Origin of the sequence: Paracoccus saliphilus (assembly GCF_028553805.1) — a bacterium.
In the GTDB taxonomy this organism is placed as follows: domain Bacteria; phylum Pseudomonadota; class Alphaproteobacteria; order Rhodobacterales; family Rhodobacteraceae; genus Paracoccus; species Paracoccus saliphilus.
The window spans coordinates 2,327,751-2,783,479 of record NZ_CP067140.1 but is presented as its reverse complement, the minus strand read 5'-3'; the positions used below and the strand labels follow the sequence as shown (position 1 = coordinate 2,783,479).

At 61.6% G+C, this 455,729-nt stretch carries 435 protein-coding genes, 2 tRNA genes and 5 pseudogenes (1 of these 442 only partly in view); 261 read left to right on the top strand and 181 right to left on the bottom strand.

Going from position 1 to position 455,729, the window contains the following annotated elements; all coding sequences use genetic code 11:
* The 5 genes from JHX88_RS13380 to JHX88_RS13360 form a co-directional block, all read right to left on the bottom strand.
* On the bottom strand, positions 1 to 112 hold the 5' portion of the coding sequence (locus JHX88_RS13380; protein WP_076523404.1) for a YhcG family protein. 410 nt of this gene lie to the left of the window's left edge; 112 of the gene's 522 nt are visible here — the first part of the coding sequence; it begins with the start codon at positions 110 to 112; its stop codon lies beyond the left edge, outside the window.
* 43 nt (positions 113 to 155) lie between these two features.
* Entirely contained in the window at positions 156 to 980 is an 825-nt protein-coding gene (locus tag JHX88_RS13375) for a glycosyl transferase (RefSeq protein WP_076523402.1), read from the bottom strand.
* Between the two features lie 181 nt (positions 981 to 1,161).
* Entirely contained in the window at positions 1,162 to 1,323 is a 162-nt protein-coding gene (locus JHX88_RS13370; RefSeq protein ID WP_176011393.1) for a hypothetical protein, read from the bottom strand.
* Positions 1,324 to 2,199: 876 nt separating this feature from the next.
* Positions 2,200 to 3,198, bottom strand: coding sequence for a Fe(3+) ABC transporter substrate-binding protein (locus JHX88_RS13365; protein WP_076523399.1), 999 nt, complete (start codon positions 3,196 to 3,198; stop codon positions 2,200 to 2,202).
* Positions 3,199 to 3,324: 126 nt separating this feature from the next.
* Positions 3,325 to 4,344, bottom strand: coding sequence for a DUF6630 family protein (locus JHX88_RS13360; RefSeq protein WP_076523397.1), 1,020 nt, complete (start codon positions 4,342 to 4,344; stop codon positions 3,325 to 3,327).
* A gap of 236 nt (positions 4,345 to 4,580) precedes the next feature.
* Here JHX88_RS13360 and JHX88_RS13355 point away from each other — a divergent pair, with 236 nt between their 5' ends.
* The 5 genes from JHX88_RS13355 to JHX88_RS13335 all read left to right on the top strand — a co-directional run bounded on the left by JHX88_RS13355 (position 4,581) and on the right by JHX88_RS13335 (position 9,171).
* Positions 4,581 to 6,407, top strand: coding sequence for an ABC-F family ATP-binding cassette domain-containing protein (locus JHX88_RS13355; protein WP_076523395.1), 1,827 nt, complete (start codon positions 4,581 to 4,583; stop codon positions 6,405 to 6,407).
* Positions 6,374 to 7,078 (top strand): 50S ribosomal protein L21, encoded by a 705-nt coding sequence (gene rplU, locus JHX88_RS22340; RefSeq protein WP_419182340.1) that lies wholly within the window; start codon positions 6,374 to 6,376, stop codon positions 7,076 to 7,078. Before JHX88_RS13355 ends, rplU begins: the two co-directional genes overlap by 34 nt.
* A gap of 12 nt (positions 7,079 to 7,090) precedes the next feature.
* Positions 7,091 to 7,363: a 50S ribosomal protein L27 gene (gene rpmA, locus JHX88_RS13345; protein WP_076523391.1), complete on the top strand. Its 273-nt coding sequence runs from the start codon at positions 7,091 to 7,093 to the stop codon at positions 7,361 to 7,363.
* Positions 7,364 to 7,446: 83 nt separating this feature from the next.
* Positions 7,447 to 8,031 carry a GNAT family N-acetyltransferase gene (locus JHX88_RS13340; protein WP_272848274.1) on the top strand — a complete coding sequence of 195 codons (585 nt, stop codon included), beginning with the start codon at positions 7,447 to 7,449 and terminating at the stop codon, positions 8,029 to 8,031.
* A gap of 150 nt (positions 8,032 to 8,181) precedes the next feature.
* On the top strand, positions 8,182 to 9,171 hold the full coding sequence (locus JHX88_RS13335; protein WP_419182339.1) for an LLM class flavin-dependent oxidoreductase: 990 nt from the start codon (positions 8,182 to 8,184) through the stop codon (positions 9,169 to 9,171).
* On the opposite strand, the gene JHX88_RS13330 is transcribed toward JHX88_RS13335, so the two are convergent.
* Genes JHX88_RS13330 through JHX88_RS13320 form a run of 3 tightly spaced genes read right to left on the bottom strand, consistent with a single transcriptional unit; the run spans position 9,168 to position 11,913 of the window.
* Entirely contained in the window at positions 9,168 to 10,469 is a 1,302-nt protein-coding gene (locus tag JHX88_RS13330; protein ID WP_076523389.1) for a TRAP transporter large permease, read from the bottom strand. The genes JHX88_RS13335 and JHX88_RS13330 overlap by 4 nt on opposite strands.
* A complete protein-coding gene (locus tag JHX88_RS13325) occupies positions 10,462 to 10,926 on the bottom strand; it encodes a TRAP transporter small permease (RefSeq protein WP_076523387.1) in 465 nt (154 codons plus the stop codon). Before JHX88_RS13325 ends, JHX88_RS13330 begins: the two co-directional genes overlap by 8 nt.
* Positions 10,927 to 11,913 (bottom strand): DctP family TRAP transporter solute-binding subunit, encoded by a 987-nt coding sequence (locus tag JHX88_RS13320; protein WP_076523385.1) that lies wholly within the window; start codon positions 11,911 to 11,913, stop codon positions 10,927 to 10,929.
* Positions 11,914 to 12,035: 122 nt separating this feature from the next.
* Here JHX88_RS13320 and JHX88_RS13315 point away from each other — a divergent pair, with 122 nt between their 5' ends.
* The 11 genes from JHX88_RS13315 to JHX88_RS13265 all read left to right on the top strand — a co-directional run bounded on the left by JHX88_RS13315 (position 12,036) and on the right by JHX88_RS13265 (position 27,277).
* Positions 12,036 to 13,232 carry an acetyl-CoA acetyltransferase gene (locus JHX88_RS13315; protein WP_076523383.1) on the top strand — a complete coding sequence of 399 codons (1,197 nt, stop codon included), beginning with the start codon at positions 12,036 to 12,038 and terminating at the stop codon, positions 13,230 to 13,232.
* Positions 13,229 to 14,782: an acyl-CoA synthetase gene (locus JHX88_RS13310; protein ID WP_076523381.1), complete on the top strand. Its 1,554-nt coding sequence runs from the start codon at positions 13,229 to 13,231 to the stop codon at positions 14,780 to 14,782. Before JHX88_RS13315 ends, JHX88_RS13310 begins: the two co-directional genes overlap by 4 nt.
* Positions 14,775 to 15,581 (top strand): hypothetical protein, encoded by an 807-nt coding sequence (locus JHX88_RS13305; protein ID WP_076523379.1) that lies wholly within the window; start codon positions 14,775 to 14,777, stop codon positions 15,579 to 15,581. The genes JHX88_RS13310 and JHX88_RS13305 overlap by 8 nt, the downstream gene beginning before the upstream one ends.
* 180 nt (positions 15,582 to 15,761) lie before the next feature.
* Positions 15,762 to 18,134 carry an ATP-dependent helicase gene (locus JHX88_RS13300; RefSeq protein ID WP_076523793.1) on the top strand — a complete coding sequence of 791 codons (2,373 nt, stop codon included), beginning with the start codon at positions 15,762 to 15,764 and terminating at the stop codon, positions 18,132 to 18,134.
* 328 nt (positions 18,135 to 18,462) lie between these two features.
* Complete coding sequence (gene acs, locus JHX88_RS13295; protein WP_076523377.1) at positions 18,463 to 20,418, top strand: acetate--CoA ligase; 1,956 nt, start codon at positions 18,463 to 18,465, stop codon at positions 20,416 to 20,418.
* A 105-nt stretch (positions 20,419 to 20,523) separates the two neighbouring features.
* Positions 20,524 to 20,781: a DUF4212 domain-containing protein gene (locus JHX88_RS13290; RefSeq protein WP_076523375.1), complete on the top strand. Its 258-nt coding sequence runs from the start codon at positions 20,524 to 20,526 to the stop codon at positions 20,779 to 20,781.
* 3 nt (positions 20,782 to 20,784) lie between these two features.
* Positions 20,785 to 22,515, top strand: coding sequence for a sodium:solute symporter family protein (locus JHX88_RS13285; RefSeq protein ID WP_076523373.1), 1,731 nt, complete (start codon positions 20,785 to 20,787; stop codon positions 22,513 to 22,515).
* 118 nt (positions 22,516 to 22,633) lie between these two features.
* Positions 22,634 to 24,442 (top strand): DUF294 nucleotidyltransferase-like domain-containing protein, encoded by a 1,809-nt coding sequence (locus JHX88_RS13280; protein ID WP_076523371.1) that lies wholly within the window; start codon positions 22,634 to 22,636, stop codon positions 24,440 to 24,442.
* Positions 24,439 to 24,939, top strand: a complete 501-nt coding sequence (locus JHX88_RS13275) for a hypothetical protein (protein ID WP_076523370.1) — start codon at positions 24,439 to 24,441, stop codon at positions 24,937 to 24,939. The genes JHX88_RS13280 and JHX88_RS13275 overlap by 4 nt, the downstream gene beginning before the upstream one ends.
* A complete protein-coding gene (locus JHX88_RS13270) occupies positions 24,939 to 25,307 on the top strand; it encodes a response regulator transcription factor (protein WP_076523790.1) in 369 nt (122 codons plus the stop codon). Before JHX88_RS13275 ends, JHX88_RS13270 begins: the two co-directional genes overlap by 1 nt.
* Positions 25,304 to 27,277, top strand: coding sequence for a 3'-5' exonuclease (locus JHX88_RS13265; RefSeq protein WP_076523368.1), 1,974 nt, complete (start codon positions 25,304 to 25,306; stop codon positions 27,275 to 27,277). Before JHX88_RS13270 ends, JHX88_RS13265 begins: the two co-directional genes overlap by 4 nt.
* On the opposite strand, the gene JHX88_RS13260 is transcribed toward JHX88_RS13265, so the two are convergent.
* The 7 genes from JHX88_RS13260 to JHX88_RS13230 all read right to left on the bottom strand — a co-directional run bounded on the left by JHX88_RS13260 (position 27,223) and on the right by JHX88_RS13230 (position 31,856).
* Positions 27,223 to 27,687 (bottom strand): hypothetical protein, encoded by a 465-nt coding sequence (locus JHX88_RS13260; protein WP_076523366.1) that lies wholly within the window; start codon positions 27,685 to 27,687, stop codon positions 27,223 to 27,225. The genes JHX88_RS13265 and JHX88_RS13260 overlap by 55 nt on opposite strands.
* 80 nt (positions 27,688 to 27,767) lie before the next feature.
* Positions 27,768 to 28,496, bottom strand: coding sequence for a molecular chaperone DjiA (locus JHX88_RS13255; RefSeq protein ID WP_076523364.1), 729 nt, complete (start codon positions 28,494 to 28,496; stop codon positions 27,768 to 27,770).
* A gap of 484 nt (positions 28,497 to 28,980) precedes the next feature.
* Positions 28,981 to 29,481 (bottom strand): GNAT family N-acetyltransferase, encoded by a 501-nt coding sequence (locus JHX88_RS13250; protein ID WP_076523362.1) that lies wholly within the window; start codon positions 29,479 to 29,481, stop codon positions 28,981 to 28,983.
* The gene (locus JHX88_RS13245) at positions 29,478 to 30,053 is read right to left on the bottom strand and encodes a VOC family protein (RefSeq protein WP_076523360.1); all 576 of its coding nucleotides are present in this window, start codon (positions 30,051 to 30,053) and stop codon (positions 29,478 to 29,480) included. Before JHX88_RS13245 ends, JHX88_RS13250 begins: the two co-directional genes overlap by 4 nt.
* A 6-nt stretch (positions 30,054 to 30,059) precedes the next feature.
* The gene (gene trpA / locus JHX88_RS13240) at positions 30,060 to 30,857 is read right to left on the bottom strand and encodes a tryptophan synthase subunit alpha (protein ID WP_076523358.1); all 798 of its coding nucleotides are present in this window, start codon (positions 30,855 to 30,857) and stop codon (positions 30,060 to 30,062) included.
* Between the two features lie 211 nt (positions 30,858 to 31,068).
* Complete coding sequence (locus JHX88_RS13235; protein ID WP_076523356.1) at positions 31,069 to 31,269, bottom strand: hypothetical protein; 201 nt, start codon at positions 31,267 to 31,269, stop codon at positions 31,069 to 31,071.
* Between the two features lie 149 nt (positions 31,270 to 31,418).
* On the bottom strand, positions 31,419 to 31,856 hold the full coding sequence (locus JHX88_RS13230; RefSeq protein ID WP_076523354.1) for a VOC family protein: 438 nt from the start codon (positions 31,854 to 31,856) through the stop codon (positions 31,419 to 31,421).
* An 82-nt stretch (positions 31,857 to 31,938) separates the two neighbouring features.
* On the opposite strand from JHX88_RS13230, the gene ychF reads away from it, so the two are divergent.
* The 8 genes from ychF to JHX88_RS13190 all read left to right on the top strand — a co-directional run bounded on the left by ychF (position 31,939) and on the right by JHX88_RS13190 (position 38,243).
* Entirely contained in the window at positions 31,939 to 33,036 is a 1,098-nt protein-coding gene (gene ychF, locus JHX88_RS13225; RefSeq protein WP_076523352.1) for a redox-regulated ATPase YchF, read from the top strand.
* Positions 33,037 to 33,095: 59 nt separating this feature from the next.
* Positions 33,096 to 33,899 (top strand): GNAT family N-acetyltransferase, encoded by an 804-nt coding sequence (locus JHX88_RS13220; RefSeq protein ID WP_076523350.1) that lies wholly within the window; start codon positions 33,096 to 33,098, stop codon positions 33,897 to 33,899.
* 236 nt (positions 33,900 to 34,135) lie between these two features.
* A complete protein-coding gene (gene ihfB / locus JHX88_RS13215) occupies positions 34,136 to 34,420 on the top strand; it encodes an integration host factor subunit beta (protein ID WP_076523348.1) in 285 nt (94 codons plus the stop codon).
* A gap of 60 nt (positions 34,421 to 34,480) precedes the next feature.
* Positions 34,481 to 34,900: a lipopolysaccharide assembly protein LapA domain-containing protein gene (locus JHX88_RS13210; RefSeq protein WP_076523347.1), complete on the top strand. Its 420-nt coding sequence runs from the start codon at positions 34,481 to 34,483 to the stop codon at positions 34,898 to 34,900.
* A gap of 6 nt (positions 34,901 to 34,906) precedes the next feature.
* On the top strand, positions 34,907 to 35,548 hold the full coding sequence (locus tag JHX88_RS13205) for a phosphoribosylanthranilate isomerase (protein WP_076523345.1): 642 nt from the start codon (positions 34,907 to 34,909) through the stop codon (positions 35,546 to 35,548).
* Positions 35,545 to 35,988, top strand: coding sequence for a GNAT family N-acetyltransferase (locus JHX88_RS13200; protein ID WP_076523343.1), 444 nt, complete (start codon positions 35,545 to 35,547; stop codon positions 35,986 to 35,988). Before JHX88_RS13205 ends, JHX88_RS13200 begins: the two co-directional genes overlap by 4 nt.
* 46 nt (positions 35,989 to 36,034) lie before the next feature.
* On the top strand, positions 36,035 to 37,261 hold the full coding sequence (gene trpB, locus JHX88_RS13195) for a tryptophan synthase subunit beta (RefSeq protein ID WP_076523341.1): 1,227 nt from the start codon (positions 36,035 to 36,037) through the stop codon (positions 37,259 to 37,261).
* Between the two features lie 127 nt (positions 37,262 to 37,388).
* On the top strand, positions 37,389 to 38,243 hold the full coding sequence (locus JHX88_RS13190) for a hypothetical protein (protein ID WP_076523339.1): 855 nt from the start codon (positions 37,389 to 37,391) through the stop codon (positions 38,241 to 38,243).
* Positions 38,244 to 38,304: 61 nt separating this feature from the next.
* Here the strand turns inward: JHX88_RS13190 and JHX88_RS13185 are convergent, their stop codons facing one another.
* From JHX88_RS13185 to pth, 4 genes are read right to left on the bottom strand one after another with little or no spacing between them, the layout of a single operon-like run.
* Positions 38,305 to 38,976: a DUF4893 domain-containing protein gene (locus JHX88_RS13185; RefSeq protein WP_084202844.1), complete on the bottom strand. Its 672-nt coding sequence runs from the start codon at positions 38,974 to 38,976 to the stop codon at positions 38,305 to 38,307.
* Positions 38,909 to 39,283, bottom strand: coding sequence for a DUF2237 family protein (locus JHX88_RS13180; protein WP_076523337.1), 375 nt, complete (start codon positions 39,281 to 39,283; stop codon positions 38,909 to 38,911). The genes JHX88_RS13185 and JHX88_RS13180 overlap by 68 nt, the downstream gene beginning before the upstream one ends.
* A 60-nt stretch (positions 39,284 to 39,343) precedes the next feature.
* Complete coding sequence (locus JHX88_RS13175; RefSeq protein ID WP_076523335.1) at positions 39,344 to 40,432, bottom strand: DUF2332 domain-containing protein; 1,089 nt, start codon at positions 40,430 to 40,432, stop codon at positions 39,344 to 39,346.
* Positions 40,429 to 41,160: an aminoacyl-tRNA hydrolase gene (gene pth / locus JHX88_RS13170; RefSeq protein ID WP_076523333.1), complete on the bottom strand. Its 732-nt coding sequence runs from the start codon at positions 41,158 to 41,160 to the stop codon at positions 40,429 to 40,431. The genes JHX88_RS13175 and pth overlap by 4 nt, the downstream gene beginning before the upstream one ends.
* A gap of 165 nt (positions 41,161 to 41,325) precedes the next feature.
* On the opposite strand from pth, the gene JHX88_RS13165 reads away from it, so the two are divergent.
* The 4 genes from JHX88_RS13165 to JHX88_RS13150 all read left to right on the top strand — a co-directional run bounded on the left by JHX88_RS13165 (position 41,326) and on the right by JHX88_RS13150 (position 44,365).
* A complete protein-coding gene (locus tag JHX88_RS13165; protein WP_076523331.1) occupies positions 41,326 to 41,958 on the top strand; it encodes an ATP-dependent Clp protease proteolytic subunit in 633 nt (210 codons plus the stop codon).
* Positions 41,959 to 42,123: 165 nt separating this feature from the next.
* Positions 42,124 to 43,389, top strand: coding sequence for an ATP-dependent Clp protease ATP-binding subunit ClpX (gene clpX / locus JHX88_RS13160; RefSeq protein WP_076523329.1), 1,266 nt, complete (start codon positions 42,124 to 42,126; stop codon positions 43,387 to 43,389).
* 184 nt (positions 43,390 to 43,573) lie between these two features.
* Positions 43,574 to 43,948 (top strand): NADH:ubiquinone oxidoreductase subunit NDUFA12, encoded by a 375-nt coding sequence (locus tag JHX88_RS13155; protein ID WP_076523327.1) that lies wholly within the window; start codon positions 43,574 to 43,576, stop codon positions 43,946 to 43,948.
* Positions 43,949 to 44,365, top strand: a complete 417-nt coding sequence (locus JHX88_RS13150) for a DUF2155 domain-containing protein (protein ID WP_141225746.1) — start codon at positions 43,949 to 43,951, stop codon at positions 44,363 to 44,365. It abuts the gene before it with no gap.
* Here JHX88_RS13150 and aat read toward each other — a convergent pair.
* The 6 genes from aat to hisA all read right to left on the bottom strand — a co-directional run bounded on the left by aat (position 44,332) and on the right by hisA (position 48,813).
* Positions 44,332 to 44,910, bottom strand: a complete 579-nt coding sequence (gene aat, locus JHX88_RS13145) for a leucyl/phenylalanyl-tRNA--protein transferase (protein ID WP_419182369.1) — start codon at positions 44,908 to 44,910, stop codon at positions 44,332 to 44,334. The genes JHX88_RS13150 and aat overlap by 34 nt on opposite strands.
* 59 nt (positions 44,911 to 44,969) lie before the next feature.
* The gene (gene accC, locus JHX88_RS13140) at positions 44,970 to 46,316 is read right to left on the bottom strand and encodes an acetyl-CoA carboxylase biotin carboxylase subunit (RefSeq protein ID WP_076523323.1); all 1,347 of its coding nucleotides are present in this window, start codon (positions 46,314 to 46,316) and stop codon (positions 44,970 to 44,972) included.
* Between the two features lie 7 nt (positions 46,317 to 46,323).
* Positions 46,324 to 46,842 carry an acetyl-CoA carboxylase biotin carboxyl carrier protein gene (gene accB, locus JHX88_RS13135; protein ID WP_076523321.1) on the bottom strand — a complete coding sequence of 173 codons (519 nt, stop codon included), beginning with the start codon at positions 46,840 to 46,842 and terminating at the stop codon, positions 46,324 to 46,326.
* A gap of 149 nt (positions 46,843 to 46,991) precedes the next feature.
* Positions 46,992 to 47,321 carry a phosphoribosyl-ATP diphosphatase gene (locus JHX88_RS13130; RefSeq protein WP_076523319.1) on the bottom strand — a complete coding sequence of 110 codons (330 nt, stop codon included), beginning with the start codon at positions 47,319 to 47,321 and terminating at the stop codon, positions 46,992 to 46,994.
* Positions 47,318 to 48,079 carry an imidazole glycerol phosphate synthase subunit HisF gene (hisF, locus tag JHX88_RS13125; RefSeq protein ID WP_076523317.1) on the bottom strand — a complete coding sequence of 254 codons (762 nt, stop codon included), beginning with the start codon at positions 48,077 to 48,079 and terminating at the stop codon, positions 47,318 to 47,320. The genes JHX88_RS13130 and hisF overlap by 4 nt, the downstream gene beginning before the upstream one ends.
* Positions 48,080 to 48,096: 17 nt before the next feature.
* On the bottom strand, positions 48,097 to 48,813 hold the full coding sequence (gene hisA, locus JHX88_RS13120; RefSeq protein WP_076523315.1) for a 1-(5-phosphoribosyl)-5-[(5-phosphoribosylamino)methylideneamino]imidazole-4-carboxamide isomerase: 717 nt from the start codon (positions 48,811 to 48,813) through the stop codon (positions 48,097 to 48,099).
* Positions 48,814 to 48,951: 138 nt separating this feature from the next.
* Here hisA and JHX88_RS13115 point away from each other — a divergent pair, with 138 nt between their 5' ends.
* Positions 48,952 to 49,338 carry a DUF2147 domain-containing protein gene (locus JHX88_RS13115; protein ID WP_076523313.1) on the top strand — a complete coding sequence of 129 codons (387 nt, stop codon included), beginning with the start codon at positions 48,952 to 48,954 and terminating at the stop codon, positions 49,336 to 49,338.
* A gap of 191 nt (positions 49,339 to 49,529) precedes the next feature.
* Here JHX88_RS13115 and choV read toward each other — a convergent pair whose 3' ends face one another.
* From choV to JHX88_RS13100, 3 genes are all read right to left on the bottom strand, one after another.
* The gene (gene choV / locus JHX88_RS13110) at positions 49,530 to 50,558 is read right to left on the bottom strand and encodes a choline ABC transporter ATP-binding protein (RefSeq protein ID WP_076523311.1); all 1,029 of its coding nucleotides are present in this window, start codon (positions 50,556 to 50,558) and stop codon (positions 49,530 to 49,532) included.
* Positions 50,555 to 51,403, bottom strand: coding sequence for a choline ABC transporter permease subunit (gene choW, locus JHX88_RS13105; RefSeq protein WP_076523309.1), 849 nt, complete (start codon positions 51,401 to 51,403; stop codon positions 50,555 to 50,557). The genes choV and choW overlap by 4 nt, the downstream gene beginning before the upstream one ends.
* A 134-nt stretch (positions 51,404 to 51,537) precedes the next feature.
* The gene (locus JHX88_RS13100) at positions 51,538 to 52,479 is read right to left on the bottom strand and encodes a choline ABC transporter substrate-binding protein (RefSeq protein ID WP_076523308.1); all 942 of its coding nucleotides are present in this window, start codon (positions 52,477 to 52,479) and stop codon (positions 51,538 to 51,540) included.
* Between the two features lie 89 nt (positions 52,480 to 52,568).
* Here JHX88_RS13100 and betI point away from each other — a divergent pair, with 89 nt between their 5' ends.
* The 3 genes from betI to betA are packed head-to-tail and all read left to right on the top strand — an operon-like array spanning position 52,569 to position 56,195.
* Positions 52,569 to 53,135 carry a transcriptional regulator BetI gene (gene betI, locus JHX88_RS13095; protein ID WP_076523306.1) on the top strand — a complete coding sequence of 189 codons (567 nt, stop codon included), beginning with the start codon at positions 52,569 to 52,571 and terminating at the stop codon, positions 53,133 to 53,135.
* 2 nt (positions 53,136 to 53,137) lie between these two features.
* Complete coding sequence (gene betB / locus JHX88_RS13090; protein ID WP_176011400.1) at positions 53,138 to 54,577, top strand: betaine-aldehyde dehydrogenase; 1,440 nt, start codon at positions 53,138 to 53,140, stop codon at positions 54,575 to 54,577.
* Between the two features lie 31 nt (positions 54,578 to 54,608).
* Positions 54,609 to 56,195 carry a choline dehydrogenase gene (gene betA, locus JHX88_RS13085; RefSeq protein WP_076523302.1) on the top strand — a complete coding sequence of 529 codons (1,587 nt, stop codon included), beginning with the start codon at positions 54,609 to 54,611 and terminating at the stop codon, positions 56,193 to 56,195.
* A gap of 44 nt (positions 56,196 to 56,239) precedes the next feature.
* Here the strand turns inward: betA and JHX88_RS13080 are convergent, their stop codons facing one another.
* The gene (locus JHX88_RS13080) at positions 56,240 to 57,304 is read right to left on the bottom strand and encodes a patatin-like phospholipase family protein (protein WP_076523300.1); all 1,065 of its coding nucleotides are present in this window, start codon (positions 57,302 to 57,304) and stop codon (positions 56,240 to 56,242) included.
* A 230-nt stretch (positions 57,305 to 57,534) separates the two neighbouring features.
* The gene (locus JHX88_RS13075) at positions 57,535 to 58,032 is read right to left on the bottom strand and encodes an EF-hand domain-containing protein (RefSeq protein ID WP_076523298.1); all 498 of its coding nucleotides are present in this window, start codon (positions 58,030 to 58,032) and stop codon (positions 57,535 to 57,537) included.
* A gap of 340 nt (positions 58,033 to 58,372) precedes the next feature.
* Here JHX88_RS13075 and JHX88_RS13070 point away from each other — a divergent pair, with 340 nt between their 5' ends.
* Positions 58,373 to 58,975: a GNAT family N-acetyltransferase gene (locus tag JHX88_RS13070; RefSeq protein ID WP_076523296.1), complete on the top strand. Its 603-nt coding sequence runs from the start codon at positions 58,373 to 58,375 to the stop codon at positions 58,973 to 58,975.
* A gap of 1 nt (position 58,976) precedes the next feature.
* On the opposite strand, the gene prfB is transcribed toward JHX88_RS13070, so the two are convergent.
* From prfB to JHX88_RS13050, 4 genes are all read right to left on the bottom strand, one after another.
* Positions 58,977 to 60,104 carry a peptide chain release factor 2 gene (gene prfB / locus JHX88_RS13065; protein WP_076523294.1) on the bottom strand — a complete coding sequence of 376 codons (1,128 nt, stop codon included), beginning with the start codon at positions 60,102 to 60,104 and terminating at the stop codon, positions 58,977 to 58,979.
* Between the two features lie 184 nt (positions 60,105 to 60,288).
* Positions 60,289 to 62,832 carry a penicillin-binding protein 1A gene (locus JHX88_RS13060; RefSeq protein WP_076523292.1) on the bottom strand — a complete coding sequence of 848 codons (2,544 nt, stop codon included), beginning with the start codon at positions 62,830 to 62,832 and terminating at the stop codon, positions 60,289 to 60,291.
* Positions 62,833 to 62,983: 151 nt separating this feature from the next.
* Complete coding sequence (locus tag JHX88_RS13055; protein ID WP_076523290.1) at positions 62,984 to 64,207, bottom strand: N-acetylmuramoyl-L-alanine amidase; 1,224 nt, start codon at positions 64,205 to 64,207, stop codon at positions 62,984 to 62,986.
* Positions 64,204 to 65,337, bottom strand: coding sequence for a pyridoxal phosphate-dependent aminotransferase (locus JHX88_RS13050; protein WP_076523288.1), 1,134 nt, complete (start codon positions 65,335 to 65,337; stop codon positions 64,204 to 64,206). The genes JHX88_RS13055 and JHX88_RS13050 overlap by 4 nt, the downstream gene beginning before the upstream one ends.
* A gap of 152 nt (positions 65,338 to 65,489) precedes the next feature.
* On the opposite strand from JHX88_RS13050, the gene JHX88_RS13045 reads away from it, so the two are divergent.
* Entirely contained in the window at positions 65,490 to 66,239 is a 750-nt protein-coding gene (locus JHX88_RS13045) for a DsbA family protein (RefSeq protein ID WP_076523286.1), read from the top strand.
* 105 nt (positions 66,240 to 66,344) lie between these two features.
* Here the strand turns inward: JHX88_RS13045 and JHX88_RS13040 are convergent, their stop codons facing one another.
* A complete protein-coding gene (locus JHX88_RS13040) occupies positions 66,345 to 67,043 on the bottom strand; it encodes a DUF502 domain-containing protein (protein ID WP_076523284.1) in 699 nt (232 codons plus the stop codon).
* A gap of 289 nt (positions 67,044 to 67,332) precedes the next feature.
* Here JHX88_RS13040 and JHX88_RS13035 point away from each other — a divergent pair, with 289 nt between their 5' ends.
* The gene (locus JHX88_RS13035) at positions 67,333 to 69,216 is read left to right on the top strand and encodes a Hint domain-containing protein (protein WP_076523282.1); all 1,884 of its coding nucleotides are present in this window, start codon (positions 67,333 to 67,335) and stop codon (positions 69,214 to 69,216) included.
* Here JHX88_RS13035 and JHX88_RS13030 read toward each other — a convergent pair.
* The 3 genes from JHX88_RS13030 to JHX88_RS13020 all read right to left on the bottom strand — a co-directional run bounded on the left by JHX88_RS13030 (position 69,193) and on the right by JHX88_RS13020 (position 71,463).
* Complete coding sequence (locus JHX88_RS13030) at positions 69,193 to 70,116, bottom strand: pseudouridine-5'-phosphate glycosidase (RefSeq protein WP_076523280.1); 924 nt, start codon at positions 70,114 to 70,116, stop codon at positions 69,193 to 69,195. The genes JHX88_RS13035 and JHX88_RS13030 overlap by 24 nt on opposite strands.
* Positions 70,113 to 70,994: a PfkB family carbohydrate kinase gene (locus tag JHX88_RS13025; RefSeq protein ID WP_076523278.1), complete on the bottom strand. Its 882-nt coding sequence runs from the start codon at positions 70,992 to 70,994 to the stop codon at positions 70,113 to 70,115. Before JHX88_RS13025 ends, JHX88_RS13030 begins: the two co-directional genes overlap by 4 nt.
* Before the next feature lie 115 nt (positions 70,995 to 71,109).
* Positions 71,110 to 71,463 (bottom strand): ArsR/SmtB family transcription factor, encoded by a 354-nt coding sequence (locus JHX88_RS13020; protein WP_076523784.1) that lies wholly within the window; start codon positions 71,461 to 71,463, stop codon positions 71,110 to 71,112.
* 221 nt (positions 71,464 to 71,684) lie between these two features.
* Between JHX88_RS13020 and JHX88_RS13015 the strand changes: the two genes are divergently transcribed.
* The 5 genes from JHX88_RS13015 to JHX88_RS12995 all read left to right on the top strand — a co-directional run bounded on the left by JHX88_RS13015 (position 71,685) and on the right by JHX88_RS12995 (position 74,307).
* A complete protein-coding gene (locus tag JHX88_RS13015; protein ID WP_076523276.1) occupies positions 71,685 to 72,035 on the top strand; it encodes an AtpZ/AtpI family protein in 351 nt (116 codons plus the stop codon).
* Positions 72,036 to 72,085: 50 nt separating this feature from the next.
* A complete protein-coding gene (locus JHX88_RS13010; protein WP_084202876.1) occupies positions 72,086 to 72,793 on the top strand; it encodes a F0F1 ATP synthase subunit A in 708 nt (235 codons plus the stop codon).
* A 58-nt stretch (positions 72,794 to 72,851) separates the two neighbouring features.
* Complete coding sequence (locus JHX88_RS13005) at positions 72,852 to 73,088, top strand: F0F1 ATP synthase subunit C (RefSeq protein WP_076523274.1); 237 nt, start codon at positions 72,852 to 72,854, stop codon at positions 73,086 to 73,088.
* A 74-nt stretch (positions 73,089 to 73,162) separates the two neighbouring features.
* Positions 73,163 to 73,750 carry a F0F1 ATP synthase subunit B' gene (locus JHX88_RS13000; protein ID WP_084202840.1) on the top strand — a complete coding sequence of 196 codons (588 nt, stop codon included), beginning with the start codon at positions 73,163 to 73,165 and terminating at the stop codon, positions 73,748 to 73,750.
* Positions 73,747 to 74,307: a F0F1 ATP synthase subunit B gene (locus tag JHX88_RS12995; RefSeq protein ID WP_076523272.1), complete on the top strand. Its 561-nt coding sequence runs from the start codon at positions 73,747 to 73,749 to the stop codon at positions 74,305 to 74,307. Before JHX88_RS13000 ends, JHX88_RS12995 begins: the two co-directional genes overlap by 4 nt.
* A 145-nt stretch (positions 74,308 to 74,452) precedes the next feature.
* Here JHX88_RS12995 and JHX88_RS12990 read toward each other — a convergent pair whose 3' ends face one another.
* From JHX88_RS12990 to JHX88_RS12970, 5 genes are all read right to left on the bottom strand, one after another.
* Positions 74,453 to 75,007, bottom strand: a complete 555-nt coding sequence (locus JHX88_RS12990; protein ID WP_076523776.1) for a DsrE family protein — start codon at positions 75,005 to 75,007, stop codon at positions 74,453 to 74,455.
* A gap of 119 nt (positions 75,008 to 75,126) precedes the next feature.
* Positions 75,127 to 75,897 (bottom strand): FadR/GntR family transcriptional regulator, encoded by a 771-nt coding sequence (locus JHX88_RS12985; protein ID WP_076523270.1) that lies wholly within the window; start codon positions 75,895 to 75,897, stop codon positions 75,127 to 75,129.
* 171 nt (positions 75,898 to 76,068) lie between these two features.
* Positions 76,069 to 76,275 carry a cold-shock protein gene (locus tag JHX88_RS12980; protein WP_076523268.1) on the bottom strand — a complete coding sequence of 69 codons (207 nt, stop codon included), beginning with the start codon at positions 76,273 to 76,275 and terminating at the stop codon, positions 76,069 to 76,071.
* A 183-nt stretch (positions 76,276 to 76,458) separates the two neighbouring features.
* Positions 76,459 to 77,532: a YcjF family protein gene (locus JHX88_RS12975; protein ID WP_076523266.1), complete on the bottom strand. Its 1,074-nt coding sequence runs from the start codon at positions 77,530 to 77,532 to the stop codon at positions 76,459 to 76,461.
* Complete coding sequence (locus JHX88_RS12970; RefSeq protein WP_076523264.1) at positions 77,529 to 78,899, bottom strand: YcjX family GTP-binding protein; 1,371 nt, start codon at positions 78,897 to 78,899, stop codon at positions 77,529 to 77,531. The genes JHX88_RS12975 and JHX88_RS12970 overlap by 4 nt, the downstream gene beginning before the upstream one ends.
* Before the next feature lie 109 nt (positions 78,900 to 79,008).
* On the opposite strand from JHX88_RS12970, the gene hrpB reads away from it, so the two are divergent.
* Complete coding sequence (gene hrpB, locus JHX88_RS12965) at positions 79,009 to 81,426, top strand: ATP-dependent helicase HrpB (RefSeq protein ID WP_076523262.1); 2,418 nt, start codon at positions 79,009 to 79,011, stop codon at positions 81,424 to 81,426.
* Between the two features lie 71 nt (positions 81,427 to 81,497).
* Here hrpB and JHX88_RS12960 read toward each other — a convergent pair whose 3' ends face one another.
* Positions 81,498 to 83,231 carry an acyl-CoA dehydrogenase family protein gene (locus JHX88_RS12960; protein WP_076523260.1) on the bottom strand — a complete coding sequence of 578 codons (1,734 nt, stop codon included), beginning with the start codon at positions 83,229 to 83,231 and terminating at the stop codon, positions 81,498 to 81,500.
* A 108-nt stretch (positions 83,232 to 83,339) separates the two neighbouring features.
* Between JHX88_RS12960 and JHX88_RS12955 the strand changes: the two genes are divergently transcribed.
* From JHX88_RS12955 to JHX88_RS12910, 10 genes are all read left to right on the top strand, one after another.
* On the top strand, positions 83,340 to 84,233 hold the full coding sequence (locus JHX88_RS12955) for a LysR family transcriptional regulator (RefSeq protein WP_076523258.1): 894 nt from the start codon (positions 83,340 to 83,342) through the stop codon (positions 84,231 to 84,233).
* Positions 84,234 to 84,370: 137 nt separating this feature from the next.
* A complete protein-coding gene (locus tag JHX88_RS12950) occupies positions 84,371 to 84,739 on the top strand; it encodes a Zn-ribbon domain-containing OB-fold protein (RefSeq protein WP_076523774.1) in 369 nt (122 codons plus the stop codon).
* Positions 84,739 to 85,890: a thiolase gene (locus JHX88_RS12945; RefSeq protein ID WP_076523256.1), complete on the top strand. Its 1,152-nt coding sequence runs from the start codon at positions 84,739 to 84,741 to the stop codon at positions 85,888 to 85,890. Before JHX88_RS12950 ends, JHX88_RS12945 begins: the two co-directional genes overlap by 1 nt.
* Positions 85,880 to 87,997, top strand: a complete 2,118-nt coding sequence (locus JHX88_RS12940; protein WP_076523254.1) for an acetate--CoA ligase family protein — start codon at positions 85,880 to 85,882, stop codon at positions 87,995 to 87,997. The genes JHX88_RS12945 and JHX88_RS12940 overlap by 11 nt, the downstream gene beginning before the upstream one ends.
* Positions 87,987 to 88,841 (top strand): MaoC/PaaZ C-terminal domain-containing protein, encoded by an 855-nt coding sequence (locus JHX88_RS12935; RefSeq protein ID WP_076523252.1) that lies wholly within the window; start codon positions 87,987 to 87,989, stop codon positions 88,839 to 88,841. The genes JHX88_RS12940 and JHX88_RS12935 overlap by 11 nt, the downstream gene beginning before the upstream one ends.
* A gap of 12 nt (positions 88,842 to 88,853) precedes the next feature.
* Positions 88,854 to 89,909, top strand: a complete 1,056-nt coding sequence (locus tag JHX88_RS12930; RefSeq protein ID WP_076523250.1) for an acyl-CoA dehydrogenase family protein — start codon at positions 88,854 to 88,856, stop codon at positions 89,907 to 89,909.
* 4 nt (positions 89,910 to 89,913) lie between these two features.
* Positions 89,914 to 90,684, top strand: coding sequence for an enoyl-CoA hydratase/isomerase family protein (locus JHX88_RS12925; RefSeq protein WP_076523248.1), 771 nt, complete (start codon positions 89,914 to 89,916; stop codon positions 90,682 to 90,684).
* A 1-nt stretch (position 90,685) separates the two neighbouring features.
* A complete protein-coding gene (locus JHX88_RS12920) occupies positions 90,686 to 91,864 on the top strand; it encodes an acyl-CoA dehydrogenase family protein (protein ID WP_076523246.1) in 1,179 nt (392 codons plus the stop codon).
* 11 nt (positions 91,865 to 91,875) lie between these two features.
* Complete coding sequence (locus JHX88_RS12915; RefSeq protein WP_076523244.1) at positions 91,876 to 92,796, top strand: SDR family NAD(P)-dependent oxidoreductase; 921 nt, start codon at positions 91,876 to 91,878, stop codon at positions 92,794 to 92,796.
* Between the two features lie 22 nt (positions 92,797 to 92,818).
* Positions 92,819 to 94,252: a hypothetical protein gene (locus JHX88_RS12910; protein ID WP_076523242.1), complete on the top strand. Its 1,434-nt coding sequence runs from the start codon at positions 92,819 to 92,821 to the stop codon at positions 94,250 to 94,252.
* A 318-nt stretch (positions 94,253 to 94,570) separates the two neighbouring features.
* Here the strand turns inward: JHX88_RS12910 and JHX88_RS12905 are convergent, their stop codons facing one another.
* From JHX88_RS12905 to JHX88_RS12890, 4 genes are all read right to left on the bottom strand, one after another.
* Positions 94,571 to 95,206 carry a 3-oxoacid CoA-transferase subunit B gene (locus JHX88_RS12905; RefSeq protein ID WP_076523240.1) on the bottom strand — a complete coding sequence of 212 codons (636 nt, stop codon included), beginning with the start codon at positions 95,204 to 95,206 and terminating at the stop codon, positions 94,571 to 94,573.
* On the bottom strand, positions 95,203 to 95,871 hold the full coding sequence (locus JHX88_RS12900; RefSeq protein ID WP_076523238.1) for a 3-oxoacid CoA-transferase subunit A: 669 nt from the start codon (positions 95,869 to 95,871) through the stop codon (positions 95,203 to 95,205). Before JHX88_RS12900 ends, JHX88_RS12905 begins: the two co-directional genes overlap by 4 nt.
* Complete coding sequence (locus JHX88_RS12895) at positions 95,868 to 97,811, bottom strand: TRAP transporter permease (RefSeq protein ID WP_076523236.1); 1,944 nt, start codon at positions 97,809 to 97,811, stop codon at positions 95,868 to 95,870. Before JHX88_RS12895 ends, JHX88_RS12900 begins: the two co-directional genes overlap by 4 nt.
* A gap of 71 nt (positions 97,812 to 97,882) precedes the next feature.
* A complete protein-coding gene (locus JHX88_RS12890; protein ID WP_076523234.1) occupies positions 97,883 to 99,007 on the bottom strand; it encodes a TAXI family TRAP transporter solute-binding subunit in 1,125 nt (374 codons plus the stop codon).
* A 469-nt stretch (positions 99,008 to 99,476) separates the two neighbouring features.
* On the opposite strand from JHX88_RS12890, the gene JHX88_RS12885 reads away from it, so the two are divergent.
* Positions 99,477 to 100,397, top strand: coding sequence for a LysR family transcriptional regulator (locus tag JHX88_RS12885; RefSeq protein WP_084202838.1), 921 nt, complete (start codon positions 99,477 to 99,479; stop codon positions 100,395 to 100,397).
* Between the two features lie 21 nt (positions 100,398 to 100,418).
* Here JHX88_RS12885 and JHX88_RS12880 read toward each other — a convergent pair whose 3' ends face one another.
* Positions 100,419 to 101,222, bottom strand: a complete 804-nt coding sequence (locus JHX88_RS12880; RefSeq protein WP_076523772.1) for an IclR family transcriptional regulator — start codon at positions 101,220 to 101,222, stop codon at positions 100,419 to 100,421.
* Positions 101,223 to 101,456: 234 nt separating this feature from the next.
* On the opposite strand from JHX88_RS12880, the gene JHX88_RS12875 reads away from it, so the two are divergent.
* The 7 genes from JHX88_RS12875 (at position 101,457) to JHX88_RS12845 (ending at position 111,878) form a co-directional block, all read left to right on the top strand.
* Positions 101,457 to 102,596, top strand: coding sequence for a TAXI family TRAP transporter solute-binding subunit (locus tag JHX88_RS12875; RefSeq protein ID WP_076523230.1), 1,140 nt, complete (start codon positions 101,457 to 101,459; stop codon positions 102,594 to 102,596).
* Positions 102,597 to 102,773: 177 nt separating this feature from the next.
* Complete coding sequence (locus JHX88_RS12870) at positions 102,774 to 104,750, top strand: TRAP transporter permease (RefSeq protein ID WP_076523228.1); 1,977 nt, start codon at positions 102,774 to 102,776, stop codon at positions 104,748 to 104,750.
* A gap of 38 nt (positions 104,751 to 104,788) precedes the next feature.
* On the top strand, positions 104,789 to 106,273 hold the full coding sequence (locus JHX88_RS12865; RefSeq protein ID WP_176011391.1) for a class I adenylate-forming enzyme family protein: 1,485 nt from the start codon (positions 104,789 to 104,791) through the stop codon (positions 106,271 to 106,273).
* A 15-nt stretch (positions 106,274 to 106,288) separates the two neighbouring features.
* On the top strand, positions 106,289 to 107,479 hold the full coding sequence (locus JHX88_RS12860; protein WP_076523770.1) for a 3-oxoadipyl-CoA thiolase: 1,191 nt from the start codon (positions 106,289 to 106,291) through the stop codon (positions 107,477 to 107,479).
* 26 nt (positions 107,480 to 107,505) lie between these two features.
* Entirely contained in the window at positions 107,506 to 109,596 is a 2,091-nt protein-coding gene (locus JHX88_RS12855) for a 3-hydroxyacyl-CoA dehydrogenase NAD-binding domain-containing protein (protein ID WP_076523224.1), read from the top strand.
* Between the two features lie 4 nt (positions 109,597 to 109,600).
* The gene (locus JHX88_RS12850; protein ID WP_076523222.1) at positions 109,601 to 110,785 is read left to right on the top strand and encodes an acyl-CoA dehydrogenase family protein; all 1,185 of its coding nucleotides are present in this window, start codon (positions 109,601 to 109,603) and stop codon (positions 110,783 to 110,785) included.
* A 4-nt stretch (positions 110,786 to 110,789) separates the two neighbouring features.
* A complete protein-coding gene (locus tag JHX88_RS12845) occupies positions 110,790 to 111,878 on the top strand; it encodes an acyl-CoA dehydrogenase family protein (RefSeq protein WP_076523220.1) in 1,089 nt (362 codons plus the stop codon).
* A gap of 67 nt (positions 111,879 to 111,945) precedes the next feature.
* On the opposite strand, the gene JHX88_RS12840 is transcribed toward JHX88_RS12845, so the two are convergent.
* Together JHX88_RS12840 and secG are read right to left on the bottom strand one after the other, a co-directional pair.
* Positions 111,946 to 113,589 (bottom strand): CTP synthase, encoded by a 1,644-nt coding sequence (locus JHX88_RS12840; RefSeq protein ID WP_076523218.1) that lies wholly within the window; start codon positions 113,587 to 113,589, stop codon positions 111,946 to 111,948.
* 153 nt (positions 113,590 to 113,742) lie between these two features.
* Positions 113,743 to 114,330, bottom strand: coding sequence for a preprotein translocase subunit SecG (gene secG / locus JHX88_RS12835; protein ID WP_076523216.1), 588 nt, complete (start codon positions 114,328 to 114,330; stop codon positions 113,743 to 113,745).
* 71 nt (positions 114,331 to 114,401) lie between these two features.
* Here secG and JHX88_RS12830 point away from each other — a divergent pair, with 71 nt between their 5' ends.
* From JHX88_RS12830 to JHX88_RS12805, 6 genes are all read left to right on the top strand, one after another.
* Positions 114,402 to 115,847 (top strand): cobyric acid synthase, encoded by a 1,446-nt coding sequence (locus JHX88_RS12830; protein WP_076523214.1) that lies wholly within the window; start codon positions 114,402 to 114,404, stop codon positions 115,845 to 115,847.
* 312 nt (positions 115,848 to 116,159) lie between these two features.
* The gene (gene ispH, locus JHX88_RS12825; protein WP_076523212.1) at positions 116,160 to 117,116 is read left to right on the top strand and encodes a 4-hydroxy-3-methylbut-2-enyl diphosphate reductase; all 957 of its coding nucleotides are present in this window, start codon (positions 116,160 to 116,162) and stop codon (positions 117,114 to 117,116) included.
* 76 nt (positions 117,117 to 117,192) lie between these two features.
* Positions 117,193 to 117,795: a glutathione S-transferase family protein gene (locus tag JHX88_RS12820; RefSeq protein WP_076523210.1), complete on the top strand. Its 603-nt coding sequence runs from the start codon at positions 117,193 to 117,195 to the stop codon at positions 117,793 to 117,795.
* Complete coding sequence (locus JHX88_RS12815) at positions 117,792 to 118,394, top strand: LysE family translocator (RefSeq protein ID WP_076523208.1); 603 nt, start codon at positions 117,792 to 117,794, stop codon at positions 118,392 to 118,394. Before JHX88_RS12820 ends, JHX88_RS12815 begins: the two co-directional genes overlap by 4 nt.
* Complete coding sequence (gene rnhA, locus JHX88_RS12810) at positions 118,391 to 118,840, top strand: ribonuclease HI (RefSeq protein ID WP_076523206.1); 450 nt, start codon at positions 118,391 to 118,393, stop codon at positions 118,838 to 118,840. The genes JHX88_RS12815 and rnhA overlap by 4 nt, the downstream gene beginning before the upstream one ends.
* Entirely contained in the window at positions 118,837 to 119,475 is a 639-nt protein-coding gene (locus JHX88_RS12805) for a trimeric intracellular cation channel family protein (RefSeq protein WP_076523203.1), read from the top strand. The genes rnhA and JHX88_RS12805 overlap by 4 nt, the downstream gene beginning before the upstream one ends.
* Before the next feature lie 440 nt (positions 119,476 to 119,915).
* Here JHX88_RS12805 and JHX88_RS12800 read toward each other — a convergent pair whose 3' ends face one another.
* Positions 119,916 to 120,671: a GNAT family N-acetyltransferase gene (locus tag JHX88_RS12800; RefSeq protein WP_076523768.1), complete on the bottom strand. Its 756-nt coding sequence runs from the start codon at positions 120,669 to 120,671 to the stop codon at positions 119,916 to 119,918.
* A gap of 199 nt (positions 120,672 to 120,870) precedes the next feature.
* Here JHX88_RS12800 and ndk point away from each other — a divergent pair, with 199 nt between their 5' ends.
* From ndk to JHX88_RS12780, 4 genes are all read left to right on the top strand, one after another.
* A complete protein-coding gene (gene ndk, locus JHX88_RS12795; RefSeq protein WP_076523202.1) occupies positions 120,871 to 121,293 on the top strand; it encodes a nucleoside-diphosphate kinase in 423 nt (140 codons plus the stop codon).
* 148 nt (positions 121,294 to 121,441) lie between these two features.
* Positions 121,442 to 122,368: an ACP S-malonyltransferase gene (gene fabD, locus JHX88_RS12790; protein ID WP_076523200.1), complete on the top strand. Its 927-nt coding sequence runs from the start codon at positions 121,442 to 121,444 to the stop codon at positions 122,366 to 122,368.
* Positions 122,369 to 122,445: 77 nt separating this feature from the next.
* On the top strand, positions 122,446 to 123,183 hold the full coding sequence (fabG, locus tag JHX88_RS12785; RefSeq protein ID WP_076523766.1) for a 3-oxoacyl-ACP reductase FabG: 738 nt from the start codon (positions 122,446 to 122,448) through the stop codon (positions 123,181 to 123,183).
* A gap of 171 nt (positions 123,184 to 123,354) precedes the next feature.
* The gene (locus JHX88_RS12780; protein WP_076523198.1) at positions 123,355 to 123,588 is read left to right on the top strand and encodes an acyl carrier protein; all 234 of its coding nucleotides are present in this window, start codon (positions 123,355 to 123,357) and stop codon (positions 123,586 to 123,588) included.
* A gap of 147 nt (positions 123,589 to 123,735) precedes the next feature.
* On the opposite strand, the gene JHX88_RS12775 is transcribed toward JHX88_RS12780, so the two are convergent.
* Positions 123,736 to 124,554, bottom strand: a complete 819-nt coding sequence (locus tag JHX88_RS12775; protein ID WP_076523196.1) for a sulfotransferase family protein — start codon at positions 124,552 to 124,554, stop codon at positions 123,736 to 123,738.
* Between the two features lie 167 nt (positions 124,555 to 124,721).
* Here JHX88_RS12775 and JHX88_RS12770 point away from each other — a divergent pair, with 167 nt between their 5' ends.
* A complete protein-coding gene (locus tag JHX88_RS12770; RefSeq protein WP_076523194.1) occupies positions 124,722 to 126,299 on the top strand; it encodes a DUF5928 domain-containing protein in 1,578 nt (525 codons plus the stop codon).
* A 14-nt stretch (positions 126,300 to 126,313) separates the two neighbouring features.
* Positions 126,314 to 126,697, top strand: coding sequence for an HIT domain-containing protein (locus JHX88_RS12765; RefSeq protein WP_076523192.1), 384 nt, complete (start codon positions 126,314 to 126,316; stop codon positions 126,695 to 126,697).
* A 10-nt stretch (positions 126,698 to 126,707) separates the two neighbouring features.
* Here the strand turns inward: JHX88_RS12765 and JHX88_RS12760 are convergent, their stop codons facing one another.
* Positions 126,708 to 127,631 carry an ABC transporter ATP-binding protein gene (locus JHX88_RS12760; RefSeq protein WP_076523190.1) on the bottom strand — a complete coding sequence of 308 codons (924 nt, stop codon included), beginning with the start codon at positions 127,629 to 127,631 and terminating at the stop codon, positions 126,708 to 126,710.
* A 133-nt stretch (positions 127,632 to 127,764) separates the two neighbouring features.
* On the opposite strand from JHX88_RS12760, the gene JHX88_RS12755 reads away from it, so the two are divergent.
* Complete coding sequence (locus JHX88_RS12755) at positions 127,765 to 127,953, top strand: zinc-finger domain-containing protein (RefSeq protein ID WP_076523764.1); 189 nt, start codon at positions 127,765 to 127,767, stop codon at positions 127,951 to 127,953.
* Between the two features lie 176 nt (positions 127,954 to 128,129).
* Positions 128,130 to 130,937, top strand: a complete 2,808-nt coding sequence (polA, locus tag JHX88_RS12750; RefSeq protein ID WP_076523188.1) for a DNA polymerase I — start codon at positions 128,130 to 128,132, stop codon at positions 130,935 to 130,937.
* A gap of 239 nt (positions 130,938 to 131,176) precedes the next feature.
* On the opposite strand, the gene miaB is transcribed toward polA, so the two are convergent.
* Entirely contained in the window at positions 131,177 to 132,517 is a 1,341-nt protein-coding gene (miaB, locus tag JHX88_RS12745) for a tRNA (N6-isopentenyl adenosine(37)-C2)-methylthiotransferase MiaB (protein WP_076523186.1), read from the bottom strand.
* 65 nt (positions 132,518 to 132,582) lie between these two features.
* Here miaB and JHX88_RS12740 point away from each other — a divergent pair, with 65 nt between their 5' ends.
* From JHX88_RS12740 to JHX88_RS12715, 6 genes are all read left to right on the top strand, one after another.
* Positions 132,583 to 132,927: a TfoX/Sxy family protein gene (locus JHX88_RS12740; protein ID WP_076523184.1), complete on the top strand. Its 345-nt coding sequence runs from the start codon at positions 132,583 to 132,585 to the stop codon at positions 132,925 to 132,927.
* Complete coding sequence (locus JHX88_RS12735; protein WP_141225745.1) at positions 132,924 to 133,640, top strand: hypothetical protein; 717 nt, start codon at positions 132,924 to 132,926, stop codon at positions 133,638 to 133,640. The genes JHX88_RS12740 and JHX88_RS12735 overlap by 4 nt, the downstream gene beginning before the upstream one ends.
* A gap of 80 nt (positions 133,641 to 133,720) precedes the next feature.
* The gene (locus JHX88_RS12730) at positions 133,721 to 134,359 is read left to right on the top strand and encodes a TetR/AcrR family transcriptional regulator (protein ID WP_076523181.1); all 639 of its coding nucleotides are present in this window, start codon (positions 133,721 to 133,723) and stop codon (positions 134,357 to 134,359) included.
* Positions 134,356 to 134,820 (top strand): SRPBCC family protein, encoded by a 465-nt coding sequence (locus JHX88_RS12725; protein ID WP_076523179.1) that lies wholly within the window; start codon positions 134,356 to 134,358, stop codon positions 134,818 to 134,820. Before JHX88_RS12730 ends, JHX88_RS12725 begins: the two co-directional genes overlap by 4 nt.
* Positions 134,821 to 134,831: 11 nt before the next feature.
* On the top strand, positions 134,832 to 135,257 hold the full coding sequence (locus JHX88_RS12720; protein WP_076523178.1) for a VOC family protein: 426 nt from the start codon (positions 134,832 to 134,834) through the stop codon (positions 135,255 to 135,257).
* The gene (locus JHX88_RS12715) at positions 135,250 to 135,702 is read left to right on the top strand and encodes a VOC family protein (RefSeq protein ID WP_076523176.1); all 453 of its coding nucleotides are present in this window, start codon (positions 135,250 to 135,252) and stop codon (positions 135,700 to 135,702) included. Before JHX88_RS12720 ends, JHX88_RS12715 begins: the two co-directional genes overlap by 8 nt.
* Here the strand turns inward: JHX88_RS12715 and JHX88_RS12710 are convergent.
* A complete protein-coding gene (locus JHX88_RS12710; protein WP_272848028.1) occupies positions 135,699 to 136,157 on the bottom strand; it encodes a DUF2380 domain-containing protein in 459 nt (152 codons plus the stop codon). The two genes, JHX88_RS12715 and JHX88_RS12710, sit on opposite strands and share 4 nt — an antisense overlap.
* 190 nt (positions 136,158 to 136,347) lie before the next feature.
* On the opposite strand from JHX88_RS12710, the gene JHX88_RS12705 reads away from it, so the two are divergent.
* Positions 136,348 to 137,712, top strand: coding sequence for an aminotransferase (locus JHX88_RS12705; RefSeq protein ID WP_076523174.1), 1,365 nt, complete (start codon positions 136,348 to 136,350; stop codon positions 137,710 to 137,712).
* Entirely contained in the window at positions 137,712 to 138,308 is a 597-nt protein-coding gene (locus JHX88_RS12700; RefSeq protein WP_076523172.1) for a class I SAM-dependent methyltransferase, read from the top strand. The genes JHX88_RS12705 and JHX88_RS12700 overlap by 1 nt, the downstream gene beginning before the upstream one ends.
* Before the next feature lie 2 nt (positions 138,309 to 138,310).
* Here JHX88_RS12700 and JHX88_RS12695 read toward each other — a convergent pair whose 3' ends face one another.
* A complete protein-coding gene (locus JHX88_RS12695; RefSeq protein WP_084202834.1) occupies positions 138,311 to 140,515 on the bottom strand; it encodes a ComEC/Rec2 family competence protein in 2,205 nt (734 codons plus the stop codon).
* Between the two features lie 114 nt (positions 140,516 to 140,629).
* Between JHX88_RS12695 and gltX the strand changes: the two genes are divergently transcribed.
* The 3 genes from gltX (at position 140,630) to JHX88_RS12680 (ending at position 144,150) form a co-directional block, all read left to right on the top strand.
* A complete protein-coding gene (gltX, locus tag JHX88_RS12690; protein WP_076523170.1) occupies positions 140,630 to 142,027 on the top strand; it encodes a glutamate--tRNA ligase in 1,398 nt (465 codons plus the stop codon).
* Between the two features lie 73 nt (positions 142,028 to 142,100).
* Complete coding sequence (locus JHX88_RS12685; RefSeq protein ID WP_076523167.1) at positions 142,101 to 143,393, top strand: citrate synthase; 1,293 nt, start codon at positions 142,101 to 142,103, stop codon at positions 143,391 to 143,393.
* A 91-nt stretch (positions 143,394 to 143,484) separates the two neighbouring features.
* On the top strand, positions 143,485 to 144,150 hold the full coding sequence (locus JHX88_RS12680) for an SDR family NAD(P)-dependent oxidoreductase (RefSeq protein WP_076523758.1): 666 nt from the start codon (positions 143,485 to 143,487) through the stop codon (positions 144,148 to 144,150).
* Between the two features lie 92 nt (positions 144,151 to 144,242).
* On the opposite strand, the gene JHX88_RS12675 is transcribed toward JHX88_RS12680, so the two are convergent.
* From JHX88_RS12675 to JHX88_RS12655, 5 genes are all read right to left on the bottom strand, one after another.
* Positions 144,243 to 146,045, bottom strand: coding sequence for an aminopeptidase P family protein (locus JHX88_RS12675; protein WP_076523165.1), 1,803 nt, complete (start codon positions 146,043 to 146,045; stop codon positions 144,243 to 144,245).
* Positions 146,042 to 146,734 (bottom strand): metal-dependent hydrolase, encoded by a 693-nt coding sequence (locus JHX88_RS12670; protein ID WP_076523164.1) that lies wholly within the window; start codon positions 146,732 to 146,734, stop codon positions 146,042 to 146,044. The genes JHX88_RS12675 and JHX88_RS12670 overlap by 4 nt, the downstream gene beginning before the upstream one ends.
* Positions 146,735 to 146,799: 65 nt before the next feature.
* Positions 146,800 to 148,536 carry a single-stranded-DNA-specific exonuclease RecJ gene (gene recJ / locus JHX88_RS12665; protein ID WP_076523162.1) on the bottom strand — a complete coding sequence of 579 codons (1,737 nt, stop codon included), beginning with the start codon at positions 148,534 to 148,536 and terminating at the stop codon, positions 146,800 to 146,802.
* A gap of 75 nt (positions 148,537 to 148,611) precedes the next feature.
* The gene (gene glpX, locus JHX88_RS12660) at positions 148,612 to 149,577 is read right to left on the bottom strand and encodes a class II fructose-bisphosphatase (protein WP_076523161.1); all 966 of its coding nucleotides are present in this window, start codon (positions 149,575 to 149,577) and stop codon (positions 148,612 to 148,614) included.
* An 80-nt stretch (positions 149,578 to 149,657) separates the two neighbouring features.
* On the bottom strand, positions 149,658 to 149,915 hold the full coding sequence (locus JHX88_RS12655) for a BolA family protein (RefSeq protein ID WP_272848272.1): 258 nt from the start codon (positions 149,913 to 149,915) through the stop codon (positions 149,658 to 149,660).
* 76 nt (positions 149,916 to 149,991) lie between these two features.
* Here JHX88_RS12655 and JHX88_RS12650 point away from each other — a divergent pair, with 76 nt between their 5' ends.
* On the top strand, positions 149,992 to 150,615 hold the full coding sequence (locus tag JHX88_RS12650) for a J domain-containing protein (RefSeq protein WP_076523159.1): 624 nt from the start codon (positions 149,992 to 149,994) through the stop codon (positions 150,613 to 150,615).
* A gap of 444 nt (positions 150,616 to 151,059) precedes the next feature.
* Here JHX88_RS12650 and JHX88_RS12645 read toward each other — a convergent pair whose 3' ends face one another.
* The 3 genes and pseudogenes from JHX88_RS12645 to JHX88_RS12635 all read right to left on the bottom strand — a co-directional run.
* A complete protein-coding gene (locus tag JHX88_RS12645; RefSeq protein WP_076523157.1) occupies positions 151,060 to 151,716 on the bottom strand; it encodes a glutathione S-transferase family protein in 657 nt (218 codons plus the stop codon).
* A 96-nt stretch (positions 151,717 to 151,812) separates the two neighbouring features.
* Positions 151,813 to 153,384 (bottom strand): apolipoprotein N-acyltransferase, encoded by a 1,572-nt coding sequence (lnt, locus tag JHX88_RS12640; protein ID WP_084202832.1) that lies wholly within the window; start codon positions 153,382 to 153,384, stop codon positions 151,813 to 151,815.
* A gap of 579 nt (positions 153,385 to 153,963) precedes the next feature.
* Positions 153,964 to 155,499, bottom strand: a pseudogene (locus tag JHX88_RS12635) (DEAD/DEAH box helicase); the annotation flags it as partial.
* A 257-nt stretch (positions 155,500 to 155,756) separates the two neighbouring features.
* Between JHX88_RS12635 and JHX88_RS12630 the strand changes: the two are divergent.
* The 8 genes from JHX88_RS12630 (at position 155,757) to JHX88_RS12595 (ending at position 164,936) form a co-directional block, all read left to right on the top strand.
* Positions 155,757 to 157,673, top strand: coding sequence for a cation:proton antiporter (locus tag JHX88_RS12630; protein WP_076523752.1), 1,917 nt, complete (start codon positions 155,757 to 155,759; stop codon positions 157,671 to 157,673).
* A gap of 264 nt (positions 157,674 to 157,937) precedes the next feature.
* Positions 157,938 to 159,680 carry an arginine--tRNA ligase gene (gene argS, locus JHX88_RS12625; RefSeq protein ID WP_076523156.1) on the top strand — a complete coding sequence of 581 codons (1,743 nt, stop codon included), beginning with the start codon at positions 157,938 to 157,940 and terminating at the stop codon, positions 159,678 to 159,680.
* 74 nt (positions 159,681 to 159,754) lie between these two features.
* A complete protein-coding gene (locus tag JHX88_RS12620) occupies positions 159,755 to 160,948 on the top strand; it encodes an SPOR domain-containing protein (protein WP_076523154.1) in 1,194 nt (397 codons plus the stop codon).
* Complete coding sequence (locus tag JHX88_RS12615; RefSeq protein ID WP_076523152.1) at positions 160,945 to 161,940, top strand: glycoside hydrolase family 3 N-terminal domain-containing protein; 996 nt, start codon at positions 160,945 to 160,947, stop codon at positions 161,938 to 161,940. The genes JHX88_RS12620 and JHX88_RS12615 overlap by 4 nt, the downstream gene beginning before the upstream one ends.
* Positions 161,941 to 161,993: 53 nt before the next feature.
* Positions 161,994 to 162,824 carry a segregation and condensation protein A gene (locus JHX88_RS12610; RefSeq protein ID WP_084202827.1) on the top strand — a complete coding sequence of 277 codons (831 nt, stop codon included), beginning with the start codon at positions 161,994 to 161,996 and terminating at the stop codon, positions 162,822 to 162,824.
* A 77-nt stretch (positions 162,825 to 162,901) separates the two neighbouring features.
* Positions 162,902 to 163,519, top strand: coding sequence for an SMC-Scp complex subunit ScpB (gene scpB, locus JHX88_RS12605; protein WP_076523748.1), 618 nt, complete (start codon positions 162,902 to 162,904; stop codon positions 163,517 to 163,519).
* Positions 163,520 to 163,600: 81 nt separating this feature from the next.
* On the top strand, positions 163,601 to 163,789 hold the full coding sequence (locus JHX88_RS12600; RefSeq protein WP_084202825.1) for a hypothetical protein: 189 nt from the start codon (positions 163,601 to 163,603) through the stop codon (positions 163,787 to 163,789).
* Between the two features lie 40 nt (positions 163,790 to 163,829).
* Entirely contained in the window at positions 163,830 to 164,936 is a 1,107-nt protein-coding gene (locus JHX88_RS12595) for a THUMP domain-containing class I SAM-dependent RNA methyltransferase (RefSeq protein WP_076523149.1), read from the top strand.
* 98 nt (positions 164,937 to 165,034) lie between these two features.
* Here JHX88_RS12595 and JHX88_RS12590 read toward each other — a convergent pair whose 3' ends face one another.
* From JHX88_RS12590 to JHX88_RS12560, 7 genes are all read right to left on the bottom strand, one after another.
* Entirely contained in the window at positions 165,035 to 166,105 is a 1,071-nt protein-coding gene (locus JHX88_RS12590; RefSeq protein WP_076523147.1) for a 2'-deoxycytidine 5'-triphosphate deaminase, read from the bottom strand.
* A 68-nt stretch (positions 166,106 to 166,173) separates the two neighbouring features.
* A tRNA-Pro gene (locus tag JHX88_RS12585) sits at positions 166,174 to 166,251 on the bottom strand.
* Between the two features lie 90 nt (positions 166,252 to 166,341).
* Positions 166,342 to 166,890, bottom strand: coding sequence for a MerR family transcriptional regulator (locus tag JHX88_RS12580; RefSeq protein WP_272848027.1), 549 nt, complete (start codon positions 166,888 to 166,890; stop codon positions 166,342 to 166,344).
* Between the two features lie 85 nt (positions 166,891 to 166,975).
* Entirely contained in the window at positions 166,976 to 167,278 is a 303-nt protein-coding gene (gene ihfA / locus JHX88_RS12575; RefSeq protein ID WP_076523143.1) for an integration host factor subunit alpha, read from the bottom strand.
* Positions 167,279 to 167,387: 109 nt separating this feature from the next.
* Entirely contained in the window at positions 167,388 to 168,476 is a 1,089-nt protein-coding gene (gene dctP, locus JHX88_RS12570) for a TRAP transporter substrate-binding protein DctP (RefSeq protein ID WP_076523142.1), read from the bottom strand.
* A 39-nt stretch (positions 168,477 to 168,515) separates the two neighbouring features.
* Positions 168,516 to 169,841, bottom strand: a complete 1,326-nt coding sequence (locus JHX88_RS12565; protein WP_176011390.1) for a TRAP transporter large permease — start codon at positions 169,839 to 169,841, stop codon at positions 168,516 to 168,518.
* Positions 169,831 to 170,352 carry a TRAP transporter small permease subunit gene (locus tag JHX88_RS12560; protein ID WP_076523140.1) on the bottom strand — a complete coding sequence of 174 codons (522 nt, stop codon included), beginning with the start codon at positions 170,350 to 170,352 and terminating at the stop codon, positions 169,831 to 169,833. The genes JHX88_RS12565 and JHX88_RS12560 overlap by 11 nt, the downstream gene beginning before the upstream one ends.
* A gap of 162 nt (positions 170,353 to 170,514) precedes the next feature.
* Here JHX88_RS12560 and JHX88_RS12555 point away from each other — a divergent pair, with 162 nt between their 5' ends.
* Positions 170,515 to 170,793, top strand: coding sequence for a DksA/TraR family C4-type zinc finger protein (locus tag JHX88_RS12555; RefSeq protein ID WP_076523139.1), 279 nt, complete (start codon positions 170,515 to 170,517; stop codon positions 170,791 to 170,793).
* A gap of 74 nt (positions 170,794 to 170,867) precedes the next feature.
* Here JHX88_RS12555 and JHX88_RS12550 read toward each other — a convergent pair whose 3' ends face one another.
* From JHX88_RS12550 to JHX88_RS12535, 4 genes are all read right to left on the bottom strand, one after another.
* Complete coding sequence (locus JHX88_RS12550; RefSeq protein WP_076523137.1) at positions 170,868 to 171,842, bottom strand: beta-ketoacyl-ACP synthase III; 975 nt, start codon at positions 171,840 to 171,842, stop codon at positions 170,868 to 170,870.
* Entirely contained in the window at positions 171,839 to 172,948 is a 1,110-nt protein-coding gene (gene plsX / locus JHX88_RS12545; RefSeq protein WP_076523136.1) for a phosphate acyltransferase PlsX, read from the bottom strand. The genes JHX88_RS12550 and plsX overlap by 4 nt, the downstream gene beginning before the upstream one ends.
* 22 nt (positions 172,949 to 172,970) lie before the next feature.
* Positions 172,971 to 173,177, bottom strand: coding sequence for a 50S ribosomal protein L32 (gene rpmF / locus JHX88_RS12540; RefSeq protein WP_076523134.1), 207 nt, complete (start codon positions 173,175 to 173,177; stop codon positions 172,971 to 172,973).
* Positions 173,178 to 173,416: 239 nt separating this feature from the next.
* Positions 173,417 to 173,947 (bottom strand): YceD family protein, encoded by a 531-nt coding sequence (locus JHX88_RS12535; RefSeq protein WP_176011389.1) that lies wholly within the window; start codon positions 173,945 to 173,947, stop codon positions 173,417 to 173,419.
* Between the two features lie 162 nt (positions 173,948 to 174,109).
* Between JHX88_RS12535 and JHX88_RS12530 the strand changes: the two genes are divergently transcribed.
* The 4 genes from JHX88_RS12530 (at position 174,110) to JHX88_RS12515 (ending at position 177,959) form a co-directional block, all read left to right on the top strand.
* Positions 174,110 to 174,559, top strand: coding sequence for an outer membrane protein assembly factor BamE (locus tag JHX88_RS12530; RefSeq protein ID WP_076523132.1), 450 nt, complete (start codon positions 174,110 to 174,112; stop codon positions 174,557 to 174,559).
* 278 nt (positions 174,560 to 174,837) lie between these two features.
* Positions 174,838 to 175,575, top strand: a complete 738-nt coding sequence (locus JHX88_RS12525) for an SseB family protein (protein WP_076523130.1) — start codon at positions 174,838 to 174,840, stop codon at positions 175,573 to 175,575.
* Positions 175,576 to 175,623: 48 nt separating this feature from the next.
* A complete protein-coding gene (locus tag JHX88_RS12520) occupies positions 175,624 to 176,316 on the top strand; it encodes a CDP-alcohol phosphatidyltransferase family protein (protein ID WP_076523129.1) in 693 nt (230 codons plus the stop codon).
* Between the two features lie 179 nt (positions 176,317 to 176,495).
* Entirely contained in the window at positions 176,496 to 177,959 is a 1,464-nt protein-coding gene (locus tag JHX88_RS12515) for an ABC transporter substrate-binding protein (protein WP_076523127.1), read from the top strand.
* Between the two features lie 80 nt (positions 177,960 to 178,039).
* On the opposite strand, the gene JHX88_RS12510 is transcribed toward JHX88_RS12515, so the two are convergent.
* Both JHX88_RS12510 and JHX88_RS12505 read right to left on the bottom strand, forming a co-directional pair.
* Entirely contained in the window at positions 178,040 to 179,587 is a 1,548-nt protein-coding gene (locus JHX88_RS12510) for an alanine/glycine:cation symporter family protein (RefSeq protein WP_084202824.1), read from the bottom strand.
* Between the two features lie 25 nt (positions 179,588 to 179,612).
* Entirely contained in the window at positions 179,613 to 180,047 is a 435-nt protein-coding gene (locus tag JHX88_RS12505; protein ID WP_076523126.1) for a universal stress protein, read from the bottom strand.
* 397 nt (positions 180,048 to 180,444) lie between these two features.
* Here JHX88_RS12505 and JHX88_RS12500 point away from each other — a divergent pair, with 397 nt between their 5' ends.
* Positions 180,445 to 182,007, top strand: coding sequence for a 2-isopropylmalate synthase (locus tag JHX88_RS12500; protein ID WP_076523124.1), 1,563 nt, complete (start codon positions 180,445 to 180,447; stop codon positions 182,005 to 182,007).
* 45 nt (positions 182,008 to 182,052) lie between these two features.
* On the opposite strand, the gene JHX88_RS12495 is transcribed toward JHX88_RS12500, so the two are convergent.
* Entirely contained in the window at positions 182,053 to 182,883 is an 831-nt protein-coding gene (locus tag JHX88_RS12495; protein WP_076523123.1) for a glycosyltransferase, read from the bottom strand.
* 318 nt (positions 182,884 to 183,201) lie between these two features.
* On the opposite strand from JHX88_RS12495, the gene JHX88_RS12490 reads away from it, so the two are divergent.
* From JHX88_RS12490 to JHX88_RS12465, 6 genes are read left to right on the top strand one after another with little or no spacing between them, the layout of a single operon-like run.
* Positions 183,202 to 184,236, top strand: coding sequence for a rod shape-determining protein (locus JHX88_RS12490; RefSeq protein ID WP_076523121.1), 1,035 nt, complete (start codon positions 183,202 to 183,204; stop codon positions 184,234 to 184,236).
* 23 nt (positions 184,237 to 184,259) lie between these two features.
* Positions 184,260 to 185,204 (top strand): rod shape-determining protein MreC, encoded by a 945-nt coding sequence (mreC, locus tag JHX88_RS12485; RefSeq protein ID WP_076523120.1) that lies wholly within the window; start codon positions 184,260 to 184,262, stop codon positions 185,202 to 185,204.
* A gap of 8 nt (positions 185,205 to 185,212) precedes the next feature.
* Complete coding sequence (locus JHX88_RS12480) at positions 185,213 to 185,740, top strand: rod shape-determining protein MreD (protein ID WP_272848026.1); 528 nt, start codon at positions 185,213 to 185,215, stop codon at positions 185,738 to 185,740.
* Positions 185,737 to 187,683: a penicillin-binding protein 2 gene (mrdA, locus tag JHX88_RS12475; RefSeq protein WP_076523117.1), complete on the top strand. Its 1,947-nt coding sequence runs from the start codon at positions 185,737 to 185,739 to the stop codon at positions 187,681 to 187,683. Before JHX88_RS12480 ends, mrdA begins: the two co-directional genes overlap by 4 nt.
* Positions 187,684 to 187,692: 9 nt before the next feature.
* A complete protein-coding gene (gene rodA / locus JHX88_RS12470) occupies positions 187,693 to 188,832 on the top strand; it encodes a rod shape-determining protein RodA (RefSeq protein WP_076523115.1) in 1,140 nt (379 codons plus the stop codon).
* A gap of 52 nt (positions 188,833 to 188,884) precedes the next feature.
* Positions 188,885 to 189,745: a 2-hydroxyacid dehydrogenase gene (locus JHX88_RS12465; protein WP_272848025.1), complete on the top strand. Its 861-nt coding sequence runs from the start codon at positions 188,885 to 188,887 to the stop codon at positions 189,743 to 189,745.
* Here the strand turns inward: JHX88_RS12465 and JHX88_RS12460 are convergent.
* From JHX88_RS12460 to folK, 4 genes are all read right to left on the bottom strand, one after another.
* On the bottom strand, positions 189,739 to 190,461 hold the full coding sequence (locus JHX88_RS12460; protein ID WP_272848024.1) for a DUF2062 domain-containing protein: 723 nt from the start codon (positions 190,459 to 190,461) through the stop codon (positions 189,739 to 189,741). The genes JHX88_RS12465 and JHX88_RS12460 overlap by 7 nt on opposite strands.
* Positions 190,462 to 190,522: 61 nt before the next feature.
* Positions 190,523 to 192,637: a RelA/SpoT family protein gene (locus JHX88_RS12455; RefSeq protein ID WP_076523111.1), complete on the bottom strand. Its 2,115-nt coding sequence runs from the start codon at positions 192,635 to 192,637 to the stop codon at positions 190,523 to 190,525.
* Positions 192,638 to 192,665: 28 nt separating this feature from the next.
* Complete coding sequence (gene rpoZ / locus JHX88_RS12450) at positions 192,666 to 193,022, bottom strand: DNA-directed RNA polymerase subunit omega (RefSeq protein ID WP_076523109.1); 357 nt, start codon at positions 193,020 to 193,022, stop codon at positions 192,666 to 192,668.
* Between the two features lie 71 nt (positions 193,023 to 193,093).
* Positions 193,094 to 193,693, bottom strand: a complete 600-nt coding sequence (gene folK / locus JHX88_RS12445; protein WP_076523107.1) for a 2-amino-4-hydroxy-6-hydroxymethyldihydropteridine diphosphokinase — start codon at positions 193,691 to 193,693, stop codon at positions 193,094 to 193,096.
* Positions 193,694 to 193,809: 116 nt separating this feature from the next.
* Between folK and JHX88_RS12440 the strand changes: the two genes are divergently transcribed.
* Positions 193,810 to 194,367 carry a LabA-like NYN domain-containing protein gene (locus JHX88_RS12440; RefSeq protein WP_076523105.1) on the top strand — a complete coding sequence of 186 codons (558 nt, stop codon included), beginning with the start codon at positions 193,810 to 193,812 and terminating at the stop codon, positions 194,365 to 194,367.
* A 47-nt stretch (positions 194,368 to 194,414) separates the two neighbouring features.
* A complete protein-coding gene (locus JHX88_RS12435) occupies positions 194,415 to 195,593 on the top strand; it encodes an MFS transporter (RefSeq protein ID WP_272848023.1) in 1,179 nt (392 codons plus the stop codon).
* Here JHX88_RS12435 and JHX88_RS12430 read toward each other — a convergent pair whose 3' ends face one another.
* Positions 195,594 to 196,967, bottom strand: a complete 1,374-nt coding sequence (locus tag JHX88_RS12430; protein WP_084202819.1) for a DEAD/DEAH box helicase — start codon at positions 196,965 to 196,967, stop codon at positions 195,594 to 195,596.
* 564 nt (positions 196,968 to 197,531) lie between these two features.
* Complete coding sequence (locus tag JHX88_RS12425) at positions 197,532 to 198,917, bottom strand: M20/M25/M40 family metallo-hydrolase (RefSeq protein WP_076523101.1); 1,386 nt, start codon at positions 198,915 to 198,917, stop codon at positions 197,532 to 197,534.
* Between the two features lie 164 nt (positions 198,918 to 199,081).
* Between JHX88_RS12425 and hemA the strand changes: the two genes are divergently transcribed.
* Positions 199,082 to 200,311 carry a 5-aminolevulinate synthase gene (gene hemA / locus JHX88_RS12420; protein WP_076523738.1) on the top strand — a complete coding sequence of 410 codons (1,230 nt, stop codon included), beginning with the start codon at positions 199,082 to 199,084 and terminating at the stop codon, positions 200,309 to 200,311.
* Positions 200,312 to 200,420: 109 nt separating this feature from the next.
* Complete coding sequence (locus JHX88_RS12415; RefSeq protein ID WP_076523099.1) at positions 200,421 to 201,704, top strand: helix-turn-helix domain-containing protein; 1,284 nt, start codon at positions 200,421 to 200,423, stop codon at positions 201,702 to 201,704.
* A gap of 62 nt (positions 201,705 to 201,766) precedes the next feature.
* Here JHX88_RS12415 and JHX88_RS12410 read toward each other — a convergent pair whose 3' ends face one another.
* On the bottom strand, positions 201,767 to 202,816 hold the full coding sequence (locus tag JHX88_RS12410) for a dipeptidase (RefSeq protein ID WP_076523097.1): 1,050 nt from the start codon (positions 202,814 to 202,816) through the stop codon (positions 201,767 to 201,769).
* Between the two features lie 196 nt (positions 202,817 to 203,012).
* Here JHX88_RS12410 and JHX88_RS12405 point away from each other — a divergent pair, with 196 nt between their 5' ends.
* Together JHX88_RS12405 and parA are read left to right on the top strand one after the other, a co-directional pair.
* Complete coding sequence (locus JHX88_RS12405) at positions 203,013 to 203,336, top strand: antibiotic biosynthesis monooxygenase family protein (RefSeq protein WP_076523095.1); 324 nt, start codon at positions 203,013 to 203,015, stop codon at positions 203,334 to 203,336.
* 78 nt (positions 203,337 to 203,414) lie between these two features.
* Positions 203,415 to 204,050: a ParA family partition ATPase gene (gene parA / locus JHX88_RS12400; protein WP_076523093.1), complete on the top strand. Its 636-nt coding sequence runs from the start codon at positions 203,415 to 203,417 to the stop codon at positions 204,048 to 204,050.
* A 103-nt stretch (positions 204,051 to 204,153) separates the two neighbouring features.
* Here the strand turns inward: parA and JHX88_RS12395 are convergent, their stop codons facing one another.
* From JHX88_RS12395 to JHX88_RS12370, 6 genes are all read right to left on the bottom strand, one after another.
* Complete coding sequence (locus tag JHX88_RS12395) at positions 204,154 to 205,137, bottom strand: ABC transporter substrate-binding protein (protein ID WP_076523091.1); 984 nt, start codon at positions 205,135 to 205,137, stop codon at positions 204,154 to 204,156.
* Positions 205,138 to 205,161: 24 nt separating this feature from the next.
* Entirely contained in the window at positions 205,162 to 206,007 is an 846-nt protein-coding gene (locus tag JHX88_RS12390; RefSeq protein WP_076523089.1) for an ABC transporter permease, read from the bottom strand.
* Positions 206,004 to 206,867 (bottom strand): ABC transporter permease, encoded by an 864-nt coding sequence (locus JHX88_RS12385; RefSeq protein ID WP_076523088.1) that lies wholly within the window; start codon positions 206,865 to 206,867, stop codon positions 206,004 to 206,006. Before JHX88_RS12385 ends, JHX88_RS12390 begins: the two co-directional genes overlap by 4 nt.
* Positions 206,868 to 206,897: 30 nt before the next feature.
* Entirely contained in the window at positions 206,898 to 207,680 is a 783-nt protein-coding gene (locus JHX88_RS12380) for an ABC transporter ATP-binding protein (RefSeq protein WP_076523086.1), read from the bottom strand.
* A 1-nt stretch (position 207,681) separates the two neighbouring features.
* Complete coding sequence (gene hydA, locus JHX88_RS12375) at positions 207,682 to 209,133, bottom strand: dihydropyrimidinase (RefSeq protein ID WP_076523085.1); 1,452 nt, start codon at positions 209,131 to 209,133, stop codon at positions 207,682 to 207,684.
* Positions 209,134 to 209,208: 75 nt separating this feature from the next.
* Positions 209,209 to 210,474: a Zn-dependent hydrolase gene (locus JHX88_RS12370; RefSeq protein WP_076523083.1), complete on the bottom strand. Its 1,266-nt coding sequence runs from the start codon at positions 210,472 to 210,474 to the stop codon at positions 209,209 to 209,211.
* Positions 210,475 to 210,690: 216 nt separating this feature from the next.
* Between JHX88_RS12370 and JHX88_RS12365 the strand changes: the two genes are divergently transcribed.
* From JHX88_RS12365 to JHX88_RS12345, 5 genes are all read left to right on the top strand, one after another.
* Entirely contained in the window at positions 210,691 to 211,308 is a 618-nt protein-coding gene (locus JHX88_RS12365) for a TetR family transcriptional regulator C-terminal domain-containing protein (RefSeq protein WP_076523081.1), read from the top strand.
* 253 nt (positions 211,309 to 211,561) lie between these two features.
* Positions 211,562 to 213,334: an SLC13 family permease gene (locus JHX88_RS12360; RefSeq protein ID WP_076523079.1), complete on the top strand. Its 1,773-nt coding sequence runs from the start codon at positions 211,562 to 211,564 to the stop codon at positions 213,332 to 213,334.
* 70 nt (positions 213,335 to 213,404) lie between these two features.
* Positions 213,405 to 214,031 carry a nitrile hydratase subunit alpha gene (gene nthA / locus JHX88_RS12355; protein WP_076523736.1) on the top strand — a complete coding sequence of 209 codons (627 nt, stop codon included), beginning with the start codon at positions 213,405 to 213,407 and terminating at the stop codon, positions 214,029 to 214,031.
* Positions 214,028 to 214,690: a nitrile hydratase subunit beta gene (gene nthB, locus JHX88_RS12350; RefSeq protein WP_076523077.1), complete on the top strand. Its 663-nt coding sequence runs from the start codon at positions 214,028 to 214,030 to the stop codon at positions 214,688 to 214,690. The genes nthA and nthB overlap by 4 nt, the downstream gene beginning before the upstream one ends.
* Positions 214,677 to 215,081 (top strand): nitrile hydratase accessory protein, encoded by a 405-nt coding sequence (locus JHX88_RS12345; protein WP_272848022.1) that lies wholly within the window; start codon positions 214,677 to 214,679, stop codon positions 215,079 to 215,081. Before nthB ends, JHX88_RS12345 begins: the two co-directional genes overlap by 14 nt.
* A 212-nt stretch (positions 215,082 to 215,293) precedes the next feature.
* Here JHX88_RS12345 and JHX88_RS12340 read toward each other — a convergent pair whose 3' ends face one another.
* Positions 215,294 to 215,497, bottom strand: coding sequence for a dodecin family protein (locus tag JHX88_RS12340; protein WP_076523073.1), 204 nt, complete (start codon positions 215,495 to 215,497; stop codon positions 215,294 to 215,296).
* A gap of 66 nt (positions 215,498 to 215,563) precedes the next feature.
* On the opposite strand from JHX88_RS12340, the gene JHX88_RS12335 reads away from it, so the two are divergent.
* Complete coding sequence (locus JHX88_RS12335) at positions 215,564 to 215,923, top strand: Rieske (2Fe-2S) protein (RefSeq protein WP_076523072.1); 360 nt, start codon at positions 215,564 to 215,566, stop codon at positions 215,921 to 215,923.
* A 59-nt stretch (positions 215,924 to 215,982) separates the two neighbouring features.
* Here JHX88_RS12335 and JHX88_RS12330 read toward each other — a convergent pair whose 3' ends face one another.
* From JHX88_RS12330 to guaB, 7 genes are all read right to left on the bottom strand, one after another.
* Positions 215,983 to 217,023 carry an ABC transporter substrate-binding protein gene (locus tag JHX88_RS12330; RefSeq protein ID WP_076523070.1) on the bottom strand — a complete coding sequence of 347 codons (1,041 nt, stop codon included), beginning with the start codon at positions 217,021 to 217,023 and terminating at the stop codon, positions 215,983 to 215,985.
* Between the two features lie 83 nt (positions 217,024 to 217,106).
* Entirely contained in the window at positions 217,107 to 217,850 is a 744-nt protein-coding gene (locus tag JHX88_RS12325; RefSeq protein WP_076523068.1) for an SDR family oxidoreductase, read from the bottom strand.
* A gap of 52 nt (positions 217,851 to 217,902) precedes the next feature.
* Positions 217,903 to 218,844, bottom strand: a complete 942-nt coding sequence (locus JHX88_RS12320; RefSeq protein ID WP_076523066.1) for a TPM domain-containing protein — start codon at positions 218,842 to 218,844, stop codon at positions 217,903 to 217,905.
* Entirely contained in the window at positions 218,841 to 219,722 is an 882-nt protein-coding gene (gene ppk2 / locus JHX88_RS12315) for a polyphosphate kinase 2 (RefSeq protein ID WP_076523734.1), read from the bottom strand. The genes JHX88_RS12320 and ppk2 overlap by 4 nt, the downstream gene beginning before the upstream one ends.
* 5 nt (positions 219,723 to 219,727) lie before the next feature.
* A complete protein-coding gene (locus JHX88_RS12310; protein WP_076523065.1) occupies positions 219,728 to 220,654 on the bottom strand; it encodes a homoserine O-succinyltransferase in 927 nt (308 codons plus the stop codon).
* 5 nt (positions 220,655 to 220,659) lie between these two features.
* Complete coding sequence (locus JHX88_RS12305) at positions 220,660 to 221,511, bottom strand: ATPase (RefSeq protein WP_076523063.1); 852 nt, start codon at positions 221,509 to 221,511, stop codon at positions 220,660 to 220,662.
* A 420-nt stretch (positions 221,512 to 221,931) separates the two neighbouring features.
* Positions 221,932 to 223,380: an IMP dehydrogenase gene (gene guaB, locus JHX88_RS12300; RefSeq protein ID WP_076523061.1), complete on the bottom strand. Its 1,449-nt coding sequence runs from the start codon at positions 223,378 to 223,380 to the stop codon at positions 221,932 to 221,934.
* A 270-nt stretch (positions 223,381 to 223,650) separates the two neighbouring features.
* Between guaB and JHX88_RS12295 the strand changes: the two genes are divergently transcribed.
* The gene (locus JHX88_RS12295; protein ID WP_076523059.1) at positions 223,651 to 224,790 is read left to right on the top strand and encodes an outer membrane protein transport protein; all 1,140 of its coding nucleotides are present in this window, start codon (positions 223,651 to 223,653) and stop codon (positions 224,788 to 224,790) included.
* 262 nt (positions 224,791 to 225,052) lie between these two features.
* On the opposite strand, the gene parE is transcribed toward JHX88_RS12295, so the two are convergent.
* From parE to JHX88_RS12275, 4 genes are all read right to left on the bottom strand, one after another.
* Positions 225,053 to 227,014 (bottom strand): DNA topoisomerase IV subunit B, encoded by a 1,962-nt coding sequence (gene parE, locus JHX88_RS12290; RefSeq protein WP_076523057.1) that lies wholly within the window; start codon positions 227,012 to 227,014, stop codon positions 225,053 to 225,055.
* 108 nt (positions 227,015 to 227,122) lie between these two features.
* Positions 227,123 to 227,497, bottom strand: a complete 375-nt coding sequence (locus JHX88_RS12285) for a type II toxin-antitoxin system death-on-curing family toxin (RefSeq protein ID WP_076523055.1) — start codon at positions 227,495 to 227,497, stop codon at positions 227,123 to 227,125.
* On the bottom strand, positions 227,497 to 227,745 hold the full coding sequence (locus tag JHX88_RS12280; protein WP_076523053.1) for a type II toxin-antitoxin system Phd/YefM family antitoxin: 249 nt from the start codon (positions 227,743 to 227,745) through the stop codon (positions 227,497 to 227,499). The genes JHX88_RS12285 and JHX88_RS12280 overlap by 1 nt, the downstream gene beginning before the upstream one ends.
* A gap of 55 nt (positions 227,746 to 227,800) precedes the next feature.
* Positions 227,801 to 228,460: a glutathione S-transferase family protein gene (locus JHX88_RS12275; RefSeq protein ID WP_076523051.1), complete on the bottom strand. Its 660-nt coding sequence runs from the start codon at positions 228,458 to 228,460 to the stop codon at positions 227,801 to 227,803.
* 164 nt (positions 228,461 to 228,624) lie between these two features.
* Here JHX88_RS12275 and JHX88_RS12270 point away from each other — a divergent pair, with 164 nt between their 5' ends.
* From JHX88_RS12270 to trmB, 27 genes are all read left to right on the top strand, one after another.
* Positions 228,625 to 229,299, top strand: coding sequence for a DUF1007 family protein (locus tag JHX88_RS12270; protein ID WP_176011388.1), 675 nt, complete (start codon positions 228,625 to 228,627; stop codon positions 229,297 to 229,299).
* Positions 229,296 to 230,228: a nickel/cobalt transporter gene (locus JHX88_RS12265; RefSeq protein WP_076523048.1), complete on the top strand. Its 933-nt coding sequence runs from the start codon at positions 229,296 to 229,298 to the stop codon at positions 230,226 to 230,228. Before JHX88_RS12270 ends, JHX88_RS12265 begins: the two co-directional genes overlap by 4 nt.
* Positions 230,229 to 230,395: 167 nt before the next feature.
* Entirely contained in the window at positions 230,396 to 233,830 is a 3,435-nt protein-coding gene (gene pyc / locus JHX88_RS12260) for a pyruvate carboxylase (protein ID WP_076523046.1), read from the top strand.
* A 346-nt stretch (positions 233,831 to 234,176) separates the two neighbouring features.
* Positions 234,177 to 234,542: an NADH-quinone oxidoreductase subunit A gene (locus JHX88_RS12255; protein WP_076523044.1), complete on the top strand. Its 366-nt coding sequence runs from the start codon at positions 234,177 to 234,179 to the stop codon at positions 234,540 to 234,542.
* Positions 234,542 to 235,066 (top strand): NuoB/complex I 20 kDa subunit family protein, encoded by a 525-nt coding sequence (locus JHX88_RS12250; RefSeq protein ID WP_076523732.1) that lies wholly within the window; start codon positions 234,542 to 234,544, stop codon positions 235,064 to 235,066. Before JHX88_RS12255 ends, JHX88_RS12250 begins: the two co-directional genes overlap by 1 nt.
* A 4-nt stretch (positions 235,067 to 235,070) precedes the next feature.
* Positions 235,071 to 235,697, top strand: coding sequence for an NADH-quinone oxidoreductase subunit C (locus JHX88_RS12245; protein ID WP_076523042.1), 627 nt, complete (start codon positions 235,071 to 235,073; stop codon positions 235,695 to 235,697).
* Positions 235,698 to 235,702: 5 nt separating this feature from the next.
* On the top strand, positions 235,703 to 236,941 hold the full coding sequence (locus JHX88_RS12240) for an NADH-quinone oxidoreductase subunit D (RefSeq protein WP_076523040.1): 1,239 nt from the start codon (positions 235,703 to 235,705) through the stop codon (positions 236,939 to 236,941).
* 112 nt (positions 236,942 to 237,053) lie between these two features.
* Entirely contained in the window at positions 237,054 to 237,404 is a 351-nt protein-coding gene (locus JHX88_RS12235; protein ID WP_076523038.1) for a hypothetical protein, read from the top strand.
* Between the two features lie 7 nt (positions 237,405 to 237,411).
* Positions 237,412 to 238,482: an NADH-quinone oxidoreductase subunit NuoE gene (gene nuoE, locus JHX88_RS12230; protein WP_076523036.1), complete on the top strand. Its 1,071-nt coding sequence runs from the start codon at positions 237,412 to 237,414 to the stop codon at positions 238,480 to 238,482.
* Between the two features lie 206 nt (positions 238,483 to 238,688).
* The gene (locus JHX88_RS12225) at positions 238,689 to 239,255 is read left to right on the top strand and encodes a hypothetical protein (RefSeq protein WP_272848021.1); all 567 of its coding nucleotides are present in this window, start codon (positions 238,689 to 238,691) and stop codon (positions 239,253 to 239,255) included.
* On the top strand, positions 239,255 to 239,470 hold the full coding sequence (locus tag JHX88_RS12220; protein WP_076523032.1) for a DUF5337 family protein: 216 nt from the start codon (positions 239,255 to 239,257) through the stop codon (positions 239,468 to 239,470). The genes JHX88_RS12225 and JHX88_RS12220 overlap by 1 nt, the downstream gene beginning before the upstream one ends.
* Before the next feature lie 28 nt (positions 239,471 to 239,498).
* Positions 239,499 to 240,794: an NADH-quinone oxidoreductase subunit NuoF gene (nuoF, locus tag JHX88_RS12215; protein WP_076523030.1), complete on the top strand. Its 1,296-nt coding sequence runs from the start codon at positions 239,499 to 239,501 to the stop codon at positions 240,792 to 240,794.
* 113 nt (positions 240,795 to 240,907) lie between these two features.
* Positions 240,908 to 241,324: a DUF5333 domain-containing protein gene (locus JHX88_RS12210; RefSeq protein WP_076523028.1), complete on the top strand. Its 417-nt coding sequence runs from the start codon at positions 240,908 to 240,910 to the stop codon at positions 241,322 to 241,324.
* An 11-nt stretch (positions 241,325 to 241,335) separates the two neighbouring features.
* Positions 241,336 to 243,357 (top strand): NADH-quinone oxidoreductase subunit NuoG, encoded by a 2,022-nt coding sequence (nuoG, locus tag JHX88_RS12205; RefSeq protein ID WP_076523025.1) that lies wholly within the window; start codon positions 241,336 to 241,338, stop codon positions 243,355 to 243,357.
* Positions 243,358 to 243,361: 4 nt separating this feature from the next.
* A complete protein-coding gene (locus tag JHX88_RS12200) occupies positions 243,362 to 244,126 on the top strand; it encodes a hypothetical protein (RefSeq protein WP_076523023.1) in 765 nt (254 codons plus the stop codon).
* 18 nt (positions 244,127 to 244,144) lie between these two features.
* A complete protein-coding gene (gene nuoH / locus JHX88_RS12195) occupies positions 244,145 to 245,176 on the top strand; it encodes an NADH-quinone oxidoreductase subunit NuoH (RefSeq protein ID WP_076523021.1) in 1,032 nt (343 codons plus the stop codon).
* A gap of 3 nt (positions 245,177 to 245,179) precedes the next feature.
* Positions 245,180 to 245,671, top strand: a complete 492-nt coding sequence (nuoI, locus tag JHX88_RS12190) for an NADH-quinone oxidoreductase subunit NuoI (RefSeq protein WP_076523018.1) — start codon at positions 245,180 to 245,182, stop codon at positions 245,669 to 245,671.
* Entirely contained in the window at positions 245,668 to 246,081 is a 414-nt protein-coding gene (locus tag JHX88_RS12185; protein WP_076523017.1) for a carboxymuconolactone decarboxylase family protein, read from the top strand. The genes nuoI and JHX88_RS12185 overlap by 4 nt, the downstream gene beginning before the upstream one ends.
* Positions 246,078 to 246,680, top strand: a complete 603-nt coding sequence (locus JHX88_RS12180; protein WP_076523015.1) for an NADH-quinone oxidoreductase subunit J — start codon at positions 246,078 to 246,080, stop codon at positions 246,678 to 246,680. The genes JHX88_RS12185 and JHX88_RS12180 overlap by 4 nt, the downstream gene beginning before the upstream one ends.
* A gap of 102 nt (positions 246,681 to 246,782) precedes the next feature.
* On the top strand, positions 246,783 to 247,088 hold the full coding sequence (nuoK, locus tag JHX88_RS12175; RefSeq protein WP_076523013.1) for an NADH-quinone oxidoreductase subunit NuoK: 306 nt from the start codon (positions 246,783 to 246,785) through the stop codon (positions 247,086 to 247,088).
* Positions 247,089 to 247,094: 6 nt separating this feature from the next.
* Positions 247,095 to 249,200, top strand: a complete 2,106-nt coding sequence (gene nuoL / locus JHX88_RS12170; protein WP_076523011.1) for an NADH-quinone oxidoreductase subunit L — start codon at positions 247,095 to 247,097, stop codon at positions 249,198 to 249,200.
* A 1-nt stretch (position 249,201) separates the two neighbouring features.
* Complete coding sequence (locus JHX88_RS12165) at positions 249,202 to 250,770, top strand: NADH-quinone oxidoreductase subunit M (RefSeq protein ID WP_076523009.1); 1,569 nt, start codon at positions 249,202 to 249,204, stop codon at positions 250,768 to 250,770.
* 10 nt (positions 250,771 to 250,780) lie between these two features.
* Positions 250,781 to 252,316: an NADH-quinone oxidoreductase subunit NuoN gene (gene nuoN / locus JHX88_RS12160; protein WP_084202815.1), complete on the top strand. Its 1,536-nt coding sequence runs from the start codon at positions 250,781 to 250,783 to the stop codon at positions 252,314 to 252,316.
* Positions 252,309 to 253,082 (top strand): biotin--[acetyl-CoA-carboxylase] ligase, encoded by a 774-nt coding sequence (locus JHX88_RS12155; RefSeq protein WP_272848020.1) that lies wholly within the window; start codon positions 252,309 to 252,311, stop codon positions 253,080 to 253,082. The genes nuoN and JHX88_RS12155 overlap by 8 nt, the downstream gene beginning before the upstream one ends.
* Positions 253,083 to 253,085: 3 nt before the next feature.
* Positions 253,086 to 253,865: a type III pantothenate kinase gene (locus JHX88_RS12150; RefSeq protein WP_076523007.1), complete on the top strand. Its 780-nt coding sequence runs from the start codon at positions 253,086 to 253,088 to the stop codon at positions 253,863 to 253,865.
* Positions 253,858 to 255,534 carry a ribonuclease J gene (locus JHX88_RS12145; RefSeq protein ID WP_076523005.1) on the top strand — a complete coding sequence of 559 codons (1,677 nt, stop codon included), beginning with the start codon at positions 253,858 to 253,860 and terminating at the stop codon, positions 255,532 to 255,534. The genes JHX88_RS12150 and JHX88_RS12145 overlap by 8 nt, the downstream gene beginning before the upstream one ends.
* Positions 255,535 to 255,734: 200 nt before the next feature.
* On the top strand, positions 255,735 to 256,451 hold the full coding sequence (gene trmB, locus JHX88_RS12140) for a tRNA (guanine(46)-N(7))-methyltransferase TrmB (protein WP_076523003.1): 717 nt from the start codon (positions 255,735 to 255,737) through the stop codon (positions 256,449 to 256,451).
* Between the two features lie 38 nt (positions 256,452 to 256,489).
* On the opposite strand, the gene bglB is transcribed toward trmB, so the two are convergent.
* Both bglB and JHX88_RS12130 read right to left on the bottom strand, forming a co-directional pair.
* Positions 256,490 to 257,587: a beta-galactosidase BglB gene (gene bglB / locus JHX88_RS12135; protein ID WP_076523001.1), complete on the bottom strand. Its 1,098-nt coding sequence runs from the start codon at positions 257,585 to 257,587 to the stop codon at positions 256,490 to 256,492.
* Positions 257,588 to 257,641: 54 nt separating this feature from the next.
* Positions 257,642 to 258,616, bottom strand: coding sequence for a TRAP transporter substrate-binding protein (locus JHX88_RS12130; RefSeq protein ID WP_076522999.1), 975 nt, complete (start codon positions 258,614 to 258,616; stop codon positions 257,642 to 257,644).
* A 329-nt stretch (positions 258,617 to 258,945) separates the two neighbouring features.
* Between JHX88_RS12130 and JHX88_RS12125 the strand changes: the two genes are divergently transcribed.
* Both JHX88_RS12125 and JHX88_RS12120 read left to right on the top strand, forming a co-directional pair.
* Positions 258,946 to 259,446: a TRAP transporter small permease gene (locus JHX88_RS12125; RefSeq protein ID WP_176011387.1), complete on the top strand. Its 501-nt coding sequence runs from the start codon at positions 258,946 to 258,948 to the stop codon at positions 259,444 to 259,446.
* Between the two features lies 1 nt (position 259,447).
* Positions 259,448 to 260,770 carry a TRAP transporter large permease gene (locus JHX88_RS12120; RefSeq protein ID WP_272848019.1) on the top strand — a complete coding sequence of 441 codons (1,323 nt, stop codon included), beginning with the start codon at positions 259,448 to 259,450 and terminating at the stop codon, positions 260,768 to 260,770.
* Between the two features lie 19 nt (positions 260,771 to 260,789).
* On the opposite strand, the gene JHX88_RS12115 is transcribed toward JHX88_RS12120, so the two are convergent.
* Positions 260,790 to 261,803, bottom strand: coding sequence for a LacI family DNA-binding transcriptional regulator (locus JHX88_RS12115; protein WP_076522995.1), 1,014 nt, complete (start codon positions 261,801 to 261,803; stop codon positions 260,790 to 260,792).
* 116 nt (positions 261,804 to 261,919) lie between these two features.
* On the opposite strand from JHX88_RS12115, the gene kduI reads away from it, so the two are divergent.
* The 3 genes from kduI to kduD are packed head-to-tail and all read left to right on the top strand — an operon-like array spanning position 261,920 to position 265,977.
* Positions 261,920 to 262,756, top strand: coding sequence for a 5-dehydro-4-deoxy-D-glucuronate isomerase (gene kduI / locus JHX88_RS12110; protein WP_076522993.1), 837 nt, complete (start codon positions 261,920 to 261,922; stop codon positions 262,754 to 262,756).
* A 3-nt stretch (positions 262,757 to 262,759) separates the two neighbouring features.
* Positions 262,760 to 265,255 carry a carbohydrate-binding protein gene (locus tag JHX88_RS12105; protein ID WP_076522991.1) on the top strand — a complete coding sequence of 832 codons (2,496 nt, stop codon included), beginning with the start codon at positions 262,760 to 262,762 and terminating at the stop codon, positions 265,253 to 265,255.
* Positions 265,252 to 265,977, top strand: a complete 726-nt coding sequence (gene kduD / locus JHX88_RS12100; RefSeq protein ID WP_272848018.1) for a 2-dehydro-3-deoxy-D-gluconate 5-dehydrogenase KduD — start codon at positions 265,252 to 265,254, stop codon at positions 265,975 to 265,977. The genes JHX88_RS12105 and kduD overlap by 4 nt, the downstream gene beginning before the upstream one ends.
* 338 nt (positions 265,978 to 266,315) lie before the next feature.
* On the opposite strand, the gene JHX88_RS12095 is transcribed toward kduD, so the two are convergent.
* The 10 genes from JHX88_RS12095 to JHX88_RS12050 form a co-directional block, all read right to left on the bottom strand.
* On the bottom strand, positions 266,316 to 267,383 hold the full coding sequence (locus JHX88_RS12095; protein WP_084203215.1) for a site-specific integrase: 1,068 nt from the start codon (positions 267,381 to 267,383) through the stop codon (positions 266,316 to 266,318).
* A 193-nt stretch (positions 267,384 to 267,576) separates the two neighbouring features.
* The gene (locus tag JHX88_RS12090; protein WP_272848017.1) at positions 267,577 to 268,101 is read right to left on the bottom strand and encodes an MT-A70 family methyltransferase; all 525 of its coding nucleotides are present in this window, start codon (positions 268,099 to 268,101) and stop codon (positions 267,577 to 267,579) included.
* Positions 268,102 to 268,148: 47 nt separating this feature from the next.
* Entirely contained in the window at positions 268,149 to 268,385 is a 237-nt protein-coding gene (locus JHX88_RS12085) for a hypothetical protein (RefSeq protein ID WP_076526960.1), read from the bottom strand.
* Positions 268,382 to 269,065 (bottom strand): hypothetical protein, encoded by a 684-nt coding sequence (locus JHX88_RS12080; protein ID WP_076526961.1) that lies wholly within the window; start codon positions 269,063 to 269,065, stop codon positions 268,382 to 268,384. Before JHX88_RS12080 ends, JHX88_RS12085 begins: the two co-directional genes overlap by 4 nt.
* Positions 269,066 to 269,275: 210 nt before the next feature.
* Positions 269,276 to 269,488 carry a hypothetical protein gene (locus JHX88_RS12075; RefSeq protein WP_076526962.1) on the bottom strand — a complete coding sequence of 71 codons (213 nt, stop codon included), beginning with the start codon at positions 269,486 to 269,488 and terminating at the stop codon, positions 269,276 to 269,278.
* Positions 269,485 to 269,682 carry a hypothetical protein gene (locus JHX88_RS12070; RefSeq protein ID WP_141225865.1) on the bottom strand — a complete coding sequence of 66 codons (198 nt, stop codon included), beginning with the start codon at positions 269,680 to 269,682 and terminating at the stop codon, positions 269,485 to 269,487. The genes JHX88_RS12075 and JHX88_RS12070 overlap by 4 nt, the downstream gene beginning before the upstream one ends.
* Complete coding sequence (locus JHX88_RS12065) at positions 269,679 to 270,662, bottom strand: DUF2303 family protein (protein ID WP_076526963.1); 984 nt, start codon at positions 270,660 to 270,662, stop codon at positions 269,679 to 269,681. The genes JHX88_RS12070 and JHX88_RS12065 overlap by 4 nt, the downstream gene beginning before the upstream one ends.
* 12 nt (positions 270,663 to 270,674) lie before the next feature.
* Complete coding sequence (locus tag JHX88_RS12060; RefSeq protein ID WP_076526964.1) at positions 270,675 to 271,037, bottom strand: hypothetical protein; 363 nt, start codon at positions 271,035 to 271,037, stop codon at positions 270,675 to 270,677.
* A 171-nt stretch (positions 271,038 to 271,208) separates the two neighbouring features.
* Positions 271,209 to 271,343 carry a hypothetical protein gene (locus tag JHX88_RS12055; protein WP_272848016.1) on the bottom strand — a complete coding sequence of 45 codons (135 nt, stop codon included), beginning with the start codon at positions 271,341 to 271,343 and terminating at the stop codon, positions 271,209 to 271,211.
* Positions 271,340 to 271,657: a hypothetical protein gene (locus tag JHX88_RS12050; protein ID WP_076526965.1), complete on the bottom strand. Its 318-nt coding sequence runs from the start codon at positions 271,655 to 271,657 to the stop codon at positions 271,340 to 271,342. The genes JHX88_RS12055 and JHX88_RS12050 overlap by 4 nt, the downstream gene beginning before the upstream one ends.
* A 167-nt stretch (positions 271,658 to 271,824) precedes the next feature.
* On the opposite strand from JHX88_RS12050, the gene JHX88_RS22335 reads away from it, so the two are divergent.
* Positions 271,825 to 272,271, top strand: a complete 447-nt coding sequence (locus JHX88_RS22335) for an HIRAN domain-containing protein (protein WP_076526966.1) — start codon at positions 271,825 to 271,827, stop codon at positions 272,269 to 272,271.
* A 96-nt stretch (positions 272,272 to 272,367) separates the two neighbouring features.
* On the opposite strand, the gene JHX88_RS12045 is transcribed toward JHX88_RS22335, so the two are convergent.
* On the bottom strand, positions 272,368 to 272,733 hold the full coding sequence (locus JHX88_RS12045) for a helix-turn-helix domain-containing protein (protein WP_076526967.1): 366 nt from the start codon (positions 272,731 to 272,733) through the stop codon (positions 272,368 to 272,370).
* A gap of 382 nt (positions 272,734 to 273,115) precedes the next feature.
* On the opposite strand from JHX88_RS12045, the gene JHX88_RS12040 reads away from it, so the two are divergent.
* The 7 genes from JHX88_RS12040 (at position 273,116) to JHX88_RS12010 (ending at position 276,663) form a co-directional block, all read left to right on the top strand.
* On the top strand, positions 273,116 to 273,352 hold the full coding sequence (locus JHX88_RS12040; protein ID WP_336389868.1) for a hypothetical protein: 237 nt from the start codon (positions 273,116 to 273,118) through the stop codon (positions 273,350 to 273,352).
* Positions 273,353 to 273,488: 136 nt separating this feature from the next.
* Complete coding sequence (locus JHX88_RS12035) at positions 273,489 to 273,749, top strand: hypothetical protein (protein ID WP_076526969.1); 261 nt, start codon at positions 273,489 to 273,491, stop codon at positions 273,747 to 273,749.
* Positions 273,746 to 274,036 (top strand): hypothetical protein, encoded by a 291-nt coding sequence (locus JHX88_RS12030; RefSeq protein ID WP_076526970.1) that lies wholly within the window; start codon positions 273,746 to 273,748, stop codon positions 274,034 to 274,036. Before JHX88_RS12035 ends, JHX88_RS12030 begins: the two co-directional genes overlap by 4 nt.
* Positions 274,033 to 274,659 carry a hypothetical protein gene (locus JHX88_RS12025; protein ID WP_141225866.1) on the top strand — a complete coding sequence of 209 codons (627 nt, stop codon included), beginning with the start codon at positions 274,033 to 274,035 and terminating at the stop codon, positions 274,657 to 274,659. The genes JHX88_RS12030 and JHX88_RS12025 overlap by 4 nt, the downstream gene beginning before the upstream one ends.
* A gap of 184 nt (positions 274,660 to 274,843) precedes the next feature.
* The gene (locus JHX88_RS12020) at positions 274,844 to 275,407 is read left to right on the top strand and encodes a hypothetical protein (RefSeq protein WP_076526971.1); all 564 of its coding nucleotides are present in this window, start codon (positions 274,844 to 274,846) and stop codon (positions 275,405 to 275,407) included.
* On the top strand, positions 275,404 to 276,102 hold the full coding sequence (locus JHX88_RS12015) for a hypothetical protein (protein WP_076526972.1): 699 nt from the start codon (positions 275,404 to 275,406) through the stop codon (positions 276,100 to 276,102). The genes JHX88_RS12020 and JHX88_RS12015 overlap by 4 nt, the downstream gene beginning before the upstream one ends.
* A gap of 78 nt (positions 276,103 to 276,180) precedes the next feature.
* Positions 276,181 to 276,663: a hypothetical protein gene (locus tag JHX88_RS12010; protein WP_141225867.1), complete on the top strand. Its 483-nt coding sequence runs from the start codon at positions 276,181 to 276,183 to the stop codon at positions 276,661 to 276,663.
* Between the two features lie 629 nt (positions 276,664 to 277,292).
* Here the strand turns inward: JHX88_RS12010 and JHX88_RS12005 are convergent.
* A complete protein-coding gene (locus tag JHX88_RS12005) occupies positions 277,293 to 277,742 on the bottom strand; it encodes a hypothetical protein (RefSeq protein WP_076526974.1) in 450 nt (149 codons plus the stop codon).
* Positions 277,743 to 278,114: 372 nt separating this feature from the next.
* On the opposite strand from JHX88_RS12005, the gene JHX88_RS12000 reads away from it, so the two are divergent.
* The 22 genes from JHX88_RS12000 (at position 278,115) to JHX88_RS11895 (ending at position 304,430) form a co-directional block, all read left to right on the top strand.
* On the top strand, positions 278,115 to 278,828 hold the full coding sequence (locus tag JHX88_RS12000; RefSeq protein WP_076526975.1) for a hypothetical protein: 714 nt from the start codon (positions 278,115 to 278,117) through the stop codon (positions 278,826 to 278,828).
* Positions 278,829 to 278,958: 130 nt separating this feature from the next.
* The gene (locus JHX88_RS11995) at positions 278,959 to 279,624 is read left to right on the top strand and encodes a terminase small subunit (protein ID WP_076526976.1); all 666 of its coding nucleotides are present in this window, start codon (positions 278,959 to 278,961) and stop codon (positions 279,622 to 279,624) included.
* Positions 279,624 to 281,792, top strand: a complete 2,169-nt coding sequence (locus JHX88_RS11990) for a terminase gpA endonuclease subunit (RefSeq protein ID WP_076526977.1) — start codon at positions 279,624 to 279,626, stop codon at positions 281,790 to 281,792. Before JHX88_RS11995 ends, JHX88_RS11990 begins: the two co-directional genes overlap by 1 nt.
* The gene (locus JHX88_RS11985; RefSeq protein ID WP_076526978.1) at positions 281,792 to 281,992 is read left to right on the top strand and encodes a phage head-tail joining protein; all 201 of its coding nucleotides are present in this window, start codon (positions 281,792 to 281,794) and stop codon (positions 281,990 to 281,992) included. The genes JHX88_RS11990 and JHX88_RS11985 overlap by 1 nt, the downstream gene beginning before the upstream one ends.
* Positions 281,992 to 283,467: a phage portal protein gene (locus tag JHX88_RS11980; RefSeq protein ID WP_076526979.1), complete on the top strand. Its 1,476-nt coding sequence runs from the start codon at positions 281,992 to 281,994 to the stop codon at positions 283,465 to 283,467. The genes JHX88_RS11985 and JHX88_RS11980 overlap by 1 nt, the downstream gene beginning before the upstream one ends.
* The gene (locus JHX88_RS11975; RefSeq protein ID WP_076526980.1) at positions 283,451 to 285,643 is read left to right on the top strand and encodes a head maturation protease, ClpP-related; all 2,193 of its coding nucleotides are present in this window, start codon (positions 283,451 to 283,453) and stop codon (positions 285,641 to 285,643) included. The genes JHX88_RS11980 and JHX88_RS11975 overlap by 17 nt, the downstream gene beginning before the upstream one ends.
* Before the next feature lie 79 nt (positions 285,644 to 285,722).
* The gene (locus JHX88_RS11970) at positions 285,723 to 286,070 is read left to right on the top strand and encodes a DUF2190 family protein (protein ID WP_076526981.1); all 348 of its coding nucleotides are present in this window, start codon (positions 285,723 to 285,725) and stop codon (positions 286,068 to 286,070) included.
* The gene (locus tag JHX88_RS11965) at positions 286,070 to 286,405 is read left to right on the top strand and encodes a head-tail joining protein (RefSeq protein WP_076526982.1); all 336 of its coding nucleotides are present in this window, start codon (positions 286,070 to 286,072) and stop codon (positions 286,403 to 286,405) included. The genes JHX88_RS11970 and JHX88_RS11965 overlap by 1 nt, the downstream gene beginning before the upstream one ends.
* Positions 286,402 to 286,821, top strand: a complete 420-nt coding sequence (locus JHX88_RS11960; protein WP_076526983.1) for a hypothetical protein — start codon at positions 286,402 to 286,404, stop codon at positions 286,819 to 286,821. Before JHX88_RS11965 ends, JHX88_RS11960 begins: the two co-directional genes overlap by 4 nt.
* 91 nt (positions 286,822 to 286,912) lie before the next feature.
* On the top strand, positions 286,913 to 287,332 hold the full coding sequence (locus JHX88_RS11955) for a phage tail tube protein (RefSeq protein ID WP_076526984.1): 420 nt from the start codon (positions 286,913 to 286,915) through the stop codon (positions 287,330 to 287,332).
* Positions 287,333 to 287,334: 2 nt separating this feature from the next.
* On the top strand, positions 287,335 to 287,688 hold the full coding sequence (locus JHX88_RS11950) for a hypothetical protein (RefSeq protein ID WP_076526985.1): 354 nt from the start codon (positions 287,335 to 287,337) through the stop codon (positions 287,686 to 287,688).
* Between the two features lie 26 nt (positions 287,689 to 287,714).
* Positions 287,715 to 288,038, top strand: coding sequence for a hypothetical protein (locus JHX88_RS11945; protein ID WP_076526986.1), 324 nt, complete (start codon positions 287,715 to 287,717; stop codon positions 288,036 to 288,038).
* Entirely contained in the window at positions 288,038 to 290,125 is a 2,088-nt protein-coding gene (locus JHX88_RS11940) for a hypothetical protein (protein WP_076526987.1), read from the top strand. The genes JHX88_RS11945 and JHX88_RS11940 overlap by 1 nt, the downstream gene beginning before the upstream one ends.
* Complete coding sequence (locus JHX88_RS11935; protein ID WP_076526988.1) at positions 290,125 to 290,823, top strand: hypothetical protein; 699 nt, start codon at positions 290,125 to 290,127, stop codon at positions 290,821 to 290,823. Before JHX88_RS11940 ends, JHX88_RS11935 begins: the two co-directional genes overlap by 1 nt.
* Entirely contained in the window at positions 290,813 to 291,382 is a 570-nt protein-coding gene (locus JHX88_RS11930) for a hypothetical protein (protein WP_076526989.1), read from the top strand. Before JHX88_RS11935 ends, JHX88_RS11930 begins: the two co-directional genes overlap by 11 nt.
* A complete protein-coding gene (locus JHX88_RS11925; protein WP_272848015.1) occupies positions 291,379 to 291,753 on the top strand; it encodes a DUF6950 family protein in 375 nt (124 codons plus the stop codon). The genes JHX88_RS11930 and JHX88_RS11925 overlap by 4 nt, the downstream gene beginning before the upstream one ends.
* Positions 291,753 to 293,795, top strand: a complete 2,043-nt coding sequence (locus JHX88_RS11920; protein WP_076526990.1) for a phage tail protein — start codon at positions 291,753 to 291,755, stop codon at positions 293,793 to 293,795. The genes JHX88_RS11925 and JHX88_RS11920 overlap by 1 nt, the downstream gene beginning before the upstream one ends.
* Positions 293,796 to 293,863: 68 nt before the next feature.
* The gene (locus JHX88_RS11915; protein ID WP_076526991.1) at positions 293,864 to 295,612 is read left to right on the top strand and encodes a hypothetical protein; all 1,749 of its coding nucleotides are present in this window, start codon (positions 293,864 to 293,866) and stop codon (positions 295,610 to 295,612) included.
* Positions 295,612 to 298,230, top strand: a complete 2,619-nt coding sequence (locus JHX88_RS11910) for an FAD-dependent oxidoreductase (RefSeq protein WP_076526992.1) — start codon at positions 295,612 to 295,614, stop codon at positions 298,228 to 298,230. Before JHX88_RS11915 ends, JHX88_RS11910 begins: the two co-directional genes overlap by 1 nt.
* Before the next feature lie 242 nt (positions 298,231 to 298,472).
* On the top strand, positions 298,473 to 303,053 hold the full coding sequence (locus tag JHX88_RS11905; protein ID WP_076526993.1) for a polysaccharide pyruvyl transferase family protein: 4,581 nt from the start codon (positions 298,473 to 298,475) through the stop codon (positions 303,051 to 303,053).
* Positions 303,054 to 303,169: 116 nt separating this feature from the next.
* On the top strand, positions 303,170 to 304,075 hold the full coding sequence (locus JHX88_RS11900) for a hypothetical protein (RefSeq protein WP_141225868.1): 906 nt from the start codon (positions 303,170 to 303,172) through the stop codon (positions 304,073 to 304,075).
* Positions 304,076 to 304,151: 76 nt separating this feature from the next.
* Positions 304,152 to 304,430 (top strand): hypothetical protein, encoded by a 279-nt coding sequence (locus tag JHX88_RS11895; RefSeq protein WP_076526995.1) that lies wholly within the window; start codon positions 304,152 to 304,154, stop codon positions 304,428 to 304,430.
* A gap of 156 nt (positions 304,431 to 304,586) precedes the next feature.
* Here JHX88_RS11895 and JHX88_RS11890 read toward each other — a convergent pair whose 3' ends face one another.
* Entirely contained in the window at positions 304,587 to 304,808 is a 222-nt protein-coding gene (locus JHX88_RS11890; protein ID WP_272848014.1) for a hypothetical protein, read from the bottom strand.
* A 131-nt stretch (positions 304,809 to 304,939) separates the two neighbouring features.
* On the opposite strand from JHX88_RS11890, the gene JHX88_RS11885 reads away from it, so the two are divergent.
* Both JHX88_RS11885 and JHX88_RS11880 read left to right on the top strand, forming a co-directional pair.
* Positions 304,940 to 305,476, top strand: coding sequence for a lysozyme (locus JHX88_RS11885; protein ID WP_076526997.1), 537 nt, complete (start codon positions 304,940 to 304,942; stop codon positions 305,474 to 305,476).
* A gap of 3 nt (positions 305,477 to 305,479) precedes the next feature.
* Complete coding sequence (locus tag JHX88_RS11880; RefSeq protein ID WP_084203202.1) at positions 305,480 to 305,884, top strand: hypothetical protein; 405 nt, start codon at positions 305,480 to 305,482, stop codon at positions 305,882 to 305,884.
* 43 nt (positions 305,885 to 305,927) lie between these two features.
* Here the strand turns inward: JHX88_RS11880 and JHX88_RS11875 are convergent, their stop codons facing one another.
* Positions 305,928 to 307,682, bottom strand: coding sequence for an AAA family ATPase (locus JHX88_RS11875; protein WP_084203203.1), 1,755 nt, complete (start codon positions 307,680 to 307,682; stop codon positions 305,928 to 305,930).
* 223 nt (positions 307,683 to 307,905) lie between these two features.
* Between JHX88_RS11875 and JHX88_RS11870 the strand changes: the two genes are divergently transcribed.
* Positions 307,906 to 308,247 (top strand): hypothetical protein, encoded by a 342-nt coding sequence (locus JHX88_RS11870; RefSeq protein ID WP_076526999.1) that lies wholly within the window; start codon positions 307,906 to 307,908, stop codon positions 308,245 to 308,247.
* 754 nt (positions 308,248 to 309,001) lie between these two features.
* On the opposite strand, the gene JHX88_RS11865 is transcribed toward JHX88_RS11870, so the two are convergent.
* From JHX88_RS11865 to hisS, 8 genes are all read right to left on the bottom strand, one after another.
* Complete coding sequence (locus JHX88_RS11865) at positions 309,002 to 309,622, bottom strand: RloB family protein (protein ID WP_176011464.1); 621 nt, start codon at positions 309,620 to 309,622, stop codon at positions 309,002 to 309,004.
* A gap of 64 nt (positions 309,623 to 309,686) precedes the next feature.
* Positions 309,687 to 310,985 (bottom strand): AAA family ATPase, encoded by a 1,299-nt coding sequence (locus JHX88_RS11860; RefSeq protein WP_076527001.1) that lies wholly within the window; start codon positions 310,983 to 310,985, stop codon positions 309,687 to 309,689.
* Positions 310,986 to 311,454: 469 nt separating this feature from the next.
* Positions 311,455 to 311,529 (bottom strand) — tRNA-Gly (locus JHX88_RS11855).
* Between the two features lie 158 nt (positions 311,530 to 311,687).
* Complete coding sequence (locus tag JHX88_RS11850) at positions 311,688 to 312,059, bottom strand: DUF4260 family protein (protein WP_076527002.1); 372 nt, start codon at positions 312,057 to 312,059, stop codon at positions 311,688 to 311,690.
* Positions 312,056 to 314,914, bottom strand: coding sequence for an excinuclease ABC subunit UvrA (uvrA, locus tag JHX88_RS11845; RefSeq protein WP_076527003.1), 2,859 nt, complete (start codon positions 314,912 to 314,914; stop codon positions 312,056 to 312,058). Before uvrA ends, JHX88_RS11850 begins: the two co-directional genes overlap by 4 nt.
* 224 nt (positions 314,915 to 315,138) lie before the next feature.
* Positions 315,139 to 315,819, bottom strand: coding sequence for an ATP phosphoribosyltransferase (hisG, locus tag JHX88_RS11840; RefSeq protein ID WP_076527004.1), 681 nt, complete (start codon positions 315,817 to 315,819; stop codon positions 315,139 to 315,141).
* Positions 315,816 to 316,874 carry an ATP phosphoribosyltransferase regulatory subunit gene (locus tag JHX88_RS11835; RefSeq protein WP_076527005.1) on the bottom strand — a complete coding sequence of 353 codons (1,059 nt, stop codon included), beginning with the start codon at positions 316,872 to 316,874 and terminating at the stop codon, positions 315,816 to 315,818. The genes hisG and JHX88_RS11835 overlap by 4 nt, the downstream gene beginning before the upstream one ends.
* Positions 316,871 to 318,355, bottom strand: a complete 1,485-nt coding sequence (hisS, locus tag JHX88_RS11830) for a histidine--tRNA ligase (protein ID WP_076527006.1) — start codon at positions 318,353 to 318,355, stop codon at positions 316,871 to 316,873. The genes JHX88_RS11835 and hisS overlap by 4 nt, the downstream gene beginning before the upstream one ends.
* A gap of 53 nt (positions 318,356 to 318,408) precedes the next feature.
* On the opposite strand from hisS, the gene JHX88_RS11825 reads away from it, so the two are divergent.
* The 5 genes from JHX88_RS11825 to ispG all read left to right on the top strand — a co-directional run bounded on the left by JHX88_RS11825 (position 318,409) and on the right by ispG (position 322,345).
* A complete protein-coding gene (locus tag JHX88_RS11825) occupies positions 318,409 to 318,627 on the top strand; it encodes a SlyX family protein (RefSeq protein WP_076527007.1) in 219 nt (72 codons plus the stop codon).
* A gap of 201 nt (positions 318,628 to 318,828) precedes the next feature.
* On the top strand, positions 318,829 to 320,121 hold the full coding sequence (locus JHX88_RS11820) for an adenylosuccinate synthase (protein ID WP_076527008.1): 1,293 nt from the start codon (positions 318,829 to 318,831) through the stop codon (positions 320,119 to 320,121).
* A gap of 146 nt (positions 320,122 to 320,267) precedes the next feature.
* The gene (locus JHX88_RS11815; protein WP_076527009.1) at positions 320,268 to 320,480 is read left to right on the top strand and encodes a DUF2842 domain-containing protein; all 213 of its coding nucleotides are present in this window, start codon (positions 320,268 to 320,270) and stop codon (positions 320,478 to 320,480) included.
* Positions 320,477 to 321,142 carry a thiamine diphosphokinase gene (locus tag JHX88_RS11810; protein ID WP_076527010.1) on the top strand — a complete coding sequence of 222 codons (666 nt, stop codon included), beginning with the start codon at positions 320,477 to 320,479 and terminating at the stop codon, positions 321,140 to 321,142. The genes JHX88_RS11815 and JHX88_RS11810 overlap by 4 nt, the downstream gene beginning before the upstream one ends.
* 81 nt (positions 321,143 to 321,223) lie before the next feature.
* Positions 321,224 to 322,345 (top strand): flavodoxin-dependent (E)-4-hydroxy-3-methylbut-2-enyl-diphosphate synthase, encoded by a 1,122-nt coding sequence (gene ispG / locus JHX88_RS11805; protein ID WP_076527098.1) that lies wholly within the window; start codon positions 321,224 to 321,226, stop codon positions 322,343 to 322,345.
* A gap of 27 nt (positions 322,346 to 322,372) precedes the next feature.
* Here ispG and JHX88_RS11800 read toward each other — a convergent pair whose 3' ends face one another.
* Positions 322,373 to 323,218, bottom strand: a complete 846-nt coding sequence (locus JHX88_RS11800) for an eCIS core domain-containing protein (protein WP_076527011.1) — start codon at positions 323,216 to 323,218, stop codon at positions 322,373 to 322,375.
* A gap of 118 nt (positions 323,219 to 323,336) precedes the next feature.
* Entirely contained in the window at positions 323,337 to 324,350 is a 1,014-nt protein-coding gene (gene moaA, locus JHX88_RS11795; RefSeq protein WP_076527012.1) for a GTP 3',8-cyclase MoaA, read from the bottom strand.
* 126 nt (positions 324,351 to 324,476) lie between these two features.
* On the opposite strand from moaA, the gene JHX88_RS11790 reads away from it, so the two are divergent.
* The 4 genes from JHX88_RS11790 to JHX88_RS11775 all read left to right on the top strand — a co-directional run bounded on the left by JHX88_RS11790 (position 324,477) and on the right by JHX88_RS11775 (position 328,379).
* A complete protein-coding gene (locus JHX88_RS11790; protein ID WP_272848013.1) occupies positions 324,477 to 325,004 on the top strand; it encodes a hypothetical protein in 528 nt (175 codons plus the stop codon).
* A 125-nt stretch (positions 325,005 to 325,129) separates the two neighbouring features.
* Positions 325,130 to 326,470 carry a 3-phosphoshikimate 1-carboxyvinyltransferase gene (gene aroA / locus JHX88_RS11785; RefSeq protein ID WP_076527013.1) on the top strand — a complete coding sequence of 447 codons (1,341 nt, stop codon included), beginning with the start codon at positions 325,130 to 325,132 and terminating at the stop codon, positions 326,468 to 326,470.
* Between the two features lie 107 nt (positions 326,471 to 326,577).
* Positions 326,578 to 327,159: a transferrin-binding protein-like solute binding protein gene (locus JHX88_RS11780; protein ID WP_076527014.1), complete on the top strand. Its 582-nt coding sequence runs from the start codon at positions 326,578 to 326,580 to the stop codon at positions 327,157 to 327,159.
* Positions 327,160 to 327,248: 89 nt separating this feature from the next.
* Complete coding sequence (locus tag JHX88_RS11775; RefSeq protein ID WP_076527015.1) at positions 327,249 to 328,379, top strand: hypothetical protein; 1,131 nt, start codon at positions 327,249 to 327,251, stop codon at positions 328,377 to 328,379.
* Positions 328,380 to 328,396: 17 nt separating this feature from the next.
* Here the strand turns inward: JHX88_RS11775 and JHX88_RS11770 are convergent, their stop codons facing one another.
* Together JHX88_RS11770 and JHX88_RS11765 are read right to left on the bottom strand one after the other, a co-directional pair.
* Positions 328,397 to 330,289: a propionyl-CoA synthetase gene (locus JHX88_RS11770; protein ID WP_076527016.1), complete on the bottom strand. Its 1,893-nt coding sequence runs from the start codon at positions 330,287 to 330,289 to the stop codon at positions 328,397 to 328,399.
* Positions 330,290 to 330,431: 142 nt separating this feature from the next.
* Positions 330,432 to 332,711 carry an NADP-dependent malic enzyme gene (locus JHX88_RS11765; RefSeq protein WP_076527017.1) on the bottom strand — a complete coding sequence of 760 codons (2,280 nt, stop codon included), beginning with the start codon at positions 332,709 to 332,711 and terminating at the stop codon, positions 330,432 to 330,434.
* Positions 332,712 to 332,842: 131 nt separating this feature from the next.
* Between JHX88_RS11765 and JHX88_RS11760 the strand changes: the two genes are divergently transcribed.
* The 6 genes from JHX88_RS11760 (at position 332,843) to JHX88_RS11735 (ending at position 338,428) form a co-directional block, all read left to right on the top strand.
* Complete coding sequence (locus JHX88_RS11760) at positions 332,843 to 333,238, top strand: cytidine deaminase (RefSeq protein ID WP_076527100.1); 396 nt, start codon at positions 332,843 to 332,845, stop codon at positions 333,236 to 333,238.
* Entirely contained in the window at positions 333,235 to 334,524 is a 1,290-nt protein-coding gene (locus tag JHX88_RS11755; protein ID WP_076527018.1) for a thymidine phosphorylase, read from the top strand. Before JHX88_RS11760 ends, JHX88_RS11755 begins: the two co-directional genes overlap by 4 nt.
* Complete coding sequence (locus JHX88_RS11750) at positions 334,517 to 335,704, top strand: phosphopentomutase (RefSeq protein WP_076527019.1); 1,188 nt, start codon at positions 334,517 to 334,519, stop codon at positions 335,702 to 335,704. The genes JHX88_RS11755 and JHX88_RS11750 overlap by 8 nt, the downstream gene beginning before the upstream one ends.
* Complete coding sequence (locus JHX88_RS11745) at positions 335,692 to 336,660, top strand: adenosine deaminase (RefSeq protein ID WP_076527020.1); 969 nt, start codon at positions 335,692 to 335,694, stop codon at positions 336,658 to 336,660. The genes JHX88_RS11750 and JHX88_RS11745 overlap by 13 nt, the downstream gene beginning before the upstream one ends.
* Positions 336,657 to 337,292: a uracil phosphoribosyltransferase gene (upp, locus tag JHX88_RS11740; RefSeq protein ID WP_076527021.1), complete on the top strand. Its 636-nt coding sequence runs from the start codon at positions 336,657 to 336,659 to the stop codon at positions 337,290 to 337,292. The genes JHX88_RS11745 and upp overlap by 4 nt, the downstream gene beginning before the upstream one ends.
* Positions 337,293 to 337,363: 71 nt before the next feature.
* Positions 337,364 to 338,428, top strand: a complete 1,065-nt coding sequence (locus JHX88_RS11735) for an SPOR domain-containing protein (RefSeq protein ID WP_076527022.1) — start codon at positions 337,364 to 337,366, stop codon at positions 338,426 to 338,428.
* Between the two features lie 34 nt (positions 338,429 to 338,462).
* On the opposite strand, the gene scpA is transcribed toward JHX88_RS11735, so the two are convergent.
* Positions 338,463 to 340,598, bottom strand: a complete 2,136-nt coding sequence (gene scpA, locus JHX88_RS11730) for a methylmalonyl-CoA mutase (protein ID WP_076527023.1) — start codon at positions 340,596 to 340,598, stop codon at positions 338,463 to 338,465.
* Positions 340,599 to 340,655: 57 nt separating this feature from the next.
* Between scpA and JHX88_RS11725 the strand changes: the two genes are divergently transcribed.
* Together JHX88_RS11725 and JHX88_RS11720 are read left to right on the top strand one after the other, a co-directional pair.
* Positions 340,656 to 341,177, top strand: a complete 522-nt coding sequence (locus JHX88_RS11725; RefSeq protein ID WP_076527024.1) for a DUF4174 domain-containing protein — start codon at positions 340,656 to 340,658, stop codon at positions 341,175 to 341,177.
* Between the two features lie 99 nt (positions 341,178 to 341,276).
* A complete protein-coding gene (locus JHX88_RS11720; protein WP_076527025.1) occupies positions 341,277 to 341,486 on the top strand; it encodes a hypothetical protein in 210 nt (69 codons plus the stop codon).
* Here the strand turns inward: JHX88_RS11720 and JHX88_RS11715 are convergent.
* The 7 genes from JHX88_RS11715 to JHX88_RS11685 all read right to left on the bottom strand — a co-directional run bounded on the left by JHX88_RS11715 (position 341,452) and on the right by JHX88_RS11685 (position 347,161).
* Positions 341,452 to 342,033, bottom strand: coding sequence for a hypothetical protein (locus JHX88_RS11715; protein WP_076527026.1), 582 nt, complete (start codon positions 342,031 to 342,033; stop codon positions 341,452 to 341,454). The two genes, JHX88_RS11720 and JHX88_RS11715, sit on opposite strands and share 35 nt — an antisense overlap.
* Positions 342,034 to 342,037: 4 nt before the next feature.
* On the bottom strand, positions 342,038 to 344,035 hold the full coding sequence (locus JHX88_RS11710) for an acetyl-CoA carboxylase biotin carboxylase subunit (protein WP_076527027.1): 1,998 nt from the start codon (positions 344,033 to 344,035) through the stop codon (positions 342,038 to 342,040).
* A 106-nt stretch (positions 344,036 to 344,141) separates the two neighbouring features.
* Entirely contained in the window at positions 344,142 to 344,363 is a 222-nt protein-coding gene (locus tag JHX88_RS11705) for a hypothetical protein (protein WP_076527028.1), read from the bottom strand.
* Between the two features lie 75 nt (positions 344,364 to 344,438).
* Complete coding sequence (locus JHX88_RS11700; protein ID WP_076527029.1) at positions 344,439 to 344,678, bottom strand: hypothetical protein; 240 nt, start codon at positions 344,676 to 344,678, stop codon at positions 344,439 to 344,441.
* Between the two features lie 133 nt (positions 344,679 to 344,811).
* Positions 344,812 to 345,204, bottom strand: a complete 393-nt coding sequence (locus JHX88_RS11695) for a hypothetical protein (RefSeq protein WP_076527030.1) — start codon at positions 345,202 to 345,204, stop codon at positions 344,812 to 344,814.
* An 81-nt stretch (positions 345,205 to 345,285) separates the two neighbouring features.
* Positions 345,286 to 345,423, bottom strand: coding sequence for a hypothetical protein (locus tag JHX88_RS11690; protein ID WP_176011465.1), 138 nt, complete (start codon positions 345,421 to 345,423; stop codon positions 345,286 to 345,288).
* A gap of 205 nt (positions 345,424 to 345,628) precedes the next feature.
* Positions 345,629 to 347,161, bottom strand: coding sequence for an acyl-CoA carboxylase subunit beta (locus JHX88_RS11685; protein ID WP_076527031.1), 1,533 nt, complete (start codon positions 347,159 to 347,161; stop codon positions 345,629 to 345,631).
* A 520-nt stretch (positions 347,162 to 347,681) separates the two neighbouring features.
* On the opposite strand from JHX88_RS11685, the gene JHX88_RS11680 reads away from it, so the two are divergent.
* Both JHX88_RS11680 and JHX88_RS11675 read left to right on the top strand, forming a co-directional pair.
* Positions 347,682 to 348,143, top strand: a complete 462-nt coding sequence (locus JHX88_RS11680) for a hypothetical protein (protein ID WP_076527032.1) — start codon at positions 347,682 to 347,684, stop codon at positions 348,141 to 348,143.
* Positions 348,144 to 348,203: 60 nt separating this feature from the next.
* A pseudogene (locus tag JHX88_RS11675) lies at positions 348,204 to 348,443 on the top strand (transposase); the annotation flags it as partial.
* A gap of 209 nt (positions 348,444 to 348,652) precedes the next feature.
* Here JHX88_RS11675 and JHX88_RS11670 read toward each other — a convergent pair.
* Positions 348,653 to 348,958, bottom strand: coding sequence for an ArsR/SmtB family transcription factor (locus JHX88_RS11670; protein ID WP_076527033.1), 306 nt, complete (start codon positions 348,956 to 348,958; stop codon positions 348,653 to 348,655).
* 65 nt (positions 348,959 to 349,023) lie between these two features.
* Between JHX88_RS11670 and JHX88_RS11665 the strand changes: the two genes are divergently transcribed.
* Positions 349,024 to 349,983 carry a quinone oxidoreductase family protein gene (locus tag JHX88_RS11665; RefSeq protein ID WP_272848012.1) on the top strand — a complete coding sequence of 320 codons (960 nt, stop codon included), beginning with the start codon at positions 349,024 to 349,026 and terminating at the stop codon, positions 349,981 to 349,983.
* Between the two features lie 59 nt (positions 349,984 to 350,042).
* Here the strand turns inward: JHX88_RS11665 and JHX88_RS11660 are convergent, their stop codons facing one another.
* Positions 350,043 to 350,939 carry a LysR substrate-binding domain-containing protein gene (locus tag JHX88_RS11660; protein WP_076528264.1) on the bottom strand — a complete coding sequence of 299 codons (897 nt, stop codon included), beginning with the start codon at positions 350,937 to 350,939 and terminating at the stop codon, positions 350,043 to 350,045.
* 456 nt (positions 350,940 to 351,395) lie between these two features.
* Between JHX88_RS11660 and JHX88_RS11655 the strand changes: the two genes are divergently transcribed.
* Together JHX88_RS11655 and JHX88_RS11650 are read left to right on the top strand one after the other, a co-directional pair.
* Positions 351,396 to 351,917, top strand: a complete 522-nt coding sequence (locus JHX88_RS11655; RefSeq protein ID WP_272848011.1) for a YgjV family protein — start codon at positions 351,396 to 351,398, stop codon at positions 351,915 to 351,917.
* Between the two features lie 431 nt (positions 351,918 to 352,348).
* Positions 352,349 to 352,528, top strand: a complete 180-nt coding sequence (locus JHX88_RS11650) for a hypothetical protein (protein WP_272848010.1) — start codon at positions 352,349 to 352,351, stop codon at positions 352,526 to 352,528.
* Between the two features lie 265 nt (positions 352,529 to 352,793).
* Here the strand turns inward: JHX88_RS11650 and JHX88_RS11645 are convergent, their stop codons facing one another.
* Positions 352,794 to 353,696, bottom strand: coding sequence for a LysR substrate-binding domain-containing protein (locus JHX88_RS11645; RefSeq protein ID WP_076528266.1), 903 nt, complete (start codon positions 353,694 to 353,696; stop codon positions 352,794 to 352,796).
* Positions 353,697 to 354,054: 358 nt separating this feature from the next.
* On the opposite strand from JHX88_RS11645, the gene JHX88_RS11640 reads away from it, so the two are divergent.
* From JHX88_RS11640 to JHX88_RS11630, 3 genes are all read left to right on the top strand, one after another.
* Complete coding sequence (locus JHX88_RS11640) at positions 354,055 to 355,044, top strand: TRAP transporter substrate-binding protein (RefSeq protein ID WP_076528270.1); 990 nt, start codon at positions 354,055 to 354,057, stop codon at positions 355,042 to 355,044.
* Between the two features lie 76 nt (positions 355,045 to 355,120).
* Complete coding sequence (locus JHX88_RS11635) at positions 355,121 to 355,633, top strand: TRAP transporter small permease subunit (RefSeq protein WP_272848009.1); 513 nt, start codon at positions 355,121 to 355,123, stop codon at positions 355,631 to 355,633.
* Between the two features lie 42 nt (positions 355,634 to 355,675).
* Positions 355,676 to 356,980, top strand: a complete 1,305-nt coding sequence (locus JHX88_RS11630) for a TRAP transporter large permease (RefSeq protein WP_076528274.1) — start codon at positions 355,676 to 355,678, stop codon at positions 356,978 to 356,980.
* Positions 356,981 to 357,068: 88 nt separating this feature from the next.
* On the opposite strand, the gene JHX88_RS11625 is transcribed toward JHX88_RS11630, so the two are convergent.
* Genes JHX88_RS11625 through JHX88_RS11595 form a run of 7 tightly spaced genes read right to left on the bottom strand, consistent with a single transcriptional unit; the run spans position 357,069 to position 362,365 of the window.
* Positions 357,069 to 357,842, bottom strand: a complete 774-nt coding sequence (locus tag JHX88_RS11625) for an SDR family oxidoreductase (RefSeq protein ID WP_076528276.1) — start codon at positions 357,840 to 357,842, stop codon at positions 357,069 to 357,071.
* A 39-nt stretch (positions 357,843 to 357,881) separates the two neighbouring features.
* Positions 357,882 to 358,646, bottom strand: a complete 765-nt coding sequence (locus tag JHX88_RS11620; RefSeq protein WP_076528278.1) for a LamB/YcsF family protein — start codon at positions 358,644 to 358,646, stop codon at positions 357,882 to 357,884.
* Positions 358,643 to 359,038, bottom strand: coding sequence for a hypothetical protein (locus JHX88_RS11615; RefSeq protein ID WP_076528280.1), 396 nt, complete (start codon positions 359,036 to 359,038; stop codon positions 358,643 to 358,645). Before JHX88_RS11615 ends, JHX88_RS11620 begins: the two co-directional genes overlap by 4 nt.
* A 1-nt stretch (position 359,039) precedes the next feature.
* The gene (locus JHX88_RS11610; protein WP_076528281.1) at positions 359,040 to 360,017 is read right to left on the bottom strand and encodes a 5-oxoprolinase subunit C family protein; all 978 of its coding nucleotides are present in this window, start codon (positions 360,015 to 360,017) and stop codon (positions 359,040 to 359,042) included.
* Positions 360,014 to 360,667, bottom strand: coding sequence for a 5-oxoprolinase subunit PxpB (pxpB, locus tag JHX88_RS11605; protein WP_076528283.1), 654 nt, complete (start codon positions 360,665 to 360,667; stop codon positions 360,014 to 360,016). Before pxpB ends, JHX88_RS11610 begins: the two co-directional genes overlap by 4 nt.
* A complete protein-coding gene (gene accC / locus JHX88_RS11600; RefSeq protein WP_084203297.1) occupies positions 360,660 to 362,030 on the bottom strand; it encodes an acetyl-CoA carboxylase biotin carboxylase subunit in 1,371 nt (456 codons plus the stop codon). Before accC (JHX88_RS11600) ends, pxpB begins: the two co-directional genes overlap by 8 nt.
* Entirely contained in the window at positions 362,030 to 362,365 is a 336-nt protein-coding gene (locus JHX88_RS11595) for an acetyl-CoA carboxylase biotin carboxyl carrier protein (protein WP_176011500.1), read from the bottom strand. The genes accC (JHX88_RS11600) and JHX88_RS11595 overlap by 1 nt, the downstream gene beginning before the upstream one ends.
* A gap of 375 nt (positions 362,366 to 362,740) precedes the next feature.
* On the opposite strand from JHX88_RS11595, the gene JHX88_RS11590 reads away from it, so the two are divergent.
* The 14 genes from JHX88_RS11590 (at position 362,741) to tnpA (ending at position 376,782) form a co-directional block, all read left to right on the top strand.
* Positions 362,741 to 363,370 (top strand): 4-carboxy-4-hydroxy-2-oxoadipate aldolase/oxaloacetate decarboxylase, encoded by a 630-nt coding sequence (locus JHX88_RS11590; protein ID WP_272848270.1) that lies wholly within the window; start codon positions 362,741 to 362,743, stop codon positions 363,368 to 363,370.
* 96 nt (positions 363,371 to 363,466) lie between these two features.
* The gene (locus JHX88_RS11585) at positions 363,467 to 364,675 is read left to right on the top strand and encodes an aspartate transaminase (protein WP_076528344.1); all 1,209 of its coding nucleotides are present in this window, start codon (positions 363,467 to 363,469) and stop codon (positions 364,673 to 364,675) included.
* 40 nt (positions 364,676 to 364,715) lie between these two features.
* Positions 364,716 to 365,507, top strand: a complete 792-nt coding sequence (locus tag JHX88_RS11580; protein WP_076528289.1) for an SDR family oxidoreductase — start codon at positions 364,716 to 364,718, stop codon at positions 365,505 to 365,507.
* A complete protein-coding gene (locus JHX88_RS11575; RefSeq protein WP_272848008.1) occupies positions 365,494 to 366,048 on the top strand; it encodes a gluconokinase in 555 nt (184 codons plus the stop codon). Before JHX88_RS11580 ends, JHX88_RS11575 begins: the two co-directional genes overlap by 14 nt.
* Positions 366,049 to 366,095: 47 nt before the next feature.
* Positions 366,096 to 367,040 (top strand): 2-hydroxyacid dehydrogenase, encoded by a 945-nt coding sequence (locus tag JHX88_RS11570; protein ID WP_272848007.1) that lies wholly within the window; start codon positions 366,096 to 366,098, stop codon positions 367,038 to 367,040.
* Positions 367,041 to 367,047: 7 nt separating this feature from the next.
* Complete coding sequence (locus JHX88_RS11565; RefSeq protein ID WP_076528293.1) at positions 367,048 to 368,082, top strand: L-idonate 5-dehydrogenase; 1,035 nt, start codon at positions 367,048 to 367,050, stop codon at positions 368,080 to 368,082.
* A 65-nt stretch (positions 368,083 to 368,147) separates the two neighbouring features.
* Entirely contained in the window at positions 368,148 to 369,575 is a 1,428-nt protein-coding gene (gene gndA / locus JHX88_RS11560; protein ID WP_076528295.1) for an NADP-dependent phosphogluconate dehydrogenase, read from the top strand.
* Positions 369,576 to 370,026: 451 nt separating this feature from the next.
* Entirely contained in the window at positions 370,027 to 371,619 is a 1,593-nt protein-coding gene (locus JHX88_RS11555; RefSeq protein ID WP_084203298.1) for an ABC transporter substrate-binding protein, read from the top strand.
* A 55-nt stretch (positions 371,620 to 371,674) separates the two neighbouring features.
* Complete coding sequence (locus JHX88_RS11550; RefSeq protein ID WP_076528297.1) at positions 371,675 to 372,589, top strand: ABC transporter permease; 915 nt, start codon at positions 371,675 to 371,677, stop codon at positions 372,587 to 372,589.
* The gene (locus JHX88_RS11545) at positions 372,561 to 373,454 is read left to right on the top strand and encodes an ABC transporter permease (RefSeq protein ID WP_076528299.1); all 894 of its coding nucleotides are present in this window, start codon (positions 372,561 to 372,563) and stop codon (positions 373,452 to 373,454) included. Before JHX88_RS11550 ends, JHX88_RS11545 begins: the two co-directional genes overlap by 29 nt.
* A gap of 2 nt (positions 373,455 to 373,456) precedes the next feature.
* Positions 373,457 to 374,452 carry an ABC transporter ATP-binding protein gene (locus tag JHX88_RS11540; RefSeq protein ID WP_076528301.1) on the top strand — a complete coding sequence of 332 codons (996 nt, stop codon included), beginning with the start codon at positions 373,457 to 373,459 and terminating at the stop codon, positions 374,450 to 374,452.
* Positions 374,449 to 375,426, top strand: coding sequence for an ABC transporter ATP-binding protein (locus tag JHX88_RS11535; RefSeq protein ID WP_076528348.1), 978 nt, complete (start codon positions 374,449 to 374,451; stop codon positions 375,424 to 375,426). Before JHX88_RS11540 ends, JHX88_RS11535 begins: the two co-directional genes overlap by 4 nt.
* Positions 375,427 to 375,467: 41 nt before the next feature.
* Positions 375,468 to 376,304 carry a sugar phosphate isomerase/epimerase family protein gene (locus JHX88_RS11530; RefSeq protein WP_272848006.1) on the top strand — a complete coding sequence of 279 codons (837 nt, stop codon included), beginning with the start codon at positions 375,468 to 375,470 and terminating at the stop codon, positions 376,302 to 376,304.
* Between the two features lie 139 nt (positions 376,305 to 376,443).
* Positions 376,444 to 376,782: an IS66-like element accessory protein TnpA gene (tnpA, locus tag JHX88_RS22330; protein ID WP_084203299.1), complete on the top strand. Its 339-nt coding sequence runs from the start codon at positions 376,444 to 376,446 to the stop codon at positions 376,780 to 376,782.
* A 166-nt stretch (positions 376,783 to 376,948) separates the two neighbouring features.
* On the opposite strand, the gene JHX88_RS11520 is transcribed toward tnpA, so the two are convergent.
* The 8 genes from JHX88_RS11520 to JHX88_RS11485 all read right to left on the bottom strand — a co-directional run bounded on the left by JHX88_RS11520 (position 376,949) and on the right by JHX88_RS11485 (position 385,888).
* Positions 376,949 to 378,505, bottom strand: coding sequence for an acyl-CoA dehydrogenase family protein (locus JHX88_RS11520; protein ID WP_076528307.1), 1,557 nt, complete (start codon positions 378,503 to 378,505; stop codon positions 376,949 to 376,951).
* Positions 378,502 to 379,377, bottom strand: coding sequence for an amidohydrolase family protein (locus JHX88_RS11515; protein WP_076528309.1), 876 nt, complete (start codon positions 379,375 to 379,377; stop codon positions 378,502 to 378,504). Before JHX88_RS11515 ends, JHX88_RS11520 begins: the two co-directional genes overlap by 4 nt.
* Positions 379,378 to 379,389: 12 nt before the next feature.
* Positions 379,390 to 381,264 carry a feruloyl-CoA synthase gene (locus tag JHX88_RS11510; protein ID WP_076528311.1) on the bottom strand — a complete coding sequence of 625 codons (1,875 nt, stop codon included), beginning with the start codon at positions 381,262 to 381,264 and terminating at the stop codon, positions 379,390 to 379,392.
* Positions 381,265 to 381,284: 20 nt separating this feature from the next.
* A complete protein-coding gene (locus JHX88_RS11505) occupies positions 381,285 to 382,067 on the bottom strand; it encodes a crotonase/enoyl-CoA hydratase family protein (RefSeq protein ID WP_076528313.1) in 783 nt (260 codons plus the stop codon).
* 13 nt (positions 382,068 to 382,080) lie between these two features.
* A complete protein-coding gene (locus JHX88_RS11500) occupies positions 382,081 to 382,848 on the bottom strand; it encodes an SDR family NAD(P)-dependent oxidoreductase (RefSeq protein ID WP_076528315.1) in 768 nt (255 codons plus the stop codon).
* A gap of 63 nt (positions 382,849 to 382,911) precedes the next feature.
* Positions 382,912 to 384,438 (bottom strand): tripartite tricarboxylate transporter permease, encoded by a 1,527-nt coding sequence (locus tag JHX88_RS11495; RefSeq protein WP_076528317.1) that lies wholly within the window; start codon positions 384,436 to 384,438, stop codon positions 382,912 to 382,914.
* A gap of 11 nt (positions 384,439 to 384,449) precedes the next feature.
* Complete coding sequence (locus JHX88_RS11490; RefSeq protein ID WP_076528319.1) at positions 384,450 to 384,872, bottom strand: tripartite tricarboxylate transporter TctB family protein; 423 nt, start codon at positions 384,870 to 384,872, stop codon at positions 384,450 to 384,452.
* Positions 384,873 to 384,931: 59 nt separating this feature from the next.
* Positions 384,932 to 385,888, bottom strand: a complete 957-nt coding sequence (locus JHX88_RS11485; RefSeq protein WP_076528321.1) for a tripartite tricarboxylate transporter substrate binding protein — start codon at positions 385,886 to 385,888, stop codon at positions 384,932 to 384,934.
* 117 nt (positions 385,889 to 386,005) lie between these two features.
* On the opposite strand from JHX88_RS11485, the gene JHX88_RS11480 reads away from it, so the two are divergent.
* From JHX88_RS11480 to JHX88_RS11465, 4 genes are all read left to right on the top strand, one after another.
* The gene (locus JHX88_RS11480) at positions 386,006 to 386,677 is read left to right on the top strand and encodes a GntR family transcriptional regulator (protein WP_084203300.1); all 672 of its coding nucleotides are present in this window, start codon (positions 386,006 to 386,008) and stop codon (positions 386,675 to 386,677) included.
* Positions 386,678 to 386,763: 86 nt separating this feature from the next.
* On the top strand, positions 386,764 to 387,447 hold the full coding sequence (locus JHX88_RS11475) for an enoyl-CoA hydratase-related protein (RefSeq protein WP_272848005.1): 684 nt from the start codon (positions 386,764 to 386,766) through the stop codon (positions 387,445 to 387,447).
* Between the two features lies 1 nt (position 387,448).
* On the top strand, positions 387,449 to 388,924 hold the full coding sequence (locus JHX88_RS11470; protein WP_076528324.1) for an AMP-binding protein: 1,476 nt from the start codon (positions 387,449 to 387,451) through the stop codon (positions 388,922 to 388,924).
* A 74-nt stretch (positions 388,925 to 388,998) separates the two neighbouring features.
* Entirely contained in the window at positions 388,999 to 389,127 is a 129-nt protein-coding gene (locus tag JHX88_RS11465; RefSeq protein WP_272848004.1) for a hypothetical protein, read from the top strand.
* 91 nt (positions 389,128 to 389,218) lie between these two features.
* Here the strand turns inward: JHX88_RS11465 and JHX88_RS11460 are convergent, their stop codons facing one another.
* From JHX88_RS11460 to JHX88_RS11445, 4 genes are all read right to left on the bottom strand, one after another.
* Positions 389,219 to 390,112 carry an SMP-30/gluconolactonase/LRE family protein gene (locus JHX88_RS11460; RefSeq protein WP_076528326.1) on the bottom strand — a complete coding sequence of 298 codons (894 nt, stop codon included), beginning with the start codon at positions 390,110 to 390,112 and terminating at the stop codon, positions 389,219 to 389,221.
* A 3-nt stretch (positions 390,113 to 390,115) separates the two neighbouring features.
* A complete protein-coding gene (locus JHX88_RS11455; RefSeq protein ID WP_076528328.1) occupies positions 390,116 to 390,958 on the bottom strand; it encodes an alpha/beta fold hydrolase in 843 nt (280 codons plus the stop codon).
* Between the two features lie 12 nt (positions 390,959 to 390,970).
* Complete coding sequence (locus JHX88_RS11450) at positions 390,971 to 392,083, bottom strand: mandelate racemase/muconate lactonizing enzyme family protein (protein WP_076528330.1); 1,113 nt, start codon at positions 392,081 to 392,083, stop codon at positions 390,971 to 390,973.
* Positions 392,084 to 392,158: 75 nt separating this feature from the next.
* Positions 392,159 to 392,887: an IclR family transcriptional regulator gene (locus JHX88_RS11445; protein ID WP_076528331.1), complete on the bottom strand. Its 729-nt coding sequence runs from the start codon at positions 392,885 to 392,887 to the stop codon at positions 392,159 to 392,161.
* 205 nt (positions 392,888 to 393,092) lie between these two features.
* Between JHX88_RS11445 and JHX88_RS11440 the strand changes: the two genes are divergently transcribed.
* The gene (locus JHX88_RS11440; RefSeq protein WP_272848269.1) at positions 393,093 to 393,977 is read left to right on the top strand and encodes a hydroxymethylglutaryl-CoA lyase; all 885 of its coding nucleotides are present in this window, start codon (positions 393,093 to 393,095) and stop codon (positions 393,975 to 393,977) included.
* Positions 393,978 to 394,003: 26 nt separating this feature from the next.
* The gene (locus JHX88_RS11435) at positions 394,004 to 395,152 is read left to right on the top strand and encodes a CaiB/BaiF CoA transferase family protein (RefSeq protein WP_272848003.1); all 1,149 of its coding nucleotides are present in this window, start codon (positions 394,004 to 394,006) and stop codon (positions 395,150 to 395,152) included.
* A 112-nt stretch (positions 395,153 to 395,264) separates the two neighbouring features.
* Here JHX88_RS11435 and JHX88_RS11430 read toward each other — a convergent pair whose 3' ends face one another.
* From JHX88_RS11430 to JHX88_RS11415, 4 genes are all read right to left on the bottom strand, one after another.
* Entirely contained in the window at positions 395,265 to 396,095 is an 831-nt protein-coding gene (locus tag JHX88_RS11430; RefSeq protein WP_076528337.1) for an alpha/beta fold hydrolase, read from the bottom strand.
* A 207-nt stretch (positions 396,096 to 396,302) separates the two neighbouring features.
* Positions 396,303 to 398,363, bottom strand: coding sequence for a tripartite tricarboxylate transporter permease (locus tag JHX88_RS11425; protein WP_272848002.1), 2,061 nt, complete (start codon positions 398,361 to 398,363; stop codon positions 396,303 to 396,305).
* A gap of 25 nt (positions 398,364 to 398,388) precedes the next feature.
* Entirely contained in the window at positions 398,389 to 399,474 is a 1,086-nt protein-coding gene (locus JHX88_RS11420) for a type 2 periplasmic-binding domain-containing protein (RefSeq protein ID WP_076528341.1), read from the bottom strand.
* 414 nt (positions 399,475 to 399,888) lie between these two features.
* Complete coding sequence (locus tag JHX88_RS11415; protein WP_076527033.1) at positions 399,889 to 400,194, bottom strand: ArsR/SmtB family transcription factor; 306 nt, start codon at positions 400,192 to 400,194, stop codon at positions 399,889 to 399,891.
* Between the two features lie 65 nt (positions 400,195 to 400,259).
* Here JHX88_RS11415 and JHX88_RS11410 point away from each other — a divergent pair, with 65 nt between their 5' ends.
* The 5 genes and pseudogenes from JHX88_RS11410 (at position 400,260) to JHX88_RS11390 (ending at position 406,439) form a co-directional block, all read left to right on the top strand.
* Positions 400,260 to 401,240: a quinone oxidoreductase family protein gene (locus JHX88_RS11410; RefSeq protein WP_272848001.1), complete on the top strand. Its 981-nt coding sequence runs from the start codon at positions 400,260 to 400,262 to the stop codon at positions 401,238 to 401,240.
* Positions 401,241 to 401,738: 498 nt separating this feature from the next.
* On the top strand, positions 401,739 to 403,772 hold the full coding sequence (locus tag JHX88_RS11405; protein WP_076527035.1) for a 3-hydroxyacyl-CoA dehydrogenase NAD-binding domain-containing protein: 2,034 nt from the start codon (positions 401,739 to 401,741) through the stop codon (positions 403,770 to 403,772).
* Positions 403,773 to 403,775: 3 nt separating this feature from the next.
* A pseudogene (locus JHX88_RS11400) lies at positions 403,776 to 404,916 on the top strand (thiolase family protein).
* 12 nt (positions 404,917 to 404,928) lie between these two features.
* Positions 404,929 to 405,609, top strand: coding sequence for a glutathione S-transferase family protein (locus JHX88_RS11395; protein WP_272848000.1), 681 nt, complete (start codon positions 404,929 to 404,931; stop codon positions 405,607 to 405,609).
* Positions 405,610 to 405,686: 77 nt separating this feature from the next.
* Positions 405,687 to 406,439, top strand: coding sequence for a GntR family transcriptional regulator (locus JHX88_RS11390; RefSeq protein ID WP_076527036.1), 753 nt, complete (start codon positions 405,687 to 405,689; stop codon positions 406,437 to 406,439).
* A gap of 47 nt (positions 406,440 to 406,486) precedes the next feature.
* Here the strand turns inward: JHX88_RS11390 and JHX88_RS11385 are convergent, their stop codons facing one another.
* From JHX88_RS11385 to JHX88_RS11350, 8 genes are read right to left on the bottom strand one after another with little or no spacing between them, the layout of a single operon-like run.
* Positions 406,487 to 407,254: an enoyl-CoA hydratase/isomerase family protein gene (locus tag JHX88_RS11385; protein ID WP_076527037.1), complete on the bottom strand. Its 768-nt coding sequence runs from the start codon at positions 407,252 to 407,254 to the stop codon at positions 406,487 to 406,489.
* A gap of 27 nt (positions 407,255 to 407,281) precedes the next feature.
* On the bottom strand, positions 407,282 to 407,908 hold the full coding sequence (locus JHX88_RS11380) for a flavin reductase family protein (protein ID WP_076527038.1): 627 nt from the start codon (positions 407,906 to 407,908) through the stop codon (positions 407,282 to 407,284).
* Positions 407,908 to 408,540 (bottom strand): carboxymuconolactone decarboxylase family protein, encoded by a 633-nt coding sequence (locus tag JHX88_RS11375; protein WP_076527039.1) that lies wholly within the window; start codon positions 408,538 to 408,540, stop codon positions 407,908 to 407,910. Before JHX88_RS11375 ends, JHX88_RS11380 begins: the two co-directional genes overlap by 1 nt.
* The gene (locus JHX88_RS11370; protein ID WP_076527040.1) at positions 408,537 to 409,730 is read right to left on the bottom strand and encodes a CaiB/BaiF CoA transferase family protein; all 1,194 of its coding nucleotides are present in this window, start codon (positions 409,728 to 409,730) and stop codon (positions 408,537 to 408,539) included. The genes JHX88_RS11375 and JHX88_RS11370 overlap by 4 nt, the downstream gene beginning before the upstream one ends.
* Positions 409,730 to 410,551 (bottom strand): alpha/beta fold hydrolase, encoded by an 822-nt coding sequence (locus JHX88_RS11365; RefSeq protein ID WP_076527041.1) that lies wholly within the window; start codon positions 410,549 to 410,551, stop codon positions 409,730 to 409,732. The genes JHX88_RS11370 and JHX88_RS11365 overlap by 1 nt, the downstream gene beginning before the upstream one ends.
* Before the next feature lie 16 nt (positions 410,552 to 410,567).
* On the bottom strand, positions 410,568 to 411,722 hold the full coding sequence (locus JHX88_RS11360) for an acyl-CoA dehydrogenase family protein (RefSeq protein WP_141225869.1): 1,155 nt from the start codon (positions 411,720 to 411,722) through the stop codon (positions 410,568 to 410,570).
* Positions 411,723 to 411,730: 8 nt separating this feature from the next.
* Positions 411,731 to 412,774 carry an acyl-CoA dehydrogenase family protein gene (locus JHX88_RS11355; RefSeq protein ID WP_076527042.1) on the bottom strand — a complete coding sequence of 348 codons (1,044 nt, stop codon included), beginning with the start codon at positions 412,772 to 412,774 and terminating at the stop codon, positions 411,731 to 411,733.
* Between the two features lie 12 nt (positions 412,775 to 412,786).
* Complete coding sequence (locus JHX88_RS11350) at positions 412,787 to 414,010, bottom strand: CaiB/BaiF CoA transferase family protein (protein ID WP_076527043.1); 1,224 nt, start codon at positions 414,008 to 414,010, stop codon at positions 412,787 to 412,789.
* Between the two features lie 398 nt (positions 414,011 to 414,408).
* On the opposite strand from JHX88_RS11350, the gene JHX88_RS11345 reads away from it, so the two are divergent.
* The 6 genes and pseudogenes from JHX88_RS11345 to JHX88_RS11320 all read left to right on the top strand — a co-directional run.
* Positions 414,409 to 415,398 (top strand): Bug family tripartite tricarboxylate transporter substrate binding protein, encoded by a 990-nt coding sequence (locus JHX88_RS11345; protein ID WP_076527044.1) that lies wholly within the window; start codon positions 414,409 to 414,411, stop codon positions 415,396 to 415,398.
* 84 nt (positions 415,399 to 415,482) lie between these two features.
* Complete coding sequence (locus JHX88_RS11340) at positions 415,483 to 415,929, top strand: tripartite tricarboxylate transporter TctB family protein (protein WP_076527045.1); 447 nt, start codon at positions 415,483 to 415,485, stop codon at positions 415,927 to 415,929.
* 4 nt (positions 415,930 to 415,933) lie between these two features.
* Entirely contained in the window at positions 415,934 to 417,451 is a 1,518-nt protein-coding gene (locus tag JHX88_RS11335) for a tripartite tricarboxylate transporter permease (RefSeq protein WP_076527046.1), read from the top strand.
* A 90-nt stretch (positions 417,452 to 417,541) separates the two neighbouring features.
* A complete protein-coding gene (locus JHX88_RS11330; RefSeq protein ID WP_076527047.1) occupies positions 417,542 to 418,711 on the top strand; it encodes a CaiB/BaiF CoA transferase family protein in 1,170 nt (389 codons plus the stop codon).
* 12 nt (positions 418,712 to 418,723) lie between these two features.
* The gene (locus JHX88_RS11325; protein WP_076527048.1) at positions 418,724 to 419,500 is read left to right on the top strand and encodes an enoyl-CoA hydratase; all 777 of its coding nucleotides are present in this window, start codon (positions 418,724 to 418,726) and stop codon (positions 419,498 to 419,500) included.
* A 150-nt stretch (positions 419,501 to 419,650) separates the two neighbouring features.
* Positions 419,651 to 419,930 (top strand): annotated as a pseudogene (locus JHX88_RS11320) (adenine nucleotide alpha hydrolase family protein); the annotation flags it as partial.
* 509 nt (positions 419,931 to 420,439) lie between these two features.
* Here JHX88_RS11320 and JHX88_RS11315 read toward each other — a convergent pair.
* On the bottom strand, positions 420,440 to 421,036 hold the full coding sequence (locus JHX88_RS11315) for a TetR/AcrR family transcriptional regulator (protein WP_076527049.1): 597 nt from the start codon (positions 421,034 to 421,036) through the stop codon (positions 420,440 to 420,442).
* A 120-nt stretch (positions 421,037 to 421,156) separates the two neighbouring features.
* Here JHX88_RS11315 and JHX88_RS11310 point away from each other — a divergent pair, with 120 nt between their 5' ends.
* From JHX88_RS11310 to JHX88_RS11300, 3 genes are read left to right on the top strand one after another with little or no spacing between them, the layout of a single operon-like run.
* Entirely contained in the window at positions 421,157 to 422,377 is a 1,221-nt protein-coding gene (locus JHX88_RS11310; protein ID WP_084203219.1) for an efflux RND transporter periplasmic adaptor subunit, read from the top strand.
* 6 nt (positions 422,378 to 422,383) lie between these two features.
* On the top strand, positions 422,384 to 425,491 hold the full coding sequence (locus tag JHX88_RS11305) for an efflux RND transporter permease subunit (RefSeq protein WP_076527051.1): 3,108 nt from the start codon (positions 422,384 to 422,386) through the stop codon (positions 425,489 to 425,491).
* Complete coding sequence (locus JHX88_RS11300; RefSeq protein WP_272847999.1) at positions 425,488 to 426,852, top strand: efflux transporter outer membrane subunit; 1,365 nt, start codon at positions 425,488 to 425,490, stop codon at positions 426,850 to 426,852. The genes JHX88_RS11305 and JHX88_RS11300 overlap by 4 nt, the downstream gene beginning before the upstream one ends.
* Positions 426,853 to 426,926: 74 nt before the next feature.
* On the opposite strand, the gene JHX88_RS11295 is transcribed toward JHX88_RS11300, so the two are convergent.
* From JHX88_RS11295 to JHX88_RS11280, 4 genes are read right to left on the bottom strand one after another with little or no spacing between them, the layout of a single operon-like run.
* Complete coding sequence (locus JHX88_RS11295; protein ID WP_076527052.1) at positions 426,927 to 427,907, bottom strand: ABC transporter substrate-binding protein; 981 nt, start codon at positions 427,905 to 427,907, stop codon at positions 426,927 to 426,929.
* Positions 427,908 to 427,920: 13 nt separating this feature from the next.
* Positions 427,921 to 428,691, bottom strand: coding sequence for an ABC transporter ATP-binding protein (locus JHX88_RS11290; protein WP_076527053.1), 771 nt, complete (start codon positions 428,689 to 428,691; stop codon positions 427,921 to 427,923).
* On the bottom strand, positions 428,688 to 429,659 hold the full coding sequence (locus tag JHX88_RS11285) for a FecCD family ABC transporter permease (RefSeq protein ID WP_076527054.1): 972 nt from the start codon (positions 429,657 to 429,659) through the stop codon (positions 428,688 to 428,690). The genes JHX88_RS11290 and JHX88_RS11285 overlap by 4 nt, the downstream gene beginning before the upstream one ends.
* Positions 429,656 to 430,621 carry a FecCD family ABC transporter permease gene (locus tag JHX88_RS11280; protein ID WP_084203208.1) on the bottom strand — a complete coding sequence of 322 codons (966 nt, stop codon included), beginning with the start codon at positions 430,619 to 430,621 and terminating at the stop codon, positions 429,656 to 429,658. Before JHX88_RS11280 ends, JHX88_RS11285 begins: the two co-directional genes overlap by 4 nt.
* A gap of 247 nt (positions 430,622 to 430,868) precedes the next feature.
* Here JHX88_RS11280 and JHX88_RS11275 point away from each other — a divergent pair, with 247 nt between their 5' ends.
* Both JHX88_RS11275 and JHX88_RS11270 read left to right on the top strand, forming a co-directional pair.
* Positions 430,869 to 433,046, top strand: a complete 2,178-nt coding sequence (locus JHX88_RS11275) for a TonB-dependent siderophore receptor (protein WP_076527055.1) — start codon at positions 430,869 to 430,871, stop codon at positions 433,044 to 433,046.
* Positions 433,047 to 433,052: 6 nt separating this feature from the next.
* Positions 433,053 to 433,943: an alpha/beta hydrolase gene (locus JHX88_RS11270; RefSeq protein WP_076527056.1), complete on the top strand. Its 891-nt coding sequence runs from the start codon at positions 433,053 to 433,055 to the stop codon at positions 433,941 to 433,943.
* 218 nt (positions 433,944 to 434,161) lie between these two features.
* Here the strand turns inward: JHX88_RS11270 and JHX88_RS11265 are convergent, their stop codons facing one another.
* The gene (locus JHX88_RS11265) at positions 434,162 to 435,043 is read right to left on the bottom strand and encodes an AraC family transcriptional regulator (protein ID WP_076527057.1); all 882 of its coding nucleotides are present in this window, start codon (positions 435,041 to 435,043) and stop codon (positions 434,162 to 434,164) included.
* A gap of 144 nt (positions 435,044 to 435,187) precedes the next feature.
* Between JHX88_RS11265 and JHX88_RS11260 the strand changes: the two genes are divergently transcribed.
* From JHX88_RS11260 to JHX88_RS11180, 17 genes and pseudogenes are all read left to right on the top strand, one after another.
* On the top strand, positions 435,188 to 436,399 hold the full coding sequence (locus JHX88_RS11260; RefSeq protein WP_076527058.1) for a flavin-dependent oxidoreductase: 1,212 nt from the start codon (positions 435,188 to 435,190) through the stop codon (positions 436,397 to 436,399).
* Between the two features lie 4 nt (positions 436,400 to 436,403).
* Positions 436,404 to 437,489, top strand: a complete 1,086-nt coding sequence (locus tag JHX88_RS11255; RefSeq protein WP_076527059.1) for a maleylacetate reductase — start codon at positions 436,404 to 436,406, stop codon at positions 437,487 to 437,489.
* Positions 437,486 to 438,346, top strand: coding sequence for a dioxygenase family protein (locus JHX88_RS11250; RefSeq protein WP_076527060.1), 861 nt, complete (start codon positions 437,486 to 437,488; stop codon positions 438,344 to 438,346). Before JHX88_RS11255 ends, JHX88_RS11250 begins: the two co-directional genes overlap by 4 nt.
* Before the next feature lie 153 nt (positions 438,347 to 438,499).
* Positions 438,500 to 439,951, top strand: coding sequence for an aldehyde dehydrogenase (locus JHX88_RS11245; protein ID WP_076527061.1), 1,452 nt, complete (start codon positions 438,500 to 438,502; stop codon positions 439,949 to 439,951).
* An 84-nt stretch (positions 439,952 to 440,035) separates the two neighbouring features.
* Positions 440,036 to 441,643, top strand: a complete 1,608-nt coding sequence (gene mdlC, locus JHX88_RS11240) for a benzoylformate decarboxylase (RefSeq protein WP_076527062.1) — start codon at positions 440,036 to 440,038, stop codon at positions 441,641 to 441,643.
* Positions 441,644 to 441,699: 56 nt separating this feature from the next.
* Positions 441,700 to 442,782, top strand: coding sequence for a TRAP transporter substrate-binding protein (locus JHX88_RS11235; RefSeq protein WP_272847998.1), 1,083 nt, complete (start codon positions 441,700 to 441,702; stop codon positions 442,780 to 442,782).
* Positions 442,783 to 442,792: 10 nt separating this feature from the next.
* Entirely contained in the window at positions 442,793 to 443,326 is a 534-nt protein-coding gene (locus tag JHX88_RS11230) for a TRAP transporter small permease (RefSeq protein WP_076527063.1), read from the top strand.
* A gap of 41 nt (positions 443,327 to 443,367) precedes the next feature.
* Positions 443,368 to 444,690, top strand: coding sequence for a TRAP transporter large permease (locus JHX88_RS11225; protein WP_076527064.1), 1,323 nt, complete (start codon positions 443,368 to 443,370; stop codon positions 444,688 to 444,690).
* 142 nt (positions 444,691 to 444,832) lie between these two features.
* Positions 444,833 to 445,585 carry an IclR family transcriptional regulator gene (locus JHX88_RS11220; protein WP_076527065.1) on the top strand — a complete coding sequence of 251 codons (753 nt, stop codon included), beginning with the start codon at positions 444,833 to 444,835 and terminating at the stop codon, positions 445,583 to 445,585.
* A gap of 77 nt (positions 445,586 to 445,662) precedes the next feature.
* Positions 445,663 to 446,477, top strand: a pseudogene (locus JHX88_RS11215) (integrase core domain-containing protein); the annotation flags it as partial.
* A 256-nt stretch (positions 446,478 to 446,733) separates the two neighbouring features.
* A complete protein-coding gene (locus JHX88_RS11210) occupies positions 446,734 to 447,825 on the top strand; it encodes an alpha/beta hydrolase (RefSeq protein ID WP_076527066.1) in 1,092 nt (363 codons plus the stop codon).
* Position 447,826: 1 nt separating this feature from the next.
* Complete coding sequence (locus JHX88_RS11205) at positions 447,827 to 448,159, top strand: hypothetical protein (RefSeq protein ID WP_141225870.1); 333 nt, start codon at positions 447,827 to 447,829, stop codon at positions 448,157 to 448,159.
* Between the two features lie 57 nt (positions 448,160 to 448,216).
* Positions 448,217 to 448,792, top strand: coding sequence for an Lnb N-terminal periplasmic domain-containing protein (locus JHX88_RS11200; protein WP_141225871.1), 576 nt, complete (start codon positions 448,217 to 448,219; stop codon positions 448,790 to 448,792).
* Between the two features lie 230 nt (positions 448,793 to 449,022).
* Positions 449,023 to 449,982, top strand: coding sequence for an AraC-like ligand-binding domain-containing protein (locus JHX88_RS11195; RefSeq protein WP_076527067.1), 960 nt, complete (start codon positions 449,023 to 449,025; stop codon positions 449,980 to 449,982).
* A gap of 125 nt (positions 449,983 to 450,107) precedes the next feature.
* Positions 450,108 to 452,135, top strand: a complete 2,028-nt coding sequence (locus JHX88_RS11190) for a hydantoinase/oxoprolinase family protein (protein ID WP_076527068.1) — start codon at positions 450,108 to 450,110, stop codon at positions 452,133 to 452,135.
* A gap of 3 nt (positions 452,136 to 452,138) precedes the next feature.
* Complete coding sequence (locus JHX88_RS11185) at positions 452,139 to 454,106, top strand: hydantoinase B/oxoprolinase family protein (RefSeq protein ID WP_076527069.1); 1,968 nt, start codon at positions 452,139 to 452,141, stop codon at positions 454,104 to 454,106.
* 34 nt (positions 454,107 to 454,140) lie between these two features.
* Positions 454,141 to 455,475, top strand: coding sequence for a purine-cytosine permease family protein (locus tag JHX88_RS11180; RefSeq protein WP_076527070.1), 1,335 nt, complete (start codon positions 454,141 to 454,143; stop codon positions 455,473 to 455,475).
* The last annotated feature ends 254 nt before the right edge of the window (positions 455,476 to 455,729 follow it).

The window sequence follows — 455,729 nt, the reverse complement described above, 5'->3', positions numbered from 1 at the left end:
AGAATATGGCGCGCTTGAGAGCTTCTTCGAGGAAGCCGAAGCCGGAGACGGCGTGGCCGATCGCGGTGGCCATGTCATCCGAGAGGCGGTCTGGGGCGCGGGGCAGGCTCATCTTGGTCGTCTTGTGTCCAGGGTTCGATGGTTTTGGAAAGTGGCTATTCGCGCCACATTGTTTCGACCCAACCGGTGGGACGGAGATAGTGGCGCAGATGTTTCATCAGGCCCTCGCGGCGATCCTTGCCGAACGCGGCCCGCAGGTGATCCAGCGGGGGGCGAGGCGTGGCGTGTTCGTCCCACCGTCCGAGGATGGCGTCCGGCGGGTTCAGGTTGCCGGGGAAGATGACGATCCTCGCGCCCCGAGGAATGCGCGGCTCCTTCAGGTAGTTGAGCGGAAAGATCGGCACGCATTGCAGCCGGAAATGCGCCATCCAGCGAAGCGGCCAGAACTTGACTCCGCCCGGCGCATTGCGCGTCACGAAGCGCTGTTCGTAGCGATAGGTATCGGCCACACCCTGCGGATCGGCGCGAAAGATGTCCTGCAAGGGGGCGAGCTTGCCGACCCACATCCGGTAGACCGAGGTCTGGCCCATCCGTTCGAAGGGGGTATTGAGATTGCGCCCCAGGATCGTGTCCTCCGGGTCGCCATATTCGAAGAAGTCGTCGATATTGCCGGTGACGATCACGTCGAGATCGAGAAACAGAACCACGCCTGTCACGTCGCCAAGATCACCCCAGAGCCGGGATTTCGGCCATTTCCCGCGTGTACGTTCAGGTGCCTTGTAGTCGAATTCGGGCAGGGGACGTATGGCGATGTCGGGATGCAGCCCGGTACCGTCATCTGTAAAGCAATAGAGGCGGAAGGGCGGGGTGATATTCCGTGCGATCATGCCATGCAGGCGATTCACATATTCCGGACCGAACTTGGTGCCCCATTTGATGCAGATGATCTGCTTGACCGATCCGTTGCGCCCGTCGCTCATGCTACCCTCATCATTGCCGGAAAAAGCGTTTCACAACCCATGGCTGAGGGCAAGGGAAGAAGCTGGCAATCATCCGGATCGCGCAGCACAATTCACGCGATACTGCCCGGTACCATGCGGTAAGTTGGAAAATGATACCGGGGAAGGGTGCCGGCCAGCTGCATGAGCCGGCCGGCAAGCTTCAGGCGGCCCTGCCAGCAGCCCTGTAAGCGTCGAACTCGCTGACGATCCGGCGTGTCTGATCTTCGTGGCTGAAATAGCCGTACATCTGTTCCAGTGCTACATCGGCCTCGCTGTTGCGCAGGCGCTCGGAAATGCTTTGCGGTTTCGAATCTTGGCTCATGTCTGATCTGCCATATTGGAGTTGGCTCCTCCGCATTCGATCAGATAAGGGCGATGCCACGCGCATTCCAGTGCTGCGACGCGGCGTCACTTTTGGGTGCAATGCTGCCATGCAGAAAGCGCATTGACCCGCCGCCCGATCCGGATTTGTCTGGCAGGGCCATTCGGCACATCTTCTTCATTGAAGGGTCTATACAAGATCGCTGCTTGAGCGGTTCTATTCTGCATGATTTGAGCGGTATCTTGTAGAGATTCCGATTCCGCGTGTTGACCCTGAATTCGGTCTCCTTGAGAAAGACCGGAAAGCTGTCTCGTCGCAAGCTGTTGAACTTCTTGTGGCGTCGCTTGGCATAGCTCCAGAAGCTCTCGATCCCGTCGATATGGACGCCGTTCTCGACATGGACGGAGCGCTCGCACCCCAGTATTCGTTGATCCGGCGATGGCGTTTGAAGCCTGCCGCGACCAGGCCGTCATAGCCGCGGAACCCGTCGGTGGTGATATCGGCCACGGGATGAACGCGGCCAGCGATGATTACCTGAAGTGTTGCTTTCGAACAGTTTTTTCACGATCTGGCAATGCAGGCGTCCGCCGGGTTCCAGGATGGTGAAGACCGGCGTCTTCTTCGTGGGCCCCGCCCGGGTCAAAGGCCAGCCCGGCCAACGCAGCGGCCCTATCGGCAGTCATATCGAGCGTGAACAGCCGCAAGAGGTCATGAATGTCCGCTGCGAAATTCTCCCCGACACAGATAGCGGTTTTTCTGAGCCATAAGAGCACCTTGAGATGCTCTTATGGCAAACTCAGCTTGTATAGCCCCTTGGGCAAATATCCCGAGGGAAGTCGGCGTCAGCCGGATGGGAGCAGAACCCCCTGAGGCGGCTTATCCGTCGAAATTGACTTCCTCGATCAGCGTCAGTGCTTCGGGACGCAGCTTCGAGATCTCGCTCAGCGGGGTGCTGTCAGGCGTGAACTCGCCCCAGCTTTGCACGACCTCGGAGCGTTCGACATGGTCCGAGACGGGGAATTCGTAATTCGTCTCGGCATAGATCTTCTGTGCCTCGTCGCTGACCAGGAAATCCATCAGCTTTGCCGCGGCTTCCTTGTTCGGCGAGGATGCGGTCATTGCCACGCCCGACACGTTCACATGCGTGCCGCCATCCTCGAAGACCGGGAAGACGATGCGGACGGATTCGGCCCATTCCTTCTGCTCTTCGTCCTCAAGCATCTTGCCCATGTAATAGGTGTTGCCCAGGCTGATATCGCATTCACCCGCCCAGATGGACTTGACCTGAGCCCGGTCGCTGCCCTCGGCCGGCTTTGCCAGATTCGCCTTGACGCCTTCCAGCCACGCCTTGGTTTCCTCGGCGCCGTGATGGGCCAGGTAGGCGGCGGTCAGGGCGACATTGTAGTCATGGGTGAAGGGACGGGTGCAGATGCGGCCTTTCCATTTCGGATCGGCCAGATCCTCGTAGCTGGTCACCTCGCCATCGGCGACGCGTTCCTTGCTGGCATAGACGATGCGGGCGCGGGTGGTCAGGCCGAACCAGTGGCCATCGGCATCGCGCAGGGTTTCGGGCACAACCTCCAGCGCCTCGTCCTCGACAGCCTGGGTCACGCCGGCATCCTTGACCTCGCCCAAGCGCGCGACGTCCACGGTCATGATCAGATCGGCGGGGGAGCGGTCGCCCTCTGCCTTCAGGCGCTCGACCATGCCCTTGTCGACATAGGCCGTGTTGACGGTGATCCCGGTCGCTTCGGTAAAGGCATCGGTCAGCGGCTTGAGCAATTCGGGCTGGCGGTGGGAATAAACATTCACCTCCTCGGCCAAGGCAGGCAGGGCAGTGGCGCCCATCAGGGAAGCGATAAACAAAGAACGCATCGTTGACTCCTTTAGTCGGGTTTCCAGATGCTTTTCACATTGTCGCTATCGCTGCGTCAATAGCCCGGTGTGATTATGCACAATGCGCAAAATCGGGGTGGGCCAAGAAACTTGCCGGGGTCGTCGTCATCGTTTGAACAGATGCGAAAACAGGTCGGAGAACCGCAACGGGGAATGTATCTCCTTCAAGCCGATATTTCGCCCAGCTTCCAGAAATCGGAAAATATTCGCTTTCCCTGTCAATGTCAGAATATAGCTGTCTCCGATATCGGCCAGGAAAACCATGTGAAATCCCAACCGGCGCAATTGCGGCCTGGCGCGCTTTAGCCAGTATTCGGTCAGGACATTCTCGTCGTCATCTACCAGATCGACCTCTCCTCCGCATTCGGGTGCGACCCGCTTCAGGATCTGGTTGAGGTTCCAAGCGACATCCTCGGCACTGGATTTCCAGTCAAGCACGCGGACATAGGAATTGTCGTGAAAATACCCGTAGAGCAATGTCTGCCGCCACGAGAAATTACGGCATGCGGCGCGCGACATGTCCGTCAGCAGGTCCCGGGATTCAAGATATTCCCGCGGTGAGGTCGCAGCAGGAAGCAAATGATCCTGAATGTATTGCTGCGTTTCTGCCGTATGACCTCCAAGCATGCCGCCGAAGGTCTCCAGCTCCGCGAGATTCACATCTTCCGGGACGATCTCTGCAAGTTTTTCCTCCTTGCTGGCCGGAAAATAACCGAGCCGTTCCGCCAATCCCTCGATCTCGGTGAACATGCGCGCCAACTCTTCCTGTTGGGCGGGATCGTCCACCGACGCCCAATGCGCTTCGATCTGCGCGAGAGTCGGGATATTGCCATCGAGCCAGGGCGACCGGGCGGCCCGAGAGGCGACGCGCATGTCGGTTTCATCGTCCAGAAGACAGAGCCAATAGGTCGTGTCGTTCTTGCCCAGATGAAAAAAATCGAGGGATCTCGGGACATGGAAGCCCCTGAAATCCTCTTGCGGCTGATGGCGGATGCCGATCCCGACACCCTGCGGCCCCGTGCTTAGTCCCAAGGTATTTATCCGGGCGAGGCGTTCTACCCGGTCGCGAGAGATAAGCCGGGACGGCAACGGAGAAAGCGCCTTGCGGTCGAGATAATATGGCATATGCGTTTCCTTCGAATGGTTCCGGCATCTGTCCGGGCCCGATCTCAGCCCATGAGCTGACGGGGGCGGGTGCCTTGCGGCCTGCAGCTAGTGCAAGAGTGACCATGAGATCAATGACAGGGGCCGCGCGACTGCGGTGGCAGCAGAGGAATGATTGCCCAAAATTTCCGCCTGCCGATGCCGTACCAGCTCCACGCCGCATTGACCGCGACCCCGGCCCGCTATAGGGCGCGGCCATGGCACGCGCACCCTTGTTACAACTGACCGACATCTCGCTGACCTTCGGCGGCGATCCCGTATTCGAAGACCTGTCCCTGACCGTCCAGCAGGGCGACCGGGTGGCGCTGGTCGGGCGCAATGGCTCGGGCAAATCGACGCTGATGAAGGTCATGGCCGGGCTGGTCGAGGCAGACCGGGGCGAGGTTGTGCTGAACGCGGGCAGCCATGTCGGTTACATGGAACAGGATCCCGATCTGTCGGGATTCGAGACGCTTGGCGATTTCGCCCGCGCCGGATTGCCCGAGGGCGAGGGCTACCGGGTCGAGATGGCTGCCGAGGGGCTGAAATTCGATCCCGACCGCCCGGTGTCCACCGCGTCAGGGGGCGAGCGGCGGCGCGCGGCGCTGGCGCGTCTACTGGCGCAGGCACCCGAGCTGATGCTGCTGGACGAGCCGACCAACCATCTTGATGTCGAGGCGATCGGCTGGCTTGAGGATCACCTCAACCAGACCCGCGCCGCCTATGTCATCATCAGCCATGACCGCGCCTTCCTGCGCCGCCTGACCCGCGCGACCCTGTGGATCGACCGCGGCGAGGTGCGGCGACGAGAGAGGGGCTTCGAGGGTTTCGAGGACTGGCGCGAAGAGGTCTGGGCCGCCGAGGACGATGCGCGCCACAAGCTCGACCGCAAGATCAAGGCCGAGGCCCGTTGGGCGGTCGAGGGCATCAGCGCAAGGCGCAAGCGCAACCAAGGACGGCTGCGAAACTTGCAGGCGATGCGGGCCGAGCGGGCCTCGCAGATCCGCCGGCAGGGGACGGCCGCGATGGCGCTGGATGCGGGGTCGCAATCGGGAAAGCGGGTGATCGAGGCTCAGGGCATTTCCAAGACATTCGGTGAGCGGGTGATCCTGAAACCCTTCGACCTGCGCGTACAGCGGGGCGACCGGGTGGCATTCGTCGGCCCGAACGGGGTCGGCAAGACCACCCTGATCAAGATGTTGACCGGCGAGATCGCGCCGGACGAGGGCGAGCTCAAGCTTGGCACCAATCTGGAGATCGCCGTATTCGACCAGGCCCGCGCCGCGCTGAACCCCGATCAGAGCTTGTGGGATTCGCTGACCGGCGATCCCGATATGCGGGTATCCGGTCGGGCCGATCAGGTGATGGTACGCGGTCAACCCAAGCATGTCGTGGGCTACCTCAAGGATTTCCTCTTCGACGAGGCACAGGCCCGTGCGCCCGTGCGTAGCCTGTCAGGGGGCGAGAAGGCCAGGTTGCTTCTGGCGCGGCTGATGGCGAAGCCCTCGAATTTGCTGGTCATGGACGAGCCGACCAACGATCTGGATGTCGAGACGCTGGACCTGTTGCAGGATATTCTGGGCGACTATGACGGCACCGTGCTGTTGGTCAGCCATGACCGGGATTTCATCGACCGCGTCGCCGATACGACGATTGCGATGGAGGGCGATGGCCGCGCCGTGGTCTATGCCGGGGGCTGGACGGATTACCGGGCGCAGCGGGGTGAGGATTCCGCTGTTCAGCCCGTGCAGTCCGGGAAAATCGCACCGGCTGCGGCATCGGCCTCGAAATCTGCCGGTAAGCAGAAGCCGGGCAAGGACGGGCTGAGCTTTACCGAGAAGCACCGGCTGGAAGCCTTGCCCGCGATCATCGAGCGGCTGGAGGCCGAAATCGCCAAATTGTCGGAATTCCTGTCCGATCCCGATCTTTACCGGACCGCTCCCGCCAAGTTCGAGAAAGCGACCGCGGCGCTGACTGAGCGTCAGGCGGCCTTGGCTGCCGCCGAAGAGGAATGGCTGAGTTTGGAAGAGAAGGCGGCGGAGTAGAACCGCGAGCCTTCGAACGTCAGCGAAAACTTGGGGATTTACTTGACTTGCCCGCTCGAATCCGCCATATCCACGCGGACCGGCCGGGCAAATGCCTTTGGCCGGTACGTTATTTATATGACTCCCCGATTGCAAACGGGGCGCTGTCCGAAGGCGGGATGATCCCGAAACACCGGAATATCCGGGGCCGAAGGACGCGGAAAACGAAGGAAAACAAAGCGATGTTCGCGGTTCTTAAATCGGGCGGCAAGCAATACAAGGTGCAGGCAGGTGACGTGCTGCGCGTTGAAAAGCTGAATGCCGCCGCTGGCGAGAAAGTCCAGTTCAACGAGATCCTGATGGTCGGCTCGACCCTCGGCACGCCGCTGGTCGATGGCGCATGCGTGCAGGCCGAGGTGATTGATCAGATCAAGGCCGACAAGGTCGTCACTTATGTCAAGCGTCGCCGCAAGCACAGCTCGCAGCGGACCCGAGGGCATCGTCAGCAACTGACCCTGCTGCGTGTGACCGACGTCCTTGAAAAAGGCGCTGACAAATCCAAAGTTAAACCTGCGGTCGGTGCGCGGACCAAGGATGACGAGATCGCCGCTGCCAAGCCTGCGAAGGCGAAGAAACCGGCCAAGAAAGACGCCGCTGCCGACAAACCGGCGGCTGACGCCACTGAAGCGTAAGGAGACTGACCCATGGCACATAAGAAAGCAGGCGGTTCGTCCCGCAACGGTCGCGATTCGGCCGGTCGCCGTCTTGGCGTGAAACTCTATGGCGGGCAGGTTGCGACCGCCGGCAACATCATCGTGCGTCAGCGCGGCACCAAGTGGTGGCCGGGCGATAATGTTGGCATGGGCAAGGATCATACCCTGTTCGCGCTGACCGATGGCCAGGTGACCTTCAAGAAGGGTCTCAAGGGGCGCACCTTCATTTCGGTAATTCCAGCGACCCAGGTGGCCGCCGAGTAACCCAAAGGTAACATTCCGATGTTAGAGGGGGGATCGGCGAAAGCCGGTCCCCCAAGCTTTTTTCCGGGGGAGGAAAAATGATGATGACTGCACCGATGCGGGAGGGAACGCGTTTGGATGATCTGAATATTCTTGATGCTGCAGTGCTGGATCAGCCAGTCATCGAAACTGATCGTTTCGTGCTGCGTCCGCTGCGCCCGTCCGACACTGGGATGATTTCGCACTATACGGCTGATCGCCGCGTGGCCGAGGGCACGCGGGCGATCCCGCATCCCTTGCCGCCCGGCGCATCCGAGGGCTTCGTCGCCCGTGCCCTTTCCCCTGACAGGACCGAGGATGTTTGGGCCATCGACGGCTCGGCCAATCGCCTGGACGAGCTTTTGGGTGTGGTGTCGCTGACCCGGATGGAGGGAAACCAGTCCGAGCTGGGTTTCTGGATCGGTGCGGGCTTCTGGAATACCGGCTTCGCGACCGAGGCGGTCGAGGCGCTGGTCGCGGCGAATCCACATGGTTCGCGGACCCTGTTCGCCGAGGCGTTCCAGGATAATCCCGGTTCGGCGCGGGTGCTGACCAATAGCGGCTTTGTCTATCTTGGCGATGCCGAGAGCTGGTCGGTGGCGCGCAATGCCCGGGTGCCGACTTGGACCTATCTGCGCAAGATGGGATGATGTTTGGGGATGAAAGGGGGCGCTCGCGCCCCCTCTTGCGCTGACGCGCAATTCACCCCCGAGGATATCTTCCTGAAGAAGAAAGGGGTGGATTGCAGAATATGCAAATGCAGCTATTGCATTTGATGCCGGGCTGCATAACTGCGGCATATGAGCAGCATTCCTTACTCCCTTCTTGATCTGTCGCCGGTGCCCGAGGGCTTTACCGCGGCGGATGCCATTTCCAACACGATCGACCTTGCCCGGCATGCCGAGGGCTGGGGCTATTCCCGCTACTGGATGGCCGAGCATCACAACATGCCCGGTATCGCCAGCGCCGCGACGGCGGTGCTGATATCGCTGGTGGCACAGGCGACCGAACGGATGCGCGTAGGGGCGGGCGGGATCATGCTGCCCAATCACGCGCCGCTGACCGTGGCCGAGGCTTTCGGCACGCTGGCGACGGCCTTTCCCGACCGGATCGATCTGGGGCTGGGGCGGGCTCCGGGCGGTGATGGCGCGGTGATACGGGCGCTGAGGCGTGATCCGATGGCCGACAGTTTTCCGCAGGACGTGGTGGAGCTTCTGGATTACTTCGGGCCAGAACGTCCCGGCGCGACGGTGCGGGCGCTGCCCGGGGAAGGCACGGAGGTTCCGGTCTGGATCCTGGGCAGCAGCTTGTTCGGGGCGCAACTGGCCGCGCATCTGGGGCTGCCCTATGCCTTCGCCAGCCATTTCGCCCCAGGCGATCTGGAGCAGGCACTGGCTGTCTATCGCGATCGTTTCCGCCCGTCTCGCTGGAATGAGAAGCCAAGGGCGATGCTGGCGATCAATGTCTTTGCCGCAGATGATTCAGACGATGCGCATTACCTGCGCACGACGATGCAACTGGCCTTTGCGCGGCTTCGCACCGGGATGCCCGGCAAGCTGCCTCGCCCGACCCGCGATCTCGATGCCGAGATCACCCCGCAGATGCGGCGCATGGTCGATCAGGCCCTGCGGATCACCGCTGTCGGAAACCGCGAGCAGGTGCGCGATCAGCTTGCCGCGCTGATCGAGACGCATGAACCTGACGAGGTGATCCTCACCGGTCAGATCCATGATCACGCCGCGAGGCTGCGCAGTTTCGAGATCGCTGCCGGGGCGATGCAGGACCTCTAGGGCAGTAGCACCTGCGTCAGTCCCGGGAAAGCCGCGATGATGGCCAGGCCGATCACGCTGGTCAGCAGGAATGGCAGCGCGCCGCGGGCAACTTTCTCCAGCGGTAGGCGGGTGATATTGGCGGCCACGTAAAGATTGATCCCGACCGGCGGGGTGATCAGGCCGATGGCGAGGTTGACCATGATCAGCACGCCGAACCAGATCGGATCCCATTGCAGCTCTCGCATCACCGGCAGGAAGATCGGCAGGCAGATGAACATGATCGTCACCGCATCCATGAACATGCCCGCGACCAGCACCACCAGCATGATCACCGCGAGGATCACCCATTGGTTCTGCGACAATCCCAGAAGCGCGCCGGAATACTGCCCGATCAGGTCATCCACGGTGACCACCCAACCGAACAGCCCGGCATAGGCGACAACCAGCATCACCACCGAAGATCCTGCCGCGCTGTCGGCAAGGCATTCATAGAGGCCGCGAATGTTCAACGTGCGATAGGCCAGCCCGCCGACCGCCAACGCATAGACCGAGGCGACGATGGCGGCCTCGGTCGGGGTGAAGATGCCGGAATAGATGCCGCCCAGGATCACCACCGGGGTCATCAGCCCCCAGAAACTGTCCATGAAGCTGCGCCATAGCGCCGCGCCATAGGACAGGCCGGGATAGGGATTCGGGCTCAGTGCCTTCGTGGCCGTCGCGTTCTTGACCCGGCCGAAAGGCAGGGCGCAGAGCATCAGCGCGCCACAGACGAGGCCGGGGATGATCGCGGCGATGAACAGGTCGGCGATCGAGGTTTCGGCCAGAACGCCATAGATGACCAGCCCGATCGAGGGTGGGATGACGATGGACATGGCCGCGCCGGTGCTGACCAGCCCGGCCGCGAAGGCCCGGGAATAGCCGTCGTCTTCCATGGATTTGATGATCATCGGGCCGATGGCGGCGACCGAGGCGGGGCCGGAGCCGCTGACCGCGCCCCAGAACAGGCAAACCACCGTGCCGACAAGCCCCATGCCGCCCGGCAGCCCTCCGACCAGAACCCGGAAAAAACGGATCATCCGGTCGGCAATGCCCAGCTTGCCCATCAGGTTACCGGCGAGGATGAAGAAGGGGATCGCCAGCAGCGAGAATTTCCCGATGCTGGCACTCAGCAGATCTCCGACCAGATCGAGGCCGAAGCCAAGCTGCCACATCGCCGCCAGGGCTGACAGGCCGAGCGCGAAGGCGACCGGGACCCGCAGGATCAGGAACAGGAAGAACAGCCCGACCATCATGCTGCCCGCGCCGATATCAATCATTGCGTGCCGGACCTTTCAGTGCTGCCTGGACATAGCGGATCAGCACCAGCGCAAAGCCGAAGGGCAGGCCGGCGGAATACCACCAGAGCGGCAGGCCAAGCGCATAGCTGCGCATGCCGTTGCCCATCTGGTTGAGCAATAACTGCCAGCAAAACCAGACCGAGGCGGCCAGCAGCAGCACCGACAGCAGGGTGGCAATGACGATAACCGCCCGCCGCAAGGGGGCGGGCAGCATGTTGGTGACCAGTTCGACAGCCAGGTGCTCGCCCCGCCGCGCGGCGATGGCCGCACCGAAGACCGTCAGCAGCACGAAGCCGCCGGTCAGCAATTCCTCGGTCGCGGCCAGCGACTGGTTGGTGCCGTAGCGGACGACGACATTGGCAAAGCCAAGCAGCGTCATCAGCAAGAGCAGCACCGCGCAGACGAGTTTCTCGAACTGATCCAGCAGCAGGCGCATTTACTGCGCGCTTGCTTCGTCGGTGAACAGCTTGACGATATCGGCGCCGATCTGCTCGGACCATTTGTCGAAGCTGGGCTGTGTCGCCTCCTTGAAGGCCGCCAGATCCTCGGGCGTGGGTTCATAGACTTCCATGCCCTGCTCCTTCAGGAATTCCAGCCCTTCGGCGGTGGCTTCGCGGCTGATCTCGATCTGGTAGGCCATCGCCTCGTCGGCGGCCTTCTGGAACTGCGCCCTGGTCTCGTCGTCGAGGCCATCCCATTTCTCTTTCGAGATGCCGAGGAACAGCGGGTCATAGCTGTAATGCCATGGCGTGATATATTTCTGCACCTCGTAGACGCGCTGGGGGATGATCACCGCGCCGATGGGGTTCTCCTGCCCGTCCACGACACCTTGCTGCAGCGCCGGGAAGGTCTCGGTCCATTGCATCTGCTGCGGGTTGGCGCCCAGATCGTTCATCACGTCGATATACATCGGGCCCGCGACGCGCATCTTGAGGCCGTTCATGTCCTCGGGCGATTTGATCGGATGCTTGGAATTGGTCACCTCGCGGAACCCGTTCTCGCCCCATGCGAGGATGCGGATGCCGTGGCCTGCCATGATCTCTTCCATCTTGTCGCCGGCCTTGCCCGCCGTGGTGCGGTCCACCGCGTCGTAATCGGCATACAGATAGGGCAGCGAGAAGGCGGCCATTTCCGGCGCCAGCGGGGTGACGTTGATGGCCGAGGTCAGCACCAGGTCGATGGCGCCGCGCCCGGTCATCTCGGCCTGTTTCATCTGGTCGCCACCCGAAAGCTGGGCATTCGGAAAGACCCGGACCTCGTATTCGTCGCCGGTTTCTGCGGCCAGAAGCTCTGCGAATTTGTCGGCGCCTTGCTGCCATGTCGTCGTGTCGCCGGTATTATGCGACAGGCGCAGCGATTCGGCGCTGGCGGGCAGGCACAGGGCAAGCGCGGTTGTCAGCCCAAGGGCCATTTTCGTGAACATCGTAATTCCTCCCGATCGAATTTCGGGGCATCTTTACGGAATTGGCCGAGCGGCACAATATGTCGCGCAGCGAAAAACCGTCACGCAGGGGAACGTTCCCTGCCGCGGCAACGGAGGAATACATGACCGATCACAGCAATCTGTCGTCCGCGCCCGAAGGGCAGATCATCGGATGGGCCCATAGCCGTTTCGGCAAATCCGAGGCCCCGGATGTCGAGGCGCTGATGGCCGAGGTCACCAGCGCCGCGCTGGATCACGCCGCCATGTCCGCCGATCAGGTCGAGGGGATTTTCGTCGGCGTCTTCAACGGCGGTTTCCAGAAACAGGGGTTCGAGGCGGCGCTGGTCGCGCTTGGCGCCGATGGGCTGGCGCATACGCCCGCCGTGCGGCTGGAGAATGCCTGCGCCACCGGCTCGGCGGCGATCACGGCGGCACTGGATTTCATCGGATCGGGGCGGGGGCGCGTGGCGCTGGTGATCGGGGCCGAGAAGATGACCGCTACGCCGGGCGCCGAGATCGGGGATATCCTGCTCGGTGCATCTTATCGCAGCGAGGAGGGCGATACGCCGGGCGGTTTCGCGGGCGTCTTCGGGGGCATCGCCAACAGCTATTTCCAGCGCTACGGAGATGCTTCGCGCGAGCTTGCGATGATTGCGGCCAAGAACCACGCCAATGGCGCGCTGAACCCCTATGCGCACATGCAGAAGGATTTCGGCTTCGATTTCTGCAATACCGTCAGTGACAAGAACCCCATCGCGGCAGGACCGCTGAGGCGCACCGACTGCTCGCTGGTCTCGGACGGGGCGGCGGCGCTGGTGATCGCGCATCCCGATATTGCCGCGGACGCCCCGCGTGCCATCGCATTCCGTGCGCAGCGTCAGGCCAATGACTATCTGCCACTGTCCCGCCGCGATCCGCTTGAATTTGCCGGGGCAAGGCGGGCATGGGCGCAGGGGTTGGCGCAGGCGGGCGTGTCGCTGGACGACCTGTCGCTGGTCGAAACGCATGATTGCTTCACCGTCGCCGAATTATTGGAATACGAGGCGATGGGACTGGCCGAGCGTGGGCAGGGCGGGCGCATCATTGCCGAGGGCGTCACCGCGCGCGGCGGCAGGTTGCCGGTGAATCCCTCGGGCGGGTTGAAATCGCGCGGTCACCCCATCGGTGCCACCGGCGTTTCACAGCATGTCATGGCCGCGATGCAACTGGCTGACGAGGCCGGGGCGATGCAGATCCCGGATGCCGCGCTGGCGGGGGTCTTCAACATGGGCGGGGCTGCGGTCGCCAATTACGTCTCGATCCTTGAGAGGGTGAAATGAACCTGCCCTGTTCCACCCGGACGATGAACCTTGGCCACCTGCTGGACCAGACTGCCCGACGCCTGCCTGACCATCCGGCGATGATCTGGGGCGAGCAACGCTGGAGCTGGTCACAGATGCGCGCCCGCGTGGACGCGATGGCCCGGCTGCTGGCGGCGCAGGGTGTGGGCAAGGGCGACCGGGTGCTGGTGCAATCGCCGAACAACAACCAGATGTGGGAAAGTCTCTGGGCCTGCCTGAAACTGGGTGCCATCTGGGTGCCCGCGAATTTCCGCGGCGCGCCGGACGATCTGCGTTGGATGGTGGAGCTGGCGCAGCCAAAGCTGCTGATCTGCCATGCGGATTATCCCGATCACGCCGATATGGGTTTGCCGGTGCTGGTCATCGGGCAGGCCGATTTCGGCCCCGATATCGACGAGGCCTTGGCCGCTCAGGATAATGCCCCGCTGCGCGCCACGGATGTAGAGCGCGACAACCCGGCCTGGCTGTTCTTTACCTCCGGCTCGACCGGCAAGCCCAAGGCGGCGGTGCTGACCCATGGGCAGATGGGCTTTGTCATCGCCAACCACCTTGCCGACCTGATCCCCGGCACGACCGAGCAGGACGCCTCGCTGGTCGTCGCGCCGCTCAGCCACGGGGCGGGCATCCACCAGATGCTGCAGGTGGCGCGAGGGGCGGTCACGATCCTGCCGGAAAAAGGCTTCGATCCCGCCGAGATTTGGCGGCTGGTTGAAACGCACCGCGTCTCGAACATGTTCACCGTGCCGACCATCGTGAAGCTGCTGACCGAAGATCCGGCGGTCGACCGGTTCGATCATTCCAGCCTGCGCCATGTCATCTATGCCGGTGCGCCGATGTATCGCGCCGACCAGATCCGGGCGCTGGAAAAGCTCGGTCCCGTATTGGTGCAGTATTTCGGATTGGGAGAGGTGACGGGCTGCATCACCGTTCTGCCCGCGCACCTGCATGAAACCGGCGAGGGTTGGGTGCTGGAGGGATCATGCGGCTACCCCCGCACCGGCATCCAGATCGAGATCCAGGACGAGGCGGGCAATCCCTTGCCCCCCGGCGAGACGGGCGAGCTTTGCATCACCGGCGGCGCGGTTTTCGCGGGCTACTGGAACAACCCCGAGGCCAATGCCAAGAGCTTCCGCAACGGCTGGTTCCGCACCGGCGATCTGGGCCATATGGACGAGCGCGGCTTTTTCTATCTGACCGGGCGCGAAAGCGACATGTTCATCTCGGGTGGCTCGAATATCCATCCGCGCGAGATCGAAGAGAAATTGCTGCTGCATCCCGATGTCGCGGAATGCGCCGTGCTCGGCATGCCGGACCCGAAATGGGGCGAGGTCGGCGTGGCGATCTGCGTGGCGCGCGGCGATGCGCAACCCGACATGGAGGCGTGGCTGGGGCCGAAGATCGCCCGCTACAAGCTGCCCAAAAGGTTCCTGTTCTGGGAGGCGTTGCCGAAATCTGGCTATGGCAAGATCACCAAGAAGCTGGTCCGCGAGGAATTGATCCGCCGCGATAACGAGGCCGGAAATGGCTGAAACCTTGCGCCATCCCGGCCCAGCAGATGGGCCGCGCCTGATATTGGCGCGAAGCCGGGTCGAGCGCCGATCCGTCACTCTGGCAGCGGGAAAGCCTCTGGAGGCCGTCATTGCCGAGGCTCTGGAAGGCGTCGACAGCGCCTGGATCACATTCGCCGATGCACGGGGCGATCTGCGTTTCGTGCTGCCTGACCGAGCGACGGACGGTGTGCATGGCGCATGGTATTCCGCGCCCCGCGACTTGCCGGATGCGCCGATCCATCGGGCGGGGATTGTCTGGGGCTGGCGCGAAGGCCGGATGTTCGGGCATTGCCATGGGCTTTGGGGCGAGACGATGGGGCACCTGTTGCTGGATGCCTCGCGGTTGACTCGCCCGGTTCAGGCCGAGGTTCTGCTGTTTCCTGATGCGCGTTTCAGGGCAGAGGAGGATAGCGAGACTGCCTTTACTCTTTTCAAGCCGACAGGCGGGATTGCCGGGAAAGCGGATGCCGCGCTTTTGCGGATCGCACCGCATGTCGATCTTTGTGCCGGGGTGGCGGATGCAGTGAAAGAATTGGGCTGGTCCGGCGCTCGGGTCGAGGGAATAGGCAGCCTGAATACGGCCCGTTTTGCCGATGGCGCCGTTCTGGACATCCATGCGAGCGAATTCCTGATCTCCGACGGGCGGGCGACGGAGAGCGCGACGGATATCGCCATCGATATTGTCGGGATCGATGGGATCCGGGCCTCGGGGCGGCTGGAGCCGGGCCGTAATCCCGTTTGCGTCACGGCGGAACTGATCCTGCTGCGTGAGGAGTAGGACGGTTTGGCCGGAGAGGGTTCATATTGCGTCCCGCGATAGCCGGGGCTCCGCCCCGGACCCCGAGGTATTTGGACAAAGAAGAAGTGAGATTAGGACAAGGCGGCATTCTTTCGTTTAGGATGAACAAATAATGAACATCGACTTTCCTTGTGGCGCGGTCGCGGTTATGTTGCCGCTATGGAGCCGATTGATGATTCCGATACCGTCCCGCTGTCGCAACGTGCCCTTGCCGCGCGGCCCGCGCCCTATCTTGAAGGTCTGAACCCGGCTCAACGCGCCGCCGTCGAGACTTTGGAGGGGCCGGTGCTGATGCTGGCCGGGGCGGGGACCGGCAAGACCCGGGCGCTGACCACGCGCATCGCGCATCTGCTGATGCTGGGAAAGGCGCGGCCGGGGCAAATTCTGGCCGTCACATTCACCAACAAGGCCGCGCGCGAGATGAAAAACCGGATCACCGCGCTGTTGGGCGAGACGGTCGAGGGGATGCCGTGGCTGGGCACCTTCCATTCGATCTGCGTCAAGATCCTGCGCCGGCACGCGGAACTGATCGGCAATGGCGAGCTGCATCTGAAACCTGCCTTCACCATCCTTGATACCGACGATCAGATCCGGCTTCTGAAACAACTGATCCAGGCCGAGAACCTGGATGAAAAGCGCTGGCCGGCCCGGCAATTGGCGCATCTGATTGATGGTTGGAAGAACCGCTGCCTGTCCCCGGCCAATCTGCCAAGGGGCGAGAAGGCGGCATTCGATGGTTGGGGCGGGCAGCTTTACGCGGCCTATCAGGACCGGCTTTTGTCGCTGAACGCCGTCGATTTCGGCGATCTGCTGATGCATTGCGTAACGCTGTTCCAAGCGTATCCCGATGTGCTGAAAAGCTGGCAGGAACGGTTCCGCTATATTCTGGTGGACGAGTATCAGGATACCAATGTCGCGCAATACATGTGGTTGCGGCTGCTGGCGCAGGCGCATCGCAATATCTGCTGCGTAGGCGATGACGACCAGTCGATCTATGGCTGGCGCGGTGCCGAGGTGGGCAATATCCTGCGTTTCGAGCAGGATTTCCCCGGCGCGCAGGTGGTGCGGCTGGAGCAGAACTATCGTTCGACCCCGCAGATCCTGTCGGCGGCATCGGGGCTGATCGCTGCCAATAGCGGACGGCTTGGCAAGACGCTCTGGACCGAGTCGGAGGCGGGCGAGAAGGTCCGCCTGATCGGGCATTGGGACAGCGAGGCCGAGGCGCGCTGGATTGGCGAGGAGATCGAGGCATTCCAGGGCGGGCACCGCGCCGGGATGGACGCAGTCAGCCTGGATGATGTCGCGATACTGGTGCGTGCCAGCCATCAGATGCGGGCTTTCGAGGACCGATTCATGACTATCGGCTTGCCCTATCGCGTCATCGGCGGGCCGCGCTTTTACGAACGGGCCGAGATTCGCGATGCGATGGCCTATTTCCGGCTGGTTGTTAGCCCTTCCGACGATCTGGCTTTCGAGCGGATCGTGAATACGCCCAAGCGGGGGGTGGGCGACAAGGCACTGAAAACGATCCAGGCCGTGGCGCGGCAGCATGGGGTGCCACTGCTGGAAGGCGCGCGGATCGCGGTGGAGGAGGGGCAACTGGGTGGCAAGGGGCTGGCCAATCTGCGCGATTTCGTGGCGTCGCATGGGCGTTGGCGCGCCGATGCGCTGGATGCCGAGGCCAGCCATGTCGAACTGGCCGAGCGGATACTGGACGAGTCCGGCTATACCGTCATGTGGCAAAACGACAAATCGCCGGATGCGCCGGGGCGGCTTGACAACCTCAAGGAACTGGTCAAGGCGCTGGAGGAATTCGACAATCTTCAGGGCTTCTTGGAGCATGTTTCGCTGGTCATGGATCGCGACAATGGCGAGGCGGGGGAAGAGGTCAGCATCATGACCCTGCACGGTGCCAAGGGGTTGGAATTCCCTGTGGTTTTCCTGCCGGGATGGGAGGATGGGCTGTTCCCGAACCAGCGCGCCATGGACGAGAACGGCACCAAGGGCCTCGAGGAAGAGCGACGGCTGGCCTATGTCGGCATTACCCGGGCTGAGCGTCTGGCGGTGATCAGCTTTGCCGGGAACCGGCGGTTATACGGGCAATGGCAAAGCTCTATGCCGTCAAGATTCATTGATGAACTACCCGAAGACTATATCGAAGTCCTGACGCCGCCGGGGCTGTATGGCGGCGGGTACGGGGCTGCAATGGCCTTTGCCGGGGCGAATCCCGGAACCGATATGCATGACCGGGCGGCGCAGGCGGATGTCTATAACTCGCCGGGATGGAAGCGGATGCAGGCGCGGGCGGCAGAGCGCAAGGCGCCAGTGGCGCGGCGCGCGCCCGTGACCATCGATGCCGAGGCTGCTGCGCATTTCAGCGTCGGGGACAAGGTCAGCCATGCCAAGTTCGGCGAGGGTCAGATCATGGGCATCGCCGAGGATACGCTGACCGTGCAATTCGCGGCGGGGTTCAAGACGATCAAGGCCGCCTATGTGACGCCCGCAGGCAATGATCAGGACGTGCCGTTCTAGATTTTCATCAGGCAAGGCATTCGTGATTGCGTTCCGCGATGGCTAGGCGCCGTGCTCTGTTGCCGGCTGCCATCTCGAGCCGGGGCAGTCCTTTCCGAGACAGTTTCAGAAAAGAAGGCATGTCTGTCCTGCCTCTGACGGGTTTGTGAATATTTTACAAAATTCTCCATTTCTGTGTGAATAAATTTACATAATTTTTCTTATATAAAAACAACTTAACATGATATATAGCTGTCTGTTAACATGGCTCGCATCGCTGATCGATACCGTCCGAATGGACGCTCTTGGCGATGCGGCGGGTTTTGTTACGGCTGCGAGGAGGGGACTCATGAGTTCTGAAAATATTGGCAAACACGCGATCCCGGCGGGTTTCGAGAATGCCCATGTGAAACCGGCGGATTACGACCGGCTATATGCCGAATCGATCCAGGACCCCGAGGCATTCTGGGGCCGCGAGGGCAAGCGGCTGGACTGGATCAAGCCCTATACGAAGGTCAAGAATACTGACTTTACCTTTGGCAATGTCAGCATCAAGTGGTTCGAGGATGGCGAGTTGAATGTCGCAGCGAATTGCATCGACCGGCATCTGCCCAAGCGCGCCGATCAGACCGCGATCATCTTCGAGCCCGACGATCCCAAGGATCCGGCGCAGCATATCACCTATGCGCAGCTTTCCGAGAAGGTGAACCGGATGGCGAATGTGTTGCGCGATCAGGGCGTGAAAAAGGGCGACCGGGTGGTGATCTACCTGCCGATGATCCCCGAGGCAGCCTATGCGATGCTGGCCTGCGCGCGGATCGGGGCGATCCATTCCATCGTCTTCGCGGGATTTTCTCCGGATGCGCTGGCCAATCGGATCAACGATTCCGGCGCGCAAATCCTGATCACTGCCGATGGGGCACCGCGGGGGGGCCGCAAGACCGCGCTGAAATCCAATGCGGATCAGGCGCTGCTGAGCTGTTCGGACAAGGTGCGTTGTCTTGTCGTCAAGCATACCGGCGACCAGACCACATGGACCGAGGGCCGCGATATCGACGTCAAGGCACTGATGGCCGAGGCCGCGACGGAATGCGCGCCCGAGGCGATGAATGCCGAGGATCCGCTGTTCGTCCTGTATACCTCGGGCTCGACCGGCAAGCCGAAGGGTGTCGTGCATTCGACCGGGGGCTACCTGGTCTTTGCGGCGATGACGCATCAATACACCTTCGACTATCAGGAAGGCGACATCTACTGGTGCACGGCGGATGTCGGATGGGTCACCGGGCACAGCTATATCGTCTATGGCCCACTGGCCAATGGCGCGACCACGCTGATGTTCGAGGGGGTGCCGACATGGCCCGACGCCGGCCGTTTCTGGGAGGTCTGCGCCAAGCACAAGGTTAACCAGTTCTACACCGCGCCGACCGCCATCCGGGCGCTGATGGGCAAGGGGCCGGAATTCGTCGAGAAGCACGATCTGTCCAGCCTGCGCATTCTCGGCACGGTCGGCGAGCCGATCAATCCCGAGGCCTGGAACTGGTACGATACCCATGTCGGCAAGGGCAAATGCCCGATCGTCGATACATGGTGGCAGACCGAGACGGGCGGCCACCTGATCACCCCCATGCCCGGCGCGACGGAAACCAAGCCGGGATCGGCCACGGTGCCGTTCTTCGGCATCCAGCCTGCTATTCTCGAGCCTGAAAGCGCCAAACCGGTGGAGGGCAACCCTGCCGAGGGCGTTCTCTGCATCGCCGATAGTTGGCCGGGGCAGATGCGCACGGTCTGGGGCGATCACAAGCGCTTTGAAGAGACCTATTTCCAGCAATATCCGGGCTATTACTTTACCGGCGACGGCTGCCGCCGGGACGAGGACGGCTATTACTGGATCACCGGGCGGGTGGATGACGTCATCAACGTCTCGGGCCATCGGATGGGTACTGCCGAGGTCGAATCGGCGCTGGTCGCCCATGAGAAGGTCGCCGAGGCGGCGGTGGTCGGTTACCCGCATCCCGTCAAGGGGCAGGGCATCTATGCCTATGTCACGCTGATGAACGGTGTCGAGCCGTCCGAGGAATTGCGCTCCGAGCTGGAGAAATGGGTTCGCAACGAGATCGGCCCGATCGCCAAGCCCGACCTGATCCAATGGGCTCCCGGCATGCCCAAGACCCGTTCGGGCAAGATCATGCGTCGCATTCTGCGCAAGATCGCCGAGAATGACTATGGCAGTCTCGGCGACACCTCGACCCTGGCAGAGCCGGAAGTCGTGGATGACTTGATCGAGAACCGGATGAACCGGGGCTGATAGCGGCCCCGCCATCGCGCCCCGGCCTTTCCGCCGGGTAACCGGGGCGCCGATCACCAAGGGCGGAAAAGAGGGACATGTCTGAACAGGGGAGGACCGAAGGACATGAGTGATAAACAAGCATCTAACGCATACTGGCGTGCGAATATCCGCACGATCTGGATATGCATCGCCATATGGGCCTTTGTGTCCTATGGCTGCGCCATCCTGTTCCGCCCGCTGCTGTCCGGCATCAGCGTTGGCGGAACCGATCTCGGTTTCTGGTTCGCGCAGCAGGGCTCGATCATCACCTTCGTGATCCTGATCTTCGCCTATGCCTGGCGGATGAACAAACTGGACCGCGAGCACGGGGTGGAGGAATAAGTCATGGAACAATTCACCCTTAACCTCATCGTCGTGGGGCTGACCTTCGCGCTCTATGTCGGTATCGCCTTCTGGGCGCGCGCCGGTTCGACCAGCGAATTCTACGCCGCCGGCCGGGGCGTGCATCCGGTTCTGAACGGCATGGCGACCGGCGCCGACTGGATGTCGGCGGCATCTTTCATCTCGATGGCGGGGATCATCTCGTTTGGCGGCTACGACACTTCGGCCTATCTGATGGGCTGGACTGGCGGCTATGTGCTGTTGGCGATGCTGCTCGCGCCTTACCTGCGCAAGTTCGGCAAGTTCACCGTGCCGGAATTCATCGGCGACCGCTATTACAGCCAGACCGCCCGCCTGATCGCGGTGGTCTGCCTGATCGTCGCCTCGGTCACCTATGTGATCGGGCAGATGAAGGGCGTCGGCGTGGCCTTCTCGGGCTTCCTGAACATGTCATACGAGATGGGCCTGCTGGTCGGCGCGATCATCGTCGCGATTTACGCGGTCCTCGGAGGCATGAAGGGCATCACCTATACGCAGGTTGCGCAATATGTGGTGTTGATCGTCGCCTATACCATCCCGGCGATCTTCATCTCGCTGACCATCACCGGCAACCCGATCCCGGCGCTTGGCCTGTTCAGCAATACGGCTGCCGAGGGCGTGCCGCTTCTGGACAAGCTGGACACGGTGATCCAGGAGCTCGGTTTCTCCAGCTACACGGCACAGACGGACAGCACGCTGAACATCTTCCTGTTCACCCTGTCGCTGATGATCGGCACCGCCGGTCTGCCGCATGTGATCGTGCGCTTCTTCACCGTGCCGCGCGTGGCCGATGCGCGGACCTCGGCTGGCTGGGCGCTGGTGTTCATCGCGCTTCTGTACCTGACTGCTCCGGCGGTGGGGGCCATGGCGCGGCTGAACTTCGTCGATACGATGTGGCCCAATGGTCCGCAGGAGGACGCGATCGCCATCGAAGAGATGCCGCACTGGGTCCAGAACTGGGAGCGCACCGGGCTTCTGGCCTTCGAGGACAAGAACGGCGATGGCCGCATCGAGTACTGGGCCGACGAAGAGAAGAACGAGGCCGTCAAGGTGGACCGCGACATCATGGTCCTGGCCAATCCCGAGATTGCGGGACTGCCGGGTTGGGTGATCGCCCTCGTGGTCGCCGGTGGGCTTGCAGCGGCGCTTTCAACCGCTGCAGGGCTGCTGATGGCGATTTCCTCTGCCGTGTCGCATGACCTGATCAAATCGATGATCAATCCCAATATCAGCGAGAAGAACGAGCTGATGGCGGCGAGGATCTCGATGCTGGTCGCCATTGCCGCGGCGACATGGCTGGGGCTCAACCCACCCGGCTTTGCGGCGCAGACCGTGGCGCTGGCCTTCGGGATTGCGGGTGCATCGCTGTTCCCGGCGATCCTGATGGGGATCTTCTCGAAGCGGATGAACTCCCAGGGCGCGATTGCAGGGATGCTCGCGGGTCTGTTGACCACGGTCATCTATATCTTCCTGCACAAGGGCTGGTTCTTCATCCCCGACACCAACAGCTTCACGGATGCCGATCCGCTGCTGTTGTCGATCAAATCGACAAGCTTCGGTGCCGTGGGTGCGATGATCAACTTCGCCGTCGGTTACTTTGTGTCGAACGCGACGCAGGAACCGCCGGAAGAAGTGCAGGAACTGGTCGAGTCGATCCGCGTGCCGAAAGGCGCCGGTGCGGCTCAGGCGCACTGATGACGTGAAACAAATGCGGGGGGCTGCCTGCCCCCCGCACCCCCCGGGGATATTTGCATGAAGAAGAAGGAACGATCCTTTCATGCCTTTCCCTGGTATTTCGGTGGGATCGTGAAGAATGTCCGGGATCTCTGATTTCATTTCTACCGTTCATCCCTATGACAGCCTGTCGCGGGACGAGTTGGCGCGGGTCGCCACCTCTTTCAGCCGCAGGAGTTATCCGGCGGGTGCCGAGATCTATCATTTCGGCGACCTCCTGCCCGGTCTGTTCCTCATCGAAAGCGGGGCCGTCCATGTCACCGACCGCAATGGCGAGTCGGTTTCGGAACTGGGGCCGCGCAACTCGTTCGGCGAGCGGGGCCTGCTGCGCGACGGTTGTGCGGTGACTTCGGCGCGGACGGTGGAAGATTCGGTCGTCCTGATGCTGCCCCGGGCCGAGTTGACGCAGCTGATGGCCACGTCTCGCCCGGTTGCGCGTTTCTTCGATCGTGGCGGCGGGGCGATGCTGCGAACCGCCGATGTGGCATTGCTGAAGGTGGGGGATCTGCTCAACCGCCGCCCGCAAAGCTGCCCTCCCGATACGCCCATCATCGACGCCGCGCGGCTGATGCGTGACGCGCAGGTCAGCAGTCTGGGCGTCACCGAGGGAGAGCGGCTGATCGGGCTGGTGACGATCCGGGACATGTCGAGCCGCGTGGTGGCCGAGGGGCGCGACCTGCACAGTCCCGTGGCCGAGGTGATGACCGCCGATCCGATTACCCTGCCGCCCTCGGCGCTTGGCTATGACGTGCTGAACATCATGCTCGAGAAGCGGATCGGGCATTTACCCATTATCGAGGACGGCCGCTTCATCGGCATGATCAGCCAGACCGACCTGACGCGGGTTCAGGCGATCTCGGCCACGGCCCTGATCCGCGATATCTCGCAGGCCAAGACGGTGGCCGAGATGGCCGAGACGACGGCCCGCATCCCCGACCTTCTCGCGCAACTGGTCAGGGCGCATCAGCGGCACGAGGTCATCACGCGGATGATCTCGGATATCGCCGATGCGGTGACACGCCGCCTGCTCGAGATGGCCGAGACGCAGCTTGGGCCGGCCCCCGTGCCCTATCTCTGGGCGGCTTGCGGCAGCCAGGGGCGGCAGGAACAGACCGGGGTGAGCGACCAGGACAATTGCCTGATCCTCGCCGATGGTGCCGATCCGGCAGAGCCTTATTTCGAGGCGCTGGCCCGCTTCGTCTGCGACGGGCTGAACGAATGCGGCTATGTCTATTGTCCTGGAGACATGATGGCGACCAATCCCCGCTGGCGGCAACCGCGCGATGTCTGGCGCCGCTATTTCCGCGACTGGATCGCCACCCCCGATCCCGAGGCGCAGATGCTTGCCTCGGTCATGTTCGATCTGCGCGCCATCGGCGGGGATGGCACGCTTCTGACCGGACTGCAGGTCGAAACGCTGGAGCGGGCCGAGAAGAACTCGATCTTCGTGGCGCATATGGTGACGAACTCGCTCAAGCATCGCCCGCCCCTGGGTTTCATCGGAGGCTTCTCGACGATCCGCTCGGGCGAACATCGCGACCATATCGACATGAAACATGGCGGCGTCGTGCCTGTCACCGATCTGGCGCGGATCTATGCGCTTCAGGGGCGGTTGACGCCGGTCAACACGCGCGCGAGGTTGCAGGATGCCGAGGCCAAGGGCGTGATCTCGGGCAGCGGCGCGCGCGATTTGATCGCGGCCTATGACCTGATCCAGACGATACGGCTGGATAACCAGGCCGACCTGATCCGTGCCAGTCGTGCGCCCGACAATTACCTCTCGCCCGCCGACCTGCCGGATTTCGAGCGGAGCCATCTGCGCGACGCATTCGTGGTGGTGCGCGGAATGCAATCGGCCGCGGGCCATGGGAAAGGATTTCTGGGATGACCGCTACGGGTGTCGAGCTTCTGGGGGCAATCGCGGTGGGGATCGGTGTTGCGGCGCTGGTCTATGCCCTGATGCATGCCGCGCGCAAGGTGGGGTTCTCGCCCGCCCGCTGGCTATTGCCCGCCTGTGCCGGACTGGCGATGATCGGCTATTCGGTGTGGAACGATTACGCTTGGTTCGGTCGTGCGAAAGCGCAACTGCCCGAAGGGGCCGAGATGCTGGCCATCGGGCGCGACAGTCAGCCTTGGGCACCCTGGACCTATCTCGCACCGGTGGCCGTCCGTTTCGCGGCACTGGACCCGGCTCAGATCAGTGAACTCGGAGAAGGCAAGCGCCGCGCCGAGATCATGCTGGTCGAGCGGCGTGGACCGACGACGATCGTGCCGCAGGAATTCGACTGCGAGAAGGGCGTCTTCTCTGTCGCGGGCGCTGAATGGACCGCGGCGGAAGCCGATGATCCGGCCTTTACCGCCGTGTGCCAAGCGGAGGCCGGATGATGGCGGATATCCTGGTGGTCGAGGATGAGGACAATATCGCCGTCGCGCTGGATTTCCTGCTGTCGCGGGACGGGCACAACCATTTCCGGCTGGCAACAGGGGCGGGGGCGGTCGAACGGATCCGCGCCGAGCGCCCCGATCTCGTGCTGCTGGACGTGATGCTGCCAGATGTTTCGGGTTACCAGATCGTGCAGGATCTGCGCGCCGATCCGGCGTTGAAACATGTCCGGGTGCTGATGATGACGGCGCGCGGATCGGTTGTCGAGCGCCGCAAAGGGCTGGCGCTTGGCGCAGATGGGTTCATCGCCAAGCCGTTCGAATTGTCCGAGCTCAGGGCGGAAATGGCGCGGCTGCTGGAGCGGGAATGAAAGGGCCGGTCAACCTGCGGCTCCGTGTCCTGCTGATATTCGCGGGGCTTGTATTCGCAGTGCTGACTGTGATCGGCCTGTCGCTCTGGATCGGGGCGGGGCGTTTGCTGGGGAATGGCGTGGCGCTGCGCCAGATACTGGATCCGCTGCTGCAGGCCGGGGTGATCGCGGGTTTTGTCGTGCTGGCGCTGATCGCCGCCCTGTGGTTCCTGTTCGACCGCCATTTTGTCCGTCCCATTGACGGGCTGGCCGGGGCATTGCGGACCGGGCGGGTTCCCGATGCCGACCAGGCGCGCTATCTGGGCGATATCGGTTCTGCCGTTCACGATGCGGCCGAGGCGCGAGCGCATACCGCCGATGCCCTGGACGAGGCGTTGGCCGAACATGCCGCCGAACTCATCCGCGAAAAGGCACGGCTGGAATCGATCCTCGCAGATTTCGGTGCGGCTGCGGTGATGACCGATTCCGGCGGGCGAGTGGTGTTCTACAACGCCTCGGCGGCACGATTGCTGCCGGGGCTGGCGCTGGACCGCCCGATCGAGCGCCACATCGCCCCCGGTGCGATAGAGGCCGCCATGGCGCGTCTTGTGACCGGGGCAGAGGCGACGGATCTGACCTGCCTGACCCTGGAAGGGGTGCGGTTGTCAGGGCGGATGCGCCGGATTGAAAAGGACATCCTGCTAATCCTGCGCGACCATGCCCCCAATCGCCCGCTTCCCCGTGACGCGCTGGAGGCGCTGAGGCGTCATGCCGCGACGCTGGTTCCGATGTTGGATGCGCTGGACGGACCGATCCCGCCCGCGCTGGCAAAGGCGATCAGGGACGAGGGACAGGGGCTGGCCCGCGCAACAAGGCATCTGTCCGAAACCCTGGCCGGGGATGCGCCCACCGCCCGGGCCGGGCTGAACGAGTTGGTGGCCGGGCTGGAAGCGGATGGCGACATGCCGCCCCTGTCGGTCCTTGCCGAGGCCGGGGCGATGAATGCGCTGTTGCGCCGGTTGGATGCAAGGCTTCGCGACATGGGCGCGCGACCGGTTCTGCGCATCCATCGCGAGGACCGGACAGAGCTGTATCTGCGCCTGGAATGGCAGGGTGAGGCGGTGCCAATGGACCGGCTGGAGCGCTGGCTGGAGGAAGCCCCCGATCCCGGCCAGCCCGATCTGAGCGGTGCCGATATTCTGGCCGCTCATGGCTCTGGTATCTGGCCGGAAACCGGCGACAACGGCCCGCGCCTGGTCCTACCCCTGCAGCTTGCGGCGGATCGGCGCGATGCGGTCGGGCTGACCTATGATTTCGCATTGGCCGCAAGGGGGGCGGCGTCATCCCGGCTGGCGGATCTGACCTGTGTCGTGTTCGACACCGAGACGACGGGACTGGCGGCCTCTGACCGGATCGTGCAGATCGCAGGGCTCAGGATCGCGCGGGGGCGGATGACCGGCGAGCGTTTCGAGACGCTGGTCAATCCGGGCCGCCCGATCCCGCCCGGTGCGACCGCGATTCACGGCATCACCGACAAGATGGTTGCGGATGCTCCCGACATGCGCAGCGCCTTGACCGCCTTTCACCATTTTGCCGAGGATGCGGTGCTGGTGGCCCATAATGCCCCTTTCGACATGGGCATGCTACGTGCCACCGAGCCCGAGACCGGGCAGCATTTCGACAACCGGGTGCTGGATACCGTGCTGCTTTCGGCAATGGTCTGGGGGGGCGGGGTGCCACATACGCTGGATGCCTTGGCCGAACGGCTGGATATCGCCATTTCCCCCGATCTGCGGCACAGCGCCATGGGGGACGCTGCCGCCACCGCCGAGATTTTCCTGCGCCTGATCCCGGCGCTGGAGGCGAAGGGCATCACCCGTTTCGAAGAGGTCACGACCGAGGCGCGCGGTCATCGCCGCCTGATCGCCGATGCCAATCAGAGATCGATTTCGGGCGCATCCGGATCGCGCGGGACCGAGGAATCCGGCTGATCCTCGGGCGTGGTGAAATTGCGCAGATCCTCCCCGATGGGTGGAGGCGGCGGCGCGTCCGCCCTGCGCCGGATGACGATATCGCCATTTTCCAGCCGCTCGGGGGGCTCGTAATTGCGTAGATCATCGACCAGGACGCTCAGATCCTTCAGAACCGGCGACAGGTTGTTGAACGCGCCCGACATGTCCTGTCTCAGTTGATCCAGCCCGGGCCCAAGCTCGCGCATGAAATTTTCCATCAGGATGCCGACACCGCGCCCGATCAGGTCGCCCCCGTCTTCCTCGGGTGCAGGCTCACTGTCCTGCAGGGGCGGCTGCCAGGCCTCGGGGTCGTCCTGAGCGAACAGGACGGGCGCGGTCAACAAGGCCGGGGCCAGGAATGCGGCAAGGGTCAGGGCGCGTATCTTCATGTCAGGGAAGATGGGGCGTCCATGGGGCTTGCGCAAGTGATTTGCGTATCCGCTAAGCCTTGCGGCCGCACCGCGCCGCATCAGTTCCCTGTCGGTGCCGGGGGCGTATGCATGGCCCGGAACTTTTCCCATGCCTCGTTGAGACGGCGGGTGCGGGCCTCGGCGAGGCGAACCGCCTCGGGCGGAAGGCCGCGGGCAATGGCGCGGTCGGGATGCGATTCGCGGATCAGGTTGCGCCAATGTTTCCGAGCCTCTGGCAGCGGGGTTTCCAGGGGAATACCAAGCACTTCGCAGGGCGGGCAGCCGGCCTTCGGGTCATGGCGGGCGCGGATCGTCTTGATGCGGGCCTGGGTCAGCCCGAAGATGCGGCCCACCTCGTCGATAAAGGCGATCTCGGCCTCGTGCAGATCGCCATCGGCGACGGCGATGATGAACAGCCCCTCGATCACATCGGCGAGAACCGGATCGCCCGCCGGGAACATGGCCGCGATCCGATGTGCCCATGCGTCGAAACCCGCCACGTCTTGACGGGCCAGGTCAAAGACCCTTGCGGCGTTCTTTTCCTCGGCCCGCGGGATGATGAAGACGCGGCGGAAGGCGGCGACCTCCGAGCGGGCGACGGCACCGTCGGCCTTGGCCAGCTTGGCGCCAAGCGCGATCACCGCGATGGTGAAGGCGACCGAGCGTTCCGGTGGGGTCGCGGCTCGCTGCCGGCCGAGCATTGCCGCCAGACGATCGGCGATGCGCTGCCAGAAGCTGCGGGGCTTCGGCAGATGCGGGCAGACGGGCTGATGCGGGCTCGTATCCATGTCACCAGACTAACGGCTATGAGCACGCTACGGTAGGGGCGAGTTGTCGCTGTGTTCACATCGCAGAGAGCGAGACCGGATACGCAACAGGAGCGTGCGTTGCATCGGCACTGCTGCGCAACAGGGGCGCGTTTTACCCTGCAAATGTTGGAAATTCGGCCGCACGCCCTGTGCACAGGATGTGCACAGGGCGTACACAGCCCGTACACAGACAGCGCGCGCCGCATGACGATTCTCCCGTATTCACGCGGAAAGAAGAGGTGTCAGATGCATGGCCCCGGTATCGGCACTTCAACCTGGTACGAAAAACATACTGCGCCGGGCTGCGATCGTGACGGTGCGTCTTTTCTTCTTCATGCAAATATCCCACGGGGGGTGCCGGGGGGTGTGAAACCCCCCGGCCATCGCGGGACGCAATTCGAAAGGTTCCGGTCGAGGCAGATCCCTGAAGGACCGGATCCGATGGGTCCGGCCTCGGCCAGTATCATCCTGCCAGGTCCTTGCCCATCAGCACCAGGTCGTGGAAGCGTCCGAATTTCCAGCCCGCCGCCGGGATGCGCCCCCATTCGGCATAGCCCATTCGGGCATGAAAGCGGATCGAGATCTCGTTGCTGGCGGTAATTCCGCCGATCATCAGGCGGTGACCTGCGGAGCGGGCGTGGTCCTCGAGCGCGGTCAGCATCAGCGCCGCAGTGCCGGTTCCGCGCGCTTCGGGGGCAAGGTTGATCGAATGCTCCATGCTTTTCGCATAGCCGCCGCCCGCGCGAAACTGGCTGTAAGAGCCGAATCCGGTCACCTTGCCCCTGTCATCCTGGGACAGCAGGAAGGGCTGGCCCGCTGCCTGACGGTCGCGGATGATGGCGGCGATCTCGGATTCGCTGCGCTCGACCGGCCAGAAGGTGATCGCGGTGTCGCGGATGATCGGGTTCCAGATCGCGGCGATTGCGGGCGCATCCTCGGGTAGGGCGGCGCGGATGCGTGTCATAGCTGGACCTCGCCGCCTGGCGTGGAAATGCGGGCCTTGAACCCCGTCGGGCCGGTGGTCAGCGAGATGCGAGGGTCGTTCAGCGGAAGGGATGGGGGCACGGCTACGCTTATGGTCAGGCCGGTCAGGCGTAGCCCGAGATCGGGCAGGCCGTCCGAGGGATGCGCGCCACCGCCCCAGTCTATGCGCATCGGCGTGGTGCCCTGACCGGGCATCTGGCCGGTATCGGGCAGGGTGATCCGCCAGCGCAGATCGGCGCGGCTGACCTCGGCGATATGGGTGGCTTCGGGCGCTTCCAGCGGGGATTGGCGCAGCACCCAACCGGCGATCCGGGGCGGGCCGGTGAAATCCCGTAGTCCGAACCAGCCGGGGCTGCCGGTGCGGGATGCGTCCGGGTCGATGGCGATGAGTTCGAGATACTCGCGGGGCCCGAGCGAGAGCAGCATGTTATGCGTGCCAAGCGCGGGATGCTTGCCGCCCGGCTGCAATTCGACCCCAAGCCGATCCCGCAGCCATGCGGTGCCCTCGTCGAGGCTGCTGGCGGCGATGGCGAAATGGTCGAATTCGAGCATATTGGATCAGCCGCGATGCGCCCCGGCGGCCAGGTCGCGGACGAAGGTGAGGATCTCGGGCACCGGGCGGCCTTCGCCGATCAGCTTGACGATGGCGCTGCCGACGACGCAGCCATCGGCGACCGAGGCGACCTTCTCGGCGGCCTCGGGGGTCGAGATGCCGAAACCCACCACGACCGGCAGATTGGCGGCCTTGCGGATGCGGGCGACCTCGGGGGCGACTTCGGCGGCGTTGGCGGCGGGGCCGCCGGTGATGCCGGTGACGCTGACGTAATAGACGAAGCCGCTGGTGTTCTTGACCACGGCGGGCAGGCGCCGGTCATCGGTGGTCGGTGTCGCGAGGCGGATGAAGTCGAGACCGGCGCGGGCGGCGGGAATGCAAAGCTCGTCATCCTCCTCGGGAGGTAGATCGACGACGATCAGCCCGTCGACCCCGGCCTCTTTCGCGTCGCGCAGGAATTCCTCCACCCCGCCGGGACGCGCATAGATCGGGTTGTAATAGCCCATCATCACGACCGGGGTGGTGTCGTCCTGCTTGCGGAATTCGCGCAGCATGTCGAGGGTGCGGCTGACGCTGCCGCCGGCGGCCAGAGCGCGCTGGCCCGCCGCCTGGATGGTCGGGCCGTCGGCCATCGGATCGGTGAAGGGCATGCCCAGTTCGATGATATCGACACCGGCAGAGGGCAGGCCGCGCATGATCTCGAGCGCGGTGGCGTCATCGGGATCCGAGGCCATCATATAGGCGACGAAGGCCTTTTTGCTCTGTGCCTGAAGCTCTGCGAATCTGTCGTCTATCCTGGTCATGGCCCGCCCCTGCAATCCGTTCCAGCAGGATTAGCCTGCATATGCGGGCGGCGCAATGCGGGGCGAGGCCGAGATACCGAGGTTTCGTCGCCCGCCCGCACAGATCCCGGAAACCGTAGCGGGTATTGGTTCGGATGCCGGGGCGTGAAAACCGAAACGCCCCCGAAACTTCCGGAGGCGTGGCAGGGAAAGGAGGAGGACGGTAAGAGCCTTAGGGTTTTTCCTCCAGTGCCGTGATACGGTCGTCATGCGAATGCTTGTTCGCCGCAAGCAGCGTCAGGATATGGGTCACCCCGTCAATTCGGGTATCCACCCCGTCGAAACGTTCGCTCATTTCCTGCCGCATTTCGTTCATTTCCTTCCGCATTTCCTGCAGCAGGCGGAGGGTATGGTTTTCGGTACTCTCGCTCATCTTCAACCTTCGAACTCGCAACGACGATATAGGCATTCTGCCCGCTCATCGCCAAGAGGATGCGCATTCTGCCCACCCGGTCCGGCACAGTATAGCATGCCATCGGTCAATTCAAAGTTTCCCATGGCAGCCACGGGATCAAAGGTCCGTCATGTCTCTTCGCCAGTCCCCTCGGATTCGACCACCAGCATCCAGCTTGCGCCGAAACGGTCGGTCAGCATGGCGAAGAACTTGGCGAAGAAGGTCGGGCCGGGCTCCATCTTGACATGCCCGTCCTCGGCCAGCCCGTCGAAGATCCGCTGGATTTCGTCCTCTGACGACAGAGTGACCGCGATGGACGATCCGGCCATGCGCTCGCCTCCGAATTGCGGGGGATTGTCGCAGCCCAGAAGCCTGCTGCCATCGGGCAGGGTCAATTGCGCATGCATGACCCAACCCGCCTGGTCGGGTTCAAGCGGCGGCATGCCGGTCGCCTCGGGAAGTTCGTCAAAGCGGCTGAGCTGTGCCTCGCCGCCGAAAAGGCGGGCATAGGTGTTGAAGGCTTCGGCGCATTCGCCCTGGAATGACAGGTAAGGGGTGAAAGTCATGGTTCCTCCTGTGGGGCCGCGGGGTGGACTTGTGACCGACCTCAGCCTAAACAACCGCCGAAATCAAGAAAGGTTGCTTGAAATGGGTTTTCGGATGGGGATCGTGGGGCTGCCGAATGTCGGCAAATCCACGCTGTTCAACGCGCTGACGAGAACGGCCGCCGCGCAGGCCGCGAATTTCCCCTTCTGCACGATCGAGCCGAATGTCGGCGAGGTCGCCGTGCCCGATCCGCGCCTGGACAGGCTGGCCGGGATCGCGGGCAGCAAGCAGATCATCCCGACGCGGATCACATTCGTCGATATCGCCGGGCTGGTGAAGGGGGCCAGCAAGGGCGAGGGGTTGGGCAACCAGTTCCTGGCCAATATCCGCGAGGTGGATGCCGTGGCCCATGTGCTGCGCTGTTTCGAGGATGGCGATGTGACCCATGTCGACGGCCGCGTCGATCCCATCGCCGATGCCGAGGTGATCGAGACAGAACTGATGATCGCCGACATGGAATCGATCGAACGGCGGCTGTCCGGCCTGACGCGCAAGCTGAAGGGCGGCGACAAGGAGGCCGTGGCGCAGGAGCGGCTGCTGAAACTCGCGCTCGCCGCGCTGGAGGACGGCAAGCCCGCCCGCAGCGTCGAGATCGCCGACGAGGACCGCAAGGCCTGGAACATGCTGCAGTTGCTGACCGCAAAGCCGGTGCTTTTCGTCTGCAACGTGGCCGAGGACGAGGCCGGGGCGGGGAATGCATGGTCTGCAAAGGTGGCGGAAATGGCGGCGGCGCAAGGTGCCGGACATGTCGTCATCTCGGCCCGGATCGAGGAAGAGATCAGCCAGCTCGAGGCCGAAGAGGCGCAGATGTTCCTGTCCGAGATGGGGCTGGAAGAGGCCGGGCTCGACCGGCTGATCCGCGCGGGCTACGACCTTCTGGGGCTGCAGACCTATTTCACCGTCGGCCCGAAAGAGGCGCGCGCATGGACCATCCGCAAGGGGACGCTCGCCCCGCAGGCGGCGGGCGAGATCCATGGCGATTTCGAGAAGGGCTTCATCCGCGCCGAGACCATCGCCTATGACGATTACATCTCTGGCAATGGCGAGGCCGGCGCGCGCGAGGCGGGCAAGCTGCGCGTCGAGGGTAAGACCTACGAGGTCAAGGATGGCGATGTGCTGCATTTCCTGTTCAATGCCTGATTGGCCTTGGCGCGGATCATTTGCTAAGCAGGACGTGATTTGACGAAAGGATCACCGCCATGAGCTGCGCCTGCGGACATCACCACCCCCGCCACGATCATGGCGGCGAAGGCGCGGCAATTGCCTTGGCTCGCCCCATGATCGCATTGTCGGGGCGGCTGATCTGCGCGGATACGGCGCAGATGATGACCGCGCTGTCGCTCTTGCCGGATCATGTCGAACTCAGCCGCGCCGAGCCCGGTTGCCTGCGTTTCGACATCTGGCAGGATGACGATCCGATGCTCTGGCACCTGTCCGAGGTCTTTACCGATGCCGATGCCTTTGCGGCGCATCAGGCGCGGGCGGGCTCCAGCGAATGGGGCAGGAAAAGCGCGGATATCGAACGCGATTTCCACAAGCGCGAGATCCATCCCGTCATCCGCCCCGAACTTCCGTCGGACCGGGACGCCATTGATGCGCTGCTGCGCGCGACCTTCGGAGGCGGGGATGAGGCGCGGCTGGTCGCCGAGCTTCGCCGCCAGGGCGATCTGAGCCTGTCACTGGTCGCCGAGGCGGCGGGGGCGGTCATCGGATATCTGGGCCTTTCGCCGCTGGCGGGCGATACCGAGGCAGTCGCATTGGCGCCTGTCGCCGTCACATCCAAGGCGCAGGGGCTTGGGATTGGCGGTGCGCTTGTTCACGAGGCCCTGGGTTGGGCAGGGGAGACACCGATGGTCGTCCTTGGGGATCCCGCTTATTACAGTCGTTTCGGATTTGCGCCGGCAGAGTTGGATTCGCCCTATGCCGGGCCTCATCTGCAACTACATGGCAAACTTGCCGCTGGAAGCAAGATCCGCCATGCTTCGGCCTTCTCGATGTTGTGATTCCTCGTGTGGCAGAGGCCGAGGACACGGCCAGTCACAGCATGGAAATCACGCTTGAAATGGGCGAAGTATAAGCGAATTGCCGCGTTACATGACGATATCTGGCTTGCGTGTTCGCGATAAAGCTGGCATCGCTAATGAAACCCTTGCGTTGTTTCGTGCGTTGCCAGAGAGTTAGGTGGGAAGCTGCCAGATCTGTGGCTGCCGCTATCACCACCGCTGTCCTGGGAGGTAAAATGATCCGGTCCGAGCTTATCCAGAAAATCTCTGATGATAATCCGCATCTTTTCCGGCGCGACGTCGAAAAGATCGTTAGCACCGTCTTCGACGAGATCATCGATGCGATGGCGCGGGGGGACCGGGTCGAGCTGCGTGGTTTCGGCGCGTTTTCGGTCAAGAAACGCGATGCCCGCATCGGCCGCAACCCTCGCACCGGCGAATCCGTCGAGGTCGAGGAAAAGCATGTGCCGTTCTTCAAGACCGGTAAACTGTTGCGTGACAGGTTGAACGGCGACGCGTGATCGTCCTAGAAAGACCTTTGGGAAGGGCGCGGCATTCTCGCGCCAGTTAAGGGGATCCAGATGCGCTTTCTTCGCCTGCTGTTCATCATATTGCTGGCCATCGTTCTGGTGGCGGTGGCTCTCGCCAATCGCGAGACCGTGACGCTCAACGCGTTTCCGGCGAATCTGGGGCAGTATCTCGGTGGCAAGTGGTCGGTTGATCTGCCGCTGTTCCTTGTCATTTTCCTTGCCGTGGCCTTCGGCATGCTGGCGGGACTGATCTGGGAGTACCTGCGCGAGGCGCATGTCCGGCGTGAAGCCCGTAATCGCAGCGCCGAGGTGGCGCGGCTGGAACGCGAGGTTGGCGGGTTGCGCGAACGCCATGCCAATCCCCGTGACGAGGTCCTGGCGATTCTCGACAAGCCCAAGACCGGGGCAGCATCTCAATCCACCGCCTCGGCAGGACCCGCTTCCGGCACGACGCTGCCTGCGGCGCGCTGACGTCAGATGGCACAGGTCAAGATCTGCGGGTTGCGCGAGCCGGAACATGTCACCGCCGCGCTTGATGCCGGGGCGGGTTATCTTGGTTTTAACTTCTTTCCGAAATCTCCCCGTGCCGTAAGTGCCGCGCAGGCGGCTGAGCTGGCGGGTATGGTGCCTGCAGGGATCGCCCGCGTCGGCCTGCTCGTGAACCCCGAGGATGCGCTGCTCGAAACGGTGCTGGCCGAGGTTCCGCTGGACCTGATCCAGCTTCACGGCGGCGAAACACCGCAGCGGGTGACAGAGATCAAGTCGCGCTTCGGTCTTCCGGTGATGAAGGCCGTGGGAATCGCCGGTTCCGAGGATTTGCCCCAGTTGATCGATTACGGGACAGTGGCGGACATGCTGCTGGTCGATGCCAAGCCGCCGAAAGACGCGGTTCTTCCGGGTGGCAACGGGCTGGCCTTTGACTGGCGCCTGCTGGTCGGTCGCCGCTGGCTGAAGCCCTGGCTGCTGGCCGGGGGGCTGACTCCCGCGAATGTGGCCGAGGCGATCCGCCTGACCAAGGCGCCCGGCGTCGATGTCTCCTCAGGGGTCGAGACCGGGCCGGGGCAGAAGGATACCGGCCTCATCCGCGATTTCATTACCGCCGCAAAGGCTGCGTCATGATCGAATTTCGCCTCGCCCGCCGCGAAGACGTGCCCGCCGTCGTCGCCATGCTCGCCGATGACATGCTTGGGCGCGGCCGCGAAACCGCCGTTCCCGATGAATATCTCGCCGCATTCGATGCGATGCAGGCCGAGGGCAACAATCACCTGATCGTCGGGGAGGCCGAGGGCCAGGTCGTGGCCTGCTACCAGATCACCTTCATCTCCGGCCTTTCGCTTTCCGCCGCGCGGCGTGCCCAGATCGAAGGCGTCCGGGTCGCCGCCTCTCATCGTGGTCAGCAGATCGGCGAAGCCCTGATCGAGGATGCCGAGAGCCGGGCCCGTGCCGCCGGTTGCAGCCTGATGCAGTTCACGACGAACAAGAGCCGCGACATGGCGCATCGCTTCTATGACCGCTTGGGCTTCACGCCCAGCCATATCGGTTATAAGAAACCGCTCTAGACTTCTTCTTTGTCGAAATACCTCTTCAACCGCGAAGGCGCATCCCATGCCCGATGATCTGGTAAACAGCTTCAGGAACGGACCCGATGAACAGGGCCGCTTCGGCATCTATGGCGGCCGCTTCGTCAGCGAGACGCTGATGCCGCTGATCCTCGAGCTCGAGGCCGAATACGAGCGTGCCAAGACCGACGCGGCATTCTGGGCCGAGATGGACGATCTCTGGACCCATTACGTGGGCCGTCCCTCGCCGCTCTATCACGCCGAGCGGCTGACCGAGCGTTTGGGCGGGGCGAAGATTTACCTGAAACGCGACGAGCTGAACCATACCGGCGCGCATAAGATCAACAACGTTCTGGGCCAGATCCTGCTGGCGCGGCGCATGGGCAAGACCCGCATCATCGCCGAGACCGGGGCGGGCCAGCATGGCGTGGCGACGGCGACGGTCTGCGCGCGGTTCGGGCTGAAATGCGTGGTCTATATGGGCGCGCATGATGTCGAACGTCAGGCCCCGAACGTCTTCCGCATGCGGCTGTTGGGGGCAGAGGTCGTGCCGGTCACCTCGGGCCGGGGCACGCTGAAGGACGCGATGAATGATGCGCTGCGCGATTGGGTCACCAATGTCCGCGACACGTTCTATTGCATCGGCACGGTGGCAGGGCCGCATCCTTACCCGGCGATGGTCCGTGATTTCCAGTCGATCATCGGCAAGGAGGCGCGCGAACAGATCCTGTCCCGTGAAGGGCGCTTGCCCGACACGATCATCGCCGCGATCGGCGGTGGCTCGAACGCGATGGGGCTGTTCTTCCCCTTCCTCGACGACAAGAGCGTCGGCATCATCGGTGTCGAGGCGGGCGGCAAAGGCGTCGATGACCGGATGGAGCATTGCGCCTCGCTGTCCGGGGGGCGTGCGGGCGTGCTGCATGGCAACCGCACATATCTGCTGCAGGACGAGGATGGCCAGATTCTCGAAGGCTATTCGATCAGTGCCGGACTGGATTACCCCGGTATCGGACCCGAACATGCCTGGCTGAAGGATGTGGGCCGCGCCGAATATGTCAGCATCACCGATGACGAGGCGCTGGCCGCCTTCCAGATGTGTTGCGAGACCGAGGGTATCATCCCGGCGCTAGAACCATGCCACGCGCTGGCCCATGTGATGAAGATCGCACCGGGCCTGCCCAAGGACCACCTGATCGTGATGAATATGTGCGGGCGTGGCGACAAGGACATCTTCACCGTTGCCAAGCATCTTGGCGCCGATATCCAGACCTGAGCACGATCAGTGTGTTAGGTCTTGCATCGGCGGGGTTCCGCTGTCTGACATGACGGCCATGTGAACAGCCTGAACTTCGCCCTCCTCCTGTGCGTTACCTTGCCGTAACCGATCATGGAGGCAAGACATGCTGACCGATAAGATCAAAATCGCCCTGTTGGGCGGCAAGGTGGCTGCGCTGAGCGTGCTGTTGGGGACAACCGCGCTGGCTCAGGAAGAGACCGTGGTGGAAACGCCCGAAGGGAATTCTGTCACCGTTCCCGAGGCTGCGGAGACGACGGAATCCCCGATAGGCACGATCACGGAAACGGATTATCCCATCCTTGAGCAGTGGGAGAATGACGAAGCCGTCGCCAAGACCCTCGTCTCGCAAGGCTACACGAATATTCACATCCTGCGGGAAGGCGCGCTGATGACGGTCACCGCGCAGCGTGATGGCGAGCCGATTGAACTGGTTTACAGCGTCGCCAATGGCAGCCTCGTTTCTGTCGATGGTGTCGAGCTGCGGCGCGATGAGGAACCTTCATCCGCCGAGACCGGTGCGGCCTCGGACGCGGTCGAGGATGAAGCCATGCCCGACGAGGATGCGTCGGATGATGGCGCAACTGATGATGGTGCAACGGATGAGGATGCGTCAGACGATGGCACCGCTGATGACGGTGCGATAGACGATGGGATGTCGGAAGATGGCTCTGACGACGCCACGGACGGCTCCGCCGACGACGGTATGTCAGATGATGGCACTGGCGGGACCGATGACGGAATGTCGGGCGATGGCGCCGATGATGGCATGAGCGGCGATGACGGTTCCACCGGTGATACATCTGATTCCGACGGTGCTGACAGCTCTGCCGGCGACAGCGGATCTGATTCCGGCGATGGTTCCGGCTCTGATGGTGGCTCGGGTTCCGACGGCGGTTCCGACTCCGACGGCGGTTCGGATTCCGATGGTGGCTCGGACGGCGGTGACAGCAACAGCTGAGCCGTTGAGCAGCAATGATCTCACATGCCGGCAGGATATACCTGCCGGCATTTTCATGGGCTCAACGCTGCAAAACCAGCAGGTTCATGCGTGATTCCAGGTAAGGATCGGGAAACAGGATGCGTCCCCGATCCTTGCTGATCATCTCGACCACGCCGACCTGTGGCATGCGCTGCGGCATGTCTTGCGGGCTGACCTTGTCGGGCAGTTCGGCATAGGGCGGAGGCGTGTCGCCGGCGATGAAGCCGGTTCCAAGATAGACCAGCCGATTACCGTCCGGATGCATCTGGCCCTTGCTGCGCTGTGATCCCGTCAGCTTTTCGAAACCACCATCCTCCGTCACGACGCAGGCAAAGTTCTGGTAGATGACCAGCGGCACGCCGTTGCCCAGTTTCATCATCCGGCAGGACCATTCGCCGGGAAGCAGTTCCAGCGCCTCTTCGGGGGGCAGAGGCGTTCCCGCCAGTGTATCTGCCAACTGGTCCAGATCTTCCGGGGTGCCGGAAGCGAAAGCCTCTCGCAGCGCGCTGCCTGCACTGGCATCCAGTTCCTCGAGGCGGCGCTGATCGTCCGGCCGGATCGCAGTACCATCGACCAGCACCGCCTGTGCCGTGGCCGCCGCGGGCAGGAAGGCCAGCGCAAGCAGCGATGCGAGGAATGCGGGTCTAACTCTGCGTGTCGACGGCATGGGCGCGTAGCAGATCGAGCGGGACGATTTCGGCGGCGCGGGCATGGGTCGCGTCCAGGACCACTTGCGGGGCGGCAAATTCCTGTGCTGCCTGCAGGAAGCGGGCGGCGCAGAGACACCAGCGGTCGCCGGGCTTCAGGCCGGGGAAGTGAAATTCGGGCCGAGGCGTGCTCAGGTCATTGCCCAGATATTTCGACAGCGCCAGGAATTCGGCATTCACGACGACGCAAACCGTGTGACTGCCGCGATCCTCCGGGCCGGTATTGCAGCAGCCATCCCGGTAGAAGCCGGTCAGCGGCTTGTTCGAGCAGGGCTGCAATGGCCCGCCCAGCACATTCAGAGATGGCTCCATCGGCGCCTCCTTTCCCTGCAGGCTAGCCCGTGCCGCGCGCTGCGCCAAGCCCCGGAGATGTCACAGCGCCGTGGGGTTCCATTTGAGCCAGCGGCCATGGAAGTCGATACGCCCCAACCGCCAGGCGCGCGGCCCGCCATCCCAAAGACGCAGGGTCAAAGCGGCGCCCTCGCCACCCTTGCCGCCATCCCCTTCCATCGAGACATGCGCCAGCGGCGCCTCGCGCGTCGCCGGTGCGCCTGCTGCTTGCAGAGCCGCTTCGCATTTGGCTTGCGTCGCGGGCGGAAAGTACTGCCAGGCGATGGTGTGATAGACGAGGGTCATCCGCCCCGGTGCCTGTTGCGCCAACCTGGATTCCAGCCATCCCGCCGCATCGTCCGCCGTGACCCGTGGCGGAAAACGTCGCGCAATCGCCAGCGCCGCCCGCAATCGCGCCATCCGCTCTGGCTGACCCGCCCAGCAATAGGCCAATAGCCGCAATTCATCGCCCACCGGGTCGACGGGGCGCAGATCCACCCCCTCGGCCTCGGTAACCTTGATGCCTGCCTGCGGTACCTCGCCCGTCCAGTCGGGGCGCAGCACAACCGGGGAAAGCCCTTCTTCTTCAAGAAATATCCCGGGGGAATCCGGTCCTTCGGGACCGGATGGGGGCGGCGCCCCCAGCGGGTGCAGGTCGTAGCGATGAAAATTCAGGTTGAGCCCGGCCGACGCTCCCAGTTCCAGTGCCCGGATTGGCAACGGGCAAAATCCGGTCGCGAAACGCGCCGCCGCGATGATTGCCGCCGCACGCCCGACCTCGTTGGTCTGGGGCGGGCCTTGCAGCCAGTCCAGCAGATAATCCTCATGCGTGGCGATTGCCTGCTGCAGGATCTCGGCGGTCGGGTGGGCATTGGCATAGGCTGCGGCCAATGTCTTGTCCGCCCCGGTCAGCACCAGCGCATGCAGCCCTCCGCAGAGCCTCAGCGGAACCGCATCGGCCCGTGGAGAGGAATCGCCGGGCCAGGTCAGGATGCGGCGCGCGACCTCTCCTTGGTCCTCTTGCAGGGTTTCGGCAAGGATTTCGCAAATATCTGCCGTCAGCGGAGAACCGAGCGCTCGGCAGGCGACCACCTGCTTGCGAAAGGATTCGCGGTGATCGGCGGCGGTCATTTGAAACGCTCGGTCAGGGCGCGCAGACGGTCGGTGAAGCTGGGCGGCTCCTGCGACGCTTCTTGCGGTGGTTCGGCTTTCTGTTTGCCGGTCGAAGGTTTCCCGGGGGGCGACGGTTTGCGCTTTGGCGCTGCCTCGGGTTCGGTGCCGCTGTTGCGGGCGGGCGCGACGCGATTGGCCACCGCGTTCTGAAACCGCCCGTTATCGCCCGCCGCCAACGACGCCGCCCCGTCCGAGATGCCGCGTAGCAAGTCGTCCAACCATTCCTGATCTGCCTTGGCAAAATCCGACAGCACGTAGCCTGCCACCCGGTCCTTGTGCCCCGGATGCCCGATCCCAAGCCGCACCCGGTCGTAATCCGCCCCGATATGCTGATGGATCGAGCGTAACCCGTTATGCCCGGCATGTCCGCCACCCCGCTTCATCCGGCATTTGCCGGGGGTGAGATCCAGCTCGTCATGCAAAACGGTGACATCGGCGGGCGTCAGTTTCAGGTAGCGCATGGCTTCGCCCACCGCCTGGCCGGACAGGTTCATGAAGGTCTGCGGTTTCAACAGCGTCACCCGCGTATCGCCAAGGCGACCCTCGGCAGCCTGACCCTGGAAACGGGATTTCCACGGCCCCAAGCCGTGATCGGCGACGATCCGGTCCACGGCCAGAAAGCCGATATTGTGACGATTATTCGCATATTTTGCGCCCGGATTACCAAGGCCCACGATCAGTTTCATCTTTGCCTCCTGCCATCCCGCCTGTCGCAGTGTCAGGTGAATTTCGTTCCATCCCTTGCGGCGGACCTTGCCGGTTACTAAGACTCTGTCAACCTTTCGCGAATAAGACAGGGCACATTGCCCGGACGAATCGCGGGAACAGGGACAAGCAGGCAAGGAACAGTGATGAGCGATCCGGCAGAATTCTACATGAACACCCTCGTTCCCATGGTGGTCGAACAGACCTCGCGCGGGGAACGCTCCTACGACATCTTTTCTCGGCTTCTGAAGGAACGGATCATTTTCGTCTCGGGCCCTGTGCATGACGGGATGTCCACGCTGATATGTGCGCAGCTTCTGTTTCTTGAGGCAGAGAATCCGTCCAAGGATATCAGCATGTATATCAACAGTCCCGGCGGCGTGGTGACCTCGGGTCTGTCGATCTATGATACGATGCAATATATCCGTCCACGCGTCTCGACCCTCGTGGTCGGGCAGGCGGCCTCGATGGGCTCGTTGCTTCTCGCGGCCGGAGAGCCGGGGCTGCGTTATTCGCTGCCCAACAGCCGGGTGATGGTGCATCAGCCCTCGGGCGGCTACCAGGGGCAGGCGACCGATATCCTGATCCATGCGCGGGAAACCGAGAAGCTGAAACGCCGCCTGAATGAAATCTATGTGAAACACACTGGTCAATCGCTGGAAGACGTGGAAGAGGCGTTGGAGCGTGATCGCTTCATGTCGCCAGACGAGGCGAAGGATTGGGGCATCATCGACGAGGTGCTGACGCCCCGCGGCAAAGCCGAGTCAGAGAAGAAATAGGGCGAGGGGGATTGTGACGGAAGCGCGTCATCCCTAACATGGAGCCCAAGCAATATGCCGCCGGTCGCAGGCCAGGGGCAGATGAATTGGATGGCGATGCATCGGGCCTGTCCCGGCATCGCCCGCCTCGCAGGACACGCGGGGCGGTAGTGAAGGAAGTGGACGATGGCAAACCAGTCCGGCTCAGACAGCAAGAACACGCTTTATTGCAGCTTTTGCGGCAAGAGCCAGCATGAGGTTCGCAAGCTTATAGCGGGACCGACGGTGTTCATCTGCGACGAATGCGTCGAGCTGTGCATGGACATCATCCGCGAGGAAACTAAATCGACCGGGCTGAAATCCGGCGAAGGGGTGCCCACGCCGAAAGAGATTTGCCAGGTTCTTGACGATTACGTGATCGGCCAGGAACATGCCAAGCGGGTGCTCTCGGTTGCCGTGCATAACCACTACAAGCGGCTGAATCACGGCGCGAAATCGGATATCGAACTGGCCAAGTCGAACATCCTGCTGATCGGCCCGACCGGCTGCGGCAAGACGCTGCTGGCGCAGACATTGGCGCGTATCCTGGACGTGCCCTTCACCATGGCCGACGCGACCACGCTGACCGAGGCGGGCTATGTCGGCGAGGATGTCGAGAACATCATCCTCAAGCTGCTGCAGGCCAGCGAATACAATGTCGAGCGGGCGCAGCGCGGCATCGTTTATATCGACGAGGTCGACAAGATCACCCGTAAATCCGACAATCCCTCGATCACCCGCGACGTCTCGGGCGAGGGGGTTCAACAGGCATTGCTGAAGATCATGGAAGGCACGGTCGCCTCGGTGCCGCCGCAAGGCGGGCGCAAGCATCCGCAGCAGGAATTCCTGCAGGTGGACACGACCAATATCCTGTTCGTCTGCGGCGGCGCCTTTGCCGGGCTGGACCGGATCATCTCGCAGCGCAACAAGGGCACTGCGATGGGCTTTGGCGCCTCGGTCAAGGAAAACGACGATCGCGGCGTGGGCGAGGTGTTCAAGGATCTGGAACCCGAGGATCTGCTGAAATTCGGCCTGATCCCGGAATTCGTCGGCCGTTTGCCGGTGATTGCCACGCTAACCGATCTGGACGAGGACGCGCTGATCATCATCCTGACCCGGCCCAAGAACGCGCTGGTCAAGCAATATCAGCGGCTTTTCGATCTGGAAGGTGTGCAACTGACCTTTACCGACGACGCGCTGACCGCCATCGCCAAGCGTGCGATCGCGCGCAAGACGGGCGCGCGGGGGCTGCGCTCGATCATGGAGGATATCCTTCTGGATACCATGTTCGACCTGCCCGGCCTGGAAAGCGTTGAAGAGGTGGTGGTCAACGAGGATGCGGTCGAGAATGCTTCCGTCAAGCCGCTTCTGATCCATGCCGATAGCAAGAAGGAAAGCGCTTCCGCCGGATGATATCCGGGCAAGGTTGGGGGCTGTCCGCCCCCGCCGCTGGCCAAGCCGCGACTCCCCCGAGGATATTGGCATGAAGAAGAAGCCCGCCCGGTAAGGTTGATACGCTTTGTTGCTATGGAGGCTGGACCTTGACGGTGAGTTGCGCCATATCTCTGACAAACCTGAAAAGATGAGGTCCGCGCCAATGTCGTTTCTGCTTCGTGCCCTGACCTGGTGGAACAGCCAGACGATAAACACCCAGGTCTGGACTTGGCGCAATGGCACCAAGGTGGGGGAGGATGCAGAGGGTAACGTCTTTTACCAGAACAAGGACGGCAAGCGCCGTTGGGTGATCTTCAAGGGTGAATCCGAAGCCAGCAGGGTGAGCCCGGAATGGCATGGCTGGCTGCATCACACATGGGCCGAGCCCCCGACCGAGGCGCCTCTGCCGCACAAACCCTGGGAAGAGCCTCATGTGGCGAACATGACCGGGACCGGGGGCGCCTATCACCCGGAAGGGTCGCTCCTTCACGCCGATCCTGTCAAGCGCCGTGACTATGATGCGTGGCAGCCGGAATAGATGAGTTTGAGAAGGCAGAGGCGGGGCGCCGCAATTCTTGCATCCATGCTGATGTCGGTCCTTGCCGGATCGGGGGCATTCGCGCAAGAGCCGGACGCAAAGAATACAGCGCCACAGGAAACCGTCGCGCGGGCGGATGGTGCGCTGCTGCGTGGGCTCGACAAGGTTTCCGGACGCACGACGGATCTGCGTGTGCAGGTTGGTGATTCCGTCCGCTTGGGACGGCTGGAAATTCGGCTTGGGGAATGTCGCTATCCGGCGGATGATCCGAGTTCGGATGCCTTCGCGCAGCTTACCATAACCGATCAGTCCGAAAACGTGACGCGGTTCAGCGGCTGGATGATCGCATCCTCTCCAGCATTATCGGCACTGGATGACGCGCGTTACGATGTCTGGGTGATTTCCTGCCAGATTTGATCGGCATCCGGTAATTGCTGGCTGCGAAAATCGGATTTCCCCTGCAGTGCAGAGGCAAGCTTGCGGCGATAGAGATGACGCGGGATCTCTACGCCGCCCATTCTTTCCAGATGCGGTGTCAGGAACTGCGTGTCGAACAGGGTAAAGCCGCAGCGCGCCAAGTGGCTGGACGCCCAGAGCAGGGCCATTTTCGAGCCATTGGTTCGTGCCGACATCATGGATTCGCCGAAGAATGCTGCCCCCAAGGTGATGCCGAACAGACCGCCGGCAAAGCGGCCATCGTGACGGATTTCGATGGCATGGGCATGTCCGGCCCGATGCAGATCATGGTAAAGGCGGGCGAGCGGCGCGTTGATCCATGTTTCGTTCCGATCCGCGCAGGCGGCCACGACCGTATTGAAATCACCGTCTAGATGCGCCGACCAGTCGCCGCGCCGCAGATCGCGCAGCAGCGATCGCGAGGCATGGACGCCCCCCACCGGCAGCACACCGCGCATGGGTGGGTCGAACCAGAAAAGGCGTGGATCGTGAGCGCTTTCCGCCATGGGAAAAACGCCCTGCGCATAGCCAGAGAGCAGTTGCGCAGGCGTCAGCACGGGATGGCTCAGCCGTATTTCTGGTCCAGCCACCGCTCGAGCCAGTGGATCGAGTAATTGCCGGACTGGATATCGGGCTCTTGCAGCAGGTCGCGGAATAGTGGCACCGTGGTATCGATGCCATCCACGATCAGTTCTCCCAATGCGCGATCCAGACGTGCCAGGGCCTCGGGCCGGTCGCGGCCATGCACGATCAGTTTGCCGATCAGGCTGTCGTAATAGGGGGGGATGGAATAGCCGTCATAAAGCGCCGAATCCATCCGCACACCCAACCCACCCGGAGCGTGATACTGGCTGATCTTTCCGGGGCAGGGGCTGAAACCGGGCACCTTCTCGGCATTGATCCGTACTTCGATGGAATGGCCGCGGATCGACAGATCCTCCTGCTGGAATTCCATCTCTTCGCCCGCTGCCACCCGGATTTGCTGGCGGACAAGGTCGATGCCGAAAATCGCTTCGGTCACCGGGTGCTCGACCTGCAGGCGGGTGTTCATCTCGATGAAATAGAATTCACCATCCTCGAACAGGAACTCGATCGTGCCCGCGCCCGCGTAACCGATCTTGGCCACCGCCTCGGCGCAGACCTTGCCGATATGTTCCCGCTGTTCTTCGGTGATGGCGGGGCCGGGGGCTTCCTCCAGCACCTTCTGGTGACGGCGCTGCAGCGAACAATCGCGTTCGCCCAGATGAACGGCGCGGCCCTTGCCGTCACCAAAGACTTGGATCTCGATGTGGCGTGGCTTCTGCAGGTATTTCTCGATATAGACATCCGGATTGCCGAATGCGGCCTTGGCCTCGGCCCGGGCGGTGCGGAAGGCAACCTCGAGCCCCTTTTCGTCCTGCGCCACCTTCATCCCGCGCCCGCCACCGCCGGCGGTTGCCTTGATGATGACCGGATAGCCGATCTCAGAGGCGACCTTCTTGGCGTCGGCGACGTCATCGACCCCGCCTTCGCTGCCCGGAACACATGGCACGCCAAGCGCCTTCATCGTGTCCTTGGCGGTGATCTTGTCGCCCATGATGCGGATATGCTCGGCGCGCGGTCCGATGAAGGTGATACCGTGATCCTCCAGCATCTGTACGAAACCGGCATTTTCCGACAGGAAACCGTAACCCGGATGGATCGCCTGCGCGCCGGTGATCTCGCAGGCCGAGATGATGGCGGGCATCGACAGGTAGCTGGCAGATGAAGGCGCGGGGCCGATGCAGACCGATTCATCGGCCATGCGCACATGCATCGCGTCCTCGTCCGCCGTGGAGTGGATCGCGACCGAGGCGACGCCCATCTCGCGACAGGCGCGGATCACGCGAAGGGCGATCTCGCCGCGATTGGCGATCAGGATCTTGTCGAACATCAGGGCCTCACTCGACGACCATCAGGGGGGCGCCGAACTCGACCGGGCTGCCGTCATCGACAAGGATCCGCTTGACGGTGCCGGAACGGGGGGCGGGAATGTGGTTCATCGTTTTCATCGCCTCGACGATCAGCAGCGTATCGCCTTCCTCGATGCTCTGGCCGATCTGGACGAAAGGCGCCGCGCCGGGTTCTGCCGCAAGATAGGCGGTGCCGACCATGGGCGAGGTCACCGCGCCCGGAAGATCGGCCGGATCCTCGCTGACCGGGGCCACAGGAGCGGCGGCAGCCGAGGGGGCCGACGGAGCGGAGGGCGCGGGCGCGGCTTGCGCCGGGGTGGGCATCATGGCCTGCATCGCGACCTGTTTGCCCTGTTTGGACAGGCTGACCGTAAGCCGGTCATGTTCGCCATATTCGCGCTTGACCGACAGCTCGGCCAGATCGCTTGCATTCAGAAGCTCGGCCAGTGACTGAATAAAGGCCACGTCGCCGTCGTGATGCTTGCCGTCTTTCGAATCGTTGCTCATGCAGTCCTCTGCCGTATTTTCATGCCGTCTTTCCGGCGGGAAAGCGGCGATTGTGCCGCTTATAGCCCCCAAGCCCGCCCGAGGGGAAGGGATTCGCGTCATTCAAGCCAAATTCGGCTATATGCAATGTTTCGCTGCAAGTTCCTTGATCATTCGCGCGCGGCCTTTTCAGCCAGTCCCGAAACGCCCTCGCGCCGTTCCAGTTCTGCCTCGACATCGGCCAGGGTCAGATCCCGCGCGGCCAGCATGACAAGCAGGTGGTAAAGCACATCCGCGGCTTCCGAGACCAGCCTGTCGCGATCCCCCCGGGTCGCCTCGATGATCGCCTCGATTGCCTCTTCGCCGAATTTCTCGGCGCATTTCTCGGGGCCCTTGGCCAGAAGCTTGGCGGTCCAGCTGCTCTCCGAATCGGCGGATTTGCGGGCCTCGACCGTGGCGGCCAGTCGGTCAAGCGGGCGAGGGCGGTCGGATGGCGTCATGTCAGCCTCATCGGAATGCCGGCCGCGGCCATATGCGCCTTGGCCTCGGCGATGGTATGGGTGCCGAAATGGAAGATCGAGGCGGCGAGGACGGCGCTGGCATGGCCTTGGGTAACCCCCTCGACCAGGTGATCGAGCGTGCCTACCCCGCCCGAGGCGATGACCGGGATATTGACCGCATCCGCGATGGCGCGGGTCAGGGGTAGGTTGAAGCCCGCCCTGGTCCCGTCGCGATCCATGCTGGTCAGCAGGATTTCCCCGGCGCCCTTCGCCTCGACCATGCGGGCGAACTCGACCGCGTCGATGCCCGTTGGCTTGCGTCCGCCATGGGTGAAGATTTCCCATTTGCCGGGGGAGACGGTCTTGGCATCGATGGCGGTGACGATGCATTGGCTGCCGAAACGGTCGGCGGCCTCGGCCACCACGTCGGGATCGGCCACGGCGGCAGAGTTGAAGCTGACCTTGTCGGCCCCTGCCAGCAGCAGGTCGCGCACATCGCGGTGACTGCGCACGCCACCGCCCACGGTCAGCGGCACGAAACATTGTTCGGCGGTACGGGTGACCATGTCGAACATGGTGCCACGGTTTTCATGCGTGGCATGGATGTCGAGAAAGCAGATCTCGTCGGCCCCCGCCGCGTCATAGGCGCGCGCGGCCTCGACCGGGTCGCCCGCGTCGATCAGATCGATGAAGTTCACGCCCTTGACCACGCGGCCATCGGCAACATCGAGACAGGGAATGATCCGGGTCTTGAGCATCGTGTTTCCTCGAAAGGTCAGCGCAGCGCCGCCAGCGCCTCGCCAAGGTCAAGGGCCCCATCATAGAGCGCGCGTCCGGAAATTGCACCGGCAATGACCCGGGTCGCCGCCAGTGCGGTCAGGTCGTCCAGGCTCGATACACCGCCCGAGGCGATGACCGGGATATTGACCGCTCGGGCCAGTGCCTCGGTCGCCGGGATATTCGGCCCCTGCATCGCCCCGTCGCGGTCGATATCGGTATAGATGATCGCCGCCACGCCTGCATCCTCGAATTCGCGGGCGAGATCGGTGGCCTTCACATTGGTCTCGGTCGCCCATCCCCGTGTCGCCACCCGACCGTTGCGGGCGTCGATGCCCACGGCGATCCGGCCCGGAAAGGCATCCGCCGCCTCGCGCACCAGGGCGGGGTTCTCGACCGCGACGGTGCCAAGGATGACCCGCGTCAGGCCGCGTTCCAGCCAGGTCTCTATGGTGGCCATGTCGCGAATACCGCCGCCAAGCTGTGCCGGGATGTCGATCGCCGCCAGGATCGCCTCTACCGCCGCGGCATTCACCGGCTTGCCCTCGAATGCGCCGTTCAGATCAACCAGGTGCAGCCATTCGGCCCCGGCATCCCGAAAGGCCCGCGCCTGTGCTGCCGGGTCCGAGCCGAATACGGTTGCCGCCTCCATGTCGCCGCGCAGCAGGCGCACGCAATTGCCGTCTTTCAGGTCGATGGCGGGGTATAGGATCATCTCTGGTCTCGCAGTCGTCGGTTCCCGTCTCCTTTGCCATCTCGGCAACGGAAGGGAAAGGGTCTCACCTCACGTCATGCTTGCCATGCGGTCGATTTGCGGCACAAACTGGCGGATAATATCCGAGGAGGAATGATAATGAGAAAACTGTTCATGGCCGCGGCATTCCTGCTTGGCGCGACCGCCGCCGCGACTGCGGACCCGATAGAGGGCGTCTGGCAGACCCAACCGGACGAAGGCGCCTTCGCCCATGTCACCATCGCCCCCTGCGGCAATGCCTTTTGCGGGACGATCAGCCGGACCTTCAAGGACAAGGCCGAATACGATTCTCCCAATATCGGACGCCAGATCGTCATCGACATGGCCGCGCAGGGCGGTGGCAATTACGAGGGCAAGGTATGGCGGCCCGCCAATAACAAGGTCTATATGGGCAAAGCACAGGTCTCGGGCGACCAGATGAGCCTTTCCGGCTGCGTCGCCGGCGGGCTACTGTGCAAGAGCCAGACCTGGGTGCGTATCCAGTAGGGCATATCCGGTCGTGGTCCCTGCAAGAAGGGCGGATCGTGGCGAGCTATCGCGTGCCGCGATAGCGGGGGCTGTCTGTCCCCGTCGCCGGCAGGTCTCTCGAACCAGTGGCGCGACCCGTCGGCGACCCCCGAGGATATTTGCATGAAAAAGAAGGGCAGGGCCGCATTACGCCGCCCTGTCATACCTGATCATTTGCCGCGCGGGTCGATCAGCCGGGCGAGGACCGCATCGCGGGTGATACGTCCGCCGCCTTCGACCGGCACCATGCCTTGCGGTGCATTGGCCAGCAGTTCCATGATCTCGCGAACCGGCATGTCGGCGGGCACAGGCGTGCCTTCGGCTTCGCCCGGTTCCGCGATATCGGATGCGGTCAGCACGCCGAGCGGGTTCATATGGGCCACGAAATCGGCGACGTAATCATTGATCGGATTGGCGATGATCTCGCGCGCGGTGCCGATCTGGACGATCCGGCCGCCTTCCATCAGCGCGATCCGGTTGCCCAGCTTGAAGGCTTCGTCCAGATCGTGGCTGACGAAGATGATCGTGCGCTGCGTCTTGGCCTGCAATTCCAGTAGCTCGTCCTGCAGGCGGGCGCGGATCAGCGGATCGAGCGCGCTGAAAGGCTCGTCCATCAGCAGGATCGGCGCTTCGGTCGCAAAGGCGCGGGCAAGGCCGACACGCTGCTGCATGCCGCCCGAAAGCTCTCCGACCTTGCGCTCTGCCCATTCCGTCAGGCCCACGGTGTCCAGTTGACGGTCCACGCGCTCTTGCCGGTCGCGGACTGACATGCCGGCCAGTTCCAACCCCAGCCCGACATTCTCCCGCACGGTGCGCCACGGCAACAGGCCGAATTGCTGGAACACCATCGCCACATGCCGCAGGCGCAGGTCGCGCAGGGAATGCTTGCCGGCGCCGGTGATCGGGATCATCTTGCTTCCGTCCCAGACTCTGACCTCTCCCCGGCAGACATCGTTGAGCGCGTTGACCGCGCGCAATAGCGTTGATTTGCCCGAGCCGGACAGGCCCATCAGCACGAGGATTTCGCCCTGCCGGACATTCACGCTGCAATCATGGACGCCAAGGACCTGCCCGGTCTCGGCCTTGATCGCGCCGCGTTCCTGGCCCTGGTCCATCAAGGGCAGGGCGGTTTCCGGCCGATCGCCGAAGACGATGCTGACCCGGTCGAATTCGACGGCGTTTGGTGATTCTTCGCTCATTTCGGGCCCTCCATCCGCAGCATCCGGTCAAGCATGATCGCCACGATGACGATGACGAAACCCGATTCGAAGCCGAGCGAGGTGTTCACGCTGTTCAGCGCGCGCACCACCGGCACACCAAGGCCAGAGGCCCCGACCAGCGCTGCGATGACCACCATCGACAGCGACAGCATGATCGTCTGGTTCAGCCCGGCCATGATCTGAGGCAGGGCGCTTGGCAGTTCGACTTTCCATAACAGCTGCCGTGGAGTGGCGCCAAAGGAGGTCGCCGCCTCGATCAGCGGTTCGGGGGTCGAGCTGATGCCAAGCTGTGTCAGCCGGATCGGCGCGGGCAGCACGAAGATGACCGTAGCCAGCAGGCCCGGCACCATGCCGATGCCGAAGAACACGATGGCCGGGATCAGGTAGACGAAGGTCGGCAGGGTCTGCATCAGGTCGAGCACAGGCCGCATCCACGCGTAAAGCCGGGGGCGGTGGGCGGCGGCGATGCCGATAGGCACCCCGATCGCCATGCAGACGATACAGGCCGCCAGCACCAGCGTCAGCGATTGCTGCGTTTCCTCCCAGTACCCCTGGTTGAGCACGAACAACAGGCCCAGCCCGATCAGCAGACAGGTCTTCCAGCTTCTCTGCAGGGCCCAGGTCAGTGCCACGGCCAGGGCGATGAACAGGAAGGGATGCGGATATTCCAGCGCCGCGAGGATGCGGCCGATCAGCCATTCCATCACGGTTGCCACGGTATCGAACAGCCATGCGACATTGGCATTCAGCCAGTCGAAAATCGTTTTCGCGGTCTGTCCCACCGGGATCTTGTTGTCTGTGACCAAGGAGGTCAGCTCTTCCATCGGATGTCCTTTCGCTTGCTTGAACCGGTGCGTTCAGAGGTCAGCTACGGAATCCGGCCGCCGATCCTGTTGATCCGGCAGCCGGCCCAAGCGGCGAGCAGCCACAGGGGCCGCTTGCACCCCGGAGAGTGGTATTACCCCTCCAGCGCCTCGCTCAGCGCGCCTTGCGGGTCATTGCCGTCTACGGTTGTCACGCCATCCAGCCACGGGGCCGTAGCATCGGGATTGGCCTGCAGCCATTCCTTCGCGGCATCCATGGGGTCCATCCCGTCATTCAGGATCTTGCCCATGACCTCGTTTTCCATTTCCAGCGTGAATTCCAGGTTCTGCAGGAATTTCCCGACATTGGGGCATTCCTCGACATAGCCCGCACGGGTATTGGTGCGCACTTCGGCACCGCCCAGGTTGGGGCCGAAGACATCATCGCCGCCGGTCAGGTAGGTCAGCTCGAATTGCGCATTCATCGGATGCGGCTCCCAGCCAAGGAAGACCACGGGCTTGTCCGCGTTGCCGGCGCGCGACACCTGCGCCAGCATGCCCTGCTCGCTGGATTCGACGACCTCGAAGGTGCCCAGGCCGAACTTGTCCTCGGCCACCATCTCGAGCAGCAGGCGGTTGCCGTCATTGCCGGGCTCGATCCCGTAGATCTTGCCGTCCAGATCGTCCTTGTATTCGGCGATCTTGGTAAAATCGTCGATGCCCAGATCGGCACCCGCCTTGTTGGTGGCCAGCGTGTATTTGGCACCGGTCAGGTTGGTGCGGACGGTATCGACGGTGCCCTCCTCGGTATAGGGGGCGATATCGGCCTCCATCGTGGGCATCCAGTTGCCGAGGAAAACATCGACATCATCCGTCGACAAAGCCGTATAGGTGACCGGAACCGACAGGATCTTGGTCTCGGTCTGATAGCCGATCGCCTGCAGGACGGTCGAGGTCAGCGCGGTCGTCGCGGTGATATCGCTCCAGCCGACATCCGAGAAGACGATCTCCTGGCATTGCTCGGGCTCCTGGGCGAAACCGGCGGTGGCTGTAGCAGCGGTCAGTGCCAGTACGGCGGTGAAACGTGTAAGGGTCATTACGTGCTCCCTGTGTTCTTGATTGACCAGTCAATTAAAGATCGGTTAGACTGCAAAAGCAACCGAAAACTCCGACAGCGGATGAACAGATGCCGAAACTTGGGGCCGAGCCTATCCGAAAAGCCGCTTTAATCAACGCCGCCATCGCCGAGATCGGGCGGGCGGGGTCTTTGGATGTGACCGTGGCCCAGATCGCGCGTGCCGCCGGCATGTCGCCTGCGCTGGCCCATCATTATTTCGGCTCGAAAGAACAGATTTTCCTGGCGGCGATGCGCCATATCCTTGCGACATATGGAAAATCCGTGCGCGAGGCCTTGCCGGGGCAGGGGCCGCGCGGACGGCTGGACGGCATCGTCTCGGCCAGTTTCGCGCCGCAGAATTTCAAGCGCGAGGTGATCAGCGCATGGATCAATTTTTATGCACTGGCCTTGCTCAACAATCAGGCAGCACGGCTGCTGCGGGTCTATCATCGTCGCCTGCGGTCGAATCTGATCGTGGCGCTGAAACCGCTCACCGATCACCCGGCAAATATCGCCGACACCCTGGGCGCGCTGATCGATGGCGTCTATCTGCGCGCGGTTCTGACCCCGGGTCCGACCGACGGGGCTGCCGCGCTGAACATCATCAACGATTATCTTGAAGAGGCACTCGCATGAGTCTGAACGCCCAACCCGCCGCCAGCCTGTTCATCGACGGACATCCGGTCGAGGGCGAGGGCGCGGCGCTGCCGGTCCTTTACCCCTATACCGGCGAAGAGATTGCCAGCCTGCGCGAGGCATCAGGAGATCAGGTCGCCCAAGCCTGCCAGATCGCGGCATCCGCGCAACCCGCTTGGGCGGTGCTGGCGCCGGTCGAGCGTGGCCGGGTCCTGATCCGCGCTGCCGCGATCATCCGCGAACGGAACGAGGAACTGTCACGGCTGGAAACGCTGGACACCGGCAAGCCGATCCAGGAAACGCTTGTGGCCGATTGGGAATCGGGCGCGCAGGCGCTGGAATTCTTCGGCGGGCTGGCGGCGTCGATCACCGGCCAGATGATTCCCTTGGGACGGGATTGGGCCTACACGCGGCGCGAACCGCTTGGCGTTTGCGCGGGCATCGGGGCTTGGAACTATCCGAGTCAGATCGCCTGCTGGAAGGCTGCTCCGGCATTGGTCATGGGCAATGCCATGGTTTACAAGCCGTCCGAGGAAACCCCCCTTGGGGCCTTGAAACTGGCGGAAATCCTTCTGGAGGCGGGCCTTCCGGAAGGCGTTTACAACGTCGTGCAGGGACGCGGACAGGTCGGTGCGGCGCTGACCACCGACCCGAACGTGGCCAAGGTTTCGCTGACCGGCTCGGTGCCGACGGGGCGTCGAGTCTATACCGCTGCCGCCGAGGGGATGCGCCATGTCACCATGGAACTTGGCGGCAAGTCGCCGCTGATCGTTTTCGACGACGCCAATCTGGAAGACGCGGTCAGCGCGGCGATGCTGGCAAATTTCTATTCCTCGGGGCAGATCTGTTCGAATGGGACGCGGGTCTTTTTGCAAGAGGGCATTCGTGAAGCCTTTCTTGACCGCCTTGCAGAACGTGTTCGCAATGTCCGCATGGGCGATCCGCTCGATCCCGAGACGCAGCACGGCCCGATCGTCAGCCCCGCGCAGGCCGAAAAGATCCGCGCCGCCATCGCGGCGGGCGAGGCCGAGGGCGCACAGCTTCTCTGTGGAGGTCCGGGCGAGGGCGCCTTCATCCCGCCGACGGTTTTCACCGATGCCTCGGACGAGATGACAATTACCCGTGATGAGATCTTTGGCCCGGTCATGACCACGCTGGCCTTCTATGACGAGCAGGAAGTCGTTTGCCGTGCCAATGCGACCGGATACGGGCTTGCGGCGGGTGTGTTCACGCAGGACCTGACCCGCGCCCATCGCGTCGTCGGCCGGCTGGAGGCCGGCACCTGCTGGATCAACACCTACAATCTGACCCCGGTCGAGATGCCCTTCGGTGGCGTCAAGCAGTCGGGGCTGGGCCGTGAGAACTCCGCCGCTGCGATCGAGCACTATTCGCAATTGAAATCTGTTTATGTGGGCATGGGGGGCGTCGACGCGCCCTACTGATCTGCTCCGCCGCTTTGGGAAAGATGCAGCAATGAGCCAATCCGATTATGTCATCATCGGCGCAGGCAGCGCCGGTTGCGCACTGGCCTATCGCCTGACCGAGGCGGGCCGCAGCGTCACCCTGATCGAGTTCGGGGGCAGCGATATCGGCCCCTTCATCCAGATGCCGGGCGCGCTCAGCTATCCGATGAACATGTCGCGCTATGACTGGGGTTTCTCGTCGCAGCCCGAGCCTCATCTGGGAGGACGGCGGCTGGTCACGCCACGGGGCAAGGTGCTGGGCGGTTCCTCTTCGATCAACGGTATGGTTTTCGTGCGGGGGAACCGCAAGGACTTTGAATTCTGGAAGGAATCCGGTGCTGCGGGCTGGGACTATGACGACGTTCTGCCCTATTTCAAGCGCATGGAGACTTGGCATGGCGGCGTCTCGGAATGGCGTGGGGACAGCGGGCCGCTGCATATCACCCGTGGCAAGCGCAAGAACCCGCTGTTCAACGCCTTCATCGAGGCCGGAGCACAGGCGGGCTGGCCGCGCACCGACGATTACAATGGCGAGCACCAGGAGGGTTTTGGCCCGATGGAGGCGACCATCTGGAAGGGCCGCCGCTGGTCTGCCGCCAATGCCTATCTGCGCCCGGCCCGCAAGAACGGCCGGTTGCAGGTGATCCGCGCCTTTGCCCGCCGTATCCTGCTGGAAGGCAATCGCGCCTATGGCGTCGAGGTCGAGCGCAAGGGACGGATCGAGAATATCACCGCGGGACGCGAGGTGATCCTGTCGGCCAGTTCGATCAACACGCCGAAAATCCTGATGCTGTCGGGCATCGGTCCGGCGGAGCACCTGCGCGAACATGGAATCACGCCGCTGGCCGACCGTCCGGGCGTTGGTGCCAACCTGCAGGACCATCTGGAAATCTACATGCAATACAAGGCATTAAAGCCGGTCAGCCTTTATACATATTACAACCTTCTGGGCAAAAGCCGGGTAGGGATCGAATGGCTGCTGCAAAAGACCGGACTTGGCGCGTCGAACCAGTTCGAAAGCTGTGGCTTCATTCGCTCGGGCAACGATAAGGATTATCCGGATATCCAGTATCACTTCCTGCCGCTCGCGGTGCGCTATGACGGCAAGGCGGCGGCTAAGGGGCACGGATTCCAGGCCCATGTCGGCCCGATGCGGTCGAAATCGCGCGGTACCGTCCGGCTGGTCTCGGATGATCCGACAGAGGCGCCAGAAATCCGCTTCAACTACATGTCGCATCCCGATGACTGGAAGGAATTCCGGGCCTGCGTGCGCCTGACCCGGCAGATCTTCGATCAGCCCGCCTTCGAGGAATATCGCGGGGATGAAATCCAGCCCGGTGCCGATGTGCAAAGCGACGAGCAGATCGACGCCTTTATCCGCGAACATGCCGAATCCGCGTTCCATCCCTGCGGCACGGCCAAGATCGGACAGCCGGATGATCCGCAAGCCGTGGTCGATCCCGAGCTTCGCGTCATTGGAGCAGAGAATCTGCGGGTCGTCGACAGTTCGGTCTTCCCGCGGATCACCAATGGCAACCTGAACGGCCCTTCGATCATGGTCGGGGAAAAGGCTGCCGACCATATCCTGCGGGGCTGATCCCGCGTCAGGCGCGGGCTGCTTGGATCAGGCAGCCCCGCCCGTTAGCCCACGGTCACACCGGTGAACAGCGTCGACAGATCCACCGTGTCTTTGCCGTTCAAGGAATCCGCGTGATCGTTCAGGAAACTGTCAGCGGCGTCACGCCCGGCCTCTTTCATCCGGGCAAGCATCCCCGGCTCGGGCATCATCTTGGAGCGCGCGGACAAATCGTTCATCAGGGTGTCGTCAAGGATCATGTGGATCAGCGGAACTTTCATGGCCCGGTCGCCCAAGCGATCTTCGGCATCCAGCTTCTTGACGAAGTTGATCGCTCGCAGATCGGCCATCAGCGCCGAGTTGAAACTGATCTCGTTGACCCGGTCGGCGATATCGACAGGAGTTTTGGGCACGCAATCGCGCATCATCGGGTTGATATTCACGATCACGATATCGCGCGGCAGATGGGCGCGGTAAAGCGGGAACAAGGCCGGGTTACCAGTGAAACCGCCGTCCCAATAGGCGTCGGTCTCACCCGTTTCCGGATCCCGGATCTCGACCGCGCGAAACAGGCTTGGCAAACAGGCGGAGGCCATCACCGCGTCGGGCGTCACATGGCGCCCGGTGAAGACTCGCATACGCCCCGTGCGCACATTCGTCGCTGCAACGAATAGCTCCGGCCCCTGTCCGGTACTGAAACTCGGATAGGGCAACTCGCGCAGCACCGCCGCCAGCGGATTGACGTAGAACGGGCCGTAATCATAGGGGCTGAAGACCCGTGTCATGCTGTCCATCCATGCGGCGGGAGAGAACATCTCGGTCAGGCGATGAAACCCGCGGGGCATGGGCATCAGGGAATGCATCCAGCGCACGACATTATTGTCCGAGATTTGCCCGACCTCTCCCCAGAGGTAATCGAGATTCTTCCGTGCCGCTTGCCGTCCCCTGGCGCCGCTGTGCCGGGACAGCCCGGCCTTCAGTGCCGCCCCGTTCAACGCACCCGCCGAGGTGCCGGTGATGGCCGAAATCTTTAGCCAATCCTCATCCAGAAGCCGATCGAGAACACCCCAGGCAAAGGCGCCATGCGCGCCGCCCCCTTGTAACGCCAGATTGATGCTTTTCTCTTTCATGTCTCGGCTCCAGAACTGATTACTGCGAGTGCAGCATAATGCGTTTCCATGTCTGGGCGACACCGGTTTTCTGTCGGTAAATATGTAAAAAGCAAAGAACTATAGCTGTCTGAACCGACCTGATATTCCGAACCCGGGCGTTGGGGCAGGGTAGATAAAAAGGCGTTGAAAAAACGAAGGCTCCGACCGGGTGACCCGGTCGGAGCCCGTGTCATGGGATCTGATCGCGATCAGTTCGCCGGTTCGGTACCCGCTTCGACCGACGCGCCGGCTTCGGCACCGATTTCGGCCCCTCCGGTGGCGGGCAGTGCATTCCCGACTGCCTCGGCCGCACCGTCGGTCGCCTCGGTTGCCGTCGACATGCCAGTTTCGGCCGCATCGGAAGCGACCTCGCCAGCCTGTTCCAGCCCCTCAGCCGCGTTGGCTGCACCTTCAGCCGCGCCTTCGGCGGTGGCCTCGGCAGCTCCTTCGGCCGAAGCCGCCGCCGATCCTGCGGCCATCGCCTCGGCCTCCTCGACGCTGATCATGCCGTCGCCGTCCGTGTCATAGGCTTCAAGGGTTGCCTCGGCATGGACGTCAAAGGCCGCCTGCAGTTCGGTCATGTCGAGTTGGCCATCGCTATTCGCGTCCAGCTCGGCGAACCCGGCGGCATATGCGGGGGCCAGCATTGCCACGGCGCCCAGGCCGGTCAGGGCGGAAATCATTCCGGCTTTAATCATCGGTTTCATGTGAGACTCCTTGAGGTTAATTATCTCGACTGGCTTTTTGTCCACGACTTTAACGGGATACGGCAACCGCACGTTCCCGTGCATCAGTGGTTTTCCTGTTTTGAGCGTTATCTTGCCGGGGGTGTGGGGTTGGGCTGGCCGTTTTCAGCTAAAAACGCTGACGATATCGAGAGAAAGTCGGCGATAGGATCGAATATCGTGGATATGGTCTCCTTCCGGGTTGAGGGTTCTCTGCGTTTGATCCGCGAGTTTTCATCCATGCGGCAATATTGCCGGGGCAACGCAAGGCGGCTAGGTTGCCGTGGAAATGCTTACCGGGCGCCATAGAGGGAAATCGGCAATGCAATCTGCCTTGGCTTCGGGTTATCACGACACGGTGCCCGGAACGGTCGCGACCGTGGTGACCTCGCTGGAAATGCGCAGCCCCCCGGCCCGGCGGCCGGAACGCGAGGCGAGCGACTGGCGGCTCGAACTCTGGCATCGGCCGCCGCCTGCGGAATATCGCGAGCTGTTCCGCCGCGTGGGCGAGGATTGGCTCTGGTGTTCGCGGTTGATGATGACGGATGACGAACTGACCGCGATCATCCACGATCCGCAGGTCGAGATCCGCAGGCTTGTCACGCCCGAGGGGGTTGGCCTGCTGGAACTGGATTTCCGGGCGGAAGATCAATGCGAATTGGCGTTTTTCGGACTTTCCCCGGAACTCATCGGCAGCGGAGCGGGGCGTTGGTTGATGAATCGTGCATTGGAAATTGCCTGGGCACAGCCCTTGGCGCGTCTATGGGTTCATACCTGCACAATGGATCATCCCGGAGCGGTGGATTTCTATCGCCGCTCGGGCTTTACTCCGATCCGGCGTCAGGTCGAGATCATCCCCGATCCGCGCCTGAGCGGCTTGCTGCCCGAAAGCGCCGCCCCTCACATTCCCTGCCTGCCGGAATAGGTCAGTCTTCGGACTGCGCTTCGGCCCGGCTCTTGCCCGCGACATCCATCGCCAGGGTGGCCGCCATGAAGGCGTCCAGATCGCCATCCAGCACGCCTTGCGTATCGCTGGTTTCCTCGGATGTGCGCAGGTCCTTCACCATCTGGTAGGGATGCAGCACATAGGACCGGATCTGGTTGCCCCAGCCCGCATCGCCCTTGGCGTCATGCTGGGCCTGGATGCTTTCGGTGCGCTTTCGCAGCTCGATCTCGTAAAGCCGTGATTTCAGCGCTGCCATGGCGTTGGCGCGGTTCTGGTGTTGCGACTTCTCGGAACTCGTCACCACGATTCCGGTGGGAATATGGGTGATCCGCACCGCCGAATCGGTGGTGTTCACATGCTGTCCGCCCGCGCCCGAGGAGCGGTAGGTGTCGATGCGGATTTCATTGTCGGGCACGGTGATCTCGATATTCTCATCGACCACCGGATAGACCCAGACAGAACTGAAAGAGGTATGCCGGCGCGCCGAGCTGTCGAAGGGGCTGATCCGAACCAGCCGATGCACGCCGCTTTCCGATTTCAGCCAGCCATAGGCGTTATGCCCGCTGATCTTGTAGGCGGCACTGCGAATCCCGGCCTCTTCCCCGGTGCTTTCGCTCATCAGCTCGACCTCGTAGCCCTTCTTCTCGGCCCAGCGCACATACATCCGCGCCAGCATTGCGGCCCAATCGCAGCTTTCCGTGCCGCCCGCACCTGCATTGATCTCGAGGAAGGTGTCATTCGCATCCGCTTCGCCGTTCAGCAACGCCTCGAGTTCCTTCTGCGCCGCCAGATCCGCCAAGGTCTTCAGGTTGTTTTCGGCCTCGGCTACCAGTTCCTCGTCACCTTCCGCCTCGGCCAGTTCGACCATTTCGGCATTGGCCGCCAGATCGCCTTCGATCCGCTCGTAGGTATCGATCGCCTCGACAAGAGCCTGGCGTTCCCGCATGAGTTTCTGGGCGCGGGCCGGATCTGACCACAGATCCCCGGCCTCGATGATCGCGTTCATTTCTTCGAGCCGATGCGGCGCTGTTTGCTTGTCCATTCGCTGCCCCAGCAGGCTCAGCGAGCGTTGGATGGCCTCGATTGTGGACTGCGTCTCGGCGCGCATGATCGGCTCCTAGGGCTCTTGCGTCAGGTCAGGGGTGTTAACCCGTGGCAGCACATACAGCAAGAGCCTGCGCGACAAACCGGCTGTCCGAAACGAGCCCCGATCCCGCAGATTCTTCTTCATGCAAATATCCCACGGGGGGCGCCGGGGGGGGGTGAACCCCCCCGGCCGGCGCGGGACGCAATCAATACAGCCCGCCCGAGGACATCGTCCCAAAATCCGCTTTCTTCGGGATGACCTTGCGCTCTCCGGTCGAGGTGGTGACCGAGGTTCCGCTGTCGGAACCGGCTTCCCAGGGCAGGACGACATTTTCTTCGCCGAAACCGGCGACGACATAGGGCGAAAGCCAGTCGGGATCGGTGCCGTCGCGGAAATACTCGGCGATGACATTGGGACCGCGCGCATCGTCGGGCAGGCGTTGACCGGTGACGCGGTCGATCTTGACCCAGTAACCGCCCGGCGGAACCTTGAACTCGGTGCCGCCGAATTCCTTCACTGCCTCGCGCATGAAGGCATTGAAGACCGGTACGCATAATGTCCCGCCATAGGCATGCGAGCCGAGGCCGCGCGGCTGGTCGTAGCCAAGATAGCAGCCGGCCACGATATTGCTGGAGAACCCGATGAACCAGACATCCTTGGCGTCATTCGTGGTGCCTGTCTTGCCGGCGATCGGCACGGGCAGGTTCACACCGCTTCCCGATCCGCGCTGGACGACCCCTTCCAGCATAGAGGTCAGCTGATAGGCGGTGACGGCATCCATGACCCGTTCTCGATTGCTTTCGATCACCGGGGCACGGCCTGCGGGCAGCGCCTGCATGCCGCAGGTCTCGCAGACCCGGCGATCATGGCGATAGATCGTCCGGCCGCGGCGGTCCTGCACCCGGTCGACCAGCGTGGGTTCCACCCGCTCGCCGCCATTGGCAAACATCGCATAGGCGGCAACCATCTTGAACAGCGTCGTCTCCTGCGCGCCGAGCGAGTTGGCGAGGAATGGCTTGAGATGGTCGTAGACACCGAATTTCTCGGCATATTTCGCGACTATCTCCATGCCGATATCCCGCGCGATGCGGATCGTCATCAGGTTGCGCGACTGCTCGATGCCCGTCCGCAGCGGGGTCGGGCCGTAATGGCGACCGCTGGAGTTCTTGGGTTCCCACAATCCGTCGGGAGTATTCACGCGGATCGGTTCGTCCACGACGATCGTCGCGGGGGTATAGTTATTGTCCAGTGCGGCGGCATAGACGAAGGGTTTGAAGCTGGAACCCGGCTGCCGCTGCGCCTGCGTGGCACGGTTGAAGACCGAGGACTGGTAGGAAAAGCCGCCCTGCATGGCGATGACGCGACCGGTATTGACGTCCATGGCCATGAAACCGCCCTGGATGCGGGGCACTTGCCGCAAGGTCCAGCGGATGAAGCTGCCATCGCTGTCGCTGGTCATGGCGCGCACCAAGACGACATCGCCGATCTCGAGCAGATCGCTCGCGACATTTGCGCGGGCTGCCAGGCTGCCATCTTCCAAACGCTTGCGCGCCCATTGCACGTCCTTGGCCGGGATCCAGTGGCCGTCGGAATCCTCTTCGATGCCCTCGATGCCGATGCGCGCATCCTGCTCGCCCAGTTCCAGCACCACGGCAGGATACCAGCCGGGAATGTCGCGCGGCACCCGCAAATCCCATAGCGCACCGCGCCAGGATGCCTCGTCGGTCAGCTTCTCGGGCGGGATCGTCTCGCCCGTGCCGTTCCAGATGCCAAGACCGCGGTCATATTTCTCAAGTGCTTCGCGCAATGCACCGGCGGCCTGATCCTGCATTTTCGGATCGACCGTCGCACGGACCGTCAAGCCACCTCCGAAGAATTCCTCTTGTCCGAATTCACGGCTGAGCTGTCGCCGGATTTCGTCGGTGAAATAATCGCGCGTGGGCATCTGTTCGCGGAAGGACGGATAATCTCCGTTCTGCACGGATTTGAGCGGCAGCTTCGCCTCGGCCTCATAGGTCGCCTCGTCGATATAACCGTTCTGCCACATTTCGCGCAGCACGTAGTTGCGCCGCTCCGTCACCCGCTCCTTGGCGCGGACGGGATGATAGCGGCCCGGTGCCTGCGGCATGGCCGCCAGCATCGCTGCTTCGTGCGGGGCCAGTTCGGACAGCGACTTGTTGAAGAATGTCTGCGCGGCGGCGGCCACACCGTAGCTGTTCTGACCCAGGTAGATCTCGTTTAGATACAATTCGAGGATCTGGTCCTTGGTCAGCGAATGCTCCAGACGCGAAGCCAGGATCAGTTCCTTGACCTTGCGTTCGACGCTGCGATCGCTGGAGAGCAGGAAGTTCTTCATCACCTGTTGGGTGATGGTCGAGGCGCCCCGCACACTTTCTCCGCCGCTGCGGACCGCTTGCCATGCGGCTCCGGCGATCCCGTGAATGTCATAGCCGGGATGGTTGTAGAAATTCTTGTCCTCGGCGCTGATGAAGGCCTGCTTCACCAGATCGGGGATCTCTTCCACGGGAACGAAAATCCGCCGCTCCTCGGCGAATTCGTCGATCAGGCGGCCTTCGCTCGAATAGACGCGGCTGATGGTCTTGGGCGTGTAGCGCGCCAATTGCTCGTGGCTTGGCAGGTCACGGGAATACATCCAGAAAATCCCGCCAAGCGTCAGCGCGATGAAGAAACAGGCGGTCACGAACCACGAGAAGATCGCGCCGAAAAATGAAAGAATGCTGCGCAGCACGGAGGAAAGGCCTTTCGCTATTTGCCCCAGTCTATAACGGGAGCGTCAACAAGCGTCAAAACAACACTGGGTCATTTGATTGCGGTAAATACCTAGTCGTCGGACGAGCGATTGCCGCGGCGATCGGCTGGAAACGGGTGGATCGGGTCATTCAGTGACGCAAATTCGTCTCGCGGAACTGCTCGTCCCGAGCCCAACCGGTGATCGCCTCGACAAGCACGCGCACCATGCGGGCCCGCCATTGCGGATCGGTAAGATTGGCGCGGTCGCGTTCATCGGTGATGAAGCCCAGTTCAAGCAGGGCCGAGGGGATGTCGGGCGATTTCAGCACCGAGAACGCGGCACCCTGCACTGGCCGGTTGTGCAATCCGATCCCTTGCAAGGCCATGCGCGAGGTCAGGAATCTGGCGAAATTCTCGGATCTCGGTTGGGTATCGGTGCGGGCGAAATCCATCATCACCGAGGCCAGCCTGTCATCCTTGCCCGTCAGGTCGATTCCGGATAGCAGGTCTTTGCGATCGTGGCGCGTCGCCAGTTGCTCGGCCGCGCGTCCATTGGACTTGGGGTTCCAGACAAATATGGTCGCCCCCGCCGCCTGACCGCTCGGCAAGGCATCGGCATGGAGTGACAGGAACAAGTCGGCCCCTGCGTCCCGCGCCAGTGTCATTCGTTTTTCCAGCCTGACAAAGCTGTCATTTTCCCGCGTCATCCTGACCGTGATACCCTGCGCCTCCAACGCGGTTCGCAGCTCTTTCGCAAAGCCCAGGACCACATCGGCCTCGGTCTCTCCGCCTGCCTGCGCGCCGGGATCGAACCCGCCATGCCCGGGGTCAAGCACCACCGTCAGACCTTCGGGCTGGGCTGCGGGTTCGGGCAGTTCCGCAGGGGCAGGCAAATTCCTTAGCGCCGCGGTGGCACTGGGCAGCGGAGCGAATTCATCATCGGAAACGGGTTCGAGCGCGATCCGGATGACCGGCTGCGGAGCCTTGGTCCGCTGTCCTGCGCTGGTAATTCTGTAGGGTCCGGGGAGTTCCAATACGATGCGGGACCAGCCCCGCCGAAGTCCTCCCCAACGGATCGCCGGGACGGCGTCGTGACCAAACAGGTCCTCGGTCCGCAATCCGGTGAAATCGGCGCTTTTCAAATCGACGATCAACCGCACCGGATCGCCCACAACGACGGCGCGATAGGGCACTGCCTTGCTCAGCACCAGTTTCAGTTCCAGCACCGGCTCGCGGCCCCATCCCCATCCCTTTTCATCGGCGGTCAGGGACGAGGCGCCGACATTCAGCCGCGCGGCCTCTTGCGCCGATGCGACGGAAGAGATCAGCAATAGCAGGCAAATCAAGAGCCATCTGGGCAAGGCATAATTCATCTTGACGCCATAAACTCCGTCAGTCGCCGCAACCCTTCGGCAATATCGGCCGTGGCGCGTGCATAGGAGAAACGCAGGGTTCGTGCGCCCCGGTCCGGATCGAAATCCAGCCCCGGAGTCACCGCCACCCCGGCATGATCGAGAATTTCCGTCGCAAATTCCAGCGCGTTATCCGTAAATTCCGAAACATCGGCATAGATGTAGAACGCCCCTTCGGGCGGGGCGATCCGGGTGAAGCCGGCTTTTGGCAACCCCTCCAGCATCAGGCGGCGGTTCTCGCGATAAACGGCGAGATTGGCCTGCGCCTCTTCTTCGCAGTCGAGCGCCGCCAATGCCGCGACCTGGCTGGCATGAGGCGGGCAGATGAACAGGTTCTGGGCCAGACGCTCGACCGTGCGTAGATGCGTTTCCGGAACGATCATCCAGCCAACCCGCCATCCGGTCATGGAAAAGTATTTACTGAAAGAGTTTACGACGAAAACCTCATCCGTAATCTCAAGTGCCGAATGGCATCGGTCACCATAGCTGAGACCGTGGTAAATCTCGTCCGAGATCACCGCCATGCCCTTGGCTGTCGCAGCTTGCGTCAGCGCCCGCATCTCGTCCGGCCGCAACACGGTCCCCGAGGGATTGCCGGGCGAGGCAAGGATCAACCCTTCCGCATCGGGTAGCGCCTCGGGGCGGGGTTGATAGCGGTCTTCGGGCCGGGTCTCGATCCCGACAGGCTCCAGCGACATGGCCCGCAGGATCTGGCGATAGCTGGGATAGCCGGGGTAGCCCATCGCCACCCGGTCGCCGGAATCGAACAGGGCCGAGAAGGCGAGGATGAATGCCCCGCTGCTGCCCGATGTCACCACCACGCGGGCCGGATCGAGATCGACCCCGTACCAGCGCCGGTACAAATCCGCGATGCCCTGACGCAATTCCGGCAATCCAAGGGCGACGGTATAGCCAAGCGGTTGTTCCAGCGCCGAGGCCAGCGCCTTGCGCGCGCCTGCAGGGGCGGGGGTGCCAGGCTGACCGACCTCCATATGGATGATGTCGCGGCCCGCGGCTTCTGCCCTTGCCGCAGCCGCCATCACATCCATGACGATGAACGGATCAACCTGTCCGCGGGCGGATTGTCGCATGCTCGGCCTCGATATTCGTTTTGCGCCTTCTTAACGTGGCGCGGCGGCGGGCTCTAGCCTTTTGGCGGCTTCACAGAGCCGTGTTGCGGCATTTCTTGCCATTGCCGCGCCCAGAGGCCAAGTTGCGTTGGAATTATGTCCAGAGGTTTTCGATGAAACGACTGATCGCCGCGCTGCTGCTGACCGCGACCCCGGTAATGGCTTTCGATATCAATTCGATGTCCGAAGAGGAGAAAACCGCCTTTGGCGAAGCGGTGCGCGAATACCTGATGGCCAATCCCGAGGTGCTGGTCGAATCGATCAACGTGCTGGAGGAGCGCCGCGCCGCCGAGACGGTGGAGAACGATCAGCAACTGGTCGATGCGAATCGCGAGGCGATTTTCGAGGATGGGCATTCATGGGTGGGCGGCAACCCGGATGGCGACCTGACCATGGTCGAATTCATCGATTATCGTTGTGGCGTCTGCCGCCGCTTCAATGACGAGGTCAAGAAGATCGTCGAGGATGATGGTAATATCAAGCTGATCCTGAAGGAGTTTCCGATTCTTGGGCAGGATAGCGAGGCATCGTCCCGCTTTGCCGTGGCCGTCAAGCAGATCGCCGGGGACGAGGCCTATATGAAGGCCCATGACGAGTTGATCGCCCTGCGCAGCCCGGCAACCATCGAAGCGCTCAAGGGTGTCGCGGAAAAGATCGGGGTCGATGCCGAGGAGGTCGTGAACCGGATGAATACCGACGAGGTCAGCGACGTGCTGCGCGAGAACCACCAGCTCGCCGAGCGGATGGCAATCATGGGCACGCCGACCTTCGTAATCGGCGACGAGCTTTTGCGGGGCGTGCCAGCAGAAGGGCTGACCGCCGCGGTCGAGGGCCTGCGCGCGCAAATGCCGGACGAGGGTTGATTCGCATCTTTCCGGCCTCGGCGCGTCTGCGAGCACAGATGCCTCCGGCGGGGATATTTTTATGAAAAAGAAGGGGCTGGCCAGGAAAGCCGGGCAGCCTTCCAGTTATGCGGGTTTCGGGGGCTTGTCGTTCTTGGGCTTGGATTTTTTCGCTGGCGGATAGACCAGCCCGGCCGAGATCACCAGCTTGGCAGCGTCTTCGACCGACATGTCCAGGAACACTACATCCTTGGCGGGGGTGTAGATCAGGAAGCCCGAGGTCGGGTTGGGCGTCGTCGGGACAAAGACGGCGATCAGGTCTTCGGAACTGTGCTCGAGGATTTCTCCCTTCGCGGGACCCGCGACAAAACCCACCCCCCATAATCCCTTGCGGGGATATTCGATCAGGCAGGCACGATCGAACCGTGCCTCGCTCTGCGACAGGATGGTTTCGGCGATCTGCTTGAGTCCGCCATAGACCGAGCGGATGATGGGCATCCGGGCGACGATCTGTTCGCCGGTGCGCAGCAGGGCCCTGCCCAGCCAGCCCTTGGCCATCCACCCGATCAGCACGGTGAACAGCAGGAAGACGACCACGCCGAGGCCGCGCAGGTTGATGCCCACGTAATGCTCTGGCCTCCAGCGGGCCGGGATCATCGGCAGCACCCAACTGTCCATCCAGCCGGTCAGCGTCCAGATCAGCCAGACGGTGATGCCTATCGGCGCGACAACCACCAGCCCCGCAAGAAAATTCGAGCGCAGCATCGCCAGTAGCCCCGGCTTGCGAGGCGGCAGTTGCAGCGGTGTGAAGTCATGATCCGGCATGGGATGCAGAGAACAGGGCAGGCAGCGTCTCGGTCAAGAGGCTAAATCACCTGTAACGGGTATTTTTTGATCATGATCGTAGAATATTCGTGTAGTGGTTGATAATAGTGGATTTTTTCTGCTTCGGGACGCTACGTCACGGTCATTTCGGCAGACTGCCGAAATCGCCTATGCTATGACGAGTTCAGCAGATTGTTTCCGAGTTCCGTGGTTGGGTTAACAATTTGTACCGAGTTCCAGTTTTGCCAGTCGGTCTGCTTTCAGCATTCGTAGGCAACACGGGAAAATCATGGTTCTTGAAATCGTCGATCCGAATTCGACCGAGGACGAACATCTGACCTCGGTGGACGTCAAGTTCTCGGGCATGCATATTGGTGGCGGAATATATTTCAGCGCCAATCACGATCCGGCTCCGGGGGGCGGCAGCAGCGCGATCCCTCAGCGTAGCCTGATGGGCGAGGCAGAGCGCCACGGCACGACCGAACTGGACTATACCCTGCCCGAGGGCGGCGAGCCCTGGGACGCCTATCGTGACGATACCGATGGCGACGGAACCGTGGATTTCGTGAAGGCGGGATTCGACATGAGCATGCATGTCGGCGACCGCCTCGCCAGTACGGGTGAGTTCTATGATGGTCCGGCCGTCCCGCTTCTGATCGCCAATGATCCGAATGACCTGTCGGGCACGGTCACGATCACCGGGTATCCGGGGGCGGCGAATTCGCTGGACGGTCAGGAGGGGACGCTCCACCAGGCGAGTGGAACATTGACTTCCTATACCGAGCAGGATGTGAATGGCGATATCGGCGGCTATTTCCGCGTCGAGGATGCCGATATCGTCGGCGGGATGAGCGGCGGTGCGAATTACCTCGATTATGACGCCGATGGCGACGGTACGGCAGAAACCTATCTGATCGGAACCGCCGCCAGGGTCTATGAATCGGGTCTTCCCGGCACACCGTCGCACGACATCTGGGCTGAATCCCCTTCCTTCTCGCCGCATTACGCCGATCTGGCCAGCGCCATCGAAGGGCTGAGCGGCGACGCCGCACGGAGTGCCGACGATTTCGCGCGCATGACCCTGCTCTCGGCACAGACTGCGGGTTCCACGCTGACGACCGTGCAAGGGCAGTTCTTCCACGAAGACATCTACGGGGGCGTGAACGCTGACAGCTTGCTTGGCGCGGGCGGGGACGATCGCATCTTCGGCGGCGAGGGCGGCGACAGTATCGATGGTGGAACGGGTGCGGATTATATCGACGGGGGCGATGGCGATGACAGTTTGACCGGCGGCGCGGGCGCGGATTGGTTCGCCGGAGAGGGACTCGGCGGCGGTGCGGCGGATCTCATCGCCGATTTCGAGGCAGAGGGCGGCGATGTCATCGACCTGGGATCCTATTTCCAGACAATGGATGATGTCGTGACCGCAACGACCGAGATGGATGACGGCTCGATCCTGATCGATCTGTCCGGAGGTTCGGGCGACGGTTTCGTCCAGGTGCTGAACACGACCACGGCGGATCTGAACAGGGCAAATCTCAATGTCATCTGCTTCACCGATGGCACGATGATCCGGACGGTGGCAGGCGAGAAAGAGATCGGCACGCTGCAACCGGGCGAGGCAGTGCCGACCTATGACGGCAGTGCCGGGAAACTGCGTGCCCTTCACAGCCGAACGCTCGGACTGCGGGAATTGCAGGAACGCAGCCATCTGTGGCCGGTGGTCATCTCAGCGGGGGCCCTGGGAGAGGGCGTTCCGCGACGGGATATGCGAGTCTCGCCGCAGCATCGCATTCTCGTCAACAGCAGGATCGCCGGCCGGATGACCGGATCGACAGCGCTGATTCCGGCCAAGGCATTGCTGGATTTGCCGGGCGTGTCGCAGCCCTGTCCCGACAAGCCGGTGACTTATATCCACCTTGTCTTCGAAACCCATGAGATCATCGAGGCCGATGGCTGCTGGAGCGAGAGCTTCTATCCCGGCGAGGAGGCGCTGCATGTGCTGCCCAAGGCGGTGGTCGCGGAATATGCCGAGATATTCGGGGATCTCGGGGCGGTATTCCCCGCCGCCAACCTGATGAAGACGCAAAGGGCCCGCCGCCTTGTCACGCGGCATATCAGGAACGGCAAACCCCTGCAGAATGTGGCTTCACGCCTCGATGCTCATGGCTGAGGCGATGCCCGCGGCCAATCGCGCGTTGTTCATCACCAGCGCGATATTCGATTGCAGGGACCGCCCTTCGGTCAGCTCGAAAATCCGTTGCAGCAGGAAAGGTGTGACCAATTTGGCGGCGATGCCCTGCGCCTCGGCCTCGGACAATGCCCGTTCGATCACCGGCATAATCTCGTCGCGCGGGATCTCCGCCTCAGCCGGGATGGGGTTGGCGACCAGCTGTCCGCCTTTCAGGCCGATCCGGGCACGCATCGCGGCGCTGGCAGCGATCTCGGCGGGGCTGTCCATCCGCAGCGCTGCCGCGATACCTGAATCGCGTGACCAGAAGGCGGGCAATTCATCCTGCCCATAGGCGATAACCGGCACGCCGAGCGTTTCCAGAACCTCCCAGGTCTTGGGCAGATCGAGGATCGCCTTGGCACCCGCCGCGACCACTGTCACCGGGGTCTGCGCCAGTTCCTGAAGGTCGGCAGAGATGTCAAAACTGTTTTCGGCGCCACGATGAACCCCGCCGATGCCGCCGGTGGCAAAGACCCGGATGCCCGCCAGATGGGCGCAGATCATCGTTGCGGCGACGGTGGTCGCGCCGGTGCGGCCCATGGTCAGGCAAATCGCCAGATCGGCGCGCGAAAGCTTCATGGCCTGGTCGGACGGGGTTTGCGCCAGCGCCTCCAGCGACGAATCCGTCAGACCGATATGGATCTGCCCGCCCATGACCGCAATCGTGGCGGGAGTGGCGCCCGCGCGGCGGATAACCTCTTCGACCTCGCGCGCCATTTCCAGGTTCTGCGGATAGGGCATCCCATGGGTGATGATCGTCGACTCCAGCGCCACGACCGGGCGGCCATCGGTCAGCGCGGCCGAGACCTCGGGCGAAAATGTCAGCGGTGCGTCTTTCATGGAACATCCTTTCCCGAAACATGTGCAGCGGCGGATTCAACCGCCCGCCGCAGGGCCGCATCGCGCGGCTGGTGGTTCAATTCGGCCGCCAGATGCGCGGCCAGAAAGCAATCGCCCGCCCCGGTGACGCGCGCCACGGTGACAGGGGGCGGATCGGCGGTCAGGGTCGCGCCGCCCGCGACGGCCTCGGCGGCGGGGTGGGGACCATCGGTGACCAGCACCCGCGCCGCCCCGCGCGCGACCACGGCCTCGGCGGCAGAGGCCGCGTCGGGGCAGGCTCGACCGGCGAGGATCTCGGCCTCCAGCCGGTTGAGATAGAAGCAACCGCGGCGGGAGGCAATCAGCGGCTCCAACCGCTCGGCCTTGCCGGGGCTGGCGGGAACGACGCGGAGATCGGCCCCGGACAATGCGGGATCACGCGCAATCGCGGCCAGCAGTTCCTCGGTCAGGTTGCCGTCCAGCACCACCGGCCCGGTCCATCCGGCCAGATCGCCGGAGAGCGGCGCAAGGATCGCATCGCCCGCCTGTTCCAGCCCGTGGACATCGGCGATGGCGGCGATCAGGCCCTGGCTGTCCTCGATCCCCATGTAGCAATCGGTGGGCGGCCCGGCATCGCGCGTCAGCCAGCCGGTCAGCACGCCGCGGCGTTCGGCCTCTGCCAGCAGCGCTTCGCCCTCGGGATCGCGCCCCACCGCCGACAGCACGGCGGGCCGCAACTCCCACCGCGCCAGCGCGATGGCGACATTCAGCGCCACGCCCCCCGGCAAATGCCTGATCCGTCCGGGCACATCGGCACCGGAGGCCATCCGCCGGGGTGCCCGCCCGATCACGTCCCACAGCATCGCGCCGATACAGAGAATGTCCGGGCGAAGGCTCATGCCATTCCCACCCTGTACCGCTTCTTCTTCATCCAAATATCCCGGGGAGTCGCCGGAACGGCGACGGGGCAGAGCCCCGATCCGGCCTCGGCCATCGCCGGATAACGCAGCATCATCATGCCTGATCCTCGCCCCATTCGCGCATCTGTACATCCAGAAACCGCTCGAACTCGTCCAGATCCACCGGATCGAACTGCCCGAAACCCTGCATCCAGACCGAAGCCGCACGCATCCCCTCGGGATCCAGCATGCACCAGTTGATCCGGCCCCGCCGTTCCTGCCGGATCAGTCCCGCCGCCGCAAGTACCGCCAGATGTTTCGAGATCGCCGCAAGGCTCATCTCGAAGGGGGCTGCCACGTCACTGACCGCCATGTCGTCCTCTAGCAGCATCGACAGCACCTTTCTGCGCGTCGGATCTGCGAGGGCGGCGAAGATCAGGTCCAGCCGGTCGGGGGAAGGGGCGGGCATGGGAGTCGGTCCCTTGGTCGTGGAATGGGGCGGATAGCGCGGGATGCTCAACTTGGCGGTTGAATAATGTCCGTCGCTTCATCGGAATGCAAGCTGCTTGCAAGAATCGTGATCGAATAAAAATCAATGAAAAACAACAATTTACATAATGGCTCCAGTTGCTTGACTTGGGCGCGGATCCACCCTAGACACCGGCTCGAGCAATAACGGGGGCGTGACAGATGGCCGAAGGGCCCCGGAATGGCGCGGACAAGGGCGAAGAGACCCGACGCCTGCGCGATCTGGAGGAGCGGCTGTCCCGCATGACCCCAAAGCCCGAAGCCGAAAGGCCGAAGGCAGCCTATGATCAGGCGCACATTGCCTGGCGTATGGTGATCGAACTCGTGGCGGGCATCGGGCTTGGCTTCGGGATCGGTTTTGGTCTGGATTATCTGTTCGGCACGACGCCGTTCCTGATGATCCTGTTCGTATTTCTCGGCTTCGCGGCCGGCATCAAGACGATGATGCGCACCGCGTCCGAAATTGACACAAAGCCCGGCGAGACAGCGCCGGACAGGGAAAAGAGGGATTGATCGTGGCATCCGACGCGCATGGTGAAGAAGCTGGCCTGTCTTTCCACCCGATGGACCAGTTCCTCGTTAAGCCCCTGTTCGGGACGGGCGAGGTGCATTGGTACACGCCGACCAACGTGACACTGTGGCTGTTCATTGTCGCCGCCGCGATCATCGCGCTTCTGGTGGCCGGCACCCGCGGACGGGCCATCGTTCCCAACCGTGTGCAAACCGTCGCCGAACTGGCCTATGGCATGGTCTACAAGATGGTCGAGGATGTCACCGGCAAGGACGGGTTGAAATATTTCCCTTATATCATGACGTTGTTCATGTTCATCGTGTTCTCGAACATGCTGGGCCTGCTGCCCAAGGCCTTCACCGTCACATCGCATATCGCCGTGACCGGCGTGCTGGCACTGGCCGTGTTCGTCAGCGTCACCGTGCTTGGTTTCGTCAAGAACGGCGCGCAATTCCTCGGCCTGTTCTGGGTGACCTCCGCGCCGCTGGTGCTGCGGCCCATCCTGGCGGTGATCGAGGTGATCAGCTATTTCGTCCGTCCGGTCAGCCACTCCATTCGTCTTGCCGGCAACATGATGGCCGGGCACGCCGTGATCAAGGTCTTTGCAGGCTTCTCTGCCATCGCCGTCATCTCGCCCGTGTCGATCCTCGCCGTGACGGCCATGTATGGCCTCGAGGTGCTGGTCGCCTTCATCCAGGCCTATGTCTTTACCATCCTGACCTGCGTCTATCTGAAAGACGCGCTGCATCCGGCTCACTAAGGCCGGGGCAGGGCAGGTTCATCCTCATTCATTACTTCCAACCGCAAGGAGATCCATCATGGAAGGGAATATCGCCGAACTCGGACAGTATATCGGTGCCGGTCTGGCCGCCATCGGTTCGGGCGCTGCCGCCGTTGGTGTGGGCAACGTCGCCGGGAACTTCCTCTCGGGTGCGCTGCGCAACCCGTCGGCTGCCGGCGGTCAAACCGCTACGCTGTTCATCGGCATCGCCTTCGCGGAAGCCCTGGGGATCTTCGCGTTCCTCGTCGCGCTTCTGCTGATGTTCGCGGTCTGATCCTTCGCCATCCTTGCGGCGGGGTGGGGGTTCGCCTCCGCCCCATCGTGACCTGATAGGCCAAGGGGTAGGATATGATCAGCCTGTTGCAAGAGGCCGCAACCGAAGCGGTCGAACATACGGAAGAAGCCGCCGCTGCGGCCGGTCATGGCGCCGAGCAATCCTCGGGCATGCCGCAGCTGGATTTCAGCACCTTCCCGAACCAGATTTTCTGGCTCATCGTCACGCTGGCGGTGCTGTACTGGGTGTTGTCCCGGATCGCATTGCCCCGGATCGCCTCTGTCCTGTCAGACCGTCAGGGCGCCATCACAGGCGACCTCATGGCTGCCGAGGAGTTCAAGCAGAAGGCGAAAGAGGCCGAGGCCGCCTATGACAAGGCGCTGGCCGATGCGCGGACCGAAGCGCATAAGATCGTCGAGGCGAACCGGGCCGAGATCCAGAAGGAACTCGACACCGCTATCGCCCATGCCGATTCCGAGATCGCGGCCCGTACCGCGGAATCCGAAAAGCGTATCCGCGAGATCCGCGAATCCGCTGCAACCGACGCGCGCGAGGTTGCCCGCGACGTCACTGCCGAACTGGTGCGCAGTTTTGGTGGCGATGTCGATCAGGGTGCGGTGGACAGTGCCGTCGAGAACCGCTTGAAGGGGGCCTTGCAATGAAACGCATCAGCGCAATCGCCATCACCCTGCTGGCCGCCACTCCGGCGGCGGCGGCAAGCGGTCCGTTCTTTTCGCTGCGCAATACCGATTTCATCGTGTTGCTGGCCTTCCTGGTCTTCATCGGCATCCTGATCTATTACAAGGTGCCCTCGATCGTCGGCGGCAAGCTGGACGAGCGTGCCGACGGTATCCGCAAGGATCTGGACGAGGCCCGCCGCCTGCGCGAAGAAGCGCAGGAGATCTATGCCAGCTACGAGCGTCGCCAGCGCGAGGTGCAGGGGCAGGCGGACGAGATCATCTCGAATGCCCGCCGCGAGGCCGAGGCACAGGCCGCCAAGGCCAAGGAGGATCTCAAGGTCTCGATCCAACGCCGCCTGAAGGGGGCCGAGGATCAGATTGCCAGTGCCGAGAAGGACGCCATTCGCGCCGTTCAGGGGCAAGCTGTTCAGGCATCCGTGGCCGCCGCATCCGAGCTGCTGGCAGCTCAGGTCAAGGCCGGGAAGCGTTCTGACGGTATCGATGACGCCATCGAAGACGTGGCGCGTCGGTTGAACTAAGCCAAACACGACGGACAGTGAACCAGACCCCGGCCCCTAGGGCCGGGGTTTTTCCTTGTCGTGCCACCAGGTTGGGAAAGCAAACGGGACCGTTATCCATGGCCCGCGGCACAGGGATTGGACCGGTCGCCGCGGGCCGGGCCGATCATTCATCCATGGTGACTTCGGGATATTGCGGGATGATATCTTCTTCCCGTGTCATCCGTGGATGCAGTGCGGGATACATGTAGCTATATCCCATGTTCTGATATTTCGCGATATCGATCACTGCTGCGGGGACGACGGTGATCATGTCGTAGAACTCGTCCGGTTCATAGCCCCGTCCCTTCGCGGCATTCCGGCAGACATGGATTTTCACGCCCAGATCCGACAGTTCCTTCAACTGGTCATAGGCGTCGGGAAAAGCCTCGCTATTAAGGCGCGACAGCGCGTGCAGGTCATTGCCATGTGCGACGATCACGAAATCCGAGTTCTCGAGATCGCCGAACTCCTCCATCGCCTTGATATGATTCTTGATGTAACCGAGCGCGCGCAGCCCCTCATGCGGGGTTGCGTAGTTCCAGTCATAAAGCACCTTTTGCGGCTCGTATTGCACCGGCTCGAATTTCGAGGGATCGGCAGGTCCGGCCACGGCATAACCCGATCCATAGATGAATGCGACAAGGCTTGTGGCCTGTGCCAGTTTCCGAAATCCCCGCATGTTCTGTTCCCCCAGATTGAATTTGGGCGGATAATCCCGCCTGCCGGTCAGTCTGGCGTTGATTTGTGTTGGGCTCAAGGCGCGTGACAATTTTTGTTAACAAAAACCAGCCAGTTGTCTCAGCCCTTGGTTTCCTCGCCGCGCAGGCGGAGCCGCGCAAGATCGGCTTTCTCATCGGCGCGTTGCTGCAGCAGCAGTTGTTCAGCCACGAAATCCAGGTGAATCCCGATCCGTTGCCGCGCCAGCGCTCCGTCGCGGGTCTGGATGGCGGCATTGATCGCGCGATGCTGCTCCAGCAACTGGTTGCGCAGGTCGGTCGCGGCAAAAATCCGGGCGCGGTTCCGAAAGACACCGGCCTGCAGCAATTCCTGCATCGAGCGCATCATATGCAGGGCGATGACGTTGTGGCTGGCCTCGACGATAGCCATGTGAAAACCCACGTCCAGCCTTGCCTCGATCTGTGGATCGGGGTCGGCATGGGCCGTCTCCATCTTGCGAAAGGCTGCATCGATCACGGCCAGGTCGACTTCGTCGGCCGATTGCGCCGCTCGCTCGGCGGCCAGCCCCTCCAGATCCTTGCGAAAGGCCAGGTAATCGGAGGTTGCGCGGGGATGGCGGGCGATCAGCCGAACCAGCGCGGGAGAAAAGGCCGAGCCCAGAACCTCGGCGACATAGATCCCCGAACCCGGTCGGGCGACCAGCAACCCGTCCTTTTGCAGGCGCGACAAGGCTTCGCGCAGAGAGGGACGTGAAACACCCATCGTCTCGGCTAGGTCGCGTTCGGAGGGCAGGCGCTCGGATGGGGACAGCACGCCTTGCAGGATCAATTCCTCGATCTGGCGGATCACCGCGTCGGAAAGCTTTTCGGCTTCGATCTTCTGGAAGGGCATGGGACCTGCAGTCATTGGGTGAACTGGCCGGATTTTATAACTGGCCGCACCGCGATGTCGATTGGCCGACCACGGTTCTACCGAGACCTTTTGCGCCACCCCCATAAGAAAAGCCCCCGCCGGGAAAGGCGAGGGCTTGCGTCAAACCTACCGAATAGGTGTGAAACGTGCTCAGGCGAAAGAGACGTTGATCGCCGACTCGCGTCCGTCACGACCGGTTTCGATGTCGAAAGTCACGGCCTGACCATCGGCGGGAGCGGACAGGTTGGAACGCTCCAGAGCCGAAATATGCAGGAACACGTCCCGGTTGCCATTTTCCGGCGCGATGAAGCCATAACCTTTGGTTGCGTTGAACCATTTCACGGTGCCATTAGCCATCGTGAGATCTCCTTAATTTATGTCGTCCGCTTGAGTGCGACGAACCCGGCTTTGTCAGTTCAAACTCTAAGACTGAAGCCAGATAAAGGAGACAGGTCGAAGAAGCGATAACGTAGCGCATCCCGTTTAAGGTGTTTTCCTTGTGATCGCAAGACAAATTCGCCGGAGGGGCATCGGGCGGATTCACCTGCCGCTGTCATCGCTGCCGAACAATCCCCGCAATCCGCGCGCGATCAGATTACCCACCTTGGGGCTGGGCTGGGCAAGGAATGGCAGGGGACGACAGACCTCCATCGCGGCAATGCCGACACGGGCCGTCAAAGCGCCATTGACCACGCCTTCGCCGAAACGGCGCGACAGCTTGGCAAGTACGCCCCCGCCGGCGACGGTATGGATCAGGTCATCGCCCGCCGCGACCGCTCCGGTGGCGACCAGATGGGTCATCACGGTGCGCGCCAGCCGCCAGCTTCCGACCGTTCCGGCGCGGCCGCCATAGATCTCGGCCATGCGCCGGATCATCCGCAGATTGGCGGCTAGCGCGGCGGCGACATCGGCCAATGCCAGCGGGATCAGCGCGGTGGCGGCGGCGACGGTACGGGCGGCGGCCTCGATTTCTCGGCGAGCTTCCTGGTCCAGTTGCGCCATGAGTTCGGTTTCGGCCATGGTGATTAGGCTCTTGGCGTCATAAGCCTCATCCCGCCTCTCGGCGAGCCGTTCACGGCCCCATTTCAGATCGGCGCGGGGATGATACAGCGACACCAGTTGATCGATGACCCGCCGCGCCTTGTCGGTGCTGTCCTCGGCCAGCGCCTGCCCGGCCTGCCGCTGGATCGCGTCGATCCGGGCAAAACGCGCCCATGCCCGGTATTCGCGCCATGCCATCCCCAGGCTGGCGAAGGTGAACAGGCCCAACAGCCCGATGCCGATCCAGCCGAGAAGCGGATAGCTGTCCAACAGTCCGGCGATGAAATCCAGCGCGGCAATGGTCAGCAGAAATACGAACAGCGCTACGCCGGAATTGATGAACAGCCGTGTCAAGGGTGAGGGCGGTCGGCCGACCAGCCGCGTAACCATCTCCATCGTGCGTGGGCGGGGCAGAGCGCTGTCCGTCTCGTCGATGGGGGGCGCGTCGGCGGGGTTGGGCTGGGCTCGGCCCGCATCGTCCCGCGCCTCCTGGCTTGGGCCGGCTGCTGACTCGGTGGAGGTGGGGGCGTCCAGTTCGATCAGCACGGGGCTGCGCTTGGGATTGTCGCTCACAGCATGTCTCCGATCAGGAATTCGGCGGCGCGATCCAGCCGGATATGAGGTGGACCGTCCCCGGGACGGCGGGTCATTGGCGCGGGGGCGAAATTCATCACGGCGTAATCGCCATCCAGCCAGTCCTGCGCGCCGTCACGGGCCGGGTTCAGCAATTGCGACGGATCGGCGGGCAGTTCTCCCGGATAGAATGCCGCCTGCCGCCCGTCCGTCAATCGTCCGCGAACGGCGGGCAGTTCATCGCCTTCCTTCCGGATTATGTCCTCGGTCGTGGCGCGTAATGCGGCGATGGCCATGGCCTCGGTCCGCGCGCCCGAGAAATCGGCGCGGTCGCGGGCCTCGCGCAGCGTGGCGGAAAGGATCGCGGTCAGGCGGTTATGCTGGGTGTGGTGCAGGTGATCGGCCTTGGTGGCGGCAAACAGGATACGCTCGACCCGCCTTGTGCCCAGAAGCTGCGCCAGCCATCCCGCGCGGCCGGGACGGAAGGCGGTCAGGATATCGGCCATGGCGCGGCGCATATCCTCGACCGCCTGCGGGCCCTGATGGATCGCGCCCAGCACATCGACCAGCACCACCTGCCGGTCGATCCGGGCGAAATGGTCGCGGAAAAAGGGCTTCACGACCCGCGATTTATAGGCATCGAAGCGGCGCCGGAACTCCTTGTAGAGCTTGCCGCCCTGTAAACCTTCAGGCAAGGGCGCGAATGTCAGCGCGGGTGAGCCCGCCAATTCGCCGGGGATCAGGAAGCGGCCGGGGGTGCAATCCGACCAACCCGCCTCGCGCGTGGCCTGCAGATGGGCGGTATAGGCTTCGGCAAGGCGCTGCGCGGTCGGCTCGTCGAACCGGTCGACGGGATCGAGCCCGGACAACGCGTCGAGATATTCCCCCGCGCCGGGGCGGCCATCGATCCGCGAGAGAACTTCGGTGGACCAATCCCCGAAGTCCTTTTCCATCAACCGCAGATCCAGCAGCCATTCGCCCGGATAATCGACGATATCCAGGTGCACGGTTTGTGGTCCGCGCAAACCGGAAAACAACCCGCGCGGCTCTATCCGCAGGGACAGGCGCAACTGGCTGACATGGCGCGTGCTGTCGGGCCAATGCGGCTCGGTTCCGGTCATGGCGGCAAGGTGGCGCTCGAAATCGAAGCGTGGCACGGTGTCATCAGGCTGAGGCTGCAGCCACGCAGTCTTGAGGCTGCCATCCGCGGCAGCCCTCAGCGCATGCATGCGTCCGCGATCCATCAGGTTGGCCACCAGCGAGGTGATGAACACCGTCTTGCCTGCGCGCGACAGCCCGGTGACGCCCAAGCGGATCACCGGATCGCCAAAGCCGAGCCCGCGCATCAGATCACTGCCGATTCCCATTTCACCTGTTATCCTTGCCCCGTTTCTCCGGAAGATAGGTCGGCCATGCGGCTTTGCATAGATCACGACCGCCTTTCGTGTCTTTCGCGCTTCTGCCATAACGCCGCAAATGCTTGAAAAGTTGCCCATAGACGATGTAATTCCTGCCCTGCGCGACGTGATGTCTGCGCATGGCCGGGCGGTGCTGGTCGCGCCGCCAGGAGCAGGCAAGACGACGCGGGTGCCTCTGGCCCTGGTGGACCAGACCCGCGGCAAGATCGTCATGCTGGAGCCGCGGCGGTTGGCTGCGCGGGCGGCGGCCGAACGTCTTGCGTCGGGACTGGGTGAAGCTCCCGGCGGTCAAGTCGGTTATCGTATCCGGGGCGAGGCGGTGCCGGGCAGTCGGATCGAGGTCGTCACAGAGGGTATCCTGACCCGGATGATCCAGTCGGACCCGTCGCTGGACGGCGTCGGCTGCGTGATCTTCGACGAATTCCATGAGCGCAGCCTGAACGCCGATCTGGGCCTTGCGCTGGTCTGGGAGGCGCGCGAAGCGCTGCGCGAGGACCTGGCGGTGCTGGTGATGTCGGCCACGCTGGAGGCCGAACCGGTCGCGGCGCTATTGGACGATGCGCCGGTGATGCGATCCGAGGGGCGGGCCTTCGAGGTCGAAACTCGATGGCTGGAACGGCCCTTGCCCGCGCGGGCACGGATGGCCGACGAGGCGGCGCGGCTGATCCTGCGGGCCGAGGAGGAAACACGCGAGACCGGCGGCACGGTCCTCGCCTTCCTGCCGGGAGAGGGAGAGATCCGGCGTGTTTCCGGCATGCTGGGAGCGACGGGCTGCGAGGTGCTGCCGCTTTACGGGGCGCTGGATGCCAAGGCGCAGCGGGCGGCGCTTGCGCCGCCGGGGGACAGGCGGCGGATCGTGCTGGCGACGGCGATTGCCGAAACCTCGCTGACCATCCCCGAGGTGCGGGTGGTCGTGGATGCCGGCCGGTCGCGGCGCGCGCGTTTCGATCCCGGTAGCGGCATGTCGCGGCTGGTGACCGAGCGTGTCAGCCGCGCCGAGGCGGGCCAGCGCCGGGGGCGCGCGGGGCGTGTGGCGCCGGGCATCTGCTACCGCATGTGGGCGCGGGCCGAAGAGGGGGCGCTCCCCGCATTCGCTCCGCCCGAGATCACGGTCGCCGATCTGACCGGGCTGGCTTTGGAGCTGGCCGCATGGGGGGCGGAACCCGCCGATCTGGCGTTCCTGACGCCTCCCCCTGAGGGGGCGTTCACCGAGGCCCGGACTTTGTTGACGGAACTTGGGGCACTGGACCGGGCAGGGCGGATCACCGGCCACGGCAAGGCACTGGCGCGGCTGCCCCTGCATCCGAGATTGGCGCATATGCTGCTGCTTGCCGGGCGCGGAGCGGCGGATCTGGCGGCGCTTTTGTCGGATCGCGATCCTCTGCGTGGCGCGCCCTCGGACCTGGCGCTGCGGCTGGCGGCGATCCGCGACCCCGAGGCTTTTGCGGACCGTTACCCCCATGACCTGCATCGCCCCGGTTTGCAGCGTATCCGCGAAGAGGCACGGCGGTTGCGGAAACTGGCCCCCGACGCCGACCCAATGTCAGCGGGCGCGATGGCCGCATTGGCCTATCCCGACCGGATCGGCTTGCGTCGCAAGGGCGAGGTGCCGCGTTTTGTGCTGTCGGGCGGCAAAGGGGCGGCGCTGGAAGAAGGCGATGTTCTGGCCGGGCAACGGCTGATCGTCGCGGTCGATCTGGACGGCGATCAGCGCGAGGCACGGATTCGCATGGCCGCCGGGCTGGACGGCGCCGAATTGCGGGCGCTTTACGGCGGGCAGATCGAAGAGGTTGCGATCTGCGAATGGTCGCGGCGCGAGGCCCGTGTATTGGCCCGTCGGCAAGAGCGTTTCGGGGCGCTGGTGCTGTCGGACCGGATCTGGAAGGACGCGCCGGAGGATGCGGTGGCGCGCGCGGCGCTGGAGGGGTTGCGGCAGGATGGGCTGCCATGGACTCCTGCCGCTGCCCGCCTGCGCGCCCGCATCGCGTTGGTCGAGGGGCTGGGGCCGGTGGACGATGCCAGCCTGCTGGCCGATGGCGATTGGCTGCTGCCATGGTTGGGGCGCTGCAGGACGCAGGCCGATCTGCGCGCGCTGGACCTGAGTGAAGCCCTGAAGGCGCGGATCGGTTGGGACGGTCAGCAACGCCTCGCTGCCGAGATACCGGCGCATTTCGTCACGCCGCTCGGGCGCAAGGTGCCGATCGATTACGACCATGAGGCGCCGTCGATCGAGCTGCGCCTGCAGGAACTTTTCGGCGTAACCCGCCATCCGATGGTCGGCGGGCGCCCCCTGCGCATCTCGCTGTTGTCGCCGGGGGGAAAGCCGGTGCAGGTGACAATGGACCTGCCCGGCTTCTGGGCGTCTTCCTATGGCGAGGTCCGCAAGGATATGCGTGGCCGCTATCCCCGCCACCCATGGCCCGACGACCCGACCGAGGCCGCGCCGACCACACGAGCCAAGCCGCGCGGGACGTAGCAATCGCAGTGAGTGGGGCCTGTTCCGCCCGTCCTCGACACAGCCGAAATCGACCCTGCGCGACCTGCCGGTTATTGCACCGATTGGTCGAAAACATCCTCGCCCGGTTCGGCGTCGAGCATGTCCAGCACCGCATCATCCTCGCCCTCCGGCGCGGCCAGCGGGTCACGCGCACTTAACTTGTGGCGCAGCACGGCTTGCGCCAGATGCAGGCGATCCGGGGCGCCCGCTGCGCCAAGCGATGTCAACCGGGCGCTCTCCCACGCCATGATGCAGGCCGAAGTGGCATTGTAGACCGCGCTTGCCGCCCGCCGCGTCTCGATCTCGCGGGAGGGATCATCCGCGACGGAATGCAGCAGATCCGCGGCGCGGTGAAATGCCTCGCCAAAGCCGGGCAAGGGGCCCAGGATCGCCTCCGTCTCGCAGATCAGATCATCGATATAGGTGGCAAGCGCCGTCAACGCATCCTCGCGCCGCGCCGCGCGCGCGACGTCCAGCGCGACGATATTGCTGGTGCCTTCCCATATCGATCCCAGATGGGCATCCCGCAGCACCCGCGCATCGGACCATTCCTCGATATAGCCACAGCCGCCCCGCACCTCCATCGCGTCTCCCGCCAGTTTGCGGGCATCGCGGCAGGTGCGGAACTTGATCAGCGGAGTCAGGATGCGCAGCACCCTGGCCATGGCGGCATCGCCCTTGTCGGAGGCTTCCAGCACGCGGGCGGTGTGGAACACCATCGCGCGCCCCTGTTCGGCGGTGACCAGCATCTTGGCAAGCTGGCGGCGCATCAGCGGCAACTCGATCAGGCGCTTGCCGAAGGCGGTGCGGTTACGGGCGATGAACAAGGCCTCGCTGATCGAGCGCCGCATCAGACCGGCCGAGCGCACGCCATTGGCAAGCCGCGACATGTTGATCATGTCGGTCATCTGCCGGAAACCCTGTCCCGGATCGCCGACCAGATAGGCCGTGGCCCCTTCCAGCGCGATCTCGCCGCTGGCCATCGACCGGGTGCCCAGCTTGTCCTTCAGCCGCAGGATACGATAGGCATTGCGCCGCCCGTCGGGTAACTCGCGCGGCAGCAGGAACAGCGACAACCCGCGCGTGCCCGCCGCCCCGCCCTCGGGCCGGGCCAGCACCATCGCCAGCGCGGCATCGGGGTTGGAACAGAACCACTTGTCGCCGTAAAGCCGCCATTCGCCATCGACCTGCCGGGCCACGGTGTCGATGGCGCCCACATCCGAGCCTGCCACCTGCTCGGTCATGAACATCGCACCCTGGAAAAGCTGGTCCATGTCCTGGCTGGTCAGCGGTTCGGCATAGCGCGAGATCAGCTCGTCAGAGCCGAAACGCAGCAATGTGCGGGTCAGCGAGTCGGTCATCGAGAGCGGGCAGCACAGCCCGAACTCGGCCTGCACGAACAGATAGACCAGCGCGTATTTCATCAGGGGGGGAAGCTTGCTGTCCTCGCCGAACACCCCGGCCCGATGCGACATTGCCGCCAGCCCGAAATCCCCGAAGGCGACCTGCTCCAATTGCTCATAGTCCGGATGCTTGACGATCCTCTCATCCGGCGCCCCGTTGCGGGCGCGAATATGCAGGACCGGAGGGTTCTTGTCGGCGCTCAGCGCCAGTTCCTCCAGCCTGCCGCCGACCATCGCGCCCATCAGATCCGCCTGAGTCAGGGCAAGCGTTGCCATCTCGGGCGACAGGTAGATGCGCAGCAGATCGGCCATCGCGGGATCGGCGCGAAAGGCGTTCATGCCGGAACTGTCGGGGATGTTCTGATGGATTTCCTTGGGCATGGGCTACTCCGGGCTGATCTGTTCGGCAAGAGAAGGCCATATTTCAGGATATGATTTCCAATACTATCGGCCTATAATTCGATACGTATTTCTGAATGAGCATCCGCTATGGCCATCACCTTTCGACAATTGCGCTATTTCCTCGTCCTCGCGGAAGAGCTGCATTTCGGGCGCGCGGCGCAAAAGTTGCACATCTCTCAGCCGCCGCTGAGCGCCAGTCTCAAGCAGCTTGAACAGACGCTCGGATTCGCGCTGATGGAGCGTTCGCACAAGGCGGTGCGGCTGACCCCCGCCGGGATCGTCTATGCCGAACATGCCCGGCGCATCCTGGGTCAACTCGACGCGGCCGAGGCGCTGGCCGCGCAGGCGGCCAAGCAGGTCGCCGGCAAGATCACCATCGGCTTCGTGCCCTCGATGCTGTTTCGCCGGCTGGCCGAAACATTGCGCGAGGTGCAGGAAGCCTATCCCGAGATCGAGTTGCGCCTGCACGAGATGAATACCTCTCGTCAGGTCGAGGCGTTGCTTGCCCATCGTCTCGATGTCGGCTTCGTCCATTCCGCACCGTTCCCCGAGGCGATCACTGAACATGTGCTTGGCACCGAACGAATGCTGTGCTGTGTGCCGCGTGACCACCCCCTGGCGGGGCGCAGCCGGATACGGGTTTCTGATCTGGCGGGTGAACGGGTGCTGATCTTCGCGCGTGAGTTCGCCCCGCATTTCCATGACAAGATCGCCACGCTTTTGCAGGCGGCGGATACCGAGCCTTTCGATGGCTATCGGATTCAGCATTGGTTTACCGTGGTGGCGCTGGTCGGTCAGGGGATGGGGATCTCTCTGGTTCCGCAATCGCTGGCCAGAAGCAGCTTTGCCAATGTGCGATATATCGAGATCGAGGAAGCGGTGGCCGAGCATCGGATCTCGCTGATCTGGAGGGATGAGAACCTTACCGATACGACCCGGCATTTCATCAGGTTCGTGACCGGTCAGGCGGATCAGTTCTGACCGGGTTTCCGGGAACCGCAATGCTCTCTTCAAATTTGAAATGCCTGTTCGGCATGGCTGCTATCGTCAACATGCATTTGAACAATGGCAAGCCAAGGGACATCATCCCCGCGACGAGGAAAATCGGGGAGGTGAGCATGTCGCATGACGCGCTCGGGCCGCAAAAGGCATTCGAGGCCTATCTGGCCGACGGCAAATTCATGATCCAGAAATCGCGTTCGACCGGGACATATCTGTTCTGGCCGCGCGTTCTGGCGCCGGGTTCGGGCGAGGACGATCTCGAATGGGTGCCCGCCAGCGGAATGGGCAGGGTCTATTCGATCACCGTCAACCGCAAGCGAGAGGGTAATCACAACGTTGCGCTGATCGATCTCGACGAAGGGCCGCGCATGATGTCGACCGTCTCAGGGGTGGAGACCACCGCCATCGGCGCCCGCGTGCGCGCCCGGATCGAGGCCGGGGATATGCCGCGCGTGGTCTTTGATCCGGTCGGGGAGGATGCGTGATGGCTCATCCGATCAGGGGACGCACCGCAATCGTCGGCATGGCCACAGCCGGGATGGGCGAGGCTCCGGGCTATTCTGCCATCGAATTGCTGGGTCAGGCGACGCTTGGCGCGCTGAATGATTCCGGGCTGAAGCTGTCAGATATAGACGGCATCTTCGCGGCCACCAGCGGTCACGCTTTCCCGACCATGAGCGTCGCCGAATATCTGGGGGTGAAGCCGAAATTCTTCGACGGCACCAATATCGGCGGCTCCAGCTTCGAGATGCATCTTCTGCAGGCGTCGCTGGCCATCGAGGCCGGGCTCTGCGAGGTGGCGCTGATCTGCTATGGCTCGAACCAGCGCACCGCCGGGGGGCGGCTGGTCTCGATGTCCGAGCCGCAATGGCATGAAACCCCCTATGGACCCCGCCACCCGATCACCGCCTATGCGCTGGCGGCGGCACGGCATATGCATGAATATGGCACCAGCCGGGAACAACTGGCCGATGTCGCGGTCGCGGCGCGGGAATGGGCCAATCTGAATCCCGAGGCCTTTGCCCATGGCCCGCTGACGCGCGAGGATGTGCTGGCCAGCCGGATGGTGTCCGATCCGCTGACCAAGGGGGATTGCTGTCTTGTCACCGACGGCGCGGCGGCCTGTATCCTTGTCAGCGCCGACCGGGCGAAGGATTTCCCGCAAAAGCCCGCCTATTTCCTTGGCGCGGCGGGCGCGAACTGGCACCGCTCGATTGTTGCCATGCCGGATCTGACCGTCACCGCGGCTTCCGAAAGCGGGCCCCGGGCGTTCGAGATGGCGGGTTTGCAGCATAGCGATGTCGATCTGCTGATGCTTTATGACGCCTTCACCATCAACACGATCCTGTTCCTGGAGGATCTCGGCTTCTGTCCCAAGGGCGAAGGCGGGCGGTTCGTCGAGGGCGGACGGATCGCGCCGGGTGGAGAGCTGGCGGTGAATACCAATGGCGGCGGGCTGTCCTGCGTACATCCCGGCATGTATGGCATGTTCCTGATCGCCGAGGCCGTCGCGCAAATCCGGGGGCAAGCGGGCGAGCGTCAACTCGAGCGTGCCGATATCGCCCTGCTGCATGGCAATGGCGGCACGCTCTCCAGTCAGGTCACGGCATTCCTTGGGTCCGAAAATGCTTTATAATTTCGGTAGCTTGTCGCGGCTTCTTGAACCTGATTCTGTCGCGATCATAGGGGCCTCGGCCGATCCGACGCGCATCGGCGGCAGGCCGATCCGGGCGATGCTGCAAGGCGGTTTCAAGGGACGCATCCTGCCGGTGAACCCGAAGCGCGACCGTGTGCAGGACCTGACCTGCTATCCCGACATCGCCGCCCTGCCAGAGGCGCCGGATGCCGCCATTGTCGCGGTTCCCGCCCATGCTGCCCTGGACTCCGTCGATGCCCTGGGCCATCGCGGCTGCAAGACGGTCACCATGTTCACCGCCGGTTTTGCGGAACTGGGAGAGGACGGGCGCAAGGAGCAGGAACGCCTCGTCACTCTGGTCCGGCGGCATGGCATGCGCTTGCTGGGGCCGAACACGCTTGGATGCTGGAATGTCGATCTGGGCTATTTCGGCAGTTTCACCTCTTCGCTGGATCTGGGCTACCCGCTGCCGGGCAGGATAGGCATGGCCAGCCAGTCCGGTGCTTTCGGCACCCATGTCGCGGCGGTGGCGCGTCGGCGCGGGATCGGTGTGCCGGTCCTTGTCGCGACCGGGAACGAGGCGGATATCACGGTCGCCGATGCCATCGGCTGGATGGCCCAAAGCGACCGCATCGACGTGATCTGCGCCTATCAGGAAGGTTTCACCGATCCGGACCGCATGCTTGCGGCACTGGATGCCGCGCGGCAGACCGGCAAGCCCGTCTTCATCCTCAAAAGCGGGCGCAGCGAGGTGGGGGGACGTGCCGCCGCCTCACATACCGCCTCTCTGGCCGGTGACGATGCGGTCGCGGACGAGGTTCTGCGCGCGCATGGGGCCATGCGCGTCAACGATACCGAGCAGATGCTGGACCTGGCCTATGTGGCGCGGCAGCGGATCTATCCCGTCGACAACAGCCTTGGCGTGATCACCGTCTCGGGCGGGGCGGGTATCGTCGCCAGCGACGAGGCCGAGCAGCAGGGCCTGCCCATGCCACCCATGCCGCCCGAGGCGCAGGCGGAACTGCGCGAGCTTTTGCCCTTTTGCGCGCCCGCCAACCCGGTGGATTGCACGGCGCAGGCGCTGAACGATCTGGACCTGTTCCGAAAATTCATCCATTCCGCGCTCGACAAGGGCGGCTACCGCTCGGTGATCTGTTTTGCCACCACCGTCGCGGGCAGCCCGGTCATCGCCCCGCAGCTTCTCGAAGCGCTCTTGCCTCTGCGCGAGGAATTCCCCGACCGGCTGATCGTCCTCTGCGCAGTCGCCCCGCCCGAGATCGTCAAACGCTATGAAGAAGCGGGGTTCCTGGTCTTCGAGGATCCAGGTCGTGCGACCCGCGCGCTGGCTGCGATGGGGCGGATGGGCAAGCTTCTGTCGGCAAGGCCGGTGCAGGCGGACACCCTGTCCGATATCCGCCTGCCTTCGACCTCGCCCGACGAGTTCCAGTCCAAGGCGCTCTTGGCCGAGGCGGGGATCTCGGTATCGCGTGAAAAACTGGTCCACAGCGCCGAGGAGGCGCGCGAAGCCGCGCTCGAGATCGGCTTTCCGGTGGTGATGAAAATCGTTTCGCCCGACATCCCGCATAAATCCGATATCGGCGGGGTGCGCCTGAACGTGACCTCAGTGGATGAGGCCGCATCCGCCCATGACGATCTGCTTGCTGCCGCCCGCAAGCATCGCCCTGACGCAAGCATCAATGGCATATTGGTGGCGCAGCAGATCAGCGGCGGGGTCGAGTGCTTCATGGGCATCAGCCGCGATCCCTCTTTCGGCCCCATCGCGGCTTTCGGTCTGGGTGGGATCTTCGTCGAGATCCTGCGCGACATCGCCCTGCGCCAATGCCCCTTCGATGAGGAAACCGCGCGCGAGATGATCCTGTCGATCCGCGGCGCTTCGATCCTGACCGGCGCGCGTGGCCGCCCTCCGGCCGATCTGGACGCGTTGGCCCGCACGCTCTCGCACCTATCGCATTTCGCTGCCGGGGCGGGTCCGCGGCTGGTCTCGGTCGATCTCAACCCGATCATGGCCATGCCCGATGGACAGGGCGCCGTGGCGCTGGACGCGGTGATCGAGTTGCAGGAGAAGGAACCCGCCCATGCCGATTGATCCCCAGCATTTGCTGAATTTCGACATCCCCGAGATCCGGCAGGATTACGGCCCTCGCGATTGCGCCTTCTACGCGTTGTCGATTGGGTTGGGGCAGGACCCGATGGACCGCGAGCAACTGCGCTTTGCCGGGGGATTGCCCGAGATCACGCCCTTCCCGACCATGCCGCTGGTGCTGGGCCATCCCGGTTTCTGGCTGGCCGATCCGCGCACCGGGGTCGATGCCGTCAAGGTGGTGCATGGCGAGCAGGGCATCACCATCCATGAACCCCTGGCGCCATCGGGCAGTGTCACCGGCAAGACCCGCGTGACCGGCCTGATCGACAAGGGCGAGGGGCGCGGCGCGCTGATGTATTCCGAAAAGGAGTTGCGCGATGCGGCGACCGGAAAGCTTCTGGCGACCACGACCAGCACCACCTTCCTGCGCGGCGATGGCGGTTTCGGCGGCCCGAACAGCCCGGCCAAACCCACCCACCACATGCCCGAAACCGCACCGGATATCGTGATCGACAGCCCGACCCGGTCCGAGCAGGCGCTCTGGTATCGCTGGAACGGCGATGACAACCGGCTGCATCTCGATCCCGATATCGCTGCGCGTGCCGGATTCCAGCGACCGATCCTGCACGGGCTTTGTTCGCTCGGCGTGGCGGCCAAGGCGCTTTTGCAGGGTCTATGCGGCAATGATCCGGCGCGGTTTCGGGGGTTGGACGCGCGCTTTACCGCGACTGTGACACCGGGCGAGACATTGCGGACCGAGATCTGGAAAGACGGTTCTTTCCGGACCCGCGTGGTCGAACGCGACGTGATCGCCATCGGCAATGGCCGCTGCGCATTCGATAACTGAGGAGATGTCCTGATGAGTCTTGCGGCACAGATCGAGGATGAAGAGCGGCAGGACCAGATCCGCATGCTGATCGACAGCGCGGCGGGGATCGCCCCCCGGAAGGGCGAGTTCTCGCGGTTGCGGGGTCTGCGCTTCACGCAGCCGGGGATCGACCGTGCCAATTGGTCGCAGATCGCGGAGATGGGCTGGCTCGGCCTGCGATTACCCGAGGACGCGGGCGGCGCGGGGCTGGGCGCGCTGGAATATGCCGCACTCGCCTGCGAGGCTGGCGCGGCCCTGCTGCCCGAACCTTTCATCGAGGCGCAGCTTGCCATCGACATGATGGGCGCGGCGACTCCGGCATCGGTGCTGACAGGGGACGAGATCGTCCTGCCCGCATGGGCCTCTGCCACCGATGGGCTGGACCCGATAGGGGGCGTGCAGGTCGAAGGGGGCAATCGCCTGATCGGCGAAAAGCGTTTCGTGCCGATGGCCGAGGCCGCCGACCGTTTCCTGGTGACGACCGGTGAGGGCCTGTTCCTCGTGGCCAGCACCGATGTGCAGATCGACAGCAACCCGACACAGGATGGCGGACAGCTGGCGGCGCTGCGGTTCCGGGACAGTCCCGCGACGCCGGTTCCCGGATCGCCTGGCGCGGCGCTGGAGGCGGCGGCGCTGGCGGTCTCGGCCTATCTGCTGGGCGCGATGGAGCGCAGCTTCGAGATCACGCTGGACTACCTGAAGACGCGGCGGCAATTCGGACGTCCCATCGGCAGTTTCCAGGTGTTGCAGCATCGCGCCGTCGATCTGAAGCTGCAGATAGAGATCACCCGCGCGGTCCTGCGCGACGCCTGCGCGGCAATGGATGATGGGCGGAACGTGGCGGCTGCGGTTTCGCGGCTCAAGGCGCGGGCCGGGGATGCCGCGATGCTGGTCACGCGTCAGGCGATCCAGTTGCACGGCGCGATAGGTTACACCGACGAGGCCGATATCGGCCTGTTCCTGCGCAAGGCGCTGACCATCGGTAATCGCTATGGATCGCCCGGTTGGCACCGCGCGCGCCATGCTGAACTGACCGGGGAGGATTGATGCGATGGCAGATCAGAACGGCCTGAAAACGCGGATCGAGGATGGCGTTCTGATCCTCACCATGGACGAACCCGCGCGCCGGAACCCGGTCGGCCATTCCGTGCGTCTGGCCATGGCGCGCCTCCTCGCCGATGCCGAAACAGACCCGGAGATTCGGGCGGTGGTCCTGACTGGGGCCGGTGGAAATTTCTCGACCGGCGGAGATATCAAGGACCCGCCCGCCACGAGTATCGAGGCCTCGCGCGAACGTTTCGCCGTGGTCAAGGACCTGATCGGGCGGATGACGCGGTTCTCCAAGCCGCTGATCGCGGCGGTCGAGGGCTGGGCGGCCGGGGCAGGCTGGTCACTTGCGCTGGCCTGCGATTGCATCGTGGCGGGCGAGAGCGCGCAATTCCTCGCGCCGTTCCGCAAGATCGGGCTGATCCCGGATCTGGGAATGCTGGCGACCCTGCCTGCCCGTATCGGTTCTGGCCGGGCCCGCCAGATCATGCTGGACGCGACCCCGCTGCCTGCCACCGAGGCGCTGCGGATCGGCGCGGTCGATCACCTTGTGCCGGAGGGCCAAGCGCTGACGCAGGCGGTGGAGATGGCACGGAGCGCAGCCGGGCAAGCCCCGCTGCCGCGCATCTTCATCAATGATTTTCTCGCCCGTTCCATCGACGAGGCGCTGGAATACGAGCGCCAGATGCAACCTATCCTGCTGCGCAGCGAGGATGCCGCCGAGGGCCGCGCCGCCTTCTTCGAAAAGCGACAGCCGCAATTCAGGGGGAAATAGGATGCCCGCCATCGAGCCCAAACCGCATCAGGATCTGAACCCACTCTCGGACCCGGATTTCCGTGCCACCACCCGGCACTGGATCGAGGCCAATTACCCGCCGCATCTGCGCAACCCGCAACGCCGCCTGCATATCGCCGAGGGGCGGCCATGGTATGATGCGTTGTCCCGGCAAGGCTGGCTTGCTCCGAACTGGCCGCGCGAACATGGCGGCATGGGCCTGTCCCCCGCCAAGCACCTGATCCTGATCGAGGAGCTGGAGCGTCATGGCGCCGCCCGGCTGCCCGATCAGGGCATCACCATGGTCGGCCCCTTGCTGATCCGCCACGGGACCGAGGCACAGCGGGCCTATCACCTGCCACGAATCCTGTCGGGCGAGATCATCTGGTGCCAGGGCTATTCGGAACCCGATGCGGGCTCGGATCTCGCGGCGCTGCGCACCAGCGCCGTGCGCGAGGGCGATGAATGGGTGATCAACGGCCAGAAGATCTGGACAACGCTCGGCATGGATGGCGACTGGATCTTCGTCCTTGCCCGCACCGACGCGCAGGCGCCCAAGCAAAAGGGTATCAGTTTCTTCATCATGCCGGTCACGACCCCGGGGATCGAGATCCGCCCGATCCTCAACCTCGATGGCCATGACGAATTCTGCGAGGTGTTTTTCCACGATGTCCGGATCCCCGCCGACTCCATCGTCGGAGAGGTCAACCAAGGCTGGACCATCGCCAAGAACCTGCTCGGCTTCGAGCGTATCTTCCTTGGCTCGCCATTCCAGGCCACCGGCGCGCTGGATCACCTGATGCGGCTGATCTGCCATCTGGGCCGCCAGGACGATCCCGCCATCCGGGCGATGCTGAACGAGTTGCGGATGGAACTCGAGGATCACAAATCCCTTTACACGACCTTCGCCAACCAGGTCCGGCGGGGCGAAAGCCTTGGCCCCGACGTGTCGATGCTCAAGATCAACCTCTCGGCGCTGTATCAGAAGATCACCGACCGGATGATCGCAATCGCCGGCGAACATGCCGCGCTGCTCGACCCGCTGCAGGATGATCAAAGCCTCTACCCGGCCAGCGCCTTCATCCAGGCGCGGCCGCATTCGATCTATGGCGGCTCGTCCGAGATCCAGAAGAATATCGTGGCCAAGCATGTGCTGGGCCTGAGCGAAACCATGCGTTGAAGGAGATGGAGATGACAATCGACCTGGGGCTGAAGGACAAGGTGGCAATCGTAACCGGGGCGGGGGGCGGCATCGGCCGCGCCATCGCCGTGGAAATGGCCCGCGCGGGCGCCAAGATCGTCATCAATGATATCGGCGTCTCACTGGGCGGCGAGGGCGGTTCGGCCAGCCCGGCAGAGGAGACCAGGGCAATGATCGAGGCCGCCGGGGGCGAAGCCGCGATCAGCACTGACAGCGTCGCCGATTGGGACAGCGCGCAAAAGATCGTGCAATGCGCGACCGACAGCTTCGGGCGTCTCGATGCGGTGGTGAATAATGCGGGCATCCTGCGCGACGCGATCTTTCACAAGATGGACCCGGCGGACTGGAAATCCGTCATCGACGTGCATCTGAACGGTAGCTTTTACGTCAGTCGCGCCGCCGCGCCGCTGTTCCGTGAACAGCAGGGCGGGGCCTTCGTGCATATGACCTCGACCTCGGGGCTGATCGGCAATGTTGGGCAGGCCAATTACTCGGCCGCCAAGCTGGGCATCGCGGCGCTGTCGAAATCCATCGCGCTGGACATGAAACGCTACAATGTCCGCTCGAACTGCATCGCCCCTTTCGCATGGAGCCGGATGACCAGCTCGATCCCCGCCAACACGCCCGAGGAAAAGGCGCGGGTCGAGAAACTGCAGCGCATGACGCCCGAGACCAATGCCCCATTGGCGGTCTTCCTGGCATCCGAGGCCGCGCGCGAGGTAACCGGCCAGATCTTTGCCGCCCGGCTGAACGAGCTGTTCCTGTTCAACCAGCCCCGCCCGGTCCGCAGTGCCCATGCCGAGACCGGCTGGACGCCCGAACTGATCGCCGAGCGCGCCTTGCCCGCCTTCCGCGCCGGTTTCCAGCCGGTGGATGTGAGCGGCGATGTCTTCGCATGGGACCCGATGTGAGCGGGGAACCAGCCGGGCTTTCATGTCGGTAGAAGCGGAACCCTTTCGCCGGGGCTTTTCCGCCCCGGTCGCGCAGGGCTGCATCTGCCTTGTCATTGCCGTTTCGCTGATCGAGATCTTTGCGCCGATCCCGGTGCTCGGCCTGATCGGTGGAGCGGCGCTGGCATTGTATTTCCTGCTGTCATGGCGGCGGCTGACGCTGATCGGCGCGATTCCGATAACCCTGTCGCTGGTCATGCTGATCCTCGCCGTGCTGCGCGATGTGCCGCTGGAGAGTTTCATTCATGCTTTCGAGCGGGCCTGCTTCCTCGCCTCGCTTCTGGCCCTGTTGGGGATGCTGCGTATCGCCGCCTCGGCCGCGCCCGAGATCGAGCGGGCAGGGCGCTATGTTACCGCGCAGCCGCCCGGGCGGCGCTACCTGGCGCTGAATTTCGGCGGCCATGTCTTCGGCATGCTGATCAACCTTGGCGGATTGGCGATCCTTCTGGACATGGCGGCGCGGGCCATGGGCAAGGGATCGGCACATCTGCCGCCCGATCTGCAGCGGTTGAAACTGCGCCGCATGACCCTGGCCGTGACGCGCGGTTTCGGCCTCGTGGCACTCTGGTCGCCACTGGCCTTCTCGGTGAATTCGCTGCTGCTGTCGATGCCGGATCTGGATTACCTGGATGTCGGGCCGATCGGCTTCGTGCTGGCCTTTGTCGTCGCCGGCTACGGCTGGCTTCTGGATCGCCGGCTGGCCCCGAAAGGACGCAACCTGCCGCATGGAGCCGCCCCGCCCGATCCCGCCGACAGGGGGGCGGTGGGCCTGTTGCTGGCCCATCTCGGCTTGCTGGGCGGTGCCGTGATCGCGCTCAGCAGCCTTGCGCCGGTCAGTTTCCAGCAGGCCCTGCTGCTGGTCCTGCCAAGCTATGCCGTGCTGTGGATGGCCCGGACCGGGCGGCGGGCAACGGGAAAGGCGATGTCTGCCACGGGCCGCATGATCCGGGACAGCCTGCGCAGTTTCGGCGCCGCGACATCCGAGCTTGGCGTCTTTGCCTCCGGTGGCTTGCTCTCGGTCCTGGTGATCGCGGTTCTGCCGGTCGAGGAAATCCGGGCGCTGACAAGTGATCTCGGCATGACGCCGGTGGCGGCAGTCTGGGCGATCAGCCTGACGATGTTCCTGAGCGGTTGTGTCGGCATCAACCCGATCATCTCGGCATCGGTCCTGGGCAGTCTCGTCTCGCAGCTCGATATTGCCGGGCTCGCGACCTCGGCGGCGGCCCTGACGCTGATGGGAACATGGGCGGCGGTGATGTGCTTTTCGCCTTTCATCACGACCGTCGCCTATGCCGGTGCGCTGATCGGGCAGTCACCGGTGACCGTCGGCATGCGCTGGAACTGGCCCTACAGTATCGGGCTGTTGCTACTGTGGAATTGCGGCATGTCGCTGGCAGTGCATTTTGGGTTGCTCTGAGCCGTTGCGCGGATCGGAACTGGTGAGGCGTGGTTGCGTCCCGCGATGGCCGGGGGTTTCACACCCCCGTTACCGGCAGGTCTCTCGAACCAATGGCGCCCACCGGCGACCCCCTGGATATTTTCATGAAGAATGAAGAGGGCGGGCAAAACAACAATCGGGAGCGTGCGCTGCCTGTGTACAGGCTGTGTACGCCCTGTGCACAAGCTGTGTACGGATGTCACAGCGAAAAAAACTGCAAATTCAGAGGTGTGGCTCGGCTCTGCAGGCGTTGCGCAACGGGCAGCGTTCGCTGCCGTTGCGCAACGCCCTGCGGGCTTATGCGAGGATGCGCGCCTCGGTCACCGCCTGCACATCCTCCAGGCTGTTGCCGGGGGCGAGTTCGACCAGCCGGAAACCCTCGGGCGTGACTTCGAGGACGCAGAGATCGGTATAGACGCGCGTCACGACGCCCGCCCCGGTCAGGGGATAGCTGCACCGTTTCAACAGCTTGGGCGTGCCGTCCCGGGCAGTGTGGCGCATCAGCACGAAGATTTGCGGCACCCCGGCAACAAGGTCCATCGCGCCGCCGACCGCAGGAGGAAAGCTTTGCTCCAGAGTCGCCCAATTCGCCAGATCGCCGTTCTCGGCGACCTGATAGGCGCCCAGCACCGCGATGCCGAGATGGTTCCCCCGCATCATCGAGAAGGCCAGCGGATGGTCGAACAGCGCCGCGCCGGGAAGCATGGTGACGATTTTCTTACTGGCATCAATGAGTTCCGGGTCTTCTTCGCCCGCGGCGGGCGCGCCGCCGACACCGAGCAGGCCGTTCTCGGTATGATACATCACTTCGCGCCCCTCGGGGACGAAATGCGCCACCTTGTTGGGCAGCCCTATCCCGAGATTGACATAGGCGCCGTCCGGGATGTCCTGCGCAAGCCGCGCTGCCATGCCGTTTTCATCAAGTTTATTCATGGCCTTACCCCATATTCCACGATGCGGTCGACGAAGATGCCGGGCGTGATGACCGCCTCGGGATCCAGCGCGTCCCCCGATAGGTGCCGGACCTCGGCGATGCTGTGGCTTGCGGCGGTGGCCATCACCGGATTGAAGTTCCGCGCCGTCGCGTGATAGCGCAAATTGCCCCAACGATCCCCGGCCTCGGCCCGGATCAGTGCGAAATCCGCCGCGAGGGGCTTTTCGAACACATATCCCACGCCATCGATTTCCCGCGTTTCCTTGCCCTCCGCAAGCAGCGTCCCATAGGCGGTTGGTGTCAGGAAACCGCCCAACCCCGCCCCGGCGGCGCGGATGCGTTCTGCCAGCGTGCCTTGCGGGACGATCTCGAGCTCGATTTCGCCCGCCTCGTAGCGCCGCTCGAACCAGATCGATCCGGGGCTGCGCGGGTAAGAGCAGATGACCTTGCTGACACGCTTTTCGCGCAGCAGCGACGAGATGCCGTCCTCGCCCGCCCCGGCATTGTTCGAGATGATGGTCAGCTCGCGGGCGCCCTGTTCCAGCAGGGCGGTCAGCAGTCCGGCCGGGATGCCGGAATTGCCGAAGCCTCCGACCATCACCACGGCGCCATCGAATATCGGCGCGACGGCCGTGGCCAGATCGCCGATCCGTTTGTCGATCATGAAGAAGTCCTCTTTTCATTGCGCAGGAAAATCAGGTTCGCCCCGTAGACGCCCAGGATCAGCCCCAGCCCGACAAGGTCCGAATAGAACTCCGGCACGATGGCCAGCAGCCCGGCTGCGCCCATCAGCACGCGGCTGAGCGGGCCCGCCGGGCCGATCCCGTAGAGATAGCCCTCCAGCGCCGAGGTCAACGCCCATAGCGCAAGGGCGGCGATCAGGAAGGAGCTGGCGATATCCGGCAGCGATCCGACAAAGACCAGCCCGGTGTCGTAGACGAAGATGAAGGGCAGCAGGAACAGCGCCCCGCCCAAGCGCATCGAATAGACGCCGGTCCGCATCGGGTTCGACCCGGCGATGCTGGCCGCCGTGATCGAGGCCAGCGCCACGGGCGGGGTGATATAGGACAGCATTCCCCAGTAGAGGATGAACAGATGGCTGGCCAGCGGGTTCAGTCCCGCTTCGATCAGGGCGGGTGCCAGCAGGATCGACAGGAATATATAACAGGCGCTGACGGTCATCCCCATGCCCAGCACGAAACTGGTGATCGCACCCGCGATCAGCATCAAGGGCACGCTGCCCCCGGCATAAAGCAGCAACTCGCGCGAGAATGCACCGGCGACACCGGTATAGGACAACCCGCCCACGACCAGCCCGATTCCCGCCAGGATCGCGACGAGCGCCGCGATATTGCAGGCGGTGTCGGTCAGCAGCCGTTTTGCCCGCTCCCAGTTCAGGCGGGTTTCCTTGCGCAGGGCGGTGGCGAGCAGCAGGACGACCGAGGCCGCATAGGGCGAATAGGTCTCGAGCCGCAAGCCCATCAGCACATAGATCAGCACGGCGAGGCAGAGAAGATAGGGCCAGCCGCGCAGCAGCACGCCCCGCAGCGGCGGGATTTCCGAGGCTGGCAGACCCTTGAGCCCCTTGCGCGCGGCGAACATGTCGACCTGGAACAGCAGTGCGACATAGAACAGCACTGCGGGCAGGAAGGCGGCGGCGACGACCTGCGCATAAGGCACGCCAAGGAACGAGGCCATGATGAAGGCAACGGTTCCCATGACCGGCGGCATCAGCGTGGCCCCGGTCGAGGCGCAGCTTTCGATGGCGGCGGCATAGGTCGCGGGATATCCCACCCGCTTCATGGTCGGGATCGAGAAGGGTCCGCTGGTCAGGATATTCGAGATCACGCTGCCCGACAGCGAGCCCAGGATGCCGCTACCCAGAACCGCGACCTTGGCTGGACCTCCCCGGCTGCGCCCCAGCAAGGCCGCGGCAAGGTCCATGAAGAAATCTGCGCCCTTGGTTGCCGTCAGCACCGATCCGAAGATAACGAAACCGATGACCAGTTCGGCCACGACCTGCATCGGGATGCCGATGATGCTTTCGACACCAAGGACATGGACGCGGATCGTCTCGGGCAGGCTGAACGAGGTGCCCCAGAGGAATCCCGGCATGTAATCGGCGAACAGGGGATAGGCGCCGAACAACAATGCGGTCGCCAGTAGCAAGGGGCCACCTCCGCGCCGTACGCCCTCCAGCGTGATGATGAGAACCGCTCCGGCGGCGATATTCACTGAGAGCGGGGCCGAGAACTCCCAGCCCTTCTGGATGATGTCGATCCCATGCAGGCCAAGGAAACCGCAGGCGGTCAGCGCGATGGCCGACAGGATCCAGTCGAACCATTGTACCCGGTGCGATTGCGATGGCCGGGCGGGCAAGCTGAGGAAAGCAATCGCCAGGAAGATGCCGATCAGGTAATAGAGATAGGAGTTCCCGAGCGGCTGGAAACCGAACAGGTTCAACAGGAAAACCTGGTTGACGGCCAGCACGAGCCCGGCAATGCCAAGGATGTAGACCGCGAGGCTTGCCGCACCGGAAAGGCGTGGCAACGGCGCGGCAGGTGTCGGCGACGGGTTTGCAGGCTTGGGCTCGGTCTGGCTCATCTCGGAAATCCTTTACTGGGAATGCGTCGGACCGAACCCGCAGGCCCGATCCGACCGGCAAGCAGCCCGGTTTACGAGTCGAGCGAAGCAATGACCTCGCCTTGCTTCTCTTTCCATTTCGCCGCGAATTCCTCGGCCGGCAGACCCTCGTTCGCGGGCAGGAACTCTTCCCATGCCGCGATCATCGCATCCAGCCGGGCGATGCGTTGCTGGTTCCAGGCCTCTGCCTCTTCTGTCCAGATGCCCTTTTCCGTCAGGTAACGGATGGCGCCTTCATGGAAGGGAACATCGGCGGGGGGCAATCCGGCCTGGGCCAGATCCCACCGGACCATGGTTGCGGTGCCGTCCTTGTAAAGGTCATAGGCCTCGTCCAGCGCCTTGATGAAGGCATAGACCTCGTCCGCCGATTTGTCGGCCGTCGTAGCGATCACCGGATAGCGGTAGGCCGCCATCTGCACGTTTTCGCCCTCTTCCAGCCCGGCGGCGATATCCTCGTTGAACGGGGACATGATCGGCAGAACCCCGTCCAGCGCGGCCCAGCCTTCCTGGTTTTCCGAATCCAGCGGAATCCAGCGGATGCCGCGCGGTGATTCAGCCAATTCGTAAAGCTGGCTTGTGGTCGGCGTGGTGCAGGTGAAATCGGCCTCGTTCTTGGTCATCGAGGACATGGCAGCGGCATAGGTGGGGAACATCACCACCTCGACATCATCGGTGGTCAGCCCGCCAAAGGCCAGGATCGCCTCGCATTTGAGATTGACCGAGGGATTGCCGACAACCAGGGCGGCGCGTTTTCCCTTGGCGTCGGCGATCTCCTCGATCCCCGCATCGGCAGCCGTCACCATGGCGAAAGAGGCGGGCCGCCCGGCGACCGCGCGCAGGTTCTGCGGGCCCCATTCCGGCGTGGCGAAATCGAAATCGCCCTCGGAGACGAAGAACGATTCCGTGGCCAGGAAACCGTAATCGGCCCGGCCTTGCAGAACGGGTTGCAACCGTCCGATCGCGGTGCCCGAGGGCTGGATGCGAACCTTGGTGCCGAATTCCTTGCCGAATGCATCCGCGATGGCCGAAGCCTCGGCATAACCCGCCGAGCCGACATCATAGGCCGTCCAGATCATCGTCTGCGGCAAGTCCTGTGCCGAGGCGGTCAGCGTGCCGAGACCCAGAACCGTTGTCGCCAGTATAGAGCGTAGTAACATGATATTCCTCCCATTATTGTTGTCAGGGCGCGTCGCGACTTGAGATGTTTCGCCGCGATCACCCCGGGAACCTCGCCGATTCTCTCCTCCACGGCGCAGGTATTGCGATGCAGTATACGATGTTGGCAGCCGCCCGGAATCCCGAACTGTCTTCATGCCGGGGCTGTCGGGGGTGTTCTGGTGTATGTCCTTGAGCATGACACACTCTCCGGGATCATGGGCTTTCCGGAAGAAGGCCATATTTCAGGATATGATTTCCAATACTATCGCCCTATTGTTCGATACATATTTTTGAATAGCAGGCTCCATCGGCATCGCCTTTCGGCTGCTGCACTGTTTCCTCGTCCTTGCAGATGATCTGCATTTCGGGTGAGCCGCGCAAAAGCTGACCATCTTTTCCGTATCTTCGTTACATCGCGACCATATTTCAAATGCATTGGAGATCTATCAGCGATAGAATATCGGCATCATGGAACTTCGTCAGCTTCGCAATTTCATCCGAATCTGCCAGATGCGCAGCATTACCGCCGCGGCCGAGCGGTTAAATATCGCCCAGCCTGCGCTCAGCCGTCAGGTGCAGGCGCTTGAAGAGGAGCTTGGGGTTTCGCTTCTGCGACGTCACGGCCGAGGGGTGGAGCCGACCGAGCAGGGCGAATTGCTGTTGTCCCGTGCCGAACAATTGCTGGCCGATGCTGACAGCATCCTGCGCGACGTTCCCGGCAATGAAGGCGAATTGCGCGGCACCTTGACCCTGGGCTTGCCGCCCGCGGTGGCGGAGCTGTTGGCAGAGCCGCTGATCGCGCATTTCAACGCGCGCTATCCGCAGGTTCGGCTGCGTATCGTGTCGGGCTTTACGGGGCATGTCAGGGACTGGTTGCAGCGCGGCACGATCGATCTGGGCATCACCTATGAAATCGGCCCGGTGAGTGACCTTCATGCGCGCCCGCTGGTTTATGAGCAGCTCTATCTCATCTGCCCGGCATCCGACCGGGGCAGCTCCCAACCCATAGGATTTGCCGAAGCTTTCGAGCAGCCCCTGATCCTGCCGAGCCCTGCCCATGGTTTGCGCCGCCTGATCGAGGCGGCGGCGGCAGGGCAGGGGATCACACCTGAGGTCGTGCTCGAGGTCGATATCGTTCAGGTCATGCTCAATTTCGTCCGGCAGGGGCTTGGCAATACGATCCTCTCGCGCATCTCGGTCCGGGACATGCTGGCCAGCGGTGAACTGGCGGCCCGCCCGATCACCTCGCCCGAGTTGGGGCGGACCGTGGTCTTGTGGACGCCGGGGCTCACCGGGAATGGCTGGCTGGTCAAGCGCTTTGCCGAGATGCTGGTCGAGCAGGCGCAGCTTTTGGTGGAATCAGGGACATGGGAGGCGCGCTGGCTCTGATCTGGCGGTTGCCGAGGCCTGTCAGCCTGCCGGGATTCCGCCCAGCTTGCGGACGGTTTCCAGCAATGCCGGGCCGTATTCCTTGTGCAGTTCCTTCGGGGAGATCAGGAATGACGGTCCGCCGACATTGACGCCATAGACCGTCGTGCCGTCCAGCGACCGCAATGGGGCGGCAATCGCGTTGATCTCGGGCTTCCATGCTCCGAAGCTGGTGCAATAGCCATAGGTTTCGTAGTCGCTGACCGCGTCGCGGATGCTTTGCTCCATCCGCTCTTCCTGGTCGGGGAATTCGCGGATGCCCATGGCCAGAACCTCTGCCCGTTCCTCTTCGGACAGTCCGGCGATGATGGCGCGGCCGATGCCGGAATAGAAGACGGGCAGCCGCGCCCCCACGCCGATCGATAGCGAAACCGCCTGATGAGATCGCCGCACTGCCAGATAGACGGCGCGGATACCGCTGCGTTCGGCCAATGCGGCGGTCACATAGGGGTTCGGTCCCTTGGACAGCGCGCCCAGTTCCGCGGCAACGCGGTCGGAAATGCTTGTCGCGGCCAGCACGCCGAAGCCCAATTGCAGAACCTTCGCGCCAAGGCGGTATTCGCCACTGTCATTATCGCGCAGCAAATGGCCGGTCTTCGTCAATGTGTAGGTCAGGCGCGAGATCGTCGGCTTGGCAAGCCCGGTTCGCCGCGAAATCTCGTGATTGGACAGGAAACGGTCATCCGTGCGGAAGCAGCCCAGGATGTCCAATCCCCGCGCCAATGCGCTGACGAATTGCCGGTCGCCGGTTTCCGTTTCTTCCGGTTGTTCAGTTTCCTGCGTCATTCGATCTTTCAACATCATGCCTGTTTGCCCTGAGGGGCACATAGCCAATCTTCGGCAAAGATGATACCAATGCAAGCTATTTCGCAATGCGAACTGATGTTTTGCAAATTTTGATGCTGAATCACTTGACTCAGAAGAGCATTAAACATTATCCGTTCGCTGTGCGAAATATAAATTCGCATAGTTGATTTGGCAAGGATTTCGGCGGAGCCGTCATCTGCAGGGAGGAGATCAATGAATATTCTCAAGGGAACCGCAGCCGGAATCGCCTTGTTCCTGGCAGGCACTGCCGGCGCGCAGGACATCGAACTGCCCAGACAGATGTCCTGGACCGCCTATGATACGGGGTCGGCAGGTTTCAATCAGGCCGTCGCCATCGGGGGCGAGCTTCAGAAAGCTACCGGCACCAGCCTGCGGGTTCTGCCCGGCAAGAACGATGTCTCGCGCACCCAGCCTCTGCGTCAGCGCCGTGTCGAGTTCTCGGCAACCGGCATAGGCGGCAGTTTCATGGCGCAAGAGGGGGCGTTCGAATTCGGAGAGAAGAACTGGGGGCCGCAACCCCTGCGTGTCCTGTTGGCGAATTTCGGCGGCGATGTGAACCTTTCGGTCGGCGTGGCGGCGGATGCGGATATCGAGACCTATGACGATCTGCGTGGCAAGCGCGTGGCATGGATCGCCGGGGCACCCGGATTGAATGTGAACATGGACGCCTACCTGGCCTATGCGGGCCTGACCTGGGACGATGTGACCAAGGTCGAGTTCGGGGGCTATGGCGCTGCCTGGACCGGCTTGATCGAGGGAGAGGTGGACGCGATGTTCGGCTCGACCAATACCGGCCCGGCATATGAGGCGGCGGCGGGACCGCGCGGCCTGCTCTGGCCGGCGATGGATCCGGATGATGAAGAGGCGTTCAAACGGCTGACCGATATCGCGCCCTTCTATACGCCGAACAAGGCGACTGTCGGGGCAGGTATCGACGGCACCGATGGCGTTCAGGGTGCGACCTATGCCTATCCGGTGCTGGTCAGCATGGCGGATGCGGATCCCGATCTGGTCTACAACATGACCAAGGCCATGGTCGAGCTGTTCCCGCAATATGACGGCAAGGCGCCGGGGATCGGCGGCTGGAACATCGACAACCAGAACTTCACCTGGGTGGTGCCCTATCACGAGGGTGCCATCGCCTATTTCAAGGAGCTCGGTGTCTGGAACGACGAGGCACAGGCCCATAACGACCGGCTGATCGAGCGTCAGGGGATCCTGCAGGCCGCCTGGAAAGAGCTGGAGGCAGAGAACCCTGACGACTGGACCGCGGCCTGGTCGCAAAAACGCCGAGAGGCGCTGGAAGCGGCGGGCTTCAAGGTGGTGTTCTGACCGTTCACCCGAGCGTTCGGGCGGCGGCGTAAGCTGGCCTCCGCCTTCAATCGCCCCGCCCCGCCGCATGCGGGACGGGCGAGATACGGGCCGGGAGCTCCGGCTCCGACAGCCAAGGCGGATCGTGCAGTTCCCTTCGCGCTCCGCCAGCCCCCCGCGCCTGGAGAGGAGGTCCGCGTGCAACCAGCCGATACTGTCTTGGAAGACCCCGAAAAAACATCCGACGGCGGATATCGGAATCCCCGCCATATCTCCCTGCTCGTCCTGACCGTCACTGCGATCCTGCTGGTGATCAACCAGTTGTTCAATATCAGGCCCTTCGGCCTGGTGATGCTGGAAGGTCGCTATCTCAACATTCTCGCCACGCTGTTTCTGGCGGCCACCTTCCTGGTGTTCGACATCCGCGGCAGGCGTTTCGGATCGGTCTCGCCGCTTGACTGGTTACTTGCTGCCGCCTCGCTGGGGGCAGGGGCCTATATCGCGGTGACGGCGAAGCAGAACCTCAACGAGGGCTGGGAATTCGCCGCGCCGGTCGCCGCGCAATGGGTGGCATTCCTGTTCGCCGGATTGGTTCTTGAGGCAACCCGCCGCGCCGGAGGGCTGGTGCTTGCCATCGTCGTGACGCTCGTCGCCTTCTATCCCAGCTTTGCCGGGCATGTCCCGGCACCGTTCTCGGGCTTTCAAAGCACGCTGAGCGAGACCTTTTCCTACCATGTCTTTTCGTCGGAAAGCATATTCGGCATCCCGATGCGGGCATTCGGCGGGGTGGTGATCGGCTTCATCATCTTTGGATCGGTGCTGCAGCACACGGGCGGCGGAGCCTTCTTCAACGATCTCGCCCTGGGGCTGGTGGGACGTTATCGCGGCGGGGCCGCCAAGGTCTCGATCTTCGCCAGCGGTTTCATGGGATCTATGTCGGGCAGCGTCATCTCGAACGTGCTGACCACCGGCACCGTCTCGATCCCGACCATGCGCCGCACCGGCTTTTCCGCCAAGACCGCCGCCGCGACCGAGGCCTGCGCCTCGACCGGGGGCGTGCTGATGCCGCCGATCATGGGGGCGACGGCTTTTGTCATGGCGTCCTTCCTGTCGCTTCCCTATGCCGAGATCGTCGTCGCCGCCGCCATCCCCTCGATGCTGTTCTACCTGGCGCTGTTTGCACAGATCGACGCCTATTCGGCCCGGCGCAACCTGAAGGGATTACCGCGGGGCGAGGTTCCGGCGTTGCGCGATACGCTGCGCAAGGGCTGGCCCTATGTGCTGGTCTTCGCGCTGTTGATATTCATGATGGTCGTGCTGCGGCAGGAAACCAGGGCGCCCTTCTATTCGGTGCTGCTGCTTCTGGCGATCAACCAGTTCCTTCCCGGCAGCCGCATGACATGGCGCAAGCTGGTCGAGATCGTCATGGGCGTCGGCTCCAGCCTTGCCGAGCTGACCGCGGTCATCCTTGGCGTCGGGCTGATCGTCGGCTCCTTTTCGGCCACCGGCCTTGCCGGGACGCTGGTGAACGAACTCTTGTTCATCGCCGGGGACAATGTCTTCATCCTGCTGGTGATGGGCGCGCTGACGGCCTTTATCTTCGGCATGGGGATGACGGCGACGGCCTGTTACATCTTCCTAGCCATTGTCCTCGCCCCGGCGCTGGAAGCGGGAGGGTTGGACCGCTTGGCGGTGCATCTGTTCATCCTCTACTGGGGCATGGTCAGCTACATCACCCCGCCTGTCGCCCTTGGTGCTTATGCCGCCGCGACGCTTGCGGGCACCAGTCCGATGAAGGCAGGATTCGAGGCGATGCGGCTTGGAAGCATCATCTATATCGTGCCCTTCCTGTTCGTGCTGAACCCGGCGCTGATCGGCAACGCCCCCGCGCTCGAGGTTGTGGTGGCGCTGGTCTGCGCGGTGCTCGGGGTCGGGCTGATCGGCATGGGCCTGCAGGGCTATGTCGTGGCCGCCGGGTCGCTGGCGGGGCGCGGGGATTATCTGCTGCGCGCCATGCTGTGCCTGGGAGGTTTCCTGTTCGCCTTGCCGGCGATGCCCTTTGCCGGGATCGGCTTCGGCACGACAGCGGCCATCGGCGCGGCATTGGCGGTCCCGCCGATCCTCGTGGCCTATCGTCGCGGCCGTCCCGTGGTCGCGGAATTGGAGCAACCGTGATGGAACAGATAGGCAAGCTTGGGGAAGGGAGACCGGTATTGAGACGTATCCACGAAGTTCTGTCGCAGGGCGAACCCGGCCAAACCGCCATCGTCGATCATGACGGCAGCGAATACAGTTATGCCGAGCTTGGCGAACTCGTCACGGCGATTGCCGGAAAGCTTCGCGATCATGGGGTGCGTCCGGGCGATCGGGTGCTGGTGGTCAGCGAGAACTGCGTGACCTATCTGGCCGCGATGCTTGCCCTGAGCCATCTGGATGCCTGGGCGACATTGGCCAATGCCCGGCTGACCCCTGCCGAACTGGACCGGCTGACAGAGGTCGCGGATGCGCGCTGCGCCATCTTTACCCCCGAGGCATCGGCGGCGGCAAGGGCGCATGCCGAACGGCTGGATGCTGTGTCACTGGGGCAGATGCGCTGCGGCGACCTGCTGGTGTCTCCCCCGCGCGAGGCAATGCCCGAGCCGGTCGAGGACGGCCCCGGCCAGACCGCCGCGCTGATCTATACCAGCGGCACGGTCGGAGAGCCCAAGGGGGTGATGCTGACCCATGGCAACCTTCTGTTCATGTGCCGGACCTCGGCCGGGCTGCGCCGGATCGGGCCGGAGGACACGACGCTGGCAGTCATTCCAGGAACCCATATCTTCGGGCTGACCTCGGTTTTCCTGGCCGGGCTGATGGGCGGATCGCGGCTGATCGCCATGCCGCGCTTCGATGCCGACGAGGTGCTGCGCCATATCCGAAAGGACGTGACCATCCTGCCCGCAGTGCCGCAGATTTTCGCCGCCCTGCTGCGGCGCCTGAAAGAGCTTGGCATCGAACAGCCCGAGCATCGGCTGCGCTATATCTATGCGGGCGGCGCCCCCCTGGACCTGAGCCTCAAGGAGCGGGCCGAGCGGATATTCGGGCAGGTCCTGCATAACGGCTATGGCCAGACCGAAGCCTCGCCGGGCATTGCCACGACGCGGATCGAGAGCCCGCGCAACGATGCGGCGGTCGGCTTGCCGGTGCCGGGGATGGAGGTGGTGATCCACGAACCCGACGAGAATGGCGTGGGCGAGCTATGGGCGCGCGGCCCCAACGTGATGAAGGGTTATTTCCGCAACCCGGAGGCCACTCATGCCACCCTGACCGAGGACGGGTTCCTGCGCACCGGCGATCTGGCGCGACAGGAGGCCGACGGAACTTTGCATATTGCCGGGCGGCTGAAGGAACTGATCATCCATTCGGGCTTCAATATCTACCCGCCCGAGGTCGAGGCAGTGCTGACCGCCCATCCCGCCGTGGCGCTTTGCGCCGTGGTCGGGCGCGCGCGGCAGGGCAACGAGGATGTGCTGGCCTTCGTGACTGCGCAGGACGAGGTGACCGAGGCCGAATTGCGGGATTGGGTGCGCGAACGGATGGCGCCCTACAAGGTGCCCGCACGGGTGATCATCACTGAAGCCTTGCCTCAGGCGGCGACGGGAAAGATTCTGAAGAACAAGCTGCTCGAACATTTCCGGGCAGAGCTGGACGAAACCTAGAGGACGAGGATGACCATGCTTCAAGGATATATCTATGACGGTTTGCGCAGCCCCTTCGGGCGTCACGCGGGCGCGCTGGCGGCGGTTCGCCCCGACGATCTGGCGGCCAAGGTCATCCGCGCATTGGTTGAACGCTCGGATCTGCCGGTCGAGAGGATCGAGGATGTGATCCTCGGCAATGTTTGCCAATCGGGCGAGGACAGCCGCAACGTTGCGCGTTTCGCGGGGCTTCTGGGCGGCGTGCGCGAAGAGGCAGGCGGGCTGACCGTCAACCGGCTTTGCGGCTCGGGGATGGCGGCGGCGCTGGATGCGGCACGCTCGATCACCGTGGGCGAGGCGGGTCTCTACCTGGCGGGCGGCACCGAGAGCATGACGCGCGCGCCCTTCGTGATGGGCAAATCTCCAAGCGCATGGGACCGTCAGCCCAAGATTTACGATTCGACCATCGGCACCCGCTTCCCGAACAGGCAATTCGCCAAGGAATTCGGCGATTACACCATGCCGCAGACCGCCGATAACCTGGCAAAGGATTACGGGATCGGGCGCGAGGAAAGCGATGCCTTCGCCCATGCCAGTCAGCAGAAATACGAGGCGGCGCGGGCGGATGGTTTCTTCAAGGACGAGATCCTGCCCATCGAAATCCCGGGCCGCAAGGGCGCTGTGACCGTGGTCGATGCAGATGAACATCCCCGCCCCGAGACGACGCTGGAAAAGATGGCGTCGCTGAAGCCTATCTTCGAGGGCGGCGTGGTGACGGCGGCCAATGCCTCGGGCGTCAATGACGGTGCAGCGGCGCTCTTGGTGGGGGCCAAGGACCTGGGACCGAAGCCCCGGGCGCGGATCGTGTCGGGCGCGATTGCCGGGGTGCCACCTCGGATCATGGGGATCGGGCCGGGCTTCGCCGTGCCCAAGGCGCTGGAACGCGCGGGCCTGACCATGCAGGACATGGACCTGATCGAGATCAACGAGGCGTTCGCCAGCCAGGTCTTGGCCTGCTGCAAGCAACTGGAACTGGATCCGTCCGACAGCCGCCTGAACCCGAATGGTGGCGCGATCGCGATTGGCCACCCGCTTGGCGCCTCGGGCGCGCGGATCATCCTGACCGCGATGCGGCAGCTGGAACGCAGTGGCGGGCGCTATGCCTGCCTGTCGATGTGCGTCGGTGTCGGGCAGGGTATCGCCATGGTCATCGAGCGCGTGGCCTGAACGCGGCAGGAATTGGAGGATCAGATATGAGCCAGAGTGAAGTAACGCCGGTGCGCGTCGAAACCGAGGGCGATATCGGGCTGATTTGCCTGAACAATCCCCCGGTCAACGCGCTTGGGGCAGCTGTGCGGCAGGGGCTGTCGGATGCAATCGACAAACTGAATGCCGATCCGCAGATCCGGGTTATCGCCATCCATGGCGAGGGGCGTGCGCTGTCGGCGGGGGCCGATATCCGCGAATTCGGCAAGCCGCCGGTGGGGCCTCGACTGCCCGATCTGCTGGACCGGATCGAGGCCAGCGACAAGCCGGTGATCGCCGTTGTGCATGGCACGACCCTTGGCGGCGGGCTGGAGCTTGCTTTGTCCTGCCATGCGCGGATCGGTCTGCCCGGCGCGCGGGTCGGGTTGCCCGAGGTGAGTTTGGGCCTGCTGCCCGGCGCGGGCGGAACGCAGCGATTGCCGCGCCTGATCGCGGTTGAGAAAGCCATCGATATCATCAGCTCGGGCCGTCGGGTTCCAGTTGATGAGGCGAAGGATCTGGGGATCGTGGATCGCATTGACGATTCCGCCCCGCGCGAAGCCGCATTGGCCGGGGCGAAGGCGGCTCTGGACGGTTCGCTGCCAACACGGCGCACCGCGGAAATCGCGGTCGATCTGGACCCTGCGCTGATCGAGGCCGCTACTGAGCGCCTGCGCAAGAAACGCCCGGCGCTGGCCGCGCCGATCAAGGCGGTCGAGGCCGTCGCGCAAATCGCCAAGCCTTTCGCCGAAGGGCTGAAAGCCGAGCGGGCGCTGTTCATGGAACTGATGGACAGCCCCGACCGGCAGGGCCTGATCCATGCCTTCAACGCCGAACGTGCCGTCAAGCGTATCCCCGAGGCGCAGGCAGAACCGCGCAAGGTCGAGACCGCCGGGGTGATCGGCGGCGGTACGATGGGGGTCGGCATCGCAACCGCTCTGCTTCAGGCCGGCATCCCGGTGACGCTGATCGAGATGGCACCCGAGCGGGCCGAGGCGGCGGAGGCCGCCGTGACCAAGAACCTTGATGGCGCAGTGAAGCGCAGCAAGATGACGGCGGAGGGACGCGATAAGGCACTGGCGGCCCTGAATGCAACGACCGATCTGGAAAGCCTCGCCTCTGTCGATCTGGTGATCGAGGCGGTGTTCGAGGAGATGTCGGTCAAGGCCGAGATCTTTGGCAAGCTTGACCGGATCTGCAAACCCGGCGCGATTCTTGGCACGAATACCTCTTATCTTGACGTGAATGCGATTGCCGACATGACCTCGCGCCCGCAGGACGTGATCGGGCTGCATTTCTTCTCTCCCGCCCATGTCATGCGGCTGCTCGAGGTCGTGGTGGCGGACAAGACCGCACCCGAGGTGGTCGCGACCGCTTGGGCATTGGCGGGGCGGATGAAGAAGGTCGCAGTGCGCTCGGGCGTTTGCGACGGTTTCATCGGCAATCGCATCCTCGCCCATTACCGCAAGGCGGCGGATTACATGATGCTGGACGGCGCAGGTTTCGAGCAGATCGACCGGGCGCTGGAGGATTTCGGTTTCGCGATGGGGCCCTTTGCCGTGGGCGACCTGGCCGGGCTGGATATCGGTTGGGCCACCCGCAAGCGCAAGGCACCGGACCGGCCGGCCGAGGAACGCTATGTCACCATCGCCGACCGGATCTGCGAGAATGGCTGGTTCGGGCGCAAGACCGGGCGCGGCTATTATCTCTATGACGATCCCAAGACGCGCAAGCCGAACCCCGATGCCGTCGCCATCGTCGAAGCCGAGCGCAAGGCCGCGGGTGTAACCCCACGCGAATTCAGCGACGAGGATATCACCGCCCGCTACATGACCGCGATGATTTCCGAAGCCGCCCGCGTCGTGCAGGAAGGGATCGCGCAGCGCCCCGTCGATGTCGATGCGGTGTTCCTGTTCGGCTATGGCTTCCCGCGCCATCTGGGCGGGCCGCTCAACTATGCCGATCGGATCGGAGCCAAGGCGCTGATCGAGCGGATCGAGACCTATGCTAAGGAAGACGCGCATTACTGGCAGGTTCCGCCGCTCTTGCGCGAATTGGCCGATTCTGGCCGCAGCTTTGCCGATTTGAACAAGGAATGAACGGATGGACCTCGAATTCACTTCCGAAGAGCGCGCGTTCCGCGAAGAGGTGCGTGCGTTCCTGAAAGACAACCTGCCCGAAGAACTGTCCGAGAAAGTGGCCGCGGGCAAGGAGCTTTCGAAAGAGGATCTGCTGCGCTGGCAGGCGATCCTGCACGAGCGCGGCTGGCTGGCGGCAACTTGGCCCGAGGAATATGGCGGCCCGGGCTGGAGCGCCGTCGAGCGCCATATCTTTGCCGAGGAATGTGCGCTGCACAGTGCCCCGCGTCTGGTGCCCTTCGGCCTGAACATGCTGGGGCCGGTATTGCTCAAATTCGGCACCGAAGAGCAGAGGCGCGAGATCCTGCCCCGGATCCTGGATGGAAGCGACTGGTGGTGCCAGGGCTATTCCGAGCCGGGGGCGGGGTCCGATCTGGCCAGTCTCAAGACCCGCGCGGTGCGTGACGGCGATCATTACGTGGTCAACGGGCAGAAGACCTGGACCACGCTTGGCCAGCACGCCAACAAGATTTTCTGCCTCGTGCGGACCTCGACCGAGGGCAAGCCGCAAGAGGGGATCAGCTTCCTGCTGGTCGATCTGGACACACCGGGCGTCGAGATGCGCCCGATCCGGCTGATCGAGGGCGGGCACGAGGTGAACGAGGTGTTCTTCACCGATGCCCGCGTCCCCGCCGCCAACCTGGTGGGAGAGGAAAATCAGGGCTGGACCATCGCCAAATACCTGCTGACGCATGAACGCACCAATATCGCTGGGACCGGTTTCTCGATCAAGGACATGGAGCGCTTTCATCGCCTGGCAGGGCAAATCACCCGCGACAGCCGCAAGATCGCCGACAATCCGATTTATGCCGCCCGTGCCGCCGAGATCGAGATCGAGCTGGAGGCATTGCGGATCACCAATCTGCGGATGCTGGCCAATGCGAAGGGCGGGGCGGCAGGCGGTATCGAAAGCTCGATGCTGAAACTCAAGGGCACGCAGGTGCGGCAGGCGATCCAGGACCTGTATCGCTCGGCTCTCGGGCCGCAGGCCGCGCCGATGGCCGACGAGTTGTCCGAGAACGAATTGACCGTGCCGGTCGAAGCCGCCCGCGCGGCCCCCGCCTATTTCAACAATCGCAAGCTGTCGATCTTCGGCGGTTCGAATGAAATCCAGCGCAACATCGTTGCCAAAGAGCTGTACCGGAGGTGATCCCATGGACTTCAATCTTTCCGAGGACCACCAGATGCTGGCGGACAGCCTCCGCCGCTATCTGACCGACAATTACGATATCGAGACACGCAACGCGCAGGTATATGCCGAACCGTGGCATTCACCCGAGACCTGGGCCGGGCTGGCGGAAATTGGCATCGTCGGTGCCTTCATCAGCGAAGAACAGGGCGGCTTCGGTGGCAGCGCCGAGGATGTCTCGGTCATCTTCGAGGAGATCGGGCGGGGTTTATGCGCAGAACCTCTGCTGGGCGCGCTGATGGGGGTGCGCCTGCTGGCGGGCCTTGGCCGTGACGATCTGGTCGAAGCGATGGTGGCGGGCACGGCACGCACCGCCCTGGCCGTTTATGAACCGAATGTTGCCTGCGACCTGTCGCATCTCGAGGCAAAGGCGCGGCAAGACGGTGATGATTGGCGGCTGTCGGGTCGGAAATCCGCCATCTATGGCGCGCCGGGTGCTGACCATCTGCTGGTTGCGGCGCGAACCGAGGTGGGTATTGGCCTGTTCCTCGTCAACAGCCCTGAGCTGATTTCTGCCACGATGGTCGATGGCGGCGGTGTGTCGGATCTGGTGATGGATGAGCTGAAGGCGGAGTGCCTGTCCTCGGACTGCCGGTCCGAACTGGAGGACGCGCTGGATATGGGTCGTATCGCCCTTTGCGCCGAGGCGGTGGGTGCGATGGCGCATTTGATCGACCTGACGCAGGATTACCTGGGACAGCGTCAGCAATTCGGTCGACCCATCGCGAGTTTCCAGGCCTTGCAGCACCGCTTGGTGGATATGCTGGTCGAGCTGGAGCAATGCCGTTCGATCACCATCGCGGCGGTGGCCGGTTTCGGCGCGAAGGACCAGGCGCGCAACGTATCGATGGCCAAGAACCTGATCGGGCGGATGGGCCGGAAAATCTCGGAAGAGGCGGTCCAGATGCATGGCGGTATCGGCATGACCTGGGAATATCCCGGTGCGCATTACGCCAAGCGCCTGGTCATGATCGACCACCAGTTGGGTGATCACAATGACCATGTGCTGCGCTTGATCGAACTCGGCGACGCGTCACAAGGCGAGGCCGCTTAACCAATGATGACCGGCGCGGAAATTGCGCCGGCGCGGGATCGAACGTGGAACGACGGGGCCGGTTGGTTTACACCAGCCGGCCTTCCTCCATTGCGGCCCTGACGAAACCGGCAAAAAGCGGCGCCGGATCGAATGGCTTGGATTTCAGTTCAGGGTGCGACTGCACGCCGATGAACCAGGGATGATCGGGATATTCGATGACTTCGGGCAGTTTGCCATCCGGCGACATACCCGAAAATGACAGACCGACCTTCTCCAGCGCCTCGCGATAGGTCGCGTCGACCTCATAGCGGTGGCGATGACGGTCCTCGATCTGCAATGCGCCGCCATAGGCCGCCGAAACCTTGGAATCCGGCGCCAGAATGGCGGTATACGCGCCGAGACGCATCGTCCCGCCCTTGTCATCCGTCAATTTGCGCTGAACCGTGTAATTGCCCTCCACCCATTCCTTCAAATGGTAGACCACCGGGGTGAACCGCGTCTTGCCGGCCTCGTGATCGAATTCCTCCGAGCCTGCATCGGGCATGCCCGCAAGATTTCGCGCCGCTTCGATCACTGCCATCTGCATCCCCAGGCAAATGCCCAGATATGGCACTTTCTTCTCGCGTGCATAGCGGGCGGCGGCGACCATGCCTTCGGTGCCGCGTTCTCCGAAGCCGCCCGGCACGATGATTCCGTGGTAACCGTCGAGCAGGGATATGCCGTCGCCTTCCAGCTTCTCGCTGTCGACCCATTCGGTGCGTACCCGGACGCGATTCGCCATGCCGCCATGAGTCAGAGCCTCGGCGATGGATTTATAGGCATCCTCAAGTTGGGTGTATTTGCCGACGATCGCGATCCTGACCTTGCCTTCTGCATGTTCAAGCCGATCCATCACATCCTGCCAGCGTGACAGGTCGGGGCGCGGGGCGGGGCTGATCTGGAACGCGTCCAGAACCGCCCGGTCCAGTCCGGCGCGATGATAGGCGAGGGGGGCTTCGTAGATCGTTTTCAGGTCATAGGCCGGGATCACGGCATCGGGGCGGACATTGCAGAACAACGCGATCTTGGCGCGCTCCTTTTCAGGGATCGGTTGCTCCGAGCGGCAGACCAGGACATCGGGCGCGATCCCGATCGAGCGCAATTCCTTCACGCTGTGCTGGGTCGGCTTGGTCTTCAGTTCTCCGGATGCCGCCAGCCATGGCAGCAATGTCAGGTGCATGAAGATGCATTGTCCACGCGGACGGTCCTGGCTGAACTGGCGAATCGCCTCGAAGAAGGGCAGGCCCTCGATATCGCCGACCGTGCCACCGATCTCGCAGAGCATGAAATCGACCTCGTCCTCGCCTATGGCAAGGAAGTCCTTGATTTCATTTGTTACATGGGGAATGACTTGAATGGTCTTGCCTAGGTATTCACCACGGCGTTCCCGTTCCAGCACATTGGAATAGATACGTCCCGAGCTGACGGAATCCGTGCGGCGGGCCGACACCCCGGTGAAGCGTTCGTAATGACCCAGATCCAGATCCGTCTCTGCCCCGTCATCTGTGACAAAGACCTCGCCATGTTCGAATGGCGACATCGTACCGGGATCGACATTCAGATAGGGATCCAGCTTGCGCAGCCGAACGGTGAAACCACGGGCTTGCAGCAGCGCCCCGAGCGCGGCGGATGCCAGCCCCTTGCCGAGGGACGAAACCACGCCGCCGGTGATAAAGATATAACGCGCCATGGAAGCCCCCGTGATGTACAAATTCGGTATGTTTGCGGGCCGTCGAACAGCCTGCATCACGGGACTTAAGTTATAAGCGATTCGCCCCGTGGCCGCAATGGACCGCAAGTTGATGTAGGGCAGATTTATTCTGCCCCTATCTATTGTGTGATCTTAATTCGACTGTTGCGAATTCTCTGATCCGGCCGTTTCGCCGTTTTCCGATGCGGCACCATCGGCCTCGCCACCAGTCGCGGGTTCGGTCGTTGTGCCGTTCTCGGTTGGGGGGGTGACGGCTTCGTCCGTCGCCGACTCCTCGGTTGCGGCGGGTTCGGGTGCAGGCGGTGTGAGTGCCGCCGGAGCGCCATCCGCTTCCGCCGCATCGCCATCCACCGTGGAGGTGGCAGGTGCAGGCGGTGTCAAGGGATCGTCGCCCGCCCCGGAAGGCGGAGGCGTATATTCCAGGCTTTGTTCCTGGCCTGAACCCTGTTGCGATTCGGGAACGCCAAGTTGATCCATGATCGAACTGTTGGAGGTCTGCCGTGCCGCGATGATCGTCAGGCTGATCGAAGTCACGAACAGCGCTATGCCGAAAATCCATGTAAGCCGGGTCATTGCATTGGCAGCCTGCCGACCGGACATGACTCCGCCGCCGCTGCCGCCGCCCATTCCGAGCCCGCCGCCCTCGGAGCGTTGCAGCAGTACGACCCCGGTCAAGAGGACCGCCAGGATCAGGTGAATGGTCAGCACGACATTTTGCACGGAATTCGGCCTTTCATTTGCGGACGGGCCTATCTAGTCATCCATGCAGATGATGGCAAGCGGAGTGTCCCATGCCGGTCAAGAACACGCGCGCGGTGATGATTCAGGGCACCGGCTCGAATGTTGGGAAATCGATGCTGGTCGCGGGGCTTTGCCGGGCGGCTCTTCGCAGGGGGCTGAAGGTTGCACCCTTCAAGCCGCAGAACATGTCGAACAATGCTGCGGTTACCGTCGATGGCGGCGAGATCGGCCGTGCGCAGGCGTTGCAGGCGCGTGCCTGCGAATTGGAGGCGGTGACTGACATGAATCCGGTCCTGCTCAAGCCTGAAACGGATACCGGAGCGCAGGTGATTCTGCACGGCCATGCCATTGCCCGGGCGCAGGCAGGAGATTACGCGGCACTCAGGCCCCGGCTTCTGCAGGGTGTCCTGGACAGTTTCCATCGCCTCGCGAAAACGCATGATCTTGTGATCGTTGAGGGTGCGGGCAGCCCGGCCGAGGTGAACCTGCGTTCTCGGGATATCGCCAATATGGGTTTCGCCTGCGCGGCAGGAGTGCCGGTCGTGCTGGCGGGCGATATCGATCGAGGTGGGGTGATCGCGCAGATCGTGGGAACGCAGGCGGTGATCGAGGCTCGGGATGCCGCGATGATCCGCGGCTTTCTGATCAACAAGTTTCGTGGCGATCCACGACTGTTCGATGATGGCTTCCGGTTGATCGAGGCTCGAACGGGCTGGCCGGGATTCGGTATGGTGCCGTGGTTCGACGGTGCCCACCGCCTGCCGGCCGAGGATGCGGTCGATCTGCGGATGTCGCGGGGGGAAGGGCTGCATGTCGTGTGCCTGACCCTGTCCCGTATCGCCAATTTCGACGATCTCGACCCCTTGGCGGCCGAGCCCGGATTGCGCCTGACGATGCTGAAGCCCGGGAAGCCGATCCCGGGCGATGCCGATATGGTGATTATTCCCGGGACGAAATCGACCCTTGGCGACCTGGCCTTTCTGCGTGCACAGGGCTGGGATCAGGATCTTGCCGGGCATGTCCGGCGGGGGGGGCATGTGCTGGGTGTCTGCGGCGGATACCAGATGCTGGGGCGGGTGATCCGCGACCCACTTGGCACGGACGGGGCTGCGGGCCGGACGAAAGGGCTTGGCCTGCTCGATATCGAAACCGAGATGGCAGAAACCAAGCGGTTGGTCCGCGTGAACGGCGAAGCCCTTGGGCATCCCGTCTCGGGATATGAAATCCATATGGGGCAGAGCACCGGCCCGGATTGCAACCGTCCTTTCGCGCATGTGCCCGGCCCGGATGGTGCTGTCAGTCGCGATGGGCGAATCATGGGCACCTATCTGCACGGATTGTTTGCCGATGACCGCTTCCGCGCAGCCTATCTGGAGCGATTGGGCGTCACATCGCAGCCGGGATACGAGACCGGGGTGGAGCAGACGCTGGATGAATTGGCCGAGCATCTTGAAGCACATCTGGACGTGACCGCGATTCTCGCTCTTGCGGATTGATGGAAACGAAATTCGAACCAAACTTGCTCGCAGCCGCGTCGTATATCTGGGTACTATGCTCATGAGAGGGCAGGAAAACACAAACTTGGCTGACACATGTTGAACCTTGGAATTATATGGGCGCTTGTAGTCGGAGGACGCGATGTCATGAAGCTCTCGACTCGAGGCCAGGTCAATTTCCAAGTTATTAAAATTTATGCAAAAAGCTTGCGATTTTATGGATTGGCGGCGCGATGCCCGCGGGCTATCGATATAGGGGATGTAAACGCGCTGTGTCTGGACGATGCTTTGTCGTCACGTTAGGGCAAGGATATGGAACATGAAAAACCGCCTTTGACGCTCTTTCTTGCCGCGCCACGTGGGTTTTGCGCAGGCGTGGACCGTGCCATCAAGATCGTCGAGATGGCGTTGCAGAAATGGGGCGCTCCGGTCTATGTCCGGCATGAGATCGTGCACAACAAATATGTTGTCGATTCATTGCGGGAGAAGGGGGCCGTCTTCGTCGAGGAACTGGATGAGTGCCCCGATGACAGACCGGTGATCTTTTCCGCCCATGGTGTGCCAAAATCGGTCCCGACCGAGGCCAGGCAACGCGATATGGTTTTTGTGGACGCGACCTGTCCGCTGGTCAGCAAGGTGCACATGGAGGCGGCGCGCCATCATGCCGAAGGCTTGCAACTGGTCATGATCGGCCATGCCGGCCATCCGGAGGTGCTGGGCACCATGGGTCAGCTGCCGGAAGGCGAGGTCATCCTGGTTGAAACGGTCGATGATGTCGCCCGGATGCATCCGCGGGATCCGGCCCGGCTGGCTTTCATCACGCAGACAACCTTGTCTGTCGACGACACTGCCGCGATCGTTGCCGCCTTGCAGTCCCGCTTCCCGGAAATTGTCGGCCCGGCGAAAGAGGATATCTGCTATGCAACCACCAACCGTCAAGCAGCGGTCAAGGCGATCGCGCCACGGATTGAGGCGTTGCTGGTGATAGGCGCGCAGAATTCCAGCAATTCCAAACGCCTGGTCGAGGTCGGGCGGGCAGAGGGCTGCGCATATTCGCAATTGGTGATGCGGGCGGAGCAGATCGACTGGCGCGCGATCGAAGGTGTTCGTCAGGTCGGGGTGACGGCGGGGGCCAGTGCGCCCGAGGTGCTGATCGATGAGGTGATCGACGCTTTTCGCGCCCGGTATGACGTGACCGTCGAGATCGTCGAGACGGCGCGGGAGAATGTCGAGTTCAAGGTGCCGCGGGTCCTGCGGGAAATGGCGTGAACGAGGGCGCAGCCTCTGTCCGGCCTGTACGGCTGAGCTTTCCCGGGCTGCTGGAAACAAAGAAGAAGGGGCGGTGATGCGGCTATATTCGATGCCTTCGTCGGGCAATAGCTACAAGATCCGGCTGGCGCTGGCGCTGACGGGGCGCGAAGCCGAGGTGATCGATTGCGAGAATGGCTCGGAGGCTTTGACGCGAGCCAAGGCCGAAGGGGTGTTGCCCTATGGCAAGGTACCTGCACTGGTCCTGGATGATGGGCGAAAGCTGGGAGAGTCCGACGCGATCCTGTGGTATCTGGGTGAGGAGACGTCCCTCATCCCGTCCGATCCGGTGGAGCGGGCGCAAATGCTTGGCTGGATGTTCTGGGAGCAATATAACCACGAACCTGTCATCGCGGTCCGGCAGGCGCTGCTGTGTTATCCTGAACGGGCGTCCGATGCCACGCCAGAACATTTGGCCGATCTACTGAAACGGGGGCATGCAGTGCTGCAGGTGATGGAGGAGCGGCTTGTAGGGCATGATTGGCTTATCGACGAGGCGAGTTTGGCCGATCTGTGCTTGTACGCCTATACCCATAGCGCGGGAACGCGCGGGGGATTCGAGATGGATCGCTTTCCCGCGATCAATGCCTGGTTGCGCCGGGTCGAGGCAATACCCGGATATGTGAGGCTGGATCAATGAGTTTCGAATACCTTTTGACCGCTTTCATCGTTTGTGTCGTGCCGGGGCTGGGTGTGATCTACACGTTGTCCTCGACATTGGGCGGGGGAATGCGGGCCGGGCTCTGGGCCGCGCTCGGCTGCACGATCGCCACGGTCATCCATATGCTGGTCGCCATGGCCGGGCTGGCGGCATTGCTGCATACCAGTGCCCTGTTGTTCCAGGCGGTGAAATTCGCCGGTGTCGCCTATCTGCTCTGGATGGCCTGGGGCGCCTTGCAAGGCTCGGGCGGATTGCAATTCGGCGCCGGAGAGCCGACTCCTGCCGGACGGCTGGTCTGGCGCGGGGTCCTGCTTAATCTGCTCAATCCCAAGCTGCCGATGTTCTTCATGGCCTTCCTGCCGCAATTCCTGCCCGTCGGGGCCGGGTTGGGGGCGCTGCTCGAACTAGGCCTGGGTTTTGCCGGGATGACATTCGGGGTGTTCGTCATCTATGCGGGTCTGGCGGCCAGCGGACGTGACGCCTTGCTGGCGTCGGAGCGTGCGATGCGCTGGATGAGGCGGATCTTCGCGGCGTCCTTCGCGATGCTGGGATTGAAACTGGCGGTGAGCCGGGCGTGACAAGGCTTTTCGCATGGACGGATGGGGCGTGCAGCGGCAATCCCGGCCCCGGTGGCTGGGGCGTCCTGCTGCGCGCGATGGATGGCGAACGGATCGTGAAAGAGCGGGAATTGCAGGGCGGAGAAGCCGCGACGACCAATAACCGCATGGAGCTGATGGCCGCGATCTCGGCATTGGAGACGCTGACGCGGCCAAGCGAAATCACCATCACGACTGACAGCGCCTATGTGAAAAACGGTGTCAGCCAATGGATTCACGGCTGGAAGAAGAATGGCTGGCGCACGGCCGGCAGGAAGCCGGTCAAGAATGTCGAACTCTGGCAGCGGCTGGACGAGGCCCGGGCGCGGCACAAGGTCGAATGGTGCTGGATCAAGGGGCATGCAGGTCATGCCGAGAATGAGCGGGCGGACGAGCTTGCGCGCGCCGGGATGGCGCCGTTCAAATGAGCTTTGCGGGTCTGCTTGTCATGCTCGACTATGGCGCGGTGCTGATTTTCGCGCTGACCGGGGCGCTGGTTGCCAGCCGGGCGCAGCTCGATCCGGTGGGGTTCATCTTCATGGCGGCGCTGACGGCGGTGGGCGGCGGCACCTTGCGTGACCTGATCCTTGGGCGCGAGACGGTGTTCTGGGTCGAACAGCCAACCTATATCCTAATCGCAGCCGGGGCTGCCCTGCTGGTTTTCTGGACCGCGCATCTGTTCGAGAGCCGCTATCGCCTGTTGGTCTGGCTGGATAGCGTGGCGCTGGCCGTGGCCGTCGCCGCAGGGGTCGGCGTGGCGATGGAGGAAGGTTATGGCCCTGTTATCATTGTCATTATGGGCATCGTGACCGGTACGTTCGGCGGGCTCATGCGCGATGTCGTCGGCAATGAAGTGCCGCTAGTGCTGAAACAGGGACAGCTTTACCTGACAGCGGCCTTTGGCGGGGCGCTGATGGCGGCGGGGCTGGATTGGCTGGGTTTCCAGCGCGGGGAAGCCTTGATTGCCTGCGCCGTCATCGTTTGGGTGCTGCGTGCGGGCAGCCTGATCTGGGGCTGGAAGCTGCCGGTCTATCGGCCACGTCCGCCCCGGACGCGGGGCTAGCATATAGGCAGAGGGCGCGCGAGAAGGCGGAACGCAACGGCAGCGTGCGTTGCATCGGCACAGCCTCGCAACATGCACCCGATTCAGTCAGCAAATGCTGGGATTCTCGTCGCACAGCCCGTGCACAGGGCGTACACAACCTGTACACAGAGCGTACACAGGCAGCGAGCATCGCGCGGCTCTGGTGGCGATTTTCGCGCAGTAACGTGTAGAGGCAGACTCCATTTCGCGCATAATCTTTCAAATATGCGGATTATTGTTTCCATCATGGAATAAATGGCCATCGATGGAATCCGACTCACGCCCAACAGCCCGAGCCCGCTTTCTATTCTTCATGAAAATATCCCGGGGTCGCCGGCCGGCCGCGCCACCGGTTCGAGAGACCTGCCGACGACGGCAGAGCCCCGGCCATCGCGGGACGCAAATCCGCCGATGCGCCGCTATCCCGCGACCGCGCGCAAGAGCCGCTTACGGGCCGGGGGGATGGCGCGGATCTCGACACCGGTAAAGACATGCATTGTCCGAAGCGAGGAATCGACCACCGCGTGATCGCTGACCCAACCGCCCATGGCCAGGTAGCTGCGCAAGAGCGGCGGCATCGTGGCCATCGCCCGTTTTGGGTCGGGCTTGCGCAGACGCAGGGCGCGGGCGAAGCGGAAGACCTTCGGCGCCTTGACCCGCGGCAGCCAGCGGCGGGGGGCGAGATGGCGTTCCTTGAGCATGGCGAAGGCCTCGGCATGTTCTTCGGGTTCGGTGCCGGTAAAGCTGGAGCAGCCGAACAGCATTTCGATCCCGGCCTCGTCGACGAAGCGGGTCATGGCCGCCCATGCAATCCGCAGAATATTCGGATCGCGGGCCTCGGGATGGATGCAGAAACGCCCCATCTCGACCATCGGACCGTCGAAATCCGCCAATGCGTCGAGATTGTAGAACTGGGCCGAATAGCTGCGGGCGATCTCGGACCCGCCGGACAGGGGCAGGAAGCGGAAACAGCAGAGAAGCTGCCCGGTTGTCATGTCCTCGACCAGCATGTGGCGGCATTCCGCATCCAGCGCGTCGCTATCGACCTGGTCGCCGCCGTCGCCCGCTTCGTTGCGGGCAATGAAGCACAGCCAGCGCAGGCGCTGCGCTGCGCGGATATCCTCGGGCGTTTCGGCCAGTCTCGCCTGATACTGGCCCTTGCGGAATGGTTGCATGTCGGCGCCGCCTTTGCTTGCCACGCGGATCAACTACCTCAATGTTGTATCGGTTTCACGAAAGCGCAATGGGACGGCGATTTTTTGTGCCGTGGCCGGACTGGCGGGCGCGCAGTCTTGCCGGTCTGAAAGAAGCCTGATAACCGGACGCGGATCTCATTCATGGCGGGCGCGGCCTGCCGCAGATAAAGGTAAATCCATGTCCACCGAACGCACCCTGTCGATCATCAAGCCCGATGCCACCAAGCGCAATCTGACCGGCAAGATCAACGCCAAATTCGAAGAAGCGGGCCTGCGCATCGTCGCGCAGAAGCGCATCAAGCTGTCGCCCGAGCAGGCCGGCAAGTTCTACGAGGTTCACAAGGAACGCCCCTTCTATGGCGAATTGGTGGAATTCATGGCCTCGGAGCCGGTGGTGGTGCAGGTGCTGGAAGGCGAGAGCGCCATTGCCAAGAACCGCGAAGTGATGGGCGCGACCAACCCGGCCGATGCTGCCGAGGGCACGATCCGCAAGGAATTCGCCCTGTCGGTCGGCGAGAACTCGGTTCACGGCTCGGATGCGCCGGAAACTGCCGCGCAGGAAATCGCGTTCTTCTTTTCGGGGCTGGAACTGGTCGGCTGATCGGTTCTTATTGTTCGGAATTGGAAAAGGGGGCCTTCGGGGCCCCCTTTTTTCATTGCATCGGCTGCGTTCCGGTTGCCCTGCGAGTTGCGGCAATGCCTTGCCCGCGCTATGCCGGAGTATAAGGAAAACATTTCTGGGGGTTTAGATGCGGGCATTTGTGTTTCCGGGGCAGGGTGCGCAGACCGTGGGTATGGGGCGCGACCTGGCCGAGGCCTATCCGGCGGCGCGTGACGTGTTCGCCGAGGTGGACGAGGCGCTTGGCGAGAAATTGTCGGCGCTGATCTGGGAGGGCGATATCGAGACGCTGACGCTGACGCAGAACGCGCAGCCGGCGCTGATGGCGGCCTCGATGGCGGCGTTCCGGGCGATGGAGACCGAGGGGATCGACATTTCCGCCGCCAGCTATGTCGCCGGGCATTCCCTGGGCGAATATTCGGCCCTCTGCGCAGCGGGAGCGCTGACGCTGGCCGATACGGCGCAGCTCTTGCGCCTGCGCGGGCGGGCCATGCAGGAGGCGGTGCCGGTCGGGCAGGGCGCGATGGCGGCGATCCTTGGGCTCGATTTCGAGACGGTGGACCGCATCGCGCGCGAGGTGGCGGGCGACGAGGTCGTGCAGGCCGCCAATGACAATGATCCGGCGCAGGTGGTGATCTCGGGTCACAAGGATGCCGTGGAGCGTGCCGCCGCTGCCGCGAAGGAGGCGGGGGCGAAGCGGGCGCTGATGCTGCCGGTATCAGCTCCGTTCCATTCGGTGCTGATGCAGCCTGCCGCCGCGGTCATGGCGGATGCGTTGGCCGGGGTGGATATCCAGGCGCCCGCCGTGCCGCTGATCGCCAATGTCCGCGCCGAGCCGGTGACAGAGCCTGGCGCGATTCGGCGGCTGTTGGTCGAGCAGGTAACCGGCACGGTCCGCTGGCGCGAATCGGTGGTACATCTGGTCGAGGCGGGCGTGACCGAGTTCTGGGAGATCGGCGCGGGCAAGGCACTGTCGGGCATGATCAAGCGGATTTCGCGCGAGGCGGTGGTGAAGAATATCGGCGTGTCGGCGGATATCGCCGCGTTGAAGGGGTGAGACAGGTCGGGGGTATTTTCCGGGGGCGCTTCGCCCCCCGGACCCCCAGAGGATATTTGAATGAAGAAGAGGTGGGCATGTTTGATTTGACGGGAAAGAACGCGCTGGTGACCGGCGCGTCGGGCGGAATCGGCGGCGCGATCGCCGAGGCGTTGCATTCGGCGGGGGCTACGGTCGCGCTGTCGGGAACGCGCGAGGCGCCGTTGCAGGAACTGGCCGCGAAGCTGGGGGAGCGGGCGCATGTGGTGCCAGCGAATCTGGCGGATGCCGAAGCTGTCGCCGCGCTGCCCAAGGCGGCGGCGGATGCGATGGGATCGGTGGATATCCTGGTCAACAATGCCGGGATCACGCGGGACAACCTGTTCATGCGGATGTCCGACGAGGAATGGAGCCAGGTCCTGGACGTCAACCTGACCAGCGTGTTTCAACTGTCCCGGGCGGTGCTGCGCGGGATGATGAAGGCGCGTTGGGGGCGGATCGTGAATATCACCTCGGTCGTTGGCGCGACGGGAAATCCGGGGCAGGGCAATTATGCCGCGGCCAAGGCGGGATTGGTCGGCATGTCGAAAAGCCTTGCCTACGAGGTGGCGAGCCGGGGGATCACGGTGAACTGCGTCGCCCCCGGTTTCATCGAGACGGCGATGACCGACAAGCTGAATGACGAGCAGAAAGGCAAGATCCTGGGGCAAATTCCCGTCGGTCGCATGGGCAGCCCCACCGAGATCGCCGGGGCCGTCGCTTACCTGGCCAGCGCCGAGGCCGGTTACGTGACCGGGGCCACGCTGCATGTGAATGGCGGAATGGCAATGGTCTGATCCGAAAGGGCCGTGCTGCAACGCGGCGACAAAAAGCTTGGAAAAGCGGTTGCATGAGGGATATTGGGTGCTATATCCCCGCCTTTAGCAGCAGGGAAACCGCCCTGTGCTGGCACGGGCCGTCGCCCGGGAACAAGATTGGGCGGATGCCCGCGAGAATGAGGATATGACATGAGCGATATCGCTGATCGCGTGAAAAAGATCGTTGTCGAGCATTTGGGCGTCGATGAGGACAAGGTGGCCGAGTCTGCCTCGTTCATCGATGACCTGGGCGCAGACAGCCTCGATACTGTGGAACTGGTGATGGCCTTCGAAGAAGAGTTCGGCATCGAGATTCCCGATGACGCCGCAGAGACGATTCAAACCGTTGGCGACGCGGTGACGTTCATCAAGGGCGCCGTCTGAGACGGCACCTCGCCTGATCAAGGCAAAAAATGAAGCGGCGCTCTCTGGCAGGAGGCGCCGCTTTTTCATGTCTTCATGAAATAGGGGCTGCTGGCGGGAGGACGTAGATTATGTCTACCCTCCGCGCGCAGCTTGCCTATCTTCGGATCAGCGGCCCAGCTTGGCGTGAACTTCGTTCAGGTCGACCTCTCCGATCGGCATCTTGTTGTCGGGATCATCGAAATCATAGCGGAAGAGCTGGAAATCGTCCTTGTAGATTTCCCAGATCAGATGGCGTGACAGGTCGTCGAAATAGTCGCTGACCTTATGCGCCCGCTTGGGACCGTGGCCTTCGGATTCGTTGAAGCGCGGCACATCTTTCAGGTCGATGCTGTTCGGCGTTTTCGAGCCTTTCAGAACCTGCTGCATTCCCTCGTTGAATTTCTCGGTGAAGAATATGCGATTGTACTGGCCGCCATTGGCGATGAAAGTCCCGATATGTCCCGACATCGCAGACCAATGGATGTCCGGGTCCATCGGTCGGCGCCAGCGGATGGTGTCCCGCGCGAATAGCAGGAAGCGGCGGAAGCTGGCGATCTGGTCGAATTCGAAGCCGTTTTCCGGGGTGCCGACATCGATGCCGTAGCGCTGGATCAGTTGCGGCACCAGATTGCCGCGATAGCGCCGTCCGTTGCGCTGAATGCCCGCGATCTTGTCGAAGAACGAGGACAGGATGCGCGAATAGGGGTTGCGGACACAGGTGAAGGTGGGCGTCTTATGGCCCAGAACCGCGCTTTCGATCACCTTCTGGCTGTCGTCTTGCGACCATTTATGCAGACCATCGGTCGAATCGTGGATATCGCCATCAAAAAAACGACCGTGATCCGAGTAGAACATGATCTGTCCGATCGTCGAGCAGGCGCATTTCGGCACCACCCGGTAGATCATGCTGCCACTCTCGGTCATCCAAACGCCGGGAAACCCCATAGTGATTCTCTTCTCTCTTATTAACGTTGGCCGATTTCCACCGCTTAGCGACAACCGGCTTGCCCATGTACTCAAAATTGCTACAGACAGAAAGCAAACCCCGAGGGGATTTTCAACGCATTAAAAATGCAAACTCTGTTTATACAGCAAGACTGTGAATCGTTTACATGACACGTATCGCCTTTATCCTATTGACTCATAAGGATCCCGAAGGGGTCATCGCACAAGCTCGGCGGCTTACTGCCACGGGCGATTTTGTGTCGATACATTTCGACGCAAGCGCTCCGGAGCGCTATTTCGAGCGTATCCATACAGCCCTGAAGGACGATCCGGGTGTCACCTTCGCGAAACGGCGGCTGAAATGCGGTTGGGGGGAGTGGTCGCTGGTCGCGGCGACGCTGCTTGCCGTCGAGGCGGCGGTGGAGGCGTTCCCCGAGGCCACGCATTTCTACATGCTGTCGGGTGATTGCATGCCGGTCAAATCCGGGGAGTACGCGCATGATTTCCTGGCGCGGCATGATGGCGACTTCATTGAAAGTTTTGACTTTTTCGAAAGTGACTGGATCAAGACCGGCATCAAGGAAGAGCGCCTGGTCTATCGGCATTTCTTCAACGAACGTAAGAATAAATGGCTGTTCTACACCAGTCTCGACCTGCAAAGGCGGTTCAGGATCCGGCGGAATATCCCCTCGGATCTGCAGGTCATGATCGGCTCGCAATGGTGGTGCCTGCGCCGCCAGACGATCCAGAACCTGCTGAATTTCTGCCGGGAACGGCGCGACGTGATGCGATTCTTCGCGACGACATGGATTCCCGACGAGACCTTCTTTCAGACACTGGTCGCGCATCTCGTGCCGAAGACCGAGATCCATCGGAGGACACTGACATTCCTGATGTTCACCGATTACGGAATGCCCGCCACTTTCTACAACGATCACTATGATTTGTTGTTGCGCCAGGACTACCTTTTCGCACGCAAGATCAGCGCCGAGGCACTGGAGTTGCGGGAAAGGCTTGGGGCGCTGTGGCAGGCCAACGGACAGGAATTCGTCATCTCTGACGAGGGGCCGCGGCTTTTCCGTTTCCTGACCGGGCGCGGCAGGATCGGTCGCCGATTCGCGCCGCGTTTCTGGGAAAGCGAGGGCAGTCTGGGCCGCAACCAGATGGTTCACCTGATCGTTGCCAAGAAATGGCATATCGCCAAGAGGCTTACGGCGAGAATCCGGGAACTGACGACGATTCCCGCGCTGGATTACGTGTTCGACGAACAGGAGGCCAACCTGCCCTGGCTGGGCGGCGTTGCTTCCAGCCTGACGAAGCGGCAACGCCATCGGCGCGCATTGCTGCGTCTGTTGTTCGACGAATATGAAAGCCGCCAGATGGTGTTGTGCATCGATCCCTCGGCGCTCTCGCTGATCACCGATTTCGTCGGTGACAAGGCCGAGACCCGGATCCTGTTCATCGACAACGAATTCGACGACGACTATCTGCGCGGCCATATGGGACGAATCGGATTGACCGGGGCGACCACCCCGGCGGATGTCGTCGAACGGTTGTTGCCCGTGGTCCGGGCCGATCTGGATCAGGAGGCCGAGAGATTGCGCGACATGAATTTCGAGCGGTTCCAGGTCATCGCGGATGGGCAGCCGCTCGATCAGAATGCGGTGAGCCTCGAGCGTTTTCTGGACGTCTCGCCAGAAATCGCGCAGGATCTCGCCGGAACTGAACATCTTTTCGCAGACTAGGCAGGGAAAGCGCCATGGGTTTCGACTATGACGATCAGAATATCTTCGCTCGCATCCTGCGCGGCGAGATCCCCAATGACACCGTAGCCGAGAACGAACATGCCTTGGCGTTTCGGGATATCGCCCCGAAATCGCCCAGCCATGTTCTGGTGATTCCCAAGGGCCGGTATGTCAGTTTCGACGATTTCGCGGCCAATGCCCTGGCCGATGAGATCGCGGGATTCATGCGGCTTTGCGCCGAGGTGGTCGCGAAGGAGGGAGTCGGGCTGGAGAGTGGCGGGCAGGGTTTCCGTGCGATCACCAATGCCGGACCCGACGGTGTGCAGGAAGTGCCGCATTTCCACGTCCATATCATGGGCGGGCGGATGATGGGCCCGATGGTCAGTCTGCGCGACTGAGTGATTCGCGTCAGCCGCGGGTCAGCTCGACGAAGACATCCTCGAGATCGGGCTGTTCGCTGGCGACATCGATGATCGGCACATTGGCGCTGCGCAATGCATCCAGCAACTGATCGGCGCGGATGCGGGAGGGCGGATAGCTGATCGCCAGCCGTCCGTCCGGGCGCCATTCGGGGGTGGCGCCGTCGGGCAGGGCGGGCAGGTCGACAGGTTCGCCGGTATCGATGACCAGCGTCTTGCCATCGGCGCGGCTCAGCAATTCGCGGGTTCCCTGCCGCACCACCAGTTGGCCATGATTGATGATGGCAATCTCGTCGCACATTTCCTCGGCCTCTTCGAGGTAATGAGTGGTCAGGATGATGGTCATGCCCTGTTCGTTCAGCTTGCGGACATTGTTCCACAGCATCTCGCGCAGGGTGATGTCGACGCCCGCGGTCGGTTCGTCCAGCACCAGGATCTGCGGGCGATGGACCAGCGCCTTGGCCAGCAGGAGCCGCCGCCGCATCCCGCCCGACAGGTTGCGGGCATAGGCCTCGGCCTGATCGGTCAGCCCGACCAGTTCCAGCAGCCCGTCGGTCCAGCGGTCGGCTTTCGGCACGCCATACAGTCCCGCCTGCACCTCGAGACTGGCGCGGGGGGTGAAATACGGGTCCATGTTCAGTTCCTGAGGCATGACCCCGATAGCGGCGCGGGACTGACGCGGGTTCACATCCTGGTCGAAACCCCAGATCACCACGCGCCCCTCGGTCTTGTTCACCAGGCCGGCGAGGATGTTGATCATGGTAGATTTCCCCGCACCATTCGGCCCAAGCAGCCCGAATATGCTGCCCGAGGGGATGTTCAGATCGACCCCTTTCAGCGCCTCTTTCGCGGGGGCATTGCCCTGCGCGGCATAGATCTTGCGCAGGCCGGAGATTTCGATGGCATTCGACATAAAGCTGGTCCTTGCAGAGCTTGCGAAAGCAGGCGGTGCTGCGATATGTGGGTTAGAACAGAACCTGCCCGCCGCGACAAGAAGGCCAGCCATGACCGAACCCGTTACGCCAGAGAAAGCGACCGCTCCGGAACTGCGCATCCCCGCGCCCGAGACCGTTACCGTGACCACCCGGCGTATCGCCTGTGACGGCAGTGACGACGGGGGGCTGGGCCATCCGCGTGTCTGGCTGGCGATTCCGCCAGAGACGGGTTTCGTCGATTGCGGCTATTGCGACAAGCGTTTCGTGCTCGACAGCGAACAGGCGGCGGACGATCACTAGCCACAGGTTCCACCGGCTCCGCTCTGGCATGGGCTAGCTTGACGCCCTCTTTTGACGAGGGGCGCGAATGGGCGGATGCCCGCGCCGCGCCTGCTTCCACCACGGACCATCGCTTCCCTTTGCCCCCGGCGCGGCTTTCTGCCAAAACAGGTCCGACAGTGTGAAAGGACCTTTCCATGACTTCGGATTCGCAGGGCTTTGGCAAGGGATGCCATCTCCATCTGATCGACGGCTCGGCCTTCATTTTCCGCGCCTATCACGCCTTGCCGCCGCTGACCCGGAAATCCGACGGCATACCGATTGGGGCGGTCGCGGGTTTCTGCAACATGCTGTGGAAATATGTCAGCGATCAGAATGGCAGCGATGCGCCGACCCATGTGGCGGTGATCTTCGACCATTCCTCCAAGACCTTCCGCAACGAGATTTACCCCGAATACAAGGCCAACCGCCCCGAACTGCCCGAGGATCTGCGCCCGCAATTCCCCCTGACCCGCGAGGCCACGCGCGCATTCAACATCGCCTGTATCGAGACCGAGGGATTCGAGGCCGACGACATCATCGCCGCGCTGTCCTGCAAGGCGCGCGATGCCGGTGGGGCCGTCACGATCATCAGCAGCGACAAGGATCTGATGCAATTGGTGGGGCAGGGCGTGAACATGCTGGACCCGATCAAGGGCAAGGAGATCGGGCCGGACGAGGTGGCCGAGAAATTCGGCGTCGGGCCTGACCGGGTTGTCGATGTTCAGGCGCTGGCCGGCGATTCGGTCGATAACGTGCCGGGCGCTCCGGGGATCGGGATCAAGACCGCCGCCCTGCTGATCAACGAGTTCGGCGATCTCGAATCGCTGCTGTCGCGTGCCGAAGAGATCAAGCAGCCCAAGCGTCGTCAGACGCTGATCGACCATGCTGAACAGATTCGGATCTCGAAGCGGCTGGTGCAGCTTGATTGCGATACGCCGCTGGACTTCACGCTGGAAAGCCTGGAGGTCCGCGACCCGCAGGCCGATGCCTTGCTGGAATTCCTGGCGCAGATGGAGTTTCGGACCTTGACGGCGCGGGTGGCCGAAAAGCTGGGGGCCGAGGCGCCCGCCGTAGTGTCCGCCCCGCCTGCCGAGACCGCCGCCGCGCCGGAACTGCCCGCGATGGGGGCGGACGGCTATGAACGCGTGAGCGACCGTGAGGCGCTGGATCGCTGGATTGCGGAAATCGCCCTCGCCGGGCATGTGGCCATCGACACCGAGACCACCGGGCTGGACGAGATGCAGGCGGAGCTGGTCGGCGTGTCGCTCTCGATCCGTGCGGGCCGCGCCTGCTATATCCCGGTGGGCCATGTCGAGGGGGATGGCGACCTGTTCGGCGCAACCGGACGGGTGGCGGGGCAGATGGATGCCTCCGAGGTGCTGGAGGCGCTGAAACCGGTTCTTGAGGATCCGGCGATCCTCAAGATCGGGCAGAACGTCAAGTATGACTGGAAGATCTTCGCCCGCCACGGCATCCGCATGACCCCCATCGCCGATACGATGCTGATGTCCTATGCGCTGAACGCGGGCACCCATAACCACGGCATGGACGAACTGGCCGAGCGTTACCTCGGCCATAAATGCATCCCGATCAAAGAGTTGATCGGCTCGGGCAAATCGCAGATCGGTTTCGCGCAGGTCGCCATCGACAAGGCCACCCCCTATGCCGCCGAAGATGCCGAGGTGACCTTGCGGTTATGGCAGCATTTCGCCCCGGTGCTGCATGCCGAGCGGGTGACCACGGTTTACGAGACGCTGGAGCGCCCCATGGTGCCGGTCCTTGCCGATATGGAGATGGCCGGGATTCGCGTCGATGGCGAGACGCTGAAACGCATGTCGAACGCCTTCGCGCAGAAGATGGCGCAGCTCGAGGACGAGATCCACGAACTCGCGGGCGAGAAGTTCAACGTTGGCAGCCCCAAGCAACTGGGCGAGATCCTGTTCGACAAGATGGGGCTGGCGGGCGGCAAGCAGGGCAAGACCGGCGCCTATTCGACCAGCGCCGATGTGCTCGAGGACCTGGCCGCCGAAGGCCATGACCTGCCCGCGCGAATCCTTGACTGGCGGCAGGTCTCCAAGTTGAAATCGACCTATACCGACGCGCTGCAAAGCCATGTGAACCCGGAAACGGGGCGCGTCCATACCAGCTATTCCATCGCCGGGGCGCAGACCGGGCGTTTGGCCTCGACCGATCCGAACCTGCAGAATATCCCCGTGCGCAGCGAAGAGGGCCGCCGTATCCGCGAGGCTTTCGTGGCGACTCCGGGACATCGCCTGGTCAGTCTCGACTACAGCCAGATCGAGCTGCGGATTTTGGCGCATGTCGCGGATATCCCGGCGCTGAAACAGGCGTTCAGGGACGGTATCGACATTCACGCGATGACGGCCAGCCAGATGTTCGGCGTGCCGGTCGAGGGGATGGACCCGATGATCCGCCGCCAGGCCAAGGCGATCAATTTCGGCGTCATCTACGGGATCTCGGGCTATGGTCTGTCGCGCAACCTGCGCATTCCGCGATCCGAGGCGCAGGCCTTCATCAACACCTATTTCGAACGTTTCCCCGAGATCCGCGCCTATATGGACAAGACCGTGGCCGACGCGAAAGAGGCCGGTTACGTGCGGACCCTGTTCGGGCGGCGCATCAACACACCCGGCATCAACCAGTCGGGCCCGGCTGCGGGCGGTGCGCGCCGGGCGGCGATCAATGCGCCGATCCAGGGGGCCGCCGCCGATATCATCCGCCGGGCGATGATCCGCATGCCCGAGGCGATTCGGGATTTGCCGGCAAGGATGCTGCTGCAGGTCCATGACGAACTGGTCTTCGAGGTCGAGGAAGGGGCGACCGAGGAACTGATCGCGGCGGCGCGGCAAGTGATGGAGGTCGCCGCCGAACCGGTGGTGAAACTGGCTGTGCCACTGGTTGTCGATGCGGGTATCGGGATGAACTGGGCCGAGGCGCATTGATCGGAAACCCATGTCGATGGGCGCGGGTCGCATGAACGCCAACACCGTCTCCGTGGGACGATGCGGCAAGCTGGGCGGAGATCACGACCCCGGAGAAGATGCATCGCGTTCCCAATTTGGCCATGCAGCACTATAGATCGCGCCGATCGGGCCCGCACACTCGATGCGGCACGCGCCCCTTCTTCTTCATGCAAATATCCCGGGGTCTGGGGCAGCGCCCCAGCCATCGCGGGACGCGATCACGCCGCCAGTTCACCTCGCAGCGAGTTGCGCGCACTCTCGACAATACGCACTGGCACGAGGTCCCCGATCTGCGCGTCGGGGGCATCCACAAAGACCGAATGCAGGTAATCCGATTTGCCGACCATCTGGCCGTCGATCCGGCCCGGTTTCTCAAACAGCACGCCAAGGCTGCGTCCGACCATGCTTTCCTGCGTCGCCTTTTGCTGACGCGTTAGCAGGGCCTGCAATTCCTGTAGCCGGGCATCTGCGACGGCAGTGTCGACTTCGGCGCGCTCATAGGCCGGGGTGCCGGGGCGGGGAGAATATTTGAAGCTGAACGCTGTCCCGAAGCCGACCTTTTCGATCAGGCGCAGCGTATCGGCGTGGTCCTGATCGGTTTCGCCGGGGAAGCCGACGATGAAATCGCTGGTCAGCATGATATCGGGCCGGGCCTCGCGGATGCGGTCGATCAGGCGCAGATATTGCGTGGCCGTATGCTTGCGGTTCATCGCCTTCAGGATCCTGTCGCTGCCCGACTGCACCGGCAGATGCAGATAGGGCATCAATTGCGGCACGTCGCGATGCGCTGCGATCAGGTCATCGGCCATGTCATTGGGATGGCTGGTGGTGTAGCGGATACGGTCCAGCCCCTCGATCTCGCCCAGGGCGCGGATCAGTCGGCCAAAGCCCCATTCGCGGCCGTCCTCGCCCGCGCCATGCCAGCCATTGACGTTCTGGCCGAGCAGGGTGATCTCGCGCACGCCACGCTCGACCAGGTCGCGGGCCTCGCGCAGGATGCGCTCTACCGGGCGGCTGACCTCGGCACCGCGGGTATAGGGGACGACGCAGAAGGCGCAGAACTTGTCGCAGCCTTCCTGCACGGTCAGGAAGGCTGCGGGCGCGCGCCGCGTGGCGCGGCGCTGCGGCAGGTGGTCGAACTTGTCCTCTTCGGGGAAGTCGGTGAGGATCTTCGGCGCCTCGCCGCGCAGCATTTCGGGCAGGCGGTGATAGGTCTGCGGCCCCACGACCAGATCGACCAGCGGCATCCGGCGGACGATCTCTTCGCCCTCGGCCTGCGCCACGCAGCCCGCCACGCCGATCTTCAGATCGGGGTTTTCGGCCTTGAGCGGCTTGAGCCGACCCAGGTCGGAATACAGCTTCTCTGCCGCCTTTTCCCGGATATGGCAGGTGTTCAGCAGGACCATGTCAGCCTGTGCCTGATCTTCGGTCAGCTCATAACCCTCGGCGCTCATGGCCTCGGCCATGCGCTGGCTGTCATAGACGTTCATCTGGCAGCCATAGGTCTTGATGAAGAGTTTCTTGGCCGCCGGGGCGGTTTTGCTGGCTTGGTCAGTCATGCTGTGTTGTCCTAGGAATCCCCGCGCTGATACAGGAAAGCGTGGCTTTTGGAAAGGTATGAGTCATGAGTGACCTGACGGATATCCCCAATATCGGGCCGGCGACGGCGCGGGCGCTGATCGCCGCGGGTATTCCCGATTCGGCGGCGTTGCGCGAAATCGGCGCGCATGAGGCCTATCGCCGCCTGCTGATAGCGGGCGAGAGACCGCATTTCATCGGATATTACGTGCTGCATATGGGGTTGCAGGGCCGTCCCTGGAACGATTGCAGGGGAGACGAGAAGGACAAGCTGCGGGCGCGTTTTGATGCGCTTTTGGCCGAGGTCAGGGGGGCTCCGCTGTCGGGGATCGAGGCGGAGCTGGACCGGATCGGCCTGGGCAGTTCTTCGGCATCAGGGGCGAAGCCATGATCCGGGCGCATATGGCGACTTTCCCTCCGAGGCGGGAAATCATGATGGCGGTGATCCAGCGTATCGCGCCGCAGGTCGACAGGATGTTCATTTGCCTGAACGAATATAACGAGATTCCGGCAGAACTTGGCCAATTCGGCAATGTCGAAGCGATGATCCCGGATCGTGATCTGAAGGATCTGGGGAAATTCGCCTTCGAGGCCGGGCGGGACGATATCGTCTTCACGGTCGATGACGATATCCTCTATCCGTCAGATTATGTAGCGAACACCCTGGCTCTGGCGGGACGGGTCGGGTTGAACGGCAATATCGTCGGCTATCAGGGCAATGCCTGGGTCTACAAGAAACGTCTGAACACATATGGCTGGCGCAATTTTCTGTTTTTCAAGGCCTGCGCCGGGATTATCGGGGTGACCAATCTTGGTACCGGAACGGCCTGCATGCTTGGGCGGCACATGCCAACGATTGCCGATCTGGCCGGCAGCGAAGGATTCGTCGATTTCCGTTTCAGCCGGTTGCAGATCGAACGGGGACGGTCGTTGTGGGTTCTGCCAAGGAATGACGATTACATTGAGCGAAACCTGCCCGAGAACCTCAAGGCATCCTCTTTGTTCGATACCGTTGCCCGCAGTGGACGCATGGATGTTCAGCAGGAGACATGGCGACTGATGAACAATGTGCCCCAGAACTCTGGGACGCCGTTTGGGGACTGAAACTGCCCGCGAGGATGATGCCCGAGCGGGTTGGCAGATTTCTGTTGACATAAATACCGACTGGTTGGTATTTATAGGATATGCCAAGACCGACCAAACATAATCCCGAACGTGGCGATGCACGCACAAGACTGCTGGAGGCGGCGCGCGATATCGTCCGTACACAGGGTTTCGCCGCGACCAGCGTCGATCAGCTCTGCCGTGCGGCAGGGGTGACCAAGGGCGCCTTCTTCCATCATTTCGTCAGTAAAGAGGCGTTGGGGGTGGCCGCTGCGGAATACTGGGCTGAAACTACCGGGGCGCTGTTTGCCGCGGCGTCCTATCACGACCATGCGGACCCGTTGGACCGTGTGCTGGGCTATGTCGATTTCCGTCGCGAGATCATCGCCGGCGAGATCGAGGAATTCACCTGCCTCGTCGGCACGATGACGCAGGAGGCCTATGCCTCGCATCCCGCGATCCGTGAAGCCTGTGCGGCGACGATCTTTGACCATGCCGCCACGCTGGAACCCGATATCGCCGCGGCGATGGAATCGCGGGGAATCGCAGGTGATTGGACCGCTGCCAATCTTGCCGCCCATATGCAGGCGGTGCTGCAGGGGGCATTCATCCTGGCCAAGGCGGCGGGCGATCCGGCCGTTGCCATCGATAGCGTCGATCATCTCAAACGCTATCTGACACTCTTGTTTCACACCCCGTCCAAAGGGAGGACGACATGACTGATACGACCAATGACCTGGTTCTCGATCGCATGATGGAGGCTCCGCGTGCCGCCTTGTGGCGCTGCTGGACCGAGCCGAAACTGCTGGAGCAGTGGTTCTGTCCCAAGCCCTGGTACATCACCGATCCGGTGCTGGACCTTCGGCCGGGCGGCGAGTTCTCTTGCGTGATGAACGGCCCGGACGGTGAGAAATTTCCCAATCTGGGCGTTTTCCTTGAACTCGTCGATGGACGCAAGCTGGTGACGACGGACGCCTTCGCGCCCGGCTGGCGCCCGCAGGGTCGGCCTTTCATGGCCTCGGAAGTGAGTTTCGAGGATGCAGGAGATGGCCGCACTCATTACGTCGCCCGCGCCATGCACTGGAGCGAAGAGGCCCGCAAGGAGCATGAAGAAATGGGATTCCATGAAGGTTGGGGCAAGGCCGCCGACCAGTTGGAAGCCTTGGCGAAAACACTCTGAGGGAGGATAAGATGCAACCGACCATTTATCTGTTTTTCAAGGGAAACTGCCTTGAGGCGATGAGTCATTACGCGGAAACCCTCGGCGGTAAGATCACCGGCGTTTTCCGCAATGGCGATGCTGCGCCGGATCAGCGCATGCCGGGCGGCGATGACATGGTGATGAACATGGCGATGACGCTGGAGTCCTCCATGGTCATGGCCTCGGACAATTCGGAAGACATGTATGATCGCCCGCAAGGCTTCTATGTGTCGATCGAAACGCCATCTCTGGCCGAGTTCGACCGCGTATTCGCGGCATTGTCGAAAGATGCCGAGACGATCACGATGGAGCCTGCGGAGACATTCTGGGCCGAGCGCTTCACCATGTTCCGCGACCGTTTCGGAACGCCGTGGATGCTGAACTTCACCGGATCGAAAGGGCAGGACAATGGCTAGGCAAAAGGTCGCGACCTGTTTCTGGTATGACGACAAGGCGCAGCAGGCGGCAGAGTTCTATGTCTCGCTGCTGCCAGACAGCCGGATTGACAATCTGGTTCACGGACCCGACGGCAAGGTGCTGATGGTTGAGTTCACACTGGCGGGGACGCCCTACCAGGCGTTGAATGGAGGTCCGCATTTCACCCTGTCCGAGGCGGCCTCGATCTCGGTGCTGACCGAGGATCAGGCGGAAACCGACCGGCTTTGGGAAGCCCTGACAAAAGACGGCGGGGCGGAATCCCAATGCGGCTGGCTGAAGGATCGCTTCGGTCTGTCATGGCAGATCGTTCCGCGCCGGGCGACGCAGCTTCTGGCCGGTCCGGATGCCACGAAGGTTTTTCCGGCGCTGATGGAGATGCGCAAGATCGACCTCGCCGCGCTAGAGGCCGCCGCCGCAGCCTAATCGCCGGCGCCGCGCAATTGTTTGGCCAGGAATCGGCCCGCGCGGCGCCATGCCTCGTCATTGTCGCCACGGAAATTGAGATCACGGCTGGCGATCAGCTCGCCCGTTTCCACATCCACCAGATTGGCGAAGACCTGCAGGATCAGCGTGCTGGTCTTTTGCACCACCACGAAAACCGCTTGGTCCGATCCCGTATCCCGCGCCAGTTCCAGCAGGCATTCCGTTGTCTCGGGCTGACACTCGGCCAGCGTCTCGCCGGTGATTGTCACCGCGCCGTCCAGTTCCTCTTGCAGAACCTCGGAGAGGATACCCAAGCGCCGCTCATGTTCGGCGGTTTGATCACGCGCTTCCTTGGACGTGTCGAGCAGTTTGACCGGGAATATGGCCACCCCGTCTGCAGTGGCAGCCATGGGCAATAGCAGGGCCAGAACGGCGAATATGATCAGGCGCATCATCTGTCCTCCTATGCCAAGTTAGGCGCGGCTTGGAAATTTCCGCAATCGGCAATTCGTCTTGCATTCCCGGCGTTCCGATCACTTCGGATGCGCGTGGGTCGGCAATCCGTCCGCGCGGCTCTCGAACCCATTGAACGCTTCTCTCGGCAGGGATAGCTTGACTGCGAACCTGTCCACGGAAGGCAACATCATGAACAAGCCGCAAAGCTGGGAAGCCCGCGCCGACGAATTCTCCATGTACGGTTTCACCGATCTGCCAAGCGTGTATGAACGCGGCGCGGTCATCGTCACCCATGGCGAGGGCCCCTATGTCCATGATGTGAACGGCAAGCGCTATCTCGATGCCAATTCCGGGCTGTGGAACATGGTCGCAGGCTTTGATCACAAGGGATTGGCCGAGGCCGCCAAGGCGCAATATGACCGTTTCCCCGGCTATCACGCCTTTTTCGGGCGAATGTCCGACCAGACGGTGATGCTGTCAGAGAAGCTGGTCGAGGTTTCACCTTTCGCGCGTGGTAAGGTCTTTTACACCAATTCGGGTTCTGAAGCGAATGACACGATGGTCAAGATGCTGTGGTTCCTGCATGGCAGCGAAGGCAATCCGAAACGCCGCAGGATACTGACGCGTTTCAATGCCTATCACGGGGTGACGGCGGTTTCGGCCAGCATGACCGGCAAGCCGTATAACGAGGTTTTCGGCCTGCCAATGGACGGTTTCATCCACCTGACCTGCCCGCATTACTGGCGGTTCGGCGAGGAGGGAGAAAGCGAGGATCAGTTCACGCAGCGCCTTGCCCGCGAGTTGGAGGAAACCATCCAGCGCGAGGGTGCCGACACGATCGCGGGTTTCTTTGCCGAGCCGGTGATGGGGGCGGGCGGTGTGATCCCGCCATCGAAGGGATATTTCCAGGCGGTGCAAAAGGTCCTGAAGAAATACGACATCCCGATGATCTCGGATGAAGTGATCTGCGGCTTCGGGCGTACGGGAAACACCTGGGGCTGCGAGACCTATGATTTCGTGCCCGATGTCATCATCAGCTCCAAGAACCTGACCGCCGGGCTGTTCCCGATGGGCGCGGTGATCCTTGGCCCCGAACTCTCCGACCGTTTGCAGGCGGCAGCCGAGAAGATCGAGGAATTTCCACATGGTTTCACCGCCTCGGGCCATCCGGTGGGTTGCGCCATCGCGCTCAAGGCCATCGAGGTGGTGATGAACGAGGGGCTGGCGGAGAACGTCCGGCGCCTCGCCCCGAGGATGGAGGCCGGTCTGCGCGGTATCATGGAACGTAGCGACCATATTGGCGAGTTGCGGGGCGTCGGCTTCATGTGGGCCCTGGAGGCGGTGAAGGACAAACCGACCAAGACTCCATTCGACGCCAGCCTTTCGGTCAGCGAGCGCATCGCCAACACCTGCACCGATCTGGGGCTGATCTGTCGCCCACTGGGTCAGTCCATCGTGCTTTGCCCGCCCTTCATCCTGACCGAGGAACAGATGGACGAGATGTTCGACAAGCTGGAACGGGCGCTGACCCAAGTCTTTGCCGAGGTCGCGTGATGGGCCCTGCATTACGCCTTTATGCCGAGAATGCAGCGATGCTTGCGGCGCGTTGGGAAAGCCATCCCGTCTCGGAAACGTTTGCACCGGTCGCCGATCTTTTCCCGACTGCGCCCTGCCGGGTTGCGGATATCGGTGCCGGGCCGGGGCGGGTTGCGGCCTGGCTTGCGGATCAAGGGCATGAGGTTATCGCCGTCGAGCCGGTGCAGGAATTCCGCGACATGGCCGAAGCCGCCAATCCAAGGGTGGAATGGCTTGACGACAGCCTGCCGGACCTGCGGACGCTGCAGGCACAACCCGCCTGCGACTTGCTGCTCTTGTCCGGTGTCTGGCATCATGTGAACCCCGATGCCCGCGATATCGCCATGGCGTCACTGGCCGCGTGCCTGCTGCCCGGTGGCCGGATCATCATGAATCTGCGGCACGGCCAGGATGATCCTGCGCGAGGTCTCTTCAATCCCGATCCGGACGAGACGATTGCAGCGGCGGGACGGGCCGGTCTGTCACTGCAGGCCTCTCGCAAGGCAGAGTCCATCCAAAAGCAAAACCGCGCCTCCGGGATAAGCTGGACATGGTTGGTCCTGCGGCGGGACTGACTTCAGCCCGGGGAACGGTGCGTCTCTGCCACGGTTCGAACCACCGGTTCAGCACTATCGAAATCGATGGTCACCGCACCGCTATACCGCAGCGCGTAGAGGTCGAACAGCAGGCAGCGCTGGTTGCTCGTCGTCAATCCGGTCCTTTCCGTCGCGATGACGATGCGCTTTGGAAGACAGGCGGCGGCTGCCCGTTCACCCGAGCCCTTACCGGTGAAATGCCAGACCTGCCATCCATTGGGCAGCGCGGCGTGCCGCATGTTCCTGTCGCCCGACCAGCCGGGACGTTCGGCGGATTGTTGTTGCGTCGCGATATCGCCATCCTCTCGCAACCATGTCCTGACGGTGAAGCTGCCGCCGGACGGTTTGGACATGGCCCGGCCCTGCGGGGTCATCAGCCCCGCCGCTTCGCCTTCCGGGGCGATCAGGAGAAGCGGTCGGCCGGTATTCAGCCAGATCGCGGCGGCGGTGGCCAGCATTGCCGCGCCCGCCGCGAAACCGGCAAGTAACGGCAAGCGGCGCAAGCCCGTCCCCGGACGCCAGCACAGCACCAGCAGCGCCGCCCCGAATCCCATCAGCGGCAGGACCGGGGCAGGGGGCAGGACGACAGGTGTCACGGAACCGCCAAGCCCGGCGATGAACTCTGCCACTTGCAGCATCCATGCCGTGCCCATCCCCATCACCCATAGTGCCGGATCGGCCAGTCCGAAGGGTGCCAGCAGCGCGGCGATGACACCTGCGGGCATGACCAGCGTGCCCATCACAGGCACCACCAGCAGATTGGCGAGCAGACCGTAATGGGCCATCTGGTTGAAATGCGCTGCCGCGATGGGTGCCGTCGCCATCCCGGCAACCAGCGAGGTCAGAAGTAGCATGATCACCGGGCGCAGCCAGAACGGCAGATGCGGGGCGATGCACGACCATGGCCCGTAAATGAGGATCAGCGCGATGGTCGCGGCAAAGCTCATCTGGAATCCGGGCGTGACCAGCGCTTCGGGGCTGTAGATCAGGATCGCCACCGCCGCCATCGCAACGGTCCGCAGCGAGATCGCCCTGCGATCCGCCAGTATCGCGCCCAGCATGACAGCGACCATGACAAAGGCGCGCTCGGTCGCAACGCCTCCGCCCGAAAGCCACAGGTAGATGGCGGCCGCCAGCATCGCGACAAGGGCCGCGATCTTGTGCGCGGGCAGGGCGAGTGCAAGACCCGTAGCCTGCAACCCCACCATCGCATATCGCATGGCGGCATAAACGAACCCGGCCAGCATCCCCATGTGAAGTCCCGAGATCGAGATGATGTGGTAGAGATTCGAGGCCCGCATGATCTTGTTCGTGGCTTCGGCGATGCCCGATCTGTCGCCAGTCATCAGCGCGGCTGCGACGGCGCCTTCCTGCCCTCCGATCCGCTGTTGTATCTTCTGGCTGATGGCGATGCGGGCGCGGTGCATTTTCCACGTTCCGCCACTCGGCGGTGCCAGGCTGACGGCGGGCTGGCGCGAATAGCCGACGGCGCCCAGGCCTGAAAACCACGCATGCCAGCGAAAGTCGAAACTGCCCGGCGAGGCGGGACCGGGTGGCGGACCCAGATGGCCGGTCAGGCTGATCCGCTGCCCGAGTTGGGGCAGGGTTCCGCTCGCCGTGTCCGTCAATGAAACCCGGACGCGGTGCGGAGTCTGGCTGGCATCGACCTCCTCCAGCACGATCTTGTCCAGCGTCAGGCGAAACCGGTCGCGGGCAGAGCGGTCGATCTCGACCAACCGCCCCTCGATCGGGCCGTAATAGCGCCATTTCAGGATCGGTGCGGCGACATGGGCCGAGCGCAACCCGATCAGGACCGTTCCCGCCACGATCAGCGCCGTGACCAGCCCGCCAAGGCGCAGCATATCCGCCATTCGCCAGCCGATCCGCCCGCGTTCGGCGAGCGGCGCGGCCAGGCATGACGCTGCCACCGCTATCAGGCCGGTGATCGCGATCGCCAGCCATTGCCACCATGTCGGCAATTCCGGCAGGGCGAACCAGGCAGAAATCCCGGCCGCAAGGCAAACCGGCACCCAGGGGAATAGTCCCGCCCGGCCTGCAATGGCCGGGCGGGATCGGCGCGTGACCGGATGCCGGATCGTGCCTGTCCGGGAAGGAGCCAAACCCGGAGGCGGAACCGGCACGGCCGACGCCGAGGGAACCGGCCTGATGCCGGCAGGGGCAGTCATTCTTGTCCTTTCCGGGGCGGTTCTCTATTTCTGCGTCACAAACATGGCATGGCTGGATTACCGAACGGTAAACGCGGTCTTGCCAATCTTGAAATTCATCGTCAGGAATCCCCGATGTCCGATACCGCCCAGATCGTCACTCGATTTGCCCCTTCCCCGACCGGTTACTTGCATATCGGCGGTGCGCGCACGGCGCTGTTCAACTGGCTGTATGCCCGGGGCCGGGGGGGAAAGTTCCTGCTGCGCATCGAGGATACCGACCGCGCCCGCTCGACACCCGAAGCGACGGAGGCGATTCTGAAGGGGCTCGAATGGCTGGGGCTCGATTGGGACGACGAACCGATCAGCCAATTCGCCCGCAAGGACCGCCATGTAGAGGTGGCGCAGGAGATGTTGGAGAAGGGCAAGGCATATAGATGCTTTTCCACCACCGAAGAGATCGCGGCATGGCGCGAAGCGAATCCCCGCCAACCGTTCCAAAGCCCTTGGCGTGACTCGCCCGAGTTGCCGGATGCGCCCTATGCGATCCGGCTGAAGGCCCCCCGGACCGGCGAGACGGTCATCGCCGATTCCGTGCAGGGCGAGGTGCGCGTGGCGAATGATCAACTGGACGACATGGTGCTGCTGCGCAGTGACGGCACGCCGACCTATATGCTTGCCGTGGTGGTGGACGATCACGACATGGGCGTGACTCATGTGATCCGGGGCGATGACCACCTGACCAACACGGCCCGCCAGATCCAGATCTATGACGCCATGGGTTGGCCGCGCCCGGTTTTCGCCCATATCCCGCTGATTCATGGCGAGGATGGCAAGAAGCTGTCCAAGCGCCACGGCGCGGTGGGACTACATGAATTTGCGGCCCTGGGCTATCCGGCGGTCGCGATGCGGAACTACCTGGCGCGGCTCGGCTGGAGCCATGGCGATGATGAATTGTTCGACGATGCCCAGGCTCGCGAATGGTTCGACCTGCCGGGGATCGGTCGCGCGCCGGCCCGGCTCGATTTCAAGAAACTGGAACATGTCAGCGGGCATCATATCGGAGAGATGGACGACGCCGCACTGCTTGACGCACTCGAGGAATTCCTGGCCGAGACGGAGGGCGATCCGTTGACGCCACGTCAGAAGGAGCGGCTGCTTCCGGCCTTAACAGTTCTGAAACAAAAGGCCCGTACGTTGCCTCAATTGCTTGATCAGGCGAGGTTCGCGTTAATCGAAAGACCTGTGGACATCGATGAGAAGGCGGCCAAGGCACTGGGCTCGGTATCCCGTGGTATGCTGAAATCGTTGACTGCCGCGGTGCAGCATGCTAGCTGGACGCGAGACGAGCTGGAGCAGGCGGCCAAGGCCATCGCCGAGGAAAACGGCGTCGGTTTGGGCAAGCTTGCTGGCCCCCTGCGGGCCGCTCTGGCCGGACGAACCGCCACCCCAAGCGTGTTCGACATGATGACGGCGCTAGGCCGCGAGGAATCGCTGGCCCGGTTGCACGACCAGACGGAATTGGCGGGCTGATGCCTGCTCTCACTCGCCGGGGCCTGTCGCGTATTTTCGCGCCCGGCCCGGCTCAGCCGGAAAGGACGTTTTGATGGCAGATTCAAAGATAGCCACACTGCGACTTAATAACGCCGAATATGAATTACCGATTCTCAACCCGACACAGGGGCCGAATGTGCTGGATATCCGCAAGCTGTACGGGCAGGCGGACGTGTTCACCTATGATCCGGGCTTCACCTCGACCGCAAGCTGCGATTCGACGATTACCTATATCGACGGCGACAAGGGAGAGCTGTGGTATCGCGGCTACCCGATCGATCAATTGGCCGAGAAGTCCAACTATCTCGAAGTTTGCTACCTGCTGCTTTACGGTGAATTGCCGACCGCGGAACAGATGACCGATTTCGAAAATCGCGTCACGCGCCATACCATGGTGCATGAGCAGATGCATAACTTCTTCCGTGGGTTCCGCCGCGACAGCCATCCGATGGCGACCATGGTGGGCGTGGTCGGCGCGATGTCGGCCTTCTATCACGACTCGACGGATATCGGCGATGAATGGCAACGCGAAGTGGCGGCGATCCGGCTGATCGCCAAGCTGCCGACGATCGCGGCAATGGCCTATAAATATTCGATCGGCCAGCCCTTCGTGTATCCCAATAACGAGCTGGATTACGCTTCGAATTTCCTGAACATGTGCTTTTCGGTTCCGGCCGAGAAATATCAGATCGATCCGGCGCTGTCGAAAGCGATGGACCGCATCTTTACCCTGCATGCCGATCATGAGCAGAACGCTTCGACCTCGACGGTGCGTCTGGCCGGATCCTCGGGGGCGAATCCCTTCGCCTGCATCGCGGCGGGCATCGCCTGCCTGTGGGGGCCGGCTCATGGCGGCGCGAACCAGGCCTGCCTGGAAATGCTGCGCGAAATCGGCAATGTGGAGCGTATTCCGGAATTCATCGAACGGGCGAAGGACAAGGACGATCCATTCCGTCTGATGGGTTTTGGCCACCGGGTCTACAAGAATTTCGATCCGCGCGCCAAGGTCATGAAGGAATCGGCGGACGAGGTGCTGGACCTTCTGGGCATCCACAACAACCCGACGCTGCAGGTCGCCAAGGAGCTGGAGAAGATCGCGCTGGAGGACGAGTTTTTCGTTTCGAAAAAGCTCTACCCGAATGTCGATTTCTATTCCGGCATCATCCTGGAAGCGATGGGCTTCCCGACCTCGATGTTCACGCCGATCTTTGCCCTGTCACGCACGGTGGGCTGGATTGCCCAGTGGAAAGAGATGATCAGCGATCCGCAGAACAAGATCGGCCGTCCGCGCCAGCTTTATATCGGCAGCGACAAGCGCGATTACGTGGATGTGAGCAAGCGCTGAACTTGAAAAAAACATGGATTGGGGCCTCGTCGGAGGCCCCTTTTTCATGTTGGTCTTGCGCAGGGCCGGGTGCGGTGGCAATGGGACATTCATGAGCGATCAGGATCAATCAGACAAGACCAGGCTGGCGCTGGTCACAGGTGCATCACGCGGACTTGGCGCGGCTTTGGCCGAGGAGCTGGCGGCGCGTGGCTATCACGTTCTGGCGGTGGCCAGAACGGTCGGCGGTCTGGAAGAGCTGGATGACCGCATCCGCGCGGCGGGTGGCTCTGCCACATTGGCGCCGATGGATGTCGGCGAGGCACCGGCAATGCAGCAGCTGGCCGACGCGATATCGGGACGGTGGGGCGGCCTCGACCTATGGGCGCATTGCGCTGTGCACGCAGCGCCCCTGTCGCCCGCGCCGCATATCGACGGCAAGGACTGGTCGAAATCGCTGCTGGTCAATGTCGAGGTTATGCGCGGCCTGATTGTGCTGCTCGAACCGCTGCTTCGCGCGCGTGGCGGCACGGCGATGTTCTTCGACGACCCCAAGGCGGGTGAGAAGTTCTTCGGCGCTTATGGCGCCAGCAAGGCGGCGCAGATCGGTCTGGCGAGAAGCTGGCAGGCGGAAACGATGAAAACCGGGCCCCGTGTAGTGATCGCCCGGCCATCGCCAATGCCGACGGCCGTGCGGGCCCGGTTCTTCCCCGGCGAGGATCGTGCCGCGCTGACAGCTTGCAGCACCGAGGCTGAGCGGATTCTGGCAGAGCTGTAGAGGCCGCATTTTTTTGCGTCCCGCGATGGCCGGGGGGCTGCCAGCCCCCCGAAACCCCCCGGGGATATTTTCATGAAGAAGAAATGTCCCGGTCACGAAACCGGGGTAGTGGCGCGATGTAGCCAGTCTCGGGCTTCATTGTCCAGCAGCGGTGAAAGCTCGCGACGGACGCGCGCGTGATAAGCATCGAGCCATTCCGCCTCGTCGCGAGACAAAGCGCTCAGGTCGATGGGCCTTGTATCGATCGGGCACAATGTCAGCGTCTCGAAGCCCAGCATGTCGCGGTTCGGTTCGGACTCGGCTTTGGTCACCGCGATCAGGTTCTCGATACGTATGCCGAAAGCGTCTTCACGGTAATAGCCGGGCTCGTTGGACAGGATCATGCCGGATTCCAGTGGCAGGTCGCTGACGCGGCTGATCCGGGCGGGCCCTTCATGCACGCAAAGCGCTGCGCCCACGCCATGGCCCGTGCCATGGTCGTAATCGAGCCCTTTGGCCCAGAGGAATTGCCGCGCCAATGAATCGATATGCGCGCCTGCCACGCCTTTGGGGAAACGCGCCTGACTGATGGCGATCATGCCGCGCAAGACTGCCGTATAGGGCGCGATTGCCTCTTCCGGGGGCTGTCCGAGCGGTATGGTTCGGGTGATGTCGGTGGTGCCATCCACATATTGCCCACCCGAGTCGATCAGCAGCATCTCTCCGGCGGCGAGGCGGCGGTTGCTCGATTCCGTCACGCGGTAATGCACGATGGCACCGTTCGGACCCGCGCCCGAGATGGTGTCGAAGCTGATATCGATGATGCCTTCGTCACGCCGCAGCGCCTCGAGCTTCCTGACCACGTCGATCTCGGTCAGGCTGGCCGGATCCTGCGCGTGCAGCCATGCCAGCAGCCGGGTCATCGCAACCCCGTCGCGCAGATGGGCGGCGCGCATGCCCTGCAGCTCTGCCGGATTCTTGCGGGCCTTGGGCAGGATCGCCGGATCCGGGGCAGGGCTGATCCGGGTGCCTGCCTGTTCCAGCAGCCGAAAACCCGCCTCGGGGGCCGTGGCCGGATCGATGCGCACCGGGCCGTCCAGATCCCGCAGCGCGGCCGCGAGATCTTGCGGCGGAAGGATCGTGACCTCGTTACCAAGCTGCGCGCGCAACTTATTGTCGAATTTTTCCGGGTCTGCGAAGAGCGTAACATGCCCCGTATCGGACAGGATGGCGAAACTCTGGACAACCGGATTCTTGGGCACATCCGTGCCACGAATATTCAGAAGCCATGAAATGGAATCGGGCAGAGACAGGAAGGCTGCGCGCTGGCCTTCTTCGCGCAACGTCTCGGCCAGCCGCTTGCGCTTGAGGGCCGCGCTTTCCCCTGCCAATGCCTCATCATGGGCGCGCGCAGCACCAACAGGCGGGGCGGGGCGGTCGGACCAGATGGCATCGACCGGGTTCTCGTCGAGGGCTGTCAGTTCGATCCCGGTTTCGGCAAGACCCTTCGCCATTGCCTCGATTTCCTTGCGGGTATGCAACCAGGGATCGAAACCCGCCTTGCCGCCAGAGGGCAGTGCGTCGCGCAACCAGTTCGAGGGTTTCGTCTCGGGCCAGGGCACCGGGGTAAAATGCGCAAGATCGATCTGCGATTTCACCTGCACGCGATAGCGCCCGTCGATGAAGACCCCTGCCTGGTCGGCGGTAACGATGGCGAATCCCGCGCTGCCGGTGAACCCGGTCAGCCATGCCAGCCTTGCATCCGCATCGGCGACATATTCGCCCTGATGAGCATCGGCGCGGGGCACGATGAAGGCGTCGAGCCCCTCCGCCGCCATCCGAGCGCGCAAAGCGGACAGGCGCGCGGGGTGATCGTCATCGCCTGCAGGATCGTCGAAACTCTGGAAGCCGCTCACAATTCAATCGCCTTCAGGATCTCGGGCTCGATCACCTCGACACCGGGAAGGCCGGTCTTCAATGCTTCGGCGGATTGCTCGAGCAAGGGGAAGGTCTTGTAATGGCAGGGAATGACGGTCTTGAAATCGAAATATTTTTTCGCGGCGAAAGCGGCGCGTTTCATGTCCATGGTGAAATGCCCGCCCGCGCAGAGGATGCCGATATCGGGCTGGTGCAATTCGCCCATCCACTCCATGTCGGCCATGATATCGGTGTCGCCGCTGACATAGATGACGTGACCTTCGCCCGCGATCATGAAACCCGACTCGTGCCCCGCATAGATCGGCCCGTCCGCGCCGTCCAGCGAGCTGGAATGGCTGGCATTGACCATTGTTATCTTGGCGCCGCCCAGATCGATCGTGCCACCCTTGTTGAAGCCGATCCCGTCGATTCCCTGGTGATTGCCCCAATGCGTGATCAGGTCGTAGATGCCCGCGATGGGGATGTCGTGTTCCTTGGCAATCGAAAGCGCGTCGCCGGTATGATCGCCATGACCATGGGTCAGCAGGATATGGGTCGCGCCCGTGATCGCCTCTTGCCGCTTGTCCTCGGGGAAGAGCGGGTTGCCGGTCAGCCAAGGGTCGATCAGGATGACCGCGTTCTCGATTTCAAGACGAAAGCCGGAATGCCCAAGCCAGGTCAGTTTCATTTCTGCCTCCTTCTGGATGTCGCGTGCAGGTTAACGGTGCTGTCCGTCACTGGCCAGCCGCAGATTCACGCCGGAGCCGCATCGTCGAGACGCAGGCGCACGCGTTCACGACCGCCCCAGGTGGACAGGTCCAGCTTGCCAGTCAGGTGAAAGCGGCGCCCCTTGGCCCCGATCAGCGCCGGGCCGAGCGGGCCATTCATCGCGCCCCACGCCACGGCCTCCAGCGCCGGGCCTCCGGGACTGCGAAAGCGGAGGCGCAGATGATTGTCACCCATGGTCGAAGCGCTGTCGATCAACTGATCGGCGAAAGCGAAACGCGGGGCGGAAGAGGCCTGCCCGAACGGCCCCGCATCCTCAAGCTGACGAAACAGTTGCGGCGTGGCCCCCGCGGGTTCCAGCAGTCCCGAGATGCGCAGATCGCTTGTATTGCTGCGCGCTGCCAGGTCGCGGGCGATCAGTTCGGCCAAACGCGCCATGGCCGGAGCGATACTGTCCTCGGCCACGGTCAGGCCCGCCGCCATCTCGTGTCCGCCGCCCTTGATCAGCAGCCCCTCTTGCGCAAGCCGCTGGACCGCCCGGCCCAAATCGACGCCGGGAACGGACCGGGCCGAGCCCTTGCCGACGCCCCTTTCGACACCGATCACCACGGATGGCAGGTCGGTGGCCTCCTTGATCCGTGCGGCGACGATGCCTACAACGCCGGGATGCCAGCCTTCTCCCGCCGCCCATGACAGGGCGGTCTCGCCGCGCGCCTCGACCTGTGCCAGCGCCTCGTCACGAACAGCGGCCTCGATGGCGCGGCGATCGCGGTTCAGTCCGTCCAGTTCCTCGGCGAGACGCGCTGCCTCCACCGGATCGCGCGAGGACAGACAGCAGGCCCCCAGATCGGCGCGCCCGACGCGGCCTCCGGCATTGATGCGAGGCCCCAGCAGAAAGCCCAGGTGAAAGGCGTTGGGCGGCCCGTCCAGCCGCGCCATATCCGACAGCGCGACCAGCCCCGGCCGCTGCCTGCGCGCCATGACGGCCAGCCCTTGCCGCACGAAGGCGCGGTTCACCCCGACAAGCGGCGCGACATCCGCAACCGTGGCCAGCCCGACCAGATCCAGCATCGCCATCAGGTCCGGCTCGGGCTGCCCCTGAGCGCGCAGCACGCGTCCGGCCTGCACCAACGCCAGGAACACCACCCCCGCGGCACAAAGATGTCCCAGGGCGCCATCCTCATCGGCGCGATTGGGATTGACCACGGCCAAGGCGGGGGGAAGCGTTTCGCCGCCCAGGTGGTGATCCAGGACGATGATATCGGTGCCATCCGCCGCTGCCAGCGCGTCATGGCTTAGGGTGCCGCAATCGACGCAGATGATCAGGTCATGCCCGGCGGCCAGTTCGGCCATCGCGGGGGCATTTGGCCCATAGCCTTCGTCGATCCGGTCGGGGATATACAGCGTCGCGTCGCGCCCCTGCTGGCGCAGCCAGTCCAGAAGCAGCGCTGCCGAGCTTCCGCCATCGACGTCGTAATCGGCAAAGATGGCGATGCGTTCACCCACCAGTGTGGCGGCAACCAGTCTTTCGGCGGCCGTTTCCATGTCTCGCAGCACCAGCGGATCGGGCAACAGATCGCGCAGGCGAGGTGTCAGAAAGGCCTCCGCCTCACCGGCCTCAACACCCCGCTCGGCCAGCACGCGCGCGACCGGTAAGGGCAGGGAGCATTGTTGCGCCAAGCCCTCGGCAAGCCGCTCCAATGCGGCTTCGGGGCCGATCCAACGCCGCCCGGCCAGCGACTGCTCTATCCCCAGAAACGCCACATCGCCCCTTCTTCTTTGTCAAAATACCTCCGGGGGAGTCCCGAAGGGACGGGGGCAGTGCCCCCATTTGCCGCGTCACCGGATCGGGTTGCGATAGATCATACGCCGGACCGAGCCGGTCTTGGACCGCATCAGGATGGTTTCGGTCTGCAGGTAATGCGGTTCGCGCTTGACCCCCGCCACGATCGAGCCGTTGGTCACGCCGGTCGCGGCGAAGATGACGTCATCGGTCACCAGCTCGTCGCGCGCATAGATCCGGTCCAGATCGGTGATCCCGGCCTTGGCGGCGCGGCCCTTCTCGTCATCATTGCGGAACATCAGCCGGCCCCACATCTGGCCGCCCATGCATTTCAATGCCGATGCCGCCAGCACGCCCTCGGGCGCGCCGCCGCTGCCCATATACATGTCGATCCCGGTCATCTCGGCCTCTGCGGTATGGATCACACCGGCCACGTCGCCATCGGTGATCAGTCGGATCGCGGCGCCGGTTTCGCGGACCGCGGCGATCATCTCTTCATGCCGGGGACGTTCCAGGATGCAGACGGTGATGTCGCTGTCCTGGCAGCCGCGTGCCTTTGCCAGGGCGCGCACCCGCTCTGCCGGATTCATGTCGAGGCTTACGACATCCGTCGGATAACCCGGCCCGATGGCCAGCTTGTCCATATAGACATCCGGCGCATGCAGCAGGGTGCCGCGCGGCGCCATGGCAATCACCGTCAAGGCGTTCGGCATGTCTTTCGCGGTCAGCGTTGTGCCTTCCAGCGGGTCAAGCGCGATATCCACATCGGGACCGTTTCCGGTGCCGACTTCCTCACCGATGAACAGCATCGGCGCCTCGTCGCGCTCGCCTTCACCGATGACGACAACGCCCTTGATATCCAGCATGTTCAGCTGGTCGCGCATGGCGTTCACGGCGGCCTGGTCGGCGGCCTTCTCGTCCCCACGGCCGATCAGCCGGGCCGAGGCATGCGCCGCTGCTTCGCTGACGCGCGCCAGCCCCAGTGATAACAGCCTGTCATTGAAATCCTTGCGCATGCTCATGGTCCGCACCTCGTTACATCGGTTCGCCCGGCTTCTACGCGGCGCCTGTGACCGGGGCAAGACTGACGGCGCTAACGGCTTCAGCTTTCCGCGAGTTCCAGCGCAAGGGCGTGGATTCGCGGCACGATATCGCCCAGGGTTTCGTGGACCAGGCGATGCCGCTGAAGCCTGCTCAACCCGCTGAAAGAAGGGCTGGCGATGCGGATGCGAAAATGGCTCTGTCCGCCCTCGCGAAACCCGGCATGGCCACGATGGTCCTCGCTTTCGTCGATTATCTCCAGCCGGGACGGGGTCAGTACCGCCAACCTCTCGCGCATTTCATCCGCAATCATCCGCATATTCTCCATCAAGATCTTCCATGTCGCGTGAAATAGCCTAAACTGCTGCCTCCGAGTCGCAAAGGTGTCCCAGACCATGAGCAGAAACGATCCGTTCGGTTTCGACATTTCCGCCGCCAAGGACAAGAAGCGCCGGGCCAAGGGCCGACGTGGCATGTCAGGCGCGTTCGAAACCTCGACCCGCATCTGCGAAAAGCAGGGATGCAACGAGCCGGGACAGTATCGTGCGCCGAAAAACCCAAGGAATCTGGATGATTACTTCTGGTTCTGCAAGGAACATGTGCGCGAGTACAACCAGAACTGGAACTATTTCCAGGGCCAGAGCGAAGAGGAATTCCAGCAATTCCTGGATAATGCGACGGTGTGGGAACGGCCAACCAAGCCCTTCGGGCGCGCGCAGGAACAGGCTTGGGCGCGCCACGGCGTCAGCGATCCGCTCGAGATCCTGGGCGCGAACGGCACCTCGCCCGAGGCGCGGCAGAAGATCAGTCGGAAACTACCACCCACCGAACGCAAGGCACTGGAGATCCTGGAGGCCAAGGATAGCTGGACCAAACCGGAAATCCGTAAGCAATACAAATCCCTGGTGAAAGACTTGCATCCGGATATGAATGGCGGAGACCGCTCGGATGAAGACCGGCTGGCCGAGGTTGTCTGGGCCTGGGATCAGGTCAAGGACAGTCGGAACTTCCGCGACTAGAGCGCTCGACCGGGGTTGGCATGGCCCGATAATCCGCTCTTCTTCTTCTAAATGTCCCCGGGGGATACTGGCTGGAGCGCCACTGGTTCGAGAGACCTGCCGGCGACGGGGGCAGGCAGCCCCCGGCTATCGCGGGACGTATGAATCTGCCCGGAGCTTGGCCGTAGGCGCAACAGATGCGTGCGTTGCATCGGTGACACCGCGCAACGGGAGAGTGGCTTGACACAGAAAATGCAAGGTTTTCGGCTGCACAACCCGTGCACCGGGCGTGCACAGCCTGTACACAGTGCGTACACGGGCAACGCAAGTTGCTGGGGTGACGCCAAGTTATCCGTGAATGAACGGTTAAAGCTTGGTTGTGGTAAGGTTAGTGCGACAGGGATGGGCCGGATGTGAGGGCCTGCGGGGCATCAGAAGGATTGCAGCGGCTTTCCGCGATGCCTCTTACCCGTCGCCTTCCTTCCGGTCCGCCGCTGCGAAATGTGCCATTTGGTCCGCATGCGCCTTGGCAAAGCCCGGGCGCATGGTCGCCCGCGTAACGTAATCGCGGCAGGCCGGGTATTCCGCCAACCCGTCGAACCGGTCGACAAGGCGCAGCACATCCGCCATCAGGATATCGGCGACAGAGAACGGTCCCGCCAGCCATTCACACTCGGCCAGGATTCTGTCCATGTGCTGAAGGCGGCTTTGCAGGAAATTCTCCAGAAGCTCTCGCCCCGGTGTCTGGCTCGTGTCACCGGTGAACTTGAACAGCGCCCAGGGCAGGCTGGCCATCTCGACCGAGTTGAGCGCGGCGAACAGCCATTCGGTGGCCTTGCTGCGGGCACTTGGGTCACTCGGCATCAAAGCGTCGCTTTTCGCGCCGAGATGCAACAGGATCGCCCCGCTTTCGAATATCGTGATCCCGTCATCGGTTATCCACGGGGCTTGTCCGAAGGGCTGCTTCGCGAAATGCGCGGCGCTTCTGTCGCGAAAGGGCGTGGTTTCCACCCGGTAGGGCAAGGCGGCTTCTTCCAGCGCCCAACGCACGCGCAGGTCGCGAACATATCCGCGCGGCATCTCGGGAACCCAATCGAAAGTCGTCAGGATGATTTCGGACATGGCTTTGCCTTCCACGGATCGCGTTTGCCTGAGTGGGAGATGGTAAAAGGGTTCTCGTGACCGACCTGCCTCCGTTCGGATCGCCGGGACAGCCTATCACTTCGGGTCTGTGCCGCCAATCCTGCCGGGCAACAGCCGCCCCGACATGGCGGCGGCAAGCAGGATGACCAGTGCCAGCAACACGACCGGCGCCGGGCCCCAGCTCAGCCACAGTGTCGGAGGCAGAGCGCCGGGAAGTTCCGCGTCGATCTTGCCCGCTTCACCCAGGGGCAGACTCTGGCGGATATCGCCATGCGCGTCGATCACTGCGCTGACGCCGGTATTGGCGGCGCGGATCAGCGGCAGGCCGGTCTCGATGGCGCGCAGGCGGGCTTGCGCGAGGTGCTGGTATGGGCCGGAGAACCTGCCGAACCAGCCATCATTGGTGATCTGCAACAGCCATCCGGGGCGGCTGTCGAGGCCGCGCAGATGCTGCGGGAAGATCGCTTCATAGCAGATCAGCGGTTGGAAGGCGGGCAGGCCGGGCAGCTCCACGAGTTCCGGGCCGGGACCGGAGGAATAGCCGTTGCCTTGTTGGGCCGCGAAGGCGCCGATGCCAAGGCGGGCCAGCTCGTTTCCCCAGGGGACATATTCGCCAAAGGGGACGAGGTGGAACTTGTCGTAGATTGCGTTCACCTCTCCGCCGGAGGCGATGGCGGCGAGGCTGTTGTAATAGCGGCTGTCCTCGCGCCGTTGGATGCCCATGACCAAGGGCGCATCGGCGGCCCGCGACATGGCGGGCAGGATATCGCCCGCGTCGTTCAGAAGGAAATTCACCGCCGTTTCCGGCCAGATGACCAGGTCGCGGGAGCCGGGTTCGGCGGACAGGTCGAGAAGGCGCTGGAAGAACACGCCCGACCATTCCGGGTCCCATTTCAGGCGCTGCTCGGCATTGGGCTGGACGATGCGCAGGTGCAGCCCGGTGTCAGTGGGCAGGGGCTGGGCATGGCGCGAAAGGCCCGCGGCCCAGCCCGTTCCGACTAGCAGGATTGAAAGCACCACCCCCGGCAAGGCACTGGCGATCCGGTTGTCAGACGCGCGCCAGAGCAGGGCAGGCAGGGCGGCGGCAGTCAGGGTCAGGGCGCTGAGCCCGATGGCGCCGGTCCAGGCGGCAGTCTGGGCGATCGGCGTGTCGATCCAGATATGACCGGTCAGCGCCCATGGCAGGCCGGTAAAGATCCAGCCGCGAAGCCAATCTGACAGGATCAGCGCCGCAACGATCCCCGCCACCCGCGCATGTGGGCCGGGACAGAGCCGCGATGCGATCCAGACCGGCAGCGCCCAGAACAGCGCGCCGCCCAAGGCCATCAGGATCAGCGCGAATGGCGCCATCCAGCCATAGATCTCGGGCTCGACCAGGAATGGCTCGACGATCCAGACAAGGGCGAGGGCGAACCAGCCGACCCCGCCCGCAAGCGCGTGCCGGAAGCTGGCCCCCGCCGTGCCCGCGCGGGCGATACGCCAGATCAGCAGGGCGAGCGCCACCAGCGTGGCCCCCCAGATGCCGAAAGGGGCGAGGCCGAGTGCGGCCAACGCCCCCAATAGCAGGTCGGGCAAAAGATGGATCAGGGAGCGGCGCCGATGCGTGTCCGCCTGTGGAAGCCTATGGGCGCGACGGATCGCGGACATACCGGATCACGAGTCGGAACTGTCGGCGGTCTCGGACGGCACCGGCTGCGGATCGCTGCCGCTGTCAGTCGCAGGCTCGTCGGTCTTCTTGCGCCGGCTGCGCGTCGTCTTGAGCTTGGGCGCGGCGGTTTCCGCCTTGCTGTCGGCCTCGGCTTCCGGGGCGTCGTCCGCTTTCTTGCGGCGCGTGCTGCGCTTGGGTTTCGGCGCCTCTTCGCCGGTTTCCGCCGGTTTTTCCTCGGTCTTGGCCTTGCTGCTGCTGCGCGAGCGGGTCTTGCGCGGCTTGGGTTCTTCGGCAGCGGGGGCGGTTTCGGAGGCCTTGGCAGCTTCGGGCGCGTCGGCGGTTTCCGTCGCCTCGGATTTCTTGCGGCGCGTGCGCTTGGGTTTCGCGGGGGCGGATTCCACGGCGTCTTGTGCCGCCTGATCCTCTACCGTGGCCTCCTTGGAAGCCGTTTCCCCGGTTGCCGTTTCCTGAGGCACCGGCGCGTCCTCGGCTTTCTGCTCCGTCTTCGCCTGATCGGTCGATTTCGAGGATTTGCGACGTGTGCGCTTTGGCTTCGCGGGCGCCTCCGCCGGTTTTTCCGCTACTTGCTGATCCGCCGCTTCGGGCGCGTCGTCACGGTCTACCGCTGCGCTGTCGGTGGCCGAGCGCAGGCTGACCAGCATGAATTCGGGGACATGGTTGCCCATGCCGACCACTGCCGGACCACGATCCTCGCCGCGTCCACGGCGGCGGTCGTCGCGCCGTTGGTTGCCGCGCTCGGGTTTCGGCGCCTCGGCTTCGGCGGGAGTGCGGCGGTCGCCTGACGAGCGGGTGTCCGGCTTGTCCTGCTGGCGGTCCCGGTCCTGCGGGCGGTCCCTATCTTGCGAGCGTTCATCGTCACGGCGGCTACCACGACGGCGCGTGCTGCCGCGGCTGTCCTTGCGGTCTTCGCGGGGTGCGGAACGCGACTCTTCGGAAGGGGAGAAACCTTCCGGGAGCGATACACGCGGCAGACTTTGCTTGACCAGCGTTTCGATGGCCGACAGATATTTGTCATCCGCCGAGGTGCCGATGCTGATCGCGGTGCCCTTGCGGCCCGCCCGGCCGGTGCGGCCGATACGGTGGATGTAATCCTCGGCATGGCTGGGCAGATCGAAATTGATGACATGGCTGACAGCGGGGATATCGAGCCCCCGCGCGGCGACATCCGAGGCGACCAGCAGTTTCAGGCTGCCGTCCCGGAAACCATCCAGCGTCCGGGTCCGGTGGCTCTGATCCAGGTCGCCATGGATCGGCGCGGCATCATAGCCGTATTTCTTCAGCGATTTTGCGACGATATCCACATCCGTCTTGCGGTTGCAGAAAATGATCGCATTGGTCAGCGCTTCGCCTTCGGCATCGATCAGCGCGCGCAGGAGTTCGCGCTTTTGCTTGACCGCCTGGTCCCGGCGGGCGGGAGCGATCTCGACCAGCCGCTGCGTGATGGTCTCGCTGGCGGTGGCCTGGCGTGCGACCTCGATCCGCTCGGGGGCATGCAGGAAGGTGTTGGTGATCCGTTCGATCTCGGGCGCCATCGTGGCGCTGAAGAACAGTGTCTGGCGGGTGAAGGGCGTCAGCTGGAAGATCCGCTCGATATCGGGGATGAAACCCATGTCGAGCATCCGGTCGGCCTCGTCCACGACCATGATCTGCACGCCGGTCAACAGCAGCTTGCCGCGCTCGAAATGGTCCAGCAGGCGGCCGGGCGTGGCGATCAGTACATCGACGCCGCGGTCGATCAGCTTGTCCTGCTCGCCGAAGGAGACGCCGCCGATCAGCAGCGCCTTGGTCAGCCGCGTATGTTTGGCGTAGATATCGAAATTCTCGGCCACCTGCGCGGCGAGTTCCCGCGTCGGGCAGAGCACGAGGCTGCGCGGCATACGCGCCCGCGCGCGCCCACGACCCAGCATCGTGATCATCGGCAGGGTGAAGCTGGCGGTCTTGCCGGTGCCGGTCTGGGCGATCCCCAGCACGTCGCGCCCCTCCAGGGCCGGCGGAATCGCCCCGGCCTGAATGGGAGTCGGGTTTTCGTATCCCGCCTCGGTAATCGCTTTCAAAACCTTGGGGTCAAGCTTCAGGTCGGAGAATTTCGTCATCGGGGACTTTCTCAAGATGTCGCGCGAATGTCGCGCGATGCGTTCCATGCCGTGCGCCCGGATAGCGCTTCGCGGCTGTCATGGGACGCATATCCGCACGCCCCTTCGGTCGGCCCGCCGGATGCGGGCAGGCACTCGCTAGACTAAACCGGCTGCAACGTCAATCTTTGAGGACAATTGCGCGGCCCATACTCATGCTTGCGCAATCGGCTGTGGCGATGCAGGTTTCGCGGGAAGACAGTCGTAAAGGGACAGTGATGGCAACCGAATTGACCGGCGGGATCAGCCCGGTACAGGCATTCGCCGTGGTCGGCGTCGCGGGCGTGGCGGCGCAATGGCTCGCATGGCGCTTCAGGCTTCCGGCAATCGTGCTGATGCTGGGCGCGGGGCTGATGCTCGGCCCGGTGACCGGAGTTTTCGTTCCGGCCCGTGACCTGGGCACGATCATCCAGCCGATGATCGCGCTGGCCGTGGCAGTCATCCTGTTCGAGGGCGGGCTGACGCTCAGTTTCAAGAAGCTGGCCGATGCGCGTCCTGCCGTGCGGCGGCTGGTCTATATCGGTGCCCCGCTCGGCTGGATCACCTCGTCGCTGGCGCTGGTCTTCGGCGCCGGATCGGGATGGGAGGCCGCCATCGTCTTCGGCGGAATCATGATCGTCACTGGCCCGACCGTCATCGCCCCCCTGCTGCGGCAGGCCAAGCTGACATCGCGCCCGGCGCAGGTGCTGCAATGGGAGGGCATCGTCAACGATCCGATCGGTGCGCTGGTCGCGGTGCTGGCGCTCGAGATCGTGCTGATCCGCAATACCGGCCTCGCATGGGGCGCAGCCTTGGGACAGTTGGTCGTCGGTATCGGCTTTGCAGTGCTGATAGGTGGGCTGGCCGGATACGCGGTGGTGCAGGCGTTCCGCCGGGGCTGGGTGCCGGAATACATGAAGGTGCCGCTGTTGTTCGTCGTGGTGCTGGCGGTTTTCGCCTCCTCCGACAGCTTGCTGCATGAAAGCGGCCTGCTGGCCGTGACGGTGATGGGGCTGATGATCGCCAATGCCGATCTGCCCAGCTATCACGAGCTTTACCGCTTCAAGGAACATGCGACGATCCTGCTGGTCTCGGGCGTATTCATCCTGATGGGGGCGGGGATCCAGTTCGAGACGCTGGCGCAACTGAACTGGTGGCGGGCGGGACTGTTCGTGGCGCTGGTCGTGCTGGTGGCGCGCCCGCTGACGGTGCTGGCCTCGCTGATCGGGACCAACCTGCCGATGAAGGAGCGGATGTTGATCGCCTTTACCGGCCCGCGCGGGGTAGTGCTGGTCGCCGTCTCGGGCGTTTTCGCCGAGAGGCTGGTGGCCGAGGGTATCGCCGATGGCGCGCTGATCGCTCCGCTGGCTTTCGTGCTGGTCCTGACCACGGTGGTCCTGCATGGTTTCACGCTGGCGCCATTCGCAAGGCGGCTGGACCTGTCCTCGGGCGATAAACCGGGATTGCTGATCGTCGGCGGCTCGCAATTCGCGACCGGGCTGGCGGCTGCGCTGGAAAAGGCCGAGGTCGATGTGCTGATCACCGATCCGAACCGCGATCACCTGCGCAGCGCCCGTGTCGCCGGGTTACCAGTCTTCTACGGCGATATCCTGGGCGAGGCAGCCGAGCATAATGTCGAATTCATCGCCTTTGGCGGCATTCTCGCGGCCTCGGACAACGACGCCTATAACACGCTGGTCGCCACCGATCTGGGCCCGGAATTCGGCCGCGAGTCGATCTGGCAGCTTGCCCGCCACAAGGAAGAGCGCGCCCGCCATGCCCTGCCTAGCCAGCTTGGCGGGAAGGCGGTCAATGGCAACCGCACATTGGCGGAATACCTGGAATTGCTGGCCAAGGGCTGGAGTTTCCGCACCACGCGCCTGACCGAGGAATATCGTCTCGAGGACTGGCGGCGGGCCCGCGAGACCGCCATCCCGCTGGCCGTGGTCTCGAACCGGCAATTATGGTTCGTCGAGAGCGACGACGATCTGGTGGACCGCCCTGACGCGCGCATTATCTCGCTATTGCCCCCCGAGGCCGCCGAGCAGATCGCCCGCGAGAACGAGGCGCGGGAGGAGACGAAGGAAAAGGCAAAGGCCGAAGCCGAGGCCGTCAAGCGCGGCGAAGGCAATGGCAGCGTGACGGTGGAGGAGTGAGAAAGCCCGGCGAATAAACGCGTTCCCGGCAAGACGGATATCGGTCTTGCGTCCCAGAATGGCTTGAAACGCTGTGGGAAATACCGCTTCTTCTTCATGCAAATATCCTGCAGGGGGGCGTCGGGTGGTGCGCCACTGGTTCGAGAACCACCCGGCGACGGGACGCGAAATTCCCCTGCCGTTGCGGGACGCGATCCGGTGCTGCATGGTTGACCTCCCCCGGTCACAGGCGTTAACCCGCGCTGATCAGTCAGGAAGCCGAAAATGAACCTTTTCACCGATCTTCGCGGCGTGGTCGTCGCGGCGCTGGAGCAGATGGCACAGGCGGGGGAATTGCCCGCTGGCCTGGATTACGCGAATGTGGCCGTCGAGCCTCCACGCGATCCGGCGCATGGCGATATGGCGACCAATGCCGCCATGGTGCTGGCCAAGCCGGCCGGGATGAAGCCGCGCGACATTGCCGAGAAACTTGCCGCGAGGCTGACCGATCCGCGCATTTCGAGCACCGAGGTGGCGGGACCGGGCTTTCTGAACCTGCGTCTTGCCCCGGATGTCTGGCAGGAGATGCTGCGCAATGCGATCCGTGGCGGACAGGATTTCGGGCGCTCGCTGGTCGGGCAGGGCGCCAAGGTCAATGTCGAATTCGTCAGCGCCAATCCCACCGGGCCGATGCATGTCGGCCATGTCCGGGGGGCGGTGTTCGGTGATACACTGGCCAATCTGCTGGATTTCTCGGGCCATGACGTGACCCGCGAATATTACGTCAATGATGGCGGCTCGCAGGTCGATGTGCTGGCGCGGTCGGCCTATGAGCGTTACCGCGAGGCCAACGGGCTGGAGCCCGAGATCAGCGAGGGGCTTTATCCCGGCGATTACCTGATCCCGGTCGGAGAGACGCTCAAGGCGAAATATGGCGACAGCCTGCTCGACAGGCCGGAATCGGAATGGTTGGCAGAGATCCGCGATTTCGCCACCGACGCGATGATGGAGATGATCCGTGCGGATCTGGCGGCGCTCGGCGTGCGGATGGATGTCTATTCCAGCGAGAAGGCGCTTTACGGCACCGGCAGGATAGAGGCGGCGATCGACCGGCTGAAGAGTGCCGGGCTGATCTATCGCGGTACGCTGGAGCCGCCCAAGGGCAAGTTGCCCGAGGATTGGGAGGCACGTGAGCAGACGCTGTTCCGCTCGACGGCGCATGGCGACGATGTGGACCGGCCGATCCAGAAATCGGATGGGGCTTGGACCTATTTCGCCCCAGATATCGCCTATCACTGGGACAAGATCGATCGCGGTTTCGACCAGTTGATCGATGTGTTCGGCGCCGATCACGGCGGCTATGTGAAGCGGATGAACGCGGCGGTGAAGGCATTGTCCAACGGTCGCGTGCCGCTGGACATCAAGCTGATCCAGCTGGTCAAACTGTTCAAGAACGGCGAGCCGTTCAAGATGTCCAAGCGCGCCGGAACTTTCGTCACCCTGCGTGACGTGGTCGAAGAGGCGGGGGCCGATGTGACCCGCTTCATCATGTTGACGCGCAAGAACGACGCAGCCTTGGATTTCGATTTTGCCAAGGTGCTGGAGCAGTCCAAGGACAATCCCGTCTGGTATGTGCAATATGCCAGCGCGCGGGTTCATTCGGTGCTTCGGCGGGCGCGGGAAGCGGGGATCGATGTCTCTGACGAGGCGCTGCTGGCTGCCGATCTTTCGCGTATATCGCATCCCGCCGAGCTTGACTTGGCCAAAAAAGTTGCCGAATGGCCACGCATTGTAGAGCATGCCGCCCGCGCGCATGAGCCGCATCGCGTCGCATTTTTCCTTTACGAACTCGCCTCGGACCTGCATTCGCTGTGGAATCGCGGCAATGACGATACCAGCCTGCGCTTTATACAGGATGGCGATTTCGACACATCGCAGGCAAAAATCGCTCTTGTCCGGGCTGTTGGCGTTGTCATTTCATGCGGGTTCGCTATCTTGGGTGTCACTCCGGCAGAGGAAATGCGCTGATTCACAAGGTGCCCCTGACGGTGTGAAATGAGCAGTTAACGGTTAAGCCGGGTCAACCGGCAGGCAGGCAGGCTATGGCAGTGATGGACTTCCGCGAAGGCGGATATGTTTTCTCGCGGCACAAGGTGCGGCGCGAATTCTCGTATGATCAAGGCGGTTGGGACGATGAGTCTGCCCATCCGGACGATGTTCGGTTTGCGGCGGATCCCGAGGGGGCCGAAAGTCTCACGACACGTCTCGCAAGGCTGACCCATTATCTGGGGGCGCTGGCTTCGGTCGCCCTGATGATTGGGCTGATGGTCTGGGGGTGGCAACTGGTATCTCGCGATGTCTCGGGTGTGCCGGTCATTCATGCGCTTCAGGGCGAGGCCCGCACCACGCCCGAGGATCCGGGCGGGGAGCTGACTAGCTATACCGGTTACGCGGTGAACGATGTCGCCGAGGGTGCCGATCCAGCCCCGATCGACCAGGTGGCAATTGCCCCCGCCGTCGCCGGATTGACCGACGATGACGTGGCGATGGGCGAGTTCGGCTTGACCGCCCGCGAGCCGTCACAGCAATCCGACGTTCCGCTCAGCTTCGCTGGCGAGCCGGTCGCGCCGCTTTCCGATAGCGAGAGGCAGGCGCAGACCGAGGCGGAAGCCGCGGCCGCGGCCGAGCACGCCGCCGCTGAAAGCGCAGTCGCGAGTGCCGAAATCGTCGATGCACCGGCCAGCGAAGGCCCGGTCAACGAGGTCGTGACGGATGAGAACGGTGTGCCCGCGCAGGCTGCCGCAATCACCGCTGCGCTGGCAGAGGCACAGAAGGTCACCGATTCCGGCGCCTTGGCAAGTTCGACCCGACCCGCGCGTCGGCCACGTACGGCATCCGTCGCGGCCCCGACGCCGGCGGCCAGTGAGAGCGCCGCAAGCGAACCTGTTGCGGCCACCGCTGCCGCCGAGGCGCCCGCCGCGCGTCCCGCCGATGCCGCTTCGGCGGCTCAGGAGGCTACACCGGAACCGGTGAAGGTCGCCTCTTCGGGCGGCCCCGTGGTTCAGATCGGCGCGTTCGACAGCAATGCCGTCGCGGAAAGCGAATGGAACCGCCTTTCGGGGAAATTTGGTTCTCTCTTTTCTGGCAAGGGTCAGTTGATCCAGCAGCACAAGTCGAATGGCCGGACCTTCTGGCGGCTGCGGGTGGCGGGCTTTGACAGCGGTTCGGACGCCCAGAGCTTCTGTGCCGCGATGAAGGCCGGCGGTACCGACTGTATCGCCCTCGCTTCCCAGTGAATTGCAGCGCCACGATCCTCGGCGGAATCGCCGGGACCCGCCTTGCCCCGGCCGAGCGTGATTTCTTTCGTTCGGCCGATCCATGGGGCTTTATCCTTTTCGCCCGCAATGTCGAAAACCCCGAGCAGCTTCGCCGCCTGACAGGCGATCTGCGCGATGCGGTGGGCCGTGACGCCATCGTGACCGTCGATCAGGAAGGCGGGCGGGTGCAACGTCTGCGTGCCCCGCATTGGCGCGAATGGCCCGCTCCGCTGGATCAGGCCGAGGCGGGCGCAAGGGCGATGTGGCTCCGCTATCGGTTGATCGGGGCCGAACTGCGCGACGCGGGGATCGATTCCGATTGCGCGCCGACGCTGGACGTGGCACAGGCCGACACGCATCCATTCCTGCGCAACCGCTGTTTCGGCACCGATCCTGCCCGGGTCGCCGAACTGGGGCGGGCCGCAGCCGATGGATTGCTGGCGGCAGGGGTTCTGCCGATCATGAAACACATGCCTGGCCATGGCCGGGCCGTGGCCGACAGCCATCATGACCTGCCGATGGTATCCGTTGGCGAGGATGAGCTCGACGCGCTGGATTTCGCCCCGTTCCGGGCGCTAAACGATTTGCCGATGGGCATGACCGGGCATATCCGCTTTGCCGCCCTGGATGACGCCCCGGCGACCTCCTCGGCCCGCATGGTTGCCATCATCCGCAACAAGATCGCGTTCGATGGGTTGCTGGTGACGGATGATATCGGCATGAACGCCCTATCGGGAACCGAGCCGGAGCGCGCCGCCGCCTCGATCGCGGCAGGCTGCGACCTGGTGCTGCATTGCAATGGTGATATCGGCACGATGGAGCCCGTTGTCGCGGCCGCCGGAAGCATGTCCCCTGACGCGCAGCGCCGTGCCGATGCCGCGCTGGCCATGCGCCGCCCGCCCGAGCCCGCCGATCTGGATGCGCTGATGGCCGAGTATCGCGCGATGCTGCCCGATAGTGGCGCCGCTTGACTCCGTGCCGTCAAGGGCGGACTCTGTCAGCCTGACCGCTAGCGGGGGCTGAGATGGCCAAGCCTGTCAAAAACGTGCCCTATCTGAAGCCCGTACCGGACGGGCCGCTCGTGGCTTCCTTCGATGCCGAAACTGTTGCCGAACGCCGCGCCGAAGAGGCACTGATCGTCGATGTCGATGGCTACGAGGGGCCGCTTGACCTGCTGCTGACGCTGGCCCGGACGCAGAAGGTCGATCTGATGAAAATCTCGGTCCTGCATCTGGCCGAGCAATACCTGACCTTTGTCGAGCAAGCTCGCGCCCTGCGGATCGAACTGGCCGCCGATTACCTGGTCATGGCGGCTTGGCTCGCCTTCCTGAAATCGCGCCTGCTGCTGCCGCCCGATCCCGAGGCAGAGGGGCCGAGTGCCGAGGACATGGCCGCGCATCTGGCCTTTCAGCTGGAACGGCTGGACGCGATGCGGCAATCGGCGGCCCGGCTGATGGGGCGCGACCGGTTGGGCATCAGCCGCTTTCAGCGTGGCGCACCCGAAACGGTGACCCGCAAGCGGCGGACCGAATGGCAGGCCGGGCTGATCGACCTGATGCGCGCCTATGCGCGGCTCAAGACGCGCGACGAGTTCCGCCCCTATGCTTTCGACCGGCAGGACGTCTTTACCATGGAACAGGCCTTGGAACGCATCCGCCGGATGATCGGCTTTGCGGGGGATTGGACCGATCTGTCGGATTTCCTACCCGATGGCTGGGAGGGACAGGGCGCACGCCGCCGCTCGGCCACTGCCGCGACCTTCGCCGCCTCACTGGAGCTTGCCAGGGAGGGCAAGCTGGAGATACGGCAGGACGATCCGTTTTCCACCATCACCATTCGACGCAGGCCGACGTGACCGATTTGACCGAAGACGACCCCAATGAGCCGCTGACCACCGAGGCCGCCAATTCGCCCGACTTCCCGCCTCCGCCGATGGAGCAGCAGGAGCGGATGGTCGAGGCGGTGCTGTTCGCTGCCGCATCGCCTGTCAACATCCGCGAACTGGCCGATCGCTTGCCGGTGGGCTGCGATCCCGCTGAGGCTGTCGCGGGGTTGCGCCGCCGCTATGAGGGGCGGGGGGTCACGCTGGAGCGGATCGGCGACGGTTATGCGTTTCGCACAGCAGCCGACCTGAGTTTCCTGATGCAGGCGGAAACGATAGAGCAGCGCAAGATGTCCCGCGCTGCCATCGAAACGCTGGCAATCATCGCCTATCACCAGCCCGTCACCCGTGCCGAGATCGAGGAAATCCGCGGGGTGACGGTCAGCCGCGGCACGCTGGATCAATTGATCGAGATGGAATGGGTGCGGATGGGCCGCCGACGGATGACTCCGGGGCGACCGGCGACCTTTGTCGTGACCGAGGCTTTCCTGGATCATTTCGGGCTGGAATCCGCCCGTGATTTGCCGGGCTTGTCGGAATTGCGGGCGGCGGGACTGTTGGAATCCCGCCCACCAGGAGATGTGATGGGTGTTCCCCTTGTCGAATGCGACGAGGATGACGACATTGGGAACAACGATCCGGCAGAGGATTTGTTCGAGGATGACTGAGAGTATTTCCAGCAAGGGCGGGTGCCGGCATTGCGCCCGGTATTTTGCCAGAACGCTGTAGGGGCCCAGATGAACGCGAACATGCTGATCAATATGTTTACCCGCCTGGTGACACGCCGCCTGATGAACTGGGGTATCAACAAGGGTATCGGCGCGGTGTCGAAATCCGGTAAGAGGACTTCCGGGAAAGCGGGTCGGGGCAAAGGCGCCGGTTTCAACAAGAAGCGGACGAAACAGGCGGCCAGGTTACTTCGCCGGATCGGGCGCTGAACCACTCGCCAATCCGCGCGGGCCGGGATAGGTCTGTGCGATGAGTGATGAACTTTTCGATATATTCCTGGTCGCCACACCGGGGCTTGAAGCGCCGCTGGCGGCCGAGTTGCGTGCATTGGGCTGGAAGCCCGAGGCTCAGCCCGGCGGGTTGACCATCCGTGGAAACTGGCGGGATGTGTGGCGGGCAAACCTGATGCTGCGGGGTGCGACCAGGGTTCTGGCGCGCATCGGCAGCTTTCGCGCCCTGCATCTGGCGCAACTGGACAAGCGCGCGCGCAAGTTTCCATGGGGTGAGGTGTTACGTCCCGAACATCCGCTCAGGGTCGAGGCGACCTGTCGTGCATCGCGCATCTATCATGCGGGGGCTGCGAAGCAGCGCATCGAGCGCGCCTTGCGCGAAGAATTGGGTGCCGAGATCACGCCCGATGCCGCGATGGTCGTCAAGGTGAGGATCGAGGATGACCTCGTCACGATCAGCCTCGATACGACAGGCGAATCGCTGCACAAGCGCGGCCACAAGGAGGCTGTCGCAAAGGCCCCGATGCGCGAGACCATGGCCGCGATGTTGCTGCGCGAGATGGGCTATGACGGCAATCAGCCGGTGCTGGACCCGATGTGCGGCTCGGGGACTTTTGTTATCGAAGCGGCGGAAATCGCGGCTGGTCTGGCGCCGGGACGTTCGCGCGGATTCGCATTCGAGCAGCTCGCGAGTTTCGAGCCGGAAACTTGGGACGCGATGCGCAGGGCCGTCACGCCGCAATCGCCAATCCCGCAATTCTTCGGGAGCGACCGGGATGCTGGTGCGGTGCGGATGAGCCTCGCCAATGCCGAGCGGGCAGGGGTGACGGGCTTCACGCATTTCATGCGGTGTCCGATCAGCGATCTGGAACCACCGGATTGCGCGCCGGGAATCGTCATCGTCAATCCGCCCTATGGAGCGCGTATCGGAAACAAGGGGCCGCTTTATGGCCTTCACGCGGCGATGGGCGAGGTTTTTCGCGAGCGGTTCAAGGGCTGGCGTGTCGGCATCGTCACCAGTGATGCCGGTCTGGCCAAGGCGACCGGGCTGGCCTGGCAACCGCCCGGGCCGATCGTCGCGCATGGCGGGCTGAAGGTCAGGTTGTGGCAGACGGGGCCGCTATAGGTCGATTGCGTCCCGCGATGGCCGGGGCTCTGCCCCGGACCCCGGGATATTTGCGTGAAAAAGAAGGGGCGGCTCGGGAGAATGAAACGAGCGATGCCTCAGCGGAACTGCTTGGCCAGCTTCAGGCCCTGTCCCTGGTAGTTCGACTTGATTCCTGCCCCGTAGAGCTGTTCGGGCCGTGTCGCCATGCGTTCATAGACCAGCCGACCCACGACCTGCCCATGTTCGAGTACGAAGGGGGCTTCGTGACAGCGGACCTCGAGCACGCCGCGGGCGCCTGCACCGGTGCTGCCGATACCGAAGCCGGGATCGAAGAAGCCCGCGTAATGGACCCGGAATTCTCCGACCATCGCCAGGTAGGGCGCCATTTCGGCGGCGTAATCGGCGGGGATCGCCACCGATTCGCGGCTGACGAGGATATAGAAAGCACCGGGATCGAGGATCAGCCGGCCATCGGAACTGTGTAATTCGTCCCAGAACTCGGCGGCAGGATATTCACCGATCCGGTCCAGGTCGATCACGCCGCTATGCGGGCGGGCGCGATAGCCGACCAGGTCGCCGCTCTCGGGCCGCAGGTCGACCGAGAAGCCGAGACCTTGGTCGATCAGCGCTTCTCCACCACCCATCAGCGGTGCGCGCGCGTGCAGCTCGCGCAATTCGCCGTCGCTCAGCACCGCCTGTCCGCGCCGAAGCCGAAGCTGGTTCAGGCGCATGCCGGGACGGACGAGAACCGAGAAGGAGCGCGGGCAGATCTCGGCATAGAGCGGGCCGTCATAGCCTTCGGGCAGGCGGTCGAACTCGGTGCCGTCATCACTGACCAGCCGGGTCAAGAGGTCGAGCCGCCCGGTCGATGATTTCGCATTTGCCACCGCGGTCAGGCCTTCGGGAAGGTTCAGCCGTTCCATCAGCGGAACCAGATAGACGCAGCCGCGCTCGAGCACCGCGCCGCCTGTCAGATCCATCTGATGCATCTGCAGATCTGCCAGTCGATCGGCGATTCGCCTGCCCTTGCCAGCCAGAAAGCTTGCACGCAGGCGATAGGCGGTATTGCCGAGGCGCAGATCCAGGCTGGCGGGTTGAAGCTGCTCGGGAATGATCTCGGGTTCGGCCGTGATGATGCCCGAACGGATCAGGTTGCGGATTTCGCTGTCAGGCAGAACACCGTTCATGACTCTCTCCGAGATCTGCGGTGGATATGGAAACGCCCATCCCGATGAAGGGATGGGCGGTTTCGAAATGGTCGGGCCGGCGAGATTCGAACTCGCGGCCTTCCGTCCCCCAGACGGACGCGCTAACCAGGCTGCGCCACGGCCCGACGCGGGCCATATAGAGCGAAGAAAGAGGGCTGCACAAGGGCCATGGCGGGGAAATTTTCATCAATTCGCCATGAAGCAGGCGAAAGCTGTCAGTAGTGCCGCGTGATGGCATCGCGAAGCTGCTTGCACTGCCGATATGCCGCAACAGTCAGGCGATCTGCATGGCGCAACCGGGACGCTGTGTTGACCAGACGGCTCAGCCAGATGCCGTCCCTATCGTTGGAAGCTGCCACGAGATCTGGAAAGAGGGGCAGGGCCTGGGCTGCGCCATCAGGTTTTTGCTTGCGCGGGCGGGCTTTTGGTCGCTGATTGGCCATTTTTCGCGGCTCCTCATTGGCAAGCCGATCTGGCTGTGGGAGGGCGGAATCTGACGTATCGGTGGCCGGAGCGGCGATGATGTCGGGTGCCGTTCCGGTCTGCGGAGCATCACCCAAGCGGATCATTCCGCGAGCGCGGAGGCTTTCACCGCGGTCGCGGGCCAGAACTTTCTTCGCACCACGGATCGTGAGGCCTTCTTCCCGCAAAATTTCGCACAGCCCCGCGGCAAGCTGCACATCCTCTGGCCGGTAGTAGCGCCGGCCATCCGGACGTTTCATCGGCTTCAGTTGAGAGAATTGCGTTTCCCAATAGCGCAGCACATGCGGGGCAACCCCAATCATCTTGGCAACCTCGCCAATGGACCGAAATGCATCCGCCCGCTTCTTCATCTGTCAGTAGCCATCCTCAGCTCTTGTTGCCAGCAGAAACGCGATCCTTCATCAGATGCGAAGGCCGGAAGGACAGAACCCTGCGCGGGGTAATAGGGACTTCCTCGCCCGTCTTCGGATTCCGACCGATCCGTTCATTCTTGTCGCGGATGCTGAATGTGCCGAAAGATGAAATCTTTACCTGTTCACCGCGCACGAGTGCGTCGGAGATATGGTCAAGCACCGATTCGACCAGCTGAGCGGATTCGTGTCGTGATAGTCCAACGTCCCTGAAAACCGCTTCGGCCAGATCCATCCGAGTCAGCGTTTTGTCGCCCATGATCTTCCCTCTTTTATGGCATCAGGATGGTTTGCTTTGTCTGACCTGTCAATGCAATGGGCGGAGAAATCGTTCCCCGCCCGTGACTTGTCGCATTGATTTGCGCGAATTACTGCGCACATTCCTCGATCTTGGCCAGATCGGGGCCTTGCGGCGTGCGGCCGAGGTTGAACGGGGCGGAGGCGTCGCGCCAGCTTGCATAATCCTGCAGATAACTGATCTGGCTGGCATAGACCTTGGCCGAGAGCGGGTTTTCGCAGGCAACCTCTTCGATGGTTTCATTCGCCATCTTCTGGATCTGTTCGAGCGCGGCATCATCCAGCCGGTTGATTTCGGTCCCGGCTTCCTTGAACTGGGCAAATGCCTCGGTCGCGCGCTTTTCGGTAAAGGCCAGGCTCCACAGCAGGTTGGCATCCGCCGCGATCTGCAGCTTGTTCTGGGTGTCTTCGTCTAGGGCATCCCATGCGCTCTTGTTGATCATGACTCCAAAGACCGATGAGGACTGGTGCCAGCCCGGTGTCGACCAGTATTTCGTCACCTGCTGGAAGCCGCCCGAGAAATCGACATTCGGGGTCGAGAACTCGGCGCCATCGATCACGCCGCGTTCGAGCGACTGGTAGATCTCTCCGCCGGCCATGCTGACCTGGTTGCCGCCCAGCTTTTCAAGCAGCTTGCCCTGTTCCAGCCCTGAGAGGCGCAGGCGCAGCCCGTTCAGATCCTCGATGGTCTTCACCGGCTTGTCGACGGTGCGGAAACCCGATTCGTTATTGGTCACACCGTAGGGCAGGTAAACCATGCCGAATTTGCCATAGACCTCGTTATAGAGATCGGCACCGCCCCATTCCTGGATCCAGTTCACGTAATCCACGGCATTGAACAGGCTCGCCGTCGTGGACAGGGGCGAGAAAGCGCTGTCGCGCCCGGCCCAATAGCCCGGCCAATCGGCGCCGGCCTGCACTGTGCCCGATTCGACTGCACCAAAGACCTCGCCCGCGGGAACCAGGCTGCCGCCGTCGTAGAATTCGATCGTCAGCTTGTCGTCATCGACCAGTTGATTGACCAGTTCGACCCAGTGCTTGTCGATTTCGATCAGTTCCAGGCTGGACGGCCAGGTGGTGGTCATCGTCCAGTTCTCCGCCATGGCCGGCGCGGCACCTGCCAGCGTGAGCGCGGCAGTTGTCATCAATCGCTTTAACATCGTTACCTCCTTGTTGATCCTGGTTGATTGTCTCGGGAATCAGCCGCCATACAGGCTGGTCGGCAGCCAGGTTACCATTCCCGGGAATATGATGATCATGGCGCAGATCATGATGATCAGGCCGATGAAAGGCAGTACGCCCTTGATGATATCTCCGATCGTCACCTCGGGCGGAGCAATGGCCCGCATGTAGAACAAGGCATATCCGAATGGCGGCGACAGGAAGCTGGTTTGCAGCACCACAGCCATCAGCACCACGAACCACAGTGGATCGACGCCCATTTCATTGACCAGCGGCAGGAAGATCGGGAAGGACAGCAGGACGATCCCCGTCCAGTCGAGGAACATGCCGAGGATGAACACCGCGATCAGCATGACCGCGACCAGCATGTAGGGATCGCTTGCGAAGCCGCGAATCACGTCCTGGCTGGCGCGCAACCCGCCGGTGATGTTGAATACCCCGGTGAATGCAGTCGCGCCGACCACGATGAACAGGATCATGGCCGAGGTCCGCCCGGTTTCCAGTAGTGCCGAATAGAAGGTCTTCCATTCGAAACGCCCGCGCAGGATCACGATCGCCAGTGCGCATAGGGTGCCGATGGCGCTGGCCTCGGTCGCGGTGGCGATCCCGGCCAAAAGCGAGCCCAGAATCCCGAGGATCAGCAGGAGCGGCGGCACCGCCTCGACGATGAGCATCCGCCACATGGCGCCACGGCTGATCTGTTCCGACTCGGCAATCGCCGGAGCCCATTCCGGTTTGATCCGGGCAATGATGGCGACATAGACGGCATAGAGAAAGCCCAGCACCATGCCGGGGACCATCGCGCCCGCAAAAAGCTGTCCTACCGACAGTCCCGGCGCATAGGAGGACATCAGGATCAGCATGATCGAGGGCGGGATCAGGATGCCCAGACAGCCCGAGGCCGCGATAAGTCCCGTTGCCAGCTTGCGGTCATAGCCATATTGCAGCATCGGGCGCAGCGCCATCATGCCCATCACCGTGATCGAGGCGCCGATGATGCCGGTCGTCGCCGCCAGCAGGATAGAGATGAACACCACCGCGAGGCCCAGCCCGCCGGTCACCCGTGCCATCAGGTGGCGCAATGCCTCGAACATCTTGTCGGTCACGCCGCTGTCGGACAGGAAACGGGCCATCAGCACGAAAAGCGGAATGGCGATCAGGACGTAATTGTCCAGCACATCGCCGAAGATCCGGTTGATGACGATGCCCAGCACCATCGGTTTTCCGGCGATCAGCGCGCCAAGCACGGCGGTTCCGCCCAGAACGAGGGCCAGCGGATGCCCCATGAACAGGCCGAGCAGAAGCAGGCCCGACATGATCAGCGCAATCGTTTCACCGGACATCCAGCGGCTCCATGCTTTCCAGGTGGTCGGCCTTGTTCAGCACCAGCTTCAGGAATTCGCTGATGCCCTGGAGCAAGAGCAGAACGGCAGCCACGAACATCGCGATCTTCAACGGATAGACCGGCAATTGCACCGCCCCATAGGTCACCTCGCCCTGCGCATATGACGTCATGGCGAAATCCCAACTGCGGCGGGCAAAGACCCATGCAAACGGGAAGAAGAAGATCACGTATCCGGCCGCCTCGACCCACCGGCGCGCATTGCGCCCAAGCCGGGCGGTGACGAGATCGACCCGCACATGCGCCTGATGACGCAGGGCGTAACCGCCCAGCATGATGAAATAAAAGCCATAAAGCTGCTTCGTCAGATCAAAGGCCCACCGGGTCGGTTCGCCATAGAAATTCCGCATGAAGACGTCATAGATTATGATGGCCGCAAAGAAGATCGCGACGACGGATATGATCCGGCCGACGACCTCGTTGATGCCGTCGATCACCCGAATGATCGGCAAGATATGGACCCTCCCAACAGGTCAGCGGTGCCTTCTGCACCTGTATTCGGGTTTCAGTCTTCGTCAATGCCATGCGGGGTGTCAACCGAAAGGAGGAGAGGGTCGTGGATTTGAAACATGAGGCGAGTTTGCCTATCTTCGAAGGATCGGAAGGAGATGGCCATGGCCGGAGGATGGGCCCGCGACGACGCGGTGAACGAGCAGATCGAGATCAGCACGGCCGAGGCCATCGCCCGCGCAAGGGCGCGCGCCGCCCGTCCCGAAGGCGTGGTCGCCTCTGCCGAATTCTGCGCTGAATGCGATGAGCCGATTCCCCAGGCCCGGCGCGAGGCCATTCTGGGTGTGCAGCTCTGCGTCACCTGCCAATCCGACCGCGACAAGGCCCGCCGCCCCGCAGCCGGAATCAATCGTCGTGCCAGCAAGGATTCTCAGCTGAAATAATGGCTTGAGCCTTATTCTTCATGTAAATACCCCGGGGAAGCCCCGTCAGGGGCGGGAGCAGCGCCCCTTCGGGTCTACCAGCGCAGAACCGTCGAACCCCAGCTCAATCCGCCGCCGATGGCTTCGGTCACAAGGATATCGCCCGGCTTGAACCGGCCCTGACCATCGGCAACTGAAAGCGCCAACGGGATCGAGGCCGCCGAGGTATTGCCGTGATCGGCGACGGTCAGAATGACTTTCTCCATCGGCAGGCCCATCTTCTGCGCCGTGGCCGAGATGATCCGCAGATTTGCCTGATGCGGGACCAGCCAGTCCACCTCGGAGGGGCTTAGCCCGGCTTTGTCCAGTGCCGCATGGGCGGTCTTGGCCAGCTTTTCGACGGCATGACGAAAGACCAGGTTGCCCTGCATTCGCAGTTGCCCCGCTGTGCCGGTGCTCGAGACACCGCCATCGACATGGAGCAATTCGCGAAACCGGCCGTCACTGTTGAGATCACAGGCCAGAATGCCATGATCGCTGTTGTCGCCCTCGCCCTCTTGCGCTTCCAGAACGACGGCGCCGGCACCGTCGCCGAACAGCACGCAGGTGCCCCGGTCGGTCCAGTCCATGATGCGCGAGAATGTTTCTGCCCCGATCACGAGGATGCGCTCGGCCTGTCCGGACCGGATTATCGCGTCGGCATTGGCCAGCGCAAAGACGAAACCGGCGCAGACGGCCTGAACGTCAAATGCGAAGCCACGGGTCATCCCCAGCCCGGATTGCACCATGGTCGCGACGGCGGGAAAAGTGAAATCCGGTGTCGAAGTTGCCAGGATGATGCCGTCGATATCATCCGGCTGTAATCCGGCCTTGTCCAGAGCGGCTTGGGCGGCATGGATCCCCAGATCGCTGGTTGCCTGACCTTCGGCCGCGAAATGCCGCCGCTCGATCCCGGTGCGGGCCCGGATCCATTCGTCCGACGTGTCTAGCTTGTCCTCGAACCAGCTGTTCTCGACCACGCGTTCGGGCAGGTAATGCCCCGTTCCGGTAATGACTGCGCGTTGGGTCACGATGCGGCTCCTTCTGATTCTATGCCAGAGGGCAGCGTGGCGGCGCTTTGTGCAACGCGGGCGGCCAAGCGGTCCTGAAAGCCGGATTTCGTCAATTGAAAGGCAAGCTTGATCGCCGCCGACACGCCGGTCGCATCGGCCGAGCCATGCGATTTGATCACCGTGCCGTTGAGGCCAAGGAATATTCCGCCATTCACACGGCGCGGATCGATCCGTTTCTGCAAGCGCTTGAGCGAGGTCATGGCCAGCAGCGCCGCGAATTTTGACATGATCGAATTGGCAAAGGCCTGCCTCAGGAATTCACCGACCAGCTTCGCGGTGCCTTCGCCGGTCTTCAAGGCGATGTTCCCGGTAAAGCCGTCGGTCACGATGACATCTACACGCGAAGAGGGCAGATCGCCACCCTCGACGAAGCCGACATATCGGAAGTTTCCGGTCTCGGCCGCCGCGGACATCAGGTCATGGGCCTGTTTCAGTTCGGCCCGGCCCTTGTGATCCTCGGTTCCCACGTTCAGCAACCCGATCCGCGGCTCGGCGATATCCATGCCGTTGCGTGCATAGGAAGCACCCATCAACGCGTATTGAAGCAGATCCGGCGCATCGGCACGGATATCCGCTCCCACATCTAGCATGATGTTGAAGCCGCCGGGATTCTTCGAAGGCCACAGGCAGGCGATCGCAGGGCGGTTCACGCCCGGCAGCTTGCGCAGCCGCAGCATCGACAGGGCCATCAGCGCGCCGGTATTGCCGCAAGAAACTGCGGCCCCGGCCTCTCCGGTCTTGACCGATTCGATGGCGGACCACATCGAGGTGCCGTCGCCCTTGCGGACGATCTGGCTCGGCTTGTCCTCCATCGTGACCACGCCTGTCGTGTGGCGAATGTCGCAGCGTCCGGACAATTCCTTGCGACGCGCGATGAGGCGGCGAAGCTGAGCTTCGTCGCCATGCACGATAAACCGGATCTCGGGATTCTTCCTGGCGCTCTCGGCCATCCCGGCGACTACGACCGAGGGACCGCGATCGCCTCCCATCGCGTCAACCGAAATCACCACGCTGCCCCCGTTTTCAGGGGCGCGCGGTGCCGAACTGGTGGGATCGGTGGTCATCAGGTGGCGATGCCGGCCCCGATCAGGCCGCGTCGTCGTCGAGATCGATTTCGCTCGCCTGCGCGACAACTTCGCGATCGGCATAGTGGCCACAGGACGGGCACACGTGATGCGGGCGCTTCAGTTCGCCACAATTCGTGCATTCATTCGGGTTCCCGGCGACCAGAGCATCATGTGCACGGCGCATGTTGCGCTTGGAACGGGTAATGCGGTTCTGAGGGACAGCCATGTCACAACCTCGGTTAGCTGGGTGCGGCGTCCTTGCGGCATACGCACCGTGTGTTTTGAATTCGTAAATGAACCGCGCAGATACGCCATGAAACTCGCGCCCGCAAGCCCTTGCAGCGGTGCCGAGGCCGGAAATGTGCCTTGTTCACCACTCTGTCCACGGATCGTGGCTCGAAACACCGGCCCGCACAAGGTGATTCTGTTACAAGGTTACAAAACGTTACTGGCAGAGCCGCGCAATCACTTCTGATTCCCGTCATCCTTCAGCAGCTTGTCCAGATCGGCAAAGGGCCGGCGGGTATCGGATTCGGGCGTATCCTCGGCAATTTCCGGCATTTCGGCATCTTCGGCGCGGGGATAGTCGGGCAGGGTCAATGTCAGCTCCTCTATCATGACGGCTGTCAGGTCGATGAACTGGCCCAGAGGTTCGAGGGCATCGTCCGGCATTTCGACCTCTTCGTCCTCGGGAGGGCGGAGATGCGGAGAATAGTGGCGATGCACCTTCTCGGTGAGGTTGGTCTTCACCGGCGTCAGGGTGATCACGCAGGATTGCACGACCCGGGCGGTGAGTCGCCCCTGCAAGATCCAGGCATCGCCGCCTTCCGCACGCAATTCGCCCTGCAATTCCAGCTTGGGTAGCCCTTGCAACCCCAGCTCTTCGGCAATGGCCGCACGGGTTTCCGCGTCGGGACGCAGGGTAAACGGGGTGGGCGCGCGCGGGTTCAGATGCGCCACTCGCAGGCGTTGCGGATGAGAGTCTGGGGCGATCATTATAGGACCTCTGGCGATCTGTCGGCGGGTTCGATCGGCTTTTCTGCCGCAGGACCGGGTAGCGCAACCCCCGACCGCCGATGGATATTCTTGAGCGCCGGGTGCGAGTTTGCTAAGCCGGTCGGGCCGCGTCAACAGTCCGAGCAGAGGGATAACATTTTCATGGCCGCAATTCGGCAGGTGCTGATCCTGGTCCTGGTGACCATTCTCGGGCTTGCAGCCTGTTCTCCAGTCTATCGCAATCACGGCTTCGTGCCGCCGGATACGGATCTGGCGCAGGTGGTCGTGGGCGAAACCACAATGGACCAACTTCCGACGTTGATCGGGCGTCCCTCGGCGCAGGGGCTTCTGACCGGGTCGGGATGGTATTACGTGGGCTCGCGCTGGCGCCACTACGGTCCGCGGGAACCCGAGGAAGTGAGTCGCGAGGTTGTCGCGATTTCCTTTAACCCCCAAGGCGTTGTCAGCAATGTCGAACGGTTCGGCCTTGAGCGTGGCCGGGTTGTCGCCCTGTCGCGCCGGGTTACCGATACCAGCGTGACAGAGATTTCGCTGATCGGGCAAATCCTCGGCAATCTGGGCAATTTCCAGGCTGGCGACTTCATCGACTAAGCTCGCCACGGCGATGCTGCAGATCCGCGCAACATCGCCGTGCGTTGCATATGTGACGATCCGCAACGGCATGCCCGGTTCGCCCAGCAAATGCTGGAGATCCGGCTGCACAGCCCGTACACCACATGTGCACAGGGCGTACACAGCCCGTACACAGGCAGCGTACGCTGCACAGGCAATTTTTCTGCCATCCCCGGAGCGCGGGGCAATTGCCTTCGGATTGCGCCCGCACGCGCTGCCGGTTAGGGCAGAGCCATATTCTGCCGAGAGTCCCGATCATGACCGCGCTTGACGATCTTGCCGCCACAGCCTTCCACAATGCCGATTCTGCACAGCGGGCGCGCATGCTATCGCGCCTGGCGGATACCGAGCTGTCCGTCGCCCTGACCGGCGAACCCGAAGGAGACCGGATCGAGCTGCGAATATTTCCGCTGGAGGGTGGGCCGGTCGCGCTGGCCTGTGATGGCGAGGACCGGCTGGCCGGGTTTTTCGGTGCGCCGGTGGCCTATGCAGCCATGCCGGGACGGGTTCTGGCCGGGCTGCTCCGGCAGGAGGGCGCGGGGCTGCTGGTCAATCCGGGCCATCCCTCCGAGATGTTGCTGGATGCGGATATGCTGGACTGGCTGACCGGGGTCCTGTCCGCTGCTCCGGAAGCCGCCGAGGCGCGGTTGCGCCTGACCGCCCCGGCTCCCGCCACGGTCGAGGCGCTGGCCGAGCCGCTGGCCGCCCGGCTGGTCGATATGCGCGGATTGATCGGTGGGGCGGCCTTGGCCGGGGTGCAGGGAAAGGGCGGCCCTTCGGCGCATCTGCTGCTGATCGCGGGAAGCGAGGCCGGGCAGCAACCCGCCATCGCCAAGGCGCTGGCCGAGGCACTGTCCTTCCTGCCACCGCAGCCGGGCGGGGTCGATATCAGCTTTTCGGATGCCGCCCCACCACCCGGTGCCTTGCGATTCGAACTGGCCATGCCCGAGGCACCGCGTTCCGAGCGGCGCAAAGCTCCGCCGCGTTTACGCTGACTTATCTATATAGTTGCACGGTCGGCATCGACCTGACAAAAAAGGTGAATGCAGTTGCGTCACAAGGCCCTGTCCGTCCATCTTCTGACCGCGACCGGCGCGGTCCTGTCCATGCTGGCGATGCTGGCGGCGGCCGGGGCGGAATGGTCGCTGATGTTCCTCTGGCTGGTCCTGGCCTTTGCGGTGGATGGCGTCGATGGCCCTCTGGCCCGCAAATATGACGTCAAGGCGAACTGGCCCGCCTATGACGGCGTGCTGATGGACCTGATCATCGACTACCTGACCTATGTGTTCATCCCGGCTTTCGCGCTGTTTCAGTCGGGATTGCTCTCGGGCTGGACCGGATGGTTCGCGATCATCGTCATTACCTATGGCAGCGTCGTATATTTTGCCGATACGCGCATGAAAACCAATGACAATTCATTCGCGGGATTTCCGGGCTGCTGGAACATGGTTGTGCTGGTGCTCTTCGCGGTCAAGCCGCATTGGATCGTGATCCTGGTCATCGTCGTGTTGCTGACCATCGCCATGTTCACCAATATCAAGTTCATCCACCCGGTTCGCACCGAAAGATGGCGGGCGGTCTCGCTGCCCGTCGCGGTCCTGTGGGTGATCTTTGCGGCCCGCGCCGCATGGGTCGATTTCCATCCGGCAAGCTGGGCGATCTGGGGGCTTGTTCTAACCTCGGTCTGGCTTCTGCTAGCCGGCCCGCTGCAGCAATTGCTGCCCGAACGCAGATAGAGCCCCGAGAACGGACGTCCCGCCACTTCTTCTTCATGCAAATATCCTCTGGGGGTCCGGGGGGCGAAGCGCCCCCGGCTGCCGCGGGACGCGGGCCCGGCCCGGCATCGCCCCAAACGGCTTGCCTGCACGCCCGATCCGTCCGATGATCCCGCCAATGCAAGGATTGGGGGGGGCATATGCTTGATTTGCTGAAATCATCCGTGGCGGCGCTGGCGCTGATGGCCGGAGGGGCCGCGGCGCAGGACGCGATCACCCTGGGCATGGTGCTGGAGCCGCCCAATCTCGACCCGACCGGCGGGGCCGCCGCCGCGATCGACGAGGTGGTCTATGCCAATGTCTTCGAGGGTTTGACGCGCTTTGGCCCCGATGGAGGCATCCTGCCCGCGCTGGCGTCAAGCTGGGACGTGGAAGAGGATGGCCGGGTCTATGTCTTTCACTTGCAGGAGGGCGTGACGTTCCATGACGGGGCAGAGTTCACTGCCGAGGACGTGGTCTTTACGCTGGACCGGGCGCGGGCCGAGGATTCGACCAATGCGCAGAAGGTGCTGTTCGAGGGAATAGAGAGCGTCGAGACCGTGGACCCGCTGACCGTCCGGATCACGCTGACCGCGCCGGACGGGAATTTTCCCTTCAAGATGGCATGGGGCGACGCGGTGATGGTCGACGGGGCCAGCGCGGCCGACCTGGCCACTAGGCCCATCGGCACCGGCCCGTTCAAATTCGACGAATGGGCGCAGGGCGATAAGGTCGAGCTGTCGGCCTTCGACGGCTATTGGGGCGAGAAACCGGCGCTGACGCGGGCGACATTCCGCTTCATCGGCGATCCGACCGCGGCTTTTGCGGCGATGATGGCGGGGGATATCGATGCATTCCCCGTCTTCCCGGCGCCCGAGACCCTGCCGCAGCTGGAGGCCGATCCGCGTTTCAAGGTGATCGTCGGCACCACCGAAGGCGAGACGATCCTGGCGATGAACAACGCGCAGCCTCCGCTGGACGATGTCAGGGTCCGGCAGGCCATCGCCCATGCGATCAACCGGCAGGATATCATCGACGGGGCGATGTTCGGCTATGGCACGCCGATCGGCAGCCATTTCGCGCCGCATCATCCCGATTACACCGATCAGACGGCGAAATCCGCGCATGATCCCGAGGCCGCGAAGGCCTTGCTGGAAGAGGCGGGGCCGATCACGTTGCGCCTAGCCCTGCCGCCGACGCCCTATGCACGGCGCGGCGGCGAGATCGTGGCGGCGCAGCTGCGCGAGGTGGGGATCGAGACCGAGATCACCAATATGGAATGGGCGCAATGGCTGGAAAGCGTCTTCAAAGGCGGCGATTTCGACCTGACCGTGATCAGCCATACCGAACCTCTGGATATCGATATCTATGCCCGGCCGGATTACTATTTTCACTATGCCAAGCCGGAATTCGTGGCGCTGATGGACGAGTTGCAGGCGGTGACCGATCCCGAACAGCGCAGCGCGCTTTACGTCCGCGCGCAAGAGATGATTGCGGATGATTACGTCAACGCTTTCCTGTTCCAGCTTGCACGGACGGGGGTGGCGAATGCGAAGATCGAGGGCTTGTGGGAGAATGCGCCGACGCAGGCCAATGATCTGACCAAGGTGCGTTGGGTGGAGTAGCCACATCGGCAGATGGCGGGCCAATGAAAACGGGCGGGCATATCGCAATGCCCGCCCGTTCCTGTTTCATGTCTTCGAAGTCAGACGTATTTCCTGATCTCGCCCGTGCGCAGCCGTGACACGTAGCTTGCCATTTCGGCCTTCACGATCGGCATCAGGAGATAGAGTGCAATGATGTTCACGACCGCCATTGCGAACAGTGCCGCATCCGAGAAGTCGATCACCGCGCCAAGGCTGATTGCTGCGCCGACAAAGGTGAAGAAGCAGAAGAGCAACTTGTAGATGATCTCCTTGGTTTGCCCTTCGCCGAAGAGGAACGTCCAGGCTTTCAGGCCGTAATAGCTCCATGTGATCATCGTCGAGAAGGCGAAGAGCACTACCGCAATTGCCAGCACATAGCGGAACCAGCCGAATTGCGAGCTGAAGGCGGCCGAGGTCAGGGCAACGCCGCTGCTGCCGTCCTGAGTCTGGATCGCATCACCGGCCTCGTTCAGGATGAACATGCCGGTATTCGGATCGGTGACCAGCTGTCCGGTAATGACGATGACCAGAGCCGTCATGGTGCAGACGACCACGGTGTCGATGAACGGCTCCAGCAGCGCGACGAACCCCTCGGTAATGGGTTCCTTCGTGCGCACGGCGGAGTGTGCGATGGCCGCACCACCGACGCCGGCCTCGTTCGAGAAGGCCGCACGGCGGAAGCCTTGAATCAGCGCACCAATCGCGCCACCGACCGCTCCGTCAGCGGTGAAGGCTCCGGCGAAGATCTGACCGAATGCGGTGCCGACCATGTCGTAATTCATTGCCACGATGATCAATGCCGTGACCACATACAGAACGCCCATTATGGGCACGACCTTCTCGGTCACACTGGCAATGGATTTCAATCCGCCGATGATTACGACGAAGACGACGATTGCAAAGAGAATCCCGGTAATCCAGCCTGGATAATCGCCGAGAACGCTGGAAATCTGGGCATGGGCCTGGTTTGACTGGAACATGTTCCCGCCGCCCCATGAACCGAGGATACAGAAGATCGAGAACATGACGGCAAGGACCTTGCCGCCCGGCAGGCCGCGTTCCTTGAAAGCCTTGGTCATGTAGTACATCGGCCCGCCCGAGACGGTACCGTCTTCGTATTCGTTGCGGTATTTCACACCCAATGTACATTCGGTGAACTTCGTTGCCATGCCCATCAGACCGGCCAGAATCATCCAGAATGTCGCGCCGGGGCCGCCGATACCAATTGCGACCGCCACGCCTGCGATGTTCCCAAGGCCGACCGTGCCGGAAAGAGCGGTGGCAAGCGCCTGGAAATGGCTGACTTCGCCTGCATCGTTCGGGTCGGAATAATCTCCGCGCACCAGTTCGATCGAATGTTTGAACATCTTGACCTGAACAAACCCGAAATAGAGCGTGAAGACGACGGCCGCTGCGACCAGCCAGCAGACGATCCATGGAAAACTGGTTCCCGGGAAATCCGCGAAGATCAGGGCAACGAACCAGCCTGTCGAGCTTGCAAATATGCTGTTGATCTTTTCGTCAAGGCTTTGGGCCAGCACCGGCGCCGCGCCAAGCAGGCTGAGCAGGAACGCAACCGGGATAATACGTGCGAGAATCTGTTTCATAACTATTACCTCTCCGTTGCGTTGTTCAGGGCACGATTGTTACCGGCACGGGCGAAGCCTGTGCCAGCGTGCCTGCTACGGATCCGAAAATGCGTGAGGTTAGTCCGCTTTGCCCCATTCGCCCGATCACGATCTGGGCGGCACCCTCATCCTTGGCGATCTTGCACAATGTGTCGGCGATATGACCGTATTTCAGAACAGCGGAAATATCGACGCCAACTGCCGAAACCTTGTCGACGACTGGTTTGAGGATGGATTTCTCGGCGCGCGCCAGTTCTTCCTTGCGGCGCTTGTGACGTGCTTCGAGTTCTTCGGGCGTCAGGAAGCTGTAAGGAGACCATTCAAGCACATGGGCGACGACAATGCTGTCGCCCTGCGCCTTGGCCCGGCCGGTTGCGAATTCCAGCGCGCGATGCGAGGCCTCGCTGCCGTCGAAGCCGACGACGATTTTCCGTGACATGTTTCCTCCTTGATAACGTTTATCATTATTGTTGATAGGTCGAGGATAGCCATGCCGGGGCCAGCGAAGCCAGAAAAAATATGCCAAATACGTAAAGTTACGTGCTCATGGTGCCGTTCGTGCCTTGAAAGTGACCGGATTTCCCCGGTGAATCCGAGCTTTGCGAGGGCAGATGTGATTTTTCCCTTTTCAAGCCGGGTCATGGACGGCATATTCCGCCCCATGACTCGGATGCGACATATCGCCATCGCCTCGACCGCGCCTTTCGGCGCGCTTCTGGCTGTGAATCTCCGCGGTCTGCTTCTTCTTACGCTGCGCTGAGCGGGTCTCCGGGCCGCCGCTCAGCGAGGTCAGTGCCCGGGCACCCCTTGATTTCAAGCGTATGAAAGACGACCAGATGACCGATCAGAACCGCGTATATATCTTTGACACCACCCTGCGCGACGGCGAACAATCGCCGGGCGCCACGATGAGCCATGCCGAAAAGCTGGAAATCGCCCAGATGCTGGACGAGATGCATGTGGACATCATCGAGGCGGGTTTCCCTATCGCGTCCGAGGGCGATTTCGCCGCCGTGAGCGAGATAGCGAGGCAATCGAAGAACAGTGTGATCTGCGGGCTCGCCCGCGCTCAGATCCCCGACATTGACCGCTGTTGGGAGGCGATCAAGCACGCGAAACAGCCGCGAATCCATACCTTTATCGGCACCTCGCCGCTGCATCGCGCGATCCCGAACCTGGACATGGACCAGATGGCCGAGCGGATCGAGCAGACCGTGACCCATGCCCGCAACCTGTGCGACAATGTGCAATGGTCGCCGATGGACGCGACAAGGACCGAGCATGACTACCTGTGCCGGGTGGTCGAGATCGCCATCAAATGCGGGGCGACGACGATCAATATTCCCGACACGGTGGGCTATACCGCGCCGCGCGAAAGCGCCGATCTGATCCGCATGCTGCTGGAGCGGGTGCCGGGCGCCGACAAGATCATCTTCGCGACCCACTGCCACAACGATCTTGGCATGGCGACCGCGAATTCTCTGGCCGCGGTTGAAGCCGGGGCGCGGCAGATCGAATGCACGATCAACGGGTTGGGTGAACGTGCGGGCAATACCGCGCTGGAAGAGGTGGTAATGGCGATGCGGGTGCGCAATGACATCATGCCCTTTTCGACCGGCATCGATACGACCAAGATCATGGGGCTGTCGCGCCGCGTCGCTCAGGTCTCGGGCTTCGCTGTCCAGTTCAACAAGGCCATCGTCGGCAAGAACGCCTTCCTGCATGAATCCGGTATCCACCAGGACGGTGTGCTGAAGAATGTCGAGACATTCGAGATCATGAAGCCCGCCGATATCGGGCTGAACGAGAACAATATCGCCATGGGCAAGCATTCGGGCCGGGCGGCCCTGCGCGCCAAGCTGGCCGATCTGGGCTATGAGGTCGGGGACAACCAGCTCAAGGACATCTTCGTGCGGTTCAAGGATTTGGCCGATCGCAAGAAAGAGGTCTTCGACGAGGATATCATCGCTCTGGTCCAGGATGCTGCCGCCAATACCGGCGACGATTACCTGCAGGTCAAGCATCTGCGTGTGGTCTGCGGCAGTGATGGTCAATCGGCGGACCTGACGATGATCGTGGGCGGCGAGGAGAAAACCGTGCATTCGACAGGCGACGGTCCGGTGGATGCCTGTTTCAATGCGGTCCGGGAGATATTCCCGCATGAGGCGGAGCTGCAACTTTACCAGGTCCATGCAGTGACCGAGGGCACCGACGCGCAGGCCACGGTCAGTGTCCGGATGCAGGAAGAGGGTCGGATCGTGACCGGCCAGTCAGCCGATACCGACACGATTCTCGCCTCGGTCAAGGCCTATGTCGGCGCGCTGAACCGGCTGATCGTGCGGCGCGAAAAGACAGGCAAGGACAGCGACGCGAAACAGATCAGCATGTATTCGCACTGAGCACATGCGATCAGCCGGAACCCGCGTGGCCGGGTTCCGGTTCTCCTAGCCATCGGATCGGCGCAGCCGTGACCAGTCGAATTCCATGAGGAAGGGGAAATGCTCTTTCAGGTCGCGCCCGAACTGCGCCTCTTCGACCTGTTCATAACCCCAGGGGGTTTCGGGCACGCCATCCGTCGCCGTGTCTCCGTTGTCCCATCGCAACACGAGATGACCCATGATCGACAGGTCGGTGAAGGCCGGCATGCGTCGCGGCAGGTTGAAATGGTTCAGGGCAAAGATCGATTTGCTCTCAAGCTGCAGTCTTGCCGCGGCACCGGTGAAGCCGCGATGGGTCTGCCAGAAGGTCGGGGCCGCGCCCTCATAGGTGATGACGCTAAGCCCGCGCGGAAAGCCGATCGCCACGCGCGGCAGCTCTGCCAGCATCCTTCCATGTGATCGCAGCTTTTCCATGTAGCGCCAGCCGAGCGCATCGTCGTCATCCAGCCGGAATTGTAGCGGAGGACCTGCGTTGGCCCGGCTGATCTCTTCCAGCACAGGGGCGAGCGCGCGATTCGTGTCCGTCGCGTCCGAAACCACAAGCCGCGCCTGCGGAACCTTGTCGCAAAGCTGTGCCAGCCGGTGTTTCCATTCGTCGGGGAGGCTGTCCGAGGTGAGGATCACGAAATCGAAATCCTGATCGGTTTGACCTGCAATCGATGCGAGGGTGATGTGCTCCAGCGTGAAAAGCCGCTGTATGAGCCGGTCCGGATCGAACAGCATCCTGGCGCGCTCGGCCAATATCTGGGCGTCGGTCGCATCGGGATTCTGCATTCCTTTCCAATCGCCCCGGCCCAGAAAGGCAAAGCGGCAGAACCCGACGATCCTGTTATTCATGCGGTCCGCTCCTCGATAACTCTCTGATTTTCGGCGATGCAATAACCCCGGCCGGTACTGCAGTCGATGTCGTTCCCAAGGATTAACCATTTCTTGGTCAATTTTGTACAGATTGCGTATCGTCATCTGGTGGCGCAGGATGTCGTTCTCTTTACTGGCCGATGTCTGCGAAGACATGTAACTGGGGCTTTCGTCAACGGTGTTAGCCTTCTATATGGGGCAACGCCTTTTCTTACGAAGCGATTCCGCAGGGACAGGCGCTCAAGAGACGGCAAATGGGGCAGGGCCGGGACCAACCGGCGCGAAAGGAATACGGGCATGGCATTCGGGGGATTGTTTTCGACCGATATCGCAATCGACCTTGGGACGGCGAATACGCTGATCTATGTCAAGGGCAAGGGGATCATCCTGAATGAGCCATCGGTGGTGTCTTATCATGTCAAGGATGGCAAGCGGCAGGTGCTGGCCGTGGGCGAGGATGCAAAACTGATGTTGGGCCGCACGCCCGGCAGCATCGAGGCGATCCGGCCGATGCGCGAGGGCGTCATCGCCGATTTTGACAGTGCCGAGCAAATGATCAAGCATTTCATCAAGAAGGTGTTCAAACGCACGACCTTCTCGAAGCCGAAGATCATCGTCTGCGTGCCGCATGGCGCGACCCCGGTGGAAAAGCGGGCGATCCGGCAATCGGTCCTGTCGGCAGGCGCGCGCAAGGCGGGGCTGATCGCGGAACCCATCGCTGCGGCCATTGGCGCGGGCATGCCCATCACCGAACCCACCGGCAGCATGGTCGTCGATATCGGCGGCGGCACGACCGAGGTTGCGGTGCTGTCCCTGGGCGATGTGGTCTATGCGCGCTCGGTCCGGATCGGTGGCGACCGGATGGACGAGGCGATCATCAACTACCTGCGCCGCAACCAGAACCTGCTGATCGGTGATTCGACAGCCGAGCGGATCAAGACCTCTATCGGTACCGCGCGGATGCCTGATGATGGGCGTGGGGCGACGCTGATGGTGCGCGGTCGCGACTTGTTGAACGGCATCCCCAAGGAGATCGAGATCTCTCAGGCGATGATTGCCGAGGCTTTGACCGAACCGATGCAGGCGATCTGCGAGGCGGTCATGGTCGCACTGGAAGCGACGCCGCCGGATCTGGCCGCGGATATCGTCGACCGTGGCGTGATCCTGACCGGTGGCGGCGCCATGCTGGGCGAGTTGGACCTGGCGCTGCGCGAACAGACCGGCCTGTCGATCAGCCTTGCCGACCAGCCGATGAGCTGCGTGGCGCTCGGCACGGGGAAGGCGCTGGAATATGAAAAACAGCTCCGTCATGTGATAGATTACGAAAGCTGAGACCAACTGCGCGGAGGCGTTGAATGGCGCGCAAGGGACCAGATTTCGCCACGCCGATCCGCCGCGTTCTGATCGGGCTCTTGGCGATTGCGCTGGTCGGGCTGTTCCTGTTCTGGCGTATCGACAGCCCGCGCGCGGAAAAGATGCGCACTGTTGTGATCGACCGTGTCGTGCCAAGTTTCGAATGGGCCATGGCACCGGTCACGCAGATCAGCGAAATGATCGCCGGGTTCCAGTCTTACGCCAGGTTATACGAACAGAACCAGGAGCTTCGCCGCGAATTGCGGAAGGCCGCGGAATGGAAGGAAGCGGCTGTCCGGCTGCAAGAGGAAAATTCCAAGCTCTCGGCCCTGAACGAGGTCCGCATCGATCCGGAACTGACCAGCGTGACCGGCGTGGTCATGGTGGATTCGGGTTCGGCCTTTCGCCAATCGGTATTGCTGAATGTCGGTTCGCGCGATGGAATTGTCGATGGCTGGGCGACGATGGACGGGCTGGGGCTGGTGGGGCGTATCTCGGGTGTGGGGGAACGGACCAGCCGCGTTATCCTGTTGACGGATCCGTCATCGCGCATCCCCGTCACCATCCAGCCCTCGGGGATACGCGCGCTGCTGACCGGCGATAACAGTCCCTATCCCTTGCTGGATTTCATCGAGAATCCCGACAATGTGCGTGCCGGGGACCGTGCCGTGACCTCGGGAGATGGCGGCGTCTTTCCGTCCGGCCTGTTGGTCGGGCATGTCGCCCAGGGGGCGGATGGCCGCACCAGGCTGCGGCTGGCGGCCGATTACGGCAGGCTGGAGTTCCTGCGCGTTGTGCGCTCGCATCCGGCAGAACAATTGACCGATGCCGGGGCGCTGATCGCGCCCGAGACGGAAGAGCCGGATCTGATCGGCCCACTGATACCCGAAGGCTTGCTTGAAGGCGGTCTCGATACTCAGCCTCTGGTCAGCGGGCCGTTGCGGTGATCCAGAACATGCGAAAGCAGATCCTCGTTGGCACCGGCCTTTTCGTTTTCTGCCAGGTTGCGATCCTGTTCGGGCGTTTGCTGCCTCTCTCGACCGGGAATATCGGCCGGCCCGGTCCGGATCTGGCTCTTTGCCTTCTGTTTGCCTGGATGTTGCGGCGGCCGGATCAGCTTGCCGCCCCTGTAATCGCCGCCCTGTTCCTCCTGGAGGATATCCTGCTGCTTCGCCCGCTAGGGCTCTGGACCATCGTCGTGCTGATCGCCAGCGAATTCGCCCGCACCCGTGAGAGCCGTTGGCGGGATCAGCCGTTTATGGTTGAATGGCTGCGGGTTTCGATACTTGTTGGGGCCATGATGCTGGGCTATCGGGTGGCACAGTTCATCTTCCTGTTGCCTGTGCCGGCCCTTGGGAACGTGACGCTGCAATATATCTCGACCGTCGGTTTCTACCCGGTGGTCGTTCTTGCCGCGCGCTGGCTGATCGGGCTGCGCCGTATCAGCGCGGCAGAGGCGGAGATGATGAGATACAGTCGATGAGAAAATCGCCACGTGAAATTCTGGAAAGCAACCGCTTGCTCGGCCGGCGAGGGTTGATGCTGGGCGGTGTCCAGCTTGGGGTGGCGATGGCCCTGGGGCTGCGGCTACGTTCGATGCAACTTGATCATGCCGATGAATACCGGATGTTGTCGGATGGCAATTCGATCAAGATCCGTCTTCTGCCGCCTGCTCGGGGGTTGATCCATGACCGCAAGGGCGCCTTGATCGCGGGAAACGAACAGAATTACCGCGTTACCCTCACTCGCGAAGAGGCGGGCGGCGATGTTGAATCGGTCCTGCACCGCCTGTCGCAATTGATCCCGATCAACGATGCCCGCATGGAGGAATTGCTGGCGGAGTTTTCCAGGCGCAGCGCGATCACTCCCATCGTACTGGCGGACCGGTTAAGCTGGGAACAGTTCAGCTCGATTGCGGTCAACGCGCCTGCACTGCCCGGTGTGACACCGGAATCGGGACTTTCTCGTGTCTATCCGCGGGCCTTTGATCTGGCACATGTGCTTGGTTATGTGGGGCCGGTTTCGGATTATGACCTGTCCAAGATCGAGAACCCCGATCCTGTGCTGATGCTGCCGGAATTCCAGCTTGGCAAGCTTGGTGTCGAAGCCAAGATGGAGGCCGATCTGCGCGGCACGGCGGGACAGCGGCGGGTCGAGGTCAACAGCGCCGGGCGCGAAATGCGAGAGCTCAGCCGGAAGGAAGGGGAACAGGGAGCCACGGTGCAGCTGACTATCGATGCGGGCCTGCAGAATTACGCCGGGCAACGCATGGGAACGGAAAGCGCCGCCGCTGTCGTTCTCGATGTTCAAACCGGGGAGGTGCTTTGCTCATGCTCTTCGCCCAGCTTCGATCCGAACAAATTCGTGCGGGGCATTTCCAGCGCCGATTACCGTTCGCTGATGGAACATGATCACCGTCCCCTGGCCGACAAGACGGTTCAGGGGGTTTACCCGCCCGGCTCCACCTTCAAGCTTGTCACCTTGATGGCCGGTCTCGAGTCGGGGGTAATCAATGGCGGTTCCAGTTTCTTCTGCCCCGGCTATCTCGAGGTTGGCGGCCGGCGTTTCCATTGCTGGCGGCGTGGCGGTCATGGCCATATGGATGCCCTGCAAAGTCTCGAGCAAAGCTGCGATGTCTATTACTATGAACTGGCGCAACGTGTCGGGATTGATCGTATCGCCGAAATGGCGCGCAAGCTGGGTATCGGCGTGCGGTATGATTTGCCGATGTCTGCAATCGCCCAGGGAATCGCGCCTGACCGGGCCTGGAAGCGCGAACGATATGATGAGCAATGGCAGATCGGCGACAGCCTGAACGCTTCGATCGGGCAGGGCTTCGTATTGGCATCGCCCATGCAGCTTGCGGTAATGACCGCGCGGGTTGCCTCGGGCCGGATGATCGAGCCGCGCCTGCTGCGCGCCATCGACGGGGTGCCGCAGGTCGGCGGAGAGTTTCCGGATCTGGGGTTCAATCCCCGGCATCTGCAGCAGGTTCGGGCGGGAATGGATGCTGTCATGAATTCGTCTCGCGGCACCGCCCGCAGCGCGCGTATCATCGCGGAAGAATGGCGCATGGCGGGCAAGACCGGCACAAGCCAGGTTCGCAACATCACCGCGGCCGAACGCGCCCGCGGCGTCGTCTCGAACGAGCAGCTTCCATGGGAACGGCGCGACCACGCCCTGTTCGTCTGTTTCGCGCCCTATGAGGCACCCCGCTATGCCGTTTCGGTCGTGGTCGAGCATGGTGGCGGTGGATCGACCGTTGCCGCGCCGATTGCCCGGGATATCCTGCTCTATGCGTTGGCAGGCGGGTTGCCGCCATTGACCTCCGTGCCAGAGGGACAGCGCGCCGCGATGGAGGCCCGTCACAACGCGATGCAGCTTTATACCCCGGAGCCGCCCAAGCCCGGCCGGTCGCAGGCCTGAGAGGCGGGCATGGCTTATCTCGATTACCAGGTCGCGCAGACCCCCACCGGCTGGCGAAAGATCCTGTATCTGAACTGGCCGTTGGTCTTTCTGCTGACCGCCGTTGCCTGCTACGGCTTCGTCATGCTGTATTCGGTGGCCGGCGGGAATGCCGAGACATGGGCCGAACCGCAGATCTACCGCTTCATTATCGGGCTGGTCGCGATGATCGCCCTGGCATTCGTGCCGATGTGGTTCTGGCGCGGCGTGTCGGTGTTCAGCTATATCCTGTGCCTGTTGCTGCTGGTCGCGGTCGAGCTGATCGGCGATATCGGCATGGGGGCGCAGCGCTGGATCGATATCGGCCCGATCCAGATCCAGCCATCCGAACTGATGAAGATCGCACTCGTGCTGGTCCTTGCGGCCTATTACGACTGGCTCAATGCCGGAAAGATCTCACACCCACTCTGGGTTCTGATCCCGGTGATCCTGATCCTGATGCCGACCGGCCTGGTGCTGATGCAGCCCGACCTGGGCACCTCGATTATGCTGATTGCCGGGGGGGCGATCGTGATGTTCGCGGCCGGGGTGTCGCTGTGGTATTTCGGCGCCGTGATCCTGCTGGCCGTGGCTCTCGTGACAACGGTGCTGGAAAGCCGCGGGACAGAATGGCAGTTGCTCAAGGATTACCAGTTCCGCCGTATCGATACCTTCATCGATCCGTCGGTCGATCCCCTGGGGGCGGGCTACAATATCACGCAGGCGCAGATTGCCCTAGGCTCGGGGGGCTGGTCGGGTCGCGGCTTCATGCAGGGAACGCAGTCGCGTCTCAATTTCCTGCCCGAGAAACACACCGATTTCATCTTTACCGTCCTTGCCGAGGAATTCGGTTTCGTCGGCGCCGGCTCGCTTCTCGTGCTTTATACGTTGATCATCGGCTTCTGCCTTTTCTCGGCGCTCAGCAATCGGGACCGCTTCGGCTCCTTGCTGACCATAGGGATCGGGGGTACGTTCTTCGTCTATTTCGCGATCAACATGGGCATGGTCATGGGCTTGCTGCCGGTGGTCGGCTCGCCCCTGCCTCTGGTCAGCTATGGCGGGACCGCGATGATGATCCTGATGATGGGATTCGGCATGATCCAATCCGCACATGTCCACAGACCGAGGTAATACGATGCAGGTCCTTTTCGCCGCACCCGATTCAAAGTGGGACGAGTGGTCTATGGCCCTCGTCTCGGCCTGTCCCGAGATGCGGCTTAGCCGTAGCGGCGATCCGGAAAATTTCGATGCAATCATCTATGCGCCGGGCGGTGAGATCGAGGATCTGTCCCCCTATCGCAATGCCCGCCTTGTCCAAAGCCTCTGGGCCGGGGTCGAGCGTATCGTCGGCAATCCCACATTGACGCAACCGTTGGCGCGCATGGTCGATCCGGGATTGGCGCGAGGCATGGCGGAATATTGCTCCGGCTGGACGATGCGCGGGCATCTGGAAATGGACAGCTATGCTCAGGACGGTATCTGGCGCAATGGCCAGGTTCCGCCCCTGGCGCCAGAGCGTCACGTGACCATCCTCGGCATGGGATCGCTTGGCCGCGCCACCGCAGATATGTTGACGGGAATCGGCTTTCGGGTGACTGGCTGGAGTGCGTCCGGAAGACCCGTCGAAGGGATAGAGATCTTCGGCGCCGCCGATCTGGACCGGGCATTGGAGCGGGCCGAGATCCTCGTCACCCTGCTGCCCGACACGGCGGCCACGCGCGGGTTGATGGATGCCGACCGGCTTGCCCGCCTGCCGAAAGGCGCTTGGCTGATCAATCCCGGCAGGGGAAGTTTGCTGGATGACGACGCATTGATCGGATCGCTTGATGCCGGGCATCTGGGTCATGCCGTGCTGGATGTGTTCCGGACCGAGCCTCTGCCCCATGATCACCCGTTCTGGAGCCATCCCAAAGTCACCGTCACGCCCCATATCGCCGCCGACACCCGCCCGGAAACCGCCGCCCCGGTGGTGGCCGAGAATCTGCGCCGCGCCATGTCCGGGCGGCCGATCCTGAATCTCGTGGATCGCGAGAAAGGTTACTGAGGCCCCTTCTTCTTCATCTCAATATCCCCGGGGGAGTCCGCAGGACGGGGGGCAGCACCCCCCTTGGCACTGCTTTCGACAACTGACGTAACCTGCACGATGCTGCTCGCCCGCACCCGCGCAATCCTTGCGGCCATCTTCTTTTCCCGGCGCCGGTGATAGGCGCGGATCACCGGGATAGTCAGGTAATGCGCCACGATGCTGACGGCCAGTCCGATGATCACCCCGCCAACGACATATGGCCAGTAGACCTGGTAAAGGAAGTTGCCCAGATTTTGCCAATGCGCCTCCTCCGGTCCGAAGACGGATCGGATATTGTGCCAGAGCTCGACGCTGGCTTGGGCGAATTCCCCGAAAATCAACTGTGGCGACAGGTGGCCGCCAAGCCCCAGGATCTGGCGGCCGAGGCTGACAGAGAGGACCGCGATGAAGGGAAAAGTCAGCGGATTGCCGACAAATGTCGCAAGGAGCGAGGCGAGGATATTGCCACCAATCAGCCATGCGCCTGCTGCGGCGCTTGCGAAGTGGAGACCGAACAGGGGAGTGAAAGACACGAAAACACCCGCGGCGACACCACGTCCGATGCGATGGGGCTGATCGGGCAGGCGGCGCAACCGGTGCAGCACATAGGTTCCCGCCCTGCGCCACCCGCCGCGCGGATAGAACATGTCGCTGGCCATCTGGCCGTAACTGCGAGGTTTGCGGCGTTTAAACACCTTGTTTTCCGATCCCTGCCTCTGCCTCGTCCCGCTTTACAAAGAAATCGTGACGGATGTCTTACGGTTTCAGTGCCGGGTCGCGGATACGGGCCACCTGGGCCACGTCGCTCTCGGCTTCGAGTGCGGTCAGCAGCGCATGCAGATGCTCGTAATGACGCAACTCCACCTCGATCGCGATGCGGTAGAAGTCCGGCTTGCGGTCGAGGAACACGAGATCCGAGATATTCGCTCCATGCTGTCCGATCAAGGTGCAGATGCGGCCAAGGATACCAGCGTCATGACGGATCGTCAGATGCAGCGTGGTGGAGTAGGCGGGGGGGTGACGTCCCTCGCGCCAGCGCAGATCGACCCAACGGTCCAGGTTTTCCTCGAACTCGGCGAGGACGGGGCAGTCGATCGCGTGAATCACCACTCCGCGGCCCCGATAGGTGATCCCGACGATCCGTTCGCCGGGAAGGGGGCTGCAACAGGGCGCGCGGGTAAAACTCTGATCGGCGTCCAGTCCCGCGATAGGGCGGCGACCGTCCAACTCGTCCGACGTGTCGGCGAGATCGGGATAGAGAACCTCGAGCACCTCCTTGGCGGAGTTCTCGGCGCTGCCGATCCTGGCCAGAAGCTCTTCGGCGCTGTCCAGTCCCATCTGGGTGGCCGCGGTGCGCAGCGCCTTGTCGGTCGGCTTGCGCCCGACATGCTCAAAGCTGACCCGCACCAGTTCGCGTCCCAAGCGCATGAAACGGTCGCGATCCTCTTGCCGCAGCGATCGCCGGATGGCCGCCTTGGCGCGTCCGGTCACCACGACGTCCAGCCATGTCGCTTGGGGCCGCTGCCCCGATGCTGCGATGATCTCGACTGACTGCCCATTCTTGAGGCGGGTCCATAGCGGCACGCGGATGCCGTCGATCTTGGCGCCAACGCAGGCGTGGCCCAGCCTGGTATGGATCGCATAGGCGAAATCGATCGGTGTCGCGCCGCGCGGCAACTGGATCACATCGCCTTTCGGAGAGAAGCAGAAGACCTGATCCTGATACATCTCGAGTTTGACATTCTCGAGGAAATCGTCGTGATCCTCGCCCTCGAAATGATCGGTCAGGGTCTCGATCCATTCGGCGGGATCGGCGGCAAAGGGGTTCTTGGCCCGGACCCCGTCGCGATAGGCCCAATGCGCCGCAACGCCGGCCTCGGCGACCTCGTGCATCTGGCGGGTCCGGATCTGCACCTCGACCCGCTTGCCGTCCCGGCCTGAAACCGTGGTGTGGATCGAACGGTAGCCATTGGATTTCGGCTGGCTGATATAATCCTTGAACCGTCCCGGAACCGCCCGCCAGCGGTGATGGATCAGCCCGAGGGCCCGGTAACAGTCGCCTTCGTCACGGGTGATGATCCGAAAACCATAGATATCCGACAGCCGGGAAAAGGCGAGTTGCTTTTCCTGCATCTTCCGCCAGACCGAAAAGGGCTTTTTCGCGCGTCCGAACACATCCGCCTCCAGCCCTTCGCGTTCCAGTTCGGTGCGGATATCGGCGGTGATCTGGCTGATGATATCGCCGGATTCGCGTTGCAGGCTGACAAAACGGCGGATGATCGAGTTGCGCGCCTCGGGATTGATGACCTTGAAGGCCAGGTCCTCCAGCTCTTCGCGCATCCACTGCATCCCCATCCGCCCGGCCAGAGGCGCATAGATATCCATGGTCTCGCGCGCCTTCTGAAGCTGCTTTTCCGGGTTCATCGAGCGGATCGTGCGCATATTGTGCAGCCGGTCGGCCAGCTTGACCAGGATCACCCGCAGATCGCGCGACATGGCCATGAACAGCTTGCGGAAGTTCTCTGCCTGCTTGGACTGGGTCGAGCTGAGCTGCAGATTGGTCAGCTTGGTCACGCCATCGACCAGCTCGGCGATCTCATGGCCGAACATCGCCTCGACTTCGGGCATGGTCGAGCGGGTGTCCTCGACCGTGTCATGCAGCAGGGCGGTGGCGATGGTCGCGTCGTCCAGCCGCATCTCGGTCAGGATGGCGGCGACAGCGATCGGATGTGTGAAATAGGGCTCGCCGGATCGGCGGAATTGTCCCTCATGCATCCGCATGCCGTATTCATAGGCATCGCGGATCAGCTGCAAATTGCTGCGCGGGTTATAATTGCGGATCAGCGCAATGAGGTCTTCGACGTCGATCATACTTGACGAAGACCTCCGTAAAAACCGATCAGCTGCGCTGGCTGGCTTCCAGCATCATGCGCAGCATCCGCTCTTCGGATTCCTCGTCGGCAGGCTTGGGGCGGTCGACCTCGGCACCCAAGAGCAATGCCATGGCGTCCTCCTCGGGCTCGTCGACCTCGATCTGGGTCTGGCTGGCTTCGATCATCCGCTCGCGCAGATCGTCCACCGGCTGAGTCTCGTCAGCGATTTCGCGCAATGAGACAACGGGGTTCTTGTCATTGTCGCGATCGACCGTGGGCGCGCTGCCCGCCGCAATCTCTCGTGCGCGATGCGAGGCCAGCATCACCAGATCAAAACGATTGGGAACCTTGTCGACGCAGTCTTCGACCGTTACGCGGGCCATTCTTCACCTGTAGAGTTACGAATCGGAGTTCTAGAACGAAACAGGATAACTGGAGATCATCACAAGAAATGTCAAGGTAATACCGGCATTTCCAGCGCCGTGAAGGGGGTCATTCCCCGTATCGCCTCATCGGGGAGGCCGGCCAGCATTTTCGTGACGCTCTGCCCGGTGACCGGATGAATCCATTCCGGGGCGATTTCCGCAAGGGGCGCCAGCACGAAACCGCGATCCTGCAGCCTTGGATGCGGCAGGATCAGGTTTTCGGGCGTGTCGATCTTTTGGCGTTCGGGGGAAAGAGCCATCCAGTCCTGCTGGATGTTCCGGTCCGGCAGGACAAGATCGTCATAGCCGATCAGGTCTAGGTCCAGCACGCGCGCAGACCAACGTCCGGTCCCGCGATCCCGGCCGAAACGCGCCTCGATGTCATGCAGCAGAGCCAACAGGTCCGGTGCCGATAATGTCGTGCGCAATGTCAGGGCCGCGTTCACAAAATCGGGACCCGATCCCGCGGGCATGGCGGGAGTTTTCCAAAATCGACTAAACGTGGTTATTGTAGTATTCCGGTTTTCGTGCAGAATGCGCGCCGCCGAGCGCAGCGTTTCACCCACGTCAGCGGCGGCAGACGGCAGGTTGGCGCCTAGAGCAATAAGTGCGAGTTTATTTTGGATCATGTGAACCTGCTGAAAAACTCAAGTCGTAGGATCGCGACGGTCCGCTTGCCAGGGCATTCTTCTGGCAGGCATCGTTCGTCGATTCACTCAAGAACGTCTCATTGAAGGCAAATAAAATGTTTTACAAGGACGACAGGTTGGCGATTTTCATCGATGGGGCCAATCTTTACGCAGCAGCCAAATCCCTGGGTTTCGACATCGATTACAAGCTTCTGCGTCAAGAATTCGACCGCCGCGGAAAATTGATGCGTGCCTATTATTACACAGCGCTTATCGAAGGAGAGGAGTATTCCCCCATCCGCCCCCTCGTCGATTGGCTGCATTACAATGGATATTGCGTCGTAACCAAGCCTGCGAAGGAATATACCGACAGCATGGGGCGTCGGAAGGTCAAGGGCAACATGGATATCGAGTTGACGGTCACCGCCATGGAATTGGCGGAGCGCCTTGACCATGCCGTGCTGTTCTCGGGCGACGGAGATTTCCGCCCGCTGATCGAGGCCCTGCAACGCCGCGGGGTGCGGGTTTCGGTGGTTTCGACGATTCGCTCGCAACCGCCTATGATCGCAGATGAATTGCGTCGCCAGGCCGACAATTTCATCGAGCTTGACGCATTGCGCGATATCATCGGACGCCCCCCGCGCGAGACACCGCAAATGCAGGACGAAACCTGAGCGACCGGGGCAAAGATCCCGCCTTCGTCGAGCGGTGGCGGGCGCTTGTGCTGCTCAGCACGGGGGTGGTTTTCGCCATGGCCTGCTGGTTTTCGGCCACGGCGATCATTCCCGAACTTACCCGTGACTGGGACCTGACGCAAAGTCAGGCCAGTTGGCTTACCAATGCCGTGCAACTCGGTTTCGTGCTGGGGGCTCTGGCCTCGTCGCTGGTGAACCTGCCCGATCTGATGCCTCTGCCGCGCCTGATCACCGTCTCGGCTTGTGGCGCGGCGCTCGCCAATGCGGTTTTGCTGATCGAGCCGGGTTGGACTGCCGCCCTGATCGCGCGTTTCGTGACTGGCATGGCGCTGGCGGGGATTTATCCGCCCGCGATGAAGCTGATGGCGACATGGTTTTCCCGTGGTCGCGGCTTGGCGATGGGGGTGCTGATCGGTGCGCTGACGCTTGGTTCGTCGATGCCGCATCTGTTCCGCGCGGCCAGCGAAGGGCTGGATTGGCGGATGGTGGTGATCCTGTCCAGCCTCGGCGCAGCTTTGTCGGCCGCGATCTTCGGGTTTCTGGTCAGGGAAGGGCCCCATGCATTCGGCCGGGCTGTCTTTGACCCGCGCCGGGCGCTGGTCATCTTTCGCAACCGTGGTGTGCTCTTGGCCAATCTCGGCTATTTCGGCCATATGTGGGAGCTCTACGCCATGTGGGCGTGGTTCCTGGCCTTCGCGACCGCGGCAGAGCGGGGCGGTGTAGGGCCCTTCGGCTCGCCGTCGCTTTTCGCCTTCCTCGTCGTCGCGTCGGGCGCGGTCGGTTGCGTGCTGGGCGGGTTGCTGTCGGATCGCATCGGGCGCTGTTTGACGACCGCCGGAATGATGGCGGTGTCGGGGGCATGCGCGCTGCTGATCGGCTTTGCCTTCGACGGTCCGGCATGGTTGCTGGCCTTTGTCGCGGTGATCTGGGGAATCTCGATTGTCGGAGACAGCGCCCAGTTTTCGGCAGCAGTTACCGAATTGGCCGATCCGCGTTTCGTCGGGACGGCGCTGACATTGCAGGTCAGCATCGGCTTTGCGCTGACGGTGCTGACCATCTGGATCATGCCCCATATCGCCGCCGCGCTTGGCGGCTGGCGATGGGCTTTCCTGGTCCTGCTTCCCGGTCCCGTCGTTGGTGCCTGGGCAATGCTGCGCTTGCGCGGATTGCCTGAGGCGAGGAAGCTGGCAGGAGGAAAGGGCTGATCAGCCCCTTGCCTGCTGACCCTTGGGCTGACGCGACGGGCGACGTGTGGGGCGCTTGTGACCGCCGCCATTACCACCGGGCCGGCCGCCCCGGTTGCGCGACCCGCGCTCGGCCGCGGGAGGGGCTGCGGGCACCTCTCCGCCGATCACCGGGATCGGCGATTTCATCGCGCGCTCGATCGCCCGCAATTCGCCCAGCTCTGCCGGCGCACAGAAGGCAACGGCCCGGCCATCGCGGCCGGCGCGGGCGGTGCGGCCGATCCGGTGAACATAGTTCTCGGGCACATTCGGCAGATCGTAATTATAGACATGCGCGACTTCGGGGATATCCAGCCCACGCGCCGCGACATCGGTGGCGACGAGGATCTGCGTCTCTCCCTTGCGGAAGGCTTGCAGGGCGCGTTCGCGTTGGCCCTGGCTCTTGTTGCCATGGATCGCAGCTACCGCGAATCCCCATTTGTCCAGCAATTTCGCAAGTTTGTCCGAACCGTGCTTGGTGCGGCCAAAGACCATTGCAAGCTCGCCCGAATGTTTCGACAGATATTCGGCCAGCAGCGTGGCCTTGTCGCCCTGGCTGACGAAATGCACGCCCTGCGCGATCTTTTCTGCGGCCTTGCCCGGAGGGTTCACGGCCACGCGGACCGGATCCTTCAGATAAGTGTCGGCCAGTTCCGACATCAGCTTGGGCATGGTGGCCGAGAACAGCAATGTCTGGCGCTTCGGAGGCAGCATCTTCGCGATCCGCCGCAGCACGTGGATAAAGCCGATATCCAGCATCTGGTCGGCCTCGTCCAGCACCAGGTAGGTCGTTGCCTCAAGCGAGATCGCGCGACGCTCGATCAGGTCGATCAGGCGGCCCGGCGTGGCGATCAGCACATCGACCCCGCGCGAGAGCCGTTCGGTCTGCACATTGATCGAGGCGCCGCCGACGACGCGATAGCTGCGGATCGGCGTGCCTTCGGCATAGGCGTCGATATTCTGGGCGATCTGGGTCGCCAGTTCGCGGGTGGGCGCGAGGATCAGCGCGCGGCAGGTCTTGGGGTCGGGTTTCTTGCCGTATTTGATCAGCCGGGTCAGCATCGGCAGGCCGAAGGCGGCTGTCTTGCCGGTGCCGGTCTGTGCCAGGCCCAAGGCGTCGCGGCCCTCGACGACCGCTGGAATGGCTTGCGCCTGGATCGGTGTGGGCTCGGTCAGCCCCATTGCGGCGATATTGGCGTTGATGCGGGGGTCGATCCCCATATCCGCGAATGCTCCGGTCGGCAGCGGATCACGGGCAATGGCACGGCGTCCGGCATTGGGGGCGGCATGGTTCTGCGGATTGCGGGTCTTGGGTTTGCCACCACGGGAAGGGCGGCGTGTATTTGTCTGTTCCATAAAGATTCTTTCGTCCCCGCATCCCCCGTATCGGACGCAAGGGCAGGTGCCGCGACCCGGTTGGGGTGGCGGCTAACACAGGGATGCGAGCGTGATACGAGGATGCCCGCAAGCCTCCCCGCGTGAATGGGAAACTGAATGATTGGTCGCGCCATGAGCGAAATCTCGCGGCTGCTCACGCGGCAACGGGCGGCGACCCGTGGGAGATGAGGGCTGCGGGGCGATAAGTCAAGACAATTCGGAAGTTCAGCCTGGCAGCGTCCCGGATTTTGCGCCGCTCGCGGGTGTTGCGCAACAGGGCGTGCGTTGCAGCAGTTGGGCTGCGCAACGGCCAACCCGGCATTGCCGCACCAAGGCCGGTATGAAAAACATACCTAACCTGCCGCCATCCGGGCCTTTCCCCCCTTCTTCTTCATGGAAATATCTCCGGGGGTCCGGGGGCAGGCAGCCCCCGGCCATCGCGGGACGCAAATATTGCGATGACCGATCAGGCGCTGATTGACCTTTGAACCTGAGCCGCGACCGTGGCGAAGGCAGTCACCACCGACCGCTGAACCCCGAATCCTATCTCAGGCTTGCCAATATCCGTGCCCAGCTTCGCGCGCCCTTGGTGAAGCTCTGGACATCGTATTTCTCGTTCGGCGAATGGATCCGGTCATCGTCGCGGCCAAAGCCGATCAGCATCGAATCCATATCGAGGATTTCCTTGAAATCTCCTGCGATCGGGATCGAACCACCCGCGCCGATATAGGCCGCCTCGCGGCCCCATTCCTCGGTCAGGGCCTGCTTGGCGGCAGTGAAGGCCGGGTCGGAAGTATCCATGACGCTTGCCGTGCCGCCGCCATGTTCGTGAAACTCGACGCTGCAATCCCTAGGCAGGAAGCCGCGGATATGGGCGCGGAAGGCATCGCGGATCTTCTGTGGATCCTGTGTGCCGGTCAGGCGGAAGCTGACCTTGGCGCGGGCCTCGGCGGGCAGGACGGTCTTGAAGCCTTCGCCCGCGTAGCCGCCCGCGATACCGTTGATCTCGGCGGTGGGGCGGTTCCAGACCATTTCCAGCGGCGTGCGGCCCTTTTCACCGATGGGTTCGGACAGCCCGACCTGGCCCAGGAACTCTGCCGCGTCGAAGCCGAGCGCTTGCCAGTCGCGTGCCAGTGCATCCCCCAGATCCTCGACCCCGTCATAGAAACCAGGGAGCGTCACGCGCCCGTCGGCATCCTTCAGCGCCCCGAGCGCCTGTGCAAGGATCATGACCGGATTGGCCGCAAGCCCACCGAAACTGCCGGAATGCAGGTCGCGGTCGGCGGCGCGGATGATTGCCTCTTCGCCCACCAGCCCGCGAAGCTGGGTCGTGATGGCGGGGCGGCCATCCGCATACATCCCGGTATCGCAGATCATCGCCAGCGAGGCGCGCAGATCCCCGGCATGGTCGTGCAGGAAGGGGCGCAGCGACGGCGAGCCCGATTCCTCTTCGCCCTCGAACAACAGGACCAGGTCCGAGGGCAGACTGCCATGCACGGCTTTCCACGCCCGGAAGGCTTCGACGAAGGTCATCAGCTGGCCCTTGTCATCCGATGCCCCGCGACCGCGGATCACCACGCCGTTATCGGTCGCCTGGATCTCGGGCTCGAAGGGGGGACGATCCCATAATTCCAGCGGATCGACCGGCTGCACATCGTAATGGCCATAGAACAGCAGTGGACGGGCATCGCCGGGGGCCGAGCGGGCCACGACCATGGGATGGCCCGGCGTGTCATGGATTTTAGCCTCGAAACCAAGGCTTTCCAATTCTTTGCACAGCCATTGCGCGGCATCGCGGACATCGCCGCGATGGGCCGGGTCGGTCGAGATCGACGGGATGCGCAGAAAATCCAGCAACCGTGCCTGCGCCGCATCCTGCCCCGCATCAAGCTGTGCCAGGATTTCGTCGAGCCTTGTTTGATCCGTCATTCCCTCATCCTTTCTGACTGAAACACTTTGGTTTTTGCCTTGGCCTTTAGTCGTGCTGCGACAATTTTGACCTGTTATTTTCGGCCCGCGGCATGTAACAACATTAGGCGCGCGAGATCGGAAGAATGATCGCACCCAGCAGGCAAAGCAAGGGAACGCCAGACATGAATTATGATGCGGCTCTGGATCAGGCCATCGGACAGCTTCACGAGGAAGGCCGCTATCGGACCTTCATCGATATCGAGCGTGCGAAGGGCCGGTTCCCGCAGGCGGTCTGGACGCGTCCCGATGGGGAAAAGCAAGAGATCACCGTCTGGTGCGGCAATGATTACCTTGGCATGGGCCAGCATCCGGCGGTCATGTCGGCGATGCACGAGGCGCTGGATTCCGCCGGCGCCGGATCGGGTGGCACGCGCAATATTTCCGGCACGACGGTTTATCACAAGCAGCTCGAGGCCGAGCTTGCCGATCTGCACAAGAAAGAGGCGGCGCTGGTGTTTTCCAGTGCATATATTGCCAATGACGCGACGCTTTCGACGCTGCCCAAACTGTTTCCCGGCCTGATCATCTATTCCGACGCGCTGAACCATGCCTCGATGATCGAGGGGATCAGGCGCAATGGCGGAGCAAAGCGCATTTTCCGGCATAACGACTTGGCGCATCTGCGCGAATTGCTCGAGGCCGACGATCCCTCCGTGCCCAAGCTGATCGCCTTCGAGTCGATCTATTCCATGGATGGTGATTTCGGCCTGATCGACCAGATCTGCGACCTGGCCGATGAGTTCGGCGCGCTGACCTATCTGGACGAGGTGCACGCGGTCGGCATGTATGGCCCCCGCGGCGGCGGCGTGGCCGAGCGTGACCGGCTGACCCATCGTCTGGACATCATCAACGGCACATTGGGCAAGGCGTTCGGCGTCTTTGGCGGCTATATCGCCGCCTCGGCCAAGATGTGCGATGCGGTTCGCTCCTATGCGCCGGGATTCATCTTTACCACCTCACTGCCGCCCGTGGTCGCGGCCGGGGCGGCGGCTTCGATTCGCTTCCTTAAAGGCGAGGGGGGGCAGGAATTGCGCGATGCGCAGCAGCTCCATGCCCGGATACTTAAAATGCGCCTTAAATCGCTCGGGATGCCGATCATCGACCATGGCAGCCATATCGTGCCCGTTCATGTCGGCCACCCGGTGCATTGCAAGTCTCTGTCGGATTTGTTGCTGCGCGATTATAACATCTATGTGCAGCCAATAAATTTCCCGACCGTGCCGCGCGGAACCGAGCGTTTGCGCTTCACGCCGTCGCCCGTGCACGATCCCAAGCAGATTGATCATCTTGTGCGCGCAATGGACGCGCTGTGGTCACAATGTGCGTTAAATCGCAATGAATTGACTGCCTGACGATTTCAATAGGTGAACTGCTCTCGCTGCCGTGATAATATGATAGTGCTTACAAGTAGGCGCCGTATTGATTCGAGCGGTGTGTTTAACGTGTGATGAGGCAGAGAGCATGAATAAACTGCGGGCAGAAAGTCCGGCAGATGAGAGTTCGCAGATGGAGGAGATCGAGTATTTCCTCGACGATGATACGCGGCTTGGCGATATCATGCGCGGTGAGAGAGCCACCTTGGGTAAATCGCTGCTCGACGTGCAGCGGGAACTGAGAATTCGTGCCTCCTATGTCGCCGCAATCGAGAATTGCGATATCAGCGCCTTCGATGCGCCCAGTTTCATCGCGGGTTATGTGCGCTCTTACGCCCGTTACCTGCATATGGACCCGGACTGGACCTTCCGCCGCTTCTGCCTCGAATCCGGCTTTCAGCCAACGCATGGCATGGCGCCCATGGCATCCGGCCCTAAACCGACGCGCAGACCATCGGACCCGGCCGAGGCCCTGGCGAATCCCCATGCGCTGTTCATTCCGCAGCAGCAAAGTTTCTGGTCCGATATCGAGCCCAGAGCGATAGGCTCGATCCTTGTGCTGGCGGTCCTGGTCTGCGGCCTTGCTTATGGCGGGTGGACGGTTCTTCAGGAAATTCAGCGCGTTACACTGACGCCTGGAAATGATTCACCCAGTATCACGGCATCGCTCGATCCGACGCAAGGGGCCAGTCTGCCCGCGCCCGCGCTTTCTCCGGAGGATGCGGCCACATTGGTGCGTGAACTGCCTCAGCCCGAGGTGCTCGACCGCGTGTATCGCCCACAGATTCTCGAGGCGCCTGTGCTGAATGCACGGGATGGACCGATCGCCGCGATCGACCCCAACCTTTCCAGTTCTTTCGAGGCAGCCGAAGCGATTGCTTCGAACGGGCCGGAGAACGAGGAAACCCTGCCTCCATCGGGCGCCGCCAACACGGTATTGGCGAAGGCGATGCAATATGGTCCGCAAATGCCGGAAGAGCAGGTGGCGGTGCGGACCGTTGCGCCGGATGCGCCGGAACTGCAATTGCTGGCGGCGCGCCCCGCATGGGTCCGCGTGACCTCGGCGGATGGCACGGTTCTGCTCGAAAAGATCATGGATGCGGGCGAGCGGTTCACCCTGCCCAAGCTGGAAGAGCCGTCGATCTTGCGGACCGGCAATTCCGGAGCCGTGTATTTCGCGGTAAGCGGCCGGACTTACGGCCCTGCCGCGCCGGGTCCGCAGGTGGTCAAGAATATCGAATTGTCGCCTGCGAACCTGACCTCGAAATATGCCGTTGCCGATCTCGAGGCTGATCCCGAACTGGCCGAAATGGTCGCGGTCGCGCAAGCAGATACCGGCGGGATCACCCAAGAGCCGCGGGCGAGCGAGTAACCGATTTCGTGCATCCGCTTTGCAAGCGACCCGTTGAGGGTCGCTTGACCTGATGCCGCCTGTCAGTTTCCCCAGGTTTTACGGAGCAATGAAATCCAGTTCTCGCTGGATATTTTCTCTATAAGATCATTTCTGTATCCGTGATTCCTCATGGCTTGCACAAGGTTCTGCAGGGCCGATGCATCGGCCAAGTCCTGCGGCATCAGCGCCCCGTCGAAATCCGAGCCCAAGGCAACGCCATCCTCGCCCAGGATTTCCAGCAGATGATCCAGATGCCGCAGCATGACATCCAGGTTTTCCAGTGGCAGGCGCTTGCCATCCTCGCGCAGGAAGCTCGAGGCATAATTCAGCCCGACCAGCCCGCCGGTTTCGGCGATGATCCGCAGCTGACGGTCGGTCAGGTTGCGGGCACTGGGACAGATGGCATGGACACAGCTGTGGCTGGCCACCAGCGGGGCGTCCGACAGTTTCGCGATATCGTCGAACCCGGCCTCGTTCAGATGCGACAGGTCCAGCATGATCCGCAGCTGATTGCATTCGCGGACCAGCGTCTTGCCTGCCGCCGTCAACCCCTCGCCAGTATCGGGCGAGGACGGAAAGGCGAAGGGCACGCCATGACCGTAAGCCGTCGGTCGCGACCAGACCGGCCCGAGCGAGCGCAGCCCCGCGGCGTGCCATAGATGCAGCGCATCCATGTCGCGGATCGCCTCGGCCCCTTCCATATGCATGATCGCGGCGATGCGGCCCTCGGCCACCGTCCGGCGCAGCCCCGCCGTGCTGGTCACGATGTCCAGCGTGCCGGTCCGTTCCAATGCGCGCAATGCGGCCGCTTGCCGGAACGCATGGGGCAGGGCGGCATCATGCGGGATCTCATCAGTCAATGGCATGGAAAAGGGCGGGTTCTGCATCAACGCCACCGCATCTTCGTCATTCGGGCTCGACTCGGCGGGAATCCAGATAGCGAAGAAACCGCCGATCATCCCGCCCGCCTTGATCCGCGGCAGGTCCAGATGGCCGGTGCCGTCGCCGTCCAGCCAGATCCCGGTGCCATTCTCTCCTGCCGCCACGACGCGCTGAATGAAATCGTTATGGCCATCGAATACCGGGATCATCGCCTGCTCCTGTGCTGTTGTCGCCCCGAGCATGCACCTTGCGGCGACCGGCGGCAATGGTCCGGATAGATGGCTTGCGCGGGACCGGATTCGGCCTGCATTGATGTCTTGGCGCATTTCCGGACGCAAAACCGGTGTCCATTTCTGCTGGAAATGCTTTAGGCTGGATGCAGAACCAGCCAGAGGGAGACCAGCCATGCCCGATATCAGCCCCGATTTCGACGGCCAGACCGTCATCTGCACCTTCGAGGTGACGCCCGGCACAGCTCATGACGTTCTGGAGATGCTCAGTGACGCATGGGAACATGTCATCAGCCGCCAGCCGGGGTTCGTTTCCGGTGCGATCCATCTGAACGACGCGCAGACCCGTATCGCCACCTATTCGCAATGGCGCGACCGCAAGGATTACCAGGCGATGCTGCGGACCGAGGAAATGCGCCGCCGAAACCGTGACATTCACACGATGTGCAAAAGTTTCGAGCCGGTCATGTACGAATTGCAGTCAGTCTTCCGAAGCTGATGCTGCAGCTGCAAAAACTCCGTGCAATCGTGGGGACGGGCGGCTAACCTGCCCCAAATTCGCGGTGAAGGAGTGTTGATGTCAGGCAGGATTATCACTGTGGCCCAGCAGAAAGGCGGCTCGGGCAAGACGACCCTGGCGGTCAACCTTGCCGTCAGCCTGCATCGCCTCGGGCATTCGGTGGCCCTGGTCGATACCGATCCGCAGGGCAGCATGGGGCGCTGGTTCATCGAGCGGATGGAGGCGCGGGGCGAGGACGAAGCCCTGGATTTCTCGACATCCTCCGCATGGGGCGCCAGCTATGAATCCGAGAAGCTGAAGAAGCGTTTCGATTATGTGATCGTCGATACGCCCCCCAAGATCGACAGCGATTTGCGCCCGGCCCTGCGCGTTGCCGACCTGGTGATCGTGCCGGTGGCGACCAGTCATGTCGATCTGTGGGCGACCGAGGGTGTGCTGGATCTGGCGCGGCGCGAGAGATCTCTGGTGATGGTCGTCCTGAACAGGGTCCGGCCGAATACGCGGCTGGCGGTAGAGGTGGCTGCAAAGGCCGCTGAACTCGGCGCGATGGTGGCTGATACCCAAATCGCGAACCGGGTCGGCTATGCTGAAACCCTGGGGCTGGGGCTTGGCGTGATGGAGCATTCCCGCAATGGCGCGGCCCGCGATGAAATGGATGCGCTGACGGCCGAGGTTCTGGCCGCGATGGCGTAGCCCTCCACCGCGGCCCCACCGCGCATTCGCCCCTTCTTCTTCATGCAAATATCCCACGGGGGTCCGGGGGTGTGAAACCCCCGGCTGTCGCGGGACGCCTGTTTTACTCTGCCAGCGCCTTGTCCGTAATCGCGTGGGTCCATGCGCCTTCGGGCGCCTCGGAAATCACCGGGTCCGAGCCGCCCGCCAGCAATGTATCGACCGTGCGCTGGTAATCGGCCTCGTCCAGCGCGCCGTTCGATCCGGCGGTCAGCTTGCCGATTTCGGTCATCATGCGGGTCTGGTGCTCGATGGTCTGGGCGCCGGTCTCGTCGTTCTCCAGCACGATCTCGGCGGCTTCCTCGGGATTCTCCTCGGCATATTTCCAGCCCTTCATGCTGGCGCGGACGAATTTCTCCAGGTCGGCGACCTTGGCTTCGTCCTCCAGCGTGCTTTCAAGCACATAGAGCCCGTCTTCCAGCGTGGCGACGCCCTGATCCTCGTATTTGAAGGTTACCAGGTCGTCGGGCCCGATACCGGCATCGATCACCTGCCAATATTCGTTATAGGTCATGGTGCTGATGCAGGCCGCCTGTTTCTGCAGCAGCGGATCGACATTGAAGCCCTGTTTCAGCACGGTGACGCCGTCCGTGCCGCCCTCGGTCGACAGGCCGAGCGTGTGCATCCAGCTCAGGAACGGGTATTCGTTGCCCGCGAACCAGACGCCCAGGGTCTTGCCCGCGAAATCGGTCTTGGGATCGCTGATGCCGCTTTCCTTCAGGCAGGTCAGCATCATTCCCGAAGCCTTGAACGGCTGCGCGATATTGACCAGCGGCAGGCCCTTTTCACGGGCGGCCAGCGCGGCGGGCATCCATTCGACGATCACATCCGCGCCTCCCCCGGCAAGCACCTGCGTCGGCGCGATATCCGGGCCCCCAGCCTTGATCGTGACATCGAGCCCTTCTTCCTCGTAGAAACCCTTATCCTTGGCGACGTAATAGCCGCCGAACTGCGCCTGCGTGACCCATTTCAATTGCAGGGTCAGCTCTTGCGCATCGGCCGCGCCCGCGAATGCGAGGGCGGCACAGCCAAGCATCAGTCTTTTCATCTTCACTCTCCTGTTGGGGGGCGTTCAGCCCCGTTGACCGCGCTGCGACGGGTGCCAGAATGTCACCTTCTTTTCGATCAGCGCCACGATACCATAGAATAACGATCCGGCGATTGCCGCCACAAGGATCTCGGCCCAGACCAGCGGCAGGTCCAGCCGCCCCACCGCGGTCGAGATGCGGAACCCCATGCCCTTGGTCGGGCTGCCGAAGAATTCCGCGACGATGGCCCCGATCAGCGCCAGCGTGGTCGTGATCTTGAGCCCGTTGAACAGGAAGGGCATGGCGGCGGGCAGGCGCAGTTTCCACAGCGCATGCCGATAAGGCGCGGCCCATGTCGCCATCTGGTCGCGCTGCATCTGGTCGGTGGCCGCCAGCCCCGCGACCATGTTCACGAGGATCGGGAAGAACACCATCACCACGACGACCGCCGCCTTGGATTGCCAGTCAAAGCCGAACCACATCACCAGGATGGGGGCGATGCCGACGATGGGCAGGGCGGCGACGAAATTGCCGATCGGCAGCAGCCCGCGTTGCAGGAACGGGCTGCGGTCGATGGCGATGGCGGTCAGGATCGCCGCCGAACCGCCCAAAAGCCAGCCGACCAGCGCGCCCTTGACGATGGTCTGGACGAAATCCGCCCAGAGGATCGCGGTATTCGCCGCGAAGCTGGCCGCGATCTGTGTCGGTGGGGGCAGGATGACCGGCGGGATCGCGTATATCCGCACGATCATCTCCCACAGCACGACGATGGTCAGGCCGAAGATCAGCGCCACGAGAAACCTTGTCAGGCGGATCCCGAACCGCGCCAGCCAGATGTTGAGCCCCCATGCCCCGAGCCAGACCGCCAGAATGGACAGCGCCCCGGTCATCGCGACAGTCCCATGCGGCGCAGGGTGACGGATTCGATCCGCCCCACCGCGATGACCAGCCCTGCCGCCAGCGCTGCCGCCGCGAACAACGCCGCCCAGATCTGCACCGTCTGGCCGTAATAGCTGCCCGAGAGCAGTCTTGCGCCCAAGCCCGCGCTGGCCCCGGCGGGAAGTTCCCCAACAATGGTGCCGACCAGAGCGGCAGCAATGCCGACCTTCAGGCTGGCAAACAGATAGGGCAGGGACGAAGGCAGTCTCAGCCGCCAGAATGTCTGCGGGCGCGAGGCGCTCCATGATCGCATCAGGTCAAGCTGCATGGCGTCGGGCGTGCGCAATCCCTTCACCATGCCGACCAGCACCGGGAAGAACGACAGCCACGCCGCAATGATCGCCTTTGGAAGTAGCCCGGTGACCCCCATGCTGGCAAAGACCACGATCACCATCGGCGCAATCGCAAGGATTGGCACGGTCTGACTGGCCACAGCCCATGGCATCACCGATTGATCCATGGCCCGGCTATGCACGATTCCGACTGCCAGCAGAATACCGGCGAGACTGCCGATGGCGAATCCGGTCAGGGTCGCCGACAGGGTGACCCAGCCATGCCAGACAAGGCTGCGTTTCGAGGTGATCTTCTGCCCGGTGAATCCCTCCCACAACCCGACCGCGACCTGATGCGGGGCGGGCAGAACGGGGCGCTCGAGCGTCAGGGTCTGTGTCACCAGCTCCGCCGCGGAAAGCTCGACTTCCGCCCGCGCCGCCTGGTCCTTGACCCATGTCGAATTCATACCGATGGCAGCGATATACCAGATCGCGACGATTGCCGTCAGCACGACAAGGATGGGAACGGTATTCTTCATGTGGCGATCCCTGCGCCGCTGTTGTGCCGCTCACACATCATCGCCATGTCCCTCGCGCAGTCCTTCGCGCACCTCATGCGCCAATGCGATGAATTCCGGCGTGTCGCGGATATCCAGAGGCCGTTCGGCGGGCAGGGGGCTGTCGATGATCCGGGTGATCCGCCCCGGCCGCGGAGACATCACGACGATCTTGGTGGACAGATAGACCGCCTCGGGGATGGAGTGGGTGACGAAGCCGATGGTCTTGCCGGTCTTCCGCCATAGTGCCAGCAAAGCCTCGTTCAGCCGGTCGCGCACGATCTCGTCCAGCGCGCCGAAGGGCTCGTCCATCAGCAGGATATCGGCGTCGAAGGCCAGCGCCCGGGCGATGCTGGCCCGCTGCTGCATCCCGCCCGAGAGTTGCCATGGGAACTTGCCCCCGAACCCCTCGAGATCGACCAGTTCCAGCACCCGGCGCACGCGTTCCGCCCGATCCGCCTTGTCGAAACCCATGATTTCCAGCGGCAGCGAGATATTCCCGGCAATCCTGCGCCAGGGATACAGGCCCGGCGCCTGGAACACATAGCCATAGGCGCGGGCGCGCCGCGCTTCGTCCGGGCTCATCCCGTTCACGGTCAGCGTGCCGGAGGTCGGGCTTTCCAGGGCGGCAATGGTGCGCAGGAAGGTGGTCTTGCCACAGCCCGAGGGGCCGATGAAGCTGACGAATTCACCCGCCCCGATGCTCAGATCGACATCCTTCAAGGCATGGATCGGCCCGTCTGCGGTCTGGAAGGTCAGGCTGACGGCATTGGCCTCGATCACCGGCTGGCCCAAGTCACACCCCGCTCGCCGGAATGCCCGAGCGTTCGACCGGCCTTGGCGCGGTCAGGTCCTTCCACTTGGTGAGTGCCCGGTTGACCTGTCCGCGCGGCTCGCGCGCCACGAATTTCCCGTGCCCCTCGCGGCTGTCCAATGCGCCCTCGCGAACGGCCACCACCCCGCGCGTGAGGGTATAGCGCGGCAGGCCCTTGACCTTCTGGCCTTCGAACACGTTGTAATCGATGGCGGATTGCTGGCTTCCCGCGCTGATGGTCTTTTCCGCCTCGGGGTCCCAAACCACCAGATCGGCATCCGCACCGACCAGCACCGCACCCTTGCGCGGATAGAGGTTCAGGATCTTGGCGATATTGGTCGAGGTCACGGCCACGAATTCATTCGGGGTCAGCCGCCCGGTATTCACCCCATGCGTCCACAGCATCGGCATCCGGTCCTCGAGCCCGCCCGTGCCATTCGGGATCTTGGTGAAATCGCCGACGCCGTAACGCTTCTGCTCGGTGGTAAAGGCGCAATGATCGGTCGCTACCACCGACAGGCCACCTGATTGCAGCCCGGCCCAGAGAGAGTCCTGGTGCTTCTTGTTGCGGAAGGGCGGTGACATCACCCGCCGTGCGGCATGATCCCAATCGGGGTTGAAATACTCGCTCTCGTCCAGCGTGAGATGCTGGATCAGCGGCTCGCCCCAGACCCGCTTGCCCTGCTGTTTCGCGCGCCGGATCGCCTCATGGCTGTCCTCGCAGCTGACATGCACGACATAAAGCGGCACCCCGGCCATATCGGCCACCATGATCGCACGGTTCGTTGCCTCGCCCTCGACCTGCGGCGGGCGCGAATAGGCATGCGCCTCGGGCCCGGTATTGCCATCGGCCAGCAGCTGCGCCGACAATTCCGCCACCACATCGCCATTCTCGGCATGGACCAGCGCGATCCCGCCCAGATCACCGACCCGGCGGAAACTGGCGAAGAGCTCGTCGTCATTCACCATCAGCGCGCCCTTGTAGGCCATGAAATGCTTGAAACTCGTGATGCCGCGCTTCACGACTTCGGCCATTTCGTCGAAGACCTGCTCGCTCCACCAGGTGACAGCCATGTGATAGCTGTAATCGCAGTGCGCCCGCCCGGACTTGTTGTCCCACATCTTCAGCGCATCCAGCAGCCCCTGACCGGGCGATGGCAGGGCGAAATCCACCACCATCGTGGTCCCGCCGGCCAGCGCCGCCCGCGTTCCGCTTTCGAAATCGTCGGCGGAATAGGTGCCCATGAAGGGCATCTCCATATGCGTATGCGGATCGATCCCGCCCGGCATGACAAGGCAGCCGGTGGCGTCCAGCACCTCGTCGCCCGTCAAGCCCTCGCCGATCGCGGCGATCTTGCCGCCCTCGATCAGTACATCCGCCTTATAGCTCAAATCCGCCGTGACGACAGTTCCGTTCCGAATGACCGTGCTCATCGCGTGAACCCTTCTTCTTCAGAAAAATATCCTCTGGGGGTCCGGGGGGCGAAGCGCCCCCGGCCTTCGCGCGCCTCAGCGCGCAATCTCCGCCGCCTCGAGCACTGCGTGCAGCAGCACGTCGGCCCCGGCCGAGGCCCATTCCGGGCTGATCTCTTCCGCCTCGTTATGGCTCAGCCCATCGACGCAGGGGCACATGATCATCACCGTCGGCGCGAGTTTGTTGATCCAGCAGGCGTCATGCCCGGCACCCGAGACGATATCCATATGACTGTAGCCCAAACGATCGGCCGCGTCGCGCAGCATCCCGGCCAGCTTGGGATCGAATGTCACCGGATCGAAATGCCCGACCGGCTCGATCTCGATTCCCAGCCCCAGATCATCCGCGATCTCCGCCGCCTCGGCCTCCAGCCTCGTGCGCATCGATGTCAGCTTGTCCAGGTCCGGCGAGCGGAAATCGATGGTAAACACCGCCCGGCCGGGGATCACGTTGCGGGAATTGGGATAGACATTGGCCTGGCCGACCGCGCCCACGGCGTTGGGCTGGTGATCCATGGCGATGCGATGCACCGCCTCGACGATCCGGGCCATGCCCAAGCCGGCATTCACCCGCATCTTCATCGGGGTCGAGCCGGTATGCGCGTCCTTGCCGGTCAGTGTCACCTGCAGCCACCACAGACCCTGTCCATGCGTGACCACGCCGATCTGCGTGTTCTCTGCCTCCAGTATCGGGCCCTGCTCGATATGGTATTCGAACATCGCGTGGATCTTGCGCTCGCCCGGGGCCTCGTCGCCGCGCCAGCCGATCCGGTCCAGCTCGTCACCGAACCGCTTGCCCTCGGCATCCTCGCGGCTATTGGCGTAATCCTCGTCATGCATCCCGGCGAATACGCCCGAGGCCAGCATGGCGGGCGCGAAACGGGTCCCTTCCTCGTTGGTCCAGTTGACCACCACGATGGGGCGGCGGGTCGAGATTTCCATGTCGCGGATCGAGCGGATCACCTCCAACCCCGAGAGCACGCCCAGCACGCCGTCATATTTCCCGCCGGTGGGCTGCGTGTCCAGATGGCTGCCAATATAGACGGGGTCGAGATCCGGTTCGGTCCCCTCGTGACGCATGAACATGTTGCCCATCCGGTCGACGCCCATGGACATCCCGGCCTCCTCGCACCAGCCTTGGAACAGGCGCCGACCCTCGGCATCGTCATCGGTCAGGGTCTGGCGGTTATTGCCGCCCGCCACGCCGGGACCGATCCTGGCCATTTCCATGATGCTGTCCCATAACCGGTCGCCATCGATTTTCATGTTTGCAGCTGGAACAGCCCCGTAAGGCTCGGTCATGCGTTTTCCTTCCTGTCTGATCGCCCCGTCTTGCCGCGAGGTCGAATGGATGGGTCTGGCCCCTCCGGGCGTTACGCCATGAAGTGCCGCCAATTATTGACCAAAGAGTCAGGATCAGGCTAGCACGGAGCCTTGTGCAGTCAAGCGTCGTTATCGTTGTGTTGGCGTCGCAAGGATTTCTGCCCAATAATGAGACAACACCGCAAGGGGCAGGTTATGAACGAACAGAGCGATAACGGGTTAACGAGAATTCAGCGCCGGAACCGGGAGATCATCCTAGAAGGTGCCTTGACCGCATTTTCCGTCAGCGGCTTTCGCGGGGCGACGATCGACCAGATCGCGGGAGAGGCGGGCTTGTCCAAGCCCAACGTGCTTTATTATTTCGCCTCCAAGGACGAAATTCACAAGACCCTGCTGACCACGCTTCTGGATATGTGGCTCGCGCCCTTGAGCGATATCGATCCCGAGGGAGAGCCCCTGCAGGAGGTGCTGGATTATGTCGCGGCGAAACTGCGCATGTCGCGGCAATATCCCCGCGAGAGCCGGCTTTTCGCCTATGAGATCCTGCGTGGTGCGCCTCATCTGACCGAGATCCTGGGGGGAAGGCTGCGCCAGACGGTAGAAGATGCAGTCGAGATCTTTCAAGGCTGGATGCAATCAGGGCAGTTGCGAACCGTCGAGCCGCATCACCTGATCTTCTCGATCTGGTCCATGACGCAGCATTACGCCGATTTCGACGTGCAGGTCCGCGCGGTGCTGGGGCAGGGGCATGATCCATTCAGCGAGGCGCAGGAATTTCTGGACGACCTGTATCGCCGGCTGCTCGCGCCCTGATCGAGCCTGCCCGTCCCGGATGCGATTGCTTCGGGAAGGGCGGCCGAGGCCACCATCTGGAGTTTCGACAATCCTGCCGGTCATGCCGTGAGACCTCTTCGCATCGATCCCGACGGAGCGAGATTCGTCACCGTTCTCGAATGTGCGTGCACCGCCGGATTGTGTCCCGGGCGCATCGCGTGGAAAACCTATGTCGCAAGCCGAAGCCGTTTTCCGATGTGATCTTCTGATCGAACGGGTTACATCTTGATCCGTGACCCAGGACCAGATCATTCTCTTTTCGCTTTTCGGCCTTGTCTTCGCGCTCTTGCTTTGGGGACGGTTCCGCTATGATCTCGTTGCGTTTTCCGCGTTGCTTCTGGGGGTAGTCCTTGGGGTCGTGCCGTCCGAGGACGCGTTTTCGGGCTTTGGCCATCCGGCGACGCTGGTGGTGGCACTGGTCCTGATCGTTTCTGCCGGCCTGGTGCGCTCGGGCGCGGTTTTCCTGATCACCCGGACGCTGGTCGACAGCTCGCGCAGCCTTGGTGCGCATATCACGATCATGGGGGGCATCGGGGCGGTGTTATCGGCCTTCATGAACAATGTCGCCGCATTGGCCCTGCTGATGCCGGTGGACATGCAGACCGCCAAGAAGGCCGGGCGCGCGCCGGGCCTGTCGCTGATGCCGCTCTCCTTCGCGACGATCCTGGGCGGCATGGCCACGCTGATCGGCACGCCGCCCAATATCATCATCGCCAGTTTTCGCGAGCAGGCTCTTGGCGAGCCTTTCCGCATGTTCGATTTCGCACCGGTGGGCGGAACGGCGCTGGTCGCGGGGCTGATTTTCGTGGCGTTGATCGGCTGGCGGCTGATCCCGGCCCGGACGGAGATTCGAGTGTCCGCCTCGGAGATTCAACAATATATCGCGGAACTGATCGTACCGGAGGAAAGCGACCTGATCGGGCAGCGTGTCCGGGAACTGGAAGAGGCGGCGGAAAAATCCGATGTCGCGTTGATCGGGCTGATCCGGGATGGCAAACGGCGTTACGGCACCGCCCGGAACACGCTGATCGAGGGGCAGGACGCGTTGGTCCTTGAGGGCAGCCCCGATGCGCTGGACGAATTCCGCGCGGCGCTCCGGCTGGATTTCGCGGAAAGCCAGCGCGAGGAACTGCTGCGGGCGGAGAACGAGGGGCTGGCACTGGTCGAGGTGGTGGTGCCCGAGGATTCGCGCCTCGATGGACGCAGCGCCCATTCTGTCGGGCTGGCCTGGCGGCGCGGAACGATTCTTCTGGGCATATCGCGGCAGGGCCAGAAAATCCGCGAACAGATACGCGGAACCAGAATCCTTCCGGGCGATATCCTGCTTTTGTTGACACCCAAGGAAACCTCTGGCGAAGTGCTTGACTGGCTGGGCGTCCTGCCACTGGCCGATCGCGGCCTCGCGGTGACGCAGAACACGAAGACCTGGCTTGCCATCGGCATTTTTGGGACGGCCGTGACGGCGGCCTCTGTCGGACTGGTCTATCTGCCGGTTGCCTTGGGGCTGGTCGTGACTGCCTATGTGCTGGCGCGCATCCTGCCGCTGACCGAGATCTACGACCATGTGGAATGGCCGGTGGTCGTCCTACTGGGATCGATGATCCCGCTCGGCGGTGCGTTGGAAAGCGCCGGTGGCACCGATCTGATCGCGTCGGCCTTGACCGGGCTGACGCAGGGGATGCCGGCCTGGGTGGTGCTGACCCTGCTGATGGTTGTCACGATGACGCTTTCGGATGTACTCAACAACACCGCGACCACCATCGTCGCGGCTCCGGTCGGGATAGAGATGGCGCGCAGCATGGAGGTTTCTCCCGACCCGTTCCTGATGGCGGTGGCGGTCGCGGCCTCGGCGGCTTTCCTGACCCCGATCGGGCACAAGAACAACACCCTGATCCTCGGCCCCGGAGGCTATCGTTTCGGCGACTACTGGCGCATGGGTCTGCCGCTCGAGATACTCATCGTTGCCGTTTCGGTTCCGGCAATCCTGGTTTTTTGGCCGCTGTGACCGACCCTGCCATGCTTGCGCCGGGCGGGAATGCATGTTTCCATTCCGCCGGATGACAGCGGGGGCCGATATGCCGCATGACCATGATCACGGAAGCGAGCTGGACGATATGACCGCGAGGGTCATGGCCCTCGAGAAGCTTCTGACCGACAAGGGAATGGTTGAGCCTGCCGCACTCGACCGGATCATCGATACCTACGAGAACCGGATCGGTCCCCGCAACGGTGCCCATGTCGTCGCCCTGGCCTGGTCGGATCCCGGGTTTCGGGACTGGCTGGAACGGGACGCGACCGCGGCCATCCATTCGCTGGGCTATACGGGCCGGCAGGGCGAACATCTCACCGCGGTCTTCAATACGTCCGAACGGCATAACATGGTCGTCTGCACGCTTTGCTCCTGCTATCCATGGAGCCTGCTCGGCCTGCCGCCGGTCTGGTACAAATCCATGCCCTACAGGTCGCGCGCGGTAAGCGAGCCGCGCGCCGTGCTGAAGGAATTCGGTGTGACCTTGCCCGAGGGAACATCCGTTCGTGTCTGGGACTCCACCGCCGAAATGCGCTACCTCGTCATCCCGATGCGGCCCAGGGGCAGCGATGACATGACCGTCGAAGAGCTTGCCGGGCTGGTGACGCGCGATTCCATGATCGGCACGGCCATCCTGCCGGATATCACCACGGGCGAAGAGGTCCGGGCATGAACGGGCCGCATGACGCAGGTGGGCGGCATGGCTTTGGGCCGATCGCTCCCGAACCGAATGAGCCCCTGTTTCATGCCGATTGGGAGGCCCGTGCTCTCGCCCTGACCGTTGCCGCCGGTGCGGCCGGGCATTGGACCATCGATGAATCGCGATTTGCCCGCGAAAACCGTTCGCCGGGTGAATATTACAGCCTGAGCTACTACCAGATATGGATTGCCGGACTTGAGCGGCTGCTGCTCGACAAGGGACTCATCACCGGGCAAGAGCTTGCCTCGGGGCGGGCCGGAGAAAACACCGTTCCTCCCAAGCGCAAACTCAAGGCGGAAGAGGTCGCCACTGTTCTGTCGCGTGGCGGGCCCGTTGACCGGGATCCGCAGGGGCGCCAGCCGATATTTGCCATTGGGGACCGGGTCAGGACCAGAAACCTGCAACCTGCGGGCCATACACGCCTGCCATCCTATGCCCGCGACAAGATCGGTAGGATCGCATCCGTCCAAGGCTTTCACGCCTTCGCCGATGCCAGCGCCCGCGGAGAGCGCGAGGCGGCAGATTGGTTATATGCCGTGGTCTTCGATGCGCGGGAACTTTGGGGAACAGATGCCGAAGCCGGGGATGAAGTCGTCATCGATGCCTGGGAGCCCTATCTTGAAGCCTGTTGATTCCTGCCTGGATGGCACGCCCCGCATTCCGGGACTATCGGACAACACCGCCGAACCGCATTTCCACGCGCCTTGGCAGGCAAAGCTTTTTGCCCTGACCCTGTCGCTGCAAGAGCGCGGCCTGTTCGATTGGCCGGATTGGACGGAACGGCTCGCCAGGCACCTGCGGGTCGCGGCCCACCTGCCGTCCGAGGCGGCCGGAGCCGAGCACGCGGCCCATTATTATACTGCCTGGATGCAGACGCTCGAGGAGTTCCTCGAGGAAGCGGGCGCGGCTGAGAACGGCAGTATCGAAGAGGTGACGGAAAACTGGAAGCGGGCAGCGCAGGCAACGCCGCATGGTCATCCTATCCTTTATGAAAACGGGTTGGCTGCGTCATCGAAGCAATGAGGGCCCGGTCAAAACGGCTCGATTGCGCAGGTTGCTATGGCAATCCGGTTCTGAACGGCAATCCCGGAACCCGGATTCTGCTAGACTCAGGCTCATTGATTTCATGTGCCTGTCGTGATTCATCGCTCGAAAACCGAGCGGTGATATGTGCGAACTTTCCTAGTCACGCCGCCCGCGACATGGCGGGCGGCGTGACAGGCCATCTTGTCCCGTCAGTCGTCCAGGATGAATGTGACCATCATGTTGACGCGATAGCCGGTGATCTGGCCACCATCGCAATCGACACTCTGCTCCTTGATCCAGGCGCCCTTGACGTTACGAAGGGTCTCGTTGGCGCGCTTGACGCCTTTCTTGACGGCATCCTCGAAACTGGTTTCCGATGAAGCCGAAATCTCGGTTACTCGTGCAATGGACATCGTGATGTTCTCCCTTTCACCTATTGAGACTATGACCAACGCATCGTTCTTGAAGGAGGTTCCTCGATGAGCTGGACCGACTATTCCTCGGCCCCCGCGCCGGGCACGCCGATCTGTGCTGCATCCGATATCGAGGATGTGCGGGCGCTGTCGGTAACCACCGAAAAGGGCAGCTTCCCCGTGCTGGTCCTGCGCGCTGGCGAAACCTTCCGCGCCTATGTCAATGCCTGCCCGCATCAATATCTGCCGCTGAATTATCGTGGCGATCAGCTTATATCGGCAGATGGCACGAAACTGATGTGCACGGCGCATGGTGCGCAGTTCGACATCCATTCAGGCGAGGTGCTGCAGGGCGCCGATTGCGGTCTCGACGCCGTGCCGATCGAAGTCAGCGATGGCCAGATCCGTATCGCGGCCACGGGCTGACCTTTTCTTCTTCATGCAAGTATCCCCGGGGGTCCGGGGGCAGGCAGCCCCCGGCTTCCTCAGAAACCGGCCTTGATCTTCTCGAACTCGGCAAGCTGCTTTTCCCGCTGTGCCGGATCGTTCGGGGTCTGCGCAAGAATCGGCGCATCGACCTCGCTCAACCCGTCCTTGACTGCCTGTTCATCCTCGATCGTCGCCATCGCCTCGGTCGATGTGTGGCCGTAACCGATCGTATCCAGCAAAGCCTTGCCCGCCGAAGGCTCCAGCCAGGCATTGATGAAGTCATAGAGTTTTTCTTCGTTTCCCGGACCGTTCTTGATGTTCACGAAGCCGCAGAAAAAGGTCGAAGACCCTTCCTCTGCCGCGCGCTGGAAACCAACGGGATAATCGTCCTCTTGCAGATAGACCACGCCATCGTTCCATGACCAGGCCACGTCCACCGCGCCCGAAGCCATCAGCTGCGCCTGTTCGCTCGGATCGGCCCAATAGGCGGCGACGTTCTGATGCGCCTCGCGCAGCCAGTCGGCGGCGGCCTGGAATTGCTCGTCCGTGACATCGGTCCAGTCGGTGGTGCCGGTTGCCAGATAGGCGAGCGCCCAGACATCGTCGGAACTGTCGGGCAGCGAGGTGCGGCCCTGGTATTTCGGATCGACGAAAACCTGCAGGCTCGCGACATCCTCTTCGGGCACCGTTTCGGTGTTGTAGGCCACCGCGGTGGCGCCCCAATCGGTCGGTATATACCAGACGCCCTCGCCATCCTTGAATATCTCGGAATCGAGGAATTTCGGATCGAGCTTGTCGAAATTCGGGATCTTCGACGTGTCCCATGGCTCGATCAGCCCGGCATCGCGATATTTGCTGACCATCTGGCTGCAAGGATGGACCAGATCGGCCTGGAAGCCCGAGGCGATTTTCTGGAAGGCCTCGTCGTCATCGCCGAAAAAGGCATAGGTCGGGCTATCGCCATGCTTGTCGATATAGGCCTGGAAAATCGACGGTTCCTCGAAGCCCGCCCAATCGAAGACCGTCAATTCGGGATCGGCGGCAAATGCCGGTGCCGCGAGGGCGGACACCAGCATGGTGGTGGAGAAAAGACGCATGTGAGGGGCTCCTGTTGGTCGCGTTTTACCTGACGCTAGCCGCAGCACCCGCACCGCGCAAGAGGATCGCGCATGGCGATTGTTCACCGCATGCGCAATGCGCCGTCCAGCCGGATCACCTCGCCGTTCAGATAGCCGCTTTCGACGATGAAACCGGCCATGCGGGCATATTCCTCGGGGTTGCCCAAGCGCTTGGGGAAGGTGACTTCTGCGGCCAGGCTGTCCTGCACATCCTGCGGAAGACTGCGCAGCATCGGCGTGCTGAAGATGCCCGGGGCGATGGCGCAGACGCGGATTCCCTGGCCAGCCAGATCGCGGGCGATCGGCAGCGTCATCCCGGCGATCCCCGCCTTCGAGGCGGCATAGGCCGCCTGTCCCTTTTGCCCGTCATATGCAGCGATAGAGGCGGTGTTGACGATCACACCTTTCTCTTCGCGCTGGTTCCTGACCATCTCGGCGGCGGCAAGCCGCAGCACGTTGAAAGTGCCGATCAGGTTGATCTCGACGGTGCGGCGAAACCCGTCCAGCCGATGCGGACCTTCGCGCCCCACGGTCTTTTCCCCGGTCGCGATGCCGGCGCAGTTCACGCAGATATCGATGCCGCCCATGATTTCGACCGCCTTGGCGATGGCGGCGGTCACGCTGGCCTCATCGGTCACATCGGTCTGCGCATAGCCCGCGCCGATCACGGATGCCGCCTCTGCTCCGGCCGCATCGAGATCGAGCACCACCACCTGCGCCCCGCAAGACCGAAAATGATTGGCCGTTGCGGCCCCCAATCCCGAGGCGCCCCCGGTCACGATGGCGCGCGCGTTCGACAGATCCATGCCGTCCTCCCTGTGATGTTCCTGATGATGTCATGCCATGTGGAGAGCCGTTCTACCAGCGCCCTGAAGCACCTCCGCCCGAGGATGAGCCGCCGCCAAAGCCGGCACTGCCATGATGATGCCTGGAATGGCTGTGCTCCTCATAGGAGGATGTTGAATGGGGGGAAAACATCTTGATCCGCTTGGGACGACTTTTCTGCGATGCCCAACCACATTCCGGGCAAGCCCGCCAATAGCAGATGCCCCGAACCTCCTGACCGCGAAAATTCTTGAAATCGGCTCCCCCGGACATGCGGACAAGACCACGATGGTTGCATTCCGGACAATTGCGGAAGCGAAGCAGGATCTCGCGAATGCCGCCTCCGATCAAACCGGCAAGCGAAGCCGCCTGCCACAGGACAAAAAGGCTGAATGGCACCAGGAACATCGCCAGCAAGGGCCATTGCCAGATGGGAGATTTGCCGGTGTCCGTCCCGATGTCAGAACCGGGTGGCGTCAGTTGTGATCCGCTATGGGCGGGGCGTGCGATGCGGTCGATGACCGCAAGTGTGCCGTCACGTATACCCTGCGACATCTGGCCTGCGCGGAAATCGGGCAGCATGGTCTTGTCCATGATGTCGCGGGCGATGGCATTCGCAGCGACAGGATAGCCCGCACCCAGTTCGATCCGCGCTTCGCGATCGTCGATCAGGACCAGTATCATGAAACCGTCATCGCGCCGGGCGTCACCTATGCCCCAATGATTGAATAGCCGCGTCGCGAAGGGCTCCAGTCCGTCACTTCCGCCATATTGCGCCCGGTTCTTCAAGGTGACGACGGTTCCCTGGGTGCCGGTGGAATCGTTCAGATCGATCAGCGCCCGATCCAGAGTGACAATGTCCCCTCCAGTCAGGATTTCCGCGAGGTCATTGACCCTGACATACTGCCAATCTGGCAGCTCCTGCCCGATTGCAGGCCATGCCAGTGCCAGCCATATCAGCGCAGCCCGGATCACCGTTTCAGCATCTCTGGCCCTCCGGCGATCTTCGGGTCGATTTCGCCGATGGCCTTTTCATCCTTGCCCGCGTAATCGACGGCGTTCAGCACCGTCTGGATCGCCGCGATCCGGGCCCGGCGCTTGTCATCCGAGCGGATCACCGTCCAGGGCGCGATGGGCGAATGCGACAGGTTGAGCGTCTCTGTGATCGCTTCGGTATATTCGTCCCATTTCGCCAGCCCGTCGACATCGATGCTGGACAGCTTCCATTGCTTAAGCGGGTCCTTCTCGCGGTCGAGGAAACGCTGCAATTGTTCGGCCCGGCCGACATTCAGCCACAGCTTGACCAGCACGATACCGTCATCGACCAGGGTCTGCTCGAAGCCGGGAAGCTGGCGGAAGAAGGCATTGCGCTGGACATCCGAACAGAATCCGAACACCTTTTCGACCACGCCGCGATTGTACCAGCTGCGGTCGAACAACGCGATTTCGCCTGCCGCAGGCAGCCAGTCCGTGTAGCGCTGGAAATACCATTGCCCGGATTCGCGCTCGGTCGGCTTGGGCAGGGCGACGATATAGGCCGAGCGCGGGTTCAGGTTTTCGCGGATGCGCTCGATCGTGCCGCCCTTTCCGGCGGCGTCGCGGCCCTCGAACAGGACCACGAGGCGCTTGCCGGTTGCGTTCACGTCATGCATCAGCCGCACGAGCTGAAGCTGCAAGAGCTTCATCTGGTCCTTGTAATCATCCTTGTCCATTTCTTCGCGGTAAGGATAGCCGGGATCGAGGACCTCGTCCTTGTCGGCCTTTTCAATGGGTTTGCGGATCTCTTTCGGGGCCTGTTCCTCCAGATATTCGCTGATCGCGCCGACGAGCGGAAGTTCCGGCATCTTGGACATGATCGTCATCCCTCTCCGATACGGGTGATGTCAAAGCTGGTCGTCTGGTAGATCTCGTTGATCCAGTTACCGTAAAGCAGATGCGCATGGCTGCGCCAGCGGTTCGCAGGCGCCTGCGCGGGGTTGTCATCCGGGTAATAGTTGCGGGGCACGGTGACCGGCCTGCCATTGTCCACGTCGCGGTCATATTCGTCCTTGAGCGTGGTGCTGTCATATTCCAGGTGATTGAAGATATAGAGCGCGCGATGACCGGTATCCTCGACCAGGCAGGGGCCGACCTCGTGGCTGGCCAGCAAGGTGGTCAGCGCGGGACGTGCGTCGATATCGCTTTGACGCACCTCGGTCCAGCGGCTGACCGGGACCAGCACATCATCCGAGAAGCCGCGCAGATAGGGCGAGGTGGGGAACAGGTTCCGGTGACGGAAGCAGCCGAAGGCCTTGTGATCCAGCATATGTTTTTCAAGCCCGTGGAAATGCCATGCCATCGCCATCCCGCCCCAGCAGACGCCGAAGGTGGAATGGACATGGGTCTGCGTCCAGTCGAAGACCCGCCTCAGCTCGTCCCAATAGGTGACATCGCCGAAGGTCAGATGCTCGATCGGCGCGCCGGTGATGATGACCCCATCGAATTTTTCGCCGGTTTCCTCGACTTCGCGGAAGGGGCGATAGAAGCTTTCCATATGATCGGCGGCGGTATGGCGGCTTTCATGTTCCGACATGCGGATCAACTGGAAATCGATCTGCAGGGGCGTGGCGCCGATCAGCCGGGCGAACTGGTTCTCGGTCTGAATCTTCTTGGGCATCAGGTTCAAAAGCCCGATGCGCAATGGCCGGATATCCTGCATTGCGGCCCGCCCCGGCGACATCACCATCACGCCCTCATCCGACAGGATGCGGTAAGCGGGGAGATCTTCGTTCAGGGTGATGGGCATTGTCATTATTCCTTGCGATCGATGGCGCGGGCCACCAGTTCGGTGAAGTCTGATGCGTCTCGTACCGCCGTGACTTCCTCGGCGGTGACGGTGATGCCGCGCTGTGCCATGGCGGCATAGCGCGGTTGGCGATGGGCCAATGCGCGAGCATAGGTCCAGCGGATGAAAGCGTCGGGATTGACCGGCGCGGGGTGTTTGTCGGTGTATTCCCTCCACGCGGCGCGAAGGAAATCCGGCTGGTAATACATGGGCTTGGGAGCCTTGTCGAAGCGGTGGACCAGTTCCGCGGTATGGTCGTCCGATCCCTTGATCCAGACCATCAGCATCCGGTCTTCCATGGCCTTCAGCACCGGGTCGTCGGAATTATCGGGGTCCACCACCTCGCAGACCGAGCCGCTGGTGTCGCAGATGAAATGGTCATAGCCATAGATGTCCTGCGCGCGTTCGATGAAATGGCCGGTATCCAGCATCGCGGCGATCTCGGCCGCGCGGTGCTGGTTCTGGCGCTTCATGTATTCGTCGAAATCCAGCCCGCCCTGCGCCGGATCGCCCGGCTTGCCCAGATAGGTGGACAGGGGCGCGAGGTTCTCGAAGGTGATATTGCTGGCGATATAGACACTGTCGGTCATCAGCAACTCGCGCAGCAGCGGCACCTGCATGGCGTGGCGCTTGAAATTGTCGGTGATCCGCTCGCCCATGTAGCGCGTGCCGATGCGGTAGTCGACCGAGTAATGGAACCAGTCGCCGGTCTCGCGCAGCATCGAGGACAGAAAGGTCTTGCCCAGCCCCGACATGCCGAACAGCGCGACGCGCTTATGCGGGGCCGAGAGCCATTCCTTGCCGGTCTTGTAGATCATGTTCCACCTTTTCGTGACCCGGGCATAGGTAATGCGGCGGGGGAAAAGAGGGAAGGGGGTGCGGGCAAATGCCCGGCAGTGCAACAGGCCGCGCGCCGCATTCGCATCGCAGGCAACGGCCTTCCCGTTTTCCCCAGCAATTGCTGTGAGTTTCACTGCACAACCCGTGCACCGCGCATGCACAGCCTGTACACAGGGCGCACACAGGCAGCGCCGGCTACTATGGGTTCAATGGCGATCCGGCGCGGCAAGGCGCGGAGACAGATTCCATTTGGCAAATAATCCCCCTCACTTTCGAGTAATCATTTCCCTCATGGAATAAATGATCGCACCGGAGAAAACCCGTGCCCCTTCTTCTTCATGCAAATATCCTCGGGGGGGCCGGGGGGCGAAGCGCCTCCGGTTTGCGCGGGACGCGAATTACCCGATGCGGTAATTCGGGCTCTCCCGCGTGATCTGCACGTCGTGGACATGGCTTTCCTTCAGCCCCGCCCCGGTGATCCGCACGAATTCGCAATTGCGGCGCATCTCCTCGACGGTGGCGCAGCCGGTATAGCCCATCGCCGCCCGCAATCCGCCGACAAGCTGATGGATCACCGTGCCCGCCGGGCCCTTGTAGGGCACCTGGCCCTCGATCCCCTCGGGCACCAGCTTGTCGGTTGCGGCGTCTTTCTGGAAATAACGGTCGGCCGAGCCGCGCGCCATCGCCCCAAGGCTTCCCATGCCGCGATAGCTCTTGAAGCTGCGGCCCTGGTACAGGATGATCTCTCCGGGGCTCTCGTCGGTGCCCGCGATGGCGCTGCCGACCATGGCGCAGCTTGCCCCCGCCGCGATGGCCTTGGCGAAATCTCCCGACAGCTTGATGCCGCCATCGGCGATGACCGGCACATCGCCCGCCGCGCTCGCGGCATCCATGATCGCGGTCAGTTGCGGCACGCCGACGCCCGCCACGACCCGCGTCGTGCAGATCGACCCCGGCCCGATGCCCACCTTGACCGCATCCGCACCGGCTCCGATCAGGGCGCGAACCGCTTCGGCGGTGGCGACATTTCCTGCCACCACCTGCACCTCGTTCGAAAAGGCCTTGACCCGCTCGACCGCCTTGGCAACGCCTGCCGAATGGCCATGCGCTGTATCGATCACCACCATGTCCACCCCGGCCTCGATCAGGGCCTGCGAACGCTCGAACCCGTCATCGCCGACGGTCGAGGCGGCGGCCACGCGCAGCCGGCCCAAATCGTCCTTGCAGGCCAGCGGGTTCAGCACCGCTTTTTCCGTATCCTTGAGCGTGAGAAGCCCGGTCAGCTTGCCCTGCCCATCGGTGACCAGCAGCTTCTCGATCCGGCGCTCCTTCATCAGGTCGATGGCCTGCTGGCGGTCGGCGGGCTCGGTCAGCATGGCGAGCCGGTCGGATGTCATCATCACCCGCACCGGCGTCCTGTCGTCGCTGGCAAAGCGCATGTCGCGATTGGTCACGATACCGACCACGCGGCCATCGCTTTCCACCACCGGGAAGCCGGTGACTCTATAGCGCTCTTGCAGCGCCTTGGCATCGGCCAGCGTCTGGTCGGGGGCAAGCGTGATCGGCTTGTAGACGATGCCGGATTCGAAGCGCTTCACACGGCGCACCTCGTCGGCCTGCTGCTCGGTGGTGAGGTTGCGGTGAATCACGCCTATTCCGCCCGATTGCGCCATGGCAATCGCCATCCGGCTTTCGGTCACCGTATCCATGGCCGAGGACAGCAGCGGGATATTCATCCGGATCGAACGCGTCACATGCGTCGTCACATCCGCCGTCGAAGGCAGGACGGTTGATGCGGCGGGAACCAATAGAACATCGTCAAAGGTGAGAGCCTCACGAATCTGCATGGCGGGGTCCTTGCGATCATGTCGTTTGGCAGTTTCCCCTTTCATGCAATGGCGGATTTGTCCAGAGCGGATATGCGGCGTTTCACGCCCCCCTCTGCAGGTTTCCGTGGCAAAAAAGAGTTGCCGCGAGGACACGGTGACGCAACGGCAGGTGGAACCGACGTTACGTCACATCTTCGTAACAATTGATTCGCACCGGCTTGGCGCTAGGCTGGATCACCAAGGTTGACCCGGGGCTGAGGAGGCCCGGACCTGTAGAGGGAGGTATCTATGAAATACGTGTTTTCCGGCGCCACCGCATTGCTGATCAGCGCCGCACCCGTCATGTCCGGCGGCATCGACCGCAGCGGCCAGTTCCTCGGCCCGCTCTGGGAGCCGGGTAATTATGCCGAGTTCAGCTTTGCCCATGTCAAGCCGACTGTCAGCAGCAATATTGCGGATGTCGGCGGAATAGGTATTGGCACGACCAATACTGCCGATGTCGCGGACAGCTACAGTCAGTTCGGTCTGGCATATAAAAGGCAGTTCAACGACAACCTGTCCGGGGCCGTGATGCTCGACCAGCCATTCGGCGCCGATATCGATTATCCTTTCGCCCCGGAAGGGTCGCCTTATTTGGGCGGCACAGGTGCGGATGTTTCCGCGACCGAGCTCACCGGGGTGGTCCGCTACGTGATGCCGGAAACCGGCTTCGGCGTGCATGGCGGTATTCGCGCCCTGAGCACCTCTGCCGATGTGCATCTGGGCGGCGCGGTATTCGCTGCGCAAGGTGCCGATGGTTATCACCTCAACCTCGACCGGGAAACCGATATCGGCTGGCTTGCGGGCGTTTCTTGGGAGAAGCCTGAAATCGCGGCACGGGTTGCGCTGACCTTCAATTCTGCCATCGAGCACGAGTTCGACTCGATACACAGGATCGGCGGGGTGCAGGTTGCGCCGAATGACAAAACCAAGGTGAAGATGCCTAAATCCGTGAACCTGGAGTTTCAGACCGGGATCGCGGAGGATACATTGCTGATGGGCTCGGTTCGGTGGGTTGACTGGTCCGAATTCAAGGTCCGGCCAAGTGTTCTGGGGGGAACGAGCCTGACCAATTTCGAGGACTCGACAACCTACACGATCGGCATCGGCCGGAAATTCACCGATCGCTGGTCGGGCGCGGTCTCGTTCCTCTATGAAGGTGACGGCGATGGGGTCGGAACCCCGCTGTCGCCCTATGAGGGCAAGAAAGGCATTACCCTCGCGGCTGTCTATACGCAGGACAATGTCAAGATCACGACCGGCATCAGCTATGTCAAGCTGGGCGCTGCGGATGTCGGAGTCGGCGAAGGAGCCGAAAGAGTTGTCATCGGCGAAAAGGACGAGGGCAAGGTCTGGGGCGTCGGCGTGAAGGTGGGCTACAGCTTCTGATCGCAATCTCCCATGAACTCGATAGGCCCCGGCATCCGCGCGGGGCCTTTTCATTGGCACCGGCGGTTTGCGTCCCGCAATGGCCGGGACGCTGCCGGTTGCCGGCAGGTCTCTTGACCCAGTGGCGCATCGTCCGGCAACCCATGGTGTTTGTCCAAGGGGCTATGCAAGCTGAACTTGTATGGATCTTGAATGAAGAAGAAGGGGCAGGGGCCTGACATGTCCCTGCCCGGATAGGGCTTGGCCCGACGGTCAGCCGGTTTCAGACATCCAGCTCTTCGACGAAACGCGCATTCTCCTGGATATACTGGAAACGCAATTCGGGTTTCTTGCCCATCAGCCGCTCGACCAGGTCGCCGGTTTCGCCGCCGGTCTCCTCGTCGATGCTGACGCGGATCAGCTTGCGGGTGTCGGGATTCATCGTGGTTTCGCGCAGATCCTTGGCATCCATCTCGCCCAGGCCCTTGAAGCGCTGCACGTCGATCTTGCCCTTGCCGCCCAGGCCCTTTTCCTCCAGCCGCACCTTCTCGGCATCGTCGGCGACATAGACGCGGTTCGCCCCCTGCGTCAGCCGGTAAAGCGGCGGGCAGGCGAGATAGAGATGGCCCTTGTCGAGCAGCGGGCGCATCTGGGTGAAGAAGAATGTCATCAGCAGGCTGGCGATATGGGCGCCATCGACATCGGCATCGGTCATGATGATGATCTTGTCGTAACGCAGGTCATCCAGGTTGAACTTCGTCCCCATCCCGGTGCCGAGCGCCTGGCACAGGTCGTTGATCTCCTGGTTCGCGCCCATCTTGCTGGAGGCGGCGCCGAGCACGTTCAGGATCTTGCCGCGCAGGGGCAGAAGCGCCTGGTTCTTGCGGTCGCGGGCCATCTTGGCACTGCCGCCGGCCGAGTCGCCCTCGACGATGAACAGTTCGGTGCCGTCGCGGGCCGAATTCGAGCAATCGACCAGCTTGCCGGGAAGCCGCAGCTTCTTGGTGGCGGATTTGCGGGCGGTTTCCTTTTCCTGGCGGCGGCGCAGCCGTTCCTCGGCCCGCAGGATCAGGAAATCGAGGATCGCGCCCGCCGATTTCGTATCTGCCGCCAGCCAGTTGTCGAAATGGTCGCGCACGGCCCCTTCGACCAGCTTCTGCGCCTCGGTCGTGGCCAACCGGTCCTTGGTCTGGCCGACGAATTCGGGATCGCGGATGAAACAGCTGACAAGCGCGCAGCCGCCGGTCAGCAAATCCTCGCGGGTGATCTGGGCGGCCTTCTTGTTGTTCACCAGCTCGCCATAGGCGCGGACGCCCTTCAGGATCGCGGCCCAGAAACCGGCCTCATGCGTGCCGCCCTCGGGCGTGGGTACGGTGTTGCAATAGGACTGGATGAAACCGTCGCGTGAGGGCGTCCAGTTGATCGCCCAATCGACCTTGCCCGGCGCGTTGAAGCGCTTGAAATCGACGCTGCCGGCAAAGGGACGCTCGGAATAGGTGGTGGCGCCGCCGAGCGTCTCGCCCAGATAGTCGGCCAGCCCGCCGGGGAAGTGGAAGACCGCTTCCATGGGCGTGTCGTCTTCCTCGATCTCGGATTTCCAGCGGATCTCGACGCCCGAGAACAGATAGGCCTTGGATTTCACCATCTTCAGCAGCCGAGCGGGCTTGAAGCGGTGATGGCCGAATATCTCGGCATCGGGGTGGAAGGTGACGGTCGTGCCGCGGCGGTTCGGGGCGGCGCCGAGTTTCTCGACCGACCCGAGCGGAACCCCGCGCGAGAAGCTTTGCTGGAACAATTCGCGGTTGCGCGCGACCTGCACCACTAGGCTGTCGGAAAGCGCGTTCACCACCGAGGCGCCGACGCCGTGAAGGCCGCCCGAGGTCTCGTAGGAATCGCCCGAGAACTTGCCACCCGCATGCAGCGTGCAAAGGATCACCTCGAGCGCCGATTTGCCGGGGAACTTGGGATGCGGGTCGATCGGGATGCCGCGGCCGTTGTCCCGGATGGTCACGCTGTAATCGGCGAGCAGTTCGACCTCGATCCGGCTGGCGTGACCGGCGACGGCCTCGTCCATGGAGTTGTCGAGGATCTCGGCGACCATGTGGTGCAGCGCGCGTTCATCCGTGCCGCCGATATACATGCCGGGGCGCTTGCGGACAGGTTCGAGCCCCTCCAGCACCTCGATGGACGAGGCGGAATAGCTGTCGACGCTGATGTCGGCGGCGGAAAGAAGATCATCGGCCATCTGGACTGCTCGTTTCTCGTTCGTGTTTGGTCGACTATCTCATGCGAGGGGTTATCGGCGCAAGGGCTTGTGGGGCGAGGAAGCGCTTGCGCAAGCCCTTGCGGGAGGTCAGGCGGTGCCGCGCAGCCATTCGGCCAGGCCGCCATCGTCGATCAGCCCCTGGGCAAGGGCGATGATCTTCTGGCCGATTTCCTCTGCCGACCAAGTGATCTGCACGCCGTTGAGATCGAGAAAGGCGTCCATGGATTGATGCGCCGTCCGCTTGTTCGCGTCGTTGAAGCAATGACCCTGCGAGATCGCCATCGCATACATCGCCGCGATATCGAACAGATCGTCAGTCATCCCGTAGGCGATGCGGTTATCGACCCGGGCAAGGGCTGAATCCAGGGATTTGTCCATGGCCATTCCCGGCAATTCACCGGGATTGAGAACCTCGTCATGGATCGCCTCGACCAATTCGGCGGTCAGAAGGAGCAATTCCATTACTTGTCTTTCAGATAATCCAGCACAGGTTGATTGACTGCCCGCCGACGCCGCAGCGATTCCATCACCTCTTCGCGGGTCGCATGGCGATGCTGTCCCTTGTCCGTCGCCTCTTCGGGCACGAGGTAACCGACAAGCTGCGAATTCTTCAGGATCGCCACCGGCTTGCCGCCCGAGCGTTCCAGCACCTTATGCGGTTCGCGCAATTCGGTCATGGTGCAGATATGGTTGGTCAGCAGTCGGGTCATGGCGGCATCCTTTCAGATGCCATTATATTATGCATTTGAGTGCATATTTCAATGGCTATGCGGGTTCGGCGTTCCGTGCTTCCCACATCTTCTGGAATGCCGGACGGGTCTGGCAATCCGCCAGCCATGCCTGGATCGCCGCGTAACGCTCCATCAGCGGATCGAAGCTCTGGGCATAGCGTAGCACCTCGGCCATGTTGACATCGGCAACGGTAAAGCGCCCGCCGACCATGTGGCTATGGGTGGCAAGATGGTTTTCCACCACCCGAAGCGGCCTTGTCAGCCGTTCGGCGGCATTCCGGACCGCGGCGTGATCGCTGGCCGACTGGGCTTTGCCGGAGCCATGCAGATAGAGCAGCGTCAGCGCGTCGGGCTCGATGGCGGTGGCGGCGTAGAAGCTCCACAGCATCATCAGTGCGTCCTCCTGCGGATCGGCGGGGCCGAAGGGCTGGCCGTATTTGCGCGCCAGATACAGGGTACAGGCCATCGATTCGGTCAGTATCAGTCCACCATCCTCGATCACCGGGATGGCGCTGGCGGGCGACAAGGCCAGGAATTGCGGCGAGCGGGTATTGAGCGGTGCGTCCGTGGCGTCGGGATCGGGCAGGCGATAGGCCTGGATCACCGGGACCTGCTCGAATTCGATGCCGATCTCGTGGCATAGCCAGATAATGCGCGAGGCGCGCGAGCGGGTGACGCCGTGGATGGTCAGCATGGAAAGCTCTCCTCTTTACATATCGACGGCATGGTGGGGGGATGTGACGCGGGGCCGGGGGGAACTGTCAAGCCGATTCATATTCATGCCGTTGTCAGGCAGCCGTGAATTGCATTGGCGCCGCAAGCGAATTAACAGAAGGCGCAGTTCCGCGCGAGGTCTACGTGTTACCCCACCGCCTGATTACCGCTTTGTGCCTGTCGCTGTCGCCCGCCGCGGCATTGGCCCATCCGCATGTCTATATCGATGCCGGGCTGACCCTGATCCTTGACGACAGCGGCGCCCTGACGGGGTTCGAGGTCGAGTGGAGCTATGACGAACTGTATTCGCTCCTGATCATCGAGGATATGGGGTTGGACCAGGACGGCGACGGCGTCCTGACCGAGGAGGAGAACGCCCTGATCCAGGGGTTCGACTCGGATTGGGAGCCGGGCTTCGATGGCCGGCTCTATCCGCGCGTGGATGGCAGGCCTGTCGTCCTTGAAGACGTGCGGGATTTCACGGCTGAATATCGCGATGGACGGCTGATCTCGCGCCATCTGCATCCGCTGGCCGAACCGCTTCCCATGGAGGCGCCGTTGCAGGTTCAGGTTTACGATCCTGAATTCTATGTGGATTTTTCGATGCCAGAGGTGCCGGTGATCGAGGGGCGCGAGGATTGCGAGGTCGAATTGATCCCTGGCGATCCGTCTGCCGCGCCCGATGCCTATCGCGAGGCGATCGAGGCCGTGCTGGGCGCCGGAACCGATCCGGCAGAGGCCGATGTCGTGACCGTCGATATCGGTTCGGCCGGAGCCGACGAGGCCGATATCCGTTGCGACCCGGGGCAGGGTGGATGACCCGCAGCGCCGCCCGCATCCTTGCCATCGCCGGTTTGCTGATCGCTGCCATCGTCATGCTCCTGTGGCAAAGCGGCGGTTTGGCCGGGATACAGCAATGGGCCGCGATGCAGCAGCGCGAGGCGCAGACGCTGATGGCCGGGGCGTTGCGCCGGCTGCGGGCGGGCGAGCCGGGGGCGAATCTCGCGCTGATGGGAATCTGTTTTGGCTATGGCTTCCTGCATGCGGTCGGGCCGGGGCATGGCAAGGTACTGATCGGTGGATACGGGTTCGGCACCAAGGTTGCCCTTGGACGGCTTGCGCTTCTGTCGGTGGCGGCCTCGCTGGCGCAGGCTTTGACGGCGGTGCTGCTGGTCTGGGGCGGGCTGACGATCTTCGATCTGTCGCGCGAGGCGCTGACCGACCTGACCGAGGACAGCATGGCCGATATCAGCGCCGCAATGATCGGTTGCGTGGGGTTGTGGCTGGCATGGCGTGGGCTGCGGATGCTGCTACGCGCCGGTCGCAGCGAAGGGCATCGCCACGATGAACATCATCACCACGATCATGTCCACGATGCCGATTGCGGCTGCGGTCATGCCCATGGTCCCAGCATCGAGGAAGCCGCCGCCACCCGCTCGCTACGCGATGCGGTCGCCCTGATCGCGGGTATTGCGGCGCGTCCCTGCACCGGTGCGATATTCCTGCTGCTGCTGACATGGCGGATGGGGTTCTTTCCTGCCGGAATCGCCGGAGCCATGGCAATGGGGCTGGGCACCGCCTCGGTCACCCTGGCGGTTGCGGTATTGTCGGTCTGGGCGCGCGAGGGCAGTTTCGCCATGATGCCCGACACCGGCCCGCTGGCCGCGATGGCCCGTTGGCTGCCCGGAATCCTGCAGCTTGCCGCGGGGGCGGTGGTGGCTATCGTCGCCATGACTTTGCTGGCATAATTGGCGCGGGCATATGTCCGCGCGCGCTGGAATCGTCTGGGCCGGGCCGCCCTGTAATCAGCGAGCCTGCGCCTGCTCTCATCCCAAGGTGAGAGATCGCCGATACTGATGCTTGCGCTGCGGTGCAGCATCGTTAGGATGCGCGAAATCGTCGATGGGAGACCGGCATGTTTCAAAAGATCCTGATTGCTAACCGTGGCGAGATCGCCATTCGAGTCATGCGCGCAGCCAACGAGCTTGGCAAGCGAACGGTTGCCGTCTATGCCGAAGAGGACAAGCTGGGCCTGCACCGCTTCAAGGCGGACGAGGCCTATCGCATCGGCGAGGGGCTGGGACCGGTCGCGGCCTATCTGTCGATCTCCGAGATCATCCGGGTGGCCAAGGAATCCGGTGCCGACGCGATCCATCCGGGCTATGGCCTGCTGTCCGAGAATCCCGATTTCGTCGATGCCTGCCGGAAGGCCGGGATCACCTTCATCGGCCCCAAGGCCGAGACGATGCGCGCCCTTGGCGACAAGGCCAGCGCCCGGCGGGTGGCGATCGAGGCGGGCGTGCCGGTGATTCCCGCGACCGAGGTTCTGGGCGATGATTTCGACGCCATCAGGACAGAGGCCGATGGGATCGGCTATCCGCTGATGCTCAAGGCGTCCTGGGGCGGCGGCGGACGCGGGATGCGCCCGATCAATGGCCCGGACGAGTTGATCGACAAGGTCCGCGAGGGCCGGCGCGAGGCCGAGGCCGCCTTTGGCAATGGCGAGGGTTACCTGGAAAAGATGATCCTGCGCGCCCGCCATGTCGAGGTGCAGTTGCTGGGCGACAGCCATGGCGGGCTGTATCACCTGTATGAACGCGACTGCACCGTGCAGCGCCGCAACCAGAAGGTGGTCGAGCGCGCGCCCGCTCCCTATCTGACCGAGGCGCAGCGCGAAGAGGTCTGCGCGCTTGCGCTCCAGATCGGCGCGGCCGTGGGCTATCAGAACGCCGGCACGGTCGAGTTCCTGATGGATATGGACAGCGAGCAGTTCTATTTCATCGAGGTGAACCCGCGCGTGCAGGTCGAGCATACCGTGACCGAAGAGGTCACCGGGATCGACATCGTGCAGGCTCAGATCAAGATCGCCGAGGGCGCGACACTGGCCGAGGCGACCGGGGCAGGGGCCCAGGGCGAGATCGAGCTGTCGGGTCACGCGGTGCAATGCCGGGTCACGACCGAAGATCCGCAGAACAATTTCATCCCCGATTACGGGCGCATCACGGCCTACCGCTCGGCGACCGGCATGGGTATCCGGCTGGATGGCGGCACGGCCTATTCGGGCGGCGTCATTACCCGCTATTACGATTCGCTGCTGGTCAAGGTCACGGCATGGGCGCAGACTCCGGATCAGGCGATCAAGCGGATGGACCGGGCGCTGCGCGAATTCCGGGTGCGCGGGGTCAGCACGAATATCGATTTCGTCATCAACCTGCTGAAACATGAGACGTTCCTCGACGATACCTATACGACGAAATTCATCGACACGACGCCCGAGCTGTTCACCTTCCGCAAGCGCCGCGACCGGGCGACCAAGATCCTGACCTATCTGGCCGACATCACCGTGAACGGCCATCCCGAGACGGCCGGGCGCGAGGCGCCCCCGGCTCAGGCCCGCGCCTTGCTGTTGCCGGCGCCGACCGCCGAACCTGCGCCCGGCACAAGGCAAATGCTGGAAGAAAAGGGGCCGCAAGCCGTGGCCGACTGGATGGCCGGGCAGAAGCGCCTGTTGATCACCGACACGACCATGCGCGACGGGCACCAGTCACTGCTGGCGACGCGGATGCGCTCGATCGACATGATCCGGGTTGCGCCGACCTATGCCGCCAACCTGCCACAGCTTTTCAGCGTCGAATGCTGGGGCGGGGCGACCTTCGACGTGGCTTATCGGTTCCTGCAGGAATGCCCATGGCAGCGGCTGCGCGATATCCGCGCGCAGATGCCCAACCTGATGACGCAGATGCTGCTGCGCGCCTCGAACGGGGTGGGCTATACGAACTATCCCGACAATGTGGTGCAGTTCTTCGTCAAGCAGGCCGCCGAAACCGGGGTCGATGTGTTCCGCGTCTTCGACAGCCTGAACTGGGTCGAGAACATGCGCGTGGCCATGGATGCGGTCATCGACACGGGCAAGATCTGCGAGGGCTCGGTCTGCTATACCGGTAACATGCTGGACCCGGACCGGTCCAAATACGACCTGAAATACTATGTCCAGACCGCCAAGGACCTGAAAGCCGCCGGTGCGCATGTGCTGGGGCTGAAGGACATGGCGGGCCTGCTGAAACCCGCCGCCGCGACGATACTGGTCAAGGCGCTCAAGGAAGAGGTCGGTCTGCCGATCCATTTCCATACCCATGACACCAGCGGCATGGGCGGCGCGACCATCCTAGCGGCTGCCGAGGCGGGCGTCGATGCGGTGGATTGCGCCATGGACGCGCTGTCGGGCAATACCTCGCAGCCGACGCTCGGTTCGGTGGTCGAGGCACTGGCCGGGACGGAACGCGATACCGAGCTGGATATCGGCCATATCCGCGCCATCTCGAATTACTGGGAGCGGGTGCGCGACAATTACGCGGCCTTCGAATCCGGCCTGCAGGCCCCGGCTTCCGAGATCTACCTGCACGAGATGCCGGGCGGCCAGTTCACCAATCTCAAGGGGCAGGCGCGCTCGATGGGGCTGGAGGATCGCTGGCACGAGGTCGCCCAGATCTATGCCGATGTGAACCGGATGTTCGGCGATATCGTCAAGGTCACGCCGTCGTCGAAGGTCGTGGGTGACATGGCGTTGATGATGGTCTCGCAGAACCTGACGCCCGAGCAGGTGATGGACCCCGAAGTGGATGTCAGCTTCCCGGATTCGGTCATCGACATGATGCGCGGTAACCTGGGGCAGCCTCCCGGTGGATGGCCCGAGGCGATCCAGAAGAAGATCCTCAAGGACGAGACCCCGATCACCGACCGCCCCGGCGCGCATCTGAAGCCGGTCGATATCGAGGCCGAGCGGGCCAAGCTGTCCAGGGAACTGGAGGGCAAGGCCGTCGATGACGAGGACCTGAACGGTTACCTGATGTATCCCAAGGTGTTCCTCGATTACATGGGCCGCCACCGAATCTATGGCCCGGTGCGCACCCTGCCGACGCGGAACTTCTTCTATGGCATGGAGCCGGGAGAAGAGATCACCGCAGAGATCGATCCCGGCAAGACGCTGGAAATCCGCTTTCAGACCCTTGGCGAAACGGATGAGCAGGGCGAGGTCAAGGTGTTCTTCGAACTCAACGGCCAGCCGCGCAGCGTCCGGGTGCCGAACCGCAAGGTGAAATCCGAGACGGTGGCTCGGCCCAAGGCGGATTCCTCGAATGCCGGTCATGTCGGCGCGCCGATGCCCGGCGTGGTGGCCTCGGTCGCGGTCAGCGCGGGGCAGGCGGTGAAGCAGGGCGATCTGCTGCTGACCATCGAGGCGATGAAGATGGAAACCGCCATCCATGCCGATCACGACGGCACGGTGAAGGCGGTTCACGTCTCGCCCGGCGCGCAGATCGACGCCAAGGACCTGATGGTGGAGATCGAGTAGCGGCCCCGATCGCAGCCGCCTGGTCATGAAGATCCGGGTGCTGCCCGGTGAATCGCAGGCGATTTCGCCAAAAACCCTGCCAGCCATTGCGTTGGTAGAACCCGGCGGCCTGAAACTCGGTCGTGTAGAGCACGGCGGCGCTGCATTTCCGGCGCCGCCACCTTGCTGTCCGGATGTTTGCCCCGAAGGATCCACGGGACAAAAAGAGAAAAATCGTCACATTTCATGGATTGCCAAGTGGCCCCGGCCCGTTGACCCCGCTGGCCGTCGGGTCTAAACCCTGCCCAAGCCAACCCGTCGCGGGGCAGCCAGCAAGATCCTCGCGACCGATAAGGGGATTTTGCCCGTGGAACATCTTCTGCAGGAATATCTGCCGATCCTCGTCTTTGCGGCGATGGCCTCCGGCCTTGCGCTGGTCCTGATTCTCGCCGCCGTGGTCATTGCGGTCCGCAATCCCGACCCCGAAAAGGTCAGTGCCTATGAATGCGGTTTCAACGCCTTCGACGATGCGCGGATGAAATTCGATGTCCGGTTCTACCTGGTCTCGATTCTGTTTATCATCTTCGACCTCGAAGTGGCCTTCCTGTTCCCCTGGGCGGTGGGCTTCGCGGGGCTGTCCGACGCGGCTTTCTGGTCGATGATGGTGTTCCTCGCCGTGCTGACGGTCGGCTTTGCCTATGAATGGAAGAAGGGGGCGCTGGAATGGGCGTGATGACCGGTGCCAATACCGCCGGGGCCGACCGCGAATTCGCGACGAAGGCCCTGAATTCCGAGTTGCAGGACAAGGGTTTCCTGCTGACCACGTCGGAAGATATCATCAACTGGGCGCGCAACGGCTCGCTGCACTGGATGACCTTCGGCCTGGCCTGCTGCGCGGTCGAGATGATGCAGGTCTCGATGCCGCGCTACGATGTCGAACGTTTCGGCACCGCGCCGCGCGCTTCTCCGCGCCAGTCGGACCTGATGATTGTCGCCGGTACGCTGACCAACAAGATGGCCCCGGCGCTGCGCAAGGTTTATGACCAGATGCCGGAACCGCGCTATGTCATCTCCATGGGCTCCTGTGCGAATGGCGGCGGCTACTACCATTACAGCTATTCGGTGGTGCGTGGCTGCGACCGTATCGTTCCGGTGGATATCTATGTCCCCGGCTGCCCCCCGACCGCCGAGGCGCTGCTTTACGGTATCCTGCAACTTCAGCGCCGCATCCGGCGCACCGGCACGTTGGTGAGGTGAGCCCATGACAGCCTATCCCGATCTCGACGCGCTGGAACAGCTGGGCGAGCATATCAAGCTGCGCCGCAACAACGAGGTGCTGGACACCTCGATCGAGTTCGACGAGCTGAGCGTGACCAGCACGGTCAGCGGGTTGCTCGACCTGGTGGAATTCCTGCGCAGCGATTCCAGTTGCCGTTTCTCGACGCTGGTGGATATCACCGCGGTCGATTATCCGGCCCGCCAACAGCGTTTCGACGTGGTCTGGCATTTCCTGTCGATGTATCAGAACCAGCGTATCCGCGTGAAGGTCGCGATCCGCGAGGACGAGATCGTGCCGTCCCTGATCAAGATCCACCCTTCGGCCAATTGGTTCGAGCGCGAGATCTTCGACATGTTCGGGATCATGTTCTCGGGGCATCCGGATCTGCGCCGTATCCTGACGGATTACGGGTTCCGCGGCTATCCGCTGCGCAAGGATTTCCCGACCACCGGCTATGTCGAGGTGCGCTACGACGAATCCGAGAAGCGGGTGGTCTATGAGCCCGTCAATCTGACTCAGGAATACCGCCAGTTCGATTTCCTCTCGCCATGGGAAGGGGCGAAATACGTATTGCCCGGCGATGAGAAACCGGCAGAGGGCAAGGGGTGACGACCATGGATGGCGATATTCGCAACAACAGCTATGACGACGGCAGCTCCGATCTGCTGACCGGAGAGCAGAGCATCCGCAATTTCAACATCAACTTTGGGCCGCAACACCCTGCTGCGCATGGTGTTTTGCGTATGGTGCTTGAATTGGACGGCGAGGTTGTCGAACGTTGCGACCCGCATATCGGCCTGCTCCATCGCGGCACCGAAAAGCTGATGGAAAGCCGCACCTACCTGCAGAACCTGCCTTATTTCGACCGCCTCGACTACGTGGCGCCGATGAACCAGGAGCATGCCTGGTGCCTGGCGATCGAGAAGCTGACCGGCACGGTGATCCCGCGCCGCGCCAGCCTGATCCGGGTCCTGTATTCCGAGATCGGGCGGATCCTGAACCACCTGCTGAACGTGACCACGCAGGCCATGGATGTCGGTGCGCTGACCCCGCCGCTTTGGGGCTTCGAGGAGCGCGAGAAGCTCATGGTGTTCTATGAGCGCGCCTGCGGGGCGCGGCTGCACTCGGCCTATTTCCGCCCTGGCGGCGTGCACCAGGACCTGCCGCCCGAACTGATCGACGATATCGAGGCCTGGTGCGACCCCTTCCTGAAGGTGGTGGACGATCTGGACGGGCTGCTGACCGAGAACCGGATTTTCAAGCAGCGCAATGTCGATATCGGCGTGGTGCATGAGCAGGATTGCCTCGATTGGGGATATTCCGGCGTGATGGTGCGCGGTTCCGGCATGGCCTGGGATTTGCGGCGCAATCAGCCTTATGAATGCTATGACGAATTCGATTTCCAGATCCCGGTCGGCAAGAATGGCGATTGCTATGATCGCTACCTGATCCGAATGGAAGAGATGCGGCAATCCGTCAGCATCATGAAACAGGCCATCGCCAAGCTGCGGGCCGAGCCTGCGGGCGATGTCATGGCGCGCGGCAAGCTGGCGCCGCCCAAGCGGGGCGAGATGAAGCGCGACATGGAAAGCCTGATCCACCACTTCAAGCTTTATACCGAGGGCTTCCGCGTTCCAGCGGGCGAGGTTTATGCCGCGGTCGAAGCGCCAAAGGGCGAATTCGGCGTCTACCTGGTCAGCGACGGGACGAACAAGCCTTACCGCGCCAAGCTGCGTGCTCCGGGTTTCCTGCATTTGCAGTCCATCGACTGGATGTCCAAAGGGCATATGCTGGCCGATGTCTCGGCGATTATCGGCACGATGGATATCGTGTTCGGTGAGGTGGATCGGTGATGCCGAGCAATGGCGGATTTCGGGTTCGGCTTTCCGCTTCGTCAGGCATGGGCTATGTTCTGCCAGTGCCGTTCCGGCATATTCGCGGTTTCATGAGTGGCAGGAGGTTTGCATGATCGGGGGAATCGTCAATTTCGTAAGCTGGGCCTTGGCTTTGGGATTGATCGCCATCACCGTGATGCTGGCGATGAACAAGCAATCCGGCCTGAAGCTGATCCAGCACCGGGTCGAGATGCTGCCCCAGGCCATGCTTGTCCGCTATGCCGGACTGACGGCGCTTGCCCTGATCGCCTCCTGGATCGGGGCGCCAAGGGTTCTGTTCGGCCTGCTGGTGGCGATTGCCGTCATCGGTCTGGGCGATACTTATATTTACCGCCGGGCGGGACATCCGTTCTGGCTTCATCTTGCGATCGGGGGGGCTGCCGCATTGGGCGCCTTCCTGTCGCTTTTCGCGATGAGCTGAGGGTTTCATGCTTCGCCGACTTCATCCCGTCCAGCCGGACAGCTTCGAATTCACGCCCGCCAATCTGGAATGGGCAAAGGCGCAGTTGACCAAATACCCGGAAGGCCGCCAGCAATCGGCGATCATACCGGTGCTTTGGCGCGCGCAAGAGCAGGAGGGCTGGCTGAGTCGTCCTGCCATTGAATATTGCGCCGATCTGCTGGGCTTGCCGCATATCCGGGCGCTTGAAGTGGCGACATTCTACTTCATGTTCCAGCTGCAACCAGTTGGCAGTGTTGCTAATATCCAGATTTGCGGCACGACGAGCTGCATGATCTGCGGAGCCGAGGACCTGATCGATCTGTGCAAGCGCAAGATCGCTCCCTCGCCGCATACGCTGTCGGCTGACGGCAAGTTCAGCTGGGAAGAGGTCGAATGCCTGGGGGCTTGCGCCAATGCGCCGATGGCTCAGATCGGCAAGGATTACTACGAGGATTTGACGCCGGAGAAGCTCGAGGCGCTGATCGATGCGTTTTCGGAGGGCAAAGTGCCGCTGCCGGGCCCGCAGAATGGCCGCTTCGCTTCGGAGCCGGCCAGCGGGTTGACCAGCCTGAAGGATCACGGTGGCGAGGGTGGCGATCTGAACGCCAGCGCAGCGCTGGCTCGCGAGTTCGGCGAGACGGTGAAGCGGATTGACGGCAGCGAGGCGCCGATCCTGACGAAATGGCTGAAATCAGACACGAACGCGGTCACTGAACCGGCTCGCGCAAGCACGGAGACCGTCAGCCAGGCTGAAGATATCGGCCGCCGGCCGGAGGGGCTTGACGCCCCGAAAGACGGCGCCGCCGATGATCTCAAACTGATCAAGGGCGTTGGGCCGAAGCTGGAAAAATTGCTGAACAGCCTTGGTTTCTGGCATTTCGACCAGATCGCTTCCTGGGGACAGGACGAATTGGCCTGGGTCGATGCCAACCTTGAAGGGTTCAAGGGCCGCGCCTCCCGTGACGAATGGGTTGCGCAGGCAAAAATCCTCGCCGAGGGCGGTAAAACCGAATTTTCAACCCGCGCCGAACAGGATGACCGTTATGACGAGGAGTGAGGCAACGCTCAGCTAGGACAGGGAGAGAATGAATGCCGACCGCGAATTGCACCAGAAATTGTTGGATTGCCGGAGCCGGACTGGGTTTCCTGGTTTGGATCATCACTGCCGGGATTGGCCCGTTGCGGTGGTTCGAAGGCTTGTTTCTGGGGCTGATCGCCGCGGTCCTGATGGGACGCTTTCTGATATGGCTGCTATGCGACGGCATGCCAGCCGAAACCGAAGAGGAGCGGAGGCCGTTGTCTTCTCCGGCGGCTGAGGGCGCGCAGCATTCAGATGGGGGCGCAACTGCTGTCGGCCTGATGGGAAGCGGCGCTGCACGCAGCATGTCCGGGCAGAACGATATTTACGGTGGGGCATCTGGCGATAAACCCGTCGATAGGAAGAGTATTGTGGCAGGAGCACCTGCCAAGACGGAGAAGGCTCAGCCTGACGCAAAACCTGTCAAGACCAACAAGGCCCAGGCCGATGCAAAACCGGCATCGGCAAAGAAACCGGCCAAAGCCGCGCCCAAGGATCATGGGAAAGTCGACGATCTGAAAGAGATCAAGGGCGTCGGACCGAAGCTTGAAGGGCTGTTACGCGAGCATGGAGTAACCCGTTTCTCGCAGATCGCCGAATGGGGAGAAGACGAGATGGACCATTTTGCCGAACTGATCGGCCGGATGGGCAGTCGCATTCGCAGCGATGACTGGGTCGGCCAGGCTCGCACCCTTGCGCAAGGCGGCGAAACGGAATTTTCGAAGCGCGTCGGAAAGGGTGACGTTTACTGATGGATCACCAGCGCGACCAGGATACGGCACAGATGCGGCTTGCGGCCGTGGTGATCGCCGTGGCGATGGCCGCGTGGCTGGCCATGCAGTGGCTTGGCGGTCACTATGGCTGGGCGGCAAAATGGGCCTACCTGATCGATCTTGCCGCCATCGGCGCTTTTGTCTGGTCGCTGCTTGTGACCTGGCGTATCTGGCGGCGCAGACATGACGCGTAACGCCCGGATGATGAGGAATGAAAGTTAGATGCTGAAAGACCAGGATCGCATATTTACCAACCTCTACGGCATGGGCGACCGCAGCCTCAATGGCGCGAGAAAGCGCGGCCATTGGGACGGCACCGCCGAGATCATCGGCCGGGGCCGCGACAAGATCATCGAGGAAGTCAAGGCCTCTGGCCTGCGCGGGCGCGGTGGGGCCGGTTTCCCGACCGGCCTGAAATGGTCCTTCATGCCCAAGGAAAGCGATGGCCGCCCGGCCTATCTGGTCATCAATGCCGATGAATCCGAGCCGGCGACCTGCAAGGACCGCGAGATCATGCGCCATGATCCGCATACCCTGATCGAAGGCGCCCTGCTGGCCAGTTTCGCCATGGGTGCGCATGCCTGCTATATCTATCTGCGTGGCGAGTATATCCGCGAGCGCGAGGCGCTGCAGGCCGCCATCGACGAATGCTACGATGCCGGGTTGCTGGGGGCGAATGCCGCCGGGTCGGATTGGGATTTCGACTGCTACCTGCATCACGGCGCCGGCGCCTATATCTGCGGCGAGGAAACCGCGTTGCTGGAAAGCCTTGAAGGCAAGAAGGGCATGCCCCGGATGAAGCCTCCTTTCCCGGCGGGAGCAGGGCTTTATGGCTGCCCGACCACGGTGAACAATGTCGAATCGATTGCCGTCGTGCCGACCATCCTGCGGCGCGGCCCCGAATGGTTCGCTGGCTTTGGCCGCCCCAACAATGCCGGGGTCAAGCTGTTCGGCTTGACCGGCCATGTCGAGAATACCTGCGTCGTCGAAGAGGCCATGTCGATCAGCCTGAAGGAATTGATCGAGAAACATGGCGGCGGTGTGCGCGGCGGCTGGAAGAATCTTAAGGCAGTGATTCCGGGCGGTGCGTCATGTCCGATCATTACGGCCGAGCAATGCGAAACCGCGATCATGGATTACGACGGCATGCGGGATCTAAAATCCAGCTTCGGCACTGCCTGCATGATCGTGATGGACCAGTCCACCGATGTCATCAAGGCGGTCTGGCGGCTGTCGAAATTCTTCAAGCATGAAAGCTGCGGGCAATGCACGCCTTGCCGCGAGGGCACCGGCTGGATGATGCGGGTCATGGATCGCCTGGTCCGCGGCGAGGCCGAGGTCGAGGAAATCGACATGCTGCTGGACGTGACCAAGCAGGTCGAGGGTCACACGATCTGCGCCTTGGGCGACGCCGCGGCCTGGCCGATCCAGGGCCTGATCCGCAATTTCCGCGAAGAGATCGAGGATCGGATCAAGGCGAAACGCACCGGCCGCATGGGGGCGATGGCAGCGGAATGAAGGCTGGACGGAACATATCCACATCCGGTCACAGCTTGCGCACGGTGTCGTGTGGGGTCAATCCGGTCTCGCTTTGTTATGGTTCGCGCCATAACAGAACGGAGGCTCGAGCCATGAAAACCACCCGCAACCGTATGGCGGCAGCGCTTGCCGCGACGCTGGCCCTGACCGCGATGCCTGCTGCCGCATTGGAGCCGTTGAGTCAGGAGCGCTACATCAATGATCGGCTGATCGCGGCGCGGATCGCCGACCGCATCCGCCGCGAATGCCCGTCTATCGACGCGCGAATGATCTATGCCTGGTCGCAGGCGCGGGCGTTGAAGAAATACGCTCGCGGCAAGGGTTATTCTGACGCACAGATCGAGGCGTTCCTGGATAGCAGGCCCGACAAGGATCGCATTTATGGCGTGGCCGAGGATTACATGGCCCGCAATGGCGTGACAAAGGGCGATGCAGAGAGTTATTGCCGCCTCGGGCGGGACGAAATAGCAGGGAAGACGGTCACCGGATCGCTTCTGAGTGCCAAGTAAGGATTGCAATGATGGCCGATACGCGGACAATCAAGATCGACGGCAATGAAATCGATGTCGATCCCAATCTGACCCTGATCCAGGCTTGCGAGCAGGCCGGGGTCGAGATTCCGCGTTTCTGCTATCACGAGCGGTTGTCGATTGCCGGGAATTGCCGGATGTGCCTGGTCGAGGTGGTCGGCGGCCCACCCAAGCCCGCTGCGTCCTGCGCCATGCAGGTCAAGGATCTGCGGCCGGGGCCCGAAGGCGCTCCGCCAGAGGTTCGCACCAACAGCCCCATGGTCAAAAAGGCCCGCGAAGGGGTGATGGAGTTCCTGCTGATCAACCACCCGCTGGATTGCCCGATCTGCGACCAGGGCGGCGAGTGCGACTTGCAGGATCAGGCGATGGCTTACGGCGTCGATTTCAGCCGCTATCGCGAGCCCAAGCGGGCGACGGAAGAACTCAATCTCGGCCCGCTGGTCGAGACCCACATGACACGCTGTATCTCTTGCACCCGCTGCGTGCGCTTTACCTCCGAGGTGGCCGGGATCAGCCAGATGGGGCAGACCGGCCGCGGCGAAGACAGCGAGATCACCAGCTATCTGAACGAGACGCTGGCCTCGAACCTGCAGGGCAATATCATCGATCTCTGCCCGGTGGGCGCGCTGGTCAGCAAGCCCTACGCCTTCACCGCCCGCCCCTGGGAACTGACCAAGACCGAGACCATCGATGTGATGGATGCGCTTTGCAGCAATATCCGGGTCGATACCAAGGGGCGCGAGGTGATGCGCATCCTGCCGCGCAACCATGACGGCGTGAACGAGGAATGGATCAGCGACAAGTCCCGCTTCGTTTGGGACGGGTTGCGCCGCCAGCGGCTGGACAAGCCCTATATCCGCGAGAACGGAAAATTGCGGCCAGCGACCTGGCCCGAGGCCCTGACCGCCGCCGCCCGTGCGATGCAAGGCAAGAAAGTAGCGGGTCTGATCGGCGATCTGGCCCCGGTCGAGGCGGCATATAGTCTCAAGACGCTTCTCGAGGGGTTCGGGGGGCAGGTCGAATGCCGCACCGACGGGGCGCGACTGCCCGCGGGCAATCGCTCGGGCTATGCCGGCACGGCGCGGATCGAGGATATCGACAATGCCGCGATGATCCAGCTGATCGGCACCAATCCGCGCGAGGAGGCGCCGGTGCTGAACGCGCGCATCCGCAAGGCATGGATCAATGGTGCACAGGTCGGGCTGGTCGGCGAGGCCGCCGATCTGACCTATGACTATGCGCATGTGGGCACGGATCGCGCCGCGCTGGAAAAGCTCAGCTCGCAAGAGATCAGTGACGAGACCCGCGACAAACCGACCTTGGTGATTGTCGGTCAGGGGGCCATTCGCGAAGCCGATGGCGAGGCGGTTCTGGCTCATGCGATGAAGCTGGCCGAAAACTCCAATTCGAAACTGCTGATCCTGCACAGCGCCGCCAGCCGCGTGGGCGCGATGGATGTGGGGGCTGTGACCGAAGGCGGAATGACTGCGGCCATCGATGGCGCTGAGGTGATCTTCAGCCTGGGCGCCGACGAGGTCGAGATCGCCGAAGGGCCGTTGGTGATCTATCAGGGCAGCCATGGCGACCGGGGTGCGCATCGTGCCGATATCATCCTGCCTGCGGCTTGCTATACCGAGGAGAACGGCCTTTTCGTGAATACCGAGGGGCGCCCGCAGCTTGCCATGCGTGCCAATTTCGCGCCGGGCGAAGCCAAGGAGAACTGGGCGATCCTGCGTGCCCTTTCGGCCGAGCTTGGGCAGACCCTGCCTTGGGACAGTCTTGCGCAATTGCGGCGTGCGCTGGTCAAGACGGTGCCGCATCTGGCCAAGATCGACGAAGTGCCGGAAAACGAATGGCAGCCCTTGTCGCTGGCGGATCTCGGCCGCGCCGATTTCGTCAATCTGGTCAAGGACTTCTATCTTACCAACCCGATTGCGCGCAGCTCGCCGCTGATGGCCGAGCTGTCGCGAATGGCCGCCGCGCGCCAGGCGCCGGCGATTGCTGCGGAGTAACGCCATGTGGCCAGCCCTTCGCCAGCCCGTCAGCCTGAGTGCCGCCCTTCTGGGGCTGGCGCTGCTGACCGGTTGCGGTGCGAGCGATCAACGCCCGCCCAGCAAACCCGAGCATCTGACGACAAGGATAGCGACACCGGGGCAGGGTGACGGCGATACATCGCTGACAAGGGCGCGGGTTTCGACCAAATCGGGCGAGATCCTGATTCTCGAACCGGATGGTGAACTTACCTCGATGGATCTCGACAGTCCCGAGGGGAAGGAAGCCTTCGCGGTTACCGAAGAAGAGCTCATGGCGCTGAACGCCAACCTGGATCTGGACATTCCCAAAGGGATCGTTGCACCGAATCTTCCGCCTCGCAAGACCGCGCAGGAAAAGATGATCGAGGAATTCGCAGCCCGGACCCAACCTGCCTTGCCGACATGGAAAGAAGGCACCGAGATCGACCCCGAGGATTTCATCGGCGTAAGGGTTACGGTGCTGAATGAAGGCAAGGGTGACGATCTGGTCAGCGTGGTCGCGAATCTGCGCGAAGGGGTGGACGCCGATATCGCCTTTTCGTATGCCACCTGCGCGCTGGCAGGTTGGGCCAAGGCCGAGGGAACACATTACGGGCGCCATATCCGCACGTTACAGGATACGCGTAACGGCAAACTGCTGATCGACGCCGCCTTCACGATCTCGGACAAGAAGCCACTGGGGCTGCGGGTGATGGAAACACAAGAGGCCTTGCGTGATTGCAAGGCGCGCGGCATTCCCGCGGCATAAGAAAGAGGGACAGGCGATATGGCTGATTTTTGGGCATCCTCCTGGGGCATCGCGCTAAGCTTGCTGCTACAGGGACTTGCGCTGATCGCCTTTGTGATGGGCTCGCTCATCTATATGGTCTATGGCGACCGCAAGGTCTGGGCGGCCGTGCAGATGCGGCGCGGTCCCAACGTGGTCGGGCCTTGGGGGCTGTTACAGACCTTTGCCGATGCGCTGAAATATATCGTCAAGGAAGTCGTCATTCCGGCGGGGGCGGACAAGTTCGTCTTTTTCCTCGCGCCCTTCCTGTCGATGGTGCTGGCGATGCTGGCCTTTGTGGCGATCCCTTTCGCGCCGGGTTGGGTGATGGCCGATATCAATGTCGGCATCCTGTTCATCTTCGCCGTCTCCTCGCTCGAAGTATATGGCGTGATCATGGGCGGTTGGGCCTCGAACTCGAAATATCCTTTCCTCGGGTCGCTGCGCTCCGCCGCACAGATGATTTCATACGAGGTCAGCCTTGGCCTGATCATCATCGGCATCATCATCTCGACCGGCTCGATGAACCTGACCGCGATCGTCGAGGCGCAAAGCGGTGCGGGGCTTCTGTCATGGTATTGGCTGCCGCATCTGCCGATGCTTGTGCTGTTCTTCGTCTCGGCGCTGGCCGAGACAAACCGCCCGCCCTTCGATCTGCCCGAGGCGGAATCGGAGCTGGTCGCGGGTTTCATGGTCGAATATTCCTCGACGCCTTACCTGCTGTTCATGGCTGGTGAATATATCGCCATGTGGCTGATGTGCGCACTGATCTCGCTGTTGTTCTTTGGCGGCTGGCTGTCGCCCATCCCCGGCATCCCCGACGGGGCGCTGTGGATGTTCCTGAAAATGGTCTTCTGGTTCTTCATGTTCGCCATGGTGAAGGCCATCGTGCCGCGTTACCGCTATGACCAGTTGATGCGGATCGGCTGGAAAGTGTTCCTACCGCTCTCGCTGGCCTGGGTGGTAATCGTGGCGTTCCTGGCAAAATACGAAGTGCTCGGCGGGTTCTGGACCCGTTGGGCGGGGGTATAAGACATGGCTTTCGACATCGCTCGCGCCACCAAGTATTTCCTGATGATGGATTTCATCAAGGGATTTGGCCTTGGCCTGAAATACTTCTTCGCCCCCAAGGCCACGCTGAACTACCCGCATGAAAAGGGGCCGCTTTCGCCCCGTTTCCGCGGTGAGCACGCTCTGCGACGCTATCCGAACGGGGAAGAGCGTTGCATTGCCTGCAAACTCTGCGAGGCGATCTGCCCGGCGCAGGCGATCACCATCGATGCCGAACCGCGCGAGGATGGCAGCCGCCGCACCACGCGCTATGACATCGACATGACGAAATGCATCTATTGCGGTTTCTGCCAGGAGGCCTGTCCGGTCGATGCCATCGTCGAGGGGCCGAATTTCGAGTTCGCGACCGAAAGCCGCGAAGAGCTGTTCTACGACAAGCAGAAGCTTCTGGATAACGGTGACCGTTGGGAAGCCGAGATCGCCCGCAACCTCGCAATCGATGCGCCTTACCGATGACCGATACGTTCAACAAGATGTTCCAGCAGATGATGCAGTCCGGGCAGGAGATGGCGCGCTCCTTCAACCCGGCGCTCGAGCATGTGGATACCAAGGCGTTCGAGAAGCTGATTCCGACCATGCCCTCGGACATGTTGGAAATGTGGTTCGGCAAGACCTTCAACCGCGATGGTCTGGACGCGCGCACCCGGCTGCTGGTAACCATCGCCGCGTTGACCGTGCAGGGCGCCCATGCCGAGCCGCAACTTCGCCTGACCATCCGCCACGCGATCGAGTCCGGGGCCACTCCACGCGAGATTGCCGAGGTCATCTATCAGATGGGGATGTTTGGCGGTATTCCGGCGATGCAGAAGGCGTTGGAAATCGCACAGGGCGTATTCACCGAATCTGACAAGGACGAGACCGAATGATCACTTTCGCATTCTACCTGTTCGCGATCTCTGTCTGCGTGGCTGGCCTGATGGTCGTGCTCTCCAGGAACCCAGTTCACTCCGTATTGTGGCTGATTCTCGCCTTCCTGTCGGCGTCGGGGCTGTTCGTCCTGCAAGGCGCCGAATTCGTGGCGATGTTGCTGATCATCGTCTATGTCGGCGCGGTTGCGGTGCTGTTCCTCTTCGTTGTCATGATGCTGGACGTGGATTTTGCCGAGCTGCGGGGCGAATTCGCCCGTTATTTGCCGCTTGGCGGATTGATAGCCATCGTGCTGCTGGCGCAACTCGGTATCGCGCTTGGTGCATGGGAATCCTCGGAGCAGGCCGAGGCGCTGCGCAGCGCGCCGATCACCGCTGAGGCGATGAACTCCCATGCCATCGGTTTGGTGCTCTATGACCGCTATCTGCTGCCGTTCCAGCTTGCCGGACTGATCCTGCTGGTGGCGATGATCGGGGCGATCACCCTGACCATGCGGCACAGGCGGGATATCAAGCGGCAGGATGTGGTGGCCCAGATGCATCGCGATCCGGCCAAAACGATGGAGATGCGCGACATCAAGCCTGGGCAGGGGCTGTGAAGAATATCGGAGCATGGATAGCGATATTTACCGCGATCATGCTGACGCTATTGTCGGCAAACGGACATTACAACGGGTGAACGACCCGGAGGGACAAGGGCGATGATTGGACTGACACATTATCTGGTCGTGGGGGCGATACTCTTCGTCACTGGCATTTTCGGCATTTTCGTTAACCGGAAGAATGTCATCATCATCCTGATGTCGATCGAATTGATGTTGCTGGCGGTGAATATCAATTTCGTCGCCTTCTCGACCCATCATGGCGATCTGGCAGGGCAGATTTTCACATTGTTCGTCCTGACCGTCGCCGCGGCAGAGGCCGCCATCGGGTTGGCGATCCTGGTTGTGTTCTTCCGCAACCGCGGCTCGATCGCGGTCGAAGACGTCAACGTGATGAAGGGGTAAGGAAACATGGTACAATTCATTCTCTTTGCCCCGCTCTTGGCGGCGATCATTGCCGGGTTCGGCTGGCGCTTGATCGGCGAGCAGGCGGCGCAGTACCTGACCACGGGAATCCTGTTCGTCGCCGCGCTGTTCAGCTGGATCGTCTTCCTCGGTTTCGATGGCGAGATGCGGCAGATCCCGGTCTTCGATTGGGTGGTCTCGGGTGATTTCACCTCGGAATGGGCGATCCGGCTGGACCGACTGACCGCGATCATGCTGGTCGTGGTGACCACGGTCTCGGCGCTGGTTCACCTCTATTCCATGGGCTACATGGCCCATGACGAGAATTTCGACCACGATCAGAACTACAAGGCGCGCTTCTTCGCCTATCTGTCCTTCTTCACCTTCGCCATGCTGATGCTGGTGACGGCCGATAACCTCTTGCAGATGTTCTTCGGATGGGAGGGCGTGGGCGTCGCCTCCTACCTGCTGATCGGTTTCTATTTCAAGAAACAGTCGGCGGGCGCGGCGGCGATGAAGGCCTTCATCGTCAACCGGGTCGGCGATTTCGGCTTCCTGCTGGGGATCTTCGGGCTGTTCTGGATGACCGGAGGGATCCAGTTCGACACGATCTTCGCGCAGGTGCCCGAGCTGGCGCAAGAACAGATGCATTTCCTGTGGCGCGACTGGAACGCGGCCGAGGTTCTGGCGGTGCTGCTGTTCATCGGCGCGATGGGCAAATCGGCGCAGCTTTTCCTGCATACATGGCTGCCCGACGCGATGGAGGGTCCGACCCCGGTTTCCGCCCTGATCCACGCCGCGACCATGGTGACGGCGGGGGTGTTCCTTGTCTGCCGCATGTCGCCGCTGTTCGAATTCGCGCCCGACGCCAAGACCTTCGTGACCGTGATCGGCGCGACCACCGCTTTCTTTGCCGCCACCGTGGGCCTTGTGCAGAACGACATCAAGCGCGTCATCGCCTATTCGACCTGTTCGCAGCTTGGCTACATGTTCGTGGCGGCGGGTGTCGGCGTCTATTCGGTCGCCATGTTCCACCTGCTGACCCATGCCTTCTTCAAGGCGATGCTGTTCCTTGGCGCCGGCTCGGTCATCCACGCGATGCATCACGAGCAGGACATGCGCAATTACGGTGGTCTGCGCAAGAAAGTGCCGCTGACCTTCTGGGCGATGCTGATCGGCACGCTGGCCATCACCGGGGTGGGCATCCCGCTGACCCATATCGGCTTTGCCGGTTTCCTGTCCAAGGACGCTGCGATCGAAAGCGCTTGGGCCGGCAATACCTATGCCTTCTGGATGCTGGTCATCGCCGCCGCCTTTACCAGCTTCTACAGCTGGCGGCTGATGTTCATGACCTTCTGGGGCCAGCCGCGCGGCGATCATCATGCGCATGAGCATGCCCATGAGAGCCCGCGCGTGATGACCGTTCCCCTGGGGGTTCTGGCCGTGGGTGCGATCTTTGCCGGGATGGTCTGGTATCAGCCCTTCTTCGGCAGCCATGATCGCGTCGCCGAGTTCTTCCACATGGGCCATGGCGAAGAACATGCCAGCGCCGAGGCTGAACATGGGGGGGAAGAGGCCGCAGCTACGGAAGAGGGCCATGACGCTGCCGCCGCACCTGCCGAGGGTGAGGGCCACGCCGTCGCCACCGATGTTGCGGCACCAGTCGGCGGGGCGATCTACATGCATCCCGACAACCATGTTCTGGACGAGGCGCATCATTCGCCCGCATGGGTCAAGGTTTCGCCTTTCATCGCCATGCTGGGCGGGTTCCTGGTGGCCTGGATCTTCTATATCCGCAGCCCGGAAGCACCCGCGAAACTGGCCGCGCAGCAGCCAGCGCTGTATCGCTTCCTGCTGAACAAATGGTATTTCGACGAAATCTACGACGTGATTTTTACACGACCTGCCAGATGGTTGGGCCACAAGCTGTGGACGCGCGGCGACGGAGCGGTTATCGATGGCGCCATCAACGGTGTGGCCATGGGAATCATCCCGCGCCTGACCCGCTTTGCCGGTCGGGTGCAATCGGGCTACCTGTTCCATTACGCCTTCGCGATGGTGCTTGGCATCGTGGGCTTGCTGATCTGGGTGATGATGCGGGGAACGCACTGACATGACGAACCTACTTTCGATCATCACCTTCCTGCCGATCGTTGCCGCGCTCATCCTGGCGCTGTTCCTGCGCGGCGATGACGAGGCCGCGCAGAAAAACGCCAAATACCTGGCGCTGATCGCGACCTCGGCGACCTTCCTGATCTCGCTCTTCCTGCTGGCGGGTTTCAATCCGGCGGATACCGGTTTCCAGTTCGTCGAGGATCACCCCTGGATCATGGGGCTGCGCTACAAGATGGGCGTGGACGGGATCTCGATCCTCTTCGTGCTGCTGACCACTTTCCTGATGCCGTTGACGATCCTGTCGACCTGGCATGTCAAGGAAAAGGTCAAGGATTACATGATCGCCTTCCTGGTACTGGAAGGACTGATGATCGGCGTCTTCACGGCGCTGGACCTGTTCCTGTTCTACCTGTTCTTCGAGGCGGGGCTGATCCCGATGTTCCTGATCATCGGGATCTGGGGTGGAAAGAACCGTATCTACGCGGCTTTCAAGTTCTTCCTTTATACCTTCCTCGGCTCGGTGCTGATGCTGGTGGCGATGATCGCCATGTATCGCGCCGCGGGCACGACCGATATTGCCGCCCTGCTGGATTACGACTTCCCGTCCGAGACGGTCCGGGTGCTCGGCTTCACCATTGTCGGCGGCATGCAGACCCTGCTGTTCTTCGCCTTCTTTGCCAGTTTCGCGGTGAAGATGCCGATGTGGCCGGTGCATACATGGTTGCCCGATGCCCACGTCCAGGCGCCGACGGCGGGCTCGGTCGTGCTGGCCGCGGTGCTGCTGAAGATGGGCGGCTATGGCTTCCTGCGCTTCTCCCTGCCGATGTTCCCGGTGGCAAGCGAGTTGCTTCAGCCGCTGGTCTTCTGGATGTCGGCCATTGCCATCGTCTACACCTCGCTGGTGGCGTTGGCGCAGACCGATATGAAGAAGCTGATTGCCTATTCCTCGGTCGCGCATATGGGCTACGTCACCATGGGGGTCTTTGCCGCCAATCAGCAGGGGCTGGATGGGGCGATCTTCCAGATGCTGTCGCACGGGTTCATTTCGGGCGCGCTCTTCCTTTGTGTCGGCGTGATCTATGACCGGATGCATACGCGCGAGATCGATGCCTATGGCGGTCTGGTCAACCGGATGCCGGTCTATGCGCTGGTGTTCATGTTCTTCACGCTGGCCAATGTCGGCCTGCCGGGGACCTCTGGCTTTGTTGGTGAATTCTTGACATTGATGGGTGTGTTCAAGGCCAATACTTGGGTCGCCTTTGTCGCTGCGACCGGTGTGATCCTGTCGGCGGGCTATGCGTTGTGGCTGTATCGCCGGGTGACCTTCGGGGCGCTGATCAAGGAGAGCCTCAAGACCATCTCAGACATGACCCCGCGCGAGAAATGGATTTTCGCGCCGCTGGTCGCGATGACGCTGCTGTTGGGCGTCTATCCGCGACTGGTCACCGATATTACCGGCCCGGCGGTGGAATCGCTGCTGGTCGGATATCACGATGCCCTGCCGCATGACGCGACCGACGGCCTTGCCCCGATGGGTGCTGCCGCCGCGTCCGAGACCAGCCATTGAGGAAAGCCAGATGACCGCGCTCGATTTCTCGACCATCCTGCCCGAGCTGCTGCTGGCCATCTATGCGATGGCGGCGCTGATGGCCGGGGCTTATTTCGGCAAGGATGCGATTGCCAAGCCGCTGCTCTGGGCGAGTGTTGCGGCGCTGCTGATCGCGGGGCTGTATATCGGCTTCAACAGCCGTCCCGCGCAGACCGTCTTCTTTGACATGTTCATCGACGACGCCTTTGCCCGTTTTGCAAAGGTCACCATCCTGATCTCGGCCGCCGCCGTTCTGGCGATGAGCGCCGATTACATGGTCAGGCACGGTCTGATGCGCTTCGAATATCCGATCCTGATCATCCTGGCCGGGATCGGCATGATGATGATGGTTTCGGCGGGCGATCTCCTGTCGCTCTACATGGGGCTGGAACTGCAGTCCCTGTCGCTTTACGTCATCGCCGCGATGCGTCGCGAAAGCGCCAAATCCTCGGAGGCGGGGCTGAAATATTTCGTCCTCGGCGCGCTCAGTTCCGGCCTGCTGCTGTTCGGCGCCTCGCTGGTTTACGGCTTCGCGGGGACCACGAGCTTTGCGGGCATCATCGGCACCGTGAATTCGGGCGAGCTGTCGATGGGACTGCTCTTTGGCCTGGTCTTCCTGCTGGTCGGTCTGGCCTTCAAGGTCTCGGCTGTGCCGTTCCACATGTGGACGCCTGATGTCTACGAGGGTGCCCCGACGCCGGTCACCGCCTTCTTTGCCACCGCGCCCAAGGTTGCGGCGATGGCATTGATCGCGCGGCTGCTGTTCGGCGCCTTCGGCAATGTGCCGGGGGATTGGGGACAGATCATCGCCGCGCTGGCGGTGATGTCGATGTTCCTCGGATCGATCGCCGGGATCGGGCAGCGCAATATCAAGCGGCTGATGGCCTATTCCTCGATCGCGCATATGGGATTTGCGCTGGTCGGGCTGGCCGCGGGGAATGCCGATGGCGTGCAGGCCATGCTGATGTATATGGCGATCTATGCGGCGATGAATGTCGGCACCTTCGCTTTCGTGCTGTCGATGGAGCGTGACGGGCAGCCGGTCACCGATCTGAACAGCTTGAATCAGTTCGCGTCCAAGGAACCGCTCAAGGCATTGGCAGTGCTGTTCCTGATGTTCAGCCTTGCTGGCGTGCCACCTTTCCTTGGCTTCTTCGCCAAGCTGGGTGTGCTTTCGGCGGCGGTCGAAGCGGGGATGGCATGGCTGGCGGTGGCAGGTGTGGTCGCCTCGGTCATCGGCGCCTTCTACTACCTGCGGATCGTCTATTACATGTTCTTCGGGGCAGAGAATGAAGGCATCAATAGCCGCATGGGGCTGGTGCAATATCTCGCATTGATCCTGCCTGCCGCCGTGCTGCTGCTTGGGGCGGTGACCATGCTGGGCATGGACGACGCCGCTGCGACCGCCGCGCAATCACTGGTCGCGCCCGAGAGTGCTGCGGAGGCTGGCGCCACCGGAGGCGGCCCCGATCTTTCTGACGAGGCGCCCGCCGACCCGACACCCGCCGAGGCAACGGGTGGGTGACCCGATCACGGCCGGGTGGCCCGAAGGTGTCGCCCGCCACGTGCTGGAGCGCGTGGACAGCACGAATGCCGAGGCTTTCAGGCTTGCTCCACAGTTGAGTGGCCCCGCCTGGATCATGGCGCGACGGCAAGAGGCGGGGCGGGGTCGCCGTGGCCGTCCCTGGACCGATCCGCCCGGCAATTTCGCAGCGACCCTGATCCTGCGCCCCGAAGGCGGGCCCTCCGATGCCGCCCGCCTGTCCTTTGTTGCGGCGCTGGCACTGCACGAGGCGCTGACGGGACTTTGCGGGCCTCAGCTTAACATTACGTTGAAATGGCCCAATGACGTCTTGCTGAATGGAGGCAAGCTTTCGGGCATCCTGCTAGAGAGCGCGGGCGCAGGAAAACAGATGAGCGCATTGGCCATCGGAATCGGCGTCAATCTTGTGGATGCCCCGGACAGTGCCTCTGTCGAGGAACAGGCGACACGCCCCGTCAGTCTCAAGGGCGAGACCGGGCTGCTGGTCACACCGGAAGAATTGCTGGATGCGCTGGCCCCGGCTTTTGACCGCTGGTGGCGGCAGATGCGCGCCTATGGTTTCGCGCCGATCCGGCAGGCATGGCTGGCGCGCGCGGCGAAACTGGGCGAGACAATCATCGCCCGGACCGGTACAACCCGGACCGAAGGCCGTTTCGACGGCATCGACGACACCGGCGCGTTGATCCTGGCGACGCCCAAGGGCCGGCAGGCGATCCCCGCGGCCGAGATATATTTCAGCGGAGGCTGAGCCATGCTTCTGTGCATCGACACCGGCAATACGAATACCGTGTTCTCGATTTGGGACGGTCGGAAATTCCTGGCGCATTGGCGCATCTCGACCGATCACCGCCGCACGGCGGACGAGTATTTCGTCTGGCTCTCCACGCTGATCGAGGGGCAGAAATTCGGGCTGGAGATCAATGCCTGCATCATCAGTGCGACCGCGCCGCGCGTGGTGTTCAATCTGCGGGTGCTGTGCAGCCGTTATTTCGACACCCGCCCGCTGGTCGTGGGTAAACCCGATTGCCTGTTGCCGGTTCCGCCGCGCGTGGATGCGGGCACCAGCGTCGGTCCCGACCGGCTGGTGAATACCGTCGGCGCATTCGACCGGCACGGGCCAGACCTGATCGTGGTCGATTTCGGCACCGCGACGACCTTTGACGTGGTCGATAAGGACGGCGCCTATATCGGCGGCGTGATCTCTCCCGGCGTCAACCTGTCGCTCGAGGCGCTGCATATGGGCGCGGCAAGCCTGCCACATGTCGATGTGACCATGCCCGCCAAGGTGATCGGCACCAATACGGTGGCCTGCCTGCAATCGGGCATTTTCTGGGGATATATCGGGCTGGTCGAGGGGATCGTCCAGCATATCCGGACCGAGCGTCACCGGCCGATGAAAGTTATTGCGACGGGGGGGCTTGCGCCGCTCTTCGATCAGGGGTTTGACCTGTTCGACACAATCGAAGACGATCTGACGATGCACGGACTAAGATTAATTCACGATTACAACAAGGAGATGGGCAATGGCTGAGCGCCTGATCTATCTGCCGCTAGGCGGCGCGGGCGAAATCGGCATGAACGCCTATGTCTATGGATATGGCGCGCCGGGCAAGGAACGGCTGATCCTCGTGGATCTGGGCGTGACCTTCGGGGACATGGATTCAAGCCCCGGGATCGACCTGATCATGCCGGATCTGACATGGCTGGAGGAAAACCGCGACCGGCTGGAGGCGATCTTCATCACCCATGGCCACGAGGATCATCTTGGTGCGCTCGGGCATCTGTGGTCGCGGCTTGAAGTGCCGGTCTATGCGCGCAAGTTCACCGGGACCCTGTGCCGGCTGAAGCTGGAAGAGATGGGGTTGCCGGCGGATACGGTGAAATTCGTCGATCCGCGCCCGCAGGTGATCGAAAAGGGGCCGTTCTCGGTGCAGTTCATGCCGGTCAGCCACTCGATCCCGGAAAGCGCCGCGCTGATCATCGACACGCCCGCCGGACGCATCGTGCATACCGGCGATTTCAAGCTGGACGAGACGCCAATCGTGGGCGACCCTTTCGAGCCTGCGAAATGGAGCGAAATCGCTGGCGAAGGGCAGGGGGTCAAGGTGCTGACCTGCGATTCGACCAATGTCTTCTCATCCCATCCAGGCCGGTCCGAGTCGCTTCTGGCCGACCCGATCCGCGATTGGGTGATGGAGCAGAAGAACATGGTCGTCGCGACGACCTTCGCCAGCAATATCGCCCGGTTGAAGACGCTTGCCGATGCAGCCATCGCATCGGGCCGCAAGGTCTGCCTGTTGGGGCGGGCGATGCGGCGGATGGTCTCGGTCGGCTTCGAGACCGGCGTGCTGAGTGATTTCCCCGAGACGATCGGCCCGGACGAGGCATCGGATATGCCGCGCGACAAGGTGATGCTGATCGTCACCGGTTCGCAGGGCGAGCGCCGCGCCGCCAGCGCGCAGCTTTCGCGCGGGCGTTACCTGGGGCTGTCGCTGAAAGAGGGAGACAGCTTCCTGTTCAGCTCGAAGACCATTCCGGGCAATGAACGCTCGGTCGGGCGGATCATGAATGCGCTCAGCGAGATGGGCGTGGATGTCTTCGACGATCAGGACGGGCTTTACCATGTCTCGGGTCATGCCAACCGCCCGGATATCGAGAAGATCCACGAATTGCTGAAGCCGCAGGTCGTGATCCCAATGCATGGCGAGCATCTGCATCTGCGCGAACATGTGCAGATCGCCCGCGGCAAGGGAATCGCGGCCGAAATCGCCACGAATGGCACCATGCTGGAATTGACCGGAGACGCGCCGCGCGTGATCGACCAGGTCGAGACAGGGCGGCTTTATCTTGACGGCAATACCCTGATCGGTGCGATGGACGGGATCGTGCGCGACCGTATCCGCATGGCCCTGAACGGGCATGCGCTGGTCAGCGTGATCGTGGACGAGGACGATAACGTTCTGCCCGATGCCTGGGTCGAGCTGATGGGCCTGCCCGAGCGGACCCGTGGCGGCGACGATCTGGCCCGCCATATCGAAACCGAGCTGGCCGAATTCCTGGAAAGCGCCGACAACAAGCTTGTCCGCGATGACAAGAAGATGGACGATGCGATTCGCAAGGTTACCCGCCAGGTCAGCATGGAGGAAATCGGCAAAAAGCCCGAGGTCACGGTGATTGTCAGCCGGTTGACAGCGGACTAGGGCGAGATTCATGATCTGCGTCCCGCGACAGCCGGGGGGTTCACACCCCGTCGCCGGCTGGTTCTCGAACCCGTGGCGCTCCAACCGGCGACCCCCGTGGGATATTTGCATGAAGAAGAAGCGAAGCCTGGTTCGGGGACGATCAACAGGTTTCGCATTATATCCGGTAACGGATACTGCCTGTGCCGAGATGACGAAACATGAGTGACAAGTCGAAATCCGCCTTTGATCCGAACCCGCCGCGCCGCAATTTCTATGGGCGGCGTCACGGCAAGACCCTTCGCCCGAGCCAGAAGGGATACCTGAACGAGGATCTGGGAGAGCTGCGCCCACGCGGGATTTCCGTTCAGGAGAACCCGGAGCGCAGCCAGATCGATCCCAAGGCGATTTTCGGGGACGATCGCTCTGTCTGGATGGAGGTCGGCTTCGGCGGCGGCGAGCATATGGTCCACATGGCCGCAACCTATCCCGAGATCGGGATCATCGGTTGCGAGCCCTTTATCAACGGCGTCGCCATGCTGTTGGGCAAGATCCGGGCGGCGGGGGTCGAAAATGTCTCGGTTCATCCGGGCGATGCGCGGGACCTGATGGATGTGCTGCCCGATGCCAGTATCGACCGCGCCTTCCTGATGTATCCCGATCCCTGGCCCAAGGCGCGTCATCATCGCCGCCGCTTCGTGACGCCGGAACATCTCTTGCCGCTGGCCCGGGTGATGCGTCCGGGGGGCGAGTTCCGCGTGGCGACCGATATTCCCGATTACGTTCGCCAGACATTGGAAGAGGTGCCGCTGGCGGGCTTCGATCTGACCCGCGAGACGGGGGAGCCCTGGGAGGACTGGATCAGCACCCGTTATGAGCAGAAGGCACTGCGCGAGGGCCGCATACCGCATTACGTGACATTTCGCAGGCAGGGCTGACCGGGCCCCGCCTTATCGATGCGATTGCCCGGAACATGTCAGGCCGGAACGTGGTTCAGCGCCTCGACCAGGCAAAGCAGGGTCATCGACTGCCCGTAACCGGTCGGCTGGATCGGGATGTCGCGGTAGAATTGCAGATCCTCGCCCATGCGTGTCCCGTAAGAGACCTGACCGACGACCCCATCGGGGCCGATATGCCGCAGCACCGCCTGCAATGCCCGCGTCCCGCCGGTCTTCCAGTGCTCATTGCCCAGTCCAAGACGATGCCCCTTGAGCAGGGCATAGCCGATGGCGGCGGTGGCCGAGATTTCCTCGTAAGAGGAGGGATCGTCCACCAGCGTATGCCATGCGCCGCTATCGGTCTGGTGATCCAGAAGGGCCTGCAATTGGGCGGTGACGACCCAGGTCAGGTAGCGCCGGACCGCCGGGTCCAGTTCGGTCAGTTCCAGCAGGTCCAGAACCCCGGCGGATATCCATGAATTGCCCCGCGCCCAACGCGCACGGGCGAAATTGTGATTGCCGTCAAAGGTCCATCCGTGGAACCACAGTCCGGTTTCCGCCTCGCACAGGTAATGGGTGTGGATCAGGAACTGGAACCCTGCCTCTTCAACCAGGTCGGGCCGGTTCGCGGCATGGCCATAGCTGGCCAGGAACAGCGCCAGCATGAACAGCGTATCGTCCCACAGCTCACCCTCGTTGATCTTGTCCGAGACGTCATGCTGGAACCCGCCCGAGACCGTGCGCGGCATATCCGCCAGAACGCCATCCGCCCAGTCACGCAGCGGGTGTTCCCAACGCGGATCGCGGGTTTCGCGCCACAGAAGCGACAGCGCCAGCATTGGCGCGGTGGTATTCACGTTGCGGCGGGGCAGGCCCCGTTCGATCTGGCGGGCATACCAGTCCTCCAGCGTGGCGCGGGCAGTTGCGTCGCCGGTTTGCAGCCAAAGCTGGGCCAGACCGTAAAGCCCCACGCCTTGTGGCCATTCCCATGATTCGAAGCTGATGTAATCGCCGGCGGTGCCGTCGAGATTCGGCTCGTCGAACTGCCCTTCGTGGCGCAATGAGCGCAGGCCCTGAACGGTTTGCGAAATTGCCTGTTCAAGTTCGGCGCGGCGAGCGGGGAAATGCATGTTCATCTGGTTCCTGTCCGGATCGCGCGGCCCCGGGGTTTGGACCGGGGCCGGGCAAAATTATTGGCTTTCGATGATCTTGGTCAGCAGCGGTCCGATCTGCGGATCGGCCTTGAATTCCTCGATCAGCGGTTCGACCTTGGCGCGGAAGGGCGCCGGGTCGGGCTTGTTGAAGGTGACACCCTCGGCCTCGGCTTCGGTCACGGCATCCTCGACCGCCTTGGTCCAGAGATCGCGGAAGGATTCGGTCGCGTGAACGGCGGCCTCCTTGACGATCGCCATTTGCTCGTCGCTCAGCTTTTCGGTGGCCGAGTTCGAGATAACCAGGAAATCCGGGATGCGCTGATGCTCGTCCTGCGAGTAGAACTTGGCGACCTCGCCGTGACGGCCGATGGTGAGCGCCGTGGGATTGTTCTCGGCCCCGTCGATCACGCCCTGCTGCAGCGCGGTGTAGATCTCGCCATAGGGCATCGGCGTGGGAGTACCGCCCATCAGTTCGACCATGCGGATAGAGATGTTCGAGTTGATGACGCGAAGCTTCTGGCCCGCCAGGTCCTCGGGCGTCTCGATCGGCTTGGACTTGGTGTAGAAAGAGCGCGCGCCGCTGTCGAAGAAAGTCAGACCGGTAAAGCCGCTTTCCGCGGTGGCCTGATAGACCTCGTCGGCGACGGGGCCGCTCATGACCTCGTAGAAATGGTCTTCATCGCTAAAGATGTAGGGGAGGTTGAACGCCTTGTAGATCGGATTGAAGTTTTCCAGATTGGCGGCGCTGACACGGGTGATATCGACCGCGTTGTTCTGAAGCTGCTCCAGCACTTCGCGTTCCGAGCCGAGAACGCCGTTCAGGAACAGGCGGATCTTCACTTCGCCATCGGTCTTTTCCTCGACCTCGTCTGCGAATTGCTGCAGGGCGACGCTGGTCGGATGATCCTTGGACAGCGAATTGGCGAGTTTCAGATTGACCCGGGCCTCGGCCGCAGCGGCGCTCAGCGCCAGAACCGAGGTCAGCGTGAGCGTGAATTGACGAATATTCATGGTTATTCCTCCCCATTTACCTGGTGGCATCCACGTCGGAGCCGCCACATCTCCCCGGATCGGTCCGAGGTCGTCAGGGCGAGAAATGAAACATCTGAATTTAAGTTTCCACATGTAAATTTTTTGCATTCACATGATTGGCCCGACCAGGGCACGGAAATGACCTGACGCGAAGTCGTGGAAGGGCGATTGTCGAAGGAGTGTGCAATAATATTTCATGTTGTGCGATTAATTTTCATATTGCATCTTCCGCGCCACGGCGGCGCATGCCCGGGGAAGGCCGGACTGCCGTGACGGCATATGCCGATATCCATGGGAGGATACCCTTGTTGTTTCGTATCAAGTCTATTGTCGAGCGCCTGCTGCTCGGGCTTATCGCCAGCCTGCTCGCGATCATGGTCGTGCTGATGCTGTGGCAGGTATTCACGCGCTACGTGCTGTCCACCCCGGCATTGTTTACCGAGGAAACCCTGCGCTTCATGATGATCTGGACGGCCCTTCTCGGCACGGCCTATTGCTTTGGGGCGCGCAAGCACCTGGCGCTGGAACTGCTGCCCAGCATGTGCCCGCCACGGGCAAGACGCCTGTTGGGCATCGTCAATGCGCTGATTACCATCGGCTTTGCGGTCATCACCATGTTCTTCGGCGGCATTCGCGCCAGCAGCTCGGCGATGGAGCAATATTCGCCGATCATGCAGATCCCCATCGGGCTGGTCTACCTGGTCCTGCCGATTTCGGCGGTCCTGATCGTGGTGCTTCTGGCGATAGAGATCGTCGGGCTGATCACCGGCACGGGCCAGACCGATCCGGACCCGCAGGAGACGATGTGAGATGACCGCTTTCCTCGACCTGATGCTCGAGCCGGGTTTCGCCGCTTTCGTGCTGTTCGTCCTGTTCTTCGGGCTTCTGGCCCTGGGCACGCCGATCTCGGTTGCCATCGGCGTTTCCTCCATCGTGACCGGGCTGGCCTATTTCCCGCCCGACGTGATCTATTTCGTGGCCGCGCAGAAGATGTTCTCGGGCATCGACAGTTTCACGCTGCTGGCGATTCCCTTCTTCATCCTTGCCGGCAACATCATGAACAAGGGCGGCATCGCGATCCGACTGATCAACCTGGCCAAGCTGGTCGGCGGGCGGCTGCCCGGGGCGCTGGCGCATACGAATATCATCGCGAACATGCTGTTCGGTTCGATCTCGGGCTCGTCCATCGCGGCAGCGGCGGCAGTCGGCGGAACCATGGGGCCGCTGCAGAAGAAAGAGAATTACGACCCGGCCTTCTCGGCCGCGGTCAATATCGCCTCTGCCCCGACCGGCATCCTGATCCCGCCAAGCGGGCCGCTGATCCTGTTCTCGCTGGTCTCGGGCGGCACCTCGATCTCGGCGCTGTTCGTCGGCGGCTACGTTCCGGGTATCCTGATGGGCCTGTCGGTGATGCTGGTCGCCGGGGTGATCGCCCATCGCCGCGGCTACCGGATCGAGCGGCAGCCCGACATGAGCGAGGCGATGCAAATCGTGATCGGTGCGCTACCGTCGCTGATGATGGTGGTGGTGGTGATCGGGGGCATCGTCATCGGTGCCTTTACCGCGACCGAGGGAGCGGCGGTGGCCGTGCTCTACAGTTTCGGGCTCTCGCTGTTCTACCGCATGGCAAGCTGGCGCGAATATGCCGAGGTGCTGTGCTCTTCGGCAGTGATGACCTGCGCGATCCTGTTCCTGATCGCGACCTCGGGCATCATGTCCTATGTCATGACCGTCGCGGGAATCCCCGACATCATCGCCGAAACGATCCTGACCTTCGACAACCCGCTGATCGTGCTGCTGATCATGAATATCAGCCTGCTGGTCATCGGTTTCTTCATGGACCTGACCCCGGCGGTGCTGATCTTCACGCCGATCTTCCTGCCCATCGCGGGCGAGATAGGCATGGATCCGGTGCAACTCGGGATCATGATGATCTTCAATCTCGGCGTGGGGTCGATGACGCCGCCTGTGGGATCGGTGTTGTTCGTCGGCTGCTCGGTCGCCAATCTGAGGATCGAGCAGGTGGCGAAGCCGCTCTTGCCCTTCCTCGCCGTGCTGGTCCTGTCGCTGATGCTGGTCAGCTATGTGCCAGCGCTGACGCTTGGACTGCCGCGGCTGTTCGGCCTGATGTAAAGGATCAGGAGGGGCAGGATCAAGTGGAGCAGGGGCCGCAACTGGCGCGCCGGATCAATTCGCAGGCGAGTTCGATCCGGCGTGCAGGCAGGTCGATCCCGGCAGAGCGGAGCCGCACCGTTTCGCAAAGCAGGTCGAGCGACAGGGCGCCGACTGCATGCATCGGGATCTTCACCGTGCTGAGCGCGGGCGACAGGTATTGCCCCTGCGGCAGCCCGTCGATCCCCAGCACCGAGATTTCTCCCGGCACCTTCCAGCCCGCCGATTGCAGGGCGGCGACGGCACCGGCGGCAAGGATGTCCCCGGCAGCGACGATGGCGGTGAATTCGAGCCCGTTCTCCAGCGCCTCCGTCACGCTGCGACGCGCCGCCTCGGCCGTCCAGTCCTCGACCTCGATGGTCAGGCGGGGGTCGAAATCTTCGGCCAGCGCATCCTTCCAGCCCTCAAAGCGGCGCAGGATCGTGCGGCGTCCCGGCTTGTTCATGAAGGCGATCCGGCGATGGCCGAGTTCGATCAGGTGCCGGGTCGCCAGGGCTGCCGCCGAACGGTTGCAGGGCGTCACGGAACTGAGCCGCATCCCGGGATCGTCGCCATTCACGATGACGGCGGGGCGGGGCAGTTCATGGGCAAAATCGAGTATCGCGTCATCCACGGTGACCAGCAGAACGCCGATCACATCCTCGGCCTCGGCGGTTTCTCGCAGGCTCTGCAGGCCGTCCGCGCCTTGATAGATCTGCGTATCGACACGGATATCCTGCGCATCGGCGCGTTCCTGTAGCCCGGCCAGCACATGCATGGTGAACTGACTGCGCTGGAAATCGATCATCGCCTCTTGCGACGAGACAAGCAGGACACGCCGCCCGGTGACAGATCCGGGCAGGGTGTAATTCATCTCGACCGCGGCGGCGCGAATTTTCGCCGCCAGCGCCTCGCGCACATAGCCGTTGCCGGTCAGTGCTCGTGACACCGTCGCGGTCGAGACGCCCAGCTTCCTGGCGATGTCGGTGATCCGCGTGCGGCCGTTCTGTCTCATGCAAACCTCGTGAGTATCTGACGCATGGTTATGAAATGAATTTACATATTGCACAATAGATTTCCTAGTGTGATCCGTTTGCGCAAATCATCAAGGCGAATATGAAGGAAATGGCTATGCCGATGTTGCAAAGATACGGAGCCGGGCCGGATCAGGTCGACGGCATGAAAACCACGGATCTGCGGGCGAATTTCATGGTCGAGGGGCTGTTCGCGCCGGGCCAGATCGAATTCGCATATACCCATTTCGACCGGATGATCGTGGGCGGGGCCGTGCCGCTGGAACAGGCGCTGGAATTCGGTGACGGCGAGGATGTCGGCACGGAATTCTTCTTTACCGCCCGCGAGATGGGGATCGCCAATCTGGGCGGCGCGGGCTGGATCGAGGTCGATGGCGAGCGTTTCGCATTGGCCAATCGCGATGTGCTCTATATCGGGCGCGGGGCCAGGCAGGTGGTTCTGGGCAGCGACTCGGCCGATGCGCCGGCGCGGTTCTACATGAACTCGGTTCCGGCTGGTGCCGATATCCCGCATCGGCTGATCCGCAAATCGGAATCCAAGGTGCTGGTGATGGGCGAGGCGGAGCGTTCCAACCAGCGCTCGCTGGCGATGTATATCCATCCCGAGGTCGCGCCCTCCTGCCTGCTGCTGATGGGGATCACCGATCCGGCGCCGGGATCGATCTGGAACACCATGCCGCCGCATCTGCATGAGCGCCGGATGGAGGCCTATTGCTATTTCGATCTCGCCGAGGGCGACCGGGTGATGCATTTCATGGGCCGCCCGGACAATACCCGTCACCTGGTCGTGGCCGATGGCGATGTCGTGCTGTCACCGGCATGGTCGATCCATATGGGCGCGGGCACCGGCCCCTATGGTTTTGTCTGGGGCATGACGGGCGAGAACCAAGCCTATACCGATGTCTCTCCCGTTGCCATTTCGGAGTTGCGCTAGATCATGCCTCTATCCGCCGGAACCCCGCTCTCCTATTGGCAAGTCACCACGCTGAGGCAAAGCCCCTATGACGTCGCGGATGCGCCGATGGAAGGCGAGATGGATTCGACCTTCTTCCTGACTAAGGACAAGAACTGGATTCCGCATACCTATCCCTGCCGCACTGCCTATATCGACGAGGTTCGCGGCAAGGAGCCCTCGACCCGCCCGATGCCGGATTGGATGGGCGCGCGCAATGTGCTGCCCACGGGTTCGGCCTTTCTCGACCTGTCGGGATTCTGGTTCCGGGCCACGCGGGTCGAGGGCTGGGCGCGCAGCGTGATCCATGCCGGGCAGGCGGGCACCGCGCGGCTGAAGCTGGGCATTTGCGGGGCGGCGAAGCTGTATGTGAACGGCGATCCGGTGGCATGGCTGTCGCCCGCGACGCGCAACGCGATGGATGAGGTCGAGTTCGATGCCGAACTGGTGGCCGGGGTAAACGAACTGGCGATCTGGTTCGAGGATCTATGCGAACGCGACGCAGTTCTGCGGATCTCCCTGGGCTGGATTTCGGGGCCAGAGGCCGAGGCGGGACATAGCTTTGCTGTTGATCCTGCCTTTGTGACGCAGGTCGAGGGTGCCTTGGCGGCCATGCATCTGGATCGCAAACGCTATGATGGCGAGGATATTCACCTGATCCTGCCCAGGCCCTTTCCGGCACCCGTCTCGGGGGGTGTCCGGATCAGCGGGCATTTCATGTCGCATGACCATACGGATCTGCGGATCGACATTCCTGCGGGCGCGGATCGGGTTCGGATCGGTCCTTCGGGCGATCTGCCTGCCGATTACCGTTATTTCGATTTTACGCTGACCTGTGACGGATTCACCGTGGATACCCGGCTCGGGGCCGAGATCAGCCATCGCGGCAGTATCGGACCGGCATCCGCCGATCCCGCCGCCCGCATCGAAGAGGCGATAGGCTGGATCGCCCGCAATGCCGAATCCGATACCGAGACAGCCCTGGCCTGCGCGGCACTTGGCGGCGATCTGGCGCTGGCGCGGGCGGATGAGATCATCACCGCAGCCCTGCCGGGGATCGAGGCCTGTTTCGATTGCGCCGATTTCGCGCTGGTGCCGCTTCTCTGGACTCGCATCGCCTATCCTGACCGCCTCTCTGACGGCTTGCGGGCGCGGATCGATGCGGCAGCCTTGAATTTCCGCTACTGGATGGACGAGCCGGGCAATGACGTGCAGTGGTATTTCTCGGAAAACCACGCGCTGCTGTTCCATACGGCGGCCTACCTGGCCGGTCACATGTTGCCCGAGGCGCGGTTTGTCCGGTCGGGGCGGACAGGGGCCGAGCAGAGCCGGATCGGCCATGACCGGCTGATGGCCTGGTTCGATCATTTCGAGGCGGCGGAGATGGCCGAATTCAACTCGGCCACCTATTTCCCGATCGACCTGAAGGGGATGACCGCGCTTCATGCGCTGGCCCATGATCCGGAGATCCGCGAGCGGGCCGGGCGCGCCATCGAGCGGCTGGTGACAGTGGTCGCCAATTCCGCCCATCACGGCGTGATCACCGGGGCGCAGGGCCGCAGCTATGAACATTCGCTCTGCACCGCCGATACGCTGGAACTGACCGGCATGGCGCGGCTGCTTTGGGGGCAGGGGAGCTTTGGCGCCCATGTGAACTGCCTTGCCCAGCTTGCGCTTTGCCTGCGCGATCACGGGCTGGTCCTGCCGGATCTGACCGCGACCGCCTGCTGGAGCGATGACGCGCAAGCGCAGGAATGGATGTTCCAGCAGGGGCAGAACGGTTTCGCGCGGCTCTATCACTATAAGACCAGTGAGACGGCCATGGGCTCGGCGGCGCTGTATCGTTGGGGCGAATGGGGCTATCAGGAAACGCTGATCCAGGCGCGGATCGGGCGGGAGCCCTCGGCACAGATCTGGATCAACCATCCGGGAGAGATCATTCAGTCCGGCTTTGGCCGCCCGTCCTTCTGGGGCGGCTCGGCCAGCGTGCCGCGCGTGCAGCAATATCGCGATCTGGCGGTGGTGAAATTCGACGGCGATCCCGCGCAGCCCGGTTTCACCCATGCCTGGTTTCCGACGCAATCATTCGACGAATGGGCGGTTGACGGCAAGCGGGCACTGGCGCGATCCGGTGCGGGCGGGGTGCTGCTATCGGCATCCGCCCCCTTGGCGCTGTCAACTCAGGGCGGATCGGCGGGGCATGAGCTGCGGCTGGAGGGCCGGAACGGGCTCTGGGTCATGCGGCTTGGCCATGCGGGCGAGCTGCAGGGCTTTGCCGCCCGGCACGTCCTGATGCCGGTTATCGAGCCCGATGGCACGATCCGGGTGAAGGACGCCGATTACGGCGAGGTCCTGTTCCGCCCGGATGGCGTGGTCGAGGCCGAGGGGCGCAGGCTCGATCCGCGTGACTGGACGCTGGAGGGTGAGCGGCGGGTGATGCCGCGCGAGGCAGAGGATATTCGACTGGAGGAACAGGGATGACAGCCTTTTCGCTTGACGGACAGGTTGCGCTGGTGACCGGCGCGAATACCGGGATCGGGCAGGCGATTGCGGTGGCGATGGCGCAGGCCGGGGCCGAGGTGATCGCCGCCGGTCGGCGCGATTGCGACGAGACGCTGGCGCTGATGGGCTCGGGCCGGACCATGCGCCTGGATTTCACTGATCCGATGGCGGCGCGGGATGTCTTTGCCGCTGAGCGCATCGATATCCTGGTGAACAATGCCGGTATCATTCGGCGCGAGGATGCGGTGGAATTCTCCGAGGCCGATTGGGACGATGTCATGGACGTGAACCTGAAGGCATTGTTCTTCACCTGCCAGGCTTTCGCGAAGGCGGCTTTGCCGCGCGGGCGGGGCAAGATCGTCAATATCGCCTCCCTGCTCAGTTTCCAGGGCGGCATCCGGGTGCCCTCCTACACGGCCAGCAAGCATGGGGTGGCGGGGCTGACCAGGCTGATGGCGAATGAATGGGCGGCGCGGGGGCTGAACGTGAACGCGATCGCGCCGGGCTATATCGAGACCAACAACACGCAGGCCCTGCGCGCCGATCCCGACCGCTCGAAATCGATCCTCGAGCGGATCCCGGCGGGGCGTTGGGGCAAGCCCGAGGATATTGGGCAGACGGCGGTGTTCCTGGCCGCGCCGGCCTCGGATTACGTCAACGGGGCAGTGCTGAATGTCGATGGAGGATGGCTTGCGAGATAGGCTTTCGGGATAAGCCCCGGTAGTCAAAACATGATCGCCGCGCCTGTGTTTCGCATGCGCGGCGTTTCAATATGAAAACCGCAAGGCTTTGAGGACGACATGTCATGCCTGAACATGCTTGGGCTGCGATGCCTGCTTGTGTCGATATTGGGCCAAGAAATCAAAGAGGCCGGACCCTGTGAAGGTCCGGCCTCTTTGTGATTGGAGCGGGCGATGGGATACGATCAGACGAATTTTCGTAATGTTTTCAACGGAAATGTGTCCCATGCCTTAGTATTCGCACCTCAATGATTCCAATAGGTTACAATTAGGGTGTCCCACGAAATTTGCGGTTTGTTCTACCAGTCCATGCCTTCCAGGCGCTTCATAGCATCTGCTGCCATACGCCAACGCTCGACTCCCTTCGTGTAGATTTCTGAGGTCTTTGCCTGCGTATGGCCGTGGATGGCCATGATCTGGTACTGGCTGCATCCTTCTTGCGCGAGCAGATGACCAGCTGCTTTTCGAATTCCGTGGCTGGACCGGTTCTGAAGCCCGGCTTCACGGCACCACCTGCGGAACATCTGGCCGAAGCTGTCGGACGATGTAAATGGCTTGCCCTTGTCGTTCAGGAGATATGTCGGACCTTGAACTTTCGTTGCTCTGGTTGCCTTGTAGAGTGGTGGAACCATGGGAATTTTAACAAAGGCCGATCCCCGCTTTTGTGGCTGCCAGGCAATTCCCCTGATGCCATCCTGCTTGAACTCGTTGTCTCGACCTAGAATGACCGCATCGCCAATTCGGCATGCAGTGAACATAAATAGGGTGAGAGCGAGGTGCGGCGTGCTTCCAGGCTTGTGAAACTTTCGATATTTTTTCAGATCGTTCACAGTCCAGGGAATGGCGCCACCCTTACCTTTGTTGATCTTTTCGATGCCGATTGCCGGGTTGACTTGGCACAGGCCAACATCTTTTACAGCCCATCGGTACATGCTGCGGATACCTTCAACCATGCTGTCGGCCCATGCCGGAGTTTCGAGCATGCTATCGCGCAGCTCGATGATCTTCATTTGCGGCATGCGCATATCATATTCGCCATACTCTTCGCGAAGCCTGGCCATGATTTGCTTACGCTTTTTCAGAGTGAGCGGAGACGCCTGACCGGCATTGACCTGTCGCTCCAAAGCGGCTTCGTGCTTGTAGCTGAGCCAGGCTATGGAGTTGCGAACTACGCGATCCTCGGGCGCGGTATGGACTTCCAGCGCCACACCGCGCCGCGCCGCGCGATAATGCTCCATGAAATCTGGATGGTCTGGCGTAACGTTCAATCTTATCCGTCGGGATTTATTCCCTTCGACCCTGACGCGATAACGGAATGCGCCTGATGGAAGCCGCTCTTTGAGCAAGCCAGGTAGTTCGATCATCATTGGGTCTACCATTGTTTGGGTAGCCCAAGTTTGTCGTTATCAATGCATTCGTCAAGCGGGGTTTCGGGTGGCAATATTCTGAGCGTAACTTCTCCCAGTACCACTTCCACCACCGCCATTGGATCGGCCTCGCGCGCACCCTGCACGGCTCTCCTGATGTCCGTTTTGGTATAGGCTGCACGCGGCCGTCCCATCAGCTCGTCACTTCCTGAAATTTCTCGGCTTCGTTGCCCCAGTTCGCCCATCCTTCACGGCGCTGGCGGCTGAACAGTTCGATGCGCCTGGCACCCGGCATCAGCCTCTCTGCCTCGGCGAACGCCTCGTCGGGTTTGCGGCTGTGCTCGCGGATCGGGCCCATGATGACCGAGCGCACCGACCGGCTGGTCTTCGGCGATCCGCGCGTTCCGATCAGGAACGGCTCACCAGCACAACGCAGAATGTAACCGGTCCCGAAGGCCAGCTTGCCGTGCTTGGTGGTCTTCACCCAATGACCGGCCGTCTTTCGATTGAAGCCCCATGCATCCATGATGTCGAAGGCCTCGCGCAGGAGCGGGTTGGTGGCCCAGAGCCACAGCACGCAATTGTCGGACGCCAAGGCAGAAACGGGCAGGGCAGCGATGTCATCGAGTGACATGCAGGCGTACTGCGCCTTGGCATTCTTCGCTTCGCCCGCGGATGAGAAATTGTCGAATGACCAGGGCGGGTCGGCCATGATCATGTCGAAACCGCCATAGGGGCGCAGGGTGTGGAATGTGTGAAGCTGGCTCATGTCTGCACCAGCCCGGCCGTTGCCATCCACTGCCCAAACGCCTCGGCTAGTGCCGCCTCTGCCGCCTGAACGGACTTCGCCGTGCCTCGGTGGTCGCTGCGATCCAGTTCCCAAGTTGCACGGCCGTCCCCAAGGGGATTGATGCGTCCGATATACGCCTTGTGACAGAATGCCAGAATGCGGCCGGTCTCGTGAGCCTCATGCGGCTTGTGGAAGGTGAGATTGGGTGTCATGCCGCCACCTCCATCGCATGCCTGCCCCATTGATCGGCGCAGGCATCTGCCACACCCTCATACGTGCGGCTGCGCAGCCTCCATCTGTCAGGGCCGCCGCGCGGGGCCCTGTGAACCGCGTTCCAGCGTTTCCATTCGTCGCTACCGCGCTCGGGCTCCGGCAGCCTGTTGGTCGGGGACAACTGCGGCAGGCCACGCAAGTAGAGGCCCGTGGCCTTGTAGAACGGCTCACCGAACCAGAACGGTTGAACCATCTGCGGAGCAGGGAGATCGGCCGGCATGCGATCTCGGGCCAGATCGTTCATTTCGGGGTTCTCGATCGCTACCCTCTCGATCGGCGTACGCCAGCATGAAATGAAGAGATCCACGCCTTCCACGAACTCGTTCTTCATGCTCTCCCAATTGCGCCCACGCGGCAGTTGTTTGGGCTGCGTCCACTTGCCCGGTCCCGACATCCAGCGACGGCCCGACCGGCACAGGCGCGTGCAGGGTGGGTGCATGACAGTCAGCAGGTCCCACCCGTCATCGAGATAGTCGCGCACGTCGCCGGTGATGTGCCGGTTGCTGCCCTCCTCAGCCGGGAGAATGTCGCAGGACCAGACATCGTGCCCGCGGGCAGCAAAGGCCCGGCGCATTACGCCCGAGGTTTCACAGGCGATGAGGATGCGGAGGGAGATCATGGGCGCCGTGCCTTCCCCGGTCCGTCCGGAACATTTCCAGCATCTGCCTGCGCCCTTTCCCAAAGCTGATAGCAACCGCGTTCTTTTGCGCGAGGGCATCCCTCCCACCAGAACTTGCAGCTACCAGGGCCAAGAGAAGGATTGCGACCGCATCCGCTCTTCTTCGCGGGTCGCTGCCACGTCATTTGAAGCGGGTCGTCGAAAAGCATGTCAGTCATGCGCACCCGACTCCTCAACCGCTCGCCCGATCTCGGCCGCCAGCCGCTCGATCATGTCGTCATCGGCAATAGTGCCGTCATCTTCGAGCAACGCCATCGCAGCTGCAGTGCGACCCATGTCACCGCGATAGCCTTGGCGGACCTGGAAGGCGTAAGCCTCGCGGAGCTGATCGTCGGTGAAGGCGGAAAGGGTAGGGATGCTCATTTCAACCACCGTGCGGCCAGCGCACCACCAGCGAAGGTGCCGAACATGCCGACCGCGATGAAGATCAGATCACGGGCCTTGATGGACTGCAGGGGTGACGGCACCTCGTGATCCTCGACAGCCGGAAGGTCAATCGGCAACGGTTCGATGGGATGGCGCATTGGCGCCACCCTGTGTTTCTCAGTGCCGCTCATGCCACGCCCACCTCGGGCACACCCATCATGAGCGGAACCTCGGTCTCGGCCTGTGCGCGATACATGGCCTCCCGTGCGGCATCGCGAAGCGCGACATCGGCATTGTAGAGACTGACGATGAACCGCACCTCGCTGCCGGACTTCCGGTAGCGGAAGCGAACGGCGAGGCGGTATAGCGCGCCTTCCTCGAAAACCGGGATGGCAATCATAAACAGGTTCGGCAGGCTCAGCGGCTGGCCATCGGGATCCTTGTGCTCGGTCAGGAACTGGACCTTAGCCTCGCCCGTGTCGCGATCAGTCTTGACCTGCAGATGGCCAGTTTCATGGACCTGGAACTCACGTGACAGATGCGCCAGCGCCGCATATTGCCCGAACCGGCCCTGCAGCTTCTGCGCAATCTCGATCATACGCTCTTCCCATGGCTGCAGATCACCGGAGGCTTTGCCCAACAGCGCCGGCGTCGGATCGAGGAAGTCATTGGCATTGTCCTCGATGAATTCGCCGAACTCGTCTTTCGTCAGGCTCTTACCGCTGATGCCGTTCCAGCGCTTCCATTCCTCGGAAACCGGGAAGGTATAGACGCCGGTATGACGGCCATGGCTGGCGGAGGGATCACCACCCTCGGGATCAATCACCGGCGCGCCGCCACCGTGATAGTCGATCACGGAAAGCATCTTCGGCGTCGGATGGATTTGTCCGAACAAAGCAGTGGCTTCGCCCTTGAAGCGATTGGTCCAGGCAATCAGGCTATCGAGATCGGCCAACTGTGCCTTGCCCTTGCGCTGTAGCGGGCGCAGCGCCTCCATGACCGAGCGATGCTGTGCAGTCAGATCATGCAACTTCATGCCTTCTGGCGCGGCGACGATATAGGGTGTCTCCGGCGCTTCTGCCGTGGGAAGCGAGACGAACTGCACCTCACCCACGCGCTTCATTTCCTCGATCACCGTCTCGGCGATATTCTTCGGGGTGTCCTGGGTCACGGTCAGCTCTCCTTACTCAGCAGTGCGCAGCTCGCGGCGACCATCATCGGCGTCGCGGATTTCCATGCGGGATTGCGCGGGATTGTGGGTGGTGATGGCACCGCCGCCGGTCATCCAGGCGACCGCCTTGTGCTTCGGCGGCTTGGGCCCGACGATCTTGTCATCCACCGTCAGCTCCAACTGGCCGAAACGATCCAGCTTCATGTCGATGGTGAGCGTGATCTTGGCCTTGGCGCTGGCCGAGAAATCATTGGCGAATTGCCGCATCTCGATATTGTTGGCCTCGATGCGCTCTTGCAGGTCGGGCAGGTAATCTCCGTTATCTGCCAGAGACAGAATCTGATCGAGGCTGCGCAGTTCCGGTGTCTGCGACATGAATTGTCCTTTCAGCTGAAGGTGAAAAATGCCCGCGACCGCAGGGGAGTTGAGGAGAAGAGGCGCAGTCGCGGGCCAGTGGGGTGCGAAGCAGAACGGCACCCTTCCGATGCGCACCAGGTCGTGGCGCGAAAGTGAATATCTGATGAAAAGTGGGGATGCGGCATCGCTTCACCAGCCCATCGCCTGTTGCACGGTCGTTCCGCCCCACCGGATAAGCAGCGCCATGAAAGTCGGCGCGGTCAGCAGGAACGTGACGAATAGGGTGGCTTGGGCGGCGCGAAGGGCGATCAGCTCGAGGGTCATGGCTGGGCCTCGTTCTGACCCTGCAGGAACGTGATGCTCTCGACCTCGGCCATATTGATTATGCCGATACAGCCAGCGCATTCGATCATCAGCGTTCCAGAGAATGCCCGGGAATCGTGAACCTTTTCGGCCATCTCACGAGCCGCAGCCGCAGGAACGCCCGGAAAGCGATCAAGATCACCACTGCGGTATTTGATGATGACAGTGCCGTAGGGGATGACGGCTCCCGCGATCTCACCAGGCGCGAAATGGCGGGCTTCCATCTGCTCAGATGCGAACTGCGCAGGTTCCACAAAAAATGCTGAGGTCGTCACTGGTGAGCTCCCTTCCGATGGGTGTCGGTTGGGATTGGATTGCACGCTATTGCGTTCATGTCAATACAGATAGAACGCTATAGCGTTCATCAATTGGTTCTTCTGTAAAGTTGATCGGTGCTTTGCCACAATCAATTCGAGAATCGCTGCCCCAATTGGAGGAACCTATGGGATTGTTGAGTTGGCTATTCGGCCTCGGCGGGGCTCGCGATAGTTCGCCCCTGCAAAATAGTACATCGCACAGGATGAGGCGGATATCGGGCCCAGGCGATTATGAGTTCGATATTGTCGGGGAAAGTCACTATCAAGCTGAGCTCACTAGCTTGGCAGGCCCAAAGACAGAGGAAGGCGTTGAGTTGGAATGTGATGCAGTACTTATGGCCGAGCCTAGCAATCCCTACGATGCGAACGCTGTTGCCGTTTTGATAGAGGATAAGAAGGTTGGATATCTTTCTCGGGCTGATGCGGCGCGGTGGACAACGCAACTAGACCGCATGGGGTGGGTCGGTGAGAGGGTATTGGTCGAGGCGCTAATCGTCGGCGGCTGGCTACGCAAAAGGCGAGTGAAGGTGGATGAAGGATCATTTGGGGTAAAATTGGACTTGGATTTCTAGGCAATTCTTTAGCGGCTCTCGGGTTGCTGATCGGCGAATGTTCGCCTAATGTTCCAGTGCGGGCGGAGGGCGTCATGAATGCTATTGACATAGAAATCATTGCTCTGTGGGCGAATCTTCCTGATTCACAGAGGGAGATTGCGTTGCATTCTCTCCGTCAGCTTGCATTGAAGCAAGAAGCGCCTTCGCCTGATTCTTCACATCAGGGCGAAGGCTTTGAAGAACTGCCAGGAATGCAAGGTCATCGTCATCAGCCTTGATGCCAGTGAGGATGTATAGAGCGTTCTTCTTGCCCAGCACATCAAGTATCCGTGCTAGTCGATCCGCTCCCGGTTCTTTGTGGTTTTTGATCATCTGCTGAACATAGTTTGGCCCCACGCCGGCAAGCCGGCTTAGTTCTCGCATCCCGCGATCGTCGGCCTCGATGGCCAGGACAAGTCTATCGAACCAACCTTTATTCATGACGATTGATTAGCACGACTATCTGCGCGCGGCTCGAACGTTATGGCGTGCATTGACATGAACGCTATAGCGTGCCTATACGTCGAATTATGAAACACAACCTGCTTACCGAGATCGATGATTTTATTGCCGAGACTGGGCTGTCTGAGTACCGGGCGGGTATTGTCTTGGCAAAAAATGGGCGTCTCATGCCGAGGCTTCGTAGCTCGGGTCGTGTTTGGCCAGAAACTGAAGCACGTATTCGTGCAGCACTGGTAGCTGAAAGATCGCGCCGTTCTAAGCGCTCCTCCCGGGAGGACGCAGCGTGACCATCCACACCGCGCCCTCCTGCTCATCGTCTTCTCCAGTTTCACCCTCACAGATGAAACATGGAGACTTTCCGATGAAAAATCCTGCCGAAAATCCGCGAAAGTGGTTTCGCAACATGCTTTGGCGCGCATTTCCGTCGCCATCCGAGCATGATCTGACCGTTAAAGCTGCCGGTGTCCTCGATGTCTCGCAGCGCCAGGTGAAGAACTGGCTGCGCGAAGAACATGACGCCTCGCTTCGCTATGTCATGGCCGTCATTGCCATCGCTGGCGCCGAAGTTGTCTTTGGCCGGATCGAGGGGCGCAAATGACCAGGCTCTATAATTACCTGATGGGAAGGTTCTACGAGGCGCGGTCGACCCGCGCCCTTTCCCTGCATCATCGCTTCAAGAAAACGGCGGAAAAATTCTTCCAGCGCTGCGGCTTGGATTGGGATGGGAGACAAGATTGAAAGATATTCTCGAAATCACTCCCTCAGGCATTCGCAGGATGTTGGTTGATCGCAGCGTCGACCAGGTCGCTGCCGATCTCCGCATGGACTCGGCGGACATCGAGGACATCGCTACTTCCACCACCGTCGTCATGTTGCGCTGCAACGACACCGGCCATGAATGGCGCACCACGGGCTGGCGTGGTGCATATCGCCGTGTCTGCCTGTTGGGCTTGACGGATTGGGATTGGTGGCCGGCCGGCAGGGGTGTCACATGACAAAACCTGATTTTACAGTATCGCCCCTTGCGCATATCCCGGTCGATGCCTGTCGAGCGCTTTGGTGCAATGTGCTGTCGATGGCATGGGAAGATGCTCTGCATCCATCGATCACGGCGCATCCCAAGGATGTCGAGCGTGCCCAATCGTGGTTTGGCGGCCGGGATTTCTGGCAGGTCTGCGCATTGGCGGGTGTTGAGGGTGACCGCATCCTGAAGGGCTTTCATGCGGCGCTATCCTCAGGCGACCCTAGATCGGCGGTTCAGCGCAAGAGGATTGCTGCATGACGCAGGTTCAACTCGCGGCCATCGATGATCTCGATGAATATCCGCTGACGGTCGAGGATCGGCTCGACAGCCACTATTTCATGGCGTGGGAGCGGCGGCGCTGGCTGAATTGCGACATGCGCCTGAAAGGCACTGCCGAGTGCCGGGCGCTGTATTTCGACCTGATCAATATCAGCTATGACCAAGCGCCGGTGGGCACCCTGCCGACCGATCATGCCGTCCTTGCCAAGATGCTGTTTGTCGATCGCGACCACTTCTCGCAGCTCTGCCGGTTGGAGTTCGGACCGCTGCACAAATGGCGGCGCGTCAAGTGCCGGGAAGAAATCCGGCTCATGCATCCGATGGTGTTGCGCTCTCTGACCGAGGCCATGTCACGAAAAGAGGATCACCGGGCGCGCAGCGAAGCGGCCAGTGCGGCGAAGCGCCTTTTGCGGTTGCGATCATCGCTTGCCGGGTATCAGGCCGAATTGGCCCAGAACGATGCCGCGGTCCGGTGGATCGATGAGTGGCTGGTCAAGGAAGGCTGCGAATACCGGTCTTCTAGCTGGATCGAGCGCGGGATCGCCCGTTGGTCCGATCACATGTTGGACCTAACCATGGCGCGAAATCGAACGCGCGGCTGAGACTTTCCGAACTGTCCCGACACTGTCCGAAAGACAGTCTGAGACAGTCCGCAGACACTTCGAGACTGTCTCGCTCGATAGAGACAGGGACAAAGACAAAGACAAAGACAGCGACCGGGCTGCGACATTCCGGCGTTCGTACTTGTGGATAAGTTGGAAGGGCTGAGAAAGAAGGGATGTGGCAATGTCGGGTGTGACAGCGGAAGCGAAGGCGCGGGTTGATGCGCTGCTGTTCGAGCCCTTGGCGGGCCTGTCGCGCAAGCGCGGCATTAGCGCCGAGGCGCATGAAAAGAGCTTGGCTCGATTGCGCGGTTGGCTCAGTTACATGTCGGATGACAACCTTCGTGCCATGGTCGATCTGATCGCCCGCCACGCGAGCAAGGGCGTCTGGCCCGAGGAAGGGCTGATCCGTAGTTGGGCGATGACCCTGCAATGCCCGCCACCGCGTGACTGCGCCTATGCGCGCAGCCTGATCAAATCGGCCATGGGCCGACAGGCGATGGCCGAGGGCTGGGCGGTAGAGTTGTTCCAGGTCGCCAAGAAGCTTGGCCCCCCACCCGGTAAGTACATCATTTCCCGCCTCAAGCAGGATGCAGACAACAATCGGCACCGGCGGCGGGTGATCCGCGAGAATATCGAGATCGGGAGAGCCACACCCAATGAGAAGCGCTGGCTGGAAGGCTGGCATGCCGAACTGGCCGAGATCGAGGCAATCCAATCCGCCGTGGAAGAAGGGGCAGATGCATGAAGTTGGAGTTCTATGGTCCACCTGCTGGTGTGGCACGTCTGCGTAATGAACAGGAACGTTTTGAGGCGCTGATCGCGCGTGCTGTTCCGGCGGAGGGTTGCGGGCCCGAGATCCCGATCGCCCCGGCGCGTGGTCCGTCGCGCAGTGTCACCCCGCATGTGATGATGCCCGATCCCAAGGATAAAACAGGCTGGAAAGCGGAGGAAACCGGCTGGCGCGGGTTCAAGGCAGCGCAGGCCATCGACATCTTCGATCAGTTGGCGATCAAGGCTGCCAAGCGGGACCAGGCGCCGCCCTTCACCAAGGGGCAAGTCAATGCCGCGCGGCTCTATCGCGATCTCGTGGAACGGCACAGTGCCGGTGGCATGAAGCTGGCCAGCCTCGAGGGTCTGGTCGCGTCGGGATCGGGAAAGGGTGGGGAGTTCATGGATGCCTTTCTGGCCGAGGGTGAGGCGATCCGGCGGATGCAGCGGGCGATCGGTAATGGCGTGGCCATGCAGGTTCGACGGGTGCGGCCATCGGCAAGGGGTGGAAAGACGGCGCGTAATATTCGAGATCGTGATCTGGTTGAGGCCATCTGCCTGCAAGGGAAATCGTTTCGGCAGGTGCTGAAGGGGCATGGGTGGACTGACTCTTCTCGCAACACTCGCGCGCTCATGGCGGCGTTGGCGGGTGTTCTGGACCACATGTCCTGAGCGTGTATGATAATCTTGTCGTGTCTTGGGTTGATGACTTCACGCTCCCTCGTTGAGCCTTAACGAAAGGATGGCCAGGTGCTTCGTGAAATAGGGTTGAGCCGATATCAGCACGATTTTCGGATTTTCATACGCTGGTATCTGAACACTTTCCTGATCGTGGGAGCGATTTCCCTTTACCTCGCCTTCGCAATCATTTCTGAATTCTCCCCATCAATACTCGGATGGTGGACAGAATCCGCAGCAGCAACCATACTCGTCTCAGTGGTTCCCTCCCTGGTTATATGGGTTATTGTTTTCAGGGGCCTTGCCATGATTGGCTGGAGCCGGATGATCCGTGAAGTCTTGGCCGGCACTATTACAACTGGAGCAGCGATATTGGCGATGATCATTGCGGCAGATGTCGGCTTGCTTCCGAGTTGGTTCGTCTTTGCCCTTAATAGCGCGCTGATCATGGGGATGATCCCAGCGATCATAGTCGGTCCGATAACTGCTTTTATTCTCGCGCGCAAAAGCAGCCGGCAACATACATCGAGTGGATCAGTCGAACCGAAGCAGTGAGGCGGCCCGTCGTTTCGGTCATTCATTGCGAGTGCAAGGTCACTGGCCGGGCGGGCTCACACAATGCGGACAAAGCTGCCATCTATGTGGACGAGCCAAATTCACAACTTAAGGCGCAACGATTTCCAGTCCTCCCATGCGGTTTCGGGCGCTATGTCAGGGTAACCACGCCGTCTCTCCGCCTCCACCGCATCTGAAAATCTAACTGCCATACAAACTGCACTGTCTCGTATCGAGAGCACCTCATCCTCTTCTAAAGGGGAACCTTTCTTGTTCTCAGCGGCAATCAGCACAGTGACCAGTGCAGGAATAAAGACCAGTACCAGCTGCTTTTCTGGTTCCCGCTTACTCGGACTTTGCAACAGTCTATTTAGAAATCGCACTTTGTCACCCGAACTACCTTCATCGGACTATCCCGAACCCGCGCGCCAAAGTCAATTTGGGCTCAAAGCCGCCGTATGTGGTTGCTTCGACATTGCTAAGCAAAAATTCTTCCTTGACTGCTTAGGACGGACGGGCGCATAAGTATTGGCATCATCTAGACGTATGCCCGCAGGGATCATCCCCTCGCGGGCGTTTCTATTTTCGGGTTTGGTGGCGTGCGATACCGAGGGAGCAGTGCGATGCGTTTATTTTGTGCAAAGTGAACGGAATGCCTCGATATGCGGCAAAGCTTCCGTCAAGGAAAATTCCGCGTTTATGTCCTTCTGCACCGTAATTGATACGTTATCCGCTTTCAGAATTCCGCGCAGCATATCGTCTTCCGTTCCAGTTGGAAGAACCAGATACTGATCGAACGCGACCATCTCCCGCTCGATGGCAAGGCCGTCCAGATTGAACGTGACGCGTTCACCTAGTGGGTTCCATGGGGGGGCCGCTTCTAAATCCAATGCTCCTGCGAGGTGCATCGGCTCATCTATGGGGCAGGATATGGCTAACATCACCTCCCGACCGTCGGGCATCGTGTTGAGGAAGCCGATCTGGTTTTGTCCTTCGACGTTCTTTTGGATGAAAGCCGTGGTTTCAGCCAGGGCACACGTCGGAATCAAAAGCGTGGCAAGTAAGGCGATCCGTTTCACGGTAACACTCCAATAAGTCAGGCAATCAATGGGATGATGCCGCCAATGACAAGGTATCGCAAGGCAGGCCGATGACGCCTCGAGGGGTGTAGGGAACCTCATTCAATTGCCGCGCTCTTCGTTTGGCAGTTCAGTGGTCGTCCCACGGTATGATGCACTCTGTTGGTTTGCCGGGACCTTGAGTTGTGCGGATCGCACCTCCAAGGCGATGGCAGTCTGAACTCGGCCATAACGGAATTGGATACGCAGAGCCGAAAGCCCAGCCAAGCAGCAGGGCGCAGCAGATAGCGATCAGATAAAGCGCTTTTGTGCCTCTCATGGCGTGTCGTCCTGCCGATCGGATGGAAGTTTTGCATATATCAAGGATAATAGATGCTGCAACTTTCACTTGACGATCGCGCGCTGCAGGCCAACCTGCGCCGCCTTTCAGATCGCGACGCGAGGACGGCGGCGGTCTGGGCGCTGAACGACACGGCGGATGACGTGCTCAAGCATGTGCAGGGGCGGATGGACCAGGTATTCGACCGCCCGACGCAGTTCACGAAGAACGCCTTCATGGTCTGGCGGGCCAAGCCGTCGCTGTTGGAGGCGAAGGTGATGGAACGGCCCTCGGTCGGGCGTCGCCATTACCTGAAGGTCGAGGAATTCGGTGGCAAGCGGGGGCAGACTGGGCTGGAGGCTCTGCTGTCATCGCGCCTGGGGCATGATGGTAAGATCAGCGCGGCGGTTCCGGCCGCCGGAGCCAAGCTGAACGCCTATGGCAACTGGTCCCCCAGTGAACGCAACCAGGCGCTGGCCGCGGTTTCGAGACAGGCACCGGCCGCCGCCGCAACAGGCGGCACCCGCAGACGCCGCCGCGCCGGTTATTTCCTGCCCGCCGCGAGTTCGCGCCTGTCCTCGGGGATCTGGAAACGCAATCCGGATGGCTCGATCAAGAAAGTCCTGCACTTCACCACCGCCGTGCCGGAATATCGCCAACGGCTCGGCTTCTTCGACGGGACCGAGGCGGTCTCGGCCCGCCGGTTGCCGGTGCACTTGCAGCGCACCATCGCGAAGATGGTCGAGCGGGCGGCCAGTCGAGGCTGAGATCGGCGCGGGTCCTTCCCGGCCATGCCCGGCACGGGGGTAATTCGCACCCCGCCACATTTAGGCCAGCAATTTCCGCGAGGGGTTGTTGTTGTCCTTGTTGTTGTTGTTCTTGAAGAGGAAATCACCGATGTCAGACCTGATCACCCTCAGCACCGGGGAGGTGCTGGATGTTGCGGCATGGCCCCTGCCTGAGGGGGCAGTGGATGACGGCCAACCTGTGAGCCGCTCGCGGCTCGCGACAATCTTCTGCAAATCCGAGAATACGATCACGGATTGGATTGCCAAGGGCATGCCTGTGGCCTCGGGCGGGCGGAACGGTGTGTCTTACGAGTTCAACCTCGCGCATTGCTGGGCCTGGCGGCAATGGCGCGACGCCAGTGACGAAGCCGCGCGCCGTCAGCAGAGCGAATCCGACCGCCAGAACCGGCTGGCGTTTCTGAACCATGACACCGATACCGAGCGTGAGATCGGGCACCTCACCCCGGCCGAGATCCGGGCGATGGCCGAGGCCGAGTATCATCGCAACCGTGTGGCAGAGCAGCGCGGCGATCTGGTCAGGAAGGACCGGGTCCGGGCGGTGTTTGAGGATATCTTCGTCTCGATCGGCGCGGAGATGGATACGCTGCCCGACTATGCCGAGATGAACTTCGGGCTGTCGGCTCAACAGGTCGCCCAGCTGGAGGAGCGCTGCGATCAGGCGCGCATGGATATTCGCCAGCAGGTTGAACAGTTGCTGGAGCGCAGCGGTGTGGTTGTGCCGATGACCGGCAAACAGGCCGAGCTGGGGCTCTGATGGTCGAGATGCCGGATTTCGGGCGGGGCGGGATGGATCGCCTGCCGCCGCTGCCGCCTTTCCTGACGCCCGAAGAAATCGTCGCCGATGCGCTGCCGCTGCTCGATCCACCGAACCGGATCACCGTCACCGACGCGGCCGAACGGGCCTTGCGGGTTCCGGTCGCGGGTAAATGGAGCGCCTATGACAGGAATGTCGCGCCCTATACGGTCGAGCCGCAGGATGTCTCGCAGTCGCGCCGCTTCAAGGCGGTGATCTTCACCGGCCCGTCGCAAAGCGGCAAGAGCCAGATGCTGCTCTCGGTCGCCGCCCATGCGGTTACCTGCGCGCCGGGCCCGGTGCAGCTGATCCATATGACCAAGACCGATGCCGATGCCTGGGTCGAGGAAAAGCTCGATCCGGCGATCATGAACAGCCCGGCGCTGCATGAACGGCTCGGTCGCGCGCGCGAGGACAGCACCTTCAGCCGCAAGCGCTTCAAGGGCATGCGGCTGGCCATCGGCTACCCGGTCGCCAACCAGCTCTCCTCGCGCTCGCAGCGCCTGGTGCTGCTGACCGATTACGATCACATGCCGCAAAGGCTGGGCCCGAAGGACGCCCCCGAAGCCTCGCCCTTCGGCATGGCGCTGCAACGGATCCGGACCTTCCTGAGCCGAGGCTGCGTCTTCGTGGAAAGCACCCCGGCCTTCCCGGTCGACGAGGAGACCGCCCGCGAGGCCAGCCCGCTCGAGCCGCATCTGCTGCCCGCCACCAGCGGCGGGATCGTCAATCTCTACAACGAAGGCACGCGGGGACGCTGGTACTGGGAATGCCCGGATTGCGCCGGGCTCTTCGAACCCCGCTTCGACCGGCTGAATTACAATCCCGATCTCGATCCGGGCGAGGCCGGCGACATGGCGGCGATGGTCTGCCCGCATTGCGGCTCGGTGCTGCCGCATCGGCACAAGGGAGAGCTGAACCGCCACGCCCTGGCGCATCATGGCGGCTGGCTCCACGAGGGCCGCGAGGTGGACGCGGCCACCGGCCAGCGCCAGCTGGTCCGGATCGATGACGCGGCGATCCGCAACGTGCCCTTTGCCAGCTATGCCCTGAATGGCGCGGCGGCGGCCTTCGCCTCCTGGTCCGGATTGGTCGAGCGCTACGAGACCGCCCGGCGCGGCCTGGAGATCTCCGGTGACGATCTCGATCTCAAAGGGGTGCATTATACCGAGATCGGCATCCCTTATCGCCGCCCCAAGGAGGGCGACGAGGATGCGCTCACCGCGGAGACCCTGCGCGATCACGCCCTGGCGATCCCGAAAGGCATCGCCCCGGCCTGGGCGCGCTTCGTCACGGTGATGGTCGATGTGCAGGGCAATCGCTTCGAGGTCATGGCCATGGCCTGGGGCGCCGAGGGCGAGCGGGTGGCGCTCGAGCGCTTCGCGATCCACCAGCCGCCTGATGATGCGCCGAGCGCGAAGGGCGATGACGGCAAGTATCGCGCCATCGATCCCGGCCGCTATGCCGAGGATGCGGCGGTGCTGGCGGAACTGGCCGAGCGCGTCTACCCGGTGGAGGGCGAGAGCTGGGGGGTGAGGCCGGTCGCTGTCGTGATCGATTTCAACGGGCCGAAGGGCTGGTCGGACAATGCGGAAAAGTTCTGGCGCAAGCAGGCCCGCAAGGGGATGGGCCATCGCTTCTTCCTGTCGATCGGCCGGGCGGGCTTCAACCAGCGCGATCGCGTCTGGCATGAAGCCCCGGAACGGGCCTCGGGCGGCAAGAAGGCGCGCGGCATCAAGCTGCTGAACATGGCCGTCGACCGGCTCAAGGATTCGGTGGCCGCCGCGCTTGGCCGCCTCGATACCCCGATCGGGGCCCAGCACATCCCCGGCTGGATGGAGGCCGAGCATATTGCCGAGCATCTCGCCGAGCAGCGCACCGACAAGGGCTGGGAACTCAGGAAGGGCGTCCAGCGCAATGAAAGCCTCGATCATTCGGTCCAGGCATTGGCGCTGGCCGAGCATCTCGGTCTCAACCGGGTGAACTGGGAGGCCCCGCCCGCCTGGTGCGTGGCCGGCAATCTCAACCCGCATCTGGTGCCGCTCGACCAGGTCGAGGAGGCGCGCGGCACGGATGAACCGGCGCAGGCCGATCTGCCGCGCCAGATCAATTATCTCAGGAGGCGCTGATGGCGTTTACACAGGCCGATGTGGCCCGGGTCGAATCCCTGTTCGCCAGGGGCGTGACCAGCGCCGAGGTGGCGGGAGAGAAGCTCAGCTTCCGATCCGTGGCCGAGCTGAAGGAGATCATCGCCTATATGAAGGCGGAGATCTCCGGTGCCGACAACCTAGCCCGGATCAGCTACCCGCTGACCACGCGGGGGCTGTGATGAACCTGCTCGATCGCGCCATCGCCATGGTCTCGCCCGCCGCCGGGCTCAGACGGGCCACGGCCCGCGCCCAGGCTGCGGTGGTGATGAACTATGACGCCGCCTCTCGGGGCCGCCGGAGCTATGGCTGGAAGGCGCCGGCCACGGCGGCCGATGCCGCGGCCTATGGCTCGCGCGCCCGGCTGCGCCAGCTCAGCCGCGACATGATCCGCAACCGCGCCTATGCGGCGCGGGCCCGCGACGTGGTGGTCTCCAACGTGGTCGGCGAGGGGATCGTGCCCTCGGTGCGCAGCACGGATGCCGCCGGCAAGGAGAAGATCGAGGCGCTGATCAAGCAGCATCTGCTGAGCAGTGATATCGATGCGATCGGCGAATACGATCTCTTCGAGATGCAGCAGATTTGCATGTCGGCGGTGTTCTCCGATGGCGAGGTGCTGCTGCGGCGGCGCTGGCGGAACGGTCCCTTCGGCGCCGGTCTCGCCCTGCCGTACCAGGTCGAGCTGGTCGAGGTGGATTGCCTCGATGTCACGCGGCAGAGCTGGGGCGACAACCTGGTCATCGAAGGTGTCGAATACGGGCCCACCGGCGCGATCGAGGCCTATCATATCTATAACGAGCATCCGGGTGCGGTGCGCAGCCGCAAAGCCTTGGCCTCGACACGGGTGCATTGGTCCGACGTGATCCATCTGCGCCGCTTCGACCGGCCCGGCCAGCTGCGCGGGGTGCCCTGGCTGGCGCCGGTGATGATGACGCTTGGCGAGTTGTCGGATTACCAGGAGGCGCAGATCCTCAAGCAGCGCATCTCGGCCCTGCTGGCGATCCTGGTCAAATGGGCGCCGGGCGCGCAGCGTCCCGCCAAGCCGGGCGCCGGGCTCGACGAGCTGTCCCCCGGCGCGGTGGTCGAGCTGCCCCCCGATGCCGATGCCGTGGTGGTCGATCCGCCCAGGGTCGAGGGTTATTCGGAGTTCATGAAACAGGGGCTGCGCGCCATCGCGGCCGGGATCGGCGTCACCTATGAATCGCTCGCCGTCGACCTGGAGAGGGTGAACTTCTCCTCGGGGCGGTTGGGCCGCAACGAGATGGACCGGCTGGTGCGCATGTGGCAGCGCGGACTGATGATCGCCCAGTTCGGTGCCGGCATGGAACGCTGGTTCCGCGAGGGGCTGCGCGTTGCCAATCTTGGCAGACTGAACTTCACCCTGGACTGGACGCCGCCGCGGCGCATCCTTGTCGATCCGACCAAGGAAATCCGCGCCATGGCCGAGGAGGTCGAGACCGGGCTGAACAGCCGCCAGGGCGTGCAGCGCGAACTTGGCCGCGATCCCGAACGTATCCGCGAAGAGCGCAAACAGGACCTGGAAGCCGACAAGGCGGCCGGGCTGCCCTCGGTTGGAACTGTCAAACCGGAACCTGCGGCTTTGCCCGCAGAGATCCCCGCAGAAGAAAAGGAAGACGCGCATGAACACGGGCAGTGATCTGATCTTCAATGGTGAACTGATCCTCAGCGGTAATGTCATCGATGATTCCTGGGCGGGCTGGATGTGGGAGGAGGATATCTATTTCTGTCCGTCCAAGGTTCGACGGGCGCTTGCCGAGCTCGGCGAGGGCCGCGTGACCGTGCGGATCAATTCCCCCGGCGGCCATGCCGATGCCGGCGAGCAGATCCGGACCATCCTCGCCGGTCATCCCGGCGGCTGCCGGATCATCGTCGAGGGGCTGGCGGCCTCTGCGGCCTCGCTGATCTTCATGGCGGGCGATGAGCGCCTGATGTCGGCCGGCTCGCATCTGATGATCCATGATCCGTCGGGGGCGTTTTTCGGGACCGAGGACGAGGCCAGGCGGCATGCCGAGATGCTGGGCGTCGTCTCCAGCACCTATGCCTCGGTCTATGCGGCCGCCGCGGGCATCAGCCCGGACAAGGCCCGGGCGATCATGAGGGCCGAGACCTGGCTGGGCCCGCAGCCCGCCATCGATACGGGCTTCGCCGACAGGGTCCTGGACGAGGGCGAGGCCGCGGCGCCCCAGACCTCGATGCTGACCGAGGTCCGCACGAAGGACCAGGCGCAGGAGCTGTATCTGCGCGGCCGCGAACGCCTGCTGATGCGCATGGCCGATCATCGATCCGGTGAACGCGGCAACCGCCCTGATCACCCATCCACCACCCGAGAGCAAGACAACCAGAAGGAGGCCAACATGGCTGACAAAGCGAAGACGGCCGGAACACCGGCCAATCCCCCCGCCGCCGATCCGGCGCATGAGACCCCGCCTGCAGGCACGGCCACGATGCAGGCCCCGGCTGGAACTCCGGCACCGGTGTCCGCACCGCAGCCGGCGGAGCCCACGCGCCTGCAGGCACCCTCGGCCGAGGATATTCTGGCGGGCGAGCGGAGCCGCGTGCGCGGCATCCGCGAGATGACGGCCAGTTTCGTGACCTCGGGCCGGCTGATGCAGGCGCAGGTCGATGAACTGATCGACACGGGCGTCAGTGCTGACGCTGCCAGCGCGCAGGTCCTGACCATGCTGGCCGCCTCGGAAGCCCCGGGCCGTTCCGCCAATCCCCGCAGTACGATCACCCGCGACGAATCCGAGACCCGGATGGAGGGGATGATCGGGGCGCTGATGGGGCAGGGTGAAGGGCCGGCGGAGCAATTCCGGGGCATGCGCCTGCGCCATCTCGCCATGGAACTCGCGGGACCCGGCCGGGGCTATAACGATGCCGAGACCATCCGGCGCGGCATGCGCGCCACCACCATGATGGGCGGCGCGCATGGGATCAGCGATTTTGCCTATGTCACCACCGAGGTGATGAACCGATCCCTGCTCGCGGCCTATCAGCGCCGCAATGCGTCCTGGCAGATGGTCACCGGCACGCCGCTGACGGCGACGGATTTCCGGGAACTGCATTCGGTCCGCTTCGGCGGGGATTTCTCGCTGAAACCGGTCCAGGAGAATGGCGAATATCAATCCGCCACCCTGGCCGACGAGGCCGAGGGGCTGAAGGTCGAGCGCCGGGGCCGGACCATCAAGCTGACCTTCGAGGCGGTGGTCAATGACGATATGGGCGCCTTCCAGCGCATCCCGACCGAGTTCGCCATGGCCGCACGCACCATGGAAAGCGCCATGGTCTGGTCGCTGATCCGCAACAATGCCAAGCTCAAATCGGACGGCAAGGCGCTGTTTCATGCCGATCACAACAATCTCGGCACGGCCGGGGTGATCAACGCAGCCAATGTCGCCAAGGCGCGCAAGGCGATGTGGGAACAGCGGGTCTTCGGTTCGACCGACAAGGACGATTTCATGCAGGTCGAGCCCGATCGGTTGATCGTGCCACCGGCGCTCGAACTGGTCGCGTTGCAATTTGCCACCACGGTGACGCCCAACAAGGATGGCGATGTAAACCCGTACAAATCCTCGCTGCAGCCGAGCGTGGTGGCCAATCTCGGCGCGGCCGCTGGAGGCTCGGATACAGCCTGGTACCTGGTCTCCAGCGATCTGCCGCCGATCGCCCATGCCTATCTCGAGGGCTACAATGCGCCCACGGTCCAGACCATCGAGGGCATGAATCCCGATGCGGTGGTCATGAATGCCCGCCACATCTTCGGCGCGGCGGCCGTCGAGTTCCGCGGCTCCTACAAGAACCCGGGCCAGTAAACTTCGATCCATATCGGTGATGAAGGGCGGCGTCATGCCGCCCTTTGTCGTTCACCCCCTTACCTGATGAGGAAGCGAGATGAAGAATTACATTCAACCTGGTGAGAATCTCACCCTGGCAATGCCCGCGGCCGTAGCCTCGGGCGGCGCGGTCCTGATCGGCGCGATCTTCGGTGTCGCCCAGGGCAAGGCGGAGGCCGGTGACTCCGTGGTGCTGGTCCGCCGTGGCGTCTTCGAGCTGCCGAAGCTGTCGGCCGAGGCCTGGTCTGCCGGTGATCCCGTTTACTGGGATGACACCGCAAAACAGCTCACTACTGTCGAGGCGGATGCGCTGGTCGGGGCGGCGGTCGAAGATGCGGCCAATCCCTCGGAGACGGGGATCGTGCTCCTGGATGGTGTGATCCGGGTTGCGGTGACGGCCCCCTGATGGCATCGGCCTTTGACGGCATGACCGGGATCCTCGCCGATGTCTTCGGCGACCGGGTCACCTATCTGCCCCAGGATGGCATCTCGCGGGATATCCAGTCGATCTTCCGCGAGTCGCCGATCGAGATCCCCGGCGCCGATGGCAACGAGGTGCTGATCGAGGCGCCGACATGGCGGGTGCGCCGGGACCTTGTCCCGGAACTCAAGCGGGGCGATCATGTCACTGTCCCCGATGGGCGGCGGTTTCGCGTCCGGACCGTCCATCGCAACGGCTCGCCCAGCCCCGACGCGCATGTGATCTGCGAATTGCATCTCGATCCGGACCCCGTGCCATGAGCCATTACCGCTCTGAATACCGGGCCATTGCCCGGGTGGCCCTCGCGGCGCATCCACGCTTTGCCGATGTCACCATCTTCAGGGTCTGGCCCGGCAGCGTGGATGACGCCACCTTGCCGGTTCTCGGCGTGCTGACCCCGCAGGAACCCTGCGAGGCCGATACCCAGAAAACCACCACGCGGCGCACGCTGATGCAGGTCGCGCTGCGCCGCGCGGGCGGTGACGAGATCGAGGACCTGCTCGACGAGGACAGCGCGCTCATCGAGGCGATCATCATCGCGGCCCTGCGCAGACCCGATCTGCGCTGCGTGCTCGAAGAGACCAGCATCGTGACCAACAGCCAAGGCTACGCCTTTGTCGGCACGCTGGTCATGGGCTTCCGGCTGCAATCCTGGCGGCCGGTCGCCAGTCTGTAGATACTTTGTACGCTGATGCGGCGCGAATCTTGGTCACCCAAATTCGCTTCCGTCAGCTTTCCCCTGAAACCTACCAAAGGAGTGTCAGCTCATGGCTGATGGAATGATTGGTTATGGCTCGACCATACGCGTCGGCCGGGGCGAGACCCCGACCTGGACCGAGATCAAGCTGGTCGGCGATATCACCTTGCCTGATGAGCAGGTCGACGAGGTCGAGATCACCCATATGAAATCCCCGGGCCGACGGCGCCAGTTCATCGCCGGGCTCATCGATGGTGGCGAGGTCACCGTGCCGATGAACTATATCCCCGGCTCGGTGACCGACACGCTGCTGCAGGAACTCAAGGCCAGCGGTGAAGAGGTGATCCTGGAGTTCACCGTCACGGAAGGCGGAACACCCGAGCAATATGCGGCCTTTCTCAGCGGCTATGCACGCACAGCGCCGATCGATGACAAGATGACCGCCGAGGCGACTTTCCGGCTCTCGGCCAAAATCGTGACGGGGCCCTGATCATGACGGATATTACAGGCGCATTGCACGTCACACATGAAGATCGTGAACTGACCCTGCGGCTCACACTGGGAGGGCTGGGCAAGCTGCAGCGCAAGCATGGCGTGACGATCGGCGGGCTGCTTGATGAGGATCGCGACGAAGGCGAATTGCTCAACTTCGGCATCCTGGTCGATACAATCTCTGTCGCGCTTCAAAAGGGCATGCGGATGGAGGCCGAGGAGGCGGATGACCTTGCTGACGATCTTCTGACGGCGGACCAGGAGATCGCGATCCGCCTGCTCAATGCCGCTTTCCCGGAAGCGGGTACGCGTGGAAAAGGCAAATCTACGGGAAAGTCCCGGGCGAGGCGCTGAACCTCGCCGATCTCTATACCGGCTGGTTGTCGCTCGGGCTCGATCCCGACCGGTTCTGGCAGATCACCCCGCGGCTCTGGCTCATCGAATGCGACGCCGCGCAGCTCCGCCAGCGCCGCCAGGAGGACATGATGCTGACCACCGCATGGGTATCGGCCGGGCTGAGCCGCGCGAAGAAGCTGCCCCGGCTCAAGACCCTGCTGCAGCGCGAGTCCGACGAGAAGCCGGATCTGCGCATGTATCTCGACGGGGTGCGCGCCAGCCTGCCCGGCATCACCATGGATCAATGGCGCGCGCGGCATGCATCCGCGCGCATCCCGCAATCAGATAGCCGGACAGGAGGGTCTTGATGGCAGCCACAAAGCTGATCGGCCGCATGCAGGCCCTGCTCGGGCTCGACGCGACGCGGTTCCAAAAGGGCCTTTCCGAGAGCCAGAAACGGCTGCGGGATTTCGGGCAGCAGTTCCGCCGTGTCGCCTCGGTCGCCGCTGCGACAGGGGCGGCGATCAGCGCAGCGGCCCTCAAGGGCGCCCAGGATATCGATCAGGCGGCCAAGGCGGCGCGCCGGCTGGATGCCTCGATCGGCGCGTTCGAGGCTTTGAAACTCGCCGCCAGCGAGGCGGGCGTGTCCGTCTCTTCGCTGCCCAACGAGATCCAGAACATCAACCGCGAGCTGGCCAATATCGGCACCTCCGGGAATGCCGACCGGGCCCTGGAACGGCTCGGGCTTAGTCTCGATGATCTGACGGGTCTCGATGCCGATGAGAAGCTGGCCACGATCTCCGACGCGGTGAAGGCGCTCGGCCTGTCCTCGGGTGAAGCAACAGCCGTTCTGCGCGATCTCGGGGTGCGGAACCGCGAGGTCGCCTTGCTGATGATCCAGGGCGGTGACGCCGTCCGTCGCGCCCGCCGGGATGTCGAGGATTATGGTCTGGCCCTGGACAGCGTCGAGGCTGGCCGGATCGAATCTGCCAATGACTCGATCGGCCGCCTCGGCCTGGTCACACGCTATGCAGGCCAGCAGCTCGCGCTGCAGTTGGTCCCCGCCATGGGGCGCATGGCCGATGCCATGACCGCCAGCCTGCGCGAAGGCGGCGCACTGCGCGCCATGATCGACGGGCTGGCCGGCAATATCGACCGGATCATCACCTATATCGGCACCGCCGTTGCGGCATTCGGGACGCGGTTCGTGGCGGCGCTTGTCGCGGCACGAATTGCCACATTTTCGCTCGTTGGCGCATTGGCCGCATTGCGGGGGGCGCTGCTTCGGTCCGGGATCGGGATCGCGATTGTAGGAATTGGTGAGCTGATCTACCGGTTCACCGGTCTCATCGAGACAACCGGGAGCGTCGGCAATGCATTCGAGACATTGGGCCGCATCGCGGAATTGGTCTGGCAGGGGATTGTTGATTCCGCAAAGGCCATTCCGGCCGGGCTTGCGGGTGTTTGGAACCTGGTCCGATCCGACTTCATCACGATGGTCGCCGACCTGACCCAGATATGGGACAGTTTCATCAGGAAGGTGACAACGGGCATCAGCTTCCTGACGCTTGGAAGTGTAAAGCCTACAGGCGGCGGGACCGGTGGCCTTACCGAGGATCTGCGCGCCGAAGCCGCAGCCTTGTCGGCGGCCGCCGAAGAGAACTTCAAGGCTATGTCCGGCACCGTCACGCAGTCCATGCAAAATGCCGGAACCGGCATCAAGCTGACCGCGCTCGGCCTTGGCGATCTGCGGACGGAATTTCCAAAGGTCAAGAAGGAGGCAGAGAACACCACTCCCAGTATCACCGATCTCGGGGACGCGCTGGAGGATGCTGGTGGTTCTGCCGGAAAGGCAGGTAGCGCAGGTTCGGCCGGGATCGACAAACTCAAGGATTCCGTGAAGGACGCCTCCCGGGCAACCGAAGACATGGGCAAGAAATTCGGGGATCTCGCGGCGGACGTCATTACCCGCACGCGCAGCATGTCCGACGTCCTGCAGCAGTTTGCAAAGAAAATGCTCTCGTCCGGCCTCGGCGGCCTGTTCAATAGCCTTACGGGCGATCCGCTGACAAACGCGCTTCGCGGCGCCGGGCTCAATGCCTCCGGTGGCGGTATCCTGTCCGGATTGGCTGGGTTGATCCCCGGCTTTGCCAATGGCGTGGAGAATTTCCGGGGCGGCCTAGCCCGGATCAATGAGCGTGGCGGCGAGCTGGTCAACCTGCCCGGTGGCTCGACGGTTATTCCGCATGATCTTTCAGCCCGGATGGTGGATCAGGCCAATCGCAACGAGGCGCATGTCACGGTCGGCGTCGATCCGGAGACTGGCAATCTCCAGGCATTTGTCGATCGCCGCGCTGGCCTGATAACGCAGCAGGGCCTGCAACAATACGACCGAACCCAGCTGCCCCAAAGCCTGCGCCGCGTGTCGGCCAATAATGACGAGAGATATGGCTAATGCCCGAGCTCATTGAATGGCCCTGCGAATTGCTGAGGCTGACCTCCTGCCGGGTGTTCCTGAAACATACCACCCGGACCTCCGGTGTGTCGCTGGCAGGCACCGATCAGATCATCTCCAACGGTGCGGCGCATTGGGAGGTTCGGCTGTCCCTGTCGGTCTATGCCGAGGAACAGATGATCAAGGATTTCGAGGCGCATGTCTCGATGATGCGCGGCCGCCTCAATATCGCCGATCTGTGTCTTTACGATCGATATCGCTACGGCGAACAGGTCAGTCCGCTGCAGGATTCCCAGTTCGATGATACTGACGACGGTGCCTGGTTCGACGATGGCACCGGGTTTCTCGATGAGTCGGGCGGTGTGCAGCCCATGGTGGTCGAGACGGGTGGCGCTGCGGGGGCCAACACGCTCACGGTCGGAATGACCGACCCGGTGCGGCCATCCTTCCGGCGGGGCGACATGTTCAGCGTCAACGGGTTCCTCTATCGCGTGGTGCGCCGCAACGATCAGGGCTGGGTCCGGTTCGAGCCGGATGCGCGGGAAGCGATCCCGGCTGGTACGGTGCTGCAAACCGATCCGCCCCGTTTTCATGGCCGCTTCGCCACGGATGACGAGGGCGCTCGCGCGCGGGATATCCTCAGCTATGCCGCGCCGATCTCGCTCACCTTTGTCGAGGCCTTCGATCGTGTCGCCTGAACTGCGTGCATTCCTTGATCGCGATCCAGAAGCGGTCGAGCTGGTCCGGCTGTTCCATGTCGATTTCGGGGCGGAGGAGTATTTCCTGAACGAGGGCAATACGGAAATGACCGTGGCCGGCCAGGTCTGGCAGGCATCAAAGGGCTGGATCGCCGCCGAGCCGCTGGAAATCTCGGGCAATCCTTTCGATGCCGCGCCGGCCTATTACACCGTCTGGAATATCGGCAACAAGGAGGGCGAGACCCTTGCCTACCAGGCACTGAACAACCCGGAACTCTGGTCGGGCAAGCGCATCCGGCAGCTCTGGACCGTGCGCGGATTCCCGGATGACGCCATCGTGCTGCATGTCGGCCAGATCATGGATGTGCGACCCAGTGAAAGTGCCGCCTCGGCCTCGATCCGTATCCGCGCCGAAAGCATCGCGGCGGCGCGCAATTACACGCCGCTCGGGGAATACACGCCACGCGATCAGGCGCGGCGCTATCCGGGCGTCGTGGATCGAGGCTTCGACTATGTCGCCACGATGGATGGCAAGACCATCAAGGGATGGTTGAAGTGATAGCGGATCAGCTCGACCGCTACATCCGGCGCAGCCTTGATCTGCCCTGGGCCTGGGGTGTGCAGGATTGCACGATCTGGGTGGCCGATTGGTGCATGATCAGGTGGGGCATGGATCCGGCGGCCCGGTTTCGTGGCACCTATGGCACGGAAGCCGAAGCCGAGGCGCTGACCGGGACCGGCCTGGTCGATCTCGTCGCCCCCGAGATCCCGTTGCCGCGCAAGGATGTCCCCGAAATCGGCGATATCGGCGTGATCGAGATCGCAGGCCGCCGGGTCGCAGCGATCTGGACCGGCACGCATTGGACATTCCGCACCCCGCGCGGCGTCAGCATGAGCCGGCGCGGCGCAATCGCAATCTGGGGGAACTGATGGCTGCTGTCGGGGCATGGATCATCGGGGCATTGAAAGCCGGCGGGGTTGCCGCCGCTGCCCTGAAGATCGGGGCCTCTGTCGCGATCAATTACGCGCTGGCAAAGCTGACGGCTCCGAAAGGGCCGCGTCCGCAGGATGTGCAGAACGAGGTCAAATCCAGCAACGCGCAGCGCTATCGACATCTCGGCCGGGTCCGGACCGGTGGCACGGTCTGTTTCTGGGATTGGACCCATGTCAATGGCAATCGCCGGTTGTTCAAGTTGCTGGCCGTCGCGGAAGGGGGCATGCAAGATGTCATCCGCTTCTACCTGAACGGTGAGCCGGTCGATGTGGACAGTAGCGGCTATGTGACCACGGCGCCCTGGAACAAGGGTAATGTTCGGTTGGTCTGGCGCAAGGGCATTCAGGGCGACCAATGGGATGGCGGGGCTTACCAGGTGCTGCGGGACGCCTTTCCGAACAACTGGACCACGGATCACCGGATGCGCGGCGTCGGCACGATCCTCGCCATGTTCGATGCCGTTGACGGCAATGATATCGGCGAGCTCTATTCCGGCGGTGAGCCGAAGGTTACGGCGCTGATCGAGGGCGCGGTGCCGGTCTGGACCGTGACCGGAGACAATTATCCCTGGTCGCGCAACCCGGTGGTGCATCTCGCCGATCTGCTCGGCCATCCTGTCTACGGTCCGATGCGGGCGGGCGATCTCGATGCCGCCAGTTTCAACGCCGCCCGCCCCGATTGCAATGCGGAGGTACCCACCGCAGGCGGTACGCGGCTACGATACCAATCGGGATTGAGCCATGCGCTGGCCGAGCCGGTCAAGGATACCGCCCAGAAACTGCTGGACGCGATGGGCGGCCGGGCCTGGATCACCAATGATGGCAAGCTGGCTGTCGAGGCAGGGGTCTGGTCCGCGCCGGAGATCACCATCGAGGAACGCCATGTCGTTGAGATGGATTACGGCGCCGGGACCGAGCGGATCGCCCGCATTACCACGCTGGTGCCGACCTATGTCGCGCCGGAGATCCATTGGCAGGAAACCAATGCCGATCCGGTCGAGGATAGTGCCGCCATCGCGCTCTGGGGCGAGGGTCAACCGAAGGGTGTCGATCTGCTGGCCGTGCAGCATCACGGCCAGGCCGCGCATCTCTGCAGGCAGCAGCTGGCCCGGATGAACCCGCACCGCAGCATGAGCCTGACGCTGCGGGCCTTCGGTTTGCGCCTGATCGGGGAACGCCGGGTGGCGGTCAATATCCCGCGTCTCGGGTTGATTGGCACGCCATTCTGGATCGACAGCCTTGGTTATGATGGCACCAATGTTACCGTCAGCCTGATCGAGGCCGATCCGGGCTCGTTCAGCCAGACGGCTGCGCAGGAAGGCCAGCCGCCCACACCACCGATAGAGATCGACCGCGGCTCGGATATTCTGGAAACCTCGATCACATCCGTCGAGGTCATCACCGATGACGGTGCGCCCTACATCCGGGTCAAGGGAGCGATTACCGGTGCTACGGGCTATCGGCTTCTCGGACAGTATCGCCGGACATCCGGCGGGACCTGGACGGACATGATCGCCGAGGCGACCTCGGGCGGTGGTTTTTCGTTCCGCACTGTGCCGCTGGCCGATCTGCAGGAATACGATGTCCGGGTCTTCTTCGGTCGGTATCAGAACAGCTCCGGCGGCCGCGAACTGATCATCCAGTCGGTCCCCACCGAAGTTATCGGCATCGATGTCGTGGCGAACAATACCCCGCCGGACGATCCGGTGGTCTTTTCCGAAAGCGGCTCGGCCGGTGGCAATCTGAACGTGACCTTCCAGCCCGATCTCGGCGCGAACTACCGCCGCACCGGGCTGTACCGTGCCGAGGCGGGTGGCAGTTTCGGGCAGGCGGTGCTCATCAAGTGGTCCTATGACACGTCGAGCGATGTGACGATGAGCGCCTCCATCCCGGCCGCCGGGGCGAAGTTCTGGCTGCAGTCGGAAAATCCGTCCCGGGTCAAATCCAATCCGGTCGTGATCGGCAATTACCCCGCCTGAACAGGGCATCTCAAACATCAGCATGCCGCGCGGTCCCATCGAGGGCCGCTTTTTTACGTGAGGTCAGCATGACATTCCAAAATGATGCAAGCAGCGTTTACGTTTCCGGCCAGCCGGTATCCAAGGGCGGGGTTCGGGCGCTATGGGGGAAGATTGACGGGCTGGAGGCTGATGTCGGGTCCGCCATTCGCGATGGCGCTGCGATCATAACGGTCAATATCGGCGGCACCGGCAGCGCGATCACGGCGGATATCGCACCGGTATTCGTCAATGCCGGCATCACGCAGATCTCCGGCGGCTCCACGATCGAGTATATCCCGCTCACGACCAACGATACCGCCAACCCCACCATGACCATCGCCGGTACCACCTTCGACATCCGTGGCGATGACGGCGGCACCTGGCGGGCGAAGGCTTTCGTGCCGGGCCGGTCCTATCTTCTGCGCCGCCGGGGCGGCACGCTTCGAGTCATTCTTGGCGGAGCCACGAAGGCCGAGATCGATCAGGCTGGCGTCATCCGCCTGGTCAACCTGACCGGTACCGCGGATAATTTTACGGCGGAGCTCGCGCCCGGTCTGGAAGGTCAGACCGTCGGTACCGGCAGCACCGTTCGCTTCGTGGCGCTCGGCACCAATACCCAGGAGGGGCCCTCTTGCACGATCGGCAGCATTTCCCGCCAGGTTCGCGATACTAACCATAGCCCCTTGCCCGCCGAAGGATTGCTTGAGGGGAGAACCTATTTCGCCGAGATCCATAGCAATACCATCATGCGGATCGTCTATTCGGCGGAATCCATGGCCGAGCGGCTCGCCCGTGATGCCCGGCTCGACGCGAACGATGCCAAATGGACGGATCGGCCAGTCTTTATTGAGGCCGAGACACCGGAGACCTATACGGTCCCTGCCAGCACCAGGATGATCGTCACCACCACGCTCACCAGCGACTACATGGAGATGTGGCGCAAATCGGGGGACCAGGGCAGCCCGCCCGCCGAAGGGCGCGTCCCGACCGCCAATGACGGTTACTGGATCCGGATCGCCAAGGTGGCGAAGGAATCCATCATCCAGTCAGTCCTGCTCGCCATCCAGGAATTGCAGACCGGCATGTCCAGCTCCATGCAAACCGTCGTGCAGCGGCGTGCCACGATCCCTGACCGCCCTGCGGGGGCAGCCATGGTCATGTGGCGGACCTTCGATGATCCAAGCGCAAAGATGCATGCCGGGGTCGATCTGCATGCCAAGGTCGAGCCCGCACCCATCCTGAGTTTCGCGGATAGCTTCAACCGGGCCGACGAACCGCTCGCCACCAATGATGATCTCTGGGTGAACGTGCGAACGCAGGGCGCGCTCATGACGATCGTTAATAATGCTGCGCAGCCAAGCGCGTCGAACGCGCTGCCGGTGGTGCAGTCGAAACAGTTCCTGCCGCCCGATCAGTTCATCGAGGCCAATGTCCTCGGCGGAAGCAGCAGTCTTTCTTCGGGGAAAGGCACCTTCCTCTATATCAACATGCCCCCAGAGACCCATGCCGGCTACCGCCTCAACTTGCGCTCCTCGCAGCTGGTTCTCGAGGAGGTGGACGAAGCGCTGAACACCGTCACCCTTGCGGCCACGTCCTCGGGCTTTCTGACCTATCCGGTGACGGCCCGGCTGGAGCGGGACGGGAAGATGCTCCGCGCTTATATCGATGGCGTCGAAGCGCTCACGGCTGAAGCATCTACCTATGATGGCGGCATGATCGGAATCGGGGCAAATGCCGCGTCAGGCGATATCTCGGGCTGCCGAATCGACAATGTGATGGGTGGTGTACTGGACTGATGGCCCGCTATCGATTGCTCGATGGCCTGGGCGCGCAGGTTCCGCTCCTGACCAGCACCGGGATCGAGAATTTTCTTTCCTCCCTGGGTATGGATCCCGGCACGGATGTCCCGGAGATCATCAACCCTGTCACGGGCAGCATCTCGCCCTATGTCGAGGAGGCCGAAACCACGGCCCTGGTCGAAGCCTTCACGGTGCCACCCTCCGCACGCCGCATCCGCACGATCGATACCTGTATCAAGCGTCTGAAGGCCACCGGCATCTGGGCGAAACTGACCAACCTTCACATTGTCGGCGCGACCGAACAGGAAAGCCTGTTGAACTGGAAAACGCCCGCCTCGGCCATGAGCAAGATCGGCGCGCCGACATTCTCGCCCGATGATGGTTGGCAGGCGACCGGGGCGGGTCAGGCACTCGATTCGGGACTCGCACCCTCCGATCTTGCCCAGGACGATGTCTTTCATGGGGTCTGGTGCAAGGGCACGGATCACAACGGCATCACCCTCCAGAGCGACAACCTGGATTATGGCGCGGTTGATGCGGCGGGCAATGGTATCTCGCTTTGCGTTCGCAGCGCCAGCGACTCCTCCACGGCCCGGACGCAGGGGCAGGAGGCCATGGTTGCGCCTGCGGGGCATTCTGACGGCTACGGCCTGACCGCCGCCCGCAGGTCCGTTGCAGCGGGCAGTGTCGGCCTGCGCAATGGCGTGGCCAAGCCGCAGGCATCGGACGTTTCCGCCGCGCCGATCGCCCAGAGCATCACTCTGCTGGCCGCGACGGTGGATGGTGCGCTCTCGCCCGACTACTCCCCGCACAAGCAGGCAGCCTGGGCCTTCGGAGCGGCGCTGACCGAGACCGAGGCGCGGGAACTGACCGGCGCGATCGGCACATTTCTCGATGCGATCCGGTATGGCGAATATGACCTGACGCCCGCCGGGCTCGGGCCGGAAACGGTCACCGTCGACGTGGTGATCTACGGCACCACGCCGCAGGCCGTCACGGCGGCGTTACAGGCGGCGCGGGCCGGGGCGAGCGTGGCCATCATCGGCGGCTGGCGCGACCGCCATATCGGCGGCATGTCGGCCTCCGGCCTCGGCTGGACCGATTTTAGGGCAATGGAGTTCCTGACCGGTATTCCCCGCTGGATCATCCGCAAGGCGCGTACCATGCATGGCGGGTCGTCGAGCGGTATTCCGTTCATTCCGCGTATGTTCAGCCGCGTGATGCGCGAGCTGCTCGATCCTTCGACAAACGGCGGATACGAGATCCCGGTCTTTTACTCGGATGGCGTGTCCAGCGTCAGCAAGAACGATACGGATATCACCAGCATGGTCACGGTCGATGGTCGCACGGTGATCGGCAAGCAGTTCATCGATGCCAGCTACGAGGGCGACCTGCTGGTCGCTGCCGGTGTCCCGTGGCGCGTTGGTCGCGAGATGCAAGGGGCAGGAGCCGAGAACGCGGGTGGCTATCGCGGGGTTGCTACAAATTACTCATCCTATTCCAAGCAGTTCCAGATGACCGAGGGCGGATACGCCTATGTCGATCCCTGGGCCATCCCCGGCGACACCACCTCCGGGCTGATCCCCGAGGTGACCGGTATCTATAGTGAGTTTTCGCCCGATCTGCACGATCAGCCGCCATTGGGATCGGCCGACGACGAGCTGCAGGCGTTCAACTTCCGGCTGGCATGGGGCACTGATGCTGCGAGATTTGTGCCGCTTCCGACCACGCCGCAGCCGTCATGGGACCCGGCCCGGTTCGAGATGCTGTTCCGTCACCTAGTGCTCGATCCGCTGATCCGCATGCACGATCTCTTCAAGCTGGATGGCATTTCGCAGGGCGTTTACGATATCAATACCGGCCACGGCTATTCGACCGATTGGGTCGGTATGAGCAAGACCTATCCGGGAGCAACATATGCCGAGCGGGAGGCAATCTGGAAGGCGCATTGGGAGCATATCCTGAACCTGTTCTACGCGCTGCAACATCATGACGATCCCCGTGTTCCCTCAGAGCTGCGCGCCGAGGCGCTGACCTGGGGGATGCGTGCCGATCATTATCATAACCACCACGAGAACGACGCGGTCTTCGACACCCCGCAATTCTACGTCCGCGAAGGCGTCCGGATGCTCGGCAAGGCGGTCATGGACGCCCGCGACCTGAACCAGCCCGATGGTGAATATCCGAATCTCGGCACGAAGACCGTGGCCGTTGCCTCCTATCCCTTCGACCACCATGTCATGAGCATCATCGCCTATGAATACGAGGCGGGCGAGTGGATGACATGGATGGAGGGCGGCTTCGTTCGAGGTCAGGGCGGCAGCAATAAGGCCAACCCCGTGCCCTTCGAGACCTATATACCGAAGGAAACCAACTGCACCAACCTCTCGGTGCTGTTCGCTACGTCCCTGACCACGGTTGCTTTCGGTTCGGTGCGCATGGAGGTCACCGCGATGCAGGCCGGGCAGAGCATGGGGCAGGCAGCGGCCATGGCGGCCGCGCAGGAGATCGCGATCCAAGATGTCGATTACGGTAATATGCGGGCCGCGCTCATGAACCCGGCCGGGCCTCGCCTGGTCGATGAGGATGATCCGTCCCTGCCGCAAGTTACCTAATTTTAGGTGCAGCATCGGGGTGGGCAAGCGGCAACCTGATACTGATAGTATGTCAGTTTAGAAACTGACTGCCACACTTGTCACCCAACAGTTGACCACACTAGTTTGTTCTGCCACTCAAGAGACGAGGAGCCTGTGGAATGTATCATGGCTATCACCTGCAGGCGCCCGCCTACTGATGACCTGTTTTGCCGTTCATTCATTTTGGTGTCTCGCCATAGAAAATAACGAGTAGACTCTCCATGCCCATATCAACCGTCGTCACCTCCATGAAGAACGAAGCGCCCTACATCATAGAATGGGTTGCTTATCACAGGGCTCTTGGCTTCGACCGGGTCGTCGTCTTGGCAAATGACTGCACCGACGGCACCCATGAAATGCTTCTTCGGCTGCATGAGATGGGTGTAATCGCCTATTACGAAAACGAGGTGCCGACGGGCGCCAAACCACATTCCCGTGCGCTCAAGATTGCCAATCTGACTCCCGAGGTCAAATCGGCGGATTTCGTCATGGTTCTAGATGCCGACGAATTTCTAGTCGTGAAAAAGGCGCCGCACACGCTGGACGTGCTCATAGATGTCATGCAGGACAGGTCAGCCGACATGATGGTAATCCCGTGGCGACTGTTCGGGTCAGGCCATAACATCGAGTTCGAAGATCGGCCGGTCATCAAGCGCTTCAATCAGTCGATGGACGCTTCTAGCCTGCCGAAGGTCGGCGTCAAAACCCTGTTCCGGCAAGCCGATAATCTTCGCCTGGCGATCCATTTTCCAAAGCCCTTGATGAAGGGGGGCGTACCCATCAGCTCCCCGGGGAAAGCGTCGTGGATTGATGCCGGCGGCCAGCCGTTGAAGCGGGAGACATTGACCTGGAACGGCGGGCGCCAGGCCATACACCGCGACTTCGCCGAGGTCGCGCATTACATGGTCAAGAGCCTGGATGAATACCTGCTCAAGATCTTCCGTGGCGACGGCCTGATGAACTCTAACCGTCACGGCATCGATTACTGGCGCAAGGCCGATTACAATCAGGTCTCTGACCTGGTCGTGGCCGATAACTTGACGGGATTTGAACAGGAACGGGATCGCTTGTTTGCAGACCCGATGCTGGCAGAGCTGCACAGAAAATCTGTCACAGCGCGGTTCGAAAGGCTTGAAACGATCCTTGCGAACCCGAATGTACAACAATTGCGCAGTATTCTAGAGAAAAGCACGGTCGGCAACCTCGATCAGGACGACATCCAGCGTTCGCGCGATCTTGTGTCTCAGATGTCTCCAAAGGTCAGTGTCGAAAAACTGATCGACGGTGACATTCCGCATTCGACCTTGCTGAGTATCGCTGATTCGGGCCTTGCGGGATCAACCGAAATCTCTGGGCGAATATTCAAGCAGGCGCGCTCGAACAAAGCGATGTTCTGGCCAGAACAGACATTCGGCAAACGGCCACTCACCAATCTGGCGGAAGGTCTCAAACGGGCACAGAAACACGGTCGGAAAGCAACCTTGGGCGTGCGCTGGTTTCACAACTACCAGCGCGCTGCGCCAAAGGACGGCTGGCCGTTGGATGAGGAAATCTTGATCGTCCTGTCGCGTGATGATGACCAGATACTATCCGGTTATCCTACCCATATAGCCCAGACAAAGGCCAAATATGTTCGGAAATCGCAGCATGGCCGTCCCCCATTGCGTCAAGTTCTGACCGGGGCCGAGACACCTGCCGAGGTCGAGACCTTGATCGCCGAAGGTAAGATGGCCGACCCCAGACTTCGCCTCAAGCGCTTCCTTGAAGACCATCCGCAGGCAATAGAGCTGAATCTCGACCACCCAGACAAGATATCCGCAGCCTTGCGCATCATCGAAACTCGTGGCCCCTCTGGACCCTCTGCGGCAAAGCTGCTGCGCGAGTCTCTGGCGATCGATCTTCCGGATGCCGAGGCAGTTTCGCCGACGCACTCGGATTCCAAACGGCACACGGTAGCCAAGCCCGACACAGTTCCATCGCAGAACACTGTAACCCGGCCGAACACGGTATATGCGCAGATTAGCGACATACCCTCGGAGAGACAGGTGGAGGAAGCAGCTGCGCGGTCTCTGCAAATTGGTATTCTGACGCTGCCAATGAACCGCAACTATGGTGGAAACCTGCAGGCATTCGCGCTGATGCAAGTCTTGCGCGATTTTGGTCATCGTCCCGTGTTGCTGAACCGACGTCCGGGGTCGAAAGACCCAGGCACAGTACCCGAAGACTTGGCGCCGGATGCCAACATACCTCTTTACGCTGATCGGATCGGTCTTGGTAAGAAGGTCCAGAACCGCATCTTCGTGGAAAAATACATGACTCCCATTTCAAGGGCATTTCATTCGAGTGCTGCACTTAGTAAGCAGTTTGGAGAATATGGTTTCGATGCTGTGATCGTAGGCAGCGATCAAGTCTGGCGGCCGAAATACGCGAGAGGCCTTCTTCGCGATTTCTTCCTAGGGTTCCTGGACGAAGATGACCGCGACACCAGAAGGATTGCTTACGCCGCATCATTCGGTAGTGAAAAGGACGAGTACAAGGCCGACGAAAAGGCCAACGCGGCACCGCTTCTGCAGTTATTCAATGCCGTCTCGGTCCGGGAAGACAGTGCCGTTGATCTCTGTCGGAATATATTCGGAGTTGAAGCCCAGCACGTTTTGGACCCGACGCTTTTGCTGTCGAAGAAAGATTACGCCGCCCTCCTTGCAGAGAGCCAGCGATCCTCCGAGGGTGGGCATTTGCTGACCTACGTGCTTGACGCAACTCCTGACAAGCTCGACGTCATCAACCGGATCTCCAACGCACTTTCAGTTGAGCCGCGAACGACCAGCGGCCAGCCCTTTGAGTCTGCCGATCCACTAAAGGACGAGGGCGGAGACAAGTCGGTGGAGGCTTGGCTGGCGTCATTTCACAACGCCTCATATGTCGTCACTGATTCCTTTCATGGGGTCGCATTCTCGATCATCTTCAATCGCCCCTTTGTGGCGTACGGAAACGCCAAGCGGGGGTTGGCCAGGTTCCAGTCCTTATTGAAGGCCGTAGGGCTGGAAGATCGGATCGTCGTAGATTCGGACGAGGTGGATATAGACAGCCTGTTGCGCCCAATCGATTGGGAGGCAGTCAACGGGCGCCTTGATGCGCTGCGCGCGAAGTCGTTCAAATTCCTGACGGATGCTTTAGGCGGCCAGCCGAACGGAAGCGGTGGCAAGTCAGGCATTGCCGATGCTCCGTCCAAGCAGGCACCCTTACCACTTGCCAGCGATGTTACGGCAATGGCCAGTTCTGCACCTGCGTTAGGCGCGGACAACCATCCTCTGAATGTCCTGTGTACGGGCTGCGGCGTGTGCGTCTCGGAATCGTGCGGAACGTTGAAGATGGTCTGGACTCAAGATGGGTTCCTTGAGCCCAGGGCAACAAACGGCAAGGTTCCAGCCGAAGCCGTTAGAGTGTGCCCGTTCAACCCGGCCCCAGAAAAGCTGGTTGAGGACGAGGACGCGCTGGCCAAGATTTGTCTGCCGCATGCCGACAAGTCTGATCTGCGATTGGGCAGATTTATCGGGACCTACGTGGGGTATAGTACGGCCTTTCGTCCCACATCTTCGTCCGGCGGCGTCGCGACTTATGTCTTCGACCAGCTTCTGCGACGGGGCGAAGTCGATCATCTCTTTGTGGTCCGCAAGTCCTCCGACGGTCAATATAGCTATCGCATCTTCGACGCGTCCGAAAACATCGAAACCTCATCCAAGACGCGGTATATTCCCGTCTCCATGGACCAACTATTTGCCACTATCGAAACAATCGAGGGGCGGATTGCGGTCTCGGCGGTGTCTTGTTTCGTAAAGGCCATCAGGCTGAAGCAACATTACCATCCAGAGCTAAAGGAGAAGATTCCGTTCGTGGCGGGCATCATCTGCGGCGGACTAAAAAGCCGTTTCTACACCGATTTTCTTGCCCAGAGCGCCGGGATTGAGGGAACGTATCGGGACGCTGAATATCGCGTAAAGAACCCAGAAAGCCTTTCCAGCGACTATTCCTTTGCGGCAACGGACTCGACTGGCAAGGAGCGCCGCGTGCGCATGCAGAAGCTCGGGGATATGTGGGGAACAGGTCTTTTCAAATCCAGAGCATGTGACTTTTGTACTGACGTGATGACCGAACTGGCCGACATCTCATTGGGAGACGCTTGGCTGCCGGAGTACAAGCAGGACGGTATGGGGAACAGCGTGATCGTTACCCGTACTCCGCTGGCAGAGCAAATTATACAAAACGGCATCCGGTCCGGGGAGCTTGAGGCAAGTGATGTCGTGCCCAATACCGCAGCCCGGACGCAGAATGGCGGGTTCAATCACAAGCAGAAGGCAGTCAAGTTTCGTTTATTGTCCGAAAGTCTGACAGGCAGCAGAGCCGTCCCTTTCGTTCGCCCCCGGATTCAGTCCGACACGTCAATCGCCGAGATCTTCGTGCAGATGATGCGAGAGCAATCACGTGCAAAAAGCCTTCGGATGTGGCGCCAAACTGGCAATCATCAGGCGTTCTTGCGGCGAATGCGACCGACGCTTCGCCGTCTGAAAGCCGTCACAACAGCGCGCAAGCACTCAGAGGAAGTCGAGACCGCCGGGCTGGAGGCACTCGAATCTCCCTTGGGAAAGACGGCCCTATCGCCGCAAGTAGAGGCGATAGGGCCCATGCTTCTATGGGTAAAGAAAATGCTTAGGGATGGCCGGATCAATGCGGAGGTCTTGCGTGCGGCACATCCAAAGCTTTCCACATTTACCGGGCGCGCGAACCTGACTGACAGAAACTGAATGTTGTCGGCTGACGCTGCGGCGGAGTCGTTCCCGTAGTTCAGGCCTGCATAGTTGACTTTTTTTGGAGCTGATCAATAAGATGCATCACGCATGTACACACGGATGGTTGAGCATTGCCTGACTATCAAATTCTATCGGCAACACCAAAGCATCGTGTTGTCTATCACCGCGCCGAGTCTCCCTCCAGAAAGCTGATTGTAACGTTCTCGCCAATCAATGAGAAACTGGCTTACTCCGGGTTCGGGACTGGAACTGCACTGTCCCTGGGCTACGATACTGTCTACGTAGGTTCGCACCATAAGGTGATGCATCGCAGTCTGGATATAGAGACCGTAGAGCGATTGATTGCACCGGTCGCTGCGGGTAGAGAAATTGTTGCCTATGGCGCCAGTGCCGGTGCTTACGCTGCCCTATATTTTGGTGGCCAGCTCAACGCCAAGATCATAGGATTTTCGCCAAGACTTCCTGTCCATCCCTACCTGTCTGGGAACTCCGAGAAGTCAATCAACGAGCTTGAACACGTGTTGGACCTCAAAGATGTGCCTAAAAGCGAGCACAAACCCATAATTATCTATGATCCAATGGACAAGATCGACGCAAAGTTTGCGGATCATTGGGTTCATCCCGGTTATCCTGATGCCCATGTTTACCTTGCACCGATGGCAGGACACGGTGTGATAAGCCGTCTCAAAGAAACCGGAAACCTAAAGAATACAATCAAAGCGATGTTCGAAGGGCATATTCCGAAAGAGATAATTGTCTGGAACAAAGATCACCACAACTACCATTACACCAAGGGCTACCTGGCTGCGGGAAAGGGCAGCGACCGCAAAGCATTATACCACTTCAAGGCCGCGTTGAAAATTGCCGAGCGTCGGCACATTTACTTTGCCTTGATCCAATGCGCCAGACGACTTGGCGACAGTGATATTGTGAATCGCGCCGAAAGAGATGCTTACAGATACAAGACTGCTCGGCAAGCGGCTATTCGAGCGCGGAAAATGGCTGCGATGACTTAGTCCTCACCGTTTGATGACACCCACTTACAGCCGCCCTTCGGGGCGGTTTTTTTATGCCTGAACATAAGGAGGCGATATGCCAGATCAGGATTACAGTCGCGCCATAGATCGTCTCGATGCGCGCATGGCAAGGATCGAGGATGCGCTGGTCACCCTGGTACGCATGGAAGAACGCATGGTCACGCTCTTCAAGCGCATGGATGCATATGATGCCACGCTCGGGAAACTGATCGACCGGGTCGCAGAGTTGGAGCGGGTGACCTATGGACGCGGGCACTTCTTCAGGTGGATGGATCGGGGTGGCGTCGCCGTCATTGGCGCGGCCGTGGCCATGATCTTCCAGAAAATCTGGTGAGCGGGACCGGATAGAAAATTTGCCGAAACCATCCGGCCCCATGCCGTCCCACGGCGAGATGGGCAGGCTTGATTAATAAATCCCGGATCAGCCGATTCATCAAGCCCAACTCGTGCGGGCTTTTCGGGCCAATAAGCGAGACCCCATCTCTTCAAATTAGGATGACGGCTTCACTTGTCGGCCATGAAGCCGGGCGATCTCCCGCTCGATTGTATCGAGCGCATCGGGGTCTCCATTGCGCGCCTCGCTGATGGCGATGTTTATCGCCTCCCACGAAGGATGATCATCCGCGACCAGGTGTCCTTCCATATGCGCCACGGTCAGTGCGTGCGCATAGACCACCCGATAGGACGGGCGTCGGATGGCTTCGTCACGCATGTTGCGCAACCGTTTGTAGAGCTTGAGTCCAGTCATCACGAGTAGATGGGGCGCAGTTCCCCAGATCCAATATCGATCGTCAAACTATCATCATTCGCCCGCCTCGAGCGGGCTTTTTCATGGAGAGCATCATGATCCAGTTCCTGACCGCGCTTCTGGCGTGGGTGAAATCGCTTGTCTCGACCAAGGGCAGGGCGGCCGCCACGACCGGCACGGCCGCCATCCTCGCCGCCGCTGCGGCATTCGTTGGGCCGTGGGAGGGCGAGCGCACCGAAGCTTATCTCGATCGCATTGCCAGCCCGCCGGTCTGGACGGTCTGTTACGGCGAGACTCGCGGTGTCGAACCGGGCGATCGCTACAGCTCGGCCGAGTGCAGCGCCATGCTGATGGATGCCCTGGGCGAGTTTCGTGATCGCCTGGTCAGTTGCATACCGGCCCTGCCGCAGCAGCCCGAAGGCGTCCAGGTCGCGCTGGTGTCCTGGTCCTACAATGTCGGTACCGGTGCCGCCTGTAGTTCTACGCTGGCAAAGCGCGCGAATGCCGATCGATGGCAGGACGCCTGCAATGAGCTTCCTCGCTGGAACAAGGCCGGCGGAAGCGTCGTGCAGGGTCTTGTCAATCGCCGCGCTGCTGAACAGCGCCTCTGTCTTTCTGCTATTGGAGGGTGATCCATGAGCATCATCGACAGCATCCAGAACATCCTGCAACCGATCCTGGTGGACTATGCCGTCTGGTTGATCCTGGGCGTGCTCGCCTGGTTCCTGCGGCGTCTGCCAGAACGCTGGCGGATCGAGATCGAGGCGAAACATCGAGACGCGCTGCACTCGGCACTGAACACTGGCGTCGGCCTAGCGATCGACGCGCTGCAAAAACATCCCTCGATCGCGGTTCCTGATCGCGCGGCCGGCGAGATCGTCAGCTACGTCCGGCGATCAGTGCCAGGCGCGATCCGCAGGCTCGGGCCGTCACAGGGGCAGCTGGAGCAGATGGCGCGAGCGAAGCTGCAGGAGCGGCTGGATGCGATCACCGGCCGGGACAGGTTGACCGAAGCGCTTCGTGATGCGGGTGCGCGGTGAGGGCGGGGCGTGTGTTGCCGTATTGGTGGAAAAGGGTGAGGCGTTAACTTGTGTCTGAGAAACCATTTGCTCGCAGAATTAATAGAGCCAACTCATTAACTCGCTTCCGAAGGTCGAACATTTCCAACTCATTGCTTTCGCAGCAGATCGACTGTGCCAATCTAACTTTATCCACACGAGTAAACACATCGTCGGAACTACTACCCTTCTGCTTAAAATGATATGAATGATCAAATTTTTCTGTGCTGATCGGGCTTTCGTACGTTCGACTGTGAAGTCTTCGAAGGACTTTATGAAGAGCATCAGGGTTGATGTAATTTTCGATCTCGCGTCCGTTGGTTATCCATACCAAGGCGTTTTTGCCACTGAGTTCAGTCTTGAGACGCTGAGCCGCCGGTTTCAGACGGCTCCTAGATGACCTTTTGTCGCTATCAATTAAAATTGCGAAGTTTCTATTCATCTTTGTCAACTTGATGAATTCATCAACAGCCTCGTCATCGGCACTTATGTGACGGATTAGGCTTCCTCCATAGAACATGATGGAGTAGTGGATTCCTTCTTTTAAGTTGGGTTGGACTAAGCTTAGCCAGTGCCTAATGTAAATTCGGTCCGACGGCCCCTCGACCCATACAATAGCATTTGATTGGAGAATGTCAGATGCTCGATATCCGAGATCGTCAATCAAATTTCGTGTGTCATTGGGGCGCACAACATTAGACACAAATGTCTGTTCTCCGTCATTCTTGACATGGTATATAGCTGCTCCTGGCTGATCTATAAATGCGGCAGAATGAGTCGTAATAAAATACTGATTGTCTGTTTCTGCTTCTAAATAATCTATTAGTTTTCTTTGTAGGATGGGATGGAGATGTATTTCCGGCTCTTCAATGCACATAATCCGATTCTGGTAGATCGTGCAAAACGACGCTATCAATACCACCTCGTGAATTCCTGTCCCAAGGGAGGTAAGAGGCAGGACCTTGCCATCCATATGGACAAGCAAGTGTCTACGATTACTTGGAACTTCGAGAGCCGCATCGGACTTGCCGGTTACCTCTCTCACGAATTTGTTTATCCTCTGGAATGTTGCATTTTTTTCTCGCTCATGGTGGTCTGGGTTCTGAATTTCAGCAAGATGATCGATTAATCCTTTTCCAGTTAAGTCTTCAAAATCTTCGCCCTTCGGGCCAAGTTGTCTTTTGGCGGGTATTAACATGCTTTCGGGTAGCGAAATTGATAGGGAGGATAATATCCTATCGATGGTATTTGGAACCCAGTGTTGCTCTATTGATCCTCCTGATGATCGCGTGAATAATTGGAACGTTTGTCGCCATGTTTCAAATGTCAGCCATGTTTTCGCATCTTTTTTTACTTCATCATTCCAAAGTTTTACGCCTCGCAATCCACCACCAACTGGCTCGATCCATATGTATCCCTTGTAAGATAGGTTGTTGATGATTGTTTCGAGCGGATCTGTGAGAAGATGGTTGCTCCCTCCCGAATCGTTCAATCTGGATAAAACAGATGACAGGCATTCATCTGTTGATATTCCAATGGCAGCCGACAACGATCCTTCACTGCCTCCGCGATAGAGATCTGCGGATCCAAGTTCATCCTTCTCCCCTTTCCCGTTGGGAATGAAGGGTATTCGTTCATGAATCAGATTTAGAAAAATTGATTTTCCAGAATTGTTCTGACCTATAAAAAAATTAATATCAGAAAGATGAGTGACGTATTGGATTGACGCGCCGATACCGCGATAGTGACTAACCGCAAGTGCGTCGAGATATTTGGCCATCCCACACCCTCTCTCTTTTTGTGCATGTCAGCTCTTCACGTTATGTTGAGAATAAGTGGTTTACAATTATTCTTTCTTAACCGTGGCCGCTTTACATCTTCTGTCACTGCACGGAAGGTTAAGTTGATGCGAAGGTTGAGGCTGACATATTTCCGAACCACCTTCTTGACCAAATGTTCCCTATATGTTCTCATCAGGTCTTGAGTCGTCAAGAGGTGAGAACATGACCACTTATACCGTTTTCAACATGGAAGCTGATTTTGGCTTTGAGGAATGGAAAGGGCTGACCCTCTTAGGCGCTGTCGGCATGATGATGCAGCTCTCCAACTGCTCCTGCACGTTCCGGCGCGATTCCAAGGGGGTCATGCACATGGAGGTGTATCCCGAATGTGCTGCGACCGAAGGTGCCTTGCAGTCGTCGAATCCTGATGATGACGCAGCTGGTCAGGAAATTTTCGAGAGGTTCGCGACGGGCAAGATTATCCTGCCCTCGACCTATTACATCGTCTCGGATGAAAAACACGAGGAAGAGCGGCAGAAGTATTACAGGTCCATGTCCGCATGAGCCGCCGATCAACACCACAATCGAAGATCGACGATCGGTCGTTTCCGGTAAGGGTCATGATCTACGTTCCCAAGGGCGGGTTCACAGTGTGGACTTTCCGGCCATTCGCTGCCTATGAAGATCGAGTTAGTTTAGCGACCGCAATGCGCAATAGTGACATCTACAAAATTCGGGTGACGGCGCCGGGTCAACCAGCCAATCGGCCCATTGCGGTCATTCGCACCTTCGGTTTCGAAGGGACGGAGCTTCGGCAAAGCAGACTCTCACTCAGCCTTCATTCCCCTTGAGTTTTCGCCACAAAGTTGCAATATGGCCTTATTGAACTTTCGTAGCTCAGCTGGATAGAGCGCCGGTCTTATAAACTGGAGGTCGCGGGTTCGAGTCCCGCCGGGAGACAAGAGGGGCACCCTAGGGTGCCCCTCGCCATTCCGGCCCGGAGCCGTCGCTGGTTTCAATGCTTTGTTTCTGCGGTTGCAACTCGCATTGCGGACTTTCCCGGCAAGCGTACAAATGCAAGCCTTCCATTTGACTGTACCGCGATAGGGTCGCACGAAAAAACCACCGAAAACCGGCGCATGCATCACTGCGAACCCGACCCAGAATCGTGGCTAACAGATGAGACTAATTCTATCTTGGTTTTATCTGGCATGGACCCTGCCATGCAGAGGCTACTATTTAGACGGGAGATGGCCGAAACGGCATTGAAGAGAATTCAGGAGTGGCGTCAACAGGTGGCTGGCATAGCGAGGTCAGGCTACTTGCGTTGAAGGTCGTACAGTGCCTTGACAAGCAGATGGACCTCAGTTGAAGGGTTCAATTCACCGGTCTTTTCGGCGTCCCGCATGACCTTCTCAGCCCGCTCAATCGCATTGTCCGTGTTGGCCTGCAACGCTTCGACCATTTCTTTGGTTAGCGATTTGGCGAAATTCTCGAACGGCGAATGTTTTTTGAGTTCGGCTTCCACAACCTGGGCCACGGTCTTTCCATTTGCGGCAGCGAATGGCGCACGGCTGTCGACGAAATGCATCAGTAACCAGACCTCAAAGCACGGGTATGATGGCACCGCCGTGATTGTCTCACCCTTAAACAGCGATTTGGGCTTATTTGCCGTGAGAATTTGGCTTAGTGCCTTCTCAAAGTCAGCGTGAGTATCGCGATCAAACACGCAATAAACGTCATTGTAGCCGCCCTTGTCGTGCGCTCCTTCGGCGTCCGCGCGCTGCAGAGCATAGCGCACGACGGCCGTTGGTGAACTGTCACACTCTTTTCCGCAAATGTTGAGGTCGACACTTACGAGCTTCAAGAGCGATTTAAGGGCCTCAAAGTACTCGACCTCGGTCACTTCGCCTTCGGTAACAATCAGTACCCGCCGCATTGGGGTCCGACTTGCCGCGCGACGTGCAAGCTGCTTCGCGGTCTTGCCCCGCTTCTGGAAAAGCTTATCGCTCCTCGCCGGCATACAACATCCTCCGAACGTTGGGGATAGCCCCATACTTCCCACCAAGATATGCGCGCTGGAACGCTTCCACTTCACGCACATTGAAGTCCGACAGAGGCGTCAGCTCGGTATGCTGGTTATCGGGGCGGTGAATAAACCAGATTTGATCTTTGTGCATGAAATCCTTAGAGATGATCGAAGTCTCGTGGCTCGTAAAGATCAGTTGCGCGCCCTTTGGATTATGCCGTTCGTCTTGGAACAGGCCAACAAGCCCCTTGAGTGCCAAGGGATGGAGGCTGTTGCTCAGCTCATCGATCAGTAGGGTCTCACCATTTTCAAGGACATCAATGATCGGTCCCGCCATGCCGAACATTGCCTGGGTGCCGTCACTTTCCTCCTCAAGCAGCAGCTCAACAACATCACCCTCGGCGTTTCGATGTTTAGCGAAAACCCGATAGTCCTTCTCGCCTTTGACGTTTTCGGCCATTTCTGAGAGCGCTTTGTCCGAAAGCAGTTGCCTTAAAGAATCGGGGATTTCGTGCGGTCGCTCCTCAATTCGAAAACCCTCAATGGGCAGGTCAAGCGCCTTGATAAAGTCCATGATGCGAGGCCGGTATTTTTTGTTTTGCAAAAGCTGCGCAGAGAAATCTTTGGTGATGCGCTCGCCGCTCAGGATGACGTGGAGTCCGCTTCTGATCCATTCATAGGGTTTCCCCAGTGTTTTTGAGTTCAACTGCACAGCGGTCGATAAAAATAGTGCGTTGTCCCGCGTCGAGGACTTCCAAGTTTCTCGCTCACCAGGTACCTGACCCTCATTTATCGTCCACTCGTAGCTTTCCGATTCAGGATCGTACGCTCGCGCGAAAATCTCTCGAGTCTTGCTGCCATGTTTAGAGGTCCGAGCAAGAAGCCACTCTTCCAAAACGCGCTCATTGGTCAGCGTGAAACCATATTGAAAAACCTCGCCCTCGTGTGAAAAAACCATCTCCATCGTTGTGGGGTTTTTGCGGCACTCAAGGGACATCTTATTCGGAGAAAAGGCAATCGCCTCGCCTTGGCTTCTCCGGCTTGCGGAAGTGACGACGAGTAGGCGAAAGAAGCTTACTGCGCTGAATAATGAAGTTTTGCCCGATGCATTCGGGCCGAAGATAACAGCAGAAGTCAGCACGTTGGGAGCGAGGGAGTTCCCTGTCTCATGGGTGACGTTCGGGTGCTTTGCGGCTGATGCACTGGCTACAGCAGAGAACACAATCGGTTCTGAGATTGATCTGTAGTTAGACACCGTGAATTCAATCAACATGGGTCCACCTCTGCGTAAAGTAAGATTTTAGCAGATTTTCTGCGTTTTTTCATCTTTACCAACTGTTGCGTTAAATTTTGGTGAACTGCAAGAAGTGATTCAGCATATCGACGCAACACCTGAGTTCAGCCCATGCTCACCTGCATCGATCTGCTCAGTTTGTCGCCGATCGCGTTCATCGCTTCCGCAGTCCTCTGAGCGTCCGCTTTCAGCGAACCGCCAAGACAAGTGCTTAGCGCAGCGAATGGCTGCTTCCCGCCCGACCTGCATAAGCTCTCTGGGGAAACGAGTCGCCAGAAAATGGGTCCGCTTTGGGCTGCGACCGGTCTTTTGCGCCTGCGGATAAGTTACCCAGAGCGGCGATAGTTGCGACTCAAAATGCCAAAAGCAGACGTGTCCCATGCGCGAATTTCGCGTGGGACACATTGCCATGCAAGTGATTGAACTTCCATGGGTAATTGGAAGTTTATGGAGCGGGCGATGAGATTCGAACTCACGACCCTAACCTTGGCAAGGTTATGCTCTACCCCTGAGCTACGCCCGCATCCTGTTCCGAAAGCATTTCGTTTCGCCTCCGGTGAGCGGTGATTTATGGGACTGAGCCGAGGGGTGCAAGGGGAAAATTCGGAGTTTCGGCAGATTTTTTGTTTGGCGAAAGACAGCGGCGCAGGCCGGAGCGATAACGGCTCATTCGAAGCGGCGTTACCGGAAAGCGCCACCGATCCGGCCCAGATGGGTGTCGCGAAAGCCGGTCGCGGATTTCAGTCCATAACCCAGGGCGCGATCGATTCCGGCATGTGCAAGCCAGATCGCACCGGCAGCGATCAGCGGCGGCTGGCCGGTCAACAAACCCAACAGCGCCAGCAACAGCCCGCCTGCATAAAGGTGAAACGCGTTGTAGATCGCGGCCCCAATGCGTGGCCCGGCCAGATAGCCCAGCATGGATAGATCGGGCGCCAGAAGCGCAAGCGGCCAGAGCCAGAGCGGCCAACCGGGTTGCATCACACCGGCAAGGGGCAGGGCGGCCGCAAAGACCAGCCCGCCCTCGACCCGCTGCCACTGGATCGGAGTCATTCCGCGGCCCGGATACGCGCGGGTTTCAGCATCGATGCCAGGTAATGTCCGGTATGGCTTTCCTTGATCTCTGCGACGTCCTCGGGGGTGCCGGTCGCCACGATCCGGCCGCCGCCATCGCCGCCCTCGGGGCCGATATCGATGATCCAGTCGGCGGTCTTGACGACGTCCAGGTTATGCTCGATCACCACGACCGTATTGCCCTGTTCGACAAGGGAATGCAGCACCTCCAGCAATTTGCGCACATCCTCGAAATGCAGGCCGGTGGTCGGCTCGTCGAGGATATAGAGGGTGCGCCCGGTCGAACGGCGGCTGAGCTCCTTGGACAGCTTGACCCGCTGCGCCTCGCCGCCCGAGAGGGTCGTCGCCTGCTGTCCGACCTTGATATAGCCAAGGCCCACCTGCATCAGCGCGTCCATCTTTTCGCGGATCGAGGGAACGGCGGCAAAGAATTGCTGCGCATCCTCGACCGTCATGTCGAGGACATCGGCGATGCTCATGCCCTTGAACTTGATCTCAAGCGTTTCGCGGTTGTAGCGCGCGCCCTTGCAGGTCTCGCATTCGACATAGACATCGGGCAGGAAATGCATCTCGATCTTGATGACGCCATCGCCCTGGCAGGCCTCGCAGCGGCCGCCCTTGACGTTGAAGCTGAACCGTCCGGGCTTGTAACCGCGCGCCTTGGATTCGGGCAAGCCGGCGAACCAGTCACGGATCGGGGTAAAGGCGCCGGTATAAGTGGCGGGGTTCGAGCGCGGCGTACGGCCGATGGGGCGCTGGTCGATATCGATGACCTTGTCCAGATGCTCCAGCCCCTTGATGGTTTCGCAGGGGGCGGGGGTCTGGCGCGCGCCGTTCAGCCGCAGTGAGGCGGTCTTGAACAATGTCTCGATGGTCAGCGTCGATTTGCCGCCGCCCGAGACGCCGGTGACGCAGATGAACTTGCCCAGGGGAAATTCGGCGGTGACCTCTTTCAGGTTGTTGCCGGTCGCCTTGACCACCGTCACCGATTTCCCGGTGCCCTTGCGCCGCTCTGCCGGGACGGCGATTTCGCGCGCGCCCGCCAGGTATTGCCCTGTCAGGCTGGCCGGATCGGCGGCGATCTGATCGGGCGTGCCGTGGCTGACGACGGTGCCGCCATGCACACCGGCGCCGGGCCCCATGTCGAAGACGTAATCGGCATGGCGGATCGCATCCTCGTCATGTTCGACCACCAGCACCGAATTGCCCTGGTCGCGCAGGTTCATCAGCGTGCGCAGCAACCGGTCATTGTCGCGCTGATGCAAGCCGATCGAGGGCTCATCCAGCACGTAAAGCACCCCGGTCAAACCGCTGCCGATCTGGCTGGCAAGGCGGATGCGCTGGCTTTCACCGCCCGACAGCGTTCCCGCCGCCCGCGACAGGGTCAGGTAGTCGAGCCCGACATTCACAAGGAACCCAAGCCGTTCGCGAATTTCCTTGAGGATCGCAGCGGCGATCTCGTTCTTCTGCTTCGAAAGATGTTTGGGCGCATCCTCGACCCAGGCCAATGCCTCCTTGATGGACAGCTCGACTACCTGTCCGACATGGCTGCCCGCGATCTTGACGGCCAGCGCCTCGGGCTTCAGGCGATAACCATTGCAGGCGCCGCAGGGGCGGTTGTTCTGGTAGCGCTCGAATTCATCACGCACCCATTGCGAATCGGATTCGCGCAGCCGACGCTCCATATTCGGGATGACGCCCTCGAAAGCGCGGGAAATTTCATAAACCCGCCCGGCATCGTCGAAACGGAACTTGATCTGCTCATCGCCCGAGCCGAACAGGAACAGTTGCCGCACTTCTTCGGGCAGGTCCTTCCACGGGATCTTCTTGTCGAAGCCGTAATGCTTGGCCAGCGCGTTGATGGTCTGGGTCAGATAGGCCGATTTCGATTTCGACCAGGGCGCGATCGCCCCCTTGTCCACCGATAACGAGGCATCGGGCACCACCAACTGTTTGTCAAAGAACAGCTCGACCCCCAACCCGTCACAGACCGGACAGGCGCCGAATGGGGCGTTGAAGGAAAACAGGCGCGGTTCGATCTCGGGGATGGTGAAGCCGCTGACGGGGCAGGCGAAATTCTCGCTGAAGGTGATCCGCTCGGGGTCGCCCTCGGCCGGGGCGGTTTCCAGAATCGCGATCCCGTCGGCGAGATCCAGGGCGGTGCGCAGGCTGTCGGCCAGCCGAGTCTCCAGCCCCTCGCGAACGACCAGCCGGTCCACGACAACGTCGATATCGTGGCGGAATTTCTTGTCGAGCGTGGGCGGCTCGTCCAGCTCATGGAATTGCCCATCGACCTTGACGCGCTGGAAGCCCTGTTTGCGAAGCTCCAGGAATTCCTTCCTGTATTCGCCCTTCCGGTCGCGGACGATCGGGGCCAGCAGATAGGCGCGGGTGCCTTCCTCCATCGCCATGATCCGATCGACCATGTCCTGCACCTGCTGCGCCTCGATCGGCAAACCGGTCGCTGGGGAATAGGGCGTGCCGGCGCGGGCAAAGAGCAGCCGCAGGTAATCATAGATCTCGGTGACGGTCCCGACGGTCGAGCGGGGATTCTTCGAGGTCGTCTTCTGCTCGATGGAAATCGCCGGGGACAGCCCGCTGATATGGTCCATATCCGGCTTGCCCATCATGTCGAGGAACTGCCGCGCATAGGCCGACAGGCTTTCGACATAGCGCCGCTGCCCCTCGGCATAGACCGTATCGAATGCGAGGCTGGATTTTCCGCTGCCCGACAGCCCGGTGATCACCACCAGCCTGTCGCGCGGGATATCCATATCCACGCTTTTCAGATTATGCTCGCGCGCGCCGCGAATTTCGATGAACTTCTGTTCCATAAGGCGTGCCCCGACCGATCCGCTGCCAGACATAATGCCGGCACCCGAAAAAGCAACCAGCTTAAGAGAACATAAAGCGAACGAAACCGCAAGCAGCGAAATGGGTAACGGCCATCTCGGCAAGCAATCTCGAAGAAGCGCCTCCAAGATCATTTCTTCTTTACGAAAATATCCTCGGGGGAGTCCGGCCCGCATGGGCCGGGCGGGGGCGGACAGCCCCCTTTCTACGCTGCCACCCCAAGCTGCGACAGGAAGCGATCCATTTCGGACCCTAGGGCCGCGCGGCTGACAAACAGTGTCGCCTGAGACCGCAGGACCGGCTCTTCCGACAGGATTTTCAGGTTGTTGGCGCGCAGGGTTTCGCCCGAACTGGTGATATCGGCGATGGCCTCGGCGGTCTGATTCGCCACCGTGCCCTCGGTCGCGCCCTGGCTGTCCACCAACTGGTAGTCCGCGACCTCGTGGCGTGCCAGCCATGCCCGCACCAGCCGGTGATATTTCGTCGCGATCCGCAGCCGGAACCCGTGCGCCGCCCGGAAATCCCGGGCGATGGAGGACAGGTCGTCCAGGGTCTCGCAATCGCGCCAGCATTCGGGAACCGCAAGGATCAGGTCGGCATGGCCAAAGCCCATCCCGGCGAGTTCGACGATATCCGAGCGCCATCCGGCCAGCTTCTCGCGGACCAGGTCGGTGCCGGTCACGCCCAGCTCGATCCGGCCCGCCCGCAGCTCCCGCGGAATCTCCCCCGCCGACAGCAGCACCAGCGACACGTTCTCGGCCCCATCGACCTGTCCGGCATATTCGCGATCCGAACCGCTGCGCGACAACCGCACGCCGCGTTCGGCGAACCAGTCGAATGCCTGCTCCATCAACCGCCCTTTGGAGGGCACCCCAAGCCGGATCATGTCGCCTCCAGTTCCGCCAGCAATCCGGGGCGGATGATGCCGCCCACGGCCGGGATGGCACGGCCCTTGCCCAGCACTGCCGTCAGCGCATCATAGCGCCCGCCCGTGGCCAGCGGCGGCCAATCCGGATGCCCGGCCAGGAAGCTGAAGGTGAAGCCGTCGTAATATTCCATCGTCGTCCGGCCATGGCTGGCATCGAACACCACCTGCGCCGGGTTGATCCCGGCATTGGATATCGCCGCGAACCGGGCCTCGATCCGTTCGACCGCCGGTGCGATCCCGGACCAGTCCGATGCGAGTTCCCGCAGCGCCAAGAGCGCCTCTGGCGCAGGGCCACGCACCGCGAAAAGCCGTTCAAGCCGCTCGCTCCAGATGGCGGGCAGCGGCGCGGTGGCGGCATCGGCGCGCAGCCGGGCGATCCGTGTCACCATTTCCGACTCGCTGCGCAGGCCCGCCCAATTGGCCTGCGCCTCCGGGAAGTCGCGGGCCATGGTCGGGGTCGAGAAACGCGCCAGCAGGCGTTGAAAACGCACGGGCCGCCAGATGTGATGCAGCAGCGCATCGCGGCGTGGATCGGGCAGGGGCAGGCCCCGGACCGCGTCCCGCAGCAGGCCCATATCGCCAGTTTCGGACCGGGCGCCATAGGGGGTCAGAAGGCGATGGAACAAGGCGAATATCTCGGCATCTGCGCTTGCTTCGCGTGAGAACAGCTCGAACCCCGCCTGCAGATATTCATTGTCGCGCGGGTTCTCGGGGCGGGTATCGCCCATGTCCTGCTTGCGGAACACCTCGCCCAGATAGCAATAGCGCGCGGGTTCCGCCCCGTTTTCCATATGCGCCTGAACCACGGGCACGGTGAAATCGGGCCGCAGCATCATCTCGCCCCGGATCGGGTCGGCGGTGACATAGGCGCGGGCGCGGATATCCTCGCCATAGAGATCCAGCAGGCTTTCGGCGGGCAACAGGATATCGGGCGCGATCTCGACCGCCCCGGCATCGCGGAATGCCGCCAGCAGCTTCTGGCCAACTGCCTGCTTGTCGCGCTTGGAGGTCATCCGAGAATCCGCCGCACTTCGCTCACCAGATCCGCACGCGAAACCTCGGTCTGCGCAGGCTGCGCTTTCCATTCGTCATGACTGGCCTCGGTGGCGAGTTTCGCGCCCAGCACCAGGTCCTTGACCTGCACCACGCCGCGCTCGGCCTCGTCCCCGCCCTGGATGATGGCGACCGGAGCGCTGCGCTTGTCGGCATATTTCAACTGGTTGCCGAAATTCTTCGGATTGCCCAGATAGACCTCGGCCCGAATCCCGGCGGCGCGCAGATCGGCGGCCATGGCCTGGTAATCGGCCATCCGGTCGCGATCCATCACCGTCACGACCACCGGCCCCATGGCATCCGCACCGGCCAGCCCCTTGGCGCGCAGCGCGGCCAGCAGCCGGTCCACGCCAATGCTGATCCCGGTCGCCGGGACCTTCTGACCGGTAAAGCGTTCCACCAGCCCGTCATAACGCCCGCCGCCCGCGACAGAGCCGAATTGCCGCTTGCGGCCCTTGTCGTCGAGGATCTCGAAGGTCAATTCCGCCTCGAAGACCGGCCCGGTATAGTAACCGAGGCCCCGCACCACCGAGGGGTCGATCACCGCGCGATCCTCGCCGATGCCCATGGCCTTCAGCATGGCGGCGATTTGCGCCAGCTCGTCCACGCCCTCGGCACCGATACCCGATGCGCCCACCGCCGCATGCAGGTTGTCCAGAGTGGCGGCATTGTCGCCGCCCTTCGAGGTCAGGAAGGCCAGAACCGGCGCGGCCTGCGCCTCGCTCAGCCCGACGCCGTCGATAAAGGCGCCGCTGTCATCCTTGCGGCCGGTGGTCAGCAGGGATAGCACTCCGTCGCGCCCGACCTTGTCGAACTTGTCGATCTGGCGCAGCACGTCCTCGGCCGTCGCGGAGCCATCGACACCTGCTGCCTCCAGCACGCCGTTCAGCACCTTGCGGTTATTGATCCGCACGATGTAATCGCCCCGCGCGATCCCCACGGCTTCCAGCGCATCGGCCAGCATCGCGCAGATCTCGGCATCCGCCGCCACCGAGGCCGAGCCGACCGTATCCGCATCGCATTGATAGAACTGCCGGAACCGCCCCGGCCCCGGCTTCTCGTTGCGCCAGACGGGGCCCATCGCATAGCGCCGGTAGGGCGTGGGCAGATCGTTGCGGAACTGCGCCGCCACCCGCGCCAGCGGTGCGGTCAGGTCATAGCGCAGCGCCAGCCAGTCGCCCGAGCCGCCGCCCGGCACCGCCTCTTCCTGCCATGCGAAGACACCGGCATTGGGACGATCCACATCGGGCAGGAATTTCCCAAGCGCCTCGACCGTCTCGACGGCACTGGTCTCCAGCGGGTCGAACCCGTGGCGGTGGTAGATTTCCGCGATACGGTCCAGCATCGCCTTGCGTTCGGTCACGTCCGCGCCAAAATAGTCGCGAAAGCCCTTCGGCGTTTCCGCCTTGGGACGGGGTTGTTTCTTTTTATCCTTCGCCATGGTCCTGTGCCTTTCCGGCCAAATCCGTGGCTGCTCTAACGGAAGGGGGCCAAATGGACAAGCAGCAGGTCACACGGATCGAGCATCTGGAAGAGGCGCTCGCCCATCTGACGCGCCTGACGGACGATCTGAGCGACGTCATCGCCCGGCAGGATACCGAGATCGCCCGGCTGACCCGCCGTGTCGAAATGCTCATGCGGGCCGAAGCCGAACGCGAGGCCGAGGCAGGCGGCACCGTCCCGCTGGCCGACCAGCGCCCGCCGCATTGGTAAACGCGCCCCTTTCTTCTTCATGAAAAATATCCCGGGGGAGCGCAGGCCTGTTTCCATGGGAGAAACAGGCCTGCGCGGGGGCAGAGCCCCCAGCCTTCGGTGACGGCAAGATTCGCCCGATCGAAATCCCCGCTTTTCCCCGCCTGTCTCATGCGCTAGACCCTGCTGCGGACAATTTTCGGGCAATGGAAGGACCGGTTCATGGCCAATGTGGTGGTTGTCGGCGCACAATGGGGCGACGAGGGCAAGGGCAAGATCGTCGATTGGCTCAGCGAGCGTGCCGATGTGATCGCACGGTTTCAGGGCGGCCATAATGCCGGCCATACGCTGGTCATCGGCAATACGGTGTTCAAGCTTTCGCTGCTGCCCTCGGGGATTGTGCGCGAGGGCAAGCTGGCGGTGATCGGCAATGGCGTGGTCCTGGACCCGTGGTCGCTGTTCGGTGAAATCGACAGGTTGACCGCGCAGGGCGTCAAGATCTCGACCGAGAACCTGATGATCGCCGAGAATACGCCGCTGATCCTACCGCTGCACCAGGATCTCGACAAGCTGCGCGAAGAGGCCGCGGGCAAGGCCAAGATCGGCACCACGGGGCGCGGCATTGGCCCGGCCTATGAGGACAAGGTTGGCCGCCGCACCATCCGCGTCGCCGATCTGGGCGATGAAGATACGCTGGATGCGCGGCTCGACCGGCTCTTGGCCCATCACGATGCGCTGCGGCAGGGATTGGGCGCCGAGCCGATCGACCGGGCGGCGCTGAAAGCTACGCTGCTGGAGATCGCGCCCAAGCTGTTGCCTTATGCGCAGCCGGTCTGGAAGGTCATGGCCGAGGCGCGCAAATCCGGCAAGCGCATCCTGTTCGAGGGCGCGCAGGGCTCGCTGCTCGATATCGATTTCGGCACCTATCCCTATGTGACCAGTTCGACCACCATGTCGGGCATGGCGGCCTCGGGCACCGGGATGGGGCCGGGAGCGATCGATTTCGTGCTGGGAATCGTCAAGGCCTACACGACCCGCGTCGGCGAAGGCCCGTTCCCGACCGAGCTTCACGACGATGACGGCCAACGCCTTGGCGAACGCGGCCACGAATTCGGCACCGTCACCGGGCGTCAGCGCCGCTGCGGCTGGTTCGACGCGGTGCTGGTGCGCCAGACCTGCGCGATCTCGGGGGTCAATGGCATCGCCCTGACCAAGCTGGACGTGCTGGACGGGTTCGAGAAGCTGAAAATCTGCGTGGGCTACGAGATCGACGGCAAGCATTACGACTATCTGCCCACCGCCGCCGCGTTGCAGGCTAGGGTCACGCCGATCTATGAAGAGCTTGATGGCTGGCAGGAATCGACCGCCGGCGCCCGAAGCTGGGCCGATCTGCCCGCCGAGGCGATCAAATATGTGCGTCGGGTTGAGGAACTGATCCAATGCCCCGTCGCATTGCTGTCCACCAGCCCCGAACGCGATGACACCATCCTCGTGACTGACCCCTTTGCCGACTGAGCGGACTGTGGCGCAGGCAGACCGGCTCTTCCGGTTTGTCCGCGATACCGAAGGCAGGGGCCGCATAGATACTTCCCATGTGACGGGCAGATCGCATAAAGTCGCGCATGCCCCATGCTTGCCGGCGGAGACAGGAAAATGACGCAATGGATTTGAAGACTCGCAAACGCCTGTCGGTTCTCGTTCTCGTGCTGGGGTTGCCCGCCTATGTCATCGTGGCCGTGACGCTGGTGAACTGGATGGACGCGCAATGGGGGCGGCAGCCGATCTGGATCGAATTGCTGGTCTATATCGGTCTCGGCATCATCTGGATCATTCCCCTGAAACGCCTGTTCACCGGGATTGGCCGAGACGAATGATCCCGCCGCTGGTGATATCGGAGCGGGGGGTGACGGTCGTCGGCGGCGGGGCCATCCGCCCGGTCGAACTGATGACCGCGCTCAGCCTTGCTCCGACTATCGTGGCTGCCGACGGGGGGGCGGATCGGGCGTTGTCGCTTGGGCAGGCGCCGGATTGGGTGATTGGCGACCTGGACAGCATCAGCAGTGCCGCGCGCGAGATCATCCCGGCCGAGCGTATCGTCCATGTGGCCGAACAGGACAGCACCGATTTCACCAAATGCCTGACCCGGATCGCGGCGCCCTTCGTGCTCGCGGTCGGATTCTCGGGGCTGCGGCTGGATCATACGTTGGCGGTGCTGACGGCTCTGGTGAATACCGTGAGGCCGCCGGCGATCATGCTCAATTCCGAGGATATCGTCTTTCTGGCTCCGCCGCGCCTGACCTTGCCCCTGATGCCGGGCACGCGGGTTTCACTTTACCCGATGGGGCCCGCGCGCGGGGTGAGCACGGGGCTTGAATGGCCCATCGAGGGAATCGATTTTGCCCCTGGCATGCGTGTGGGAACGTCGAACCGCGCGACCGGCCTGGTGACGCTACGCCTCGAGGGATCGATGCTGATCATCCTGCCGCGCGAGACGCTGACGACCGTTCTGACGGCGCTGCGCCTGCCGAAAGGCTAGCGAAAGCCATCACAGAGCCGTGCGGCGGTTGCCGTGCGAGACCGGATGGCTTATCTGCAAGGGCGAAACCCGGAGGCTTTCATGTCGCTGAACCCGATCCGTCCATGGCGCAATATCGAGCGGCGGAAATCCCGCCAGATCATGGTGGGCTCCGTGCCGGTTGGCGGCGACGCCCCGATATCCGTGCAGACGATGACCAATACCGATGGCCATGACGTGCGCGCCACGCTCGACCAGGTGATCCGTGCCGCCGATGCGGGCGCGGATATCGTGCGTATCTCGGCCCCCGACCAGGAGACGACACGGGCATTGAAGGAAATCTGCCGCGAAAGCCCGGTGCCGATCGTCGCCGATATCCATTTCCACTACAAGCGCGCCATCGAGGCGGCAGAGGCAGGCGTGGCGTGCCTGCGTATCAATCCCGGCAATATCGGCGACGAGGCCCGCGTGCGCGAGGTAATCAAGGCGGCACGGGATCACGGCTGCTCGATGCGGATCGGCGTGAATGCCGGAAGCCTGGAAAAGCATCTGCTCGAAAAATATGGCGAACCTTGCCCCGATGCCATGGTCGAGTCGGGGCTGGATCACATCAAGATATTGCAGGACAACGATTTTCACGAGTTCAAGATCAGCGTGAAAGCCTCTGACGTGTTCCTTGCCGCAACCGCCTACCAGCAACTGGCCGAGGCGACCGACGCGCCGATCCATCTGGGCATCACCGAGGCGGGCGGTTTCGTCGGCGGCACGGTGAAATCCGCTGTCGGCCTGGGCAACCTGCTGTGGATGGGCATCGGCGACACGATTCGCGTCAGCCTGTCCGCCGATCCGGTCGAAGAGGTGAAGGTCGGCTTCGAGATCCTGAAATCACTGGGCCTGCGGACGCGCGGGGTGCAGATCATCTCGTGCCCCTCCTGCGCGCGTCAGGGCTTTGACGTCATCAAGACGGTGGAAAAGCTGGAAGAGCGGCTGGAGCATATCAAGACGCCGATGAGCCTGTCGATCATCGGCTGCGTGGTGAACGGGCCGGGCGAGGCGCTGATGACCGATATCGGCTTCACCGGTGGCGGCGCGGGCAGCGGCATGGTCTATATGGCCGGGCGGCAGAGCCACAAGATGAGCAACGATCAGATGATCGACCATATCGTGCAACTGGTCGAAGAGCGCGCCGAGAAGATCGAGGCGGAAGCGACGGCGGTGGAGTGATTCCGCCGCGGCCGCTACCCAGGGCCATCAGTGCACGAAGGGGATGAGCCTCTTGTAGAAGCTGAGCGGGGGGCGTTCATGTCCGCTTGTCGGGGTATACGTGTCGTTGGGACAGAACACAGGTTCCAGCGGGTCCCCACCGCAGAGCAGGATGAAGTAGTCCTTGATCATCTCTGCCTGCCCTTCGCGGCTCAGCGCGTTGAACGCCGTATTTTCCCAGTCATGTGTCAGGTAGTGGTAATCGCTGATCAATTGCCAGTATTTCCCAACCTGTTGCCGCAATTCCTGATTGTCATCCGTTACGTATTCGCGGAAATAATGATCGAGCGGAGATTCGATCGGCTCGCCCGGCAGGACACTGGTGACGTTGTGGCTATCGATCATCTCGGCGCTGATCTCGACCGCCATGGGCTGTGGGACAATCTCGCGCGTTGCGTGCAGCGGTCTGCTGACCGCATCCATGACCAACCTGTTTTTCTTGAACCTGCGCAACTTGCTGAGCTGTTCCTTGAGTTCGGCCAAAGATTTCGGCGTTACGTGATTCTTGAGAGATTCCTTGAGTTCCCTCTTGTAGCTATTGCGGAATTTACGGTGCGATAACGTTGCGCGCTGGCCTGACTGATTCTGCCAGACATGCGTCATCTCATGAATCAGCGTCGAGAGTTTGTGCAGCGGTGCGCCGAAGAAATCATCGCGAAAATCATCCTTCGGGAAATGGATGTCGTTTCCGACGGTATGGGGGTTGCTCGGATCGTTGTTTTCTGCGGGATTGTCGTGAATGCGAATCCTTTTGAAGTTTATTGCGCCGTTGAAAACACGGCTCGCTGTTGAAATCTCACCCGGCGTCAGACGCCGTTTAATGCCCTTTTCCATGATTCCCTCGTTTCCCTTGCGGTCTGGACGCAGCTATTTAGTCTCATACCGGGAACACGAAAGGCAAGTTTCTACTTTCGAGATAGCGGAGCTGGACGAAAAATCGCGGGATCTGCCTTCATCCGCCCGTATGGCTCATATGCCGGGACATCTGGCCCGCCACCGCCTGACGCGAATAGTCGAAATCATGGCCCTTGGGCTTGCGGGCGATGGCGGCGCGGATCGCTTCGCGCAGCGGCGCATCCTCTTCTGATTTGCGCAGCGGCGCGCGCAGATCGGCCCGGTCCTCTTGTCCTAGGCACATATACAATTCACCCGTACAGGTGAGACGCACCCTGTTGCAGCTTTCGCAGAAATTATGCGTCAGCGGCGTGATGAAGCCGATCTTCTGCCCGGTTTCCTGCAGGCGGACGTAACGGGCGGGTCCTCCGCTCCGCTCGGCTAGGTCGATCAGGGTGAAGCGTTCGGCCAGCTGGGCACGCAGATCGGTCAGCGGCCAGTATTGGTCCAGCCGGTCCTCATTGCCCAGATCGCCCATCGGCATGACCTCGATGAAGGTCAGGTCATGGCCTTCATCGCCGCACCATTTCACCAGGTCGAACAGTTCCGAATCGTTCACGCCCTTCAAGGCGACGGCATTGATCTTGACCCGCAATCCGGCAGCCTGCGCGGCCTTGATCCCGTCCAGCACCTGGGGCAGGCGGCCCCAACGGGTGATCTCGGCAAATTTTCCGGCATCCAGCGTGTCCAGAGAAACATTCACCCGCCGCACGCCGCAATCGACCAATTGACTGGCAAAACGCCCGAGCTGACTGCCATTGGTGGTCAGGGTCAGCTCGTCCAGCCCCTCGCCCAGATGGCGTGACATCTGTTGGAAAAAGCCCATGATGCCACGCCTGACCAGCGGCTCTCCGCCGGTGATGCGCAGCTTGCGCACGCCAAGCCCGACAAAGGCCGAACAGAGACGGTCCAGCTCCTCCAGCGTCAGAAGCTCGGCCTTGGGCAGGAATTGCATATGCTCGGCCATGCAATAGACGCAGCGGAAGTCGCAGCGATCGGTGACAGATACCCGCAAATAGGTAATCGGCCGGGCGAAAGGGTCGATGAGAGGAGGCTGTGCTGCGTGGGTCATGGGGTCAATCTAGTAATTCCGCATTTGATGCACAAGCTTCCGCCGATCACGCGACCGCTTATGGACGTCGCATCCTGTCACGGTCTAATCTGTGCGCAAGTTCGTAATTCAAGGAGTGTCTTTTCCATGAGCATGTTGAAAGCCGGTCTGGCCGCAGGTCTTTCCCTGACGATTCTGGCAGGGTGCAACCCTTCCAACACCAGTTCGGCCACGACCGATCGTCCTGCCGGGACAGCAGAACCAGGCGAGGTCGAGACGCAATTGTCCAGCGAACAGCTTGCCGCGGTCACCGCGATCACACGTGCGCCTGCGCCCAGGCCCGCGGCCCGCGCCTCTGCCGATCAGCTCGACACCACCACTGCAGAACAGAAGGCGGCGGCGGCCAAGGCTCCGGAAACCGGGGAAACCAAGCTGGGCAACACCGTGGCCTCTCTCGGGGATCCGACCGAGGGTGGGTTCTGGATCAAGACCCCGCTGGTCAAGGCACGCGGCGTTGGGCGCATCCGGAACCCCGAGAATGGCAAATCCGCCAAGGTCGATCTGATTCCGCTGGATGGCCCGGCCAGCGCGGGCAGCCAGGTCTCGTTGCCGGCCTTGCAGCTGATCGGGGTATCGCTGACCGATCTGCCGACGATCGAAGTGTTCAAGTCCTGACGAGGCGGGGCATCGGACCCGTTCCGGGCCCCGGTGTGAACTGACCCCGGCCGCCGCCACGAGAAGATGGTGGCGGCATCCGCATGTCAGCGTTAAAAGACGGGCATAATCATTGAGGTGCCCCGATGTCACATTCCGCCGATCCCCAGCCCATGACCTCCCGCCGTGGCGGCCCCTTGACTGGAGAGGCGCAGGTCCCCGGAGACAAGTCGATCAGCCATCGTGCGCTGATCCTCGGTGCCTTGTCGGTTGGTGAGACGCGGATCACCGGGTTGCTGGAGGGGCAGGACGTGCTGGACACTGCGAAGGCGATGGCGGCCTTCGGGGCCGAGGTCGAGCGGGTCGGACCGGGTGAATGGTCGGTGCATGGCGTCGGCGTCGGTGGCTTTTCCGCGCCCGAATCCGTCATCGATTGCGGCAATTCCGGAACCGGAGTGCGGCTGATCATGGGGGCGATGGCGACGACCCCGATCACTGCCGTCTTCACCGGCGATCCCAGCCTTTCGCGCCGCCCGATGGCACGGGTCACGCTGCCGCTGTCGCAATTCGGCGCCGAGATCACCGCGCGCGAGGGGGAATGCCTGCCCATCACCATTCGCGGCGCTGCCGACCCGGTGCCGCTGCGCTATCGGACCCCGGTCGCCAGCGCACAGATCAAATCGGCGGTCCTGCTGGCAGGGCTGAACGCGCCGGGCGAAACCGTGGTGATCGAGGCCGAGCCGACCCGCGACCATTCCGAACGGATGCTGGCCGGGTTCGGGGCCGATATCCGCACGGAAACCACGGATGAGGGCCATGTAATCACTCTGACTGGCCGGCCCGAGCTGCGGGCCCAGCCCGTTGCGGTGCCGCGCGATCCGTCCAGCGCCGCCTTCCCGGTGGCCGCTGCGCTGATCGTGCCGGGATCGGCGATCCGCGTGCCCGGCGTTTCCCGCAATCCGACACGCGACGGGCTTTACGTTACCCTGTCCGAGATGGGGGCCGATATCAGTTTCGAGAACGAGCGCGAGGAGGGCGGAGAGCCTGTCGCCGATCTGGTCGTGCGCCATGGTCCGCTCAAGGGCGTCAGCGTGCCGCCCGAGCGCGCCGCCAGCATGATCGACGAATTCCCGATCCTGTCGGTGATTGCGGCCTTCGCCGAAGGAAAGACGGTGATGAACGGCGTGGCCGAGCTGCGCGTCAAGGAAAGCGACCGTATCGACGCGATGGCGCGCGGGCTGGAGGCCAATGGCGTCACCGTCGAAGAGACGCGGGACAGCATGACGGTTCATGGGATGGCGAAGGTGCCGGGAGGGGGCATGGCGGCCACCCATCTGGACCACCGCATCGCGATGTCCTTCCTGATCCTCGGCCTGGCGAGCGAGGCCCCGGTCACGGTGGATGACGGCAGTCCCATCATGACGTCATTCCCGGATTTCCTGCCGTTGATGCGGGGACTGGGTGCGGATATGGGGACGTCGGATTGATCAAGGATTGCAGCAGGTTTTTGTTGTTCGCTGCGAACATGTAATGCATACAATGTGGCAATTGGCTTCCGGTATGGTGCCGAGATTACTGAGTGGGAGAACTCCAATTGAATAATCCGAAATTGATCTTGTCCGCGGTTGCGATCCTGTCCATTGCCGCTTGTGGCGGCGGTGGTTCTTCCGGCGGCGGAAACAAGTCACCCAGCTATAATCAATTGATGGCGGAAGGGGCGGAATTTGCGCGGGAATACAATGCGCTGAACGGATTCAGGAACGAATTGACCCCGGTCAGCCTGATGCCCACTACAGGAAAGGCCCATTATTCCGGGGTCGGTGCGGTGAAAGTGAATGCTGGCACGGCTGACGGGCGTCCCCAAGTTGCCGGACGGGCGCGGCTGACGGCGAATTTCGATGATTCGCGCTTGTCCGGAAATGTCAAGGATTTCAAGGCGGCTTCGGGGCATTCCACGACCGGCGGAGAGGTGAGGATCAGGGGTGATATCGTCGAGAACGTGATTCTCGGCAATAGCCGTGGCATGGTCAATATCGATGGGCGCGATCACGAGATCGATGGCGAATTGGCCGGGGTGTTTCTTGATGACGATGCGGATGCGATCGCTGCGGCCAGCGAGGGTTTCACATCGAGAGGTGATCGCTACAGTCTGGGAGTAACTGGCGAAACCGATTAACGTGGAAGAAGATACTGTCCAATCTAGGGGATCGGAACTGCACTTCTTGGGGGAAGACCGGTTCGCTCATTCTTGTTTTTGGGTAGCGTATGATCCGATATGAGCTTGTCACCTCGCAAGCGCGCCATCGTCGAACGGCATTCGGCGTGATCGTGAAACCTGTATCATCGCGTGATCGCGGGGCAGCTGTCAGGCGGATGGTGACCTGCGCCGCCCTCTGCCTGTCCTTGCTTTTCACCAGCACCGCCCATGCGGAGGAAGAGTTTCCCGGTTGGTATGCGTCGATGATATCGGGCTCTGACCGGCTTGCGCTCTATTCGGCCGCGCGGGCAGGGATCGAGGATGCGATCCCGCAATTTATCTACCGGACCGGTGGGATGCATCGCGGTGTGGCGCCTCAGGTGATCGCGCGTGATATCCGTGCCCGCCCGATCCTCTATTACGCCACGAATTTCAATGGCGGCATACCCGGTACGCAAATCAACCTGGGCGGGCTCGATTTCACCATAGATGAAGAATCGCGGGCCAAAAGCGGTATCGCCGCCGGCGCGTCGGTTTCAGGCGGGCTGGTGGCAAGCTATCGCAAGGGATCGCTGCTGCGCCTGTCCTTCGGCAGTTCCGCAGAATGGCTGACCGGCGAGGGGTTGCGGCGGCAACAGCTTGGCGTTTCGGCCTGCGGCCAGCACCATCTCGGCGGATGGACCTGGCTTGACGGTTGCATCAGTGCCGTCCGTGTCTGGCGCAGCTATGACACACATGTCTCGCAGCAGAACATCTCGCTTGGTCCGACCATGATCTACACTGCCGGCGGCATGGATCAGCAACTCGGGCTGCGCGCCACGCGGCAGTTCCATGACGACGGACCGCAGAACGGGCTCGAGGCCGACTGGATCGGGGCCGTTCCCGATCTGGGCGCCGTCAGCGTCGGGCTTGAATGGGCCGAGGTGCTGGAGGGAGAGAATACCTCCTTGCGCGGATTGTCACTCGGCCTTGTTCGCCCTGCGGACCATCATCCCGTCGAGTTCAGTCTGAACTACAACGAGACGGGTGGATATCGGCTGGCGGGCAAGGATCGCGAGGATCGCACGGTTTCACTTGGGCTGAACATGCCCCTGACCGAGAAATTCAGCCTGAATGCCATGATCGGACGTCGCAATTCGACGATTGCCGCCTATGACGAAAGCTTCTGGCGTTTCAATGTCGATCTGCGTGACTGGTGATCCCGTGACCTGTGGGTTCAGTCCTGCTGCGGATAGCCTACGCCACCCAATGCCGCGGCGATCTCGTCCAATATGGCAGGGTCGTCGATCGTGGCGGGCGCGCTGACCTGTTCGCCATTCGCGAGTTTTACCATTGTCGCCCTCAGGATCTTGCCCGAGCGTGTCTTGGGCAATCGTTCGACCACGCAGGCTGTTCTGAATGCCGCAACCGGGCCGATCCTGTCGCGGACCAGGGCAACGACCTCGCGCGTGATCTGATCATCAGAGGTCTCGATCCCCCGCTTGAGGCATAGAAAGCCCAGGGGCACCTCTCCCTTCAGCTTGTCGGCCACACCGATCACCGCGCATTCCGCGACCGCCGGATGCGAGGCCAGAACCTCTTCCATCGCGCCGGTGGACAGGCGATGGCCCGCGACATTGATCACGTCATCCGTGCGCGCCATGATATAGAGATAGCCGTCCTCGTCGACATATCCCGCATCGCCGGTTTCGTAATAGTCGGGAAAGCGGTTCAGGTAGGCCTTGCGAAACCGTTCCTCGGCGTTCCACAGCGAGGGCAGGGTGCCCGGCGGCAAGGGCAGCTTCACCGCGATGGCGCCCAGCGTTCCTGTTGGAACCGGCGTTCCCGCGTCATCGAGTATCTGCACGTCATAGCCCGGCATGGCCACCGAGGGGCTGCCTTTCTTGACCGGCATATGCTCTATCCCAAAGGGATTTGCGGCGATGGACCAGCCGGTCTCGGTCTGCCACCAATGATCCAGCACCGGCAGATGAAGGCGATCTTCCAGCCATTGGATCGTGTCGGGATCGGCGCGTTCCCCGGCAAGGAAAACCGCCTGCAGACCAGAGAGGTCGTAATTCCCGATCAGCTTGCCTTCCGGATCCTCGCGCTTCACCGCGCGGATCGCGGTCGGTGCGGTGAAGAAACTCTTGACCCCATGCTCGCCGATCACCCGCCAGAAGGTGCCCGCATCGGGTGTGCCCACGGGCTTGCCCTCGAAGGCGATGGTGGTCGCGCCCGCGATCAGCGGCGCATAGCAGATATAGCTGTGTCCCACGACCCACCCGACATCCGAGGCCGCCCAGAACACGTCGCCCGCATCGATGCCGTAGATATTCCTCATCGACCAGTTCAGCGCGACGAGATGCCCGGCGGTATGGCGGATGACCCCCTTGGGCTGACCGGTCGTGCCCGAGGTATAGAGGATATAGACCGGGTGATTGCCCTCAACTGCAAGACAATCGGCAGGTGCCGCGCCCTGCTGGAAATCCTGCCATTCGATATCGCGCTCCGGGATCAGCTCGGCGTTCTCCTGCTCGCGTTGCAGGATCACGCAGAAATCGGGCTTGTGCGCGGCGCTCTCGATGGCCGCGTCCAGCAAGGGCTTGTATCGGACGACCCGCCCCGGCTCCAGCCCGCAAGAGGCCGCGATGATGGCGCGGGGCTTTGCGTCATCGATGCGGACGGCCAGTTCGCGGGCGGCGAAACCGCCAAAGACGACGGAATGGATGGCGCCGATCCGGGTGCAGGCCAGCATCGCCTCCAGCGCCTCGGGAACCATCGGCATATAGATGATGACGCGGTCACCCTTGCCCACTCCCCTCGCACGTAGCGCACCGGCCAAACGGGCCACGCGGTCGCGCAACTCACGGAAACTGAGGCTTTGGCTCGTTCCGGTAATCGGGCTGTCATGGATGATGGCGGGCTGATCGCCGCGACCGGCCTCGACATGGCGATCAACGGCGTTCCAGCATGTGTTGACCAGCGCATCGGAAAACCATTCGCCCGCCGGTCCCTGATCGAACCAGGCGCGGCTTGGCGGGCGTTCCCAATCGACCTGCCGCGCCGCGTCCATCCAGAACCCTTCCGGGTCCGATTTCCATGCATCGTAAACCTGCCGATACGCCATCTCGCGCCCCTCCCTGTCTTTGGGAAGTGTTACGCGATCAGGTCAGTTCGCTGCAACTCTGCTTCTTCTTCATGCAAATATCCCGGGGGTCCGGGGGCTGGCCCCCGGCCATCGCGGGACGCAACCACGGCCCCGCAGCTCCTCAACTGTAATGCGCGACCGGGGTTCCCGCCAGCATGCTCATGTTCAACAGCCCGCGCGTGGTGATGGAAGGAGTCACGATATGAGCGCGGTTGCCCATGCCCATCAGGATCGGCCCGACCTCCAGCCCGTTGGCGCACATCTTCAGCGCGTTGCGCACGCCCGATGCGGCATCGGTGCCGGGGAAGACCACGATATTCGCTGCGCCTTCTAGCCGCGATCCGGGGAAGATGCGCTCGCGCAATTCCGGATCGAGCGCCGCGTCGACATGCATCTCGCCATCATATATGAAATCGGGTTTCTGGGCGTCCAGCAATTCCATCGCCGCCCGCATCTTGCGCCCTGTATAACTGTCCAGGTTCCCGAATTGCGAATGGCTGCACAGCGCGATCCGCGGTGTGACGCCAAAGCGGCGGACATGCCGGGCGGCCCCGATGACGGTTTCTGCTACCTGCTGCGGAGTCGGATCGTTATGGCATTGCGTGTCGGCAACGAAAAGCGGGCCATCCTCCATGATGATCATCGATAGTGCGCCGACCGGCTGCAACCCGTCGCGGGCCAGAACCTGGCGGATATATTGCAGATGCCATGAATATTGCCCGAATGTTCCGCAGATCAGGCTGTCGGCCTCTTCGCGATGGACCATGACCGCGCCGATGGCGGTGGTATTGGTGCGCATGATGGCGCGGGCAATATCGGGGCTGACCCCGCGCCGCGCCATCAACTGGTGATATGTCTCCCAGTAATCGCGGTAACGCGGATCGTTCTCCGGGTTCACGATCTCGAAATCCCGCTCGGGCCGGATCGGCAGGCCGGCCCGTTCGGCGCGCATCGAGATCACCTCGGGGCGGCCGATCAGGATCGGCACATCAGTGGTTTCCTCCAGCATCGCGTTGGCGGCGCGCAGCACGCGCTCGTCCTCGCCCTCGGCAAAGACGATGCGGCGGGTGGAGGTGGCGGCCGCCTCGAAGACCGGACGCATGATCAATGCCGAACGGAAGACCGATCCGTCCAGCTTGCGCTTGTAGGTATCGAGATCCTCGATCGGGCGGGTCGCCACTCCGGATTCCATCGCGGCGCGGGCGACGGCCGAGGACACGACACCGATCAGGCGCGGGTCGAAGGGCTTGGGGATCAGGTAATCCGGGCCGAAGGTCAGGGTCTCGCCACGATAGGCGGCAGCGGCCTCGGCGGCCGTGGTGGCGCGGGCCAGCGCCGCGATGCCTTCGACGCAGGCTATCTCCATCTCGTCATTGATGGTTGTGGCCCCGACGTCCAGCGCACCCCGGAAGATGAACGGAAAGCAGAGGACATTGTTGACCTGGTTGGGAAAATCGCTGCGTCCGGTAGCGATGATCGCATCGGGGGCGACGGCGCGGGCATCGTCGGGCAGGATCTCGGGCGTGGGATTGGCCAGAGCGAAGATGATCGGCTGCTTGCCCATCTTCTGCACCATCTCGGGTGTCAGAACGCCGGGTCCGGACAAGCCGAGAAACAGATCCGTTCCCTCTATCACCTCGTCGAGTGTCCGCAGATCGCTGGCCTGCGCATAGGCGGCCTTCTGCGGGTTCATGTCCTCGACCCGGCCTTCATAGACCAGCCCGTTGATATCGCAAAGCCAGACATTCTCGCGCTTGACGCCCAGTTTCAGCAGCATGTCGAGACAGGCGATCCCCGCGGCGCCGCCGCCGGTCGAGACCACCTTGATATCGGCGAAGGACTTGCCCGCCACGCGCAGTGCATTGGTGGCGGCGGCGCCCACGACAATGGCGGTGCCATGCTGGTCATCGTGGAACACCGGAATGTTCATCCGCTCGCGGCACAGCTTTTCGACGATGAAGCAATCGGGTGCCTTGATATCCTCGAGATTGACCGCGCCGAAAGTCGGTTCCAGCGCACATACGATATCGGCCAGTTTCTCGGGATCGGATTCGTTCACCTCGATATCGAAGCAATCGATATTGGCGAATTTCTTGAACAGGACCGCCTTGCCCTCCATGACCGGTTTGGCTGCCGCCGCACCGATATTGCCCAGGCCCAGGACTGCGGTTCCATTTGACACCACTGCCACCAGGTTACCGCGCGAGGTGTAGCGGCTGGCATTGGCGGGATCGGCCTTGATCTCCAGGCAGGCCTCGGCGACGCCGGGAGAATAGGCGCGGGACAAGTCGCGGCCATTGGCCAGGGGTTTGGTCGCCCGCACCTCAAGCTTACCCGGACGCGGGAATTCGTGATAATCAAGTGCCGATTGCCGGGCGTTGTCCTGCCTGCGGTCGTTCATGTCTGCCCCCTCCGGTTTCAGGTTAGTTCACCGTTAAACCATTTCTGCGGCGGGGAACAGGAGGGTTCGGCTTGCGTTGGCACCGGATGACGCGCAAAATTCGGGTCATAATCGATGATATGGGGAAGGTGATGTCACTACTGGATGCGGCGCGGGAAGTGCGCGACTCGGCTTATGCCCCCTATTCGCATTTCAAGGTGGGGGCGGCGATCCGTGGCGTTTCGGGGACCGTCTATCGCGGCTGCAATGTCGAGAATGTCGCCTATCCCGAGGGCACCTGCGCCGAGGCCGGGGCCATCGCCGCGATGGTGGCGGCGGGCGAGACCGAACTGGTCGAGGTGACCGTCATCGCCGACAGTCCAAGTCCCGTGCCGCCCTGCGGCGGCTGCCGCCAGAAACTGGCGGAATTCGGGCGCGCGGATACGCCTGTCCTGCTGGCCACGACCGAAGGTGCGACACTGGCCACGACCATCGGGGAGCTTCTGCCGGGGCGGTTCGATTCGGGCCATATGGGCAGGACAGCATGACCGATCCGCGCAGTGTCATCGCAGCAGTCAGGGACGGGCGCGGGTTGGATGGTTCCGGCGCGGCACTGATTGCCAAGGGTTTAGCCGATGGTTCTGTCTCGGATGCGCAGGCCGGGGCTTTCGCGATGGCCGTCCTGACCCATAGATTGGGGGAGAAGGGCCGGGTGGCGCTGACAAGGGCGATGCGGGATTCCGGGCATGTGATGCGGTGGGACCTGCCGGGGCCAGTGGTGGACAAGCATTCGACCGGCGGGATCGGAGATACGGTCAGCCTGATCCTCGCCCCTCTGCTGGCGGCGCGGGGGGTGTTCGTGCCGATGATCTCGGGACGGGGCCTTGGCCATACCGGCGGCACCCTGGACAAGCTGGAGGCGATCCCCGGCTTCATTTGCGATCAATCCGAGGAACAGTTTCGCCGGATCGTGAAGAATACCGGCTGCGCCATCGTTGCCGCGACCGCTGATTTCGCCCCTGCTGACCGGCGCCTCTACGCGATCCGCGACGAATCGGCGACGGTCGAGTCGATCGACCTGATCACCGCCTCGATCCTGTCCAAGAAGCTGGCGGCGGGGCTGGATGCGCTGGTGTTGGACGTCAAGGCGGGCTCGGGCGCGTTCCTGGCAAACGCGGATTCCTCGAATCGACTGGCGCGGGCATTGGTGCAGACCGCGAACGGGACGGGATGCCGGACTTCCGCGCTGATCACCGAGATGGATCAACCGCTGGCCCGCAGCGCCGGGAACGCGCTGGAGGTGGCCGAGGCGATCCGGGTGCTGCGTGGCGAAAAAGGAGCCTTGCGGGATCTGGTGCTGGCGCTGTCGGCGGAATGCCTGGACCTGGCGGGGCAGGGGGCGGATGGGCTGGAACAGGTTCTGGACAGCGGGGCCGCTGCCGAAGCCTTTGGCTGCATGGTCGCGGCGCAGGGTGGGCCTGCGGATCTGATTGACCGGCCCGAGGCTTATCTGACCGCTGCCCCGGTCAGTCTGCCGATACCTTCGCCTGAGGGGGCGGTGGCCGGGATAGACGTGACCGCCCTGGGTCACGCCGTTGTCGCCTTGGGCGGTGGGCGCGTCCGGGCCGGAGAAAAGATCGACCATCGCGTGGGCCTGTCCGCTCTCGCCAAGCTGGGCGAGCCGGTCGGCCCCGACGCGCCGCTGGCCATGGTTCATGCCGCCGATGACACCGCCGCCGAGATTGCCATCGCTGCGGTGCAGGCCGCTTACCGGATCGGTGAACCGGCTACGCCCGGCCCACTGGTCCGCGATAGGGTTTCCGCTGATGACTGAGAACCGTGCATTCCTGATCGTCATGGACAGCGTCGGCATCGGCGGCGCGCCGGATGCCGACTGTTTCTTCAATGATGGCAAGCCCGATACCGGTGCCAATACTCTGGGCCATATCGCGCAGGCGCAACTTCTGCATCTGCACCATCTCGACCGCTTGGGGCTGGGTGCCGCCATCCGCCTTGCCAGCGGGTTGGAGGCGCCCGGGCTGGATGCCGAGCCGCAAGGGCTGTGGGGCGCGGCAACCGAGATCTCTGCGGGCAAGGACACCCCGTCGGGTCACTGGGAGATGGCGGGCGTTCCGGTGCCTTGGGAATGGCATTATTTCCCCAAGACCGTCCCGGCATTCCCGCCCAAGGTCACGGCGAAGATCTGCGAATTGGCGGGGACCGAGGGAATTCTGGCGAATTGCCACGCCTCGGGAACGCAGGTCATCGAGGATTTCGGGGATCGACATATCCGCAGCGGCTGGCCGATCTGCTACACCTCGGTCGATAGCGTGTTGCAGATCGCCGCGCATGAAGAGCATTTTGGCCTCGACCGTCTGCTGGCGCTCTGCGAGGGGCTTGCGCCGATGCTGCACGAGATGCGGGTAGGCCGGGTGATCGCGCGACCCTTTGTCGGAGAGGCTCCGGGGCAGTTCAAGCGCACCCCGAACCGCCGCGATTTCGCAATAGCGCCGCCCGCCGACACGATCCTCGACATTGCCGCGAAGGCAGGACGGATCACCCATGCCATCGGCAAGATCGGCGATATCTTCAGCCATCGCGGCATTACTCATCTGCACAAGGGAAAATCCGACGCCGATCTGGCCGAACATCTGGTGCGGCTCGGGCAAGAGGCCGAGCCGGGCAGCCTCACCTTCGCCAATTTCGTCGAGTTCGATACGAATTTCGGGCATCGGCGTGATGTGCCCGGCTACGCTTCGCATCTTGAATGGTTCGATGGCGTAGCTGGCCGGTTCCTCAATACGCTCCGCCCCGGAGATCTGGCCATCTTCACCGCAGATCACGGCAATGATCCAAGCTGGTTCGGCACCGATCACACGCGAGAGCGGGTTCCGGTTCTGGGCTTCGGCCTGGGCCGGCGCGAAATCGGGCAGGTCGGCTTCAGCGATATCGGTGCCTCGGTCATGGCGCATCTGGGTTTGCCCGCCCCGCAACATGGGACATCCTTCCTGTGAAAAAGATCGAACTTCACCTGCATCTCGAAGGGGCCGCGCCGCCATCGTTCATCCGTGCGCTCGCCGCCGAGAAACATGTCGATCTGTCGGGGATCTTCGATGCGCAAGGCCACTACGCCTATCGCGATTTCAACGAGTTCCTGCGGATCTACGAGGCTGCGACCAGCGTGCTGCACAGCCCGCAGGATTTCGCGCGCCTGCTGGCAGAGGTGCTGGAACGCTCTGCCGAGCAGGGGGTGATCTATACCGAGGTTTTCGTTTCTCCTGAATTCTGCGGCGGGGCCGATCTGGCGGCTTGGCGCGATTATCTGGCGGCAATGACCGAGATTGCCGAGCGGATGCAAGGGCAGGGCATCGGCAGCCGAGGCATCGTCACCGCCATCCGCCATTTCGGTCCGGAACGGGCGAAGAAATCCGCGCTTTGCGCTGCGGAAACGGCAGGCGGCTGGATCGCCGGTTTCGGCATGGGCGGGGCCGAGGCGGTGGGTGCCGCGACGGATTACGCGTGGAGCTTCGATTGCGCGCGCGAGGCCGGGCTGGGGCTGACCTGCCATGCCGGTGAATGGGGTGGTCCGGAAAGCATACGGCAGGCGCTCGCGCTTGGCGTCAGCCGGATCGGCCACGGTGTCCACGCCATCGAGGACCCCGCGCTGATCCGCGATCTGGCCGCGCGCGGCACCGTTCTCGAAATCTGCCCCGGCTCGAATATCGCTTTGGGGATTTATCCCGATTGGCCCGAGCATCCGATTGCAAGGCTGATGGATGCCGGGATCAGGGTGACCGTCTCGACCGACGATCCACCGTTCTTCCACACCAGCATGCGGCACGAATATAATCGCCTTGCCGATGCCTTCGGATGGGGCGAAGAGGAATTCGGACAAATCAACCGATGGGCCATCAGCGCCGCCTTCTGCGACGAGGCTACGCGCGAAGGGCTGAGAAAGGAGTTCCCGTGACCAAGCAGCATCTGACCATCATCGATCACCCGCTGGTCCAGCACAAGCTGACGATCATGCGCAAAAAGGATGTCTCGACAGCCGGTTTTCGCCGGTTGCTGCGCGAGATCAGCCTGCTTCTGGCCTATGAGGTTACGCGCGAACTGGAGCTGACCGATACGACCATCGAAACGCCGATCTGCGAGATGCAGGCCCCCACGCTGGAGGGCAAGAAGCTGGCGCTGATCTCGATCCTGCGGGCGGGGAACGGGCTGCTTGACGGGATCCTCGAAATGATCCCCTCGGCGCGGGTGGGCTTCGTGGGACTTTACCGCGACCCCGAGACGCTTCGGCCGGTCGAATATTACTGCAAGGTGCCCAACGCGCTGGACGCAAGGATGACCATCGTAGTCGATCCAATGCTGGCGACCGGGAATTCCTCGGTGGCGGCCATCGACAAGCTCAAGGAACATGGCGCGAAGAACCTGCGATTCCTGTGCCTTCTGGCCGCGCCCGAAGGGGTCGAGCGGATGCGCGAGGCCCATCCCGACGTGCCGGTCTTTACCGCCGCGCTGGACGAGCGGCTGGACGATCACGGCTATATCGTGCCGGGCCTTGGCGATGCGGGCGACCGGATGTTCGGGACGAAATAGCGCGGGATTAATCGCCGCTTCAGGGTTTCGCTCTATGCGTGGTTCAAAAGGTCAAATCACGCAGGTGGCTGATGCGGAATATCTGGAGCTTGCTTTTCCTGGCGGTGCTGACTGGTGCCGCGCAGGCCACGCCCTCGCCATTGCCGCCCGACAGCTTCGCGGGCGAGCAATATATCGATGGGCGGGGCTGTGTCTTCAACCGGGACGGTCACGGCTGGACGCCCCGCATCGATAGCCAGGGCAAGGCGATTTGCGGCTTTCCTTCCAGCCTGTCGGTCCGGCGAACCGATCCTGACACGGTATCGGTCCTGCCCCAAGAGGACTCTTCCGCGCCACCTGATGCAGAGAAATTGCTGCGCGAACAGCTTGCCGCAGGACTGAGACAGGGAGAATTCACGGCCGATCCGCACGATCCCGAACCGCGTCGTGAGCCTGCGATTCCCCTGGGCGACGGCGGGATGAGCGCCGGTATCGAGGCGTTGGCACGACAGCAAGAGGTGATACGGGCCAGCATGGCGGGCATGTCCCCCGGCTCCGATCTTTGTGCGAGGCTGGGCTATCAGCCTGATCCGAACCCAAGGCCGATCCTTGGCGGGGACGTGACGCAGGGATTGTGCCCCGGCATGCATGCCACGGAACCGATGGAGCGGGTCATCACGGGACAACGGGTGACAGAGGGTGAGACATCTGCACGACAGGGGCAGCATGAAAAACCGACTGCCGGATCGGTGAAAGGCACTGACGCGGAACAAGCTGTCGATTCCGGACGGCAGGCCAAGCTCTCTGACACGGCGAAACGACCGAAAGCGCGCACCAGCAAGGTCGCGGCATCGGCGGGCGGGTCGAAACCTGTCCGCGATGAGCCGGTGTCAGGGAATGCCCCGACACCCCGACCCAAATTGATTCCGGCCTCTGCCCGCTATGTCCAGATCGGGAACTTTCCGGATGACGACAGTGCCCATGCTGCCATCCGCAAGCTGGCGGCGATGGGTTTTCCCGTGGCCCGAGGCCATGAGCGCGGCAAGGATCGAAAACACCCGTTGATCCTTGCCGGTCCTTTCAACGATCGCCGCTCTTTGGTCGCTGCGCTGAACATGCTTCGCGGGGCGGGCTATGCGAGTGCCGTGGCCCGCTGAGCTGCCGGCTCGGTCGACAGGTCCTGTGCGGGCATCACTCGCTGCGCGTCTCGCGGATCAGCCGCAGGATATCGGCGGCGGCGGCGGGAATGTTGGTCCCCGGTCCGAAGATCGCCTTCACCCCGGCCTTTTGCAGGAACTCGTAATCCTGCTGCGGGATCACGCCGCCGCAGATCACCAGGATGTCGCCTGCGCCCTGCGCCTTCAGTGCATCGATCAGCTTGGGTGCCAGCGTCTTGTGACCGGCCGCCTGGCTGGAGATACCGATCACATGCACGTCGTTGTCCAGCGCGTCCTGCGCGGCCTCTTCCGGGGTCTGGAACAGCGGCCCCACATCGACGTCGAAGCCGATATCGGCGAAAGCGGTCGCGATCACCTTGGCGCCGCGGTCATGGCCGTCCTGACCCATTTTGACCACCAGCATACGCGGGCGGCGGCCCTCTTCCTCGGCGAATTTCTCGACATCGCGCTGGATCGCGGCAAAGCCTTCATCGCCCTCATAGGCGGCGCCGTAAACCCCGGCCAGCGTTTTCACCTCGGCGCGGTGGCGACCGAATTCCTTCTCCATGGCCATGCTGATCTCTCCGACTGATGCACGGGCGCGGGCGGCCTCGACAGCGGCCTCCAGCAGGTTGCCGCCCTCGCGGGCACAGCGCGTCAACTCGTCCAACGCCGCCTGACAGGCTGGCTCGTCACGGGTTGCGCGGATTTTCTCCAGCCGGGCAATCTGGCTGTCGCGGACCTTCACATTGTCGATGTCGAGAATGTCGATCGGGTCTTCCTTGTCCTTGCGGTACTTGTTGACGCCGACGATCACCTCGTCGCCCCGGTCGATCATCGCCTGGCGGCGGGCTGCGGATTCCTCGATGCGCAGCTTGGGCATGCCGCTTGCCACGGCCTTGGTCATGCCGCCCATTTCCTCGACTTCTTCCATCAGCGCCCATGCCTTCTCGGCCAGTTCGGCGGTCAGGCTTTCGATATAGTAGGACCCCGCCAGCGGATCGACGACATTGGTGATTCCGGTCTCTTCCTGCAGGATAAGTTGCGTGTTCCGCGCGATCCGGGCGCTGAAATCGGTGGGCAGAGCGATGGCCTCGTCCAGCGCGTTGGTATGTAACGATTGCGTGCCGCCAAGCGCCGCTGACATCGCCTCGTAGGCGGTGCGGACGACATTGTTGTAGGGATCCTGCTCCTGCAGGCTGACGCCCGACGTCTGGCAATGGGTGCGCAGCATCTTCGAGCCGGCCTTCTGCGCGCCGAATTCGGTCATGATCCGGTGCCACAGCAGACGCGCCGCCCTCAGCTTGGCGATCTCCATGAAGAAATTCATGCCGATGGCAAAGAAGAACGACAGCCGGCCGGCGAAGGCATCGACATCCATGCCCGCCTCGATGGCCGCCTTCACATATTCGCGCCCATCGGCCAGCGTGTAGGCCAGCTCCTGCACGAGGTTCGCCCCGGCCTCCTGCATGTGATAGCCCGAGATCGAGATCGAGTTAAAACGCGGCATCTGGGTCGAGGTGAACTCGATGATGTCGCTGATGATCCGCATCGAGGGCTCGGGCGGGTAGATATAGGTGTTGCGGACCATGAACTCCTTGAGGATGTCGTTCTGGATGGTTCCCGACAGCACCGAGCGATCATGGCCCTGTTCCTCTCCGGTGACGATGAAACTCGCCAGCACCGGGATCACCGCGCCGTTCATGGTCATCGAGACGCTGACCTTGTCCAGCGGAATGCCGTCGAACAGGATCTTCATGTCCTCGACCGAGTCGATGGCCACGCCCGCCTTGCCGACATCGCCCACGACACGGGGATGGTCGCTGTCATAGCCGCGATGCGTCGCCAGATCGAAAGCGACCGAGACGCCCTGCTGACCGGCCGCCAGACCACGACGATAGAAGGCGTTGGATTCCTCGGCGGTGGAAAAACCCGCATATTGCCGAATCGTCCAGGGACGGCCCGCATACATCGTGGCGCGGGGGCCACGGGTGAAGGGGGCAAGGCCGGGCAGGCTGCCCATATGTTCCAAGGTTGCGGTGTCGGCCTCGGTATAAAGCGGTTTGACAGTGATATCTTCCAGCGTTTGCCAGCTGAGGCTGTCGAGTTCGCGGCCCTTCAGCTCTTTCTCGGCCAGCTTGCGCCAATCCTCCAATGTCGGTTTTGTCATGATCTGTCCTTTCCCAAAGGCCGCCTCTTCCTATATTCAAATGAGGAAGAGGTGCCGATGAAGTTGAAATTCCTGATATTCGTGATGGCGCTGGCCGCCATGGGTCCGGCGCGCGATGCGCCACCCCCCAGAGATGTACCGGCGGCCGAACCCGCCCGTCCGATGAGCCCGGAGGAAATGGGCAATGCGGACGAGCCGGAAGCGGAGCGGCCCGAATTGTCGGTACATGAGGCAACCGAGGTCTCGCCCGAAGATTTCAAATGGACTTCGCGCCCTGTCGTGGTCTTTGCGGATACGCCCAATGATCCCGCCTTTATCGAGCAGATGCGGGCCTTGGAGAATGCCCCCCGAATGCTGATCGAGCGTGATGTGGTGGTGGTCACCGATACGGAACCGCAATCGGGCAGCGACTGGCGGCGGAGATTGCATCCCCGGGGATTTTCGCTGGTGGTCCTGGACAAGGACGGGCAGGTCAAGCTGCGCAAGCCGCTTCCCTGGGATGTGCGCGAGATCAGCCGCGCGATCGACAAGTTCCCGTTGCGCAGGCAAGAGATCGGGCGAGCAAGGGTGGTGCCATAGAATTTGCCGCGATGCAGCTTCGGATTGCGAAATGCTGTTCGCGGCCCTATATTTGGTACAGGACGGCGAATATGCCCGTTCGTGACCGGAGGAAGCGACATGGCGAAATCGACCAGTTTGCGCAAGGAAAAGCAGCCTTCCACCCCGGCTGTAAGTGCCGAAAGGTTCGAACAGTTGCGTTTGCGCCTGCGGGGCATCCTGCAGGACAGGAAGGAATTCCTGGACAAGAACGGTTCGGTCAATGACGTGACCTCTGCCTTGGGATTGACGCCCATCACTGGCCGCTCCGGTCCGCGCTCGTTCTATTGATCGGCACCGCCTTGCGCTGCAGGCTCGCGGCAAGCGCATTGACGGCCTCGCGGCCGGTTTCCAGAGTTTCGCTTTCAATCGCGACATAATCCAGAAACATGCTCGTGGCGCGATCGGGATCGTCCGTGATCAGGCGAAGTATGTCCTGACCGAGCGCTGTTCGTACCGTCAGCAGGCGGTAATAGCGCACAACCGGGTCTATGGTCGCCTCGGGCAGCATATGCGCATCCGCGATCACGGCCCGGAAAATCCTGTCATTCGCGTCATGCGGCAGAATCGGCGCATAACCTTCGGACAGCATGCGCTGCATCGCGTGCTCATAGGGGGAATCCTTCATCTGCCGTTCCAGCACCACGACATGCGCCCGGATCTCGGCCAGAAGCGCGCGCTGCATGTCGTTGATCTGTTCGCGCCGCAGCACGAGGTCGCGGCGGCGTGACAGCGCATGGGTCCAGAACCAGCCCATTGCCACGACGCCACCGCCGACGATGGCGGTGACAAGGGCCGCGACGACCCGTTCGTTCCATATGAGCGGCTGCCAATCCAAGGGGCTATTCGAACTCCATGATCACGTCATCGACCTTCAGGCTGGCGCCAGCCTCGGCATTGATGGATTTTACCACGCCCTTCCTTTCGGCGCGCAGGATATTCTCCATCTTCATGGCTTCGACCGTGGCCAGTGCCTGACCTTCCTGCACCTCGTCGCCCGCGGCCACGTTGATCTTCACCACCAGCCCCGGCATCGGGCAGAGCAGGAATTTCGACGTGTCCGGTGCGATCTTCTCGGGCATCAGCCGGGCCAGTTCGGCGGCACGGGGGCGGCGGACATGGACGCGCAGATCGGTGCCACGCGTGCGCAGGCGAAAGCCCGCCGCGATCTTGTCCACCTTCATCACCAATGGTTGGCTATCGACCAGCATCCGGGCCAGCGACTGCCCCGGCCTCCAATCGCTTTCGACCCGCAGGTCGCGGCCTTCGACATGGACCGTCGCGCCGTCGCGATCAGCGCTGATCTTCACCGGCAGATCGCGATCCCCGACAAAAACGACCCAGTTCTCGCCGACATGGCGCTCGTGATTGTCCAGTCGTCCGCTGATCCGGGCGCGCCGGATTTCGCCCACGCGATGCATCGCCGCCGCCGCTGCCGCGATGCGGGTGACATCGCTATCGGCAGGTGTGGCACCCTGGAAACCATCGGGATATTCCTCGGCGATGAAAGCGGTGGTGATGTCGCCCGCGACGAATTTCGGGTGATCCATCACCGCTGACAGGAAGGGCAGGTTGTGGCCGATCCCCTCGACCTCGAATTCGTCCAGCGCGACCCGCATCGCCTCGATCGCTTCGCCGCGAGAGGGGGCCCAGGTGCAGAGCTTGGCGATCATCGGGTCGTAGAACATGCTGATCTCGCCGCCCTCGAACACGCCGGTATCGTTGCGCACGACATGGGCTTCATCCGCGACCTCGGCGGGGGGGCGATAGCGGGTCAGGCGGCCGATCGAGGGGAGAAAACCGCGATAGGGATCCTCGGCGTAAAGCCGCGATTCGATGGCCCAACCGTTGATCGTCAGATCCGATTGCGCGAAGGGCAGTGCCTCGCCGGCGGCCACGCGGATCATCTGCTCGACCAGGTCGACGCCGGTGATCAGCTCGGTCACGGGGTGTTCCACCTGCAACCGGGTGTTCATTTCGAGAAAATAAAAGTTCCGCTCGCCATCGACAATGAACTCGACCGTTCCGGCGCTGGTATAGCCCACCGCCTTGGCCAATGCGCAGGCCTGTTCGCCCATCGCCTTGCGCGTCGCCTCGTCGAGGAAGGGCGAGGGGGCCTCTTCGATGACCTTCTGGTTGCGGCGCTGGATCGAGCATTCGCGTTCATGCAGGTAAACGCAATTGCCCTGGCTGTCAGCCAGCACCTGGATCTCGATATGCCGGGGTTGGGTCACGAATTTCTCGATGAAGATGCGGTCGTCACCGAAACTGTTCGCTGCCTCGCTTTTCGAGGAATCGAAGCCTTCGCGCGCCTCGGCCTCGTTCCAGGCGATGCGCATGCCCTTGCCGCCACCGCCGGCGCTGGCCTTGATCATCACCGGATAGCCGATCTCGTCCGAGATCTTCACGGCCTCATCGGCATCCGCGATCAGACCCATATAGCCCGGCACGGTGCTGACATCCGCCTCGGCGGCCAGCTTCTTCGAGGTGATCTTGTCGCCCATCGCCTCGATGGCCGATGCCGGCGGGCCGATGAAGGCCACGCCCTCGGCCTCGAGCGCCTCGGCGAATTTCCTGTTCTCGGACAGGAACCCGTATCCCGGATGCACGGCCTCGGCCCCGGTCTGGCGGATGGCATCCATGATCCTGTCGATCACGATATAGGATTGGTTCGCCGGGGCCGGGCCGATATGCACGGCCTCGTCGGCCATCTTCACATGCAGCGCGTTGCGATCGGCATCGGAATAGACTGCGACCGTCGCGATGCCCATCTTGCGCGCGGTCTTGATGACGCGGCAGGCGATTTCACCCCGGTTGGCGATCAGGATCTTGTTGAACATTGCTTATCCTTGGCCGGAAGACATGAAAAAACCGCCCGCAACCGAATGGCCACGGACGGTTTCAATGAGATCGCGCCGCGGAAGGCCCCGCAGCGCCGTCAGAGTGTTATTCGCAAAGCCGCACGTCGTCGCAGAGCGCGCCACCGGCCGCGCCAATGGCAGCGGCCTTGTAGATGTCGCTTTCCTCGCGGCCACCGACCTTGGCGATGGTTGCGCCGGCGGCTGCACCCAATACGCCACGGTCGATATCGGTCGGCCTGATGTTCTGCGTGCACCCGGCCACGAAAGTCGCGCCAAGTGCGGCTGCCAGAGCGATTGTCTTGCCCATGTCAGATATCCTGTCCTGTTGTTGCTACGGTCATAACGCGGACCGAGCCGTTTTGGTTCACGGTATCTGCGGGACTCAGTAGCGGCGCTGGCAAACGCCCGCGTCGTCGCAAAGCGCACCGGCCGCACCGCCGAGCGCGGCGCCGGTTGCGACATCTTCGTCAAGCGCCTTGGCAAGAACGCCACCGGCAATCGCGCCACCGGCTGCACGCTGCGCATCGGGCGAAAGGCCCGTCTGGTAACCCTGAGCGCAGGCCGACAGAGCTGCGAGGGCAAGCGAAGCGCCGGTAAAACGGATAATTTTGGAAACTTGCATGTTGTTCCTATGCCTGTATTCGAGGCCTCGTTCAGAGGCGGTTGGTAGATCGGATGGGCAACTATCACATAGTACTCACGCATGTCCAACTGACATATGCGTGGAAAAGTTCCGCTTGGCAGCAAATTGCGCATCAGCGGTCCTCCGCCGATTGATCGTCCCAATCATCGCGGGCGAGGCCGCCAGCAGAGAAAATCTCGGGGAACGACGCTTCAGCGCGGGACATATCCACCCGCAACAATTGTTCGTAGTCGGTCGGGTCCAGCTCGCCCTCGGGCAGAATCTCGCGGCCAAGCAGCCATGACAGGCGGCCCGCATCCAGGTTGCCGCGCTCGAAAGGCGCGTCGCCGAAATGTTCGATCAGTGCTGCGAGGAAACCTGCATCGGCCCGGCGATCCGCAGGTTTGCGGTCGCGATAACGTTCGCGGCGCAGCAGCGGGGTTGCGCCCTTCTTGTTCTCGCGTCGAATGATGAACTGGTAGTCCGTTCCGGGAAGGCGGCCCGGGAAACCGCGATGCTTCAGCATATCGCGCCCTTTCGCATTAAGGTTGGGCGCGGAAAGCGCGGGCGATCGAGCCGCCCGCGCAAGATCATCGGATGACCGGTCTCAGCCGTATTTGCCCTGGTAAACCGGCTCGGTCGTGACCGGATCCGCTGCGGGTGGCACATAGACGTCGGGTTCCTGGCGCTGGCATGCGGCAAAGGCCGATACCAGAACAAGGCCGAGAATGATCTTCTTCGACATGAGTTAACTCTCCTGTAATGCGGGCGGCATTGCGCCCGACTGCTCGGGTTTGTGCCGGCCTCGTTCCGGGCCGGACAATTATCCATGATAGCCGGTCGCAGCGCATGCAGACAGCCGGTCATATCTGGCCTCGGCAGAACTCTGCTGGGCTGTGGCGCGGCTGCATCATTCACATGGTTGTGCATTGGTTTTGGATTCCGATGGGTTACAGGGGAATATTGTCGTGCTTCTTCCATGGGTTCGACAGTTTCTTGCCGCGCAGGGAGGCGAAGGCGCGGGCGACCCGGCGGCGGGTGGAATGGGGCTGGATCACCTCGTCAATGAACCCTTTCTCGGCCGCGACGAAGGGATTGGCGAAGCGGTCTTCGTAATCCTTGGTGCGCGCCGCGATCTTGTCGGCATCCCCCAATTCGCTGCGATAGAGTATCTCGACCGCGCCCTTGGCGCCCATCACCGCGATCTCGGCCGTCGGCCAGGCATAGTTGAAATCGCCGCGCAGATGTTTCGAGGCCATGACGTCATAGGCGCCGCCATAGGCCTTGCGGGTGATGACCGTGACCTTCGGCACCGTCGCCTCGCCATAGGCGAAGAGCAGCTTGGCCCCGTGCTTGATGACGCCGCCATATTCCTGCCCCGTCCCCGGTAGGAAGCCGGGCACATCGACGAAGGTCAGGATCGGGATCTCGAACGCGTCGCAGAAGCGCACGAAACGCGCCGCCTTGCGGCTGCTGTCGATATCCAGACAACCTGCCAGCACCATCGGCTGATTGGCGACGACTCCGACGGTCCGGCCCTCGATACGGATGAAACCGGTGATGATATTGCCGGCGAAATCCTTCTGGATCTCGTAGAAATCGCCTTCATCGGCGACCTTCACGATCAGCTCTTTCATGTCATAGGGCTGGTTCGGATTGTCGGGGATCAGCGTGTCGAGGCTTTCCTCGATCCGGGAGGGGGCGTCGAAAAAGGGGCGCTCGGGCACGCCGTCGCGGTTCGAGAGCGGCAGGAAATCGAAGAGGCGACGAATTTCCGAGATCGCCTCGACATCATCCTCGAACGCACCATCCGCAACCGAGCTTTTCTTGGTATGGGTCGACGCGCCGCCAAGCTGTTCGGCGGTCACAACCTCGTTCGTCACCGTCTTGACCACGTCGGGGCCGGTCACGAACATGTAGCTGGTATCCTTCACCATGAAGATGAAATCGGTCATGGCCGGGCTGTAGACCGCGCCGCCCGCGCAGGGGCCCATGATGACGCTGATCTGCGGGATCACGCCAGAGGCCATGATATTGCGCTGGAACACATCTGCATATCCGGCCAGCGAGGCCACGCCTTCCTGAATCCGCGCGCCGCCGGAATCGTTCAGCCCGATCACCGGCGCGCCGTTCTGCATCGCCATATCCATGACCTTGCAGATCTTCTGCGCGTGGGTTTCGGACAGCGAGCCGCCGAATACCGTGAAATCCTGGCTGAACACATAGACCATGCGGCCATTGATCGTGCCCCATCCGGTCACCACCCCGTCACCATAGGGCCGATCTTCCTCCATCCCGAAATCGGTCGAGCGATGCGCGACGAACATGTCGAATTCCTCAAAGCTGCCTTCATCGAGAAGCAACTCGATCCGCTCGCGTGCCGTCAGCTTGCCGCGAGCGTGCTGTGCATCGATGCGGCGCTGACCGCCACCAAGTCGGGCCTCGCTGCGGCGGCGTTCAAGCTCTTGCAGAATATCCTTCATGGGCCGGGCCTTTCGGTTGAGTTGTGGGAAAATACCCTGTGATGCAGGCGCAGAAAAGGAAAATACGGAAAATTTGCAAACTACCTTTCCTGGTTGATATGCAAAGTGCAAAATTGCTAACTTTGCGCAATTCCATTGATGGGCGTTGTTTCACAATCGAAGAACGTTGCTGTCCCGCCAGCCAAATAGAAGCCACTTTCCGGGGTTTTGGCGCCCATTAGCCAGGTGATTAACGCCCACTATTTCCGGGTTGTTGGTATTTATAAATAATATCAGTGCCTTGCAGTTTCCGGAAAGCCCGCGGATTCTTCCCGGCTTCGGAAACCGGCCGGCGAATGCTCCCGGCTCCGATCCATTGACCTCCTGACCGATTGATCTGCATGGTCACGGCCATCGACCCGGCTTTGTCTTTCATCGGCAAAGAGCCCTGCAGGCCCGGGCCGCTCATCTAACCGCACCGCGTCCGGAAGGACCGCGTGCCAGGCGGACCATGCCGCCTGAAGCCCTTGCAGGAGTCGTCATGCAGAAGAACACCATACCCTTTGCCGAGATCAGGTTTCCGGATCCGGACAGGTCGAGACCGGAACTCGAAGCCCGGTTCACAAAACACTTCCGGGCGATGAGCGCCGAGCGTGCCGACTTCGACAAACCCATGAATGCCGACGGCACCGTCAATGAAGAATTGTGGCAGGAGCTTCTCTGGAACATTCACATCCCCCGGCCCGCATTAAGACGAATTGATCGCCGTTCGGCCTGTCTTGCCGCGCGGGAGGAGGAGCGGTCCGGCCTCGGCCATCTGAAGTCCGAGGACAGAAAGCGGCTCGAGGCCTTGAGGGCGGACCAAGTCAAGTCACCCGCCATATGTATCCTCGGTGAATGTTTTCGGAGCATAGCCGGACTTGGAATCTTGGATTGCACTCTTCATATGCGTCTCAAGGCAAGAGTAATGCTGAAGGCCGCCAAGATAACAGTTTTGAGGTGACCTGCCACGGGATTTTTACTCCACCTTTGATTAGGGTCCGGGCCAACCTGAGGACGGACAATGAAGGGAACGAGATTCACGGACGAACAGATCATCGGCGTCCTGGCTGAGCACCAGTCAGGCGCGAAGTGCGCGGACCTGTGCCGCTAGCACGGCATGTCGGAAGGCACCTTTTACAACTGGAAGGCCAAGTTCGGCGGCATGACGGTGTCTGAGGCGAAGCGGCTGAAGGCGCTTGAGGATGAGAACGCCAAGTTGAAGAAGCTGCTGGCCGAGCAGATTCTGGATCTGGCGGCGATTTACATGCAGCCAGATCTCATACCGCAAGGCGATCTCCGAGAAAGCTTTGATCGGGTCGAATAATCCACACGGATAAGCAGGTGTAGACCCGTAAATCATTATCATGTTGTCATTGATGGCGGCTTCGATCGCATCTGGATCACCACGGCGGTTGGCCCCGAGTTGTACACGTGGAACCTCGACATCCAGGATGTGGCATCTGACGCAAGTTATCCTGCAAGCAGCGTTGTCAGAATGCCTGGAAAGCGTTGTCTCAGGTCCGCGAGCCGTAATTGATTTGAGCGCCCGTTGCCATGATCGTATTGGCGAATGACACCTGCCTCGCGCAGAATCCTGAAATGATGCGTGCGCGTCGCCTTAGTGACAGGAAGTTCAAACGCGGTACAGGGAAGAACGGCATCTGGCGCTTTCGCAAGCGCAAGTGCAATGCGCAAGCGATGCGGATCAGCCAGGGCGGACAGCACCATCAGCAGATCCATCTCGTCAGGCCGTGGCTCGGGAAGAAACTCTGCCATTGCGTCCTCGTCAAAGGTATGATCTTTGTCATACCTATCGTACGAATGAATGAGAGGCAACGGACATGACGAACAGACGTGTGGTAGAAATTACGCAGTTCGGAGATCCTTCAGTTCTCAAGACCGTGGAGGAAGGTATTTCCGACCCGATGAAAGGTGAGGCGCAAATCCGCCAGACGGCCATCGGCTTCAATTTTATCGACATCTATCAACGTAAAGGCATTTACCCGCTTCCTTTGCCTACGGGACTTGGCTTCGAAGCCGCAGGTATCGTGGACGCGGTTGGCGAAGGGGTCCGTGATATCAAGCCAGGCCAGCGGGTTGCCTATGCTGATCGGCGCAATGTTCCTGCGGACAAGCTCGTACAGCTGCCCGATAACATCGATGACGAAACGGCTGCTACTGTTTTGTTCAAAGGCATGACTGCCCAGTATCTCCTGCGTCACACGCATGCTATTCAACCGGGCGACCTCATTTTCGTGCATTCCGCGGCCGGTGGCGTCGGGCAGATCCTGTCACGCTGGGCTACCGCGCTTGGTGCGCGCGTGATCGGGGGCACGGGCACGCCTCCGAAACGCCAGGCGGCTCTCGACGCCGGCTGCATCGAGGTTGTGGACACGAGCCAGCCGGATTGGTCGGATGCATTTCTCAGGGCGACTGGTGGCGAAAAGGCGCGCGTTGTTTATGACGCCGTTGGTAAGGACACACTACTTCAGTCACTCGACTGCGCAGCACCCTTCGGACTCGTGGTGAATTACGGGGCGTCCTCGGGAAAGGCGCCGGCGATCGATCCGGACCTGCTGAACAAAAAGGGCTGTCTCTTCCTGACACGCCCGTCAGTTTTTCCGCATAATGCCGATCTCAATCGATTCCGGTCGAACGCGGTCGATCTATTCGATGCGGTCGCCAAGGGACATGTTTCGCTTGAAATCGGGCAGCGCTTTGCACTTGAGGATATCGCCGAAGCACACCGTGCGGCCGAAGAGCGACGCGCGAGTGGAGCCATTGTGATAATCCCAACCTGAAGCCCGTCAAGCAACCGGCAGACCGTAGATTTATCCGAAGCCTCTGGTAGTGATTGATCTCAGAGCGCCGGAATTGTTGCGGCTATTTCTCGAAGCCAGGCGATCACGCGGCGAACCGGCACTGTCGGTTGCACTCCGACAGGGCGACAAAGGTAAAACGAAGCGCGGGTCGGTATCGCGTCACCGAAGGGGGCGATCAGGGCGCCATTTTGTAGCATCGTATCGACCATGGGCCGTCGGCCTATAGCTATTCCAAGACCTCTTTCAGCAGCGCTTAGAACCTGGTCGGAATGCGAGAGCACCAATGCACCATCGAGAGAGGGCGGCGTGATCTCATGCGCCTCGGCCCATTCCAGCCATTCATCCGGACTGTCGTCATTGACGATTAAACGGCGCTCACGCATGGCAGCAGCAGGATCGGTCGCAATGGGTGATGCCAGGTAGCCAGGCCGACAAACCGGCAAGGCGAGTTCAGAAAAGAGGTGCTCAACCTCGACCCGAGGCCAGCCGTCACGGCCGTAACGTAGTGCGAGATCAATCTGTTCCCGTCGCAAATCGACCAGCCGAGTGGTCGCCATCACTTGAAGATCGACATTAGGGCATGCCGGTTCGAAGGAGCTCAGATTTGGGATCAACCACATTGATGCCACAGTTGGCGGGAGGGTCAGAGTTACGCGTGCCCGGTCTGGGCGTCCGGATGCAGCGGCAGTAACTTCGGCCAGGCGGCCAAGGAGTGGTTCGACCTCGGTAAAATATCGTGCTCCGGCTATCGTAAGCTCAACCTTGGGACCGTGCCTCTCAAACAATCTGGTAGACAGAAGGTTTTCGAGGCGCCTGATCTGGTGGCTTACGGCTGACTCGCTTAGCCGCAATTCTTCTGCCGCTCTGTTGAATTGCCCGTGACGCGCCGCGGCACAGAAGGCCCGCAGCGCCGCCAGTGGCGGAAGTTCAGGCATGGGAAGCTCTTTGCTGTTTATCATGAATTTTATTCAAGATACCTTGAGGTGATATCGTTCGTCAATGCAGCGAATTTCAGCGTAATAAGAGGCAAGAAGCTACTTATGCGAGGACGAGAACCATGAATATTGAATCATCATATAATCAAAGCAGGACCACGTCCTCGCAATCCGTAGACCGAGGGAAGCTTCTGGTGGAGTCGCACTTGCTGCGACAGGCCGCCTTTCAATATGCGAGCATCGCTTTCTTTCGGCTCATCTTGCGGGCTTTCCTTTTGCTAGCGGGGCACCGCTGGAAGTGGCGGAAAACGCGGTGAGAGGACACATTTCTCCAATCGGCGGCATTGTATTGAACAATGCGTGGCGCAGGGTAGTATTTCGGGTTGGGGCATGCCGAAATGATCGAAGCAGGCGGTTCATCTCCTTTCGCAAAGCGAACAATGGAAATCGGGGCAAATGATGCCATATCCTATAGTCGGAGAAATTGCCGGCCTCGTTGCGTTGGGCCTGTGTATCGCCGCCTTCGCCAACAAGCGCGATGAACGGCTTCTGTCTGTCCTGATCCTGGCGAACATTGCCTTCGCAGCTCAGTTCTTCCTGCTTGGTGGGTGGGTTGCCGGTGCGATCAGCTGTCTCATCGTGCTACGGATTTTGTTGGTTCGCCGATATAAGGGGAACTCGTTGGTAATGGGCATCATGCTCGCCGCGACTGCGTTTGCCGCATTGATAACTTGGCAGAGTCCGTTGGACTTCATCCCCGTTGTCGCAGGGCTGATCGGAACTTACGCGATGTTCATGCTGCACGGAATCCCGATGCGGGTCTTGCTTGCGGTTGCAGCCGTATGTTGGATGATAGCGAATTACCTGACAGGTTCGCTCGGCGCATTTATTGCGAGGGGATCATCCTCACGACCAATGCGGTTACCGTTTTCCGCCTCGCCAGAGACGATATGGCACGGAACAGAGCCCGTGCCGTGAATGAATAAGTGTAACCCGCAAGGTGATATTACCCTGATGGGTTTCTTCGATCACGATTGTCCGTTCTGCCTAAGGATGGGGGAATAAATGCATTGGGTGTTCGTGACGGATGAGAACCTGCTTGTCGTGTTCAGCGAATAGGCCGGCCTTTGGCAGGATGTGAGTTTCGTACCTCGTCTGCGTTGCCGGAAAAGAGGAGGTGCTGGCGTCTGAATACTGCGCTTTTCCGCATGCAGGGCCGCGAGGCAGTCGATGCCGCAATGCGGATCGCCTGAGACATCATCCTGGAACATACTCGCCTAGGACGTGACATGTCCGCGAGGTATTGATCCAGCATCACATCATCACGCGCTATATGATGGCCGAGGCTGGGCGACACCGATGCTTCAGCGATCACAGGCCGACCTTTCTATGTCCATGAGGGCGGCTTATTGCTTGATGACCTGCGCGTATGCTGCAAGGTGATCGCGGAACATCCATTTGTAGGCATAGAGATCGCGGAATTTCAGAATGCTTGGGAATCCGGCGGTGATCCAGTGTCACCCGATCCCTTGTTAGATGCGCTGGGACCTCTTTTGGCTGAAGAGCCGCAACTGTCGCGTAAATCCTAAAGTCTGCAGCAGCAGGTCGACCTCGGAAAATCAGAAGTCTCTACGGTCCATGTCTTTATCGCTAGCGGCAGAAAACCTACGATATGATTTGCGACGATAGGCGCCAAGTGATGGGGTTGCCTTTCGGGCCGGGCTTTTGGCTGCGTCGAAAACACGCCTATGGCGCGTAGATGGAGCGAGCGCGTCCTGAAGCTGATCAGGAAAAAGAGTTGATCTTAACCGAAACGATCATCCTCGATCGACACGTTCTCCTCTGCGACGCAAATCAGCGGGTCAGCTTCTTGGCGAGTTCTACAAGCCTTTCATGGACGATATTAGCGGCCTCGGATAGTGGCAGCTGGCCCGAAACACAGGTTACCATGCTGACCTTCATGTTCGGGCGACGAATGCGCAAGGCACGTGCATCAGGCACGCGGCGTTGCACGGCACGGGCCGCTGAGAGGGGCAGGATCGCGGCTCCGAGCCCTTCGCTGAGCGCATTCGAGAGAATCGAGATCGATTCTGTCTGGGCTGCAACCCGCGCCGCAAGTCCAGCCCGCGCCAGAGTGGTATCGATCGCTTGGCGTAAAGTGTGGATCTGGCTGGGCAGGATCAATTGCTGGGCCACGGCATCGGCGAAGGCGATTTCATGGTTATCCGCCCCTTCGGGACTGGTGGTCACGTAGTGCAGCTCTTCGGTGCAAATCGTGTCGAAAGCCAGGGTCGGGATACGTCCAGGGTCGAAGATTAGCGCGACGTCCATCTTGCCGGTCATGATCATTTCGCTGATGATCCCGCCGCCCACATTCTCGTTGATGTAGAGCTTGATGCCAGGATGCGTTTCCTGAACTGATTCGATCAGTTGAGAGGCAACAAGGGCCCCCAACCCGAGCGGGGCGAGGCCGACGCTGACATGGCCGGAAATTTCTCCCGACGCGTTCATGATATCGAGTTCGGCCTGCTCCATCTGGCGCAGGATCGTCTGGCAATGACGATAGAACATTTTGCCCGCCTCGGTCGGCACGACACCACGTTTTGAGCGTAGCAGGAGCGGCTTGCCGAAATGGGTCTCGAGCGAGGCGATCTGCTGGCTCAAGGCCGGCTGGGCGATGTGCAATATGGTCGATGCGCGTGTGATGCTTCCGATGTCAACAATTTTAACGAAGGCATATAGCCGCCTGATATCCATATCTGCTCCGAGTGTTGATACCTTCTTTTGCTGCAACCGAGCCGCATCTCCCCGGTTCGGATACAACTCCCATCCTAATGTTCAGGCAATATTGTGTGATGGAGACCGATTTTACCAGTGATCCTGACAGCCTTGGCTTGCGGACGGGCAAGTTGAGGATGACGAGACAGGAGTTTCAGTGGTTTCAGGGCAAGCATAGCAAAACGCGATCATGTCAGATCAAACTGTTGTTTTGCGGCTTTGCCCCGATCTTCTAGTGTCTCTTGAAACAGGATCGCAAATCAAGATGCCTTCCAGAGGATGTTTCGTTCGGAAACACGAGAAGGGAGGGCAACATCCAGCACTGGGGAGAAACAGAATGCAGTTTTTCAAGACCTTTACGCTCGGCGCGGCCGCGTCCATGGCCCTTGGTCAGGCAGCCGACGCTGAAACCCGTCTCAGCCTGTCCGATGTTTTGCCTGAAGGCAATTTCATGGTCGAGAATGCCAAGGAGTTCGCCAGTGCTGTGGAGGAGGCGACCGAGGGTGAGGTGGTGATTAGTGTGAGTGCCGCCGGATCTTTGGGCTTCAAGGGACCCGATCAACTTTCCGCAGTCCGCGACGGCTTGGTCGACATGGCCGATATCAATATCAGTCAGCAGGTCGGCATCAATCCGATGTTCGGTGCCGAGGGCGTGCCGTTCCTTGTTTCTTCGATGGAAGAACTCAAAGAATATCACGAATTTCTGCGCCCGGAGTTCGAAAAGCTGGCTGAACAAAACAACCAGAAGATCCTCTACATGGTGCCGTCGCCGGCGCAGTATGTTTATCTCAATGTCGAAGTGGACGACATTGAGGATTTCCGTGGAATCCCGGTACGAGGTGCAGACAAGAATACTGTCGATGTCATTTCCAGCATCGGTATGGAGGGGGTCGCGATGCCCTGGGGTGAATTGCTGCCGGCTCTCGCATCGGGACGTGTCGAGGGCGTGGCCACCTCGGCCACTTCGGGTGTTGACGGCAAATTCTGGGAGTTCCTCGATTACATCTATCCCACGAACCATACCTGGGGTTCCAATGCCGTGACGATCAATCTTGATACCTGGAACAGCCTTTCGGAAGAGGATCGCGGCGCGATCGAAAAGGTGGCAGCCGAACTCGAGCCGGATTTCTGGGAGGTCTCCCGTCAGGGCGACGTCGACAGTATCGAGACGATGAAGGAAAACGGCATGACGCTGGAGCCGCTAAGTGACGAGTTGAAGGCGCAGATTGCCGAACGGGCCGAGGATGTACAGGCAGAGTTCCTTGAGCGGGTACCGGATGCCAAGCCGATCGTCGAAGCCTATCGTGAAAAAAAGGCGTCTGACTGAGATGGTGTCTGAGAATAATTCCCGACGAGCGACCGGGATTCGGGGTTTCTCTGCGGCTTTTCAACGGGCTGCAGACTTGGCCTCATTGACAGGGGCGTGGCTTGCGGCCATGTGTATCGCCTCGCTGACCGTGCTGGTATTGGTTGATACATTGCTGGCCTTTGTTAGTCGCTATCTCCGTTTCATGCCGACAGGAACCGGGATCGGATGGGAATATAGCGCCTATCTGATGGGTGCAGCTTTCGTTCTGGGAGCGGGGCTGACCCTGCGGGCCGGGCTTCAACTGCGCGTCGAGTTGCTGATTTCTTCTGGAAAGGCCCGCCTCGCATGGTTGCTGGAGCTTTTTTCCTGCACTTTGGGCTCGCTGGTGACCGTGGTTCTCACGATCTGGCTGGCTCGATTCACCTTGCGTACTTACGGTTTCGGCGAGGTGTCGCAGGATAGTTTCACGCCGCTTTGGATTCCGCAATCGGTACTGACAATCGGCATGGCCGTGCTTGCTTTCCAGATGTTGGCACGTCTGATGACCTGTCTTGCCGGAGGCGCCGTCAATAATCCCGAACTTGGCGTCGCGAGCGCCATTGAGTGATCCTCAAGGGTAAAAAATGAACACGACTTGGAAAGGTGAGGAATGGGTGTAATTGTCTCCAGCCTGTTTGGTCTGCTCTTCGGCACGCTGGCTGCCGGAGCCTGGATCGGGATCGCACTGCTGTCCACGGCCATCGGTCTGGCATTGTTGTTCACCGGCCTGCCGGTCGACAGGCTGTTTCCGCAATATGTCTATAACATCCTGACGACGCCGGACCTTGTGGCGCTGCCGCTGTTCATTCTCATGGGCGAATTCCTGTTCCGCACCAAGCTGTCTGAGGCACTTTTTTCCGGGCTTGCGCCATGGGCGGGGCTGTTGCCAGGGAGGTTGCTGCACGTGAATATCGTCGGCTGCTCGATCTTTGCGGCGATCTCGGGCTCTTCGGCGGCAACCACGCAGGTGGTGGGTCGGATGACCCTCAAGGAGTTGTTGTCGCGGGGCTATTCGCCGGACATCGCGATCGGCAGCCTTGCCGGGGCGGGAACGCTTGGTTTTCTGATTCCACCTTCCACCGTGATGATCATGTACGGTGTGCTTGCCAATGAATCCGTATTACGCCTGTTTACCGCCGGTTTCCTGCCAGGTCTGATGCTGGCCTCGGTATTCGGCATCTTCATCATGATCCGGACCCGGATGCGCCCGGATTTCGTCCCGGAAGCCGAACGTGCGATGCGGCATATGCCGCTGCGGGACCGTTTTGCCGCCCTGAAGGATCTGGCTCCGGCCCTTTTCCTGATCGTCTGTGTCCTCGGGTCGATGTATGGAGGGCTGGCCACGCCATCCGAAGCCGCCGCGCTCGGTGTTCTTGGTGCATTTCTGGTCTCCTTGTCGCAGGGAGCACTCGGTCTGAAAGAGTTGCGCGATGTTCTTCTCGGCGCAGTTCAGACCTGTTCTGTCATGGGCATCATCATCCTGGGTGCTTCGGTTTTGGGGAATATTACCTCGACGCTGGGGATCCCCGCTGCCGTGGCGGGTGCCGTGATAAGCTGGGACCTGTCACCTTTCGTGCTGATCCTTGCCCTGATCGTCTTGTATCTGATCCTAGGCACCGCACTCGAAGGGTTCTCGATGATCGCGACTACGCTGCCGGTGGTCCTGCCGCTTGTCGAAGCGGCCGGCTTCGACAAGGTCTGGTTCGGTATTTTCATGGTGCTGGTAGTCGAGATGGCGCAGATCACCCCGCCGGTGGCGTTCAACTTTGCAGTGATCCAGAATATTACCGGGCGTAGCACCGGTTATATCGCGCGCGTCACCTTCCCCTTCCTTATGATCATGATCGCGTTCGTGATCATGCTGGCACTGTTTCCCGGGATCGTGAACTTCCTGCCGGATCTCCTGCTGGGATAGCGGCATACCGCAAACAGACTCGTAAATTAAAATGGCCGGAGCGAAAGCTCCGGCCATTTCCCTTTTTCCCGATGTCGCGGGGAGCAGATTACTTGTTCCCGGTCAGGACAACCTCATCGCCGACCCGCTTGGCAGTGCGGAGGCCTCCGGGAACCTGTAGCGTCGGTAGCAGTTCGATGAGCCCGATATTGACATATTGCGGTGCGCCCACGGCATATTCCACGGCATCTGCAATATCGCTGGTTTGTGGCATCTCGAAACCATCGAAATATTTTGCCTTGGCTTCCTCGGGCGAGATTTTCTCGACATGCGCGAAGATATCGGTCTCGACACGGCCCGGGCTGATTTCGGTGACCCGGACACGGCGCCCGAATGCATCGACACGAAGTTGCCTCGAAACAGTATGCATCGCTGACTTGGTCGCATGATAGGCGATATGGCCGCCGAATTCGTAATGGCCCGCCATCGAGGTGATATTGATGATATGGCCGCGATCTCGTTCCATCATTCCCGGAAGCAGCAGCCGCGACAGATGCAGTGCCGCGCGAAGGTTCACGTTGATCTGCTCGTCGATATCGAACGCTTCGGAGCCAAGCAGGCTGCCGGGGCGGGATACGCCTGCGTTATTTACCAGAATATCGACTTCCAACCCTTTCACCAATTCGGTGATCGCGGCAGTATCAGCGATATCGACGGGATGCGGGATCACACCGCTTTTCTCCGCGAGTTCCTGTAGCTTACCTTCACTGCGGGCCAATGCGTGCACGGTCAGGCCATTGGAGCGCAGTCGTTCGGCAATGGCCTGTCCCATGCCCCCGGAAGCACCGGTAACGAGGGCGGTCTTGTAATCAGAGAATGCCATGTTGATTCCTGTTCCTTCTGTCTGGCTTCGTTTCCCGCTTCATTCTTGCCGTGAAAGCGGTGTGATGATGCCGCCATTCGCGGCAATGCTTCGGTTGAGCCGGGTGGCCAGTTCCACCGCCCCGGCCGTATCGGAATGCACGAGTATCGATTGCACCGGCATCGGGATGACGGCGCCGTCCAAGGTATCTATTTCTGCGGTTTCGATGACCCTCAATACCCGTTCCACAACCAGTTCCGGGTCATGGATGACTGCGCCGTTCTGGCCGCGCGGAGCGAGCTGACCGTTCTCCAGATAGCCCCGGTCGGCAAGGAACAGGCGCACGCAGCGCCCGCCCATGTCCGTCGCCGACTGTTCAAGCGCACTGCTGGGCAGGACGATAAAGGCGATTTGGGGATCGAAATCCATGACCGCCCGCGCCACAGCGTCGGCCGTGTCAGGATCTGCACTGGCAAGATTTCCCAATGCGCCATGGGGGTTCATATGCGTGATCCGGTGTCCGGCGCGCCGAGCCAACCCATCCAATGCCCCAAGCTGATAAAGTACATGCGTCTCCAGTTCGGGCATGCTCATCTCGATCCTGCGACGTCCAAAGCCCATGCGGTCGGGAAAGCTGACATGGGCGCCCAGATCGACGCCATGTTCCTTGGCCATCCTGATGGTCCGGTCCATGATCACCGGATCGCCGGCATGGTAGCCGCAAGCTACGTTGGCCGAACTGATGTGACGCATGAGTGAGGCGTCGTCGGCGATGCTGTATGGACCGAAACCTTCGCCCATGTCTGAATTTATATCGATCTTCATTGGCGGATCTCCAATACAAATGCGATGTCGCCATGGCCGAGGATCGCGCCCTCCTCCGGAGCCTCTCCGACAAGTCTGCCGGCGGAGGGGGAGGTGACTGGGACCCGGACCGCCCCCTGGCTGACATAGCCCAGCAGTTCACCCTCCGAGACGGCGGCACCGCTGGCCAACTCAGTCAGCCCGTCATCGCCCCCCCGGGGCAGAAAGATGCCGATGGCCGGACTTTTCGCTGCCACCGTGGCGATATGCGGTTCTTCCATTGCGGCGGGTCGGACGGGAGTTGGTGGCAGAACGAGGCGTAATCGGTCCTCACCGGTATCGACTTCGAGCGTGGTGATGCCGTTTTCACGCATCGCACCGACAAGCTGCTCAAGTTCTTTCTGATCGAACATGTCAGGCCCAGCTCCTCTGTTGGCCGCGAAAATCCGCAATTCGTGTGCGAATATCTTCGAGCAGCTCTGTTTGCTCATGCTCGGCTTGTTCGGCCTCTGCCGGAGTCGCCTTGACGAAACGCAGGCCATCGCCGGGACGGGCTTGGGCAATGCGCCACAGATCGGGTTCGATCACGGCAGCGATCTTTGGGTAGCCTCCCATGGTGGCGGAATCGGCAAGCTGGATGATGGGTTGACCACCGCCGGGAACCTGCACGATACCCGGAACAATCCCGTGAGAACGCAATTCTCCGGTGTTTTCGCGCGAGAGGGCTGCGCCTTCCAGGCGATAACCCTGCCGGTTGCTTTGCCGAGTTATCTCATAGGGCGTGGACCAGAAGGCCAGCAGCGCCTCTTTGGTAAAGCTGTCATGCTCCGTCGAGGGAAGCGCCCGCAGCGTGATATCGTCCTGACCGGGCGCGCGCAGTGGCGGCAGGGTGAGGCTCAGCCCTCCCTGCGGAAACTCTATTTCTGCGGCGCTCGCGGGGTTCAGGATGTCGCCCGGAGACAATACCCGACCCTCGTGACCTCCGAAGGCCTCGCGCAACTGTGTGCTGCGCGACCCCAACATTTCGGGCACGTCGATCCCTCCGGGCAGTGCAAGGTAGATACGCGCTCCCTGCGTGATTGCGCCAAGTTCCAGCACGTCTCCGGCCTCGGCTGTTCCCGCCCAGATACGTGGCAGCATGCGGCCCGCCAACGTTGCTCCACATGCGGCCCCGGCAATCGCAAATGCCTGTCGTGCACCGAAACGGAAGCGTGCCGGCGGCAGCGGGATTTCGACCGTCGCTGCTGTTTCGTCATTGTCCAGCAACAGATTGACGGCGCGATGTGCCAACCCATCCATTGCTCCGGCCCGTCCAAGACCTTGAGACCAGTGACCCTCCCGGCCAAGATCCTGTACAGTGGCCAACGGCGGTATCGCGAGAATCTCGATCATGCCAGCACCTCCGCAGGATTGAACCGGATACGGTCGCCCGGTCGCAACAAGGCCGCAGGCTGGCGATGCGGATCGAAGAAGGTGACATCGGCTGAGCCGATTGTGTTCCAGCCGCTTGGTCCCGCCGAAGCCGAAACACCGGTTTGCAGCCCCGCCACCGACAGTGAACCGCCCGGCAGATGGGTCAGCGGAACCTTGCGACGAGGGGTTTCGAGTCGCGGATCGAGGCCCCCCAGGTAGCAATATCCCGCATGGCTGCCCACGGCGAAAACGGTGTATTCCGGTTCCGAATGCCGTTGAATGACCTCGCTAACGCTGAGACCGGTCAGTTCTGCGACCTCTTCCAGATGTGGACCACCCGGGCCGCCATAAGTGATGTCGATTTCCAGTAGCGTTCCGGCGACTTCCTTTCGGACACCGCTGTTCCAGAGGCTGTTCAATCTGTTGCAGATATCGTCGACATTCGTTGGGACATGGTGCAGCAACAAGGTGAGATTAGTCATTCCCGGGACGGCCTCGCGCACCTCTGCCCAACTGGCTGCCTCGTCTGCGAGCGCCCAGAAACGTTGCTGATGAGGTAAATCAAAGGAACAACGTGCTTGAAACAGCAATGCCCGGCTGCCGATGAATGAGAGTCCGGTATCAGCCATCTGATTTCTCCCTTGCCGCTAGCCAGTTTTCGAGGTGATGGATGCTGACGCCGCCCTCGCGGAATCCGGGATCGGCCAGCAATTCACGATGCAGGGGCAAATTGCTCGCCACGCCCTCGATCCGCATTTCGGACAGGGCGCTTCTGGCGCGGGCAAGCGCCTCTGCGCGATTTCGGCCATGCGCTATAACTTTGCCGATCATCGAATCATAGCTGGCCGGAATGGCTTCGCCGGCACAGACATGACTATCCATCCGGATACCCGGTCCGCCGGGAACATGCATTGCCGTGATCCGACCGGGGCTGGGCGCGAAGCTGTCGGGATCCTCGGCATTGATCCGGCATTCGATGGCGTGGCCGATACTGTGGATCTGCGCCTGCGAATATGGCAGTTGCCCGCCGCGCGCCACGTCGATCTGCAGGGCGACGATATCAAGCCCGGTTACCATTTCCGTCACCGGATGTTCGACCTGGATACGGGTGTTCATTTCGATGAAATAGAACTGTCCGTCCTCATAGAGGAACTCGAAGGTTCCTGCGCCGGTATAGCCGATCTCGCGACAGGATTCGGCGCAGCGGGCGCCGATCTCGGCGATATGATCCCTGTCGATGCCGGGGGCAGGGGCTTCTTCTATCATCTTCTGGTGACGTCGTTGCATCGAGCAGTCTCGGTCACCCAGCCAAAGGGCATTGCCATGACTGTCAGCGATGACCTGTATTTCGACATGCCGCGGTCTCTCGAGGAACTTCTCCATGTAGATTCCGGGATTGCCGAAGAAACGCTGCGCTTCCTGCCGTGTCACCATATAGGCGTCGCGCAATTCGGATTGCTGCCGCACCATGCGCATTCCGCGCCCTCCACCGCCTCCGGCGGCCTTGAGGATGACCGGATAGCCGATCTCTTCTGCGACCCGGGAAATCTCGGGCAGATCGCCGCTCAGAACACTGTCGGGTCCGGGCACGCAGGGAACGCCGGCGGTCATCATGGCGCGCTTGGCCTGCACCTTATCGCCCATCATCCGCATTACATCAGCACTGGGACCAATGAGGGTGAGACCAGCATCCCTGACTGCTTCGGCGAATTCCGGGCTTTCGGATAGAAAGCCATAGCCCGGATGGATAAAACCCGCTCCGGTCGCATCGGCCGCCGCCAATAGGGCAGGGATGTTAAGATAGCTGTTCATGGCCGGCGCGGGGCCGACACAAATCGCCTGATCCGCAAGGTCCAGATAGGCGGCACCCCTGTCTCCCTCGGAATAGGCGCAGACGGCGCGCAAGCCCAGGCGACGGCAGGCACGAATGATGCGCAGGGCAATCTCGCCGCGATTGGCGATGAGGACGATATCTTTGTCGATCTCTGCCATCAGCGAATCCTCACCAATGGATCACCTGTCGTGACGGATGCGCCGTCCTCGACCAGGATTGCCTCGACGATACCCTCCGCAGAGGCAGTAACCGGGGTCATGACCTTCATCGCCTCGATGACGCAAAGCGTTTCGCCTTCGGCAATCCGGGCGCCAATTGAAATAAAGGGGGAGGTGCCAGAATCGGGGGCCAGGTAACATATCCCGGAGAGCGGGGCGGTTATTGAACCGGCGCCGGCGTTTTCCTCGGTGAATTCGACGGTCGAAGCGACTGGCGGTTCGGTCTGGATTTGTGTTCCCGCCTGCCCAGACGCATTTTCCCGCAGAATTGTCATCCTGCTGCTTTTGGTGTCCAGGCTCAATTCGGCAAGGCCGCTGGCTGCTGCCCATTGCATTTTCGATATCAGGTCGTCGACGGCTATCGGCATATTATCTGTGGATGTCCGTTACATGAGTTTTTCGTCCTGCCGCCAACCTAGCATCCGGGGAATCTAATGATGTCAGAGTCGTTTCGGATGACAAACGGGGTGACATAGCGAAACCCGATTACATCAGATGCAGAGACTGTTATCCTTCAGACATCCACCTTCCTATGTTGCCTGTGAACAGGTGCGGCGCTGATTGATCAGCCCGTGCATCGGCCCATCGGACAAAGGAAGGTTGAGATGCCCCATATCATTACCAGGATCGAACGCGCGGCTCGTGAGGATGTGGAGGCGTTGTCCCGCTTTGGCAGCGCAACCATCCACGAGGCGCAGGGGCGGCTTGGCGCTTTGAGTTCCCGCATCAAGCCGATCGACAGGAGCATGTCGCTTTGCGGTCCGGCGTTCACGGTCGAAAGCGCGCCGCGAGACAACATCATGCTACAGCTTGCCATTCACTATGCTCAAGCCGGCGATATCATCGTTGTTTCTGCCGGGGAATACGAGGAAGCGGGCAGCTTCGGCGACGTTTTGGGCAATGCCTGTGTCGCCAAAGGGATCGCGGGGGTCGTGACCGATACCGGCGTTCGCGATACAGCGGATCTCATCAAGCTGGGGCTGCCGGTCTTCTCGCTCAGCGTGTGTATCAGGGGCACGGTCAAAGAGACGCTTGGACAAGTAAACGGCAACATCATTGTCGGCGGTCAGGAAATCCGTCCGGGAGACGTCATTCGCGGTGACGCGGACGGTCTGGTTACTGTGCGCAAGGAAGATGCTGCCGAGGTAGCCCGGAAATCAGCGGCGCGCGAAGAAGCCGAGTCGGGATATATAGAGGCCTATAAATCCGGTCGCACGATCATTGACGTCTGTAATCTTGAAGCAGTGCTAAAAGCCAAAGGGTTGACGACGGATCTGTAGGGCTTTCCGCTGGGTGCATTGGTTTCGCTGCAGCGGAAATCCGTGCGCGGCCAAGAGCCGCGAAGATCTCAGAAAATTCTATCAATGGAGGTTGCCTTGAGCAGCGTCAAACTTGCCCGTCGCGTCACCAACATCCGCGTCTCGCCCAGTACGGCGGCCGCACAGAAAGCCCGTGATCTCAAGGCGGCCGGCCGCAATATCGTCGACTTGACGGTGGGAGAGCCGGATTTCGATACGCCGGACAGTATCAAGAACGTCGCCATAGAGGCGATCCGCGATGGTGATACGAAATATACTCCGGTTAATGGAACAGTTGCTTTACGCAAGGCGATCCAGCAGGATTATGCGACACGCCTTGGCATCGAATGCGCCCTCGATACGATTTGCGTTGGCGGCGGTGCGAAGCAGATCCTGTTTCTTGCCCTGACTGCGACAGTTGAAAAGGGGGATGAGGTAATCATTCCTGCCCCTTACTGGGTTTCCTATCCCGATATGGTCGTGGCCAATGGCGGAACGCCGGTGATCCTGCGCTGCGGCGAAGACACGGGCTTCAAGCTGACGCCGCAGGCGCTAGCAGACGCGATCACGCCTGCGACACGCTGGGTCGTGCTCAACTCTCCCTCCAACCCCACGGGAGTAGCGTATACTGCCGAAGAACTGAAGGCACTGGGTGAGGTCCTCGGGCGCCATCCGCATGTGCTGGTGCTGTGCGACGAGATTTATGACCGGATCTGGTATGCAGATTTTCCAGCGTGCAGCATCGTTTCGGTTGTGCCCGAACTCGCCGACCGGGCGCTTGTGGTCAATGGCGTCTCCAAGTCCTATGCGATGACCGGCTGGCGCATCGGTTATGGTGCTGGGCCGAAGGACCTGATCGACGCGATCAATAAACTGCAATCGCAATCCTCCTCTTGTCCATCGTCGATCAGCCAGGCCGCGGCCGCGGCCGCGCTGACCGGAGACCAGGCCACAGTAACTGAGACAGTCGAGGTCTATCGTGAGCGATGCGAACGGGCGTGGGAGCGGCTGAACGCCATCGAGGGGCTGAGCTGCGTCAAACCGGACGGGGCATTCTATCTCTATCCCAACTGCAGTGGGGTGATCGGAAAGACGACTCCCGAAGGGAAGAAGATCGAGTCCGATCTGGATTTCGTGATCTATCTGCTTGAAAGCGCGGGTGTGGCGACGATTCACGGCGCGGCCTACGGTCTGGAACCGTATTTCCGGCTGTCCACGGCCACCTCGAAGGAAATCCTTGAAGAAGGTTGCGACCGCATAGAACGGGCCTGCAAGGCACTACGCTGAATGCGTATTGGTCAGGAATTTTTCGGAAAGAGGTAACGTGATGAACGCAGGACAGAACTTTCTTCACGAGATGTTCGGCCTTTCGGGCAAGCGGGCCCTGGTGACCGGCTCATCTCAGGGGATCGGATTCACGCTGGCGCGGGGCCTGGCGCAGGCGGGAGCGGCGGTCATCCTTAACGGGCGTGATGCCAAGCGTGTCACCGAAGCGGCCCGGACACTTGGCGAGGAGGTCCCCGAGGCGGAAATCTCTACGCTGGTGTTCGACGTGACCCGGCATGACGATGTCCGAAAAGCGATCGATGACTTCGAGCACGACAAGGGGGCGATAGACATTCTGGTGAACAATGCCGGGATGCAGCATCGCACCCCGCTGGAGGATTTTCCGGCCGAACGCTTCGAGGCATTGCTGCAGACCAATATCGCCTCTGTCTTCCATGTCGGGCAGGCGGTCGCGCGGCACATGATCGGCCGCGGTGCGGGCAAGATCGTCAATATCTGTTCGGTGCAGACCGCGCTCGCCCGCCCTGGTATCGCACCCTATACCGCGACGAAAGGTGCCGTGGGCAATCTGACCAAGGGAATGGCAACGGATTGGGCATGTCACGGGTTGCACTGCAACGCGATCGCGCCAGGTTATTTCGAGACTCCGCTCAACGCCGCGCTGGTGGCCGATCCCGATTTTTCGGCCTGGCTCGGCAAGCGGACCCCGGCCGGACGCTGGGGCAGGACCGAAGAGCTTGTCGGGGCTTGCGTGTTTCTTTCCTCCGAATCCTCAAGTTTCGTGAACGGGCATGTTCTCTATGTCGATGGGGCGATCAGTGTCTCTCTCTGAACCGCTGCATATGGTGCTGATGGGCGTTTCCGGTTGCGGGAAAACCACCGTCGGCACGGCAGTCGCCCGACATGTCGGGCTTATCTATCTGGATGGAGACGACCTGCATCCGGCACGGAATGTCGAAAAGATGCGGCAGGGCCTGCCGCTTGACGATGCCGATCGTTGGCCGTGGCTCGACCGCTGCGGCGACGCGATGAGGAATGCTCCAAACGGGCTGGTGCTGGGTTGTTCGGCACTGCGTCGGACCTATCGCGACAGGTTACGTCGGATGTCGCGACTACCTGATCTGTGGTTCGTGCATCTGACCGGTTCCGAGGACTTGCTGGGTCTGCGGGTTTCGGATCGGCAGCATTCTTATATGCCTGCCTCGCTCTTGCGCAGCCAGCTTGCGACGCTCGAGCCGCCGCAGCCGGACGAACGGGCGATCAGCACGGAAATCGATCAGCCAATCGACTGCATCGTCAATAAAATTCTCAACGCAACGAGCGGAAACAGCGGCCTGCAAGATGTCGCGGAAGCAGCACAGGACCATCAATAGGTCTGCTGCGGGTGCCAGGCACCTATCGGCCGAAGGAGACGAAAATTATGAAACCGACGATACTGCAAATGGGCGCATATCCCGAATGGGATGAAAAGGCGCTGAACGAGGCTTATGATATTCGGAGTTACTACGAGGCGGCCGACAAATCCGTCTTCCTGTCGGATTGCGGAAATCAGGTTCGCGCCATCGCCACGCGTGGCGAGTTGGGCGCCAGCCGGGAGGTGATCGAGGCCTGCCCCAATCTCGAGCTCATCTCTGTCTACGGGGTGGGGTACGATGCCGTCGACCTGGAGGCGTGCCGCGCGCGTGGCGTGCGGGTGACCAACACACCGGACGTGCTGACCGGTGATGTCGCTGACCTCGGGGTGGCGATGATGCTGGCTATCTGCCGGGGCATGATCGGCGCCGAGGCTTGGGTGCGTAACGGGGATTGGGCGCGCGCCGGAAATTATCCGCTGCAACGCCGGGTCTGGGGGCGGCGCGCTGGCATTCTCGGGCTTGGCCGTATTGGCCATGAGGTCGGTCAGAGGCTCAGGGGTTTCGGCATGGAGATTGCATATTCCGATATCGCGGAAAAACCTTATGCGTCGGACTGGACTTTCGTTCCTGATGCCGTGGAGCTGGCCGGGCGTTCCGATATCCTGTTCGTAGCGCTGGCGGCCTCGGCAGCGACCCGGCACATCGTCAATCGTGAAGTGATCGAGGCTCTGGGCCCCGAAGGCGTGCTGATCAATGTCTCGCGGGCGTCGAATATCGATGAGCAGGCACTGATCGCGGCCTTACAGGCGCAGCGTCTCGGCGCGGCCGGGCTGGACGTCTTCGAGAACGAGCCGACGATAGATCCGCGCTTCCTGTCACTGCCCAATGTGCTACTCCAGCCCCACCAGGCCTCGGGCACGATCGAGACCCGCAGGGCGATGGGAGAGTTGATGCGGGCGAATCTCGCGGCGCATTTCGCAGGTGAGTCGCTGCCGACACCGGTATTGTGAGGGTGACATGAAAGCTGTCGTTATACACGGGCCCCGTGACCTGCGCCTGCAGGAATGGGAAAGCGAAGCCCTGGGGCCGGGACAGATCAGGATCAGGACCGCCGTGGGCGGCATCTGTGGTTCGGATCTGCACTACTATAATCATGGCGGCTTCGGCAGTGTCCGATTGCGCGAGCCGATGGTCCTCGGTCATGAGGTCTCGGGCCATGTGATCGAATGCGGAGCCGGCGTAACCGGCATCGCTCCGGGTGATCTGGTGGCGGTGTCCCCCTCGCGGCCTTGTGGCGCATGCGGGTTCTGCCATCAGGGTCTGCCGAACCACTGCGAGAACATGCGGTTCTACGGTTCTGCTATGCCGTTCCCGCATATCCAGGGCGCTTTCCGGCAGGAACTCGTTGCCGATGCCAGTCAATGTGTGCGCGCAGGCGACCTTACCCCCTCTGAGGCGGCAATGGCCGAGCCGCTTGCTGTCACCCTGCATGCCGCGCGACGGGCCGGGGACCTGCTGGGCAAGCGCGTGCTGGTGACGGGCTGCGGTCCGATCGGATTGCTTGCAATCCTTTCCGCCCGGCTGGCCGGGGCGGGAGAGATCGTGGCGACCGATCTGTCCGGTTTCACCCTGGATATGGCGCGCCGGATCGGAGCCGACATCACTGTGAATACCGGAGACAATCCAGATGGGGTGGGATGTTACGCCGAGGGAAAGGGAAGTTTTGACGTGCTGTTTGAATGCACCGGTGCTGCCGCTGCCATCGCTCCGGCCATCGCCGCGATGCGACCGCGCGGGATCGTGGTGCAGCTAGGTCTTGGCGGCGACATTCCGGTGCCGATGATGCTGGTGACCTCAAAGGAACTGGACCTGCGCGGCTCGTTCCGGTTCCACGAAGAGTTTCCGCTGGCGGTGACCGCGATGATCTCGCGCCGCGTGGATGTAAGACCGCTTATCACGCACGCCATGGATCTCGGCGATGCGGAAGATGCATTCAGGGTCGCGTCGGATCGCGGTTCTGCGATCAAGGCGCAGATTCATTTTGATCGGTGATTGACGGCAAATAGGGCAGGGGGCCGGATCGGTCGCCGGTTTACCTTGAGATAGCGAGGGTGGGTATGGATGAGACTATGAATTTCGGGCTGATCGGGCTCGGCACGATGGGCGGGGCCCTGGCACTGAACATTGCGGAGCATGGCTTCCCGATCACCGTCTACAACCGGACCGGCGAGGTAACGGAGCATTTCACCGCCAATGCCGGGGAGCTTGCCCAGCGGCTGACTCCGACCGCGACGCTGGAGGAATTCGTTGCCGCGATCAAGCCGCCCCGGGCGATCATCCTGATGGTTCCCGCCGGTCCGGTCGTGGATGCCCAGATCGACGCCTTGGCACCGCTGCTGGGGCCGGGAGACGTGATCATTGATGCCGGTAACGCCAATTACGCCGACACCGAGCGCCGCACCTGCCGCGCCGGAGATGAAGAGTTTGACTTCATCGGCATCGGGGTCTCAGGGGGCGAGGAGGGAGCCCGTCACGGCCCATCGATCATGGTGGGTGGGCAGCCCGGTCACTGGCAGCGACTGGGCCACCTGTTCGAGGCGATCTCGGCGAAATACGAGGGGGTGCCCTGCGCTGCGCTGATGGGGCAGGGCGGCGCGGGCCATTTTGTGAAGATGGTCCATAACGGCATTGAATATGCCGACATGCAGATGATCGCCGAGGCCTACAGCCTGATGCGCGACGGCATGGGGCAGGACTCGACCCGGATCGCCAGGGTGTTCGAGCAATGGAACCGGGGACCGCTGGCGTCATACTTGATCGAGATCTCGGGCAAGGTGGCCCGCGCGACCGACCCGATCACGGGGGCGCCGATGCTTGACGTGATCCGGGACGCCGCCGGCCAGAAGGGCACCGGACGCTGGACGGCGATCGAGGCGCAGCACCTGGCGGTGCCAGTCCCGGTGATCGAGGCCGCCGTAGCGGCACGAAACATTTCCGCCCGGACCGACGAGCGTGCAAAGGGTGCGGAGGTTTTCGGCCAGATGCCACGGGCGCTGCCCGAGGGGGCACTGGATCTGGAAACCCTGGAGAGGGCGCTCATCGCTGGAAAGATCCTCTGTTACGCGCAGGGCTTCGAGATGCTGAGCGTGGCCGCCGAAAAATTTTTCTGGGACCTGCCTATGGCGACCATCGCGCGGATCTGGCGAGCCGGCTGCATCATTCGATCGGACATGCTGAACGACATGGCGACGGCGCTTGAGGGCGCGGAGGGAGAGAGTCTGATCCATGCCGAACCCTTCCGCTCGCTTCTGCAGGAACACGAGGCGGCACTGCGTGAAACGGTGATCGCGGCCATGCGGACCGGAATCGCGGTTCCGGCGCTGTCATCGGGCCTGTCATGGTTCGATGCCATGCGCACCCGGCGCTCCTCCGCGAACATCATTCAGGCACAGCGGGATTTCTTTGGCGCCCACAGCTTCCAGCGTCTTGACGGGGTCGATGCGCCGCATGGGCCGTGGGGAGATTCGCCACTCGCAGAGGGTTAGAGATTAACCCTCCTGTGAGTTTGCGACCGCAACCTACCTTGGGCATCACTGCGCAACTGATTGATGCAAAGTCACCAGAGTCGGCCTGGACCGAAGTTCACGGAGGTTTGCTTCGGTGAAACAGCGAATAGGTATTTCGACAACTAAAGTCGTTGATGCTTGATCAAAGTCGCAAGAGGTAATGCCGAAAACTTCACGACTTGGGCAGAATTCCGCAACTACGCTGAACAACAATCTGAGGAGAAGGTCATATTATTTTGCGATTGTGACAGACCGGAATTGTCTTTGTTTGGAGCAATCGCGGGTGTCAGTATCTGCTAGTATTCGTAAGCCACACATATACCGAAGCGATCGTAGAGTCGGGGTGGCGCTTTCCCAACATCGGCCTGGTGTTCTGGTGCATTTACTAACGGCTACGAAATAAATGAACATATGACGGGAGGAAATCTGTATGCTCGGCTTTTGTTTTTCAGCTCGGAAAGTGCTGATATCTGGCGCAGCTATTACACTTATGGCAAGCAGTGCGATTGCGCAAAATGTCGTGGTCGCCATTGATCCTGGCTCAGCGGAGTCGAATCTGTATTGGGAAACGATTGGTGGTTTGATTCCACCGCATATGCAATCGTTGGTCGGCAACGATCCGGAGACGGGTGCATATGATAATTCCGGTCTTGCCGAATCCTGGGAGCACAATGAGGATTTCACCAGCTGGACGTTTAAGCTCAACCCTGAAGCGGAGTTTAGCAATGGATGGGGACCGGTGACAGCTGAAGATGTGGTGCACAGCGCTGCGTTGCATGTCGGTGAAGATTCTCGTTTGAGCGGCATTCAGGCCTTGCGGGACGCTACCGTCACCGCAGTGGACGAACATACCGTTCGCTTTGATCTGCCAAGCCCGGAACCGGATTTCTTGTTCCTGCATGCTGGACGTGCAGTTTTGCTGATCTATTCCAAGGCACAGTTCGAGGCCGAGGGTCTTGAGGGTTATGCAGAGAATCCGGCCGGGAGCGGACCGTTCACATATGTTAGCCGTGATCTGAGCAACACATTGAAATTCGCACCGGTGGAAGGCCACTGGAGTGGGGTGGATGTGGATTTCGACTCGCTGGAACTTCGTTTCGTTGGCGAACCGGCGACGCGGCTTGCCATGCTTCTCTCTGGGGAGGCCGATATCGTCAGTCTGCCGCGCGAGTTGCAGGCCGATGCTGTCGCTCAGGGTAATGAAATTGTCAGTTCTGCACAGGCATCCATGCAAAGTGCGATGGTGTTTTCCGGGTTGTTCATGAATTCGGATGGCCCCGCCAAGGATCTCAACCTTCCCTGGCAAGATGTACGTATCCGCGAGGCCATGAACCGAGCTCTCGACCGCGAGGCGATGATCGACATCCTGTATGAAGGTCGTGCCGAACCACTGACGGTCTTTTCCATGGACCCGCGTTTCGACGGTTATGTGCCCGATCTGACTGAAAACTTCGATGACAGTTATGGCTATGATCCTGAGCGGGCAAGTGAACTTCTGGCGGAGGCAAATTATCCCGACGCATTCGAGAATCGGGTCATTCCGATTGCCGCCACCGCCTTGGCAGGAAATCCTGAGTTCGGATTGATGGCTGAACTGGCACAATCCCTGTTTGCCGATGTTGGGTTGCAAACCGAAATACGCGAGATGGACTGGCCGACATTGCAAAACGCCCGGGTCGGCTTTACCGCGGATTTCGTTCACCCGATGCGCAATGCACCCGTTCGGCCCAATGCGATCGGCGTGCTGGCCTCACATACGACACATCTGAGTCCGGCTTACAGCATCGGTAGTCCCGAGCTTGACGAAATGGGGGCCGAGCTGGTCGAAACGAAAGAACCAGCAGAGAGGGCAAACATCGTTGAAAACATGTTCACCTACGTGTTCGACAATTATGCCCACATGCCCATTGCCACTGTTTCTGCGGAAGTGGTGATCAATCCCGAGCGCGTTAAAGGCTGGCAATTCCCAGGCGCATCGTCGAGCGGATTCAGTCATTTTCACCTGATCGACACGGTGGAATAAGTCAGGGTCGTTCTGACCGGGCTTCGGTCCGGTCGGATACTGACATGGGAATAAAATGAAAAACTTCGTCCTGATAAAAATCATCGAAGCAATGATTGCTCTCTGGGTGATCACGTTGATCGTTTTTGGCCTGACGCATCTGTCCGGCAATCCCGCGGGCGCGCTGTTGCCCGATGATGCGACACAGGAACAAATCGACTTCCTGATCCAGCGGCTGGGCCTCGATCAGCCCTTGCATATTCAATATATCAAGTTCCTCGGTGGCGCACTGCAGGGCGATTTCGGCATGTCGATGAAATGGCCGGGCGAGCCCGCGATGGGTGTTGTGTTCGATCGTTTGCCGGCTACCCTCCTTCTTGGCGGAGTTGCAATGTTCATCAGCATCGTCATCGCCATTCCGCTTGGTGTCATGTCGGCAGTACATAAGGGCAAGACCATCGACAGCGTCGCGCAGGGCATTGCGCTGATCGGGCAGTCGATGCCCAGTTTCTGGTTGGGAATTCTGCTGATCTGGGCCTTTGCCGTTGGCCTGAAATGGCTCCCGACCTCGGGAAGCGGCACCTTCATGCACCTCATCCTGCCTGCGATCTCGATCGCCTGGTTTCAGATTTCAGCTCTGACGCGACTGACGCGATCCTCGATGCTCGAAGTGTTGGACGCCGAATACATCAAATTGGCTCGCGCCAAAGGTGTGTCCGAGCCGATGATCACCTGGAAACATGCGTTGAGCAACGCCGCCATCGTGCCGCTAACCTATTTCGGCGTGCTCGCCGGTTCAGTGCTGACAGGCTCGGTCGTGATAGAAACCGTGTTCTCATGGCCTGGACTCGGCTGGACCGCAATCGAGGCGATCAAGGCACGTGATTTCCCTGTCGTTCAATCCGTCGTGGTCGTTTTCGCGATCATTTTCATTCTCGCCAACCTGCTGGTGGACCTGCTTTATGCCTACGTTGACCCCCGCATCCGTTGATCGCGAGCCGATCCGAAAGCGCTATAATCCGGTGCTGCGTCCAGGCGGCTATCCGGTGATCCCAATCGCGCTTCTGTTGATTGTTTTAGTCATTCCGGCTCTGCTCTCCACCTGGATCGCGCCGTATGGCCCCGAAGAAACCAATCTCAGGGCGCGCCTTCTGCCGCCGGTTTTTTTCGGTGGAACATGGGAATACCCGTTCGGCACCGATCGGCTTGGTCGTGACATACTCAGTCGCACGATGCATGGCGCATGGTATGCGCTGTCGATTTCTGCAGTTGGCATCTTTGTTGGCGTAGTGATCGGCTCGTTCCTCGGGCTGATCGCGGGTTATGCACGTGGATGGGCCGAGACAATCATCATGCGGCTCGTCGATATTTCGCTCGCTTTGCCTGCCATGCTTCTGGCATTGGCGCTTGCCGCTTTATCGGGCCCCAGCTTCCAATCGGTGATCATCGTCGTCGCCTTCGTGCTCTGGGCCTATTTCGCTCGTCAGGTACGTGCTGAGGTGATGACCCTTCGCGAACGTGACTTTGTGGCGCGTGCCGTAGTCGCCGGGACATCCCATCTGGCTATCCTCAGGCGTCACATCTTACCCAACGTGTTGAACACGATCGTTGTTCTGGCCACGCTCCAGGTCGGGATCGTCATTACGCTGGAAGCTTCGCTGAGCTTTCTCGGGATCGGTATACCGCGTCCGACGCCTACCTGGGGATTACTGGTTTCGGACGGGCGCCAATTACTGACCAGTGCGTGGTGGATCTCATTCTTTCCGGGGCTGGCCATTCTTCTTACCGTGCTGTCGGTCAATGTTTTCGGTGACTGGCTGCGCGATCGTTTTGACCCCAAGCTTCGGGATAGATGACCATGACACGACTGGAAGGTGATCTCGTTCTGTCAGTGCGCGATCTGGAAACCACTATTGGCACGAAGCGGGGCGAGTTCAACGCCATCGACGGTGTCAGTTTCGACATGTATGCGGGCGAAACCCTCGGCCTGGTAGGAGAGTCCGGCAGTGGCAAGTCGCTCACGGGTTTGTCGCTGATGCAACTTCTACCCAGGAATATCGCGCGGATCACACGCGGGAGCATCAAACTGGGGGAGACTGAACTGACTGAACTTGACGACACCGAGTTACGGCATATTCGTGGCCGGGACATCGCGATGATCCTTCAGGACCCGCAAACGTCGCTTAACCCGGCATTTACCATTGGTGATCAGATCGTCGAAGCACTCAGACTGCACCGCAAACCTGCGGGAGGTGGCTATCTTTCGATGGCAATCGATGCGTTGCGCAAGGTACGCGTGGCGGCTCCGGAGATGCGGGTGAACGCTTATCCTCACCAGATGAGCGGGGGAATGCGGCAACGTGCGGTGGGTGCCATCGCTATTTCCTGCCGGCCCAAGGTCATCATCGCCGATGAGCCGACAACTTCGCTCGATGTGACAGTTCAAGCGCAGTATCTACGTCTCTTGCGTGAGTTGCAGGATGAGACTGGGATGTCGATCCTTTTCATCACACATGACTTCGGCATCGTGGCGCGGGTCTGTCATCGTCTTGCGGTGATGTATGCTGGCCAAATTGTTGAATATGGGCCGGTTCGCAGGATTTTTCAGACTCCGTCACACCCCTACACGCAGGCACTACTACAATCTGTGCCGAAGATGAATGATCAGGTCGGACGACTGCCCTCCATTGAAGGCACTCCTCCGCCCTTGTGGAACAAGCCAAAAGGATGCGGATTTGCCCCGCACTGCCCTTTTGCGGATGCGAAATGCCACGCCGAACGGCCACCGACGTTTGATCTCGGAGGGACGGGCCGTGAGGCTCATGGCGCAAAATGCTGGAGGCTGCTGTCATGACCGATCCGAGAACGCCGGTCCTCGAAGTAAGGGATCTTGCGCGTCATTTCGTGCTGTCAGCCGGGCTGCTGTCAAATGAAAGACCCGTGGTCAAGGCGGTCGATGGCATGGATTTCGCTATTCAAGAGGGTAAGACACTCGCGCTTGTCGGGGAATCCGGCTGCGGCAAAACGACCGCGACACGCATGCTATTGCGGCTCGATACCCCGACAAGGGGGCAGGTCCTGGTCGATGGCGAGGACGTGCATAAGCTGCGCGGCAGAGATTTGCGTCGCTACCGATCCAAGGTTCAGGCGGTGTTCCAGGACCCGTGGTCCTCACTCAACCCGCGTATGCGAGTCCGAGATCTGGTCGCCGAGCCACTTCTGGCCAACGCCAACCTGACAAAGAAGGAAGTGGACAGGCGCGTGGCTGAGGTGCTTGAGCAGGTCGGGTTGCGTCCCGATCAGGCACGCAACTTTCCGCACGAGTTTTCGGGTGGTCAGCGTCAGCGGATCGCAATTGCCAGCGCGTTGATTTCCAATCCGCGTCTGATTGTTCTGGACGAGCCCGTATCGGCGCTGGATGTGTCCATCCGTTCGCAGATCATGAACCTGTTCAAGGATTTGCAGGAAGAATACAAGATGAGTTACCTCTTGGTAGCGCATGATCTGGCTACGACCCGGTATCTCGCAGACGATATCGCGGTAATGTATTTGGGTAAGGTGGTTGAGGTCGGCTCTTCTGATGAGGTCTTTTCCAACCCCCGCCACCCCTATACGAAAGCGCTCTTCTCGGCCGCGTTGCCAGGCCATCCTGATGATCCGCACGAAGAGATCATGCTTGAGGGAGAAATGCCCTCGCCGATCGATCCGCCGTCGGGTTGCCCATTCCACCCCCGCTGCCATCTCAAGATGGGCGATATATGTGAAGAGCACGCTCCAAAATTGACTCGCCAGGACAAACAGGCCTCGGTTTCCTGTCACCTTTACTGAAATAAACATACCCACTGGGTCATGCCGTATATCACGCGCGCATGAGCCTTTTGCCCAAGGAAAGAAGCAAAATGAAAGTTGCTGCGGTCACCAACGAAGTCGCCCCACTTACGTCACCAGGATCACTCAAACGCATTTTCGAGATTGCTGTTGAAGCCGGGATCACCACATTCGAGGCTCGTACCGTTGAGGGTAAACGGTTCCCGTTACTGACAGGCGCCGCTTGGGAAACGCTGAAACAGGCGAGCAGGACCTATGGCATCACCTATTCCGCTGCCTCGCCGGGTCTGTTCATCGGTGCCGGCATCGACAGCGACCTGATCGACTTACATGCAAACCAGCTGTGGTCGATGAGCCTTGATCTGGCCGAAAAACTTGAAACTGATACTGTTATCACCTTCGCTCCACTGCGCAGTGTGGCTGGAACCGAAAACGAGTTCGAACGTGTTGCCATGCTTCTGGGTAAGGTGGCAGACAGTGCCTCGCAGCGCGGATTCCAGGTGCAACTCGAAAACCTGCCGGGCACTTGGGCGGACACGAGCGACAGCTGCCTTGCGTTACTTGAGGCCGTGGGTCGCTCGAATTTCGGCTATGTTTGGGACACAGGTAATCTCTACGAGGCGGAAGGTGTCACCTTTGAAGCTGGCTTCGAAAAGCTCAAGCCCTATATTCGGAATGTGCACCTGAAGGATGGTCGTCTCATCGACGGCAAAATGGTCTGGGAACATTACGGTACTGGAGTCACAAACCTGAAAGGTCAGATCGAAGCGCTTAAGGCGTTCGGATACGAGGGCACCCTGGCACTGGAAGCTGCTCGCATTCCGCATCAGGAGGAGGATTTCGAGACGTCCTTGGCCTATCTCAAGACCATTTTATGATTGGATGGTCGTTCACCTCCAGCGTAAGGCTCCGGGGACGGCCGTCTGACCGTGGCTACGATCCGATGATAAGTCCGACTCTAATTACCGTCCGCAAATCGAGGTTCGTTCCGCTGCTGATGGTGTTCACCGCCGGCACTTGCCGGATGCGGACAAGCTCCGGATTGTCGAGGAAAGCCTTGCCGGCTATCGGCAAGTGGCTGCCACGGCACGGCGGCATGGCATTTGCCGCTCGCTGCTGACCATTCGGCGTCGGCAGTATCGGAACGGTGAACTTGGGGCTTCCTGTGCGGTATCCTTTTCGCCGGTCACCGTGACGCAGGCGAGTTCAGTCTCGCAGCCGGGACCAGTTGATCCCTTTGAACCAGCACGGGACGCTCAGGTCGAGATTGCGCTGCCGAATGGCCGCAGGCTCATTGTGTCAGCCGGGGTAGATCCGGAATCTCTTGCCCGACTTCTGTCGGTGGTGGATCGGTAATGATCCCGTTTCCGGCAGGTGTGAAGGTGTGGATCGCGGGCGGTGTTGCTCTGACGGGGAAGGCCTTCGAGTAAGTCAGGCCCTTTGGTGATAGTGGGTTCATCTGCCTGTTTTGCAGCAAGCGGAACGGCGTTTTGCCTCTGCGCTGCGACTTCTTTTTGAGAATTTAGGCCACCAATGGCAGACGCACGGGCAATGGTCTGCGCGCCACGGTTCGCGCGAGGCGGATCATCTCCGCGTCGCCCGTCCCGGCGAGTTTGCACCAGACTGCTTGAAACAAGAGTTCGGCGGTCAGGGACATGAAATCATGGGCTTTCTCGATCGCTTGGTCCGACATGCCGGAGCGTGCGACCTGCCAATCGTTCAACAGATCGAGACAGGCGGTGTTCCCCCCTGAGAGCGTCTCCACCAGCACTGCAAAGGCATCCGCGCACTCGATCACGCGCAGCCCGCGCGTCGCCGTGGTGATGGCGTGAATGCCGTTTGCCCCCTCGTAGATCGACGTAACCCGCGCATCGCGCCAAGTTTGTGATACGCGATATTCGGTCAGATAGCCGTAGCCGCCCAGAACCTGAATGCCAAGATCCGCAGCCTTGATCCCTGCCTCGGTGCAAAACACCTTGCAGATCGGCGTCAGAAAATTAACCAGCGCGGGGCGCTCGCCCAAAGTCAACTCGGCCATCGTGAGAAAAGCCATTGCCCGCGCCCCGAGCGCCAAGGACAATTGTTCATTCAGCATCCGCTGGACATCGGGGTGATCGGCGAGCACGGCCTCTGTCCCGTCAGTCCTGCGACCCTGCTTACGCTCGGCAGCATAGGAGGCGGCGATCTGATGCGCGCGCGCCGCATGGGCGACGCCTTGCAAAGCTACATCGAGTCGGGCGTGATTCATCATGGTGAACATGGCCTGAAGCCCGGCTCCCTCGGTGCCGATTAGTTCGGCTCTAGCCCCGTGAAAGGCCAGCTGGCAGGTCGGCGAGGCATGAAGGCCAAGCTTTTCCTCAATCCGCGTGAGCGTCACCGCATTGCGCACTCCGTCAATCTCGGAGGCGCAAAGAAAGAGCGAGAGGCCTTTGACTCCATCCTCAGGGCTGCCGGTGCGCGCCAAAACCAAATGAAGGATATCGTTGGAAAGATCCTGATCGCCACCAGAAATGAAGATTTTTTCCCCCGTGATCTGCCAAGTCATTCCGTCATGGCTCGCCTTGGCGCGGATCCGCGAGAGATCCGATCCAGCGTCAGCTTCAGTTAGACACATTGTCGAGAGCGTTTCGCCCGAGGCCAGGCGGGGCACCCAGTACTCTTGCTGGGTCGTCGAGCCGTATTTCATAAGTGTAGAAATGGCACCGGGAACAAGGTTGCAGACCATTTGCATCGCGTGGTTGGCACCAGAAAAAATCTCAGACACAGCCGCCGCTAAAAGCGGGTTCTGGGCCATGCCGCCTAATTCTTCAGGTGCGGTGAGTCCTTGCCATCCGCCTTCCGCCAATTGTGCGAAGGCCTCCTTGAAACCTGTTGGCATGATGACTCGTCCGTCTTCCAGCCTGCACCCATGCGCATCACCGGGCTCATCCAGCGGTGCTATAACACCCTCCGCAAAAGAGGCAAAATGCGCGAGAATGCCCCCAACTATTTCGCTGTCCCAGTCGGACAACCGCTCGGCTCCTACCACTTCGTGGAGGCAGAACAAAATGTCATCAACAGGTGCCTTGAACGGAATCATGCCATGGTCCCCAGCAAGCTCATCGCGTTGTCCTTGAGGATGAGCGGTCGCACCTCGTTGCGGAACTCGGCCTTGTCGAAGGCGTCGAGCCACTTCTCTGGGGCGATCATCGGCCAGTCGGACCCGAAGAGCATCTTCTTTTTCAGGATCGTGTTGGCGTACTGCACGAGGATCTTCGGGAAGTACTTCGGAGACCAGCCACTCAGGTCGATGTAGACGTTGGGCTTGTGCTGCGCGACCGAGAGCGCCTCTTCCTGCCAGGGGAAGGACGGGTGTGCGAGGATGATCTTCATATCGGGGAAATCCACCGCCAGGTCGTCCAGGTGCATCGGGCTGGAATACTTCAGCCGCATTCCGTTGCCGCCGCGCATCCCCGAGCCCACGCCAGTCTGGCCGGTGTGGAAGAGCGCCGGAACCCCGGCCTCGGCAATGGCCTCGTAGAGCGGGTAGGCCGTGCGGTCGTTGGGATAGAACCCCTGCATGGTGGGATGGAATTTGAACCCCTTGATGCCATGGTTCTCGACCAGGTTCCGCGCCTCGCGCGCCCCGAGCTTGCCCTTGGCCGGGTCGATCGAGGCGAAGGGGATAAGGATGTCGCTGTTCCTGGCGCAGGCGTCGGCGACCTCGTAATTGTCGTAGCGACGGTAGCCGGTCTCGCGCTCGCTGTCGACCGGGAAGATCACCGCCGCGATGTTGGCCTTGCGGTAATGCGCGGCGGTCTCGTCGATAGTCGGCGGATGCGACCAGGGCGCGCCGAAATACTTGGCCATGGTGGACTGCAACTCGTCGTAGCCGTCATCTGCATGACAGCCGCAGGCCTCCTCGGCATGGGTGTGGAAGTCGATAGCGCGGACATTGGCGAAGTCGATCATCTGGTGTCCTCCTCAGACGCGGATCAGGCCCGGGTCTTCGTTGTCGTAGAGCCGTTCGAGCAGGTTCGCCCGACGGGTCAGGATCTTCTTGATGTTTAGCGAGCCCTTGTCGCTGATCTCGTGGTGTACGAGCGACGGCGGCTCGGCCAGGACGATGGCACGGGTGATGCGCTTAGCCGAGCCCGTCACATGCGCGTTCATCTCGCGCAGACGCAGTGCGACCTTCGTCATCAGCACGGTGTCGGTGACGGCCCCATGCGTGACCTCGCAAGAGCGGGCGGCGGCGGGCACGGGGAAGATGAAGAGCCCCACCTCGCCCCGGTCGTGACCGCAGATCACCACGTCCTGCGCGAGCCCTGCGAGCTCTTTGAGCGCGGTCATGCGCAGGTTGCCCGCCTGCACCCAAGTGCCTGTGTCGAGTTTGAAGTCCTCGGACACGCGGCCGTCGAAGATCAGCCCGCGGTCGGCATCGTCCGGATCCACGAAGCGCACCGCGTCGCCGGTGATGAAGTAGCCCTCCTCGTCGAAAGCCTCTACCGTCTTCTTGGGGTCGTTGAAGTAGCCCTGCATGACGTTCGGGCCCTTCACTCGGATTTCGCAGCGCATGTCGTCGTCGGGGATGAGCTTCACCTCGACGCCTGGAAGCGGCACGCCGATCACGCCGGAGCGACCGATGGGTTCGTGCACCATCAGGCAGGCGGGTGCGGTCTCGGTCAGGCCCCAGCTTGAGATCATCATCGGGAGGCCACCGCGTGCCTCGACGCAAAATTGCTCGAGCGCCTCCCAGACATTCTGCGGCAACGAGGCACCGGCGTAGAACAGCAGCAGTTGGTCTTTGAAGAGGTGCGTCTGGATGGCCGGATCGTCCTTTATGGCCTCCACGAGCATGCTCCAGCCTGCGGGCACGTTGAAGGCCAGGGTGCCAGGACGGTCGGTGCGGTTCTTGAGCGTGGTGGCAAAGCCTTTGCCGGTAGGCTTGCCGCTGTCGATGGTCAGCGTGCCGCCGTGGGCCAGCATCATGTTGACGTTGTGCGACCCGCCAAAGACGTGGTTCCACGGCAGCCAGTCGGTAATGCGCGGCGCGTGGTCCATCAGGAAGGGCAGCACCACCTGCATCTGCACCTGGTTCACGCACATCATCCGGTGCGTCGTCAGCACGCCCTTGGGATCCGAGCTGGAGCCTGAAGTGAAGAGGATCTTGGCCAGCGTGTCGGGGCCAACCTTGGCGCGGGCGGCTTCGAGATCGACGCTGTCGTCACCCTTGAGCAACTCGGACAGCGGCGTGACCGGACGTACAGCCCGACCACGCGCAGCGACCACTTCGACGTCGGCCAGTTGGGGCAGCGCGATGGCCGATTCGTAGCGGTTGGCATCATCGACGAAGGCCAGTTTGGGCGCCACCTTGTCGAGCACATATATTAGGCGGTCATGGGCTTCGGGTATCAGCGAGTATTGCTCAGCCAGCGGCACCACGGGGACGCCGATATATTGTGCAGCAAGCGACAGCAGCAGGTGATCGAGCCCGTTGCCCGACAGCATGGCGATGGTATCCCCTTCACCCAATCCGCGTGCCAGCAACGATGAGGCAATGGAACGTACCTGCTGGAGCAGTTCCAGATAGGTGATATTGCGCCAGCCGGGTCCCTCTACCGGACGTTCCGATACGGCGACACGATAGGGTGCTTTCTCTGCCCATTCGTGCAACCAAGCGCCGGTGTTGGTCGCGTGATCGGGCAAATGGTAGCCCGACCGCAGCAGGATCGCGCCGTCGGCACGGTCTTCGCGCACCACCTTGTGCGGGACGTAGCAGGTGCGCGTATTACGCCGGGCCCAGTCGGCGCGGGCGGCCGGGTCTGATGGAGCGTACTCCAAGATTTGGGTGTGCATGTATCTTCCGTCCCTTGGATTCAGCGGAACACAGGGCTGCGCTTTTCGAGGAAGGCGCGCAGGCCTTCCTCGGCGTCTGGTGTGGTCTGTACCAACGCGGCCGCGAGGCTTTCTGTAAACAGGCCATCCGCGCGTGACATGTCGTCGATACGAGCCAGGGCATTCACCATGAAAAAGTTGGACATTGGCGCGTTTTCGGCAATCATTTTCGCGAGTTTCCGGGCCAGAGGCAGCGCCTCGCCCTCTCCGACCGAATAGTGACACAAGCCAAGGCGTAGGCCCTCGTCGGCATCGTAGCGCCGTCCGGTCAGCATCATCTCGACCATCCGGTCTGCGCCAAGGATGCGCCCGACACGAACCGTTGCGCCGCCGCCGACAAAGATGCCGCGGCGACCTTCGGGAAGCTGGAAGACCACGGACTGCTCGGCGATGCGTACATGGGTCGCGGTGGCCATCTCGAGCCCGCCGCCGATCACCGCGCCGGTCATGGCGCTGATCGTCACGACGCCGCCGAACTGGATCATGTCCATGACACGGTGCCAGTTGCGCGAGTGATAGACCCCTTCCTCGGCGCTGCGCGAAACATGCTCGGCAAGGTCGAGGCCCGAGCAGTAGTGCCCGCCTCGACCGTGCAGGATCACGACGCGCACATCTTTGGGAAGGGTCAAATAAAACTGCTCGATCTCTGCCATGAGACCATCGGACATGGCGTTGCGCTTATCCTCGCGGATTAACTCAAATTCGGCAAGCTGCCCGTCGTAGCGGGCCTCGGTATAGGTGCCTTTCAATATATCAGCCCTCATTTCATATCAGCCCTCATTTCGGCGCCAGACGGACGGCACTGTCGATCCGGATGGTCTCGCCGTTCAGGAGCGGGTTTTCGACGATCTGTTGCACGAGCAGGGCATATTCCTCGGGCTTACCCATCCGCGACGGAAAGGGTAACTCGGCTTCGAGGGCTGCACGTGTTTCGGGCGGAAGATCAGCGCTCATCGGCGTCTCGAAGAGACCTGGGGCGATGGTCATGACGCGAATTCCGAAGCGCGCCAGTTCCCGCGCGGCGGGCAGGGTGAGTGAGGCGATCCCGCCCTTCGATGCGGCATAGGCGGCCTGGCCGATCTGGCCGTCCTGATAGGCGACCGAGGCTGTGTTGACAATCACGCCGCGTGCGCCGTCGGTATCGAGCGGCTCGAGCGCGGCCATGGCTTTTGCCGCGACGCTGAGCACGGTATAGGTGCCCAGCAGATTGACATGCAGGGTGCGTTCGAAGAGCGCTATGGGTAGGGCGCCGTCGCGCGGCAGGATGCGAGCGGCTGTGCCAATACCGGCGCAACTCACCACGATGCGGGGGGCGCCGCCAAGCGCTTCTGCTGCATGGGCAAAGGCCGCCTCTACTGCCGCCGCGTCGCTGACATCCGCTCCAAGGCCAATGCCGCCGGTCTCTGAGGCGACGGCCACAGCCGCCTCCTTGCTCAGGTCGACCACTGCTACCCGAGCGCCGCCAACCGCCAACCGCCGGGCGGTTGCGGCGCCAAGCCCGCTTCCTCCCCCGCTCACCAGCGCGATGTTTCCTTCTATTTTCATGCTAAGCCTCATATCGTTGAATTCTACAGATCGACGACGGTATTCGCGGCGCCATCCATGGTTTCACGTGTTCAATGCTGCGGCACGCTTCCTCGCCTTCGATGGCAACCGAATGCCGAATATCCAGACGGACAACAGCGAGATTGCGACCAAGAGCAAGGCAACGGGATGTTCGAACAGGTTCGTCGGATCACCATCCAAGATTGTTAGCGCTTGGGACAATGACAGCTCAAACTGGTTCGCTAGTACAAACATGATGATGAAAGCGACAATAGGCAGATCAAAAATTCGCATCACCACCGACAGAATGGAAAAGGCAATTAGGATCCACACCGCCAACACATTGCCTTCGGCGATATAAACCCCCGTCACGCAGAGCAAGAGCGTAAGCGGGAAGATGACCGAAGACGGTGCGGTAATTACGCGGGCCCAGATGCGCAGCCCGACAAGCCCGACAAGGAAGTTCAGTAGATTGGCGATGACCATCGCTCCGAAAAGACTATATATCAGTTGACCTTGAGACTGGAAGAGCAGGGGTCCCGGCTGAACGCCCTGCACCATAAAGGCACCGATGATCAACGCGGCGGTCACATTGCCCGGGATCCCCAGCGTAAGAAGCGGGATCATATTAGCCCCCATGACAGCCGAATTAGCTGATTCACAGGCCGCGATACCGTGCAGATTTCCCTTGCCGAAGGTCTCCGGCTCATTGGAGGCACTGCGCGCCATGCCGTAGGACATGAAGGAGGCAACGGTCGACCCTAGGCCCGGTAGCGCACCAATCAATGTGCCGATCACGGCCCCGCGCAGCATGGTTGCGCGGCAAGCCCAATATTCATTCCACGACACCCGGCGGTCGCCGGACGGACCATCATCCGAAATGGCAAGTGGTGAGTGCCCCGCATGATAACGCGTGGCTAGCTGCGTGATGATTTCTCCCGTCGCAAGCATCCCGACTGCAACCGCCGAAATCGGCAGACCCGAGTAGAGATTGTAATTGCCGAAAATCAGCCGTGGGGTGCCGTGTTCGGGGTCGATACCCACGCTGGCGCAAAGGATCCCCAGACCCGCCGCGATCAGCCCTTTGGCCATTGATGGCCCCACAAGCCCGGTGATGACCGCAATCGACAGGGTGATCAGCGCGGTAATTTCCACCGGCCCCATCGCAAGGGCAACAACTGCGAGTGGCGCAGCCACGAGGATCAGTACGATATCGGAAAATGTATCACCCGTTAACGACGCAAAAAGCGCCATCTTCATCGCCTTCAAAGGCTTACCCGCCTTCGCAAGCGGATAACCGTCCATCGCAGTCGCGGCAGCGTCCGGCGTTCCGGGCGTGTTAAGCAATATCGCCGGCACGGCTCCTCCCACGGTACCCCCTTTTGCTACGCCGATAAGAAAAGCAATGGCCGCAAGTGGCGAAAGAGCAAAAGTAAAAGGCACCGCAATCGCAATCGCCATCGGTGCGGAAAGGCCTGGAACAGCCCCAACGACCTGCCCCAGAGTCACGCCCGCCAGAACAAACAGAAGCGTCGAAATGGTCATTGCATCTGCCAGACCGGTGAGGATTGTAGATGTATCCAGAAACATATCGACTCCGTTCAGGGCAAAGAGCGTTCAAGAACAAGCACGAAAAGCGCCCAGATGCCCAAAGGTGAAGCAACCCCTCCGAACAGGAGCCATTTAGGGTCGCGCTGCCCCGCGATAAGCATCAGAGTCAGGGTGAAGACCGGTGCCATCCAAACATAGCCGATGGCTTGAATTGCCAAGAACCCCGCCACTCCGAAGAGCGCCACCGCAATCGCACCCGCGGGCACACGCAAATCCGGGAGCCGGTGCAGCGTTGGCGCTATAAGCAACCATAGGCCTCCCAGGCCAATTGCACTGACTCCGAGCGAGGGAAACAGCGAAGGGCTGGTTGACCCATAACTCACCGCTGACGTCTGGCTGGGGACAACGACCCATAAAAGAACCGTCGAAACAAGCAGCAACACAATGCCTAGAACTCGGTCTGTTTGAAGCATCAAATATTCCTTGGAGCAAATGTGCAGCCAGCAATTGCAGGTTGCGTATCTCGCGAGGATCAGCTGTTTTCAGCGACCAGACGGTTGGCGAGAGCATACGCTTCGATCATCATCTCGGTCGTGCCTTCGACGCCAAGATTGAGGGGCTCTACTCCGAATGTATTCATTACAGCTTGCTTGAGTTTCGTGGACTGAGCCGCAATATTAATCTGCGTGGCAATGGCGGCCTTGGCATCTTCGGGCAGTCCGATGGGCGCCATCAGGATAAACCACGGCTCAAGCACATAATCGAAGCCCTGCTCCTTGAGCGTTGAAACGTTGGGCGCATAGCTGTGACGATCATTGGTCGCGGCGGCAATCATCTTCATATCGCCCGAAGTCATGTAATCCACGTGACGCCCGCCATCAAAGCCCGCCACGATATGGCCGCCCATGATATTCTGAAGCACCTCGGCTCCGCCGCGCGTGCTAATCGTCTTGAGATCGACATTCTCGGTCTTGGCGATGGCACGAATGATCAATTCTGCACCGCGTTCGTTCACACCAACGACCGCCCCGCCATTCTGACGCGCCCAATTGACCAGTCCCGGCATATCGTCAAAAGGAGCGTCGGCCCCGGCCATGATCGCCGCCGGCGATGAAGCTACGGTGCCCAGATAGTCAAAATCCTCGATTGTCAGAGGAAGGCTCGGATCACTGGCGACGCCATAATTCATAGCGCTCGAAACCCCTAGGCCGATGATTTTGCCATCGGATTTTTCTCGATTCAATCCGGTCGCCATGACGATCCCGCCGCCACCGCCGACGTTCTCGACCGTCACTTTCCAGCCTGTTGACTTTTCAATGCTGTCAGCAAGCAAGCGACCGATGGTATCCGCGCTCCCCCCCGGATTGAAACCTACCCTCAGGGTCAGACGGTCCGTGTGCCACACATTTGCGGCAGTGCCACGGGGCAAAAACGTAGCAGCGGTTGCACCGGCACCCAATGCAATCAGTTCTCGGCGGTTCATTTTCATAGTTCCCTCCCTAATCTTCGGACGCCGATGTAAGGCAGCATCACTTGAGACAGAAATTTCTATACACACTTTCAATCATTCTGTATACAGTTTTTTGAAAGGGAGGAGTTTCACCTTATGCAAACCAAAATGACGAGTGACAGCGTGACCTCGACACTCAATGAATTGATCCTCTTGGGTGAACTCGCCCCAGGCACCATCATCAGCGAGGTCGGCTTGGCAAAGCAATTTGGCGTTTCCCGAACTCCTGTGCGCGAGGCGATCAGGAAGCTATCAGAAACCGGTCTCGTTACGTTGCGCCCCAGGCAGCGCCCGATCGTTTCGCTCCCCAGTATCGCCGAGGCTCTCGACCAGTTCGAGGCTCTGGCCATGCTCGAAGCGGACTGCTGCGAACTTGCCGCCCGCCGCCGGACCTCTGAAGCGATGGCACAGATCAATAGCCTGAACGATGCTTGCCACCACCACTTCGAGAACAGGGATGTGGAGTCCTATTTTAAGGTCAACGAAGAGTTTCACAGATCGATCTCAGAGGCCTCGAACAACACTTACCTTTCAGGCCGCGCTATTCAAATGCGTCAACGATTGCGTAGTCTCAGGGCCCCTCGTGCAAGCGAACCCGACCGGATGAAAGCGTCCTATGCCGAGCACAAGAGAATCGTCGAGACTGTCGAAGCCAATGACCCCGAACGCGCACGCAGCGCCATGCTCGAGCACGTAGCGATGGTCGGGGAAAGGGCGGCGGACTTCATTCGTTCTTACACCAAGCTCTGGGAGCAAACAGATCAATGACCTCAATCCGTCTAGATTGGCCTTATTCTAATGTTGCGCGTCTGACTATCGACAATCCCGCACGCCGGAATGCGATCACGCTTACGATGTGGCAAACGCTGGTCCGAAATTGCGGCGAATTGGCCGTAGCGCCGGCCCGCGCTGTCATTCTCCGCGGGGTTGGTGCTGCCGCTTTTTCGACTGGCGCGGATATTTCCGAATTCCAAGCGTTCCGGAGTGATCCGGACGCTGTCGTCGCCTATAACCGAGCGATCAGCAGCGCAATGGACGCGGTACGCGATCTTCCCATACCGGTCATCGCTCAGCTCGCCGGACTTTGTGTCGGCGGAGGTCTCGCTCTCGCAGCAATGGCCGATCTGCGGGTTGCCGACGACACTTGCCGCTTTGGGATACCTGCTGGAAAGCTGGGCATTGCCTATCGACCCGACTGGATCAACCGCATCGCCGATCTGATTGGCCCTGCACCCGTTGCCGAACTCCTGCTGACGGCCACGATGGTTTCTGCTGGTGACGCCTTCCGCTGGGGGTTGGTCAATCGCCTTTGCCTGCCCGACCAACTCGAGTCTGAAACGGAACGCCTAGCCGTGCAGATGGGTGCCCTCGCACCTCTGACTCATCGCGCGACCAAAGCTGCACTGGCTGCGCGGGCCGGACACGAAACGCGGGCCGTGGCCGAACACCTCGCGGCGGCCTGCGATGACAGTCAGGACTACCTGCGTGGTACCGAGGCCTTTCGCAACGGAACAAAGCCCATCTTTGAAGGAAACTAAAATGACTGATCCATTAGAGGCGAATATTTGGGATCTGCTCTCGGACCAGGTTTCCGCCATGCCTGACCGAACCGCCATTACATTTGAAGGCCAAAGCATGACCTATGCAGCCTTTGGGCGACTGATTGAAACTCTTTCCGCGGGCTTGGCCGAAGCAGACGTTGCAGCCGGAGACAAGGTTGCCGCCAAGGTTGGCAAAACGCCCGAAGGGCTTGCGCTGGCTCTGGCCACAGTGCGCATTGGCGCAATCTATGTTCCCCTCAACCCGACCTTCGGTGACTACGAAACCCAAATACTTCTCACGGACGCAAAGCCCCGTCTCTTCGTTTCGGACCAACCCGTCTCGGACGGCCATTCTGCCGCAATGCCACTTGCCGACTTGCAAGACGCTACCTTTACGCCACCTCCAGTCACCTCCGGGGGAATGCAACCCTGCAGTATGCTTTACACCTCCGGCACGACCGGAACGCCCAAAGGAGCGCTTATCTCGCACCGGAACATGTGCGCCACCTTCACTGCGTTCAATCAGATGTGGGGAATCAGCGCCGCGGACCGTCTGCTGCATGTTCTGCCCACCTACCATGCCCACGGTCTCTTCATGGCGACCCTCTGTCCGCTTTTCGCTGGGGCAGAGATAATCCTTCTGCCAAAGTTCGACATCGAGCGCGTCATTGCCCTTTTGCCCGAGGTCACAGTGCTGATGGCCGTCCCCACGATCCATTCACGCCTCTTGCAGCACGAGAGTTTCACGCGCGAGAACTGCCGGAACCTGCGCCTTGTCACCTCGGGATCTGCTCCTCTTTCGCCCGAGCTATTTACGCAGATCTCCGCCAAAACCGGAATCACGCTAACTGATCGCTACGGTTCAACCGAAGCTGGAATGATCGCAGCCAACCCGGCAGGACACGTGCGCCGGGGATCGGTGGGCAAGCCGCTCCCCGGCGTGGAAATACGCCTCTCTACACCCGCAGGCGATGCCTCAACTGGCACCCCGGGTCGTATTCAAGTTCGAAGCCCTCATGTTTTCTTGGGCTATTGGAACCGCCCTGAACTCGACGGCAACGGCATCCTGCCGGACGGGTGGTTCGACACTGGTGACATTGGGCAATTCGATGAAGACGGATATTTGTTCATCGTCGGCCGCGACAAAGACATGATCATTTCGGGGGGATTCAATGTTTATCCTCGCGAGATCGAGATTGCGCTAGAGAATTGTACGGGCGTGGCCGAAGCCGCTGTCTTTGGGCTCCCGCATCCTGATTTCGGCGAGGGTGTCGCTGCCGCGATCTGCCCCGAGAAGGGAGGCCAGATCGCAACCGAAGGCGTGATGAAGGAATTGGAAAAGCTTCTGGCGAGCTACAAGCGTCCTAAAGTACTATTCCTCCGCGACGTCTTGCCCAAGAACGACCTTGGCAAGGTTTTGAAACCCGCTTTGGTCCAAGAGTACCAGCAGGCTTTCGTCCGGCGCGGCGGCTAAAGACCATTCGACCCCGCTGCTTGTCGAGGCTGCAAACTCCAATTACCCAAGGCCTCTGATGCAAGGAGACCCAGATGAAACTACTTGTAACTGTCAAGCGGGTCGTCGACTACAACGTTAAGATCCGCGTCAAGCTGGCGCAGGAGACGCTGCGCACCGCGCTGTCCAAGGGGCCAACCATGCCCGATGTGGCGGCAGCGTAAGCAAGGCGAAAATTACATTAGAAACAGACCGGAACCTGTTCGGATCAACCGAACCACCTCTAAGGTTTCGCGAATGGGCCGCTCAACCATACTAGGTGGTTGAGAACACGCTTATGGGTGCCTTCAAGATGCTGCCGGTTTCGGACTCAGTGATTATGGCATGTTCATTGTTGATCACCAGATTGGTGACTGTCCGGCCTGCCTGTGACACCAGTCGTCCGATGCATTCACCGGTTGGAGCTATCACAAATACTTGGCCGAGCGAGGCATGGCAGACATACAGGTTTCCGGCAGCATCCACGGCCAACCCGTCGGGTCCGCTTGTCCCAAAGAAACTGCAGAACCGGCCGACTTTTCCTGTTCCCCCATCGACCAGTAGGGGGACCCTCCAAACCGAATTGTCACGGGTCATCGCGACAAACATCGCCGCGAATTCGTGATCCGGGACCAGTCCATTAGGGCTGGGTCCATTCGCCAGCAGGCAATCAAGCTGTCCATCCGCGCGCAGGCGGTACAGGCGTCCAGTGGGATCCTGCAGCCCGGTTTGCCCCTGATCCGTGAAATAGACCGTCCCGTCTTCGCCGAGATAAAGATCGTTCAAGCCTTTGAAGGATTCGGAGTTGCGCCGGGCCAGCTGCGGTTCGATCGTGCCGGTTTCAAGATTCGCCAGCACCAGACCGTGCCGATAATCCGCGATGAGCACGCGGCCGTCTGGCAGGATCTTCATCCCGTTGGGTTCTCCGTCATACCGCAGCCGTTCCCGCCAAACGCCGTCCGTCCCGAACTGGAGCACCCGACCGTGTGGTATGTCGACCATCAGGATATTGCCCTGCCGATCGATGCACGGGCCCTCCAGAAAGCAGTCCACGATGGCTCCGCCCTTGTTCGCTGCGGCCCAGGCGGTAGGCTGGTCCAGTCGCAGTTGCGACGGGACGCTGGAAATTACTGAAGCTTCGACTACGAGAGGCGGATGATCCAGATACATGCCTTACCCTTCGAGCGTAATGCCATCGTGCCGCGTCGCGAAGGCAAGCACTTCCCGCGCGCAACGGTCCGCCTGTGTGCAATGCAGGTTGTGACCCCGGGATTCGATCTCGGTCAGGTTCAGCTGCCGGATCCCGTTCCGCAGTATTTTTCGCTGCTCAAGTGTGACGATCGCCTCGGATGTTGGAACAAGGGCCAGCGTCGGCGCGGTGATCGAGGGCAGATAGGGTCGCGTGTCGATCGTCGGAGCAAGCTTCTGCATCGCGATAAGAACCTCGACATCAGACTTGCCCTGTTCGGCGGCAAACCATTCGGCCAGATCGGGGTCCACTTCGGACCCGAACCGGTCAGCGCCATTTTTCGCCTTGGCATACCCCAGAGGCCCCATTTGACGCAAAGCTTCTTCCCAAGAAGTGTAGCCGAAACGGGAGCGTTTCACTAGATCGCCGTTCAGAAACGCAGGGGTCGAGATGGCCGACAGCGTCCGGATCTTGTCCGGGCGTGTGGCACTATAAATCAGGCCGATGATCCCGCCAAGGGATTCGCCCACCAGATGGATCGTCTGTGCCCCAGCGTGTTCAAGGATGGCATCAACGTCCTGAAGGTAGATGTCCGCACTCAGTCCGGTGGACAGGTCAAAAGCGCGTGAAGACTGGCCAAGTCCGCGCAGATCGGGGCGGATCACCCGGTAATGCCGCGCCAGAATTGGAACCCACCTGTACCAGAACTTCGACGACCGTCCGTAGCCGTGCTGCAGCAGGATATAGGGACGGTCCAGCCAGGGGTCGGTGAAGTCGTCAAGCTGGTAGAAAATTTCGGGATGACCGGGTCGTTCTATGATGGGCATTGCTGTGTCCGTTTAGTCTTCGGTACCGTAATGGGCTAGTTTGTCCTCGTCTATCTCGACGCCGCTTCCCGTGCCTGGCGGCACCATGATCATACCGTCTTTCAGTGGTACCGGCTGAGCCAGCAGGTCGTCCCCCTGTCGCAGGAAGTTCCCCAAATCGGCCGGGTAAGGCAGGGACGAAGAGAAAGCGGCGGCGAAATGAGCACTCGATAGCGTTCCGATGCCCGTGACACCTTGCGAACCCAGCCAGCAGGGCACGCCGAATGCGCGGGCGATGGATATCAGTTCGACCGACCGCCTTAGTCCGCTTCGCGGAGGCTTGATGCCAAGTATGTGGACCGATCCCCGGGTCAGTTCCGCCACCGCCGATGCGGGATCGGATACGCTGTCGTCGCCGACCACTGGGACCGGACACCTCTGGGCGAAACCTGACCTTGCGGCAATCGCGGATCGCAATACCGGTTCTTCGATCATCGCCACGCCGAGCCGCGCCATCTCCTGCACCCAGCTGCTGTGCGCGTCGTGTTCAGAATACAGCTCGTTCGCATCGACGAACAGGAACGCCTCGTCACCTAGGTGACGGCGCAATGCCGAGATCCGGGCGAGGTCGCTCCGGATCGCCTTGCCGCCCTTGACCTTGAATGCATTTATGCCGGTTTCGGCCCGGACGGTGTCCACCTCGTCAAGCATCGCGCTGCCGTCGACGTGACCGATCATGTAACTTACGGGGACGGGCCGGGGCCCCCCGCCAAGCAGGCCGGAGAGAGAGACACCCGCCCGTTTGGCTAGAAGGTCATGAAGCGCCGTGTCGATCCCGGCTTTCGCGGTCGGATTGCACGCAAGATGATCCATCCGGATGCGGATGTTTTCAAGATCCACTATATCGCATCCGACAAGTGACGGGGCAATATGCGTTCTTACCGCATGTGTGGCACCTGCCTGAGTCTCGCCGTGAATCGCGGGACGGGGCGTGATTTCGCTTTGCCCCATTCCACCGTCGCTGTCAAACACGCGGACCAGAACATGCCGCTGGCAGGTCCTTTGCACCCCGACGCCATAGCTGAAACTGCGTGTCAGTGGTAACGTGAATGGTATCGCTTCGATACGATGGATAGTGACGGACAATTTTCTGCTCCTTAGAGTTAATTTCTGTAAAGCAGAAATCCCGTCATCGTTCAAGGGGTGATCAGCGGCGCCTGTCTATGCTGATGGACGGCGTCCGCCGATTTTCCGCTCCAGGTCTTCGGCGGTCTCTCGGACGGCCAGAAGGATCGACTCGTAATCTCCCTCCATCCGAGAACTTGGCCCGGCAACCGCGAGTGCACCAATGAAGGAGTGGTTCTCGCCAAAGACCGGAACCGAAACGGACGAGACGTTCGGGTCGCGTTCACCTTTCGAAATGTAGTATCCGTCAGCCCGAACACCGTCATGCAGGTCGTCGTCCTTTCCGGAAAACGCGGCCAGGATGCGGCCCCCGGCACCGCGGTCAAGCGGCAGGATGGCACCTTCTTCGACATGGTGGCGCAGCATTCCAGGCGCGTGGTGACGGAACAGGCAGATCCGTCGGTTTCCATCCTTCACGTAGAAGGCTGCGGATTCCTGCGTTCGTTCGGCAAGCTTGCGAAGACTGGGTCGAATATAGACGGACAGATCGAAGTGTCCCTGGTAGATCAGGCCCAGCCGCAAAAGCGTCGGTCCAAGCTGGAACTGCGAGTGGCTGTTGCGATTGAGATAGCCAAACCGTTCCAGCGATGCCGATAGGCGGAGCAGCGTGCTCATATAATACCCTGTCCGGTTCGACAGCTCTGTCAGGGTCAGGGAGGGTGTCCCGTCGGCGAAAGCCTCGAGGATCGTCAGCGCACGTTCGACGGCCTCCACTCCCTGCTTTTTGCCGCCCGCCGATTCTTCATCCGAGGCTTCTTTAGTCATCGTTCAATCCTCCGGTCCTTGGTGAGGTATGCAGTATCAGCGCGTCAAATGTCAGATCAAGCGTTGACGATGTGTGGTCATCGGATTAAATTCTGCTCAACAGATGCAGTTTCTACACAAAGGAAATTTTGTCATGGCGAACGGTCGAGATGTGATTGTGAGCGAAGTCGGGCCCAGGGACGGCCTTCAGAGTGTTGCACGGGTGATGAACTATGACGCCCGGTTGGACTGGATTGCGGCGCTGGCGGAGGCCGGTCTTGCCGAAATCGAGATCGGGTCATTCGTGTCGCCGACGCATCTGCCACAGATGGCGGATACGGACCGACTGTTGGAAGACTGGCGAACATCCGTCGCGCTGAATACGGCCATTCCCGAAATCATCGGCCTGGTTGCCAATCTGCGCGGCGCCGAGCGCGCCATCGCGGCGGGCGTCGACAAGATCACTATTCCTGTTTCGATATCTGAGACGCACAGCCGCACCAATCTAGGGAAAAGTACCGACGAGATGATCGCGGAGACGAAGAGGATCGTCCAACTTGTTCGAGACCGCACACCCGCCATCGGGGTCGAGGCCGGACTGTCAACGGCATTTGGATGCGTTGTCGAGGGCGCGATGGACCCCGGACGGGTTGTCGACATTGCCGAACGTGTGATCCGAGCGGGCGTGACGTCGGTCGGCCTTTCGGACACAGCGGGGTCGGGAACACCCACACAGGTGCGCAAGCTGTTTCGGCAGATGTACAATTCGCTCGGCTCAAATGTCGGTGCGGCGCATTTCCATAACACACGCGGGCAGGGTCTGGCCAATGTCCTGGCAGCGCTCGACGCCGGGGTCCGCACCTTCGACAGTTCGCTTGCCGGACTGGGCGGGTGTCCCTACGCGCCCGGAGCCACTGGCAACATCGTCACTGAAGACCTTGTCTTCCTGCTCGAAGCTGAAGGTCTGGCGACCGGAATAGATCTTGATCGCCTGGTAGCGGCGCGCAGTCAGCTGCTCAGAGGCTTGCCGGGCGAGCCTTTGTATGGCTACATTGCCGACGCCGGATTGCCCACCGGATTTTCCCGATCCCTGCGTAGTGCAAGCGCATGACGGGACCTCTTGCGGGAATTCGGGTTGTGGAACTATCCCATATGGTGATGGGCCCGAGCTGTGGACTGGTCCTTGCGGATATGGGGGCCGACGTCATCAAGGTCGAACCGGTCGGTGAGGGTGACAAGACGCGCCACCTCCCGGGATCCGGAGCCGGCTTTTTCCCAAGTTTCAACCGGAACAAGAAAAGCATCGCGCTGGACATCAAGAGCGCGCAGGGTTCGGAGCTGTTGTCGCGACTCGTCGGCACGGCGGATGTTTTTTGCGAGAACTTCCGCGATGGCGCCCTGCAGCGTCTTGATTTGTGTGCGGCGACGCTCATGTCGAGACACCCGCGTCTCATCTACTGCTCCCTCAAAGGGTTTTTGTCCGGGCCCTACGAGAAAAGAACCGCGCTGGATGAAGTTGTCCAGATGATGGGCGGGCTGGCATATATGACGGGTCCTCCCGGCCGGCCGCTGCGGGCTGGATGTTCTGTGAACGACATCATGGGGGGCCTGTTTGCTGCAACCGGGGTCATCGCCGCCCTGTTTGAACGGAATGCCACGCAGCAGGGACAGCTGGTACGCAGCGGGCTGTTCGAAAACAACGCCTACCTGGTATCGCAGCATATGATGCAGTTGGCGGTGACCGGCAGGCCGCCCGAGCCGATGCCGGCCAGGCAATCGGCTTGGGCGATTTATGACGTCTTCGAAACATCGGAGTCGGCACAGGTTTTCGTGGGGGTGGTATCCGACCAGCAGTGGGAACGGTTCACCAGTGCCTTCGGCTTGTACGAGCTAGCTTCGGATCTGCGTCTCTCGACCAACCGCGGCAGGGTCGAGGCTCGGGAAAGCTTTATGCCGACAGTACGGCAGATGTTCGCCGGTCTGAGCAAGTCCGAAATCCTGACCCGCTGCGAAGAGATCGGGCTGCCCTTCGCGCCGATCAACCGGCCGCAAGACATGTTTGACGACCCGCATCTGAAAACGGCGGGGGGGATGATTCCGCTCACGCTGGAAGATGATCGCGCAGTGGAGATCCCGGCCCTTCCGATTGAAATGAACAACCGCCGCTTCGGGAAACGGCTCGACCTTCCCGGTCCGGGTCAGCACAGCCGTGCCATCGCAGGCGACCTAGGCTACACCGATGCTGAAATCGACGATATGCTCGCCCATGGCGTCATTTCCGAATGAGTAGTGACTGCCCCCGGACCGGTGGCCCGCCGGTCCGGGGGCAGGGCCCGCCGGTCCGGGGGCAGGATCATCGCAGCAGACGCCTCGGCCCTGAAGGGTGGAGGCGCTTCCTTTAAGGGCGCGCCAGAAACTTCAGCACGATCGCGTTAAACTCTTCTGGTTTCTCCCACGAGATCGCGTGCCCGACTTCGGGCATCTTGACTAGCATGCTGTCCGGAATATGCGCAGCCCAGATCTCCATCAGCGCCGGTGGCGCCAGAAGGTCCGCGCCGCCGGCGATCACAAGGGTCTTGGCTGAGATAGTCGACAGCTTCTCGAAGGTGTTTGGTGTGCGTTCCTTTTGGGGTTTGGCTTCGAAATGCGCCTTAGTCTCGATTCGTTCCCATTCGTTGACGCCGGGGCCGTCCAAACCTCTGTAGGTCGGCGACAGTTCGCGATAGGCATGGCTCGGCAGATCGCGCAGACCCGGAATGGCTATGGCACTTCGGAAATCCTGGATCTCTTTGTCCTGAATCCTGCCGTTGCTGGCGCCAACGATCAGCTTGTCGATCCGGTCGGGATAATTGGCCGCCAGATCCAGTGCGGCAAAGCCACCGCCGGCGACGCCCAGCACCGAGGCCTTATCGATACTCAGGACGTCAAGTACGGCCACCGTATCGCCGGCAACCGATCCCTGTCCGTCGGCGTCGACACTTTTCGGACTGCTTTTCCCCGAACTGCGCCGGTCACAGGCTAGCGCACGGAACCCTTGGCCGGTGAAGGCGGGGAACTGGCGGGTCAGAAAAGTCTCGCTGCTTCCGGTGTTCGCGTGAAGGAACACGATCACGTCACCGGATCCTCCCGAGTCCAGACACCAGAGTTTTGCACCCTGCACCTCGATAAAGGCGCCCTGCGGCTCTTCCGCCCCTGCCGGTTTCGACTGCATCGCCAGCGTGGCCGACACTAGCACTGCGGCGAAACACGTTGCTCTCGTGAATGTTGATCGTCTCACTGGCAGGCTTCCCGTTCTATCCATGCCTGCTGCTTGCAGGCAGATAAACTATAAACACATATATATGATTCGTTAAGGCTTTAACGACGCCCATTTAGGATATCAAATAGGGGCAGCGACAGGATCGGTCGCTGCCCGTGGCTGAATCAATTTTATAATTCAGATGGAAGGGATGGGTGCAGCACCGCCATGATCCGCCAACATCAGAGAGCCCAGAGCATTGGATATCACCGGGTTCAGCAGCCCGTTCGGGACTTCCATCCCCAGTACGGCCGTGACAACATAGACAATCACGGCAATGACTGCGGCGCCAATCAGGCTTCGGTGCAGCGTTATCTTCGCAAAAATGCTCAGAAAGGCGAAGACGAAGACCGGTGCGCCAAACTGGTACCCGACCAGCCAGGAAACGGCAGGCAGAAGCAAGACCCACCCCAAACAGTTCAATGTGCCTTTGAAATCAGCGCCCTCCGCATCCTCATCATAGATCAGCCCGGGTGCGTTGGACTTCCTTGCCATCTGGACGATCGCCACAACCAGGATGACGCCCGTTATCGTCGCGACCGTGACGGGAAAGACCATGGACAGGAACCGCAGGTCAGCCACATCGGCGAGAATAGCGAGTGTCAACGCCAGCAGTCCGGACGTCAGAAGGATCTGTGCGGGTAGGGTCTTGAGCCCGCCTGTATATTCGATCTGCGAGGCTTTTGACGGTCGTGTTCTGTTGCGGAAGGCGATGATCAGCGACATGATCGCGAAACACAGGATGACCAGCGTCAGCGGCCGGTGAAAAACGGACCAGCCGTAAACCTGTACTGTCCGATAGACCGCGGCCTCGAGATTGGATGAAAGGACGAAGCCGATCAGAAGTGCGGCCCGTGACCAACCGAACCGCTTCAGCAGGATACCCGCACAGCCGAAGACGATGAGGATGAGGATATCACCCCAGTTGCCGCTGTTCTGGTAAGCCGAGAAAAAGACAGCAACCAGCACAATCGGGGCGATCACCCTGAAGTTCATCTGCGTCAGCTTCGACACAGGTTTTGTCACGGCCATGCTGATGCCAGTGCCAAGGACATTTGCGATGGCGATAGACCAGATGATCAGATAGATCATGTCTGCATTTTCCGACACCATACTGCGGCCCGGTGTCAGCCCGATGATGACCAGCCCACCCAGCAGCAGCGCCATCGACCCGGAACCGGGAATACCGAAGAACAGCGTGGGGATCAGCGCTCCGCCTTCTTTCGCGTTCGCGGCAGCCTCCGGCCCGATCAGGCCGCGGATTTCCCCCTTACCGAAGTTCTCGCGATTCTTTGTGGTCTGCATGGCGTGACCGTAGGCGATCCAGTCGACGACCGAGCCGCCCAGTCCCGGCAGGAAGCCGACCATCGCTCCGATGACCGAGCAACGCACAACCAGCCAGATATTTGTGTAGGAATCACGGATTCCACGAAACCAGCCGCGCCCGACGACCGTCTCTCCTGCGATACTTGAGCGGTTTTTCAGGACGTCAACGATTTCCGGGATGGCGAATACGCCGAGGGCCACGAGGATCAGCGACAGGCCGTCGCTCAGATACAACCAGTCCAGCGTAAATCGGTAGGCGCCCGTCGCCGGAGCGGTTCCGATCGTTCCCAGCAGAAGTCCGAGCGCGCAACCGCCCAGGCCCTTTATGACGCTCTTGCCCGTCAGCATACCCACAAGTGTCAGTGCGAAAACGACCAGCATCAGCTGCTCGCCGAAGCCGATGGCCAGCAGGATCGGTTTGGCCGCGAAGAATGCGAGTGTCAGGATTGCCGCGCCGATCAGCCCGCCGATCAGGCTTGCGCTGAACGCCGCACTCAGTGCCCGTGCCGCCTGACCCTGTTTGGCCAGCGGAAATCCATCCATCACGCTTGCCTGTGCGCTGGAGCTCCCGGGGATGCCCAACAGGACGGCCATGAAGGTGTCCGATGTAGTCGTGACTGCCGTCAGGCCTATCATCATTGCCAGTGCGCTTGCCGGCTCCATGCCAAACACGAACGGCAGTGTCAGTGCCATGCCGGCGATGCCACCGAGGCCGGGAATAAACCCGACAACGAGACCGATGAAGACCCCGACCAGCAGATGGATGAAGTGCTGCCACGAGAAAAGTATCAGGAGTGCTTCAAGAGCGCTCTGAACCAGTGATGAGTCCATTTTTCGAGTGTCCTTAGCCTGTAACGCGGGGCGCAGCCGCACAGTGTGGCCGCGCCCTGGACGCCTTTCATTTCACGTCATGGACGCGCAACAGCCAGTCCTTGAGCCACTGACGGTTGCTGTCGGTGATGCCGATCCCGCTGTGCAGCGCCGTGTTGGCATCGGTGCCTATCGACTGAGGGTAGTCGGCCAGAATGACCTCGGCCTGCGGTGTCTGCATGATCGGATCGGAAAGGGCGGCCGCGGCGGCTTCGTTGTAGATGTCCACGATCTCCTGCGGCGTTCCCTCGGGCAGAAGAAGAATCTTCCCGCCAGACACTCGAATGTTGAACAGCGACAGCCAGACCTCGAGTGCCGGACCTTCCAGGCTCTTTCCGTGGATCTCCTCGTAAACCTCGAAAAACGTCGGAATCTCGGGCCACAGCGGATCGCGTTGGATTTCGCCATCCTTCGCGAAGCCAAGAGTGAACAGTGGCTTGATAAGCCCCTCATCCATGAGAGGCTTGACGTTAGTCGACCAATTGGCGGCATTGTCGTAGTTCAGCGACACCTCTCCCCGTTCGAGCGCCGCACGGGTGTCCGAGCTGCTTAGCCCGAAGATGTAATTCGGTTTGATCCCCATCAGATCAATGCTCAGCAAAGCCGGAAGATCAGACGACGTCGGCGTCTTCCCGCCATAGGCAGAGGGTTTCTCCAGCAGTGTGCGCACATTTTCGACAGGGTCGTCGCCCAACCCCAGATCGGTCCGCGCATAGACGATCACGCCGTAGGGCGAACTGACGAAGGCAGTCATCGGCGCGAGGTCGTAGTGAACTGCCGGGTCGCCCAGCACATATGACAGGCTTGTCCCGGTACCGATTGCTGCGACGGTCAGTCCGTTGGGCTCTGCAACGCGATGAAATTCGTTGATGCCCCTGATCGATCCGCCGCCCTCGATATTCTTCACGATGATGGTCGGATTGCCCGGAAGCTCGCGCTCAAGCGCCTCAGCGAAGAGACGCCCGTGAAACGTCGAACCGCTCCCCTCTTGGTAGGGAATTATCATCGTGATGCGTTTGCCGCCGAAATCAACTTCTGCGCGACTATATGTCGTTGCTGCCAGCAACGCGCAAAGGGCCATCGCCCCGGAGACTATTGCCTTGTTGGTGAACATCGGTTCCTCCCTCTCATGCTCATGTCGGTCACCAAAATTCTGGTAGACAGAACAATATTGCGTAGAGGGGAATAATAGACGTGCTGTTGGTAAGGTGTCAACAACAGCGCGACGGCAGAGCACTACTCAGGCCGCTATCAGGGGCGGCTACCGCTCCGAAACTATCCGGGCCGGGCTGGGCAACGCAGAGCAAGGCAACGAAAATGACGCGCCAGCAGACCAATTCCACCTACCGGTCATGCGCGGGAAGATCGGTAGGCCGGCGTCGAGAGCTGCTGTGGATTTGACGCGAAATCGTGCACAGTGCGGACAGGCTGTCGCGGTTTTGGCGGAACGAGAGTGGGCCCGGATCGTGTTCCCGGCAAGTTCAATCTGATCGGCCTTGATGCCTCATCATGTTGCATCAGGTGCAAGTTATCCTGCAAGCAGTGTTGTCAGAATGCCTGGAAAGCGTTGTCTCAGGTCCGCGAGCCGTAATTGATTTGAGCGCCCGTTGCCATGATCGTATTGGCGAATGACACCTGCCTCGCGCAGAATCCTGAAATGATGCGTGCGCGTCGCCTTAGTGACAGGAAGTTCAAAAGCGGTACAGGGAAGAACGGCATCTGGCGCTTTCGCAAGCGCAAGTGCAATGCGCAAGCGATGCGGATCAGCCAGGGCGGACAGCACCATCAGCAGATCCATCTCGTCAGGCCGTGGCTCGGGAAGAAACTCTGCCATTGCGTCCTCGTCCAAGGTATGATTTTTGTCATACCTATCGTACGAATGAATGAGAGGCAACGGACATGACGAACAGACGTGTGGTAGAAATTACGCAGTTCGGAGATCCTTCAGTTCTCAAGATCGTGCAGGAAGGTATTTCCGACCCGATGAAAGGTGAGGCGCAAATCCGACAGACGGCCATCGGCTTCAATTTTATCGACATCTATCAACGTAAAGGCATTTACCCGCTTCCTTTGCCTACGGGACTTGGCTTCGAAGCCGCAGGTATCGTGGACGCGGTTGGCGAAGGGGTCCGTGATATCAAGCCAGGCCAGCGGGTTGCCTATATGAATGCCGGTGTCGGTGCCTATGCTGATCGGCGCAATGTTCCTGCGGACAAGCTCGTACAGCTGCCCGACAACATCGATGACGAAACGGCTGCTACTGTTTTGTTCAAAGGCATGACTGCCCAGTATCTCCTGCGTCACACGCATGCTATTCAACCGGGCGACCTCATTTTCGTGCATTCCGCGGCCGGTGGCGTCGGGCAGATCCTGTCACGCTGGGCTACCGCGCTTGGTGCGCGCGTGATCGGGGGCACGGGCACGCCTCCGAAACGCCAGGCGGCTCTCGACGCCGGCTGCATCGAGGTTGTGGACACGAGCCAGCCGGATTGGTCGGATGCATTTCTCAGGGCGACTGGTGGCGAAAAGGCGCGCGTTGTTTATGACGCCGTTGGTAAGGACACACTACTTCAGTCACTCGACTGCGCAGCACCCTTCGGACTCGTGGTGAATTACGGGGCGTCCTCGGGAAAGGCGCCGGCGATCGATCCGGACCTGCTGAACAAAAAGGGCTGTCTTTTCCTGACCCGACCGTCAGTTTTTCCGCATAATGCCGATCTCAATCGATTCCGGTCGAACGCGGTCGATCTATTCGATGCGGTCGCCAAGGGGCATGTTACGCTTGAGATCGGGCAGCGATTTGCACTTGAGGATATCGCCGAAGCACACCGTGCGGCCGAAGAACGACGCGCGAGTGGAGCTATTGTAATTATCCCATAATGGAGCTTTGAGCTTCCAAGCTGCGCCGTATAGGCGTTCGGCACCGCGCTCTCCAACGGCCAGCTCTGCTCTCTGGATCACTGCATCGGGTGCGCCCATGATGCAGACCCAAGGCATTCGCTTTCGCGATCCAAATTCGGACGGCTGCCATCCTGTGACTTTCTGTGGGGGGATTCCCATCTGGGCGCCATCAATGACAATGCGTTCCGATCGGCTAAGGGCATGCTCACGATGATGAACCAAGCCCGCCTCGACGCGGCGCTCCAGGGGGCGCCCATGCCAGCCGTGCCCTTGGCATCGCGCTGGCCTATGTGATCGAGCGGAAACAGGAACAGATGTGTTCGTACGCCATATATAATCTATACATATAGGTTAATAGTTATTATGAGGTGCGGACAGCCTGGAGCATTCGGTTCTCGCGCAGGCGCAAAATCTCAGGGGGTTCTGACAGTGAAAACTGAAACCGCAGTCCGTTCCAATGGGAGCGTGATATACCGGATGGACGATCGGATCGCAGTTCTGGAAATCTCGAACCCGCCGGTGAACGCAAGCTCGCTGGCGGTGCGCATGGGGCTGGTCGACGGACTTGCCCGGGCCGGGGCTGATTGTGCCGCGGGCGTGGTTCTGATCGGCGCGGGAAAATGCTTCGTGGCCGGATCGGACCTGCGGGAATTCGAACTGCCCCTGTCGAAGCCCGAACTTCCCGATGTGATCGCTGCGATCGAGGCGGCAGAGTTCCCGGTCGTGGCCGCGCTGCACGGCGTAGCGCTCGGCGGCGGGCTCGAACTGGCCCTGGGCTGCGACTATCGCATCGCGAAACCTGACGCCCAGCTCGGCCTGCCCGAAGCGTCGCTTGGCATGGTGCCCGGCGCCGGCGGCACGCAGCGCTTGCCGCGTCTGATAGGTAAGAGCCGGTCGATTGGGATGATCTGTCAGGCCACGCGGATCCCCGCGGCCGAGGCGCTGCCCTTCGGGCTGGTCGATGCGCTGGCCGAGGGCGATTTGCTGGATGCGGCCCTGACCTTCCTGCGTGACACCCCGCGAACCAAGCGGCGCGCACGGGACCTGACGCCGCCACCGGAACCCACCGAAACGGTCCAGGCCGCTGCGGATCAGGTCCTGCGACGCGGCCGGGGCCGGCCCAATGTCGCCGAGGCGATCCGCCTCGTACAGGGCGCGGACGGAGATGCGAGCGCGATGTTGGCTGATGAACGTGCGGTCTTTCAGACCCTGAGGGTCGGGCCCGAGGCGACGGCGCTGCGGGCGCTGTTCTTTGCCGAACGCCGGGCAGCGATGGTCGACAGCATTGATCTCAAATCTGCGCGGCCGGTCCGCAGGGTCGGCGTGATCGGCGGCGGCACCATGGGACAGGGAATCGCACGGGCGGTGCTGGCGGCGGGGCTGCCCGTCACCCTGCTGGAACGCGACGCCGATGCGCTGAAGCGGGCGGTGGATGCGATCGGGACCCATCTTCAGGGGCAGCTGGCCAAGGGCCGGATCGACGCCGGCCAGGCCGATGCTCGCCGCGCCGCCCTGACCGGCGTGTTCGATACGGCTGGACTTGCGGACTGCGATCTGGTGATCGAGGCGGTGTTTGAGGACATGGGCGTCAAGCGTGAGGTGCTGGCGGGGCTGGAACGGACCCTTCCGGCGGAAGCGGTCATCGCGAGCAATACCTCCTATCTCGACATCGACGAGATGAGTGCGGCTCTGGATCATCCCGACCGCGTCATCGGACTGCATTTCTTCAGCCCGGCCGATGTGATGCCCCTGCTCGAGGTGGTGCGCGCCCGGTCCACCGCGCCCGATGTCCTTGCCGCGGGGCTGGCGCTGGCCCGGCGCTTGAGCAAGCAGCCGGTCGTGGCCAAAGTGTCCGAGGGCTTCATTGGCAACCGGATCTACGCCGCCTACCGTCGCCGGGCCGAATTGCTGGCGCTGGACGGCGCGACGCCGCAGGCGGTGGATGCCGCTGTGACCGGGTTCGGCTTTGCCATGGGGCCCTTTGCGGTCGCGGACATGTCGGGGCTCGATATAGCATGGGCCATGCGCAAACGTCAGGCCGCCACCCGTGACCCGGGCCTGCGCTATGTAACCATCCCCGACCGCCTTTGCGAGGCTGGTAGGCTGGGCCGCAAGACAGGCGCGGGCTGGTACGATTACGCGACAGGCAAGCCGCAGCCCGACCCGGCGGTCGCCGAGATCATCGAGACCGAGCGCCGCGCCGCCGGCGTGACCTCGCGCGACTTTCCCGGCGAAGAGATCCAACGGCAGCTGATGGCGGCCATCGTGAACGAAGCCGCCTGTCTGATCGACGAGGGCGTGGCGCAGCGCCCGTCGGATGTGGATGTGACAATGTGTAACGGCTACGGTTTTCCGCGCTGGACCGGCGGTCCGCTCTATTGGGCTGCACGGCAGGATCGGGGTAGGCTCAGGGCTGATTTGACGCAGCTGGCGCAGGCGTCGGGTCCGGCGCATCGGGCCGGGCCGGTCGGCGCGGTGCTTGGCCGGCTGATGTCCGCAACGGAGGAGTGACCCATGAACCACGTCTATATCTGCGACTATATCCGAACACCGATCGGTCGCTACGGCGGCAGCCTGTCGTCGGTGCGGGCCGATGATCTGGCGGCCCTGCCGCTGAGCGCGCTGAAAGACCGCCTGCCCGAGCTGGACTGGGAGGCCGTCGTCGACGTGATCTACGGCTGTGCCAACCAGGCCGGAGAGGACAACCGCAGCGTCGCCCGCATGGCGCTGCTGCTGGCGGGCCTGCCCGAGACGGTGTCAGGCACCACGATCAACCGGCTTTGCGGATCAGGCATGGATGCGGTGCTGGCGGCCTATCGGCGCCTCGCCCTGAGCGAGGGCGACCTGGCCATCGCCGGCGGCGTCGAAAGCATGAGCCGCGCGCCCTTCGTCATGGCCAAGGCCGGCAGCGCCTTTTCCCGGTCGGCCAAGATCGAGGACACGACCATCGGCTGGCGGTTCGTCAACCGCGAGATGCACAGGCTCTACGGCACAGAGTCCATGCCCGATACGGCCGAAAACGTCGCCGAGGATTTCGGGATTTCGCGCGAGGATCAGGATGCCTTCGCGCTCAGGTCTCAGACCCGGGCTGTGGCCGCCATCACCTCGGGCGTGCTGGCGGAAGAGATCGCGCCGGTCAGCCTGCCGCAACGCAAGGGCCCGCCCGTGATCTTCGACACCGATGAACACCCCCGCGCCACCACGGCCGAGAAACTGGCCGCGCTCAGGGCGCCGTTTCGGGATGGCGGGTCGGTGACGGCGGGCAATGCTTCGGGTGTCAATGACGGGGCTGCGGCGCTGGTTCTGGCCACCGAGGACGGGATCGCGCGTCATGGGCATTGGCCCGGCCCCCGCGATCGAAAAGCTGTGCGCGCATCTGGGCCTTGTGCCGTCGGAATTCGACCTGATCGAACTGAACGAGGCCTTCGCCAGCCAGGCCCTGGCGGTGCTACGGCGGCTTGGTCTGCCGGACGCCGCCGCCCATGTGAACCCGAACGGCGGCGCCATCGCCCTGGGCCACCCCTTGGGCATGTCGGGCGCCCGGATCGCCGGCACGGCGGCACGGGCGCTGGCCCGAGGCGCGGGGCGGCGGGCGCTGGCCACGATGTGCATCGGTGTCGGTCAGGGCATTGCCTTGTCTCTTGAAGCGATCTGAGGAGGACGCGGAATGCCGATGAAACTGCATTGGTCGCCGCGGTCGCCCTATGTTCGCAAGGTCATGATCGTGCTGCACGAAACCGGCCTTCTGGATCAGGTCGAACTGAGCCGCAACGTCGTCGCCCTGCACATGTCGACGCCGGATCCGGTGCTGGCCGACAACCCGCTTGGCAAAATCCCGACGCTGGTGACGGAGAACGGCGCCCGGCTGTTCGACAGCCGCGTGATCTGTGAACACCTCGACCTGCGGGCGGGGACGGGGCTATTTCCGGCCGATCGCGAGGCCCGGATGGCGCATCTGACGTGGCAGGCGCTGGCCGACGGGATGACCGACATCCTCCTGCTGTGGCGCACCGAATTGTCGCGTGAGACCGGCCCATGGGAGGCCGTGACCGCGGGCTGGCGCACCAAGGTCCGCGCCAGCATGGCCCGACTTGAGGTCGAGGCAGGGCGCATGGCAGAATTGCCCTTCGGCATCGGACATGTCGCGCTGGCCTGTGCCCTTGGGCAGCTGGATTTCCGCTGGTCCGACTGCGCCTGGCGTGGTCACTTTCCCCGACTGGCCGCCCTGTTTGCCACGCTTGAGGCGCGGCCCTCGGTGGCCGCGACCGCCGTGCGGGATGATCAGGACTCCGGCCCCGACGAGGTGACGCGCGGCCAGCTGGACTTTTCTGACGCCGCGTTCCTTTGATGCAATAGACTAGGTTTTGGCATTGAATCGCCGGGGTATTGCGGCTAGCCTGAGGGCAGCAACGAAAGGGGCGGCAGATGCAGAGCATAAAACCGGAAAACGCCACGGTCAGGGCGCTGCAGAAAAGCAATGTGTCCCGCTATATCCAGCTGGCCAATCTGTTCCGTCAGCGGATCGTCACTGGCGAATGGGAAGTCGGCGCGCGCATACCCACGGTCAAGGATCTGGCCGAACAATGCGGCGTCGCGACCATGACCATACGCCAGGCCCTGGACCTTCTCGAAAAGGAAGGTCTGATCGAGCGTTACCGCGCCAAGGGCACCTTTGTGGTCGAACGTCCCAGCCGCGACCTGTGGTGCGAGGTCAAGACTGACTGGACCGGCCTGCTGATCGCGCGGGACAATGCGGTGATCGAGATCCTGTCGGATGAACGCAATGTGAACCTGCCGCGCGGCGAGAGCTATATCGGCAATCCGGCCCCGGCCTATCGCCATCTGCGGCGTCGTCACAGCCGGGAAGGCTCTCCGTTTCTTCTGGCGGATGTCTATGTCGACGAACGTGTCTGCGCCGCCATCCCCGAAGAGGCCTATACCCGCGTCACCGCGATGCGGCTGATTTCGGACATTCCCGGCCAGACGGTGGCGGATGCCAATCAGGTCGTGACCATCGGGTCAGCCGATCTGGAAACCTCGACTGAACTGAACATCCCGATCGGCGATCCGGTCGCGCAGGTGCGCCGGATGGCCGTGAATCAGCATGGCGATGTCATTCTGCTGGCCAACGGCATCTATCGCGGCGACATGATGCGGATCGAGGTCAAGCTGCGCTAGCCCGGCCCCGCGCCGGGGCAAACGCGGCCCCCGGATCATCGCAGGCATCAGTCGCGGAAGACGGGCGAGCGCTTCTCGCGGAAGGCGGCCATGGCCTCGGCGGTGTCATCCGAGGTCGACAGCGCCTTGGTCTGCCCCTGCTCGAACCGGTATCCTTCGTAGATCGACACGCCTTCGGTCATCTGGAAGGATTTCTTCGCGGCGCGGATCGCCGAGGGGCTGGCCTTGGCAATGTCGGCCGCGATGGCTCGGGCTTCGGCCATCAGTTCCACGGGTGCGACGCAGGCCGAGGCGACATTCATCCGCAGCAGGTCGGGCCCATAAACCCTGCGGGCTGTGTAGATCATCATCCGGGCGTCACTTTCACTGAAATGGCGTCGTACATGGGCCACGCCGCCCGCAAGGCCGACCATCACCTCGGTCATCTGCAGGTACCCCTTTTCCGAGGTCACGATGATGTCGCAGCACAGCGTGGTCACGCAGCCGGCTCCGATCGCGGCGCCGTTGACAGCGGCGATGATCGGCTTGGGGCATTCCAGCAGGCAGTCGAAACTGGCGCGGACCCGCCGGTTATGAGCGGTGTAATGGCCCGGATCCTGCGTTGGGCGTTCCGACAAATCGGCGCCGGCGGAAAAGGCCTTGCCCTCGCCGGTCAGGATGATCGCGCGGACATCTCTGCGGTCGCCGAGCGCGTCGAAGACTTCGGTCATCTCGTCGCGCAGACGGTTGTTCTGTGCATTCACCGGCGCTCGGGTGATTGTCACGGTTGCGATATGGTCGCTCACATCTAGGGTGAGGGTGGTATAGTCGGACATTCAGGGACCTCATGTGGATAGGCGGCGTTACGTCCGGCCTTTGGTGCCGTCTGGTTCAGCCGGGCGCAGCATCTCGAAGCTGAGGGGGGGCACGGTATACTCGCGATAGCCCATGCGGCCGAGCGGCTGCAGAAGCTCAATATCGACCAGACCATCCTTGAGGACGCGTTCGTCGATGTGGATGCCCACGACTTCCCCGATCGCGATCCGGCTGGTCGACGGCAGCCCGCTGGATGGGGTGAGGATCACGACCTGCGCCAGTTTGCATTCGATCGAGATCGGAGATTCCGCCACGCGCATCACGGGGATGTTGCGGCAGGGGACGGCCGTCAGGCCCGCCGCCTCGAATTCGTCGACTTCGGGCGGATAGACGGCTGAGCTCTGGTTCATCTGTTCGCGCAGATCATAGGTGGCGATATTGGCGCAGAAATACCCGGTCGCCTGGGCGTTGGTGATGCTGTCCTTGCCGTCGTCCGAGGAAAACATCAGATGCGGCGGCCGACCCGATACGGCGTTAAAACAGCTGTAGGGCGCCAGATTGGGGGTTCCATCCGCTGCAGCAGAGGAAATCCAGCCGATCGGTCGGGGCACGATCATCGCCAGCCAAGGGTTGTGCGGCAGCCCGTGGTGTTCGGTCCGGGGATCGTAGAACATCAGCGGCCCCCCTTGGTCGAGGGCAGCGTGGCCAATGCCCCGTCGTCATGCTGCAGCCTGTCCCGGACGCCTTCGGGTAGGGGGACGCGATGCACGTTCAGGGTCAACGCGACCATCGAATAATAACCGATCACGGCGGTCAGTTCGACCACGCCGACCTCGCACCATCTTGAGCATACGGCGGTGTATGTTTCTTCCCCGACATCCCCCCGCTGGACCAGTTCGCTGGCAAACTCATAGACATCGCGGGCTTCGACATCGGTCCCGAAATCGGGCAGTCCGCAGGCGCCGATGGCATCGCAGATTGCACGGTCCAGACCCGCGCGTTCGGCGTCGCCCAGATGGATCGCCCATTCCAGATCGCTGTTCCAGCGGCGAGCGGTGACAAGAATCGCCAGCTCGCTCAGACGGGCGGGCAGAGAGGTTTCGAACCGCAGGACCTGCCCCAGCCGCTGCCAGCGGTCGGCCAGAACCGGATTGTGCAGCGCGGCACGCAGCGGGCCGACAAGGGTCCGGCGCGGGCCGGCGACGATTTGGTCATAGACCTCGCGCTGCGCTACCGTCATCGTTTCGGGCGCGGGGAAGCTGATGCGCCCGACGCGGTCCTGCCGGGATCCTGTCTGCTGGTTCATGGCTGGATCTCCTCAAGGCCGAGGTCGTGCAGGACCTCTTTCGTGTGCTCTCCCAACAGCGGCGGCGCCTTGTCGAAGGACAGCCCGGCGTTGCGGAAGTTCAGCGGGCTGACCACCTGCTTGACCGTACCGCTGAGCGGATGGGGAATGTCGCGCAGCATCCGCCGATGCTGAACCTGCGGTTCGTCGAACACCCGGTCGACCGTGTTGATCGGACCCGAGGGCACGCCCGCCGCGCTGAAGGCCGCGACCCAGTCGGCGATGGTCCGGTCGGTCAGGGCGTCAATAAGGATCGCCTCGAGCGCCTCAAGGTTTTCGACCCGGGCGGCATTGGTGGCATATCTCGGATCGTCGGCCAGGTCGGGCTGGCCGATTTCCTGAGCGAACTTGCGGAACTGCCCGTCATTGCCGACGGCCAGGACGATGTGGCCATCCTTGACCGGATAGACATTCTGCGGCTGGATATTCGGATGGCGGTTGCCCCGGCGCACGGGCTTCTGCCCCGAAACCAGATAATTCATCGCCTGATTGGCCAGCATCGCCACCGACACGTCCAACATGGCCAGATCGATATGATCGCCTGTGCCTGTCTGGTCACGGTTGGACAGCGCGGCCAGCACGCCGATCGCGGCATACATGCCGGTCATGATGTCGATGATCGGTACGCCGACCTTCTGTGGGCCGCCGCCCGGTTCGTCATCCGGGCTGCCGGTGACGCTCATCAGGCCACCCATGCCCTGGATCATGAAATCATAGGCCGCGTCGCCGGCCATCGGGCCGGTCAGCCCGAACCCGGTGATCGAGCAATAGATCAGCTTCGGGTTGACGGCCCTGAGGTCCTCATAACCCAGCCCGATCCGGTCCAGCGTTCCGGTCTTGAAGTTCTCAAGCACGATGTCACTTTTGGCGGCCAGAGCCTTAATGGCGGCGCGGCCCTTGTCGCTCTTGAGGTCAAGCTCGACCGACCGTTTGCCGCGGTTGACCGACAGGTAATAGCCCGCCTCGCGCGTCGGTTTGCCGTCTACGTCCCTGAGAAACGGAGGACCCCAACGACGGGTGTCGTCACCTTCGCCAAGGCGTTCGACCTTGATCACATCGGCGCCCAGATCGGCCAGAATCTGGCCGCACCAGGGGCCGGCCATGATCCGGCTGAGGTCAAGGACACGGACATGCGACAAGGGGCCGGGCATCAGCGGGACTCCTGTTCTGAAACTTTTGCGACGGACCTCAGAAACGCGTCCAGGATCGGGGTGAAGGCGTCGGGCGCCTGAAAGTTGGGAACGTGCCCTGCGCTGGGAATGTCATGAAACTGCGCGCCCGGCACCGCGCCGAACTGGCTGCGGACCGCCTGCGGCATGGCGCCGTCCTCTTCGCCGGTGATCCCCAGCACCGGCACGGCCAGTGTGCCGACCACCGTCGACAGATCATAGCTGCCAAGAGCATGGGTGGCGGTGGCGAACCCTTCGACCGGGGTGGCGGCGATCATCTGTTCCAGCCGCGTGATCTCGGGCGCATCTTCGGCCAGCCCTGGCAGCCAGCGCGATGCGGTCTGGCGGGAAATGACTTCCATCCCGGAGGCGCGGGCAGTATCGCGCCGCTCGGTCCAGAAGGCCTCGCGGCCCGGCGCCGACCGGCTAACCCCGTCGACCGCCACGAAGCCGTCGAAACGGGCCGGCGCTGCCGCATAGGCAGCCAGCCCCGTGGGCACCCCCATGGACAGGCCTACAAAGATGCAGCTGTCGATATTGCAGGCGTTGAGCAGGGCGATGACATCGGCCCCATACTGCACAAAGTTCATCGGACCCTGAGTCACATCCGATGTGCCATGGCCGCGTTGATCATAGCGCAGCACGCGATAGCGGCCTGAAAGTGCCCGCGCCTGTGCGTCCCACACCGTGAGATCCGTCAGCACGGAATTCGAGAACAGCACGCAGGGCGCGGTCTCGGGCCCGTCGATCCGGGCATTCAGCTGGCTGCCATCCGCCAGCGGGATCACCAGAGCATTAGACATCGGGAATCCTCCTGATCTAGCTGGGCAATTCGAGCACCGCTTTGGCCAGCATGTTGCGCATGATCTCGGTCGAGCCGCCGAAAATGGTCGTCGGACGGGCCGAGAGATAGGTGGCGGCGGCGTGAAGCTGCCGATCGCCTTCGGGCGGGTTAGTCAGGCCGGAGCCCTCGGCGGCGACCTCCATCATCAGTTCGGAAATTCGCTGATACAGTTCGCTCTGGAAGATTTTAAGCATCGAGACATCCGCCCCGATCGCCTGCCCGCCACGCAGCTTGTCGACATAGGTTTCGAACAGGTCGCCCAGATCGGCGAGGTCACATTGCAGGGCGACAAAGCGGTCGCGGAAAACCGGATCCTGCCAGATGCCCGCCCGGCGCGCGATCTTTTCAAGCCGGGCCATGGCGGCGGCGGACAGGCGGGGTGCGCCGATAAACACGCGCTCATGCCCCAGCAGCGCCTTGGCGGCGGTCCAGCCGTTATTGACGCCGCCGACAATATTACCGGCGGGGACGCGGACGTTGTCGAAGAAGACTTCGCAGAATTCGGCCTCAAGCTCGAGGTTCTCGATATTCCGGATGCTGACGCCGGGCGCGTCCATCGGCACCAGAAGAAAGCTGATGCCCGCCTGTTTTTTCACACTCTTGTCGGTCCGGGCCAGAATGAAAATCCAGTTCGCATCCATGCCCAGGGTGCACCAGGTCTTCTGCCCGTTGATCACCCATTCCTCGCCGTCCAGCACCGCCTCGCAGCGCACAGCAGCCAGATCCGATCCGGCGCCCGGTTCGCTATAGCCCTGCGCCCAGACGTCCTGACCCGACAGGATCCGGGGCAGATAATGCGCCTTCTGCTCGTCCGTACCGTATTTCAGTAGCAGCGGCCCCAGCATGACCGGACCGATGTCGTTCACGCGGGCGGCGCCGAAACGTTCAAATTCCTCGATCAGGATCAGGTGCTTGCCGGCGGCCAGGCCCATGCCGCCATATTCGCGCGGCCAGGTCGGGCAGATCCAGCCGTGGTCCGACAGAATTAGATACCAGGGCTTCACCACATCCCAGTGCAGTCGGCTGAGCGAATAGCGGGGGATATCGGGATAGTTCGTTTCGACAAATTCGCGCGCCAGGGCGCGGAAATCGGCATCGCTCATTGTATTGAAATCGGGCAGGTCCTTCATGCGGCCTCTCATTGATCGAGTATCTGCGCCAGCTGAGCACGTAGCGCGCGGGGGGTGCCGAAGACATTGGCCTCGGTCATGGCCTTGCGGATAAACAGACCGATGTCGGCCTCGTCGGTGATCCCCATAGCGCCGTGCATCTGCACCGCTTCGCGCGAAACCAGCATTGCCAGTTCGGCGGCACGCAGCTTGCACCGTGCCGCGCCCCGTGCGCGGGCCATCGCATCGGCACCGGTGTCAAACCGGCGGGCGGTGGCGAAGATCGCGGCGCGGGACAGTTCGAGACTGATTTTCATCCCGGTCGCGCGATGCTGCAGCGCCTGGAAACTGCCGATCGGGCGGTCGAACTGGGTCCGGATGCGCAGGTAGTCCAGCGTGATGTCTAGCGCGCGTTCGGATAAGCCCAGCAGGTAGGCCGACTGGGCCAGGCTAGCATCCTGCAACACTGCCTGAATATGATCGCAGGGGATCAAGTCCGCCCGCGCGTCAAAGGTGATCGCGCTGGATTTGCCGCCGTCGAGCGTGTTGGCCGACGTGATCGTCACCGTGTCACGCGGCAGCAGCGCCACGCCCTGAGAGGTGGTCACGGCGAAAAGATGGGCCCCCTCGGCCCCCGGCACGGCCACCTTGCGGCCCGACAGGCGCCCGTCAGCCGCGCCGCCCTGCCAGCCCAGATCCCCCGTTGCATCCTGCCAGGCCAGTGTCAGCACCAGCGCTCCGGTCATCGACTCTTCAGGCAGGTCGGGCCCAAGCAGGGACGCAGCCATCATCGCGGGCAGCACCGGTTCGGGCAGCAGCCCGCCGCCGAGCACACGCGCCAGTTCGCAGACCTCGCGCATTCCCAGACCCAGGCCGCCATCCTCTTCCGGCACCCGCATGAGGAAAAGTCCCAGCTCTCCGGCCTCGGCCATGACCGCGCGGTCGAACCCGGGCTCTTTGAACCGGGTGGCGCGGATCCGATCCAGCGCCCCGTCCGCCGGCACGATGGCGCGCGCGCTGTCGACGATCATCCGGGCGTTGTCGATCCAGTCTTCGCTGGTTACTCCGTCCATATCCTGTTCCTCCTATGTCACCGCGCCAGCAGACCGCAGATCCGCGATCTCGGCGTCACCAAGGCCCAGCTCGCGCAGGATCTCATCAGTGTGTTCGGCATGAACCGGGAGGTGACGATCCGTCCCCGCCTCGGCCTTCGAGAACCGGACGGGGTTGGCGACATAGCGCACCCGGCCCGCGTTCGGGTGGTCCATCTCTTTCAGGAGCCCGCGCTGCTGCACCTGCTCCATCTCGAAGACATCTTCGAAACTGTTCAGCGGGCCGACGGGGATCCCAATCTTCTCAAGATCATCATAGCAGGTATCAGCTTGTTTGCCGGTCAGCTTCTCGGCGATCATGGGGACCAGTGTGTCGGCATTTGTGACCCGCGCGAGATTGGTGGCGAACCGCGGATCCTCGGCCACGCCTTCCAGCCCCAGATAGGCGGCAAATCGGGCGAATTGCGCATCATTGCCGATGGCGATCATGATCGGCCGGTCGGCGCAGTCGAAGGCCCGCCAAGGGCAGGTGATCTGCGAGGCGGTGCCATTGCGGCGCGGCAGCTTGCCCGAACAGAGGTAATTCATTGCCATGTGCGACGCGGCGTGGATCTGCGAATCCAGCAGCGCGATGTCGATGAACTGACCCTCGCCCGAAACGCCGTCGCGATGCGCCAGCGCGGCCAGGATGGCCGACACGGCATATTGCCCCGCCGTGATGTCGGAAATCGAATAGCCGGCCAGTGCCGGGCCGGCGCCGGGCTGTCCGTCTGCGCTCCCGGTCATACTGAGCAGGCCGCTCATCGCCTGAAAGATCGGATCATGGCCGGGTAGGGGGGGCATCGGGCCGGTCTGGCCGAATCCGGTGATCGAGCAATAAACGAGCCGACAGTTTAGTTCGGCCACGGCAGCATAATCCAGCCCGAACCGCGCCAGCGTTCCGGTCTTGAAGTTCTCGATCAGAACGTCGGCCTCGGCGATCAGCTTGCGGGCCAGCGCTTGCCCTTCGAGGTGCTTGAGGTCTAGCGCGACCGAGCGTTTGCCTCGGTTCATCGCCAGAAAGGACGAGGTTTCGCCGGTCGGCTGGCCATCGGCGCCCAGATGCGGTACGCCCATGCGGCGTACGTCGTCGCCGCCCTTGACGTGTTCGACCTTGATGACAGCGGCACCAAAATCGGCCAGCATCTGCGCCGCCCACGGGCCGGCAAAGACCCTGCTGAAGTCCAGCACCTTGGTATGGCCCAGGCAGCCCGGCATGCGTCATCTCCTCCTTGGTTCGGGCCGAGTATTGGGGAAAGGCGCGGGATTGGCAAGATAAAAATTATATATATGCTTCAATAGGTCTTTTGGGCGTGCCGGGCCGATCTCTGGCGCGCCCGAGATCGGGGATTCGGGGCCGGGCGATTCGCGCCGCCCGGCGGATTCGGTTCATCGAGGCATCTGCTTCCATGGCCTATTTTTATGGATTGCGGGTGCTTGACGGCTGTGTCGTTGCCGGGCGCTGTGTGGTTTGTCTATGAGGGCGGGCTTGGATATTTGCGCGCAGGTGCCCCGTGCCCCGGGTGCTGTGCAAAAAAACTGTTGCGTCCTTTTCTAAAAATGATATCTATAGCTTATTATTCTAAACACTACATGGCCGGGAGGAGAAACCACTCATGTTCGAGTTTTCACGTAGGGCGGCTCTGGGCGCGATTTGCGCTGTCGCCGCATCCATCGCTTCGGTAGGCGCCCATGCCGAGGGCGGCGCCTATCCGACCAAGCCGGTCAAGTTGGTCGTGGGCTTTCCGCCGGGCGGATCGACCGATGTCGTGGCGCGAATCTTGGCCGACAGCATGACCACCGCCCTGGGTCAGCCGGTCGTGGTAGAAAATCGCGACGGGGCCTCCGGCGCCGTGGGTGTAGCCTATGTCGCCAGCTCGGATGCCGACGGCTATACCGTGGGTCTCAGCGGGATCGGGACCTCAATCCTTGCGGCCGCGCTTGGCAAGGATCCGGGCTATTCGATCGACGACGATCTGGAAATCATCGGTGTGACCGGGACGCTCGGCATGGTGATCGGTGGCCACAAGGGGCTTGAGCCCAAGACCCTGCCCGAGCTGATCGCCTATGCCAAATCCCATCCGGGCGAAGTGACCTATGGCACCTCAGGTGTCGGGACGCCGGGCCATCTGGCCATGGAATACCTGGCCCACGCTGAATCCATCGACATGCTGCACATCCCCTACAAGGGTAACACCCCGATGATGAACGATCTTTTGGGCGGTCATGTCGATGTTGCGATGATGACCATCCCCGGCGCGGTAGAACAGATCCGCGCGGGCGGCATCCAGCCCTACGCCGTCACCTCGCCGAAGCGGTCCGACCTGATGCCCGAAATGCCGACGGCCTCGGAAGCAGCGCTTGACGGGTTCTCGGCCACGTTGTGGAATCTGCTGGTCGCACCGGCCGGAACTGACCCCGAGGTCCAGGAAGTCCTGTCGAATGCCCTGAACGCGGCCATGAACGACCTCAAGGTTCTTAAGGCGTTCAAGATGCAGGGTCTCGCCCCCATGGAGACCACGCCGGAAGAAGCTGCTGCCTTCCTCAATTCCGAGCGTGACAAATGGGTCGGCGTGATCGAAAGCGTCGGCGTCGAAACCAAGTGACCGCGGTAGGGGCAGCCGTCGTCCGGTTGCTCCTGACCTGCGCGACCCACAGCCCGGTCTGTAGGGTTCCTGAGGAGTTTCACCATGCCAAAACTCGTGTCTTTGCGGCTGATCATGGCCGTGGTGGTGATTGCGATCGGTCTGATTGGATTTGTCGTCGCATCGCAATATAATATGGGCAGCGGGCTGCGTATGGGGCCGGGCTATCTGCCGGTGGTCCTGTCGGCCCTGCTGATCGGGCTGGGCGTGATCGAGGCGACCTCGGCCATCGTGCAGGGCGCCCCGAAAGTTGACATCGAATGGCGCGCCTTTTTCGCGATCCTTGCCGCGGTGACGGGCTTTGGCATCTCGATGCTGTATCTCGGTATGATCCCGGCCTTCTTCATCTGCATCGGCTTGTGCAGCCTGGCTGAAAAGAACTACGGCCTGATCCCGGCGCTTGCCATCGCGACGCTGACCGCCATTGGTGCCTGGCTGCTGTTTTCACAACTCCTCGGCATGACCATGCCGCTGTTCCGCTTCGGAGCCTGATGCCATGTGGGAAAATATCATCCTCGGCTTTGCCACCGCGGCGACGCTGACCAACCTTGCCTATTGCTTCATGGGCGTCTTCATAGGCACGCTGATCGGCGTGCTGCCGGGGCTGGGCAGCCTGGCAGCCATCTCGATGCTGCTGCCGGTGACGTTCTATCTTGAACCGACGACGGCGCTGATCGCTCTGGGCGGCATCTATTACGGTGCGGAATATGGCGGGTCGATCGCGTCGATCCTGCTGAATCTGCCGGGCACGCCCTCGAACGCCGTGACTTGTCTGGACGGCAACCCGATGGCCAAGCAGGGCAAGGCCGGCCGGGCGCTGTTCACCACTGCCATCGCGTCCTTCACCGGCGGCACCCTGGGCGTGATCGCGCTGATGGGCTTTGGCCCTGCGATCGCCGAGCTGGGTCTGAAATTCGGCCCCGGCGATTACTTTGCGCTGATGGTGCTGGGGCTCGTGGCGGCCGTGACGGTCGGCACCGGGTCGGCGGTGCGGTCGATGATCATGGTGGTGCTGGGTCTGCTGCTGGGCACTGTGGGGACGGATGTGACCTCGGGCGATTTCCGCTATACCTTCGATCTGCTGGAGCTACGCGACGGGGTCAGCCTGGTCGCCATCGCCATGGGGTTGTTCGGGATCTCCGAGGTCGCCAATTCCATCGGCGGCTCGGGCAACCGGGGTGCAGCCCAGAAGGTCAGCCTGCGCAGCATGTTGCCGGATTTCGCCTGGGTGCGTCAGGTGGCGGGTCCGATCCTGCGCGGGTCCTCGATCGGGGGCTTCCTCGGGGCTCTGCCCGGGGCGGGAACGGTGATCTCGGCCTTTCTGGCCTATGCGGTCGAACTGAGGATGGCCAAGGACCGGTCGATCTTTGGCAAGGGGGCGATCCAAGGCCTCGCGGCGCCGGAAGCGGCTAACAACGCTGCCGCCCAGACCGCCTTTATCCCGACGTTGACTATCGGCATCCCGGGCAGTGCGACCATGTCGATCATGCTGGGCGCGCTGATGATCCACGGGATTTCGCCGGGGCCGATGCTGGTGACGGATCACCCGCAGATGTTCTGGGGCCTGATCGCGAGCTTCTGGATCGGCAACCTGTTCCTGCTGCTGTTGAACATCCCGCTGATCGGGCTATGGGTGCGGGTGCTGCAATTCCCATACAAGTTCATCTATCCCATTGTTATCGCCCTGATCTGCATCGGCGTCTATTCGATGAAGAACAGTGTCTTCGACGTGGGGATCGTGCTGCTCTTCGGGGGGCTGGGGTTCTTCTTCCAGAAGGTGGGCTATGGTCCGGCCAACCTGATCTTGGGCTTCGTGCTGGGCCCGATGCTCGAGGAAAACCTGCGCCGCGCCATGCTGCTGGCCCGCGGAGACGCCACCGTCCTGCTGACCGGCCAGTTGTCGGGTCCGGTGCTGGGCATCTCGGGGCTGCTGCTGATCTGGGCCGCCGTCAGCGGGATGCGCAGCATGATAAAGCAGCGGCGGGCGGTTGACCTGCCCGCCGGAGAGGCCTGATTACAATCGTATCGGAGCACGGTCCCGGCGGGGCTATCCCTGCCGGGACCGTGCTGCGCCGCACATCTTGATGCAACGAAGGAAGCGAACATGACACCCGATACCGACGCAAGCCTGCCGCAGGGCAATGGTCCGCTGGCCGGCTTTGTGATACTGGACCTGACGCGCGTCCTCTCCGGCCCCTATTGCACGATGATCTTGCAGGATTTGGGGGCGACCGTTCTCAAGGTCGAACAACCTGAGGTCGGGGATGATTCCCGGCAGTTCCTGCCCTTCGAAGGCGACAGGTCGGCCTATTTCGCCCTGGCGAACCGCGGCAAGAAGTCGATCGCGCTGGATCTCAAGGCGCCCAAGGATCGCCGGGTTTTTGAGGCGCTTCTGGCCAAGGCCGACGTGCTGGTGGAAAATTTCCGCCCCGGCGTCATGGAGAAGCTGGGCTACGACTGGGAGGCGATCCGGGCCAGGAACGGCCGTCTGGTCTTCGCTTCGATTTCGGGCTTCGGGCAGAGCGGCCCCTATCGCAAGAAGCCGGCCTACGATCTAGTCGTCCAGGCGATGAGCGGCATGATGAGCCTGACCGGGCACCCTGGACAGCCACCCGCACGAGTTGGCACCTCGCTCGGGGATCTGGCGGCGGGCGTCTTCGCGGCGCTTGGCATCCAGTCGGCGCTGCTTCAGCGAAGCACCACCGGAAAGGGTGCGCGGGTGGATATCTCGATGCTGGAATGCCAGATGGCATTGTTGGAAAACGCGATCAGTCGGTTCACGCTAACCGGGACCTCTCCTGGCCCTACAGGAGCGGCGCATCCCGGCTCGGCGCCGTTCGACGCCTTCCGCGCGCAAGACGGTTATCTAGTCATCACCGCTGGCACCGACAAGCTGTTCAAGACATTCTGCGGCGTGATCGACCGGTCCGATCTGCTTGAGGATCCAAGGTTTGCCGACCGGGCGTCGCGCGTGGCCAACAATGCGGCGCTGAAAGAGATGATCGAGGACAAGCTGGCCGCCGCGCCGGTGGCCGAGTGGCTGTCGCGACTGGATGCCGCATCGATCCCCGCCGCGCGGGTCAATTCGATCAAGGACATGGTTAACGACCCCCAGGTCAAGGCGCGCGGGGCGATCGCGCCGCTGGACGGATCGCAGCTGAAACTGGCCTGCACGCCGGTCCTTGTCGATGCCGAGACCTATCCGGACCGGCTGCCCGCCGCGCCCGAACTGGACGAGCACCACGCCGAAATCCTGGCCTTTGCCGGGTTGTAAGGACCGATACCCATGGCTGACAGCAAGATCATCGTCGAAACTGCGGGTGGCATCTCCCGGATCACCCTGTCCAACCCGGCCAAGTTGAATTCGATCTCGGCCGGGATGCTGGATCAGCTGAACGAGACGCTGATCCGGCTTGAGGACGACCCCGATCTGCGGCTGCTGGTCTTGACCGGAGAGGGCGAGCGGGCCTTTTCCTCGGGTGCCGATGTCTCGGGCTTCGACGACCCCGAGTCACGTGCCCGCGCGCGTTGCGCCTATGAAGGGGGCGCGGAACTTGCGCTGGCACGTCTGCTGCGCTTTCCCCGCCCGACCGTGGCCATGATCCGCGGCTATTGCATGGGTGGGGGCGTGTCCCTGGCGGCCCTGTGCGATCTGCGCATTGCCGAGGCGGGGGCGGTCTTTTCAGTGGCGGCGGCCAAGCTGGGTCTAGGCTACAGCTATTTCGGCACGCAACGGCTGGTGTCGCTGGTCGGCGCGACCACGGCCAAAGAAATGCTGTTCACAGCGCTGAGATACAGCGCCGAGGACGCCCTGCGTCTGGGCCTTGTCAGCCGAGTGTTCCCGAAGGACAGCTTTACCGAAGACGCCGAGGCTTATCTTGCGGCCATCGCGGTCAATGCCCCGCTGACGATCCGCGCGGCCAAGATGGCGGCGGATACCCCTCCGGAGGACGAATTGTCGCCCGTCCTCGCGGCAATTGCCGCCTGCGGCGAAAGCGGGGACTTCGCTGAAGGGCGCAAGGCGTTCTCTGAGAAACGAAAGCCCGTATTCCAAGGGAGATAAATTTCCAACGAGTAAACCGCATCTATATTTGGCCGAAGCCTTTCGGCACGGAATTCAAAAAATCATCCTTCAAAGGCTAATCTCAAGAAAAATTACATTCAGGTTCTCGTACCTCTCAAACGTGGGATCGACTAAAACGGGAAGGTTAGTGTGAAGACCGACGGCTCGGATGCCGATCTTGCAAACGTGAAGATGTCGATGAATCCCTTCGACTAGACTGCCTTGGAATAGGCGATCCGCCTGAAGGAAACCGGCAAGGCTGGAAGGTGGTGGTTTTATCCACCGGCATCGCGCAGGTGCAGGAAACGTTGCGGGCCGCGCCATCCTCGTCGTCGCAGCCGACGACGCGCACATCGACATTGAATCGCTCGCCGTTGCCAAGATCCTCAGGGCCGTGATCGACGAGGTGGCCCTAGGCCTCGTCATTGCCAGCACCTAGCCATCGGGGGCGACAGTACCGTGGCGGCCTCGAAGTGGACGGCGAGCTTTAGACCGTCAACATCAGCTTCGAAGAACCCTCTTGCGCATTGGACTCTTCCTTCTGGGCTCGGCTCCAGCTTCCGCCTTATTTTTCCGGCGATGCAAGCTCAGCGAGGGATCGTAATGTGGGAGTTTGGTATGAAGGGGGGATGTATAGGCTTTGAGGTGGGTTGAACCTCTAACTATACGTCGTAAAAAACTGAAATTTCTCAACCGGATGGTCCCAGTTGTCTCGCCAGATGCCATCGCCGTACCCTTCATGCCAAGCTGGCCGCTCCGGGCTGTCTTCTCTGCTTCGAAAAATACCGGGCGGTTATCTCATGAGCGGCCGTTCTCGTTGGCTTTGGTGCGATCAGGATGTCATGCCAAAGGCCACAGGCCGGGACTCCAAGGCATCTGCATGTGAAGCAATTCACGCTAGCACAATCAGATACGATGCGGGGCGTCAAGAAACAGCTCTTACAGCATATCGCAGATGATCGTTCCAAGTTTTCTGATCTGCTGCCTGATAAGGCCGATGATTGCGGTTTCGGCCATATCGTCGGATTGTGACCAGCTGAGGATCGCATGGGCCAGTGCATGAGATACCAGTTCGGCCAGCAACTCGGCCTCCGGGCGGGCTGTCTCGCCCAGGCGGGATACGATGAGGTCAGCCATCTGGTCAGAGAGCTTCTGTAGCGAAGCGTGAAAGATCGGCACCAGTTCGGGCGAGCGTTCCAGCAAGGTGTCGATCAGCCGGATCGTATCGCGGTCCAGTTGGGTGTTGCTTAGATGCTTTCCAAGTGCCTCGAACAGGTCGTTCATTAGCGGACCCGATGCGCTCTCGAACCAGGCGATGATCTCCGGAGGGATCTCCGGCCGCTTGCCGAGCAGCGCAGCCTCCTTGTTCGTATAGTAATTGAAAAAGGTCCGCAGGCTGATCTCCGCTTCCGCCGCAATCATCTCGGTTGTCACCGTCTCGAAGCCCTCGCGCAACGCCAGTTGCAGCGTAGCCGATTGGATTTCACGCTCGGTTTGCAAGCGGCGTCGATCACGAAGACTTGAAGATATGACCATCGGCTGACATTTCTGCTGTTTCACATGGGGCACGTATTGCATGCCGTGCAAAATTATGCAAGAAGGCCTCCGAACCAGGTCCTCGCCGCATAGGGCCGTATCTTGCCCGGGACTATCATGATGCCTGATTTCCGTTTTCCGATCTGCCTTGGCCTTGCCGGGTTACTGATGATTGCCGGTCCTGCTGCGGCGCAAGATGCCGGACAGATGCCACCCAAACAGGTTGGGGTGATCGAGTTGCAGCTGCAGGACGTGCCGCGCGTGGTAACCTTACCGGGGCGCGCAGTTTCCGGGGCCGATGCGACGATCCGGCCGCGCGTCAACGGGATCATCACTGATATTCTTTATGAGGCCGGGCGCCCGCTGAAGCAGGGCGATCCGATGTTCCAGGTCGATACGACAACCTATGAAGCAAACCTGTCCAGTGCCGAAGCCGAGGTTGCATCGGCCAAGGCGACGCTCATCCAGGCTGAGTCCGCGTATGAGCGGACCCAGCAATTGCAGGGCTCGGGCACGACGCTGGCGCAGGTCGAAACCGCCCGCGCCTCCATGGAACAGGCACAGGCCTCGGTGCAATCGGCAGAGGCGGCCCTGAAATTGGCACAAACTGACCTGGACTGGACTTTGGTGACCAGCCCGATCGACGGTATGGCCAGCGTGGCAAAGGTTTCTGTCGGCGATCTGGTGACCTCGGGGCAGGCCGATGCGTTGGCTACTGTGACGCGGCTGGATCCGATCGAAGTAGACATTCTTGCGCCCTCAGCTGGAATGCTTGCCACTATTAGCGATATCCGCAACGGACAGCTGCAGATGAACGAGAAGCTTCAGGCAACACTGACGCTGGAAACCGGCCAGACCTACGAGGCTATGGGTGAAATGGTCGCGCCCGGTTTCAGCGTGTCGACCTCGACCGGGTCGGTGGATACGCGGTTCCGTTTCGATAATCCGCATTTGCTGCTGTTGCCGGGCATGTTCGTGCGTGGCCAGATCGAGTTCGGCACGATGCGTGCAATCCTGGTTTCTCAATCCGCCGGCACCCGTGACAAGACCGGTAAGCTGACCGCATGGGTGATCAGGGACGGCAAGGCCGAGAAACGGCAACTGACCGATGACGGCGGCTACCAAAATAACTGGATCGTCACCGATGGCGTCGAGGCGGGCGAGCTTCTGGCGGTGGACGGGCTGACCGGACTGACGGAAGGGGCCGAGGTGGTCACCGTTCCGGTCAGTTTTGACGAGAACGGCGTGGTGCGCGACACCACCGCAAAGAATGCGCCTGACGATTCTGCACCCGGCGATGCGTCCGCGACCGAAACCGACGACGCCCCGGCAGCGGAGTAATCCAGTATGGCAAGGTTTTTCATCCACCGTCCCGTCTTCGCATGGGTCATCGCCTTCGTGACCATGCTGGTCGGCGGGCTTGGCATGGCCACTCTGCCGATTGAGCAATATCCGCAAATTGCGCCGACCACCGTCCAGATCAGTGCAAGCTATAACGGCGCCTCTGCCGAGATCGTCGAGAACTCTGTCACTACGGTGATCGAGGATGCGATGACCGGGATCGACGGGATGATCTACATGACGTCGAATTCGACGCCGGGATCAACCTCGATCTCATTGACCTTCGACGATAGCGTAGACGCCGATATTGCGCAGGTACAGGTGCAGAACAAGCTGCAACTGGTGACGTCGCAACTGCCGGATATCGTGCAGCAGAGCGGGGTGAACGTCTCGCGTTCGACCTCATCGATCCTGATGATCGGCGCATTGACCAGCGCTGACGGCAGCTATACGTCGGTCGAGTTGGGCGATCTGACCGCACAGATGATCGAGGATCCGGTCAAGCGGACAACGGGCGTCGGCTCGATCAATTCCTTTGGTTCGGGCTATGCGATGCGGATCTGGATGGATCCGATGAAGATGACCCAGTATCAGGTGACGCCCGCTGACATCACCGCCGCCGTATCCGAACAGAACACCAATGTCACCGTCGGCAGTCTTGGCGCGCAGCCAGCTGCCGAAGGGCAGCGACTGACCATGACCCTGTCGGCGCAGTCGCAATTCTCCAACGTCGCGGAATTCGAGCGGATCCTGCTGCGCGTCGATCCCGATGGCTCGACGGTCTTTCTGGGCGATGTCGCCCGGATCGAGATCGGGCAGGAAAGCTATGGCGGCGATTCCCGGTTTAATGGAAACCCGGCGGCGGGTTTTTCGGTTAACCTGGCCACCGGCGCTAATGCCGTCTCGACGGCCGAGGCGGTGCGCAAGGTGCTGGATGATATCGCGCCTTCCCTGCCGGATGGCGTCGAGATCGTCTATCCTTACGATACCTCGCCCTTTGTCGAGGAATCGATCAATCAAGTCTATCACACCCTGATCGAAGCGGTCATCCTGGTTTTCCTTGTCATCCTGTGCTTCCTGCAAAGCTGGCGTGCGACGATCATTCCGGTGATCGCGATCCCGGTGGTGCTTCTGGGAACGTTCGGGATGCTCGCGTTGGCCGGGTATTCGATCAACACGCTGACGATGTTCGCAATGGTGCTGGCCATCGGCCTGCTGGTCGATGACGCCATCGTGGTGGTCGAGAATGTCGAGCGGGTGATGGAGGAAGAGGGCCTCGACCCCGTCGAGGCCACCGAGAAGAGCATGGGTGAGATCACCTCGGCGCTGGTCGGCATCGTGCTGGTCCTGTCGGCGGTGTTTCTGCCAATGGCCTTTATGACCGGCGCGACCGGGGTCATCTACCGACAATTCTCAGTCACCATCATCACCGCCATGGTTCTGTCGTTGGGCGTAGCGGTGATCCTGACGCCTGCCATGTGCGCCAGCCTGTTGAAACCGCGCAAGCATGGCGCAGGAATTGCGCTCGCGCGCTGGTTCAACCGCAATCTCGACCGGGCGACCAATGGCTATGGCGGTGTGGTGACCCGGCTGGTGCGGCGGCCCTTTCGCATGCTGGTGGTGCTGGTGGCGATCTGTATTGGCGCGATCATGCTGTTTCAGAAGCTGCCCGGTTCGTTCCTGCCCGATGAGGATCAGGGCGTGATGATGGTCATGGTGGAAACGCCCAATGGTGCAACTACTCCCCAGACCAAGGCGCTTGTCGAGCAGGTCGAGGACTATCTTCTGAACGAAGAATCCGAGACGGTCGAGTCGGTCTTCGGCGCGCTGGGCTTCGGCTTTAGCGGCTCGGGCCAGAGCAATGCGATGGTCTTTGCCAAGCTGCGGGATTACGAAGAACGCGATGGCCATGATGTCGCCTCGCTGGTTGGCCGCGCGAATACCCATTTCTTCATGAACAATCGCGCCGGGCAGGTCTATTTCCTGCAACCACCCGCGATTCAGGGAATGGGGTCCTCCTCGGGCTTCACCATGCAGCTGGTTGATCAGCCCGGGCGCGGACAAGAGGCGCTTTCCGCCGCCGCTGATCAGCTTGTCGCCGATGCTCAGACCGATGGCCGAGTCACCAATCTGCGCGGCAACGAGGCACCGTTCGAGACCTCGCTGAGGTTGGATATCGATCAGCAGAAGGCCGCGGCCTTCGGGCTGTCTATCTCGGAGGTCAATGCGATGCTGTCGGTGATCTTTGCCGGGCGCGACGTGAATGATTTTGCACTGGCCAACGAGCTGCGTCCGGTGATCGTACAGGGTGAGGCCGATGTCCGTTCCCAACCCGAGGACATCAATCGATGGTATGCCCGCAACGATCAGGGCGAGATGGTATCTTTCGGAGCTTTTGCAACTCAGGCTTGGGATCAGGAACCGCAGGCTCTGGCTCGCTATGGCGGAACACGCGCACTGGAACTGAGTGGGGCGGCGGCGCAGGGTCTGTCTTCGGGCGCGGCGATGGATGCGATGGAGGAAATGGTCGCCGATCTGGATGGTGGCTATGGCACGGCCTGGACTGGCCTGTCCTATCAGGAACGGCTTTCGGGCAACCAGGCCCCGATGCTATTCGCGCTTTCGGCGCTTGTGGTTTTCTTTGCCCTTGCCGCGCTCTACGAAAGTTGGACGGTGCCGCTGGCGGTGATGATGACCGTGCCGATTGGTATCCTCGGGGCATTGGTCGCCGCTCTGTTCTTCGAGCAAACCAACGACGTTTATTTCAAGGTCGGCCTGCTGACCACCATCGGGCTTGCGGCCCGTAACGCCATCCTGATCGTGGAATTTGCGCAATCTCTGGTGGCGCAGGGCAAATCGCTACTGGAATCCGCCATCGAGGCGTCAAGAATGCGGCTGCGGCCAATCCTGATGACCACCTTCGCCTTCATGCTGGGCGTGTTGCCGCTGGCCATCGCGACAGGGGCAGGGGCCGGTGCGCAGAACTCGATCGGGATCGGGGTTTTGGGCGGCATGGCGTCCTCGGCCGTGATCGGAATTTTCCTGGTGCCGGTATTCTATGTTGCCGTGTTGCAGGCCGTGAAGATGTTCACCAGAAAGGGAAAGACTTCGTGACCTCCAATGTTTTCGTGCGCCAGACAATCTTTGTGTCGATGCTGACGCTGACGGCCTGTACGGCGGTTGGACCGGACCCGGCAGATATCCCGACACCCAGCGTTCAAGCAGAGTTCGAGGAAGGTGAGGGTGCCGCCAGCGGCACCGAGACTGCCTTTTGGTCAGGCTATGACGATACGACATTGAACCGGCTGGTCCAATCTGGAATGGGGCAGAGCTTCGATATCATGGCCGCGAATGAGCGGATCCGGGCGGCTGCGGCCGATATGCGAGCGGCGGGCGTCTTGGGTTCGCAAGTCAGCGGCTCGAGCAGCGCGGGGCGTGAGCGGTCCGGCGGGGACGGCATTGTGGCCAACACCGCCAACACTGCAAATCTCTCGGCCAGCTTCGTTTTCGATTTGTTCGGAGGCGCGCGTCGTGCGCGCGAAGGTGCGACTGCCAGCTACCGGTCCGCCGAGGCGGAGGCACAGACAACCCGGTTGGCATGGCTGGCCGAGGTGATCTCGGCCTATGCGGATGCACGTTTTTATCAGCAGGCGCTGGCATTGACGCGAGACACCATAGAAGCCCGTGAAGCTACGCTGGAAGTGACACGCAACATGGAATCGCTGGGCCTTGCGACCGAGTACGATACGGCCCAGACGGAGGCGCTGCTGCAAACCGCCCGTGCCGATCTGCCAAATTACGAGGCGCAGTTCAATGCGCAGGTCTATCGCCTCTCCACGCTATTGAACCTGCAGGCACAACCGCTGATGCAGCAGATGCAACGCGGTTCGGCTCAGTTGCGGACACCGCCCGGGCCGGGAACCGGAGTGCCCGCAGACCTGCTGCGGAGCCGTCCCGATATCCGTTCAGCACAGAGCGATTACGCTGCCGCGCTTGCGGCAGTGGGCGTCGCGACAGCTGACCTCTTGCCCTCGATCTCGCTGACCGGAACGGTGACGGACCGGGGTGGTGATACGACCTGGGGCTTTGGTCCGGGCCTGTCTTTACCGGTCTTCAACCAGGGCGCGTTACAGGCCGCCCGGTCGCGCAAGGTTTCCGAGGCGCGACAGGCAGAGATTGCATGGAAATCTTCGGTCGCAGCCGCAGTCGAGGACGTCCAAACCGCCCAGTCGAACCTGCGCCGTTACCGGCAGCGAGCGGGAACGCTGGAGCAAGCGGCAAACAGCTATGATCGGGCTTATGACCTGGCCTATGAAAATTTCGAAGCCGGTGCGCTGGAACTTGTCGACCTGCTGGAAGCCGATCGTTCACGGGCCTCTGCGCGGCTCGCGGCGGCCTCGGCACGCAATGACGCGGCCAAGGAATGGGCGGCGTTGCAAATCGCAACAGGCGCGGGCTCCTCAGCGGCCCGCTGATCAACCAGTGCGGCAAGCGTGCGCGGCTAGGTGTCAGGATAGTCAAATATCTTCTAAGGTCCATTCTCTGCAGATCATCCGGCTGCCGGATCGCCATCCAGAGCCATATGCAGCAAGGGCGCGATACGATCCAGTGCGTAGGGGATCGACAAGGGCGACATGAAGCTGAGCGCGCCGGTCAGTTCGGGATCGGCCCAGATCGAGCGGCCTTCGCGGGCCAATCGGGTTTCCCGGTAGACGGGCATGTCCCGGATCCGTTGCGCGGTTCCCGGGTCGACCAGCCACAGAACAGCGTCGAGCTCGAACAGGTCGATCCGTTCAGGACTGACCGAGAACTGTCCATTTGGCTGCACCAGATCGTCGAATTCAGGCGGAGTCCGTAAACCGAGTTCTCGCAAAAGAAGATTACCCCCGGCGTCGGTCCGGTAGCCGACGAAGTGATTCTCGGCAAAAAAGCCGATGGTCGCGGTTTTATCCGAGAACTTCGGGTTCGCCGCGGTGAGTTTACCGATGCGTTCGTCAATTCCGGCGATCACGGTTTCCGCTCGTGCTTCGGTTCCGGTCGCCTGCGCGATCAACCGCAGCTCCGCTTCCCATGGTGCGCTCCAGACGGGGTAACCCTCGGGCGAGGCGATGACAGGCGCGATACCCGAAAGCAACCGGTAATCCGATTGCGACAGGTTGAAGAACGAGGCGACGATCAGGTCGGGTTCCTGAGCATAAACCCATTCGATATCCACCTCGAAGCCGTTTTGCACCGCAGGGGCCGCGCTCAGCGTCTTTCGGGCCTCTTCAGCCCATATCCAGGTCGCGTGCGGGTAGTTGCCAAACCACTCATGCACACCAACCGGAGCGATCCCCAGGGCATAAAGAAAATCCTGTTCATGGAGGCCGACCGAGACAACGCGCTTTGGTGGCGCATCGATCGTAGTTGCGCTAAGCGCATGGGGCACTGTGCGCGGCCAATTCGCCGATGCCCGCGCAATGGCAGGTACGGCGAGACCAGCGGCTGCGAGTGTAAGAAAACAACGGCGATCGAATGCACTGTGTTTCATCTTTTCTTCCTCATCACATCGGCAGGACCAGCGGAGAACCATGCAGCGGATCGTCGATGACCTTGGAGGCCAGGCCGAAGACCTGCTCCAGCACCTCGGCGGAAATCACCTGCGCGGGTGTTCCCTGTGCTAGGATCTCGCCGTCGCGCATGGCGATCACGTGATCGGCGAAGCGCGCGGCTTGCGAGATGTCGTGCAGCACCATGACGATGCTGCGATTGTCGTCGCGATTGAACCTCCGCAGCAGTTTCAACAGGTCAAGCTGATGCCGCAGGTCAAGCCACGTCGTCGGCTCGTCCAGCAGCAGCCAACCGGTCTCTTGCGCAAGGGCCATCGCGATCCAGACCCGTTGTCTTTGTCCACCCGACAGGTCGCTAACCCGGTGGTCACGAAGGTCGGCAATCGCCGTAGCCTCCATCGCCTGGTGGATGGCGTAGCGGTCGCGTGCACCCATGGGACGGAAGGGGCGTAGCCAGGGCGTGCGGCCACGACTCACCAGTTCGGCGACACGGATGCCTTCGGGCGGGGTCGGCGATTGTGGCAGCAATGTCACCCGGCGGGCGATGGCGGCGGGGCGCAGTCTCGCCAAGTCTTCGTCACCCAATAGCACCCGTCCGCTCCGGGCCGGGATGAGCCCACCCAACCCTCGCAGCAAGGTGGATTTCCCGCATCCGTTCGGCCCGATGATCGCGGTTACGGTCGCGGATGGGATGCTCACGCTCAGGTTCCGGACGATTGGTGGACCGCCATAGCCAAGTGTCAGATCGAGTGCTTCAAGGGTCATCCCGGCCTCCTTTCGGTATCGCCGCGCCAAAGCAGCCAGATCAGCCACGGTGCTCCCATCAGGCCGGTGAAGATCCCGGCGGGAAGCAGGGCAAGCGGTGCGGTCAATGTTACGATCAAATCGGCAAGCAGCAGGATCAACGCCCCGATCATCGCGGCGCCGATCAGGTCGGGGCTGCTACCACCGGCAAGCCGCCGGGCTATCGGGCCCGCCATCAGCCCGACGAAACCGATAGGCCCTGTAACCGCCACCCCGGCAGCGACCAGCGCCGCAATCAACAGGATCAGCAATGGACGTGCGACCTGAACCCGGATGCCAAGACTTTGCGCCAGATCGTCGCCCAGTTCCATCCGGTCCAAGGACCGGGCACCCACCGCTGCCGCAACCAGCAGGAACGGTGAAACGGACCAAATCAATTCGGCGTGTGGCCAGTGCCGTCCGTTCAGTGAACCAGTCAGCCATAGCATCGCATCTCCGGCCATGGTGTCGCTTGCCCTGCTGATCAACAGGCTGGTCATCGCGGTTGCGGTCAGCGAGATCCCGATGCCGGTGAGGATCAACCGGCTAACCTCGGGCTGGCGTCCGGTCAGTACCAACAGGATGCAGGTCGCGGCAATCGCCCCACTAATCGCGCCAGTCGTGACCGCGATCCCGTTCGCACCCGTCAGCAGCACGGCAACCGCGCCCAGGGACGCACCTGCCGTCACGCCCAGCATTTCCGGAGCCGCAAGCGGGTTGCGGAAAAGAGATTGGCTGATCGCGCCCGCCAATCCGAATGCGGCGCCCGCGCCTGTTGCGGTCAACAGGCGGGGCAGGCGCAGATCGTAAATCAGGAACCAGACCTTCGCTTCGTCCCCCTGACGCAGCACCTGCACAAGGTCCGAGAAGGTCACGGTCGTCCTGCCAAGACACAGCGCGGCGGTGAAAGCCAATATAAGCGCGAAGATGATTGGAAGCTGCGCTCTCATCGTGCGGCCCGACCGATCAGCGCGAGAAAGGCTGGCCCCCCGATCAGCGCCAGAATGATCCCGGTCTGGATTTCGGCGGGGCGCGCCACGATCCTGCCGATACTGTCGCAAATCAGCAGCAAGGTGCCTCCCATTGGGCAGGCGATCGCCAGTCCGGGCAGGATCGACGGTCCCACCAGATGCCGCGTCAGATGCGGTACGATCAGTCCGACGAAGCCGATCGGTCCCGCAAGGGCCACGCTTCCTCCTGCCAGCAGCGCAACCGAGACCAATGCAAGGCTTGCGGTAAGCTCGGCCGAGACGCCGAAACTGCGGGCAGTGTCGGTGCCAAGTGCGAGAGCGTCGACCCTTCGGGCCAGCAGAGCCGCGATGATCAATCCTGATGCCACCAGGGGCCACAGCCAGAACAGCCTGTCGTGATCGCCTCCGCTCAGAGAGCCGATGGTCCAGAAGCGATACAGATTCCGTGTGTCCTGATCCAGCAGGACGATCGCCGAGACGAAGGCCAGGCACAGCGCGGAAACGGCGACGCCGGCCAATGTCAGCCTCAGGATTCCAGCCCGGTCACCTGCCTTGCCGCCACGACCAAGTAAGAACACCGAAATCGCGGCAAGCCCCGCGCCACAAACGGCAATTGCGGAAAGATTGACGGGATGTGTCCAGCCCAGCAGCCAGATCGCCAGCACCACGGCAAGCGCCGCCCCGGCATTCACGCCCAGTATTCCCGGATCGGCCAATGGGTTGCGGGTGAGGTGCTGCATCACCAGTCCGGCGGCCGCAAGCGACGCCCCTGTGAGTATCCCGGTCAGGCTGCGCATCAACCTCATGTCCATGATGGTCGCGCTGGTCTGTGCCGAGCCATTCGCCCCAAGCAGCGATGCCCAAATCTCCGGCAGCGTCAGGGCGCGCGCACCAAGTGCCAGCGAAACCGCCATCGCAGCGCCCAGCAAGGCAAATGCCATCAAGAATGCAAGCCAGTTTCGAATCCCGACACCTGTTCGTGGTTCATCTCGTGATCGGGCTGGCGTCGGGCTGGCCCAGTGGATGTATTCCGGGGGACACGCGACCGTCAAACGGAAAGTGAAGCTTTCTAACGGGTTGACATTGCCTCGGCGGTAACGAATAGACCCGTCACCCAGGAAAATCCCAGGTATTCCGCCGACCGGCCCGCGCCGGTTTCGTCGTCGCAATACTTGGGGAGCCGAAGGAATGCCCTGTCATCCTCTATCCACTGCCGCTTTTCCGGGGCTGAACCGGCTGTTCTGCCGGACCACTGCCCTGTTGTCATTGCCGTTCATCGTGATGCCGGTGCAGGCTCTTGCACAGGATGAACAGCAGGAGGTGATCGAACTTTCCCCGATCGTCCTGCAAGCGATTCCCTATACCGGCGAGATCGACGGTTATCTGGCGCCGGGCACCGAAACCGGCGTCAAATCCGGCGTACCACTTGCAGAGGTGCCGCAATCCATTTCTGTCGTGACCTCGACCGAGCTTGAACGAAGGGCACCGGCGCAGGTCGAGGACGCGATCAAATACACGGTCGGCGTTAATGCGTCGACATGGGGCAATGACGACCGGTTCGATCAGTTCTCGATCCGGGGCTTCGATCTTGGCTCGGGCGCGCTTTACCGCGACGGGCTGCCGCAGAAAGTGGTGGGTTTCACGGCCTTTTCCTCGCATCCTTACATGCTTGAGCGTGTGGATGTGCTGCGCGGACCGGCGGGCGTACTTTATGGGTCGAACGATGCCGGGGGCATGGTGAATCTGGTCACGAAGCGACCGGTTTTCGAACGCAAGGCCGAAGCACGTCTCGGATATGGCAGTCATGGCAACGGCGAGGTCGGTTTTGATTTCGGTGATGCTCTTGATGCAAGGAAGACCGTGGCCGGACGGATCACCGGCCTGTGGCGAGACGGTGCGACCGAGATCGACAATTCCGAGGATGATCGCGCATTTCTGGCCGGCGGGTTGACATGGGCGCCCACGGATTACACCTCGTTGACGCTGCTGGCGCATGTGCAGAAAGATGCACGCACGCCAAGCGGCATGTTTCCGATTGCTGGCGAGGATTACGACCTGTCGCTTGGCGTTCTGCCCCGAGATTTCGCTTACCGGTCGTCACCCTACAACCAGTTCAAGACCGATCAGCAGTCGCTGGGACTGGAGCTGACGCATGAATTTTCGTCCGAGCTGGTGCTGAACGCCCGCGCGCGCTATGCGCATCAGAATACGGATTACCGCCATGCCTATCGGGACAGAATAACCGCGGCGGGAATCAGCTACACGGCCTTGCGGCAAGACGAATCCGCCAAGACTCTGGGTGCGGATGTCAATCTGGAATGGCGGCGGGCATTCGGAGCGGCGAATAACAGCCTGACGGTTGGGGTCGATTATCAGCATGCTGATAATGACGCCGATCAGTACTACCAGACCGGTGCCTTTATGATCGGTTTTAACGATCCTTCGCTTGATTTCCTCGTAGAGGATCCCTCCCTGTCGAGCCGCAACCGCGAAACTTATACCGAGAAGGGGCTTTACCTTCAGGATCACCTGAATCTGGGGCAGGGAACCACCATTACCGCCGGGCTGCGGCGCAGTTGGCTGGAAAGTCGCAATGAAGATCTGCTGGGGGCCGGCGGCATCCAACGCAAGGATGACGCGGCCACGACGGCGATGATCGGCGCGACCCATGAATTCGCGAATGGCCTGACGCCCTATCTGAACTATTCCGAGGGCTTCATCCAGAATGCCGGGACCACTATTGACGGCGATCCGCTCGACCCATCCCGTAACAAGCAGTTAGAGGCCGGGTTGCGTTACATGCCGCCATTCGGCGACCTGCTGTTGAGCGCGGCGGTGTTCGATCTGCGCAAGACCAATGTCGAGGACTACTATTTCGACGAGGACGGGAATATCGACTATACGCATTCGACTCAGGTCGGTGAGATCCGTGCCCGTGGCGTCGAACTCGAGGCGCGAGGTAAGCTGACGCAGGAACTGCAGGGCGTCCTGGGTTATACCTATCTCGATACCGAGATCACCGAATCCGCCGATCCCGCCAAGAGGGGCAAGGAAAATGTCATGTCACCCCGCCACCAGGTCTCGCTATGGCTGGACTGGGACGCCTCGCGCTTCATGCCCGGCCTGTCGGTCGGTGGAGGGCTTCGCTACCAGTCGGATTCCTATTCGACGCAGTATAATGGGCGCGTAACCCCGTCGCATACGACTGCGGATCTGGCCATGCGTTACGAGGCGGATCAATATGCCGTCGATCTTGGTGTCACCAACCTGTTCGACAAGGAATATTACGGCGTCTGCTACGATAATCTGGGCTGTGCCCTTGGCGACGGGCGCAAGGTTAGCCTGACGCTCAGCCGTAATTTCTGACCTGCCATGATGCCTCTGATCGTGGCCCAAGGCACCGCTGATTGCGGTGGAACGCGATGGTTCGACCTGGCCGATAGCGTGACCGGCGCTGTTCGCCGCGTATTTCTGTGGATTCCCCCCGGCACGCCGCCCGAGACAGGTTGGCGGGCATTATGGCTGCTCGACGGTAACGCGGTGATCGGTACGGCGGTCGACGCGATGCGTGCGCAGGCTTTCTGGCCCGAGGGAACGGATATCGGCTGGGGTGCGCTGATTGCCATAGGTTATCCGACCTCTGACGCCTATGATCCCTTTCGCCGCAGTTGGGATCTGGGTCCGCCGCCGGGACGGAGCTATCCGCCTTTCCACGAGGGCGGAGCCGAGGTCAGGACTGGCGGCGGCGGCGAAATGGCGCGTTTCATGCTTGAGGATGTCAGGGTATTTTTAGCGGACCATGTCCGGCTGGATCCCGAACGGCAATCGCTGTTCGGTCATTCCTTTGGCGGCCTGTTCACGCTGTGGCTGATGTTCACCCGCCCCGATGCGTTTCGCACCTGGATCGCCGCAAGCCCGGCCATCACATGGGAAGACAGCTTTCTTCAAAGGCATCTGGAAGAGTTTCAGCCCGCTGGCCGTGCACTGACCGTGCATCTGTCTGCCGGGGAATGGGAAGGCAGCGAATTGGCCCCGTTTCAACGAGACCGCGCCGATGCCGCCGAAAGGCTGGCGCAGAAGGAGCAGACCCGTACCGTCGCCGCCGCGCGGGAGATGGCGGCAAGTCTCACTTGCCTTGGCCTGCGGGCCGGCTTTGAAATCTATCCTGACGAGACACATATGTCGGTATTGCCGATGGCCGTGAATCGTGCGGTTCGATGCGCGTTTTCATTGGGTGGCGATATGCCGGGAAGGTGGAAGTAAGTCGGAACCAGAACGATAAATTTTTACGACCCATCTTGATATCAGTCAAGGAACCGATAGTCGGCGGGAATGCTCGTGGTAGGCGAACGCTTTGAGGGCCTCTTGTCGCCTGGTATGGGCGCGCCGATTTTTGCCATCCCTAGTAGATCAAACGGCGAGCGCTATGGCAAAAAACTTATATGGCCCTAAAGTAGCACCCGTGCTGAAAGAGAAGGAGGTTATTGGCTTCGTATTCTCTTGCGAAAATCACGAGGCGTCTCGCTTGCGCGTGCTGAAAAGAAGCGGCTGAAATAGGAAGGACTTGAGAAGCCAAGAGCAAACGCAATATCCGAAATGGACTGGTCGCTGAAAGCGAGCATTCTCTTCGCTTTCAGCAGCATTTGGTCTGAAAGAATTTCGCTGGCGGTGCGACCGGTAGCTGCTTTCACGGTACGAGAAAGATGAGTGGATGTCACCGACAGTGCCTTTGCGAACTCTGCTACAGAGTGACTACTGGTCGCGGGATTTTCCACCAAGCACTGGAACTCGTGCACGAGGTAGCGCTTTCGCTGAGTATTGCCGTCCTGAAGGGCCCTGTTGTCGCGCAGTCCTCTGTTCAGTAGGACAAGTAGCAGGCAGAAAAGGGACTTCAGCGCCAAGTTCTGATCCTCCAGTGCCTCGCAATGCGCTGTCTCTATCCTGCGCGTGATATCGATTGCTTCCGTGAGGCATGTTATATGGTCTTCTCCTACGAGCAACTGAGGTCGGTTGATCCAATGATCTAAGTATGGTGCTTCTGTAGAGAGTTGAGAGAGATCGCCGGTTGGGATTGTGATGACCCAACCCTCCATCCCGGTTTCATATTCGAAAGCGTGGCTGCATAGTGCTGGGAGCCACACCATTGCCGGCCCGGTGATGGATTCTGGAGCATAGTCGAGCCGCGCTCCCACCTGTCCCTTGGCGAAAACAAACAACTGAGCGAGACCTTCGTGGTAATGCGCTTCGACTGACCAGTCGTGAATATGGCTTCGTTCGGATATCCGTTCGCAGTTCAGGAACCCCACATGGGCTGACGGACCCCCGAGAACGTAGAGATGGCGGTCTGCAAGCGGCAGATGCATCGAGCGCTCCTGATGTTGTAATATGAAAAGTATTTGTCATCTGCGTGGCTTGCTTTCAAGGGTTAAGTCACGTTGAAATATGCGTAAGAACCTTTCCGTGAGATTAAAATCCTGTGGAATGATACGTATTTGTGGGGGAGAACGATGACAATGATCGTGATTGCGGGTGCCGGTATCGGCGGCCTAAGTGCGGCTCTTTGCCTGCATAAGAAAGGCATTGATGTGAAAGTTTTTGAAGCGATCGATGAGATCAAACCCTTGGGTGTAGGTATTAATCTGATGCCGCATTCTTCGAAAATTCTACATGATATCGGTTTGGGCGCCGCCCTCGATGACGTCGGCGTTCGAACTCGTTGCATCGAGTACCGGACCAAATATGGGCATCTGATCCAGTCGGATCCGCGCAACGTGGAGGCGGGATTTCCTGCACCGCAGTATTCCATCCATCGCGGCGAACTGCAGTTCATACTTCTTGCGGCGGTGCGCGAACGGCTGGGTAAGGATGCCGTTGAAACGGGCCATCCTGTTGTCGGATACATGCAGGACGCGGATGGGGTGACCGTGCTGTTTGATGACGGCACTAAGGTTGAGGCTGATCTTCTGATTGGGGCCGAGGGGCTGCGGTCAAAGCTGCGCCAGCAGATGCATCCGGATGAAGGGCCGTTGTGTTATGAAGGCACCATGATGTTTCGTGGTGCGGTCGAAATGGATCCGATCGCCGATGGCAAAACCATGGTTATCGCCGGGGATCACGATTGCAAATTCGTGACTTACCCGATCAGCGAGCAGCTACGCAAGCAGGGCAGGGCTCTGACGAACTGGGTTGCCGAAATCCGGCACAGCGCGCCAAGGCATATTAACGACGCGGATTGGACGCGTGGTGCCACGATGGACTATCTTGAACGCTTCCGTGACTTCGCGATGCCGGATATGGACATAATCGAGATCATGACTGCCACCGATGTCGTGACCGAGTTCCCGATGATCGACCGCGATCCGCTGCCTTATTGGACAGAGGGTAGGGTGACACTGCTTGGGGATGCTGCTCATCCGATGTATCCGATTGGCGCGAACGGTGCGAGCCAAGCTGTCCTCGATGCTCGCGCGCTTGCCGACTGTCTAGCCGAAAATAATGGCCTCGTGGGCCTTAAAGCTTACGAGGAGCTGCGTCTGCCCATTGCAGCTAATGTCGTTTTGACGAACCGTCAGGGTGGGCCGGAACAGGTTCTGGACATCGCGGCTGCGCGTGTGACCGGCCCGGACAATCTGATTGAAGATCTGATAACTGCCGAAGAGCTTGAGGAAGTGGCAGCCAACTATCGAAAGATTGCTGGTTTTCACAAGAAATCGGGTTAACGCGATGGCTGTGTTTCATGCGGGGTTCGACTATTCAGGGAAGCCAGTGCGTGTGCGCTTCGAACTCGGTGGACGAAAAGACCTTTCGTCTGAGCTCGACCATGTCGGGGGGCGGCGGGCGCTCATCCTGACGACATCGCAGCAGGTTACTCAGGGCGAAGAGGTGGCAGAGGCCCTTGGCAAGGCGGCCGTCGGCCTGTTTTCAAAAGCGACTATGCACACTCCCGTCGACATTACCGAGATGGCCATGGCAGTTCTGGCCGAGCGTAGTGCGGATTGTCTGGTCGCCGTTGGCGGCGGATCTACCATAGGTTTGAGCAAGGCGATTTCCTATCGCACCGATCTGCCACAGATCGTCATCCCAACCACATATGCGGGGTCCGAGGCGACACCCGTTCTTGGGCAAACCGATCATGGCAGGAAAAACACCTTGCGGTCGCAGAAAGTCCAGCCGGAAGTGATCGTCTATGATGCAGAGCTCGTACGCGACCTGCCGGTTTCCGCTTCTGTGACCAGTGGTCTCAATGCAATGGCTCACGCGGTTGAAGCGCTATATGCGCAAAATGCGAATCGTCTTTCATCGGAACTCGCCTTGGCCGGGCTGAAAGCCTTTATCTACGGACTGCCACGCGTGACCGCCTCGCCTGACGATCTCGACGCGAGAGAGGATACGCTTTTCGGAGCATGGCTCTGCGGCTCGATGCTGGATCAGGTCGGCATGGCGCTACACCACAAGCTCTGCCACACACTCGGCGGTGTCCTGAACCTGCCGCATGCCGAGACCCATGCCGTTATTCTACCGCAGGCAACCGCGTACAACGAGCAGGCGGTTCCCGACAAGCTAGCGCCACTGGCGGAATTGTTGGAAGCGGAGTCTGCGGCCGGAGGACTTTTCGATTTCACCCGCACACTGGGTGCCCCGACAGACCTGAACGTCCTTGGGGTAGTTGAGCGCGACCTGGACCGGATCGCCAGGGAGGCTGTGAGCAACCCGTATTGGAACCCCGTCCCCATCGAAAAACGGGCCGTGCGAGAACTTCTGCAAAGGGCATTCTATGGGCAGCGTCCCGTGCTAGGAGAGGCAAAATGACCAAATATTTCACGGAAGAGCAATCAGTTTCCACAGTCAATGCCCGGATGGGCGTGGATATTTCGCCCCGTCTGCGCGAAGTCATGAGCTGTCTCGTGAAACATCTTCACGAGTTCGCAAAAGAGATCGAGCTGACTCAGGAGGAATGGGATTTTGGCATCGATTTCGTGACTCAGACGGGCCAGCTCTGCTCGGAGGAACGTCAGGAGTTCATCCTTCTCTCCGATGTGCTTGGGTTCTCGATGCTGATCGACGCGATCAACAATCGCCGCCCGGCGGGCGCGACAGAAAATACCGTACTCGGACCCTTCCATGTCGCAAGCGCCCCGATCCGCGAGATGAGTGCGAATATCAGCCTTGATGGAAAAGGCGAAAGCTGCCTTTACGAGGGCCGGGTGCTCGATTTGTACGGCGCGCCGATCGAAGGGGCTTGTGTCGATGTCTGGTCCGACAATATCGACGGATTCTACGATGTCCAGCAGCCGGGGCTCCAACCGAAATGGAACAATCGCGGGCGCTTTATCACTGGGTCGGAAGGGTTTTACCGTTTCGTTGGGATCAAGCCCGTTTCTTACCCAATCCCCGATGACGGGCCCGTTGGCAAGTTACTGGACAGCCTTGGACGCCATCCTTACCGGCCTGCCCACATGCATTTTCTGGTTACAGCGCCCGGGCACAAGAAGATCGTGACGCACATTTTCGTGGGGGAAGACCACTATATTAACGATGACGCAGTGTTCGGTGTGAAGCAGACGCTTGTGGCCCCGTTCGAATATGTCGAAGGCGAGACCGAATGGCGCTGCCCTTTCGACTTCGTGATGGTGGCCGAGACCAGCGCGGGAAAAGACAGTGACTAGGCTGATACCATTTCGTCCTCGTGACGAGCAGTTCTAAAATATCTATAATAGATAGAAATATTGCTATTATAGATGTATTCGCTATGTTGCTAGAAAACTGCCCCGCAAATACCGGTTGAGACACTTGGGGGCCGCTCTTTGGGAGGAAGATTAATGAAAATTGACATGTTAATCGGTGGAGAATCGGTAGGTGCCGTTGCGAACGGTGAGTTTGTGCGTAGAAATCCTGTGTCCGGAGATGTTGTGACGACGGCACCAGCGGCCAAGTCAGAAGATGTCGACCGCGCCGTTGAGGCAGCCTCCGGGGCATTCAATGACTGGTCGAAAACCAGCCCAACGCAACGGCGTTCCATCTTATTGAAGGTCGCGGAAGCCTTCGATGCAGCAGGCGCCGACTTCATGAAGACCGCATCTCGTGAAACCGGTGCTACCAAGATCTGGCTGGGGTTCAACGTGAAAATCGCCGCTGGCATGATTCGCGAAGCGGCCGCGATGACAACTCAGATCACGGGAGAGATCATACCGAGCGACAAGCCAGGGTCACTCGCGATGGCAGTTCGTCGCCCTGTAGGTATCATGGTTGGAATGGCGCCTTGGAACGCACCAATTATCCTGGCGGTACGCGCGGTGGTCATGCCGATCGCATGTGGCAATACCGTGGTTCTCAAGGCCTCTGAGCGCTGCCCAGGGACGCATCGGATGATTGCCGAGATTTTCGAGCGCGGCGGCTTGCCCAAAGGCGTACTCAACGTCGTCACACATTCGGCAGAAGATGCGCCCGAGATCGTCTCAAGCCTGATCGCCCATCCGAACGTCAAACGGATCAACTTCACGGGTTCGACGCGCGTTGGCAAAATCATTGCTAGCGAGGCTGCGAAATATCTCAAGCCAGTACTTTTGGAACTTGGGGGCAAGGCGCCTCTGATCGTCCTCAAGGATGCCGACATCGACGCGGCAGTAAATGCCGCTGCCTTCGGCGCGTTTATGAATCAGGGGCAGATTTGCATGTCCACAGAACGGATTATCGTCGATGAGTCGATCGCCGACGAATTCGTATCCCGGTTCGCAGCAAAAGCAGATTCGCTCAGTTTCGGTGACAGTGCGATCGCCGATGTTGTTCTTGGCTCGGTTGTCGATACCGATATCATGGATCGTGTGCGTCACCTTGTGGATGACGCTGTCAGGAAAGGCGCGCAGGTTGTTGCGGGCGAGGTCCCGGCAAATGGCACGATCATGGGTGCAACCGTTGTGGACAAGGTGAGCGCCGATATGGAGCTCTACGGTGAGGAGAGTTTCGGTCCTGTGGTTGCAGTCATGCGCGCACGGGATGCCGATCACGCAATCCAATTGGCCAATGACAATGCCTATGGGCTCGCTGCGGCAGTATTCGGATCGGACATCACTGAGTCGATCCGGGTAGCTGAAGCGATCGAATCTGGCATCTGTCACATCAATGGCCCGACCGTTGCCGATGAGGCACAAATGCCGTTCGGAGGAATCAAAGACTCGGGCTACGGCAAGTTCGGTGGTCAGCAAGGCGTCGACCAGTTCACCGAGTTGCGGTGGATCACCATCGAAAACCCCCACCAGCATTATCCATTCTGAATTGGCCGATATACCTGTTGCGCGGCGGAAATAGGCCGTGTGTCAAGTACAGATACCTGTCATCGTGCGATTGAGGTTTAGTGCATGCTTTCAAAAAATAAGAACGCGCCCTTGCAAACGGTGCGGGAAGCAACGTTCGACTTTCTGAGGTCAGTTGAAGTGGATACCATATTTGGGAACCCGGGGTCGACTGAACTGGCGATGTTGGATCGCTGGCCCGACGATATACACTATGTGCTCGGATTGCAGGAGGCATCCGTGGTCGGTATGGCGGATGGCTATGCGCGGGCCACTGGCAAGGCGGCTTTCGTGAACCTCCACTCAGCTGCGGGTCTCGGTCATTCACTTGGAAATGTCTACACGGCTTTCCGTAACCGCGCCCCGATGGTGATTATCACTGGTCAACAATCTCGGGAACTGTTGCCCAACTACCCGTTTCTTGGAGCTTCGAATGCAGTCGATTTTCCTAAGCCCTACGTCAAGTACAGTGTAGAGCCAGCTCGCCCCGAGGATGTCCCAGATGCAATTGCCCAAGCTTACCGCATCGCTATGCAGCGGCCTTGGGGACCGACTTTCGTATCTGTTCCGGCAGATGACTGGGCGCATATGTGTACACCCGTAATACCTCGGCTGGTATCGACGGACTGCGCTCCAGACCCGGAGATCCTTAAAAATGCAGCGCGCACGATCAAAGACGCCAAGCAGCCTGCCTTCGTCGTCGGAACTGAGGTTGACGAAGAGGGTGTGGGAGAAGAAATGGTCCGGCTCGCGGAGCGCATTGGGGCACCTGTTTATGCCGCGCCATTCGCCGCCCGGATTGCATTTCCGGAAAACCATCCTCTCTTTGCTGGTTTTTTACCTGCAGCGCCGGAAAAAGTCGCTCAGGCATTAATCCAATTCGATGTCGTGGTGGCCGTTGGCGCACCAGTCTTTACCTATCATGTGCCAGGCAAATCGATATTGGCCGAAAGCGACCTGTCCATCTTTCATTTGACGGTTGATCTAGCAACGGCAGCCTCGGCGCCACTAGGCACAAGTATTGTCGGTAGTCTGAGGTTCTCCGTCCCGCAACTCGCCAGTCAATTGCCACAGGCTGACCACTCTTGTCCGACATTGCGCGCGCCGGCACGAGAGCCTGCGAGAGCAAGTGAGATCACACCCGCGATTCTCTTGTGGGAAATGGGCCAGCGCTTAAGCCCCAAGACAGTACTCGTAGAAGAAGCGCCATCGCTAAGACCGTTGATGCAGGAATATGTCCAGCTGACGGAATGGGGCAGTTTCTTCACGATGGCAAGTGGGGGGCTCGGCTACGGATTGCCCGCGGCAGTCGGTCACGGGCTAGGAAAGCCGGACCGCAAAACCGTCTGCCTGATTGGGGACGGGTCATTTATGTATTCGCCACAGGCACTTTGGACTGCAGTCCAGCAAGACTTGGACCTAACCGTGATCGTCGTGAACAATGGCGGTTATGGTGCCATGCGATCCTTCAGCAAGGTGCTTCAGGTGCGCAATGTCCCTGGTATCGAGATCGACGGGCTGGAATTTCCGAGCCTCGCCCAAGGTATGGGATGTCGGGCACGGCGCGTCACAGAAGTCGAAAAACTTGCAGCAGCGCTTGACGAAGCGCTTTGTACCAAAGGACCATTTCTACTTGAGGTGGAAATAGGTTCCGAGGTTCAGTTGCTCTATTAAAAGATCAATGTAACGGACCCGAACAAAGGTAAAGGGTTCAAAACCGGGAGGATAATATGACGTCTTACAAACAGAAATTTTTGGAGCGGTTCAATACTCGCAGTATTTCGACAATGGTGCGTAACATCGCTTCGGCAATGATCGCGACGGCCATCTTCGTCCTGCCGGCGACAGCGCAGGAATTTGAACTGAAACTGCATCACTTCCTAGGACCGAATGCTCCAGCACAGACACAAATGCTTGAGCCTTGGGCACAGCGGATCGAAGTGGCGTCTGACGGACGTATCGACATCGAGATTTATCCCAGTATGTCGCTCGGTGGAACACCGCCTGAATTGATCCGGCAAGTGCGCGACGGCGTCGTTGAAATGGTCTGGACGCTGAACGGCTATTCGCCGGGGTTGTTCCCCAGAACCGAGGTGTTCGAACTGCCCAATGTGCATCGAAATGATCCCGGTGCGACGAATTTGGCCCTTGCTGAGCTGTTTGATACCCATCTCGCGGAAGAGCATGTCGGTGTGAAGGTCCTGTTCCAGCACGTCCATGCCGGTCAGGCTATTCATACGACGGACTCAGAAGTGCGTACCCCGTCAGACTTGGCAGGGAAGAGCCTGCGTATTCCGACCCGCACCGGTGCCTGGGTGGCCGAGGCACTTGGAGCCAATCCGGTTTCTATGCCGGTGCCAGATTTTCCACAGGCTTTGTCGCGCGGTGTCGTTGACGGAGGGCTTGTGCCCTACGAAATCATCCCGGCGCTGCAATTGCAGGATCTGACTGACTACCAGACTGAGCTTGCAGATGGCGGACGGCTTGGGACTAGCGTGTTCCAAGTTTCGATGAATCTCGATCGCTGGAACAGCCTCCCTGCAGACATCCAGCAAATCTTTTTGGATAATTCCGGTGAGGACTGGCTGCGCGAGGTCGGGCAGATCTGGGCGGACACGGATGTCCAGGGACTTGAGGTTGCGACTGAAGCTGGCAATACGCTCGTCACATTGACAGCAGAGGAGAGTGCGGCGTTCGAGGAAGCGGTAGAACCGGTTGTTACGCGCTGGATTGAAGAGGCCAATGGCCTTGGAATCGATGGCCAAGGCATTGTCGATGCTGCACGTGCGTCTATCGCCACCTATTCGGAATAAGGAGAGAAGCATGCCGGCTATGCAACCCGGAAGAGGCGGCTTCGTCTTGTTCGCCTATCATCTGTGTAAATGGTGGGCGATCGGCGGTGGCGTCATCCTGTTCGGAATCGTGGCTGTCAATGTGGTGAGCGTTGTCGGTCTGGCAATCTGGCGGAGCCCGATACCGGGCGTTTACGAGATTGTGCAGATCGGCGCCGCTGTCGCTATGTTCATGATGCTGCCTTATTGCCAGATTACCGGCTCAAACGTTTCTGCCGATATCTTCACAGCGTCGTTGCGCCCTCGTACGATCACTATCCTTGCAGGAATTGGCGCACTTTTGGGTGCGGTATTCGGTCTGTTCCTCATCTGGAGAATGGGCCACGGTCTCAAGGATGTTTATGTCTATCGGGAGACCACGGCAATCTACCAGTTCCCGGTCTGGATCGCCTATGTCCCGACACTCCTTTCGCTTGCTCTATTCGTATTGGCGGCCATTGCGAACATGGTTCAAACGGCTCAAGGCGTTCTGCCCGAACAAGTGGATCATGACGCAACTGCTTGAGTGTTGGATCCGCAACTCAACAAGAATTAAGGACTGAACATATGGGCCAAGAATTCTTAACCGGGCTCGTCGGACTTATCATTATGGTTCTACTGATCGCGGTGCGGATTCCGATCGCCTTTGCAATGGCCTTGGTCGGCATGGCGGGTATCTACTTGATCTCTGGGCCCATGATCCTGCTATCCCAGATGAAGTCGCTCGCTTTCGGCACGTTTACCAACTACGATCTGTCTGTTGCACCGCTTTTCATACTCATGGGACATCTTGCGACCCGGGCCAATCTGTCCTTTGGCCTGTTTCGAGCGGCGAACGCATGGTTGGGTCATTTTCGCGGGGGGGTTGCCATGGCCGCGATCACAGCGTGCGCGGGTTTCGGCGCCATTTGCGGTTCGTCGCTCGCAACGGCCTCAACCATGGGAAAGGTCGCGCTTCCTGAGCTGCGGCGCTACAACTACTCGCCCGCCCTTGCGACTGGCACCCTCGCGGCGGGCGGGACGCTTGGTATCCTGATCCCACCGTCCATCGTGCTGGTTGTATATTCGGTTATCGTCGAGGTTAATATCGTCGAGATGTTCTCGGCGGCGATGGTGCCGAGTATGGTCGCCGTTCTTTTCTTTATATTGGCGATCGCACTCTACACACGCATCGCTCCAGACGCGGGCCCGAAGGGGGGGAGGGTGGATCACCAGGAACTCCTGGCCGCGACCTTGGGTGCAATTCCAGTCATCCTCGTGTTCGGTATCGTCCTCGGCGGCATGTATCTTGGACTCTACACCGCGACACCAGCCGCTTCGATCGGCGTATTCCTGGTGCTTGCCTACGGCGTCGCTCGCCGCGTCCTGTCTTTGCGGGATATCGTCGCGGCGATCCTTTCTACCGCGAAGAATGCCGGGATGATCTATCTCATCGTGCTCGGAGCGGAGCTGCTAAAGATTTTCATGTCGCGGGGAGGCGTGCCGCAAGCCGCCGCGAACGCGATGCTGGAATCCGGCCTGCAGCCCTACTTGCTGCTTCTTGTTGTCCTGGCTGCCCTCATAGTCATGGGGATGTTTATGGATTCCCTGTCAATCATTCTGCTTACCCTCCCTTTCTTCTGGCCTGTGATCTCGGGGCTGGATTTCGGGCTCACACCGAACGAGACGAAGCTGTGGTTCGGTGTCCTGGCGCTGATCGTAGTGGAGCTCGGGTTGATCACGCCACCTGTCGGGATGAACGTCTTCATCATCAATGCTTTGGCCAGGGACGTGCCAATGATTGAAACATTCAAGGGAGCTCTTCCGTTCTTCCTCTTCGAAATTGTTCGCGTTATTCTTCTGGTGGCATTTCCGGCTATCGTGCTGGCTTTCCCGGCGTGGATATCATGATGTTCACCACAAAATCGGATCACTTACATTGATATTCGAACAGTATTGGCAACTTGTATCTCTGAAACCTTGCGGCGGTAGGCAACAAACGCGTTTCTTGGCAGGCTGTATGGTCAATGCCACGCGTTTTGGAAATTGAAAAATGGCTGAACAACTAAACAACTCGATTTTGACGGCTTTTGACATTCTGACGCTTCTTTCCGACAACCGGCAAACCATTACAAAGCAGGATTTAACTACCGAACTCGGCTTAAGAGCTGCAACTGCACACCGCTTCCTTCGATCCTTGGAGGTGGCCGGAGCATTGTCTTTGGATAAGCGAGGTCAATATCGGCTGAGTTCCAAGCTTGTGGACCTCGGTGCTAGCGCAATGTCCGCTAATGTAGGACACCGCTGCGTGCAGGAGGTTCTTGAAGAACTGGCTCAGAAGAGTGAGGAAACCGCGCTGGCGACAATTATGAGGCGTGGAAAAGTAGTTATCATCGCGCGTGCCAACTCACCAAGACCTTATTCGATTCATATGAACGTTGGCGCAGAACTCGAATTGCACTGCACGGCGAACGGAAAGATTTGGCTGGCGAATATGACCATGAGCGAACTCCAAGAATATCTCGGGACCGTAGAAAGAAGGAAATTTACTCCAAATACCATTTTTGAAGGTCAGGCGATCATCGAAGAGGCGAGACGAGTCCGCGAAGCTGGATATTCTATTTGCATCGCGGAAAGGGAAGAAGAAGTCTCTGCTGTGGCAGTTCCCATTCGGACATCCGGGGGCACATTGCTAATGAGTATTTCTGTCTTTGGACCCAGATCGCATTTCAACTCCGATTTTCGGGTACATTCGCTTGATCTTTTGAACGATGCGGCAGAAAGAATCAGTTCCGCATTGGACTGAACAATGAAATTAGCATGGCCGGTTTATAGGGACTTTATTGAATGCCGATTCTGTTGATTTTTACCAGAAACTGGTTTGGGAAAAAAGTGACCGGGCCATCTCAAAGGCGCGAGATGACCTGCAACGCGGTGGAACGCAGAGGGGTCAGCGTCGCGCTGGCGTGCCGGACGTTTGGCGTCAGCGAGACGCGCTATCGTTACAGACCACTTGTGAGTGATGAGAACGAGTTGATCGCTGACCTGCTGCTCGGCCTGACCGGTGCCCGCAAGACGTGGGGTTTGGGCTGTGTTTTCTGCATTTGAGGAACGTGAAGAGGTACCCTTGGAACCACAAACGGGTCTACCGCATCTACTGCGTCCTGGAGCTGAACCTGCGGATCAAGCCGCGCAAACGCTTGAAGCGGGATGTGCCGGGAACTCTGGCTGTGCCTGAAAGGCCGAATGTGACCTGGTCGATGGATTTTATGGCGGATCGTTTGGCAGACGGCCGCGCCTTCCGGCTGCTGAACGTGCTGGACGACTTCAACCGGGAAGGCTTGAGCATCGAGGTGGACTTTTCCCTGCCGGCAGAGCGGATCATCCGGAGCCTCAAAACATCATTGAGTGGCGGGAGTGGACAACGGCCCGAATACATCAGTCACGCACTGCTGGATTGGGCTGAAAGGCATGGCATCGCGTTGGCCCACATTCAGCCCGGCCAGCCGCAACAAAATGCCTATATAGAGCGCTACAACCGCAAAGTCAGGCACGAGTGGCTGGACCAATATATCATCAACAGCATCGAGGAGGCCCAACACTTTCCTACCCAGTGGCTCTGGACTTACAATAACGACCGCCCGAACATGGGCATCGGCGGCATTACCCCCGCAATGAAACTGAAAATGGCTGCGTAAGTTCTACAACCAAATCCCGTTAAAAACCGTAGGATTACCACATCTCTGCTAATACGCCGTTGATTCAGAACACCAAGGCAAAAAATCGTGGGAGGCACTCACTTGCAAGCTCCGGCGCTGATGACGACACGGCTCTATCGGCGGCGATCCCGTAGAGTTTCGCGACTGCTGTCCGACCGCCGCAGGAACCTCCACGCCCCCGACACGCAAGCGTTTGGCGCCGCAAAACGCCAGTTCCCCTAGTTACGAGGCAAGAATGATCAAACCTTCGCTTCTTCTTCTCTGCTGCGTGCTCACCGGTTGTGCAGTCCGTCCGGACACACGTACCATCTGGCCAGTCGGCGCGTCAGCGCCTCAGGGCGAAACCAAGCAGATATTCGTTGCGACGACCAGAGAAACAGCGCAGGTTCCGGCAGATGGCTTTACGAGCCTGCGCTCTCCAGTGCCCCACTTCGCCGAGTTCGCCATTTCGATTCCGCCCGGCCATGTTCCAGGCGAGATAGAATGGCCACGGGGCGAGACAAACCCGCGAACCGATTTTGCAGTCGCGTCCCATATGCGTCTTGATAAGGAGACCTTCTTACGCCGCATAAACGCTGCGAACGCAGAGGGCACGGGCGTTTTTGTCCATGGCTATAACTACAATTTTCCCGAGGCCCTGTTTCGGTCGGCGCAAATGGCGGCGGACGCGCAAATCTCCGGCGCGCCGATTCTCTTCTCTTGGCCATCCAGCGCGTCGCTTCTGGGTTATGCCAGTGATCGAGAATCGGTGACCTATTCACGCGATGCGCTCGCCGAACTTCTGACGCGGCTTGGCGAGGCGTCCGATGGAAACCCGGTGACTGTCTTTGGCCATTCCATGGGCGGCTGGCTCGTGATGGAGGCGTTGCGTCAGATGAGGATTGCCGGCGAGGATGAGGCACTGTCCCATCTCGAGGTTCTGCTTGCTGCCCCTGATATCGACGTGGACGTGTTCCGCCAGCAGCTGGCGGTAATCGAAACAATGGAAATTCCGATGGTGGTCATGGTTTCTCCGGACGATCGTGCGCTGGAGCTTTCCGCCCTAGCTGGTCAGCACAAGCGAGTGGGCGCTCTGGATATCACAGATCCTATCATCCAGAGCGCGGCAAGGGATAGCAATGTGGTCTTGATCGACATTTCCGCCGTCGATGCCCGCAGCCGCCTGAATCACGATAGATACATCCAGCTGGCATCCGTCTACCCCGCGCTGGTCAGCGAGATGCAAAAGGGGAGCACATTCACCGAGGCGGGTGCCTTTGTCTTGAATTCGGCCGGGCAAATCATCTCAGCGCCTCTGAGGGTCGTTGACACGGCTTTGGGGCAGTAGAATGCGGCGCAAGTTCGAAGCAGTGCTTTTGGGCTTCGCATTGACCCTATTTTTGGCTTGGTCTCTTGCAGCCTTCTGGTTTCAGTTCGAGCGCTTCGCTATGCTCGCCTGTCTTGGCGCGGTGGTTGTCGCCGGTATACTGGGCGTTCTCGCCAGCCGTAATATGCGGCGCGGCTGGTTGGCGTTCATCACCTGCCTGGGCGCAACCATGCTCTGGTGGTCCGGCATTACCCCACGGCAGGACCTGATTTGGGCACCTGATGTTGCCCGTGGGGTAACGGCGGAGTTCCAGAGCGATACCGTCATCGTGCACAATATCCGAGATTTCGTGTGACATGACGAAAACTCCGCTGCGGTGCGCTGGACGTCCCGGACGTAATCTCTTAACGCGATAACCTCGGTCGATCTTCTGACTTCGGTTTGGGCGAGTCCGGCAATCGCCCACGTCCTGGTAAGTTTCGGGTTTGCCGACGGTCGCCGTCTTGTCTTTTCTGCCGAGATCCGTCGAGAGGCGGACGAAGTGTTTTCGTCCCTCGGAGCGTTTTTCAAAAAGTTCGAGCTGATCCTGATTGCAGTGGAAGAACGGGATATCGTGAAGCTGCGTACAAACTACCGCCGTAAAAACTTATACCTGTTCCCATTACGGCTTTCACCCGAACAGGCGAGGCTCCTGCTCGTATCCTACCTGGAGCGGGGCAACCAGCTTGCTGCCAAACCAGAATTCTACAATACCATCACTGCAAACTGCACAACCGTTGTCTTTCGTTTGGTGCGGCTTGTCGATACAGGCCTTCCCTACGACTGGCGGGTTCTGGCATCAAGATATCTGCCTTCCTATCTTTTCGAGCTTGGGCCATCGATACGACAAAGCCTCTTGGCGAAACCCTTAAAGGTGCGCAGATTACGTCCCGGGCAGCTATACTCTCCTCATCCGTCGATTACTCCGCAGGTATTCGCAGATAGTTAACGCCGGCAGTGGGTTCGAGAAATTTTTCTCAAAGGGCAAGTGCAGATGGCTATGGACCTGCATCGGATAGCGGCAGTCCTGCCGCTGAAAAGCGTTCGCAATACCCTGCTGCCCGAACTACGGGCGCGACCGAACAAAACTATGTGCGCCTATATACAAGAACGCGAAAAAAAACATGCTATGGTGATCGGCAGTTCGTAGTTTGATGACATCTCTGGGGGATGTGAGACATGGGGAGTGAGCACGCCAATTATTCCCAAGCGGAAAACCGCAAGGCATGGCGCCAGGCGGTTTCTCAAGCCTATTTCACATTGGAGGTCGAACCGCATGACAAGGAACGGTTCACCGGCAGTATGCATCGCTGGCGCCTTGGCAGCGTCGAGCTTTCGCGAATCCAGTGTGACGGGCTGATCTATCGGCGCCATAATCATCACCTGCTGAAGGAAACGGAAAGTTCCCTGCTGATCGCGGTGCCGGAAGACGATACCATCAATTTCGAGCAATGCGACCGACGGTCGATCTGCAAGCCGGGCGGGTTTCTGGTCGAGCGTAGTGACGCGCCCTATGAATACTGGCATGCCAAACGCAACCGGCAATGGGTGCTCAAGGTTCCGACCGCGCATATGCGGGCAAGGCTTGGGCGATCTGAACGGCTTGGGGGGCTGACCTTTGACGGTCAAAGCGGGATCGCGTCCTATTTCGTTTCCAGCCTGCATACGACGATCCGTCATCTAGAAGCGATAGATGAGGTCGCGCGCGGAGCCGCCGGAACGCATCTGACCGAACTGCTGTGCCTGGCGATCATGGATGATCAGCGCGTTTTGACCAGCAACCTGTCATCCGTGCGCGCGGCACATCTTTCACGGGCGGAGAATTTCATACGCGAGCATCTGAAAGATCCTGATCTCTCGCCGGGGATGGTCGCGGAAGGCTGTGGTATCTCGCTACGCTATCTTCAGCGGTTGTTCCATGAATCCGATCAATCGATCCAAGGCTATATCCGCGAAAGGCGGCTTAGCCGCTGTAACGAAGAACTGTCCTCTCGTCAGTCGATCCGCAGCATCTCGGATATCGCTTATGATTGGGGTTTCACGGATCAGGCGCAGTTCTCGAAATATTACCGCGCGAGGTTCGGAAAAACTGCTTCTGAAACCCGGCGGGAGGCGATGACAGCCACCCGCGAAATCTAGCACCGGCGACGGCCGGCGCTTCGACCTATTCCGAAAACTGACCCGGTTCCAGCGGGTCCGGTTCCTGCCGGGAGCACGATTCCGGCGGCAGGAAGATCATGTGTGCAATTCAAGGAGGAGAGCGTATGGAAAATACACGAGTCGCAGTGGATGTCGGCGGCACATTTACCGATATCTGCATCATGGACGAGGCCAGCGGCGCGATACGTATCGAAAAGATCGCCTCGACTCCGGACGATCCCATGCGCGCGATCATGGACGGCATCGAGATCGGGAAGATCGACCTGGCCGGTGTCTCGATGTTTTCCCATGGCACTACGGTTGCAACGAATGCGCTGATTACCCGTAATCTGCCTCGATGCGCGATGATTTGTACGGAAGGTTTCCGTGATGTGGTCGAGATCCGCCGAGCCAACAAGGAGGATCTCTGGGACACATACAAGGACGTGGCCAAGCCATATATTCCCCGTCGCGACCGTTTGACGGTGCGCGAGCGGGTCGATGCCGAAGGCAAGATCGTCGAAGCCCTCGACGAGGCAGGGGCAAGACGCGCAGGTGAAATCCTGAAGAAGCGCGGCGTCAAATCGGTCGCTATCTGCTTCATGAATTCCTATGTCAACGCCGAGAATGAACGGCGCATGCGTGATATCCTGAAGGAGATCATACCTGACGCGACCATCTCGATCTCGGCCGAAATCATGCCGGAGATTTTTGAGCATGAACGGTTCTCGACCACTATGGCCAATGCTGTCGTATCGCCGGTGGTGGTGGATTATGTTTCGCGGCTCAGCGACCGGCTGAGGGACGAGGGGTACAAGCGCGATCTGTTGCTGCTGCATACCGGCGGCGGAGTGATGACCCCGAATGCGGTGCGTGATTTCGCGGCCCGCCTGGCCGGCTCCGGTATCGCCGCAGGGGCAATTGCAAGCCGTTTCATCGGTAATCTGTGCGGCTATCCGAATACCATCGGTTTCGATATGGGCGGAACCTCGACTGATGTGTCCGTCAGTTACAAGGGTGAATCCCGGATCACCAAGGATTGGTATATCGAATACGGGTTTCCGATCCGCTTTCCATCCATCGAGGTGCTGACCATCGGTGCCGGGGGTGGTTCGCTCGCCTGGCGCGATGAAGGCGGCTCCTTGCGAAATGGTCCGCAATCTGCGGGGGCTAGTCCGGGACCGGCCTGCTACAGGAACGGCAACGAGATCGCCACGAATACCGATGCCAATCTGGTGCTTGGCCGGTTGGGGACGACGCTGGCAGGCGGCAAGCTGACGCTCAACCCGGCATTGTCCGAGACGGCGGTCAGATCGACGGTTGCCGAACCCTTCGGCATGGAACTGCACGAGGCCGCCGAGGCGATTATCCGCGTGGCAAATGCCAATATGGCAAATGCCGTAAGGCTGCTTTCCATTTCGCGCGGCTACGATCCTCGCGATTTTGCGCTTTGCGCCTTTGGCGGAGCGGGGGCGTTGCATGGGGCAGCGGTGGCGAAGGAGCTTTCGATCCCGACAGTGATCGTGCCGCTCAATCCCGGCGTGACCTCGGCGCTCGGGTGTTTGCTGGTCGATATCCAGCACGATTTCTCGGACAGTTTCATGAAGCCTGCCGTCGCCACGCACCCCGAGGACCTCGAAAGCGCCTTCCGGAAGATTGAGAAAGAAGCGATGGGCCAGCTTCGTCACGAAGGCGTGGCAGAGGACGATATGGTTTTGAGCCGAACGGTCGAGATGATGTACAAGGGCCAATGGCGGTCGCTTCAGGTTCCCGCATCTGCCGAAATCACCGATATTTCCGAACTGGTCGAGGCATTTCACGCCCATCACGAGCGCGAATACAACTACGCGCGCGAGGATGCCGAAGTCTCGTTGTTCCGGGTGGCGGTAAAGGCCGTCGGCATCGTGCCCAAGGCGGAATTGCAGAAGCAACCAGTGAAACCGCATCGGCCCGAGCCCGTCGGCAAGCGTCAGGTCTGGTTCGAGAACAACGGACATGAGACCGCAATCTATCAGCGCGAAGAGCTAATGGCCGGGGCGAAGATCGCCGGTCCGGCCATCGTCGAACAATTCGATGCGACAACCGTCATCCCCCCCGGCATGTCCGCAGAGGTCGACGAATATTTCAACATTCGCATCAACACACAGGGCTGAGCCATGGATATGAAGACGCAAGACACGGACCGCCTCGATCCGGTGACCTTCGAGGTTCTGAAAAACTCCTTCATCACTTCGGTCGACCAGATGGCCGAGCAGATGCTGCGCACCTGCTATTCATTCGTGATCTATAACCGGGATTTCTCGAACGCGCTGCATGATGCCGAAGGCAATTCGGTCGCGCAGGGCAACCAGGATATCGCCGTCCATGTCGGAACGCTGCATTTCACCTGCAAGGATGTCATCAGGGTATTCTCGGGCGAGATGCTGCCCGGGGATGTCTATGCTATCAACGACCCTTATGCGGGCGGCACGCATTTCTCGGATGTCCGCCTTGTGCGCCCGATCTTCGATGACGACGATCTGATCGGCTTCTCGCAATCGAATGGTCACTGGTCCGATCTTGGGGGCTCGGTTCCCGGATCTTTCGATGTCTCTGCCCGTGACATGTTCCGCGAAGCCGTTCGGATCACCCCTGTGCGCCTGTTCCGTGCGGGAGAGTTCTGCCACGATGTTGCCAATATGATCGCGCAGAACACGCGTGATCCGGCATCGATCATCGGTGATATCCACTCGCAGGCAGGCGCCACGGCGGTGGCCGAGCGGGAAATCCTGCGGCTGGTTCGGAAATACGGCAAGAACCAGGTTCTGCAGGGTATGCGCGAAGTGCAGGATTATGTCGAAACGGCGGTCCGTAGCCGTATCGCCGCCTTGCCCGACGGTGAATGGGAAACCGTGGACTATATCGACCGCGATCCCGCGCGGGGCGAGGGAATGATTCCGATCCACATCACGATGACCATCAAGGGCGACCGGATCACCTATGATTTCGAGGGTAGCCACCCGACGATCTCCTCGATTTACAATTCCGCGCCCGGGGCGACATTCTCGGCTGTTGTTGCGGGGATGAAGACCTTCTTCCCCGATCTGCCGCTCAATTCCGGCTTTTACCGCATGATCGACATCAAGGCGCCGGAAAACAGCGTGGTCAGCGCGCAATGGCCTGTGGCGGTGACCGGCTTTCTGATGCCCTTCGAGAAGATCATGAACGCGATTTTCGAAATGTGGTCACAGATCATGCCGGACAAGGCGATCGCCTGCGCTTTCAACCTTGAATACCTGCTTGCCGGAGGGCGCGACCTGCGCTCACCCGAAAAGCCGATCTTCATGTTCTACGAGTGGCTTCCTGGTGGCTGGGGCGGCCGGAACGGCAAGGACGGTTCGGATGTGACGACGGCCTGTTTCGGAACCGGTCTCATGTCACAACCCAATGAAGGGAACGAGCGCGTCAACCCGACCAGAACAGTCGAGTTCCAGATCCTGCGCGACAGTGCTGGTCCGGGCAAATGGCGCGGTGGAGCGGGGGTGCAGAAAACCTCGATCCTGCTGGAAAGCGAAGGGGCGGTCATGTCCTATATCTGCGACCGCGAACGCGCCGTCGTCTGGGGGATCGAAGGCGGGCTGCCATCAATGCCGCATGGCCTCTCGATCCGCCGCAGCGGCGAGCAGGAGGCGAAATGGCTGGGCTCGGTCTTTTCCGATTACCCGGTCAATACCGGCGATGAATTCGCAAGACCGACCGCTGGTGGAGGTGGCTATGGCGATCCGCTGGAACGCGATCCACAGGCAGTCTGCGAGGATGTGGCCCATGACTACGTCTCGATTGAGCGCGCCGCCAAGGATTACGGTGTCGTGCTGACAGAGGTGGATGCGGATCTTTGTGAATTCGAGGTCAATCTGCCTGCAACCGAAAAACTGCGGCAAGAGATCCGTGCCAAGCGCAAGGATTGGGCCCGAATGCCGCCCGAAGAAGTTGCCGCACTCTATCGCGAAGGCGAAATCAACAGTCTCGACGCGGTGCGCCGTTACGCCACGATTCTCGATTGGGAGACGGGTGAACTGCTTGAAAAGACAACACAACAATTCAGGGAAAGCTTCGAACGCCGGACCGTAAGCCACTGGGCATAAGGGGGTCGATCGGTCGAAACACAGGGAGGATAAAATGGCTGGAACAATAAACAATACGATGGACGAACAGACGCAGGGGCTGGAATTCTCGGATCAGCCCGTGCCGCCCGATCAGCGCATGGCGCGGATGCCGCTGACCATGGCCTGGTGGTCGGTCTGCTCGGCGATGTTCTATCTGGTCGTTGCCGCGACCCTGGCGCTTGCATATGGATCGGTGAACGCGATCATCGGAATGGTGCTTTCGGTGATCGCCTTTTCGGCAGTAAACGCCGTCCTGTCACGCCACTCGATCAGGACCGGCCTGTCGGTTTCACTGTTCTCACGGATTCTTTTGGGCCGCACCGGGGCGGCCCTCGCCACACTGATCTTTTTCGCCACGGCGATTTATTACGCCGTGTTCGAGGGGTCGGTCATCGCGCTTGCGCTGAACAGCTATACCGGCCTGTCCTACTCGCTGGCCGCACTGATCGTGGTGATTTATTCAGTGGTGCTGATTTTCGGCTCGATCCAAAACTGGCTGGACAAGTTCAACGGTGTATTGCTGCCCTTTTATCTTCTGGGACTGTTGGCCGCCGTGGTTCTGGCCATCTCGACCCATGGCTATTCAGACGCATGGCTGAAGCTCGGGCCAGAGGGTGGTGCGCCGGCGAATGGCTGGTGGAACTGCTTCACCGCTTATATGGGTGTCTGGATCCTGATGATGTTTACATATGATTTCGCGCGCTTCGGAAAAAAGGAAGACGCGGATTATCACGGTAACATCAACTTCGGAGCGCCTTTTTATCTGGTCACCTTTCTGCTGAACGGGCTTGTCGGTATATTCCTCGCCGCCAGCCTGCCGACCGAGGGCGGCGTGACCGAGATTTCTGTGGTGCTTGCCCTGATCCATCTGATGGGGCTAGCGGGGCTGATATTCGTATGGATCTCGCAGACGCGCATCAACACGGCGAATTATTACCTTGCGGCCGTGAACATGGAGAGCTTCGCGGAAACAGTCTTCCATCTGAAGCTGCCAAAGATCGTCTGGGCCTGCGTCGTTGGCGTGGTCACCTATCTGCTGATGCTGGCGGATGTGTTTGCCTATATTCTTCAGGCATTGGCTTATCAGGGAATATTCGTCGTGGCCTGGGTCGCGATTGCAATGACACATATCCTGAAGTTCGATAAATTGGCTGACAATCTGGACCGTTCTGCGCTTGAACATGCAGTCGCCGTCAATCCCGCCGGGCTTGGAGCATGGTTGTTCGCGGCTCTTGTCGGGTTGGTCCTGCATTTCTCCGGCGATACCGCTGCGGCCTATTCGGCTCCGGCAACCTTCGTGGTGGGGGCAATCGCCTATGCGGTTCTATATCGGCTGAAGACAAGTTGACGATTTGAGGATCAAGCCGGTCGAGAGGTGATTTTCGGATTGTCTGGCAACTTCTGCGGTTGCCTGGGCTACAGTTTTCTGGGCTTGGTGATCGAGCGCAGTTTTCCGACGGGTATGTTCATACGGCACTTTTCGGAAGTCGCTGGTCGGGATGGTGATTTGCGAAGCAGGTCACCTTAGGCGAAATCGCGCCTCCCGGCTAAAGCTGACGCCTTTACCAAAGAGTTATCGGGCGGCTAGCAGCAACGTGTTGC

Bases quoted from the DNA above. Each gene is read 5' to 3' on its own strand.
- JHX88_RS12730 (WP_076523181.1), top strand. From the start codon at position 133,721: ATGCCAAGACCGACCAAACATAATCCCGAACGTGGCGATGCACGCACA.
- JHX88_RS12985 (WP_076523270.1), bottom strand. From the start codon at position 75,897: ATGCCCTTCCAGAAGATCGAAGCCGAAAAGCTTTCCGACGCGGTGATC.
- hisG (WP_076527004.1), bottom strand. From the start codon at position 315,819: ATGATCCGGCTTGGGGTGCCCTCCAAAGGGCGGTTGATGGAGCAGGCA.
- JHX88_RS13370 (WP_176011393.1), bottom strand. From the start codon at position 1,323: ATGAGCCAAGATTCGAAACCGCAAAGCATTTCCGAGCGCCTGCGCAAC.
- JHX88_RS11315 (WP_076527049.1), bottom strand. From the start codon at position 421,036: ATGGTCATATCTTCAAGTCTTCGTGATCGACGCCGCTTGCAAACCGAG.
- JHX88_RS11800 (WP_076527011.1), bottom strand. From the start codon at position 323,218: ATGGAAAAGGGCATTAAACGGCGTCTGACGCCGGGTGAGATTTCAACA.
- JHX88_RS11985 (WP_076526978.1), top strand. From the start codon at position 281,792: ATGGCGTTTACACAGGCCGATGTGGCCCGGGTCGAATCCCTGTTCGCC.
- JHX88_RS11980 (WP_076526979.1), top strand. From the start codon at position 281,992: ATGAACCTGCTCGATCGCGCCATCGCCATGGTCTCGCCCGCCGCCGGG.
- JHX88_RS12970 (WP_076523264.1), bottom strand. From the start codon at position 78,899: ATGGGAATCGGCAGTGATCTGATGCGCGGGCTCGGCTTTGGCGATCCG.
- JHX88_RS12885 (WP_084202838.1), top strand. From the start codon at position 99,477: ATGGAACTTCGTCAGCTTCGCAATTTCATCCGAATCTGCCAGATGCGC.
- JHX88_RS12390 (WP_076523089.1), bottom strand. From the start codon at position 206,007: ATGACCGGGGCGCTGTCCATTCTGGCGGTCTGGCTCGGGGCATGGGGG.
- JHX88_RS13200 (WP_076523343.1), top strand. From the start codon at position 35,545: ATGATCGAATTTCGCCTCGCCCGCCGCGAAGACGTGCCCGCCGTCGTC.
- JHX88_RS12030 (WP_076526970.1), top strand. From the start codon at position 273,746: ATGACAAAACCTGATTTTACAGTATCGCCCCTTGCGCATATCCCGGTC.
- JHX88_RS11710 (WP_076527027.1), bottom strand. From the start codon at position 344,035: ATGTTCAACAAGATCCTGATCGCCAACCGGGGTGAAATCGCCTGCCGC.
- JHX88_RS13270 (WP_076523790.1), top strand. From the start codon at position 24,939: ATGGCGGATATCCTGGTGGTCGAGGATGAGGACAATATCGCCGTCGCG.
- dctP (WP_076523142.1), bottom strand. From the start codon at position 168,476: ATGTTAAAGCGATTGATGACAACTGCCGCGCTCACGCTGGCAGGTGCC.
- JHX88_RS12165 (WP_076523009.1), top strand. From the start codon at position 249,202: ATGACGAACCTACTTTCGATCATCACCTTCCTGCCGATCGTTGCCGCG.
- JHX88_RS12940 (WP_076523254.1), top strand. From the start codon at position 85,880: ATGCTTTATAATTTCGGTAGCTTGTCGCGGCTTCTTGAACCTGATTCT.
- JHX88_RS13205 (WP_076523345.1), top strand. From the start codon at position 34,907: ATGGCACAGGTCAAGATCTGCGGGTTGCGCGAGCCGGAACATGTCACC.
- JHX88_RS11770 (WP_076527016.1), bottom strand. From the start codon at position 330,289: ATGGCGTATCGGCAGGTTTACGATGCATGGAAATCGGACCCGGAAGGG.
- JHX88_RS13375 (WP_076523402.1), bottom strand. From the start codon at position 980: ATGAGCGACGGGCGCAACGGATCGGTCAAGCAGATCATCTGCATCAAA.
- JHX88_RS12820 (WP_076523210.1), top strand. From the start codon at position 117,193: ATGCGGCTATATTCGATGCCTTCGTCGGGCAATAGCTACAAGATCCGG.
- kduI (WP_076522993.1), top strand. From the start codon at position 261,920: ATGCCGATGTTGCAAAGATACGGAGCCGGGCCGGATCAGGTCGACGGC.
- JHX88_RS12700 (WP_076523172.1), top strand. From the start codon at position 137,712: ATGGGCCCTGCATTACGCCTTTATGCCGAGAATGCAGCGATGCTTGCG.
- JHX88_RS12890 (WP_076523234.1), bottom strand. From the start codon at position 99,007: ATGTTACTACGCTCTATACTGGCGACAACGGTTCTGGGTCTCGGCACG.
- JHX88_RS12395 (WP_076523091.1), bottom strand. From the start codon at position 205,137: ATGAAAAGACTGATGCTTGGCTGTGCCGCCCTCGCATTCGCGGGCGCG.
- JHX88_RS12095 (WP_084203215.1), bottom strand. From the start codon at position 267,383: ATGATGATCGAACTACCTGGCTTGCTCAAAGAGCGGCTTCCATCAGGC.
- rplU (WP_419182340.1), top strand. From the start codon at position 6,374: ATGGCTGAGTTTGGAAGAGAAGGCGGCGGAGTAGAACCGCGAGCCTTC.
- JHX88_RS11270 (WP_076527056.1), top strand. From the start codon at position 433,053: ATGATGCCTCTGATCGTGGCCCAAGGCACCGCTGATTGCGGTGGAACG.
- choV (WP_076523311.1), bottom strand. From the start codon at position 50,558: ATGAGCGAAGAATCACCAAACGCCGTCGAATTCGACCGGGTCAGCATC.
- parA (WP_076523093.1), top strand. From the start codon at position 203,415: ATGTCAGGCAGGATTATCACTGTGGCCCAGCAGAAAGGCGGCTCGGGC.
- JHX88_RS11955 (WP_076526984.1), top strand. From the start codon at position 286,913: ATGGCTGATGGAATGATTGGTTATGGCTCGACCATACGCGTCGGCCGG.
- JHX88_RS11500 (WP_076528315.1), bottom strand. From the start codon at position 382,848: ATGAAAATAGAAGGAAACATCGCGCTGGTGAGCGGGGGAGGAAGCGGG.
- JHX88_RS11275 (WP_076527055.1), top strand. From the start codon at position 430,869: ATGCCCTGTCATCCTCTATCCACTGCCGCTTTTCCGGGGCTGAACCGG.
- JHX88_RS11915 (WP_076526991.1), top strand. From the start codon at position 293,864: ATGACATTCCAAAATGATGCAAGCAGCGTTTACGTTTCCGGCCAGCCG.
- JHX88_RS13310 (WP_076523381.1), top strand. From the start codon at position 13,229: ATGAACCTGCCCTGTTCCACCCGGACGATGAACCTTGGCCACCTGCTG.
- JHX88_RS13015 (WP_076523276.1), top strand. From the start codon at position 71,685: ATGGCCGAAGGGCCCCGGAATGGCGCGGACAAGGGCGAAGAGACCCGA.
- JHX88_RS13210 (WP_076523347.1), top strand. From the start codon at position 34,481: ATGCGCTTTCTTCGCCTGCTGTTCATCATATTGCTGGCCATCGTTCTG.
- JHX88_RS11225 (WP_076527064.1), top strand. From the start codon at position 443,368: ATGGGCCAAGAATTCTTAACCGGGCTCGTCGGACTTATCATTATGGTT.
- JHX88_RS11230 (WP_076527063.1), top strand. From the start codon at position 442,793: ATGCCGGCTATGCAACCCGGAAGAGGCGGCTTCGTCTTGTTCGCCTAT.
- JHX88_RS11935 (WP_076526988.1), top strand. From the start codon at position 290,125: ATGCCCGAGCTCATTGAATGGCCCTGCGAATTGCTGAGGCTGACCTCC.
- JHX88_RS11640 (WP_076528270.1), top strand. From the start codon at position 354,055: ATGCAGTTTTTCAAGACCTTTACGCTCGGCGCGGCCGCGTCCATGGCC.
- polA (WP_076523188.1), top strand. From the start codon at position 128,130: ATGACTTCGGATTCGCAGGGCTTTGGCAAGGGATGCCATCTCCATCTG.
- JHX88_RS12530 (WP_076523132.1), top strand. From the start codon at position 174,110: ATGGCCGCAATTCGGCAGGTGCTGATCCTGGTCCTGGTGACCATTCTC.
- ndk (WP_076523202.1), top strand. From the start codon at position 120,871: ATGTCCACCGAACGCACCCTGTCGATCATCAAGCCCGATGCCACCAAG.
- JHX88_RS12760 (WP_076523190.1), bottom strand. From the start codon at position 127,631: ATGTCGAATGCCATCGAAATCTCCGGCCTGCGCAAGATCTATGCCGCG.
- JHX88_RS12510 (WP_084202824.1), bottom strand. From the start codon at position 179,587: ATGAAACAGATTCTCGCACGTATTATCCCGGTTGCGTTCCTGCTCAGC.
- pth (WP_076523333.1), bottom strand. From the start codon at position 41,160: ATGAAACTGATCGTGGGCCTTGGTAATCCGGGCGCAAAATATGCGAAT.
- JHX88_RS11580 (WP_076528289.1), top strand. From the start codon at position 364,716: ATGAACGCAGGACAGAACTTTCTTCACGAGATGTTCGGCCTTTCGGGC.
- JHX88_RS11595 (WP_176011500.1), bottom strand. From the start codon at position 362,365: ATGACAATTCTGCGGGAAAATGCGTCTGGGCAGGCGGGAACACAAATC.
- JHX88_RS12720 (WP_076523178.1), top strand. From the start codon at position 134,832: ATGCAACCGACCATTTATCTGTTTTTCAAGGGAAACTGCCTTGAGGCG.
- JHX88_RS13190 (WP_076523339.1), top strand. From the start codon at position 37,389: ATGCTGACCGATAAGATCAAAATCGCCCTGTTGGGCGGCAAGGTGGCT.
- JHX88_RS12115 (WP_076522995.1), bottom strand. From the start codon at position 261,803: ATGAGACAGAACGGCCGCACGCGGATCACCGACATCGCCAGGAAGCTG.
- JHX88_RS12280 (WP_076523053.1), bottom strand. From the start codon at position 227,745: ATGACCCGACTGCTGACCAACCATATCTGCACCATGACCGAATTGCGC.
- JHX88_RS12120 (WP_272848019.1), top strand. From the start codon at position 259,448: ATGACCGCTTTCCTCGACCTGATGCTCGAGCCGGGTTTCGCCGCTTTC.
- JHX88_RS11755 (WP_076527018.1), top strand. From the start codon at position 333,235: ATGACCGATCCGCGCAGTGTCATCGCAGCAGTCAGGGACGGGCGCGGG.
- JHX88_RS11420 (WP_076528341.1), bottom strand. From the start codon at position 399,474: ATGTTCACCAACAAGGCAATAGTCTCCGGGGCGATGGCCCTTTGCGCG.
- JHX88_RS11995 (WP_076526976.1), top strand. From the start codon at position 278,959: ATGTCAGACCTGATCACCCTCAGCACCGGGGAGGTGCTGGATGTTGCG.
- JHX88_RS13035 (WP_076523282.1), top strand. From the start codon at position 67,333: ATGGTTCTTGAAATCGTCGATCCGAATTCGACCGAGGACGAACATCTG.
- JHX88_RS12305 (WP_076523063.1), bottom strand. From the start codon at position 221,511: ATGATCTACAAGACCGGCAAGGAATGGCTCTCGGCCCCGCATAAGCGC.
- JHX88_RS13275 (WP_076523370.1), top strand. From the start codon at position 24,439: ATGACCGCTACGGGTGTCGAGCTTCTGGGGGCAATCGCGGTGGGGATC.
- JHX88_RS11345 (WP_076527044.1), top strand. From the start codon at position 414,409: ATGTTCGAGTTTTCACGTAGGGCGGCTCTGGGCGCGATTTGCGCTGTC.
- parE (WP_076523057.1), bottom strand. From the start codon at position 227,014: ATGGCCGATGATCTTCTTTCCGCCGCCGACATCAGCGTCGACAGCTAT.
- JHX88_RS12950 (WP_076523774.1), top strand. From the start codon at position 84,371: ATGTCGCATGACGCGCTCGGGCCGCAAAAGGCATTCGAGGCCTATCTG.
- JHX88_RS11850 (WP_076527002.1), bottom strand. From the start codon at position 312,059: ATGACTCCGATCCAGTGGCAGCGGGTCGAGGGCGGGCTGGTCTTTGCG.
- trpB (WP_076523341.1), top strand. From the start codon at position 36,035: ATGCCCGATGATCTGGTAAACAGCTTCAGGAACGGACCCGATGAACAG.
- JHX88_RS11380 (WP_076527038.1), bottom strand. From the start codon at position 407,908: ATGTTCTACGATCCCCGGACCGAACACCACGGGCTGCCGCACAACCCT.
- JHX88_RS12340 (WP_076523073.1), bottom strand. From the start codon at position 215,497: ATGTCCATTGCACGAGTAACCGAGATTTCGGCTTCATCGGAAACCAGT.
- mdlC (WP_076527062.1), top strand. From the start codon at position 440,036: ATGCTTTCAAAAAATAAGAACGCGCCCTTGCAAACGGTGCGGGAAGCA.
- JHX88_RS11180 (WP_076527070.1), top strand. From the start codon at position 454,141: ATGGCTGGAACAATAAACAATACGATGGACGAACAGACGCAGGGGCTG.
- JHX88_RS12595 (WP_076523149.1), top strand. From the start codon at position 163,830: ATGAGTGATGAACTTTTCGATATATTCCTGGTCGCCACACCGGGGCTT.
- JHX88_RS11440 (WP_272848269.1), top strand. From the start codon at position 393,093: ATGAACTATGACGCCCGGTTGGACTGGATTGCGGCGCTGGCGGAGGCC.
- JHX88_RS13165 (WP_076523331.1), top strand. From the start codon at position 41,326: ATGAGCGATCCGGCAGAATTCTACATGAACACCCTCGTTCCCATGGTG.
- nthA (WP_076523736.1), top strand. From the start codon at position 213,405: ATGCCGCATGACCATGATCACGGAAGCGAGCTGGACGATATGACCGCG.
- JHX88_RS12875 (WP_076523230.1), top strand. From the start codon at position 101,457: ATGAATATTCTCAAGGGAACCGCAGCCGGAATCGCCTTGTTCCTGGCA.
- JHX88_RS12960 (WP_076523260.1), bottom strand. From the start codon at position 83,231: ATGCCCAAGGAAATCCATCAGAACATCCCCGACAGTTCCGGCATGAAC.
- JHX88_RS11295 (WP_076527052.1), bottom strand. From the start codon at position 427,907: ATGAAACACAGTGCATTCGATCGCCGTTGTTTTCTTACACTCGCAGCC.
- JHX88_RS13315 (WP_076523383.1), top strand. From the start codon at position 12,036: ATGACCGATCACAGCAATCTGTCGTCCGCGCCCGAAGGGCAGATCATC.
- JHX88_RS11735 (WP_076527022.1), top strand. From the start codon at position 337,364: ATGCGGAATATCTGGAGCTTGCTTTTCCTGGCGGTGCTGACTGGTGCC.
- JHX88_RS12980 (WP_076523268.1), bottom strand. From the start codon at position 76,275: ATGGCTAATGGCACCGTGAAATGGTTCAACGCAACCAAAGGTTATGGC.
- JHX88_RS11685 (WP_076527031.1), bottom strand. From the start codon at position 347,161: ATGAAGGATATTCTGCAAGAGCTTGAACGCCGCCGCAGCGAGGCCCGA.
- JHX88_RS13045 (WP_076523286.1), top strand. From the start codon at position 65,490: ATGAAACGACTGATCGCCGCGCTGCTGCTGACCGCGACCCCGGTAATG.
- JHX88_RS12620 (WP_076523154.1), top strand. From the start codon at position 159,755: ATGGCAGTGATGGACTTCCGCGAAGGCGGATATGTTTTCTCGCGGCAC.
- JHX88_RS11660 (WP_076528264.1), bottom strand. From the start codon at position 350,939: ATGCCTGAACTTCCGCCACTGGCGGCGCTGCGGGCCTTCTGTGCCGCG.
- JHX88_RS12085 (WP_076526960.1), bottom strand. From the start codon at position 268,385: ATGACACCCAATCTCACCTTCCACAAGCCGCATGAGGCTCACGAGACC.
- JHX88_RS11375 (WP_076527039.1), bottom strand. From the start codon at position 408,540: ATGAACCAGCAGACAGGATCCCGGCAGGACCGCGTCGGGCGCATCAGC.
- JHX88_RS12955 (WP_076523258.1), top strand. From the start codon at position 83,340: ATGGCCATCACCTTTCGACAATTGCGCTATTTCCTCGTCCTCGCGGAA.
- JHX88_RS13235 (WP_076523356.1), bottom strand. From the start codon at position 31,269: ATGAGCGAGAGTACCGAAAACCATACCCTCCGCCTGCTGCAGGAAATG.
- JHX88_RS11395 (WP_272848000.1), top strand. From the start codon at position 404,929: ATGCCGATGAAACTGCATTGGTCGCCGCGGTCGCCCTATGTTCGCAAG.
- nthB (WP_076523077.1), top strand. From the start codon at position 214,028: ATGAACGGGCCGCATGACGCAGGTGGGCGGCATGGCTTTGGGCCGATC.
- JHX88_RS11410 (WP_272848001.1), top strand. From the start codon at position 400,260: ATGACGAACAGACGTGTGGTAGAAATTACGCAGTTCGGAGATCCTTCA.
- JHX88_RS12090 (WP_272848017.1), bottom strand. From the start codon at position 268,101: ATGATCATGGCCGACCCGCCCTGGTCATTCGACAATTTCTCATCCGCG.
- JHX88_RS11445 (WP_076528331.1), bottom strand. From the start codon at position 392,887: ATGACTAAAGAAGCCTCGGATGAAGAATCGGCGGGCGGCAAAAAGCAG.
- JHX88_RS12930 (WP_076523250.1), top strand. From the start codon at position 88,854: ATGAGTCTTGCGGCACAGATCGAGGATGAAGAGCGGCAGGACCAGATC.
- JHX88_RS11825 (WP_076527007.1), top strand. From the start codon at position 318,409: ATGGACAAGCAGCAGGTCACACGGATCGAGCATCTGGAAGAGGCGCTC.
- pyc (WP_076523046.1), top strand. From the start codon at position 230,396: ATGTTTCAAAAGATCCTGATTGCTAACCGTGGCGAGATCGCCATTCGA.
- JHX88_RS12910 (WP_076523242.1), top strand. From the start codon at position 92,819: ATGTCGGTAGAAGCGGAACCCTTTCGCCGGGGCTTTTCCGCCCCGGTC.
- trmB (WP_076523003.1), top strand. From the start codon at position 255,735: ATGAGTGACAAGTCGAAATCCGCCTTTGATCCGAACCCGCCGCGCCGC.
- JHX88_RS11550 (WP_076528297.1), top strand. From the start codon at position 371,675: ATGAAAAACTTCGTCCTGATAAAAATCATCGAAGCAATGATTGCTCTC.
- aat (WP_419182369.1), bottom strand. From the start codon at position 44,910: ATGGCGGAAAGCGCTCACGATCCACGCCTTTTCTGGTTCGACCCACCC.
- JHX88_RS12250 (WP_076523732.1), top strand. From the start codon at position 234,542: ATGACCGGTGCCAATACCGCCGGGGCCGACCGCGAATTCGCGACGAAG.
- JHX88_RS13080 (WP_076523300.1), bottom strand. From the start codon at position 57,304: ATGAAAGAGAAAAGCATCAATCTGGCGTTACAAGGGGGCGGCGCGCAT.
- JHX88_RS11910 (WP_076526992.1), top strand. From the start codon at position 295,612: ATGGCCCGCTATCGATTGCTCGATGGCCTGGGCGCGCAGGTTCCGCTC.
- JHX88_RS13185 (WP_084202844.1), bottom strand. From the start codon at position 38,976: ATGCCCGCGCCGCCGAAATCGTCCCGCTCGATCTGCTACGCGCCCATG.
- JHX88_RS11485 (WP_076528321.1), bottom strand. From the start codon at position 385,888: ATGAAAATGAACCGCCGAGAACTGATTGCATTGGGTGCCGGTGCAACC.
- JHX88_RS11495 (WP_076528317.1), bottom strand. From the start codon at position 384,438: ATGTTTCTGGATACATCTACAATCCTCACCGGTCTGGCAGATGCAATG.
- JHX88_RS12590 (WP_076523147.1), bottom strand. From the start codon at position 166,105: ATGAACGGTGTTCTGCCTGACAGCGAAATCCGCAACCTGATCCGTTCG.
- JHX88_RS11990 (WP_076526977.1), top strand. From the start codon at position 279,624: ATGGTCGAGATGCCGGATTTCGGGCGGGGCGGGATGGATCGCCTGCCG.
- JHX88_RS11185 (WP_076527069.1), top strand. From the start codon at position 452,139: ATGGATATGAAGACGCAAGACACGGACCGCCTCGATCCGGTGACCTTC.
- JHX88_RS11865 (WP_176011464.1), bottom strand. From the start codon at position 309,622: ATGCGGCGGGTACTGATTGTTACCGAAGGCGAAGTGACCGAGGTCGAG.
- JHX88_RS12900 (WP_076523238.1), bottom strand. From the start codon at position 95,871: ATGATCGACAAACGGATCGGCGATCTGGCCACGGCCGTCGCGCCGATA.
- JHX88_RS11670 (WP_076527033.1), bottom strand. From the start codon at position 348,958: ATGGCAGAGTTTCTTCCCGAGCCACGGCCTGACGAGATGGATCTGCTG.
- JHX88_RS11195 (WP_076527067.1), top strand. From the start codon at position 449,023: ATGGGGAGTGAGCACGCCAATTATTCCCAAGCGGAAAACCGCAAGGCA.
- scpB (WP_076523748.1), top strand. From the start codon at position 162,902: ATGGAGCAGCAGGAGCGGATGGTCGAGGCGGTGCTGTTCGCTGCCGCA.
- JHX88_RS12925 (WP_076523248.1), top strand. From the start codon at position 89,914: ATGGCAGATCAGAACGGCCTGAAAACGCGGATCGAGGATGGCGTTCTG.
- JHX88_RS12705 (WP_076523174.1), top strand. From the start codon at position 136,348: ATGAACAAGCCGCAAAGCTGGGAAGCCCGCGCCGACGAATTCTCCATG.
- nuoI (WP_076523018.1), top strand. From the start codon at position 245,180: ATGGCTTTCGACATCGCTCGCGCCACCAAGTATTTCCTGATGATGGAT.
- JHX88_RS11695 (WP_076527030.1), bottom strand. From the start codon at position 345,204: ATGCTGAAGCATCGCGGTTTCCCGGGCCGCCTTCCCGGAACGGACTAC.
- JHX88_RS12935 (WP_076523252.1), top strand. From the start codon at position 87,987: ATGCCGATTGATCCCCAGCATTTGCTGAATTTCGACATCCCCGAGATC.
- JHX88_RS11950 (WP_076526985.1), top strand. From the start codon at position 287,335: ATGACGGATATTACAGGCGCATTGCACGTCACACATGAAGATCGTGAA.
- nuoE (WP_076523036.1), top strand. From the start codon at position 237,412: ATGCTTCGCCGACTTCATCCCGTCCAGCCGGACAGCTTCGAATTCACG.
- JHX88_RS12565 (WP_176011390.1), bottom strand. From the start codon at position 169,841: ATGTCCGGTGAAACGATTGCGCTGATCATGTCGGGCCTGCTTCTGCTC.
- JHX88_RS11540 (WP_076528301.1), top strand. From the start codon at position 373,457: ATGACACGACTGGAAGGTGATCTCGTTCTGTCAGTGCGCGATCTGGAA.
- JHX88_RS13250 (WP_076523362.1), bottom strand. From the start codon at position 29,481: ATGACACGCATCCGCGCCGCCCTACCCGAGGATGCGCCCGCAATCGCC.
- JHX88_RS11790 (WP_272848013.1), top strand. From the start codon at position 324,477: ATGAGCATGTTGAAAGCCGGTCTGGCCGCAGGTCTTTCCCTGACGATT.
- JHX88_RS11350 (WP_076527043.1), bottom strand. From the start codon at position 414,010: ATGCCGGGCTGCCTGGGCCATACCAAGGTGCTGGACTTCAGCAGGGTC.
- JHX88_RS13280 (WP_076523371.1), top strand. From the start codon at position 22,634: ATGTCCGGGATCTCTGATTTCATTTCTACCGTTCATCCCTATGACAGC.
- JHX88_RS12365 (WP_076523081.1), top strand. From the start codon at position 210,691: ATGAACGAACAGAGCGATAACGGGTTAACGAGAATTCAGCGCCGGAAC.
- JHX88_RS12645 (WP_076523157.1), bottom strand. From the start codon at position 151,716: ATGTCCGAAATCATCCTGACGACTTTCGATTGGGTTCCCGAGATGCCG.
- JHX88_RS12920 (WP_076523246.1), top strand. From the start codon at position 90,686: ATGCCCGCCATCGAGCCCAAACCGCATCAGGATCTGAACCCACTCTCG.
- JHX88_RS12225 (WP_272848021.1), top strand. From the start codon at position 238,689: ATGCCAGCCGAAACCGAAGAGGAGCGGAGGCCGTTGTCTTCTCCGGCG.
- JHX88_RS12220 (WP_076523032.1), top strand. From the start codon at position 239,255: ATGGATCACCAGCGCGACCAGGATACGGCACAGATGCGGCTTGCGGCC.
- JHX88_RS12990 (WP_076523776.1), bottom strand. From the start codon at position 75,007: ATGCGGGGATTTCGGAAACTGGCACAGGCCACAAGCCTTGTCGCATTC.
- JHX88_RS11970 (WP_076526981.1), top strand. From the start codon at position 285,723: ATGAAGAATTACATTCAACCTGGTGAGAATCTCACCCTGGCAATGCCC.
- JHX88_RS12385 (WP_076523088.1), bottom strand. From the start codon at position 206,867: ATGAAGAATACCGTTCCCATCCTTGTCGTGCTGACGGCAATCGTCGCG.
- ychF (WP_076523352.1), top strand. From the start codon at position 31,939: ATGGGTTTTCGGATGGGGATCGTGGGGCTGCCGAATGTCGGCAAATCC.
- JHX88_RS12130 (WP_076522999.1), bottom strand. From the start codon at position 258,616: ATGAATATTCGTCAATTCACGCTCACGCTGACCTCGGTTCTGGCGCTG.
- JHX88_RS11475 (WP_272848005.1), top strand. From the start codon at position 386,764: ATGTGGCAAACGCTGGTCCGAAATTGCGGCGAATTGGCCGTAGCGCCG.
- JHX88_RS11920 (WP_076526990.1), top strand. From the start codon at position 291,753: ATGGCTGCTGTCGGGGCATGGATCATCGGGGCATTGAAAGCCGGCGGG.
- JHX88_RS11280 (WP_084203208.1), bottom strand. From the start codon at position 430,621: ATGGCATTTGCCTTGCTGGGCGCTGCGATGGCGGTTTCGCTGGCACTT.
- JHX88_RS12020 (WP_076526971.1), top strand. From the start codon at position 274,844: ATGTCGGGTGTGACAGCGGAAGCGAAGGCGCGGGTTGATGCGCTGCTG.
- plsX (WP_076523136.1), bottom strand. From the start codon at position 172,948: ATGACCACCGATCCCACCAGTTCGGCACCGCGCGCCCCTGAAAACGGG.
- glpX (WP_076523161.1), bottom strand. From the start codon at position 149,577: ATGAGCATGCGCAAGGATTTCAATGACAGGCTGTTATCACTGGGGCTG.
- acs (WP_076523377.1), top strand. From the start codon at position 18,463: ATGAGTTCTGAAAATATTGGCAAACACGCGATCCCGGCGGGTTTCGAG.
- aroA (WP_076527013.1), top strand. From the start codon at position 325,130: ATGTCACATTCCGCCGATCCCCAGCCCATGACCTCCCGCCGTGGCGGC.
- JHX88_RS12740 (WP_076523184.1), top strand. From the start codon at position 132,583: ATGAGTGACCTGACGGATATCCCCAATATCGGGCCGGCGACGGCGCGG.
- JHX88_RS13290 (WP_076523375.1), top strand. From the start codon at position 20,524: ATGAGTGATAAACAAGCATCTAACGCATACTGGCGTGCGAATATCCGC.
- JHX88_RS11570 (WP_272848007.1), top strand. From the start codon at position 366,096: ATGAAACCGACGATACTGCAAATGGGCGCATATCCCGAATGGGATGAA.
- JHX88_RS12465 (WP_272848025.1), top strand. From the start codon at position 188,885: ATGGCCCTCGTCTCGGCCTGTCCCGAGATGCGGCTTAGCCGTAGCGGC.
- JHX88_RS11265 (WP_076527057.1), bottom strand. From the start codon at position 435,043: ATGCATCTGCCGCTTGCAGACCGCCATCTCTACGTTCTCGGGGGTCCG.
- JHX88_RS11360 (WP_141225869.1), bottom strand. From the start codon at position 411,722: ATGAAGGACCTGCCCGATTTCAATACAATGAGCGATGCCGATTTCCGC.
- JHX88_RS13155 (WP_076523327.1), top strand. From the start codon at position 43,574: ATGTCGTTTCTGCTTCGTGCCCTGACCTGGTGGAACAGCCAGACGATA.
- JHX88_RS11750 (WP_076527019.1), top strand. From the start codon at position 334,517: ATGACTGAGAACCGTGCATTCCTGATCGTCATGGACAGCGTCGGCATC.
- JHX88_RS11235 (WP_272847998.1), top strand. From the start codon at position 441,700: ATGACGTCTTACAAACAGAAATTTTTGGAGCGGTTCAATACTCGCAGT.
- JHX88_RS12765 (WP_076523192.1), top strand. From the start codon at position 126,314: ATGGGTTTCGACTATGACGATCAGAATATCTTCGCTCGCATCCTGCGC.
- JHX88_RS12040 (WP_336389868.1), top strand. From the start codon at position 273,116: ATGAAAAATCCTGCCGAAAATCCGCGAAAGTGGTTTCGCAACATGCTT.
- fabG (WP_076523766.1), top strand. From the start codon at position 122,446: ATGTTTGATTTGACGGGAAAGAACGCGCTGGTGACCGGCGCGTCGGGC.
- JHX88_RS11370 (WP_076527040.1), bottom strand. From the start codon at position 409,730: ATGCCCGGCCCCTTGTCGCATGTCCGTGTCCTTGACCTCAGCCGGATC.
- JHX88_RS11870 (WP_076526999.1), top strand. From the start codon at position 307,906: ATGACCACTTATACCGTTTTCAACATGGAAGCTGATTTTGGCTTTGAG.
- JHX88_RS13055 (WP_076523290.1), bottom strand. From the start codon at position 64,207: ATGAATTATGCCTTGCCCAGATGGCTCTTGATTTGCCTGCTATTGCTG.
- JHX88_RS11305 (WP_076527051.1), top strand. From the start codon at position 422,384: ATGGCAAGGTTTTTCATCCACCGTCCCGTCTTCGCATGGGTCATCGCC.
- JHX88_RS12180 (WP_076523015.1), top strand. From the start codon at position 246,078: ATGATCACTTTCGCATTCTACCTGTTCGCGATCTCTGTCTGCGTGGCT.
- JHX88_RS11690 (WP_176011465.1), bottom strand. From the start codon at position 345,423: ATGTCGAAGAAGATCATTCTCGGCCTTGTTCTGGTATCGGCCTTTGCC.
- JHX88_RS12060 (WP_076526964.1), bottom strand. From the start codon at position 271,037: ATGTCGCAGACACCGGAACTGCGCAGCCTCGATCAGATTCTGTCTCTG.
- JHX88_RS11875 (WP_084203203.1), bottom strand. From the start codon at position 307,682: ATGGCCAAATATCTCGACGCACTTGCGGTTAGTCACTATCGCGGTATC.
- JHX88_RS12070 (WP_141225865.1), bottom strand. From the start codon at position 269,682: ATGAGCGGCACTGAGAAACACAGGGTGGCGCCAATGCGCCATCCCATC.
- JHX88_RS12325 (WP_076523068.1), bottom strand. From the start codon at position 217,850: ATGGATCTGTCGAACGCGCGCGCCATCGTGACCGGGGGCGCCTCGGGA.
- JHX88_RS12775 (WP_076523196.1), bottom strand. From the start codon at position 124,554: ATGGGGTTTCCCGGCGTTTGGATGACCGAGAGTGGCAGCATGATCTAC.
- JHX88_RS11565 (WP_076528293.1), top strand. From the start codon at position 367,048: ATGAAAGCTGTCGTTATACACGGGCCCCGTGACCTGCGCCTGCAGGAA.
- JHX88_RS12905 (WP_076523240.1), bottom strand. From the start codon at position 95,206: ATGAATAAACTTGATGAAAACGGCATGGCAGCGCGGCTTGCGCAGGAC.
- JHX88_RS13230 (WP_076523354.1), bottom strand. From the start codon at position 31,856: ATGACTTTCACCCCTTACCTGTCATTCCAGGGCGAATGCGCCGAAGCC.
- hisF (WP_076523317.1), bottom strand. From the start codon at position 48,079: ATGCTCAAGACCCGGATCATTCCCTGTCTCGATGTTGCCGATGGCCGC.
- JHX88_RS12015 (WP_076526972.1), top strand. From the start codon at position 275,404: ATGAAGTTGGAGTTCTATGGTCCACCTGCTGGTGTGGCACGTCTGCGT.
- JHX88_RS11615 (WP_076528280.1), bottom strand. From the start codon at position 359,038: ATGTTCGATCAGAAAGAACTTGAGCAGCTTGTCGGTGCGATGCGTGAA.
- JHX88_RS12080 (WP_076526961.1), bottom strand. From the start codon at position 269,065: ATGATCTCCCTCCGCATCCTCATCGCCTGTGAAACCTCGGGCGTAATG.
- JHX88_RS12650 (WP_076523159.1), top strand. From the start codon at position 149,992: ATGAGCAGAAACGATCCGTTCGGTTTCGACATTTCCGCCGCCAAGGAC.
- JHX88_RS12235 (WP_076523038.1), top strand. From the start codon at position 237,054: ATGATCGGGGGAATCGTCAATTTCGTAAGCTGGGCCTTGGCTTTGGGA.
- JHX88_RS12815 (WP_076523208.1), top strand. From the start codon at position 117,792: ATGAGTTTCGAATACCTTTTGACCGCTTTCATCGTTTGTGTCGTGCCG.
- JHX88_RS12185 (WP_076523017.1), top strand. From the start codon at position 245,668: ATGACCGATACGTTCAACAAGATGTTCCAGCAGATGATGCAGTCCGGG.
- JHX88_RS12695 (WP_084202834.1), bottom strand. From the start codon at position 140,515: ATGACTGCCCCTGCCGGCATCAGGCCGGTTCCCTCGGCGTCGGCCGTG.
- JHX88_RS11260 (WP_076527058.1), top strand. From the start codon at position 435,188: ATGACAATGATCGTGATTGCGGGTGCCGGTATCGGCGGCCTAAGTGCG.
- JHX88_RS12295 (WP_076523059.1), top strand. From the start codon at position 223,651: ATGAAATACGTGTTTTCCGGCGCCACCGCATTGCTGATCAGCGCCGCA.
- JHX88_RS11255 (WP_076527059.1), top strand. From the start codon at position 436,404: ATGGCTGTGTTTCATGCGGGGTTCGACTATTCAGGGAAGCCAGTGCGT.
- JHX88_RS11545 (WP_076528299.1), top strand. From the start codon at position 372,561: ATGCCTACGTTGACCCCCGCATCCGTTGATCGCGAGCCGATCCGAAAG.
- nuoN (WP_084202815.1), top strand. From the start codon at position 250,781: ATGACCGCGCTCGATTTCTCGACCATCCTGCCCGAGCTGCTGCTGGCC.
- JHX88_RS13040 (WP_076523284.1), bottom strand. From the start codon at position 67,043: ATGCCGGATCATGACTTCACACCGCTGCAACTGCCGCCTCGCAAGCCG.
- JHX88_RS13255 (WP_076523364.1), bottom strand. From the start codon at position 28,496: ATGGATACGAGCCCGCATCAGCCCGTCTGCCCGCATCTGCCGAAGCCC.
- JHX88_RS13360 (WP_076523397.1), bottom strand. From the start codon at position 4,344: ATGCCATATTATCTCGACCGCAAGGCGCTTTCTCCGTTGCCGTCCCGG.
- JHX88_RS11620 (WP_076528278.1), bottom strand. From the start codon at position 358,646: ATGAAGATCGATATAAATTCAGACATGGGCGAAGGTTTCGGTCCATAC.
- JHX88_RS12405 (WP_076523095.1), top strand. From the start codon at position 203,013: ATGCCCGATATCAGCCCCGATTTCGACGGCCAGACCGTCATCTGCACC.
- JHX88_RS12855 (WP_076523224.1), top strand. From the start codon at position 107,506: ATGAGCCAGAGTGAAGTAACGCCGGTGCGCGTCGAAACCGAGGGCGAT.
- mreC (WP_076523120.1), top strand. From the start codon at position 184,260: ATGGCGCGCAAGGGACCAGATTTCGCCACGCCGATCCGCCGCGTTCTG.
- nuoK (WP_076523013.1), top strand. From the start codon at position 246,783: ATGATTGGACTGACACATTATCTGGTCGTGGGGGCGATACTCTTCGTC.
- JHX88_RS11310 (WP_084203219.1), top strand. From the start codon at position 421,157: ATGCCTGATTTCCGTTTTCCGATCTGCCTTGGCCTTGCCGGGTTACTG.
- JHX88_RS13175 (WP_076523335.1), bottom strand. From the start codon at position 40,432: ATGACCGCCGCCGATCACCGCGAATCCTTTCGCAAGCAGGTGGTCGCC.
- clpX (WP_076523329.1), top strand. From the start codon at position 42,124: ATGGCAAACCAGTCCGGCTCAGACAGCAAGAACACGCTTTATTGCAGC.
- JHX88_RS12440 (WP_076523105.1), top strand. From the start codon at position 193,810: ATGTTTTACAAGGACGACAGGTTGGCGATTTTCATCGATGGGGCCAAT.
- accC (WP_084203297.1), bottom strand. From the start codon at position 362,030: ATGGCAGAGATCGACAAAGATATCGTCCTCATCGCCAATCGCGGCGAG.
- JHX88_RS11895 (WP_076526995.1), top strand. From the start codon at position 304,152: ATGCCAGATCAGGATTACAGTCGCGCCATAGATCGTCTCGATGCGCGC.
- JHX88_RS12680 (WP_076523758.1), top strand. From the start codon at position 143,485: ATGAGCGATCAGGATCAATCAGACAAGACCAGGCTGGCGCTGGTCACA.
- kduD (WP_272848018.1), top strand. From the start codon at position 265,252: ATGACAGCCTTTTCGCTTGACGGACAGGTTGCGCTGGTGACCGGCGCG.
- JHX88_RS12150 (WP_076523007.1), top strand. From the start codon at position 253,086: ATGCTTCTGTGCATCGACACCGGCAATACGAATACCGTGTTCTCGATT.
- JHX88_RS12525 (WP_076523130.1), top strand. From the start codon at position 174,838: ATGACCGCGCTTGACGATCTTGCCGCCACAGCCTTCCACAATGCCGAT.
- JHX88_RS12610 (WP_084202827.1), top strand. From the start codon at position 161,994: ATGGCCAAGCCTGTCAAAAACGTGCCCTATCTGAAGCCCGTACCGGAC.
- JHX88_RS11490 (WP_076528319.1), bottom strand. From the start codon at position 384,872: ATGCTTCAAACAGACCGAGTTCTAGGCATTGTGTTGCTGCTTGTTTCG.
- rpoZ (WP_076523109.1), bottom strand. From the start codon at position 193,022: ATGGCCCGCGTAACGGTCGAAGACTGCGTCGACAAGGTTCCCAATCGT.
- JHX88_RS11455 (WP_076528328.1), bottom strand. From the start codon at position 390,958: ATGCCCATCATAGAACGACCCGGTCATCCCGAAATTTTCTACCAGCTT.
- JHX88_RS11630 (WP_076528274.1), top strand. From the start codon at position 355,676: ATGGGTGTAATTGTCTCCAGCCTGTTTGGTCTGCTCTTCGGCACGCTG.
- JHX88_RS12275 (WP_076523051.1), bottom strand. From the start codon at position 228,460: ATGCTGACCATCCACGGCGTCACCCGCTCGCGCGCCTCGCGCATTATC.
- JHX88_RS11655 (WP_272848011.1), top strand. From the start codon at position 351,396: ATGATGCCATATCCTATAGTCGGAGAAATTGCCGGCCTCGTTGCGTTG.
- JHX88_RS12425 (WP_076523101.1), bottom strand. From the start codon at position 198,917: ATGACGGATCAAACAAGGCTCGACGAAATCCTGGCACAGCTTGATGCG.
- JHX88_RS12630 (WP_076523752.1), top strand. From the start codon at position 155,757: ATGGCAACCGAATTGACCGGCGGGATCAGCCCGGTACAGGCATTCGCC.
- JHX88_RS12915 (WP_076523244.1), top strand. From the start codon at position 91,876: ATGACAATCGACCTGGGGCTGAAGGACAAGGTGGCAATCGTAACCGGG.
- JHX88_RS11285 (WP_076527054.1), bottom strand. From the start codon at position 429,659: ATGAGAGCGCAGCTTCCAATCATCTTCGCGCTTATATTGGCTTTCACC.
- JHX88_RS12780 (WP_076523198.1), top strand. From the start codon at position 123,355: ATGAGCGATATCGCTGATCGCGTGAAAAAGATCGTTGTCGAGCATTTG.
- JHX88_RS12555 (WP_076523139.1), top strand. From the start codon at position 170,515: ATGGCCGGAGGATGGGCCCGCGACGACGCGGTGAACGAGCAGATCGAG.
- JHX88_RS11665 (WP_272848012.1), top strand. From the start codon at position 349,024: ATGACGAACAGACGTGTGGTAGAAATTACGCAGTTCGGAGATCCTTCA.
- JHX88_RS12495 (WP_076523123.1), bottom strand. From the start codon at position 182,883: ATGAATAACAGGATCGTCGGGTTCTGCCGCTTTGCCTTTCTGGGCCGG.
- rpmF (WP_076523134.1), bottom strand. From the start codon at position 173,177: ATGGCTGTCCCTCAGAACCGCATTACCCGTTCCAAGCGCAACATGCGC.
- JHX88_RS11820 (WP_076527008.1), top strand. From the start codon at position 318,829: ATGGCCAATGTGGTGGTTGTCGGCGCACAATGGGGCGACGAGGGCAAG.
- JHX88_RS11365 (WP_076527041.1), bottom strand. From the start codon at position 410,551: ATGTCTAATGCTCTGGTGATCCCGCTGGCGGATGGCAGCCAGCTGAAT.
- JHX88_RS13220 (WP_076523350.1), top strand. From the start codon at position 33,096: ATGAGCTGCGCCTGCGGACATCACCACCCCCGCCACGATCATGGCGGC.
- JHX88_RS12800 (WP_076523768.1), bottom strand. From the start codon at position 120,671: ATGCAACCATTCCGCAAGGGCCAGTATCAGGCGAGACTGGCCGAAACG.
- JHX88_RS12725 (WP_076523179.1), top strand. From the start codon at position 134,356: ATGACTGATACGACCAATGACCTGGTTCTCGATCGCATGATGGAGGCT.
- JHX88_RS11510 (WP_076528311.1), bottom strand. From the start codon at position 381,264: ATGCACACCCAAATCTTGGAGTACGCTCCATCAGACCCGGCCGCCCGC.
- JHX88_RS11470 (WP_076528324.1), top strand. From the start codon at position 387,449: ATGACTGATCCATTAGAGGCGAATATTTGGGATCTGCTCTCGGACCAG.
- JHX88_RS11385 (WP_076527037.1), bottom strand. From the start codon at position 407,254: ATGTCCGACTATACCACCCTCACCCTAGATGTGAGCGACCATATCGCA.
- JHX88_RS11505 (WP_076528313.1), bottom strand. From the start codon at position 382,067: ATGAGGGCTGATATATTGAAAGGCACCTATACCGAGGCCCGCTACGAC.
- JHX88_RS12330 (WP_076523070.1), bottom strand. From the start codon at position 217,023: ATGCGTCTTTTCTCCACCACCATGCTGGTGTCCGCCCTCGCGGCACCG.
- JHX88_RS11960 (WP_076526983.1), top strand. From the start codon at position 286,402: ATGAGCCATTACCGCTCTGAATACCGGGCCATTGCCCGGGTGGCCCTC.
- JHX88_RS13150 (WP_141225746.1), top strand. From the start codon at position 43,949: ATGAGTTTGAGAAGGCAGAGGCGGGGCGCCGCAATTCTTGCATCCATG.
- JHX88_RS11555 (WP_084203298.1), top strand. From the start codon at position 370,027: ATGCTCGGCTTTTGTTTTTCAGCTCGGAAAGTGCTGATATCTGGCGCA.
- JHX88_RS13075 (WP_076523298.1), bottom strand. From the start codon at position 58,032: ATGAAACCGATGATTAAAGCCGGAATGATTTCCGCCCTGACCGGCCTG.
- JHX88_RS11905 (WP_076526993.1), top strand. From the start codon at position 298,473: ATGCCCATATCAACCGTCGTCACCTCCATGAAGAACGAAGCGCCCTAC.
- hemA (WP_076523738.1), top strand. From the start codon at position 199,082: ATGAATTATGATGCGGCTCTGGATCAGGCCATCGGACAGCTTCACGAG.
- hisS (WP_076527006.1), bottom strand. From the start codon at position 318,355: ATGGCGAAGGATAAAAAGAAACAACCCCGTCCCAAGGCGGAAACGCCG.
- JHX88_RS13130 (WP_076523319.1), bottom strand. From the start codon at position 47,321: ATGACGCCATCCGACCGCCCTCGCCCGCTTGACCGACTGGCCGCCACG.
- JHX88_RS11190 (WP_076527068.1), top strand. From the start codon at position 450,108: ATGGAAAATACACGAGTCGCAGTGGATGTCGGCGGCACATTTACCGAT.
- JHX88_RS12945 (WP_076523256.1), top strand. From the start codon at position 84,739: ATGGCTCATCCGATCAGGGGACGCACCGCAATCGTCGGCATGGCCACA.
- JHX88_RS12000 (WP_076526975.1), top strand. From the start codon at position 278,115: ATGCTGCAACTTTCACTTGACGATCGCGCGCTGCAGGCCAACCTGCGC.
- JHX88_RS12310 (WP_076523065.1), bottom strand. From the start codon at position 220,654: ATGCCCATCACCCTGAACGAAGATCTCCCCGCTTACCGCATCCTGTCG.
- JHX88_RS12240 (WP_076523040.1), top strand. From the start codon at position 235,703: ATGGATGGCGATATTCGCAACAACAGCTATGACGACGGCAGCTCCGAT.
- JHX88_RS11405 (WP_076527035.1), top strand. From the start codon at position 401,739: ATGGACGATCGGATCGCAGTTCTGGAAATCTCGAACCCGCCGGTGAAC.
- JHX88_RS13285 (WP_076523373.1), top strand. From the start codon at position 20,785: ATGGAACAATTCACCCTTAACCTCATCGTCGTGGGGCTGACCTTCGCG.
- JHX88_RS11760 (WP_076527100.1), top strand. From the start codon at position 332,843: ATGTCACTACTGGATGCGGCGCGGGAAGTGCGCGACTCGGCTTATGCC.
- JHX88_RS11810 (WP_076527010.1), top strand. From the start codon at position 320,477: ATGATCCCGCCGCTGGTGATATCGGAGCGGGGGGTGACGGTCGTCGGC.
- JHX88_RS13320 (WP_076523385.1), bottom strand. From the start codon at position 11,913: ATGTTCACGAAAATGGCCCTTGGGCTGACAACCGCGCTTGCCCTGTGC.
- JHX88_RS13070 (WP_076523296.1), top strand. From the start codon at position 58,373: ATGCAATCTGCCTTGGCTTCGGGTTATCACGACACGGTGCCCGGAACG.
- JHX88_RS22335 (WP_076526966.1), top strand. From the start codon at position 271,825: ATGGGATTGTTGAGTTGGCTATTCGGCCTCGGCGGGGCTCGCGATAGT.
- JHX88_RS13355 (WP_076523395.1), top strand. From the start codon at position 4,581: ATGGCACGCGCACCCTTGTTACAACTGACCGACATCTCGCTGACCTTC.
- JHX88_RS12410 (WP_076523097.1), bottom strand. From the start codon at position 202,816: ATGATCCCGGTATTCGATGGCCATAACGATTTCATTCAGCGCGTCGTG.
- JHX88_RS11250 (WP_076527060.1), top strand. From the start codon at position 437,486: ATGACCAAATATTTCACGGAAGAGCAATCAGTTTCCACAGTCAATGCC.
- JHX88_RS12715 (WP_076523176.1), top strand. From the start codon at position 135,250: ATGGCTAGGCAAAAGGTCGCGACCTGTTTCTGGTATGACGACAAGGCG.
- JHX88_RS12845 (WP_076523220.1), top strand. From the start codon at position 110,790: ATGGACTTCAATCTTTCCGAGGACCACCAGATGCTGGCGGACAGCCTC.
- JHX88_RS13180 (WP_076523337.1), bottom strand. From the start codon at position 39,283: ATGGAGCCATCTCTGAATGTGCTGGGCGGGCCATTGCAGCCCTGCTCG.
- JHX88_RS12840 (WP_076523218.1), bottom strand. From the start codon at position 113,589: ATGGCGCGTTATATCTTTATCACCGGCGGCGTGGTTTCGTCCCTCGGC.
- JHX88_RS13005 (WP_076523274.1), top strand. From the start codon at position 72,852: ATGGAAGGGAATATCGCCGAACTCGGACAGTATATCGGTGCCGGTCTG.
- nuoF (WP_076523030.1), top strand. From the start codon at position 239,499: ATGCTGAAAGACCAGGATCGCATATTTACCAACCTCTACGGCATGGGC.
- mrdA (WP_076523117.1), top strand. From the start codon at position 185,737: ATGAGAAAATCGCCACGTGAAATTCTGGAAAGCAACCGCTTGCTCGGC.
- JHX88_RS11290 (WP_076527053.1), bottom strand. From the start codon at position 428,691: ATGACCCTTGAAGCACTCGATCTGACACTTGGCTATGGCGGTCCACCA.
- moaA (WP_076527012.1), bottom strand. From the start codon at position 324,350: ATGACCCACGCAGCACAGCCTCCTCTCATCGACCCTTTCGCCCGGCCG.
- JHX88_RS13330 (WP_076523389.1), bottom strand. From the start codon at position 10,469: ATGATTGATATCGGCGCGGGCAGCATGATGGTCGGGCTGTTCTTCCTG.
- JHX88_RS12670 (WP_076523164.1), bottom strand. From the start codon at position 146,734: ATGAAACTGACCTGGCTTGGGCATTCCGGCTTTCGTCTTGAAATCGAG.
- JHX88_RS12995 (WP_076523272.1), top strand. From the start codon at position 73,747: ATGAAACGCATCAGCGCAATCGCCATCACCCTGCTGGCCGCCACTCCG.
- JHX88_RS12850 (WP_076523222.1), top strand. From the start codon at position 109,601: ATGGACCTCGAATTCACTTCCGAAGAGCGCGCGTTCCGCGAAGAGGTG.
- JHX88_RS12480 (WP_272848026.1), top strand. From the start codon at position 185,213: ATGCGAAAGCAGATCCTCGTTGGCACCGGCCTTTTCGTTTTCTGCCAG.
- betA (WP_076523302.1), top strand. From the start codon at position 54,609: ATGAGCCAATCCGATTATGTCATCATCGGCGCAGGCAGCGCCGGTTGC.
- JHX88_RS12145 (WP_076523005.1), top strand. From the start codon at position 253,858: ATGGCTGAGCGCCTGATCTATCTGCCGCTAGGCGGCGCGGGCGAAATC.
- ihfB (WP_076523348.1), top strand. From the start codon at position 34,136: ATGATCCGGTCCGAGCTTATCCAGAAAATCTCTGATGATAATCCGCAT.
- argS (WP_076523156.1), top strand. From the start codon at position 157,938: ATGAACCTTTTCACCGATCTTCGCGGCGTGGTCGTCGCGGCGCTGGAG.
- JHX88_RS12535 (WP_176011389.1), bottom strand. From the start codon at position 173,947: ATGATCGCCCCAGACTCTCATCCGCAACGCCTGCGAGTGGCGCATCTG.
- JHX88_RS11975 (WP_076526980.1), top strand. From the start codon at position 283,451: ATGAACACGGGCAGTGATCTGATCTTCAATGGTGAACTGATCCTCAGC.
- JHX88_RS12455 (WP_076523111.1), bottom strand. From the start codon at position 192,637: ATGATCGACGTCGAAGACCTCATTGCGCTGATCCGCAATTATAACCCG.
- prfB (WP_076523294.1), bottom strand. From the start codon at position 60,104: ATGCGCGCCGAGACGCAGTCCACAATCGAGGCCATCCAACGCTCGCTG.
- JHX88_RS13245 (WP_076523360.1), bottom strand. From the start codon at position 30,053: ATGCTCGAATTCGACCATTTCGCCATCGCCGCCAGCAGCCTCGACGAG.
- JHX88_RS12600 (WP_084202825.1), top strand. From the start codon at position 163,601: ATGCTGATCAATATGTTTACCCGCCTGGTGACACGCCGCCTGATGAAC.
- JHX88_RS11720 (WP_076527025.1), top strand. From the start codon at position 341,277: ATGGCGAAATCGACCAGTTTGCGCAAGGAAAAGCAGCCTTCCACCCCG.
- uvrA (WP_076527003.1), bottom strand. From the start codon at position 314,914: ATGGAACAGAAGTTCATCGAAATTCGCGGCGCGCGCGAGCATAATCTG.
- JHX88_RS11340 (WP_076527045.1), top strand. From the start codon at position 415,483: ATGCCAAAACTCGTGTCTTTGCGGCTGATCATGGCCGTGGTGGTGATT.
- JHX88_RS11765 (WP_076527017.1), bottom strand. From the start codon at position 332,711: ATGAACGACCGCAGGCAGGACAACGCCCGGCAATCGGCACTTGATTAT.
- JHX88_RS11705 (WP_076527028.1), bottom strand. From the start codon at position 344,363: ATGGGCAAGACAATCGCTCTGGCAGCCGCACTTGGCGCGACTTTCGTG.
- JHX88_RS13010 (WP_084202876.1), top strand. From the start codon at position 72,086: ATGGACCAGTTCCTCGTTAAGCCCCTGTTCGGGACGGGCGAGGTGCAT.
- JHX88_RS13265 (WP_076523368.1), top strand. From the start codon at position 25,304: ATGAAAGGGCCGGTCAACCTGCGGCTCCGTGTCCTGCTGATATTCGCG.
- JHX88_RS11390 (WP_076527036.1), top strand. From the start codon at position 405,687: ATGCAGAGCATAAAACCGGAAAACGCCACGGTCAGGGCGCTGCAGAAA.
- JHX88_RS12370 (WP_076523083.1), bottom strand. From the start codon at position 210,474: ATGACCGAGCCTTACGGGGCTGTTCCAGCTGCAAACATGAAAATCGAT.
- gndA (WP_076528295.1), top strand. From the start codon at position 368,148: ATGGATGAGACTATGAATTTCGGGCTGATCGGGCTCGGCACGATGGGC.
- rpmA (WP_076523391.1), top strand. From the start codon at position 7,091: ATGGCACATAAGAAAGCAGGCGGTTCGTCCCGCAACGGTCGCGATTCG.
- JHX88_RS11245 (WP_076527061.1), top strand. From the start codon at position 438,500: ATGAAAATTGACATGTTAATCGGTGGAGAATCGGTAGGTGCCGTTGCG.
- JHX88_RS12265 (WP_076523048.1), top strand. From the start codon at position 229,296: ATGACCCGCAGCGCCGCCCGCATCCTTGCCATCGCCGGTTTGCTGATC.
- ppk2 (WP_076523734.1), bottom strand. From the start codon at position 219,722: ATGTCCAAGATGCCGGAACTTCCGCTCGTCGGCGCGATCAGCGAATAT.
- gltX (WP_076523170.1), top strand. From the start codon at position 140,630: ATGTCCGATACCGCCCAGATCGTCACTCGATTTGCCCCTTCCCCGACC.
- JHX88_RS11515 (WP_076528309.1), bottom strand. From the start codon at position 379,377: ATGATCGACTTCGCCAATGTCCGCGCTATCGACTTCCACACCCATGCC.
- JHX88_RS11465 (WP_272848004.1), top strand. From the start codon at position 388,999: ATGAAACTACTTGTAACTGTCAAGCGGGTCGTCGACTACAACGTTAAG.
- JHX88_RS12500 (WP_076523124.1), top strand. From the start codon at position 180,445: ATGACCGATCAGAACCGCGTATATATCTTTGACACCACCCTGCGCGAC.
- accC (WP_076523323.1), bottom strand. From the start codon at position 46,316: ATGTTCGACAAGATCCTGATCGCCAATCGCGGCGAGATCGCCCTTCGC.
- JHX88_RS11965 (WP_076526982.1), top strand. From the start codon at position 286,070: ATGGCATCGGCCTTTGACGGCATGACCGGGATCCTCGCCGATGTCTTC.
- JHX88_RS12075 (WP_076526962.1), bottom strand. From the start codon at position 269,488: ATGAGCATCCCTACCCTTTCCGCCTTCACCGACGATCAGCTCCGCGAG.
- JHX88_RS12285 (WP_076523055.1), bottom strand. From the start codon at position 227,497: ATGGAATTGCTCCTTCTGACCGCCGAATTGGTCGAGGCGATCCATGAC.
- JHX88_RS12770 (WP_076523194.1), top strand. From the start codon at position 124,722: ATGACACGTATCGCCTTTATCCTATTGACTCATAAGGATCCCGAAGGG.
- JHX88_RS13050 (WP_076523288.1), bottom strand. From the start codon at position 65,337: ATGCGACAATCCGCCCGCGGACAGGTTGATCCGTTCATCGTCATGGAT.
- JHX88_RS11880 (WP_084203202.1), top strand. From the start codon at position 305,480: ATGAGCATCATCGACAGCATCCAGAACATCCTGCAACCGATCCTGGTG.
- JHX88_RS13365 (WP_076523399.1), bottom strand. From the start codon at position 3,198: ATGCGTTCTTTGTTTATCGCTTCCCTGATGGGCGCCACTGCCCTGCCT.
- JHX88_RS11680 (WP_076527032.1), top strand. From the start codon at position 347,682: ATGCAGAAGAACACCATACCCTTTGCCGAGATCAGGTTTCCGGATCCG.
- JHX88_RS13300 (WP_076523793.1), top strand. From the start codon at position 15,762: ATGGAGCCGATTGATGATTCCGATACCGTCCCGCTGTCGCAACGTGCC.
- JHX88_RS13340 (WP_272848274.1), top strand. From the start codon at position 7,447: ATGACTGCACCGATGCGGGAGGGAACGCGTTTGGATGATCTGAATATT.
- hydA (WP_076523085.1), bottom strand. From the start codon at position 209,133: ATGAGCACGGTCATTCGGAACGGAACTGTCGTCACGGCGGATTTGAGC.
- JHX88_RS12105 (WP_076522991.1), top strand. From the start codon at position 262,760: ATGCCTCTATCCGCCGGAACCCCGCTCTCCTATTGGCAAGTCACCACG.
- JHX88_RS12685 (WP_076523167.1), top strand. From the start codon at position 142,101: ATGGCAGATTCAAAGATAGCCACACTGCGACTTAATAACGCCGAATAT.
- JHX88_RS11220 (WP_076527065.1), top strand. From the start codon at position 444,833: ATGGCTGAACAACTAAACAACTCGATTTTGACGGCTTTTGACATTCTG.
- ihfA (WP_076523143.1), bottom strand. From the start codon at position 167,278: ATGGGCGACAAAACGCTGACTCGGATGGATCTGGCCGAAGCGGTTTTC.
- hrpB (WP_076523262.1), top strand. From the start codon at position 79,009: ATGCTTGAAAAGTTGCCCATAGACGATGTAATTCCTGCCCTGCGCGAC.
- JHX88_RS13305 (WP_076523379.1), top strand. From the start codon at position 14,775: ATGGCTGAAACCTTGCGCCATCCCGGCCCAGCAGATGGGCCGCGCCTG.
- JHX88_RS12210 (WP_076523028.1), top strand. From the start codon at position 240,908: ATGAAAACCACCCGCAACCGTATGGCGGCAGCGCTTGCCGCGACGCTG.
- betI (WP_076523306.1), top strand. From the start codon at position 52,569: ATGCCGAAACTTGGGGCCGAGCCTATCCGAAAAGCCGCTTTAATCAAC.
- miaB (WP_076523186.1), bottom strand. From the start codon at position 132,517: ATGACTGACCAAGCCAGCAAAACCGCCCCGGCGGCCAAGAAACTCTTC.
- folK (WP_076523107.1), bottom strand. From the start codon at position 193,693: ATGATCCAAAATAAACTCGCACTTATTGCTCTAGGCGCCAACCTGCCG.
- JHX88_RS11885 (WP_076526997.1), top strand. From the start codon at position 304,940: ATGATCCAGTTCCTGACCGCGCTTCTGGCGTGGGTGAAATCGCTTGTC.
- JHX88_RS11210 (WP_076527066.1), top strand. From the start codon at position 446,734: ATGATCAAACCTTCGCTTCTTCTTCTCTGCTGCGTGCTCACCGGTTGT.
- JHX88_RS12200 (WP_076523023.1), top strand. From the start codon at position 243,362: ATGTGGCCAGCCCTTCGCCAGCCCGTCAGCCTGAGTGCCGCCCTTCTG.
- nuoL (WP_076523011.1), top strand. From the start codon at position 247,095: ATGGTACAATTCATTCTCTTTGCCCCGCTCTTGGCGGCGATCATTGCC.
- JHX88_RS12710 (WP_272848028.1), bottom strand. From the start codon at position 136,157: ATGATGCGCCTGATCATATTCGCCGTTCTGGCCCTGCTATTGCCCATG.
- JHX88_RS12025 (WP_141225866.1), top strand. From the start codon at position 274,033: ATGACGCAGGTTCAACTCGCGGCCATCGATGATCTCGATGAATATCCG.
- JHX88_RS11480 (WP_084203300.1), top strand. From the start codon at position 386,006: ATGCAAACCAAAATGACGAGTGACAGCGTGACCTCGACACTCAATGAA.
- JHX88_RS11725 (WP_076527024.1), top strand. From the start codon at position 340,656: ATGAAGTTGAAATTCCTGATATTCGTGATGGCGCTGGCCGCCATGGGT.
- fabD (WP_076523200.1), top strand. From the start codon at position 121,442: ATGCGGGCATTTGTGTTTCCGGGGCAGGGTGCGCAGACCGTGGGTATG.
- JHX88_RS11325 (WP_076527048.1), top strand. From the start codon at position 418,724: ATGGCTGACAGCAAGATCATCGTCGAAACTGCGGGTGGCATCTCCCGG.
- JHX88_RS13000 (WP_084202840.1), top strand. From the start codon at position 73,163: ATGATCAGCCTGTTGCAAGAGGCCGCAACCGAAGCGGTCGAACATACG.
- ispG (WP_076527098.1), top strand. From the start codon at position 321,224: ATGTCGCTGAACCCGATCCGTCCATGGCGCAATATCGAGCGGCGGAAA.
- JHX88_RS12490 (WP_076523121.1), top strand. From the start codon at position 183,202: ATGGCATTCGGGGGATTGTTTTCGACCGATATCGCAATCGACCTTGGG.
- JHX88_RS11355 (WP_076527042.1), bottom strand. From the start codon at position 412,774: ATGGACGGAGTAACCAGCGAAGACTGGATCGACAACGCCCGGATGATC.
- JHX88_RS11530 (WP_272848006.1), top strand. From the start codon at position 375,468: ATGAGCCTTTTGCCCAAGGAAAGAAGCAAAATGAAAGTTGCTGCGGTC.
- JHX88_RS11835 (WP_076527005.1), bottom strand. From the start codon at position 316,874: ATGACCTCCAAGCGCGACAAGCAGGCAGTTGGCCAGAAGCTGCTGGCG.
- JHX88_RS12895 (WP_076523236.1), bottom strand. From the start codon at position 97,811: ATGAGCCAGACCGAGCCCAAGCCTGCAAACCCGTCGCCGACACCTGCC.
- JHX88_RS12655 (WP_272848272.1), bottom strand. From the start codon at position 149,915: ATGCGGATGATTGCGGATGAAATGCGCGAGAGGTTGGCGGTACTGACC.
- JHX88_RS11205 (WP_141225870.1), top strand. From the start codon at position 447,827: ATGCGGCGCAAGTTCGAAGCAGTGCTTTTGGGCTTCGCATTGACCCTA.
- JHX88_RS13335 (WP_419182339.1), top strand. From the start codon at position 8,182: ATGAGCAGCATTCCTTACTCCCTTCTTGATCTGTCGCCGGTGCCCGAG.
- JHX88_RS13020 (WP_076523784.1), bottom strand. From the start codon at position 71,463: ATGCCCGCCCCTTCCCCCGACCGGCTGGACCTGATCTTCGCCGCCCTC.
- JHX88_RS11520 (WP_076528307.1), bottom strand. From the start codon at position 378,505: ATGATTCCGTTCAAGGCACCTGTTGATGACATTTTGTTCTGCCTCCAC.
- JHX88_RS12245 (WP_076523042.1), top strand. From the start codon at position 235,071: ATGACAGCCTATCCCGATCTCGACGCGCTGGAACAGCTGGGCGAGCAT.
- pxpB (WP_076528283.1), bottom strand. From the start codon at position 360,667: ATGGCTGATACCGGACTCTCATTCATCGGCAGCCGGGCATTGCTGTTT.
- JHX88_RS11625 (WP_076528276.1), bottom strand. From the start codon at position 357,842: ATGGCATTCTCTGATTACAAGACCGCCCTCGTTACCGGTGCTTCCGGG.
- JHX88_RS11415 (WP_076527033.1), bottom strand. From the start codon at position 400,194: ATGGCAGAGTTTCTTCCCGAGCCACGGCCTGACGAGATGGATCTGCTG.
- scpA (WP_076527023.1), bottom strand. From the start codon at position 340,598: ATGACAAAACCGACATTGGAGGATTGGCGCAAGCTGGCCGAGAAAGAG.
- JHX88_RS11890 (WP_272848014.1), bottom strand. From the start codon at position 304,808: ATGCGTGACGAAGCCATCCGACGCCCGTCCTATCGGGTGGTCTATGCG.
- accB (WP_076523321.1), bottom strand. From the start codon at position 46,842: ATGAGCAACGATTCGAAAGACGGCAAGCATCACGACGGCGACGTGGCC.
- JHX88_RS11700 (WP_076527029.1), bottom strand. From the start codon at position 344,678: ATGCAAGTTTCCAAAATTATCCGTTTTACCGGCGCTTCGCTTGCCCTC.
- JHX88_RS12505 (WP_076523126.1), bottom strand. From the start codon at position 180,047: ATGTCACGGAAAATCGTCGTCGGCTTCGACGGCAGCGAGGCCTCGCAT.
- choW (WP_076523309.1), bottom strand. From the start codon at position 51,403: ATGGAAGAGCTGACCTCCTTGGTCACAGACAACAAGATCCCGGTGGGA.
- rodA (WP_076523115.1), top strand. From the start codon at position 187,693: ATGGCTTATCTCGATTACCAGGTCGCGCAGACCCCCACCGGCTGGCGA.
- JHX88_RS12045 (WP_076526967.1), bottom strand. From the start codon at position 272,733: ATGAATAAAGGTTGGTTCGATAGACTTGTCCTGGCCATCGAGGCCGAC.
- JHX88_RS11535 (WP_076528348.1), top strand. From the start codon at position 374,449: ATGACCGATCCGAGAACGCCGGTCCTCGAAGTAAGGGATCTTGCGCGT.
- trpA (WP_076523358.1), bottom strand. From the start codon at position 30,857: ATGACCAGGATAGACGACAGATTCGCAGAGCTTCAGGCACAGAGCAAA.
- lnt (WP_084202832.1), bottom strand. From the start codon at position 153,384: ATGTCCGCGATCCGTCGCGCCCATAGGCTTCCACAGGCGGACACGCAT.
- JHX88_RS11335 (WP_076527046.1), top strand. From the start codon at position 415,934: ATGTGGGAAAATATCATCCTCGGCTTTGCCACCGCGGCGACGCTGACC.
- JHX88_RS13100 (WP_076523308.1), bottom strand. From the start codon at position 52,479: ATGACCCTTACACGTTTCACCGCCGTACTGGCACTGACCGCTGCTACA.
- JHX88_RS11775 (WP_076527015.1), top strand. From the start codon at position 327,249: ATGATCCGATATGAGCTTGTCACCTCGCAAGCGCGCCATCGTCGAACG.
- JHX88_RS12515 (WP_076523127.1), top strand. From the start codon at position 176,496: ATGCTTGATTTGCTGAAATCATCCGTGGCGGCGCTGGCGCTGATGGCC.
- JHX88_RS13115 (WP_076523313.1), top strand. From the start codon at position 48,952: ATGAGAAAACTGTTCATGGCCGCGGCATTCCTGCTTGGCGCGACCGCC.
- JHX88_RS11460 (WP_076528326.1), bottom strand. From the start codon at position 390,112: ATGTATCTGGATCATCCGCCTCTCGTAGTCGAAGCTTCAGTAATTTCC.
- JHX88_RS12880 (WP_076523772.1), bottom strand. From the start codon at position 101,222: ATGACGCAGGAAACTGAACAACCGGAAGAAACGGAAACCGGCGACCGG.
- bglB (WP_076523001.1), bottom strand. From the start codon at position 257,587: ATGAACATGCATTTCCCCGCTCGCCGCGCCGAACTTGAACAGGCAATT.
- JHX88_RS12520 (WP_076523129.1), top strand. From the start codon at position 175,624: ATGCAGTTGCGTCACAAGGCCCTGTCCGTCCATCTTCTGACCGCGACC.
- hisA (WP_076523315.1), bottom strand. From the start codon at position 48,813: ATGATCCTATACCCCGCCATCGACCTGAAAGACGGCAATTGCGTGCGC.
- JHX88_RS11860 (WP_076527001.1), bottom strand. From the start codon at position 310,985: ATGTTGATTGAATTCACGGTGTCTAACTACAGATCAATCTCAGAACCG.
- JHX88_RS11940 (WP_076526987.1), top strand. From the start codon at position 288,038: ATGGCAGCCACAAAGCTGATCGGCCGCATGCAGGCCCTGCTCGGGCTC.
- JHX88_RS13325 (WP_076523387.1), bottom strand. From the start codon at position 10,926: ATGCGCCTGCTGCTGGATCAGTTCGAGAAACTCGTCTGCGCGGTGCTG.
- JHX88_RS11645 (WP_076528266.1), bottom strand. From the start codon at position 353,696: ATGGATATCAGGCGGCTATATGCCTTCGTTAAAATTGTTGACATCGGA.
- JHX88_RS12805 (WP_076523203.1), top strand. From the start codon at position 118,837: ATGAGCTTTGCGGGTCTGCTTGTCATGCTCGACTATGGCGCGGTGCTG.
- JHX88_RS12055 (WP_272848016.1), bottom strand. From the start codon at position 271,343: ATGACCCTCGAGCTGATCGCCCTTCGCGCCGCCCAAGCCACCCTATTC.
- JHX88_RS13260 (WP_076523366.1), bottom strand. From the start codon at position 27,687: ATGAAGATACGCGCCCTGACCCTTGCCGCATTCCTGGCCCCGGCCTTG.
- JHX88_RS12430 (WP_084202819.1), bottom strand. From the start codon at position 196,967: ATGGAACAGACAAATACACGCCGCCCTTCCCGTGGTGGCAAACCCAAG.
- JHX88_RS11610 (WP_076528281.1), bottom strand. From the start codon at position 360,017: ATGATCGAGATTCTCGCGATACCGCCGTTGGCCACTGTACAGGATCTT.
- JHX88_RS11330 (WP_076527047.1), top strand. From the start codon at position 417,542: ATGACACCCGATACCGACGCAAGCCTGCCGCAGGGCAATGGTCCGCTG.
- JHX88_RS11815 (WP_076527009.1), top strand. From the start codon at position 320,268: ATGGATTTGAAGACTCGCAAACGCCTGTCGGTTCTCGTTCTCGTGCTG.
- JHX88_RS12335 (WP_076523072.1), top strand. From the start codon at position 215,564: ATGAGCTGGACCGACTATTCCTCGGCCCCCGCGCCGGGCACGCCGATC.
- JHX88_RS12735 (WP_141225745.1), top strand. From the start codon at position 132,924: ATGATCCGGGCGCATATGGCGACTTTCCCTCCGAGGCGGGAAATCATG.
- JHX88_RS12830 (WP_076523214.1), top strand. From the start codon at position 114,402: ATGCCGGTCAAGAACACGCGCGCGGTGATGATTCAGGGCACCGGCTCG.
- JHX88_RS12860 (WP_076523770.1), top strand. From the start codon at position 106,289: ATGCTTCAAGGATATATCTATGACGGTTTGCGCAGCCCCTTCGGGCGT.
- JHX88_RS13025 (WP_076523278.1), bottom strand. From the start codon at position 70,994: ATGAGCCTTCGCCCGGACATTCTCTGTATCGGCGCGATGCTGTGGGAC.
- guaB (WP_076523061.1), bottom strand. From the start codon at position 223,380: ATGCAGATTCGTGAGGCTCTCACCTTTGACGATGTTCTATTGGTTCCC.
- JHX88_RS12415 (WP_076523099.1), top strand. From the start codon at position 200,421: ATGAATAAACTGCGGGCAGAAAGTCCGGCAGATGAGAGTTCGCAGATG.
- ispH (WP_076523212.1), top strand. From the start codon at position 116,160: ATGGAACATGAAAAACCGCCTTTGACGCTCTTTCTTGCCGCGCCACGT.
- JHX88_RS13030 (WP_076523280.1), bottom strand. From the start codon at position 70,116: ATGAAAGACGCACCGCTGACATTTTCGCCCGAGGTCTCGGCCGCGCTG.
- nuoH (WP_076523021.1), top strand. From the start codon at position 244,145: ATGGCTGATTTTTGGGCATCCTCCTGGGGCATCGCGCTAAGCTTGCTG.
- nuoG (WP_076523025.1), top strand. From the start codon at position 241,336: ATGGCCGATACGCGGACAATCAAGATCGACGGCAATGAAATCGATGTC.